Consider the following 461,373-nt stretch of genomic DNA (forward strand, 5'->3'; position numbering starts at 1 on the left):
CACCACCACCCCAGATCCCGGAAGGTCTCGCTGGGCGCGGTGTCATCGTGATCGGTGGCTATAACTACTGGCCCGCGGTGAATAAGATGCTGCACGACCCGCAGCTGAACATTCGCCTACACCGCGCCAGCAACCACGCCTCGGCGCTGGAGATGCTGCAGCACCGGCGCGCCGACTATCTGCTCGATTATCAAATTCCAGTGCATCAAGCGCTGCAACGCCTCGGCATGCCGGCGCTGCCCTACGAGACCATCCACGAGATGCCGATTCGCTTCATCGTTTCGCGCCATGTCGATGACAGCCGAAACATCGTCGATGCACTGGATCGCTCCTATGCCGAGCTGGCGGCAGCCGGTGAAGACATGAGGCTGCCTGAATAAGGCGCGGCGCGCGAAACCGCCTCAGGTGCCTCGTGGCTTGGCGCGTGCGGTGGGTTCGGCGATCAGCGGGTTATCCGGCCAGTAATGCTTGGGATAACGGCCCTTGAGGTCTTTCTTCACCTCGGCGTAGGTGTTGGCCCAGAAGCTGGCCAGATCCTGGGTCACTTGCACCGGTCGCCGTGCCGGGGAAAGCAGGTGCAGCTTGACGACCTGGCGCCCTCCGGCGATGCGTGGCGTATCGGCCAGGCCGAACAGCTCCTGCAGGCGCACCGCTAGCACCGGTGGCGACTCGCTGTAGTCGAGCCGCACCCGCGAGCCCGACGGCACGACGATGGCCATCGGCGCCAGTTCGTCAAGGCGCTGCGGCAATGGCCAAGGCAACAGGGTCGAGAGCATGGCCTTGAGGTCCAGCTGGGCGAAATGCGCCAAACGGGAGACTTTGCCCAGGTACGGCAGCAACCAGTCCTCCAGCCGCTCGAGCAGCGCATCGTCGCTGACAGTCGGCCATTCACTGACGACGCCGGCATCCAGATCGATCCGCCTGAGCAACGCGATGCGCGCCTGCCACTGGCGCAGTTCCGGCGTCCAAGGCAGCAGCTCCAGACCCTTGCGCCGGACCAGCCCGAGCAGGGCACGGCCGCGCGCCTCGTCATCCAGCCCAGGCAATGGCTCACGACTCAGGATCAGCTCGCCAACGCGTCGCTGCCGCTCGGCCCGCAATACGCCTTCGCGCTCGTCCCATTCCAGCTCGTCACGCACGCTGACCTGCTCGGCCAGCACCTCGTCGAACAACGTTGGATCCAGCGCGGCGGCGCGGTAGATGCGCTCTTCGCGCTGGCCCTGACGGCTGCCCAGTTCGGCGATCACCAGCCAAGGCTCCTTCATCAAGGCGTCCGGCTCGTCGAATACCGCCGCCCGACCGTTGGCCAAGCGGTACTCGCCGCCGCCCTCACGACGCTGTCGGGCGATCCGGTCGGGATAGGCGAACGCCAGCAGCGCGCCGTGCCAACGATGATCCGACGCATTCGCCGGCGCGGGCACCACCGGGCCACGCAGCAGGCTGCGAAACTGCCTAGCCAGCTGGCGCACCCGCTGGGCACCAGCATGCCGCCCCGCGCTGCCGTCGAGCAGCCCGAGACGCGTAGCGATATCCACGCCACCGCCGCGCTGGATATCACGCTCGACCAGCAAGGCAGCGAGATCCGCCGCCAGCGACGCGAGGCCCAGCGACTGCCCGCGCAACAGTAGGTGAGCGATCCGCGGATGCGCGGGCAGCTCGGCCATGGCCTGGCCGTGAGCGGTCAATCGCCAACCGCCACGGGCATTACGACTGAGCGCGCCGAGGCGCTGGAGCAGATCCTGCGCTTGGGCGTACGCAGCAGCCGGCGGCATATCCAGCCAGACCAGCTCATCCGACTCGACGCCCCAGCGCGCCAGTTGCAACGCGACGCCGGCCAGATCGGCCTGAAGAATTTCCGCGTCGCCATAAGCGGCCAGCTGTGCGTGCTGGTCTTCGGACCATAGGCGGTAGCAGGCACCAGGCTCCAGACGCCCCGCTCGACCGGCACGCTGCGTCGCCGACGCACGCGAAATACGGCGAGTTTCCAGACGCGTCATACCGCTACCCGGATCGAACCGCGGCACCCGCGCCAATCCGGCATCGACCACCACCCGTACGCCTTCGATGGTCAGGCTGGTCTCAGCGATGTTGGTCGCCAATACAACCTTGCGCTTGCCGGCAGGTGCCGGCTCGATGGCGGCCCGCTGGGCGGCCAGCTCGAGTTCACCATGCAAGGGGCAGAGCATCACCTCGCTTCGATCCGCCAACTGCTCGGCCAAGGTATCGTTCACTCGGCGGATTTCGGCCTGCCCGGGAAGGAACACCAGCACACTGCCGGACTCCTCATCCAGCGCTTGCAAAACCGTCTGCACCACTCGCAGCTCGATACGCTCGCCAGCCTGGAACGCCCGTCCCCAGCGTTGCACAACCGGGTACATGCGTCCTTCGCTGCGCACCACCGGCGCCTCATTCAGCAGGCTGGACAGCCGCGTACCTTCGAGGGTGGCGGACATCAACAACAACTTGAGCGGTTCATCGCGCAACAGCACACGTGCATTAAGCGTCAGTGCCAACGCCAGATCGGCGTCCAGACTGCGCTCGTGAAATTCATCGAAGATCACCAGTCCGACGCCCTCGAGCGCCGGGTCGTCCTGCAAGCGACGCGCAAGAATGCCTTCGGTGACCACTTCGATACGGGTATTCGGCCCGACCTTGCTTTCGAGCCGGATGCGATAGCCGACGGTTTCGCCGACCTTCTCGCCCAGCTCGCTGGCCAGCCGCTCGGCCGCTGCACGGGCAGCCAGACGCCGTGGTTCGAGCATCAGAATCGATAGCCCCTCCAGCCAGGGCTCGCCCAGCAGCGCCAGCGGCACGCGAGTGGTCTTGCCGGCACCGGGGGGTGCCTCGAGCACCGCCTCGTCACGGGTTAGCAGGGCCTGGCGCAGCGCCGGCAGGGCTTCATCGATGGGTAGGAGCAGCATGGGGACTCCGGATTTGAGCGCGGCATTATAGGGGACGATAAAAGCGCTGGCGGCTGAACGACGGCATCGTAGAACGACGACGCCGATGATCCACTCCCCACCCGGCAGGTTTCGTCAGCCCATAACGGGTGTAAACCTTGCGCGTTTACACTGCGCTGGCTCTGCGTGGGCCCCTGAACACTTAGGCGCAGAAGGCGGTCTGATGTCGAGAAAACATCACGCAGCCCTTGCGCGGCCCTTGTATAGTTGCGCCACTTTTTTCGGAGGTCTTATGCGTACTCGTTCCCGTGTCATCGGCGGCGTGCTGGCCGTCTCCCTATTCACCCAACTGGCGGCCTGCGGCACGCTGTTCTACCCGGATCGCCGCGGTCAGATAGACGGCCGTATCGACCCGGCCGTCGCGGTCCTCAATGCGGTGGGCCTGTTGTTTTACGTAATTCCCGGCCTGATCGCATTCGGCATCGATTTCGCCACTGGCGCCATCTACCTGCCCGACAACAGCTACTCCATGGCCCCGGAAAAACTCCAAGAAGCCATCGGTGCCGACGGCGTGATTGACCAGGCTAAGCTCAAAGCCATCATCGAAGCGGAAACCGGCCGCAGCCTGCCGCTGGACGATCCGCGCCTGATCCAGCACAACGGCAGCGTCGAGCAGTTGGCGGCGTTTGGATTGCGGCCCGCCGCCTGATGCAGCACACCCGCGAGCGCAAGGGCGTCAGCGCCGAACACGCGAGGCTGATGCGCCGCGCCACGCGGCTGGCGTTGGCCGTGGCGCTGACGCTGGCGGCCAGCAAGGCGCTGGCGTGGTGGCTGAGCGGTTCGGTCAGCCTACTGGCGGGCCTCACCGACTCCTTGTTGGACGGCGCCGCCTCGCTGCTCAACCTGCTGGCCGTGCAATACTCGCTGCGCCCGGCCGACGAGGATCATCGCTACGGCCACGGCAAGGCCGAGGCCCTTGCTGGGCTCGGCCAGGGCGCGTTCATCTCGGTCAGTGCGATCCTCGTCTGCGTGCAAGGCGTCGACCGCATGTTGCACCCCGAACCATTGGGCGCGCCGGCGCTGGGCATCGCGGTGATGCTGTTGTCGCTGGCGCTGACCGTGGCGCTATTGATGTATCAGCGCCACGTGGTGCGTGAAACCGGATCCACGGCGATCCGCGCCGACGCCCTGCACTACCGTTCGGACTTGCTGCTCAATACCAGTATCCTCGTCGCGCTGGTGCTGGCCGGCTACGGCTGGGAGCGCCTGGACGCCGTCTTCGGCATCGCCATAGCTCTCTACATCTTCTGGAGCGCGCTGAGCATCGTGCGCGAGGCCGGCGCGGTGTTGATGGATACCGAGCTGCCGCCGGAGATCAGCGAGGATATGCACCAGTTGGCCTGCGCAGTGCCCGGTGTGGTCGGTTGCCACGACCTGCGCACCCGTGTCTCTGGTACTCGCTGGTTCGTGCAGATGCATCTGGAGTTGCCGGGGCAGCTGCCGTTGATCGAGGCGCATGGGCTGTGCGATCGGGTCGAGGCGGCGATTCACGCCAAGTACCCGCGGGCCGAAGTGTTGGTGCATGCTGATCCGCTTGAGGTGGTTAGGGCGAAGGGGTAGCGCAGCGTGAGCGTGCGGGTGCGGCGTCTGGCAAAGGCGCTATACCGGTTACCGCGGACACCGCTAGCGATGGTTTCGCCCTGCTGGGCGAAACCAATGCCTCAGCCAACCCGGCCAACGGGCGTAGCCACGTGAACCCAAAGCCCAACAACTTCGCGGCCAAGGCCGCTCCCACAACAGCGCATACACAGCGGCTAGGAATCGCCTCAGCTCTTGGCCCCCAAACAAAACGCCAAAACGAAAAAGACCACGCCTGGGCGTGGTCTCTTCGATTCGTCGGGCCGATGATAACGGCTTCTTCTCGCAGCGCCTCGTGAGCGTTGGGGGCCCGGACCGTCGACCTGGGTAAGGCGTTCGGAGAACACGGCAGGATCGCGTGCCGTGTCTTTTCTGCCGGGGGCTGAAGTTAGATAAAGCTTACGCCCGCGCAACCGGCAAAAGTTTGCGAAGATTGCCCACAGATCCATCAGTTGCGCAATTACCTATCGCCACTGCATAGTTATCCGCAATCCAATAATGCGAGCCAACCTAAATGAGCAAACTCGACCGATACGACCTGCGCATCCTTGCCGAATTGCAGCACGACGCCCGCATCTCCAATCAGGATCTGGCCGAGCGCATCGGCCTGTCGCCCTCACCCTGCTCGCGGCGGGTGAAGCAACTCGAGGACGACGGCTACATCGCCCGCCAGGTCGCATTGCTGGATCGCAAGAAACTCGGCCTGACCCTGACCGCCTATGTGCTCATCGGCATGGATCGTCACACGCCGGAGCGCTTCGAGCACTTCGAAGGAGTCATCGGCAAGTGCCCGGAAGTGTTGGAGTGCAGCCTGGTGACAGGGATGGACGCCGACTACCAGCTCAAGGTCGTGGTGCCGGATATGGAGCACTATCAGGCCTTCCTGCTCGGCACCCTGACCCGCATCGAGGGTGTGTCGAGCGTGCGGTCGAGCTTCGTCCTGAGGCAAGTGTCGTCAAGCACGGAGCTGCCGCTGGAGCACCTGCGCAGCTGAGACCGGATGCCGCTGACAGGCCGCGTGGCGGCCTGGTTGGCGTATACTCGGCGCCGCCTTGCTATGCCCCGCGCGTCATAAAAACGAGCCCTGCTCAGCCAACAATAGCCCGCCCGTTGTCATAGCCGTTGTCGTTACTAGCCACGCGGAGCGCTCGATGGAACCCGAAGTATTCGAAAAGTGGATGATGATCGTCCTGGTCGGAGGCCTGATGGCCTTCATGGCGTTCATCATCTGGGACCTGGCCAAGAAGTCTAAAGCTGGACGCCTCGGCACGGCGATTCTGTTCCTGGGCCTTGGCCTTTGCTTGTTCGCTTTTCTCGCCAAGCCGATCATCGGCTACATCATCGAGGTTTCGCAGGGCATCCCGCACTGATGCGGTGAGGCGGCCGGCGCCTCACAAGCGCGCCGGCACTTCCCGCCATTCCCCTGGTTGCAGGCCGTCCAGCGACCAGGGCCCGATCCTGACCCGCACCAGCCGCAGCGTCGGCAGCCCGACCGCCGCCGTCATCCTTCGTACCTGACGGTTACGCCCCTCCCTGATTACCAGCTCCAGCCAAGAGGTCGGCACGCTCTTGCGAAAGCGCACCGGCGGATTTCGTGGCCATAACACCGGCTCTTCCAATGCCCGAGCCTCCGCGGGCAGCGTCATGCCGTCGTTGAGTTCGACACCGTCGCGCAGACGGCGCAACTGCTCGGCGCTCACCTCGCCCTCCACCTGCACCCAGTAAGTCTTTGCCAGCTTGTGTTTGGGATCGGCGATGCGCGCCTGCAGCTGGCCATCGTTGGTCAGCAGCAGCAACCCCTCACTGTCGCGGTCCAGACGCCCGGCCGGGTACACGCCCGGCACCGGCACGAAGTCCTTGAGGGTGGTACGGCCATCGGCATCGTTGAACTGCGTGAGCACGTCGAATGGCTTGTTCAACAGCAGCAGACGCGACTCGGCAGGCGGCGGCTTGGCGACTCGACGGGGCTGGCTACGCGCTGCAGCGGTGCGTGGTGGGCGGGGACGACGCGACATGAAGGCTTCCTGTGCAGGCCGGTCATGCTAGGGCGACGGGGCGATCCCCGCAAGCAGCCGCGCTCGGCTTCGCCGGCTCAGCCACCGGCAACTTCGAAGCCATTTCGCACCACATGCGTGCAACACGCTGCCCCACATCGCGTCGGTCGCCCCATTTTCGTACCCACAGAGCCCAGTCCGCATTTACGTATTACAGAGCGAACGACAGCGAGGCCTCGTGCCAGAGCGCTTCGAAGAAATTGGCATGGATGCTGCGATAGCGCTCCCTGTCCCAGAGAACCAACCCACAGTTGCGCATGGACAGCCAAGGAGCCACATACAATGAAACGCCGTCCCCTACTGAAGTCCACCCTCGCCGCCAGTGCCCTGATGCTCAGCGGCCTGTTCCCGTTCACCGTGCAGGCAGCCGAGACCATCAAGGTCGGCATTCTGCATTCGCTGTCCGGCACCATGGCTATTTCGGAAACATCTCTGAAAGACATGGCACTGATGACCATCGACGAGATCAACGCCAAGGGCGGCGTGCTCGGCAAGCAGCTCGAGCCAGTGGTGGTCGACCCGGCCTCCAACTGGCCGCTGTTCGCCGAGAAAGGCCGTCAGCTGCTGACTCAGGACAAGGTCGCGGTGACCTTCGGTTGCTGGACCTCGGTTTCGCGCAAATCCGTACTGCCGGTCTATGAAGAGCTCGACGGCCTGCTGTTCTACCCCGTCCAGTACGAAGGCGAAGAGCTGTCACCCAACGTCTTCTATACCGGCGCGGCGCCGAACCAGCAGGCCATCCCGGCCGTCGAGTACCTGATGAGCGAAGACGGCGGCAGCGCCGAGCGCTTCTTCCTGCTCGGTACCGATTACGTCTACCCACGCACCACCAACAAGATCCTGCGTGCCTTCCTGATCAGCAAAGGCGTGCCGGAATCGAACATCGAAGAGGTGTATACCCCGTTCGGCCACAGCGATTACCAGACCATCGTCGCCAACATCAAGAAGTTCTCCGCCGGCGGCAAGACGGCGGTGGTCTCGACCATCAACGGCGACTCCAACGTGCCGTTCTACAAGGAGCTGGCCAACCAGGGCCTGGACGCCACTGACGTTCCGGTCGTCGCCTTCTCGGTCGGCGAAGAAGAGCTGCGCGGCATCGACACCAAACCGCTGGTCGGTCACCTGGCGGCCTGGAACTACTTCCAGTCGGTAGAAAACCCGGTCAACGAAGCGTTTGTCAGCAAGTGGAAGGCCTACGCCAAGGAAAAGGGCCTGCCGGGCGCTGACAAGGCCGTAACCAACGACCCGATGGAAGCCACCTACGTTGGCATTCACATGTGGGCGCAGGCGGTCGAGAAAGCCGGCACCACCGAGGTTGGCAAGGTACGCGATGCCCTTGCTGGCCAGACCTTCGAAGCGCCGAGCGGCTACACCCTGACCATGGACGAAAAGAACCACCACCTGCACAAGCCGGTGATGATCGGTGAAGTCCAGGATGACGGGCAGTTCTCGGTGGTCTGGGAAACCGAAAGCCCGGTCCGCGCCCAGCCGTGGAGCCCCTACATCCCAGGCAACGACAAGAAGCCGGACCATGCGGTGAAGTCGAACTGAGGATGGACGTTTTGGTGGATGGATGAAGCGCCGACTCCGCGTCCCGATCCACCCTACGTTCGCTCGCTTTCGTAGGGTGGATGGGCCTTTTTTCATCCACCTGTCGACCACCGCCAGCTCCACCAAGAGAGCACCGGGGTCCCTGGGGAATGCCTAAATGAACACTGCCCTGTACCGAATTTTTCTGCTGCTCCTGCTGGCCCTGCCCTGGGCAGCCCACGCCGGTGACGCGGCCGACTACGCCAAGGCGAGCCCGGCCAAACAGGCCAAGCTGCTGGAAGCCTGGGCCATCGCGCCCGCTCCGGAGCGGCTGCCGCTGATCGAAGCCCTGCGCGCCAGCCGCGTGGTGATCGATAGGAACAAGACGCCCTTTATCGAGGAGAACGGTGATCTCCGCGCCCTCGAAGGCGACGCCCAACCCGTCGGGACGCCTAAGAAGCTACGTTTGAACAACCGCTTGCGCGGCCTGCTCAACACGGCACTGGCCAGCCATCAGCTGTTCGCTGACGATCCGGCGCAGCGCCTCACGGCGGCCAAGCGTCTGCAGCGCAGCGGCAAACCCGAGCAGCTGCCCTTGCTCGAACAGCGCCTGCAAGCCGAAGACGACCCGGCCGTGCGCGAAGCGCTCACGCTCACCCTGGCCAACCTGCAGCTGACCGCGGGCGACCCGGCCGTGCGCCTGGCCGCCGTGCGTCTGCTCGGTGAGACCGGTGCGCCACTGGCCCGGGTGCGGCTGGAAAACCTGCTCGCCGATGAGGCGGAAACCGACGCCAGCGTGCGCAAGGCGGCGGAGACCAGCCTGGCGCAGGTCAAGCGCAAGCTGCTGATCGGCGAACTGCTCGGCCAGGCATTCAGCGGCTTGTCATTGGGTTCGATTCTTCTGCTCGCCGCGCTGGGTCTGGCCATTACTTTCGGCCTATTGGGCGTGATCAACATGGCCCATGGCGAGATGCTGATGCTCGGCGCCTACACCACCTACATGGTGCAAGTGTTGATGGCTCGGCTCATGCCGGAAGCCCTGGCCTTCTACCCGCTGGTGGCGTTGCCCGTAGCCTTCTTCGTCACCGCGGCCATCGGCATGGCACTGGAACGCACGGTGATTCGCCACCTCTATGGCCGACCACTGGAAACCCTGCTGGCGACGTGGGGTATCAGCCTGATTCTTATCCAGCTGGTGCGCGTATTGTTCGGCGCGCAGAACGTCGAGGTCGCCAACCCTGGCTGGCTGTCAGGCGGTCTGCAGGTGCTGCCGAACCTGGTGCTGCCGTACAACCGCATGGTGATCATCGGCTTCGCACTGTTTGTGGTGCTGCTGACCTGGCTGCTGCTGAACAAGACTCGACTGGGCCTGAACGTGCGCGCGGTAACGCAGAACCGCAACATGGCCGCCTGCTGCGGCGTGCCCACCGGCCGCATCGACATGATGGCCTTCGGGCTGGGCTCCGGGATCGCCGGGCTCGGCGGCGTGGCCTTGAGCCAGATCGGCAACGTCGGCCCGGACCTCGGCCAGGGCTACATCATCGACTCCTTTCTCGTCGTCGTTCTCGGCGGCGTCGGCCAGTTGGCCGGCAGCATCTTCGCCGCCTTTGGTCTCGGCATCGCCAACAAGATCCTCGAGCCACAGATCGGCGCCGTGCTGGGCAAGATCCTGATCCTCGCGTTGATCATCCTGTTCATCCAGAAGCGCCCGCAGGGGCTGTTCGCCCTCAAGGGGAGGGTCATCGATTGAACCAGCCACTCGCCATCACCGCCGCGCAAAAAGCCGGCCCGACGCTGACCGCCGCCGCGCTGGGCGTGGTGCTCGTCATCCTGCTGGCCATGCCGTTGCTGCACCTGCTGCCTGCGGACAACGCCTTTCACGTCTCGGCCTACACCCTGACGCTGGTCGGCAAGATCCTCTGCTATGCCATCGTCGCCCTGGCGTTGGATCTGGTCTGGGGCTATGCAGGCCTGCTGTCGCTCGGCCACGGACTGTTCTTCGCGCTCGGCGGCTACGCCATGGGCATGTACCTGATGCGTGAAAGCGCAGGCGACGGGCTGCCCGCCTTCATGAGCTTTCTCGCCTGGACCGAGCTGCCCTGGTACTGGTACGGCACGTCGAGCTTTCTCTGGGCGATGTGCCTGGTGGTGCTGGCGCCGGGGCTGCTGGCGTTCGTCTTCGGCTTCTTCGCCTTTCGTTCGAGGATCAAGGGTGTGTACTTCTCGATCATGACCCAGGCGCTGACCTTCGCCGGCATGCTCTTATTCTTCCGCAACGAAACCGGTTTCGGCGGCAACAACGGCTTCACCGACTTCAAGACCATTCTCGGCTTCTCGATCTCGGCCCCGGCCACCCGCGCCACGCTGTTCCTGGCCACCGTTGCCCTGCTCGCGGGCAGCCTATTCCTCGGCTGGCGGCTGGCGCGCAGCAAGTTCGGCCGTGTGCTGACCGCGCTGCGCGATGCAGAAAACCGCCTGATGTTCTGCGGCTACGATCCGCGCGGCTACAAGCTGTTCATTTGGACGCTGTCCGCCGTGCTCTGCGGCCTGGCCGGTGCGCTCTACGTGCCCCAGGTCGGCATCATCAATCCCAGCGAAATGGCGCCGACGCAATCGATCGAAGCCGCCGTCTGGGTCGCCCTGGGCGGGCGCGGCACCTTGATCGGGCCGTTGCTGGGCGCCGGCATCGTCAACGGCATGAAGAGCTGGTTCACCGTGGCCTTCCCCGAGTATTGGCTGTTCGCCCTGGGCGCGCTGTTCATCGTCGTCACCCTGTACCTGCCGAAAGGCGTGATCGGATTACTGCGCCGGAGGGGCGAACCATGAAAACCGCACCCGTACCCGAACTGATCGAACCGGTTGACACCGCTGCCGATGGCGGTAGCGGCCGCGATGCCATTGGCCTCGGCCGTGTGAAGAGCGCCGGCCTCGATGCCCGTCACGGGACCATCCTCAGCCTGGAAGACATCAACGTCAGCTTCGACGGCTTCAAGGCGCTGACCAATCTCAGCCTCTACATCGGCGTCGGCGAGCTGCGCTGCATCATCGGCCCCAACGGCGCCGGCAAGACCACCATGATGGATGTCATCACCGGCAAGACCCGCCCGGACAGCGGCACGGCGTACTTCGGCGACACCCTCGACCTGACGCGCATGAGCGAGGTGGAAATCGCCCAATCCGGCATTGGCCGCAAGTTCCAGAAACCCACGGTGTTCGAGGCGCTCAACGTGTTCGAGAACCTCGAGCTGGCGCAGAAGACCGATAAGTCGGTGTGGGCCAGCTTGAAGGCCAAGCTCAAGGGCGAACAGAAGGACCGGATCGACGAGGTGCTGGCGACCATCCGCCTGGAGACCTCGCGCCACCGCCCGGCCGGGCTGCTGTCCCATGGCCAGAAGCAGTTTCTCGAAATCGGCATGCTGCTGATGCAGGACCCGCGACTGCTGCTGCTCGACGAGCCGGTCGCCGGCATGACCGATGCCGAAACCGAGTTCACCGCCGAGCTGTTCAAGAGCCTGGCGCGCAAGCACTCGCTGATGGTGGTCGAGCACGACATGGGCTTCGTCGACACCATCGCTGACCACGTCACCGTGCTGCATCAAGGCCAGGTGCTGGCCGAAGGCTCGCTCGAAACCGTGCAGAACGATGAGCGGGTGATCGAGGTGTATCTGGGGCGGTGATTGATTCGGAGGTTGGATGGCGCCCTTCGCATCACCCAGGACATCCATGGTGGATGGGTGAAGCGTCATCCACCCTACGGCCGCCGAACGTCCACGCCCGCATCAACGCAAACCTAATCGTAGGGTGGATAACGCCAGAGGCTTATCCACCAAAGTGAAGGAGTCGCACATGCTGCAAGTCCAGCAACTGCACCAATACTACGGCGGCAGCCATATCCTGCGCGGCCTTTCATTTGACGCCAAAATTGGCGAAGTGACTTGCCTGCTCGGCCGCAACGGTGTCGGCAAGACCACCCTGCTCAAGTGCCTGATGGGCCTGATCCCGGCCAAGGAAGGCGCGGTGAACTGGGAAGGCAAGCCGATCACCGGTTTCAAACCGCACCAGCGCGTGCATGCCGGCATCGCTTACGTGCCGCAGGGGCGCGAAATTTTCGGTCGGCTCACCGTCGAAGAGAATCTACTGATGGGCCTGTCCCGCTTCAGCGCCAAGGAAGCCAAGGAAGTGCCCGAATTCATCTACGAGCTGTTCCCGGTGCTGAAAGAGATGAAGCACCGCCGCGGCGGTGACCTCTCCGGCGGCCAGCAACAGCAACTGGCCATCGGTCGTGCGCTGGCAAGCAAACCGCGCCTGCTGATCCTCGACGAACCCACCGAAGGCATTCAGCCTTCGGTGATCAAGGAAATCGGCGTGGTAATCAAGAAACTCGCCGCCCGCGGCGACATGGCGATCCTGCTGGTGGAGCAGTTCTACGATTTCGCCGCCGAGCTGGCCGACCAGTACCTGGTGATGAGCCGCGGCGAAATCATCCAGCAAGGCCGTGGCGACACCATGGAAGCCGAAGGGGTACGCGGGCTGGTGGCGATTTAAGGCGCCGGTTGCACACGCCCCTCGCGGCCATAAACATAAAAAAGCCCCCGCACACGGCGGGGCTTGTAGAAGTTTCGTAGCGTCATCAGATCACGCGCGTGCCGCGTCCGATCAGCGGCTCATGCCGGCCAGCCGTTGCGAGATGGCTTGCATGCCTTGGCCCAGCTCACGCAGCGTGGCCGCATCACGCGCGCCCTCCTCGCTGGCGGTGTGAATACGCACCGCCAGCTCGTTGATCTCCTGGGTCACATGGCTTTGCTCTTGTGCGGCCACCGCGATCTGCTGCGCCCGCTGGACGATGTCGTCGAAGCTGGCCACCGTACTGCCGAGTGTGCCGGCCACGCCATCGGCCTGTTGCACGGCCTCGTGGGTACGCTGAGCACCGGCCTGCATGGTCGACACGGCCTGGGTCGAGGCCAGGCGTAGCTGGGTGATCATCTGCTGGATTTCGTTGGCCGAACTCTGGGTGCGCCCCGCCAGGGTGCGCACCTCGTCGGCCACCACCGCGAAGCCCCGTCCTTGCTCGCCTGCACGCGCGGCCTCGATGGCAGCGTTCAGCGCCAGCAGATTGGTCTGCTCGGAGATCGATTTGATGACATCCAGTACGCCACCGACCCGCTCGATATCCTCGCCCAGTTGTGTAATCGCCGCAGCGGCATGGTTGATGTCCCCGGCCAGGCCGCCGATCACTTCACTGTTGCGCTGTACCTGGCCCTGCCCCTGCTCGGCGGCAGACAACGACTGACGGGCCGTATCAGAACAATCTGTAGTGTTGTGAGCGACCTCGGCCGCGCTGGCCGACATTTCGGTGATGGCCGTCGCCAACAGGGTGTTGTCCTGGCGCTGAGCTTCGGCTCGATCGGCCAGCCCGACGGACAGCCGCGCCAGTTCATCGGCCTGGCGCTCGAGACTCGCCGACTCGTCGCCAATGCGCCGCAGCATGTCGCGCAACGAACCGGCATAGCGGTTGACCGCGCCACGCAGAGCGCCGAGCTCGTCGGCACGACGAACCTCCAGTTGCGCGTCGTCACGCCCGCCGCCCTGCCCGAGTCGCTCGATCTGCCCGGTGGTTTCTTCCAGTTGCGCCAGCAGGCGCTTGCCCGCGAGCCAAGCGAGGCCGAGCAACACGGCCAGAAGCGGAAGCAGGAGCAGCAGGATTTGCGTGGTCAGCTCATTGGCGAGCCCGGTGACGTTCGCCTCCGGGGTCACCAGCCCGACACGCCAGCCAGTGCCCTCCATGGTTTCCAGCGTCACATACGCCGGGCCGCCCACCCGGCCGTCGTGCTCGAGATGCAGCGTCGTATCACCCCCACCCTGAGCGGCGACCGCGTCGGCAACGGGCTTGAGCCAAGGTTGCTCGCGCACCCGATCGGTCAGCGTGGGTAAGCCACCATTGGCCTTGGCGCCCGGGAAAAACAGCAGGTTGCCGGCCTGGTCGACCGCGAAGGCGTAACCGCCGGTCACGCCCCCGTTGGCATCTAGGAAACTGGCCAAACCGTCGAGTTTGAGATCGAGGGTGGCCACGCCCGCGAACGAGCCGCTGCGCTTATAGGGCACGCTGCAGGTGGTCATGGCCACACCGCTGACCGCATCCAGGTAGCCGTCCGACCAGACACAACGCCCAGGCGTCGCCGCGCGGGCACCGCTGTACCAGGACTCGCCGTGGTAGGCCGGCGTCTGCGCCGCGTTGTAGTCGTCCGAATAATCGAGCCCGCCGCCGCCGCTGCGTGCCCAGAAGAAGCTGCGTCGCTCGACACCCGGCGCGAAGGCGCTCGGCTCCGGCCACAGCCCACCGCCGGCGATGGCTACATCGCCCTGGCTGTCGATCAGGTTGGGTAGCACCGACATCGCCAGCGACTCGTCATTGGGCATGGTTTCAGCCAGGTGCGCCATGGCCGCAGTGGTCCCTTCGATGCGGCTGAGCTGCAAGGCCAACTGTCGGGCCAGGGCGCTGGCCGATTGTTCGGCGGCGGCAGTGCCGGTGGCAACGAGCCGGGGTTTGCCACCCAGGGTCATAACCGCAAAGATCGCCAGCGCGGTGAACATCAACAGGACGAGAACGCCCAACGTCATCCGCGAGGCGATCCGGGTAGGAAGAAAGGACATGCGACAACTCCACAACAGAACTTCGTAGTGGAGCGTTACGGCCGCTTTCCAATTGCATTGAGCGGAAAAGCCTGGGATGCGACCAGCGGTTCATCCAGCAACGGACTTGTTCGGCAAATCGCACATCACGAATGAAAGCAGGCACCTCGGTGTCGGCAGCCTGGTGCCAGACGCGGCGGCAAAACCGACCGCATCAGTGCCCTTCCCAGGCAAGGCGAAGGGCCACGCCTGGAACGCATTAGCGAGGCATCACTCTCCGATCTCCTTGCGGACGATCTTGCCGCCCTCCACCACGGCCATGGTGGTCGGCGTGATGAAGCCGCCGTTTTCGGTCATGCCTTGAACCGAGTAGAGGTTGTACTTCGGATCCATGGTCGTCAGCGCCTCGCCCATCTTTGCCCGTACCTGTTGCGGCTCGGTGCTACCCGCCAGTTCCATGGCCTTGGCTAGCGCATGGAAGGCCAGATAGTTGTAGGCAGCCTCCGAGCCCGGCACTTTGCCGTGCGCCTTCTGATAGCGATCGATGAAGACCTTGGCCACCTCGCTGTCGTACTCGGAAAGCGGCACGACACCCACGGAGCCGTCCAGCAGTTCCAAGCCGCCGGTCACTATCGCGATCTCGTCGAGCTTGGCCTGGTCCATGACGATAAAGCCGCCCTGGAAGCCCAGCTGACGCGCCTGTTGCATGACTAGGCCGGTGGGCTCGGAAGCGCCACCGACGAACATCACGTCCGGGTTCGAGGCGATCACCCGGCTGATACCGGTGTAGAAATCGGTCGACTTGTTGTAGTCCATGGGGTTGCTGGCAACGATCTCGCCGCCCTTCTGCTCCCAGGCCTTGGTCATCATGTCAGTCCAGATCTTGGCGTACTCGTGGGTAGCGCCCGCGATGCCGAGTTTCTTGCCGTAGTGCTTGAGGGCGTAGTCGGAGAACGCATCGACATAGCCGGTGAATTCCGGCGGAACGCGCACAGTCAGCGGATTGCCCTGCTGGGTGACCGAAGGCACGCTGGTGTAGGCCATGATCAGGAAATCGTCGGCGACGTTGAAGTCCTGCAGCGCGAACACCCCACCGGTATGCGGAACGAACACGGCGGCGGCGTTGGATTCCTTCACCAAACGCTTGGCGTTGGTGGCGGCCTGGCTCGGCGAGTATTTGTCATCCAGGCTGATGAGATTGACCTTATAGGTTTCGTCGCCGATCTTCAGGCCGCCGGCCTCGTTGGCATCATCGACCGCCATGCGCAGGCCGGACAGTGTGTTCTCGCCGTAGAGCGCAGCGCCGCCGCTGAGCGGGCCGGTGAAACCGATGGTCAGAGTCTGTTCGGCATGCACGCCGCCAGCCTGGGCCATGGTCAGGGTGGCAATCGCCAACCCAAGCGCTTTGAGCGTTTTCATTGTTGTCTCCTTGGTCATGACTGATCAGGCGCCGATATAGGCCTTGCGCACGGCTTCGTTACCCAGCATGGCCTGCTGGTCACCTTCCATCACCAGGCTGCCGCCCTCGATGACGTAGGCGCGGTGGGCGATCTTCAGCGCCGCAAACGCATTCTGCTCGGCCAGCAAAACGCTAGTGCCGGACTTATTGATGCGCGAAATCACCTCGAACATCTGATTGACCACCAGCGGCGCAAGCCCGAGCGAGGGCTCGTCGAGCATCAGCAGGCGGGGTCGACTCATCAGCGCCCGGCCAATGGCGACCATCTGTTGCTGGCCACCGCTCAGCGAGCCGGCCGGCTGGTTGCGTTTGTCGTGCAGGATGGGAAACAGTTCGAGCACCTCCTGCAGGTTGCGCTTGTTGCCCTCGCCATCACGCCGATGCAGGTACGCACCGAGCGCAAGGTTCTGCGAGACCGACATCTGCGGGAACAGCTTGCGCCCTTCAGGGCAGTGCACCACACCGGCGGCGACCAATGCTGAAGGCTTGAGCCCGTCGATGCGCTTGCCCTCCAGCGTGATGCTGCCAGCTGTTGGCTTGAGCAGCCCGCTGATGGTGTTGAACAAGGTGGTCTTGCCCGCACCGTTGGCCCCGAGCAGCACCACCAGTTCGCCGGCGCCAACCGTCATGGAAACCTGCGTGAGCGCCTTGAAACTGCCGTAGCAGACATCGACCCGATCAAGCTGCAGCATCGTAGTCGCTCCCCAGGTAGGCTTCGATCACAGCCGGGTTCGCCTTGATCTCGGCGGGTGTGCCCTCGGCGATCTTCTCGCCGTAGTTGAGCACCATGATTTTGTCCGCCAGCCCCATGATCATGTCCATCTTGTGCTCGATCAGGCACACGGTCAGGCCGTGTTCGGGCATCTTGCGGATCAACTGCGCCAGGCCTTCGGTCTCCTCCGGATTGACGCCCGCCGCCGGCTCGTCGAGCAGCACCAGTTTCGGTTCGGTGGCCAACGCCAGGGCAAAGGCCACGCGCTTGCGTTCCTCTTGGGAGATATCCAACACCACGCGGTTCTCCAAGTGTGCGAGCCCGACGAAGTCCAGCGCGGCGCGGGCCTTCTCGCGGCACTCACGTTCCTCCTGCTGCAGACGTTTGGAATTGATCAGCACGTCCCACAGGCCGGATCGGGTACGTAAACGGTGGCCGACAATCAGGTTGTCCAGCACGGTGGCCTGCTCGAATAGGTGCGTGGTCTGGAAGGTACGCCCGACGCCTAGCCGGGCCACACGATCGCAGCGCATCCGCGACACGTCGTGACCGTCGATGAGGATGCGGCCGGAACTGGGCTTGTGCACACCGGATATCAGGTTGAAGAAGGTGCTCTTGCCGGCGCCGTTGGGGCCGATGATGGCGTTGATCTTGCGCGCCTCGAACTCGACGCTGACGTCATGTACCGCCGCGAGGCCGCCGAACATCTTGGTCAGGTTTTCGACCTTAAGCATTTGTGTTCACCTCGCTGCCTGGGGTGACTTTGTTACCGGCTCGTGGATCCTGCGCCCGCGCCACTTCGGTGTCTTTGCGCAGCTTCCAGCCAAGGAAGGTGCCGATCAGCCCGCGCGGCATGAAGATCACCAGCACCACGATCAGCGGGCCGAAGATGATCATCCGATAGTCCTCGAGGAACTGCAGCGACTGGGTGATCCAGACGATCCCCACAGTGCCGGCCAGCGGCCCGAACAGCGTGCCGAAGCCGCCCACCAGCAGGTAGGTGATCATGTCGAAGGTATGGTTGGGGTTGGCTTCCTCCGGGCCGATGAAGCGAATCATCGAGGCGTAAAGCCCGCCGGCGATGCCGGCGTAAGTGGTCGACAGGACGAATGCCAGCAGCTTGTTGCGCATCAGGTCGATGCCCAGCGACTGGGCCAGCGCGTCACCGTTGCGGATCGCCATGAAGGTGCGCCCCAGCAGCGAGGACGCCAAGCGCCCGGCGAACCAGATCGCCAGAACCAGGAACAGCAGCGCCAGGTAGTAGAACGGCACCGTCTGGCTGAAATCGACTAGCCCGAATCCATCCGGCGCCGCGATGCCGCGAATGCCGATGGCGCCGTGCGTCAGCTCCTCCCACTTATCGATCAACAGATAGATGATGAAGCCGACGCAGAGCGTGAAGATGGCGAAGAAGTGCTCCTTCAGACGCAGCGAGACAATGCCGACCAGCGCACCGATGGCCGCCGAAACCAGCGCCGCCGCCACGAAGGCCGGCCAGAAATTCCAGCCATGATCAGCAGTAAGAATCGCCAAGGTATAGGCGCCGATGGCAAAAAAGCCGCCGTGGGCCAGGTTCAGCTGGCCGCAGTAACCGGTGATGATGTTCAGGCCGTAGACCGCGATGGCCCAGATGAAGGCGCTGGCCATCACGTAGACCTGGTATTCGCTCTTGGCGAACAGGGGGAACGCTAGGGCCAAGGCCAGCAGAAACAGCTTGCAGCCGCGACCGGTCAGCAAAGAGGCGAAACGATGCATCAGTGAGCCCCCTTGGCGAACAGCCCGGTTGGGCGCAACGACAGGATCACCACCAGCAGCGAGAAGGCGATGATGTCCTTGTAGTCCGAGGACAGGTAGAAGCCTCCGAAGCTTTCGGCGAAACCGAGAATCATCGCGCCGAGAATGGCGCCCGGGATGCTGCCCATGCCGCCGAGCACGATGATCACGAAGGCTTTCATGATCACCAGATGCCCCATCGCCGGATACACCAGGTTGATCGGCGCATACAGGGTGGCGGCGAAGGCGGCGAGCATGCCGGAGATGGCGAAGGTCAGCATGGCCACGCGGTTGGCGTCGATGCCGACCAGGAAGGCGCCTTCACGACTCTGGGCCATGGCGATGATCGTCGAGCCGAGCATCGTCTTGCGCAAGAACAGGTGCAGCGCCAGCATCAGGGTAAAGGCGCCGACAATGATCAAGAGGCGCTGCTCGGGAATGATCAGCCCGTCGAAGTTGAGAATGCCACCGTAGGGCGAAGCCATGCGACGGAAGTCCGAGCCCCAGAGCATCTGCACCACCGCTTCGAGAAACAGCAGGATGCCGATCGCCGCGATCTTGTCATGGATCGGCGGCGCATTGCGCAGCGGGTGGAAGACCAGCCGCTCGGACAGCACCGCCAGCACCGCCACCACGACTCCGGACAGCACCATGGCGATCCAGTAATGCAAGCCAATGTCTGTCATGAAGAAGTAGGAAGCGAACGCACCGACCATATACAGCGCGCCATGGGCGAAGTTGGGAATGTGCAGGATGCCGTAGACGAGCGTCAGGCCGAGAGCGACCAGACCATAGATGCTGCCCAGGGTCAGGCCGTTGAGCACTTGCTGAAACAATAGATTCAATGCAGCGCCTCCGTGGATCTTGTTGTTATGTGTGCCACCGAGCGAGTGCTGATCGCAAACAAGCCGGTCGAACTTCGCCAGCCGCCGACACATCGGAACTCGTCGCCTGACTGACATTGGCACTCGCTTTCACCCTCGTCAAACCAGCGGCCCGGAAGAGATGAAGCCCCATAAAGCAGCGTGATGCTCGCAACAATCTGTTTCAGTGACCGGCCAGTCGATCCGATTAGGCCTCGGCTGTTCGGTGGCTGGATCAAACCGAACACACCGCAGCGAGCCTACTCAGGACGCACCAAACTGGATCATTCGCACCTCCGAATCCTTCATGCGCACCATTGAAGGGCATCGAAAGCCAACGGCCAGACCAATCGCCTGGTTCATTTATGCCGTCACAGGCTCGTGCGCCCAGGCAGCGCACCGCTGTGGCGCGAGAGGCACGACTATTGCTCCGACTGGAGCAAGACTCCTGACGTCGCACGGCCCATGACCGCACTGACAACTCTGTTCACGCCACACTGGAATGCCGAACTCGAGCTGGGCTATGCCCGCTTCGATCACGTGACGCGCCCGGTGCTTCGACGGCACAGCGGACCGCTGAGGGTGCAGAAGCACCTCTATCCAGAAGGGCCAGAAGTCTGCCAACACATCATCGTGCACCCGCCGGGCGGGATTGCGGGTGGCGACCGACTGGACATCAGCGCCACGGTGGGCCCCGGTGCCTGGGCGCAGTTGACCAGCCCCGGCGCAGCCAAATGGTATCGCGCCGCTGGCCCTGCTTTTCAAAACCTGCAGCTGCGGGTCGCACCTGGCGCCACGCTTGAATGGTTGCCACAGGAAACCATCGTTTATTCCGCGGCGCAGGCCGAGCTGGAGATGTCGATCGAATTGCAAGGCGACGCCCGGCTGTTCTATTGGGACATCGTCGCGTTGGGTCGACCGGCCAGTGACGAACGCTTCGAAGCCGGACACTTTCAGGCACAGCTGAATATCACCCGCGACGGCGAATGGCTCTGGCACGAACGCCAACGTGTGACCGGTGACGACGGCCTGCTCGACTCGCCGATCGGCCTCGATGGCAACCCGGTTTTCGCCACCCTGATCGTGACCGGCGAGATCGACGCCGAGCTGATGGAACGCTGCCGCGAACTTTCGAGCCGGGTTCGGGGCGACCTGACACAGTTGCCGGGCCTGGTCATTGGCCGTTGTCTGGCCAGCGAAGCCCTGCATGCCCGTGCCTGGCTGATTGACCTGTGGCGCCTGTTGCGTCCAGCACTGCTGGGGCGCGAGGCAATGCCACCGAGGATCTGGAGTACATGAACAACGGTGGGTAAGGCTCCGCCGTTACCCACCCTACGCCGGCCAGCAGGTGCATGGCCGCCCCGAAATTCGCTGCGTGGTTTGTCGCCACGAGCCGGTGGATGTGAAAAGCGACATCCACCCTACGAATGGAGCCGTTATGGATTTGTCGCCAAGAGAAAAAGACAAGCTACTGATTTTCACCGCCGGCCTGGTCGCCGAGCGGCGCCTGGCACGTGGGGTGAAACTCAACTACCCGGAAGCCATGGCCTACATCTCGGCCGCGCTGCTCGAAGGCGCCCGCGACGGCCAGACGGTGGCCGAGCTGATGCATTTCGGCACGACGCTGCTCAGTCGCGGCCAGGTCATGGAGGGCGTGCCGGAAATGATCCCGGAGATTCAGGTGGAAGCGACTTTCCCCGACGGCACCAAGCTGGTCACCGTGCATCAACCAATCCCCTGAAAGAGAGGTCAATGTCTGTTGCGGCCATGCCGTGATGACCCCGAACCGCTTGAAGGATTTCACCGTGCAGATACGTGACGCCCTGGATGCAGACCTCGACGGCATCCTGCAGATTTACAACGACGCGGTGCAGAACAGCACGGCGATCTGGAACGACCAGCCGGTCGATCTCGACAACCGCCGTGCCTGGCTGGCCGAACGCCACGCGCAGAATTACCCCGTTCTGGTGGCGATAGACGATCAGGGACAGGTAGCCGGCTATGCCTCCTTCGGCCCCTGGCGCCCTCACGACGGCTATCGCCATACCGTGGAGAACTCGGTCTACGTCAGCCCCGACCATCGCGGCAGCGGCATCGGCCGCAGCCTGATGCAGGCGCTGATCCAACGCGCTCGCCAGCTGGAGAAGCACGTGATGATCGCCTTCATCGAGAGCGAGAACCGTGCATCGATCCATATGCATCAGCAGCTCGGCTTCATTCATGTCGGGCAGATGCGCCAGGTGGGCTGCAAGTTCGGCCGCTGGCTGGACCTGACCATGATGCAACTGACCCTCAACAGGACGTCCAACCCATGATTCCCGGCGAATACCAAATCCAGGATGGCGACATCGAGCTCAACGCCGGCCGCCGCACGCTGACCCTGAACGTGGCCAACAGCGGCGACCGGCCGATCCAGGTCGGCTCGCACTATCACTTCTTCGAAACCAACGATGCTCTGGCCTTCGACCGTGCCGCCGCGCGCGGCATGCGCCTGAACATCCCGGCCGGTACCGCGGTGCGCTTCGAGCCCGGACAGAGCCGCGAGGTGGAGCTGGTCGAGCTGGCCGGTGACCGTCGGGTGTTCGGTTTTGCCGGGCGGGTGATGGGCGCGCTCTAGAACGCAGCCGCAAGCGACAAGCAAGCTTCGTAGGGTGGAAAACGCCGCAGGCTTTTCCACCGTGACCAGGATCGGTGGATGACTTCGGTCATCCACCCTACGCGAGACGATACCGATGAAGATTTCCCGCCAAGCCTATGCCGACATGTTCGGCCCCACTGTCGGCGACAAGGTGCGCCTGGCCGACACCGACCTGTGGATCGAGGTCGAAAGGGACCTCACTACCTACGGCGAGGAAGTGAAGTTCGGCGGCGGCAAGGTGATCCGCGATGGCATGGGCCAGAGTCAGCTGTGCGCCGAGGACGTGGTCGATACGCTGATTACCAATGCGCTGATCATGGACCACTGGGGCATCGTCAAAGCAGATGTGGGCCTCAAGGACGGCCGCATCGCGGCCATCGGCAAGGCTGGCAATCCGGATATCCAGCCAGATGTGACCATCGCCATCGGCGCCGCTACCGAAGTCATCGCTGGCGAGGGCATGATCCTCACTGCCGGCGGCATCGACTCGCACATTCATTTCATCTGCCCGCAGCAGATCGAAGAAGCGCTGATGAGCGGCGTCACCACAATGATCGGCGGTGGCACCGGGCCAGCCACCGGCACCAACGCCACCACCGTCACACCTGGCCCATGGCACATGGCGATGATGCTCAAGGCGGCTGACGCCTTCCCGATGAACATCGGCTTCACGGGCAAGGGTAACGCCTCGCTGGCCGAGCCCTTAATCGAGCAGGTCAAGGCCGGCGCCATCGGCCTCAAGCTGCACGAAGACTGGGGGACCACGCCTGCGGCCATCGACAACTGCCTCAGCGTGGCGGACCAGTACGACGTGCAGGTGGCGATCCACACCGACACCCTCAATGAGTCCGGCTTCGTTGAGACCACCCTGAGGGCCTTCAAGGGCCGCACCATCCACACCTACCACACCGAGGGCGCCGGTGGTGGCCATGCCCCGGACATCATCAAGGCCTGCGGCTTCCCCAACGTCCTGCCGAGCTCGACCAACCCGACGCGGCCGTTCACGCGCAATACCATAGACGAGCACCTGGACATGCTCATGGTCTGCCATCACCTGGACCCGAGCATCGCCGAGGACGTGGCCTTCGCCGAAAGCCGTATTCGTCGCGAAACCATCGCCGCTGAGGACATCCTGCATGACCTCGGTGCCTTCTCCATGATCAGCTCCGACAGCCAGGCCATGGGCCGCGTCGGCGAGGTGATCACCCGCACCTGGCAGACCGCCGACAAGATGAAGAAGCAGCGCGGCGCCCTTCCCGGCGATGGCGTCGGCAACGACAACTTCCGCGCCAAGCGCTACATCGCCAAATACACTATCAACCCGGCCATCACCCACGGCGTCAGCCATGAGGTGGGCTCGATCGAAGTGGGCAAATGGGCGGATCTGGTGCTCTGGCGTCCGGCGTTCTTCGGAGTGAAGCCGACGCTGATCCTCAAGGGCGGCGCCATCGCGGCCAGCCTGATGGGCGACGCCAATGCCTCGATCCCGACACCGCAACCGGTGCACTACCGGCCGATGTTCGCGAGCTTTGGCGGCTCGCTGCATGCCTCGAGTTTCACCTTCATCAGCCAGGCCGCGTTCGAGGCCGGTGTGCCCGAGCAGCTGGGGCTGAAAAAGAAGATCGGGGTGGTGAAAGGCTGCCGCTCGGTGCAGAAGAAGGACCTGATCCATAACGACTACACACCGGATATCCAGGTCGACCCGCAGAACTATCAGGTCAGGGCCGACGGCCAGTTGCTCTGGTGCGAGCCGGCCGAGGTGCTGCCGATGGCGCAGCGCTATTTCTTGTTCTGACAGCGATCGCCGTTCAGATCCCATTGCGTTTTTCACAGGGGCGGCCTGGCCACCCTTTTTTGTGCGCGCACCAGCCTGTGTGCACGCCCAGAGTGCATAAACGGACGCTTGAAGGGATTGAGGCAAGTGCGGGTCAAAAAAAAGCCCACAAATGATCCGGGCGGAAAACTTTTTTGCGGTGGTTGATTGCAGGCGAGCCCTTTATAAGCATCGTCCTAGACGGCCTCTCGCGAAATTGCATAACAAAATGATTATTTATGTATACAAAGTCGAAGCGAGTTTGGATTTCATCTTCTAGGCTTTGCTCAGGTCTCGGCGTATCTGACGAATGCCACAAGGCCTGACTTCGCGGACTCTGCCATACGCGGAACAAGAACTGCATACAAAAACCATTAACAGTCTTGCACAGAGCGCCCAGAGATGAACCACGACGACTTTCAGATCAAGCAGATCGATCCCAGCCTGTATAACGCCGACCTCGCCCCGCTCGCCCCAGCCAAACGCAAGTGGGGCTGGTTCGAGGTCTTCAACGTCTGGTCTAACGATATTCAGAGCTTGTTCGGCTACACCCTGGCCGCCACCCTGTTCATCAGTTACGGCCTGAACGGCTGGGCGGTGCTTGCCGGAATCGTACTGGCCGGCTTTATCGTCATGGGCCTGGTGCAGCTGACAGGTAAACCCAGCGTCAAATACGGCATCCCATTCCCGGTCATGGCTCGCGCCAGCATGGGCGTGCGCGGTGCGAATTTTCCAGCGGTCGTGCGCGGCATCGTGGCGATCTTTTGGTACGGCGTGCAGACCTATTTCGCCTCGACCGCGGTCGCCTTGCTGATTCGTACCTTGGCGGGCCCCGGCTCGGAAACTACCCTGCTGGGCCTGACCGCAGTGGACTGGGTCGCTTATGTGATCGTTTGCGTCTTTCAGGTCGCGTTGTTCGTGCGTGGCGTGGACTGGGTGACGCGCTTCCTCAACTGGGCCGGGCCGCTGGTCTATCTGGTGATGATCGCGATGATGATCGCCATCTGTTACCAGGCCGGGCCAAGCCTGGCCGGCGCGCTGGGCAGCATATTCAGCGGCACCGGCAGCTATGCCGGCGGGCCCGTCGCCGCGTTTGCCGCCGTGGTCGGCACCATGGTCGCCTACTTCGCCGCGGTGGTGATCAACTACGGCGATTTCGCCCGTTTCGTGAAAAATGAGCGGCAGATGCGCATCGGCAACTTCCTCGGCCTGCCGGTCAGCCTGGCGATCTTTTCGCTGATCGCCCTGGTGATCACCGCCGGCACCGTGGTGGTGTTTGGCGAAACCCTGACCAACCCCACCGATATCGTTTCGCGCATCGACAACGTCGGCCTGACCCTGATCGCTGCAATCACCTTCTTCGCCGCCACGGTGGGCATCAATCTGGTCGCCAACTTCATCCCGCCGGCCTATGACATCGCCAATCTGGCTCCAGCGCATATCAGTGCACGCACCGGCGGCTACATCACCGCGGCCATCGCTTTCTTCATCGGTGCGCTGTGGGTGTCGTTCATCAGCGCAGTCGGCATCGCCGCCTTCGTAGACACACTGGGCGCCGTGCTGGCACCGCTGTACGGCATCATCGTGGCCGACTACTACCTGGTCCGCCGGCAGCGGCTGGATGTGCAACAGCTGTTCTGCGCCGCACCGGGCTCAGCCTACTATTTCAACGCCGGCTGGAACCGCAAGGCGATCATCGCGTTCGGGATCAGCTCGGTGTTCTCGGTCGCCTCCGTCTGGACGCCTGGGCTGGAAAGCCTGTCGGGCTTCGCCTGGCTGCTCGGCGCGCTGTTCGGTGCCGTGGTGCATTACCTGCTGATGCGCAAGCAGATCGTTCCGGCAAATGCGCAGCCTCCTTTGACGACGCAAGCCTGATGCCCCCTTGGATCGGGCCGGCTGACCGTCGGCTCGATTCAGCGCGACGAACGGCCCGTGATAGAGTGCCGGGCCATCACCACGCGCAGCCTTGACACCCGCATGAACCGATCGGTTAGCGACGATATTTCGGCTATCAGCCGCATCAGCGCAGTCCCCGCCATTCTTCAGGTCATCTCCGAGACCACCGGATTACGTTTCGCCGCCGTAGCGCGTGTCACCGCGGACTCCTGGACGGCCTGTGCGGTGCTCGACCGGATCAACTTCGGCCTGCAGGTCGGTGGCGAACTGGACGTAACGACGACCCTCTGCCACGAAATTCACGCGTCCCACCAAACCATCATCATCAGCAAGGTGAGCGAGGACGAACGCTACTGCAATCACCACACCCCAAAGATGTATGGTTTCGAAAGCTACATCTCGGCCCCGGTGTTTCGTACCGACGGCAGCTTCTTCGGCACTGTCTGTGCGCTCGATCCGCTGCCCGCCAATCTGTCGGAAGGGTCGATCCTGGCGATGATGGAGTCGTTCGCCAAGCTGCTGGCCATTCAGCTCGAAGCCGAGGAACGTTTCGAGGCGACCGAGGCGGCACTGCTCGATGCACAGCAGACGGCCGAGCTGCGCGAGCAGTTCATTGCCTTGCTCGGCCACGACCTGCGCAATCCCCTCTCGTCGATCATGTCCGGCGCGCAGCTATTGCTGAGACGCTCGAAAGAGGCCTCAATCATCGGCATCGCCGAGCACATGCTCACCGCGACCCGCCGCGCGTCACGCCTGGTAGATGACGTGCTGGACTTCGCCCGCGGGCGCCTGGGCAACGGCATCCCTCTGCACAATGATCGATGCGACACGCTGCATATCACCCTGACGCATATCGTTTCGGAAATGCAGAGCGCTCATCCGCAACGGACCATCGAGGCGGACATCGACGCACTCGAGCGGATCCACTGCGATGCGGATCGCCTGGCGCAATTACTGTCCAACCTGATTGCCAATGCGCTGGTGCATGGGTCGAGAGAGGGCCGGGTACATGTCAGCGCACGCGTCGAAGAGGGCCGCTTTTTGCTGGCGGTGAACAATCGGGGCGAGCCGATTCCACCGGAGCGCCAGGCGCAGCTGTTCCAGCCTTACTGGCGAGAAGCGTCGAATGTCCAATCCGGACTCGGCCTCGGGCTTTATATCGCCAATGAGATCGCCGTGTCGCACGGAGGCAGGATGCAGGTCACGTCTACCGCCGAGGCCGGCACCACCTTTACTTTCAGCATGCCGACCGGGACGCTCACGTCTTAGGCGTGCTCGGCCTTCATCATGTCGTAGGCGCCAAGGTATGCACCGGCCAGCTGGTTCTTCTGCTGTTCGCTGAGCAGCTTGCCGGCCATCTGGAAGAATTTGTGCTCCTCTTCCTGCAGGTGATGGTGAACCTTGTCCGACAGCTTGCGGGCCTGAGCGAGCCAGCTAGGGCTGCTGGGATCCGTCTCCTCCAGGGCCTCGACCATTTCGTCCATTTCATGATGCTCGGCGATGGCATGACGGGACAGGTCGACGCCGCTGTCATCGCGCATCAGCGGAATATAGAAGTGACGCTCTTCGGCCACCGAATGCACCCAGAGTTCATGCTTGAGCTGGGCGAACAGCTCCTGGCGTTCGGCGGAATCGCCACTTGTCTGCGTCAGGCGTTCGGACAGGTCGCGCTGGATGTCATGGCTCAGGCGCAGCGCTTCGAAAATCATCATGGGGCATTCCTCTTCCATGAAAGGGTGTGGGGGACGCGTTGTGTGACCCATGCGCGCGCGTCGAGTGCGATCCGGGCGCGCGATTTATCGCCTCAGCGTAGCTGGCTGTCCTTGCTGCCCCTGCGGTTGTAGCCGCTGAATTTGGCTTCCTGCTTGTCCTGTTCGGTCTGGCACTTCACGCACAGGCGCACGCCCGGAACGGCCTGACGCCTTGCCTCGGGAATCTCCGCGTCGCACTCCTCGCAGTGCGTCAGGCTTTCGCCTCGCCCCAATCGGCTGCGCGCTCGCTGCACCGCATCCTCGATGGTGCTGTCGATCTGTTCCTGCACTGCGCCTTCGTTTGCCCACCCCGTGGCCATAAAAACCTCCCGCCTGTCTGAAAACAGTCATTGGCTATTTCAACATTCGAACGGCGAGTGCCGCGGCCGTTCAACTAGTCAAATCCCCGGCACCATTATGGGTCGCCAATGAATCGGCACCGCCCGTCGTTCGCTTGGCGTCAAAACGACGAACGGGGATTGCACTACGTCCGCATCGACTACTCTTCCCGACGATTGATCAGGCAAGAGTGGCCATCAAACAGTCTTCAGCCGCTCTGTATAGGCCTTGCCCTTTGCGGTCGCCAGCGGGCGGCTTGTATGACTAATCCACCCGTGAATCGGTGTATGAACAAAAAATTCATCGCGACGGCCTTGATGCTCGGCCTTAGCGGATGCGCCAGTCAACCGCAGGTCGTCGAACGCGAAGTCGGACAATTCGATCTCAAGCTCGGCATGGCGCCCACTCGCAGCATGGCCCAGGGGCTCGTCAGCCCGACCGTCGGAAGCACTTTCCGCGGAGGCTTGGATCTGACCCACGCCAATGGCATGTACGTGGGGCAGTGGGCACCCAGCATGGGCATCCTTGAGGGCAACCCCCTGGAGTTGGACACCTACATAGGTTACGCCCAGCAGCCGCTCGACAACGCCTTGGGTTTCGAGCTGGGGGTGATCCGCTACAGCTTTCCCGAACTGGAAAACCGCGACCGCCATGAGTACTACGGCGGCATCAATCTGGCCGGTAACCGCCTAGGTGGCGCTCTGCGCAGCGCTCCAGGGCGTACCGACAGTACGCTGTTCCTGGAATTTGACTCGTTTCGACCATTGGATTTCGGGGTGCGCCTGAAGTACGCGAGCCACTCGCTGGACAACCCGCGGCACTACACTGGCGGCAGTGTGCGGGTATTCAACGACTGGTCGCTGAATCTGTCCCGCCCGCTGCTCGGCGTGAACCTGGACCTGTCCTATACCGACTCCAACCTGAGCGGGCGAGAGTGCGGCGTTTATTCCGGGCAGAACGCCCATTGCGAGAGCTTCTTCATGTTCAGGGCGCAGCGTCTTTTGTTCTGAACTGACGCCACTAGCGAAACCGCATCCGCGCGTGCAGCACGGCCAGTAGGAACGCCGCCGTCGCGAAGCCGTAGAGCAGCTCCAGATTCCCGTCCCGATACAGCCAGGATCCCAGCACCGGCCCGGTAGCCATCCCCATGAAGCGAAAAAAGTTGTAACTGCCCACGGCAGTGGCACGGTTGTGCGGGTAGAGATCCATCAGCAAGCTGGTCTGCACCGGCAGCGACAATCCGAGGAACAGGCCGAACGCGCTGGCAGCCACGACCAGCCAGGCGAGCGACCACTGCGCAACACCGAGGAACAGCAACACACTGAGCACATTCAACCCGGCCGTCACCAACAGCGTTGGCCGTGGCCGCCAGAGTCCCAGTAACCGACCACCGACGAAGCTACCGATCACCACCGCAATCGACAGCGGCAGGAATACCAGGCCCTTTTCGCTGGCACTGAGCCCGTAGGTGCTGTCCAGCACGCGCGGCATGAACACCAGATAGTTATAGAAGGCGTAGTACTGCACGAAGCTCAGCAGCATGATCGCCAACCCCTGACGATTGCGCAGTACATCCACGTATTCGACCGGATGGAAGGCTCTCGGCATGCCTCCGGCAGGACGCGTCTCCTGCAACCAGAGTGCGTTAGCCAGCAAGACGAGGGCACCCACCGCCGCCAGCAGCAGAAACACGTAGTGGAAATCCAGATGCTCGCCGATGAAGCCGCCCACCACCGGACCGACCACCGGCCCTAGCGCCACCATCATCTGGAACGAGCCCATCGCCCGGCCGCGCTCCGCGCCCTCGAAACGATCGCCGATGACCGTGACCGCGACCACTGCGCCAGCGGCGATACCCACCGCCTGCAGCGCGCGAAAGGCCAGCAGCAGCTCGATATTGCGGGCCAGAAAACACCCCAGAGACGCACCGACATAGATCGCCAGGCCCATCAGCAGGATGCGTCGACGACCGCTGCGATCCACCAGCGGGCCGTAAACGATCTGCATGAACGCCAGCACGAAGGTGAAGATCGAGATGCTGAGGTTGATCAGCAGCGGCGTGGTCGCCAGCGCCTCACCCAACTCGGGCAGGATCGGCGCATAGACCGTCTGGGTAAAAGGCCCGAGGAATGCGGCAAAGGCCACCATGAAGGTCAGCAAGCGTGGACTCATCGGATCTCCAGAGCGCGGATGACGACGGCGCGGCAGGTGGCGGTTATTCCTTGACCTGCATGTATTCTTCAGCCCAGACCATGTACTCGTCGGCGGTCGAATACTTGACCGACAGCTGCGAGGCGTTGAGGTCCGAGGCGTCGATCTGGCGCTGCTCGCGCAGACAGTCGTAGGTCGCCTTGATCGCCGCGAAATAAGCGGCATGGCCGTTGACCACGATGCGCACGCCGAGCGCCGCCAAGCGCGCGTTGTCGCGCAGGCGCGGGTTGCCATAGGTCACCAGCATCAGGGGCACGCTGAGCTTCTCGGCGACGCGCTCGAGCTGCTCGAAGTCCTCGATTCCCACCAGGCAGATCGCATCGGCTCCCGCCGCTTCGTAGGCCTGCACGCGGGCGATGACCTCTTCCAGGCCGATCACACCGGCGTTGGTGCGCGCAATGATGGCGAGCTCCGGATCGATGCGCGCCTCCAGCGCCGCGCGGATCTTGCCGACCGCCTCGAACATGCCGATCAGGTCTGTGGATTTGCGCCCGAATTTGGCTGGCAGCGAGGTGTCTTCGATGGTCAGCGCGGCGATTCCGGCACGCTCCAGCTCGACTACGGTGCGCATCACGTTGAGCGCGTTACCATAGCCATGATCGGCGTCAGCGATGATCGGCAGGCGCGACACGCGCCCGATGCGGGTCGCCTGTTCGACGAACTCGCTGAGCGTGATCAGCGCGAAATCCGGTGCGGCCAGCACCTGCAGCGAGGCGACCGAGCCACCGAGAATGCCAACTTCGAATTCGAGGTCGGCGGCGATACGCGCCGACATCGGATCGAATACCGAGGCGGTGTGATAACAGCGATCCGATGCCAGCAGCCGGCGGAATTCGTTACGCAGAGAATGATGAGAAATTCGTTGCATGTGTTTTTCCTGATAAAGCGCACGCAAGGGTCGAGTCGCCCCTGTTGGGTCAAGTGTTGGAAGCTGAGCGGATGGCCCGACGGCACGCCCGCGATATTTCAAAGCCGGGGACGCGGTTGGCGTCCCTGTACGTAGACCATGCACAGGCCGCTGGCAATGATGATCGCCATGCCCACAATTGCGCCGACGTCGGGCACATGCCCGAAGGCGAAAAAGCCAACCATCCCGGCAAAGATGATCTGTGCATAGGTGAACGGTGCCAGAGTGGCGGCACTGGCAAAGCGGAACGCGTTGGTCAACAGTAGGTGACCGCTCATCGCCATCGCGCCGAGCGCGGCCATCATCAGCGCGTCATGCAAGGTCGGTGTCTGCCAGTTGAAGATCACCAGCACACTCATCACCAGACTGCCAACCAGGCTGGTGAGAAAATTGCTGGTCACCGGGTGGTCGGTAGTACTGAGGCGACGGGTAATCAGCTGATAGACAGTGAAACTGATCGCCGCGCCGAAGGGCAGCAGAATCGCTGGGGTGAACAGCGCACCGCCCGGACGCACGATGATCAGCACGCCAAGCAGACCGCAGCCCACCGCCATCCACTGGCTATGGCTGACCCGCTCGCCCAGTAGCGCCGATGCGATGGTCACCAGCAGCGGTGTCAGAAAGATCACTGCCGTGGCCTCGGCCAGCGGGATATAACCCAGGCCACTGATGAACAGCATGCTCACGCAGACCAGGCTCGCGCCACGGCACAGTTGCAGCCAGGGTCGCAACGTATGGAACACGCGCCGCCCCATGCGTGGCGTGAACAGCGTGAACATCAACACCGTCTGCGCCAGATACCGTGCCCAGATCACTAGAAAGACCGGATAAAGCTGCGTCAGGTGTTTGGAAAGCCCATCGTGCGAAGCCAGGATCAGGCACGAAAAAAGGATGAGCAGAACACCAAGTAATGGGTGATGTGAATTGTTCAAGGAGATCAACCGCGACGATAGGTAGCTAACTAAGAATTATGCCCGCAAAAATCGCCGCCGTCAGTCGTCATATATCCTTCGCCGACCAATCGTACGGGGAGCAAGCGCGCCACGGGTCAAGCCAGTTGTCCGTAAGAGCGCGACCCGCTCCGTCAGCAGGCCCTCTCATCCGCATCGTTGCCGCTCCATTCGAGCGAGGACGTACCGCGAGGGCATTGCAGACCCTCCGTCGGCGCGCTCACGCTTGTTCCGCCGATCGCGTATGATCGCCGGCCCGTTGCGGGCCGCCAGCCGGCCCGAGCCCGTCCGAGTAGTTCAGATGTTCAAGTTGAGAGCGATGCAGGAGCGCGATATTCCTGCCGTGATGTCGATTCAGCAAGAGTCCTATGCCGCCGAAGTCTTGGAAGACGAAGCGGTGATCCGCGCCCGCCTCGCCGCCTGTCCTCAGTTGGCCTGGGTTGCCGAAGATGTCCTCGGCGTCTGCGCCTACCTTTTCGCCTACCATTCGCGTGTCGGCACGGTGACTCCGCTGGACGGCGAGTTCCAGCCTCACGCTGAAGCCGACTGCCTGTACCTTCATGATCTCGCCGTATCCGCTCGCGCCGGCGGCCGCGGTATCGGCCCGGCACTGGTGCGTAAGAATCTGGAGCAGGCCCGTACCCATAAACTGCGCTACTCCGCGCTGGTTTCGGTACAGAAATCCGAGAACTTCTGGTCGCGCCTGGGCTATACCGCGCACTCCGAGCTGGAGCCGCCGCAGGTCGACAATCTGGCCAGCTATCAAATCCCAGCCGTCTACATGGTTCGAGCACTGCACTGATCTGCACACCCATGGTGCCTGGCGGAACGCGGCGCACCATAACGGATCACCCTGACGCGCCATTTTCTGGCACGCCGCGCTCGCAGCCGGCGCGTCATGCCAGCTGCGCAGGGTTGGCAAGCGGCTTGCTCTGTTTGTGCCTATCGCACGAACCGGAACCGCCCTGCCCATGTTGGTCATTCATCAACGCTCCCCCGCGCAGCCACAGGCCGATGCCGAGCTGGCGCTGACCTACGAGGCCCGCAGCAAATCGCGGCTGCGCTGCTTCACCACCCAGGGCGAGGAAGTCGGCCTGTTTCTCGAACGCGGCCAGCCGCCGCTGCACGACGGTGAGTGCCTGCGCGCCAACGACGGCCGCATCGTCATCGTCCGCGCCCGTGCCGAACAGCTGCTCCACGTGACTTGCTCCAGCGCCTTCGAGCTGACGCGCGCCGCCTATCACTTGGGCAATCGCCACGTCGCGCTGCAGATCGGCGATGGCTGGCTGCGTCTACTCGACGACTATGTGCTCAAGGACATGCTGCTGCAGCTCGGCGCCCGCGTCGAAGCCATTGAGGCGCCCTTCCAGCCGGAGCACGGCGCCTACGGTGGCGGCCATCATCACTCCCACGCGGGCGAGGCCGAGTTCAGCTACGCACCACGTCTGCACCAGTTCGGCGTGCGCACGTGAATCCGGCCGCCTTTGCCTTGTTGCGGCTGGCCAGCCCGCAACTGCCGATTGGCGGCTACAGCTACTCGCAGGGTCTGGAAATGGCCGTCGAACGTGAGCAGGTGCACGACGAAAACAGCGCGCGGCGTTGGCTGAGCGATCAGCTGTTGCTCAACCTGGCACGCTTCGAAGCCCCACTGCTTCTGTCGCACTGCGAGGCCGCAGCCGCCGAAGACTGGACGAAACTCGAGCGACTCGCCGACCGCCATCGCGCTAGCCGCGAGACCCGCGAGCTGCGACTGGAAAGCCGGCAGATGGGCTATTCGTTGAAGCAGCTGCTGGACAATCTACCGGAGCTCGACGCTCCGGCCCGCGCCCTGTTCCAACGCATTGACGAACCCGGACTCGCCCTTGGCTGGGCGTTGGCGGCTCGCGCCTGGCAGATCTCGCCCGGAGATGCGCTGACCGCATGGCTGTGGGGCTGGCTGGAGAACCAGCTGGCGGTCTTGATGAAGACTCTGCCGCTGGGGCAGCAGGCGGCGCAGCGGTTGACCTCGCAGCTGCTCCCTAGCCTGCAGCAGGCCCAGTACGACGCAACGGTTATCGAGCCGGAGCGCTGGGGCAGCGCCGCCTTTGGGCTGGCGCTGATGAGCATGGGGCATGAGCGGCAGTACAGTCGGTTGTTTAGGTCATGAGCAGGGCGAGTTTCGCTTTGTCGTGCGAGTCTGTAGGAGCGAGCTTGCTCGCGAATGGACCGCACGCACGTGATGCATGTGATGATAGGTTCGGTTGGTCCCAGACCGCCGCATCCTCGTTCGCCCTTGATATGGGTCGCCCCTCTGACAACGCTTTGTTGGCTTTGGGTTGGGAATCTCGGGTGGGTAAGCGAGTTGGCCGATGCATTGGTTTCGCCCTGCTGGGCGAGCCACTTTTTCCAAACGCCGAAAAAGTAACCAAAAACGCTTGCCCCTGCATCCGGGTCTCGCTTCGCTCGACTTCCCTCATTCCATCCACGCTCCGGGGGCCGGCGTACAAGGGCCATCCATGGCCCTTTATCGCGGGGACGCCCAGTCCTCTCGCGGCATCCATGCCGCTCGCTCCCCTCCGCGCGGATTCCATTCTGCCTTCTGAAAGGGGCGCTCAGCGTCGCCTGATAGTTTGTTCGTCAGTAAACAAGCAAAGCGCTTTTGTTTCGCTATTCGCGAACATTCGTACAATTCGGACTCGATCCCTCTTCCGCAATGTAGGGTGGAAAACTGCGCAGCATTTTCCGCCACTGGCTACAGCAGAGCTCTTGCCGAACCACGCGGATCCCATTCGGCCTACTAACTTCATTCGGCCTACTAAAAGGGACGTTTCGCGTTTCCTGTTGGTCCGCTCGCACAGAAACAAGCAAAGCGCTTTGCGCCCGCCCCTTCAGAACTTCCAAACGATTCGGTCCCAAATCCCCGTCAGGAGGCCGAGCGTAATCGCCGTGGACGGGGTTGAGCGGCATGGATGCCGCGAGAGCTGCGATGGGCCAGGGATGGCCCTTCGCAGCGTGCCCCTGGAATGGCGATGGAGCGAGGGGACCCTTCGCGTAGCGAAGGGCCGGATGCCGGGGTGGCCTTCTTTTTGGTTACTTTTTCTTGGCCACACAAGAAAAAGTGACGCGCCGTGCAAGGCGCAACCTGTGGTTCCAGCCGAGGAAAGCGCGGCGTCCTACAAAGCTACATATGCCAGCGCCGGTACCCCAGAACTTCTGCGCACGAGCAAACAAGCCCAACCCCAAGAATCTCATCAGCACTGCCCAACGGCAGAGACGCCCCTTTCGCATCAACCCCGAGGCAGCACGCTGCCTTTTAGAGGAAAAAACCCATGAATACCCAACCCCTTCGCGTCGGCATCGGCGGGCCGGTCGGTTCCGGCAAGACGGCCCTGACCTTAGCGCTCTGCCTGGCCCTGCGTGAGCGTTACAACCTGGCGGTGGTGACCAACGATATCTACACCCAGGAAGACGCACAGTTTCTGGTGCGTAACGAAGCCTTGGCGCCCGAACGCATCATCGGTGTGGAAACCGGCGGCTGCCCGCACACAGCGATCCGCGAGGATGCCTCGATCAACCTCGAGGCCGTGGAGCAGCTCAACCGCCGCTTTCCAAGGCTCGACCTGATCATCGTCGAATCCGGCGGTGACAACCTCTCGGCGACCTTCAGCCCGGAACTGTCCGACCTGACCATCTATGTGATCGACGTATCGGCCGGCGACAAGCTGCCGCGCAAGGGCGGGCCGGGCATCTGCAAGTCCGACCTACTGGTGATCAACAAGATAGATCTGGCGCCGATGGTCGGCGCCTCGCTCGAAGCCATGGACCGCGACACCCGCAAGATGCGCGGCGACAAGCCATTCGTCTTCAGCAACCAGAAGGTGGGCCAGGGTCTCGACGAGATCATCGCCTTTATCGAGAAACAGGGAATGCTCAGCGCGACCTGAACCCACCGAACCCCAGAAAGGAGCCATCACATGGATCTGCATAAATCGTTGCTTGCCGCCGCCCTGCTGCTCAGCCCGGCGCTGGCCTTCGCTCACCCCGGACACGATCACTCAGGCCTGCTGTCCGGCTTCGCCCATCCGCTGTTCGGGCTCGACCACCTGCTGGCGATGCTCGCAGTTGGGCTCTGGGCCGCCCAGCAGCAGGGCGAGGCCCGCTGGGTGCTGCCGCTGACCTTCGTCATCACGATGCTCTTCGGTGGCCTGTTCGGCTTTACCGGCATTGATCTGCCGTTGATGGAGACCAGCATCGCCGGCTCGGTACTGGCGCTTGGACTGCTGGTTGCCCTGGCGGTGCGCCCGGCACTGCCGGTAGCCATGGGGCTGACCGCGCTATTTGCGCTCAGCCACGGCGTCGCCCATGGTTTGGAATTGCCCGAGTTAACCAGCCCCTGGAGCTACGCCGCAGGTTTCGTCGCCGCCACCGCAGCGCTGCATGGCACCGGTTACGCCGTGGCGCGCAACCTGCCCCGAGCCGCCGCGCCATTGGTCCGCCTCGCCGGCCTCGCCTCGGCACTGAGCGGAGCCTGGCTTTTGGCGGCGTGAGTAGTCGACAAGAGCACTAGCAGGTAAAAACGCAAAAGCCCGAGTCAGCTCGGGCTTGGCTGGAACCTGCTAGCTTGCCGCGTGCTAGCGGAACGGTGGCTCGTCGAAACTGCGCAACTTGCGCGAATGCAGCGAGTTGAGCTGGCTGCGCAGCAGGTCGAGCGCCGCAATACCGATTTTCAGATGTTGTGTGACGGCCCGTTCGTAGAACGCATTGGCTGAGCCCGGCAGCTTGATCTCGCTGTGCAGCGGCTTGTCCGAGACGCATAGCAGCGTCCCGTAAGGCACACGTAGACGATAGCCCTGGGCGGCGATCGTGCCGCTCTCCATGTCCACGGCCACGGCCCGCGACAGGTTGATCAACGGCCGTTCCTGCGCCCAGCGCAATTCCCAGTTGCGGTCGTCGTAGGTCAGCACGGTGCCGGTGCGCAGCCGCTTCTTCAGCGCTTCGCCCTTGTCGCCCGTGACCTGCGCCGCGGCTTCTTGAAGTGCCTGCTGGACCTCGGCCAGCGCTGGCAGCGGAATATGCGGTGGCAGCACCCGATCGAGAATCCCATCGCGACGCATATAGGCGTGGGCCAGCACGTAGTCACCGATCGACTGCGACTGCCGCAAGCCGCCGCAGTGGCCGATCATCAGCCAGCAATGCGGGCGCAGCACGGCCAGGTGATCGGTGATGTTCTTGGCGTTCGACGGCCCGACGCCGATGTTCACCAAGGTGACGCCGTCGCCATCCTTGGCCTGCAGGTGATAGGCCGGCATCTGGTAGCGGTGCCAGAGCACGCCGCCGATGATCGCCTGCGCCTCGCCCTCGTCCATGCCGCGCTCGATGATGATGTTGCCAGGCAGCACCATGCGCACGAAGCGGGTGTCGTCGCGCAGCATGTCGAGACCATGGCGGATGAACTGGTCGACGTAGCGGTGATAGTTGGTCAGCAGGATCCAGGGTTGCACATGCCGCCAATCGCTACCGGTGTAATGCACCAGCCGGCGCAGGGAGAAATCCACCCGCGCGCCGTCGAAGAGCGCCAGCGGATAGGGGTCAGCATGCTCCCAGTCGTAGAGGCCATCGGCGATGTCGTCGGTGGCCGCGGAAAGGTCGGTGCTGGGGAACACGCGCGCCAGCTCGGCAGCGGTCACGCCGGTGCCCGCCAGCTCGTCGCCCTGTTCGATCACATAGGGGTAAGGGATGTTGCGTTCGCTGATACCGACTTCGACCTTGACGCCGAAATCCAGCATCAGCGGTCGCAACTGGTCGAGCAGATAGCTGCGGAACGCCGCCGGATGGGTCACGGTAACGCTGTACACGCCCGGCGCCTGCACCTTGGCATAGGCGCGGGTGGACGCCGGCACCTCGCCGTGGCATTCGTACGTCAGGCGCAGTTGCGGATAGCGGAACAGGCTGCGCTCCTCGGCACCCGGCTCGGTGCGGCCTGAAACGTAGCGTTTGAGGGCTTGATTGAGCGCCACGGTGGCGCGTTGGTGGAGTTCAGCAAGGTAGTCCACGGCAGCTTCGGCGCTGGTGGCAATGCGAAAGGTCTCGCCTGCTTCATTCATGCTGGATTTCCTTGTTCAGTCGTTGGAAACATCTTGCCTGCTGATCGATGACAGCGGTAGCACCAGGTGGCCACGATCAGCCAACAGCCAGCGCCAGTGCTTCCAGCCTTGCCTTCAGCACCGCCAGGCTGGGGGCGGCGGTCAGACTCAGGCGCAGCGCATTGGGCGCGCCATGGCCGACCGCGAAGATTTCCGCCGCGGCCGCTTCGATACCCGCCACGCGACACAACGCGGGCAGATCCATGTCCCTGGGAAACTCGAGCCACAGGTGCGGCGACGGCGTGCGGCGTGTCGGGCCAAGCAGTTTCTGCGCCAGCCGCCAGCGCAGCGTCATCTGTTCGCGCTGCCAGGCCAGTCGACGCGCCGCGGTCCCGTCTTCAAGCCACTCGCAGCCGATTCGCAGACACAGCGTCGACAAGGCCCAGCTAGTCGCCTGCCGTTCCGGGTCGATACGCGACAGCCAAGCGTCCGGCCCGACGACGAAGCCCAGGCGCAACCCAGGCGCGACCGTCTTCGACAGGCTGCTGATCAGCAACGTCCGCTCAGGCAATACCGCCGCCAGCGGCGGCTCGTCGCCCAGCGCGCCGTAGATGTCGTCTTCGATGACCAGCAAGCCACGCCGTCGCGCCACGGCGGCGATGGCCTCGCGCCGCTGTGCATTCATGCTGACGGCGGTCGGGTTCTGTATGCAGGGCGTCAATACGACCACACGCGCCGAGGTGGCACGAGCCAGGCGGTCGAGATCGTCCGGCAGGATGCCGCAATCGTCCATCGCAACTCCGTGCAACGGCAGGCGCAATTGGCGCCCGGCGGCCTTGATGCCTGGCGAGGTCAGCGCCTCGACCAGCACCGGCTCGCCGGGCTCGCAGAGTCCGATCAGCGCGGCGAACACGCCCTGCTGCGCCCCGGCACAAAGCAGCACCTGCCTCGGCGGAATTTCAAGCGCCCGACCGCGCAACCAGCTACTCACCGCGAGCTGGGCGCGCTGGAGGCTGCGCGCCGAGGGGTAGCCTTGCAGGCTCGCCAACTCCCCCGTCGCGCACAGTGCGGCCACGCTGCGCTGCATGTCGTCATCGTCGGGGGCGAGCGCCGGCAGGTTGGTCGAAAGGTCGACAAGTTCCGGGTGCGCCTCCGGCATTTTCAGGCGGAACAGGCTGGCTTCGCGGCTGCTGGCCAGCACATAGGTGCCGCGCCCTACCTCGCCACCCACCAGATGGCGCCGCGCCGCTTCACGATAAGCCTGCATCGCAGTACTCGGGTTGAGTCCGAGCGCCCAGGCCAGCCGCCGCTGTGGCGGCAATCGATCGCCAGGCTTCAGTTCGCCCCGTGCGATGGCCGACGCAATGGCATCGACCAGCGCCAGATAACGCGGTTGATCACTGGTTTCGAGCTTGGGTAACCACATTGTTTGCCATGCAATATAAATATTTACCCATACAATGCCCGCCACCTAGGATCGACGTCAAACCCGCCGAGGAGCTTTCGATGTTCGATTTAAACGCACTGCGTCAGGCAGCCCAGCTGATACACCAGAGCGTGCCGCCGACGCCGCAATACGCATGGCCACTACTCGCCGAGCGGCTTGGCTGCGAGATATGGGTCAAACATGAAAATCACACCCCTGCCGGCGCCTTCAAAGTTCGTGGCGGCGTACTCTACGTGCACGAGCTGCTCAAGCGTGAACCGCGTATGCCGGGCCTCATCACCGCGACCCGCGGTAACCACGGAATCAGCCTGGCGATGGCTGCACACAAGGCGGGCCTGCGCCTGCAGATCCTAGTGCCCGAGGGCAACTCCACGGAGAAGAATGCCGCCATGCACGCATGCGGCGCTGAGGTCATCGCGTACGGTCGCGACTTCGATACCGCCCGCCAGCGCGCCGCGGAACTGGCCGAGGTGAACGGCTGGCACTTCGTCCCGTCGCTGCATCCAGACCTGATCCGCGGCGTCGCCACCTACGCCCTGGAGTTGCTCGAGGCGGTGCCCGATCTGCGCCGCGTGTATGTTCCCATCGGGCTCGGCTCGGGTATCTGCGGCATGATCCGCACCCGCGACTTGCTGGGGCTGGATACGGAAATCATCGGCGTGGTCTCCAGCGCTGCCGATGCCTACGCCCAGAGTTTCGAGCAGGGTCGCATCGTTTGTACCGAAACGGCCAATACCTTCGCGGACGGCATGGCCTGCCGAATGCCGGCACCCGAAGCACTGGAGATCATCCGGCGAGGAGCGACGCGAATCGTGCGCGTGGACGACCGCGAGATCCGCCAGGCCATCGTCGCCCTCCACGAAGACACCCATAACCTCGCCGAAGGAGCCGGCGCCGCCGCCCTGGCTGCCGCCATGCAGGAACGCGAGCACAACCGTGAAGAGCGCATCGCAGTGGTGCTCAGCGGCGGCAATATCGATCGGCAGGTCCTGGCTGGCATCCTGGCCGAGCAAGCCGACGCTGCCGCCTGAGCGGCGCGACGCCCCGGCTACTCGATGAAGGGTGCGCTGCGGGCCAGCAGGGCGCTGATATCGAGCCCGCGCGGCAGGGTACCGAAGACCCGTCCGTGCCCGTCCAGACGGCTGGCAATGAAGGCATCCGACACGGCGCTATTGCCCGCCTCGAGCAGCAGTTTGGCCTGCAACGCGACGGCCACATCCTCGGTGAGTTGACGGGCGCGGTATTGGATATCGTCCGTATCGGTGAAGGCGGTCTGCAACCGACCGATATGTGCCTGCAGACGGGCGTCGCCGTGGCCATCGCCGAGCTCGGCGAACAGTACATCGATCACGCCGGGCTCTTTCGACAAAGCGCGCAGCACGTCGAGGCACTGCACGTTGCCCGAGCCCTCCCAGATCGAGTTGACCGGCGCCTCGCGGTACAGCCGAGGCATGATGGTTTCCTCGACATAGCCGGCGCCGCCCAGGCATTCGCTGGCCTCAGCTACCGTCGCGGGTGCGCGCTTGCAAATCCAGTATTTGCCGATGGCGGTGACCAGCCGGGCGAATTTTTCTTCCTGCTCGTCGAAGGGACGATCGAGCGCGCGCCCCATGCGCAGAGTCAACGCCAGCGCGGCCTCGCTTTCCAGCGCCAGATCGGCCAGCACGTTCTGCATCAGCGGCTGCTCGGCCAGGACGCGGCCGCCGACCTGTCGATGCGTGCAGTGGTGCATGGCCTGGGTCAGCGCCTGACGCATCAGCGAACTGGAGCCGATCATGCAGTCGAAGCGGGTCGAGGAGACCATTTCGATAATGGTTGGTACACCACGCCTTTCTTCGCCGATCATCCAGGCCAGGGCCCCGCGGTACTCGACTTCGCTGGAGGCATTCGACCAGTTGCCCAGCTTGTTCTTCAGCCGCTGGATGTAGAACTGGTTGCGACTGCCATCCGGCCGATGCCGTGGTAGCAGGAAGCAGGACAGGCCCTTGTCGGTCTGTGCCAAGGTCAGGAAGGCGTCGCACATGGGGGCCGAACAAAACCACTTGTGCCCCACCAGCTCGTACAGCTGACCCGGACCGCTCGCGCCGACGGCAAAGGCGCGGGTGGTGTTGGCACGCACATCGGTGCCGCCCTGCTTCTCGGTCATAGCCATGCCGATGGTGACGCCGTTCTTCTGCTCCATGGGCAGGTTACGTGGATCGTATTCGAGGCTGAGGATCTTCGGCAGCCAGATATCGCTGACGCCCGGCTGCAAGCGCAAGGCGGGGACGCTGGCGTAGGTCATGGTCAGCGGGCAGCTGGTTCCGGACTCGGCCTGGTTGTGTAGGTACATCAACGCAGCCCGGGCGACCTGGGCGCCGGGCTGCGGGTCGGTCCAGGGCAACGACGGTATGCCATAGGCGATCGCGGTGCGCATCAACTCGTGATAGGCCGGGTGGAAATCCACCAGATCGATGCGATGCCCGTAGCGGTCGTGGCTTTTGAACACCGGCTTGTTTTCATTGGCGAGAAAGCCCGCCGCCATCAACGGACCGCCCGCCAAGGCACCGTATTCATCCAGCCGAGGGTCGGCCCAGCCGCCTTTGTAACGCCGCACCCAGTCCTGCAGCGGCAGGTCGAGGCGATACAGGTTCGCACCGTCCAGCGGCGGGACCTGGTTCAACACCTCATGGGTTTCGGCGTATTGATGCAAGCTCATGGCGGTCTCCTCGGCAGGCGAAAGCGATATTCGACCCGGCTGAAGACGCGCTGCGGTGCTTCCAGGATTGCTCCCCTCGCCGTCTGAACTTCGCCGGGGCGACGCGGACCGCCTCTCGCGACGAACCGCGAGAGAAAGTGAAGCACGCATGAATGCGTTGAAAAAGTGGGGTTTCGGCCAAAACCTGCGCGTCCCGCTTGCCACTGAGGCAGGACGGGACGCCCCAACCGGCGCTGCCTAGCGCAGAGCCGAACGGGAGCTCAGGGGAGACGGAACGGCAAGCGCACGGAGAAGCGACTACCGCGACCAGGGTCGGAGTGGTGCGAGATATCCCCGCCTTGCAGCTTGATCAGCTGGCGACACAGCGAGAGGCCGATACCCAGACCGCCGTGCTGCCGGGTCATGCTGCCGTCCAACTGGCGAAAATGTTGGTACAGCGAATCATCGACAGGCGCCTCGAAGCCGGAACCGGTATCGATCACGTCCGCCACCAGGACGAAGCGGGACTGAGCCTCCTCATGACCGCTCAGCGCTAGAACCACCCGCCCCTGCACGGTGAATTTGATGGCGTTGTCGAGCAGATAACCGAGACTCTGTGAGAGCTTGTCGGCATCGCCCTCCAGCATCTCAGGTAGGTGACTGGCGACTTCGAGCTCGAAGCTCAACCCACGCACCGCAGCCCGGGCGCCATAGATTACGTATAGCTCGTCGATGATTGTCCGCAGCCTGAACGGCTTGCTGCGCACCTGAAGCTTACCCGCCTGCAGTTCAGTCAGCGCGAGAATGTCGTTGACCAGGCGCATCATCTCGCGCGCCGAGCCGGTCGCGATGCGCTGGTACTGCTCCAGCTCACCGCTCAGCTCCAAAGTCTGCATGAGCTCGAGACTGCCCAACACGCCATGCATCGGTGTGCGCAATTCGTGGGTCACGTTGGCCAGGAACTGGTCCTTCAGACGGTTGCTCTCGGCCAGCTCGCGGTTCAGCTTTTCCAATTTGCGACCGGTTTCCTGCAGCATCATGGCCCGCTCTTCCCGCATTGCGTTGATGCGATCGGCCAGCGCCAGCGACAACAGGGCCACCTCGACGGCAGACCCTATCTGCCCGGCGTACATGGTGAAGAAGTTATGCGGCAGGTAACCGAGAACCATCAGCGTGTTGATCTGCGCACCGATCAAGAAGGTCGTCCAGGCGATCATGAAATAACGCGCCACACGCATCCCGCGGTACCAGGCGATGCTGCCGGCCATGAAAACCACCAGGATGAACCAGAGCGCCAGGAACGTGGCCAGACGCAGCGCCAAGGCGTAGCTGGAGGTGAACGCCAGCACCATGGTGACCACCCCGAGCGCCATCAAGGCCAGCAAGGTTCGGTCGATCCAGGGACTGTGCTCGCGGGTATGCAGGAAGCTGCGGGCGAACTGACAACCAAAAAGACCCGCCGCGCCGATCAGCAGCGGCGTTGAGGCATTGGCCCACCACGGTGACTCGGGCCAGAGATATTGCACCCCCAGACCATTGACCGAGACCTGATAAAGACCGAACGAGCCGATATAGAGGATGTAGTAGAGGTAGCTGCGATCACGCACGCTGAGGTAGATGAACAGGTTGTAAATCAGCATCACCAACAGCACGCCGTAGATGATCGCCAGTACGTAGATATGGGCCGACTGCTCCTCCAGATAGGCCACCGGCTCCCATAACGTCAGCGGCACCTGGATAGACCCCTGGCTTTCCAGCCTCAGATAGATGCGCTTGGGCTGGTTCGGTGCCAGTTGCAGTTCGAACAGATGATTGCGCTGCTTGATTTGCCGCTGACTGAACGGCAGCGCGTCGCCGCTCCGCTGGGCCAAATGGTAACCACCCTGCGCATCCGGCAGGTACAGCTCCAGCAGATCTAGAGGTGGATACGCCAGTTCGAGCCACCAACGGCTGTGCTCGTCGGAGTGGTTGGCGCGGTACAGCAGGTCGACGCGTAACCAGAAGGCCGAGCGCGAATAGCCGGCGTTGAGTACGTCATCTTGATGATCGACGAAGCGCCCGGCCGCATCGAGCGCGATGACCTCCTCGATGGTGACGTCCCGATCGGGGTCGTCCAGCACCGCCATGGCATGCCCAAGCGGTAGCCGTCGGGTGTTCTGGTCGAATTCTATGGCGCTGGCCAACGATGGCAGCAGACCGAGCATGACGATGAAAAAATAGCGCATGGCGAAGTAAGACCTGCCGGGTCGCGTCAGAGAATTCGGAACCCTGAAGATTCGCGACCCACAAATTGATGGCACTTTAGCATGCTCCGGCCAACCCAAACGGCAGCTTCTGTCCGATATCCCGACCAATGCGCTCAACCGTCCTCTGCGCAAGCCGCTCGGGGCGATTGATGGTAAGCTCGCACGCCTTTAAATCGGGCTGTACTAGCCCCGGCCACTCCATTCAGCCACGCATTCGGGGAACTCATCGATGACCGGCCCTTGCTCTCGCCCTGTCGTTCTATGCCTTTCCGGCCACGACCCGAGTGGCGGCGCCGGGCTGCAAGCCGACATAGAGGCGCTGGTCGCTCAGGGCTGCCACGCCGCCCCGGCCGTCACTGCGCTGACCGTGCAGGATACCGTCGACGTTAGCGATTTCCGTGTGCTCGATCGCGATTGGGTACTGGCCCAGGCCCATGCCGTCATCGCCGACATGCCGATTGCCGCGGTTAAGCTGGGCATGCTCGGTTCGGTAGAAATGGTCGAGACCGTACTGGAAGTCATGCAGAAACTGCCCGGCGTGCCGCTGGTTTGCGATCCGGTGCTGCGCGCCGGGGGGGGTGGCGCATTGGGCAAGGACGAAGTCGGCTACGCCATGCGCGAGCGCCTGTTTCCGGTAGCGACCCTCGCCACGCCGAACCTGCCCGAAGCGCGGATACTTGCCGAGCTGCCGGAGGGCAGCGCCGACCAGTGCGCCGAAAGGCTGTTGCCCTACATTCGTCACCTGTTGATCACCGGCGGGCATGGCGACGAAACCGAGGTGCACAACCGTCTCTATTCGCGCGACGGTGGTCGGCACGATTTCAGCTGCCAGCGTCTGCCCGGCAGCTACCATGGCTCAGGCTGCACCCTGGCCAGCGCCCTGGCCGGTCGCCTGGCGCTCGGCGAAGGGCTCGCCAGTGCCGTGAAGTCCGCTCTCGATTACACCTGGCGCACGCTGCGAGATGCCGAAGCGCCGGGCCGCGGACAATACATCCCCCGTCGCCTGCCGCTCGATCTGGCCTGACAGGAGCGCTGCACATGAAAGACAATCATCTGCGCGGCCTCTACGCCATTACTGACAGCAAGTTGCTGGCCGACGGGCGCCTGCTGCCCTACGCCGAAGCGGCGCTGAGGGGCGGGGCAAGGCTGCTGCAATACCGCGATAAATCCGACGATGACCGGCGCCGCTTGCGCGAAGCCGAGGCTCTGCGCGAACTCTGCGAGCGTCATGCAGCACGATTGATCATCAATGACGACGCGGAACTGGCGGCGCGCCTCGGCGTCGGGCTGCACTTGGGCCAGCAAGACGGCTCGCTCTCGGTGGCGCGTGCCCTTCTGGGCCGTAAGGCCATCATCGGTGCGACCTGCCATGCACGCCTGGATCTGGCTGAACAGGCCATTGCCGAAGGAGCCAGCTATGTCGCCTTCGGCCGATTCTTCGATTCCAACACCAAACCCGGCGCTCCTGCCGCCACCCTGGAGATGCTCGAGCAGGCACGTCAGCGTTTCACCCTGCCGATCACCGTGATAGGCGGCGTGACGCTGGACAATGCTCCAGACCTGATCGCCCGTGGCGCCAGCCTGGTCGCCGTGGTGCATGCGCTGTTCGCGGCCGAGTCAGCTAGCGAAGTCGAGCGTCGCGCACATGCGTTCAGCGAGTTGTTCGCCGCCGACTGACCAGTGTCATGGCAGGAGGTGTCGCTCCTGTCCAAGCTGTATTTTTGTTTCCCTGGAGAGGCCCAGCATGTCCCGTTCCGAAACCCTTTTTGCCAGCGCCCAGAATCACATTCCGGGTGGCGTCAACTCCCCCGTGCGCGCGTTCCGGAGCGTTGGCGGCACGCCGATATTCCTCAAGCACGCCGAAGGCGCCTACGTGACGGACGAGGATGACAAGCGCTATGTGGATTATGTCGGCTCTTGGGGGCCGATGATTCTCGGCCATAGCCATCCCGAGGTGCTCGACGCAGTACGCCGTCAACTGGAGCATGGGTTGTCATACGGCGCGCCGACCGCGATGGAAACCGAAATGGCCGAACGGGTCTGCAGCCTGGTCCCGTCGATGGAAATGATGCGCATGGTCAGCTCGGGGACGGAGGCGACCATGAGCGCCATTCGCCTGGCCCGTGGTTATACCGGCCGCGACAGCATCATCAAGTTCGAGGCCTGCTACCACGGTCATTCCGACAGCCTGCTGGTCAAAGCTGGCTCTGGCGCATTGACTCAGGGTGTGCCCAGCTCCGCAGGCGTGCCGGCGGCGTTCGCCAAGCACACGCTGACCCTACCGTTCAACGATCTGGCCGCAGTCGAGCAGATGCTCGCAGAGGTTGGCAAAGAAGTCGCGTGCATCATCGTCGAACCGGTCGCCGGCAACATGAACTGCGTCCCGCCAGCACCTGGTTATCTGCAGGGGCTGCGCGAGCAGTGCGACAAGCACGGCGTGGTGTTGATTTTCGATGAAGTGATGACCGGCTTCCGCGTCGCGCTCGGCGGCGCCCAGTCCCACTATGGCGTCACCCCGGACCTCACCACTTTCGGCAAGATCATCGGTGGCGGCATGCCGGTTGGCTGCTTCGGCGGCAAGCGCGAAATCATGGAGCGTATCGCCCCGCTGGGCCCGGTCTACCAAGCTGGTACCCTGTCCGGCAACCCATTGGCGATGGCTGCCGGCCTGACCACGCTGCAGCTGATCAGCCGTCCCGGTTTCCATGCGGAACTCACCTACTACACCACCTCCATGCTGCAGGGCTTGAAAGAGCGCGCGGCGGCGGCCGGTATTCCTTTCGTCACCACCCAGGTCGGCGGCATGTTCGGCCTGTATTTCAGCGACGCGGAAAACATCGTCACCTTCGAAGACGTGATGGCCAGCGATGCCGAGCGCTTCAAGCGATTCTTCCATCTGATGCTCGAAGGTGGCGTGTATCTCGCACCTAGCGCGTACGAAGCCGGCTTTACCTCCATTGCCCACGGCGACAAGGAGCTTCAGCTGACGCTCGATGCCGCCGAGCGCGCCTTCGCCCGACTGAAGTGAGCCCGATGCCCGAACTGTTGCAAGCCACGTTGCTGACGTTGTCTGGACTTTCCAGCGCGATCTGGATCGGTACGGCCCGCCGCGGTTATGGCGAGCCGGACCAGCCCGCACTGTTTTGCGCGCTGCTCGCCTTTAGCCTGGCGGCCGGAACCGGAGCCTGCGCTGCGGCAAGACTGGCGATTGGCCTCGACACGCTGGAGGCCGAACGCTGGCTGATGCAGGCAACCCTGCTGCTCGGACTACCGTTGGTCGGCGTGGTGGCGCTGACGTTGGGTCGCAAATGGATCTGGAGCCGGCCGACCTGGGGTCGAATTGTGATAGGCCTGTGCGCCTTCTTCGAACTCGCCCGGCAGCTTGACTGGAGCGCACCTTACGCGCTCACGCTGGGCCTGCTCAGCGCGTTGCTGGTGCTTTATGCTGGCCTGCTGCAATGGCCGGCGCGCCTGCAGGCCAGTGCTGGCGTAGCCGGTAGCGCTCTGATGCTGGCATTGCTGCCCTGGACCGGCCTATCGATCGGCCCCAATCCGCTCGGCGCTTATCAGCAGTTCTGGCTCGCTTTGGCCTGTCCGATCATTGCCTGGATGCTGCTCAATCTGCCGGGTAACTTGCGCGAGGAGCACAGCGCACCTGCATAAAAGCCGAACACGCGTCATCAAAGCCTTTGTAAGCAGGCAACGGCTTATCCATAATGTGAACGTCGGCTCGTTTTCGCCGGCCTTCAATCACCGCCCTGCTCTTCGAGGCGCTTTGATCCATGATTCGCACCGGCCGCAGCCTCTTCATTGGCTGCCTGCTGCTTCTCTCGCCCCTGCCGGCCACGGCAGGAGGCAACTCGCTGCTGATTCCGGCAACTTCCCGCTGCGCGCTGAATACCGCCCCGGAAGCGATGCGTGAAGCCCTGCGCGCATGCGAGCAGGTGGCCAGCGAAGGCGATGTGCAAGCGGCCTATGAGCTCGGCGAGTATCACTACGACAATCGCCGCACCCCTCGCGACCTGAGCAAAGCACTGCACTGGTTCGAACAGGCATCGCTGAAGGGGCACGCGTTGGCCCAGCATCGGCTCGGCGTGATGTTCTTTCGCGGCGAAGGCGTGCCGGCGAACAATGTCCAGGCCTATGTGGTACTGAAGATGTCGGCGGTCAACGGCGAGGAGGACGCGCTGGATACGGCCGATCGCGTGTCTGCACAGATGCGCCGCGACGAACTGGAGATTGCCACTCAGGTTCTCGGACAGATCTTTCGTGACTACCTGATGGATCTACAGACCGCCGGCGAGAGCGCTCCGTCGAGGCCGTAACGGCGCAGCTGGAACGCCCCGATACCGGCGACCACGCCCTGCCGATCGTTTCAGCTTCAGCGCTCCGCTTCCTGCGCGCCCCCGCCAATGCATTTATCCGCTTTACCGGCTTTCGCTTTTATCGTCCCCCGTCCGGCCGTATAATCGCCGGTCATTTTTTGCACAACGCCGGCCCGTAACATGACCCGCAAGCTCTATATCGAAACCCACGGCTGCCAGATGAACGAGTACGACAGCTCACGCATGGTGGACCTGCTGGGCGAGCAACAGCCTCTCGAGATCACCTCGAATCCGGCGGAAGCCGACGTGATCCTGCTCAATACCTGTTCGATTCGAGAAAAAGCGCAGGAAAAAGTATTTTCCCAGCTGGGTCGCTGGCGTGAACTGAAGCTGGACAACCCGCAACTGGTCATCGGTGTTGGCGGCTGCGTGGCGAGCCAGGAAGGTGCGGCGATCCGCGACCGCGCGCCCTACGTGGACGTGGTCTTCGGCCCGCAAACCTTGCACCGGCTGCCGGAGATGATCGACGCGGCACGCACCACGAAGAAGCCGCAGGTCGATATTTCATTCCCCGAGATCGAGAAGTTCGACCGTCTACCCGAGCCCCGCGTCGATGGTCCCACGGCCTTCGTCTCAGTCATGGAAGGCTGCAGCAAATACTGCACCTTCTGCGTCGTGCCCTACACCCGCGGCGAGGAAGTCAGCCGGCCTTTCGACGACGTGCTCGCCGAAGTGATCCACTTGGCTGAAAATGGCGTCCGCGAAGTCACCCTGCTCGGCCAGAACGTCAACGGCTACCGCGGCGCCACTCATGACGGGCGAACCGCCGATCTGGCCGAGTTGATCCGCGTGGTAGCGGCTGTCGACGGCATCGACCGCATCCGCTACACCACCAGCCACCCGTTGGAATTTTCCGATGCGTTGATCCAGGCTCACGCCGAAGTGCCGGAGCTGGTGAAATACCTGCACTTGCCGGTGCAGGCGGGCTCCGATCGTATACTGGCAGCCATGAAGCGCAACCATACGGCGCTGGAGTACAAGTCACGCATTCGCAAGCTGAAAGCGGCGGTACCGGAGATTCTGATCAGTTCTGACTTCATCGTCGGTTTTCCCGGCGAGACCGAGAAGGACTTCGAGCAGACCATGAAGCTGATCGAGGACGTCGGCTTCGACTTTTCCTACTCCTTCGTCTACAGCTCGCGGCCCGGCACACCGGCGGCGGACCTGCTCGACGAGACCCCGGACGAGGTGAAGAAGCAGCGTCTGGCGATCCTGCAACAACGCATCAACCAGCAGGGTTTCGAGAACAGTCGACGAATGGTGGGTACCCAGCAGCGAATTCTCGTCACCGACTACTCTAAAAAAGACCCAGGCATGCTTCAGGGCCGCACCGAGCACAACCGGATCGTCAATTTCCGCTGCGACAATCCAAGGTTGATCGGTCAGTTCGTCGACGTGCATATCGATGACGCCCTCCCGCATTCGCTGCGAGGCACGCTGATCGAACGGGCCGCAAGCTGAGCGGGTCACCGGACAGCGCTCGAGCAGTTTCTGACCGGTAACGTCACGAACGGCCCGAGCCGGCGCGCCGCTGCTTTTTTCGCCGCGCGGCGCTATTCTCATCGAACCTTATTGCAGAGCAGGTCAATCAAAATCCCTTGAACGCCCCTATAGAACCTCATCGTTTCACCCTGGAACCTTTTGAAGCCAACCGCTTCGCCAATCTGTGCGGCCAGTTCGACGAGCATTTGCGCCTGATCGAACAGCGCTTGGAGCTGGAAATCCGCAATCGTGGAAACCAGTTCGAGCTGATCGGGCCAACCGACGTCACCAAAGCGGCGGAACACCTGCTGCGACGCCTGTACCGCGAGACTAAGAGCAACGAGCTCTCGCCCGACATGGTTCACCTATTCCTGCAGGAGTCGGCGATGGAGGAGTTGAACAACTCGTCCACCACGCCGAACATTTCACTGCGCACCCGAAAAGGCAATATTCGCCCACGCGGTGCCAATCAACAGCGCTACGTACAGTCGATCCTCGACAACGACATCAACTTCGGCATCGGCCCGGCCGGTACCGGCAAGACCTATCTGGCCGTCGCCTGCGCCGTCGATGCGCTGGAGCGCGAGCAGATCCGCCGTATCCTGCTCGTGCGCCCAGCGGTCGAGGCCGGTGAAAAGCTGGGGTTCCTGCCGGGCGATCTGGCGCAGAAGATCGATCCCTATTTGCGCCCGCTCTACGACGCCCTTTATGAAATGCTCGGCTTCGAGCACGTGGCACGGCTGATCGAGAAACAGGTTATCGAGATCGCACCGCTGGCTTACATGCGTGGGCGGACACTGAACAACAGCTTCATCATCCTTGACGAGAGCCAGAACACCACGCTGGAACAGATGAAGATGTTTCTCACCCGGATCGGCTTCGGCTCCACTGCGGTGATCACCGGCGACATCACCCAGGTTGATCTGCCGCGCGGCACCAAGAGCGGCCTCGCGCATGTGATCGAAGTGCTCAAGGACGTCAACGGCATCAGCTTCACTCACTTCAAACCCAAGGATGTGGTGCGCCACCCGCTGGTGCAGCGCATCGTCGAAGCCTACGAGGCCTTCGAAGACCGCCAGCCCCCGGCTGGCAAACGTAGCACTGCGGACAATCGCGATGATTGAGCTTGATGTGCAGTGCGCTAGCAACGGCGCCGTACCTGACGAGGCAGACCTTCGCCGCTGGTGCGAGCTGGCCTTGCGTCAGCGCAGCGCGGATTCCGAACTGACCATCCGCCTGGTGGACGAACCCGAGGGCCGCGAGCTGAATCACACCTGGCGCCAGAAGGACTACGCCACCAACGTGCTGTCCTTTCCGGCGGACGTACCGGACGGGCCGGGCGGCGTTCCGCTGCTGGATATCCCGCTGCTGGGCGACCTGGTGATCTGCGTGCCGGTGGTGGAGCGCGAAGCGGCCGAACAAGGCAAGACATTGCCGGCGCACTGGGCCCACCTGGTCATTCATGGCTGCCTGCATCTGCTCGGCTACGATCACCTCGAAGACGACGAAGCCGAAGAAATGGAAAGCCTCGAGCGTCAACTGTTGGCCGAACTGGGTCACGCCGACCCTTACGCCACCGAATAGCCCGAACGGGCAACTGCAAGGACCATTGAGTCAAAAACATGAGCGAAGACCGATCGAGCAACGGGCAGAAGTCCTGGTTTGGGAAAATCACCCAGGCTTTTGCCCAGGAGCCGAAAAATCGTGAGGAGCTGCTGGAAGTATTGCGCGGCGCCCACCAGAACAAACTGCTGGACAACGAAGCCCTGGCGATCGTCGAGGGCGCCATCCAGGTGGCCGACCTGCAAGTACGCGACATCATGGTGCCGCGCTCACAAGTCATGAGCATCCGCGCCGACCAGTCGCCGAAGGAGTTCCTACCGGCCATCATCTCTGCCGCCCACTCGCGCTATCCGGTGGTCGGCGATAGCCTCGACGAGGTGATCGGGGTACTGCTGGCCAAGGATTTGCTGCCGCTGATCCTGCAGGACGAACAACAGCCTTTCGACATCAAGGACCTGCTGCGCCCGGCCACCTTTGTTCCCGAATCCAAGCGCCTCAACGTGCTGTTGCGCGAGTTCCGCGCGAACCACAGCCACATGGCCATCGTCATCGACGAATACGGCGGTGTCGCCGGGCTGGTGACCATTGAAGACGTACTTGAGCAGATCGTCGGCGACATCGAAGACGAGCACGACATCGAGGAAGACAGCTATATCCGCCCGCTGCCCAGCGGCGACTTTCTGGTCAAGGCGCTAACGCCGATCGACAGCTTCAACGAGTTCTTCGACAGCGAGTTTCCCGACGAAGAATTCGACACCGTGGCCGGACTGGTGATGAGCACATTCGGCCATCTACCCAAGCGCAACGAGGTGACCGAAATCGACGGTTTCCGCTTCCGCGTGCTGAATGCCGACAGCCGCCGCGTGCACATGCTGCGCCTAACGCGCACTGAGACGGAAAACCGCTAGGCTCCCTGCCGGCGCAGCGAAACCTTCGGTAGACTCGTCCGCTCCGTATTCCCGCCGCCGGTCACCGTACCGGCGGCAGTCTTTCAAGGAAGTCCCATGCGCTGGATCACCCGCCCCGGCTGGCCGGGCAACCTGCTGGCGCTTGCCGCTGGCGCCCTGACCACCCTATCGCTCGCACCGTTCGACATTTGGCCGCTGGCCCTGTTGTCGATCGGGCTGATCTATCTCGGCCTACGCGAGCTGGCACCAAAGCAGGCCGCCGGTCGCGGCTGGTGCTACGGGTTCGGCTTGTTCGCCTCCGGCGTCAGCTGGGTCTACGTCAGCATCCACGACTTCGGCGCAGCTCCACCCATCCTGGCGGGGACCTTGACCCTGGGCTTCGTTGCCGGCCTGGCCTTGTTTTTCGCGCTGCTTGGCTGGCTCTGGTCGCGCTGGCTCCGACCGGCCAGCGCACCGCTACTCGCCGCGCTTGTGTTCGCCGCGCTGTGGCTCGCGCTTGACGCGCTGCGCGGCTGGGTACTGACGGGCTTCCCCTGGCTCTATGCCGGCTACAGCCAGCTTGAAGGTCCGTTGGCCGGGCTCGCCCCCCTTGGTGGCGTCTGGCTGCTGAGCTTCGTGATCGTACTAACCGCCACCCTGTTGATAGAACTGCCCCGCCTGGCCGCTCACAAGGGTGCGTTGATTGGCTCGCTGGCCGCACTGGCGCTGCTCTGGGGCGGCGCACTGGGGATCGGTCAGCACGCCTGGACAACCACCAAGGGTGAGCCGATCACAGTCGCCGCGGTGCAGGGAAATGTCGCCCAGAGCATCAAATGGGACCCCAAAAAGCTCGAAATGCAACTGCTGCTCTACCGCGACATGACGTTCCATAGTCGTCCCGCCGACCTCATCGTCTGGCCGGAAACCGCCGTACCGATTCTCAAGGAGCACGCCGAAGGCTATCTAAGCATGATGAGCCGCTTCGCCAATGATCGGCAGTCAGCCTTGATCACCGGGGTGCCTATACGCCAGCCCAACGCCGAGGGCGAGCTGCGCTACTACAATGGCCTGACTACCGCCGGCGACGCGCAGGGCACCTATCTGAAACAGAAACTGGTGCCCTTCGGCGAATACGTCCCTCTGCAGGACTTGCTGCGCGGTCTGATCGCCTTCTTCGATCTGCCGATGTCCGACTTCGCCCGTGGCACGCCGGAGCAAACACTGCTTCAGGCAAAGGGTTACCAAATCGCGCCGTTCATCTGCTACGAAGTCGTCTATCCGGAGTTCGCCGCCAGCCTCGCAGCGCAGAGCGACATGCTGCTCACGGTCAGCAACGACGCCTGGTTCGGTCATTCCATCGGGCCGCTGCAGCATTTGCAGATGGCACAGATGCGCGCGCTGGAAGCCGGCCGCTGGATGATTCGTGCCACCAACAACGGCGTTACGGTGCTCATCGACCCACAGGGTCAAATCACCGAACGGATCCCTGCGTTCGAGGAGAGCGTGCTCTATGGTGAGGTCACCCCCATGCAGGGATTGACGCCCTATCTGCAATGGCGCTCCTGGCCCTTGATCGTGGTGTGCGTGTTGTTGCTCGGCTGGGGTGTGGTGCGCCGCCGGCGGACCTGAACAGCGTCAGCCCGGCCGATCGGCAAAACGTTATTGGCCGTCGCCGTCATATAGCAGCGGATAGACCAGCATGCCCACTGCCTCGTTGAGCAGCATGCCGTTCTGCCAGACGGCTTTCGACTCGGGCAGCCATCCCCCGAACGGCCTTCCGTTGGGTACGCCGACGAAGCCCACGGGCGCCGGGATGACTTCAAGTCCGAACCGCTCGAAGCACCAGCGTGACCTTGGCATGTGCGACGCCGAGGTCACCAGAACAATTCGTTCGATGCCACCTGCCTTCAGCAGCTCGGCACTATAGCGTGCGTTTTCCCAGGTGGTGCGGCTGCGCTCCTCGAGCCATCGGGTTTGAGTCGCAAAATCGTGCTGCAGCGTTTCAGCAGCGAGCAAGGCTTCGCTGGGAGGTTCACCATAGTGCAGCCCCCCACTGGCGAGGATCGGCAGACCGGAGGCCTTGGCCAGGCGCGATGCATAGCGCAGCCGTTCAAGGGCGATATGGCTGGGCTGATCGCCTTCCCAGGCGGGATCGGCCTGCTCTCGGCCGGCGCCAAGCACCACAATCGCCTGCGCCCGCTGCTCGAGGCCGCTCCACTGCGATCGATCCAAAGCCACTTCGCTTTCGATCATGCGCGCCGCCCACTCCACCGTGACCGGCAAGCTCATCAACCACAACCCTCCGAACCCCAGCACGAAACAGAGCGCGGCCAGACGCGGCGCACGACGTCTAAGCCACCAGGCGGCGAGCAATAGCAATAACAGGCCACCCGGCGGCAGCAGCAGTTGTTTGAAGAAATAGCGAATCGGCATGTGCAGCTCCGGCAGATCGGTCGCTGCAACTTTACATGCCAGGGCGTCCGTTTGTCGGCAGCACGGACGCCGTCAGTGCTTTGGGTAGGTATGTAATCGCTGCCTCGCTCGGAGCAGTTGAGAGCCACAGGCCGAACAGGCGACCGGCCCTGCACCCTCCGGCCAATTCACGCTGGCGCCGCATAGCGCGCAATTCATCGCCTGCTGGAGGGACAGGGGTGCCTGCTTGCTCCGTTTGCCCGGATGAGGATGATGGCGCAGCACATTGCGCAGTGCCGGGCGCGTCGCCTGGCGCACCAACTGTGCCTGTTCTTCGGCCGCCGCATGCCAGCCCGAAAGCCATTGCGAATCCTGCTGCAGATAAGCGCGGATCAGATCGAACTCCGCCGGCGTCAGCCCACCGACTTCCAACTCGGTCGCGCCGGCATCGCTGCCCGCGGTCCGTTCCGCCTCTTCCAAGGCCACCGTCAGCCGCTGCAGCACGCGTCCGTAAAGGTTGCCCTCATCTGCTTGGCGCTCTTTACCCATGATTCACCTCTTCGTTCGTCCCGCCCCCTGTACAAGCGTAGCTCACACCAGAACGACGACGATGCCCGCGACCAACGGGGCCGTGCGGCGCCGGCAAATCGGGTTTCCCTCGGTCACGGGGGGTCATGTATGCTACGGCGCTTCCATGCTTTCGCATTCAGCCCGTTGCGCCGCCGTCTTCGCCAGGTCTCACCCGGCATTTCCGCAGCCCGTGGCCGCTTAGCGAACAGCCAGCCCCTATTCAACGCCAGTAGCCATGCACGAACAGTATCAGCCCCGCGAGATCGAAGCCGCCGCGCAGTCCCACTGGGACGCGCAGAAATCCTTTGAAGTGAGTGAACAGCCAGGCAAGGACACCTTCTACTGCCTGTCGATGTTCCCCTACCCCAGCGGCAAGCTGCACATGGGCCACGTGCGCAACTACACCATCGGTGACGTGATTGCGCGCTACCAGCGCATGCAGGGCAAGAACGTGCTGCAACCCATGGGCTGGGACGCGTTCGGCATGCCCGCCGAGAACGCGGCGATGAAGAACAAGGTCGCGCCGGCCAAGTGGACCTACGAAAACATCGACTACATGCGCACCCAGCTGAAGAGCCTGGGCTTGGCGGTCGATTGGACGCGGGAAGTCACCACATGCAAGCCCGACTATTACCGCTGGGAGCAGTGGCTGTTCACACGGCTTTACGAAAAGGGCGTGATCTACCGCAAGAACGGCACCGTCAACTGGGACCCGGTCGACCAGACCGTGCTGGCCAACGAGCAGGTCATCGATGGCCGCGGCTGGCGTTCCGGCGCGCTGATCGAGAAGCGCGAAATCCCCATGTACTACTTCAAGATCACCGCTTACGCGGATGAACTTCTGGAGAGTCTGGACGAGCTGGACGGCTGGCCCGAGCAGGTCAAGACCATGCAGCGCAACTGGATCGGCAAGTCGCGCGGAATGGAGATCAGCTTCCCCTACGACGTCGCCAGCATCGGCAGCGAAGGCGTGATGAAGGTATTCACCACCCGTCCCGACACGCTGATGGGCGCCACCTATGTTGCCGTGGCGGCTGAACATCCGCTGGCCACTCTCGCTGCCCAGAACAACCCTGAACTGCAAGCATTCATCGATGAATGCAAGCGCGGCGGCGTCGCCGAGGCGGATATTGCCACCCAGGAAAAGAAAGGCCTCGCCACCGCTCTGCGCGTCCAGCACCCGCTGACCGGCGAGCTACTGCCGGTCTGGGTCGCCAACTACGTGCTGATGAACTACGGCGAAGGCGCTGTGATGGCCGTACCCGCCCATGACGAGCGCGACTTTGCCTTTGCGAGCAAATACGATCTGCCTATCAAACCGGTGGTGCGCACCAGCGCTGGCGACGAGACGCCTGCGCCTTGGCAGGACGCTTATGGCGACCACGGTGAGCTGATCAACTCCGGCGAATTCAATGGCCTGGACTTCGATGGCGCTTTCGACGCGATGGAAGTCGCTCTCCAGAACAAGGGCCTCGGCCAGGCTCGCACCCAGTTCCGCCTGCGCGACTGGGGCATCAGTCGCCAGCGCTACTGGGGCTGCCCGATTCCGATCATCCATTGCGAAACCTGCGGCGATGTGCCGGTACCGGAAGATCAGCTGCCGGTGGTTCTGCCCGAAGACGTGGTCCCGGACGGCGCCGGTTCGCCGCTGGCACGCATGCCGGAATTCTATGACTGCAGCTGCCCCAAGTGTGGCGCCGCAGCCAAGCGTGAAACCGACACCATGGACACCTTCGTCGAATCGTCCTGGTACTTTGCCCGTTACGCTTCGCCGCACTACGACCAAGGTATGGTCGACCCCGCCGCAGCCAATCACTGGCTGCCCGTGGACCAGTACATCGGCGGCATCGAGCATGCGATCCTGCACCTGCTCTATGCGCGCTTCTTCCACAAGCTGATGCGTGATGAGGGGCTGGTCAGCTCCAACGAGCCGTTCAGGAACCTGTTGACCCAGGGCATGGTTGTCGCCGACACCTACTACCGTACCCTGGAGAACGGCGGCAAGGACTGGTTCAACCCGGCCGACGTCATTGTCGAGCGTGATGCCAAGGCCAAGGTCGTCGGCGCCAAGCTCGCCAGCGACGGCCTACCGGTGGAGATCGGCGGCACCGAGAAGATGTCCAAGTCAAAGAACAACGGTGTCGACCCGCAGGCCATGATTGATTCCTACGGCGCCGATACCTGCCGCCTGTTCATGATGTTCGCCTCGCCACCGGACATGAGCCTGGAATGGTCCGATTCCGGCGTCGAAGGCGCCAGCCGCTTCCTGCGCCGCGTCTGGCGCCTGGCGCACGCCCATGTCAGCACTGGCGCCATCGCCCCGCTGGACATTTCCAGCTTGAGTGATGAGCAGAAAGCCGTACGCCGGGCCATCCATCTGGCCATCAAGCAGGCCAGCCAGGATGTCGGTCAGCACCACAAATTCAACACGGCCATCGCACAGGTGATGACCCTGATGAACGTGCTGGAAAAGGCCGCTGCCGAAAGCGAGCAGGATCGTGCGTTGCTGCAGGAAGGTCTGGAAACCGTCGCCCTGCTGCTGGCGCCGATCACCCCCCACATTTGCCATGAACTCTGGCAGCAGCTGGGTAAAAACGGCGCGATTATCGACGCCCAGTGGCCGAAGGTTGACGAATCTGCGCTGGTTCAGGACAGCCTGACGCTGGTTGTTCAGGTCAACGGCAAGCTGCGCGGGCAGATCGAAGTGCCGGCCGGTGCCAGCCGCGAGGCCGTCGAAGCCAGTGCACGCGCCAACGAGAACGTGGTGCGTTTCACCGAAGGCCTGACCATCCGCAAGGTCATCGTGGTGCCGGGCAAACTGGTCAATATCGTCGCTAATTGAATTCGCCCTGGCGCAGTGCGCCAAGGCTGACAAGGGGATAACAAGATGATCAAACGCAATCTCGCGGTGGCCGGCCTGGCCCTGCTCCTGAGCGCCTGCGGTTTCCAGCTGCGTGGCACCGGTGACACCAGTTTCGCTCTTGATGAGCTCAACCTTGAGGCCCGCGACAGCTATGGCGAGACTGCTACGCAGCTCGAAGAGCTACTCAAGGACAACGGCGTACGCGTCTATCCGGGTGCGCGCTACACCCTGGACCTGGTACGCGAGCAGACCCGCCAGCGCACCGCCAGCTATACGACTGCGGCGCGCAGTGCCGAATACGAACTGACCAGTGTGCTCGACTACGAATTCCGCGGCCCGCAGAACACCGTTCTGCTACAGGACAGCGTTGAGGTGCAGAAAGTCTATGTACACGACAGCAGCAATCTCATCGGTTCCGACCAGGAAGCTGGCCAGCTTCGTCAGGAAATGCGCCGCGAAGTCCTGCAACAGCTGAGCATGCGTATCCGCGGCATTACCCCGGCGGAACTCGACAGACTGCAACAGACTGCCGAAGCCAAGAAGCGTGCAGAAGCCGAGGCCATCGAAGCACAGATACGCGAGCAGAGCTCACAGCCGCAGCAATCCCCCATCGAACTGCCCATTCAGTGATGAAGAGGCAGCCACCGCCGGTGGCTGCCCTCTCTCGAACGCATGAAGCTTTCCCCAGCCCAACTCGCCAAGCACCTGCAAGGCCCCCTATCGCCAGTCTATGTAGTCAGCGGCGATGAGCATCTGCTCTGCCAGGAAGCCTGCGATGCCATCCGCGGCGCCTGCCGTCAGCAGGACTTTACCGAGCGCCAGGTGCTCAACGTGGAGACCGGCTTCGACTGGGGACAACTCATCGAAGCCGGTGCAAGCCTTTCGCTGTTTGCCGAGAGACGCCTGCTGGAGTTGCGCATCCCCAACGGCAAGCCTGGCGACAAGGGCGCCGCCGCACTGATCGAGTACCTCGCGCGTCCCGCCGAAGACACCGTGCTGCTGATCAGCCTGCCCAAGCTCGACGGCAACACGCAAAAGACCAAGTGGGCCAAGGCGCTGATCGACGGCAAGCAGGTGCAGTTTCTGCAGATCTGGCCGGTGGACGCTCAACAGTTGCCGCAGTGGATTCGCCAGCGCCTATCGCAGGCCGGACTGGCCGCCGATCAGGACGCCGTGGAGCTGATTGCCGCGCGTGTCGAGGGCAACCTGCTGGCCGCCGCGCAGGAAATCGAGAAGCTCAAGCTCCTCGCCGAAGACGGCCAGGTGACGGCCGAGACGGTGCAGGCGGCCGTCGCCGACAGCGCCCGCTACGACGTGTTCGGCCTGATCGATGCGGCGCTACTGGGCCAGCCGGAGCACATCCTGCAGATGCTCACGGGCCTGCGTGGTGAGGGTGTCGAAGCGCCCGTCATTCTCTGGGCCGTGGCTCGCGAGGTTCGCCAACTGGCCAACATTGCACAGCAGTACAGCCAAGGCGTGCCTCTCGATCGCGCCTTCAGCCAGGCCCGCCCTCCGGTTTGGGACAAGCGCAAGCCGTTGGTCAGCAAGGCGCTGCAGCGCCACGACGCCGCAGGCTGGCAACGCCTGCTGATGGATGCGCAGCGTATCGACGAGCAGATCAAAGGGCAGGCCGAGGGTGACCCCTGGGTTGGCTTGACGAATCTATGCCTTCAGCTGAGCGGACGACGGATCAGGCTGTAGCGCTTATCGCTTCAAGCCGCTATGCCGCCATGGGTTCTGGACATTTTTTGTACAGACCTTATGATGCCTCCGCTCGATCACGGGCAATCAGGAGAGAGATGATGAGCAAGCAACGAAAACGGCCAAACAAGGCTAAATCACTGGTGGCGCAACCCCTGTTTCGCAGCCGCCAGGAACAACCGAAAAAAGGCAAAGGCAGCTACCGCCGTGAAGCCTCCCAGTCGACAAACTGGGAGGCTTCGGTCCTTCTGGCGGCTTGAAAAGCCAAGCAAATCAAAGCGTGTTAATGTCACGTGCCATTGACTTGCCGAGAGTGGTGCATGCTTTACACCTTCGTTCCGATATTGCTGTTGCGCACCCTGATTGCCGGATCAGCCCTGAGCATCATGGTCGCTTGCGCCGCCGAGCCCGCCATGCCGGACACACCCGGTCAGCCGTTGCCGGCCAGTATTGAGCGCACCTCGAGCGAGCCGGCTGAATCCGCTCTGCCACAGCAAAGCTTCGCGCAGTGGCGCGACGCGTTTCGTAGTGAAGCCCTTCAGGCCGGGATATCCGCCCAGCTGTTTGACCGCGCCTTCGCAGGGGTAACACCTGATCCGAGCGTTATCACCGCCGATCGCAGCCAACCGGAATTCACCCGACCGGTCTGGCAATACCTGGACGGCGCCCTTTCGCGACAACGCGTCGATGGCGGCAAACGACTGTTGAGCCAACATCAAGCGACGCTGGACGACATAGAAAAGCGCTACGGCGTCGACCGCACTACCCTGGTGGCGATCTGGGGGCTGGAAAGCAGCTATGGGCAAATCGTGGGTGACAAGGGCGTGATCCGCTCGCTGGCCACTCTCGCACACGAAGGTCGACGCCCCGACTTCGCCAAAAGCCAGCTGTTGGCAGCGCTGGAGATCCTTGACCACGGCGATGTCACTGCCGATCAACTGCGCGGCTCCTGGGCTGGTGCGATGGGCCAGACGCAGTTCATTCCGACCACCTATAACACCCACGCAGTGGATTTCGACGGGGACGGCCGTCGGGATATCTGGAACAGTTCGGCCGATGCCCTGGCCTCGGCCGCGCATTATCTGCAGGCCTCAGGATGGAAAGCCGGACAGCCGTGGGGTTTCGAGGTCCGCCTGCCTGAAGCATTCGACTACGCACTGGCCGATAGCAGCATCCGCAAGCCGTTGGCCGAATGGCGTCGCCTGGGCCTGAGCGGGCTGCCCGCAGGCATGGACGAGGCGAGCGCCAGCCTTTTGCTTCCTGCCGGTTACCGTGGCCCTGCGTTTCTGGTAATGGATAATTTTCGGGCGATCTTGCGCTACAACAATTCGTCGTCCTATGCGTTGGCGATCGGCCTGCTGTCCGAGCGCTTCACCGGCGCGGGCCAAGTGCGCGCAAGCTGGCCGCAGGGTGAGCAGCCCCTGAGTCGTTCCGAGCGCCTTGAGCTGCAGGAGCGTCTGGCAAACCAGGGCTTCGACCCTGGCGCTGCCGACGGCATCATCGGGGCCAACACCCGAAATGCGATCCGTAGTTTCCAACAACAGCTGGGCTGGCCCGCCGACGGTCACCCGACCCAGGAGTTGCTCGGCCGGCTGCGCGCAGAGCCTTAGCGAGCGTGGCCGAACGATTCGGCCACGCTTTGCCCAGAGCCACACACTCCCGCGAGCAGTTGCGCAGCGTCGGAGCCTGTACTCGTCAGTAGTACAGCCCTCTGTTAGCCCCCATGAAGCGCAGGTGTAGTTCAGCCGCGGGACAACACTGGCGACGCCACAGCACGGCCCCTGCGGCAGCCGACTGCACGCCTCGCTGGGCGGACTGAACGGTCAGCGCCTGTGATAAACTGCGCGGCGGCCACAAGCCGCCTCGTCCACGGAGCCTCTAGCGGAGCCCAGAAAGCCGATGTCCGAAACCTCCCAGCCCAAGACCGTTGCCAGCGGCGAAAAATTCCGCACCACCCAGGGCATCACCGCGATCAAGGACGGGCAGAAGCGCCGCGCCTCGAGCGAACCCCAGGTGTTCGAACCCAAGCCCAAGTGGCTGCGAGTCAAGGCACCCAGCGGTAGCCGCTTCGAAGCGGTCAAGCGTAATGTCGGCGAACACCGCCTGAGCACCGTATGCCAGGAATCCCACTGCCCGAACATGGGCGAATGCTGGTCCAACGGCACAGCCACCATCATGCTGATGGGCTCGGTGTGCACCCGCGCGTGCCGCTTCTGCGCGGTGGACACGGGCAACCCCAACGGCTGGCTGGATCAGGAAGAGCCACAGAACACAGCCAAGTCGGTGGAGCTGATGGCGCTGCGCTATATCGTGCTGACCTCGGTAGACCGCGACGACCTGGACGACGGCGGTGCCGCGCACTATGCCGCCTGTGTTCGCGCCATCAAGGAGCGCACCCCGCAAGTGGTCGTAGAGGCCCTGACCCCGGACTTCGACGGAGACCTGCAAGCCATCGAACGTGTAGCGGACTCTGGACTGGAGGTCTTCGCGCAGAACGTCGAGACGGTCAAACGCCTGACCCGTGAAGTGCGCGACCCCCGCGCCGGCTACGAGAAGACCTTGCGCGTGCTGGAGCATGCCAAGCGCCATCGTCCGAAGATGCTGACCAAGACCAGCCTGATGCTGGGCTTGGGAGAAAGCGACGAGGAAGTGCTGGAGACCATGGATGACCTGCGCGCCATCGGCGTGGACATCCTGACCCTTGGCCAGTACCTGCAGCCAACCCGCAACCACCTACCGGTCAAGCGCTGGGTCACCCCGGAAGAATTCAACCGTTTCCGCGAAATTGGCCTAGAAAAAGGCTTTATGGAAGTCGCCGCCGGCCCGCTGGTGCGCTCCAGCTACCGAGCCGACCGGGTGTTCGAAAAGAACAACCTGGGACTGGCCGCTCCGGTGCCGGTTCCAGGCCAGCCGTTCGATAGCAGCCTGATTCCGACCCTCAATCTGAACTGATCGGGTCGAACAACGCCTGCCCTCAGGCCGAGCCTGGGGCAGGCGTTTTTGTATCCGCATGCCTCGCCGCTCAGACTGAATAAGCACGCGCCCCACCTAGCAGCCTATTACTGTACCCGCCAGGGTCTGCTGCTGCGCGTAGCCGAGGTGCTTGACCAGTTGTTCACGCAAGCGGGCGCTGACTTCGGAAAAGACTACAGGGCCAGCGATCAGATCAGCCAACTGGGTCATGGCCATGCCGGCGTAGCCGCAGGGATTGATCCGCCCGAAGGGCTCCAGATCCATGTCCACATTGAGCGCCAGACCGTGAAATGAACGCCCGTTACGGATGCGTAGGCCGAGCGAAGCGATCTTCGCTCCCTCGACATAGACGCCTGGCGCGTCGGGCTTGGAGATGGCCTGTACATCGTAGCTGGCCAGCAACTCGATAAGACTCTGCTCGATGCGATTGACCAGGTCTCGGACACCTATGCCTAGCCGTCTGACATCCAACAGCAGGTAGCACACCAGCTGCCCTGGGCCATGGTAGGTCACCTGCCCACCTCGGTCAGCCTGAATCACCGGAATGTCCCCGGGCAACAGCAGGTGCTCGGCCTTGCCGGCTTGTCCCTGGGTGAATACCGGCGGGTGCTGCAATAGCCAGATCTCGTCATCGGTGGCCGGCCCACGCTCATTGGTGAAGCACTGCATCGCCTGCCAGGCAGTCTGATACTCCACCAGCCCGAGCTCGCGAACACCGAGCATCACCGCACCCATTTCCGAAGACCAGCTTTACATGCACCGCATACAAATGCTGTGACAATCAGGCTTGCCGGCAGCGGGCAGCCACTCATCAAAGCACCATATGCACGCGCCCGGTCGCGCGCAAATCCACGTGAATCGCCTGCAACTGATCGACACTGGTCGCGGTGATCAACACCTGCACGGAGAGGAAGCGTCCGTTGCGGCTGTCGCGAGTCACCAGCGTGGTCTCGTCAAAATTCGGCGCATGCCGGCGGATCACTTCTATTACCGCCGCGCTGAAGCCCTCGCCCGCGTCGCCGATCACCTTGATCGGATAGCGCTCACAGGGAAATTCGATTTTTGGCGCAGGTGTTTCGCTTTTGCTTTCGGTCATGGCGACGGACTCGTGATCCGTAAGCGCGCTCGGTGAGTAACCAGAGCGCACTCAGGTGGCATCAATTGAAAAGATTGAAGAAGAACAGCTGAATGCTATCCCAGAAACGACGGAACAGCCCGCCCTCCTCCACGGCCTCCAAGGCTATCAGATCGGTGCTCTGCAGCACCTGACCATCAAGAGTGACCTCGACTTTGCCCACTACATCGCCCTGCTGAATAGGCGCTGTCAGTTCCGGGTTGAAGGTCAGCCCGGCCTGCAGCTTGTCCATCTGTCCGCGTGGAAGGGTCAAGGTCAGATCATTCGCCAAGCCGGCACTGATCTGATCTTGCTGGCCCTTCCAGACCCGGGACTTCGCCAGTTCGACGCCCTTCTGGTAGAAGGTCCGGGTTTCAAAGAAGCGGAAGCCGTAGGTCAGCAGCTTTTGCGTCTCGGCCGCGCGAGCCTGCTCGCTATTGGTGCCGAACACGACACTGATCAGACGCATACCATCGCGCACTGCGGAAGCTACCAGGCAGTAGCCCGCCTCCTCGGTATGCCCGGTTTTCAAGCCATCGACGGTCTTGTCACGCCACAGCAGCAGGTTACGGTTGGGCTGCTTGATGTTGTTCCAGAAAAATTCCTTCTGGGCGTAGATATCATAGTGCGCCGGATCTTCATAAATGATCGCGCGAGCCAGCTTGGCCATGTCGGCCGCTGAAGAATAATGCTCCGGATGGGGAAGCCCGGTGGCATTCATGAAGTGGGTGTTGCTCATGCCCAACCGCTGCGCCGTGCTGTTCATCAGGTCGGCGAAGGCCTCTTCGCTGCCAGCGATGTGCTCAGCCATCGCTACACTGGCGTCGTTGCCGGACTGGATGATGATGCCATGCAGCAGATCGTCGACTGAAACCTGCGTGTTGACCTGAATGAACATCCGCGAACCACCGGTACGCCAGGCCTTTTCGCTGACAGTGACCATGTCGCTGCCGGAAATCTGACCCTTCTTTATCTCCAGCGTGGCGATATAAGCCGTCATCAACTTGGTCAGGCTGGCCGGCGGCAGACGCTCGTCACCCCCGGCCTCGACCAGTACCTTGCCGCTGGCCGCATCCATCAGGACGTAGGACTTCGCCGCCAGCTGCGGCGGTGACGGAATGATCGGCTCGGCCCAGGCGACCGGCGCAACGAGCAGCACGGTAAGGAGGAACAGTCGGTGCACGAGGGTGGTGATAGTCATTGCTCTCTCAGAAATTGATGTTGGCAAAAATGATGTCGAATCGGTGCCGCTTATCCAGCAAGGGAGCGTGCAAGCGTCAATCGTCACGTACGCGCCGCGGGTTTCCCAAATTTGCGAGACGGACGCTCTGTTCGAGCTGCGCCGCTTCATCCGCTGAGTCGATTGGTCCAAGGCGCACCCGATGCAGAATCTGTTCCTGATGAACCACCGAACTCACGAATACCGGGGCAGCAGTAATGCTGCTGAGCTTGTCACGCAACAGTTGGGCGGCGTCTGGGTTGGCAAACGCACCAACCTGAAGAAAGACCCCTGGTCTGGCTGAGGTCGACTTGTCGCGACGTTCGACCTGGACTGGCAAGGTTGCAGCGGCATGCTGTGCCGGGGGCGGCGCGTACTGCTCGACAGGCTGTGAAAGCGCGCGACCGGAGGGCTTGCTGGTCACTTTCTGCGGCTGCGCCAGCACCATCGGTGCCGGCCGGCCACGTTCGGCCCACCACTGTTCGGGGTCGATCCCTTCGACCTTGACCCGTGCTGTCCCGGTCTCCGCGTAGCCCAGCTTTTTCGCTGCGGCGAAGGACAAGTCGATGATCCGATCCGAGTAAAAAGGCCCACGGTCGTTGACCCGCAGCACCACCGTCTTGCCATTGTCGAGGTTGGTAACTCTCACGTAGCTGGGCAGCGGCAACGTCTTGTGTGCCGCGCTCATGCCGTACAGATCGTACTTCTCGCCATTGGCGGTCGGCTGACCGTGGAATTTGGTGCCGTACCATGAAGCGGTGCCGGTCGCACGGTAGTTACGACTGTCGCCCAGCGGGTAATAGGTCTTGCCCAGCACGGTGTAGGGATTGGCCTTGAACGGCCCGTTATGCGGCATCGGTGTCGCATCGGGGATACTGGAAACATCGACGTCCCACCATGGGGCGCCGTCCTTGTGAGGCCGTGAATAATCAGCAGGGCCGCTCATACCCACACTCGGAGCAGGCGCTGGCGATTGCGACTTCGGCGGGGAGGAGCAACCCGCGCCGAGGGCAGCGACGGCTATCGCCGCCAACAAACGAATTCTCATGGCATGTCCCGCGCCTGAACCATCTGCTCGGCGAGCTGGTGCACCGCCAAGGCGTACATCACGCTACGGTTGTAGCGCGTGATGACATAGAAATTAGGCAAGCCTACCCAATATTCGTCGCCTTCGGCACCGTCCAGACGGAAAGCCGTTACCGCGGTGTCATCAGCCGTCTGCGTCTCGGCCTGCCATTGCCAGCCGAGTTCACGCAGCTCAGCCGCATTCTTTACCGGTTCGAGGCCCTCGGTCAGGCCCTCGTCGTACCGCTCACCCTTGACGGTCGCCCGTGCCACTACTGGTGCATCGGTAATCCAACCGTGCTGTTTGAAATAGTTGGCGGCGCTTCCGATGGCATCGACCGGGTTCTTCCAGATGTCGATATGACCGTCGGCGTCGAAGTCCACAGCGTAGGCGCGAAAGCTGCTCGGCATGAATTGCGGCAGGCCCATCGCCCCGGCATAGGAACCGGTGAGGGTCAGCGGGTCGACCTGCTCCTCACGCGCCAGCAACAGGAACTCCTTGAGCTGCTGACGGAAGAACGGCTGGCGCGGCGGATAATCGAAGCCCAGCGTGGACAGGGCATCGATAACACGATAGTTGCCGGTGTTGCGGCCGTAAAAGGTTTCGACGCCAATGATCGCGACGATGACCTCGGCCGGCACGCCATATTCCTTCTCAGCGCGCGTAAGCGCAGCCTCGTTTTCGCGCCAGAAATCGATCCCCTGGGCGATTCGCGAATCGGTGATGAAGATCGGTCGATATTCGCTCCAGGGTTTGACCCGCTCTGCCGGCCGAGAGATGGCGTCAAGAATCGCCTGTTTGCGCTCCGCCTGGGCCAGCATTTCAACCAGTTGCTCGCTGGCAAACCCGTAATCCTGAGTCATTTCTCGAACGAACTCGGCGACCTTCTCGCCCTGGTAATCGGCAGCGAAAGCTCCAGGAGAATTGGTGAACACACCGAAAAGACCTGCTCCGCAGAGCACTCGCGCCAACCAGCCACGTCGTAATGGATTCAAGAAATTCACTCTATTCAAACCTGCGTGATCCACTTGCGGTGGGTGTGGATCGACATCAAAACCCCGAACCCCGATAGCAGGGTCACCAATGAAGTGCCGCCAAAACTGATAAAGGGCAGCGGCACCCCTACGACCGGCAGTAGCCCGCTGACCATACCGATATTGACGAAAACATATACGAAGAACGTCATGGTAAGCGCGCCGGCAAGCAACTTGCCAAACAGCGTCTGCGCCTGAACCGTGATAACCAGCCCCCGGGAGATCAGCAGCAAATACACCAACAGCAACAGACAGACGCCGACCAGACCGAACTCTTCGGCTAGGACCGCAATGATAAAGTCCGTATGGCTTTCGGGCAAAAAATCCAGATGTGACTGGGTACCCATCAGCCAGCCTTTGCCGAACACTCCGCCCGAGCCAATCGCCGCCTTCGACTGGATGATATTCCAGCCGGTTCCCAGGGGATCGCTCTCCGGATCGAGAAAGGTATGTACGCGTTGCTTCTGGTAGTTATGCAGGACGAAATACCACATGGCCACAGCAACCGGCACCAGAGCTGCAATCGCCCCAAGGATCCAGCGCCAGCGCAGCCCGGCGATGAACAGCACGAACGCGCCAGAAACCAGTACCAGCATCGATGTGCCCAAATCAGGTTGTTTGAGAATCAGCACAAAGGGCGTCAGGATGAGCCCCAGGCTGACCAGGGTGTGCTTGATCCCTGGCGGCAAGGCGCGAGCGGACAGATACCAGGCGATCGTCATCGGCATGATGATCTTCATGAACTCGGACGGCTGAAAGCGAATCACGCCGGGAATACTGATCCAGCGAGTCGCGCCCATCGCCGTGTACCCGACGAAGTCCACCGCCACCAGCAGCGCGACGACGAGCAGATAGCCGAGAGGAACCCAGCGCGCCATGAATCGCGGCTCCAATTGCGCAATGACCACCATGGCGCCCAGGCCGATGCCGTAAGAGGTGGCCTGCTTGAGCAGCAAGTCCCAGTTCTTGCCACCCGCCGAATAGAGGACGAACAGGCTGCCCGCCGCCAGTAGCAACAACAGCAGCAGCAACACGCCATCGATGTGCATGCGTTGCAGCAGCGTCGCTCGCCGGCGCATCACATCGGAGGTCGAAATCGTACGATCGAATGCTCCGCTCATGGCTTAGGTCCTTCGGCCGTCAGCGGGGGGGCGAACTCGGCCTTCAGCTCGCCCGCTTCGTTCAGCAACCAGGCATCCATGACCTGTTTGGCCACCGGTGCCGCAACACCGGAACCGGACTCTCCGTTCTCGACCATGACGGCTACCGCGATCTGTGGGTCGTGCACCGGCGCGAAGGCAACAAACAACGCGTGGTCACGGTGCCGTTCGGCAAGCTTGCCGCTGTCGTACCGCTCCCCCTGCTTGATGGCAACGACTTGTGCGGTCCCGCTTTTGCCGGCGATGCGATACTGAGCCGTATCACCGACCTTCTTAGCGGTGCCGCGTGCGCCGTGCAGGACCTTTTCCATACCGCCGATCGCTGCATCCCAATAACGCGGGTCACGCAGCCGAATGTCCGGCACAGGCTCGGGATCGACGGGTGCAACGCCCTCGATGCTCTTCGCCAGATGCGGGCGAATCCATTTGCCGTGATTCGCCATCAGCGCGGTCGCCTGGGCCAGTTGCAACGGCGTGGCCTGCATATAGCCCTGCCCAATGCCCAGGATGACGGTTTCGCCGGGATACCAGGCCTGACGGTAGCGCGCGCGCTTCCATTCACGCGACGGCATCAGGCCAGCGGTTTCCTCGAACATGTCCAGCGCCACGCGTTGACCGATGCCAAAGCGGGTCATGTACTCGTGCATCCGGTCGATGCCCATCTTGTGGGCCAGATCGTAAAAATAGGTATCGTTGGAACGATAGATCGCCGTCTCCAGGTTCACCCAGCCGTCGCCGCCGCGGTTCCAGTTACGGTACTTATGCTTCACGTTCGGAAGCTGGAAGAAACCGGGATCGAACACTTTGGCATCTTCGGTGGTGACGCCGGAATCGAGACCGGCGATCGCCATCATCGGTTTGATCGTCGACCCGGGTGGATACAGGCCGCGCAGCACGCGATTGAACAACGGCTGGTCAATCGAGTCACGCAGTTCACCGTATGCCTTGAAGCTGATACCAGTGACAAACAGATTGGGATCGAAACTCGGCTGGCTGACCATCGCCAGTACCTCGCCGGTTGCCGGCTGCAGTGCCACGATAGCGCCTCGACGGCCGGCCAACGCGGCTTCGGCCGCCTTTTGCAGCTCCAGATCGAGCGTCAGGGTGATGTCCTTGCCCGGAATCGGATCAGTGCGTTTGAGCACCCGTAACACCCGCCCGCGAGCGTTTGTTTCGACCTCCTCGTAGCCCACCTGCCCATGCAAGGAGTCTTCATAAAAGCGCTCGATGCCGGTCTTGCCGATATGGTGGGTACCGCTGTAGTTGACCGGATCGAGTTGTTTGACCTCCGCCTCGTTGATCCGACCGACGTAGCCGACCGAGTGCGCGAAGTGCTCGCCCTGCGGGTAATGCCGAACCAGCTGCGCCGCGACCTCGACGCCGGGCAGACGGAACTGGTCAACTGCGATGCGCGCGATCTGCTCCTCCGACAGCTCATACATGATCGGCACCGGTTCGAAAGGCCGCCGCCCCTGCAATACCCGCTTTTCGAAGAGCTCGCGCTCTTCGCTCGACAACGCCAGCACCTCCACCACGGTATCCAATGTCTTACGCCAATCTTCGGCGCGCTCGCGAGTCACCGTCAGACTGAAGCTTGGGCGGTTATCGGCGATGATCTTGCCGGTCCGATCGAAGATCAGCCCCCGGTTGGGCGGGATCGGCTGGACATGGACGCGGTTGTTTTCCGAGAGCGTCGAATGGTACTGGTACTGAACGACCTGAAGGTAATACAGGCGTGCAACCAACAGGCTAATCAGCAGCAAGACCAGCGCCCCACCCACGAGCACGCGCTGACGCACCAGGCGGGCGTCTTTTTCGTGGTCCTTGAGGGGGATCGGCTGGGACATCTTGGCTTTGGCTGTACTACTTGTGGTAAGGGTGACCCGACAGCAACGTCCAGGCGCGATAGATCTGCTCGCCGATGAGAATGCGTACCAGCGGATGTGGCAAAGTCAGCGGCGACAACGACCAGCGTTGTTCACTGCGCGCGCAGACCTCGGGCGCCAGCCCCTCCGGCCCGCCCACCATCAGGTTGACGTTGCGCGCATCGAGCCGCCAACGCTCTAACTCGGATGCCAGCTGCTCCGTACTCCACGACCGCCCCGTCACTTCCAGTGTGACGATTCGCTCGCCAGGCTGGACCTTCGCCAGCATGGCCTCGCCTTCCTGACGAATCAACCGCGCCACGTCGGCATTCTTGCCGCGCGTGTTAAGCGATATTTCGTGCAGCTCTAGCGGCAGTTCGGCAGGCAGACGTTTAGCGTACTCGTGCCAACCGTCTTCTACCCAACGCGGCATCTTGGAGCCCACCGCGACCAGCTTGATCCGCATGGATCGCTTATTCCTGCTCGCCCGCGTGCTGCGCGCGACTCTGCTCGGCGCCTTGCCAGAGGCGTTCGAGATCATAGAACTGGCGAGTCGGCACCTGCATCACGTGCACCACCACGTCACCCAGGTCGAGCAATGCCCATTCGCCGCCATCCAGGCCTTCGCTGCCGAGCGGACGTACACCCTGCTCCTTGACCTTCTCGAGCACATTATCGGCCAGCGACTTCACGTGGCGGCTGGAGGTACCGCTGGCGATCACCATGAAGTCGGTGACGCTGGTCTTGCCACGGACATCGATGGTGGTGATGTCGGCGCCTTTCAGATCTTCCAGGGCACTGACGGCCAGCTGGACCAAAGAATCATTTTGCATAGCTTGAAACAACCTCAGTTCGACGCCCGGTAGAGTCCGTGCGCGTTGATATAAGCCAGTACGGCGTCGGGCACCAAAAAACGGACCGACCGGCCACTGGCCAGAAATTGACGAATTCGCGTCGCCGACACCTCGAGAGGCGCCTGCCAGACGAAGGCGATCTGCCCGCTGCTGCCGGCGAGCGCCAATGGGTCGCTCACGCTGCGGGCCGCCAACAGATCCCGCAGCGCTTCGGGCGCTTCACTGTCGGCGTCCGGGCGTTGCATGACGAGAATATGGCAGTGTTCGAGCAGCTCTTCCCAGCGGTGCCAACCGGGCAACCCGCAAAAGGCGTCCCAGCCTACGATGAGGAAAACCTGATCGTCGCGCCCCAGCTCTTCACGCAGCGACAGCAGCGTGTCGAGGGTATACGACGGTTTGTCGCGCTCCAGCTCGCGCGCATCGACCGCCAGGGGTGGCAGGTCCTGTACGGCCAACCGGACCATGGCCAGACGATCCTGCGCGGAGCTATTGGGTGCCTCACGGTGTGGCGGACGAAAATTCGGCACCAGACGAACCTCATCGAGCCCAAGCGTTTCGGACACTTCCAGCGCACCCCGCAAGTGCCCGATGTGCACCGGATCGAAGGTACCGCCGAGAACGCCGATGCGCCGGGGCTTGCGAGCAGCGCTCATCAAGTACGCACGTGGCCGTCGCCGAACACCACATATTTCTCACTGGTCAGCCCTTCCAGGCCAACCGGGCCGCGCGCATGCAGCTTATCGGTGGAAATACCGATTTCCGCACCCAGCCCATACTCGAATCCGTCGGCGAAACGGGTCGAGGCATTGACCATCACCGACGCCGAGTCGACTTCGGTAATGAAGCGGCGAGCATCGGTGAAATTTTCCGTGACGATCGCATCGGTGTGCTGCGAACCGTAGCGATTGATGTGCTCGATCGCCTGGTCCAGCGACTCGACTACCCGAATCGACAGGATCGGCGCGTTGTACTCGGTGGACCAATCGGCTTCGCTGGCTACTAGCACGTCGCTCCCGAGCAGCTCGCAGGTCCGCGCGCAACCGCGCAACTCGACGCCCTTGTCACGGTAGATCGCAGCCAGCGGAGGCAGCACGCGTGTAGTGATGGCCGCGTGCACCAGCAGCGTTTCCATGGTGTTACAGGGGGCGTAGCGCTGGGTCTTGGCGTTGTCCGCGACACGAATGGCCTTGTCGAGATCGGCGGCCTGGTCGATGTAGACATGGCAGATGCCGTCCAGATGCTTGATCACCGGCACCTTGGCGTCGCGACTGATGCGCTCGATCAGGCCCTTGCCTCCGCGCGGCACGATGACGTCAACATACTCGGGCATGGTGATCAACGCGCCGACCGCGGCACGATCGGTGGTCTCGACGACCTGCACCGCCGCTGCCGGCAGCTGGGCCTCGGCCAGGCCCAGCTGGATACAGCGGGCGATCGCCTGATTCGAATGAATCGCTTCCGAACCACCGCGCAGGATAGTCGCGTTTCCAGACTTCAGGCAGAGGCTGGCAGCATCGATGGTCACGTTCGGTCGCGACTCGTAGATGATACCGACCACGCCCAGCGGCACGCGCATCTTGCCGACCTGAATGCCCGAGGGCAGATAGCGCATGTTGCGGATCTCGCCGATCGGATCGGGCAGACCGGCGACCTGGCGCAGCCCTTCGATCATGTCGTCGATGCGCGCCGGGGTCAGCGCCAGGCGGTCCAGCATGGCCTCGTCCAGGCCATTCGCACGTCCTGCCTCGAGGTCTTGCCGGTTGGCGGCCACCAACTCTTCGCGCGCGACGTCGAGCGCGGCAGCAGCAGCATGCAACGCCCGATTCTTCTGCGCGGTGGTGGCGCGCGCAAGCACACGCGAAGCCTCGCGCGCGGCGCGACCGAGGCGGGTCATGTAGTCGAGTACGGACTCGGTCATGGTCTGGCTGGCCTGATGGAGGAAAAGCCGCTGATTATAGCCACCCATGGGTCTCCCGCACAGCGGCGCCGGGCGAATGGTTACAAGCGATGCGCCAAACTGCCTGAAGACGGTATTGGGATCGGCTGCACGTGCCTGAAAGACCAGCCGCGACGTGTCGCCACACCACAAGCAACCACACCACGCCCAGGACGAGCCGCGGCAAGCCCGCTCGGCCACACGTCCAGCATTATCATGGCCACGCTTTGAAACCGGCACCGTAAGTGCTGGGTCGAAACCGTCTCGATTCAAGGAAAAAACCATGCCCGAATGGCTCACCGCTCTGACTAGCTGGCTCGCTGGCAATCCGCAATGGCTGGGTCTGAGCCTGTTTCTGGTGGCCTGCCTGGAATGCCTGGCCGTGGTCGGCCTGCTGATGCCGGGCACCGTGATGATTTTTGCCATCGCCGTGCTCGCCGGCAGCGGTGTACTGAGTCTCGGCGAGACATTGCTGCTGGGCTACGCCGGGGGCCTGCTGGGCGACCTGCTGTCCTACGGCCTGGGTCGGCGCTATCACCAGAACATCCGCAGCATGCGTGGGTTGCGTGAACACCCGGAATGGCTGACCCGCGCTGAGCTGTACTTCGAGCGCTACGGCATAGCCAGCCTCCTCGTGGGGCGCTTCATCGGCCCCCTACGACCCATGCTACCGCTCACAGCCGGTATGCTCGACATGCCATTCGGGCGTTTTTTGCTGGTCAGCCTGGTCGCGACGGCCGGCTGGTCGATGGCCTATCTGCTACCGGGCTGGACGGCCGGCGCCGCCGTGCGACTGCCGTTGCCGGACGGCTTCTGGGGCGAGGCAGGCGTTGTTCTGGCGGCATTGCTACTGCTCATCGGCGGTGTAGTGCACTGCAGCCTGCATCAGATGCGCTGGGTCACACCCTTGGCCGCAGGCCTCAGCGCCATCATCTTGATCGGTTTATTTTTCGGCTGGCCTTATCTGGAGGAATTCGACCAAGGCCTGATGACCGTCGTCCAGGGGGAGCGCAGCCCGATATTCGATCGTTTCGTGGTCGTGGTCACCCGGGCCGGCGATTTCCATACCCAGCTGTGGGCCGCGGTGCTGTTGAGCCTGCTGTTGATCGTGGTGAAGCAATGGCGTGCGGCGACGTTCGCCATCCTCACACTGCTGGGCACGGCGCTGGCCAACGGCGCGCTGAAAGCGACGTTCGGGCGGATCCGCCCGGAAATCCTTCTCGAACCCCTGCACAGTTTCAGCTTTCCCAGCGGCCATAGCTCGGCGGCATTCGCGTTCTTTCTCACCCTCGGGGTCCTTGCCGGGCGCGGCCAGCCGCCGCGCCTGCGCCTGGCCTGGGTCCTTCTGGCAGGACTGCCCGCAACCGCCATCGCACTGTCACGGGTCTATCTGGGCGTGCATTGGCCGACCGACGTGATCGCCGGTGCCGTTCTGGCCTCCACCATTTGCGCGGCGAGCCTGACCGTCGTGCAATGGCGCGCACCGATGAACGCACTCTCTCCCAAGGTCTGGTGGCTGATTCTACCCGCGGTTCTGGGCCTGATCGGCGCGTTCGCGATCTGGGCATTGCCGGGTGCCATGTTGCTGTATCGCTATCAATAGCCTACCGCCAGAGAACCTAGGCGTCGTCACTAGCAACTGCGTCGCCTTGCAATTGCTCCAGCCAATGCTGAATGCGCTGCAGTTGCGACGGTGCATCGTCCAACTGCAACAGTTCAACCTTCTGCTCCGGCTGGAAAGGCAGCAGGTAGGCCAACTGGTGCGCCAGAGAACGTTGCCCCTGCACGGCACCGCCCATACCCAGGGTTTCGACCAGCGGATGCTGCCCCAGAGCCTCAAGCAGAACCGCCAGGTCAACGTGCTCATCGCCCAGCGGCAGATCGTCGCCTTCGTCGCGCCAGCTGACCTCGGCCACGGTGAGCTGATCACGCCGCACTTCGGCCGACAGCACATCGAAGCGCCTGCCGCCTTCAACCCGAATGCCCAGCAAGCCGTTGGGACGCTGCTGCCAGTCCCGGATCAGCGCCTCACAACCGGTCGGCGCGTATTCGCTCGCTGCCAGACCCACCTCGCTGCCCTCGATGAGACGGACCACACCGAAGCCATGTCCGGCTTTCAGGCAACTGCTGACCATGTCCAGATAGCGCGCCTCGAAGATCTGTAGATCGAGGACGCAACCTGGAAATAACACGGTGTCGAGCGGAAACAACGGCAGCTTCATTGAGACTCCTTACAACAGCAACACGGCCAGCGGCAGCAGTACCGCCGTCATCACGCCCATCAGACTCATCGCCAGCGCCGCAAAAGCACCACATTCGTCGCCTTCCTGCAGCGCCTGAGCGGTGCCCACCGCATGGGCGGTCAACCCGAGCGCCATGCCGCGGGCTGCAGGATGCTGAACGCCAAACCGACGCAACAGTTCCGGACCGATAATCGCGCCGATGATACCGGTGATCATGACGAACACCGCGGCGAGCGCCACCACGCCGCCAATCTGCTCGGCCACCAGCATGGCGATGGGCGAGGTCACCGATTTTGGTGCCAGGGTCATCAGAATCATCGGGTCGGTACCAAAAGCCCAGGCCAACGCCATACCCAGCGCCGTCGCGCCGGTACCGGCCAATAGCAGCGTGAGCATGATCGGCCCGAACAACTCGCGAATCCGCCGCAGATTGAGATACAGCGGCACGGCCAGCGCCACGGTCGCCGGCCCCAATAGCACAGTGAGCATTTGCGCACTGCCACGGTATTCGTCATAACTGAGGCCGCACGCCAAGAGAGTGCCGATGACGACCAGCATCGACACCAGCACGGGCTGCAGAAACACCCAGCGGGTCTTCTCGTACGCCGCGTAAGCCAACTGGAACGCCGTCAGCGTAATCGCCACACCGAACAGCGGATGATGGATGACCGCATCCCAGGCCGCCTGCCATTGCACTGTGATCATGTCCGCCCCGTACCGCGTTGCTGGCGGCGAATCAGGGCCTGCATCAGCCAGCCGGTGAACCCCAACGACACCACCAGGGACAGCACCAGCACGCCGACAATCGCCCAGAAATCGTCGAGAATCGCCTCGCTATAGGCCATCACACCCACGGCCGGCGGGACAAGCAGCAGCGGCAGATAGCGCAACAGACTCCTGGCGGCCAACTGCAGCGATTCGCTGGCCTGCCCGCGCGCCAATAGCGCCGCGAACAGCAGCAGAAGCCCGATGATAGGCCCCGGCAGTATCGGCAAAACCATTACATTGAGCGCGGTGCCGAGCAATTGAAACAGCACCAGCCAGGTTAGGCCGCGTAGCAGCATGAGCGTCTCCGATACAAAAGAAGCGCAATTATAGGCATCTCCCTACAACGAAACCTGCTGCACGTGCCGGCCCGGTCTATGGCCCATCATTCGCAGCAGCATGCGTGCTTGATTCGTCGCCAGGCGCATGCTGATCTGGCCGTCCGCGTTGTACCGCTAATAAAACAACAAACGCCCGGAGGACATATGCCGCAGGTACCCGTAACAGAACTCAAGGACTACATTGGCAAGGAGCTTGGCCGCTCCGAATGGTTCACCGTCGACCAGCAGCGAGTCGACCAGTTCGCCGATTGCACCGGCGACCACCAATTCATCCACATCGATCCTGAGAAGGCGGCGCAGACCCCCTTCGGCGGGACCATTGCACACGGCTATCTGTCGCTGTCGCTGCTGCCGATGCTGATGGAAGGCGTCATGATCCGACCCGAAGGCACCAAGATGGGCGTCAACTACGGACTCGACAGCCTGCGTTTCATTCAGCCGGTGAGGGTCGGCTCGCGGGTACGCCTGGCCGCGACGTTGTTGGACGCGTACGAAAAAAACCCAGGGCAGTGGCTGCTCAAATGTCGCGTTGTGATGGAAATCGAAGGCGTGGAGAAGCCCGCCTACATCGCCGAAACCCTGGCGCTCTGCATCGTCTGAAGTCGCTGGGGTGCGTGGTTGTCGCGCCCCGGCGCGTTTGCGGCATACTGCCGGCATCGCATTTCTGGATTGCCGCATGCGCCGCCTCGCTCCGTTCCTGTTCGCCTGCTCCCTCGCCGCCTGCGGTGATGGCGAGCCGCTGCTACCTGCCGATGCCGTGCTGCCTGACGGCGGACGCTACCGCGGCGAGGTTGTCGATGGGTTGTTGCAGGGCGAAGGGCGTATCGACTACCCGAATGGCAGCCACTATCGCGGCGCGTTCCAAGACGGCCGGTGGCATGGCCACGGCGTCTGGCAAGGCGCCAATGGCGACCGTTACGAAGGCGAGTTCAAGCAGGGGCTGTTCGATGGTCAGGGACGGTTCAGCTACGCCACGGGCGGCGTCTACGAAGGGCACTTCCTGCGTGGCAGCCTCAACGGCAGAGGGCGCTATACCGAGCAGGGATTGAGCTACGAAGGGGAATTCCAGAACGACCTCTACCACGGCATCGGCAAACTGCAGAGCTCGGATGGCGTGACGTACGAAGGCGGGTTCGTCGAAGGCCAGCCCCATGGCGAGGGCATCCGCCGCGATGCAACCGGTGAGTTCAGCGGCGCCTTCGTCAATGGCCGCCTGACCGGCAAGGGCGTCTATCGCGGGGGCGGCGGCGAACACTATCTTGGCCAGTTCCAGGACGACCAGTTCCACGGGCCGGGTCGTTACGAAGAGGCCAACGGAGAGGTCTGGAAAGGAACTTTCAAACACGGTGAGCTAAGCGGTGAAGGCGAATACATCGGCATCGACGGTACGCGTTACAGTGGCGGATTCAAGCGCTGGCAATACCACGGCAAGGGCAGCCTGCAACAACCGAACGGTAGCCATTACCAAGGGGCCTTTCGCGCGGGGCGGTTCGACGGCCCAGGCACGCTAACCCTTCCCGACGGCACCGAGCAGAGCGGATCCTGGCACGCCGGCCGCCTCATCCAAGACCTCGCAGGCAAACGCTTGGCCGATCCGTTGGAAATCGGCCTGTTGCGCCAAGGGCAATTGCTCGACGAGGCCCTCGACGCAGTCCCGGCATCGACCCCCAAGGCCGAACTCTACAGCCTGACCCTTGCTGGCGATGGTCAACAGAGCGTGTTCCTTCGCGAGGTGGACTATGTCGACGAACTGCTGGCCGGACGCTTCGCCGCCCGGGGCCAGATCACCCTGGTCAACCACCGTGACCATCTCGCCGATCGCCCGCTGGCCACCCGCGAAAATTTGTCTCGTGCCATTCAGCGGCTGGCCGAGCGCAGCGGCGAAGAAGACCTGATCTTCATCTACCTGACCAGTCACGGCTCCGCCGACCATCAGCTGGTACTGGCACAACCCCGACTGGCACTTGAGGACCTGCCGGCGGCGGACCTGGCAGTGCTACTGCAGCCGCTCGCCGAACGCAACAAGGTGGTGGTGATTTCCGCCTGCTATTCCGGCGGTTTCATCGGGCCACTGAAAAACCTGCATACCCTGGTGATCACCGCCGCTCGCGCCGACCGGGTGTCGTTCGGCTGCTCCGAGGAGAGCGATTTCACCTATTTCGGGCGGGCCCTGTTCGCCGAAGCCCTGCAGGAAACCAAAGACATTGTGCAGGCCTTCACGCTGGCACAGGCGAGGGTTGCCGAACGTGAGCAAGCCGACCACTATCAGGCTTCGGAGCCGCAAATCTGGGCACCGGAGCAGGTTGTCGAACACTGGCGCACGCTGAACCAACAACAGCCAACGCCGACCGACTGATCGTTACAGGAAGCCAAACCATGTATTTGACGCCACAGCGCATTTTGCTTGCCGGCGCCACCGGGCTGACCGGCGAGCACCTGCTCGACCGCCTGCTCAACGAACCCACAGTGGAGAGCGTGCTGGCCCCCAGCCGCAAACCATTGGTCGAACACCCCCGACTCGAAAACCCGGTCGGTCAATTGCAGGCGCTGTTGCCGCAGCTGGCGGGTGAATTCGACACCGCCTTCTGCTGCCTGGGCAGCACCCTCAAGGAAGCCGGAAGCCAGGAAGCCTTCCGCGCTATCGATCATGATCTGGTCGTGGCGTTCGCCAGACGCGCCCGTGAGCTGGGTGCACGCCACCTGTTGGTCATCAGCTCATTAGGCGCCAATCCGGACAGTTCGATCTTCTATTGTCGGGTCAAGGGCAAGATGGAAGAGGCACTGCGTGCGCAGGACTGGCCGCAACTGACCATCGCGCGCCCATCGCAGCTGCTGGGGCCTCGCATGGAGGTGCGCCCGATGGAACGGCTGACCACACCGCTCTCATATCTCTTACCCGGCAAGTATCGCGGCATCTCCGCTTGCACGCTCGCGCGCGCACTCTGGCGGCTGGCACTGGAGGAAGGCGACGGCACGCGAATAGTCGAATCGGACGAATTAAGGCGCCTGGGGAAATAGGCGACAGGGAGGCTGCCGCTCGCTTATAGCCCGCAGCTCAGATCTTGATGAAATGCTCGCGGTAGTGGCGCAGCTCGGCGATCGATTCGCGAATGTCATCCAGCGCTAGGTGCGTACCACCCTTCTTGAAGCCTGCCAGCACGTCCGGCGCCCAGCGCGCAGCCAGCTCCTTGAGAGTCGAAACATCCAGGTTACGGTAATGGAAATAGGCTTCCAGGCGCGGCATGCGCCGATACAGGAAGCGCCGGTCCTGGCAGATGCTGTTGCCACAGATCGGCGACTTGCCTTTGGGCACCCATTGCTCGAGAAAGGCCAGGGTTTGCGCCTCGGCTTCTTCGGTGGAGATTCGGCTGTCACGCACCCGCTGGGTCAAACCGGAACCGCCATGCTGGCGGGTATTCCACTCATCCATGCCGGCAAGAACTTCGTCGCTCTGATGGATGGCGATGACCGGCCCCTCAGCCAGGACGTTCAGCTGACTGTCGGTGACGATCGTCGCCATCTCGATGATGACGTCGTTGTCCGGATCCAGGCCGGTCATTTCCAGATCGATCCAGATGAGATTCTGTGAGTTCTGCATGGTGAGCTCCTTGGCTGTGGCGCGCAGTTTAGCCGCTCGCGAAAGGGCCGTCAGGTAGTGCTTCAGCCTGCTGGCCGCCAGATCAACAGACGTGAGCGCCGCCAGTCCTCGATCGGCAGGATCTCTTGCGGCTCGACCCCCGGCACTTCGAAGCTGTTGCTGATCAGCAGCGCGCCCGGCCGCATCTCGTTGCGCGCCTTCTGCCACAACGCTGGCATGGGGGCGGGAGAAAGGAAGCAATAGACCACATCATGATCGGCCAAGGATTCACGCCAGAAGCTACGAAAACGCACCCGGCAGTTGCGCTGCGGCAGGCAGCGCAACCAGCACAGCGCAAAGGTCAGCGGCGCGGTCTCGACACCCATGAAGTGTGCCGATGGATAGGCATGCGCCAGTCGCAGCAGGGTTCCGCCGAGGCCGCTGCCCAGATCGACGAAACGAAAGTCGCTGGGCAACCGTGCCAACCGCTGGATCAGCTGTTGCTCCGCTGCCGTACCGGTCAGGTACAGCGGCACCCGCTCGGTCAACGCATTCCAGTTCAACAACAGCAGCACGATGAAGCCAGCCAGGAGCAGCCAGGGCGGCAGCGACTGGTCCTGCAGCAGTACCAGTCCCGGTACAAAACCGAAGTTGATCGGCAGCCACCAGCGCGACAACCCGAACAGCTGGCCGAAAAGCGCCGCGAGCGAGCCCTGCAGCCACGCAGCGGTCAGCAGGCTGATAGACCAGCCCGTCAACCGCGCCAATGCCAGCAACAGCAACCAGCTGACGATCAGTGACGACAGTTGGCTGAACAATGCCAGCAAGGCGGGAAATCGAGCGAGAGAAAAAGCCGGCATGGAGGATCGTCGCAGAAGCACCAGTCACAAAGTCTAACCGTCCGGCAGCGCCCCATACAGGCCCGTGATCACGCCTGGCGGCATGCTAGACTCGCCTACTTTTTTCCAGCCCAGGCACCGCAGACCAATGGCCAAACGCCACCTCAACCGCCGGCAAAGCTGGCGTATCGAGAAGATCCAGGAAGAGCGCGCCTCACGGGCCGCGCGCCGAGAATCACGTGCCATCGAAGAGCTCGAGGGCGGCGACCTCGGCCCGGAGCAGACCGGCCTGGTGATCGCCCACTTCGGTGTACAGGTTGAGGTCGAGGCACAGGAAGGCGAACACCGCGGTCAGGTATTTCGTTGCCATCTGCGCGCCAACCTGCCGGCCCTGGTGACCGGCGACCGGGTGGTCTGGCGACCGGGCAATCAGGGCATCGGCGTGATCGTCGCCCAGTTGCCGCGCCAGTCCGAGCTCTGCCGGCCCGACACGCGCGGTCAGCTCAAGCCGGTGGCAGCCAACGTCGACCTGATCGTCATCGTCTTTGCCCCACTGCCGGAACCTCACGCCAACCTCATCGACCGCTATCTGATCGCCGCCGAACATGCCGGCATCACCCCCCTGCTGCTGTTGAACAAGGCCGATCTGATCGATGCGCAGAACCAAGGCGCACTCAACACGCTGCTGTCGGTGTATCGGACCCTGGGTTACCCGTTGATGGAAGTGTCCGCCCATGACGGCGCGGGCATGGAGGCACTGCAAGCGCGGCTCGACGGTCATGTCAGTGTGTTCGTCGGCCAGTCCGGAGTGGGCAAATCGTCGCTGGTCAACAGCCTGCTGCCGGGTGTCGATACGCGCGTCGGAGCACTGTCGGAAATGACCGGTAAGGGCACCCATACCACTACCACTGCCCGCCTCTTCCACTTTCCCGGCGGTGGTGAGCTGATCGACTCACCAGGCATTCGCGAATTCGGCCTGGGCCACGTCAGCCGCGCCGATGTGGAAGCCGGCTTCATCGAGTTTCAGGAGTTGCTGGGACATTGTCGCTTCCGCGATTGCAAGCACGACCGCGAGCCGGGCTGTGCGCTATTGAAAGCACTGGAGCAAGGGCAGATACAGCCGCAGCGCATGGCCAGCTATCGGCATATCATCAGCAGCCTGCCAGAAGCCGACTATTAGTCATTCGCTTCCTGAGCCAGCCGTGAACGCCAAGGCGCGGCGTCAATTGCCGTCGGGCTGGTCGAACTGCAGCACACCGTCCTCGAAGATATTCAATCGCTTGCGCAATTCTGCCGGAGGCAATACCTCAGGCGCAGGCAACGGCGCTCCGGTTGCGGACGCTTGCTCCGGACTGTCCGGCTGATCTGCCGCATCCGATTGTTCACCCTCAATGTTGCGCTGCGCTTTCTTGGTCAGCACCAGAATGTCGATGCGCCGATTGACCGGATTCAACGGGTTTTCCCGATCGAACAAGGCCGACGACGCATAGCCCACCACGCGGGCGATCTGGTCTTCCGGATAACCGCCAGCGACCAGCGTGCGCCGTGCCGCGTTGGCGCGGCCCGCCGACAGCTCCCAATTGCCGAAATCGCCCTGCCCCGAGTAAGGCTTGGCGTCGGTGTGACCACTGACGCTGATCTTGTTCGGTACCGCGCGAATGGTATCGGCCATCGCCAGCAGGATATCTTCGAAATAGGGCTGCAGCTGCGCACTGCCCAAGGCGAACATTGGGCGATTGGCCGCATCCATGATCTGGATCCGCAATCCGTCCTGAGTGATCTCGAACAGGATCTGGTCCTTGAAGCGGGTCAGGTCCGGGTTTTCGTCGACCTTGTTCTGCAATTCCTGCAACAACAGCTCCAGGCGCTCGCGCTCCAACTGCTCGGCGAAGGTTTCCGCCTGATCGGCGTCGATCTTCGATTCGCTCTGCTGGATCGCCGGATCAACTTCCTCATTGAGCGTGCGGTCCGGCGACGGCGTGGGCGTACCGCCGAGATCGATGACGTGCGGACTCGCGCTCTCGGTAAAACCGATGGGGTCCTGGAAGTAACCGGAAATGGCCCGTTTCTGCTCCGGCGTGGCCGAAGACATCAGCCACATCACCAGAAAGAACGCCATCATGGCGGTCGCGAAATCGGCGAAGGCGATCTTCCAGGCGCCGCCATGGTGCCCGGCCGCGGATTTCTTGACCCGCTTGATGATGATTGGTTGGGTATTGTCCATGGTTGCGCTTAGCTGCCACGCATGGCTTGTTCAAGCTCGGAGAAGCTAGGCCGATGCGCGGAAAACAGCACCTTGCGACCGAACTCCACCGCCAGGGTCGGCGGCATGCCGGAGGCGGAAGAAACCAGGGTAGCCTTGATGCCTTCGTAGAGGTTCAGTTCCTCCTTGGCATCATGCTCGAGCGCGGCCGCCAGCGGCCCGAAGAATCCATAGGACGCAAGAATACCGAGGAAGGTGCCGACCAGCGCCGTGCCAACCTTTTCGCCGATTTCCGCATTGTTCGCTTCGGCCAGCACCGACATGGTGATGACGATACCCAGTACCGCCGCGACGATACCCATCGCAGGCAGGCCGTCGGCGATCTTGGATACCGCATGAGAAGGATGTTCGAGCTCCTCCTTCATGCTGTTCAGCTCCATGTCGAACAGCCCCTCCAGCTCATGCGGAGCCATGTTGCCCGACGACATGATTCGCAGATAGTCGCAAATGAACGCGGTCATCCGGTCATCCTTCAGAATCGCCGGGTACTTGCTGAAGATGGGGCTGGCGCTCGGCTCTTCGAGATCCGCCTCGATAGCCATCATCCCCTCGCGACGGCTCTTGTTGAGGATTTCATAGAGCAGGCCCAGCACTTCCAGGTAGTACTTGTGGGTGAACCGCGAGCTGAACATCTGCAAGGACTTCTTGAACACGATCTTCGTCGTGCTGCCGGGGTTGGCCTGGAGAAAGCCACCCAGTGCCGCGCCACCAATGATCATCACCTCGAACGGGTGGATAAGCGCGCCGAGCTTGCCGCCAGACAACACAAAACCGCCGAGCACGCTGGCGATGACTACGATGATGCCGATAATTTTTGCCATAGGGGGTACGTCTAAAACCTGATCTCAGGGCACCTGGGACGAGCCGCGCAACATCGCGCGCTCACGGGGTTACAGGCGGGGCGTATGAAAAGAATTGTTCTGGTTATCGGAACTTTTGCGCCAGACTAAAGGCCATCCCGATGAAATGCTAGTTTGACGGCGCCATGACTACGACCCCACTCCCCTGCACACTTGCCGCCTGGATAAAGACGCTGGACGCCGTCGTGCTACCTGCAGCCGCCGATCCGTATGCGCGCGTCCAGCGGGCGCTGCGTGACAGCAGCATGTCCATGCGCCAGATCGCCGATCTGATTCAGGAGAGCCCGGTCCTGGCGCTCGTCGTGATTCGCGAAGCCAACCGCAACGCGGCAACCACCAACAAGCCAGCCGAAAGCCTGGAAGTTGCGCTCAGCCGCATCGGCCTGAAACGCGCCGAAGCCCTGTTCGCACGGATTCCAGCAACCCAGCCGCGCGATATCCCCGCACCGCTGCGGCAAATCATGCTGATCAGCAGCCATGCCAGCCAGCAAGCCAACGGGCTCTTCGCCTCCCGCCTCGCACGACTCTGGCAGGAAATCCACTGGAGCAGCCTGCTTTTCCTTGCGCCCGTCTGGGCACTGGTCGCGGCCCATCCGGAACTGCTCGAGGCCTGGGAGCAGCGGGTACTGGTCAAGCGTGAGCCGGCCCGTCAGGTCGAACAATCGCTGCTGGGCGTATCGCTACTGGAACTTTGCGTGGCAACTGCCGAACACTGGGGGCTGCCCGGCTGGGTCGCCCAGGGCTATCGGCTGCTCAGCGAGCATCGCCGCATGCTGGTCAAAGCGCTGCATGTCGCCCATGACAATGAGCACCCCCTGCATCAGCAACAGATGCTCGATGCCGATCCGCCGCTGCGTCGATGGCTCACCCTGCCGAGCAATACCATTTTGCTCGCCAACGGTCTCGCTCTCTCGGCGCACCACAGCTGGAGCGGTATTCACAGCCTGCGCTGGCAGCGGCTCGCCGGGCTGTATCTTCAGGTCCCGCTAGCCGAGTTGCAGCAAATGACGCACCAGCAGGCCGTGGCCAGTGCGCAAGCCATCGGCAAGACCGATCTCTGGCATCCAGCTCAGGGCCTGCTCTGGCCCTGGGAGAGCAGGTTCCAGCACGAAAAAGTCGCAAAGCTGCCGGATACCGACGCTTTGGCGCAGTGGCGCGCGCATTGCCGTGAACTGCTCAGCGAACCCAGCCCGTACGGCAACGTGGTCCAACTCACCGCCACCGCTTGCAAAGCGCTGTCCTGCGCCGGCATGCAACGGGTGCTGTTGATGCTGGTCGACCGCAAGCAGCAGCGCCTAGTCAGCCAGCAGACCAGCGGCCTGCCGAGCGAGGCCATCCGGCTGACGCTAGATCCGGACCAGAGCCAGGTGTTGCGCAGGTTGCTCGAAAAGCCCGCATTGCTTCGGCTCACACCTGACAACGTGGCACAGTTTTCCGCGCTACTGCCGGGCGCGCTGAAGGCGCTTTTCCCCAGCGAGCACGTTCTGCTGCGCTCCGTTGGCCATGAGGGTCGAACGTTCATGCTGCTGGTGGCGGATCAGGACAACAGCGCATTCAGCGACATGGGGCTGCAGGCCTTCACCAAAACCGTCCAATGCATCGAGCGCGCCCTGGCGACGTTCAGCAAACGCGGCCGCTGATTTTTTTCGCTAGACTTTACCCTTTCCGTCCGACTGAGATTTGCCGTGTCCGCGTTTTCAGCCCTCCCCCTGGTAATCGAACCAACCGATCTGGCCGAGCGCCTTAACGAACCCGAGCTGATCCTCGTCGACCTGACCAGCGCGACTCGCTACGCCGAAGGCCATCTGCCCGGCGCACGATTCGTCGATCCCAAGCTGACTCAGCTCGGCCAGCCACCCGCACCGGGGCATCTGCCTGGCAAGCCCCAGCTAGAGGCACTGTTCGGCGCGTTGGGGCATAACCCCGACGCGGTCTATGTGGTCTATGACGACGAAGGGGGCGGCTGGGCCGGGCGCTTCATCTGGTTGCTCGATGTCATCGGGCATCATCGCTATCACTACCTGAACGGCGGGCTGCACGCCTGGCTGGCCGAGCACAGGCCGCTGTCGCAAGACAAGCCCGTCGACGCAGGCGGGCCGATTGCCCTGACGCTCGACGAGGCGCCTAGCGCTACCCACCCATACATCGAAAGCCGGCTGGGCGCTCCCGACCTGGTCATCTGGGATGCTCGCTCGCCCGAGGAATATCGCGGCGAGAAGGCACTTGCAGCTCGCGCCGGCCATATCCCCGGCGCCATCAATTTCGAATGGACCGCGGCGATGGACCCGGCGCGCGCCCTGCGTATCCGCGAAGACATCGCCGAACGGCTGGAAGCGCTCGGCATCACCGCTGACAAGGAAATCATCACCCACTGCCAGACGCATCATCGCTCCGGCTTCACCTACCTGCTGGCCAAGGCTTTGGGCTATCCGCGCGTCAAGGGATATCCAGGCTCCTGGGGCGAATGGGGCAACCTGCCCGACACCCCGATCCAGCAATGAAAAGGTCACCCATGAAAGATCGCTTGTTCGTATTCAGTCAGTACTTGCTCCCGCATCACCTGATCTCACGGTTGGCCGGTTGCCTCGCCGAGTGTCGCCTGCCATGGGTGAAGAACACCTTCATCAAATGGTTCGTCCGGCACTTCCAGGTCGACATGCGCGAAGCTCAGGTCGAAGACCCAACCGCCTACGAACATTTCAACGCCTTTTTTACCCGCGCCCTGAAGGACGGCGCTCGGCCTCTGGATCCGACGCCTGGCGCGATTCTAAACCCATGCGATGGGGCCATCAGCCAGCTCGGCCGGATCGAGCAAGGCCGGATCTTCCAAGCCAAGGGCCATAGCTACAGCGTGACGGAGCTGCTCGGAGGCGATCACCAACGAGCGGCCCCCTTCATGGGTGGCGATTTCGCCACCGTGTACCTGTCACCCAAGGACTATCACCGAGTGCATATGCCGCTGGCCGGCACCCTGCGCGAAATGGTTTACGTGCCGGGTCGCATCTTCTCGGTTAACACCGTGACTGCCGAAGGCGTACCGGAGTTGTTTGCCCGTAACGAACGGGTGGTCTGCCTGTTCGATACCGAGCGTGGGCCCATGGCGATGGTGCTGGTTGGCGCAATGATCGTCGCCAGCATCGAGACGGTGTGGGCCGGATTGGTCACACCGCCCAAGCGCGCACTCAAGACCGTCCGTTACGACGAGGCGAGCCGAGCCCCCATCCATCTGGAGAAAGGCGCCGAGATGGGGCGCTTCAAGCTTGGCTCTACCGTGATTCTGCTGTTCGGGCCCGATCAGGTCAGCTGGGCCGAAGAGCTGTCGGCATTGACGCCGGTATGCATGGGTGATGGACTGGGACAGACCAAGCCGGTGCCACCGACTGCCACGCCAGCTTCGAACACGACCCTGCCCTAAGCGATAGCCAATGGTCGGCTAGCACTAGCCAACATCTTCTCGTTCGTTATGATGTCACTCGAAACGATTCCATTTTGACATCACCGCTGGCGAACGCCTGGACGCACCGCCGAATCAAAGACGATGCGTCAGGACTGTCACGGAGATCATTGCGTGGAAAACCAGAGCCAACCCTTGCTGTTGCGTGTACCGACGCCGGATCGCCAGGAGTTATCCTTCTGCGAGCCCAGCGTGCGCGACATCAAACGTTGGCTTTCCGGCCTGCCCAAGGCCAATCTCGGCGAAACTGCACGGCAGCTCTACCAAGCCATACTGGAACTCAACCAGCTACGCACCACGGCCCAGACCCGCCTGCAACTGCTCGAACTGCTGCGACCGGAAATCCATTTCGTCTGCCGCGAACTGGAACGCTATTTCATCAACCAGCCGATCGTGCTCAGCGAACGCCCACGCAAGGTCGCCAGCCTGTGTCAGGCACTGCATAACCATCTTGCGATCGGCTACAAGCTGATTGCCGTCGAGCTGGCTCCGCAGACCGGACGCGAACGCCTGCAGCTGCTCACGATCTCGTTGCAGCGGGCAATCCGTAGTCTCGGCGCCATCCTGGTTCGCTCGACCCAGCTCTACAGGCCGACGCCAGATGGCCTGTGGCTCGAGCTTCATCGGTTATACGCCATCGCCGTGACGCACGGTGTCCATCGCACCCTGGTGCGTGACGACCTGAGCTATCGAGTCAAAGGCCTGAGCGCCGAACAGAGCTATATCGTCGCACTGATGATCGGTAGCGCTCGCTGCAATCAGATGCGCCAGCAGAATATCGCCCAATTGGCTCAGCTACTCGAGCCCTGGAGCGCACTGGTTCGCCTGCAAACCGCGCAAAACCCGTCCAGCCTGTTCGGCGTGTCTTCTCGCATCGATGGCCCGCCGCGCTATCGATCAATGTTTACCGCAGAGGAACGGCCGGACCTGCTCGGCATCGATCCGCATGGGCTGGTCAAGGCTATCCAGAAGCACTTGCAGTCCCCTGCGCAATCCGCCGAAGAGAAGGCGCTCGCGATACCCGAGGGGTTGAGCCTCGATCTGCTACAGCATGTGAGTGCCGCCTGGGGTGACATTTCCGAGCGCAGCTTCCAGCGCACCCCTGCGCAGGGCACCATGAAAATATGCATTGGCATGAGTGCGCTGCATTACTACCTGGCAGGCCAACGCCAGTTTGGCGAGCTACTGAAGCGGCCAGACGCCGCTCCCGCCGTGTTCAAATTGAACAATGCCGCACCCGACGTCTGGTCCGTTGCGTACGATGCCGCCGTGGTCAAGGATGATCCGATCCTGCCGAACGACTATATCGAGTTCGTTCGCCCCGTCATGACGGAGAAAGCAAATGAGCAGGGGCCCGCGAGCCCTTCGAGCCCTTCGAGCCCTTCGAGCGACAATTGCTTTCCAACATTCGAGGTGCAACGGGTCGATCACAGTCCCGGCGGTTTTTGCCTATCCTGGCCGGGCGAAGTACCGGCACAGCTCCAGGCGGGCGAGCTGCTAGGCCTGCAAGACTCCAGTGAAACCTGGAGCGTCGCGGTGGTACGCTGGATTCGTCAGGTTCGCGGCAGCGGTCCACAGATGGGGGTGGAACTCATTGCCCCCTCCGCGCACCCTTGCGGTCTGCGCCTGCTACGCAAAACTGAACAAGGCAGCGAGTATCTGCGCGCCCTCCTGCTGCCGGAGATCAGCGTAATCTCGCGCCCGGCGACGCTGATCGTTCCGCGACTACCGTTTCAGGAAGGGCAGAAAGTGCAGATCAACCAGAATGGCAATGAGCTGCGCGCGATGCTCTGCCGTCGGCAAACCGGCTCCAGCAGTTACAACCAGTTCGAATATCAGTTGGTAGGCAACGCAACTGCTCCCCGGGAGACGTCGATCACAGCGCGGGGAAGCCAGGCGTCTCCGGGAGGTGAAGATTTTGACTCGCTCTGGAACACGCTGTAGATTGCGGCTCACCGTTTTTTAGCCTTCACGCTCCTCTACGGCGCGTTCCAAAGCTGCTGCCATGGCCCCGCAAAAGAAAACCATCCGCCTGCTGATCCTCGAGGATTCGCAGAATGAAGCTGAGCGACTGGTCAGCCTGTTCCGAAACGCGGGCCAGGCGACGCGTGTGCACCGTCTCACCTCCAGCGAGGACCTTGCCGAGGCACTTCAGCAGACCTGGGATTTGCTGATCAGCGCGCCGACCAGCGTTAACCTCGATCCCAGCGAAGTCATTGGCGCCATTCGCAAGCAAGCCAAAGACATTCCGGTCATCCAGCTGGTCGATGGTAATGATGTCGACGCGATCACCGAAGCCCTCGCTCTCGGTGCTCAAGGCGCGCTACCGCAAGGGGAAGACGAATGGCTGATCCTGGTTTCCAATCGAGAACTGACGAATCTTGACGAGCGTCGCGCCCGCCGCTCTGCAGAGCTGGCGCTGCGCGAGGCCGAGAAGCGCTGCCAACTGCTGCTAGAGAGCTCCGTGGACGCCATTGCATACGTCCACGACGGCATGCATATCTACGCCAACCGCGCCTACCTCGAGTTATTCGGCTACGACGACGTAGAAGAACTGGAATGCATGCCGATGATCGACCTGATCGCTTCCTGCGATCAGGGGGAGTTCAAAGGTTTTCTGAAGAACTATCAAAGCATCCAGGGCAACGCCGAGCTGGTTTGTGGCGGCATTCGTGCCGACGGCGGTAACTTCAAGGCCCGCATGCATTTTTCCCCGGCCAGCTATGACGGCGAGCCCTGTATCCAGGTGGTCATTCGCGCCGAGACTGGCAACGAGGAACTGGAAAAGCTGCGCGAAATCAGCAGCCAGGACCTGGTGACAGGGCTTTACAACCGTACCCATTTTCTCGAATTGCTCGACGGCGCAGTCGAACGCGCCGTCAACGCGGGGCAAAGCTCAAGTCTCGCTTACGTCCGGATCGATCGCTTTGCCAGCCTGCAGGCCGATATCGGCCTCGGCGATTCGGACCGACTGCTGGCCGAGCTGGCCCAACTGCTACGCGGGCAGTTTCACGAAAGGGCCGAGCTGGCACGCTTCGGCGACGATGCGTTTGCGGTGTTGATGCCTGAGGCCGCGCCTGCCCAACTCGAGCAACCATTGACCGAGCTGCTGCATAAAGTTGAAGGCCATCTGTTCGATGTCGGCGGCCGCACCGTTCAGACCAGCCTGAGCATCGGGGTCGCAGCACTCGACGAGCGGACCGCGAAAGCGCGAGACGTAATCGATCGCGCTCATCGCTGCGCCGAGGAGCTTGCCGATGGCAACGGGCTTCGAATTTACGACCCGGCCAGCGAACTAGCCAAGGCCGCCAGCCGAGGCAATATCCTCGCGATGTTGCAACAGGCACTGGAGAAAAACAGCTTTCGCCTGCTATTTCAGCCGATCATCAGCTTGCGCGGCGACAGCCACGAGCATTACGAAGTCCTGCTACGCCTGCTTGATCCGCAAGGGGTGGAAGTCCCACCCGGCGAATTCCTCGATGCAGCGAAAGAAGCGGGACTCGCCACCAAGATCGACCGGTGGGTCCTGCTCAATTCCATCAAACTGCTCGCCGAGCATCGCAACAAAGGCCATAGCACACGGTTGATGGTTCATTTGTCGGACGCCAGCCTACAGGACCCGTCATTGCTCACCTGGCTCGGGGCTGCACTCAAGGCGTCCAAACTGCCGCCTGATTCGCTGATCTTCCAGCTCGACGAAAATGATACCGTCGCTTACCTGCGACAGGCGAAAGCCCTGACCCAAGGGTTGACCGGGCTGGGCTGTCGCATCGCGCTGAGCCAGTTCGGCTGCGTGCTGAATCCATTCAATACGCTCAAGCACCTCAACGTCGACTTCGTGAAAATCGACGGTTCCTATACCCAAGATCTGAGCCGTCAGGAAAACCAGGAGGCGCTCAAGCAGCTACTGGCAGACCTGCACGAACAGGCCAAGCAGACCATAGTGCCCTTCGTCGATAGCGCCACCGTCCTGGCCACCCTGTGGCAAGCCGGTGTCGGCTACATCCAAGGTCAATATCTGCAGGGGCCAAGTCAGTCGATGGACTATAACTTCGCCTCTGACGAAGAATAGCCGAACGCTACTCCGTGCCTTCCCGATCCCTGAAACCGAGTAGATAGAGAATCCCGTCCAGGCCCAGGGTCGAGATCGCTTGTTTGGCCGACTGCTTGACCAGTGGCTTGGCACGGAAGGCCACGCCCAGCCCAGCCAATCCGAGCATCGGCAGATCGTTGGCGCCGTCGCCGACTGCAATCGTTTGTTCCAAACGTAAACCTTCCCGCGCAGCCAGTTCCCGTAGCAGATCGGCCTTGCGCTGGGCATCGACGATAGGCTCCTGGGCGACGCCGGTGAGCTTGCCGTCAACGATTTCGAGCTCGTTGGCATAGACGTAATCGATGCCAAGCCTGGCCTGCAACTGGCGTGCAAAATAGGTGAAGCCGCCCGAGAGGATTGCCGTCTTGTAGCCCAGCCGCTTCAATTCGGCGAACAGCAGTTCGGCGCCCTCGGTAAGCCGCAGGCGCGCGCCGACTTCAGCCAATGAGCGCTCCTCCAGGCCTTCGAGCAGCGCCAAGCGCTCCTTGAAGCTGGCGCGGAAATCCAATTCACCGCGCATCGCTCGCTCGGTGATTTCCGCCACCTGATCGCCGACTCCCGCCACCTTGGCCAGCTCGTCGATGACTTCAGCCTCGATCAGCGTCGAGTCCATGTCGAACACCGCGAGTCGACGGTTGCGACGGAACACCGAGTCACGCTGGAAGGCGATATCGACATTGAGTTCTTGCGCCACACTGAGAAACTCGGCGCGCAACGCCGCGGTGTCATCCGGCTCGCCCCGCACCGAGAACTCGATGCAACCCTTGCCCAGGTCTTCTGGCATGTCGAGCGGCTGACGGCCAGAGAGACGGTCGATGTGATCGATGTTGAGGCCATACTTGGCGGTGATCGAGCTGACCCGCTGCAACTGCTCGGCAGTGACCTTGCGAGTCAACAGCGTGACGATATGCCGGGGCTTGCCCTGCCCTGCGACCCATTGCTGATAATCCTGCTCGGCGACCGGTGTGAAGCGCACCTGCTGGTCGTGCTTGTAGCCCATGAACAGCACGTCCTTGAGCACCGAAGAGGCTCGTTCGGTATCGGGGATCTCCACCAGGATGCCGAACGACAAGGTGTCGTGGATCACCGCCTGACCGATATCCAGGATATTCACGCCACCTTGGGCGAGCACGCCGGTGATAGCTGCGGTCAGGCCGGGGCGATCTTCCCCGGAGATGTTAATCAGGACGATTTCGCGCAAGGCGCAGCTCCTATGACAAAGAAGGCGGGCATTCTACAACAGCCACCCCGCCGCGGAACGTCACGGTACGCGCCAGACGCACCCCAACCCGGCGATCCGGGCTGCAATATCGCTACAATTCGTCTGCTTTGACCGGGAGACCTTCAGCCTCCAGTGCGCTTTCCGTATACTGCGCGGCACCTTCCTTAAGAGTAGAGCCGCGCTCTGTGAACCGGCCCGCATCCGTCAAGCCCGACAACTTCTTCCTGCTCATCTATCGTGCACTGCGCCAGCGACGCGTTCCGCTGGTTTTGCGGGTGGCCAGCCACACCCTGCTGCTGGTTGCGCTGGCGTTGGTTATCTATGCCTGGGTCATGGGCATGCAATTCAAGCATGCGATGGAACAGCAAGCCGATGCCCTGGGCCAGAGCCTGCTCACCCAGACAGCCGCCTCGGCCACCGACCTGCTGGTAGCCAACGACATACTCAGCCTTAATGTGTTGTTGAGCAATCTGGTTAAGAACCCGCTAGTGGCGCACGCCGCGATTTACAGCGTCGACAACCGGGTGCTGGCCGAATCAGGCACGCGCCCGCAGCGGAACCTGCTGGGCGACGAAGAAGGCCTCTACTCCGCGCCGATCAGCTTCCAAGAGGTGATCGCCGGACACCTGCGCATCAGCCTCGACATGCGGCAGTTTCAGCAACCCATGACCATCAGCCTGCAAAGCATGGGATTGCTCAGCCTGATCCTCCTGGCACTCACGCTGACACTCAGCATGCGCCTGGGCCGGCAGCTTTCGCTCCCCTTGATGCAGTTGCGCCTGTGGCTACGCGATCCCGACGATCCGGCGCCCGGTGCCGGCCGACAGGATGAGATCGGCGATTTGGCTCGCCAACTGCAAGCTCGTCTGGTTCCCGAAGAGCCCGAGCCGGAGATCGAGCTGGACGAGAGCATGCAGGACATCTACTCGGCGCACTTCGATGTCCCGGCGGCGGCGCCAGCTACGGACTACGAGCGCTCAGCACCCGATCTCGGCAATCGCCTCGACGATGAAGAGGAACACGAGCGCATGCCCTCGGAGATTGGCATAGCCGACACGCCGATCGAGGCAGACGACCTGGATCCGTTCGATGAGGACCCGCCCTTCGAGGAAGCCAAGCCACAACGGAGCCCCGTACCGGCAGCGGTCGCTCCCGCGACGCCCGCGCAACCCGGCAAAAGCGCAGTGCTGGCGATTCAACTCGGCGCTCAAGAACAATTGCGTCGCCTGCCACGTGCACGCCTTACCGAGCTGCTGCAGCGCTACAGCGACTGCTTACAGCAGGCCGCCACCCTCTATCAGGCCGAGCTGCACACGCTCAACGATGGCAGCAGCCTGATGCTGTTCCACAGCCAGGACGACGAGCAGAACTACCTGACCCACGCCCTGTGCTGCGGCGAGCTGATGCGCGCACTCGGGCACGCTCTGCAGATCGAGGTAGCCGACAGCGGCATCACCCTGCAGCTGCAACTGGGGCTGACCCAGGGCGAAGGTCTGTATGACCTCAGCCAGGGCGACCTGCTGCTCAGCGCGCCAGCGCAGGCAGCGCTGGCGATGTCCCAGCACAGCCGCAATCTGCTATTGGTCGAGCGCGGAATTGGTGAGGACAGCCTGATTCGTCAGCGCGCGCGCATCCGCTCCATTGCCAGCCCGGAAGGTGCCTGCTGCGTCGAGCGCCTGCTCGAACCCTACCCGTCTTTGCTCGAGCGCCAACTCGCGCGCATGCACGAGCTTCGCAATCGCATCACCTGACGCCGGCGTCGACCAGAACCCCAGCCTGCTCGACGGAGCCTTGCGGGACGCAGGCCGATAAAACCCATACAGCACGAGGCCCGACGGGGAGCGCTTATCGCCTCCCAGTCGGGCCTCGTCTGAAATCAGCTTATGAGAATTTCAGAAACGAAAAACTTCCAGATCGGTCCTGATCGGCTCGACCGCGGGAATCGCCGGGGGTGATGACGCCGGCTTACTCGGCGCCTTGCTGACGTTTTGCTTTACGCGCGCCTTGGCGATCACCATCGGCTCGACAGCGGATGCCATCATCTCGCTCAGTCGCTGCAGCAACAGGCTCTGCGCACGTACCTGGTCAGCAGTACTCCCCTGATGCTCCTCCTGCAGCCGGATCAGGCGACTACCCTGGCGCTTGCCCTGCTTGTCCAACAGGCGCCATTGCGCCTCCAGCACCGCGGGATGCTGCGGACCGGAATCCAATCGGGTTATTTCGAGCTCGATCTGCACGTCGGGGCTGAACCCTTTACTGCCGGGGCTCAGCTCGACGCTCTGGGTCTTCAAGCGCCAAGCCAATTGGCGCAACAGCAGCTGATTGATATCGCCTTGCAGATCGCCGGCCCAGCGAGCCTGCTGGCCATTGGCGGCCAGGCTCCCATCCGGCAAACGTTGCAGCAGTGCATCATGCTGTAGATAGTCGGCCAGCGTTACGGGGCCCAGCAGTATCGACGCGCCGTCTGCCGCTTGCGCAGGCATTTCCACAGTACCGTTGTCGAGTCGGTACATCGGCACGGGTTGGGTCACGCAGCCAACGAGGCTGGCACAGGCTAGTAGCAAAACAGTTGTGAGGCGCTGCACGTTCGTCTCTACCTTGGCACCGGACCGGATGATGCGGTACGCCAGCGGACATCTGCCCGCTCCGTTACGTCTGCCACCTAGTCGCCGTACCGATTGTTTTAATTCCCGATGCGACTGAGGAGCGCAGCAACCGCATCGCGAATCGCGATGAAAATTCGAAGGCCACTATCTTCCGTGAAACGGCTGCTGGAAGCCAGCCTCTAATGGACTTCCGTCTCAGTTAACCGCCTCGACCAACAGCGCGTCCACGCGCTGGAAGCCGCGCGGCAGCTTGTTCCCGCGCCGCCCGCGCTCGCCCTTGTAGTGCTCCAGATCATCGGCCCGGAGCGACAAAGTGCGCTTGCCGGCTTGCAAGACCAGCGTCGCGCCCTCGGGCAGCACGGCGAGATCCGTCAGATACTCATCACGGCTGGCGACGCGATCGCCAGGAATGCCAATGATCTTGTTGCCCTTGCCCTTGCCCAGCTGCGGCAGATCGCGGACCGGGAACACCAGCAGGCGGCCTTCGGTCGTGACGGCGGCCAGCCAGTCCCGATCGCGATTCCTCAACGGCCGAGGTGCGACCACGCGTGCGCCAGCCGGCAACGAAAGCAACGCCTTGCCGGCTTTGTTCTTGGCCTGCAGATCCTCGCCCTTGACCACGAAACCGTAACCGGCGTCGGACGCGATGACGTACAGCGCCTCGTCATCCGGCAACAGCACACATTCGAAGCTGGCGCCCGGCGGTGGCGTCAGGCGCCCGGTCAGCGGCTCGCCCTGGCCGCGTGCAGAAGGCAGCGAATGCGCCGCCAGCGAGTAGCTGCGCCCGCTAGAGTCGATGAATACCGCGTACTGGTTGGATCGGCCCGCTGCAGCGGCCCGGAAACCATCCCCGGCCTTGTAGGAAAGCCCGGTAGCGTCGATGTCATGGCCCTTGGCGCAACGCGCCCAACCCTTCTCGGAGATCACCACCGTGACCGGCTCGGAAGGCAGCAATTCGTTTTCCGAAAGCGCCCGCGCCTCGGCGCGCGCCACGATAGGGGAACGGCGCTCGTCGCCATAGGTTTCGGCGTCGGCGATCAGCTCCTTGCGAACCAGTTTCTTAAGCTTGGCTTCACTGCCCAGCAGCGCCAGCAGCCGTTCCCGTTCCTTGGCCAATTCGTCCTGCTCACCGCGAATCTTCATCTCTTCGAGGCGCGCCAGCTGCCGCAGACGGGTATCGAGAATATAGTCGGCCTGTAGCTCGGACAATTCGAAACGTGCCATCAGGACCGGCTTGGGCTGGTCCTCGGTACGAATGATATGGATCACCTCGTCGAGGTTGAGGAAGGCCACCAGCAGGCCTTCCAACAGGTGCAGGCGCTTCTCGACCTTGTCCAGACGGAACTGCAGACGGCGGCGCACGGTACCGATGCGGTAGGTGAGCCACTCGCTGAGCAGCACCTTGAGGTTCTTCACCTGAGGTCGGCCGTCGAGACCGATGACGTTGGTGTTGACCCGGTAACTGGATTCCAGCTCGGTGGTGGCGAACAGGTGCTGCATCAATTCGTCAGCGTCGACCCTGTTGGAGCGGGGAATGATGACGATCCGGCAGGGGTTCTCGTGGTCCGATTCATCGCGCAGATCGGCCACCATCGGCAACTTCTTGGCCTGCATCTGCGCGGCGATCTGCTCCAGCACTTTGGAGCCAGACACCTGATGCGGCAACGAAGTGACCACGATATCGCCATCTTCGACGCGGTACACAGCGCGCATGCGTACTGAGCCGCGGCCGGTTTCGTAGATCTTCAGCAGGTCGGCGCGTGGCGTGACGATTTCCGCCTCGGTCGGATAGTCCGGGCCTTGCACATGCTCGCAGAGCTGTTCAACCGAGGTGTTCGGCTCGTCGAGCAGGCGCACGCAGGCGGCGGCGACTTCGCGAAGGTTGTGCGGCGGCACGTCGGTGGCCATACCCACGGCGATACCGGTGGTACCGTTGAGCAAAAGGTTGGGCAGCCGCGCTGGCAGGGTCGCCGGCTCGTCGAGCGTTCCATCGAAGTTCGGCACCCATTCTACCGTGCCCTGCCCCAGCTCCGACAGCAGCACCTCGGAATAGCGCGACAGGCGGGCCTCGGTATACCGCATGGCGGCAAAGGACTTCGGATCGTCCGGCGCGCCCCAGTTACCTTGACCGTCGACCAGCGTGTAGCGATAGCTGAACGGTTGCGCCATCAGCACCATGGCTTCGTAGCAGGCCGAATCGCCGTGAGGGTGGAACTTGCCGAGTACATCACCAACGGTACGCGCCGATTTCTTGTGCTTCGAATCGGCGTTCAGCCCCAGCTCACTCATGGCGTAGATGATCCGCCGTTGCACAGGCTTGAGGCCGTCGCCGATATGCGGCAGTGCGCGATCCATGATCACGTACATCGAATAATTGAGGTAAGCCTGCTCGGTGAAGTCGGCAAGGGAGCGACGCTCCACGCCGTCCAGGCTCAGGTCGATAGTTTCGCTCATGGTCGATCCGTGGCGTGTTGGCGCAGCACCAGGGTGCCGGCGCGCTGGGTGAATTCGAGTTGTTTCAAGGCGCTCATGCCAAACAGCACCTCTTCTCCGCCAAAGCCTGGCGCGATGAGGGCGGGCACGTTTTGCAGCACGATGTCGCCAAGGGCAAGGCTGTCGAGCACCGTACGATAACCGGTCGTCCGACCGTTGGCGGTCTGCAGCGTCACTGGGGCGCCGCGGGGCAAAACAAGGCGTTCCGCCAGCTCGGCTGGTATTGCCACGTCGGTTGCCCCGGTGTCCAGCAGAAAGGTCACCGACTGGCCATTGATCAGCCCGTCAGCAATGAAGTGGCCCTGGAAATTACTTTCCAGCCGCACCTCGACCTGATCGCCCCGCACCACCGAAACGGGTTCACTATTGGGATTGAAGCGACTCTGCTCCCAGTCGGCGAAGAGCCGCGTGGCCAGCAGCAAACCCGCCCCCCACGCCAGCACCAGCATGACGCGGCCGGCGCGCCGGCCGGCAGGCTGGGTCACTGCTTGGCACCCCAGCCGCCCTTCGGCGCGGCGAAGCGCCAGACGACCGGCCGCTTTTCGCCGTCGGCACGTGTGAGCCCGTTGTTGTCGACGCCGATCCAGGCACCCTCGGCGTCTACCCACAGTGCTTCGGCATTGCCGAAGGGCGTGTCATAGCGACGCGAATCCGCCAAAGCCGTGGCGGCATAGCTCCAGCACGCTTCGCTATCGCCGGTCGCCGGCTTGCGCCGACAGATCTGATGCCGAACGGGCTCCAACGTGAATAGCTTGTCCCGATGAAAAGCCAGGCCGGAAAAGCGTCGCGGCTGGTCGTTTTCGTTCATCGCCGCAGGCGGTGACTCGCGCCCCCCTTCAGCTAGCAATACGCAACCGCCAGTGCATTGCCAGACGCTCTGCTTACGATGCATAACCATCAAACCGCGGCGACTATGTTCGGCCGCAAGCCACAGCCGATTAGCCTCCGGATCGACAGTGACGCCCTCGAACATGGCGTTGAACTGAAGCAGCATTCCGCTCGCGCGTGCCTGACGGACCAGGCCATCCGGCAGGTTCAGCCACTCCGCCGTGCCCGCCGGGCTGACCCGGAGCACCGCCGCGTGCGCTTCGCTGACCAGATAGCGATTGCCGAGGCTGTCGCAACTCAGCCCTTCAAAATCCATCTCACCACCGCGCACCATGCCGGTAAGGGCGGCCCGTATGCGCACACCCCATGACAAACCAGTGTTCGGTACGGGCGGTAGCTCGAATTGCTCGGCTTCGGCACGCCAGACGGTTTCACTTGCATCCAGGCGGTATAACAGATCGTCCTCCCGATCCGAGACAGCCCAGAGTCCGTCACCGCACCAGGCCAATCCCGACAAGTTGCCATGAGCGATTCCCTCGACAGGATGCTCGCTGACCAGCGCCAGCTCCTGAACATCGCCGACAGCCCAGACCGGTACCACCAGCGCGATCAACAGCGCAATCCAGCGACGGTTCAAATCAGCACCTCGGCGAGGTTACCCTTGGATTCGAGCCAGCTTTTGCGATCACCGGCGCGCTTCTTGGCCAGCAGCATGTCCATCATTTCACGGGTGCCGTCGAAATCATCGAGCGTCAACTGCACCAGTCGGCGTGTGTTGGGATCCATAGTGGTTTCGCGTAGCTGTGGCGGATTCATTTCGCCAAGGCCCTTGAACCGGGTCACCTGAGGCTTGCCACGGCGCTTCTCGGCCAACAGCCGATCCAGAATGCCGTCGCGCTCGGCCTCGTCCAGGGCATAGAAAATATCCTTGCCCAGATCGATGCGGTACAGCGGCGGCATCGCCACATAGACATGCCCGGCGTCGACCAGCGGGCGGAAATGGCGAACGAACAACGCGCAAAGCAGGGTCGCGATGTGCAGGCCGTCCGAGTCGGCGTCGGCGAGGATGCAAATCTTGCCGTAGCGCAGCTGTGACATGTCCGCCGCACCGGGATCCACCCCGATGGCGACCGCGATGTCGTGCACTTCCTGGCTCGCCAGCACCTCGCCGCCATCGACTTCCCAGGTATTCAGAATCTTGCCACGCAACGGCATGATCGCCTGGAACTCCTTGTCACGGGCCTGCTTGGCCGACCCTCCGGCGGAGTCACCCTCGACCAGAAACAACTCGGAGCGCGCAGGATCCTGTCCCGCGCAATCGGCCAGTTTGCCGGGAAGCGCCGGGCCCTGGGTGATGCGCTTGCGTTCGACCTTCTTGCTTGCCTTGAGCCGGCGCCCGGCGTTGCTGATGGCCAGTTCGGCAAGCTGCATGCCCAGCTCAGGGTGCGCGTTGAGCCAGAGACTGAAGGCATCTTTGACCACACCGGAGACGAACGCCGCGGCCTCCCGGGAAGACAGACGCTCCTTGGTTTGGCCGGAAAACTGCGGCTCTTGCATTTTGGTCGACAGTACGAAGGCGATCCGCTCCCAGACGTCCTCGGGCGCCAGCTTGACCCCGCGTGGCAGCAGATTGCGAAACTCGCAGAACTCACGCATGGCATCCAGCAGGCCCTGACGCAGGCCATTGACGTGGGTGCCGCCCTGCGCGGTAGGAATCAGGTTGACGTAGCTTTCCTGGACGCTGTCACCCCCCTCGGGCAGCCACAGCAAAGCCCAGTCGACCGCCTCCTTGTTGCCGGCCAGGCTACCGCAGAAGGGCTCGTCAGGCAGGCGAGCGAATTCGCTCACGGCATCGACGAGATACGAACGCAGGCCGTCTTCGTAGTGCCACTCGACCTTTTCACCGGTGTTCTTGTCCTCGAAACTGACGTTGAGTCCTGGACACAACACGGCCTTGGCCTTGAGCACATGCTTGAGCCGGCTGATGGAAAACTTCGGCGAATCGAAATACTTCGGGTCGGCCCAGAAATGCACGCTGGTGCCCGTGTTGCGCTTGCCGACCGAGCCGATGATGTCCAGCTCACTGGCTTTGAATCCGTCGGCGAAGGCCATGCGATATTCGCTGCCGTCCCGTTTGACCGTCACCTCGACCCGGGTCGAAAGGGCGTTCACAACGGAGATGCCAACCCCGTGCAGCCCCCCGGAAAACTGATAGTTCTTGTTGGAGAACTTGCCGCCGGCGTGCAGCTTGGTGAGGATCAGCTCAACACCCGAGACGCCCTCCTCCGGATGGATGTCCACGGGCATGCCGCGGCCGTCATCGATCACCTGAAGGGAATTGTCCTGGTGCAGAATCACCTGGACGGAGCTGGCATGACCCGCCAGCGCCTCGTCGACACTGTTGTCGATGACCTCTTGGGCCAAATGGTTGGGCCGAGAAGTGTCGGTGTACATGCCCGGACGCTTGCGCACCGGATCCAGGCCGGAGAGGACTTCAATGGCTTCTGCGGTGTAAGACATGGGCGTCTCGTGATGTCCTTATAAATCGGAGAAATCGACGTCTGCGAAAATCGCCGGATCGAAGCCGGCGAACGCCAGCAGGGCGGGAAGCCGCTCGGCGAAACCCTGGAAGCCGTGATCGCCACCGGCCTGGATGCGTACCGCGCACCCCCTGTAGAAGTCGGCCGCCTGACGGTAATCGAGGGTTTCATCGCCCGTCTGCAACCAGACCTGATACCGTTCGGCGTCCCGGGGTGGCGTCACTTCCAGCTCAGCCAGCGCCACCACGTGGCCCTCGGTAAGTTCCCAGACTTCGCCCGTGTAGAGATTGGTCTGCGGCCCGAGATAGCCATCGAAGCGACGGTGCGGCGTCACGGCCGGATTGATCAGTAGAGCCTTGAGTCCGTGACGCTCGGCGAGGTGCGTTGCATAGTATCCGCCGAGCGAGCTGCCGACCAGCACGGGACGCCCCAACTCGGCGATGGCCGCTTCCAGCTGAGCGATGGCATGCCGCGGATGATGGTGCAGCGCGGGTACCTGTAGCCATGCGCTCATGCCGATACGGCCCAACGCAGCGGTCAACTGGCTGGCTTTTTGCGACCGTGGGGAGCTGTTGAGGCCGTGCATATAGAGGATGGCGGGTTTCGTGCGTGTCATGCGGATTCGCTGAGCTGACAAAAGACGGAAAGGCTACTAGGCGAGCCGCGCTGGCTGCAAGCTGCATGAACCGAGTCGTGCGCGAACCCGGCTATGCGATTGCGAACGGGCCGAAGCAGCCGGTTCTCAGTAGCCCTTGACGCTGTAGTCGACTTCAAACGTCGTGCCGACCACGCGAGAGACGCCGGTTTCGAGCCGCCCATCAGCATAGAGGCGCAACCAACGGTATCCCGGCGCACATGTATCGACCTGGAAATCTTCGCTGCCCGGAGCGAACTGCACGCCGGTGGACGGTGTGGCGAGGAGTCGAACGTCACCGCGCAAGGCGTCGAATTCCTGATGAATGTGCCCCCAGAGCACCGCTTGAACGCATGGAAAACGATCAAGCACGGCAAACAGCGCGTCGCGGTTGTGCAGCCCGATGCTGTCCATCCAACGGCTGCCGATGGTGACCGGATGATGATGCAGACAAATCAGGTGATGACGCTCAGGGGCGTCCCGCAGGGTCCGCTCGAGCAATGCCAACTGATCGTCGCGGAGCATCCCGAATACCGAACCCGGCACCAGCGTATCGAGCAGGATGACCCGCCATGCGCCGATGTCCAGCACGGGCAGCATGATCTCGCTGCCGCGGGTAGCTTCCTGCATCGCGGCCAGCTCGTCATGGTTGCCTGGGCACCAGCGCACCGGAGCGTCGATACGTTCGGAAAGCTGACGAAAACGTTGGTAGGAGGCCAACGAGCCGTCCTGCGAAAGGTCGCCCGTCGCCAGCATCAGGTCGATGCGAGGCTGCTCGTCGAGAACGAGATCGACAACGCGCTGCAGGCTTTCGCCCGTATCCAGGCCCAGCAGCTTGCCACCCGCCTCGGCAAACAGATGACTATCGGTCAACTGCACGAGCAGTACCGAGTCTTTTTCAGCAGTGAGGGTCGACGCAGCCAAGCCCCGTCTCCTTTGGCGAAATGGCAGACGAATTATGGTGGCTGGTGGTCGCAGGGGTAAACCACGCGATGCGGGCATGTATCACAGAACACACTGCAAGCGAACCCGCGCGATGGCTGCAGCGAAAGACGGTCATGTTTCTAGTGCAGCGAATGTCTCAACGTCGATCGCCGCTTACAGCACCGGCTCGAGCTCATGACCGCATGCCAGGCAGTGACCGAGCCATTCGCCGAGGAACAGATTGAGCTGGTTCTTTTCGTCAGGCTGGTGCATCTGCGCGTTGGGGTAGCTGTAGATTCCTCGGAAACGCCGGGCATTTTCGGCACTGATGACCTCAGCCATACGCGCATCGTGATAGACCCGCACCTCCATCTGCGGCACGGGCAGCCAAGGCAGGCAATCCTGCTGGCTGATCTGCACAGTGGTGGTATAGGGGCAGCTCTCCATCACCTTCAGCACGAGCACGCCGAGCAGCCGATCACCCTGACTCATGGCGATTCGACGCGTCTCCGGCTGGTTACGCATATCGGGCAGCAGGCGCATCAGCCGCAGGTAGTTCGCCTCGCAGGCCGCCTGCAGCTCCAGCAGGTCGACGCGGTATCGTTCGCGCGTTCGCCTCATGTCCATGCCCCCCTGATTTCGTCACGATTCAAGGCCAGCCACTGCAGCGCGATGATGCTCGCGGCGTTGTCGATGCCACCGTCGCGCACCGCTTGCAGCGCCCGCTCGACCGACCAGACGTGTACGCGGATGTCCTCGCCCTCTTCATCCAGGCCGAACACGCCGCCCGCATTGGAGCTGTCGCAATGTCCGACATAAAGATGCACCCGCTCGGTGCTGCCGCCCGGCGACGGGAAGTAGGTCGTCACCGGCCACAACTCGGCGACCTCCAGTCCTGCCTCCTCGACCGCTTCGCGACGTGCCACCTCTTCCGGTTGCTCGTCCTTGTCAATCAGACCGGCGACCAGTTCGATCAGCCATGGATTCGCGACTTTCCCTATCGCACCGACTCGAAATTGTTCGATCAACACGACCTCATCCCGGCGCGGGTCGTAAGGCAACACGCAGACCGCATCGTGACGGACAAACAACTCACGCTCCAGCTGGCGGCCCATGCCACCGCTGAACAGACGATGACGCAACTGTAGGCGATCCAGGCGATAGAAGCCGCTGAAGCATTGCTCTCGCTCAACGATCTCGACATCATCCGGGCCGGGGTTGAAAGTATCAGTCATGAATCACTCACATATCGGTTTGTCCGCGCCTGCGGCGACGGAAAGGCTGCAACCGTCACGGCGTGAGCGGTCTCTCAGGTGTCATCGTAGCGCGCCGTTTCTTCAGGCGCAGCCCTTTGCAGACCACTCGCATGGGGAAAAATTGCTTGTCGCCCGTTTACGAACTTCCCAACTCGTTGGCACTCGAAACCGCACCTCAACCCCACAAGAGCCATGAAGCATTGATGCCCGTTCGCCAAACCTTTGCACTGATCGCCCTTAGCCTGTTACTCAGCGCCTGCCAGCACCTTGGCGGGGAGCGGCCCGTCGAGGTTCGACAGATCATCAGCGAGCAACGCCCCGCCGGCTGCCCTGAACAGGACGATGGTTGCCCACTGGTGAATATCGATACCCAGCTATTCGCCGATGAGCCAGCCTTGAACGCGCTGATCGACCAGCGCCTGCGCAAGATGACCGTGAACAGCCCAGATGCGAAGGTGCCGGCCACTCTGGAGGGCTATCAGCGGGATTTTCTGCGCGACGCCGAGCGCGGCTGGAGCAGCTATTTGCAGGCCAAGTTGCGCGATCAGCATGACGCCCTGTTGGTCATCGAGCTGTCGAGCTATCTGTACACCGGAGGCGCCCACGGCATGCCGGGCCGCGGCTTCATCAACTATGACCGCGAGCAGGACCGCGAACTGGAGCTTGCCGACATCCTCCTTCCCGGCAAGGAAGGCGCCTTCTGGCGGGTCGCCGCTCAAGCGCATCAGCGCTGGCTGGTGGCCAACCAGCATGACGCCGCGTTTGCTCGACAGTGGCCGTTCCAGCGGACCGCCAATGTCGCCCTGCTACGTGACAAGGTGCTGCTCAAATATGACGTCTACAGCATCGCACCGTATTCGAGCGGTCATCCTGAGCTGGAAATTCCTTACCAGGAACTCGCCACTATTCTGAAACCGGCGTACCTGCCGTAACTCGACCGAAAAGGCTCAGCAACAATAACAACCCGCCGGACAGGAACAGTGCCGGCAGGCTGGCGCCGATCTCAGGCCAGGCGCTGGCCAACACATGGTAGGTGACCACGCCACAACCCCAGGCCAACAGCGTCTGCCAGCGAAAGGCCGCGCTGCGCGCCGGCAACAGGCCGCGGCGCCGGAGCAGGTAGTGATCCACCAGCACCACGCCGAACAATGGCGCGAACACCGAGCCGATCAGCAACAGGAAATTCTGATATTCGGCCAGCGGCGCGAGCCAGGCGATAAAGGTGCAGAGCACACCGATGGCCAGCGCCAACCGCTCGACCTTGAAGGGCAGCAATATGCCAACCGACACCGCCGCTGAATGGATGTCGGCAAAAGCGTTTTCCGATTCATCGAGCAGAATCAGCAACAGAGGGATACCCAATCCCGCGCCGGCCAACGCCAGCAGCAACGCGTTGACTTCACCGCTATCGGCAAAGGCCAGGGTGTAGGCCACGCCCAGACTCATCAGCCAAACGTTGCCGACAAAGAATCCGAGGACGGTACCGCCGAAGACGCGCCGCGCCGCCTTGCCGAAGCGCGAGTAATCGGCGATCAGCGGCAGCCACGACAGCGGCATAGCAATAGCAATGTCGAAGCCCAGCGCGAAGGGCAGCGAGCCATCACCCTGACGCCCCCAGAGCGCACCAAGATCGGCTTTGTCGAACAGGTTCCAGGTCAGCCAGACGCAGGCACCGAGCAACAGCCAGATCCCCCACTTGCGCAGGATTCGGCGCACGAACGTCAGCGGCCCGGTGATCGCCAGCAGCGTGGCCAGGGCACCGAAAAACAGCGTCCAGAATGCAGGGCTGAGCAGCCAGCTCTGCTCACCGAACGCACGGGCAGCGAGGAGGCTCGCCGCGTCACGCATGATAATGATTTCGAACGCGCCCCAGCCGACCAGTTGGACGAGATTGAGCAGCGCGGGCAATACCGCACCGCGATCACCCAGCGTGCGCTTCAGGTTGGCCATCGACGACAAGCCGGTATCGCTGCCGATTACCGCGACTGCACCCAGCAACAGCACACCGACTGTGGTGCCGCTGACGATCGCCAGCAAGGCGTCACTCATGCCTAGTCCCGGCGCCAGCAAAGCGCCGAGCTGCAGCACCATCAGACCGATACCGAGGGAGAACCACAAGGAAAACAGATCACGCCCGCCGAAGACACGGTGTTCAGCGGCGATGATCTGGTGCGGGGAATAACGACCTGGAATGTTCACATTGTTATCTCAGAGAAGCCGGTTGCCCGGCGCACAACCGTGAGCGCGAGTGTTTCGACTCAGAATTGGCCAGCAGCGCGCGCTGCGGCGCTCATCACCCGATTGAGCGGGCGCCGCTTCGACAGGTTGTACCCGCCCGACGGTTATAAAAAACCATGACCCTACGTAGGGTGGATCACGCTTCATCGATCCACCGACGGCGGCATCTCGGGTGGATGTGAAAAGCGACATCCACCCTACGAATCCAGGCAGGCATACACGCGCCCGCGGGAGCGGCCCGCGGCCGCGAACCAGGTGACCCCGACGGATCACAGGCTGCGTTCGCGGCATGGCGCGCTCCTACGGAAGCATCGTCACACCTGCTTGTAGATCACCGATCCTTCGTCCTTGAAGCGCGAGGATTGCTCGGCGAAACCGGCTTCGATAGCCTTCTGCTCATCAGTCAGGCCGTTCTCTTTGGCGTATTCACGCACTTCCTGGGTGATCTTCATCGAGCAGAACTTCGGCCCGCACATGGAGCAGAAATGCGCCACCTTGGCCGAGTCCTTGGGCAGTGTCTCGTCGTGATAGCTGCGTGCCGTGTCCGGATCCAGGCCGAGGTTGAACTGATCTTCCCAGCGGAACTCGAAGCGCGCCTTCGACAGCGCGTTGTCGCGGATCTGCGCCCCCGGATGCCCTTTGGCGAGATCGGCAGCATGCGCGGCGATCTTGTAGGTAATGATGCCGGTCTTGACGTCATCCTTGTTCGGCAGGCCCAGGTGCTCCTTAGGCGTGACGTAGCAGAGCATGGCGCAACCGAACCAGCCGATCATCGCCGCGCCGATACCGGAGGTGATGTGGTCGTAGCCGGGCGCGATGTCGGTGGTCAGCGGACCGAGGGTATAGAACGGCGCCTCGTCGCAGCATTCCAGCTGTTTGTCCATGTTTTCCTTGATCATCTGCATCGGCACATGGCCGGGGCCTTCGATCATGCACTGCACGTCGTGCTTCCAGGCGATCTTGGTCAGCTCGCCGAGGGTTTCCAGTTCGCCGAATTGCGCGGCATCGTTGGCATCGGCGATCGAGCCCGGGCGCAGGCCATCGCCCAGCGAGAAGCTGACGTCGTAGGCCTTCATGATTTCGCAGATTTCCTCGAAATGGGTGTAGAGGAAATTCTCCTTGTGATGCGCCAGGCACCACTTGGCCATGATCGAGCCGCCGCGGCTGACGATCCCGGTGACGCGCTTGGCGGTCAGCGGTACGTAGCGAAGCAGCACGCCGGCGTGGATGGTGAAATAGTCCACGCCCTGCTCGGCCTGCTCGATGAGCGTGTCGCGGAACAGCTCCCAGGTCAGGTCTTCAGCGACGCCATTGACCTTCTCCAGCGCCTGGTAGATCGGCACGGTTCCGATCGGTACCGGTGAGTTGCGAATGATCCACTCGCGGGTTTCGTGGATGTGCTTACCGGTGGACAGGTCCATCACCGTGTCAGAGCCCCAGCGGATGCCCCAGGTCAGCTTGGCCACCTCCTCTTCAATCGAGGAGCCCAGCGCCGAGTTACCGATGTTGCCGTTGATTTTCACCAGGAAGTTGCGGCCGATGATCATCGGCTCAAGCTCGGTGTGGTTGATGTTCGCCGGGATGATGGCGCGACCGCGGGCCACTTCGTCACGGACGAACTCGGCGGTGATCTCCTTAGGGATTGAGGCGCCGAAACTTTGCCCGGCGTGCTGCTCGGTGAGCAGGCCGGCGGCGCGTGCTTCCTGCAGTTTCATGTTTTCGCGGATGGCGACGAACTCCATCTCGGGCGTGATGATGCCCTGACGCGCGTAATGCATTTGGCTGACGTTCTTGCCAGGCTTGGCGCGGCGCGGGTTGCGTACGTGGGCGAAGCGCATCTTGGTCAGCTCGGCATCGGCCAAGCGCTGCTGGCCGAAATGTGAAGTCAGCCCATCGAGCTGCTCGGTGTCGCCACGGTCGTCGATCCAGGCCGAACGCACGTCGGCCAAGCCTGTGCGTACATCTATCTGTACGTTCGGGTCGGTATAAGGGCCGGAGGTGTCGTAGACCAGCACCGGCGCGTTGATCTCGCCACCGAAATCAGTAGGTGTCACGTCCAGAGTGATCTCACGCATCGGCACGCGGATGTCCGGGCGGGAACCCTGGACGTAGATTTTCTGCGAACGCGGGAAAGGCTGAATCGACCCCTGGTCGACCTGGGCTGATTCACTTAGGTTTTGTTGTTCTGCACGCATCAGGCTAGCTCCTCGAAAGTTGTCGGAGCGAACCTGAAAAACACGGCGGGAAAAGGGCATCGGGCGCGCCGGGACTGGCGCCGAGAGAGCTGGCCGAAAGACTGGCGAGCACATCTTGTTCCCTACGCAGGCCTTAACCTGATCAGGTTCAACGGGATCCGGATTATCCGATCTCAGCCTTTCACTCAAGGCACCCCGACAAGAACAGGATCGAGTGTAATCAAGAGCTCGAGGGAAAGCCACGCCGAACCAGCCGTATGCGACCGTCGGGTCACATCTCCAAGCGCCATCCAGCCGGCTCAGTTCCGTCTCCATCGGACCTGGCGCGGCGGCGCCAAGCACCTTGACCGCTCGCCTGACGGCGCATAGCCTTGCCCATCACTTCGCTTCAAGGAAAGACGCACATGCTGCGCAGACTCACGCTGGCACTCGCCGTGACCGCCGCCTCGTCGGGGCTGGCATGGGCCGAGACTGCACCCTCGCTTTCCAGCCGCACCGACCTGATCAGCGTCTATCGTCAGGCCGTCGAAAATAACGCCGATCTAGCAGCGGCCAGAGCTCAGTACCAGGCTACGCAGGAGATCGTGCCGCAGGCCCGCGCCGGCCTACTGCCGAACCTTAGTGCTGGAGCCGAGACCAGCCATACCCGCACCGACGTCGACACCAGCGCCGGCTCGACCTCGTTGTCACGCAGCGGCACTGTCTATCAGGCGACGCTGAGCCAGCCGATCTTTCGTGCCGATCGCTGGTTCCAGCTGCAGGCGGCCGAAGCCGTCAGCGAGCAGGCCGCGCTTGAATATTCCATTGCCGAGCAGGATCTGATCCGCCTGACAGCTCAGGCTTACTTCGCCGTGCTGCGCGCGCAGGACAACCTTGCCGCCGCCAAGGCCGAAGAAGCGGCCTTCCGGCGGCAGCTCGATCAGGCCGATGAACGCTTCGAAGTCGGCCTGTCCGATCGTACCGACGTGCTCGAGGCCCAGGCCGGCTTCGATACTGCTCGCGCGAACCGGATGATCGCGCAACGCCAGGTCGATGATGCCTTCCAGGCACTGTTCACCCTGACCAACCACGAATACCTGGCCTTGGAAGGCATCGAGCACAGCCTGCCGGTGTTGCCACCGGTTCCCAATGACGCCAGCGCCTGGGTCGAGACGGCCGCGCGACAGAATCTCAATCTGCAAGCGGTCGACCAGGCGGTGATTGCTGCCGAAGAAACCCTACGCCAGCGCCGTGCCGGCCATGCCCCGACGGTCGATGCCATTGCCCGCTACAGCAAAGGTGATAACGACAGCCTGGGCTTCACCAATACCGGCACCATGGATATCCCAGGCTTCGATGTGCCGCGTTACAACGGTGACGTCGAACAGGCCAGCATCGGGCTGCAACTGAACATTCCACTGTACAGCGGTGGTTTGACTACCTCGCAAGGTCGTGAAGCCTTCTACCAACTGACTCAGACCGAGCAACAGCGCGAGAGTCTGCGCCGCCAGGTGGTGGAATCCACCCGCAATCTGCATCGCGCAGTCAATACGGATGTGGAACAGGTCGAGGCACGCCGGCAGTCGATCGTGTCCAACCAGAGCGCACTGGAGGCGACCGATATCGGCTACCAGGTAGGCACGCGCAACATCGTCGATGTCCTGGATGCTCAACGGCGTCTGTTCGCCGCCGTGCGCGATTACAACAATGCGCGCTATGACTACATCCTCGACAACCTGCGCCTGAAGCAGGCCGCCGGCACACTCAGTCCAGGCGACCTGGAGGATCTGCAACGCTACCTGAAGGCCGACTACGACCCGGACAGCGACTTCCTGCCGCCGGATCTTTCAGAGAACATCGGCAAGCCGGTTCGCGTGGAGTAGGCCAGCCTGACGGCGGCGCCGGTGAAAGGCACAGTCTGTATGCCCGATCGACCCGCCGAGCGAAAGTAAAGGTGATGCAGAGGAACCGCATCCACCCCAGAAAGCTTCTGATACCGGCTCCCGCCTCAGCGTTCGAGCAACCGCCCCAGCGCCGTTAGTAGCCGCTCCAGCGCGCCCTGATTATTTTTCAACACGTCGTATCCCGCGGCTCGGGCCCGCTCGGCTCGCTCCGGCTCGTCCCAGAACGCCGTGATTTCAGCCGTCAGCTCCGGAGCGCTGTCAATCTCCTTTAGCGCACCGGCATCTCGCAACTGCGCGGCAATATCGAGGAAGTTGAACAAGTGCGGCCCCGTCAGCACGGGCTTGCCGAGCGCGGCGGGCTCCAGCAGGTTGTGCCCGCCGGTGGGCACCAGGCTGCCGCCGACAAACGCCACATCCGCTAACGCGAACAGAAACAGCAGCTCGCCCATGGTATCGCCAAGCAGCACCTGCGTCTGAGCCAGCGGCGGCTCGCCAAGCGAGCGTCGAACGGTGGCAAATCCCTGTTTTCGGCACAGCTCGTACACCGCCCCAAAGCGTTCCGGATGGCGCGGCACCAGGATCAGCAAGGCTTCGGGATGCGTGCTTAGCAACTGCCGATGGGCGGCCAGCAAAATCTCGTCCTCGCCGGTATGGGTACTGGCGCCGATCCAGATCGGTCGATCCGAAGCACGCCACTGCTGCCGCAGCGTCTCCGCCTGCGTCGAGAGGGCCGAGTCGATACTCAGGTCGAACTTGATCGAACCTGTCACCTTCACGCACGCGTCGCGTGCGCCGAGCTGGCGAAAGCGCACGGCCTCGGCCTCGGTCTGCACAGCGATGAGGTTCAACTCGGCCAGCATCGGGGCGGTCAACCGCTTAAAACGTGCGTACCCCCGTGCCGAGCGCTCGGACAATCGGGCATTGGCCAACGCCACGGGAATATCGCGACGTGCACACTGATGAATGTGGTTAGGCCACAGCTCGGTTTCCATCACCACCGCCAGTTTCGGCTGCAGCCGTTGCAGAAAACGCGAGGCCGCCCAGGGCAGATCGTAGGGTAAATAGCAGTGCTGCACCGTATCGCCGAACAGGGCCCTGATCCGCTCGGAGCCGGTCGGCGTCATGCAGGTCACGGTAATCGGCAATTGAGGATGGCGCGCGCTGAGCTCACGGATCATCGGCGCGGCGGCGATGCTTTCACCCACCGACACGGCATGGATCCAGATACCGCCAGGCTTGAACGCTGGCAAACCAATTGCGAGGCGCTCACCAATGCGCTTCGAATAGGCCGGAGCACGCCGGGAGCGCCATAACAGCCGTACGAGGATTAGCGGCAAGGCGAGATGGAAAAGCAGGGTATAGAGGGTACGATTCATGGCCGCGGAGCTTAGCAAAGGCATCTACGCAACGGCCACAGCGATGACGGCGAGAAACCGCAGCGGCAGTCGAGAACTTGTCCGCATTGCCGCAGCCGAATGAACCGTAGCGCATATAGCGCTCCCTTACCCGTCCGGAGACTCTATGACTGGCTACATCTATCTCGCCATCGCCATTACCGCCGAGGTGATCGCCACCACGTCCATGAAGGCGCTGGACGGCTTCAGCCGCCCGCTGCCGCTGTTTCTGGTGATCGCGGGCTACAGCCTTTCGTTCTGGATGCTTGCCCTGGTGGTCAAGACCATCCCGGTGGGAATTGCCTACGCCATCTGGGCCGGCCTCGGCATCGTCCTGGTGAGCGTCGCGGCCGCACTGATCTATCAGCAGAAGCTCGACCTGCCGGCCGTGCTCGGCATGGCCCTGATCGTCGCTGGTGTGGTGGTGATACAGCTGTTTTCCAGCAGCACGGGCCACTGAGGCCGCCGCCAGGCGACAGATCAAGCCGATTGGCGAGCGGTTATACTGCGCGCCTGATTTCTCAATGAGGCCCGCCCATGTCCGATTCCCTGAGCACCGACGTCCTGATCGTAGGAGGTGGCGTCGCCGGCCTTTGGCTGAACGCGCGCCTGCGTCAGCAAGGGTATTCGACCCTGCTGGTCGAAAGAGGCGTACTCGGCGGCGGGCAAAGCGTCAAATCGCAAGGGATCATCCATGGTGGTACCAAGTACGCATTGAGTGGTGCGCTGACGGGTGCGTCGGAAGCCATCGCCGACATGCCGCGCCGCTGGCGCGACGCCTTGGCCGGCGACGGCGAGCTGGATCTCTCCGGCGTCCAGCTGCTCTCCGATGCACACTATCTATGGTCTCCCGGCACGCTGACCGGCAATCTCACCAGTTTTTTCGCCAGCAAGGCGGTGCGCTCGCGCGTCGGTCAGGTCAAGGGTGACGAGCTGCCCCCAGCACTGCAGGACCCACGTTTCAAAGGCAAGGTCTATCGGCTCAGCGAGCTGGTGCTGGACGTACCCAGCCTCATTCAACGCTTGGCGGAGCTGGCTGGCCCCGGCCTGCTGAAGGCAGACCGGATCGAACCGCTCAGAGACAACGGCGAGCTGACCGGGCTGGTCATCGATGGCCGCGCCATCCGCGCGCAGCGCATCGTCCTGACCGCGGGCGCCGGCAACGCCGACTTGCTGAATGCCTTGGGTCTCGCCCAACCTTCGATGCAAAAACGCCCGCTGCATATGGTCATCGTCAAGGCGGCCACGCTCAAGCCGCTCTATGCCCACTGTCTCGGCGCCGGCTCCAAACCACGAATCACCGTAACCAGCCATCCGGCCGCCGACGGCGAATGGGTCTGGTACCTGGGCGGCGATCTGGCCGAAGCGGGCGGTGTCGCGCGCAACGACGCGGCTCAGATCGCAGCGGCGAAGAAAGAGCTGGCCGAACTGGTGCCCTGGATCGATCTCTCCTCAGCGCAATGGGCCACGCTGCGCATCGATCGCGCCGAGCCAGCCCAATCTGCACAAGCACGACCAGACAACGCCTTTCTCGCGGAACAGGGGCGGTTACTGGTCGGTTGGCCGACCAAGCTGGCGTTATCGCCAGATTTCGCCGACCGTGTTCAAACGGCACTGGCTCGCGACGGTATCCGCCCTCAGCAGCACTCTCCGTTACCCGAGTTGCCTCAGCCTTCGGTCACAGGACCCTTTTGGGAGGGGCTGCTGCCATGACTGCGACACTGCACGACCTGCATCGGACACTGGGCAGCACCGGCCTGACGGTCTCGCCATTGGGCCTCGGCACCGTCAAGCTGGGCCGCGATCAAGGTGTCAAATACCCCAGCGGCTTCAGCATCCCGAACGATGCGCAGGCGCGCCATTTGATCGAACTGGCCCGCGATCTGGGCATCAACCTGATCGACACCGCGCCGGCTTACGGGGTCAGTGAGCAGCGTCTGGGGCCCTTGCTGCAAGGCCAGCGCGATCATTGGGTCATCGTCAGCAAGGTGGGTGAAGAATTCATCGACGGCCAGTCGCATTTCGATTTCTCGCCCGCCCACACTCGCCTCTCCGTCGAACGCAGCCTCAAGCGGCTGCAGACCGACCGGATCGACCTGATGCTGGTGCATTCCGATGGGCGCGACGTCGAAATTCTGCGAGACAGCGGCGTTTACGAGACGCTTGCCGAGCTCAAGCGCGAGGGCAAGATTCTCGGCTATGGCCTCTCCGGCAAAACCATCGAAGGCGGCCTGCTGGCGCTCGAACAGGGCGACTGCGCCATGGTGACCTACAACCTCAACGAGCAGACCGAACGTCCGATACTCGACTACGCTGCATGCCACGCCAAGGGCATCCTGATAAAAAAGGCCTTGGCCAGCGGTCACGCCTGCTTGAAATCAGGCGAGGACCCGGTGCGAGCAAGCTTCGAGCTGCTGTTTGCGCATCCGGGTGTGGGCGCAGCAATCATCGGCACCATCACCCCACAACACTTGACAGATAACGTGCGTACCGCCGCAGCCGTTCTATCCCAACAACAATAAACACGGCCAAACGGCCGCCTACTGCCAGGAGGAGCCGAATGCCGCGCGTGCTGATCCGCAAGAACCCCACCGCATTCAAGACGCTACCGTTACTCGTAGAGGCCAGCCCGGAGCATCTCCGTTACCAGAGCCTCGGCCGGCCACTGAACTTCAGTGAGATGCTCGAACGGCGGCGATCGGTCCATATCGAGGATCCGGCGCGGTTCAGCCTCGAATTGGCTAACCTCGGCGTATCAGTACGCCTGACGCTCTGCTGGCAGGGCCAGGAGTACTGGGTGCTGGTGCGTCAGCAGCGGCTGGATCGCGGTGATGTGGTCCTGAAGCTGATTTCCGGCTATGTGCCGGCACATGAACTCAGCCTGCCATTGCTGACAGCCATTCAGGAGGTCGCCGAAGAATGCCTGCTGGAAACCCCGGAAGGCTGGCTTGCCGGTCGCTTCGGCGATATCTGGCTACCCGCGCCCTATCAGGGCAGCTTGCGCTATCGCGAAGCGGTGCATTTCAATCTAGCGTCGCTGTCCGGCTCGGCCCGACCGGTCCAGTGCGGCCAGATGACACTGATGGAACGCCCGAGGGCATACGTGCATCTGCCAACTGCATCGCTGCAGCTGGTCTACGACATGCGCCTGGAGCTGCCAAAGGAAACCCGGGAACTGAGCTTGTTCCACGTCGATGAGCGTCTCGAGGACGGCAAATTGGTTGCGCAGCTCGATCGCAGCCGCCCAGACCTGTATCTGATTCCGCTGCACCAGGGGCGACCGACCGCGGCGTTGCTGACCCTGCGCAAGGGCCAGCCGATACCGGCAAGCACGCGTGGGCTGTGGCTATCGGAAAGCTTTGCGCCGCAACATGAATGGATCGTGCGGGACGAGCGCATCCGCTGGCGTGACTGGATCGATACGACCACCTCCGCTGCGTGTCGATAACAGCCAACGCCGGCTGGCGAGCTCGGCGCTCGCCGATACGCTTCAGCGGCTGCGGATCTTCTCGACGATTGCGGTGGTCGAGCTGTTTTCCACCAGCCCCAGAACCTTCACGACACCACCGTAGGCGGTGACCAGATCGGCGCCCACAACCTGATCGACACCATAGTCGCCACCCTTGACCAGGATGTCCGGCTTCACCTGCGCCAGGAGATTTTCCGGCGTGTCTTCCGCAAAGCAAACGACCCAATCCACCGCGCCGAGACCGGCCAGGACAGCCATGCGGCGGTCGACCGAATTGATCGGGCGCCCGGGGCCCTTCAAACGACTCACCGAGCCATCGTCATTGACCGCGACGATCAGACGATCGCCCTGCGCACGGGCCTGCTCCAGATAGGTCACATGCCCCGCATGCAGAATATCGAAACAGCCATTGGTGAAGACGATCTTCTCGCCTTCGGCGCGGGCGTCGTCGATAACGGTGAGCAACTGCTCGAGCGTCATCACGCCACGCTCGGAACCTTCCTCACGCTGTACGGCACGACGCAATTCGGGAGCGCTGATACAGGCGGTACCCAGCTTGCCGACAACGATACCAGCGGCCAGATTGGCCAGCGCAACGGCCTGCGGCAATTCCTCTCCGGCTGCGATCGCCGCAGCCAGTGTGGATATAACGGTATCGCCAGCGCCGGTAACGTCAAATACCTCGCGCGCGCGCGCCGGCAGGTGAAGCGGAGAATGCTGCGGGCGCAGGAGTGTCATGCCATGCTCGCCACGCGTCACCAACAAGGCCCCCAGCTCCAGGTCATGCATCAACTCGGCACCCTTGGTCACCAATTCGGCTTCGTCCGCGCAATGCCCGACGATGGCCTCGAACTCACCGAGATTCGGTGTGATCACCGAAGCACCACGGTAGATTTCGAAATTCTTGCCCTTCGGATCGGCCAATACCGGAATGCTGCGCTGGCGCGCAGCCTGGATCAACGCCTGGTGGTTACGCAACGCACCCTTGCCATAATCGGAGAGGATCAACACCTTGACGCCATCCAGCAACGCGTCGACCTGTCTCAACAGAGCAGCCGGGTCGGTGTCGAAGGGCTCCTCGAAATCCATCCTCAACAGCTGCTGATGACGGCTCATGACCCGCAGTTTGATAATCGTTGGCTGATGCTCGATGGATTGAAAATGCGCCTTGACCCCGGCCGCCGCCAAGCTATCCGCCAGACTTTGCTGCGCCTCATCGACACCGGTAACGCCAACCAATTCCGCCGGCGCACCCAGCGCGGCGATGTTGAGCGCAACGTTCGCCGCACCACCCGGCCGATCCTCCACCTGATCGACCCTGACTACCGGCACCGGCGCTTCCGGCGATATCCGAGAAGTCCCGCCATGCCAGTAACGATCGAGCATGACGTCGCCAACCACCAGAACGGAGGCTTGGTCGAATCGGGGCATGGATAGCTTCATAAAGGGGCTCCGCAGTAAAAATCGCATATATGATCAGGCGTTGTCGGTAGCTGCGTGGTTATCCAGCCCCAACGCGTGCAACCTGGCGTAATAGCCATTCATCGCGAGCAGTTCCTGATGGGAGCCGCGCTCGACGATACGCCCTTGATCCATGACCAAAATCAGGTCCGCCTTTTCGATAGTCGAAAGCCGGTGCGCGATCACTAATGTGGTGCGTCCTTTCATAACTTGATCAAGCGCGGCCTGGATATGTCGCTCTGATTCGGTATCCAGAGCCGAGGTTGCTTCGTCCAGCACGAGTACCGGAGCATCCTTGAGCAATGCTCGAGCAATCGCCAGACGCTGACGTTGACCGCCGGACAGCAGCACACCGTTCTCGCCTACCTGAGTATCGAGCCCCTCAGGCAACTGGTCGATAAACTCTTTAGCGTAAGCCGCTTCGACAGCGCGCTCAATTGCCTCTCGAGGTGCGCCAGCAAGATCGCCATAGGCTATGTTGTTGGCCACACTGTCGTTGAAGAGGGTAACTTGCTGAGTAACCAGGGCGATGTGCTGGCGTAAATTGCGCAGTTTGTAGTCTTCGACATCTACATCGTCGAGCAGGATCTGCCCGGTCTCGTGATGGTAAAAACGCGGGATTAGATTAGCGAGCGTCGATTTACCGCTTCCTGAACGGCCGACCAACGCAACCATCTGACCTGGGCTGGCGCTAAAAGATATCTCGCTAAGCACCTGTTTCTGCGCACCAGGATAGCTAAAACTGAGATTACTCACTTCCAAACGGCCGCTCACCCGGTCACGCACGACCGCTCCCTCGTCGATTTCGGGAGCTTCGTCCAGTTGCTCGAAAATGCTCTCCGCCCCTGCTACACCCTTCTGGATCGTTGAGCTGACCTCCGATAGCTGTCGAATCGGCTTGGGCAGCAAGCCGGCTGCGGTGATATAGGCAACCATGTCTCCCGCTGTGGCGTCACCACGTAAGAACAGCACAAGAAAGAGCAACACTGCCATAGCAACGTAAATCACCAGCTGCAACATCGGTGTGTAAATCGCTCCAGTCTTCGTCATACGGAGCTGTTTTTCAGTATTGTCCCGGCTGGCAACGGCAAAGCGCGCCGATTCGTATGCTTCCCCACCGAAGCTGCGTACCACCCGGTAGCCCTGGATAGTCTCGGACGCGACATGAGTAACATCGCCCATCGCAACCTGGATCTTACTGCTCTGCTTGCGAAACTTCTTGCTAGCGCTACTGACCATCAGGGCAATGATCGGCAGGATTGCTAGCATCACAAGGGTCAGCTTCCAGTTCATCCACAACAAATAGGCAAACAGAAACACTACTGTCAGGCCTTCGCGAATAACTACCTTGATAGCATCCGTGGCAGCGCCAGTAACCATCGTCACGTTGAACGTGATACGCGATATGAGATGCCCGGAATTATGATTGTCGAAATAACGGTTAGGCAGCCTCAACAGGCTGGCAAACAGTGAAAGCCGTAGGTCATGTACCAATCCAAGCGAAACCTTGGCAAGGTAAAAGTTACCAAGAAACGAGCCAATCCCCTGCCAGATGGCAATGAGGACGATCAGCAAGGGCACGAGTTGCAAAAGCTGCAAATCCTGCAAATAAGCTACGTCGGGAAATAGCACAGCATCGGGATTGGATAGACCATCAACGAAATATTTGAGAATCCCGGCAAGCATCGGTTGCGAAGACGCGAATATCACGTACCCCAAAATACTCAGTGCAAAGTGCCCAACGTAAGGTTTCACGTACCCCAGCAGGCGTAGATAAATCTTCAGACTGGATGAAGGCTGAGCTGCTGTTTCGACGATTTTGCTCATTAGTAACGGAGTACCGGAGAGAAGACAGGAGATTCTATCACGCCCTGCAAGCTCGACGGCTTCAGGCCGGCCAGCCTCGCCAGCGCAACGTAGAACCCAACGTAAACCGCCGTTTGGGGTAAACTGCGCAATTTGAAAAATAGCTTGGTACCCCTGCGCATGACCCCCCTCACCTATGATGAGTTTATATCGTTGCGGGGTAACGCCGAAACAATCGAGTCTGACGGACACGGGGAAAAGGTGTTACTCCTGAATGACGGAAGCTATCTAAAGCTATTCCGGCGCAAACGCCTGCTATCGTCTGCCGCCCTCTATCCCTATGCCGAACGCTTCGCTGACAATGCGGTCGCTTTGAATGATCGCGGCATCGCCTGCCCCCGCATATTAGGCGTGTACCGGGTATCCTCTCTGCGTCGCGACATCGTGCACTATGCGCCGCTTGAAGGACGGACGCTGCGCCAAGTGCATGACGAAGCCGAGAAGCGAGCCCTGCGTATCCGCTTCGGCGCTTTCGTCGCCGAACTGCATAACCAAGGCGTTTTTTTTCGCTCGCTGCATCTTGGAAATGTAGTGATTGGTCCCAGCGGAAGGCTTGGATTGATTGACATTGCAGACATGAGCGCCGGAAAACGAGCTCTGGGCAAGCGGAAGAGGCTACGCAATTTCCGCCATATCTTGCGCTATCCCAACGACCGAATATGGCTAATCAGCGATGGCGATCGTAGTTTTTTCAACAGTTACGCAGAGACAGCAAAATACAAAATTTCTGTCAATGAATTGATTCAGCTGTCGCCCGAACCTAGCCCCCATGGATGACCGTTTTGCCGTCTGAAATCATTGCCAAAGAGAAGAGCCGAGGTACCGTTCCCTCGCGTTTAATAACTTACCATGTGCTGCCAGTCGGCTGGCTGGCGCTGCTAACAGGTCTTTTTTGGATCGGCGATCGCGCCTTATTTCATAAGCTCTATTACGCGCTATTAGCAGCCCCAGCCCTGGCGGTTATGGTGATGCAGCCACGCCTAGCCCTGCGTGTCATAGCGCATCCACTGGTTGCCGCTTTTTTACTGTTTGGTGCCTATATGAGTCTGACTCTACTTTGGTCCGACAGTAATACAGCCGCGTTCTCCCTGATAAAGCGCCCCATATATGTTTTGGTGATGCTGGTGAGCGCAGCCATGCTAGCGCTAAAGCGTCCACCGGCACTCGAACAAGTCCTGCAAGTTGCAGCAGTCACCGCAGCAATAGCCGCTGGTCTTTCCTACGGTTACTTCATCTATAGTGGACACGCACCACTGGGCGGTCAGCGCTTTAACGGTTATGGCGCGCTTTATAACCCACTGCTGAGCGCCCATGTTTATGGCTTTTTCGCCGCGTTTTGGTTGGCGTACTGGTTCTCAGCACACAAACCGCTGGCGCCGCTGCCATTAGCCTGCCTAGCGACACTAGGAGTAGTACTTATCGCGACGGGATCAAGAACGCCGCTACTCGCGCTTTCGGTTACAGCGATCTGGTTATGCTTGGCTCATCTGAACCGTCGCAGCTTGCTACTTTTGCTTGCGATCACTGGCCTGGGGTTAGCGTTGCTGCTCTTCTACCCCACAGCGCTAACGGCGAGAGGTTTTTCCTACCGCCCTGATATCTGGGCCGAGGCCTTGAAGCTCGCGATTCAGCGCCCCCTGTTCGGTTATGGCTACGATCACCAACTGCTGCTTGAGCTAAAAGGCACCGGACGCGTCTTCAACGACCCGCATAACATCGAACTTGCCGTGCTGCTGGCCGGAGGCCTCATAGGGCTGGCCCTATGGCTAGCGTTATATGGAATTGCTGCGGTATACAGCTGGCGTAATCGGCACAAACCCGCGGTGCTGGTGGCCTCCGCACTGCTGGTGTTCGGCTTGGTTGCCGGACTGACGGAAGGTCGGGACTTCCTGTCCCGACCCAAGGAACATTGGTTCCTCATCTGGATCCCGTTCGCCCTGCTAATCAATGCCTGGCTTAAGTCGGAACCTGCAAATGAATCCACTTAAGCAGTTGGAACGGCGGCTGCGCAAAGCACTGCAGCGCTGGCTGGGTCGCCCTGAGCTTCCGCGCTTCCTTCGGCCACAGGCGAGGTTTCGTGAGCATTATCCCGACTATGAGATCGGCATAGGGAGCTACGGTCTACCCAAGGTCCATGATTGGCGGGAAGGAAGTACTCTGCGCATCGGCAGCTATTGCTCTATTGCCGATAACGTTCAGATTTTTCTTGGAGGCCATCATCGTACGGATTGGGTAACAACCTATCCGTTCCCGGCATACCTACCGGAAGCGAGCCATATAGAAGAATATGGCGGTACGCGTGGCGACGTGGAGATCGGTAGCGATGTATGGTTATGTGCCAACTGCGTCATTCTTTCAGGCGTAAGAATTGGCCATGGAGCAGTTGTAGCAAACGGCGCGGTAGTTAGCCGCGACGTCGAGCCGTACGCCATAGTCGCGGGCAACCCCGCGGCGCTCGTTCGATGGCGCTTCGATGAACCTACCCGCGATGCGCTACTCCAGTCAGCCTGGTGGAATTGGCCCGAAGAAGAGATACGAACAGTGGTTTCGTTGTTATGTAGCGAAGATCTTGCTGCATTCCTGTCTTATGCACGCTCACGGGCTTTGGCAGGCAACAGCAAGCGGTAAAGCCCCTTGATGGTCTTTTTATTCCATGCGCGCAGCGGTAATTCACGAAGTAATTTGCGTGCGAGTGTTTTATCCTGACGCGCGCATTTGAGAAACATCGAATTGCGGTAATTGGCGCAAACTTGCTTATAGGCCGGATGGTCACTGAAGCGTGAAAAAGTCATAAGCACGTTTTCGACCATGAAAGGATAATTCTTGTAGGTATTACTTGCATGGACTCGATAAAGCGCCAGAGTCTCCCCCAGCACATCAATAAACCAACCTGCATGAGTTATCTTGAGTTCGATAACTAAGTCCTCGAGACGGATATGCGGGTCGAAACCACCCACCGCTTCCAGCGCCTCGCGACGAAACAATAACGTTGCGGCGGGCGAGCCGGGCTTGCGATTGAGAAATACATCTTCGAAATCCAACCGCCGCCAATGGGGCGGCTTGTCATTGCCAAGCGGTGCGCCATCCGGACCGATACTCGTCACCGAGCCGGCACAGATACCCACCTCTGGCTTGTCCCGCATGTATTCGACCTGCAGCGCGAGCCTGTTAGGCAGCATGATGTCGTCAGAGCCAAAGGGCGCCACGTATTCGCCCGAGCTGCGTGCGATAGCGGCGTTGAGCGTCCGGGACAACCCCTGGTTCGCCTGTACCCGGAAATCGAAGCCAAACTCGCGCTGCAATTGATTGATTACCGAAACACTCTCATCGCTGGAGCCATCATCCACAACGAGCAGCTCGACGTTCGGGTACGTCTGGGCCATCACGCTGCGAATCGATGCTTCAATATACGGTGCGTGATTATAGGAAGCGATGATGACGCTAACTTTCGGATAGGTGTTGCTGCTTACCAAAATTTCCACCAAGGTAACGAGGGCACGGTAGCAAACGGCGCGGATATCACCGCCGCGATTTTGCTGGCAAGTTTTTCATAGGCGTGGTTGGCAAGCACATGCTCATGTCCCCGCAGCGCGACGACGCGGGCCAATTCGGGGTATTTACGCGCCCAGGCAAGACGTTTGCGCAACGAATCGATATCGTCGTACAGCAGCACGTTGACGCCATCCTCCAAACCCAGCGCATTCTCTTCACCCCGCCCCTGGCGCTTAGCCAAGAGCAGGCAACCGCACGCCATGGCTTCGAAGTTCTTGGCCATGTACTCATTCAGCCCAACATCAGCGCTTATGAAAATGTGAATCCGATTGAGTGTTTGCACATATTCATCAGCCGAATGGGTGCGCATGATCTGCAGCGGCTCCACCGCTGCAAGCGCTTCTAACAACGCACGACGAGCAGCGTAGGCCGCGCTGCCAAGCCGGCCAATAAACCCCAGCTGGATATCACGCTCGCAGTCCTGCAACTGCATACGTGCGGAATCAAATCCTTTCGGAATGAAATGCGCATCGACTCCGGCGGCCCGCAAATGTTGCGTTACCATAAAGCCAGTACTGATTACTCGCACGCCAGGCAACTGCTTGTAGAAGCGCACGAAATGACCCTGCCACTTGGAGCCGGACATGAAGTCAAGATAGGCGTCTTCTTCATAGAGCGTCAGCGATGGGAGGCTGCGTAAGAACCGGCCCTGAGTACAAATGTGCTTGAACATGAGGTCCAAAATGATGCACTCATAGCCGCATACAACTTGCGTAGCGAAGTAACTTTTTAGCCCTCGCTGCTGGCTCTTATTGAGAAAGCGGACCTCAACGTCACCATACGCCCGCAACGACAACCACAGACTGCGATTGTCCAGAGCACGATCGGCACTTGTAAGCACGAGGACTCGCATGTCAAGTGCTCCCAAGCATACGAAGGTATTTGCGCGTATAGGACCAATTGAATATCACCGTCCAGTCATAGCGCAGCGCCTCTCGATAGTAATGCCGGGCCTCCGCCAACTCCCCAGCATTCTGGAAGGTACGAAACAGGGATAGGCAGCGCTGTGCTGCATAGGGCCGCTTGAGCCTCTGCAAAGAGGCCGGCATGCGCTTTTCCGAAAACACCTCGTCAACCAGTTTGAGCTGTGCTGCACGGGCATGGATCACGTTATGTCGCAAACTGGTGTCGTGCTTGTGAATTAAAGCCAACGGATGGTTCAGTACTGAACATGGGTAGCGTGCCAGAACCTGAGCAAACACTGGGATATCCTCACCGCTACGCAGCGTCTCGGGATAGTTTGCCAAAGCGAACACTTCACGGTGCATGGCGCAAGCGCCATTCGAAAGGGCAATTGTCTTGTCCAGAAGATAAGCATGAACTCGAGCGCAGGCACTCGTAGGCAGCGGGCGCAGCGGATGCCTACGTTGACCGCCGTCCGTCGACACAGAGCAATGCTCGCCAATTATCATTCGAGTTTCGGGGTGACTATCGATGTGTTCGGCCAGCAGCCGTAGCGCGTTCGGCGTTAACTCATCATCGGCATCGAGGAATAGCAAAAAACGCCCTCGCGTTTGCGCGATACCGAGATTGCGCACCGAGGCCGGACCGCCATTTTCTTTATGAATTACGCGCATACTCGCGCCGGCGTGATTCTGCAGATTGTCAAGAACGGCGCGGGTGTCGTCAGTTGAACCATCGTTGATGACCAACAATTCCACTGTCGCATCAATCTGCGGCAGCACAGAGCCCACCGCACGGGGCAAAGTGTGCGCATAGTTGTACGTCGGGATAATCACCGACAGCAACAGCTCATGCTGATCGCACGGTGCAGTCATCGGGGAACACGCTCATGCTTACGGACTAAGGTTCCGAACGCCCGCTCGACCCGACCGACTCCGAGGAAACGCTTCCAGCCGTGCTTGGATACTCCCACCGATAACAGTGGCCGGACCACGGCATTCATTCCCCAGCCCGGCCGCCAGCAGAATCCATCCCGCCGCTTGCGAAACAATGTCACCACTGGTGTGCCCAGCGCCGAGGCCAGGTGCCCCACGCCAGAATCGTTACCAATCACATATCCGGATTCGTACAGGTGAGCCGCCAGCTCACAGGCATTAGCGAAGCGGGGAATCGGAAACTCGCTTCCCAGACGAGGCGACCAAAGAGCAAGCTCCTTGGGGGACACAACGAACTGAGGCTCATAGCCTTGACGCTGTAATCGTCGCGCCAGCCGCAAGTACTTCTGGTGAGGCCAGTTCTTTTTCTCACTATAAGAGCTTGGATGCAGCATGACCCTGCGAGCGTAGCGCCGGGCGCGCAATGTTGCTGGCATGACGAAGCCTGGGTCAGCGCACGCGTCGTCCAGCCCCAACCGCACATTGCAAAAGGCAACTGCTTGGTCAACCATCGAGACCCTGTCATCGTCGAGCACGCGCAGCGGGCCTGCACAGGTCGCCAGACGCTTCATCAACCGAGCCTTCTTTGGCCCGATACGCTGCTCGATCCGGTCAGAGTGATCTTTGACGTAACAGGAATCCACCCTCAGCGTACCCACAAAAACGAAACGCTCCGCCAGCTGTGCCTGGTCGGAGTCGGCCCTAGTAACAATGCTGCCGCAATCGGACAGCACCAGATCATAGTCATCGCAAATTTCCAGGGTCCTGCCGATCTCAGGAAACGGCAACATCTCCAGCCCAGGCAGCCACTCGGCGAAGTGCGCCAGATGATTGCTTAGCATCGTCACTCGATAACCAGCACGGGCCAAGTTGCTGGCGATGACAAGATAAATCAAGCTATCACCCAGCCCCATCGAAGGCACCACCGCGATACGGCATTCGTTACGCTCAGACCTATCCGTCGCTCGCGTTCCGCGAGATGCGTATTGCACAGCCATGCTTATTCCCGGTCACTCTTGTTATTGTCAGGTTACTGCTTCACCACCAACACATCCTCCATGATCAGATACTGCAGATCCGATCCATAGAACATGTTCAGCGCATCGGTTGGAGAGCAAATCATCGGTTCTCCACGGCGGTTAAGCGATGTATTGAGCGATACACCGTTACCAGTGATCTTCTCCAACTCAAGCATCAGGTCATACCAGCGGGGGTTATGGCGCCGCTCCAGGACTTGGGCGCGCGAGGTGCCGTCCTCGTGCACCACCTCGCCGACGCGCTCCTTCCAGTCCTCGTTGACCTCGAAGGTGAAAGTCATGAAAGGACTCGGATGATCGACCTTGAGCATCTGCGGCGCGACGGTGTCGAGCATCGACGGGCAAAAGGGTCTCCAGCGTTCACGGAACTTGATCTGCTCGTTGATGCGGTTGGCGACACCGGGCACGCTTGGGCAACCAATGATCGAGCGCCCGCCCAATGCACGCGGGCCAAACTCCATGCGACCCTGAAACCAGGCAACCGGGTTGCCCTCGACCATGATCTTTGCGATACGCTGCGGCATGTCTTCGATCTGCGTCCAGGTCGGCTTGTTCGGATGGCGCGCGCATGCCGCAATGATGTCCTCATTTGAGTAGGACGGCCCAAGATAGACGTGCTCCATCTTCTCCACCGGCACGCCGCGCTGCACCGATACATAGGCCGCAGCACCAACGGCAGTACCAGCGTCACCAGAGGCTGGCTGAACGAAGAGCTCCTTGACCTCGTCGCGGGCGATGATCTTCTGGTTGAGCTTGACGTTCAACGCGCAGCCGCCGGCGAAAGCGATCTTGCCGGTCTCACGAATGATGTCACCCAAGTAATAGTCCATCATTTGCAGGGCGAGCTTTTCGAACAGCGCCTGCATCGCCGCCGCATAGTGAATGTAGGGATCGTCGGCAATATCGCCTTCGCGCTTCGGCCCTAGCCACTCGATCAGTTTGGGCGAGAAGTAATAACCCTTGCCCTTTTCCTTGTAGCGGCGAAAACCGATGACATTGGCGTAATCGGTATTGATGGTCAGCTCGCCGTTCTCAAACTTAGCCAGGCGGGAAAAATCATATTTGGTCGCGTCGCCGTATGGCGCCATGCCCATGACCTTGAATTCGCCGTCGAGCATCTCGAAACCGAGGAATTCGGTGATGGCACCATAAAGGCCTCCCAGCGAATCCGGATCGTAGAATTCTTTTATCTTGTGGATCCGGCCGTTCTCGCCATAGCCAAAGAACGTGGTTGCGTACTCACCCTTTCCATCGATGCCAAGAATCGCGGTTTTTTCCGTAAAGCCTGAACAGTGATAAGCGCTTGATGCATGGGCAAGATGATGCTCGACCGGCTCGATCTTGATTTTTTTCAGATCGAAGCCGAGCTGCTGCAGGCACCACTGGATACGCTTGTGGTAGCGCTTGTAGCGACGATTGCCGAAGAGAATGGCATCGAGTGCGCGATCGGGTGCGTACCAGTAGCGCTTGGCGTAATGCCAGCGGGCCTTCTCCAAGATGCTGATCGGCGCAAAAGGGATCGCCACCACGTCGACGTCGGACGGCTTGATCCCGGCCTGTTCCAGGCAGAACTTGGCCGACTCATAAGGCATGCGATTCTTGGCATGCTTGTCGCGCACGAATCGCTCCTCCTCCGCTGCAGCGATCAACTTGCCGTTGACGTACAGCGCCGCGGAAGGATCGTGACTGAGGGCGCCGGAAAGGCCGAGAATCGTCAATGCCACTGTAAAAAGCCTCTTGAAATCAGCTTGGAGCCTAAAGCCTGAAGCCTATAGCCCCGCGTTGTAATACACAGCCCGTGGGCATTCTTTTCAGCCTCGGCATTCTGCTTCAGGCCGTCTTCGGTAAACGTTGATCCAGCAGACGGCACAAAACGCTATCTGCCGGCCAGTTGCGCAATAAACGGTCACGATCCTTCGCGAAAGCCTGACGGAACTTAGCCACGCTACGATGCTGACGTAGCGCATCCAGATCGATCAAAGCCCAGCAGCCATCTCGCCAGAGCAGGTTGGTGCCTTTAAGGTCCCCATGGCTGATACGCTCGCGAATCAGGGCAGCGAAAAGTTGCTCCAATGCCAGCAGTTCGCGTTCGGGGGGCGTGGCGTCCACGTAAGGCTCGAAACGCGCGATTATATCCTGCCCACTTACATACTCGGTAATCAGATAACTGCGCCCGCGCAGCCCCCAGCGACGCGTTTCGATTACGGCTAGAGGCTGGGGTGTGGCGATGCCCAGCATATCCAGACGGTGTGCTTCGACCCAGCTGTGCCAAGCTCGGGACGGCCGCCAGCAGCGTTTCAGCCAATGGGCCAGGTTCTTGATGTTGTAGCGCTTGATAACAAGCGCTTCGCCCAGCACATCGACACGCGCAACCGTGGAGCTCCCCCCTTTTTTGAGCGCTACGCCTCCGGCGAGATAGTCATCCGGGGCGTCCAAGACCGTTTTCAACTGTGCCTCACGCTCCCGGCGCACGGCCACCAGGCCGCTACCATCACGACGCACGCTAAACGCCGTGCAATCACGACCGACCTTGTTCAAATAACTGGTGAGCCGCTTCCGCCGCGCCGCTTGCACCTTGTCGAGCAACGCCTCGAGTGGAAGCGCTTGCGTGCTGTTGACCAGCAGATAGCTAACCAGCAACTCTTCGATAAACGGCTCCAGTACGGCCGGCAACTGCGCAAAGAACAGCCCTAGATTTTCCAGGGCAAGATCTCTAGACAAAGGTTGGCCTGGCACCTCTCCGAGAACGCCACCACCATCGATCAGGTACAGCTGCTGATCTCGGCGCAACAGGTTGTCCAGATGCAAATCGCTTTGCCAGAGCCCTTTTGCGTGCAGGCGGGCGATCTCCGCCAGCGCACTGTCCAGCACCGACCGTTGCCCGTCACTCAACGGCACCTGATGAGCCACCTCGAGCCAGTCGTCATGCAGGCTGCGCGCGCCCTCGAGATACTCAAAAAGCAGCCAACCGCCTGCACGCTCGTCAAAACCTTGCTCCAGCAGCGCCGGCGTAGTCATTTGTTGCCCAGCAAGCAGTTGCGCGCCAATGAGCTCGCGCTCGAAATGCTGGCGCGCTCGATCCCCCACAAGCAGCTTGGCCAGTACAGAATGCCCCCGCCACTGCGCCCGCGCCACGTAGCGCTGACCTGGCAGGACCCGAAGCCATTGTTCGATACGCAACTGGCCGGCGCCCAGCGCGACACTTAGCGGTAGCGCTGGGTTTCGTCCGGCCAGACGCATTTCGTCGAGATTCATGCCTGCGCATCCTTGTGTTGACGGCGCGTCTGAACGCGGCTCAACCAGAGATCAACCGCATGGCTGTTACCTTCCTCTTCGCCCAAATAAGCCGCTAACAGGCAGCGCAATTCATCCTCGTTCCAGAAACCGACGCGGCGAATCAAGGCCTCGAGATCGCGTATTCGCCCCCTATCAGTGAATAATGTACGGGTCTTCTCCAAGTCGATCAGACACGCCTCGTAGCCACCGGAACTCTTCCGAAGGAAGATGTGTTTTGGATAGAAACTACCGTGCGTCTCACGTGCTTCGTGCAGCTGCCGGGCTAGGCGCCCACACGCAATAAGGGCCGCCCGCTGGAGCATCGTCCCGAGTCTGCCCCACTGAGCGAGTAGGTAGCTCAGGTCTTGCCAATCATCAAGCGCACGAGTTAACAGAACGGCACGGAAGGTGCCTTGAACACGACGTTGGGCGAAAAACGCTGCACTGAGAGTTGGCACCTGCTTGCGCTGATAGCGGCGGATATTGCGAAACTCCGCCGCAAAACTCGGCTCTCCGAGAGGGTGGCGCAAACTACGCGACAGATAGTTGCTCTGCCGCTTGAGGTAATATCCGACACCACCGATATCCAGTCGGGACACACTGCTCCACCCGTCGCGAGCGGTGTTGGGTGCATCAACGGCGTCGAGTTCCAAGGCCCACAGGGCATCGAAGCTATCCAGGCCTGCCCTACGCAGGGCACCGGCATCCTCCGGCGAAATGAACTCGATCATTCGCGCCCCTCGAAATAGGTCAGTATTTTTCTGATCAACGCTTTATCGCCGGGACCAATCCGCTGGTGCTGACGGTAGAGCAGGAAGAAACGCAGTCGCTGAGTACGCGACAACGTGTATCTCGCCACTTTGTCCAGACAAGCCAAGTCTTTGACGATCCGGTGATTGAGCAGCGGGCCCCACCAGAAATCCCCCGACGGGCAATCGATAAGAAACAATTCACCCGCCTCATTGACCAACAAGTTCCGCCATTTCAAATCGTTATGGGCGAAGTGATGATCATGCAAAGCGCGCGTTGCGCCAGCTACTTGTTCGCTGACGCGTTGAACCCACCGGCGGTCCGCTAACCTAGGATCGGCAGCGCACGCCATGGCAGCCATATCCGTGGTCCCAGGCACCTCCACTGTGATCAATGCGCCACGCTGAAAGAAGCCTGCCCGTCGCTGCATACCCCAGGCGATCAAGGGTGCAACGGCAATCCCCCAATCGCTGAAATATTGCAGATTCTGCCACTCAGCCTCGACTCTCGGGCGCCCAATGAAACGCCGTAAACCTTTACCGGCAGCCCAATAGCGCTTCACGTAAAAACGCTCGCCAGCAATGCTGACCCGGATGACCTCGGATAATGGATCCCTTGCGATCCGCTCGCCATCCAGAGCGAAAACGGCATCCAGATCACCAAACGCATGAGCGACGTCAGCACTTAGCTCGCCGACGGTTTGCCAATCGCTCATTCCTGGGCTCCAGGTGCGTATTTGCGCTGGAAGCGGTTTTGCAACTGTCCGGCCTTGCGCTCCAGACGCGACAGCAGTGCCACCTCATCACGCAAGATCTGGCGCAGCGGCACTTGGAAATAGCCCCTTAGAAATCTCAATTTGTCGCGATTGGTCAGGCCGATGCCCAACGCTGAGAAATACAAACCAGCCAGGTCCTTGTCGCGCCAACGACGCGGTGTCTCGCGGCGCACCTGGGCACGATGCAGGTCGATCAGCGACAGGCGAAAATCGCTGGCGATCACCGGTTTGTCGGTATGCAGCAGGAAATGGCAGAGGTAGCAGTCGCGATGATTGACACCCGCGCGGTGCATGGTTCCGGCCATACGCGCGACCTCGGCGATCAGTGCGCGCTTGAGTCGGGGCTCAGGTGGGGCTTGTAGCCAATCGGCGCTGTAGTCCTCGAGGCTGGTCGTCGGCGCCAGCTCTTCAGTCACGATAAACGAATGCTGAGCTGCAGGATTGCTGCCGCGCTCGCCATAGGCCACCGCCGTCATTGTCGGCACGCCGACCTCGTGCAGGCGCTGGATGGCGCGCCACTCCTGTCCGGCACCGAGCACCGGCAGCTTGGCGGTCGCGAGATTCTTGACGATCTCCGCCCAGCCAATACCGCGGTGGATCTTGACGAAGTAACCGCGTCCCTGGACCTCGGTACGCAAAGTGCGCCGGCCGTCGAGCTCACGATAGACCTGGCCCTGAAGCTGCTCGACCGCCTCGAACGGGTCAACGTCCGCCCAGAGCGTCTGGAAGGGCTCGGCAAGGATCAAAATCATGGTCGCTCCGCCAGAATCACATCGGCCGCCCGTACGGGCATGCTGTAAAGGTCGGCGCGGTCAGCATAAGCCAATGCGTTGTGTGCCCAGCGATTGCGCTGCGCGTCATCGGCGAGCATCTCGGCCAGCATGCGATTGAGCTGGTTTTGATCGAACGGGCTGGACACCACGCGACCGCAGTCGGCGTCCGCGATGTAGTGGGCGTAGCCGCAGACATCGGTAACCAGCACCGGCAATCCGGCGACCAGCGCTTCCAGCAGGACCGTTCCGGTGTTCTCGTTATAGGCCGGATGGATCAGCAGATCGGCCCCGAGCAGAAAACGCGGAATGTCGCTGCGCCCCTTGAGGAACTCGACCTGACTGGACACCCCCAGCGTCTTGGCCTGCATCTGGAAGGGTTTCGGATCGTCCTGCCCGATAACGAACAGGCGCACGCGCTTTTTCAACTCGCGTGGGAGCGACGCCAGCGCCTTGAGGCTGCGGTCGAGGCCTTTGGTCTTGAAGCCGGAGCCGATCTGCACCAGCAACAGCTCGTCGCCGCCCAGTGCGAATTCGTCGCGGAACGCCAGGCGAATTTCAGCAGCATTGCTCGGCGCACGCCGATCCTGCGCAATGCCTGGCGGGAGCAGGTGGAAGCGCTCGGTGGGTGTCGCGTAGTGTTTGACGAACAGCGGCTGCTGAACCTCGGAAATCATCAGTATTTCGGTCTTTGACCGCGGTTCGAACACCGCGCGCTCGTACTCGGCGAAATGCTTGTAACGGCCCCAGCGACGATAGATCGGATTGCGCAGGGTCTGCGCCTTGTCTTCGAAACAGGGATCGGCCGCATAGTAGACGTCGAGCCCAGGCATCTTGTTGAAGCCGACCACCCGATCCACCGGACGCTTTGCCAGATCCGCCTCGACCCAGGTGGTGAAGCGCTCGTTACGGGTGTGGTTGAAGATTGCCTTGACCGGCGCGATCAGCACCTCGAAGCCGTCAGGCACCTCACCTTCCCAGATCATCGCGTAGACTCGAATGGCATGGCCGCGACGCTGGCATTCCAGTGCGATGCGCATGAAGTCGCGTTGCAGTCCGCCGAACGGGAAATACTTGTACAAAATGAAGGCCAGCTGCATCAGGGTGTCTCCGATGACCGTAACAGGGCCTTGAGTTCGCTGGCGACACGCTCGGGTGGCAAGTCGTCGAAGCAAGGTTTGTGGCGATCGCCTTTACCGGCGTTCGGGCCCGTCGCGCACAGGTGCACCTGCGAGCGGCCATAGGCGCCAACACGGCCCGGCAAGGTAGGGCCGTAAAGCGAAATACTCGGAACATCCAGCGCAGCGGCCAGATGTCCAAGCCCGGTATCGACGGCGACGCAGGCACGCGCACCGGCGATTACCTTAGCGATTCCACCGAGATTCAATCTGGGCAATACCGATACGCTATCCAGTCCCTGCGCGATACGCTCAGCACGCGCCTTTTCGTCAGCGTTGCCCCACGGCAGGCGGATCGCCCAGCCGAAATCGCTCATACGCTCGGCCAATTCGCGCCAGTAAGGTTCCGGCCAATGTTTGCTCGGCCAAGTAGTGCCGTGCAGAAACAGGAGATAGGGCTGCTCGTTGGATGTCGCCAGCAGGCTGCGATCCAGCCCGTAATCGGCAGTCGCTTCGGGGACCGAATAACCGAGCGACTGCGCGAACAGCTGCCGCACACGCTCAAGGGCATGCTGATCACGTGGCACGACGTAGCGGCGATCGTAAAAACGCGACGCCAGCGGTTCCCGCGCCGAGTCCCGGTCCAGACCGGCGACCGAGGCTTGAACGTAACGGGTCAGCCAGGCGCTCTTGAGCAGACCTTGTGCATCGATGACCAAGTCATAGCGGGCCTCACGCAGACGCGTCTTGAAGCGGCGCCATTCACCAGAACGAAGCGTTTGCAGGGGATGCTTTCGCCAACGGCGGATCGCCACGGGAATGACCTGGGCCACTGCCGGATGCCAGGCCGGAATCTCGGCGAAGCCCTCCTCCACGACCCAGTCGAACTGAATGCCAGGTATCGCGCGCTGCGCGTCGGTCAACGCCGGAAGCGTATGCACGACATCACCCAACGAGGATGTCTTGATCAACAACACCCTCACTCAACGCACCTCGACCGGCTGTGGCACCAGGCGATCCAGTGCGTCAATCACCGAACGCGGCCCGAGTTCGCGCATGCAGTTGTTGTGACCGAAACGGCAGGTGCGCTCGAAGCATGGGCTGCAATCGAGGCCCAGGCGCACGACCTCGACCTGATCGGATAGCGGCGGAGTAAACGCTGGCGAGGTGGAACCATAGACCGACACCAGCGGGCGGCCGAGAGCGGCAGCCACGTGCATCAGCCCGGAATCGTTCGAGACCACCGCCTCGGCGCACGACAGCAGATCGATTGCTTCAGCCAGGCTGGTTTCGCCGGCAAGATTGCGCGCCTCTTCGCGCAAACCAGGGATCAATCGCTGGAGAATATCCTCGCCCACGGCATGGTCGTTCTTCGAGCCGAACAGCCAAACCTGCCAGCCCTCGCGGATTTTCGCTTCGGCCACCTCGGCGAAGTGCTCGGTCGGCCAGCGCTTGGATTCGCCGAATTCAGCGCCCGGACACAACGCCAGCACGGGCCGATCCATACTCAGGTCGAAACGCACCAGCGCAGCATCGCGACTTTCAGCGTCGATGCGCAGTGACGGCCGCGGATAGGGCTTGGGCAGCTCGGCACCAGGTTCGAAGGCCAGCGCCATGAAGCGCTCTATCATCAGCGGATAGCGCTGCTTATCCAGCTTGCGCATGTCATTGAGCAAGCCGAAGCGCATTTCGCCGCGCCAGCCGGTGCGTTTGGGAATCCCGGCGAAAAACGGCACCAGCGCCGATTTCAGCGAATTGGGCAGCAGGATCGCCTGCTGATACTGGCCTCGCAGGCTTTGCGCAATGTTGCGCCGGGTCGCCATGTCCAGCACGCCGTGCCCCACCGGGAAGCTCAGCGCCTGACGTACTTCTGGCATCCGTTCGAGGATCGGCCGGCTCCACTCGGGTGCGAGCACGTCGATTTGGCAATCCGGATGGCGCTGTTTCAGGCAGACGAACAGCGTCTGCGCCATCACCATGTCGCCGACCCAGCTGGGACCCACAATCAGAATATTCATAAGCTACAAGCCATAGGCTCGAAGCTGGAAGCGAGCGCCGGGGTTATTTCAATCCGGCTTTTTGGCTTCCAGCTTCAGGCTTTATTTGACCAGCGTCCGCCACTCGGCGTGCGCATCGGTCTTGCCAGACACCAGATCGAAATAGGCCTTCTGGATGCGCTCGGTGACCGGGCCGCGACGACCAATGCCGATATTGCGGCCGTCGACTTCGCGAATCGGCGTGACTTCGGCGGCAGTGCCGGTGAAGAAAGCTTCGTCGGCGATGTAGACCTCGTCACGGGTGATGCGCTTTTCCACCACCTTGATGCCCAGCTCGTCGGCCAGGGTCAATACGGTGCCGCGGGTGATGCCGTTGAGGCAGGCGGTCACTTCCGGGGTGTAGATCACACCATTCTTGATGATGAAGATGTTCTCGCCGGAGCCTTCGGCCACGTAGCCTTCCGGATCCAGCATCAGCGCCTCGTCGGCGCCGCCTGAAATGGCTTCCTGCAGGGCCAGCATCGAATTGATGTAGGCACCGTTGGATTTGGCGCGGGTCATGCTGATGTTGACGTGGTGACGGGTAAAGGAGCTGGTGCGCACCTTGATGCCCATCTCCAGCGCCTCGTCACCCATGTAGGCACCCCAATGCCAGGCAGCGACGATCACATGAACTTTCAGGCCGCTGGCGCGCAGGCCCATGCCTTCGGATCCGTAGAAGACCATCGGGCGGATGTAGGCGCTTTCCAGATTATTCTCACGCACGGCGGCGCGGGTCGCTTCGTTGATTTCTTCCTTCGAATACGGCATCCGCATGTTCATGATGTGCGCCGAATCGAACAGACGATCGGTGTGCGCCTGAAGGCGGAAGATCGCGGTGCCAGCCGGTGTGTCGTAGGCGCGCACGCCCTCGAAAACGCCCATGCCGTAATGCAGGGTATGAGTCAGTACATGGGTGGTCGCGTCGCGCCACTGCACCAGCTCACCGTCATACCAGATCACGCCATCACGATCGGCCATCGACATTGTTGCCACCTCGGAATTCGATAAATGCTGTGTTTGCAGACGAGATCAGCTGAGCCCCAGCTCACGCCAGATGCGCATTATTGCGCGACGCTCGTCATGAAATTGGTCCCCACTCACGACCCCGGGCAGTTTTTGCAGTGATTGCCGGTGAGCAGCCGCGCGGTATGCCTTGTAGGCATCCTGCAGCAGTCTGACCTCATCGCCGGTCATCAACCCGGCCTGCTCCAACCCATCGAGAATGCGGATGTTATCGGTATAGCGCAGCAGTTGCGGATGCTGGTGCGACCACGCCAAAGCCGCGTATTGCACCATAAATTCGATATCCACGATACCACCGGCATCCTGCTTGAGATTGAACTCGCCCTCCGCCTCGAACGCTTTTTCGGCTAGGCCCGCCTGTGTCGCACGGGTGCCGAGGTTGTCGCGCATCTTGGCGCGCATCTCGCTGACCTCGCGGCGCAACTGCTCGAGATCGCGTGGTCGTCCGAGCACCGCCGCGCGAACCTTCTCGAAGTCCGCCGTAAGCTGAGGGCAGCCGACCAGCACGCGAGCCCGGACCAGTGCCTGATGTTCCCAGGTCCAGGCTTCCTGGCCCTGGTAGCGGTCGAAAGCGCTCAGCGAACTGACCAGCAGCCCGGAAGCCCCGGACGGCCGCAGCCGCATGTCGACTTCGTAGAGCTGACCAGAGGTAGTCTGAGTGGTCAGCAGGTGAATGATGCGCTGTCCCAGGCGGGTGAAGAACTGGGCGCCGTCGATGGGCTTGACGCCATCGGTTTCGGCGTTGGGATCGCCGTCATGGATGAACACCAGATCCAGGTCGGAGCCGTGGCCGAGTTCGATGCCGCCGACCTTACCGTAGCCGACAATCACGAACGCCGGATCGCACAAAGAGCCGTCCGCGCGCCGCGGCTGGCCGTGACGGGCCACGGTGTGCCGCCAGGCCAGTGCGAGCACCTGCTCGAGAATCGCCTCGGCGAGCCAGGTCAGGTAGTCGCTGACCTTCATCAAGGGCAACGTACCGGCGATCTCCGATGCTGCCACGCGCAGCCGATGCGCCAGCTTGAAATGCCGCAGCGCCTCCATCTGCTGCTCAAGATCGTCTTCGGGAATTCTCGCCAGCCGCTCACGTAGCTCAGCCGTCAGTTCCGGGGCCTGTGGCGGACTGAACAACCGCCCGGCATTGAGCAATTCGTCGAGCAGCAATGGAAAACGAGCGATCTGTTCGGCGATCCAGGGGCTGCCGGCACAGAGCTCCAGCAATCGCTGCAGCGCACCGGGATTTTCCGTCAGCAAGACCAGATAGGCTGAGCGCCGCGCCACGGCTTCGACCAGCGGCAGCACTCGCTCGAGCACCAGATCCGGATCATCTTGCTCGACCGCCTGCGCCAGCAAGCGAGGAATGAAGGCATCGAGCCGCTCCCGCCCGAGGCGCTGCATGGTTCGTACCTGACTACCGCCGCGCAGCGCGGCAAGACGCAGACAGGCGGCCTGGCCATCATGAAACCCCGCCTCCGCCAGCTGACGGCAGGCGAACTCTTCGTCCCAATCCTGCTCCCACAAGGGCAGCCATTCGCCACCGACGAGCGCCTCGCCCTCAGCATTTTCATCTTCGTCGGGATCAGCGATCACCTGATGGAAATGCCAGTCGATCCGACCGCGCCAATGCAACAGGCGCTCATGGAAGGCTTCCCAGGTTTCGAATCCCAGCATGAACGCGACGCGCTCACGGTCGATCTCGCTGTCCGGCAACATTTGCGTCTGGCGGTCATCGATGGCCTGCAGCGCATGCTCGGTGTAGCGCAGGAATTCATAGCCCTCGCGCAGCTCGTCGACGGCGGCCGACGGCAGGTAGCCCTGCCCGGCCAACGTTGCCAGCACCTTGAGCAACGGCCGCTGCTGCAAGCTCAGGTCGCGCCCGCCGTGAATCAGTTGATACGCCTGCGCGATGAATTCCACCTCGCGGATACCGCCGGAACCCAACTTGATGTTCGCAGCCATGCCTTTGCGTCGGACTTCCTGCTGGATCAGCTGCTTCATGCTGCGTAGCGCGTCAATGGCGGAGAAGTCGAGGTAACGCCGATAGACGAACGGCCGCAGCATATCGAGCAGCTCTTTGCCGGCCCCTTGATCACCGGCGACTACCCGCGCCTTGATCATCGCGTAGCGCTCCCAGTCGCGGCCCTGGTCCTGATAGTACTGCTCCAGCGCATTGAAGCTCAGCACCAGCGAGCCCGAGGAGCCGTAAGGCCGTAAACGCATGTCCACGCGAAAGACGAAGCCGTCCAGAGTCGGCGCATCCAGCGCCTTGATCAGTCGCTGGCCGAGACGGATGAAGAACTCCTGATTATCCAGTGACCGTTTGGCACCGACTGTTTCGCCCCCTTCGGGATAGCCAAAGATCAGATCAATATCGGAGGACAGATTGAGCTCGCGCGCACCCAGCTTGCCCATGCCGAGGATGACCATCTGCTGCGCGTCACCGCTGCGCCGTCCGGTCGGCACCCCGAACTGCTCGCAGTGGCGCGTATAAAGCCATTGGTAGGCGAGATCGATACAGGCGTCGGCCATGTCGGACAAATCGCCGCACGTCTCGGCCAGATCCGCTTGACGCGTAAGATCGCGCCAGATGATCCGCACCTGCTGCAGATTGCGAAACCGCCGCAGTTCGTGCCCCAGACTGTCTTCGTCGGCGCACTCGCGGAGTATCTCGGCAAGTGTCGTGCGCATTTCCGCGCCTTGCAGTGATCGCTCCAACAGCCCGGCCTCGGCCAGCTGCAGCAGCATGCCGGGATCTCGGCTAACCTGTTCGCTGACGAAGTCACTGGCCGCACAGACCCGGCCAAATGCCTCGCGACGCGCTGACGGCCAAGCGGCGAATTGCTGCTTCGCCTGCGCCGATGAGTCGTGAACCGCACTGAGGAACGTCTCCTCGGCACGGGTGACCAAAGATTGGAGCGACGTTGGCAATGCAACCAGTACTGGCAGGCTCATAAAAAGTTCCTTAATGCCTTGATTGGCTGCTGGAGAAGCGGAGGCGCCCGTACTAGAGCAGTTTCCGCCGGCGCCAGCGAGTCAGGCCGAACCGCTGAGATGTAGTTTTACTACGAAAGAATGTTGCAGGGGGCTGAATCAACCGTTGTTTTGTAGTAAAACTACAGAGCCCGGCCCTACCCCCGGCCAAACATCCAAGAACATATACGCACCGGCCCACAAAGCCGGCCGCGAAGCAGGCAACCGATTCTGGAAGCCTTTCCGCCCTGGAGCAAGCCATGCAAGATCTCGATCCCGTCGAAACCCAGGAATGGCTGGACGCCCTCGAGTCAGTACTCGACCGCGAAGGTGAAGACCGCGCCCACTATCTGATGACCCGGATGGGGGAACTGGCCACCCGCAGCGGCACGCCACTTCCTTATGGCATCACCACGCCGTACCGCAACACTATCCCCGTCACCCGCGAAGCCAAGATGCCCGGCGACCTGTTCATGGAGCGCCGCATTCGCTCCTTGGTCCGCTGGAACGCACTGGCAATGGTGATGCGTGCGAACCTGAAGGACCCGGACTTGGGTGGACACATTTCCACCTTCGCCTCCAGCGCGACGCTGTACGACATCGGCTTCAACTACTTCTTCCAGGCTCCTACCGAGGAGCACGGCGGCGATCTGATCTACTACCAGGGCCACGCTTCCCCCGGTATCTATGCCCGCGCTTATCTCGAAGGCCGCCTGAGCGAAGACCAGATGCTCAACTTCCGTCAGGAAGTCGATGGCAAAGGCCTGTCGAGCTACCCGCACCCGCATCTGATGCCCGACTTCTGGCAGTTCCCGACCGTTTCCATGGGTCTGGGGCCGATCACTGCGATCTACCAGGCACGCTTCATGAAGTACCTGGAAAACCGCGGCTTCATTCCCAAAGGCAAGCAGCGCGTCTGGTGCTTCATCGGTGACGGAGAGTGCGACGAGCCGGAAACGCTTGGCGCCATCTCCCTGGCCGGCCGCGAAAACCTCGACAACCTGGTATTCGTCATCAACTGCAACCTGCAGCGCCTGGACGGCCCGGTTCGCGGCAACAGCAAGATCATCCAGGAACTGGAAGGCGTGTTCAAAGGCGCCAACTGGAACGTCAACAAGGTCGTCTGGGGCCGCTTGTGGGATCCGCTGTTCGCCGCCGACGAAGATGGTCGCATGCAGCGCCGCATGGACCAGGCAATCGATGGCGAATATCAGAACTACAAGGCCAAAGACGGCGCTTACGTGCGCAAGCATTTCTTCGGCGCCGACCCGGAACTGCTCAAGCGCGTCGAGAGCATGTCCGACGAGGAAGTCTGGAAGCTCAACCGTGGCGGTCACGACCCCTATAAGGTCTATGCGGCCTACCATCAGGCGGTCAACCACAAGGGCCAGCCGACAGTCATCTTGGCCAAGACCATCAAGGGCTACGGCACCGGTGCCGGTGAGGCGAAGAACATCGCCCACAACACCAAGAAAGTCGATATCGACAGTCTGAAGAAATTCCGCGATCGCTTTGATATCCCGGTCAACGATTCGCAGCTCGAAGAACTGCCGTTCTACCGTCCAGCCGAAGACAGCGCGGAAATGAAGTACCTGCGCAAGTGCCGCGAAAAGCTCGGTGGCTCGCTACCGCAGCGCCGGCCGAAGAGCTTCAGCATCCCGACACCGCCGCTGGAAACCCTCAAAGCCGTCCTCGACGGTTCCGGCGAGCGTGAAATTTCCACCACCATGGCTTTCGGCCGGATCCTGTCGCAACTGGTCAAGGACAAGGACCTCGGCAAACGCATCGTGCCGATCCTCGCGGACGAGGCGCGCACCTTCGGCATGGAGGGGATGTTCCGTCAGCTGGGCATTTACTCGCCGGTAGGGCAGCTGTACGAGCCAGTCGACCGCGATCAGGTGATGTACTACCGCGAAGAGAAGGACGGGCAGATCCTGCAGGAAGGTCTCAACGAGGCCGGCGCGTTCTCATCCTTCATGGCCGCCGGTACCGCCTACAGCAACTACAACCAGCCGATGCTGCCGGTCTACATCTTCTATTCGATGTTCGGCTTCCAGCGTATCGGCGACCTGGCCTGGGCGGCGGGCGATGCACAGACTCGCGGCTTCCTGCTGGGCGGCACGTCCGGGCGCACCACGCTCAACGGCGAAGGCCTGCAGCACGAGGACGGCCACAGCCACATCCTCGCCAGCACCATCCCCAACTGCCGCAGCTACGACCCCACCTACGGCTACGAGCTGGCGGTGATCATGCATCACGGCATGCACGAGATGATGGAGCTGCAGAAGAGCGTCTATTACTACATCACCGTGATGAACGAGAACTACCAGCAGCCGGCCATGCCGCAGGGTGTCGAGGATGGCATCATCAAGGGCATGTACCTGCTCGAAGAAGCCAAGGGCGACTTCAAGCACCGTGTGCAGCTGTTGGGCTCGGGCACCATCCTGCGTGAAGTACGCGCTGCTGTGGACATCCTCGCTAAGATGGGCGTCGGCGCCGATGTCTGGAGCGTCACCAGCTTCAACGAACTGCGCCGCGACGGCCTGGCCGTGGATCGCTGGAACCGTCTGCACCCAACCGAAGAGCCGCGCAAGACCTACGTCCAGCAGTGCTTGGAAGGCCGCGAAGGCCCGGTTGTGGCCTCGACCGACTACATGAAGCTGTTCGCCGACCAGATCCGTCAGTGGGTACCTTCTCGCGAGTACCAGGTGCTGGGCACCGACGGCTTCGGCCGCAGCGACTCGCGCGCCAAGTTGCGTGACTTCTTCGAAGTCGACCGTCGCTGGGTCGCCGTCGCCGCACTGCAGGCACTCGCCGATCGCGGGGCCATCGAACGCAAGGTCGTGGCCGAAGCCATCACCGAGTTCGGTATTGACCCCGAGAAGCGCAATCCGCTGGATTGCTGATGCTGCGTGCGCACAGGAGAACCTATTGTGAGTGAAACCATACGCGTACCCGACATCGGCAGCGGTGAGGGTGAAGTTATCGAGTTGTTCGTCAAGGTCGGCGACCGTATCGAAGCCGACCAGAGCATCCTGACGCTCGAATCCGACAAGGCCAGCATGGAGATCCCCGCGCCCAAGGCCGGCGTGGTGAAGAGTCTGAAGGTCAAGCTGGGCGACCGCCTGAAGGAAGGCGACGAGTTGCTGGAGCTGGAAAGCGAAGAGGGTCAGAGCAGCGAAGCACCGGCGCAAGCCGCTGCCGAGCCGGCTGGCGCAGCAGCCGGCGGCCCGGCCGATGAAGCCGAAGCGGCTACCCCTCCCGGCGATGACAATCCATCAGCTTCCGCCAACGAGGGTGAATCGCAGGAGATCAAGGTCCCGGATATCGGTTCCTCGGGCAAAGCCAGTGTGATCGAGATTTCGGTCAACGTCGGCGACACCATCGACGCCGAGCAGCCGCTGATCACTCTCGAATCAGACAAAGCCAGCATGGAGATTCCGTCTCCCGCGGCCGGCGTGGTCGAGAGCATTTCCGTAAAGATCGGCGATGAGGTCGGCACCGGTGATCTGATCCTGATCCTCAAGAGTGCAGCTGCAAGCAAGCCGGCGACAGCGAGCAGCGCACCGGCAGCTCAGGCGCAAAGCCAGCAGCAGAAGCCAGCCGAACAAGCAGCCGAAGAACCTGCGGGCGAGTCCGTGGAAGAGGTTCGCATTCCGGACATCGGCTCCAGCGGCAGCGCCAATGTCATTGAAGTCATGGTCAAGGCCGGCGACAGCGTCGAGGCGGACCAGTCGCTGATCACACTCGAATCCGACAAGGCCAGCATGGAAATTCCGGCGCCCAAGGCGGGCGTGGTGGAGTCTGTGTCGATCAAGGTCGGTGACGAAGCCAAGACAGGCGACCTGATCCTGACACTCAAGGTGGCAGGCGCAGCCCCTGCGAAGAAATCCGAAGCCAAGCCGCAGGAGGCTGCACCACAGCAGCAGGCGGTCGCGCCGAACAAGCAGGGCGTACCGGAAGCCAAGGCTGCCGCGACGCCAGCGCCGACGGTAAGCGGCCCAAGCAAAGCCGGCGCCAAGGTTCACGCCGGCCCCGCGGTTCGCATGACCGCACGTGAATTCGGTGTCGAGCTGGCCGATGTCCAGGGCACCGGTCCGAAGGGGCGGATTCTCAAGGAAGACGTTCAGGCCTACGTCAAGACCATGATGAACAAGGCCAAGCAGGCCCCAGCAGCAGGCGCCGCGGGTGGTTCGGGTATCCCGCCGATTCCTGAGGTCGACTTCAGCAAGTTTGGCGAAATCGAAGAAGTACCGATGACCCGCCTGATGCAGGTGGGTGCCGCCAACCTGCATCGCAGCTGGCTGAACGTACCGCACGTGACCCAATTCGAGTCCTCGGACATCACCGAGCTGGAAGCCTTCCGCGTTGCGCAGAAATCGGTCGCGGAGAAGGCCGGCGTCAAGCTGACGGTGCTGCCGCTTCTGCTCAAGGCCTGTGCTCACCTGCTCAAGGAACTTCCAGAATTCAATGCCTCGCTCGCACCTAGCGGCAAGGCAGTGATTCGCAAGAAGTACGTGCACATCGGCTTTGCGGTGGATACACCGGACGGCCTGCTGGTACCGGTCATCAAGAACGTCGACCAGAAGAGTCTGCTGCAGCTGGCAGGCGAGGCGGCGGAGCTGGCCGAGAAGGCCCGCACCAAGAAGCTGTCCCCGGATGCCATGCAGGGCGCCTGTTTCACCATCTCCAGCCTCGGCCACATTGGCGGTACCGGCTTCACGCCGATCGTCAATGCACCGGAAGTGGCGATTCTGGGCGTTTCAAAGGCAACCATGCAGCCAGTGTGGGACGGTAAGGCCTTCCAGCCCCGCCTGATGCTGCCGTTATCGCTGTCCTATGACCACCGCGTCATCAACGGCGCCGCGGCGGCGCGCTTCACCAAGCGCCTGTCCGAGCTGTTGGCGGATATCCGCACGATGCTGCTGTGATCGCCTGGTACTGAACAGCCCTGCCCGACGGGGCTGTTCATATCAACGCCTCAAGCCTCAAGCCTCAAGCCTCAAAACTTGAGGCTTCTTGCTTCTGGAGAGCGGCCTAGCCTTTCTGCAAATTGCGAAACAGAAAGGACAGTGCCTTGGCTAGCTCCTCGGCTCCTTTGGAATCGCGCAGTATGGTCAACCAGGGCTCGCCACCGTTTGGGCTGGTAAACGAACAAACGATGCCTTGTGGTGGACATTGATACTGCAAATAGGGATCCATTCCGAAAACCGAAAGGCTGCGATTACGCACGGCGACATTGCCAGACGCATCGCGCCGCTCTTCGCGGATACGCAGTTCGCCGGGAGCCCCCAGGCTCAAACGGTAACTCAGGTCCTGCGGATGGGCTTGTCCGACTTGGTACGCCGCTTTTAACGTGTGGGTCTCCAGCAAGGCATTACTGTGCGCGAGCAGGGCTTTCCGCTCATCCGAAGTAAGATAGAGCGCCTTCAGCTCCGCCAGATATTTTGTCGCCTCCTCGGAGCCGAAAGTGCCCGTTTCAGCGGCCTGCAGCGGTACGCTGGCACCCAGAAAAAACGAGATCAACAGTAACTTCGAAAGCAGGCTTGTCAGTCCCTGTCGCATGATGCACCCTTGCTGTAGCTTAATATTATTTAGCCATCGTTTCGCCCAGGAAGCGCCGTGATCTGCGGCTTGCGAGGCGACTCCCGCAGCATACTGGAAGCAAACCGCTCGATGAAAATACATACCGATGCCGCCAGCCGTTTGGCGACCGAGGTTGTGACGCAGTTGCCAGTGCCTTCCAGGCTCGGGATGCTGCGTTTCGAGCGTTTGAACGAATCCAGCTGGGCATTGCTTTACTTGGATCCCGCTTGCGAGCGCCACTTTGGTCTGCCGGCCCACGAGCTGTGCTCATTGATAGATTCGCCCTACGCCAGCCTGATGGAGCCGGCAGTGCGGCTAAGAACGCACGATATCGTCCAGGCTCAACTGGCCACCCAGGGTCATTATTCCATCCGCTATTGCCTGCATTCGGCTAACGGCGTGCTGGATCTCCTGGAGATCGGCGAACTCTGCCAGCAGTATGGCCGCGAGCTGCTCCGGGGCTATCTGGTCGTAGAGCCACGTTCGGCTGACGTGCTGCCTGCTCTGGAATTACCCGCGACGACACTCAATCAGTCAGCAGACGTTTATTCGCAAACCGCTGACGTACATCTCGAGCACCTGATTCGTTCACGGGCCCAGCAGAGCCTGATCGTGCGTCTGGCCCGGCATCGCTATAGCTCAGCCGATCCACAGCTGGAAGCCGCGCGATTGGTCACCCAGGCCGCTTGCGAAGCCTATGGCATCGCGCGAGCGGCGATCTGGCACCTGAACGGCAATCAGCTCGAAGCCATTGCCGCATACCGGCGTGACAACGACAGCCAGGAATACCCGTCGGCGCTGGATATGTCCGCCTGCCCTCGTTACATGGAAGCGCTGCATGGCGGCCGCGCCATCGACGTACCCAACGTCCTGGAAGATCCCCGCACCCAGGAATTGATCGAAGGCTTCTTCAAGCCGCGGGGCATCACCTCCATTCTGGACGCAACCATACGGGTGGGAGGGGAAGTCATCGGTGTGCTCTGCCTGGAGCATTCCGGTAGCGCACGCGTCTGGCATGCCGATGAAGTGGCGTTCGCTGGGGAATTGGCGGATCAGTACGCGCAGGTGCTGGCCAACCAGCAGCGACTCAGCGCCACACATACCCTGCACCTGTTCCAGCGAGCAGTGGAGCAAAGCGCAAGCGCCTTTATTCTGGTCGATAAGAACGGCGTCGTCGATTACGTCAACCCGAGCTTTACCGCCATCACGCAATTTTCCGCCGACGAGGTCCGCGGACGCCGTCTCACGGAGCTGACCTCGCTGGAAAACCTCAGCGAGCTGCTTTTCGACACTTCATCCAGTTTGGCGAAAAACAATAGCTGGCAAGGTGAGTTTCGCAGCCGGCGCAAGAATCTCGAACCGTACTGGGGGCAGCTGTCGATCTCCAAGGTGTACGGTGAGAATGGCGAACTGACACATTACATCGGCATTTATGAAGACATCACTCAAAGCAAGCTGGCGCAACAACATATCGAGCGCCTGGCCTACACCGACAATCTGACCAGCCTCGGCAACCGCCCATTCTTCATCCGCAGCATCGAAGAGCGCTTCGCCAACGACAAGCAGCCCCAGCTGTGTCTGCTACTGGTAGACATCGACAACTTCAAGCGGATCAACGACAGCCTGGGCCACCAGACCGGCGACAAGCTGCTGACAAGCCTCGCCCGGCGTCTGCGCAACAGCCTGAACCGGGACAGCGTCCTGGCACGCTTCGCCAGCAACGAGTTCGCCCTTCTACTCGACGACATGGATCTGGAAGAAGGCCAGCATCTGGCGAATCAGGTGCTGCGCATCCTCGACAAGCCATTGTTCGTCGACAAGCAGCTGATCAGCGTCAGCGGTTCCCTGGGTCTTGCCTGCTCACCACTGCATGGTCGCGACCCGGAAACGCTGATGAAACATGCAGGCCAGGCCCTGCACAAGGCCAAGGCCAACGGAAAGAATCAGGTGCAGGTGTTCACCGAAGCCCTGCACGCCGAAGCCAACTACAAGCTGTTCGTGGAAAACAACCTGCGCCGCGCACTGGTGCAGAACGAACTCGAAGTCTTCTACCAACCCAAGCTCTGCTTGCGTAGCGGTCGATTGCAGGGGCTGGAGGCATTGCTGCGCTGGAACCACCCGGAAAAAGGCATGATCCGGCCCGATCAGTTCATCAGTGTGGCCGAGGAAACCGGTTTGATCATTCCCATCGGCAAATGGGTTGCCCGTGAAGCGTGCCGGATGGGCCTACAGCTTGCTGCGCTGGGTATCGGCTCGCCACAGATCGCGATCAACCTTTCACCGAAGCAGTTTTCCGACCCCGAGCTGGTCGGTTCGATCGCTACCATTCTGTCCGAAGAGAGGTTGCGCCCAGGCAGCCTGGAACTGGAGCTGACCGAGAGCCTGCTGCTCGAAGCCACCGAGGAGACGCGTCAGCAGCTGATCGGCCTGAAGGCGCTCGGGGTGACATTGGCGATGGACGACTTCGGGACCGGCTATTCGTCATTGAGTTACCTGAAGAAATTCCCCATCGACGTGATCAAGATAGATCGAAGCTTCATCAAGGACATTCCGGACAGCCAGGACGACATCGAAATCACCTCCGCCGTGATAGCCATGGCCCGCAACCTTCACCTGAAAGTAGTCGCGGAAGGCATCGAAACGCCCGAGCAGCTGGCATTTCTACGCCATCAGCGCTGCGATATCGGCCAAGGCTATCTGTTCGACAAGCCCATCCCTGGCAACCAACTACTCGTTTCACTGCGCCGTTATCCGCACTGGCTCTAAACCTTTCGTCCGCGTAGCGCCTTAGTCACCACGCGTTGGTTTTGCGCGCTTGGTAGCCTAGGCTACCAGCAGCCCTTCTATTCAGGCTTGAGGACCACCATGACCCTGCGTTCGCAAATTCTCGTTCACAAACAGGCGCTACCCGACGCGGAACAAGCCCTCCCCGGACGCGCCACGGCAGTCCCTGTTCCCGAGGCCCATTTCGTCAATGGCAACCCGCTACAACCGCCCTTTCCCGCTCACCTGCAGCAAGCGATATTCGCCATGGGCTGTTTCTGGGGTGCCGAACGGCGGTTCTGGGAGCAGCCCGGCGTATGGAGTACGGCTGTTGGCTACGCCGGTGGTCACACGCCAAATCCGACTTACGAGGAAGTCTGCTCCGGTCTCACCGGACACACCGAAGCCGTATTGGTTGTATTCGATCCGCAGCAGATCACTTACCGGGAGCTGCTCAGGCTGTTCTGGGAGGCGCACAACCCGACTCAAGGCATGCGCCAGGGCAATGACATCGGCACCCAGTATCGCTCGGCCATCTACTGCCTCGATAGCGCCCAGCAGCAAGAGGCTCGCGCCAGCGAAAGGCGCTTTCAGGAAGAGCTGAGCAAGCACGGGCTGGGCAGTATCACCACGGAAATTGCCGATGCTCCAGCGTTTTACTATGCCGAGGCCTACCATCAGCAGTATCTGGCGAAGAATCCCGGTGGTTACTGTGGACTCGGTGGCACAGGAGTATGTATGCCAGCCTGAGCATTAAGCTCCGCATGCAAGGCCAGTGTGACGCTGGCCAGTCGGCGTCTCGGCTGGTAAAAAAAGAAAACCCCGCCGAAGCGGGGCCTTTGCAGACTGAATCCTGACATCCGTGACTTGCGCCTTCCTGGCGTCGTTCCGTTACGCTTCCGTATTTTCTTATGCGCTTCCCTACGCCGCGTCCATAGCGCAAAAGACTACCGCTCGGTCGCCAGGACCAGTAGTAGCAATTTTGCACCACGATTTGTAAGCAATCACTTACAAGGAAGCCGATCCATGGCTCGGCATGTAAGTGATTGCCTACAAACGATGCAGGTCTATGACTGGCGTAGTGGCGCATCGTTCCCAAACATGGCTAATTAATTTCATTATGCCTTCACGGGTTAAGCTGTTTAGAACTGTGCTGCATCGAGTAGATACAGCGAAGCGCTACCGGCCCGCGCCGATGCGCTCAGCGAATGGATACGCGGCAGCAGGCGCGCGAAAAAGAAGCGCGCCGTGCCCAGCTTGCTCGCGTAAAAATCGTCCTGACTTTCCTTGCCCCGCGCAGCGCTCGCCATCCGTGCCCACATATAGGCGTAGGCGGTGTAGCCGAACACATGGAGATACTCCACCGAGGCGGCACCTATCTCGTTGGGGTTGTTCTTCGCGCTGTCGAGAATGAAGGCTGTGAGCTCGTCGAGATTAGCCACGGCGGCCTTGAGCGGCGCGATGAACTCCTCTAGCTCCGAATCGGCTGTCGCACAGTAGCGGCGGATCTCGTCGGTGAAAGCCTTGTAGAGCTCGCCGCCGCTGCCCACTACCTTGCGCCCCAGGAGATCCAGGGCCTGAATCCCGTTGGTGCCTTCGTAGATCTGCGTGATCCGGCAGTCACGCACCAGTTGCTCTTGACCCCACTCCCGGATGAAGCCGTGGCCGCCGAAAATCTGCTGACCGTGAATGGTGGTTTCCAGGCCCATATCAGTCAGAAAGGCCTTGGCCACCGGTGTCAGCAATGCCACCTGCGCTTCGGCACGCTGACGGGCCTCGGCGTCGTCACTGAACTTGGCGATATCCAATTGCAGCGCGACGTAGCTGGAGAATGCACGGCCGCCCTCGTTCAAGGCCTTCATGGTCAACAACATGCGGCGCACGTCTGGATGCACGATGATCGGATCGGCGGCCTTGTCCTGCGCCACCGGGCCGGTCGGCGCGCGACTCTGAATGCGCTCACGCGCATATTCAATGGCGCTCTGGTACGAACGCTCACCGGTCGACAACCCTTGGATGCCGACACCCAGACGCTCGTAGTTCATCATGGTGAACATCGCCGCGAGGCCCTTGTTCGGCTCGCCAACCATCCAACCGGTGGCGCCGTCGAAGTTCATCACGCAAGTGGCCGAGGCCTGGATGCCCATCTTGTGCTCGATCGAACCACAGCTCAGGCTGTTGCGCTCGCCCAGGCTGCCGTCTTCGTTGACCATGACCTTGGGCACCAGGAACAGGGAAATGCCGCGTGAGCCGGCCGGCGCATCGGGCAACTTGGCCAGCACCAGGTGGATGATGTTGTCGGTCAGGTCGTGCTCGCCGCCAGTGATGAAGATCTTGGTGCCACTGACTTTGTAGGAGCCATCGGCTTGTGGCTCGGCCTTGGTGCGGATGATGCCGAGATCGGTGCCGGCATGCGGCTCGGTCAGGCACATGGAGCCGGCCCAGATGCCGGCGTACATGTTCGGCAGATACTTCTGCTTGAGCTCCTCGCTGGCGTGGGCGTAGATCGACAAACATGCACCGGAGGTCAGCATCGGATAGAGGCCGAAGGCCAGGCTGGCGGAGTTCATCATCTCCTCGACCTGCGCCGAGATCGCCTTGGGCATGCCCATGCCGCCATAGGCCGGATCGCCGCCGACGCCAACCCAGCCGCCTTCGGCATACAAACGATAGGCTTCTGCGTAACCGGCCGGCGTGCTGACCGCCCCGTCAACCCAGTGGCAGCCTTCTTCATCGCCGCTACGATTGAGCGGAGCGATGGTGTTGGCGGTAATCTTGCCTGCTTCCTCGAGAATCGCCTCGGCGGTTTCCGCATCCACGACCTCCGCCAGCGCTGGCAACGTCTGCCAGAGCTTCGGGGCATCGAAGACTTCATTCAGGACGAATCGCATATCGCGCAGCGGTGCTTTGTAGTCAGCCATGGAAAAGGACCTCGCAGAAACGTGTCGCCTGGCCGGTTGGCCGGAGCAGTTCTGCGAGTCTAACTGAAGACTTGTAGACGCCCGAAGGGTCTTAAAGTGACTAACGGGTTCTCGTCACGACAGTGCTTCCATCCTGTTTTTCAGGCGTCGCTGCATACCGATTGAGGCCTAAGATTCCCGGCCACGTCCAATAAAAACGCCCGCACAGGGCGGGCGCTAGGCAAACCGTTGGATTAGAAAATGAACTGGTCGGCAGGCAGTTTCATCAGACTTGCACCACCGGCTTCGATAGCCGATTTGTGCGCCGCGGTACGCGGCAGCAAGCGCGCAAAATAGAATTCAGCGGTGATCAACTTCGCTTGGTAGAACGCGGCATCGCCATCTCCCGCCTCCAGTTTGCTCTGGGCAACCACGGCCATGCGCAGCCAGAAGTAGCCGAGAATTAGGTAGCCGCAGTACATCAGATAATCGACCGACGCTGCGCCGACTTCGTCAGCGTTCTTCATGGCGGCCATGCCGATTCGCTGGGTCATCTCGCCCAGATCGCGGTTTATGACGGCCAGCTGCGACACATAGCTCTGCAACTGAGGATGCTCGGCGTTGGTCTCGCAGAACCGATGCACTCGTTTGGTGAAGCCAAGCATCAGCTTACCCTGGCTGCCGAGGACTTTGCGGCCAAGCAGGTCGAGTGCCTGAATGCCATTGGTGCCTTCGTAGATCGGCGCGATGCGGCAATCGCGCATCAGCTGCTCCATGCCCCATTCACGGATATAACCATGGCCGCCGAACACTTGCATGCCCAGGTTGGTCACCTCCAGGCCGGTGTCGGTCATGAACGCTTTGCAGATCGGCGTGAGAAAAGCCAGCAGGGCCTCGGCCTCCTGGCGCTGACCTTCATCGGGGCTGTGGATCTGGTCGAGCAACTGTGCGGTGAAATAGGCCAACGCGCGGTTGCCTTCGTTGAAGGCTTTCATGGTGAGCAGCATGCGCCGCACGTCCGGGTGGACGATGATCGGATCGGCTGGCTTGTCTGGATATTTTGTCCCGCTCAGTGCGCGCATCTGCAAGCGCTCGTTGGCGTATTGGACGGCGCCCTGATAGCTCGCCTCGCCATTGCAGAGCCCCTGCATGCCCGTGCCAAGACGTGCATGATTCATCATGGTGAACATGCAGTTCAGGCCCTTGTTCGGCTCGCCGATAAGAAAGCCCGTGGCGCCGTCGAAGTTGATCACACAGGTAGCGGACGCCTTGATTCCCATCTTGTGCTCGATGGAACCACAGGCGACACCATTGCGCTCGCCCGCTTCGCCGGAAGCGTCAGGCAAGAACTTCGGCACGATGAACAACGAGATCCCCTTGGTACCGGCGGGCGCATCGGGCAGCTTGGCCAACACCAGATGCACGATGTTTTCGCTCATGTCGTGCTCACCGGCGGAGATGAATATCTTGGTACCGCTGATGGCGTAGCTACCGTCAGCCTTAGGCACAGCGCGAGTCTTGATCAAGCCCAAATCGGTGCCGCAGTGGGACTCGGTCAGGCACATGGTGCCGGTCCAGCGGCCCTCGGTCATGTGGGTCAGATAGGCGTGTTTCTGGTCGTCGGTGCCGTGAGCAGCGATCGCGGCCATCGCGCCGTGCGTCAGCCCTGGATACATGCCAAAGGAGGTATTGGCCGAGCCGACCATCTCTCCGATGACCAGTCCCAGCGAATGCGGCAGACCCTGTCCGCCATAGGTCGGGTCCGAGGCCAGCCCCATCCACCCGCCCTGTGCGTACTGGGCAAAGGCCTCTTTGAAGCCCTTGGGAGTCGTCACCACGCCGTTGTCGAAATGGCAGCCCTCTTCATCACCGCTGCGATTGAGCGGCGAGAGAACCTGCTCGCAGAACTTGGCACCCTCCTCAAGGATGGCGCTAACCATGTCCGGAGTGGCGTCCTCTGCGCCGTTGGCAGCATAGCTGCCGTGGAAGTCGAACACTTCATCGATCAGGAAGCGCATGTCGCGCAGGGGAGCCTTGTAAGCGGGCATATCGTTCTCCAGAAGACAGCGCGGTGCATTGTTATAGGCAGCACGCTACCGGCAGACCAGGCCGCTCAACAATCACATTGCAGACGATGAATGCGCCGTCATAACTGCTTAGGCGTCGGTGACCGCTTGTTTGGAGGTGCGTACCGCACCGCGGCGGTTCTCGCCATGTGCCCGCACACAGTTGCGGCCCGCGCCCTTGGCGCTATAAAGCGCCTGGTCCGCCGCCTTGATGACCTCTTCCGGTGTACGCTGCGTCACCGACCGCTCGGCGACGCCGATGCTGATGGTTACCGAAACTGCGCCAGCGGTACCAGCGCCGCGACGTTGCCGCCCCTGCTCGGCGGCTTTCGGCCGGCGGGTCTTGTCGCGCAATTGCAGTGGATAACCCTCGACCGCCTGCCGGACCGCCTCCAGGTGAGGCAGACAATGTTGCAGATCGCGCCCTGGGAAAACCAAAGCGAACTCTTCGCCGCCGTAACGATAGGCACGCCCGCCGCCACCCACCTTGCGCAACCGGCTCGCCACCAGCCGTAGCACCTGGTCGCCGACGTCGTGACCGTGGGTATCGTTGAATGCCTTGAAACGATCCACGTCGGCCATGGCGATGACGTATTGCCGTCCCAACCGTTGTAGACGCTCGTTGAGTGCACGGCGCCCAGGCAGTCCCGTGAGTTCGTCGCGAAAGGCCATCTGGTAGGCCTCCTGCGCGATCGCCACCACCAGTATCAGCATCATCAGGCTGCTCATGACGTTGAGCGCGCCGGGCCGACTGAACACTTGCGGTAGCATCAACAACAAGCCAATCAGGGCCACGAACTGAGCCGCATGGACCGGCCTGGGTCGGCGCACGTACTGGATCAGCAAGCCGGTCAGCACCAGCAGGAACGCCGGATAGGCTAGCTGGATCAGCTGCAGCCAGTCCGCCGCCAACGATGGCCACCGGACGTCTATCAGCCAGTCGAGCAATGCTTGCGGAAAACGCCGCGCCAGGGCCAACGCAACCGCCACCACAGCAAACAGTACAGCAATCCGCGCCAGGCCATCCTGCAGCAGATGAGCCCGCTCCTGCCACAACCCGTACAGCCCATAGAGCACCGGCAACAGCAGGCTGCAAAGATGGAACGTCAATGCGGCTTCAGGTAACAGCGCGCCATTGAGGCGATAATGGTCCGCCTGGGAATCCAGCAGGAAATAGACGATGTAAACCGTCAGCAGCAGGCAAGTCTCGCGCAGCCGCCCATAGGCGATGCAAAACGCCCCGCCAAGTAGCAGCAAGACGGTAGGCAGTACGTTGAAAAGCGAGATGAAGAACTCGTTCAGGTTCGGCTGTCGTGCGGCCACCAAGGCACCGAACAACAACGCCAGCGGCGCATAGAAATGGCTGAAAAAGCGTGCGGCGTTCAGACGAGACACGACAGCTCCGGCAAATAGCCGTGAAGAAGACAAGCATTGTGCCAGCACTCGACCAGCCAATCACCCGGCAGGAACAGCATCGGTACGAATTGGATTTATCGAAGCCAAAAAAAACCGCTGCCGAAGCAGCGGTTTTGATTTCACCTGAACCTTAGTACGCCAGTTCGAAGTGAGCTTCGTCCATGTCCATCAGGTTGTCGGCACCGGACAGCATGGTTTCCACGTGAGTGCGGGTGCGCGGCAGGATGCGCTGGAAGTAGAAGCGTGCAGTCTGCACCTTTGCGGTGTAGAAACCGTCGGTGTCTTCACCGGCAGCGATCTTCTCCGAGGCCAGACGCGCCATGTCGGCCCAGAAGTAGGCCAGGCAGGCGTAACCGCAGTACATCAGGTAGTCCACCGAAGCGGCACCGACTTCCTCGCGGTTCTTCATCGCGGCCATGCCGACCTTCATGGTCAGGTCGCCCCACTCCTTGTTCAGCTTGGCGAGCGGCTCGACGAATTGCTTGACCGCCTCATTGCCCTCGTTGGCCTGGCAGAACTTGTGAACCACCTTGGTGAAGCCCTTCAGCGCTTCGCCCTGGGTCATCAGCACTTTGCGGCCGAGCAGGTCGAGTGCCTGGATGCCGGTGGTGCCTTCGTACAGGCAAGAGATGCGGCTGTCGCGAACGTTTTGTTCCATGCCCCACTCAGCGATGAAGCCATGGCCGCCGTAGATCTGCACGCCGTGGTTGGCAGCTTCAAAGCCGACTTCGGTCATGAACGCCTTGGCGATTGGAGTGAGGAAGGCGAGCATGGCGTCAGCGGCCTTGCGCTGCGCTTCGTCGGTGCTGCGCTGGACGATATCGACCTGCTTGGCGGCGAAATAGAGCATCGCACGATTGCCTTCGGCGAAGGCCTTCATGGTCAGCAGCATGCGGCGTACGTCCGGGTGCACGATGATCGGATCAGCGGCTTTTTCCGGCGCTTTCGGGCCAGTCAGCGAACGCATCTGCAGACGCTCACGAGCATATTTGATGCCACCCTGGAAGCCGATTTCGGCATGCGCCAGGCCCTGCAGGGCTGTACCCAGGCGCGCCGTGTTCATGAACGTGAACATGCAGTTCAGGCCCTTGTTCGGCGGGCCGATCAGGAAGCCGGTGGCGCCGTCGAAGTTCATTACACAGGTGGCGTTGCCGTGGATACCCATCTTGTGCTCCAGCGAGCCACAGGACACACCGTTACGCTCACCCACGCCACCTTCTGCGTTCGGCAGGAACTTAGGCACGATGAACAGCGAAATGCCCTTGGTGCCTTGCGGGGCATCGGGCAAGCGGGCCAGAACGATATGGACGATGTTATCGGCCATGTCGTGTTCGCCAGCGGAAATGAAGATCTTGGTGCCGGACACCTTGTAGCTGCCATCGGCCTGAGGCTCAGCCTTGGTGCGCAGCATGCCGAGGTCGGTGCCGCAATGCGGCTCGGTCAGGCACATGGTGCCGGTCCACTCACCGGACACCAGCTTAGTCAGGTAGGTCTGCTGTTGCTCGGGCGTACCGTGCTCGTGAAGCGTGTTCATCGCACCGTGGGACAGGCCGGGGTACATGCCCCATGACCAGTTGGCTTCGCCGATCATCTCGCTGATCGCCATACCCAGCGACTCCGGCAAACCCTGGCCGCCGTGCTCGACGTCATGGGCCAGGCTCGGCCAGCCGCCTTCGACGAACTGCTGGTAGGCGTCCTTGAAGCCGGTCGGCGTCTTCACGCCGCTTTCGCTCCAGGTGCAGCCTTCGATGTCACCCACACGGTTCAGCGGGGCAATCACCTGCTCACAGAACTTGGCGCCTTCGTCGAGAATGGCGTTGACCATGTCCGGGGTGGCGTCCTCACAACCCGGCAGGCTTTGGTAGTGCGCTTCGTAGCCGAGCAGTTCGTCACGTACAAAGCGGATATCGCGCAAGGGGGCCTTGTAGTCAGGCATAGCGTAAACCTCAGCGGTGGGTTCTTGGTTCAGGTGACCGACCGGCCACTCTTGGATTTGGATTGTGACCGCCAACGCGGCAGGTCAAACAGGCGTTTGAAACATACGTTTAGGCCTGCACGATGTCAAGCAGGGGCCAGGACGCCGTTGGTCGGGCGCCATGAATATCGAGATAAGAGAGAAAGCGCCGCTAGGGCAAAGAACGCCGGCCAGAGCGGCCAGCGCTGTCAGGCTTTGGTATTGATCAGGGTACCGAGCACTTCATCGGCTGTTTGCAACAGTCGCACGCCAGCTTTCGCGGTGTGCTCACCGACTTTCATCTGAACCAGTTGCTCGGTCAGCTCGATCGCATCGGCGACCGTCTGGGAATTCTCGGCAGCCGGCAAGGTGCTCGCGGCGAGCGCAGCGCCGGCGTTATCGACACGTTGCTGTCCGGCCTGGTATGCGCCCAGTCCGGCAGAAAGGAGGTTGTTATTGATCTGCATGTTGCGATTCCCGTGCGATCAGCTAGCCATCATTGAAGCAGAGCCGACGCGTTGTCGCCAGTGCCGGATGGCGATAAGCGGACCGAGGAACCCTGTCAGGCAGGAATGAGCGGCCCAAGATCAAGATAAGACGACACATCGCAGGGGGACGCGGCCGGCAGGCGCGGGACGCGACCCAGGCAAGGCGCTGACAAGCGTTCGGCCAGCGTAGCGAGGTTTTCATCCAGCCGCGACATCGAGGGATCGATGATGTTGGCGACCCAACCTGCCAATTGCAGCCCGTCGCGCTCGATGACTTCGGCACTGAGCAGCGCGTGATTGATGCAACCGAGGCGCACCCCAACCACCAGAATCACCGGCAACCCGAGCTGCACGGCCAGTTCGGAAAGCGTTTCGCGGTCCGCCAAGGGGACACGCCAGCCACCGGCCCCTTCTACCAACGAAAAGTCCGCCTGCAGCGCCAGCATCTGCCGGACCGGGTCGACCAGCCGCGCCACGTTCAAATCGATGCCCGCCTCACGTGCGGCCAGGTGCGGCGCAATGGCCGGCTCGAAGGCGAACGGATTGACCTCCTCGTAACGCATCGGCAGGGTGCACTGGCCATGCAACGCCAGCGCATCGCTGTTGCGTAGCCCGTCGACGGTCATCTCGCAGCCCGACGCCACCGGCTTCGCCGCCGCGGTACTGAGCCCCGCAAGACGAGCGGCATGCAGCAACCCGGCGGCGATGGTCGTCTTGCCGACTTCGGTGTCGGTACCCGTCACGAAAAACGCTGTCATCGATCATCCTTGCGCAGCACGCCGTAGATCACCTGATAGGTCGCCGGCAACCCGGTTGGGGTGCGGAAGCGCTCGTAGGCATCGATCAGCGCGCGAATACGAGCCCGGCCAGTAAGCCCGCCCGGCCGGCCTGGGTTCAGGTTGTGGGCACCAAGTGCCTTGAGTTCAGCGGTCAACTGGCGCAACTCGGCGAAATGCAGCACCTGCGGTTGCACATCGAGGCTCAGGATACTCAAACCGCTGGCGGCGCAAAGCCGCCGGTACGCTTGCTCACTGCGGAAACGGTTGACGTGGGCGAAGCCATCCACCGCCTGCCAGCTGTCGCGCAACTCCTGCAGGGTGCCGCTGCACAGACTGCTGAAGGCGAACACCCCATTGCGGCGCAGCGCCCTGCGAGCCTCGTTCAGCACCGCGGAAAAATCTTCGCACCATTGCAGCGCCAGGCTGGAGAAAATCAAGTCGACCGATGCGTCGCGCAACGGCAGACACTCGGCATCGCCCGCCACAAATGCGTCAGCGCCGCCTTGCGGTCGCGCGTGCTGCAACATGCCTTCGGCGATGTCCATCGCCACACCATTGGCGATGGGAAAACGGCTCGCCAAGGCGCGGGAGAAATGGCCGGTGCCACAACCCAGATCGAGCCAACACGCGGGGCGCAGATCACCAGGCAAGCGATCGGACAGCACGTTGCCGACAGCACGCTGCAGCTCGGCCACCGAATCGTAGCTGGCCGCGGCGCGGGAAAACGACGCTGCCACGTGACGCTTATCAGGCAGCGCAGATTCGGCACCTGGCACCTGTACCGCAACCGAGTCGCTCATGCCAAGGCGCCCTTGATGAAGGCCACCATCGCCGCCGCGACGTCGTCGGCCCGCTCCAGTGCAACGGTATGGCTCGCGCCGGTTATGAGCTCGGCCTTGATGCCCGGCATCCAACGCCGCAGCGCCTCGCAGGCAGCTGCCGGCACCAGCGCATCGTTACCGGCAAACAGGTGCAACTGCGGGCCGAAATAGCCGTGCAGCGCACCACGCCCGTCCAGCTCCGCCAGCAACTGCAAACCCGCATCCAACACCTGCGACGACGACTGGGACTGACTCACCTCCAGCTGCCGAGCCAGTGTCCGCGGATCGTAGCCGCCCCGGCTGCAGAGTAAACGGAAGCGCTTAAGGGTTTCCTCGGGATCGAGCCGGAACGCCTCGTGAAAGGCGTCGAAGATGTCCGCACCCATGGCTTCCGGCCACTGTGGTCGGGCACGGAAGCAGGGATTACTGGCGATGGTAATCAACCCACGACAGCTATCGACACGCCGCGCCGCCAATTGCGAGGCCAGCATGCCGCCCAGCGACCAGCCGGCCAGCCAACTGTCGCGCGGCAGGCGTTGGTCCAGCTCGTCGAGCCAGGCATGCGCTGCACTCAGTTCGGGCAAGGGCTCGACTACGACGTCGAGGCTGGGTGCGAGCTCGACCAACGCCTCGCACAAAGGTTGCAGCGCCGCCGGGCCGAACGCCCAGCCGGGCAACAAAATCAGCTGATCACGCATCCGCTTCAGGCTCCTCGGCCAATCGATTCCAGCATTCGGCCAGGATATCCAGCAGTCGTTCCACCTGCGCCTCACTGTGCGACGCACTGACGGTGACGCGCAGACGCGCGCTGCCGGCCGGCACAGTGGGCGGGCGGATCGCACCGACCAGAATCCCCCGCTCACGCAGGGCAGCGGATAGCTTCAAGGCACGCTCGCTGCTGCCAACCAGGATTGGCTGAATCGGCGTCGGGCTATCCATTAGCGTCAGGCCGATCTCGGTCGCGCCGCGGCGGAAGCGTGCAATCAAGCGCTGCAGATGCTCGCGGCGCCAACCCTCACTGCGCAGCAGCTCAAGACTCTTCAGGGTGGCGCAGGCGACCGCTGGTGGCTGGCTGGTGGTGTAGATGTATGGCCGCGCGAACTGGATCAGTGTCTCGATCAGTTCTTCACTGCCGGCCACGAAGGCCCCTGCGGTACCGAACGCCTTGCCCAGCGTGCCGACAAGAACCGGCACGTCAGCGATGCCCAAGCCGAAATGCTCGACGATGCCGCCGCCGGTTTGACCCAGCGGACCGAAACCATGGGCGTCATCGACCATTACCCAGGCGTTGCGAGCTTTCGCGGTGGCACAAAGCGTTGGCAGGTCGGCCAGATCACCGTCCATGCTGAACACGCCGTCCGTCACCACCAGTGTATTGCCGGTCGCCTTCTCCAGGCGTTTGGCCAGACTGGCCGCATCGTTATGCAGATAGCGGGAAAACCGCGCGCCGCTGAGCAGTCCGGCGTCGAGCAGGGAGGCGTGGTTGATCCGGTCTTCGAGCACGGTATCGCCCTGCCCCACCAGTGCGGTAACCGCCGCCAGGTTGGCCATGTAGCCGGTGGAAAACAGCAGCGCCCGTGGCCGGCCGGTGAATTCGGCCAACGCTTCTTCGAGTTGATGATGCGGTGTGCTGTGACCCATCACCAGATGCGAGGCGCCGCCGCCGACGCCCCAGCGTTCGGCGCCCTGTTGCAACGCGCGGATCACTTCGGGGTGGCTGGCCAGCCCCAGGTAGTCATTGGAACAGAACGCCAGAAGCGCCTCGCCATCGACCGTCACCTCCGGCTGCTGCGGTGTATCCAGCAGGGGGCGACGGCGATAGAGATGGGCCGCGCGGCGCTCGGCGAGGCGGGATTGCAGATCGAAAGGCATGGATTGACTCGAAGCTGGAAGCCTGACGCTGGAAGCACGGCCGAATCGCTTCATGCGTCCGGCTTCGAACTTCCAGCTCCGTGTTCACACGACCGCGTTATAAAACAGCTTCGAATCGCGCTGCTCGACCAGTGCCTGCTCGATGGCGGCCTGGTGGATTTCGTCGTCGTGCTCTTCGCGCGCTTCGGGCTGGATGCCCAGGCGCTTGAACAGCAGCATGTCTTTGTCGGCCTGCGGGTTGCCGGTGGTCAGCAGCTTCTCGCCGTAAAAAATCGAGTTCGCACCGGCGAGGAAGGCCAGCGCCTGCATCTGCTCGTTCATCTGCTCACGACCGGCGGACAGGCGCACATGGGACTTGGGCATCATAATCCGCGCCACGGCGAGCATGCGGATGAAGTCGAAGGGGTCTACGTCCTGCTCGTCGGCCAGCGGCGTGCCCTTGACCTTGACCAGCATATTGATCGGCACCGACTCGGGATGCTCGGGCAGGTTGGCCAGCTGGATTAGCAGGCCGGCGCGGTCGTTCAACGACTCGCCCATACCCAGGATGCCGCCGGAGCAGATCTTCATGCCCGACTCGCGCACATAGCTCAGCGTTTCCAGACGGTCTGCGTAGGTGCGGGTGGTAATGATGTTGCCGTAGAACTCCGGCGAGGTGTCGAGGTTGTGGTTGTAGTAGTCCAGCCCCGCCGCCGCCAGCGCCTTGGTCTGCTCCTGATCGAGCTTGCCGAGGGTCATGCAGGTTTCCAGACCCAACGCCTTTACGCCTTCGACCATCTTCAGCACATAGGGCATGTCCTTGGCGGAGGGGTGCTTCCAGGCCGCGCCCATGCAGAAACGGGTAGAACCGATTGCCTTGGCTTCGGCAGCCGCCTCCAGCACCTTCTGCACTTCCATCAGTTTTTCTTTATCCAGCCCGGTGTTGTAGTGGCCGGACTGCGGGCAATACTTGCAGTCTTCCGGGCAGGCACCGGTCTTGATCGACAGCAGCGTGGACACCTGCACGCGGTTGGCATCGAAGTGCTGGCGGTGCACGGCCTGAGCCTGGAAGATCAGGTCGTTGAAGGGTTGTTCGAAGAGCGCCTTGACTTCAGCGAGGCTCCAATCGTGACGCGTGGCGCAAGCGGCTGTGGCGCTCATGAGGCATTCCTTGTAATAGAATTCTTTGGCACGGATGCGAAATGGTTAGCCAAGCCAAAGGCGCTGTCAACCTGGAAAGGAATCATGGTTTACAACTGGTTAAAATTAGAGCAATTCTGCCAGCTCTGCGACGAGCGCTGCGAAGCCGGGCAATCACTATGCGGTCCCTGTGAGGCCGAACTGCCCTGGCTCGGCGGGCAGTGCACGATCTGCGCGCTGCCGTTGCCAGCGACCGGCGCGATCTGCGGCCAGTGTCTCAAGCATCCCCCCGCCTACGACCATGTGGCCGTGCCCTGGCGCTTCGCCTTTCCGGTGGACAGCCTGGTTACGCGCTTCAAGCATCAGTCACGCTGGCCTTTCGGTCGTTTGCTGGCGGAGCAGCTGGCGCGCTACCTGCAGCACCGATTCGACGAAGGCTTGCCACGCCCGAACATGTTGCTGCCGGTCCCCCTGGCTCGCAAGCGGCTGCGCCAGCGTGGCTTCAACCAGGCACAGATGCTCGCCGACTGGCTGAGCCCGGTGCTGGATATCCCGGTCCAGCGCGAGCTGTTGCAGCGCATTCAGGAGACCCCATCGCAGCAAGCGCTGGATGCCGCCAGCCGGCGCCAAAACCTACGCCAGGCCTTTGCGCTGACAAACGAGCTGCAGATCGTGGGTCGCCATGTGGCGGTCATAGATGACGTGCTTACCACCGGCGCAACCGCCGAAGCGCTGGCTCGCTTGTTGAAACGCGCGGGCGCCGAGCGGGTCGATATTTACTGCCTGGCGCGTACGCCAAGGCCGGGCGATTAGGCGGCCAGAGCCGCGGTTGTGTAAACGCGCCAGTGCAATACACTGGCCGACCCATTTACGGAGCCGACCATGAGCCACCCTTTCGACACACTCACACCCGATCTTGTGCTCGATGCGGTGGAAAGCGCCGGCTTCATCAGCGATGCTCGCGTCTTGGCATTGAACAGCTACGAAAACCGCGTCTATCAGGTGGGCATCGAAGATGAGACGCCCATCGTGGCGAAGTTTTATCGCCCCGGCCGCTGGAGTGATGAGGCCATACTCGAGGAACATCAGTTCTCCCAGGAGTTGGCCGACCGCGAAATACCGGTGGTTGCCCCGCTGGAGCACGGCGGCAAGACGCTTTTCGAACATGCCGGTTTTCGCTTCGCCTTGTTCCCTCGGCGTGGCGGTCGCGCACCGGAACCCGGCAATCTCGACCAACTGTACCGCCTCGGACAGCTGCTCGGCCGTATGCATGCGGTCAGCGCCAGCCGTCCGTTCGAGTACCGCGAAACCCTGACCACCCAGCATTTCGGCCACGACTCGCTGACCACGCTGCTGGACGGCGGTTTCATTCCGAAAAGCCTGCTGCCGGCCTACGAATCGGTGGCCCGCGACCTGCTCAAGCGAGTCGACGACGTGTTCGCCCGCACCGAGTTCCAACCGATCCGCCTACACGGTGACTGCCACCCGGGCAACATTCTCGCCCGGGATGACGCCTTCCACCTGGTGGACCTGGACGATTGCCGCATGGGGCCTTCGGTTCAAGACATCTGGATGATGCTCGCCGGTGAACGTCACGAGCGGCTCGGACAGTTGTCTGAGCTGGTCGATGGCTATAACGAATTTCACGACTTCGCCCCGCGCGAACTCCCACTGATCGAGGCCCTGCGCGCGCTGCGCCTGATGCACTACAGCGCCTGGCTGGCACGCCGCTGGGACGATCCCGCCTTTCCTATGAGCTTCCCCTGGTTCGGCACCGAGCGCTACTGGGGCAATCAGATCCTGACCCTGCGCGAGCAGATGTCCGCGCTGCAGGAAGAGCCGCTGAAGCTGTTCTGAACGGGAAGCTCGCGTAGGGTGGGTCACGCTTCACCGACCCACCGGGCGGAGTCTCGGTGGATGTAAAAATCGACCACCTTACCGCTTCCAGCCGCTACTGCTTCTCATCGATCAGCCAGTCCAGCCGCCAGTCTCCCTCGCTTTGCCCGAGCAGCTTGGCCAGCCACGGCAGCAGCTCGCGCAGCTCCTCTTCCAGGCCCCATGGTGGGTTGCTGATGGCCAGACCGGAGCCATTCAAGCGCAGCGCTTCGTCGGTGGGATGGACATGGAGTTCGGCGCGCAGCAGTTTCGGCGCGCCGCTGCGCGACAACTGCTGATAGAAGCGTTTGAGCTGACGCTCATCCTTGATCGGGTACCAGATAACGCCGATTGTCTGGCGCATGCGCCCGAGCGCTTCGGTGAGCGCCTGCACGCAGCGGGTCAATTCGTCTGCCTGCTCGAAGGGCGGATCGATTAGCAACGCCACGCGTTTTTCCTGGGTCGGCATCAACGCCCGCGGCACGTGCCAGCCCTCTCCCAGATGCACCGCGACACGGCGATCACCGGCCATGTTGTCCTTCAGCAGACGGCCATCCTCGGGGTGTTTCTCGTTGAGCTGCAGACGATCCTGCGGACGGCTTAGCTGCCGGGCCAGTTCCGGCGATCCCGGGTAGTAGCGCAGCACGCCGTCCGGATTGAGCGCGCGGATCACGTTCAGATAGTCTTCGGTCGCTGCCGGAGCGTCGTCTGCTTGCCACAGCCGGGCGATGCCTTGCAGCCATTCGCCGGTGCGGCTGGCCTGATCACCGGCGAGGTCATACAGACCGACGCCGGCATGGCTGTCGAGGTAGGCGAACGGCGCTTCCTTGCGCGCGAGCAAAGCGAACAGCCGGGACAGGACGAGGTGTTTGAACACGTCGGCGTGATTGCCGGCGTGAAAAGCGTGGCGGTAATTCATCGGGCACTCCTGAAGAGCGCACAGTCTAACCGTGCGGCGCGGCGATTCGCAGGGGCTGCTCGCAGATCAACGCGAACGCCGATGCAACTCTTCGATAATCGGCTGCTACAGTGAACAGCCCTGCCCAGCCGACAAGGAGCCCAGATGGACATCCGCGACCTCTTGCGCATCACCCTTCCGATCATCCAGGCGCCGATGGCCGGCTCGCAGAACCATCAGCTCGCCGCCGCGGTGTCAATGGCGGGCGGCCTGGGTTCGATTCCCGCGGGCATGCTCAACGCCGACTCGCTGGATGCCGAGCTCAGCGCTATGACGGCACTGACCGACCGGCCATACAACGTCAACTTCTTCTGCCACCAGCCGCCAGCCATCGAGCCGGAACGGGAACAGGCGTGGCTGGACGTGTTGACGCCCTTTCTCCTAGAGCACCAGATCGACCCGATGAGCATTCCCAGCGGCGCCACACGCAAGCCCTTCGATGCAGCGATGGCTGAGGTGGTCGAGCGTTACCGTCCGGCGGTGGTCAGTTTTCATTTCGGCCTGCCTGCCCTGGACCTGCTCAGGCGGGTCAAGGCAACCGGCGCGAGGATTCTCTCCAGCGCCACGACGCTCGAAGAAGGCCACTGGCTGCAGAATCAAGGCGTCGATGCGGTCATCGCCCAGGGTGTCGAAGCCGGTGGCCATCGAGGGATGTTTCTCAGCGCGGATATCGACGGCCAGGTCGGCACCTTCGCCCTGTTGCCGCAGTTGGTGGCCGCGCTGGATGTGTCGGTGATTGCTGCCGGCGGCATCGCCGATGCGCGCGGTGTCGCCGCGGCGCGGGCACTCGGTGCGGCCGGCGTACAGGTCGGCACGGCTTACCTGCTGTGCGACGAGAGCCGCACCAGCGCGCTGCATCGTCAGGCATTACAGAGCCCAGCGGCGGAACGTACGGTGCTGACCACGCTGTTTTCCGGTCGGCCGGCGCGCGGCATGGTCAACCGACTGATCCGCGAACTCGGCCCACGACCCGAGGCAGTGCCGGCCTTTCCTTTGGCCAGCAATGCGATTGGCAGTCTGCGCGCCGCTGCCGAGCCCCAGGGCATCAGCGATTTTTCACCACTCTGGGCGGGGCAGAATGCAAGCGGCTGCCAGGCCGTCCCAGCAGCGCAGCTGACCCATTCGCTGGCGGTGGGTTGGCCAGACTGAAATAGCCAGCGCCAGGTGTCGGAGTCGGGTCGACGCGCGCGATGCGACGCGTAGACTGGTGCGACCTGCCGAAGCAACGGATCGAAAATGACCGTACTGACCAACTCCCTGGTATTTCTTGCCACGCTGGCCGGCATGGAGTTGTTCGCCTGGTGGGCGCATAAGTACGTAATGCATGGCTGGGGCTGGGGCTGGCACAAGTCCCACCACGAGCCACGCAACGGCTGGTTCGAGAAAAACGACCTATATGCGGTGGTGTTCGCCGGCGTGGCGATCCTGCTGATCGCCCTGGGCACTGCCGGTTACCACCCGCTGGAATGGATCGGTGCCGGCATGACAGGCTACGGCTTCCTCTACTTCGTCGCCCATGACGGTCTGGTGCACCACCGCTGGCCACTGCGCTACGTGCCGCGCAACGGCTATCTCAAGCGCCTCTACCAGGCCCACCGTCTGCACCATGCGGTCGAAGGCAAGGAGCGCTGCGTGTCATTCGGCTTTCTTTATGCGCCGCCATTGCCGGTGCTCAAACAACAGCTGCGCGAGCTGCACGATGGCCCGTTGCGCAAGACCAGCGACCGTTGAATCACTAGCGAGACGACAAGCTGCTACCTGACGTGGGCTATTTAGCGCGGACGCGTCCATAGCGAATCGGGACGCGGCGTGATCTGCATCCGCCGCGACGCGAGCGCCAGCACCCCGCCGCCCAGCAGGAATTGCAGTTTCTGCGCCTTGCTGGTCGATACGCGTATGTCCCAGGCCGCCGCGCCCCGCGCCTTCACTTCGACGCCGATCCGCCGGTAGACGCCATGGGCGGTGGCGATCGACCAGGCCGAGCGTAGCGGCAGGTCGCGAAGCCCCTGGGACGCCGACAGGTAGTAGGGTTCGGCCAGGTCCACCAGCCGCGCCGCCAACGCCGCTAATGCCGCGCGATGGGCCGGCAGCGCGACCTCGTCTTCGGGAATGCCGGCTTCGGCCAACCAATCGGCCGGCAAATAGACGCGCCCGATCTGGGCGTCCTCGACGATATCCCGCGCAATATTGGTCAGCTGAAAGGCCAGGCCCAGATCACAGGCGCGGTCCAGGGTCGGCTCCGCTTCTGCACCCATCACCCGCGCCATCATCAGGCCCACCACGCCGGCGACGCGATAGCAATAAAGCAGCGTGTCGTCGAGGGTCTGGTAACGGTAGTCCTGCACATCCATGCGAAAGCCGGCCAGATGCTCCAGCGGATGCTCCCGAGGGATCCGGTGACGCTGAATCACCTGCTGGAAGGCGGCGAAGGCCGGATCGCGCATCGGCTCGCCGGCATAGGCGCGCTCGGTCAGATCAATCAGCTCGGCCAGCCGGGCGTCTCCGCTGGAACGATCGCCCTGAACCTGCCCGTGACCCAGCGTCTGGCCATCGATCACATCGTCGCAATGTCGGCACCAGGCGTAGAGCATCACTGCGCTTTGGCGGGTGCGCTCGTCGAACAGCCTCGCCGCCGCGGCAAAGCTCTTGGAGCCGACATTGATCGCCTGGGTCGAGTGGTCGATCACCTCGTCGTTCATCTGGCCTGCACCTCCAACATGAAGTCCTCCAGCATCAACCCCGCGGTGGCCTTGGCCGACCCGACCACACCCGGCACGCCCGCGCCCGGGTGGGTGCCGGCGCCGACGATATAGAGGTTGGGAATCACGTCATCGCGGTTGTGCGGGCGGAACCAGGCACTCTGGGTGAGGATCGGCTCCAGCGAAAACGCCGAGCCCAGATGGGCGTTGAGCTCGTCGCGAAAATCCTGCGGCGTGAAGATCCGATGGGTCACGAGATCGCCGCGCAGCCCCGGCATGTAATGCCGCTCCAGGTACTCGAAGATGCGGTCGCGGTACTTTGGCCCCTCCTCCGCCCAGTCGATATCCGCCGTGCCCAGGTGCGGCACGGGGGCGAGCACGTAATGACTGGCGCAGCCCTCCGGCGCCAGCGACGAGTCGGTGACGCAGGGCGCATGCAGGTAGAGGGAGAAGTCGTCAGCCAGCGTCGCACGCTTGAAGATCTCGTCGATCAGCTCGCGATAGCGCGGGCCGAAGCACACCGTGTGATGCTGCAGGTGCTCATGACGGCGCTTGAGACCGAAATGGATGACGAACAGGGACATCGAGAAACGCTTGCCGGAGAGCCGTTTGGCCTCGTCGCGACCACGCTCCTCATGCCCGAGCAGCTGCTTGTAGGTGTTAACCACATCCGCGTTGGAAGCCACCGCATCGGTGTCGAAGCGGCGACCGTCACCCGTGATCACGGCCTTCGCGCGTCCAGCCTCCAGCTCGATACGTGCCACTTCGGCATTCAGCTCCAGCTTGCCCCCAAGATCATCGAACAGCCGGACCATACCCTGCACCAGCGCACCGGTGCCGCCGCGTGGAAACCAGACGCCGCCCTGGCGCTCCAGCGCATGGATCAGCGCATAGATCGACGAGGTCTCGAAAGGATTACCGCCCACTAGCAGCGAATGAAAAGACAGCGCCTGACGCAGCCGATCGTTCTCCACGAACTTGGCCACCATGCTGTACACGTTGCGCCAGGCCTGCAGCTTGGCCAGCTGCGGGGCGACGCCGATCATGCTGCGAAACGACAGGAAGGGCACGGTGCCGAGCTTGACGTAGCCCTCCTCGTACACCGCCCGCGAATAGGCGAGAAAGCGCTGATAGCCGGCCACGTCACGAGGGTTGAGCGCGTGGATCTGCCGGTCCAGCTGGGCCTGGTCGTTGACGTAGTCGAAGCTGTAGCCGTCCTCCCAGTACAGCCGGTAGAAGGGGCTGACCGGCAGCAGCTCGACATAGTCGGCCATGCGCTTGCCGGCGCCGCTGAAGAGTTCTTCCAACGCCGGCGGATCGGTAATCACCGTCGGCCCGGCATCGAAGGTGAAGCCCTGGTCGTGGTAGACGTAGGCGCGGCCACCCGGCTTGTCGCGCTTCTCCAGCAGCGTGGTCTGGATGCCGGCGCGCTGCAGGCGGATGGCCAACGCCAGCCCGCCGAAGCCGGCGCCGATCACCACCGCCCGCCTCACACCGCCTGTTGCCTGGTTCATCGTCTGTCCTTGTGCAGATTGCTGGCGGCCAGCGCCCGCAGCGCCTCGCCCACCGGCACGGGAGATTTGCCAGAGACGATGCGCAAGCGGTCCCAGGTGGTCAGGTTGGCCGCGTAGAAGCGCTGGATCAGTGGCTCGCGCAGGCGGTAGAAGCGCTGCATCACCGCCCAGCGGCAATCTGCCGGGCCGGCCATGAACAGCATGCGATTGAGCAGGCGGAAGAAGCCGCGCCGGCGCCACTGCAGGGTGGAGTAGTCGCGAATCGCGGCGAACAGGCTGCCTGCATCCCAACGATCGAGGGCAACCAGGTGATCGGCCAGGCGCACCGCATCGGGCAGCGAATAGCCCGTGGTGGGGTGGAACAGCGCAGCCGACAGCCCGCTCTGCGGCACGCCACGCGCCTCGTTCCAGAACGCCGCGATATCGCCGGACAGCACGATGGGCAGCACGCCCTGCTCCTCGCGCAGCACCTCGCGGATCGCCCAGCCACGGCCCTCGGCGTAGCGCTGGATATTGGCGCGCAGTGCCTCCGGCGCCACCGCGTCGCCGTCGGCGTAGTAGGTGTCTTCGATCAGCAGGCTGTCGACGCTGAGCGGCAGCACATAGACGAAGCGATAGCCGTCGTGCTGGGCGACACCGGCATCCATGATGATTGGCTGGGTCAAACCATGCGGCCGTTGCAGCCGTACTTCTTGGCCGAGAAATTTCTGAAAACCTAGGGCCAGCTGATTGGTCTGCCGCACGCCGCGACCGTCGATCACCGCAGCGGCGTTCAGCACCTCGCCCGAGGCGAGGCGCACCTGTCGGACGTCGACCTGGCTGACCGATGCGCTCAGCCGTACCTCATCCGCCAGCTCAGCCATCAGGTGCTGGTGAAACCGAAGGGAAACGATGCTGGCGTAGCCGCTCTCGAGCCGTCGGCTGAGACCGGGGAATATCACCTCGTAGCTCGGCCAGCGATACGTCACCAGCGGTTCCAGCCAGGTTCGCTGCGCGGGCGTGAGGTCATGCTCATGAAACGACCAGGTGTGGTTGCCGCCTAGGGTACCGGCTTGCTCCAGCACCAGCAGGCGCAGATCGGGGCGTTGCTGGCGCAGGCGCAGCGCCAACAGGCCGTTGGCCAGGCCGCCGCCGACGAGAATCAGGTCCGCATCACTCATGTTCAGCTCCCGGTGCGGCATGCGCTCTGCCCTTTAACGTCTGCTCGATCAGCTGCGCCGCCCGAGACGCGCCGCCCGCCGCACGCACCTCCTCACCCAGCACACGCGCGCGCTGGGCAAAGCCGGGCTCGCGGAGCAACCGGCGCAGCGCATGCACCATGCGTCGTCGGCTGGCCAGGCGAGGATCGAGCTTCAGTCCTGCGCCCGCATGCACCACCCGCGCGGCGACGCCCGGTTGATCGAAGGCGATCGGAAGTACCAGGCTCGGCACGCCCGCCTCCAGCGCATCAAGCACAGTGTTCAAACCGGCATGGGTGATCAGCGCATCGGCCCGCGCAAGCACCGCCCGCTGCGGGGCGAAATCGGTGACCCAGGCGGCCCCGGCCTTGAGCAGGCGCTGCTCCTGGCGTGTATCAAGCCGGCCGCAATGAGCGATCAGTAGCTGCAGGTCGAGCTCTCGACAGGCCGCGGCGATGCGTTCGAACAGTCCGAAGCGATCGCCCTGCAGGGTGCCCAGCGAGGCGAACACGAACGGCCGGTCGGTAGCGACCGGCAGCTCCAGCACGGGCTCATTGGTCAGCGCCGGACGCAGCGGGCCGACAGCGTGAAAATGCGCGGGCAGCCTGGCACGCGGAAAGTCGAAGCCCGTTGTCGTCTGGCTCAGTTGCAGCAGTGGCGACAGGCACTCATCAAGGCGCTGACGAGGCGGCAGACCGAACGCTGCGGCGTGACGCGCAATGACCTCGGCGTGCGCTTTCATCGCGCGGTCGTAGACCTTGCTGCTGTGCAGGTTCAACTGCTCGCCCCAGGGTGTGGGCTGGTAGCGCCAGGGCATCACGGGCAGCGGCACCAGCGCCTCGCGGTTGACCGGTAACGCACAGGCCACCGACACGAAAGGCAAATCGAGGTGCTCGGCCAGCAGTCCGCCTGCGGGCTCCATCTGGTCGACAATCAGCGCCTCGACACCGATGGAACGCAGCAGCGGCGGTGCGTCGCGGCAGAACATTTCGGTGGCGGCAGCCATGTCCGCGATGACCCGGCGGATGCCCCATGGCCCGCCCGGACGCGCCGCGCGGTCGATGACCGCTTTGAGCGAACCGGGCGGATGCGAGCATGCGCCGGTCTGAGCGAATCCCAGGGCTGGATTGCGCAATGCCGCGGCAAGGTCCGCTTGCTGCACGAAAGTAACCCGATGACCTCGGTCGAGCAGCTCAGACGCGATCGCCTCCAAAGCTCGCAGATGACTCAGGAACGGCGGCGAAATCACCGCGAAATGCGTCATCGACGGGCACCTTTCCTGTCCGGACCACGGCGCAGCGGTGGCATCAGAAACCGCTCGGATCGAAGGCCGGTAGCAGCGGCGCTCGTGCCAGCGCTGCAAGGTCGGCCGAACCCGTGCAAAAGCAGGCAATGCGAAGTTGCTGAATCAACACCTGGAAATGATCGACGACCGCGTGTGGCCCGATCAACGCCGCGTCCAGCACGCCCGCGGCCTGACCGACCAAATCGGCACCGAGGCGGATCGCCTTGGCCGCATCGATGCCGTCGCGAATGCCACCCGATGCGATCAAGCGCGCCTCCGGGCACGCGCGGCGCACCCCAGCGATCGCCTGCACGCTGGGGATGCCCCATCCGGCGAACGCCTGAGCAATGGCGCGCTGCTTCGGGTCGAGAATGCGCTCGGCTTCGACCGCGGCCCAGCTAGTGCCACCAGCCCCGGCAACGTCAATGACCGCAACCCCGGCATCCAACAGCCGCTGCGCAACCCTGGGCGAGATCCCCGCGCCGACCTCCTTGGCTACCAGCGGTACCGGCAGGCGTGCCGCCAAGGCTTCGATCGCTTGCAGCACGCCGCGCCAGTCACGGTCGCCGCCCACCTGTACGGCTTCCTGCAACGGATTGAAGTGAATGATCAGGGCGTCGGCCTGGATCATGTCGACCGCCCTCTGTGCCTGGTCCAGGCCGTAGCCGGCCACCAGCTGCGCGGCGCCGAAATTAGCCAGCAGCGGGATATTCGGGGCCAGCTGGCGTAACTGTCGGGTCAGCCCCTGATCGGCGCCGGTTTCCAGTGCGATGCGCTGCGAGCCGACGCCAAGCGCGATGCCTAGCGTCTCGGCGGCTTCGGCCAGGTTGCGGTTGATCTGCGTGGCCCGGGCCGCACCGCCAGTCATCGAACTGATCAGCAGCGGCGCCGCAAGGGACCGGCCAAACAGTTCGGTACGGATGTCGATATCGTCCAAATGCAATTCCGGCAAGGCGCAATGCTCGAATGTCAGCGCGGCATAGCCGGCGTTCACCACGGCGCCGCCGCGACTGGGGCCCAGCACGATATCCAGGTGATCGTTTTTACGTCCGGCAATCATTTCGTTATCCATGCAGCGCCTCGCTCGATGACCTTATGTTGACGACTGTGGTCATTAAAAAGTGCCGAACCTGTACATATCGAAAATAATGTACAAGATTTGCCTCGCTATTGAGAGCCCGAACAGGAGATCACCTGTGGCCATTGTCTTGCCGAACACGCAACACGACTTCGACCAGACGGTTAGAGCGTTACGTGCGCAAATTGACGAAAGGCTGGATGAATGGTTGCCGCAGGCGCCGTCGTCGGACGTGCTCGGCACCGCTATGCGAGAAGGAACCCTCGCCCCCGGCAAGCGGACCCGGCCACTGCTTCTGCTGCTGGCACTCAAGGATCTGCAGGACGAGCCAGCCGTGGCCGTCGGGCTCGATCTTGCGTGCGCGCTGGAAATGGTCCACGCCGCGTCGCTGTTCTTGGATGACATGCCATGCATGGACAACGCCGAGCTACGACGCGGCAGACCGACGATCCATCGGCAGTATGGCGAGGATGCCGCCGTTCTGGGCTCAGTGGCGCTGCTCAGCCACGCCTTCAGCATAGTCGCCTCACCCGGAGACATCGCTGCGGATACCCGCAGCCAGCTGGTGCGGCTGCTCGCCCAAGCGACTGGCTCGCAGGGTCTGAGTCGTGGTCAGTTCCATGACCTGCGCGAGGGAAGACAGGCACGACCGCTCGAGGCCATCGCCCATACCAATCGCCTGAAAACGTGCCCTCTATTTACCGCGGCAGTCGAGTTCGCCGCGCTGCTAGCCGGAGCTAGCGCTACTCGCACCTTTCACCTCAACGGTTTCGCCAACGAACTGGGGCAGGCCTTCCAGTTGCTCGATGATCTAGCCGATCAGCTTAGCCCCCAGCAGATCGGCAAGGACGCCGGCAAGGATGCCGGCAAGAGCACCGTCGTTGCCCTGCTGGGTCGAGATGCGGCTAGCCAACGCATCGAAGACCATCTGGCATGCGCCGAAAACCACTTGATCGCCGCCGGCATCGGTGACGGTCATTTGGCCCGGTTTATCGAGTACTTCTGCGCAAGGCCACGGTGAGCCGGGCCTGACAAGCACCACTAGGCATTTGTGTGTCGCTTTATCACTCGAATGTATGGTGCTAGGCAGCCGTCTTGGCGCCTCCTTAGACTCGGCCGCATAAAACGGAGGAATTGTCATGTCCGAGACTCTGCTTTGCCCACGCAACCTGGCATTCGAACTCTATGAAGTGCTAGATGCCGAGGCCCTGACCCAGCGCGAGCGCTTCGCCGACCACAGCCGCGAGACCTTCAACGCCGCGCTGGACACCGCCCGCAGCATCGCCGAGAACCTCTTCGCTCCCCACAACCGCAAGGCCGACGAGAACGAGCCGATCTACAAGGACGGCGAAGCCGTGCTGATTCCGGAGGTAAAGCCCGCCGTCGATGCGTTCATTGAAGCCGGCTTTCACAACGCCTCGCGCAGCTTCGACGATGGCGGCATGCAGTTGCCCAATCTGCTCTCACGGGCCTGTTTCGCGCATTTCCAGTCGGCCAATATCGGCACCTCCTCGTACCCGATGCTGACGATGGGCGCCTCACACCTGATCGAAGTGTTCGGCAGTGAGGAGCAGAAGCAACGCTTTCTGCAACCGATGATCGAGGGCCGCTTCTTCGGCACCATGGCGCTGACCGAACCCCATGCCGGTTCATCCCTGTCCGACCTGCGTACCCGCGCCGAGCCGGCCGGCGACGGCACCTATCGCCTGAAGGGCAACAAGATTTTCATATCCGGTGGCGATCATCCGCTGTCGGAAAACATCGTGCACATGGTGCTGGCCAAGCTGCCGGACGCCCCACCTGGCGTGAAGGGCATCAGCCTGTTCATCGTGCCCAAGTTCCTGGTCAACGATGACGGCTCGCTGGGCGAACGAAACGATGTGGTCCTGGCCGGGCTGTTCCACAAGATGGGCTGGCGCGGTACGACCTCGACCGCGCTGAACTTCGGTGACAACGGCAATTGCGTGGGCTATCTGGTGGGCGAGCCGCACAAGGGCCTGTCTTACATGTTCCAGATGATGAACGAGGCGCGTATCGGCGTCGGCATGGGCGCGATCATGCTCGGCTACGCCGGCTACCTGTACTCGCTGAACTATGCTCGCGAGCGTCCGCAGGGCCGCCTCCCGGATGGCAAGAACCCGGCCTCAGCGCAGGTGCCGATCATCCAGCACACCGACATCAAGCGCATGCTGCTGACCCAAAAGGCCTATGTCGAAGGCGCCTTCGATCTGGGGCTGTACGCCGCACGCCTGGTGGACGAGCAACATACCGCGCCGAACGAGGACGACCGCAAACACGCCCACGAGCTGTTGGACCTGCTCACGCCCATCGTCAAATCCTGGCCATCGGAGTTCTGCCTCAAGGCCAACGAACTGGCGATCCAGATTCTCGGCGGTCACGGTTATACCCGTGAGTACCCGGTCGAGCAGTACTACCGCGACAACCGACTGAATCCGATTCACGAAGGTACCCACGGCATCCAGTCGCTGGACCTGCTGGCCCGCAAGCTGAGCCAGAACGGCGGTGCCGGCCTGCGGCAGCTGGTTGGTCTGATCCAAAGCACCTGCAAGCGCGCCGGAGCGTTCGGCTCGCTGGACTCCCTGCGCCAACCGCTGGAGCAGTTGCTCGCGCGCCTGACCGAAGTGACGCAGGCGCTGCTCGGCGACCTGATGGCAGGCAAGGTCAACCAGACACTGGCCAACTCGGCGCTGTATCTGAAGGTCTTTGGTCACACCGTAATCGGCTGGCGCTGGCTGGAGCAGGCGATCCACGCCGAACAGGGTCTCGCGGACGGCAACCCGGCGGACACGGACTTCTACCGCGGCAAACTGCAGGCGGCGCGCTACTTCCTGACCTGGGAGGTGCCGAGCTGCCATCACGAGCTTGCCATCCTCGCCAGCCGCGATGACACCTGCCTGGCCATGCAGGACAGCTGGTTCTGACGAAGCAGCGCGCCCGGCCCGGCAACTAAGTCAGGACCGCAGGGCACCCTACGCACATTCTATTTCGTGCTCCGCCGACACCAGGCTTTGGTGTCGGCGGGGCACGTCCGTCGTTCCACCGGCTTTTTTTGACAGCTCGCTAAATCAGCAGGTTAGAATCGCTGGCATGCACCCTGCATGACATCATGCGAGACTGATCTACGGAGCGCGCGCTTGGATATCGGCAACATCAACTACCTGTTTTTTATCGGTGCCCTGTTGGTTGCGGCCAGTATCCTGATGAGCTCACTGTCGACTCGCCTCGGCGTGCCGATTCTGGTGATATTCCTCGCGGTGGGCATGCTCGCCGGCGTCGACGGCATCGGCGGTATCGTCTTTGATGACTATTCGCTGGCCTTTCTGATCAGCAACCTGGCGCTGGCGATCATCCTGCTCGACGGCGGCATGCGTACCCGCGCCGCGACCTTCCGCGTAGCCCTGTGGCCGGCCTTTTCATTGGCCACTGCCGGGGTGGTGATCACCTCGGGGCTGACCGGCCTGGCGGCCGCCTGGCTGTTCGACCTGCCGCTGATGCAAGGGCTGCTGATCGGCGCCATCGTCGGCTCGACGGATGCGGCCGTGGTGTTCAACCTGCTCAACGGTCGCGGGCTCAACGAGCGCGTCGGCTCGACGTTGGAAATCGAGTCGGGCAGCAACGACCCCATGGCCATGTTCCTCACCGTCGCCCTGATCGACATGCTCGCGTCTGGTCAGACCGGCTTCGGCTGGAGCTTTTTCGTCAACCTGCTGCAACAATTCGGCATCGGCACCCTGCTTGGCCTGTCCGGAGGCTGGTTGCTGTTACATCTGATCAATCGGCTGTCAGTGGCGGATGGGCTCTATCCGCTGCTGGCGGTGGCCGGCGGCATCATGATCTATGCGCTGTCCGGCGCCATTGGCGGCAGCGGCATTCTCGCGGTCTACGTCTGCGGCCTGCTACTGGGCAACCGGCCCATTCGCAACCGTCACGGCATTCTGCACATGTTCGACGGCCTGGCCTGGCTGAGCCAGATCGGCATGTTCCTGGTGCTCGGCCTGCTGCTGACTCCCAGTAATTTGCTGCCGATCGCCCTGCCGGCGCTCGCGCTGTCGCTGTGGATGATCCTGTTCGCCCGCCCGCTTGCGGTGTTCATCGGCTTGCTGCCGTTTCGCAGTTTCCACCTGCGCGAGCGCCTGTTCATTTCCTGGATCGGCCTGCGCGGTGCAGTACCGGTGATCCTCGCGGTATTTCCGTTGATGGCGGGTCTGGAGAATGCCCAGCTGTTCTTCAACGTCGCCTTCTTCATCGTGCTGGTCTCGCTGCTGCTACAAGGTACGACGCTGACCTGGGCGGCGAAGAAGGCCAAAGTCGAGGTCCCGCCGTCGCCTCTGCCGATTTCACGTGCGGGCTTACAGATCCACACGACCAGCCAGTGGGAAATGTTCATTTATCGGCTGACGGCCAAGAAATGGTGCGTGGGCGCCGCCCTGCGTGAACTGAAGATGCCGACCGGCACGCGCATCGCCGCGCTGTTTCGCGGCAAGGCGCTGCTGCATCCGTCCGGCAGTACCCGCCTGCAGGTTGACGACATCCTTTGCGTAATCGGCCATGAGGAAGACCTGCCGGCCCTCGGCAAGCTGTTCAGCGAAGCGCCACAGCGCGGTCGCGACATGCGTTTCTTTGGCGATTTCATCCTTGAGAGCGAAGCCCAGATGAGCGCCCTCGCAGCCCTCTACGGATTGAAGCTGGGCGATGTGGATGGCAATCAGCAGATCGGTCAATTCATGGCCGAACGTGTCGGCGGCAAGCCCGTCGTCGGCGATCAGATCGAGTGGAATGGCCTGATCTGGACCATCGCCTCGATGGAGCATGGCGAAGTGCGCAAGGTCGGCCTGAAGTTTCCGGAGGGCAACACGCCAGGCCCCAGTTTGCACTTCTGACGAGGGCGCCGAGCGATAAGCTGCGAGGTGAGACGTTCCGATCTGTGGACTCGCCTCGGCCATCGGCAGCCCTTAGACTCTGCACTCATTTCTGCCTTTCGATAGTACCCATGGCCTCCTTGCGCACCTTCATGCTGACGACACTGCTCGTCATCGCTTCGCCTTTCGCTTTCGTTCAAGCCGCCCCCGCGGTACCCGGTCTGCCCAACAACCAGGCAGCCGAAGCAGAGGCCCCGAAAGACGCCCAACCCAGCGTGAGCGAAAGTGCCCAGCGATTTACGGAGCAAGCCGAGACCGCGCGTCAGCGTTTGGCTGATCTCAAGACTGAGCTCGCCGGGGCGTCGAAGGAAATCGCCGCGGCCCAGCAGGAACTGAGCAAACTCAAAAGCAGCGATACCAGTGACATGGCGGCCAAGCTGGCCAAGCTGTCGGTCTCCGAGCTCGAGCAGCGGCTGGCCGAGCGCGTCGAGCAGATGTCAACCTGGCAAACGGCGCTGACCGCCGCCAATAGCATGATCATCAGCGCGCAGACGCGTCCGGAACGCGCTCAGGCGGATATCAGCAAGCATCAGACACGAATCGAGGAAATCAACACGCTGCTCAAGGGCGGTCGTGAGGGCGGCAAGCCCTTGAGCGACGAGCGCCGTGCGTTGCTCGGCGCCGAGAAAACCGCACTTAACGCGCAGATCGAACTGCGCCGCAACGAACTGGCCGGCAACAGCCAGCTGCAGGACCTCGGCGTCGCGCGGCGCGACCTGCTGTCCGAGCGCATCGCGCGCGCCGAACAGGAAACCATGGCGTTACAGACGGCGATCAATAACAAGCGCCGGGAAGAGTCGGAACAAACCGTCGCCGAGTTCTCGCTGAAAGCCGAGAAGGCGGGTTCAGACAAGCTGCTTCCCGCGGAAAGCGCCGAGAATCGCCGGCTTTCGGGCTACCTGCTGCGCGCTACCGAGCGGCTCAACGACCTGACCCAACAGAACCTGCAAACCCGTCAGCAGCTCGACACGCTGAACCAGGCTGATCAAGCGCTCGAAGAACAGATCGCCGTGCTCGAGGGTAGCCTGCTGCTCTCGAAGGTGCTGTATCAGCAGCAGCAGGCGCTACCGCAGCTGAAACTGGACAAGAACCTGGCCGATGAGATCGCCGACATCCGCCTGTATCAGTTCGAGCTGAGTCAACGGCGCGAAGTCAGTGGCAACGTCGAAGACTATGTCGATCAGCAGCTCGCCAAGCTGCCGCCGAGTGAAGTCACGCCGGAGCTGCGTAGTGCATTGCTGGAGCTGATACGCACCCGCAGCGAGCTGCTCGACCGGCTCAATCACGAGCTCAACGCACTGCTTAGCGAATCAATCACTCTGCAGTTGAATCAACGCCAGCTTCAGACCAAAGCCCAGGCTCTGCGCGAAACGCTGGACGAGCAGATGTTTTGGATCCCGAGCAACAAGCCGCTGGATCTGGATTGGTTCAAGAGCGTGCCGACGCTGCTGGATCGCCAATTGCGTGCGATGCCCTGGGGCTCCGTGTTCGAGGCGCTCGGCGCCGGATTGCTGGAACGACCGCTGTTCTTCGTGCCGCTGTTACTGGTGATCGGTTTACTGCTCTGGCGCCGCAACGCCATCAACGCCAAGCTCGATTTGCTCAGCGCCGACATCGGCCATTTCCGCCACGACAGCCAATTGCACACGCCGCTGGCGCTGCTGCTGAATCTCTTGCTGGCACTCCCCGGCGCGCTGTTCCTGGCACTTTGTGGTTACCTCCTGCAGATGGACGGGCGAGGACAAAACGTCAGCCTCGGTGCCGCCTTCTACCAGATGGCGCAGGCCTGGCTGGTGTTCTACAGCGCCTATCGGATGCTCTCGCCGAATCGAGTGGCCGAGACTCATTTTGGCTGGTTCCGCCCCCAGGTGGTCTTCCTGCGCAACGAGATTCGTCGCCTGGGGCTGGTCGTCATAGCCCTCGTAGCGGTCGTGGCCATTGCAGAACATCAACCAGGCAGCTTGGTCGACGATGTGATCGGCATTGCCGTGGTGCTGACCTGCTTCGCGCTGATGAGCTGGCGCCTGACGCGCCTGCTGCTCAAAGGCCCATCAAGCCAGAACGCCCCGCCAGTGCGGCGCATCATCGGTCTGTTGTTCAGCATGCTGCCACTGGCGCTGATCGTGGTCGTGGGGCTCGGTTATTACTACACCGCCCTTAAACTGACCGGCCGATTGATCGATACGCTGTATCTCTTGCTAGCCTGGGTCGTCATCGAGGCCGCGCTGATCAGAGGCCTGACCGTGGCTGCGCGACGCCTGGCATACAAGCGGGCCATCGCCAAGCGAGAAGCCGGTTCCGATGATGCCGGTGCAGCCAACGAAGGTGCGGCCGAGCCAGGTCTTGCCATCGAACAGGTCAATGAACAATCCCTGCGCCTGACCAGGCTGGCCATGTTCGGCCTGTTCTTCGTTGTGCTCTATTGGGTCTGGGCTGACCTGATCAGTGTGGTGTCGTACCTCGATAACGTCACCCTGTACGAATTCACCAGCGGCAGCGGTGAGACCGCCAGCACGTCTGCCATCACCCTGAACAACCTGCTCGGTGCACTGGCCACGGTCGTCATAACTTTCGCGCTCGCACGCAACCTGCCGGGCCTCCTCGAGGTACTTGTACTGTCCCGGATGCGCCTGGCTCAGGGCAGCGCTTATGCGACGGGTACCTTGCTCTCGTACACACTGGTTGGCATCGGCATTGTCACGACGTTATCGACCCTTGGCGTGAGCTGGGACAAGCTGCAATGGCTGGTCGCTGCGTTGTCGGTGGGCTTAGGCTTCGGCCTGCAGGAGATCTTCGCCAACTTCGTATCGGGATTGATCATTCTGTTCGAGAAACCGGTACGCATCGGCGACGTGGTAACCATTGGCAATCTGTCTGGAACAGTCAGCCGCATTCGCATTCGGGCGACGACCATTACCGATTTCGACAACAAGGAGATCATCGTCCCGAACAAGACGTTCGTGACCGACCAGCTCGTCAACTGGTCGCTCAATGACACCATCACCCGGGTCACGATTCGCATCGGCGTGCAGTTCGGCTCCGAGCTGGAAGAAGTGCGAAATCTCCTTTTCCAGGCAGCCCGGGAGAACCCCCGCGTGCTCAAGGAGCCTGAACCGCAGGTCTTCTTCCTCAACTTCGGCGAGAGCCGGTTGGAGCACGAGCTTCGCCTGCATGTGCGGGATCTTGGTGACCGCAATCCGGTTATCGATGAGATAAACCGACGTATCGATCAGGAGTTCCGCGCTCGCGGGATCGTCATCGCATTCCGTCAGCTGGACGTGCACCTGAAAAATGCCCCGCCGGGCCTGGAAATACCGCGGTCCGATCACAACGAAACGCCTCTTGGGGCGCCTGCCAACGGTCAGACTTGAGGAACGCTCCGACAGGCAAGACCTCCAATTCAACGTGCCCTCGCCTGCGAGCGCTACATTTCAGGACCGCCCGGAGCCCCCGTGAAGACTCTCACCGAGCTGAATTTCGACAACCGCTTCGCCCGTCTCGGCGATGTGTTTTCCACTGAGGTAACGCCTCGACCGCTGGAAGCACCGCGCCTGGTGGTGGCCAGCGAGGCGGCCATGGCATTGCTGGATCTCGACCCGGCAGTGGCTGAGGATCCGTTGTTCGCCGAGCTGTTCTCTGGCCACAAGCTCTGGAGCACGGCCGAGCCACGGGCCATGGTCTATTCCGGCCATCAGTTCGGCAGCTACAACCCGCGCCTTGGCGACGGTCGCGGCCTGCTCCTGGGCGAAGTGGTCAACGATGCGGGGGAACATTGGGACCTGCACCTCAAGGGTGCAGGCAAGACACCGTACTCCCGCATGGGTGACGGCCGCGCCGTGCTGCGCTCCTCGATTCGTGAATTCCTCGCCAGCGAGCACCTACATGCGCTGGGCATTCCCAGCTCACGCGCGCTCTGCGTGACCGGCTCGGATACGCCGGTCTATCGCGAACGCCAGGAGCGTGGCGCCATGCTGCTGCGCCTGGCGCAAAGCCACGTGCGCTTCGGCAATTTCGAGTACTTTTACTACACCAAGCAACACGATGAACTGAAGCAGCTACTCGATCACGTCGTCGAGTGCCATTTCAGCGACTGCCTGGAGCATCCCGAGCCCTATCATTCATTCTTCCGCGAGGTGCTGGAGCGCACCGCCGAACTGATCGCCTACTGGCAGGCATATGGCTTCTGTCATGGCGTGATGAACACCGACAACATGTCGATCCTGGGCATCACCTTCGATTTCGGCCCTTACGCCTTCCTCGACGACTTCGATGCGCGCTTCATCTGTAACCATTCCGACGATGCGGGGCGCTACTCCTACGAAAACCAGGTGCCCATCGCGCACTGGAACCTGGCCGCCCTGGCCCAGGCCCTGACGCCCTTCGTCGCGGTGGAGCAGTTGCGCGAGACGATGAACCTGTTCCTGCCGATCTACGAAGCTGCCTGGCTCGACCTGATGCGCCGGCGTCTGGGCTTCCGGACCGCCGAGGAAGAGGACAAAACGCTGGTGCAGCGTCTGCTGCAGCTGATGCAGGACGGCGCTATCGACTACACGAATTTCTTTCGTGAGCTCGGTGACCATGCGCCCGAGCAGGCCCTGGCCCGGCTGCGTGACGATTTCATCGACATCAAGGCGTTCGACGACTGGGCCGCGGGCTACCTCCAGCGCACTCAGCGTGAAGGGGACGACCAGACCGTGCGGCAAGCGCGCATGCAGGCGATCAATCCCAAGTACATCCTGCGCAACTACCTTGCCCAGCAGGCGATCGAAGCCGCAGAGGCCGGTGATTACGGTCCGGTACGCGAGCTGCACGCTGTGCTCAGCCATCCATTCGACGACCAACCGGGCATGGAGCGCTACGCTGAACGCCCGCCGGAATGGGGCAAACATCTGGAAATCAGCTGCTCGTCCTAACGTGACCTTTGCGCAAGATGCTGCGCAGCGCTCCGCCTGGCGGAGCGGTTTCCCCAGCCGCACGGCGCGTGGCCACTGGACTTATGCGGATATGTGCCAAATCCTGCGCAGGTGCCGGCAGGATGTTGCTCAACTAAATGTGCGTCTTCCCGCAGCGCTCATCCTGCCCTTCTTGCCATCTTCTGCAAGGCATTGATTTTAAAAGGATTTGAACTTTCTGGCACGCGCCTTGTAGTGACTCGTCTGCCATTCCGGCATTCACAAGGCAAGGAGAGCGTTCATGCCAACACCCGCGTATCTGTCCCTCGAAGGCACCAAGCAAGGCCTGATCACCGCAGGCACGTTTACCGAGGACTCGGTCGGCAATATTTTCCAGGAAGGACACGAAGACCAAATCCTGGTGCAGGCGTTCCAGCACCAGGTCATCATCCCGCGCGACCCTCAGTCCGGCCAACCCACCGGCCAGCGCGTGCACAAGCCGCTGATGATCACCAAGGTGTTCGATAAATCGTCGCCGCTGATCTTCAACGCCCTAACCTCCGGTGAGCGCCTGAACAAGTGCCGCCTGGAGTGGTACCGCACCTCGTCCACCGGCACCCAGGAGCATTACTTCACCATCGAGCTGGAAGACGCTGTGATCGTCGACGTGCAGTCGCGCATGCCCAACTGCCAGGACCCGAACATGTCCCACTTCACCCATCTGGAAGACGTGTACTTCACCTACCGCAAGATCGTCTGGACCCACGAAGTCTCCGGTACTTCCGGCTCCGACGACTGGCGCACCCCGATCGCCAGCTAAAGCGATCACCGCATCAATGACTTTGGCCGGGCACGTCCCGGCTGAAGCTTTTGTGCGAAGCAGTAATAGAAATTGAAACCGCGGCGAAACAATGCGCGACCCAGCGCACCGCAACGCCGTCGATGCGTGGTACATCAAGCCCCCGCATGCGCCCTGGCGCACACCATGGACGGATCCAGGAGGAACAAGGATGTTCGCCCCCGCCAATCAAAAGCACTTTTCCCTGCACATCGAAGGCATCGAGCATGACTTTCAAGTGCTCGAATTCAGCGGTAAAGAAGCCATCAGCCAGCCCTACCGCTTCGAACTGGAGCTGGTCAGCGAGCGTCCGGATCTGGATTTCGAAAGCCTGCTTCAGCAGTCCGCGTTCCTGACATTCGCCAGGGATGGTGGCGGCATCCACGGCCAGGTCTATCGCGCCGCCCAAGGCGAGTCCGGCGAACGCCTGACGCGCTACCAGCTGATCATTGTCCCGAGGCTTGCCTATCTGGCGCACCGGACCAACCAGCGCATCTTCCAGCACCTCTCGGTGCCGCAGATCATTGCCCAGGTCCTGGAGGAGCACGGCATTCTCGCCGGCGACAGTCATCGTTTCGACCTCGGTCCGGTGATCTACCCCGAGCGAGACTATTGCGTTCAATACGACGAAACCGATCTGCACTTCATCCAGCGCCTCTGCGAGGAAGAAGGCATTCACTACCATTTCCGGCACAGCGAATCCGGTCATATGCTGGTCTTTGGCGATGACCAGACGGTATTCCCCACCCTTGCGCCGGTCGCGTATCAGCAGGACAGCGGCCTGGTCGCCGACGAGCCGGCAATCAAGCGCTTCGGGGTGCGCATCGAAACCCGTACCGGCCGCGTCACCCGCCGTGATTACGATTTCGAAAAGCCACGCCTGACGATGGAGGCGGCGGTTCAGAGCGGCACTCAGCCCGACCTCGAGGACTACGACTACCCAGGGCGTTTCGTCGATCGCGAGCGTGGCAAACACCTGTCCCGCCGCGCCTTGGAACGCCACCGCCACGATTTCGAACTGGCCGTGGGCGATAGCGATCAGCCGAAGCTGGTCAGCGGCCACTTCCTCTCACTCAGCGATCATCCGCGCGGCGACTGGAATCAGCTATGGCTGCTCACCGAAATTCATCACGAAGGCAAACAACCGCAGGTACTGGAGGAGTCGGTCGCCAACGCGTCCAGCCTGCACGTTCCGACCCACTCTCCCCTCCGGGACGAAGGCTGCGGTGAAGGGGCTCTTGCCAGCACCGATTTCCACCAAGGCTATCGCAACCATTTCACCGCCACGCCGTGGGCCGTCCCATTCCGCCCCGCTCTCAACCACCCCAAGCCACGCATCCTTGGCAGCCAGAGTGCGGTTGTCACCGGGCCAGCCGGTGAAGAGATTCACTGCGACGAATACGGTCGAGTAAGGGTGCAATTCTTCTGGGATCGTCACGGCCAAGCCGACGATAAAACCAGCTGCTGGCTGCGCGTTTCATCGAGCTGGGCCGGCGACCATTACGGCGGTATCGCCATTCCCCGCGTTGGCATGGAAGTACTGATCACCTTCCTTGAGGGTGATCCCGACCAGCCACTGATCACCGGCTGTCTCTACCACAAAGAGAATGCGGTTCCCTACGACCTGCCTGCGAACAAGACCCGCAGCGTCTTCAAAACCCTCAGCAGTCCAGGTGGCAACGGCTACAACGAACTGCGCATCGAAGACCGCAAGGGCGCCGAGCAGATCTACCTCCACGCCCAACGCGACTGGGACGAAAACATTGAGCACGACCAGAAAATCCGCATCGGCCACGAACGCCATGACACCGTCGAAGCCAACAGCTACAGCGAATTCCGCGCCGAAGAACACCGCACCACCCATGGCGATCGCCGCAGCGAAGTCAAAGCCAACGACCACCTGACCGTGGGCAACAACCAACACGTGAAGATCGGCACCGGCCAATTCATCGAAGCCGGCAACGAAATCCACCTCTCCAGCGGCCTCAAAGTCGTCCTCGAAGCAGGCAGCGAACTGACCTTCAGGGCCGCCGGTAGCTTTATCAAGCTCGACGGCAGCGGCATCACCATGGTCGGGCCGGTGATCAGGATGAACTCTGGCGGCAGTCCGGGTAAGGGGTCGGGGGCTGCGCCGGTCCAGCCGGGCGCGGTGAAATCGGCGGATGCGGATAAGGCAGGCGAGCTCCTAGTGCCTGCGCAGCGCCAAGCTTTATTACGAGCCTCTCCACGCTGTGAGATCTGCGAGCGAGCCAACCAGGAGGCCGGGGCATGAGCCGAGACTTCTTGCTCGTAGATGGTGTGCTCCGCCAGGACGCTCTGCAATGGCTTTATGCAGCAGGCGAGCATATCGAGGTCATTCCACTTTACAACGGCACCCGCTGGGACGGCGTCAAAGAAATCGGCCCAATTCTGGTAGGGCTAGATACGCATTCATCATTGCTCAATGAATGGCAACACAACCCTCTTCTTCAGCGTCAGGCCAGCAGGCTACAGAGTTCGGCACCGCTGAACGATGTCGCCGATCACCTGAGCCAGTACATCACCGTCACGGACGACTTTGGTAGCTACAGCCTCTTCCGTTTCGCTGACCCACTGGTGACCTCTTACTGGTTGAACAGCTATCCCTCGTCCGCTTATCAAAGTCTGTTGGGCCCCATCGGTGAATGGCTCGTTCCACTATCCCCTCCAAGGTGGGCGCCCTCGGTAGCAGTCGAATGGCACTCCTATCGTCCGCAACCACACAGTCCGACATTAGAGGGCAAACTCAACCACCTCGCCGATGACCAGGTTCAGGCCCTAGAACAGGCTTATCGGCGAAGCTTCAAGGAACGCCTCTACGACTGGTTGAACGAAGACTATCCACAAACCTTATCAAGCCTTGCCGAACAAGAGCGAGATCTATGGTTGGAACAGCGTCTGCTAGATGCCGAAGCCTGGGGGCTGGTCAATGAACAGAGTATTGCGATCTGGGTCGAGCGCTGCGCCTGCTGGGGAGACGACTTCGCCACACGCCTCGATAGCCCCTACCAAGCTTGGCTAGCCAAGGTGCCAGACGCCCAGGAACTGCCTCCAGAGCGACGTATTCAAGCTCTGGATGAAGATTGCCTTACCGGCTAAAGGAACGGATTTCCATGAGCACGACAACTTCCGACAAAACGCTGCAACAAGCCAAACGCAATCAGGCCTTCGAGGACAAGCCCGCCAATGCGAACGGTCAGTGCCCGTTGAAAGCGGGTGAAATTGCAATCCATCCCGTTCGCTATGCGATAGATGAGTCACCGGCACGCGGCAGTGCCCAAGGTCCAAACCCGCTGCCAAAAGGCTGGTCCAGCAGCAACCTGCCGAAGCTCAAGACGCGTAGTTATACCCTGCGTCAGCTCCGTGACGGCTGGCTTTATGTGTGGAATGAAACTGATCGCACCCTTCACGAATATCAGGTGAAGGGCCACCAATTCATCCGCCATCAATGGGGTAGTGCACAGCTGGGCAAGGATGAGCGAAACAACCCCGGTGACAGCCAACCTTATCTGCTTTACCCAAAGCGCAGCCGCCTACTCATTGCCTACGCCCCCGTGCAGTGGACCTGGCGCCTGTGCAAAAAAATGCGCAGCAACCCCCAGGAGCAAAAGCGCTGGATGCGCGCACTGGACTTGCCGCAATACTGTACCCAGATGCAGGCAGCACATGCCGCTCCTATCCGCGAAATAGGCAGCGCGGTCGCCGATATCCTGGCAGGAGGAGAAGCCCCGACCTTCAAGAGCTGTCTTGTAGCAGCGAACAACGATGATACGTCCCGCCCCTGCAAAAAGCCGATCGACCAGGCTCTCATACTCGGCAGCGTACCCGATCAGGACAGTGCCCTCTTCGTTGCTCTGGACGATCCCATGGCCATCGTCGATGACCTGGCCATGAATCTGCAGGGCCGCTGGCTGGAACTGGCAGCAGCAGACAAACAGCACGCCAACAAGATCAATAGCGCTACGCTCATTCAGGGGCTTTGCGGCGTCAAACTAGACCCCTTCATGCCCAAATCGGTATCGACTAACCCAAGCCGCAAGCAAGCTTTCATCAAAGACGCTCACAGCCTGCTCGATAGCGAAGCGCAGCTACTCAATCACGGCGGCAGTGACGCGACCCTGACACTCAAATCGCTGCAAGTGCAGCGGGTTCAACAGCAATTTCGCACGAATTGGGGTAACCCACCGTCGGGGCCTAAATGGCGCGCACTGGTAGAGGAATGGCAGCAGAAAAAGACCTGGCGCGAGGACGTTCGCTTCGATGAGGCCTGGAGTTATCTGCAAGAGCGCGCCGATGAAATGGAGCGCCTCAATACCCACATCCAACGCAGCGAAAGCGACCTGCTCGCCTGGCTGAAAAGCCTCAGTCCGAAAGCGGAAGAGGTTTTCTATGACCCCTGCCATCCTCAGCAATCGACCGATCTGCTGGACACCATGGCCAATCTGTACGAGCAGTTGGGCGCGAGCGACACGGGCAAGCAATGGCTCTGCGAGCAGTACGGCAAACCCACTACGCTGGCAGGCCTGGCGCTGTTCAATTTCAGCGCCGAGCTTTCCGCGCTGATCGACAAGATCTCCGCCAATTTCACCACCTACGGCACCATCGACAACCAAGGTCGGCAGGGCGACGGTAGCGGCCAGGCTCACGGCGGACTCTCCGACATCACTAGCGAAGTCAGCCGTGCCAACGAGGTGAAATCGGTACTTGACCTGCCGAGCGTACAAGCCAGCAACCTGTACAAGGACCTTTCCGAACCCGGCAAGCATGCCTTCGAGACCTTGCGCAACGTAGTGGGGCAAAAAGCCAAGGACAGCTGGAACCTGATGGCCTTTGTTCTGTTGCCGGCCTTGAGCACGAAATTTGCGCCCAAGGTTCGAATCTTTGCCTTCAGCGTCACCCAGGTCTTGGTCTCTACGGAAATCTCCACGCAGACGCGTTTGATTCTGGATGCCGAGTTCGCGAAGAAGAACCGTCAATGGCAGATGCAGGTTGCCCAGCTCGAAAAGAACATCAAGGGCCTGCAACGCACTCTTTCTCTACCCGGTAAAGGCCCCGACAAACGCTCGGCGCGCATACAGTTGCTCGGGCTGGAACAAAAGCGCGAGACGCTGAACCTGCAACGGCCTAATGAGGTAATCGGTAGCGTCGTCACCGAAACCAGGATCACCAAGGTACAAACCCGCCAAGTAGCCATGTGGCTTGCGACACTGGGCCAGTCAGAGCTGCTCGATCAGTTGCAGCTCAAAGCAAAAAACTCGGCAAGCTATGCAGCCCGCAGCCGTCAGTGGATGAACCAGGAGCTCGGCGGCAGCCTGCCTGTGCTGGTCGCAGGGCTGAATGTCTGGAACTTTATCAATAGCCTGGACAAGGCACGCAATGATGGCATTTTCAGTGAGGATGAGCTGCGCACGGTCGGCGCCAATGCCGCCTATACCGCCAACGCACTGATGGCACTCTGGACGGTGCCGGCGTGGAACAAATGGGCCAAGCTTGAAAAAACAATTGGCCGAAATACCACTCAACTTGCAAAAGCAGGTGTAAGGGCTTGGCTTAAAACGGGTGAAGTTGAAGCCTCATTGCTGGCTCGGCAGCTCGTCTTACGTACTATGGGTATGGCAGCATTCGGCGCTATCGCCGCGGGGGTAGAGGCCTGGCAGGTTTCCAAAGATGTTAGCAACGCAACCAGCCCTGAAGAGAAATATGCTCAAAGCACAAAACTGGTTGCATTGATATTTATGTCGTCAGTAGCTGGCGTCCAACTAGTTGGCAGTGCTTTGGGCTTCTGGTTCGGTTTTGCCTGGGTCATGTCCAACCCGGTGACCATCATCATCGCGTTACTTGGCGTGATCTACCTGATCGCCAGCATGATCGCCAACCAATACAAGCGCGAGGGTCTACGGCTCTGGCTGTATCGCAGCAGTTGGGGCAAATCCCCCACCTGGACACACAGTGACGAGCATCATAAGGAGGAACTGCGCACCCTGAAGGAAATCTGCCTACGCCCCAGCCTGGCGGCTCGCGCCTCCACCTTGCCATACTACGGGCGTGGCCCACGCATCTATACCGGTTTCTGGCTACAGCTCCTGCTACCGTCCGAACTGGCGGGAACAACCGTAAAACTGCAACCGGCCATGGTCGACAGCGGCTGGTTTTCCGATAGCCTGATGCAAGGCATGGCAGACAAGTTCTACGACCAGTTCCTCGAAGGCTACTGGGCGCCCATCGACCAATTTGGTCAACCTCCCGCGCAGCGTCCCAGCGGACCGCTGCCAGGCGACACCCTCTACCCCGAGGGCACACAGCACCGCCTCTGGCAAACCTGGGTTGCTTACCAGCGCTCCCCCATGCTGGAGCTGGAAGTTCGCTACCCGGAGCAAATTCTGGAAAGCACTAACGGCCAAGGCTATATGTTCCGCGTGGATATAGGCAGCTCATCCTCCGAGGCGAATCTGAAAAGCGATGCGCTCAGCAAGGAACCCAATAGCGATATGGTTCTCTCTTCACAAAGCACCCGCTTGCTCTCCTTGCAGGTACCACATACGAGTAAATGATTTATTTATGAGCAGTACATTGAGAAAATTCTTACAGGCTCTTCCCTGGAATCAGCCCATCGAGCTTCCAGCACACCACCAGTGGAAGCACGCCAACCAACGTGCCTTACTGGAATGGAGGATCAAGGCGCGCCCTTACAACACAACCGTCGCCAATGGGATGTTTGCCTTCCTATTATGCACAACTCTAATCTTTAGTTACTTTTTACTCTATAAAAATGCAAGCTTCGAGCTAATTGAAACTACCTTTATTGCAGTACCAGGTTTTTTTCTTTTCTTCTTAGCTTTATATGGCACAACGCATCAAAAAACAAAATTCGCTTATCGCCTGACCGAAACAGGTATAGAACTCTGCGAGTGGAAAGCACCAGGTAAAGGCTGGATGATCGCCTTGAAATGGCTGACGATTATCGCCGCTATCGCCGTTCTATTCGTTGTCGCACTTGACCCATCGGCCTTTTGGGTAGCACTCGCCGGGCCTGGCGGCATGGGCTTGCTTTATCTAGGCCTAGCTAACTCAAAGCAATTCCAAGAAATGCACAGTCTCTACAGACACAATGTATTTACCTGGGACGAAATAAAGCACATTTACATAGACAAATCACGTCACCTAATCAGCTTGGAATATGAGTGGCTCAACGAGAATCTCAACAAGACACTGCCGTGGTGGACATATATTTTCTGTCAAAAAAAAGGTTTTGAAACCACTGCTGAAATCATACTTTCAAAAAATACAGACACCCCCCACACACGTAAAAAAATAGAGGTCTTACAGTTTTAAAAAATCAATAGAAATCCAATACCGATATGGCGCTATTCTCACAAAACACCTGGCTGTTCCCTTTGTAGGTGCCCATACGAGTGAATGATTGCTTATGAGCAGTACGTTGAACAAAATTATCCAGGCTCTCCCCTGGAACCAGCCCATCGAACTTCCAGACCACCATCAATGGAAACATACTAATCAGCATGCGGTGCTAGAGTGGAAAATCAAGGCAAGGCCTTATAACACAACAGTTGCAAATGGCATGTTTATTTTCCTCTTCCTATTCACCACTATATTCTTTGGGTGGATGGGCGAGATCTTTAACCCTAACTCTTCAAAATCCATAGCAATAGGAATACCGTTTTATATATTAACCATGGCTGCCATTTACGGCACAACACATCAAAAAACAAAGTTCGCTTACCGATTTACCCAGAGGGGCATAGAGGTCTGCGAGTGGAAAGCGCCAGGTAAAGGCTGGATGATCGCCTTGAAATGGCTGACGGTTATTGCTGCTATCGCCGTTCTATTCATTGTCGCACTTGACCCATCGGCCTTTTGGGTAGCACTCGCTGGGCCTGGCGGCATGGGCTTGCTTTATCTAGGCCTAGCTAACTCAAAGCAATTAAAAGAATTACACACAAGTTACCATACGTATGAGTATCAATGGAGCGAGTTCAAAAATATCACGCTGGACCGACCTAAGAAAATAATTTCCCTTGAGGCACCTTGGCTTAGCCCGTACTCAAATGAATATGTGGATTGGCCGTTCTATATTTTCTCGGCAAACGCAACTTCGATAAACACGTCACTCTCATCCGTGAACAGCTAAAAGAATTCCCCCTAAAAGAAGAGAACGTCTCAGTGCTGCAATTCTAGTTTCAAATCCAATACTACCTATTTTGCTCTCTTCACAAAATACGTGCTTACGCCCCTTGCAGGTGCCACATACGAGTGAATGATTGCTTATGAGCAGTACCTTGAACAGATTTATCCAGGCTCTCCCCTGGAACCAACCCATCGAACTTCCAGACCACCAACGATGGAAACATGTTAATCAACATGCGTTGCTATAGCGGGGCCAAGTTGGATGCAAATGCGGCATTGCCGCATAGCATCCGCAGCGCCACCACCCTGGTGCGTATCGAGAGCAACCTGCCGGGGCTGTCGCGCAACTGGGTAGCCTCAACCTCAAGAGCGAGGTTCGCCTGCGCACCACCACTCGACCTCCAGCCACGGCGGCAACGTCGAGAGCTCGCGGGTCGGCTCCGTCACCAGGCCCGTGGCCCAGCGACCCTGGCCCAACGCCCTGGAGCTCTATTTCAATACGCCAGCTGATGGCGCAACATGTGGCGTACGTCGATTAACGGACCTGCCGCAAGATCAGAAAACGAACATGAGCGATAGCTACTACGCCAGCACCGCCAGCGACCGTCGTGGATCTGGAGAAGACCGTAGCCAGAAGGCCGGCACCTCCATGCCATTCCCAAGGGAAATGACTCCGATGCCCTTCCCAACAGCGCGCCGATATCGAGCCCAGCGAGACAGACCAGCGAATCGGCATTCGCCTTCACTCCGGCACTTCCACACACACATGAATCGCATCATGCCGCCAGTACTCCACATCGCAATCGATCAACCGATCATGCTGGTCGCGGTTGAGGCGGGTGATGCGCAGGGCGGGGCTGCCGGGGGCGGTGCGCAGGGTCGTGGCGGCTTCGGGGTGCAGGGCGGTGGGGACCATGTCGAAGCGGACGCGGCCGTAGTGGATGCCATATTCGCTGGCATACAGCTCGGTTAGCGAGCAGGTCAGATCATAGTCGAGGATGCCTGGGAAGTAGCTGGGGTTCAGATAGTGTTCGACGTAGAGCACCAGACGACCATCGATGCGTCGGGCGCGGCGGATCTGGATGACGCCGGACAGCGCAGGCAATCCCAGTCGGGCGCAAATTTCCGCTGCGGCGGGCACCAACCGGGCGGACAATATCTCGGTTGCCGGGAGCCTACCCTGCTCATGGACCATGGCGTGGAAGTGGCTACGCACCAGCGGGTTGTAGGCGATCCGAGGCGGTGAAACGAACCAGCCACGGCGATCCTCCCGATAGATCAAACCCTGCGACTCGAGCTGGCCCAGCGCCTCTCGCAGCGTGATGCGCGTGGTATCGAAGAGCTCGCTGAGTTTGCGCTCGGATGGCAGTTGCCCGCCAGGCTGCAGCAATCCGTGGGCGATCTGCTCCTGCAAGGACCGACAGATTGCCGTAACCGCCCGCGGTGCCTCGTCACGCATCACTTTCTCCTCAACTGGACTAGTCCAGCACTAGAACAGAGCGCTTGCTCTCGCATTTTTCAGCCGCAAACGCTTTGCAGGTTAGGCAAGCCAAATGACTACCGCGTGACATTGGTACGGAAAGCGGGTCCCACAACGGTTGTTTTTGGCCCTTCCAAGCGTATCGGCGGATTTCGATAGAGCCACGCCACGCAAGGTTCCCAGCCTGAGCTAGGCTTGCTACGGCACTCCTGTCGCGGTGTCGCCCCCAAGAGGCGGCGGCGGAGGCATCGACATCAAAATGTCATTTGCACCCCCTAGATTGGCTTCAGTCTTGCTGACCTAGACCAACCTGCGAAAGGAGCTTCTGATGAAACGACTGCTGCTGGCTTCACTGCTGGGATCAGCGATCGCCCTGGCGACATCGGCGAACGCTGCACAAACGGACCTGAAAGGCCTCGAAGAGGCGGCTCGCGCGGAAGCTGAGGTCAACAGCGTCGGCATGCCGGACAGCTGGGCCAACTGGAAAGACACTTGGCAGGACCTGGAGAAGACGTACGGCCTCAAGCACATGGACACCGACATGAGTTCGGCCCAGGAGATCGCCAAGTTCGCCGCTGAGAAAGACAACGCCACCGCCGACATCGGCGACGTCGGCGCGGCGTTCGGGCCGATCGCCGTGCAGCAGGGCGTTACCCAGCCATATAAGCCGAGCACCTGGGAGCAGATCCCGGACTGGGCAAAGGACAAGGACGGTCACTGGATGCTGGCCTACACCGGTTCGATCGCCTTCATCATCAACAAGCAGCTGGTCGACAAGGCGCCAACCTCCTGGGCCGAGCTCAAAGATGGCGAGTACAAGGTCGCCATCGGTGACGTCAGTGCCGCCGCGCAGGCGGTGAATGGCGTGCTGGCGGCTGCCATCGCCAACGGCGGCGACGAGACGAATATCCAGCCGGGCCTGGACTATTTTGCCGAGATCGCCAAGCAGGGCCGCCTGTCCTTGTCGAACCCGACCATCCAGACGCTGGAGCGCGGCGAAGTGGAAGTGGGCGTGGTCTGGGACTTCAATGGCCTGTCCTACCGCGACCAGATCGACCCAAGCCGCTTCGAAGTGTTGATCCCATCCGATGGCTCGGTGATCTCCGGCTATACCACCATCATCAACAAGTACGCCAAGCACCCCAACGCAGCCAAGCTGGCGCGCGAGTACATCCTCTCCGACGCAGGGCAGATCAATCTGGCCAAGGGCAATGCGCGACCTATTCGGGCCGAGCATCTGACGTTGCCGGCCGAGGTGCAGGCCAAGCTGCTGCCGAACGAGCAGTACGCCAAGGTCAAACCCATCGAGAACGCCGAAGCCTGGGAAGCAACATCCAAGGCGCTGCCGCAGCAGTGGCAGGAAAGCGTGATCATCGAAATGGAGTGACGGCTCGCCCACCGGCCCCGAGAGGGCTGGGCTAAAGCGGAACGCCGCCCGGCCCACCCTATAGGTCTACGGATCGCCGTTAACAGGAACGTCCCATGAGCAAAGCCATCCTCGTGATCCTCGACGGCCTGAGCTATTCGGTGGCCGAACATGCCATGGGACACTTGCATGCCTGGTGCATGGCCGGGCGGGGCGCCTTGTACCGGTTGGAATGCGAACTGCCGGCGCTGTCCCGACCGCTCTACGAGTGCATTCTTACCGGCGTTCCGCCCATCGAGAGCGGCATCGTGCACAACGATGTGGTGCGGCTATCCACCGAGCGCAGCGTTTTCCGCTACGCCCGTGATGCCGGATTGATCACAGCGGCTGCGGCTTACCATTGGGTCAGCGAGCTGTACAACCGCGCACCATTTCATGCAGCACGCGACCGTCACAGCGAGACCCCGGAGCTACCCATACAGCACGGCCATTTCTATTACGAAGATCACTATCCGGATTCGCACCTGTTTGCCGACGCGGAAAGCCTACGGCTGCGGCTCAGCCCCGACTTCCTGCTGGTGCACCCGATGAACATCGACGACGCCGGTCACAAGCACGGCCTGGATTCGCCTCAATACCGCAACGCCGCGCGCCGCGCTGATGTTCTGCTGGCCGAGTATCTGCAACGCTGGCTGGATGATGGCTATCAGGTGCTGATCACCGCCGACCACGGCATGAACAGCGATCGCTCCCACAACGGCCTGCTGCCGGAAGAACGTGAGGTGCCGCTGTTCGTACTGGGTTCGGCATTCAGCCTCGATCCGGGTGCCCGACCGAAACAGACCGAGCTGTGCGGCACCCTGTGCGAACTGCTCGGCGTGTCGCATGACAAGCCGGCATGCCGGGAGCTGCTGAAATGACCGCGCCGCTTGAGAACAACCTCAAGACCGCGGCCATTCGCGAACATGCTGCTCCGACCACGGTCGGCCGCAGACCAGCGCGCGGCAAGCATCTGGCGCTGCTCTGCCTGCTGCCCTTCGCGCTGTTCTTCTTCGCCTTCCAGATCTCCCCGCTGCTGTGGGTGACGGTCCACAGCCTGAACACACCTGAAGGCTGGGGCCTGGCCAATTTTCAAAAGATCTTTGGCTCGAAGTTCTATCTTCAAGCCATCAAGCACAGCCTGCAGATCGCCTTCTGGTCCAGCCTGTTCGGTATCGTCATCGCCATTCTCGGCAGCTACTCGCTGCGCCAGGTTGACTCGAAACTGCGCGACTTCGTCATGGCTTTCTCCAACATGACCAGCAACTTCGCCGGCGTACCGCTGGCGTTCGCCTTCGTCATCCTGCTCGGCTTCAACGGAGCGCTGACGATCCTGCTGAAGCAGGCCGGAATCATCGAGGACTTCAATCTCTACTCCAAGACCGGCCTGATCGTGCTCTACACCTATTTCCAGATTCCGCTGGGCGTGTTGCTGCTCTACCCGGCGTTCGACGCGCTGCGCGAAGACTGGCGCGAATCGGCCTCCTTGCTCGGAGCCGGCACCTGGAGCTACTGGCGTTACATCGGCCTGCCGGTCCTGACGCCCGCGCTGCTCGGCACCTTCGTCATCCTGCTGGCCAACGCGCTCGGCGCCTACGCCACCGTCTATTACCTCACCACCGGCAACTTCAACGTGTTGCCGATCCGTATCGCCGCGATGATTTCCGGCGATATCTCTTTGGACCCGAATATGGCCAGCGCCCTGGCGATGGTGCTGGTGGAACTGATGGCAGTGATCACCGTGGCGCACCAACTGCTGCTTAAGAGGAGCTACCATGCGAGCCGCTGAAGCCCGGCGCGGCCTGCTTTACCACCGCGTGGTGGTCTGGCTGTTGTTCCTGATCCTGCTGCTGCCCTTGGCCGCGACCTTCCTCTATTCGATATCGAGTAGCTGGTCGGCGACCATCCTGCCCGATGGCCTGACCATCGACTGGTACCTGCAGTTGTGGAGCGACGAGCGCTTCCTGCGTGCCTTCGGTCAGTCGTTGCTGGTCTGCTTCGGTGCGCTGGCGCTGGCCGTGGTGCTGATCTTGCCCTTGCTGTTCGTGGTGCACTACCACTTCCCGCAGCTCGACGGGCTAATGAACATCCTGATCCTGCTGCCCTTCGCGGTGCCGCCGGTAGTGTCCTCGGTCGGGCTGCTGCAGCTTTATGGCTCGGGGCCGCTGGCGATGGTCGGCACACCCTGGATCCTGATCGGCGCCTACTTCACCATCGCGCTGCCGTTCATGTACCGCGCCATCAGCAACAACCTGCAGGCGATCAACCTGCGCGACCTGATGGACGCCGCCCACCTGCTTGGCGCCAGCACCTGGCAGGCGGCGTTCCTTGTCGTGCTGCCAAACCTGCGCAAGGGACTGATGGTATCGCTGTTCCTGTCGTTCTCGTTTCTGTTCGGCGAATTCGTGTTCGCCAATCTGCTGGTGGGCACGCGCTACGAAACCCTACAGGTGTACCTGAACAACATGAAAAACAGCAGCGGCCACTTCAACAGTGCGCTGGTGATTTCCTACTTTTTCTTCGTGCTGGTGTTCACTTGGGCGGCGACCCGGCTGAACCGAGACAGGTCCTGACGATTTACGAAACGCCCGGCACGACGGCTTCGTAGAGCCGTGGGCTGACGCGGAACGCCACCCGATCCATCTTGACCACTGCAGCGGCTTTTTAGACAGGAACATCCCATGAGTTACCTTTCCATCCGCAGCCTGCACAAAGCCTTTGGCGACACCCAGGTCTTCAGCGATATCGATTGCGAAGTCGCCAAGGGCGAGCTGATCACGATGCTCGGTCCGTCTGGCTGCGGCAAGTCCACGCTGCTGCGCTGCATCGCTGGGCTCACCGAAGTCGACGGCGGACAGATCCTGCTGGACGGGGAGGATCTGGTGCCGCTTTCACCGCAGAAGCGCCAGATCGGCATGGTGTTCCAGAGCTACGCGCTGTTCCCCAACATGACGGTCGAGCAGAACGTCGCTTTCGGCCTGCGCATGCAGAAGGTCGCCAGAGACGAAAGCGCCCGGCGGGTAAACGAGGTGTTGGCAATGGTCGAGCTCGGCGAGTTTGCCCGACGCTACCCCAGCCAGCTCTCGGGCGGGCAATGCCAGCGTGTGGCACTGGCACGCTCATTGGTCACACGTCCTCGCCTACTGCTGCTCGACGAACCCTTGTCGGCGCTCGATGCGCGCATCCGTAAGCATCTGCGTGAACAGATCCGTGCAATTCAGAAAGAGTTGGGGCTGACTACCATCTTCGTCACCCACGATCAGGAAGAAGCGTTGACCCTCTCGGATCGCATCCTGTTGATGAACGCCGGGCGGATCGTCCAGAGCGCCGACGCCGAGACGCTCTACACATCACCGGTGGATGCCTTTGCGGCGGGCTTCATCGGTAACTACAACCTGCTCGCGGCAGACGTGGCCTCACGACTACTGCAGCGTCCGATCAATGCTCAGGTGGCGATCCGCCCGGAGGCCATCGCTCTCGTCAATGCAGCCGAGGGTAGCGACGGGATCGCGGCCGTGATCAGAAGCCACAGTCTGCTCGGCAATGTGATCCGCTATCGGGTCGAAGCGCGTGGCGTCGAGCTATTGGTGGACGTGCTCAATCGCTCCGCCTCCGATCTTCATCCCCACGGTCGCCAGGTAGGCCTTACCATCGACGCTTCCGCAATTCACGAGGTGGCTTGATGGCACTGGCGATATTCGACCTGGACGAAACGTTGATAGACGGCGACTGCGCCAGCCTCTGGTCGCAGGAAATGGCCAAGATCGGCTGGGTGGACGCTGAATCCTTCCTGCGCAAGGACGCCGAATTGATGGCCGAGTACGCGTTCGGCCGGCTGGCGATGGAGGACTACATGGCGTTCAGCCTGGCACCGCTGGTGGGCCGCACCGCCGAAGAGGTCGCCCATGTGGTCGGGCCGTTCGTCGAGGACGTGATCGAACCGCTGATCTACAGCGATGCTATGCGCCATATCGCCGAGCATCGCAAAGCCGGTGACCGCATTCTGGTGATATCCGCTTCAGCGGAATTTCTCGTCGGAGCCGTCGCCGAACGGCTCGGTATCGACGAGATGCTGGCGATCCAACTGGAGGAGCAGCACGGCTCCTACAGCGGCAATACACGGGGGGTTCTGACTTACCGTGAGGGCAAGGTGGCACGGCTACGCGAGTGGGCCGACGCGGCCGGCGAATCGCTGGACGGCGCGCATTTTTACTCCGACTCGATCAACGACCTGCCGCTGCTCGAGCAGGTGGCGCATCCCTACGTAGTGAACCCCGACCCGCTGCTGCGCGAGCAAGCCGAGGCCAGGGGCTGGCCGCAACTAACCTGGCGCTGAAAGCGCCGGCCGGGGCCGCCTCAGGCCTCGGCGTTCAGCGGCAGCAGGACGCGAAACAGCGCGCCTTTGCCCTCTTCGCTTTCCACTTGAATGCGACCGTCGTGCGCCTTGACGATCTGCTCGGCGATGAACAATCCAAGCCCGAGCCCGGCACTGCTCTCGCTGCCTTCGGCGCGCTCGAACTGGCAGAAGATTCGTTCGAGACTGTTCTGGCTGATGCCGATGCCCTGGTCGCGCACTTCAATACAGGCAGTCGTCGGGCTGGCGCTAACGTTGACCTGCACCGGCTTGCCTGCACCGTAGCGCATCGCATTGGTCAGGAGGTTCGCCAGCACCTGCTCGATACGAAACTCGTCCCAAACTCCGATGATCGGCTCCGGGCGCTGGAACAGCAGCGTGCAGCCGCTGGCCTCCATTTGCGGCGCGAAGTTCTCCACGACGCTGGCGGTCAGCTTGCCCAGATCGACGCGGCTGGGGCGGATCGACAGCTTTCCGGTGCGGATCCGTGACACATCGAGCATGTCGTCGATCAGGCGGATCAGGCTTTGAATCTGCCGCTCGTCCTTGTCGACCATCTGCCGCAGCTTGTCTTCAGTGAAGGCAGCGAGATTGTTTCGGCCAAGCTGCAGCTTGCGCAGTTGGACCTCGAGAATCAGCGTGTTAAGCGGCGTTTTCAGCTCATGGGAAACGATCGACATGAAGTCATCGCGCATGCGCACCGCGTCTTCCAGTTCAGCTTTGGTGCTGCGCAGTTCGTTGAGCAGCACCTCCTGCTCCCGGCGGCTGAGCTCGAGCGCTTCGAGTTGACGCGCCATTCGCTTGCGATTGCGATAGAGATCGACGAACACGCTGACCTTGCTGCGCACCGCATGGGTATCGAGGGGCTTGTGCATGAAATCCACCGCACCGCTCTCGTAGCCCTTGAAGGCGTAATTCAATTCGCGACCCGCGGCGCTGACGAAAACGATGGGGATGTGCTTGGTGCGCTCAGTACCACGCATCAGCTCTGCCAGCTGGAAGCCGTCCATGCCAGGCATCTGGACGTCGAGAATGGCCAACGCGAACTCATGCTGCAACAGCAGCTCGAGCGCTTGCTCCGCCGATTCAGCCTGATGAACGCGAACGCCCGGACTCTGAGAATGGCATCCAGCGCCAGCAGGTTTTCCGGCAAATCATCGACGATCAGCAGGTTCGCTTCATCGGTGTGGTCAGGCATGGGTCACTCCAGTTCGCGCAACAAATTATGGATATCGCGCAAGGGCAAGATGTAATCCGGCGCAAAGCGCTGGAGTGCGGAAAGCGGCATGGTCGGAACCTCGGCTTCCTCGGGATCCTGAACGATGGTGACGCCGCCGGAGCGCCTGATCGCCTCCAGGCCGGCAGCGCCATCTTCATTGGCGCCGGTCAGCAGGATGCCGGCGACGCGATCGCCCCAGGCATCGGCGGCCGACTCGAACAGCACGTCGATCGAGGGACGAGAAAAATGAACCGCATCGTCCTGGCTGAGCGACAGGGACAGATCCGCTTCGACCAGCAAATGGTAACCAGGCGCCGCGAAGTACAGGGTCCCACCGCGCACCACTTCTTTGTCATCCGCTTCCTTGACCCGCAGTGCCGTCTTTCGCCGGAAGATTTCAGCCAATTGAGTCGGCCCGCTCGGCGGCACGTGTTGGACCATCAACAGCGGCTGGCGCAGATCGCTCGTCAGTCCTTCGACCAACATACTCAACGCGGCCAGACCACCCGCGGAGGCGCCGATCACCACGGCATCGATGCGCCGGACCAGGGGATTGGTTGAAGTGTCGATGACCCTGAGTTTCATAGCTTACGGAAGATCCTTTCCTGCTTGTCGAACGCTTCGTAGCGTCCAGCGTAGCCGGAGAACTCCACGGTTTCCTTGCTGCCCAGCCCGAGAAAACCGCGGTGACACAGAGAATCGTGAAACAGGCCAAAGGCCCGATCCTGCAATGGTTTGTTGAAGTAGATCAGGACATTGCGGCAGGAAACCAGTTGGGTTTCGGCAAACACACTGTCCGTCGCCAGGCTATGATCGGCAAAAGTCACCTTTTCTTTCAATGACTTATCCATGATCGCCGAATCATAGGCTGCAGTGTAGTAGCTACTGAGGCTGTGTTTGCCCCCGGCACGCTGGTAGTTCTCGGTGTACTGACGCATGTCGCCGATATCGAAAATACCCCGGCGCGCCTGCTCCAGCGAACGCGGATTGATATCGGTAGCGTAGAGAATGGTGCGCTCGAGCAAGCCCTCTTCCTTGAGCAGGATCGCCATCGAGTAGACCTCTTCCCCAGTGCTGCAACCTGCGATCCAGATCTTCAACGACGGATAGGTACGCAGCACCGGCACCACATGCTCGCGCAGCGCCAGGAAATAACTCGGATCGCGAAACATCTCGCTCACCGGGATGGTGAGAAATTGCAGCAGCTCCATGAACGTCTGCGGATCATAGAGGATTCTGTGCTGCAGCTCCGAAATGCTATCGCAGCGCATTTGCTTCAGCGCCAAGAGTATCCGGCGCTTGAGTGAGGCGCCGGAATAATCGCGGAAGTCGTAGCTGTAGCGCAGATAGATCGCATCGATCAGCAGCTTCAGCTCGATGGCCTGGGAGCGTTCGGGCATGTCACAGCAGCTCCACTTTAGGCAACCAGACGCGAATCAACGAGAACAGGCGATCGAGATCGATGGGTTTGGCCAGGTAATCATTGGCACCGGCGACCAGGCAACGGTCCTGGTCGTCCTTCATGGCCTTGGCGGTCACCGCGATCATCGGCAGCTTGGCAAAGCGCGAATCCTTGCGGATTTCCTGCATAGCAGTGAAGCCGTCCATCTCGGGCATCATGATGTCCATCAGCACCAGGTCGATGTCATCGACGCTCTGCAACTGCGCGATGGCTTCGTGACCGTTGCGGGCGATCTCGATCAGCGCACCCTTCTGCTCCAGCGCACTGGTCAGCGCGAAGACGTTGCGCACGTCATCATCGACCACCAGGATCTTGCGGCCCTCGAAGGCTTTTTCACGGCTGCGCACGCTCTTGAGCATCTTCTGCCGCTCTGGTGGCATGTCCGACTCGACCTTGTGCAGGAACAGCGTGACCTCGTCGAGCAGCCGCTCCGGCGAGCGCGCACCCTTGATGATGATCGAGCGCGAATACTTCATCAGCGCGGCTTCCTCGTCGCGCGTCAGGTTGCGCCCGGTGTAGACGATGACCGGTGGAAAAGAACAGATTTCCTCGCGTGCCATGCGTTCGAGCAGCTCGTAACCATCCATGTCAGGCAGCTTGAGGTCGATGATCATGCAGTCGAAAACGGTGGAGCGCAGCAGCTCAAGGGCCTGCTCGCCGAATTCCACCGCGGTGATTTCGACGTCGATGTCCTCGATCAGCCGCGACACGCTTTCGCGCTGCCGGGCATCGTCCTCGACCAACAGGATGCGCTTCACTTTCTGCGCCAACTTCGCGTCCAGCCGGCTGAAGACCTGCTTGAGATCGTCTCGGCTGGTCGGCTTGACCGCGTAGCCGATCGCCCCCATTTGCAGGGCAGCCTCCTTGCGGTCCTCGACGGAGACGATATGCACCGGGATATGCCGGGTGATGGGATCTTCCTTGAGACGCTCGAGCACGGTCAGGCCGGAATGGTCGGGCAGTCGCATGTCCAGCAGGATGGCATCGGGGCGATACTCCACGGCGGTGTCGAAACCGGCATCGGCGCTTTGCGCGATCAGGCAGTTGTACTTCAGCTCGTGTGCGAGGTCGCGCAGGATGCAGGCAAAATGCGGATCGTCTTCGATGACCAGCACCGAGCGCTCGCTGAACGGTGCTCTGTTGCGATCGTCAGCCAGCGTCGGTACCGACGGTTCGCCTAGCCATGCCGGTGCGGCCGCCAGCGCTGTGGACTGGGGCTGGGCCGCAGCGGCGGTCGACTCCGGCAGAGACGGAGGCGGCAACCGCGTCGTTGACTCATCGGCAACGGGCTCGCTGTAGTGCTCCGGGACGATCAGGGTAAACACGCTGCCGGCGCCTGGTTCGCTGTGCACTTCGATGGTGCCGCCCAGCAGTTGAGCCAGCTCGCGGGAAATCGACAACCCCAGGCCGGTCCCACCGTAACGCCGATTGGTGGTGCCGTCCGCCTGGCGGAACGCTTCGAAGATCACCGCCTGCTGGTCCTTGGCGATACCGATACCTGAATCCTGCACGGCGAAGGCGAGCTGACGATCGTCATGCCGCGTCACGCGCAGGGTGACCGAGCCTTTTTCGGTGAATTTGAAGGCATTCGCCATCAGGTTCTTGAGCACCTGTTCGAGCCGCTGACGATCGGTATAGAGGCTGGCCGGCAGGCCATCGCCCAGCTCGACGTCGAACTGCAGCGATTTGTCCAGCGCCTGGGCGAGGAACAGACTCTTCAGCCCGTCGACCATTCGCGCCAGGATGACCAGCTCAGGACGCACGTCGAGCTTGCCGGCCTCGACCTTGGCGATATCGAGGATATCGTTGATCAGGTTGAGCAGATCGTTGCCGGCCGAGTAGATGGAACGGGCGAACTGCACCTGGTCGTCGCGCAGGTTGCCTTCGGGGTTGTCGGCCAGCAGCTTGGCGAGAATCAGCGAGCTGTTCAGCGGCGTACGTAATTCATGGGACATGTTGGCCAGGAATTCCGACTTGTAACGGCTGGCGCGTTGCAATTCGTCAGCACGTTCCTCAAGCATCAGCTGGACTTCATGCAGACGCTGATTCTTCAGATCCATCTCGTCACGCTGCCGCGCAAGCTCCAGAGCCTGCTCGGCGAGCTGCTCGTTGGTCTGTTCCAGCTCGGCCTGCTGTTCTTCCATGTGTGCTTGCGATTCGCGTAACGCGCTCGATTGTTCTTCGAGTTCCTCATTGGCGGCGCGCAGTTCTTCCTGCTGCACCTGCAACTCCTCGTTGAGCTGCTGGGTTTCGGCCAGGGCTCGCTGCAGCCGCTGACGATAGCGCGCGGCTTCGATGGCCGAGCCGATGCTGCCGCTGACGCGCCGCAGCAACTCGTTGTCGTCATCTCGCAACGGCCGCAGGAAACCAATCTCCAACACCGCATTGAGCATGCCGCTGTCTTCCACCGGAGCGATCAGCACGGACCTGGCATCGGTGCTGCCCAGCGCCGAGCTGACCTTCAGGTACCCAGCCGGCAAGCTGTCCAGGCCCATCATCCGACGTTCCAGCGCCACCTGCCCCACCAACCCCTCGCCGAGCACCAGGGTGCGATCGCTGTACAGCTTGTCCTTGTCCCAGCCGAACTCCGCGATCCGCTGCAGCTTGCCGTCCTGAACGACGTAAAGCGCCCCGACGGCCACGTCGAGGTAGCGTGCGAGAAAACTGAGAATGTTCTGCCCCAGGGTCGTCAACCCTTGCTCGCCGAGCATCGACTCGCTGAGCAGCGTCTGGCCGGTGCGATACCAGGCCTGCTGTTCCAACGCCGCGGCATGCGCCTGCTGTTGCTCGAGCGATTGCGCATAGCTATCCGACAGGCTGAGCAGATCGCGCCGCCCGAAGTAAACCAGCAGACCGCTGAATATCAGGCTAAACAGCAGAAAACCGCCGATCAGCGCGGTGGTGACCAACTCTGCGGTATCGGTGCGTTCGGCGCGAACCTGTCGTTCATAGGCGATGAAATCGTTGAGCAGTCTCCGCTGCTCTCGCTTGAGTTCCAGTCCGCGCTGGCTTCGCACGTAGTCCAAGACCGGCTCGTTCCGCGCGCGACGGGTGATCGCCTCCTCGGCGAACCCGACCCACTGGTCATGCAGCTCCTCGACGCGTTTGATACGTCCCAGCTGCACCGGATCATCTTCTGCGTATCGCCTGATCTTCCGGAGCTGGTCTCCGAATGCCGGTAATTCGCTGCGGTAGGGCTCGAGAAAAATCTCCTCGCCGGCCACGAGATAGCCGCGCATCGAGGCTTCCAGCTCGCCGATCGATTTCAGCATCTCATGGGCGTAGGACACACCCAGCACCGAGCGCTCTACCCAATGACTGACGTTCAACAGGAAATAGACGATGACGCTGAAAAAAAACGCACTGAGGAAACCGAACCCGAGGGGAACCGCCACGTTGCGGTTGAGGATGCGCCTGAAGTGGTTCTGATCGATGAAAGAGTTGCCCATCTGGTTCCTTCCCAGGTGCTGCGCAGCGGCAGTGACCCACGGCAGCGCGGGAGCTGCGTCGCAGAAACGAACGCTCCGATCCCGTCAAGTTCAAAGTGATTCGCGTGAGATAGCCTCACGCACGCGGTCGACCGTGGACTTTACACCGCCCCGCTTACAAGCACAAAAAGCCCGGCTGAATGGCCGGGCTTTGTACCAACGTCCGACTCAGCGTCGCGCGATGATCCACACTGCGTGAATGATCCCCGGGATGTAACCCAGCAGGGTCAGCAGGATATTCAGCCAGAAGGCGCCCGCGAAGCCGACTTGTAGAAACACCCCCAGCGGAGGCAGCAGTATCGCGAAGATGATTCGGATCAGGTCCATCATGGTCCCCTAAGGTCTGGTTCTGGCTTAACGCCTACTGTGAATCGACCCGATCGAACCCTGGGGGTTCCTTTGGCATTGGCGTGCCAACCGGCCAATAAAGGCGCCGAATTAAGCGGCGACCGAAGCGGACAGGCAGGCAGCAGGCGTCGAAACCGGTGGCGCGTCTGTATCGCCGCGCGCGCATTCGCCATCGGCCCGCTAATGGTCGGCCGGGGGTGAGCCGGGTCGCGCACCGCGCTTGCGCCGGATGTTGATCCACGACAGCACCGCCAACGCGAGCATCAGACCGGCCATATTGAAATGCCCCACCAGCAGATAACCCAGCCCGGCCAGCGAGCAGGCCACCAGGCCGATCCAGCGGACATAGCCCATCATGGCGCGCACCGCCCCGCCGGTGCGGTCGTCTTGCGGCGACATCAGCGCCCTCCCGCATGCATGCGCTCGAACTCTTTGGCATCGTGGCTGCAGAACAGCGTTACCTCACCCTTGTGCTCCATTGACAAGGTCCAGAGGCGATGCTGGTTGGCCAGGCGCGCCGGACGATCCACCTCCATCATGCGTTGATACAAGCGCAGTCCCGGCGTGCAATGACGCTCGTTCTGGCCCACTTCGTCGCGGTAGAAGTAGGCGTCGCCGGCGTGCAGCAACCAACCGTCGCCGGTATGCAGTGCGACGCCCGCATGTCCATGTGTGTGCCCCGTCAGCGGGATCAGCAGAATCTCCGGAGGAAGCCCGCGCAGCTCCCTGACGGCCTGAAAGCCGAACCAACTGTCGCCTCCCGGCTGATAGAACTGCCAGTTGCGCACCGCGTCCCACTGGCGCTGACGATAACGTTGGTGACCAATGAAACTATGGGTGCCACGCGCCGCGTCGATTTCCCGCTGCAACACATGAACCTGCGCCTCAGGGAAATCCTCCAGTCCGCCGGCGTGATCGAAATCCAGGTGAGTCAGGAGAATGTGGCGGACATCTTCAGGGGCGAAGCCCAGTTGGCGAACCTGCTCCAGTGCCGTTAAACGACGCTCGAACTTGATGTTGTTGAGCGCAATGAAGAAAGAACTGAGTCGCTTGCGCGGCTCCAACACATCGCAGTTGCCGAAGCCGGTATCGACCAGTACCAGGCCGTGCCGCTCGGTCTCGATCAACAGGCAGTGGCACACCAGACTGGCCGTCAGTCCAGGGCTGAAACCGTCAAACAGGCGCCCACCCAGCGGACACATGCAGCCACAGTTGAGATGATGAATACGCATGGATACTCCTCAATGGCGAGCCGACAGGATATTTCGTGCGCAACGACCTTCTGAATTGTGAGGCCCGATAGCGCGATAGAGTTCAGGCCGCTTCCATCCGGCCGGTAAATGATCGGCTACGCGACAGGAGCCCCGCGCCAGCTGAACTATCCTCTTTGGTGCTGCCGCGATCACTGTCATGACAATCGCCGCCCACGGAGGATCACGCCCATGCGCCACCGCCGCTTCGACCACCTGGCTAGGCTGCTGTCGCTGCTGCTGATCTCGTGGCTGGGATGCACCGGCACGGCGCTGGCTGCACCGCCAGTCACCGTCCTGCGAGTCGATGGGGTCATCGGGCCGGCCAGTGCCGACTACCTTATCAGGGGCATCCAGCGCGCAGCGCAAACCAATGCGCAGCTGTTGGTGCTGCAGCTCGACACGCCGGGCGGCCTGGACAGCTCGATGCGCGCGATCATCAAGGAAATTCTCGCCAGCCCCGTGCCCATCGCCACCCATGTCACGCCCAGCGGCGCGCGCGCGGCCAGTGCCGGAACCTACATGCTCTACGCCAGCCATGTCGCCGCGATGAGTCCGGGCACCAACCTCGGCGCTGCCACGCCCGTGCAGATTGGCGGCACGCCGGGCGCGCCCCCCGAGAAAAAACCCGACGCGGCCCCAGCGGGGGCCGAGCACGGCGACGCCATGAGCCGCAAACAGGTCAACGATGCCGCTGCTTACATTCGCGGCCTGGCGCAATTGCGCGAACGCAACGCCGAGTGGGCCGAGCAAGCGGTGCGCGAAGCAGTCAGCCTGTCGGCCAACGAAGCACTGAAGCTCACGGTGGTCGACTACTTGGCGACCGATCTCTCGGACCTGCTTGCCCAACTCGATGGCAAGACCCTTCGGACCGGTGCAGGAGAGCGAACGCTGCACACCGCCAACGCCACGCTCGACCGCTACGATCCGGACTGGCGAGTGCGCCTGCTGGCAGTGATCACCAACCCCAGCGTGGCACTGATCTTGATGATGATCGGTATCTACGGCCTGATATTCGAGTTTTCCAACCCGGGCACCGGCGGTGGCGGTGTGGTCGGCGGTATCTGCCTACTGCTGGCGTTGTACTCGCTGCAACTGCTGCCGGTGAACTACGCCGGCGTGGCGCTGATTCTGCTGGGATTGGGCTTCATGGTTGCCGAGGCCTTCATACCCAGTTTCGGCGTGCTCGGTCTGGGTGGCGTGGCCGCCTTCGTCACCGGCGCGGTGATCCTGTTCGACACCGACGTGCCGGGCTACGGTATTCCCCTGGCCTTGATCGGCACGCTGGCAGCACTCAGTGCGCTGCTGCTGTTCGCCATCGTCAGCATGGCGCTCAAGGCACGTCGGCAACGCCTGGTCAGTGGCGACGCCGAGCTGGTCGGCAGCCTGGCGCCGGTGACCCGAATCGAAACGAACGATCCCGCCTGCGGCTGGGTGCAGCTGCAGGGCGAACACTGGCAGGTGGTGAGCCCCTCGCCCCTGCACCTGGGTCAGCAGGTCCGCGTCGTGGCCAGACGCGGGTTGCAACTGGACGTCACTGCGGCCGACGCGCCGCCCATCGAGAAGAGGTGAATCATGGGTTTTGAAATGAGCTTCATAGCGGTGCTGGTACTACTGATCGCATTGCTGGCATCAGCCTTTCGTATCCTGCGTGAATACGAACGTGGCGTGGTATTCCAGCTGGGCCGCTTCTGGAGAGTCAAAGGGCCCGGGCTGATTCTGGTCATCCCAGGCATTCAACAAATGGTGCGGGTCGATCTGCGCACGCTGGTACTGGACGTACCGACCCAGGACGTGATCTCCCGCGATAACGTGTCGGTGAAGGTCAACGCCGTGGTCTATTACCGGGTACTGGATGCCGAAAAAGCCATCATTCAGGTCGAGGATTATCATTCGGCCACCAGTCAGTTGGCCCAGACCACCCTGCGGGCGGTGTTGGGCAAGCATGATCTGGACGACATGCTGGCCGAGCGCGAGCAGCTCAACAACGACATCCAGCAGGTGCTCGACGCCCAGACCGACGCCTGGGGGATCAAGGTCGCCAACGTCGAGATCAAGCATGTTGACCTCGACGAGTCGATGATCCGCGCCATCGCGCGCCAGGCCGAAGCGGAACGCGAGCGGCGCGCCAAGGTCATTCATGCAGAGGGCGAATTGCAGGCATCGGAGAAACTGATGCAGGCGGCCGAGATGCTCGGCCGCCAGCCCGGTGCGATGCAGCTGCGCTACATGCAGACGTTGAGCAACATCGCAGGCGACAAGAACTCGACGATCGTCTTCCCGCTGCCCATGGAGCTGCTGCAGGGCCTGGGCAGCCTCACTAGGAAATCCGAGTAGAACGCCTTATGCACATACACCGAGCGATACCCGCTGTCTCTTTGTTATCCACGCTCCTATTGGTACTGAGCCTGGCCGGCTGCGCGGCCTTCGGCCAGCGCGATCCGCTGAACGTCCAGGTCGCCGGCATCCAGCCCCTGCCGGGCGAAGGGCTGGAGCTGCGCATGGAGGTCAAGCTGCGAATACAGAACCCCAACGACATGGCGCTCGATTACAACGGGGTCGCGCTCGATCTGGACGTCAATGGCCGGCGTCTGGCCAGCGGCGTCAGCGACGCGAGCGGCAGCGTGCCGCGCTTCGGCGAAGTCGTGCTGAGCGTGCCGGTGACGGTTTCCGCCTTCTCGGCGGCGCGCCAAGCGTTGGGGCTGGCCGAGAACATCGGCATGAACGAAGTGCCCTACGTGCTGCGCGGCAAGCTGGCCGGTGGGTTGTTCGGCACGCAGCGCTTCGTCGAGAAGGGCACGTTGGATCTGTCACCGGCGGTAACTTCGCCCTATCGCCGGCCTTGAGTCATTTGCCGACATTCGGGGAATCGGCTGCCAGCGGAATGAAACGCAGGAAACCGATTTCAACGAGTGCCGGGTACGGCGCTAGTACATCACCAGCAAAACGCCGCAGACCGCCAATAGCGGCACCACAGGCAGTACCCAACGTGACCGCCAGGCGAGCAGCAACGCCAGCATGATGCCGGCCAGCATCACCAGGCAAAACCAGACAACCGCTCCCATCTCACCGCCCTCGCTGGCGATGCACAGCCACAGAGCGACGCCGAAGCAGCCCGCAGCCAGCGTCCGCAGCCCCCTTATCCCCAGCAGATGCGTATCGGCGCGCAACAGCACGCCACGGTGGCGGTTCATGGCCAGGCAGAGCAGCGTCATGCCCAGGTAGGCCATTGCGAAAGCCAATAGCAGCATGGTCAGGCCTCCTGCACGCGAGTGGTCCGACCGCGCGCCGCAGCGGCAACCGGCGTTGTGTTCAAGCGCCAGGCGCAGGCCGCACAGACCAGCCCCACGACGATCATGAACAGATCGACCGACGCCAAGGCCCAGTCACCGCGTCCGACGCTGGCGATCAGATGACCATCGGAGGTCAGCGCGTTGACGACCGGCAAGCCGAGCGCGAGCACGGCGCCGAGCAGCAGTTGCTCGCGCAGCAGGCGACGGCTCTGATGGCGGCGCAGAACGGCCCAGAGCACAGCCAGCAACCAGACGCCGACGAACACCCAGCCTTCGGCCACGGCACGTTCGGCGAATGTCGCCGGGATCAGGCGATTACCCCACAGCAGCGCCAGACTGGCCAGCGGCAGACCGGCGAACACCGACGCGTTCAATGCGCGCACCCAGACCACACTCGCATCACCGCGCTGCTCGCGTTTGGCCAGCCAGACCTGCAGCCCGCCGACCAGCATCGCGCAACCGGCAAGCCCCATCAGCAGATAAAGCAGACGCACCAGCGTGCCGCCGAACTGCGCCATGTGCAGCCCCGCCAGCCAGAGGTAGGCGCGATAGCCGGTGGAGGCGTCCTGGCGGTTGAGCAGCTCACCGGTGCCGGCGTCATAGCTGAGGGTGTCTTGCGGCGAACCGATACGCGAACGGTCACGAAGGCGGACGTCGACCACGGCCGAGGCATCATCGGGATGATGCACGCTGACCCAACCCACCTCGCCACCGCCCCATTGCTGGCGCGATTCGGCGATTAGCGCGTCGAGGGACACCGGGGTAGCCGGCGGCTGGTGCACTTCTTCGCGCTCGAAGCTACCCATCACCTCACTGAAGTACTGCATGACATTGCCGGAATAGCTCACCTGGGCGGCGGCCGGCATATAGGTCGCGGCGAAGATCGCCACACCGGTATACGCCAGTACCAGATGGAATGGAAAACCGACCACGCCGAACAGGTTGTGCGCATCGAGCCAGGCACGCTGGCCGTTGGCCTTGGGCCGCAGGGTGAAAAAGTCTTTGAAGATGCGCCGGTGGATGATCGCCCCCGACACCAGCGCGACGAGCATGAACATGCCGGCCAGGCCGACGATGTACATGCCGATGTCGCCGGCGTGCAGGTTGTAGTGCAGCTTGAAGAAGAACTCGCCGCCGACCGTTTCCGGCATCGGTACGGCCTGCGTACCGCGCGGATCGAAGGCGACGTTGTTGAAGGTCTCGCTGCCATCGACTTCCCAACCGAGCCGCCAGTAAGGCTCGCGCTCGGTCGGGCCGTGCATCCAGAACGCGTGGAGCTTTTCGCTGACGTTCTGCTGCAGCCAGCCGCGCACATCGTCCGCGCCCAGGCTCGAGACCACACCATCATGTAGCGCGGGGCGCATCCAGCGGGTGAGTTCTTTGTCGAAGCAGGCCACAGTGCCGGCGAAGATGATCACGAACAGCAGCCAGCTCGGCAGCAGTCCACCCCAGGTGTGCAAGCCGGCCATGCTTTGGCGCAGTTTCATGGACGAACCCTCCAGTCGCCGGAAAAGAACGCGGCCAGGCACAGCACCGCGGTCACGCCGACGATCAACAGCCATACCCGCGTGGCACTGCGGGCGGCGAACACGTAGATCACCACCGCCGTCCACACGGCAAAGCTGGCGAGGCTGGAAAACACCACACGATCAGGCCGGGCCAGCGGCAGGTAGACCGCCAGAAAGGCGGTCACCGCGTAGGCGACCGCATAGCCGCCGACCAGCGCCGCGAGCACACGCGACGCGATGTTCCAGCGGTTTATGGATACGTTGCGACTCACCTCGAATCCTCCCTTGCTGGCCGGCAAGCGGCGCGCGGCTCAGCGACGTTCAAAAGCTGTAGCTCGCGGTCGCCACCACGGTGCGGCGGTTGCCCGTGAAGCAGTCGCCACGCGACAGGCAGGTGGTGTAGTAGGTCTCGTCTTCCAGGTTGGTGGCGTTAACGGTGAAGGCCCAGTCCTGATAGGCGTAGCCGAGCATGGCGTCAAACAGCGTCGTCGATGGCGTCTTCAGCGTATCGGTGCCATCCCAGCTGGCGCCGACGTAACGCACACCGGCACCAGCGCTGAAGCCGGGAATGCCGGCGATGCTGAAGCGGTGCTGCGACCACAGCGAGGCCATATGTTCAGGCACGCTGGCGATGCGCTTGCCCTGCTGGGCGGAGGGGCCCTTGGCCACTTCGCTGTCCAGGTAGGTGTAGGTGCTGATCAGATCCCAGTTCGGGTTCATCTCGACCAGCCCTTCGAGCTCCAGTCCCTTGACCCGCGCTTCGCCGGCCTGGATGGTGCTGAGAGGATTCGCCGGGTTGGGCATCTGGCGGTTCTTCTCGCGCAGATCGAACACCGCGGCCGTGAGCAGCGTGTTGCTACCAGCCGGCTGGTATTTCACACCGAGCTCCCACTGCTCGCCCTCGAGCGGTTTGTAGGACTGCTGAGTGAAGTTATCCAGACCGATGATCGGCGTGAAGGATTCGCTGTAGCTGATGTAGGGCGCCACGCCATTGTCGAACAGGTACGTCAGACCGACGCGACCGGTGACCGCGTCATCCTTCTGCCGAGTGCCCTCCTCGACTCGCGTGTCCGCCCAATCCTTGCGCAGGCCGAGGGTCATCAGCCAGTTCTGGTAGCGGATCTGGTCCTGAGCGTACAGGCCCTGCTGGGCGACGCGCTGCTGCGGAACGTCGGAAAGCGTGATGCCGGACGGATCGAAGGTGCCGTACACCGGATCGTAGAGGTCCAGCGGGGTGGCCACGCCGCGAGCGGTCCGGCTATCGGTGACGGCGTGCCGGTAGTCGATACCCACCAGCGCGGTGTGCTGCAGCGCGCCAGTGTCGAAGCGCGACTCGGCCTGATGGTCGGCCGTCCAGATGGTGACTTCCGGCTTGGAAATGGACCAGACGCGGTTGACCGTGCGGTCGTCGGCGCCGAGTACCGGCGGCCAACCGTACATGGTCTGATAGCTGACCTTGCTCTTCTGCCAGCGCAGGTTCTGCCGCAGCGTCCAGGTGTCATCAAGCTGCCAGGCCATCTGCGAGGTCAGCGCTTTCTGCTCGCTGTCGTACTCATCGAAGCCCGGCTCGCTGACGAAGCGCTCACTGCCAATCTCGCCATAGGGCGCGCTGAGCACCGTGCCGCGGTGCGGCAAAAAGGAGCTGGTGGTGCCGCCGTCGTCCTTCTGCACATTGGCCATCAGAGTCCATTCGAACTGCTCGTTGGGACGCCAGGTCAGCGACGGCATGAATAGCAGGCGGTTGTCCTTGGTGTGATCGACCTGGGTCTGGCTGTCACGCTGGATCGCGACCACGCGATAGAGCAACGTGCCGTCTTCATCCAGCGGACCGGTGCTGTCGAAGGCGATCTGCTTGCGGTCGAAGCTGCCGTACTGCAGCTGCAGCTCGCTCTTCTGTTCGGCCTGCGGACGCTTGCTGACGAAATTGAGCAAGCCGCCGACCGAACTCTGCCCATAGAGCATGGACGACGGTCCCTTGATCACCTCGACGCGTTCCAGCGTGAAAGGATCGGTGCGTGTGTTGTTGTAGTTACCGACGCTCAGCTGCAGGCCATTGAGAAAGGTCGTCGGAGACACACCGCGAATCAGTGCGGAGTCGCCACGACTGTCGAAGCCATAGGCCTCGCCGCGCATGCCGGCGACATAGCGCAGCGAGTCCTGGATGGTCAGCGAACCCTGATCGCGGATGCGGTCGGCGGTGATCACGCTGATCGACTGCGGGGTCTCGACGATTGGTGTGTCAGTTTTGGTGCCGCTGACGCTGCGTTTTGCGACATAGCCTTCGACCGGGCCATTGCCCCGCTCGACTTCGCGTGGCGCAGTGATCTGTTGTGCCTCCAGCTCAACCGTATCCTGAGCCTCGGCGGCGAAGCAGGCAATCAGAACTGGCAGACCAAGCGCCAGTGGGCGCAAAGAAAACGGCGGCGAAGCGACAACGAGGCTCATGGGACCAACCCTTCAAATAACGTTAATGCGCATGATATTGATAAATGTTTTTATTTAGAAGAGGCTAGAACCAGTTCTTCACGAGCTCGTTAAACGCTGTTGAGTGCGATTGCTGGTGTGGCGACCCGCTGCTGCCCCGAGCATCGCAGCGCCTCGGCCTGCGATCGGTACCTCGTCCGGCCGGCTTCGTTCGAGCTGATAGATGCAACGGGATACCAACCACCAGGCTCAGCATCGGCCATTCAGCGAACCGGATTGAGTACTCGGATGGAACCTTGGCGCTACGTGCGGCAGCGCTTGGCCCATGAGGGACGACCGACACAAGCGGCCAACTACGCAAGGGTTAAGTGCAGGTGCGAACCGGATTGGCCATTCGGCCAACCAACTGAGCTAGAAGATTGTTGAGCTGACTCGACTCGGCCACGCGATGATGTTGGCGCCCCTCGTAACGCGCCGAGTCTGTACAAGATGCGCCAAACCATGTGCAGCAACTTCACAGGCGGAACGGCCAGCACTCAACGCCACATGGGTGGAGGCCAAATTACGGCGAACTGACGGCCCACCGATCGTCGAACGTGGGCGCCAGGACCCCGCACGCTCATGGGAGGTCAAACCACCGCGTCGATTGCACTACCGACGGCCACCGACAAGCCCAACGTCAAGCTGGGCTTCGAACAGATATCACTCTGGCGCCCACTCCGCCCGGCATCGGCCGGCTCGGCAGCGATGGGCCTCGTGGTTGGGGTCATCCTGCATCAGTTTGCGGATCACGCCATTGGTCCAACCGAAACCATCCTGCAACGGATATTCGCCACCGCCGGCATGTTCGGCGCTGGGGCGCAGCACATACTTCTCCACCAGCTTGCTTTCCTGTTCGAACAGCAGCGAGACGACCTTCAGCCATCGCTCTTCGATCTGCAGCGCCAAGGCGTTGTGCCCGTAGCGCTGCAGCCCGCGAATGCCCATCCACTGCAACGGCGCCCAGCCGTTGGGGCGGTCCCACTGTTCACCGGTGTCAGCAATTTCAGTGGTCGACAGCCCGCCAGGTGCCAGGAGCCGTTCACGAACGATATCGGCCACCCGCCCCGCCTGTTGATCGCTGGCCAGCCGGAGGAACAGTGGCGTCAGGGTCGCGGCGGTGAGGTTGTCGCGCTGCTGTTGCAGCGTCCAGTCGTAGTCGAAATAGGCGCCGTCCCGATCGCTCCACAGATACAGGTTGATCGCCGCCAGGCGCGCATCGGCGCGCTGGCGGAACGTCTTGGCGCATGCATGCCAGCCTTTCTGATCACTGAGTCGAGCAATCTGACATTCGACCTTGTGCAGGAAGCTGTTCAGATCCACCGGAATGATGTTGGTGGTGCGAATACTCGACAGGCGCTGCGGGTCGCCCAGCCAGCGTGAGCTGAAATCCCAGCCCGATTCGGCACCGGCGCGCAGGTCGCGATAGACCTCGTGCGCCGGCCGGCTCGATGAACGCGCGGTTTCCACGTCTTCGAGATAGGACTCCTCGCGGGGGGTGTCGCGCTCGTCCCAGTAGCGGTTGAGCACGCTGCCGTCGGGCAGACAGACACAGCGCCGATGCGCCTCACCGGGACGCAGATGATCGGCGCCCTCGGTCCAGAAGGCGTATTCCTTACGCAGTTGCGGCAGGTAATCGCTCGCGCGATGCACGCCGGTATCCTCGAACAGATCGATCATCAGCGCGAAAACCGGCGGCTGCGATCGACTCAGGTAATAGGACCGATTGCCATTTGGTACATGCCCGTAGGTATCGATCAGGTAGGCGAAGTTGTCGGCCATCGACCGTAGCAACTCGCAATGCCCGCTCTCGTCCAGGCCGAGCATGGTGAAGTAGGAATCCCAGTAGTACATCTCGGTGAAACGGCCGCCCGGTACGACGTAGTCGTGCGGCAAGGGCAGCAGTGAGGAGAACTCCGGATGCTGCCGCGGCTGTCGGGTGAGTATCGGCCAGAGCCGGTCGATGTGCTCGCTCAGGCTGTCGTCGGGGTTGGCCACGAACTCCGTAGGTGCCCTCTGGTAGACCTCGAAATGCTCCAGCACGAAGGCTTTCAGATCGAAACCGGGCTCGCCGCTACGTGTCCGATAGCTGTCCAGAATCCGCTCTGGATGCTGGCGTGGCGCGCAGTCGACGAAGGTCTTGCTGTCGGGAAACACGCGCTGCGTTTGCACCGCCACGAACAATTCCTGATAGCGGTCCGCCGGGGTCAGGGTGTCTGCGTCAGAAACCGCACGGGTGTCGTAATCGAAAGGGCTCAGATCGGTGTCGGTCATTGCTCGCTGTAGTTCCATAGCAGTCCGCCATCAATCACCAGTGTAGTACCGGTGATGTAATCGGCCTCGTCCGAGGCGAGAAACGCCACCGCACCAGCCACATCGCGTGGCTGCCCGAGGCGACCGGTGGGAATATTGGCGAGCAGGCCGGCCAGTTTCTCGGGTTGATTCATCAGGGCCCGGTTGATTGGCGTCTCGATCGCCCCCGGTGCCACGTTATTGACCGTGATCCCCAGCGGCGCCAGCTCGATCGCCAGGTTGCGCATAAGCAACTTCAGCCCACCCTTGCTGGCGCAGTAGCTGGTGAAGTTGGGAAACGGCAACTCCTCATGCACCGAGCTGTTATTGATGATCCGCCCGCCTCGGCCGGCATCGCGCAGATGCCGCGCGAACGCCTGGGCGAGAAAGAACGGGCCACGCAGGTTGACGTTGAGCACCAGGTCGTAATCGCCTTCGCCGGCCTCGAGAAACGGACTATGCCGCTGCACGCCGGCGTTATTGACGAGTATGTCGAGACGCCCCATCTGCTCGATTGACTGCGCCACCAGCCGCCGGCATTCGGCGGCGACCCCGACATCGGCAGCAATGAAACAGGCCTGGCGACCCAGCGCACGAACCTGCTCGAGGGTTGCCTGGGATTCGTCGTCATCGTGCCGGCCATTGATGACCAGATCGGCGCCTTCCTCGGCCAGACGCACGGCGATGCCACGACCGATACCCTGGGAGCTGCCGGTGACCAGTGCGACTTTGTTCTGCAATTTCATCGATTCCCCTCGTGGCGGACGGGCCGCTACCGCGGCCTTCGATCATCCTCCTGAGACGGGCTGTTACCGGCTCCGTTCAATGCCGCCTGTTTGTGAACGTTTCAGAACATCCGGGATTGGTCGACGCGGCAGACAAATGCCATCGCAGAGGCGCAGAATGGCCGGCTCTCCGCCGCACCGTTTCGGAATTTCCATGGCCACTGCCGATCTGCGTAAAGGGTATCTACTGGGTCTGACGACCTTCTGCATCTGGGGCATGTTTCCGCTCTACTTCAAGTCAATCGAACAGTATGCGGCGCTGGAGATCGTCACCCAGCGCGCCATCTGGTCGGCGCTGTTCGGTACGCTGGTGCTCATGCTGTGGCGCCACCCGGGCTGGTGGCAGGAACTGCTCGCTCACCCGCGGCGAATCGGCGTGCTGATGATCTCCAGCGTGCTGATCGCGACCAACTGGCTGATTTACGTCTGGGCGGTCAATCACGACCACATGCTCGAAGCGAGCCTGGGCTATTACATCAACCCACTGGTCAATGTGCTGCTCGGGTTGATCGTACTGCGCGAACGGCTACGACCGCTGCAGTGGCTGGCGGTGGCGATGGCGGTGGTCGGTGTGCTCCTGCAGTTGATCACGCTCGGGGATTTCCCCTGGGTGTCGATCGCCCTCGCACTGAGCTTCGCTACCTACGGTCTGCTGCGCAAACAGGCGCCGGTGGCGGCGCTGCCGGGCCTGGTGGTCGAAACCTGGCTACTGCTACCGATCGCCCTGGGCTGGCTGTTCTTCTTCGGCAGCGGACCGAGCACCGAATGGTCGTTCTGGACCGATCCACAGGCTCTCTGGCTGGTCGCAGCCGGGCCGGTGACATTGTTGCCGCTGCTGTGCTTCAACGCCGCCGCGCGCCACCTGCCCTATTCGACGCTGGGATTCTTGCAGTACATCACGCCAACCCTACTGCTGATATTGGCGGTATGGGTGTTCAACGAGCCCTTCCCCGCTGACCGCCAGCTCGCGTTCATCTGCATCTGGGCCGGCCTGGCGGTATACAGCTACGACGCCTGGCGGCTGATGCGCCAAGTGTCGGTGAGGTAAGGCGTTTACTCGGCTGACTGCAGTTTCAATTCCACCATCAGCTCATCGGCCAATGTCTCCAGGTGCTGCTGGAGTTCATCCAGCGACAGCTCGGCTGGCACCGCCAGCCGAGCGTCGGCATGAAACAGCAGCTCGTTGGTCATCGGCGCGGGCAGGACGTCGGTGTTCAGGCTTTCGACATTGATGCCGTGCCCCGCCAGCAGGCGGGTGATGTCGCGCACGATACCCGAGCGATCGTTGCCTACGAGCTGAAGCTGGATCATTCGCCAGCTGCGTTCGGGCACCTCGCCGCTGCGCGCAAACACCACCCGAATACCCTGCTGCTCCAGCAGTTGCAGCGCATCGGTCAGCCCGGCGTGAGCGTCCTTCGGTACCGCGACCCGCAAAATCCCGGCGAACTGGCCAGCCATGCGCGACATGCGGCTGTCCAGCCAGTTACCGCCATGCTCGGCGATGCACTTGGCCACGCGCTCGACCAGCCCGGGCTGATCTTCGGCAATGACGGTTAGGACGAGATGATCCATTTTGGGCTCCTCAAATGATGGATGGACGCCCCCTGCGGGTCGTCCGGGAAACGAATGCTATGGACCTCACTCGTGGCGTCCGGCTCCATAGGTATAGAACAATCTACCGCCGTCGCCGCGCCGAGCCAGCCATTTCAAACCCGCCGACTCAGGCATTGACTCGCTCGCCGCGAGGTTGAAGAGCGGTCCATTTGGCGGACTGATTTTCCAAACCGCTTCATGTAGTATCCGCCGACCCGGACTACAAGAAGAACTGTCCGACGGATTTGAAGAAGAACCAAGTGAGGCGAGTAATGACTGAGCGCGTTGAAGTCGGTGGCCTGCAGGTCGCCAAAGTCCTGTACGACTTCGTGAACAACGAAGCGATTCCCGGTACTGGTGTTGATGCCAATGCCTTCTGGGCCGGCGCCTCCAGCGTCATCCACGACCTGGCGCCGAAGAACCGCGCGCTGCTGGCCAAGCGTGACGACCTGCAGGCGCAGATCGATGCCTGGCACCAGGCCCGCGCCGGTCAAGCCCACGATCCGGTGGCCTACAAGGCCTTCCTGCAGGACATCGGCTACCTGCTGCCGGAAGCCGAAGACTTCCAGGCCACTACACAGAACGTCGACGAAGAAATCGCCCGCATGGCCGGCCCGCAATTGGTGGTGCCGATCATGAACGCGCGCTTCGCCCTGAACGCGGCCAACGCCCGCTGGGGCTCGCTGTACGACGCGCTCTATGGCACCGATGCGATTTCTGAAGAAGACGGCGCCACCAAGGGTCCGGGCTACAACGAAATCCGCGGCAACAAGGTCATCGCCTACGCTCGCGCCTTCCTCGATGAGGCCGCGCCGCTGGAAAGCGGCTCGCACGCCGACTCCACCGGCTACCGCATCGAAGCAGGCAAGTTGGTCGTCGCGCTGAAGAGCGGAAATACCAGCGGTCTGCGGAATCCCGCCCAGCTGCGTGGCTTCCAGGGCGCCGCCGACGCACCGATCGCGGTGCTGCTCAAGCACAACGGCATCCACTTCGAAATCCAGATCGACCCGGCAAGCCCCATCGGCCAGACCGACGCGGCCGGTGTCAAAGACGTGCTGATGGAATCGGCGCTGACCACCATCATGGACTGCGAAGACTCCATCGCCGCGGTCGACGCCGACGACAAGACCCTCGTCTACCGTAACTGGCTCGGCCTGATGAAAGGCGACCTGGTCGAGGAGCTGGACAAGGGTGGCAAGCGCATCACGCGCGCCATGAACCCGGACCGCGTCTACACCCAGGCCGATGGCAACGGCGAGCTGACCCTGCATGGCCGCTCCCTGCTGTTCATCCGCAACGTCGGCCACCTGATGACCAACGACGCCATCCTCGACAAGGACGGCAACGAAGTGCCCGAAGGCATCATGGACGGCCTGTTCACCAGCCTGGCCGCGATGCACAACCTCAAGGGCAACACCACTCGCGCGAACAGCCGCACCGGCTCGATGTACATCGTCAAACCGAAGATGCACGGCCCGGAAGAAGTCGCCTTCACCACCGAGCTGTTCGGTCGCGTCGAAGACGTCCTCGGCCTGCCGCGTAATACCCTGAAGGTCGGCATCATGGACGAGGAACGCCGCACCACGGTCAACCTCAAGGCCTGCATCAAGGAAGCGCGCGAGCGTGTGGTGTTCATCAACACCGGCTTCCTAGACCGCACCGGCGACGAAATTCACACCTCCATGGAAGCTGGCCCTGTGGTTCGCAAGGCGGCGATGAAGACTGAGAAGTGGATCGGCTCCTACGAAAACAACAACGTCGACGTCGGCCTGGCGTGCGGTCTGCAGGGCAAGGCGCAGATCGGCAAGGGCATGTGGGCCATGCCCGACCTGATGGCGAGCATGCTCGAGCAGAAGATCGGTCATCCCATGGCCGGCGCCAACACCGCCTGGGTCCCCTCGCCTACCGCCGCGACGCTGCACGCCATGCACTACCACAAGGTCGACGTGTTCGCTCGTCAGGCTGAGCTGGCCAAGCGCGAAAAAGCCTCGGTCGATGACATCCTCACCATTCCGCTGGCACAGCACACCAACTGGAGCGACGAGGAAAAGCGCAACGAACTGGACAACAACGCGCAGGGCATCCTCGGCTACGTGGTCCGCTGGATCGACGCCGGCGTCGGTTGCTCGAAGGTGCCGGACATCAACGACATCGCACTGATGGAAGACCGCGCCACCCTGCGCATCTCCAGCCAGCACATGGCCAACTGGCTGCGTCATGGCGTGGTGACCGAGGAGCAGGTCGTCGAAAGCCTCAAGCGCATGGCACCGGTGGTGGATCGTCAAAACGCCGGGGATCCGACCTACCGCCCCCTGGCCCCGGACTTCGACAACAACGTCGCCTTCCAGGCCGCGCTGGAACTGGTGCTCGAAGGCACCAAGCAGCCCAACGGCTATACCGAGCCGGTCCTGCACCGCCGCCGTCGCGAGTTCAAGGCCAAGAACGGCCTGTAACCGCAGCAGTTGCGAAGAACCGCCCTCCGGGGCGGTTTTTTTATGTCCTGATTCCGCCAGACGGCGCTCAAGTTCAGGCTGCGACAACCGATAACGTGACCCGAATGCCATTTCTAGTCACAATATTTCAGATAGATGGCATTCCGCTATTACGTGCTGTCTCGTAGTATCCGCCGCCCGCCGTGGAGTCGATGCATGTTCAAAAACTTTTCGCTTACCGCCAAGCTGTCATTGGTTCCTGCCGTTGCCCTGTTCGGGCTGGTTTTGTATGTCGGCTACACCTGGCTGCAGCTTTCCGCGACGGATTCGCGATTGGTCACCATCGAGACGCAAAGCTACCCGACACTTGAAAAGGCCGACGTGGTGATTTTTCAATTCTCGCGTATTCCCGGCCTGTTGAATAACGCCGTGGCGGCCGGCGAGCTGGGCACTCTTGACGAAGCGCGCCAGGTGCTGCGTGAGATCGACTCACAGCAACAGGCTTTGGCTACCCTTCTGGCCAGCCAGCCGCAACAACGCCAGGCACTCGACGGCTGGCGCAACGCCGTCAAAGCTTATGCGGACAATGCCCTCGACGCCTCGGCTAAGTTGATCGACGGCAGCGCCTCGTTCGATGACCTCCGGCCGAGTCTGGACCGCATGGCCAGTGATCTGGCCCAAGCGCAGAAGCAGGCTACCGAGTTCCGCGCGGGTGCCTATGGTGATTTCCAGCAGACCCTCGCCAGGACCCGCGAAGCCAACGAAAACACCACGCGCCTGGGCATCATCCTGTCCCTCGTGCTCATCGTGGTGGTCAGCCTCGGTGCCTGGTTGGTAATTCGCAGCGTGATGGCCAACGTACGCGGTGTGATCGCCTCGCTGCAGTCCATCGCCCGCGGTGATGGCGACCTGACCCAGCGTGTGAACGTCGAGTCGAACGATGAAATCGGCGCCATGATTGAGCTATTCAACGGATTTCTCGACAAGCTGCAGCACACCATCCGCCAGATCATCGAAGCCGCCAGCCCGCTCGGCCAGGTGTCCAAGGAGCTGTACAACCTGACCCAAGGGTCGGAAGAAAACGCCAAGTCGCAGCAACACCATACCGACTCGATCACTCGCGACATCCTCACCATGACCGGAAGCATCCAGGAAGTGGCGCAGCGTTCGCAGCAGGCCTCCGGTGAAGCCAACGCCGCCGCACGCCAGGCTGCTACCGCACGCGAGCACGTTGGCAGCCTGTCCAGCGGGATCAGCGACTTGGGCGACAGCGTAATGGGCGCCGTCAAGGCCATGGAACAGCTGGAGGAAGAAACCCAGGAAGTCGGCTCGGTACTCACCGTAATCCGCAGCATCGCCGAACAGACCAACCTGCTCGCGCTGAACGCAGCCATCGAGGCCGCCCGCGCCGGCGAGCAGGGTCGTGGCTTTGCCGTGGTCGCCGACGAGGTACGCAATCTGGCGCAAAAGACTGCCGCGTCCACCGCGGAGATCCAGCAGATCATCCAGCGGCTGCAGAGCAGCGCCAACACCGTGCTCAACGTGATGACCAGCAATGGCGAGAAGTCTCGCGCGAGCATCGAGCGCTCGGTCGAGGCGACCCATCTGCTCGAGACCATTGCGTGCACCGTCAACCAGATCGACGAACTCAACGCCGGCATCGCCCAGTTCACCCAGGAACAGATCGGCCTGTCGAGTTCCATCCAACAAGAAACCCAAGTGTTGCAGCAGGACGCACAAGCAACCGCAAACGGCGCCGAAGCTACTGCCCGTCTGGGCGAGCAACTGGTCAGCACGGGCGATCACCTGCGTGCGGCCACGGCCCAATTCCGCGTTTAAATTGCTTTAGGAGCAACCTGATGACCGCAGTACGTGTTATCGGCCTGGCAGCCGTCTGCCTCGCGACCACCCCTGTCTTCGCCCTGGAACAGGGCGAGCACCGCTTCAACGGTTTCGGCACCGTCGGCTTCACCCACCTGGGTGGCGAGGACGAAGGCCGCAGCTATGGCGTGCAAGGCCAGACCAACGATTCCTGGCGCGGCGACCAGCTGTCCAAGTTTGGCGCGCAGCTGAGCTACGGCGTGACCGACACCGTCGGCGTGACCGTTCAGGCCACTGCCAAGGCGCAGCAGGATGAGTGGAAAGCCAATCTCGAGTGGGCCTACCTCTCATGGCAGACCAACGATCAGCTGATGCTTCGCGCCGGCCGCCTGCGCAGCCCGGTCTACATGTATTCCGAAAGCCTCGACGTTGGCTACAGCTACCCTTGGCTGCGCCTGCCCGACGAGGTCTACAGCCAGGTCCAGGTGACAAACTACGAAGGTGTCGATGCGGTCTACACCGTCCCGCTTTCCTACGGATCGGTGACCTTCCAGGTTGCTGGCGGTCAGGCAAAGAATCGTGACTACTACGCCTACGACGAACAGTTCGATATCGACTACGGCAACCTGTTCGGCGCCAGCGTGAGCCTGGCCACCAATGAATTCGGCACGCTGCGTGTCGGCTACGTCGAAGCGGATATCAAGACCGATATCAGCGGCACGGTAGACGCTACCGCGATCGGCCTGGGCGCAAACCGTTCGCTTTCGCTCCTGAACCTCGATAAAGAAAAAGGCAAGTTCACCTCGATCGGCTACCAGTACGACAACGGCACCTGGATCAGCAGCAACGAGTGGACCTCGCGCATGATCGAGAACGATGACATGGAATCCATCGACTCGTTCTACCTGATGGGCGGCCGTCGTTTCGGCGATTTCCTACCGCACCTGACCTATGCACAGCTGGACGACAACGGTGGCCGTCAGAGCTCCTGGACCCTGGGCCTGAACTATCAAGCTGCGCCGACCGTGGTAGTCAAGGGCGAGTACAAGCGCGTCGATACCAAGAACGGGTATGACGGGGTGTTCACCCGTAGCGCTCAAGAGGTCTTCGACAACGCTGTAGGGATTGCCCCGACCCGCAACTACGACGGCGACATCGTTTCCGTCGGCGTCGACTTCGTATTCTGAGGAGCGTCCAGATGAAAGTATCCCTTCGCATCCTTGGCAGCGCAGTGCTGCTCGGCATGGCCTCCATGGTTCAGGCCGAAGTCGCCGTGATCGTCAACCCAGGCGCGGCCAAGGCCCCGTCGCAGTCCGACGTCGCCAATATCTTCCTGGGCAAGGACAAGTCCATGAAAGGCGTCGACCTCAAGAACTGGACGCCGGCCAAGGAGAGCTTCTACACCGCAGTGACCAGCAAGAACGAATCGCAGCTGAAGTCCTACTGGTCCGGTCTGGTGTTCACCGGCAAGGGCCAGCCAATGAGCAGCGTCGCCGACGACGCCGCGATGATCGCCAAGATTGCCGCCGAAGCCGACGCCATCGGCTATGTCGACAGCGCCGCGGTCAACGATTCGGTCAAGGTGCTGTTCACCCTGCCGTAATTTGAAGCAAAAAAACCGCCTTCCCAGGCGGTTTTTTTTGCCTGCAGAATCGGCAACACCCGGCTGATACAGCTGATGCCTGGCAGCTCAAAGCGCCTTGCCCGCGACTAGACTTACGTCCAATGGGCCCCTTCGGACCTGCAGCCCACCATTGGGCGCAAAAAATGGACGCAAAAACCATGAGCAAAGCCGATGCTTTCGCCGAGGCAGGCAAGACCGCCGTCATGCAGAACATCCATGGAACCATGGAGTTTCTGCGAAAGTTTCCTCCATTCAATCAAATGGAGCCGGGCCATCTCGCCTACCTGGTCGAAAACTGTCAGCTGCGCTTTTACAGTGAGGGCGACTGCATCATTTCGCCCGATGATGGCGTCGTCGAGCATTTCTACATCGTCAAGCAGGGGCGTGTGCACGGTCAGCGTCCGCATACCAGCAAGCGCGGCACCGAGACCACGTTCGAAGTGATCGTCGGCGAATGCTTTCCGATGGCGGCGCTGATGGGCGAGCGCGCCACCCGTACCGGCCATTTCGCCGCGGAAGACACCTTCTGTTTCCTGTTGAACAAGCCGGCGTTCATCAAGCTGGTGTCCAAATCCGCCGCGTTCCGCGACTTCGCCATGCGCGGGGTCAGCAGCCTGCTGGACCTGGTCAACCAGCAGGCACAGATGCGCGCGGTGGAAAACCTCGGCGCGCAGTATTCGTTGGATACCCGTATCGGCGAGCTGGCGTTGCACCATCCGGTTTCCTGCCTGCCCTCCATGCCGCTACCCGAAGCGGTCGGCCTGATGAACGACAGCAACGTCGGCAGCATCGTGATCACCGATAAGGCACTGCATCCGCAAGGCATCTTCACTTTGCGCGATCTCCGGCACGTGATCGCCAACGGCACCACCGAGCTATCCGCGCCGATTTCCCGATTCATGACGCCAAACCCTTTCCATCTGCCGCCGGACGCCAGCGCATTCGACGCGGCGATCGCTATGACCGAGCGGCATATCGCCCACGTTTGCATTGTCGAGAACGGTACGCTGCGCGGCGTGATTTCCGAGCGTGACCTGTTCTCCCTGCAGCGGGTCGATTTGGTCCATCTGGCCCAGGCGATCTCCCACGCCGACAGCGTCGAGACGCTGGTGATCATCCGCAGCCGCATCCTGCCACTGGTCGACAACATGCTGGCGCACGGCGCCTCCTCGACGCAGATCACCCACATCATCACGCTGCTCAATGATCACTCGGTCTGCCGCGTCATCGAACTGGCCATCGACGCGCTCGGCGATCCCGGCGTCCCGTTCACCTGGCTGTGTTTCGGCAGCGAAGGGCGCAGAGAGCAAACACTTCACACCGATCAGGACAACGGCATTCTGTTCGAAGCCGCCGACGCCGCCGAGGCTGCACATATCCGCGGACGCCTTCTACCGCTGGCCGAGCGTATCAACCAGGACCTGGACACCTGCGGCTTTACCCTGTGCAAGGGCAATATCATGGCCAGCAACCCCCAGCTGTGCCTCTCGAGGCAGGAATGGCAACGCCGCTTCAATTCGTTCATTCGCGAGTCAACGCCGGAGAACCTACTCAGCAGCACCATCTATTTCGACCTGCGGGCTATCTGGGGGCCGTGTGAAGGTTACGAGCAGTTGCGTCACGACTTGCTCGAGGAAATCGGCGAGAACCGCCTGTTCCAGCGTATGCTCGCCGACAACGCCTTGCGCCACCGACCTCCAGTGGGTCGCTTCCGCGATTTCGTGGTGACCCGCAAGGGCGAGGGCAAGCCGACCCTGGATCTCAAGGTGCAGGGCCTGACACCCTTCGTCGACGGTGCACGCCTACTCGCGCTGAGTCACGGCATCGCCACCTGCAATACCCTCGACCGGCTGCGCCAACTGGTCGAAAAGGACGTCATCGACGCAAAGGATGGTGCGGCCTATGAAGAGGCCTACCATTTCATCCAGCAGACGCGCATGCAGCAGCACCAGCAGCAGGCACGCGACGGACAGCCCTATTCCAACCGGCTCGACCCGGATAGCCTCAACCACCTGGATCGACGCATCTTGCGCGAATCCTTCCGTCAGGCCCAGCGCCTGCAGAGCAGCCTGGCCCTGCGTTATCAGTTATGAATATGCCCTGGTTCAAACTACGAGGCCCGATCCTCGGCCTGGAACAACTGCAACGACGCGATCAGCTGCCCGAGCCGGCGGCACTCGGCACCTGTCCGCTCCGCGAGCAGCGCCTGGTGGTGCTGGACCTGGAAACCAGTGGCCTGGATATGCGCCGCGACATCGTCCTGTCCATCGGCGCGGTGGTGATCGAGGACGGCGCCATCGACCTGGGCGATCAGTTCCAGTCGACCCTGCTGCGGCCGGCGCAGAAGATCAGCGAAAGCGTGCTGATCCATGGCATAGCCCCCAGCGAACTGGAGGCTGGCGATGATCCGGTCGACGCGCTGCTGGATTTCATGGAGTTCGTTGGTGATAGTCCGATCCTGGCGTACCACGCGGTATTCGACCAGCGCATGCTGGCCCGCGCCCTGCGACAGGCGCTCGGCTACAAGCTGCGCCATCCATTTATCGACGTGGCCGAGCTCGCGCCGATGCTCTGCCCCGACAACCGGCCACGGGAGAATGGCCTGAACGAGTGGTGCAGCCATTTCGGTCTGCAGGTGCTGCAGCGTCATCACGCCAGCGCCGATGCACTGGTCACCGCCGAACTGGCCTTGATCCTCTTCAGCAAGGCGCGCCGCCAAGGTGTGGATAACCTCGCCGCGTTGAACCTACGCTTGGCCAACTGGCGACAGCGCCAGCGTGCGCGTCTGTGATGTCGGCGGTAAGCACCCACAGCGCCCAACCTCGCCCACCGCATGCCGACAATCTGTCGTTGCACCTATGACGGCAACTTGCGATCATGCGAATAGTTCTCGTTAGCGGCCATTTCGGCCTTGGAGCTTCGCCTTGTCGGCTGGTGAGTCGTCCAACCAACTCTTCGTGGGTTCGCTGTATCGCGACCATCGCGACTGGCTGCTCAATTGGCTGCGGCGCTATCAGGCCTGCCCGCACCGCGCCGAGGATCTGAGCCAGGACACCTTTTTGCGTTTGCTCAGGCGCAATGACCTGAACGGCGTGCGCGAACCGCGGGCGTTGCTGGCGACAATTGCCCGCGGCCTGCTGATCGATCAATTCCGCCGCAGCGCACTGGAACGCGCCTACCTCGATGAACTGGCGCTTCAACCGGAAGACACGCAACCCAGCGCCGAAGAGCAACTTCAAGTCATCGAAGCGCTGCGCGAGGTAAATGAGCTGCTTGGCCAGCTCTCGGCGAATGCGCGAGCCGCCTTCTTCTATAACCGCCTGGATGGCATGACGCACGGCGAGATCGCCCAGCGTCTCGGCGTTTCGGTCCCTCGCGTGCGTCAGTACCTGGCCCAGGCCCTGCGCCAGTGCTACATCGCGGTTTACGGCGAGCCTACATGAACATGGACCGTCAACCGGTATCGGCCCGTGTGCTCAATGAAGCCATCGCCTGGCAGCTGCGCCTCGGTGACGAAACGGCCGGCCCCCAGGTCAATGCCGAGCTCCAACGCTGGCTGAGCGATAGCGCCGAGCATGCCAAAGCCTGGGCGCAGCTGGGCGGCATCGACCAGCAACTGGGCAGTATCAATTCCCCGAGCGCGCGACATGCACTGCAGATCAGCGCGACGTCCCAGCGACGGCGAGCCACCGGCCGCGCCTTTCTCGGGCTGGCCTTGTTCAGCACGCTGGGTATAGGACTGGCGCTGCAGTCGCAGCCCTTGCCGGTGTGGCTGGCCGACGAGCGCACCGGCAGCGGCGAGCAACGGAGCCTCATGCTGGCCGACCGTAGCCATATCCAGCTGAACAGCCGCAGCGCGCTGGATATTCGCTTCGATGAGCAAGAACGCAGACTGTTTCTGCACCGCGGTGAAGTGCTTGTCGAAACCGCACCGGGCAGCGACCCGAGACCCTTTATCGTCGAAACTGAACAAGGTGATCTGCGCGCGCTCGGCACGCGATTCATCGTTCGGCAAGAGCGTGATGCAACCCGCCTGATCGTACTCCAATCCGCCGTGGCCGCGCTTCCGGACAGCCTCCAGGCGGGTCGTACCGTGCGGGCTGGCGAGCAGGTAGTGATGCATCGTGACCATCTTGACGACAATCAGGAAGCACCGATCGCCGCAGACGCCTGGAGCCGGGGCATGCTCGTGGTGGAAGACCTGCCATTGGGCGATCTGCTGGCGACACTCGGTGAGTACCGCCGTGGGTACCTCGGCCTTGACCCGAGCCTCGAATCCCTGCGCATCAGCGGCAGCTTTCCGCTGAGTGACACCGACCGCGCGCTGGCGGCCCTGCCGCCCAGCCTACCTGTGCGGATCGAGCGGCACACCGATTGGTGGGTCAAGGTGGTTCCGGCGCAACCCGTCAGCCCCCCGGGCAAGTAGCGACGGCGCCCACCACAGCGGCGCTGCAGGCCCCTATGAAAATATTTTCAGCTGCCCCTATCACTTTTCATTTCTGATCCGGCCTGATGAATAACTGAGACATATTCCTATTCGGGAGTTATTCACAAATGCCATCGCTTTCACTGTTCCGTCCCAGCCTCCTGGCCGTTGCTATTGCCGTCGCACCACTGCCACTACTGGCCCAGGCGGCCAACGGCGAAGCGGTTATTGGCGATGTTCGCGAGTACTCTCTGCCCGCCGCACCTCTGGCCTCGACCCTCAATCGTATCGCCGCCGAAGCGGGACTGGTGCTCAGCATCGATCCGGCGTTGACCCGCGACCGCATGGCCGAGCCGGTACAAGGCCGCTTCGATGGCCAGGGTGCGCTACAGCGAGCCTTGCGCGGCAGCGGACTCGAACTTCGTCAGGACCCTTCGGGCAGCTTCAGTTTGCAGCAGGCAGCAACCGAGGCGATGGCACTGCCGGATGTCACCGTAACGGCAACCGAGGCGTTGGCTGAGGGCGGCGAAGAAAGCGGCTATCGCGCCAGCGCCGTGCGAAACGTCGGCGCGCTGGGCGCAATGGCACTCCAGGATGCTCCCTATTCGGTGACAGTGATTTCCTCGGAGCTGATGGATAACATCCAGGCCACCTCCAGCGACGACATCTTCAAGCTCAGCCCGACCACGCAGTTCACCTCCCCGACCAGCGCCGGTTACGCCAGCGCGGTAGCCATTCGCGGCTTCAGCGGCGTCGGCAACCTGAGCATCGCCAATGACGGCCTGCGCTTCAGTAATGGCTACGATGGCGGCAACTTCATCGAGGAAATGGAGCGGCTGGAAATCCTCAGCGGTCTGTCCGGCTTCCTATATGGTCCGGCCAGCCCCGGCGGACTGGTCAACTACGTGCTCAAGCGCCCCACTGCCGAGCGCTACAACAGCGTGACCTACGGCACCCCTGGCGGCGAGAACCAATACCTGCACGGCGACTTCGGCGGGCCGATCGACAGCGAAGGTCGCTTCGCCTACCGCGTCAACCTGCTCGCCCAGGACGGTGAAACCGCCATTGACGGACAGGTCGAACGCCGTCACATGGCCAGCGTCGCACTGGACTGGAACGTCAGCGACGACTTGCTCATCCAGTTCGACGCCTCGCACAAGCAGAGCGAGACGCGGGGCCTCACCAGCTACTGGTACTTCGCCGATCAAGCATTCCGGCCTGATGCCGACGACTTGGAGAACGACGAGCTCTATAGCCAACGCTGGGCCTACAACGACAGTCGCCACGACCGTGTCGGCAGCCGCTTCCAGTGGCGCCTGAGCGACGTGTTCAGCCTGCGCGGCGCGCTGGGCTACAGCCAGTACACGACCGAATACGCCTATACGGGGCCGACCGTGAACTCGGCCGGCGTGTACGTCCAGCCGCTCTACGCCTTCGCCCCGGTGGAAACCGAAGAGACCTCCGGTAACCTTTTCCTCGATGCGGTTTTCGATACCGTGGGCATCGGCCATGAGATGACCTTCGGTTACCAAGGGAACACCGCCCGGGTTCGCTATAACACCGATTACATTCCCTTTCCGGGTCCGCAATACGTGTCGGTTACGCCCGAAGTGCCCTTCAGCGAGCGGCCGCAGGTGGCCAAGCCTGCCTACGACCTCGGCGATGGCGACTACCATCTGGCCAGCCGCAGCCAGTCCGACAGCGTACTGATCGGCGACGTCATCACATTCAACGAACAATGGTCGACGATCCTCGGCGTGACGCACTCGCGCATCAAGACCTTCAGCGACAACTTCGTCTGGGTCGAAGCGTTCGGCAGCGAGCCGGAAATTGAGGACTACAGCGAAACTAAAACCTCGCCCAACGTCTCGCTCGTCTACAAGCCAGTCGAGTGGCTGACTACGTACGTGACCTACATCGAAGGTCTGCAGACGGGCGGCGTGGCGCCGAGCGGCTCGAACAACGCCGGCCAGGCACTGGCGCCGATCGTCAGCGAGCAGTACGAAATCGGTGCGAAAGCCGAGCTCGGCGGCGCCCTGTACACCGTTGCGCTGTTCGACATCGAGAAGCCCAACACCTACACCAATGCAGCCAATTTCTTCGTTCAGGATGGCATGCAGAACAATAAGGGCCTGGAGTTCAGCGTAACGGGCAACGTTACCCCAGCACTGACGCTGGTAGGCGGCGTCACTTTGCTCGATCCGGTGGTAGAAGGCGCGGCGAACGCTGCCAACGACGGCAATCGCCCGGTCGACGTGGCGAGGCACCTGGCCAAGCTGTACGGCGAATACGCGATCTTCGGCGTACCCGGGCTGACGCTCACCGGTGGCGCCTTCTACACCGGCAAGCAATACACCGACGAGGCCAACGACAATACCATCCCCTCGTTCACCACATTCGACCTGGGCGGTCGCTATCGCATGGCCTTGGCGGATGAACGTGCCCTCACTCTGCGTGCCAACCTGAGCAACCTGACCGACGAGGAATACTGGCTGAGTAGCCATTACATTGGAGCACCACGCACCCTCAAGCTGTCGGCGCAGCTGGAGTTCTAATGCGGACCACCACCATCCGTCGCTGGTCCTTCGTCCACACCTGGACCAGCCTGATCTGCACGCTGTTCCTGCTGATGCTTGCCATTACCGGGCTACCGCTGATCTTTCACCACGAGCTGGAGCACCTGCTTGGCGAGGCGCCCGAGCTGCGTGAGATGCCTGCCGACACCCCGCACCTGGATCTGCAGCAGTTGGTCGCAGCAGCCGAACGGCATCGACCGCAAGAGGTGGTCCAGTACCTGGGCTGGGAAGCAGACGAGCCGTCCGGTGTGGTCGCCATCATGGCGGCGACCGCCGGCACCGAGCCGAATTCGTCCTATACCTTCATGCTCGATGCGCGCACCGGCGAAGCGCTGGAAATGCCGGCGGCCAATGGCGGGCTGATGATGTTCTTCTTGCGCATGCACGTGGACATGTTCGCTGGGCTTCCCGGCAAGCTGCTTTTGGCTTTCATGGGATTGCTGTTCGTCGTCGCCATCATTTCCGGAGTGGTGCTCTACGCGCCGTTCATGCGGCGACTGGAATTTGCTCAAGTGCGGCATGAACGAGCCAGCCGTACCCGCTGGCTGGATTTGCACAACCTGATCGGTGTCGTCACGCTCAGTTGGGCCTTGGTGGTGGGCATCACCGGTGTGGTCAGCGCCTGTGCGGACCTGCTGATCGAGGCTTGGCGTGCCGAATCCCTAAGCGCGATGCTCGAGCCCTACCGGGATGCCCCGCCGTTGACGGAACGCGCACCGGCCAGTCAGTTGCTGGAAATCGCCGCTCAGGCAGCACCAGGCATGCAGCCGGATTTCGTTGCATTTCCCGGTACGCGTTTTTCAAGCGAGCATCATTACACGGTGTTCATGAACGGCAGCAGCCATCTGACCTCACATCTGCTCACACCGGTGCTGATCGATGCGCAAACGCTCGACATCACAGCTGCCGGCAGCCGCCCCTGGTACATGGATGCGCTGTCGCTGTCCTCGCCGCTGCACTTCGGCGATTACGGCGGGCGGCCGATGCAGATTCTCTGGGCGGTGCTGGACGTGCTGACGATCATCGTGCTCAGCAGCGGGCTCTATCTATGGTGGGTACGACGTCGCGGCGCCACATCGACGCGCGAGGTGATGGCATGAGCTGGCGCCAATCGACGTTTCTGCTGCCCAGCCTGATCGCCCTGCTCGGCATGGCCGGATTGTTCGCCGCGCTGTTGGGTGATGGCTGGTGGGATACCTTGGCCTGGCTCGGGTTGGGCGCGCAGGCGGGGCTGGGGCTGTGGCCCCTGCTACCCCGGCCGCGGAAGCCGAGCCGGTAGCGAAAGGATCAACCAGCGCCAGCAGCCCTGACCGCCATCGCAGGCGGCATCGCTGGCATGGAGTGATCAGGAGTGATCGGCTGTGCAAACGGCCTGATAAAGCGGCGCAGCCACGTCCAGTTCGGTCATGGTTTCAAACTTCGCCTGACCTTCCTCGTTCAGCCGGAACATCACCTTCTCGGTGCAAAGCGCCTGGTAATTTGCGCTTTTCACCGTGGACATCAGATGATGCTTTTCAAAGCGATACAGGGTGAAACGAGCGACGGGACCCTTGCTGGTCTCTTCGATCTGCGCGCTCGCGCCATCGAGTACCGTATAGACCAGTGGCATCGGAAACTTGATGGTCCAGGGGCGCCAGAACATCTCACCCTCTTCGCTCGATACCACAACGGAGCCCTGCGGTAGACGCGCTTGCTTGGTGTCGAACCAGGTGTATTCGTAATGGATGGTGTAGCCGAGCATGCCCAGACCGGCAAATGCCGGGATGATCCACTTCGGTAGCCGCTTACGGGTCAGGCTGCGCAACAACAGCGCGACCCCCGCACCCGCCACTGCGGCGACGATTGCAGCGATTAGATGCCAGATCATATGAATCTTCCTTAAAAAAGTCGGGCTTCCAAATGGAAGCCCGACTTGTTTCACCCATGGGTCAGATTCTAAACCCAACTTCTGGACGAATTAGTGATCAAGCGCAGCGCCCGCACCTTTCGGAGTACGAACACTTTCGACCAGATCCTGAATCGCCTGCGGCGGTGCCTCGGTAGCCATCGATACCGCGTAGGCCACTGCAAAGTTGAGCATCGCACCGATAGCACCGAAGGCTTGCGGGGAAATGCCGAACATCCACTCTGCAGGCGTATTGGCGAACGACGCAGTGCCTGGAATGAAGAACCAGCCCAGATACAGGAAGATGTAGACGCTGGTGCTCACCAGACCAACCAGCATGCCCGCGACCGCACCCTTGCTGTTCACACGCTTGGAGAAGATCCCCATCATCAGCGCCGGGAACAAACTCGATGCTGCCAGACCGAACGCCAGTGCCACCACCTGTGCCGCAAAGCCTGGTGGATTCAGCCCCAGCCAGGTAGCCACGAGAATCGCACCCGTCATGGAAAGACGAGCAGCCAGCATCTCGCTCTTCTCGCTGATCTTCGGATTGATGATCGTTTTGATCAGGTCATGACTAATCGCCGAGGAGATAGCCAGCAGCAGACCTGCAGCTGTCGACAGCGCTGCCGCAATACCGCCCGCCGCGATCAGACCGACAACCCAGCCAGGCAGGTTGGCGATTTCCGGGTTGGCCAGAACGATGATGTCATTGTTGACGACCAGCTCGTTGCCGTTCCAACCACGCTCTTGCGCAGTAGGAGCAAAGGCAGCGTTGGTGTCGTTGTACATTTGGATGCGGCCATCATTGTTCTTGTCTTCAAATTGGATCAGACCAGTTTCTTCCCAGGTCTGCATCCAGGCCGGACGCTCTGCATGGAGAATCGCTTCCGCCTGCGGACCTTCCGGATAGATGGTGTTGACCAGGTTCAGACGAGCCATGGACGCAACGGCCGGAGCGGTCAGGTACAGCAGCGCGATGAAAACCAGGGTCCAGCCAGCCGACCAGCGAGCGTCAGCTACTTTCGGCACGGTGAAGAAGCGAATGATGACGTGCGGCAGACCAGCAGTACCGATCATCAGCGACAGGGTGAACAGGAACATGTTCAGCTTGTTGTCGACATCAGCAGTGTAAGCAGCGAAGCCCAGGTCCTGAACGACAGTATCCAGCTTGTCCAGCAGCGGCATACCGGATTCGACGTGGGTACCGAACATACCGAGCATCGGAATGGGGTTACCGGTCAACTGGAAGGCGATGAACACGGCCGGGATGGTGTAGGCGATGATCAGCACCACGTATTGCGCCACCTGGGTATAGGTGATGCCCTTCATGCCGCCAAATACCGCATAGGCGAACACGATCGCGGCAGCGAGCCAGATACCAACGTCGTTGCTCACTTCGAGGAATCGGGAGAAAGCAACACCAGCACCGGACATCTGGCCGATCACGTAGGTGACCGAAATCAGAATCAGGCAGATAACCGCAACCAGGCGCGCGCCTCGGCTGTAGAAACGATCACCGATGAAGTCAGGTACGGTGAATTTGCCAAATTTACGCAGATAGGGCGCCAGCAGCATCGCGAGCAACACGTAACCGCCGGTCCAGCCCATCAGGTAAACCGAAGTCGCGTAACCACCGGATGCAATGATACCCGCCATCGAAATGAAAGACGCCGCAGACATCCAGTCAGCTGCAGTTGCCATACCGTTAGTTACGGGATGGACGCCACCGCCAGCTACGTAGAACTCTTTGGTCGATCCAGCTCGGGCCCACACCGCAATCCCTATGTACAGCAGGAAGGATGCGCCCACAAACAACATATTTATCCAATATTGGCTCATTGTGGCTTACTCCTCGACCCCGAATTCCTTGTCCAGTTTGTTCAGCCGCCACGCGTAGTGGAAGATGATCAAAATGAACGTAATGATGGAACCTTGTTGGGCGAACCAGAACCCCAGATCTGTTCCGCCGACCGGGATACCGGACAACAATGGGCGCAAGAGGATAGCAAAGCCATATGAGACGAGAGCCCAGACCACAAGGCTCCATGTTATGAGGCGAACGTTCGCCTTCCAGTACGCAGCAGCATTTTCTTTATCGGCGTCGGCCATGACGTTCTCCGTCTTATTGTTATTACGGGTAAAGGAAACCACAGCGTGAATCTAGCAAGGAAGCGTTACGGAAAGAAAGCCCCGACTTTAGTCTGACGAACGCCTAAATGGCCGGTATATGCTGTCTCCCGGACGCCCTTCAGAATGAAAAATCAGGTTGGCAGCGTGCATCTGATGAGCCCTGATGCCGGGGCGCGTCGCACTGTCGGGGAACGTGGCAGAGAGGACATCGACAATAGCCCTTCAAAATGAACGGCCATTTTCGAAACCATGCGAGTCGCTAGTCCAAGGATGCAACCAACTCAACGCACTTACAAACAGGACAAATCATTGCCCGTATCTCTGCCGTTGAATCAATTCCGAGCACAAACAAAACCCAGTGATCATTTGTTACTGATATACCCATTAACGAGACGGACATAAAACCAACAGCTAATTGCAATATAGATATAGAAGCTACGCGGAAAATATTTACTGCTTCCCGGATAAACTCCCTGTTAGATGAAGTGCGTCGCACATTTCCCTCGCGCCTACACTTTCTTTTGCGTAAGCCGCCACGTTGCACTACCGCTCTCAATCATTTGGCAAAGACCGCCACACGGGATCAGAAGCAAAACAGCCCGACTCGGTGGTCGGGCTGCAGGTGATGTCTGCGCAGGATTCGAACAGAGGCGGATATAACACCCACCAGGCAGGCCAGAGCGGAGCTGCCGGCACAAAGCCTACCGATACCGTAGCTTTGCTATGTCCCGGCAGACTTGCCTCAGCAAGCAGGGCGACCCGCGGTGTATTTCTGCGCAGGATCGATGGCGGCTTCGAGATCGCGGATCGCCGTGGCGCCGATCAGCAGGGGGTAACGAAAATGGCTGCGGTCGGTAAGGTTCACCTCGGCGTCATGCAGTTGATCACCGATGCATAGCTGCATCTCGACCACCGGTCGCTCGGCGACATCCGGCCCACGCTCAAGATCGGTATCGTCGTCGGTGTTCGCCGCCTCCTCTGCCCGAGTCTTGATCTCGGCAATGCGTGCCAGTGGCCGCTCATAGAGGGTATCGCCGGCGCCTTCGATGGCTAGGCGGAAGCGCACCCAGTCTTCGCCTTCACGTTCGAAACGCTCGATGTCCCGAGCCGACAACGAGGCGGTCATCGCGCCGGTATCCATCTTGGCCTTGAGCGTCTTGCCGAGATCCTCGACCTTGATCTGTTCATAGCGGCCGAAGAGCGTCGGCTCTGCGGCAATGGCGGGAAGGGATAGCGCACTGAGCAGCAACAACAAACGGGACAAAACAGCCTCCTGGGAGTATCCATTGACTTCCTTTGGGACTCGCTTCGGCTGTATCCGTTCCGGCCACGCGACGACCGCACAGGCCTGTTAGACTGCGCGCCACCTTCCCTTGCAGATCATTACCGTGCCCAGTTCAGCCTTCGCCACCCTGCCCCTCAGCCCCGCGACGCTGGCCAACCTCGACGCCCTCGGCTACACCGACATGACGCCGATCCAGGCGCAGAGTCTGCCAGTGATGCTCAAGGGGATGGACCTGATCGCACAGGCCAAGACCGGCAGCGGCAAGACCGCCGCCTTCGGCATCGCGTTGCTCGAGCCGCTCAATCCCCGCTATTTCGGCTGCCAGGCACTGGTGCTATGTCCGACCCGTGAATTGGCCGATCAGGTCGCCAAGGAGCTGCGCCGACTGGCACGCTCGGCGGACAACATCAAGATCCTCACCCTCTGCGGCGGCGTCTCCATCGGCCCGCAGATCGGCTCGCTGGAACACGGCGCGCACGTCATCGTCGGCACGCCCGGACGTATTCAGGAACACCTGAAAAAGGGCACGCTTAAACTCGACGGTCTCAACACGCTGGTGCTCGATGAAGCCGATCGCATGCTCGACATGGGCTTCTACGATGCCATCGCCGAGATCATCGGGCAGACCCCGAGCAAGCGTCAGACGCTGTTGTTCTCCGCCACCTACCCGGCCGGCATCAAGCAGCTTTCGGCGACGTTCATGCGCGACCCGCAACAAGTGAAAGTCGAAGCGCTGCATGACGACACGCAGATCGAACAGCGCTTCTACGAGATCGATCCGGAAGATCGAATGAATGCCGTGGTTCGCATCCTCGCCAGCTTCCGCCCCGAAACCTGCGTCGCGTTCTGCTTCACCAAACAACAGTGCCAGGAGCTGGTCGACCAGCTCAGCGCCAAGGGCATTTCCGCCATGGCGCTCAATGGCGATCTGGAGCAACGCGATCGCGATCAGGTCCTGGCGATGTTCGCCAACCGCAGCCTGTCGGTACTGGTGGCGACCGATGTTGCCGCCCGTGGCCTGGATATCGATGCGCTGGACATGGTGATCAACGTCGAGCTGGCGCGTGATTCGGAGATTCACATCCACCGAGTCGGGCGTACCGGGCGCGCCGGCAAGAAGGGGATTGCCATCAGCCTGGTCGCTCCCGCCGAAGCCCACCGCGCCCGGGCCATCGAGGAACGTCAGAAAGCGCCGCTTAATTGGCAACCGTTGAGCGATCTGAAAGCGCAGTCGGGCGGACCACTGCAGCCGCCAATGGTGACACTCTGCATCGGCGCAGGCCGCAAGGACAAATTGCGCCCCGGCGATATTCTTGGTGCGCTCACCGGCGATGCGGGAATTCCGGGCACGCAGGTTGGCAAGATCGCGATCTTCGATTTCCAGGCATTCGTCGCAGTCGAGCGCGATGTCGCCAGACAGGCGCTCAACCGCTTGAATGCCGGGAAGATCAAAGGGCGGTCGTTGAAGGTTAGGCAGCTGTAAGACCGGATGGAAGCCAAAGCGGAATTGCGCGCGGGTGCGCGGGGTTTCGTTCGGCTCCACCGCCCGGCTTTGATGGGTTGCACCCATCCTACGAAGCTGACGTAGGGTGGATCACGCTTCACCGATCCACCAATCGCGGCCACGGTGTACTTAAGGCGCGACACCCACCCCACAAGCCCAAGGCTTTACTTCCGGATTCCAGCTTCAGGCTTCCAGCTGCTTCTACAACGACCCACGCGCCCAGGGACCCCAGATGGCGAAGGTGATGCCCGGGGTCTGGATATTGACGAAGAGAAAATGCCCGCTCGGGTCGAAACAGGCTCCACAGAACTCACGGTTGCGGTAGTCGCCGCCGGACACTTTCTTTCCGACTGCCGCAGCCTGTATGTCGTCGAACACCACGTTGTTCTTGGCGAAAATATAGGCTTCGCCCGCCGTGGTCAGCCCCAACAGACGTTCGCCGAAACCGTACATATCCTGTACACCGCCGCCGTCCTCGCAAAGCAACAGGCCCCCGCGCGGGCTGACGGTGATGTTGTCCGGGTTGTTGGCGATCTCGGCATCGGTGGAGGCGAAGATGCAAGTCAGCCGGTCGGTTGCCAAATCGTGCATCCATACCGCGCCGCGACCGTAACCGGCACGTCCCTGGCTGTCGGTACCGGCGCTGGTGTCGACGATGAACAGCTTGCCTTCGCTGTACCAAATACCTTCGCCACGGCTCATGCTCAGACCTCCCGCCTGACGGGCCTGGGCAAAGGGTCCACTGCCCTCGGGCTGCGGATCGAGATCAGGATTCGACACCTCGACCCATTCCAGCTGATAGCTGTCGCCCTGGCTCGGCGCATGCAGGTCGATCAGCGCGCGGTTGCGTACCCGTGCCACCTGCAGGATTCCACCCACGGCGAGCGAGCCCGGTTGCTGGCTGGCATCGGTCGGTATGTAGCGGTAGTAACCGGCCTGGTTGCGCGCATCCTCGGTCAGGTAGACGTAACTGTTGCGCGGGTCGACGGCTACCGCTTCATGGGCGAAGCGCCCCATCTGAATGATCGGCTGGCCGGTGGTCAGCGCCGGGTCTGCCGTCACTTCGAAGACATAGCCGTGGGCGCGGCCGCCGACGCTGCGGTAGTCGGCGGTGGTTTCTTCGCAGGACAACCAGGTGCCCCACGGCGTGACGCCGCCCGCGCAGTTGGTACGCGTACCACCCAGGCTGGGCAGGGTCCGTACCGGCTGTTCGATGTCCCGCGACACGTATAGGTTGGTGGTGCCCCCGGCCGGACGCTGGCCGTTGGCGAGGGTGACGTCGTCATAGATGCCGTTGGCTTCGATCAGGCTACCGGTACCGGCTTCATGGTTGCGCACCAGCACGATTTCCGGGCCATTCGGACCGCGACGCACATCAATGACGCCCATGCCATCGTGGGACGCGGGGACCGGTTGGCCATTTACCATCAGGTCGCCGGTCCAGGAGAAACTCCTGTATTGGAAGCCGTCTGGCAACTGCAACAGCTCCAGACCCGTACTCAGGTCTTTGGTTGGGCGCAGCGGACCGTAGCTGCTACGAACCAAGCCCGCACCGCGACCCTGAGCGTTGCGTGCGGCAAAGGCTTGCAGCGTGCCGAGGAAAGGTGTCGTGGCGACCACGGCGGCGATGGCACTGCCTTTGAGCAGGTTGCGGCGGCTGGCATCATGTTCACGGTTCATGCGGTGTCCTCTTTTATCGGGATGGGGAGGGGCGCATGGAATGAAGCCAGACGATTACGGCGGAACGATGACCAAGCGATGGCGTTCCGGTGATACGGGACGGATGGACGGTATAAGCTTTGCAACGCAAGCCGTGACGTCTGCACGCCACAGGCGCCCAACCCCCTTTCCATAGCCAGGCCCGACTGCCCCATGCGTTCACCATCGCTCAGCCATTCCTTGCGCCGCCTCTGGGCCCTGGAGAAGTTCGGCTACAGCCTGCGCGTATTGATCGCGCTGGCTGGCAGCATGGGGCTTAGCTGGTCTCTCGAGCAGCCGACCCTGGCCATCCCGCTGTTTCTCGGGGTAATCGCCAGCGCCCTGGCGGAAACAGACGACAGCTGGCTCGGACGGCTCTCGGCACTGCTGGTCACCCTGCTGTGCTTCAGCATCGCGACGGCTTCGGTGCAATTGCTGTTCCCCTACCCGTGGCTGTTCGCCCTCGGCATGGCTGCCGCCGCGTTCGGCCTGGTCATGCTTGGCGCGCTGGGCGAGCGATACGCGACCATTGCCCAAGCCACGCTGATCCTATCCATTTACAGCATGATCGCCGCCGATCAGCGCGGCGGCGAGGCGCTCCATCCCTGGCGCGACCCTTTCTTGCTGCTGGCCGGGGCAACCTGGTACGGACTGTTGTCTGTGCTCTGGAATGCGCTGTTTTCGCACCAACCCGTGCAGCAGAGCCTGGCCAGGCTGTATCGGGAGCTGGGCCGGTACTTCAAACTCAAGGCCTCGCTGTTCGAGCCGGTGCGTCAGCTCGATGTGGAAGAGCGCCGCCTGCAGCTGGCGCAACAGAACGGCCGCGTGGTCAGCGCGCTCAATGCCACCAAGGAAACCCTGCTGCACCGACTCGGCAATGGGCGGCCGGGCGTGAAAATCAGTCATTACCTCAAGCTCTATTTCCTCGCTCAAGACCTGCACGAACGCGTCAGCTCCTCGCATTACCCCTATCAGGCGTTGGCCGAGGCGTTCTTCCACAGCGACGTACTGTTTCGCTGCGGCCGACTGTTGCGGCTGCAGGGTGTGGCCTGCGCCGAGCTAGCCAACGCGATACAGCTGCGCCAACCCTTTCGCTACAGCGAAGCCAATGGGCAGGCGCTAGCCGATCTCGAGTCGTCGCTGGAGCACCTGCGGATGCAAAGCAACCCGGCCTGGCGCGGATTGCTGCGTTCATTGCGCGCTCTGTCGGGCAACCTGTCGACCATGCAGCGCCAGCTCGCCAGCGCCAGCAACCCGGACGCACTTGAGGGCGAGCAAGACAGCAGCCTGCTGGACCGCGATCCGCAATCGATACGCGACGCCTTCGCACGTATCCGCCTGCAACTGACACCCACCTCGTTGCTGTTTCGCCACGCCCTGCGCATGAGCCTGGCGCTGGTGTGCGGCTACGCCGTGCTGCATGCGATTCATCCGGAACAGGGTTACTGGGTACTGCTGACCACGGTATTCGTCTGCCAGCCGAACTACGGCGCGACCCGGATCAAGCTGGTGCAGCGGGTGACCGGCACCGTGCTAGGGCTGGTGGTGGGCTGGGCGCTGTTCGATCTGTTTCCGAGTCAGCAGATCCAGGCGCTGTTCGCCGTGGTCGCCGGGGTGGTGTTCTTTGCCACACGAAGCAGCCGCTACACCCTGGCGACGGCGGCGATCACGCTGCTGGTGCTGTTCTGCTTCAACCAGGTCGGCGACGGCTACGGGCTGATCTGGCCGCGCCTGGTCGACACCCTGTTGGGTAGCCTGATCGCCGCAGCCGCGGTCTTTCTAATCCTTCCGGACTGGCAGGGCCGCCGCCTCAACCAGGTGGTCGCCAACACCCTTAGCCGCAACGCGGATTATCTGCGTCAGATCATGCGCCAGTACGAGAGCGGCAAGCGCGATGATCTGGCCTACCGTTTGGCCCGACGCAACGCCCACAACGCCGATGCCGCGCTGTCGACCACGCTGTCGAACATGCTGTTGGAACCGGGCCACTTCCGAAAGGACGCCGAGACCGGCTTCCGCTTTCTGATCCTCTCGCACACGCTACTCAATTACCTGTCGGGGCTGGGCGCGCATCGCGAGAGCCTGCCCGACGACGCCCGCGACGATCTGCTGGAAAGCGCCGCGCAACGCCTGGCGGGCGGCCTTGATGAACTGGCGGCGGCCTTGCAAAACAACCAGCCGGTGGCGGTTTACAGCGAGGACGAAGAAACCCTGGCGCAGCAACTCGAACAGACATCCGAAGAGATGGACGATACGCATCGCCTGCTGCAGACGCAGTTGGGCCTGATCTGCCGTCAACTGGCGCCGCTGCGCAGTATGGCCAGTCACCTGGTTCGCCAGCCCTCCTCCCCCTTGCCCTGAGGCAACTATACGGTCCCAGGCAGTCAGCCATGCAAACCCGTATGCCCTACTCGGCGTGCGTCGAAAAACAGTCCGGAGCGATCCATGCCGACCGCCGAAGAGCGCTGCATCCGCCGCTGCGGCGGGGTACCATGCCGCGTTTTCAGGCCCGACCGAGGTGAGCGGTGTTGCAGACGGATGTGGTGGTAATCGGCGCCGGCGCGGCAGGGTTGATGTGTGCCTTCACCGCGGCGGCTCGGGGTCGCCGGGTGCTGCTACTCGACCATGCCAACAAGGCGGGCAAAAAGATTCTCATGTCTGGTGGCGGGCGCTGCAATTTCACCAATATGTACACCGAGCCGGCCAACTTCCTCTCCGCCAATCCGCACTTCTGCAAATCCGCCCTGGCTCGTTATACCCAGTGGGATTTCATCGAGATGGTCAGCCGCCACGGCGTGCCCTATCACGAGAAGAAGCTCGGCCAGCTGTTCTGTGATCACAAGGCCAGCGACATCCTCGGCATGCTGCTCGAGGAGTGTCAGCAGGCCGGGGTCGACATGCGGCTGAGTATCGCCGTGCAGTCCGTGGAGCGAACTGAAAGTGGCTATCAGCTGCAGAGCGACGCCGGCGAGCTCGCCTGCCAATCACTGGTCATCGCCACCGGCGGGCTGTCGATCCCGACGCTCGGTGCCAGTGGCTTCGGCTATCAGATTGCGCGACAGTTCGGCCACAACGTGCTGCCGACCCGTGCCGGCCTGGTGCCGTTCACCATCACCGAGCCGCAGCTGAAGGGCATGTGCGAAGCGCTTTCCGGCACTTCGGTGGAAGACTGCCTGGTCAGCTGCAACGGCCAGAGCTTTCGTGAAAATATTCTGTTCACCCATCGCGGTCTTTCCGGGCCGGCGATTCTGCAGGTGTCGTCGTATTGGCAACCAGGTGACACCATCGAGATCAACCTGCTACCGCACCTGAATCTCATCGACTGGCTCGACGAACAGCGACGCGAGCGACCCAACACCGAGCTGAAGACGCTCCTGGGCGAGCTGTTCACCCGCAAGATGGCAGGGCTTCTGGCCGAGCACTGGTTCGTTTCCAAGCCGCTGAAGCAGTACAACCCGGGCGAGCTTGAAGAGGTGGCGGAGAAGCTTGGCAATTGGCAACTGGTGCCCGCTGGGACAGAGGGCTATCGCACCGCGGAAGTAACGCTGGGCGGCGTGGATACCCGTGAGGTGTCGTCGAAAACCATGGAATCGCAAAAGGCCGCGGGGCTTTATTTCATCGGTGAAGTGCTCGACGTTACCGGTCACCTGGGCGGGTTCAATTTTCAGTGGGCCTGGGCGTCCGCCTATGCCGCCGCGCAGTACGTCTGACTCACCCCGTAGAGCTCTTACGCAAGAAACACCCCCCACCGGGGCGTGCCGTTACTCGTTGGACAGGTTCGATGGCGGCGAGACCTCGCGCGGCCCAGCTGGGTCAGTCGCGGTGTTCTGATATTCCTGCTGGTTGTCGCTGTTGTTATCCATAGCCGAGGGCTCATCGTCTGGCGAGCAGGCGGCGAGCATCAGCGAAAGGGGCAACACTGCGGCGACAACGATACATTTCGATTTCATACGGATCTCCTGCAAAAGTGGGTGCCTCGCCAGGCTCGCGAGACACCCACGGACTTGAGACGTTACTGCGAAGTACCCGTACCGCTGCCGGTGGTGTTGGGCGCGGTACCGGCACCCGACTCAGTGCCCATGCCGCTGCCGTTGTCAGCCGGCGCGGTGCCCATACCGGTTCCGGTACCTGTTTCCGCACCTGCGCCCGTTCCGGTACCGGTTGTACCTGGACCCGCACCCGTACCGGCGCCAGTACCAGTGTCAGTGCCAGTATCAGCCGGCGGCGTGCTGGTTGGCGGCACGGCGGGCTGCTCGGTGGTCGGCTGCGGCGGCATCTCGTCGCGTTTGGGCTCCTCATCCGGGCCACAACCAACCAGCAGCAGACCTAGGACAGGGGCAGATAAATAAGCAAGACGCATGGGGTCACCTCCTACAGAGTGAGCCGGCAGGCAGCCGGCGACTTCTTGAATCATCGATTCCACAGAAGTTGACCCTTGCTATCGCCAAGAGTGCCTTGGCTTGCCAAAGCGAACGTCGGCGACTGTGTTCCGCGGACCGTCTGGACTGCGGCAGCAAGCGCCAAAGCCCTTCGAAACACGCTACGTCGCTGAACAGCGGTTGCAGTTCGGCGGCGGGCATAGGCCGATTGAACCAGTACCCCTGGGCGATCTGGCAGCCTTCGGCGATCAGGAACCGCAATTGCGCGGGGCGTTCTATCCCTTCGGCGATCACCGCCAGGCCGAGGCTATGGCCCAGCCCGAAGATCTCCCGGTTGATAGCGACCGAATTGGCATCCTCCGGCGCGGCAGCGATGAAACTGCGATCGACCTTGAGAGAGGATGTGCAGCGGAAAGCGCTTCAGGTAGCCGAGCGAGGAGTAGCCGGTGCCGAAGTCGTCCAGCGCCAGCCGCATACCGAGCGCCGCAATTTCGCGCAGGCTACTCAGCGTCAGCTAGCTATTCTGCATCAGCAGCGTCTCGGTGATCTAAGCCGATTCAGGCGGCTTCGCCCGTCCAGCAGCCGGGGTAGACACCCCGGCGACTGCGTTCACGCTGCCTGACTGGCGCTGAATTCCTTCTTCAGGCGCTCTTTCAGTTCAGCCATCTGCTCGCCCATTTTTTCCAACCGGGCTTGGTCGAACAGTTCGCGGGCCTTGGGAAACATTTCCGATTCCTCTTCCTCGATATGGTGCTCAAGCAGCTCCTTGCAGACCTTGATGCGCCCGGAGAACTCGACGGTCGATGGATCGGTCGCCTTGATGTCGGGCAGCACCAGCGAATCAACCGCCCGGTGTTCTTCCTTCGCCTCGTGATACATCTTCAGTTCTTCCTTGCCGCCGGCTTCCTTGTAGGCGGGATAAAGAATCTGTTCCTCGAGCTGGGTGTGAATGGTGATTTCCATCTCCAGTTTCTGCAGCAACTCGGCGCGAGTCTTGACCGCTCGCTCAGTACTCTCGGTCAGACGCGTCAGGATGTCTTTCACTTTTTCGTGATCGTCGATCAACAGGTCAATGGCATTCATGCGGATTCCTCATCGCTTATCAGGCTTTGCGACCATCCAAGGCTCTTCGGCCCGGTCGGATCGCCTACGCTGGAGTGCGCAGCATATGCAGACGGCCGGCTCGCAGCATGGCCAGCCGACCGCTCGTCTCAAGCGTACTCGTAGGTGGGCAGCCCGGTGCGGCTCTGGCTCTGCAGACGGGCGATGGCAGGTGACATACCAGCCTCAAGCGCCAGGTCGCGGCGTATCGAGCTGATGACCCACTCCAGCTGAATGTTGGTCTGGGTCTGTCCCTTGGAAAGAGCGCGCTTGATGATATCCCGATCATCGTTACGCAGCGTCAGCAAAAGCCCGCCGTCCGGACGAGGGTGGGTAATGACTTCAAACTCTGGAAACGCGGCAGAGAGAATTTTTTCAGCGGCGATCATTATTGTGTACTCCGGTTATGGTCCAGCTTCCATTACTGGAGCAGCGTCCGTGCCAACCGGAGAAGATAAATAAAATCCAATAATTCAGTGACTTGCGTCACATAATAGCGTTTTGTATGCATGCAAAACGCATGAAGTCGGCGTTTGCGGCATGCATTCTGCTCTGCTTGGTGAACAACCGCTGTCTTCTGATGTCGGCGCTCAACCCTTGCGCCAGACGCTGGCGAGCCAAGGCTGCTGCTCACGAGGCAAGCCCGTCGGCCGGTAATAGTGCTCGAGTTCAACGAAACCCACCGACTGCAGCAAGCCGCGCCAGGTTGGCCAGTCATACCAGGCGCCATAGCGAGCGCCACTCCAGCCCTCCTGGTTGTTGCCACGCGGATTGGAGCTGAACAGCACGCCTCCGCGGCGCAGCGCCGCGTGCAGCTTCAGCAGAACCGCGGCGATTTCTCGGCTGGGCACATGAAACAGCACCGCATTGGCGAAGATGCCATCGAAGGCTTCGGTGGGAAGATCCAGTTGCAGGAAGTTCTGGTGCAGCACCTCGCAACCGGTTTCGGCCCGAGCCATCTGCACAAAGGGCTCCGCCCCTTCCAGCCCGACCGCGACATGCCCTCGCGCGGTGAAGGTCTTGAGGTCGCGCCCCGGGCCGCATCCCAGATCTAGAATGCGAAAGGGCGGCTCGCCATGGATGTGCCGTAGCAGCGCGTCGACATTCTGGCTGACATCGTGATCACGGGTACCTTCGCGAAACGCCTCGGCATTGGCACGATAGTCGTCCAGGGTCCGGTCGGCGATGGTCTGGGTGTTTTCGTCGGTCATGATGGGCTTCCGGAAATGGTTGGGGCTTGAGCTCTGATGAGGCATGGTTTGATTGCCAACGCGCAACCGCTCTACTGTACGCGCGCCAACAAAGGCTTGACGAATGGCGTTCCGGCCCTGAACTTGCGCAATGCTGCAATGCCCAACGTGCTTACCCCAAGCCGGATTAATCACCGGGCTGACGCAATATGTTCACCGAATACGTCGAGAATTGCTCCGATGAGCCCAACATTCAGCAAAGTTGTCCTGCTCGTTGAGGACGAACCGCATATTCTTCGCCTGTTGTCTGACTATCTGGCCGACGAAGGCTACCGGGTCCTGGAAGCGTCGGATTCCACCCAGGCTTTCGAGATTCTGGCGACCAAGCCGCAGCTGGATTTGCTGGTGACCGATTTCAGATTACCCGGTGGCGTTTCCGGCGTGATGATTGCCGAACCGGCGCTCAAACTGCGGCCGGAGATGAAAGTCATCTTCATCAGCGGCTATCCGATCGAGATTCACGAGTCCGGCAGCCCGATCGCGCGCAGCGCCCCGATCATCGCCAAGCCGTTCTCGCTGGATAGGCTACGGACCCAGATTCAGCAACTGCTCGCCTAGCGGCACCAATGGCTGCGGAGTCGACGCCCCCATAACGCAACGAGCCCGCACAGGGCGGGCTCGTGTTTCGCAACAGCGACTCAGTTGACCTTGGGATCCAGCTCGCCGCGCGCATAACGCTCGAACATGCCTTCCAAGGAAATAGGTTTGATCTTCGACGCATTGCCGGCAGTGCCGAAGGCTTCGTAACGGGCGATGCAGATATCGCGCATGGCGGTCACGGTCTTGGCCAGGTACTTGCGCGGATCGAACTCGCTGGGGTTCTTCGCCATGAACTCGCGAATCGCACCGGTCGATGCCAGACGCAAATCGGTATCGATGTTGACCTTGCGCACACCGTACTTGATGCCCTCGACGATTTCCTCGACCGGCACGCCGTAGGTTTCCTTGATGTCGCCACCGTACTCATTGATGATCTTCAGCCACTCCTGCGGCACCGAGGAGGAACCGTGCATCACCAGGTGGGTGTCAGGAATGCGCTGGTGGATTTCCTTGATGCGCTGGATCGACAGGGTGTCACCGGTTGGCGGCTTGGTGAACTTGTAGGCGCCGTGGCTGGTGCCGATGGCGATGGCCAGGGCGTCGACCTTAGTCTTGGCGACGAAGTCGGCGGCTTCTTCCGGATCGGTCAGCAGTTGGCTGTGATCCAGCGTGCCTTCGGCGCCAACGCCGTCCTCTTCACCGGCCATGCCGGTTTCCAGACTGCCCAGGCAACCCAGTTCGCCTTCTACCGATACGCCACAGGCGTGGGCAAAGGCGACGGTCTGCTGGGTCACGCGAACGTTGTATTCGTAATCGGACGGCGTCTTGCCGTCTTCACGCAGCGAGCCGTCCATCATCACCGAGCTGAAACCCAGCTGGATGGAGCGCTGGCAGATGTCCGGGCTGGTGCCGTGGTCCTGGTGCATGACCACCGGGATGTGCGGGAATTCTTCGATGGCCGCGAGGATCAGGTGGCGCAGAAATGGCGCACCGGCGTATTTGCGGGCACCGGCCGAAGCCTGGACGATCACCGGGGAGTCGGTTTTGTCGGCCGCTTCCATGATGGCTCGCATCTGCTCGAGGTTGTTCACGTTGAAGGCCGGCACGCCGTAGCCGAATTCGGCGGCGTGGTCGAGCATCTGGCGCATGCTGATGAGTGCCATGTTTTCCTTTCTCCCGGTTAGGGTCGATTAATCGTGTAAAGCCTGCCCCAGGGGCTGGCGGTGTTCAAGCACCGCGCTGTAGGCGCGGCATTGTAGTGGCGGACGGGCCAAAAGCCATCAGCTCTGGCGAAAACGCCGCAAATTTGCCTCACACCGGTGGCGGCGCATGGGCGTTAAATCGTAATCAGCGAAGCGCTGCAGCCATGAGCCAGCAGCTTGTCGTCGGCGAGCCGATAGACCAGCGCTTCGTTGCCTTTGTCGTGGAAAGCCACAACGCCATCGCTATAGAAAGCACCACGGGTGGCAGGTTCCTTGCGCAGCGTATGAACCTTGTCGCTGTTGCCGATTTTCAGTTCCACCGTCTTCCGATTCTCATCGGCATAGCGCCAGGCGATGTCCTGCTGGCTCTGGCATTTCCAGCGCACGAAAGGCGCATCGGGGCCGGACTGCCAGTGGCCGCAGCCGGCGAGCAGCAGCACGGCATACGCAATGAACAGGCCTTTCATCGATTCCTCCTTGGCTGGTTGGACCACTCAAGGGCAGTCCTGGGCATCGGCGGCAGTACCCGCGGTCGGGTCGCCAGTGCTCTGCATCTGCACCCGCTGATCGTTCTGTGCGGTTGGGCTTTCAACTGGCGGTGGATCGAATATTTCACAAGCCGAATCCGGTGCACCGCCGGCGCACCCGGCCAACCCAAGACAGCAAACAGCGATAGCGGCATAACGCATGGTGAGTCTCCATTCCTCGTTCGGACAGAACAGAGACAGCACCGAGCTTCAGGGGTTGCCTTGATCGTTGCGCTTGTTGTGCGGAGCGCCGAAGCGATAACGGCACAAACACTTATTTCGCAGCGCGCTGCTCGAGCACTTCGACGGCCGGGAGGACCTTGCCCTCGACGAACTCGAGGAAGGCGCCACCACCAGTGGAGATATAGGAAATCTGTTCGCCTACACCGTATTTGTCGATCGCCGCCAGGGTGTCGCCACCACCGGCGATGGAAAATGCAGGGCTTTCAGCGATGGCCTTGGCCAGCACCTTGGTGCCCTCGCCGAACTGGTCGAACTCGAACACGCCAACCGGGCCGTTCCAGAGGATGGTCTTCGAAGACTTCAACAGCTCGGCAAAATTGGCCGCGGTCTGCGGGCCGATATCAAGGATCATGTCGTCGTCCGACACATCAGCAACGGCCTTGACGGTGGCTTCGGCATCGTCGGCAAACGCCTTGGCGACCACCACATCGACCGGCAGCGGCACACTGACCTTGGCCGCGATCGCCTTGGCAGTGTCGACCAGATCGGCTTCGTACAGCGACTTGCCTACCGGCAGACCGGCGGCGGCGAGGAAGGTATTGGCGATGCCACCACCGACGATCAACTGATCGCAAACCGTACTCAGGCTGTTCAGCACATCCAGCTTGGTCGACACCTTGGAGCCCGCGACGATGGCCGCCATCGGCTTGGCCGGGCTTTTCAGCGCCTTGCCCAATGCATCCAGTTCGGCGGCCAGCAGCGGGCCGGCACAGGCAATCTGGGCAAACTTGGCCACGCCGTGGGTCGAACCCTGGGCACGGTGGGCAGTGCCGAAGGCATCCATGACGAAGACATCGCATAGCGCGGCGTATTGCTGCGCCAGCTCGTCGGTGTTCTTTTTCTCACCTTTGTTGAAGCGCACGTTCTCCAACAGCACCACCTCACCGGCTTTCACCTGAACGCCGTCCAGATAGCCCTTGACCAGCGGTACCTCGCGATTCAGTGCCTTGCTCAGGTAGTCGGCGACCGGCTTGAGGCTATCCTCCTCGCTGTAGACGCCCTCTTCCGGACGGCCCAGGTGCGAGCAGACCAGTACCGCCGCGCCCTTTTCCAGCGCCAGTTTGATGGTCGGCAGGGACGCCAGGATCCTTGCGTCACTTTTCACCGCGCCATCCTTCACCGGCACGTTGAGGTCCTCGCGGATCAGCACGCGCTTACCCTTGAGGTCGAGGTCGGTCATCTTCAAAACGGTCATGTGATCTTCCTTAAGTTCAAAACGGCGATGTCTTCAAGCGGTGCGGCTTCAGGTGTGATCGGCGACCCGCAAATAGTGATCGGCCACATCCAGCATACGGTTGGCGAAACCCCATTCATTGTCGAACCAGGCCAGCAGGTTCACCAGTCGCGGGCCGGAAGCGCGCGTCAGGCTGCCATCGACGATCGCCGAATGCGGGTCGTGGTTGAAATCGCAACTGGCATGGGGCAGCTCGGTGTACGCGAGCAAGCCTTTCAACGGCCCGGTTTCAGCCGCTTCCCGCAGGATCCGGTTGATCGTCGAGGCGTCGGTATCGCGGGTCATCTGCAGTGTGATATCCAGGCAGGACACGTTCACCGTCGGTACTCGCACGGCTTTGGCCTGAATCCGCCCCGAGAGTTCCGGCAACAGCCGCTCGATGCCACGAGCGAGGCCGGTCGAGACAGGGATCACCGACTGGAAAGCCGAGCGCGTGCGACGCAGGTCGTCGTGGTGATAGGCGTCGATCACCGGCTGGTCATTCATTGCCGAATGGATAGTGGTGATCGAGACGTAGTCAAGACCTATCGCATCGTTGAGCAACTTGAGCAACGGCACGCCGCAGTTGGTGGTGCAGGACGCGTTGGAGACCAACCGCTCGACACCGGTCAGCTGCTCGTGGTTGATGCCCATCACCACGGTGGCGTCGACATCTCCCGCGCCGCTCATGGGTTGCGAGAACAGCACCCGCGGCACACCGGCATCGAGGAAGCGCTGACCACCAGCACGGGTGTTGTACGCACCTGAACATTCCAGCACGAGGTCGACGCCCAGACCGCGCCAGTCCACCGCTTCCGGCGTCGACTCGCGCAGCACCGTCACCTGGTGCCCATTGAGCTGAAGACAATCGCCCTCAACGCCGACTTGGCCAGGGAAGCGGCCATGGGTGGAGTCGAAGCGAGTGAGATATTCGAGGCTCGCCATGTCCGCGAGATCGTTGAGTGCGACGATTTCGAAATCGAATGCCGCATTGCGCTCATGAAAGGCACGAAGCACGCAACGGCCAATGCGGCCGTAACCGTTCAGGGCGACGCGGTAGGGGGGGGTTCGGGACATTCGCGGCTCGTCTTTATGCGAGCTGGAAGCTGGAAGCCGGAAGCCGGAAGTGTTCGTGCCGCTGCTACTTCCAGCATCCAGCCGCAACCTCTCAGCTGCTGTGATCCCTCGAGCCTGAGCCGGGCTGCTTTTACTTCAAGCTTCCAGCTTCAGGCTTCCAGCTTGCGTATCAGTCTTCCAGCAGTTCTTCTGCAACGCTGAGGATGTTGTCGACGGTGAAGCCGAATTCCTCGAACAGCTGGCCGGCCGGCGCCGATTCACCGTAGGTGGTCATGCCGATGATGCGGCCGTCCAAGCCGACGTACTTGTACCAGTAGTCCGCATGGGCCGCCTCGATAGCAATGCGCGCACCGACTTCCACTGGCAGCACCTGCTGCTTGTAGGCCGCATCCTGGGCGTCGAACACGCTGGTGCAGGGCATCGACACCACGCGCACCTTGCGTCCCTGCGCGGTCAGCTTGTCGTAGGCCTGAACGGCCAGCCCGACTTCCGAACCGGTGGCGATCAGGATCAGTTCCGGCTCGCCCTGACAGCTCTTCAGGATGTAGCCGCCCTTGACGATGGCCGCTTCGGTCTCGTTGTCCCGGATGTGGTACGGCAGGTTCTGACGCGAGAAGATCAGCGCGCTCGGACCGTCCTTGCGCTCGACCGCATGCTTCCAGGCCACGGCGGATTCGACCGTGTCGGCCGGGCGCCAGGTGTCCAGGTTCGGCGTGGTGCGCAAGCTGGTCAGCTGTTCGATCGGCTGGTGAGTCGGGCCGTCTTCGCCAAGACCGATGGAGTCGTGGGTGAACACGTAGAGCACACGCTGCTTCATTAGCGCCGACATGCGCACGGCGTTGCGCGCGTATTCCATGAACATCAGGAAGGTCGCGCCGTAGGGGATCAGGCCGCCGTGCAGGGCAACGCCGTTCATGATCGCCGCCATGCCGAACTCACGCACGCCGTAGTACATGTAGTTGCCCGAGGCGTCTTCAGCGACTACCGGCCTGCAACCCTTCCACAGGGTCAGGTTGGAGCCGGCCAGGTCCGCCGAGCCGCCAAGCAGTTCCGGCAGTAGTGGGCCGAAGGCATTCAGGCAATTCTGGCTGGCCTTGCGGCTGGCGATGGTTTCGCCCTTCTCAGCCACTTCGCGAATGAATGCCGAGGCCTTCTCGGCGAAATCTTCCGGCAGTTCACCGGCCATGCGCCGTGTGAACTCACTGGCCAGCGCCGGGAACTCAGCCTGATAGGTGGCGAAACGCTGATTCCATTGGTTCTCCGCTTCGGCGCCCTTCTGCTTGGCGTCCCATTCGGCATAGATCTCGGCGGGGATTTCGAACGGACCATGCTTCCAGCCCAGCGCTTCGCGGGTCAGGGTGATTTCAGCCTCACCGAGCGCAGCGCCGTGGGACTCTTCCTTGCCCTGCTTGTTCGGCGCGCCAAAACCGATGATGGTCTTGCAGCAGATCAGTGTCGGACGGTCGCTCTTGCGGGCCGTTTCGAGCGCCATCTGAATTTCGTCGGCGTCATGACCGTCGACGTTGCGGATCACCTGCCAGCCGTAGGCTTCGAAGCGACGCGGCGTGTCGTCGGTAAACCAGCCATGGACTTCGCCGTCGATGGAGATGCCGTTGTCGTCGTAAAAAGCGATCAGCTTGTTCAAGCCGAGGGTGCCAGCCAGCGAGCAGACCTCGTGCGAGATACCTTCCATCAGGCAGCCGTCGCCCATGAACACGTAGGTGTTGTGGTCGACGATTTCATGGCCGGGGCGGTTGAACTGCGCGGCCATGACCTTTTCCGCCAAGGCGAAGCCCACGGCATTGGCCAGCCCCTGGCCGAGCGGCCCGGTGGTGGTTTCTACGCCCGCGGTGTAGCCGAACTCTGGGTGCCCCGGGGTCTTGCTGTGCAGCTGGCGGAAGTTCTTGAGGTCATCGATGGGCAGGTCGTAGCCGGTCAGGTGCAACAGCGAATAAATCAGCATCGACCCGTGGCCATTGGACAGCACGAAGCGGTCGCGGTCGGCCCATTGCGGATTGGTCGGGCTGTGCTTGAGATGGTCGCGCCAGAGTACTTCGGCGATGTCCGCCATGCCCATGGGGGCACCCGGGTGGCCGCTGTTGGCTTTCTGCACGGCATCCATGCTGAGGGCGCGGATGGCATTGGCTCGCTCACGACGGCTGGGCATCGCTGAATCTCCTGCGGGGTAGCTTCTAAAACGAAGGGGGCGGAAAAGGCGGCCATTTTCCCCTACCGAGGGTGGCGGGGCAATGACTGAATACACGCATGCTCCGTCGCCACCGATCCACTCAGTCGAGCAGGCGTACCCCGTGGTTGCCGACATCCGGCAAATGCTTCAACAAATAGTCCTTCATTCGGGTCAGCGTCACCGGCGTTTCCCCGGTCGCCGGCCACACCAGGTAATAACTGTCGCCGGAGCGCACCGCCTGATCGAAGGGTAGCGTCAGCGCACCTTTGTGCAGCTCGGCAGCGACCAGCGCCAGATCGCCGATTGAAACGCCGTGCCCCTGCGCCGCGGCGGAGATGCCCAGCTCCAAGGTGTCGAACAGTTTGCCCTGCTGCCAGGCGACGGCGTCGATCAAACCGACCCGCTGCAGCCAACGCCGCCAATCGCGGCAGTCGCGGGAGGGATGGATCAACTCGGCCGCCGCCAGCTGGGCGGCCGTCCAGCGCGTACTGCCAAGCACCTCGGGCGAACACACCGGCACCAGCCACTCATCGAACAGCTTGACTCGATTCCAGTCCGCCGGAAAACCACCATGTCCCAGCAAGATCGCGCAGTCGAACGGCTCGTTATGGAAATCGACCGTGTCCAGATCCATCCAGGCGCTGGTGAGCTGCACCCGGTTCTGCGGATGTGTCAGCCGGAAGTCGTCCAACGCGCCGAGCAACCAGCGCATGGTCAGCGTCGAGGGGGCCTTGAGTCTCAGCGCGTCCTGCCGCCGGTTGACCGCGATGCAGGCGTTTTCGAGGGTGCGAAAGCCGACCTTCAGCTCTTGCGCCAGCAACCGCCCGGTATCGGTCAGCGCCAGCCGGGAGCCGCGCCGTTCGAAAAGCTGACAGCCGAGGTTTTCCTCCAGCGCCTTCACATGCCGGCTGACTGCGCTCTGAGTGATGCAGAGGCTCTCGGCCGCCTGGGTGAACGAACCGAAGCGCGCCGCCACCTCGAAGGCACGCAGCGCATACAAAGGAGGCATCCGCAGCGTCATGCCGCCTCTCTCCGGCATGAGTAAAACTCATCGCAGACGGACGTATTTTCCATTTTGCACCCTCTCGAACGCCACCAATACTGCGCCAGCAACCGAGCCCGCAATGCGATGGCATCAACAGATAAGAAGAGGCATCTGCCTCGTATAAATGCAGGGAAGAATGACATGTCCGATCGCAACTTTGACCTACTTTTGTCCGCCAGCATCAGCAACGGAGGTCTGAGCCAGGAGCAGATCGCGCAAATCCTCGACTTCCGGCTATTCGGCAACTCGAAGGGCTTTCTGCTGTTGGAGGGCACGGACGTCGGCGACATCCCTCCGACTCCCGCCTCGCGCGCCGAGCTCTGCAAGCCGGACGACACCAGCGAACGGCTGCTGCTGCAAGCCACTGCCCTGCTGGGCGAGCCAATCGGCTACGTCCAGGAGTCCGATGGCGCTATCGTCAACAACTTCTTCCCGCAGCAGACACAATCGCGGGCTGCCACCTCGGACAGTTTCGATACCGAGCTCGACCTGCATACCGAAAATGCCTTCCATGCGGTCCAGCCGGACTATCTGTTGTTGCTGTGCCTGCGCCAGGATCCTGCAGCAGAAGCCATCACCTACATCGCTTCGGTCAATCGCATTCTCGAACGGCTGACCTACGAGCAGCAGGCATTCTTCCTCAATGAGCCGTACAACTTTTTTTCCGATTACGGCACCACGGAAAAGAACCAGCGCATCGATATAAACAAGCATCAGACCGTGCTCTACGGCGATCCCGATGCCCCCTTCTTCCGTTTCGACCCCCAGTTCATGGTCGCCTATAGCGATCGCGCCCAACGCTCGCTCGACACCCTGCGCAACCTCGCCTGGGAAGTCGTCGAGCCCGTGCGTATGGGCTGTGGCGACCTGCTGATCATCGATAACCGCCACACCGCGCATGCCCGCAGCCCCTTCACGGCCCGCTTCGATGGCAACGATCGCTGGATGCAGCGCACCTTCGCCAGCTGCAACCTGCGTTTCTACACCGAAAAGCTGGGCAAACAATCGCGCATATTCGAATTGGTGACCGAACTATGAACGCCACCTACCTTGCCTTCGCCGCCGCGGTCGTCTTGCTGATCGCCTCCCCTGGCCCGGTCGTCGCACTGGTTATTGCCGACGCGCGACGCAGCTGGCCGGCCTGGACCATCCTTGGCGGCGTGCTGTCCGCCCAGATCCTGCTGGTCGCAGCGCTGGTGTTGATCTACCTGGCGTTGGATCTGGAACCGGTCATTCTCGAATGGGGCCAAGTGCTCGGTGGCCTTTATCTGATCTGGCTCGGCGCCGACGGGCTGTGCGGCGGCAATGACGAAGAGCCGCAACTGCCACGGTCGCATGTGCATTATTTCTGGCGCGCCATGGCGGTCGGGTTGTCGAACCCCAAGGACATCCTGTTCTTCCTGGCCTTCCTGCCGGGCTTCATCCTTCCCGCGCAACCCTTCGCACCCCAGGCGGCAGCGTTGATCACGATCTGGGCCCTGGTCGATGTCTCCATTCTGATCACTTACAGTCTGGCGGCACGCCGCCTGGCCAGCCACGCGCGGCTGCAGCATGTGCTGAATCTACTGCCGAGCTTCTTCCTTCTGGGACTCGGGTTGGTGTCGTGCGGCATGGGTGTAAACAGCCTGGTGAACTGAACCTCCGGCTTGCCCAATATCAAAACTTTTTGATACAGCCATTGCTGGACGAAAAACGACCGACTAGACTGCGCGGCCTATGAGCCTGCGCATTCCCCAGATGTCCTTCGATGACAGCGACCAGCTCGCCGCCCTGTGCAAGGCCGGCGGCGAAGCGCTGCGCCTGAACGTACTGCGTGCGCTGGCCAGCGACTCGTTCGGCGTGCTCGAACTGGCACAGATCTTCGCCATCGGCCAATCCGGCGTCAGCCACCATTTGAAGGTGTTGACCCAGGCCGGACTGCTGGCAACGCGGCGCGAGGGCAATGCGATCTTCTATCGCCGCACCCTGCCGCAGGGCGAAACCCTGGGCGGCCGACTGCACGCCGCCTTGCTGGAGGAAGTCGATCAACTGGTGTTGCCATTCGACGTCCAGGCACGAATCGCCGCGGTGCATGCCCAACGCAGCGCCGCCAGCGAAGATTTCTTCATACGTATGGCAGGCAGTTTTCAGGCGCGCCAGGACCTGATCGCCGGATTGCCACAGTATCGCGATAGCGTAGTGGCGCTGCTCAATGCGCTGAATTTCGCACCTTCTGCGACAGCGCTCGAGGTCGGCCCGGGCGACGGTAGCTTTCTGCCCGAGCTGGCCCATCGATTCGCCCACGTCGTGGCAGTGGACAACAGTCCGGCAATGCTGGAACTCGCACGCGCTCGCTGCGAGCAGGATGCACTGGACAACGTCGAGCTGAAACTTGCCGACGCTCTGCAGGACGAATGCCCTTCTGCTGATTGCGTCGTTTTGAACATGGTTTTGCATCACCTGGCAGCGCCGGGCGAAGCACTCAAGCAACTGGCACGGCTGGTGAACGTGGGCGGCAGCCTGCTGCTCACCGAGCTGTGCAGCCACAACCAGAGTTGGGCCAGGGAGGCCTGCGGCGATCTATGGTTGGGCTTCGAACAGGACGATCTGGCCCGTTGGGCCGATGCCGCGGGGCTCACGCCCGGCGAGAGCCTCTACATTGGCTTGAAGAACGGTTTTCAGATCCAGGCCCGGTATTTCTCCCGGCCCACCCCTGTCAGCCGACTCACCCACCGGTAATTAGGAACCGATAGATGAGCGAATATTCGATTTTCACCTCCGAGTCCGTGTCCGAAGGGCACCCGGACAAGATCGCCGACCAGATCTCCGATGCGGTGCTGGACGCCATCATCGCCGAGGACAAGCATGCCCGTGTGGCCTGTGAAACCCTGGTCAAGACCGGCGTCGCGATCGTCGCCGGCGAAGTCACTACCAGCGCCTGGGTCGATCTCGAGCAGCTGGTGCGCGACGTCATCATCGACATCGGCTACAACAGCTCGGACGTCGGTTTCGATGGCGCCACCTGCGGCATCATCAACATCATCGGCAAGCAGTCGGTGGACATCGCCCAGGGCGTCGACCGCACCAAGCCTGAAGACCAGGGTGCCGGCGACCAGGGCTTGATGTTCGGCTACGCCAGCAACGAAACCGACGTGCTGATGCCGGCTCCGATCCGCTTCTCCCACGCCCTGGTCGAGCGCCAGGCCGAGGCGCGCAAGAACGGCTTGCTGCCATGGCTGCGTCCGGACGCCAAGAGCCAGGTCACCTGCCGCTACGAAGGCGGCAAGGTGGTCGGCATCGACGCCATCGTCCTGTCCACTCAGCACAATCCCGAGGTCAAGCATTCCGACTTGCAGGAAGCGGTGATGGAGCTGATCGTCAAGCATGTGATCCCAGCCGAGCTGCTGCACAAGGACACCCAGTTCCACATCAACCCGACCGGCCAGTTCATCATTGGCGGACCGGTGGGCGACTGCGGCCTGACCGGGCGCAAGATCATCGTCGACACTTACGGCGGCATGGCCCGTCACGGCGGTGGCGCGTTCTCCGGTAAGGACCCGTCCAAGGTCGACCGCTCGGCCGCCTATGCGGGCCGCTACGTGGCGAAGAACATCGTCGCCGCGGGCCTCGCCGAGCGTTGCGAGATCCAGGTGTCGTACGCCATCGGCGTGGCGCAGCCGACGTCGATCTCGATCAATACCTTTGGCACCGGCAAGCTCAGCGACGAGAAGATCGTCGCCCTGGTCCGCGAGCATTTCGATCTGCGCCCCTACGCGATCACCACCATGCTCGATCTGCTGCACCCGATGTACAAGGCCACCGCGGCCTACGGCCACTTCGGTCGCGATCCCTATGAAATGACGGTCGGTGGCGACACCTTCACCGCCTTCACCTGGGAAAAGACCGACAAGGCCGACGCCCTGCGCGCCGCTGCCGGGCTGTAAAACCAGACCGCCGGTGCGAGAAAAGCCCCGCCAGCGCGAGCTGAGCGGGGCTTTTTCATTCTGCCACCATCCAAAAATATCGAGCGAGTGCGCCTGGTCTGCGAACTCCTCGCCGGTCCGAGCCCGACGGTTTGCCGACAAGCGGCAGCGAGCGCCGCGCTTGAAAATCATCCGGCAGCCCCTATCCCATAAGCGATCGCATAACAGGAGATGTTTCCGCAGTACCTCTCGCTCTGTTCATCCCTGATCAAGGAGACCACTGATGAAGATTGCGCAGATCGCCCCTCTCTACGAAGCCGTTCCGCCCCGCCTGTATGGTGGTACCGAGCGGGTGGTGGCACACCTGACCGACGCGCTGGTGGACCTCGGCCACCAGGTCACGCTGTTCGCCGCTGCCGATGCCGAAACGACCGCCGACCTGGTTCCTGCACGCCGGCGCGCCCTGCGGCTAGACCCTGCACCGCTCAAATCGGACCTCGCCAGCCACCTACGGCTGATGGACGAGGTTCGCGCACGCGCCAATGAATTCGACGTTCTGCATTTCCATGTGGACCTGCTGCATTTTCCGTTCTTCGAGGACATTGCCGAGCGCACCCTGACCACACTGCATGGCCGCCTCGACCTCGACGATCTGGGCGAGGTGTACCGCCGTTGGCACCGCTATCCACTGGTGTCGATTTCCCACGACCAACGCGCGCCGCTGGCATTCGCCAACTGGTGCGGAACCATTCACCACGGGCTCAACGGTTCGGCTTATCGCTTCCACGCCGAGGCGGACGGCGGATATCTGGCCTTTCTCGGCCGCATCTCGCCGGAAAAGCGCCCCGACCGCGCCATCGCGATCGCCCGTCGGGTCGGCCTGCCACTGAAGATTGCGGCCAAGGTGGACAGCGCCGATCGCAAGTATTTCGAACAGGAAATCCGCCCGTTGCTGGACCATCCACTGGTCGAGTTCGTCGGTGAAATCGGCGATGCAGAAAAGTCCGATTTCCTCGGCAACGCCCGGGCACTGCTCTTTCCCATCGACTGGCCCGAACCGTTCGGGCTGGTGATGATCGAGGCGATGGCCTGCGGAACTCCGGTAATCGCCTGGCGTTGTGGTTCGGTTCCAGAAATCGTCGAGCACGGTGTCAACGGATTCATCGTCGATAGCGAGGAAGCGGCCGCGGTAGCGATCGATCGATTGCCGCAACTGAACAGGGCACATGTGCGCGAGGTGTTTGAGCAGCGCTTCTCGTCTCACGCCATGGCGCGCCGCTACTTGGAGCTGTATTGGAAGCTTCTGGGCGACACCGACCCTCACCAACCTCTGCAGAAGTTGGCATGACCTATGAACACCACTCACGACACTCATCAGGCGTACATGCCCCGTACGCTTTACGTGCTCAAGGATGGCGACAGTTTTATGGTGGCCGACGCCTTCGGTGACGTTCAAGGGACCGACGACGGTCTGTTTCGCAACGACACTCGAGTACTGTCGCGCCTGCAGCTGCGGCTGGCTGGTCAACCCGCATCGCTGCTGTCGGCCGCGGTCAGCCAGGACAACGTTTACTTCACTGCGCACCTGAGCAACCGCCCACTACGGCCGCTCGGAGATACCAGCACACCGCAAGGAGTGATTCATGTCGAGCGCAAGCGCTTCCTCTGGCAGGGACGCCTGTACGAACGACTCAGCCTAGCCAACTATAGCGACCAACCGACCCTGATTCCGCTCTCGCTAGGGTTCGCGGCGGACTTTCGTGACATGTTCGAAGTACGCGGACAAACCCGCGCTCAACGCGGTGAGCATCACGCTTCTGAACTCGGTGAGCGTCATGTGGCACTGCGTTATGCCGGTCTCGACAATCAACTGCGTTGCAGCGCAATCAGCTTTTCGCTGACGCCGACTCGCCTCAGCGATGCCCAGGCTGATTTTCAGGTCGACCTGGACGCAGGCGAGCGCTGGGCTCTTTACCTGGAAATCGGTATCGAGCCCGCCGCGCCGGGGCCGGCGCGCTTTCGCCAGGCAGCGGCTAACGCACGCCGCAGCATGCGCCGACAGCAACAACGAGGCGCGCGCCTGTATGCATCAGGCCGCCTGTTCCAGTCCTGGCTGGACAAGTCACGGGCTGACGTCGCCTTGCTCACTACCGATTTGCCCACCGGTCCCTATCCCTACGCCGGTATTCCCTGGTTTTCCACACCATTCGGGCGCGACGCGATCTTCACCGCTTTGCAGACGCTGTGGCTCGATCCGGCACTGGCACGCGGCGTGCTCGCCTACCTGGCCGCGCACCAGGCCAGCGAGACCTCCCGCTTCCGCGACGCAGAGCCCGGCAAGATCATGCACGAGACGCGCAAGGGCGAGATGTCAGCGGTCAATGAGCTGCCGTTCGGTCGTTATTACGGGGGCGTCGATACGACGCCATTGTTCGTGGTACTGGCGGGCGCCTACGCCCGGCGCAGCGGAGATCGTCAGTTCATCGACTCGATCTGGCCGGCGCTTCGCTCGGCGATCGGCTGGGTGGAACAGAACGCCGCCAATCACCCCGAGGGCTTTCTCGCCTATGTCCGCGGCGAGGCGAGCGGCCTGCTCAATCAGGGCTGGAAAGACAGTCACGATTCGGTATTCCACGCCGATGGTCGGACACCAGACGGCCCCATTGCCCTGGTAGAAGTTCAGGGCTATGCCTTCCGCGCTTATCTGACCATGGCGGAACTGGCCGGCTGGCACGGCGATGCAGACAGCGCCGCTCATTGGCGCCAGCAGGCCGAACGGCTACGCACGGCGGTGGAGCGGCAGTTCTGGCTGGACGATCAGCAGTTCTACGCTCTGGCTATCGACGGCGCCGGAGAGCCGTGTCGGATTCGCACCTCCAACGCCGGCCATCTGCTGTATTGCGGCCTGCCGGAAGCGGTACGCGGTCGAGCTCTGGCGCAGCAGCTGCTGGCAAGCGCCTTCAACTCCGGCTGGGGCATTCGTACCCTGGCGCCGGAAGCCGCACGCTTCAATCCGATGTCCTACCACAACGGGTCGATCTGGCCGCACGATGTCGCGCTGTGCGCCGCTGGGCTCGCGCAGTATGGCGAGCGGGACGGCGTGGTGCGCCTGTTGAGCGGGTTGTTCGAGGCCGCCACCCACTTCGGCATGCGCCTACCGGAACTGTTCTGCGGTTTCAGCCGCAGCCCCGGCGAAGCGCCTACAGCTTATCCGGTGGCCTGTCTGCCGCAAGCCTGGGCGGCCGGCTCGGTGTTCATGCTGTTGCAGGCCTGCCTCGGCCTGGAAGTGGACGGTCGTCGGCAGCGCATCCAAATTCGCCAACCGCGCCTGCCGGCAGGTATCGACCGTTTGCAGTTGCGGCGACTGGCGGTGGGAGAGCAGCTGATCGACCTGACCTTTCAGCGTCTGGACCGGCGCGTGGTGGCCTTCGTCGAAGCCCAGCACGGCCCGCAACCTGTCAGCGTCGACATCTGTTTGTAAACGACCCCCCGCCGATGGCGGGGTGCGTGTCGTCAGTTCTTGAGCCGGTAACCCGTGCGGAATATCCACCAGATCAGCACCAGGCACAGCGCCAGAAAGCCCATGGTCATACCCAGGCTGACCGCGACATTGACATCCGAGACGCCATAGAAGCTCCAGCGGAACCCGCTGATCAGGTACACCACGGGGTTGAACAACGTGACCTTCTGCCACAGCGGCGGCAGCATTTCGATGGAATAGAAGCTGCCCCCGAGAAAGGCCAGCGGCATGACGATCAGCGACGGCACGATCTGTAGCTTCTCCCAGCCGTCGGCCCAGATGCCGATGATGAAACCGAACAGGCAGAAGGTCACCGCGGTCAGCACCAGGAACAGCACCATCACCAATGGATGGGCTATTTCGTAATCGACGAACAACCTCGCGGTGAGCAGGATCACCAGGCCGAGTATGATCGACTTGGTCGCCGCCGCGCCGACATAGCCGATGACGATCTCCAGGTAGGACACCGGCGCCGACAGCACCTCGTAGATAGTGCCGGAGTAGCGCGGCATGTAGATGCCGAACGAGGCGTTGGAGATGCTCTCGGTCAGCAGCGCCATCATGATCAGACCCGGGATGATGAACGCGCCGTACGGGATCCCATGCATCGCCTCCATGCGCGAGCCGATGGCCGAGCCGAACACCACGAAGTACAGCGAAGTGGAAATCACAGGCGTGGCGATGCTCTGCAACAGCGTGCGCCAGGTGCGCGCCAGTTCGAACAGGTAGATGGCGCGGATTGCGTAGAAATTCATGTGCGGCTGCCTTTTACCAAACTGACGAAGATTTCCTCCAGCGAACTCTGACTCGATTGCAGATCCTTGAAATCGATGCCGTGCGCGGCGAGGCGCCTGAGCAAGTCGGCGATGCCGGTATCCTCGTGCTGGGTGTCGAAGGTGAACACCAGTTGGTTGCCCGAATCGACCAGCTCCAGCGGGTAATCGGCCAGCTCGGCCGGTATCTCTGCCAGCGGGCGCTGCAGGTGCAACGTCAGCTGCTTCTTGCCGAGCTTGTGCATCAGCACCTGCTTGTCCTCGACCAGAATGATCTCGCCCTTGCTGATCACCCCGATGCGGTCGGCCATCTCCTCGGCTTCTTCGATGTAGTGAGTGGTGAGAATGATGGTCACGCCGCGCTCACGCAGGCCGCGGACCATCTCCCACATGTCCCGGCGCAACTCGACGTCGACGCCGGCCGTCGGTTCGTCGAGGAACAGAATGCTCGGTTCGTGGGACAGCGCCTTGGCGATCATCACCCGGCGCTTCATCCCACCGGAGAGCTCGATGATCCGCGCGCTCTTCTTGTCCCACAGCGACAGATCGCGCAGCAGTTTTTCTAGATAGGCATCGTCGGGCGCCTTGCCGAACAGCCCGCGGGAAAAGCGCACCGTGGCCCAGACGCTCTCGAAGCCCTCGTTGACCAGTTCCTGAGGCACCAGACCGATCTTCGAACGGGCCTCGCGGTAATCGCCGATGATGTCATAACCGTCCACCAGCACCCGGCCACCGCCCGGATTGACGATGCCGCAGACGATGCTGATCAGCGTGGTCTTGCCCGCGCCGTTGGGGCCGAGCAAGGCGAAGATTTCACCTTTGCGTATCTGCAGATCAATCGTTTTCAGCGCCGGATGGCCGGACGCATAGGTCTTGCTCAGCTGTTCGATGGAGATCACGGGCTGCACTAATGAATCACTCCGCAAAGATTGGCTGACGATTGTACGACGCAGGTGGTTAGCTCACTAATCGATGCCGTTGATAACGATCATGCCCACTGCCGCATCGTAGGTGCAATGCTCGAACTTATGCTGTCGTTAATGGAGGGGCACCGCATATACAACGGATCAGACCGGCCTTCGTCACGCTATTTATCGATGTTGGCTCAATACCACGGATGTCACCACCGGCCATTGCTCCCGATTCTGGCCGCTGCGCGCGGACATGGTTCACTTCAGCGGCCTGCTCTCCATCGCCGCGATGAGCGCAGTCATCTACCTCGCTATTCGCCCTCGCGCACTGGAGCGCCTGTTCGGCAGACTGGACAAGGCCTATCAGCTGCACGATTGGCCAGGATTTCTGCCCACAGCCAATCGGCGAGCATCGGCCACCAGTTGGGATGCGGTCTCGCTGGCTACGGCCTGCCTGCCGATGACTTTCATCAGGAACTGTTCAACATGCGTTAGCGCACGGTCACGTGGGGGCACGCTTGGCAAAATGCAGAGCCCCAACGAGCAAGGATGCTCCGATGCGACCCGTCACGCTATTGCTATGTCTCGCCCCAGTCCTGTCCTCGGCGCAATGCCCTGACTGGTCGGCCGAACGCGCCAAATCGGAAAGCCGCGCGCTGCAGCGGCAACTCGCCGAGTGGGACGATGCCTACCACCGTCGAGGCATCACCCTGGTCGACGACGAAGTTTATGACCAGGCCGTCGCAAGCCTTCAACAGTGGAATGCCTGCTTTGCGCCGGCCTCCGCCATCACCACCGATCCGTTGGCGACCGCGACGGGCGACGTGCCGCACCCGGTTGTCCAGACCGGGCTGACGAAGCTCGCCGACCGCGCAGCCGTAGCCGCCTGGATGGCCCAACGCGCCGACCTATGGGTCCAGCCGAAGGTCGACGGTGTTGCCGTGACGCTGCACTACCGAAACGGCTCGTTGATTCAGGCCGTCAGCCGCGGCAACGGCAGCCGCGGTCAGGACTGGACAGCACGCGCCCGTCAGCTACCGGCCATACCGCCCCGGCTGGCAATCACTGAAGACGTCGTCCTACAGGGTGAACTCTACTGGCGGCTCGACCACCACGTTCAGGCCACGGTCGGCAGCGCCGGCGCACGCGCACAGGCCGCCGGAGCGATGGCGCGCCAGATGCTCGATCAGGGGACCGCCAGACAGATCGGCCTGTTCGTCTGGGATTGGCCTAACGGCCCGTCCAATATGCAGGCTCGCCTGGACGGCCTGACAGCGATGGGCTTCGCGCAAAGCGCCGCGCTGTCCGTACCAATCGAAACGATTACCCACGCCGAGCACTGGCGTGACCACTGGTTCCATCATCCGCTACCGTTCGCTAGCGATGGCATCGTGTTGCGCCAAGGCAGGCGTCCGGACAGCGACGATTGGCAAGCCAGGCCTCCAGACTGGGCTGCTGCCTGGAAATATCCAGTTCGCACGGCGGTCGCCCGTGTACGCCAAGTGCAGTTCAGCATCGGTCGCACGGGCAAGATCACGCCGGTGCTGGAACTGGAGCCGCTACAGCTCGACGACCGACGTATCAGCCGCGTCAGCCTGGGCTCCCTGGCCCGCTGGCAGGCGGCGGATATTCGCCCCGACGATCAGGTCGCGATCGCTCTGGCCGGCCTTACCATCCCCCGGTACGACGGGGTCGTCTGGCGTGCGCAACGGCGCCAGCCGGTCGACGCCCCTGCTTCTGACGCGTACCATGCGCTCAGTTGCTGGCAGGCAAGCCCTGGCTGCGAGCAGCAATTCCTAGCGCGTCTGGTCTGGCTCAGCGGCAAGCAAGGGCTGGACCTGCCGCAGCTCGGTCCAGGCACTTGGCAGACGTTGGTGGAATCCGGTCTGGTAGTGAGTGCGCTCGACTGGCTGCAGCTCGATCAGCATCACCTCCTACCAATCCCAGGCATTGGCGAAGCCAGTGCCAGCCGCCTGGCGGCGAGTTTTCAGTTGGCGCGTGAGCGTCCCTTCAAGGCATGGCTAAAGGCGCTGGGTATCCCTCCCACCGGAGACACTCAGCTTGCCGACGACTGGAATACCCTCGCCACGACCAGCCTGGAGCAATGGCAATCCAGGCCCGGAATCGGCGCGACACGTGCCCGGCAGCTGCGCGCGTTCCTCTCGGCGCCGGAGGTTGTTCATCTCCGGCAACAGTTACACGACGCTGGGATAGTCGGCTTTTGAGGGCACTTCGCTGATTGAGTCCAGTCATATGACGTCGAGAATAAGAAAAAGGATGAAGGCATGGCCGACCGGCGAATTCTCTTCATGCTGTTGCTATCAAGCCTTTGCGGCGTCCAGGCAACCTTGGCAGCACCCGAGACCAGCATCGAGTGCAGCCAGGCCCGCGAGCGCATCAGCCAGCAGATCAAGGAGGCGCGCCTGAAGGACGACACCGGCCAGCGCGCTGCATTGGAAGCGCGCCTGCATGGCCTTGCCGAGCGCTGTCGCGGGGTCGTTGCACTGCAACCCAATCACGACGAAATAGAGCGCGCAGCGCGCCTGGCGACGATGCGCGAGGCACAACTACGCGAGGCAATAAGCACCGGCGATGCGCAGGTCATCGAGAACAGCAAGCGCCGCCTGGATCAGGCGCGCCGCGCATTGGAGGCGGCCAAGCGCTGACGGCGGAGCGCGCTACCAAAGTCAGAAGTTGCGGAACTTCTTGTGGCAGGCCTCACAGGTGTCTTCGACTCGCTGGAAGGCGGGCCCGACGCTGCCAGCGGTCACCGGCCCCTGAGCCGTCGCCTCGACCAGCGCGGCGGTGTTTGCCTCCAGCTCGCGAGCCAACTGGTTGAAACGTTCCTGCTGTTGCCAGACATCATCCCGCGCCTCGCTCTGCTCTTCCTTGACCTCCGGGTAGTACTGCCAGGGCTGACGCGATAACTCGTCCAGCTTTGCCGCGCCGCTGACGAACCCCTGGGCGTCGAACGGCAACCGACCGCGCAGCATGCCGCCGAGGTCTTCCTTGGTGTCGAGCATCTGCTGATAGATCGCCTTGCGCTTGCCCAGCGGCGAATTGGGATCGATGCGGTCGCAGCCGACCAGTGCAAGGACGGCGATCAGCGAAACGCACAACGGCATCAGTTTCATGGCACAAACCACTCGGGACTACGATGGCCGGCGATTATCTACCCAGGTGACCGATTCACCAAACGCCTCGGGACTACTGCGACCATTCACCGCCTGCGCTCTCGCAGTCGATCTTGGCCTGAGCGCGATCAGTGGCCTGATAGTGGTAGGTGACGATCCGCGCCTCCTTGGGCACGGTGGTCGGCAGGGTGCCGTTATCCGCCTGGGTGCCGGTGGCGCGCTCATTGGCAAGGGTTTCAGGTGTCAGCGCCGCGGTACATACGCCGAAATGTCCGGCGGGGCAGCTGTCACGGATTTCCCGCTGGGAATTCTTGATGGCCTCGTTGTCCTGACACACCCAATCGATGGAGTTGTCGTCCAGGCCTTTGTACTCGAAGCATTTTTCTGTCACAACCGGCGGCGGAACGGCACCGGAGGTGTCGGCACTGACATAGCAGGAGTTGGCGGCAGCCGGTAGGCTGAACGCGGCGATCAGGACAAGCGGAACGGAACGGAACAAGAGGTTCATGCTGGCAGCTCCTGTGGTTTCGCCCGGCGAGATTCACCAGAGCTTCCCGTTTGACCGTACGTCCACCAGCACGTTCGGATGGATCGCCAAAGACGGGCGGAGGATAGCGGCAACTCTCACGCGCCCGCGGTTCAGGATGCTCGCGCCCAAAGGGCGCTGCCACACATAAGCGCGGGGATAATCTGCCGGCGGCAGGTGCCGCTCCGCCATGCCTGCCTTGCCTCGCCGTACTTGCGGCCGGTCGCAGCGCGCTGCTCGGCACCAACTGCACCGATGCCAGTCCATTGCCTAACCCACCTGCGAAAGGTATCCGGAGTTCATGCTCGAACTGTCAGCCATCTTCATCAGCCTCACGGCGCTGCTCGCCTATGTCAATTACCGTTTCATCGGTCTCCCACCGACCATCGGCGTAATGGCGACCGCGCTGTTATTTTCGGTGCTGCTGCACGGCCTGGCGCTGCTAGGCCTGCCTTCGATCGAGCAGCAGATCGAAACACTGGTCGGGCGTATCGATTTCAATCACTTGCTGATGGATGGCATGCTTTCCTTTCTGCTATTCGCTGGCGCACTGCACATCAACCTGGCCGACCTGCGTGCCCGCCGCTGGGCAATCGGCTTGCTGGCAACCGTCGGCGTGCTGTTCTCGACCGCCGTGATCGGATTCGGCACCTGGTACATCCTCGACCTATTCGAACTGCAGCCGCCATTGATCTACTGTCTGCTGTTCGGTGCGCTGATCTCGCCGACCGATCCTATCGCGGTGCTCGGCATCATGCGCTCAGCGGGCGCACCAAAAGCCTTGGAGACCACCATTGTCGGCGAATCACTGTTCAACGACGGGGTCGCGGTTGTGGTGTTCACCGTGCTCCTGGGTGTGCTGGCACGAGGGGAGGCGCCGGGGGCGGGCGAGGCCGTCTGGCTGTTCTTCGAAGAGGCCGGGGGCGGCATCTTGCTCGGTGCCCTGCTCGGCGCGCTGACCTTCGCCTTACTCAAGAGCATCGATCAATACCAGGTAGAGGTGTTGCTGACCCTCGCGCTGGTGCTTGGTGGATACACCCTGGCGACCCATCTGCACGTCTCCGGCCCGATCGCCATGGTGGTGGCCGGACTGATCATCGGTAACCAGGGCCGCCGCCACGCGATGTCCGACCACACCCGGGAGAATCTGGACAATTTCTGGGAGCTGCTCGACGAGATTCTCAATGCGGTGCTGTTTGTACTGATCGGCATGGAGTTGGTCTTGTTGCCCTTCAGCGCGCAATACCTGCTGATCGCCTTGTGCGTCACGCTGCTGATCCTCGGTACACGCTTGGCCGCGGTAGGCCCGCCTGCTCTGCTGCTGCGCAGGATGGGTCGTGCGCTACCCAACGGCACCGTTCGCATCCTCACCTGGGGTGGGCTGCGCGGCGGCATTTCGGTGGCGCTGGTCCTGGCGCTGCCCGCCAGCGAAGAGCGCAACCTGCTACTCAACATCACTTATCTGATAGTGCTGTTCTCGATTCTGGTACAGGGGCTGAGCATCGGCCGATTGGTTCGCAATATCTGCATCGGGACAGCAGCGACAGTCGCTGACAGGTAGCACTGCGTCGGGCTTGGGATTGCGCGCGGTCACGGCTATAATCGCCGAGCTTCACACCGCCGACACCGCTCGGCCGTGCCCGCCACCTGTCCGAGGGGCGCTGCAGCAGGGCGAAAGCCTGTTTTGGATCTCGCAAGCCACGCGGCCTGTTTGTCGCGCCGCGGCAGATCCACATCAGGTTTCACCTGTCAGGCTCGGATGGGGCGTTAACCATACGCATCAACGGCGCCCATTCGCACAAAACGAATGGAGAACTCTTCAATGAGCGCTGTCATGACGCCTGCCGGTTTCAACGACTTCAAGGTCGCCGACATTTCCCTGGCCGCCTGGGGCCGTCGCGAGATCATCATCGCCGAATCGGAAATGCCCGCCCTGATGGGCCTTCGCCACAAATATGCCGGCGAGCAACCGCTCAAAGGCGCGAAAATCCTCGGCTGCATCCACATGACCATCCAGACCGCCGTGCTGATCGAGACGCTGACCGCCCTCGGCGCCGAAGTCCGCTGGTCCAGCTGCAATATTTTCTCGACTCAAGATCAGGCCGCCGCCGCCATAGCCGCTGCCGGCATTCCGGTGTTCGCCTGGAAAGGCGAAACCGAAGAAGAGTACGAGTGGTGCATCGAGCAGACCATCCTCAAGGACGGCCAGCCGTGGGACGCCAACATGATCCTGGACGATGGCGGCGACCTGACCCAGATCCTGCACGATAAGTACCCGCAGGTTCTCGAGGGCGTCCACGGCGTGACCGAGGAAACCACCACAGGCGTGCATCGCCTGCAGGACATGCTGAAGAAAGGCACCCTGAAGATCCCGGCGATCAACGTCAACGACTCGGTCACCAAGAGCAAGAACGACAACAAGTACGGTTGCCGTCACAGCCTCAACGACGCCATCAAACGCGCCACCGACCACCTGCTGTCGGGCAAGCAGGCGCTGGTGATCGGCTACGGCGATGTGGGTAAGGGCTCGGCCCAATCGCTGCGCCAGGAAGGCATGATCGTCAAGGTTTCGGAAGTCGATCCGATCTGCGCCATGCAGGCCTGCATGGACGGCTTCGAGCTGGTTTCCCCGTACAAGGGCGGCCTCAACGACGGCACCGATGCCAGCGTCGACGCGGCTCTGCTGGGCAAGATCGACCTGATCGTCACCACTACTGGCAACGCCAACGTCTGTGACGCCGGCATGCTCAAGGCGCTGAAGAAGCGCGCCGTGGTGTGCAACATCGGCCACTTCGACAACGAGATCGACACCGCCTTCATGCGCAAGAACTGGGCGTGGGAAGAGGTCAAGCCACAGGTGCACAAGATCCACCGCACCGGCCCGGACAGCTTCGACGCACAGAACGACGACTACCTCATCCTGCTGGCCGAAGGCCGTTTGGTGAACCTGGGCAATGCCACCGGTCACCCGAGCCGGATCATGGACGGCTCCTTTGCCAACCAGGTGCTGGCGCAGATCCACTTGTTCAACGAGAAGTTCGCCGATCTGCCGGTTATCGAAAAGACCAAGAACGTCACCGTAATGGTGCTGCCGAAAAAGCTCGACGAGGAAGTCGCGGCGGAAATGGTCAAGGGCTTCGGCGGCGTCATCACCCGCCTGACCCCAAGCCAGGCCGAGTACATCGGCGTGGAAGTCGAAGGCCCGTTCAAGCCGGATAGCTACCGCTACTAATCGAGGCCGCGGCTGCGCCTACTTCCCGACGAGCCTGCTCGTACGGGAGAGGGTGCGGCCGATCGCTCAAAGGAACTGTCATGTCACAACCACGTAGCCACAACTTCAGCTTCGAGTTCTTCCCGACCAAGACCGACGCCGGGCACGAAAAGCTCATAGCCACCGCCAGGCGTCTGGCCGAATACCAGCCAGATTTTTTCTCTTGCACTTATGGTGCAGGCGGCTCGACTCGCGATCGCACCCTGAACACCGTGTTGCAGCTCGACGGTGAAGTGAAGGTGCCCACCGCGCCGCACCTTTCCTGCGTCGGCGACAGCAAGCAGGAACTGCGCGAGCTGCTCAACCTGTACAAGAATGCCGGCATCAAGCGCATCGTCGCCCTGCGCGGCGATCTGCCGTCAGGCATGGGCATGGCCAGCGGCGAGCTGCGCTACGCCAATGAACTGGTGGAGTTCATTCGCAGCGAAACCGGCGACCATTTCCATATCGAGATCGCCGCCTATCCGGAAATGCATCCGCAGGCGCGAAACTTCGAGACCGACTTGGCCAACTTCGTGCGCAAGGCCAAAGCCGGCGCCGACAGCGCCATCACCCAGTATTTCTTCAATGCCGACTGCTACTTCTATTTCGTCGAGCGCGTGCGCAAGCTGGGTGTGGAGACGCCGATCGTTCCAGGTATCATGCCGATCACCAATTACAGCAAGCTGGCGCGGTTCTCCGATGCCTGCGGTGCAGAAATCCCCCGTTGGGTGCGCAAGCAGCTGGAATCGTACGGCGATGACGCCGACAGCATCCACGCCTTCGGCGAGCAGGTGATCAGCGAGATGTGCGAGAAGCTGCTGGCCGGTGGCGCACCGGGCCTGCACTTCTACACTCTGAACCAGGCCGAGCCCAGCTTGGCCATCTGGGACAACCTGAAGCTGACCCGCTGACACATCGATCCAGCTCCCTGCGAAACAGGGAGCTGGTCAATGAACCTGCGAACTGCCACACTGTCCTAGCAATGCGGTGTTAACAAGCTCTGTTATACTCCGCGCTTCCGCCAGGCTTACGCCCGGATGCCAGCATCTTCCAATGCGGCAGGACCGGACGGGATCGCACGCCAGTCGCGATTCGAGCCAGGCATGATCATCCCAGGGCAACGCCCTATACAAGACAGGATTACTCATGTCCTTTGCTTCCCTCGGTCTCTCCGAGGCTTTAGCCGGTGCCGTCGAGGCTGCCGGTTACACCCAGCCTACACCGGTGCAACAGCGGGCTATTCCCGCCGTGTTGCAAGGACGCGACCTGATGGTCGCGGCACAGACGGGAACCGGCAAGACCGGTGGCTTTGCCCTCCCCGTACTCGAAATTCTTTTCCCGGGCGGGCATCCCGATCGCGAACACCGGCACGGCCCACGCCAACCGCGCGTACTGGTGCTGACGCCAACCCGCGAGCTCGCTGCCCAGGTTCACGACAGCTTCAAGGTCTATGCCCGCGATCTGCCGCTCAAAAGCGCGGTGATCTTCGGTGGTGTAGGCATGAACCCACAGGTGCAGGCCCTGGCCAAGGGCGTCGACATACTGGTCGCCTGCCCCGGCCGCCTGCTCGATCTGACCAACCAGAAGGCCATCGATCTTTCTCACGTGGAAATTCTGGTCCTCGACGAAGCCGACCGCATGCTCGACATGGGCTTCATCCATGACGTCAAGAAGGTCCTGGCCAAGCTGCCGACCAAGCGCCAGAACCTGCTGTTCTCGGCGACCTTTTCCAAGGACATCACCGACCTCGCCAGCAAGCTGCTGCACGAGCCGGAAAAGATTCAGGTCACCCCGCCAAACACCACGGTCGAGCGCATCGAACAGCGCGTATTCCGCCTGGCGGCCTCGCACAAGCGTGCTCTGCTGGCCCACCTGATCACTCAGGGCGCCTGGGAGCAGGTGCTGGTGTTCACCCGCACCAAGCACGGCGCAAACCGCCTCGCCGAATACCTCGACAAGCACGGCCTGCCAGCGGTCGCGATTCACGGCAACAAGAGCCAGAACGCGCGCACCAAGGCACTGGCCGACTTCAAGGCCAACCAAGTGCGGATTCTGGTCGCCACCGATATCGCTGCGCGCGGTCTGGATATCGATCAGCTACCCCATGTGGTCAACTTCGAGCTGCCCAACGTTGAGGAAGACTATGTGCACCGCATCGGCCGGACCGGTCGCGCCGGTCGCAGCGGCGAGGCGATCTCCCTGGTGGCGCCCGACGAGGAAAAACTGCTCAAGGGCATCGAGCGGATGACCAAGCAGAAGATTCCAGACGGTGACCTGATGGGCTTCGACGCCAGTACCATCGAGGCGGAAAAACCCGAAGTACGCGAGCCACGTCAACCGCGACCTGCCCGCAACAGCGAGCGCAAGCCGCGCGCTGCCAAGGCAGCGGAATCCAGCGGTGAGCCGAAAGAGCGCGAGCGCAACCGCCGCGGGCGGAACAAGCCGCGCAACGCCAAGGCCGCCACGCCTGGCTCGACGACAGCCGACACGGCCACCGCTCCGGTCAGCCGCCCACCACGCCTGCCCAGCGATCGCGATCCGGAAGTGTTTCTCGATGACGAGCTGGACAATTTCGGTAATCGCGTCGATTACGTCAGTCCTTATCAGAACAAGCAAGGCCGTGGCCGTCGCCCGGGCGCACCCGCACAGCCAGGTACGGGCCAGCCGCGTGCGGCGGCAGGCCCGCGCGGCGCTGGAGCCTCGACAGGCGGTGCCGGCCAGGGTAAAGGCAAACGGCAGGGGCAATCGCGCGGTGGTCAGCCACGCCGCAAGAACGAAGGCCGTCGGATCGACAATGACGGTGGCGCCCGCCAGGACGTCGCGGCCAAGCCGAAGGAAAAGCAGCCCGTCATCATCCACAAGGAGTCGAAGCTCGATCGGCTACCCAGCGCTGAGCAACTGGACCAGCTGCCGACGAAACCCCGCGGCGAGAAGCCAGCCTTGCTGACCCGCAATCGCTGAGCTGAAATGCGCCAAGAAAAGCGCCGCCCTTCGGGGCGGCGCTTTTGTTGGTGCGTCTGCATCGCAGGAGTCGTTGTCGCGGCTGGCGCCTCTCGAAGACAATCAGCCTTCGCTGGGGATCGGCTCTGCTTGCATGTCCCAGCCGCCACCCAATGCCTTGAACAGATTGACCTCGCTGATCATCTGCGCCAGGCGATCGGTGATGTATTGCTGCTGCACATCGAACAGTTGGCGCTGGGCATCCAGCAGCGTCAGATAGCTGTCCACGCCGGTTCGGTAGCGGCGTTCCGCCAAACGGAAGTAGTCTTCGCTGGTATCCAGCAGGTCGCGCTGCGCCTGTACCTGACGCGTATAGGTGGCCTGGGCAGCAAGACCATCAGCCACCTCGCGAAAGGCGGTCTGAATAGCCGTCTCGTACTGCGCCACCTGGATGTTGCGGCTGATCTCGGCGTAATCGAGGTTGGCGCGCAATTGGCCAGCATTGAAGATCGGCACGCTGATACTCGGCGAGAAATTCCAGTAACGCGAGCCACCCCCGAACAAGTCAGACAGTTCGCTGCTTGCCGTACCCGCCGCGCCGGTCAGGCTGATACTCGGGAAAAACGCCGCTCGGGCCGCGCCGATATTCGCATTGGCCGCCCTGAGTTGGCGCTCGGCCTGAATGATGTCCGGGCGCTTGTGCAGCAGATCGGACGGCAGACCGATGGGCAACGCTGCTAACTGTTCTCGTTGTAATTCGCCAGGGACCGGCAGGTCGCCCGGGATGTTCTGTCCGAGCAGCAACGTCAGCGCGTTGCGATCCTGCGCCACCTGACGCGTGTACTGTTCGATACGGACCCGCGCGGTATCCACCGCGCTGCGTGCCTGGCTCAAGTCGAGCGCCGAAGCGACACCCACATCGAAGCTATGCTGGGTAAGACCCAAGCTCTGCTCGTAAGTCTTCAAAGTGTCGCGGCTGACCTGCAACAGGGCCTGATCGGCCTGTAACGTCAACCAGGCGTTGGCAACACTGGCGATCAGACTGATCTGCGTGCTGCGCTGCGCTGCTTCGGTGGCGAAATACTCCTGAAGCGCCTGCTCACGCAGACTGCCGAGGCGACCGAACAGATCCAGCTCCCAGGACACCCCGAGCGTCGCGCTGTATTGACTGCTGATCGCGCTCTGCCCGGTCTGGTTGAGGTCTCCTGGCGTCCGGGTGCGGCTCCCGGAACCGTCAGCGCTCACGGCTGGTAGCAGGTCGGCTCGCTGGATGCGATAAAGCGCCCGATAGGCATCGACGTTAAGCGCCGCGACACGCAGATCGCGGTTATTTTCCAATGCCACGCCAATCAGTTGCCGCAGTGCCGGGTCGCGGAAGAAGGTTTCCCAGTCCAGAGTCTGTTGCCCCTGAGACGCGCTGAAAGCACCCTCGTAGGCCTCGCCTTCCGGCCAGCTAGCCGCCATAGGAGCATCAGGGCGCTGATACTCGGGAATCAGGGAGCAACCGCTCAGCGCCGCCATCAGTGCCAGGGCCATTACCGACTTGTTCATGGGGTATCTCCCTTAGGTTCTTCAGCGACCTTTTTTCTGCGCCCACTCAGCGAAGACACCAGGACATAAAACAGCGGTACCCAGAATATTGCCAGCAACAGAGCGCTGAGCATGCCGCCGATCACACCAGTGCCGATCGCATGTTTGCTGCCCGCGCCCGCGCCGCTGGAAATCGCAAGCGGAAGCACGCCGAGCATGAACGCCAGCGAGGTCATCACGATAGGCCGCAGACGAATGCGGCAGGCTTCGATCGCCGCCTCGACCAATGTCATGCCCTGCTCGTGCAAGGTCTTGGCGAACTCGACGATCAGGATCGCGTTACGCGCCGACAAGCCAATGGTGGTCAGCAGCCCCACCTGGAAGAAAACGTCATTGGACAACCCACGCCCCATGGTAAAGGCCAGCGCGCCAACGATACCCAGCGGCACGACCAACATGACCGAGAATGGAATTGCCCAACTCTCGTAGAGCGCCGCGAGCGCCAGGAATACCACCAGCAGCGACAGGGCATACAACGCCGGTGCCTGCGAACCGGACAGACGCTCCTCATAAGACTGGCCCGTCCAGGAATAGCCGATGCCGGTAGGTAATTGCTCGGCGATCCGCTCGACCGCCGCCATCGCCTCGCCGGAGCTGTAGCCCGGAGCGGCCGAGCCGAGAATCTCCATCGCCGGCACGCCATTGAAACGCGTCAGCTTGGGCGGCCCATAGGTCCATTTGCCACTGGCAAAGGCGGTGAACGGAACCATCTCGCCGGCATCGTTGCGCACATACCACTTGCCGAGATCCTCGGGGTTCATCCGCGAGGTGGGCTCACCCTGCATATAAACGCGCTTGACGCGCCCGCGGTCGATGAAGTCGTTGACGTAGCTCGAGCCCCAAGCGATCGACAGCGAGTCGTTGATCGCTGCGAGCGAAACCCCATGGGCCCGCGCCTTTTCATCGTCGATGATCAGGTGGTACTGCGGCTCGTCTCGCAGGCCGTTGAAGCGAACCCCGGTGAGCGTCGGATCCTGCCCCGCCAGTTCCATGAACTTATCACGCGCTTGGCTCAGGGCCTCGTGGCCGAGCCCGGCCTGATCCTGCAGATAGACGTCGAAACCAGTGGCATTGCCTAACTCCATCACCGCAGGCGGCGCGAAGGCGAACACCATGGCGTCGCGCAGGCTGAAGAAATAGCCCTGGGCGCGTTGGGCCAGGTCGAATACCCCCTGCCCGGCTTCGGTGCGCTCTTCCCAGGGTTTGAGCATGATGAAAGCCATGCCAGAACTCTGGCCGCGACCGGCGAAGTTGAAGCCGGTAATGGTGAACACCGAACGGACCGTTTCGCTTTCCTCGTTCAGCAAGTAGTCGCGCATCTGCTCGACCACCTCTTGGGTACGGTTGGCGGTCGAACCGGCTGGCGTCTGCACCTGCGCGAACAGCACGCCCTGATCCTCCTCGGGCAGGAAAGCGGTGGGAATGCGGGTAAACATCCAGATCATCACACCCACGATCAACAGATACATCAGCAGGTAGGGCGCCTTGCGCCGGAGCACACCTGCCACACCGCGCTCGTAACCTTGGGTGCCGCGATCGAACGTGCGGTTGAACCAGCCGAAGAAACCGCGCTTGCCGTCGTGATCGCCGTCATGCGGCTTGAGGATGGTAGCGCACAGCGCCGGAGTGAAAATCAGCGCGACCAACACCGACAGCACCATGGCCGAGACGATGGTGATGGAGAACTGGCGGTAGATCACACCGGTGGAGCCGCCGAAGAAGGCCATCGGCAGGAGCACGGCTGAAAGCACCACGCCGATCCCCACCAGGGCGCCCTGGATCTGGCCCATGGATTTGCGCGTCGCCTCCCGGGCCGAGAGCCCTTCCTCGCGCATCACCCGTTCGACGTTCTCTACTACCACGATGGCATCGTCCACCAGCAGACCGATGGCCAGGATCATGGCGAACATGGTGAGCGTGTTGATGCTGTAGCCGAAGGTCAGCAGGATCGCGAAGGTACCGAGAATTACCACCGGCACGGCCAATGTCGGGATCAGCGTCGCCCGCAGATTCTGCAGGAACAGGAACATCACCAGAAAGACCAGCACGAAGGCTTCGAGCAACGTGTGCACCACGCCTTCGATCGAAGCTGAGATCACCGGTGTGGTGTCGTAGGGGTACACCACCTCGACGCCTGGCGGAAAGAAGGGTTCCAGCTTGGATATGGTCTCGCGCACCGCATTGGCGGTGTCCAATGCATTGCCACCTGCCGCAAGGCGAATGCCCAGGCCCGCAGCTGGCTGGCCGTTGTATTCGGCGCGGATTGAATAGCTTTCGGCGCCGAGCTCGACTTTAGCGACGTCGCGCAGGCGTACCTGCGAGCCGTCCGGGTTGACCTTCAACAAGATCTTCTGGAATTGCTCTGGGGTTTCCAGACGGGTCTTGCCAATGATGGTGGCGTTGAGCTGCTGGGTTTTCAGCGCCGGCAAACCGCCAAGCTGACCGGATGACACCTGGACGTTCTGCTCCTGTATCGCCGAGCGGACGTCGACAGCAGTCAGCTGGTACTGCTGCAACTTGGCCGGGTCGAGCCAGATACGCATCGCGTATTGAGCGCCGAATACCTGAAAGTCACCAACGCCCTGCGTCCGGGAAATCGGATCCTGGATGTTGGCGACGATGTAGTTGGCCAGATCGAAGTTGCTCTGCTGGCCGTCCTTGGATACCAGCGCGACCACCATCAGGAAGTTGCGCGCCGACTTGGACACACGGATGCCCTGCTGCTGCACCTGCTGCGGCAGGAGGGGAGTCGCCAGCTGCAGCTTGTTCTGCACTTGGACCTGAGCGATATCGGGGTTGGTCCCTTGCTCGAACGTCACGTTGATGGTCATGCTGCCATCGGAGTTGCTCTCCGATGAGATGTAGCGCAACCCATCGAGGCCATTGAGCTGCTGCTCGATGACCTGGACGACGGTGTCCTGGACGGTCCGCGCCGAAGCGCCCGGGTAGTTGACAGAGATCGCCACATTTGGCGGCGCGATGCTGGGATATTGATTGACCGGCAGATTGAGAATCGCCAGCGTACCGGCAAGCATCAGCACCAGGGCGATAACCCAGGCGAAGATAGGCCGATCGATAAAGAATCTGGACATGGTTGGTTATTCCCCCTGGCCGGCAGCAGGTACACCTGCCGGCCCATCAGCCTGGCCGGCCTGCTGCACGTTGCCGGCCGGGCGCGGATTGACCTCGGCACCGGGGCGGATGAACTGTAGGCCTTCGGTGATGACCCGGTCGCCGGGTTTCAAGCCGTCGCTGACCAGCCAACGATTGCCCACCGCGCGCTCCGTCTTGATCTGGCGCAGCTCAACCTTATTGTCGGGGCCTACCACCAGCGCGGTCGGCTCGCCGCGAGCGTTACGGGTAACGCCCTGCTGCGGCACCAACAAGGCCTGCTGCCGTACCCCAGCCAGCAGCCGTGCGTGGACGAACATGCCCGGCAGCAAGTTCTTGTCCGGATTCGGAAACACGGCGCGCAGCGTGACCGAACCGGTGCCCTCGTCCACAGCCACCTCGGACACTTCGAGCGTACCTTCATGTCCGTACTCGGCGCCGCCCGGCAGGATCAGTCGGGCCTTGGCGACGTTATCTCCGGCCTGCTGCAGCCGGCCACTTTCCAGGTCAGCACGCAACGCGATCAGGTCCTGCACCGGCTGGGTCACATCGACATAGATCGGATCGAACTGCTGGATGGTCGCCAGTTCCTGCGTCTGGCCGTTGCTGACCAGCGCACCCTCGGTCACCGCAGAGCGGCCGATGCGGCCGGAGATGGGCGCAAGTACCTTGGTGTAACGTAGGTCGATTTTTGCCCGTTCGAGTTCGGCCTGCGCCTGCAGCGATGCCGCACGGGCCTCGTCGTAGGCTTGCTGGCTCACCGCCTGCTCTTTGACCAGCAGTCCATAGCGATCAGACAGCGACTTGGCCGAGGCTAGCCGTGCCTCGGCGCTTTTCAGCGTGGCCTCATAAACGGACGGATCGATCTGATAGAGCTGCTGCCCCTGCTTCACCTCACTACCTTCGGTGAACAGGCGCTTCTGAATGATTCCGTTGACCTGCGGCCGAACCTCCGCCACCCGGTACGCAGTGGTGCGGCCCGGCAGTTCAGTAGTCAGAGTGAACGGCTCGGCTTCGAGCGTCACGATACCCACCTGCGGAATCTGCTGCCCAGCGGCTGGCGCCGCCTCTTCTTCCTGGCAACCGCTGAGTAGCGTCGCGGTGGCAAAAAGCGTGATCAGAGCAGCGCCGGCTGACTTGATTGACATCGGAAGCGACCTCATTGAACAGCTAACCCGAGCAGGACAGCTCGGACAGACTCGAATGGCAGAATGCGAGGAATATACTTACATTCACCAATGTCTGTAAACAGACAATCGCGTCTCCAATGCGCTATCGCGCCAATTGACGCTATCGATTCGGCACATCATGCAAATGCCTGAACCCGGCCGTAGTCACGTTGCAAAAAAGCAGAACGCCGGCTTTGCGCCGGCGTCTGATGGAGCGTTCTTCCGATTACTGCCGGACACCTTCTACCGAGATGATAAGGTCCACTGTCTGGGAGGCTGGGCCCAGGTCCATCTTAATATCGAAATCCTTGAGCTTGAGCGTAGTAGTGCCTTCGAAGCCGGCGCGATAGCCACCCCACGGATCCTTGCCCTCGCCGATGAACTTGGCGGCAATTACCACTGGCTTGGTCACGCCATTGAGCGTCAGGTTGCCAGTGATGTCAGCGGTGCCCTCGCCGGTGGGCTTGACCGATGTCGACTCGAAGGTCGCGCTCGGATGTTCGGACACGTTGAGGAAATCTTCGCTGCGCAAATGCTTGTCACGCTCGGCATGGTTGGTATCGACACTCGCCGTATCCAGACTGACCTTGACCTTGCTGGCCTCAGGCTTGTCGGCGTCGAAACTGAAGCCACCATCGAATTCCTTGAAGCTGCCCCAAAGCCAGCTGTAGCCGAGATGGCTGATCTTGAAATTAACGAAGGCGTGTTGTCCTTTGGTATCGATCACATAATCAGCGGCGGTCGCCTGGCCAGCGAGAATCATCGAGCTCAGGGCAAGTGCGGTGAGGGTTTTTTTCAACATTGGGTCGCTCCTTTCTAAAAATGGTTTAAAGGTGGTCTAACGAGACCTCAGGCATCGGCGCGGCCGAGCATGCGATCAAGCGTCGAATCGCGGTCGATAAAGTGATGTTTCAGTGCCGCCAACGCGTGCAGCCCGGACAGGATCACCAAAGCCCAGGCGAGGTACTGGTGCACCAGGCCGGCCACGTCCTCCTGGTTAGGAATCGAGGTGACCAGCGCCGGGACCTCGAACCAGCCGAACACCTCGATCCCGCGGCCGTCTGCGGTGGAGATCAGGTAACCGGAGATCATTACTGCGAACAGGCCGAGATACAGGAGGCCATGCCCCACCTTGGTCGCTCGGTGCACCAGCGAGGAATGGCCAGGCACCGGGCCCGGCCCCCGACTGCTGAGCCGCCAGATGACTCTGAAGATCATCAGCGCCAGCAGCACGAGGCCAACGCTTTTATGGATATCAGGGGCGGTGCGATACCAGTTGCTGTAGTAGTTCAGACCGACCATCCAGTAACCCAGCGCAAACAAGCCGAACACCGCCGCCGCCATAAGCCAATGCATGACGATGCTCACCAGTCCGTAGTTATTGGGCGAATTGCGCCATTGCATGGTTGCGTCTCGATAGAAGAACAGGAGGATTAGCCTAACGGCTTATAGATCGAAATGAATCGCATTTTTTCGTTTCAAATTATCGGGCAAGCAGATAGATGCTCCGAGTCAGAGCCATCGTCCGGTTTCTGCTAGGCTGCGTCGACGCCAATGCCAAGGAGCCAAGATGAACCTGAACGACAGCTGGATGCAGCGTGACCTTTCCGTACTTTGGCATCCATGCACTCAGATGAAAGATCACGAACAGCTTCCGCTTATCCCTATACGGCGTGGCGAAGGCGTCTGGCTCGAGGATTTCGATGGCAAACGCTACCTGGATGCGGTCAGTTCCTGGTGGGTCAATGTGTTTGGCCATGCCAATCCGCGCATCAATCAACGCATCAAGGACCAGCTCGACCAGCTCGAACACGTGATGCTCGCCGGCTTCAGTCATCAGCCGGTGGTCGAGCTATCTGAGCGTCTGGTGCAGATCACACCGGCCGGGCTCGACCGGGTGTTCTATACCGACAACGGCTCGACCGGCATCGAGGTCGCGCTAAAGATGAGCTTCCACTACTGGCGCAACAGCGGGCAGCCGAACAAGCAGCGTTTCGTCACCCTGACCAACAGCTATCACGGCGAAACCGTGGCGGCCATGTCGGTGGGCGATGTGGCACTTTTTACCGACACCTATAAGCCGCTGCTGCTAGATACCTTTAAGGTCCCCAGCCCGGACTGCTATCTGCGTCCCGACGGCATGGGCTGGGAAGAGCACTCGCGCGACATGTTCGCCCATATGGAGCGGACCCTGGCTGAGCACCATGCGCAGATCGCTGCGGTCATCGTCGAGCCGCTCATTCAGGGCGCTGGCGGCATGCGCATGTATCACCCGATCTACCTCAAGCTGCTGCGCGACGCGTGCAATCGCTACGATGTACACCTGATCCACGACGAAATCGCCGTCGGCTTCGGCCGAACCGGAACCATGTTCGCTTGCGAGCAGGCGGGCATCACGCCTGATTTCCTCTGCCTGTCCAAGGCGCTCACCGGTGGCTACCTACCCATGGCCGCGGTACTGACGACCGACAAGCTGTATCAGGCGTTCTACGACGACTACTCGACCTTGCGCGCTTTTCTCCATTCGCACACCTATACCGGTAATCCATTGGCCTGTGCCGCAGCGCTGGCAACCTTGGATATTTTCGAGCAGGACGGCGTCATCGAGGCCAACAAGGCGCTGGCCGCGAGAATGGCGTCCGCTACGGCCCACCTCCAAGACCATCCGAACGTCTCTGAAGTACGCCAGACCGGCATGGCAGTCGCCGTCGAGATGGTGCAGGACAAGGCCACCAAAGCTCCCTATCCCTGGCAGGAGCGGCGCGGGCTCAAGGTCTATCAACACGCCCTGCAACGCGGCGCACTGCTACGTCCGCTGGGCAGCGTGGTGTATTTCCTGCCGCCCTATACCATCACCGAGGAGCAGATCGACTTCCTCGCCGAAGTGGCCACCGAGGGTATCGATATCGCAACACGCACGACCGTCAGCGTTCCCGTGTCACCGGGTGCACCCAAGGAGTTTCGCGATCCGGGTTAGCTAGGGTACGGCGCGGGCTTCTGAGCCCGCGGCGAACGCTATAGACTGCCGCCTCGACTTCCGACCGTAGCTTTCCCGATGCGCATATCCCGCTTTTTCATCGACGCACCACTCTCGCTTGGCACGCAGGATCTGCCAGAAGCCTCAGCGCATTACATCAGCCGGGTCTTGCGGCTATCAACCGGCGCGGTGGTGCAGCTGTTCGATGGCAGCGGCCAGGAATACCGGGGCGAACTGGTCGAGGTAGGCAAGAAGCATGTGAAGGTCGAACTGCGCGAGCAATTGGCTGGCCTGTCCGAATCGGCGTTAAAGATTCATCTCGGCCAAGGTCTGTCGCGCGGTGAACGAATGGACTGGGCTATTCAGAAGGCGACGGAGCTCGGTGCCACGGAGATCACGCCGATCGTCAGCGAGCGCTGCGAAGTTCGCCTGAAAGACGAAAGGGCCGACAAACGCCTGACCCATTGGCGTCAGATCGCCATTAGCGCCTGCGAACAGTGCGGCCGCTCGGTTATCCCGACCATCCACCCGCCGATGTCGCTGCAGGAGTGGCTTGCCGTGGAGGCGGATCTGAAGCTGGTTTTGCATCCGCTGGCCGAACCGCTGACGACCCATCAGCGTCCCGCTACGCTGGCATTTCTGATCGGCCCCGAAGGAGGGCTGAATGATGCCGAGATCGAACAGGCCCGTAGTGCCGGGTTTCAACCGGCCCGCTTTGGGCCGCGAGTGTTACGCACTGAGACCGCACCGGTGGTGGCATTGAGCGTTGCGCAGCAGCTATGGGGCGACTTCCAGACTGACGTCTGAGAGTGCTCGCATCGATAGCCATTTACCAACGATCGCTTGATCAACGGTCCCCGTGCGGGCCCGTCAGATCAGGCCGGCATCCGCCAGCTTTTGCTCCAGCGCGACCAAGTCCGGAATTCGCGCCTGCACGTCGCCCAGGTTGACCGCGTCCAGCTCCAGGGGCGCCAGCGCCACGTCTGAACGCGCCAGGCTCGAATCAACCTTCACCGAGCGAGGAATGCCCTGCACCAGCAAGGCGATGAATTTCACATGATCGCGCCCTCCGACGGCATTGAGCACCGCAACTCGTGCCTGGGCACCCACTTCGGGCTGGCCATCGGAGGCCGCCTCGAATGACAGCAGCGGCAAGTTCAGGTCCCGCCAGGAAACCTGACCGAGAAACCAGGACGGAGTGCCCTGCGCGGATTGGGGGGCGCGGTAAGGAATCAGCTCGGCGACGGCTACGTTGGGCAGCAGCAGCGTACGGTCGGCCAATGGCACCAGCAGCCCAGTGATGCTGGCGGAAGTGTCCTGGGTACTAACGGATTGACTCATGGGTTATCCAGTTGCAAAACCGCAACGGGCTGGTTGGCCTGTTGCGCAAAATGATTGACCAGGGCTTGGGCCAGTTCGCGTGGATCGCCGCTGAAGGAGCTATAGCCGCCTTCGCGTAGGCTGTCCGGCATGCTCGAACAAACGCAAGAGTCGGCACGCTGGGTCCAGACTCTGCCGCCCTGACGCAACACATAGGCGGCCGCAGCGTTGCCATCGCTGCCCATACCGCTGAAGGCAATGACCCCACAGCGGCTGCCGAACTGCTGCGCCAGATTAAGCATCATCTGATCGATGGAAGGACTGTAGGGCTCGGGCCAGCCACGTTCGTGGAACAACATGGCGCCGTCCTTGCCGAAGCTCATTTCCTGGCTGATAGGTGCCACTACGACTTCACCGCAGCGAATGGAGTCATTTTCCCGGCTCTGATTGACGTTCCATTGGCTGTGTCGCCCCACTACCTGGGACAATGCTGACTCGAAGCTGGCTTCGATGTGCTGAGCGTAGACAAAACCAAGCGGCAACCCACTCGGCAATGCGTCGAGAAAGGCCTTCACCGCCTCCGGGCCGCCCAGCGAAGCCGCCAGCAACCAGACCTCGCGCGCCGGTTCACCGGCGCACGAATCGGCATTTGCCAGCGCACCGGGCAGCTCCAGGCGCGCGGGGCGTTCCGCCTGCCCGCGCAGCACTTCCAGACATGGACCCACGACCCGGGATGGATCGCCGACCAATCGCTTCAGCTTGCCAAACAAGCGCCGCTCCCAGCGCGGATAGTGTTCGGAATGACGTTCCGGCGCGTGTCCCTCGCCGAACAATACCGGGCAACTGTCTCGTTCGAGCAGCGCATTGACCAATGGCGAATCTTCCGTCTGGGCCAGATCAACAAGCCATAGATCGGCGTCGACCGCCATCAGGTCCGCTTCCTGTAACCGCGCTGGATCGCTGTTGAGCACCACTTTGTAGCCATTGGCGCTCAACGCCTGCTGCAGCACATGACGTTGCAATGAGGTATCGGCGATCACGCCGATGCGGGCCGCAGCGACCTCAGTCATGGCGCTTGACCAACTGCTGAATGGTCTCGAGCAGCAGCGATTCCTGATACGGTTTGCCGAGGTACTGATTCACACCGATGGCCATTGCTCGATCCCTGTGCTTCTCGCCAGTTCGCGAGGTGATCATGATGATCGGCAGATCCTTCAGATGGTCATCATGACGCACCAGGGTCGCCACTTCGAAACCATCCATGCGCGGCATTTCGATGTCCAGCAGCATGATGTCCGGCTTGCGTTCCTGCAGTTGGGTGATCGCGTCGACACCGTCCTTGGCCGTCAATACATTCATGCCGTTACGCTCGAGTAGGCGGCTGGTGACCTTGCGCACGGTGACCGAGTCGTCCACCACCATGACCAGGGTCGGCCGATCGGCCTCGATCTCAACCGGCTCGTCTTCGCCGAGCAAACGCAACGGCTGCTGCTGCGTGAGTAGATGCGCATGCAATACACGAATGGTCGCGAGGAGGTCGAGAATCACCACCACTCGACCGTCACCCAGAATGGTCGCACCAGAAATCCCCGGCACCGTGGCAAACTGCGGACCCAAGCTCTTCACCACGATCTCGCGGGAACCGGCGAGACTATCGACCTGTACCGCCACACTGTGCTCGTTCGAGCGCACCAGGATCACCGGTAACGGCAAGCTCTGACCTACCAGCTTGGGCCGTTGGCCGTTGTTGAGCAGTTCGCCGAGATAGCGCAGTTCGTATGTCTGTCCCGCATACTCGAAACGCGAAGCACCTGGCTGGTAATAGGCCTCCAGTTCGTAAGGCGATACCCGCACGATACCTTCGATGGTATTCAGCGGGATCGCGTAGAGATCCTCGCCTGAGTAAACCATCAACGCCCGGTTGACAGACACGGTAAACGGCAGGCGGATCAGGAAGCGCGTACCGCTGCCAAGCGTCGATTCGATGCTCATGGAGCCGCCGAGCTGCTTGACCTCAGAATGCACCACATCCATGCCGACACCGCGACCGGATATCTGGGTCACCTTCTCGGCAGTGGAGAAACCCGCCTCGAGGATAAACTGCAGGACCTCATGATCCGACAGATCGCTGCCAGCCAGCATCAGTCCGCGCTCGATCGCCTTGCGACGAACGGCTTCGAGATTGATGCCCGCTCCGTCATCGCTCAATGCCAGAACGATATCCCCGCCTTCGCGGCTCAGATCCAGGCGAATGTTGCCGTGTTCGGGCTTGCCCGCCGCCACCCGCTTGGCGGCGACTTCGATACCGTGATCCACAGCGTTGCGAAGCATGTGTTCCAACGGGGCGACGATACGCTCGAGCACACTGCGGTCCATCTCCCCCGTTGCATTGCCTACGTGGAACTCGACCTGCTTGCCCAGCTCTCCCGCCACCTGGCGAACGATCCGGCGCAAGCGCGGCACGAGCCGGTCGAAGGGAACCATGCGCGTGCGCATGAGGCCTTCCTGAAGCTCTGTGTTGACCCGTGCCTGCTGTAGCAGCAGGGTTTCAGCGTCACGATTACGTGCAGCCAGGGTTTCCTTCAGATCCAACAAGTCGGAGGCCGACTCGAACAGTGCACGGGAAAGCTGTTGGAGCTGCGAATGGCGGTCCATTTCCAGCGGATCGAAATCGTCGTATCCGGCACGTTCTGCTTCAGCCTGATAGCGGCTGAGGATCTGCGCCTGGGTTTCGGTATCCAACCGCCGCAACTGGTCACGTACCCGCTCGATGGTGGCTTCCATCTCTCCCAACGTGAAGCCGACGTCGCTGACCTGCTGCTCGACCCGCCCCCGGAAAATCGAGGTTTCGCCCGCTAGGTTGACCAACCCTTCCAGGAGGTCGGCTGGCACCTTCACCAGTTCCTGCGGTGCACGACGAGAGGCAGCATCCAGAGCAGCCTGCTCAGCACGACGGATGAACGGCAGGACCTTAGCAGGCGTATTGCCGCTCGGCGCCTGAACACTGGCGGCCACGATAGGTGTTTCAAGCACGATGACAGAAGACTCGGGAGGATCGTCCTGTCGAATGTCCTGCGCCTGCTCGGCGGAAAAGGCTTCAGTCTCGCTCACCAAACGCGAGCGCATCGCTTCGACTTCCTTGAGCAAGGCGTCATAGCCGCCCTGAACATCCAGGAACAGGCTGTCCTCCCAAGGACCGCCCTGCAGCTGCTTTTCGCTTAAGCGCTGTTCGAGGTCATGCGCCATATCGCCCAGGCGATTTTGCCCCGCCAGCCGCGCGCCCCCTTTCAACGTGTGCAGCACACGCATCATGTCGACCAGAGGAGCTGTGCTGTCGCGCGTGGCTTCCCAGCGCCCCAATGCGGCGTCCATCTCTTCCAGCAGGTCATCCGCCTCTTCGACGAAAATGTCCAGAATCTCCGCTTCGGCGGCGTCCTGGGCAGCGTCTTGGGCCGCCTTCAAGGCAACGCTACTGGGCATACTCAGTTGCTCTTCGGGATTCGATCGAAACCGTCGAATGGTCGCAATCAGATCCTGCCCACTCGGCAGCTCGCGGTTGGCGCGTACCGCGTCGAGCATTGCCGCAAGCCGGTCATGACAAGTCTGCAGCAGCGTGAAGAGCGTCGGACTCGATCGGTAGTTACCAGCGCACAGCCCCTCATATAGATACTCAAGCTCATGTGCCAGATCGCCGATCTCGCGAATATCCGCCATCCGCGCACCGCCTTTGAGGGTGTGCAGATCCCGCTGTAGCGCTTCGATTTCAAAACTATTGCCGACATCCTCCATCCAGCGCTGTAGCGATGCGCTGGCGCGCTCGATGATGTCGAAACCTTCCTCCAGAAAGATTTCGACCAATTCGGGATCGCGATGCTCGAAACTGTCGGTTTCAGCCCTGGCGGGTTCCGTCATCGGCGCCGGTGCCGGCACCTCGAATGGTTCGGGCTCCTCAACCTCGGCATCTGCCGCGAACGGCAGATCATCCTCGCCAGGCGTTTCCGGCTCGACGGGCAAAGCGCCGTTCGATACCGGCACGTCTTCGACTTGGCCGATATCCTCATCGGTGGGCGCTGCCGCGTCAGCCTCGGCCTGGTCCGCGTCGATATCCGTGGCGAGCATCGGCTGATCAAGCCGGCCCTCCAGCGCTGACGAGTCAGGCGCATCGGCTAAGGGCTCCACCTCCTGTGCATCGTCAATAGCTAGCGTTTCATCGGATCTGGAAACACCACTTTCAAATGTTGGCGTGACGCCTTGCCGGTAGGCCTTGATGTGCTCGATGAGCTTCGTGGCAGCATCCATTGGCTTGTGCGCCTGGAGCTGTTCCAACTGCACTGCAAGCTGGTCGTGGCTGCGTAACAGCAGCTTTGCGAGATCGTCGGTATGCACATAGCGGCCATCCGAAAGCCCTTCATAAAGGGTTTCGAGTTCGTGCGCCAAATCGCCGATCGGCCGAATTTCGGCCATCCGCGCACCGCCCTTGAGCGTATGCAGGTCGCGCAGCAGGGCCGAGAGTGCTAGTTGGTTGGCGGGATCTCCCAGCCAACGCTCCAGGGCTCCACCGGCGCTTTCAAGCAGGTCGACGGCTTCGTCGAGAAAAATCTCGACCATTTCCTCATCCAGTTCATCCTGCTCCGAGCGGGATTCGGTTGGCCAGGCTTCGGCTTCGGCTTCGGCTTCGGCTTCGGTTTCGGTTTCGGTTTCGGTTTCGGTTTCGGTTTCGGTTTCGGTTTCGGCGATAGGGTCCTCGACGAGCCCATCAATCGCAACAGTCGGAATAGAGGGTTCCGGTTGTGTATCGTCGGACGGCAGCTCGTATGCGTGCGGATCGATCGCCTCGGCCAAGAGTTCTTCGAGACGGGCCACCAGTTCGGGTTGGCCGGTCACCTGTAGACCAGCCGCAACCTGATCCATCATCCCGACCAACGCCTCGTGACCTTGCTCGGCATCATCGAAGAAACGTGCACTGACCGCGAGACGGCCGTCCTGCACAACCGCATAGAGGTTGAGCAGCACCTGGCACAGGGCATCGATCTGCGGCAGATCGGCCATTTGCGCGCCGAGCCCGAGCGTCGTCAGTTCTTCCAGCAACGCGGTCAGCTCCTGGCGCTCGGCCGGGTGCTCGCGCCAGCTTCGCAGAAGATCTTCAGCGTCCAGCAGGATGTTCATGCCTTCCGAGAGAAATAGCGCAATCATGCCGGGATCGCGCGGCTCGCCCGCTTCGTTATCGCCACGTTCGCTGGCGTCCGCTAGCCGAGCCTGATGCAGCGCATGGACTTGCGCGATGAACTCATCGGCCCCTTCGATGGGTGCCAGCGGGTCGTGCTCGAGATTGACTAATCCACAGCGCAGCAGTTGCTCTGCGGCATGTAGAAGCTCTGCCTCGGCCAGATCCAGCGGTATCAGATTGGCTTTGAACTCCTTGACCATTTTCTCTAGCGGAGTGGCTATCTCCGCAACCGGCAGAATTCCGGCCATGTGCGCACTGCCCTTGAGCGTGTGCAGCGCCCGCTGCAAGGCATCGGTCACCGGTTGCGGAAGGCGTTGCGCGCAATCGGCAAGAAAATCGACCAGCGTAGTGAGATGCGATTCTGCCTCGTTGCGGAAGATCTCCAGCAATTGGGGGTCAAGGACATCTTCAACAACTGACTCCTGCACCGGCTCATCCAGTGCAACGCCACCTTGTGGATCCGGATCGGTTGGCTGCCCTTTGGCCAAGGCATGGGCGTTGGCAGCCAAACGATCGACGTCGTCACGCTGACGTTGCGCCTTGGCCGCAAATTCCTCGACCAGCTCTGGCATCAGCGCGACCACATCGGTCACCAGCTTTTTGACCGGTTCGCTCGCATCGATGCTACGGTCGAGAACACGGTTGAGCAGATTTTCAACGGACCAGGCAAGTTCGCCGATGATCAGCGCGCGAACCATGCGGCCGCTGCCCTTGAGCGTATGGAAAGCTCGCCGCACTTCGCCGAGCGCGTCCTTGTTCCCGGCGTCGGCGCACCACCGTGGCAGATACTCGCCGATGGTTTCGAGGACCTCGGCCGCTTCCTCAATGAAAACCTCGAGCAGGTCCTCGTCGACCGGCTCCTCGCTTTCAGGTGGTGGCAGCAGCGTAGGAGGAACATGTTGTGCTGGGGGGTTGATCGACACGACAGGTGCCGCCATGACGTCTTCCATGCTCATCGCCGGCTCGGCAACAACCGGTTGCTCCATCAGCTCCGGCAGCACCACCTCTGGCATATCGAGTTCGGCCATGTCGGCTTCGCTCCATGCCACAGTGTCACCGAGCGAATCATCGATGGGCTGCGTGTCAGGCTCCACCAGTTGATCGTCTGGTTCGGTGACGCCGGTCTGCGAAAATACGGATTCCGCTAGATCGAGGGTCTCGCTCGGCCAGTCTGGCTTTTCAGATTCCGCAACCTCGTCGGCATGGACGTCTCCGCCCTCAGGACTCCAATCGATAGTCAAATCGGTATCGACCGTTGTCAGCTCAGCAGCCGAAGCGTCATCGGACTGGACGGCGACGGGCTGCTCTGGCTGCTCTGGCTGCGCGTCATTCAGGAACTCGGGAGCCGGTTCGGGCAGCAACACCTCGATTTCGTCCAGCGGATCGGACAGCTCGAGGCCCGCTTCAGGAGCGATCGGATCATGCTCATCCGTCGACGGCTGGTCACGCAGCGGGTAGCCCAGGGCCTGTAAACTTTCTTCGGCAACATCAAGAATCAGATCGCCCTGCGAGCCGCAGTCTTCGCTGAGCCGCTCGAGGTAGTACTCAACGCTGGTGATAGCATCGGCCAGAGTATCCAGGCTCTGCCAGTCGGGGATGGCCTGCCTGGCTAGGAGCTGCTCCTGAATGTAGCGATTGCAGGCATCCAGCAACGCCGCCGCGCGAGCAAGCGGAATCATTGCCAACCCACCACGCGACTGGGTCAGAAGCTCCGGTACGCGCGCCAGATGTTGATGATTCCACTGGGAGGCGATGAATTCGATGATCGCGTCCTTGGCCTGTTCGAGCCCCGTACGCGCTTCGCGGATAACCAAGCGGTGAATCTGCGCAACATCGGTAGTCGGGAGGTGGCTCTCTTCTCCTCGTTCGTCAGACGTTCCGCCAACCATGCCAGCCAATGTCGCCTCGACATATAGCAACGCACCCGCCACGTCCATCAGCGCCGCATCGTCGGGCTGCTGTTGCCCTTGCGCCAACGCTTCGACCACACCGATCTGATCGAGAATGATCCGGCGTGGCTGACCGAACCCCAATACTGCAAGCGTATCGGCGATCTGCTTGAGCGGAGGCTGCAGTGCCCCCAGCTCGGCCAGGGCCACACGGTCACTGCGTACGAATAGATCCAGGCTGTCCTTGACCCGAACCAATTCCTCGCACAACGCTGCCACCACCGAACGCATCGCGCCGCGATCCGGACCCGCCAGCTGAGCACGCTCTTCATCAACCAGCGTACAGTCGGGCAGCGCATCGTCCAGGCTGTACTCAGCCTTCAACGCCTTGATGCGTGGCGACTCCGTGGGCGCCTTGGCGATGTAAAAGAGCAGATTCTTGGTCAGTTCGTCAGGTGCCGGCTGGTTGATTCCGTCGGCGCCCTGCGCAACAAGCCGCTTGAGCTCCTTGTCAACCTGTCGCAGCAGGTTCCGGACCGTGGTGCCGTTGGCGACGGCCCCACTGGCGAGCCCCTCGACGACGCCCGATGCGATCTGCCACAACGCACCCAGCGGTGCATCTCGGCAGAGCATTTCCAGGCGCGCGAAGACCCGTGCCATATAACCCAGATTGGTGGGCAGATCCTGGTTGCGGATGACACCGACCAGCGCGACCTGCAGCATCTGCCGTAGCTTGCGAAGCAGCCCCGGAAGGTCTTCGGTTTGCCGCTGGGCCAGAAACTCCTCAGACAAAGCCGGCGCCCGAGCGGACATGTTGGGTGAAAACAGGCTGGTTTCCGACAGCAGTTTCTCACCGCGCGCGGCACGCAGATCATTGAGCAGCGGCAGTACGACCATTGGCAGATCGCGACGAGCGCTCTGAATGCGATCCAGATAGACCGGCATTTGCAGAATCGCCTGCATGAGCACTTCAAGCGCTTCGGTTTGACTGGCGACGCGCTCGTCAAGCAGCGCACGGGCGAGCTGCTCCATTTCTTCGGCAAGCAGTGCAGCACCATAAAACTCGACCATCTGCAGGGTGCCATGCACCTGATGCACGTAGGTCAGACAGAAGCGCATCCGCGTCGAGTCCTGCGGGTTTTCGACGAACGCTTCCAAGGCCTGCCGCGCCTGCTTCAGCGTTTCGGCAATTTCGCCTTTCACCCACTCCAGGGCGACATAATCGTGCCGATCACCCATAGCGACTCCGCTCATAAACTTTTCCGGGTAAAGGCCAGAACCTGACTATCGGCTACCGGCACCAGTTCCGGATGCTGCCAGCCAATCACCTCGCCCGCGCCGATAACCAACAACCCCCCCGGCGCTAGGCGCTCGACCAGGCGATTGAGGATTTCGCGGCGGCGCCAGCGACGGAAGTAAATCAACAGGTTCTGACAAAAAATGACGTCCATATCGGACATTGGCGCACCAGCCAGCTCCAGCACGTTGAGTCTGGCAAAGCACACGCGCGCAGCCAGGCTGGGTATTACTTGGAATCGCTCATCAGGCATTGCCTGGAAATATCGTTCGCGCAGGTCGGGATCCAACTGATCGAGCCGACGACGACTGTAAAGGCCATCTCGAGATCGGCCCAGAGCGCTCAGGCTGATATCCGTACCGATCACCCCGTATTGCGCCTCGCCCGCCGTGCCCTTTAACGCCTCGGCAGCACAGATCGCCAGCGAATAGGTTTCTTCACCGCTTGCACACCCCACGCTCCACAGCGACCAGGGCAGCGCAGCATCGCGCGATTCCTGACGCTGCTGTATGTAAGCAGCGAGCATCGAAAACGAAGGCGGATGACGGAAGAAGCGGGTTTCCTGCACCGTCAGGCGGTCCATCAAGGTGGACCATTCGACCGCGCCTCGTGGGCCATCGGTAACCTGCTGGTAATAGCTGGCATAATCAGCCACACCAACTTCGCGCATGCGGCTGCTCAGGTTGGCCTGCAGAAACGTCCTCCGCTGTTCGGTCACTACGAGGCCGGAGCGCTCTTCGAGCAAGGCCTGCCAATCACGAAACTCGGCTGATGACATATCAGCCAAGGGTCTCAGTGACCAGTCAACGCTTGGCTGCATATCCTGCCCCTTACTCATGAACTTTCACAGCAGCCGTGACCGGCCGCCGTGCTATCAGTCAGGCCTGATCCTGCGTTTCCGGCAAGGTGAAGCCGGATACCGAATGACGCATTTCGTTGGCCATCTTCGCAAGGTTACCGATGCTCTTCGCGGTCGCAGTGGTACCCGAAGAGGTCTGCGAGGTAATTTCCTGAATGACATTCATGGTGTTGGAAATGTGACCAGCTGACGAAGCCTGCTGACGCGCCGCGTTGGAGATGTTCTGAATCAGAGCCGCAAGGCTCTTGGATACCTTCTCGATTTCCTCCAGGGCGACACCCGCGTCTTGGGCCAGACGCGCACCTCGTACCACTTCGGAAGTGGTCTGTTCCATTGAGATAACCGCTTCGTTGGTGTCGGTCTGAATGGTCTTGACCAGCGCTTCGATCTGCTTGGTCGCCGCAGACGAACGCTCGGCAAGGCGCTGTACTTCGTCCGCAACCACAGCGAAGCCTCGACCCGCATCGCCGGCCATGGATGCCTGAATCGCTGCGTTCAAGGCAAGGATGTTGGTTTGGTCAGCAATGTCGTTAATCAGGCTAACGATGTCACCGATCTCCTGGGACGATTCGCCCAGGCGCTTGATCCGCTTGGACGTGTCCTGAATCTGCTCACGGATGTTATCCATGCCGGTAATGGTGTTATGAACGACCTCGTTGCCTTTGTTGGCAATGGCTACGGAGCGTTCCGCCACCGCAGACGATTCAGCGGCGTTGGCCGATACCTGGTCAATCGAAACCGCCATTTCATTGATCGCCGCGGAAGCCCCAGCAATTTCCTGGGCCTGATGCTCGGAAGCTTCGGCCAGGTGCATCGCGGTTGCCTGAGTCTCCTGGGCCGCGCCTGACACTTGAACGGCAGTCTGGTTGATCGTTTCGACCAGATCGCGCAACTGGTCGATGGAGTAGTTGATGGAGTCTGCGATGGCACCGGTGAAGTCTTCGGTAACCGTGGCGGCCACGGTCAAGTCACCATCGGCCAGATCACCGATTTCGTCGAGCAAGCGGAGAATCGCCGTTTGGTTACGTTCGTTCTTTTCGGCCGTTTCACTCAGACGACGACGTGTTTCTTGAACCATCACCAGACCGATCAGCAGGATCGAGGCCAGGGCCAGCGCACCCAGAACATAGCCAGCCAGGGCATTGATGTATCGGGCATCGGCACGACCTTGAAGACCTTGGGTCAGCGCAGAGGTCTTGTCGAGCAGAGTCTGCGAAACTTCGAAGATGCTGTTCGACGATTCACGCACCTGGAACAGCTCCGGCGAAGTTTCGAGAATCTCATCCACAGAACCGGAAACGAACTGAAACAACTCGGAGATCGCAGCCAGACGATCCAGCGCCTCGGCATCGTCAACGCGGGAAATGCCCATGGCTTCGTTGCCTTCGAGCATCGCGCTGAGCACGCGCCCAAACAGGCTCGCATCACGACCGAACATGTCAGCGGCCTGCACCGAGTCCTGGTCACCGGAAAGCACCTTGTTCACCGAGCCCAGAATACGTTCCGCGAGCAGCGACTGGCGCTGAGCAACGGACACCTGGGCAGCCGGGGCGCCACTTTCCAAAAGAATATCGACGACTTCTTCGTACTCGACCTGCAGTTGCGGAATGGTTTCGGCGAGGGTCGTGGCGACCTGATGCAGGGAAAGAACCGTCTGCTCGCTGGCGAGGATCGCATCCGTGTTCTGCCGTAGCGTGTCCCAGTCCTGCTGCACCGCGGCGACTTCGGCCTGCAGCGATTGCGGAACCGCTGGCAGCCCTATGCGATCGTCTCCTTCGGAGAGGTAGGTCCAGCGCTCGCTAAAGTCGTTGCGTGCGTCTTTCAACGAGCCGAATGCGTCCGGCGTACCCGCAGCCGCTTCTACCGCGTTCTTCGCGATGCGCTGAGACAGAACTCGCAGCTCACCTGCGTGTCCAATGTACTCGTTGTCATAGTCCGCCTGGGTATTGATGTACGCAAAGTTCACGAACAACAGCACCATCGACACGATGAGAAGGATAAACAGCCCGGCGATCAGCGTATTGCTACGTATCCCTGCCAGCAAAGCATTTGCGTTCATTTTTTTCATTTTTCCGGCCCCCGCCTGGACCACCCGTACGTTTCCTTCCAAGAACCAAAAGGCCGGCATCAGCCGACCCCACCTAAATCAATACGCCACGTCCAGAAAGGTCTGGTGCGCGGCAAGCGCGTGCGGGCTAAAGACCAGCCAAGGCTGCTCGCGCTGAAAGACACCGTGAATAAAGGGCTGGATCGACGCCTCGACCGGCGGCAACTGCTCGGAGAAGGCATCCACCGGGAAGTGCTGCATGCCGAACACTTCGTCGACCGTCAATCCGGCGAACACCTCCTGATGATCGACCACCAATACCCGCCGCTGCTTACGTAACGGAGACAGCTCCAGGCCGAAATAACCGCACAGATCCATGACGGGCAACAGCCGGCCGCGGACGTTTGCCACGCCCTTCACCCAGGTTTTCACTCCTGGTAACAACGTATAGCGCGGCTCGTGGAGTATTTCGCCAACCTCCCCCATCGGAGCAACAAACAGTCGCCCCCCCATTCGAAAACCGATACCTGCCCAGGTTTGGATGGCTTCCTGCTGCGAGGGCAGTCCTGCCGCCAGCGCTCGGCAACGGGTATCGATTTCCAGAAGTCGCTGAAACGGCGTAGGCGTATCCGACATGCTGGCAACATCCCTTGATTACGAAACCGCCGTTTATCCGGCTAGTACGGCGCTCAGGGTCTTCAGCAGTGTCGCTTCATCCACTGGCTTGGTCAGGTAATCCTTGGCGCCTTGACGCTTGCCCCAGACCTTATCGGTTTCCTGGTCTTTAGTGGTCACAATGATCACCGGAATGTGACTGGTTTCAGCATCTTTGGTCAGTTGGCGAGTAGCTTGAAAACCGTTCAGACCGGGCATGACGATATCCATCAGTACCGCGTCCGGCTTTTCCTGACGAGCAAGCGCTACGCCATCGGCTCCGTTCTCAGCTTTCAGAACGACATGACCATGCTTCTCCAGCATGGCCGTCAGCTTGTACATCTCGGTCGGCGAGTCATCAACAATCAGAACGCGAGCCATGGTTTCTCCGTGGGAAAGGCTTCAGCGGCACACAGGGCCGAACTTCAGGATACTTGCTCTACCGGTGCGAAATCAGGCACATGCGCCTTGATCGCACCGAGCAACTCTTCTTTACTGAAAGGCTTGGTGAGGTACTGGTCCGACCCCACGATCCGCCCCTTGGCCTTGTCGAACAGGCCATCCTTGGAGGACAGCATGATCACCGGGGTGGACTTGAAAGAACTGTTGTTCTTGATCAGCGCACAGGTCTGATAGCCATCAAGCCTCGGCATCATGATATCGACGAAAATGATGCGCGGGTGGCTATCCGCGATCTTGGCGAGCGCATCAAAGCCATCCACCGCCGTGATCACATCACAACCTACTTTCTTCAGCAGCGTTTCGGCGGTGCGACGAATCGTTTTCGAATCGTCGATCACCATGACCTTCAAGCCCTCGGAGTGCTGTTCCATTTCGCCCTACCATCGCCTCGGTGAGTCGTAGTTTATCGTTATGTCAGTGCGCCAGAGGCCCTGCCATCGATGGGCTGCACCCAATCGCCGGACCTTTTTAGCACACTCCTCAAATGCAAGCTATCCGCTGCCAAGGCAGCGGGATTTTCCTTGACCCAACGCACAACCGCCGCCAATCTGCGTCGACATTTCAAGCCCCTGGCAGCTCCGTTCTGCCCCTCGCCGGAGATCATCGCATGACTGTTCGCGTCGGGATCATCATGGATCCAATCGCGCAGATCGCCTTCAAAAAGGACAGCTCGCTGGCAATGCTGCTGGCCGCCCAGGCCCGTGGCTGGACGATCTGCTACATGGAGCAACGAGACCTCTACCAGCTCGGCGGCGAAGCGCGCGCCCGCATGCGCTCGATCAAGGTCTTCAACGATCCCCAGCACTGGTACGAGACAGAGGACGAGGCCGACATAGCGCTGGCCGAGCTCGACGTCATCCTGATGCGCAAGGACCCGCCATTCAACAGCGAATACGTGTATGCAACCTACCTGCTCGAGCTTGCCGAGCAAGCCGGCACGCTGGTGGTGAACCGACCGCAAAGCCTGCGCGATTGCAACGAGAAGTTCTTTGCTACCCAGTTCCCGCAATGCACGCCACCGACGCTTGTCAGTCGACGGTCCGACATTCTGCGGGAGTTTGCCCGCGAGCAGCGTGACATCATTCTCAAACCACTGGATGAAATGGGTGGCGCCTCGATTTTCCGTCACCGCGAAGGCGACCCGAACCTTTCGGTGATTCTCGAAGTGCTGACCGAGCACGGCAGCCGGCAAATCATGGCGCAGCGTTACATTCCGGCGATCAAGGATGGCGACAAGCGAATACTGATGATCGACGGTGAACCGGTGCCGTACTGCCTGGCACGCATCCCGGCGGCAGGAGAAACCCGCGGCAACCTCGCCGCCGGCGGGCGTGGCGTTGCACAGCCGCTTTCTGATCGAGACAGAGAGATTGCCGCCATTGTCGGTCCCGAGCTGCGCAAACGCGGGCTGCTGTTCGTCGGACTGGATGTGATCGGAGATTTCCTCACAGAAATCAACATCACCAGCCCGACCTGCATTCGCGAGATCGACAACGCGTTCGATACCCGGATCGGCGAACGTCTGATGGATGCCATCGAGGCCAAACTGCAGCGCCACTCCAACGCCTGAGAGCAGTGCGCGGTTGGCCTACCAACCAACCGCCCCCTTCCACGCGTAACCTATAGGCATCTGGCTGCGCCGCAACAAAAATCGGCGTCACCTTACGCAGCAAAGCTGTCGCCTGGTTCATAGACTTTTGCAGCCGTGCTGGGCAGACTGCGCGCACTTCGAGCCGACTGTAATGCGATGAACGCCGCTACACGCCAACCTATTCCTGCCCATACCGGCGTCCGCCCGGCGGATCGTCTCGGCTTCACGATATTTCTCGCCGCCGCGCTGCATGCAGCCTTGATCCTCGGCCTCGGCTTCTCGCTATCGGAACCGAAGCAGATCAGCAAGTCGCTGGAAATCACCTTGTCCACGTTCAAAAGCGAAGACAAACCGAAGGACGCCGACTTTCTCGCGCAGGACAACCAACAGGGTAGCGGCACGCTGGAGCACAAGGCGTCCCCGAAAACGACCGAGCAAGCGCCATTTCAAGACACCCAGGTGCGCAAGGTGACGCCGGCCTCTTCGCCGCCGCCTAGCACTCGCAGCGAGGCCCCGAAAACCGCAGTCGCGACCCGTGCGCCGCAGCCAGACAAGACGCCGGCAAAACCGCAGAAAAACAAGCCACAGCCCCAGGCGCAGCCGGCGCCTGTCTATGACAGCTCACAGCTCAGCTCGGAAATCGCCAGCCTCGAGGCGGAGCTTGCGCAGCAAGTCGAGCAGTACGCCAAGCGGCCTCGCGTCAGTCGCCAGAACAGCGCCGCCACCATGCGAGATATCAGCGCCTGGTACCGCGACGAGTGGCGCAAGAAGGTCGAGCGCATCGGCAACCTCAACTACCCTGACGAAGCTCGTCGTCAGCGGATCTATGGCAGCCTTCGCATGCTGGTGGTCATCGACCGCAACGGCGCGGTGCAGGAGCTACGGGTGCTCGAATCCTCAGGACAGGCGGTCCTCGACGAGGCGGCCATGCGCATCGTCAGGCTTGCAGCGCCGTTTGCGCCTTTCTCGGGAGAGCTGGCGAATAAGTTCGACCAGGTCGAGATCATCAGGACATGGCGCTTCGAGCGCGGCGACCGATTGTCGAGCCGTTGATCAGCTGAATCAGCACCCGGCGTCGACAGCGCGGCAAGCCAGCGCATGCAGCTTCACGGCCTCGCCCGCAACGCTTAAGCTAGCAACCATGAACGCGACCTCACCCAATTACCTCAAGCATCATTTCCTGATCGCCATGCCCCACATGGCCGACCCCAATTTCGCCCACGCCTTGATTTATCTCGTGGAACACAATCGGGAAGGCGCAATGGGGCTCATCGTCAATCGTCCGAGCGGACTGATCCTGGCCGACATACTCGACCAGCTGCGCCCCGACGAGCCGGTCAGTCCCGCCAGTCAGCAGCTGCCGATTTTCGCCGGTGGTCCGGTGCAGACCGACAGAGGCTTCGTGCTGCACCCGGCCGACGCGCAGTTTCAGGCCACCCTCGGCCTCGGCGACCTAGGTGTGACCACATCCCAGGACGTGCTCTTCGCCATCGCCGACGGCTACGGTCCCAGGCAGCACTTTATCGCTCTCGGCTATGCCGGCTGGGAACCGGGTCAGCTCGAGGCCGAACTGGTCGACAACGCCTGGCTGAGCTGCCCGGCGCAGCCGCACATTCTTTTTGATCTTCCCTACGACCAGCGCCTTGCGGCTGCAGCCGCCTCGCTGGGTGTCGACCTGCGGCTTCTTAGCAGCCAGGTCGGTCACGCATGAGTGCCCTGCGTTTACTGCTGGGCTTCGATTACGGCACCAAGCAGATCGGCGTTGCTGTCGGTCAGGCGATTACCGGCCAGGCCCGGGAGCTTTGCGTGCTCAAGGCGCAGAACGGCGTGCCCGACTGGTCGCAGATCGAAGCGTTATTACGAGAATGGCAACCGGACGCACTGGTGGTCGGCTTGCCATTGAACATGGATGGCAGCCCCAGCGAAATGAGTGCGCGCGCGGAGAAGTTCGCCAGGCGCCTCAACGGCCGCTTCAACCTGCCGGTGCACACCCACGACGAGCGTCTGACGACCTACGAAGCCAAAGGCGAGCGCCTACGCGGCGGGCAGCAAGGCGGTTACCGCGAACGCCCGGTCGACGCCCTCGCTGCCGCCCTTTTACTCGAAGGCTGGCTGACGGCGCAAACCCTCTGATGCGTTATCAAGGAGAAACGATGACCCTGCCGAACCCCGATCAGCTACTGCCCGAAATGGCCGCGGCGCTGGATCAACACCTGAGCAGCCACGGTATATCGGAGCCTCTTTTTATCGGCATCCACACCGGTGGCGTCTGGATAGGCCAAGCGCTGCTGGAACTGCGCGGCAAGCAGGAAGCCCTCGGCGTGCTGGACGTGTCGTTCTATCGCGACGATTTCACCCAGAATGGCCTGCACCCACAGGTTCGCCCTTCGGCGCTTCCGTTCGAAATAGAAGGCCAGCATCTCGTATTGATCGACGACGTACTGATGAGCGGGCGCACCGTTCGCGCCGCGCTCAACGAGCTGTTCGACTATGGCCGCCCCGCCAGTGTCAGTCTGGTCTGCCTGCTGGACCTCAACGCCCGCGAACTGCCGATCCGGCCGGACGTAGTCGGCGCAACGCTGTCGTTGCCTTCCGACCAAAGGGTAAAGCTGCTCGGCCCGGCACCGCTCGCTCTCGAATACCAGACCCTCGCCTCCGCCAATTGAGACCCTCGCGATGACGCCTACTGACGCCAAGCGGCCGCTACAGCTGAACGACAATGGTCAGCTGCGCCATTTCCTGTCCCTGGATGGCCTGCCTCGCACGCTGCTTACCGAAATCCTCGACACTGCCGACTCCTTTCTCGAAGTCGGTGCCAGGGGAGTCAAGAAGGTCCCCTTGCTGCGCGGCAAGACCGTCTGCAATGTGTTCTTCGAGAACTCCACGCGCACCCGCACCACTTTTGAACTGGCGGCCAAGCGCCTCTCGGCGGACGTGATCACGCTGAACGTTTCCACCTCGTCGACCAGCAAAGGCGAAACCCTGACCGATACGCTGCGCAACCTCGAAGCCATGGCGGCCGACATGTTCGTCGTGCGCCACGCCGATTCGGGCGCTGCACATTTCATCGCCGAACACGTCTGCCCGGACGTCGCAATCATCAATGGCGGTGACGGGCGCCATGCGCACCCCACCCAGGGCATGCTCGACATGCTCACCATCCGCCGCCACAAGGGTGACTTCGAGAAGCTCTCGGTGGCCATCGTCGGCGACATCCTGCATTCGCGGGTAGCCCGTTCCAACATGCTCGCGCTGAAGACGCTCGGCTGCCCGGACATTCGCGTGATAGGCCCGAAAACGCTACTGCCGATCGGCCTGGAGCAATACGGCGTCAGTGTCTTCCACGACATGACCGAAGGCCTGCGCGATGTCGACGTAGTGATCATGCTGCGCCTGCAGCGCGAGCGCATGCAGGGCGGCCTGCTGCCCAGCGAGGGCGAGTTCTACCGTCTCTATGGGCTGACCACACAGCGCATGGCGCTGGCCAAGCGGGACGCCATCGTCATGCATCCAGGCCCGATCAACCGAGGCGTCGAGATCGAGTCGGCGGTCGCAGACGGCGACCAGTCAGTAATTCTCAACCAGGTGACCTACGGCATCGCGGTTCGCATGGCGGTGCTCTCCATGGCCATGAGCGGCCAGACCGCCCAGCGCCAGATCGAAACCGAATACGCTGCCGAGGAGCAGAACTGATGCCAACCGAAATCCTCGGCGCTCGCCTGATCGACCCCGCCAACGGGCGCGATGAAATCACCGATATCTATTGCCAGGACGGCTTGGTCGTCGCCATCGGCCAGGCACCAGCTGGCTTCAACGCTGCACACAGCATCAATGCCCAGGGGCTGGTCGCCGCCCCTGGGCTGGTCGATCTGTCCGTTGCTCTGCGCGAGCCGGGTTACAGTCGCAAGGGCAACATCGCCAGCGAAACACTGGCCGCCACAGCCGGCGGCATTACCAGCTTGTGCTGCCCACCAAACACCAAACCCGTGCTAGACACCGCCGCGGTCGCCGAGCTGATCCTCGACCGCGCCCGCGAGTCCGGTCATGCCAAGGTCTTTCCGATTGGCGCGCTGACACGCAACCTGGCGGGAGAACAGCTCGCTGAGCTGGTGGCGCTACGCGATGCCGGCTGTGTCGCTTTCGGCAATGGCCTGACCAACTTCGCCAGCAGCCGGAACCTGAGCCGCGCGCTGGAATATGCAGCGACCTTCGGCCTCACCGTGATCATGCATTCCCAGGACAGCGATCTGGCCGAAGGCGGTCTTGCCCATGAAGGCCCTTCCGCCGCTTTTCTCGGCCTGGCCGGGATCCCTGAAACAGCCGAAACCATCGCCCTGGCGCGCAATCTGCTGCTAGTCGAGCAGACCGGTGTTCGCGCCCACTTCAGTCAGCTCAGTACCGCCCGTGGCGCACAGATGATCGCCGACGCCCAGGCACGCGGGCTTCCGGTCACTGCCGATGTGGCAATGTATCAACTGATCCTGACTGATGAGGCGCTGCACGGCTTTTCCAGCCTTTACCATGTGCAACCGCCTTTGCGCAGCGCAGCCGACCGTGCCGGCCTGCGTGAAGCAGTCAGAACCGGCGTCATCTCGGCAATTTCCAGCCATCATCAGCCTCACGAAGCGGACGCCAAACAGGCGCCGTTCGGTGAAACCGAGCCGGGTATCAGCAGTGCGGAAATTCTTCTGCCGCTGGCACTGACCCTCGTCGAAGACGGCCTGCTCGATCTGCCGACCCTACTTGCACGCCTGAGCAGCGGCCCGGCCACCGCCCTGCGGCTACCGGCCGGACGCTTGGCTATAGGCGACGCCGCAGACCTGGTCCTGTTCGATCCACGCAGCTCGACGCTCGCTGGCGAAGCCTGGCACTCGAAGGGTCGCAATTGCCCCTTCCTCGGCCACTGCCTGCCAGGCGCAGTACGCCACACGATCGTCGACGGCAGAATCGCCTTTCAAGGCTGACCCGAACATCCAGGCGGTCCGATCGAAAACCCGGGCCGCCTGCGAACCTCGCCGTTACCAGCGCTTTTCCATGTTGCGCATCGATACCTGGCTGTTCAGCGTCCAGAAGTCGTAGAGCACGCCCACGAAGAACAACCCGCCGGTGCATAGATAAATCAGGCCGGTAATCCATTTGCCCTGATACATCCGGTGTACGCCGAACACACCGAGGAAGGTCAGCAGGATCCAGGCGACGGTGTAGTCGATCGGGCCGGGCTGGAAGCGCATGTCGGCCTCTCGGTCCATCGACGGAATCAGAAACAGATCGATGATCCAGCCAACGAAGAACAAGCCGAGCGTGAAAAACCAGATGGTGCCGGTAATCGGCTTGCCGTAATAGAAGCGGTGGGAACCGAGGAATCCAAAAATCCACAAAAGATAGCCGATCAAGGTGCTATGGGTGTTTTGCCGCATCTGAGCCTCGTAGTCTGGTTTGGTAGCGCGTTGAGCTTATCCGATTCTCGCCCGCCCGAAATCTCCGCCGAACGGGCCGTGGCGTGATGAGATGACCGTGATACTGTATATGCAAACAGTATCGCGATGATCCTCATGCAGCTGATCGAGAAACTCAGCGTCCTTGCCGACGCCGCAAAATATGACGTGTCATGCGCCAGCAGCGGGGCGCCAAAGCGCAGTTCCAAAGGCCGCAGCGGGCTGGGCGCCACTGACGGCATGGGTATCTGCCACAGTTTCACCCCAGACGGTCGCTGCGTCGCCCTGCTTAAGGTACTGCTGACCAACTTCTGCCTGTATGACTGCCAATACTGCGTTAATCGGCGCTCCAGTGACGTACCGCGTGCGCGTTTCACGCCCGAAGAAGTAGTGACGCTGACGCTCGATTTCTACCGCCGCAACTGCATCAGCGGCCTGTTTCTCAGCTCCGGAATCATTCGCTCGGCCGACTACACCATGGAACAGCTCAATCGAGTGGCCAAGCTGCTACGCGAGGAGCATGAGTTCCGCGGCTACATCCATCTGAAGACCATTCCGGACGCCGACCCGCTGCTTATCGCCGAAGCCGGCCGCTACGCCGACCGCCTCAGCGTCAATATCGAACTGCCGACCGAGTCCAGCCTGCTCCGCCTCGCGCCGGAAAAACAGGTTGTGACGATCAAACAGGCCATGCATTCGATTTATCAAGGAGAGACCGAAGCCCAGGCGGAGAAAGGTTCGCCGCGTTTCGCTCCGGCCGGGCAAAGCACGCAGATGATCGTTGGCGCCGACACAACTGACGACAGCACCATTCTGCATACTGCACAGTCGTTGTATGGCGACTTTCGCCTGCGCCGCGTGTACTACTCGGCGTTCAGCCCGATTCCGCACAGCCCCAAGACCGTTCCCTTCGAGGCGCCGCCACTGCTGCGCGAACACCGGTTGTACCAAGCCGATTTTCTCATGCGCGGTTACGGTTTTCGGGCCGGCGAGCTGCTTGCCGGTCCAGGCAACCTACCGCTGGACATCGATCCCAAGCTCGCCTGGGCGCTGTCCAACCGTGAGCATTTCCCAGTGGACCTGAATCGCGCCGAAGCGGCGCTGATCGCGCGCATTCCCGGGATCGGCATCCTCAGCGCCCAGCGCCTGGTGGCCCTACGCCGGCAGAAGCGCATTCGCTTCGAGGACCTGACGCGCCTTCGCTGCTCGCTGGAAAAGGCCAAACCCTTCATCGTGACCCTCGACTATCGACCGAGCCAGGCCCAGCGGGAATCTGCCGTCCTGCGCCAACAACTCGGCGAAGGTCCCGTACAGATGGGATTGTGGTGATGCGTCAGGTACGTTTCGACGGCACTTTCGCTGGCTGGCGCGACGCTGCGCGTGACCTGCTCCGCCGCAAGGTCGCCCCTCATCAGGTGGAGTGGCTCGGCAGTGACGATAGCGGTGGTTTGTTCGACGAGCCCGATGTACCCGAACCGTCAGAGCCGATGTCTCGGACACGCATTCCACGGCAACTGATCGACGAACTGGAGAGCGCGGCGCGCTTTCGAACTAGCGGCCGATGGAGCCTGCTATACCGAATTCTCTGGCGGGTCGCCAGGGGTGATCAGACGGCCCGGCTGGTCGGCGACGCTGATGGCAGTGAACTGCACGCACGGATCAAGGCGGTACGCCGCGAAACGCACCACATGCATGCTTTTCTGCGCTTCAGCCCAGCGGGCGCTGACGAAGTGGTGGACTATGTAGCCTGGTTCGAACCGGCCCACGACATCTTGCTCAGCGCCGCGCCGCACTTCGCCGACCGCATGGGCCTGCACTCCTGGCTGATCGCAACCCCGGATAATGCGGTGCTATGGGATGGTGAAACCATGCATTACGCCAACCCCTGCCCGCCCGCCTGGCGGCAACTGGCGCAATCGGTCGAGGATCCCGGCGCGCACCTATGGAAGGCCTATTACGAAAGTACCTTCAACCCGGCGCGGCTCAACCGGGAAGTAATGCAGAGCAATCTGCCGGTACGCTTCTGGAAAAACCTGCCCGAAGGACCACTGATTCCACAGCTGATGAGCCGCGCCAGGGCCGGGGCCCAGCGTGACGGTCAGGCCGAACGGGTCGCCAGCCGGCCCGGCAAACGCATCGGCCAATCAGGAAGGACCTGATCAGCGGAAGCTGCGACCCGGGTCGTCGTCGCTGACTTCCAGAGTGAGGCCCTGGGATACGGAGGTCAGATGTTCGCCATCGGTCTCCGAGCCCAACTTGATCATCAGGCGCAGGTCGTTGGACGAGTCGGCATGCAGCAGCGCATCTTCGTAGGTGATCTCGCCCTGCACGTAAAGGTTGTAGAGCGCCTGATCGAACGTCTGCATGCCGAGGTCGGTGGAGCGCTTCATCAGTGATTTGAGTTCGTGCACTTCACCCTTGCGGATCAGGTCAGCCGCCAGCGGCGTATTGATCAATACCTCGATGACCGCCCGCCGGCCTTTACCGTCGGGCGTGGGGATCAGTTGCTGGGCGACGATGGCCTTGAGATTGAGCGAGAGATCCATCCAGACCTGCTGCTGCCGGTCGGCGGGGAAGAAGTTGATGATTCGATCCAGTGCCTGGTTGGCGTTGTTGGCGTGTAGCGTGGCCAGGCACAGGTGGCCGGTTTCGGCGAACGCGACCGCATAGTCCATGGTCTCGCGGGTCCGCACCTCACCGATGAGGATCACATCGGGCGCTTGGCGCAGCGTGTTCTTCAGCGCCACGTCGAAGGAATCGGTATCGATACCGACCTCGCGCTGAGTAACGATGCAGCTCTGATGCTGGTGAATGAACTCGATGGGGTCTTCGATGGAAATGATATGACCGCTGGAGTTCTTGTTGCGGTAGCCGATCATCGCCGCCAGCGAAGTGGACTTGCCGGTGCCGGTAGCGCCGACGAACAGCACCAGCCCACGCTTGGTCATCGCCAGCTTTTTCAGCACGTCCGGCAGTTTCAGGTCTTCGAGCGTCGGGATATTGGTCTCGATACGGCGCAGCACCATCCCGGCGAGGTTGCGCTGATAGAAGGCGCTGACCCGGAAGCGACCGATGCCGCGCGCGCTGATGGCAAAGTTGCACTCGTGGTTCTCGGCGAACTCGCGGCGCTGCTGCTCGTTCATCACGGCATGCACGGTTTCGCGGGTCATTTCCGGCGACATGGGCGTCTTGTTCACCGGCAGGATCTTGCCGTTGACCTTCATCGAAGGCGGCACACCAGCGGTAATGAACAGATCGGATCCGCCCTTTTCGACCATCAGGCGCAACAGTTTCTCGAATTCCATCGTCGTTCTCGTAGTCTGGCGAAGCCGCGTTGTAGCGAAGCGGAAGCCGGCGACGATGTCGCCGGACCACCCGTGGGTTTAGAAATTTTCCGGCTGTTTGGCCTTTTCTTTGGCTGCGTCGCGCGAAATCAACCCCTTGGCCAGCAGCCCCTTGAGACAGGAATCGAGCGTCTGCATGCCCAGCGAACCGCCGGTCTGGATCGAGGAATACATCTGCGCCACCTTGTCCTCGCGGATCAGGTTTCGGATCGCCGGTGTACCGATCATGATTTCGTGCGCGGCCACTCGACCGCCACCGACCTTCTTCAGCAGGGTCTGGGAGATCACCGCCTGCAGCGATTCGGAGAGCATCGAGCGAACCATGGATTTTTCTTCCGCCGGGAACACATCGACCACGCGGTCAATGGTCTTGGCCGCCGAGGTGGTGTGCAGGGTGCCGAATACCAGGTGACCGGTTTCCGCGGCGGTCAGCGCCAGGCGGATGGTTTCCAGATCGCGCATCTCGCCCACGAGGATGATGTCCGGGTCTTCACGCAGCGCCGAGCGCAGGGCTTCGGAGAAGCCCAATGTGTCGCGGTGCACTTCACGCTGGTTGACCAGGCACTTCTTCGACTCGTGGACGAACTCGATCGGGTCCTCGATGGTGAGGATGTGGTGATATTTGGTGTTGTTCAGATAGTCGAGCATCGCCGCCAGGGTGGTCGACTTGCCCGAACCGGTCGGCCCGGTGACCAGCACCAGCCCTCGCGGCACATCGGTGATCTTGCGGAAGACCTCGCCCATGCCGAGGTCTTCCATGGTCAGCACCTTCGACGGAATGGTCCGGAACACCGCACCGGCGCCGCGATTCTGGTTGAATGCGTTGACCCGGAAGCGCGCCACGCCGGGCACTTCGAACGAAAAGTCAGTCTCGAGGAACTCCTCGAAATCCTTGCGCTGCTTGTCGTTCATGATGTCGTAGATCAGTGCGTGCACCTGCTTGTGGTCCATCGCCGGCAGATTGATCCGGCGCACGTCACCGTCAACGCGGATCATCGGCGGCAAGCCGGAAGACAGGTGCAAGTCAGACGCACCCTGCTTGGCACTGAAGGCCAGCAGTTCTGTGATATCCATGGGACTCCCCAATTACAAGCAAGCAGGTAGAATGCCGCGCAGACCCTAAGGTGGCAGGCGCAGTTAATGTCCACGATAGCGAACAATATTGCAAAGGTCGCAACGCGCATCCGTGAGGCGGCGCAAGCTGTGGCGCGTGATCCCGACGAGGTACGCCTGTTGGCGGTCAGCAAGACCCAGCCGGCCGCCGCGATTCGCGAGACATCCAGCGCCGGTGTACTCGATTTCGGCGAGAACTATCTGCAGGAAGCTCTTGAGAAACAGGCCGAGCTCGCCGACCTGTCATTGACCTGGCATTTCATCGGCCCGATCCAGTCGAACAAGACCAAGGCGATCGCCGAGCACTTCGACTGGGTTCATTCGGTCGACCGCCTGAAGATCGCTCAGCGGCTCTCCGACCAGCGCCCCGAATCACTGCCACCGCTGAATATCTGCCTGCAGGTAAATGTCAGTGGCGAGGCCAGCAAGTCCGGTTGCGAACCACAGGATGTGCCAGAACTGGCTCAGGTCATCGCCGCCCTGCCCCGCCTGCGTCTGCGGGGGCTGATGACGATTCCCGAGCCGACCGACGATCCCGCCGAGCAGCGTGCCGCCTTCGCCCGCCTGCGACAGTTGCAAAACGAGCTCGACCTCGAGCTCGACACCCTCTCCATGGGCATGAGCCAGGATCTGGAGGCTGCCATCGCAGAAGGCGCCACCTGGGTCCGCATCGGCACTGCCCTGTTCGGCGCCCGCGCGTCGCCACCGCAGACCGCTCCGGCCAAACCTGCGCATAAGTAAAGGAACCCACGCATGAACACACCCCGTATCGCATTCATCGGCGGCGGCAACATGGCTGCCAGCCTGATCGGCGGGGTGCGTGCCCAAGGCGTATCCGCCACATCCATCTGTGCCAGCGATCCAGGCGCTGACAAGCGCGCCGAGCTGGAGTCAACCCACGGCATCGAGACCTTCGCCGACAACAGCCAAGCCGTTGCCGGTGCCGATGTCGTCCTGCTGGCGGTCAAACCGCAGATGATGCAGTCGGTCTGCCGCGATCTGGCCGTCCATCTGCAATCGAACCAGCTGATCGTGTCGATCGCCGCGGGAATCAACTGCGCCAGCTTGCAGCAATGGCTGGGGCCGCAGACGCCACGGGCCATCGTGCGCTGCATGCCGAATACGCCATCGCTATTGCGTCAAGGCGTCAGCGGGTTGTTCGCCAGTGCTCAGGTCAGCGTTGAGCAAAAACAACAGGCCGAGCAGTTGCTATCGGCTGTGGGCCTGGCGCTCTGGCTGGACAAGGAAGAACTGATCGACGCCGTCACCGCCGTCTCCGGCAGCGGGCCCGCCTATTTCTTCCTGTTGATCGAAGCCATGACCGCCGCCGGCCAGCACCTGGGCCTGCCACGCGACACCGCGGCGCAGCTGACACTGCACACCGCGCTGGGTGCCGCACGGATGGCCTGCGAAAGCGACGTCGATGCAGCCGAACTGCGTCGCCGCGTCACCTCGCCGAACGGAACCACCGAAGCGGCGATCAAAGCCTTCCAGACAGGCGGCTTCGAGAGTCTGGTTCAACAGGCGATGAATGCCGCCGCACAACGCTCGGCCGAACTCGCCGAACAACTGGGCAACTAGGGTCTGTTGACGTTTCGTTCGCGGCCGCGCCGGAGCTTGTTTTTGCGCGGAGCAAGGCATGAGGAGAGAAGTTTGGTCATTCCAAATGAACGACGAATAACGCCGCACCGCGCAAAAACAGGCCCGGCCCTTCGGGTTGCGCGGCAAATGACGCCATGCGGCGTTGCGAGACTTGTCAAGGGAACAACCATTACCTGCGTCCCGCGCCTTGCCTGGCGTCATTTGACGCAGCAACGCGGCTCGCGACGAAACATCAACAGACCCTAAGGAGCCTTCATGTCGCAACTCTCACAAGCCCTGATCCTGATCGTCCAGACGCTCGGCAGTCTCTATCTGCTGATCGTGCTGCTGCGCTTTATCCTGCAGTTGGTCCGGGCGGACTTCTACAACCCGCTGAGCCAGTTCATCGTGCGCGCCACGCACCCCTTGCTGCGGCCGTTGCGCCGGGTGATACCGAGCATCGGCGGCATCGATCTATCCTCGCTGGTGCTGGCCATCGTGATTCAAGTGCTGCTGATGGCTGCCATCCTGATGCTGGCCTACGGCACCATCGGCAACCCGCTGCAGCTTCTGGTCTGGGCGCTGATTGGCGTGACCGGGCTGTTTCTGAACATATTCTTCTACGCGCTGATCATCAGCGTAATCCTGTCCTGGGTCGCACCCGGTAGCCACAACCCCGGCGCTCAACTGGTCAACCAGATCTGCGAACCGGCGCTGGCACCTTTCCGCCGCCTGCTGCCCAATCTTGGCGGGCTGGATATCTCGCCGATCTTCGCTTTTCTGGCGATCAAGCTGCTGGACATGCTGGTGATCAACAACTTGGCGATGATGACGCATATGCCCAATATCCTCCGCTCGCTGATCTGAGGCCAACCGCCTGCGCACCACATGCGGCCTTTGAGCGGTAGTTCACACCCTCTCAATTGACCCGCATCGGGCGATTGGGATAATCGCCCGATCCGCCTTTCAGGAAGCACCACGATCATGGAACGACTAGACCGGCAAGTGGATGCCTACGTTACCTGGAAGCGTGATCTGGTTCGGGAGATCACCCGCTACCGCAGCTGGCTGGGGCACAACCGCCTCAATTCGGAGGCGGTAGATGCGCGGCTTGATCGTGCCTTGAAACTGCTGCGCACCGATCACATCACCCTGGCGTTCGTCGGCGAGTTTTCCCGTGGCAAGACGGAGCTGATCAACAGCCTGTTTTTCTCCGGGTACGGCCAACGCATCCTGCCCTCGCGTGCAGGGCGCACCACCATGTGCCCAACCGAACTGTTTTTTGATCCACGCGCGGAGCGCTCCTATATCCGCCTGTTGCCGATCGAGTCGCGCCTGGACGACACGAGCATCGCCCAGCTCAAGCGCAATCCGCGTTTCTGGCAGAACATAGCGCTGGATCCGAACAAGCCGGACGCCATGGTCGAAGCCTTCACCCAGGTCGCTTCCACCAAATCCATGCCGGTGGAGCAAGCCGTTCAGCTCGGTTTCCATCCCGACTCACTGGAACAAGCGGAGACGGCCGGCGAAGTCATGGTGCCGGCCTGGCGGCACGCGATGGTCAACTTCGATCACCCCCTGTTGCGCCAGGGGTTGCGGATACTCGATACGCCGGGCCTCAACGCGCTGGGCAGCGAGCCAGAACTCACCCTGTCGATGCTGCCGAGTGCCCAGGCGGTAATTTTTCTGTTGTCAGCCGACGCCGGCGTGACCGCCAGCGATATGGATATCTGGCAGCAGCATATCCATCAGCTCGACGACGGCGGTCGACACCGTTTGTTCGCCGTGCTGAACAAAATCGATGTGCTCTGGGACGACGTCTCCGGCGACGCGTTCGTCAACGATGCAATCCAGAGGATGCAGAGCAGCACCGCCCAACAGTTGGGTATCGCCGTCGACGACGTGCTTCCGCTTTCGGCCAAGCAGGCACTGCTTGCGAAGATTCGCGGCGATCAGCCACTGCTTGAGCGCAGCCGACTGGTGGCGCTGGAGCAGCTTCTTTGCGAACGCATCCTCGCGCAGAAGGAGCGCCTGCTGGAGCAACAGGTGGTGCGCCAGGTGCTCGCTCTGCTACAGAACAGCCAGCACATCCTGACCCAGCGCTTGGCCAAGGTTCGCGAACAGAGCGAACTGCTCGATAACCGCCGTCAGGATAGCGGGCAGCTGTTGCTGGAGCTGACCGCCCGCACTCGGCACGATCACAATCAGCACCACAAGCGCCTGCTGCAATTGAAGACCAACCAGCGCCTGCTGCAGCGTCAGGGCGAGCTGCTGCGCGGCACCGTGCGCGCCGAGCGCTTGGAAGAGCATTTGACCCGCCTGCGCCGCAGCCTGACAGGCAGCCTGACGACCCTGGGTATCAACCTGAGCATTCTGCACTTCTTCCGTTCGGTCGAGCAGGACCTGGGTGCGCTCGAGCATGAGGCGGCGCTAGCAAACAAGATGGTGTCGGCGATCTACGCCCGCCACAACGAACAGAACCCGCTGCACGGGGTCGACGCTCCCCTGTTTCGGCTCGGCCCTTACCAGAAAGAGCTGAAGGGACTGCAGAACAAAGCCGACCAGTTTCGCCTGCAGCTTAAAACGCTGCTTACCGAGCAGCGCACGCTGACCCGACGCTTCTTCGCCACCCTGGTGCAGGAAGTCATCGGAATGCATCAGCGCCTGCGTCAGGACGCCGAGCAATGGGCCGACGAAGCCCTGATGCCGTTGATGCAACATTCATTGGAGCACAAGCAACAGCTCGAAGCGCACCTGCTGCAGCTAAAAAGCCTGGCACAGGAGAGCCAGCAAAGCAGCCAACGCGGTCGTCTGCTGGCACGCTACAGCCTCGAGCTGGAGCAACAGTTGGCACAGGCTGGGGAAATGTTGCGATTGCTGCGGCGGCCGGCTCCGATCCGTCGCCAGGGCAAAGTGGTCAGCCTCACCAGCGCCAGCCTGAGTTGACTCGGGCGTTGCGATTGAGGATGAATTGAGGCGCGCTAACCTTTAGACTTTGCCGCCTTCTTCCAGTACGAGCCAGGGTCGATGCCCACAGCTATTCCAGCCGATTCCGTTGGTCTGGTGAGTCCGAAGGTCGAGCATTTCGCCGAACCGCTGGCACTTGCCTGCGGCCGCACGCTCAATGACTACCAGCTGATCTACGAAACCTACGGTGAATTGAATACCGCGCGCAGTAACGCCGTGCTGATCTGCCATGCGCTGTCCGGCCATCACCATGCAGCCGGTTTCCACAGCATGGACGAGAATAAACCCGGCTGGTGGGACAGCTGCATCGGGCCGGGCAAGGCGATCGACACCAACCGCTTCTTCGTGGTCAGCCTGAACAACCTCGGTGGATGCAACGGCTCGACCGGCCCCAGCAGCATCAACCCACTGACCGGCAAGCCTTACGGGGCGGACTTCCCCGTCGTCACCGTGGAGGACTGGGTCAACAGCCAGGCACGCCTGGCCGATGTATTGGGCATCGAACAGTGGGCGGCAGTGGTGGGCGGCAGCCTCGGCGGCATGCAGGCGATGCAATGGACCATGAGCTATCCGGAACGAGTTCGCCACTGCGTCGCGATCGCCTCGGCGTCCAAGTTGTCGGCGCAGAACATCGCCTTCAACGAGGTGGCGCGCCAGGCGATCCTGTCCGATCCGGAGTTCCACGGCGGGCACTTCCAGGAACGCAACGTGATTCCCAAGCGCGGCCTGATGCTGGCCCGAATGGTCGGCCATATCACCTACCTGTCCGATGACGCCATGGGCACCAAGTTCGGTCGCGGCCTGAAGAGCGAGAAGCTCAACTACGATTTCAACAGTGTCGAATTCCAAGTCGAGAGCTACCTGCGTTATCAAGGCGAAGAGTTCTCCAGTCGTTTCGACGCCAACACCTACTTGCTGATGACCAAGGCGCTGGACTACTTCGATCCGGCGGCGGCGTTTGACGACGATCTGGCAAAAGCCCTGTCGACGGCCAAGGCGGACTTCTGCGTGATCTCCTTCACCACCGATTGGCGTTTCTCCCCGGAGCGTTCACATGAAATCGTCGATGCGCTGATGGCGGCACGCAAAAATGTCTGTTACCTGGAAATCGACGCTCCCCAGGGCCATGACGCCTTTCTGATTCCCATTCCCCGCTATCTGCAGGCGTTTCGCGGCTACATGAACCGCATCGTCGTATAAGGAAACCCACATGCGCGCCGACCTGGAAATCATCCAAGACTGGATACCGGCGGGTAGCCGCGTGCTCGACCTCGGTTGCGGCAACGGCGAGCTACTGGCCTGGCTGCGAGATCACAAGCAGGTCAGTGGTTACGGCCTGGAAATCGATCCCGATAATATCGCCGCCTGCATCGACAAGGGCGTCAATGTCATCGAGCAGGACCTCGACAAAGGCCTGGGCAATTTCGCCAGCGACAGCTTCGACATGGTGGTCATGACCCAGGCGCTGCAAGCGGTGCATTACCCGGATGTGTTGCTCAAGGAAATGCTCCGTGTCGGTCGCGAATGCATCATCACCTTTCCCAACTTCGGCCACTGGCGCTGCCGCTGGTATCTGGCCAGCAAGGGCCGCATGCCGGTCTCGGAGTTCCTGCCCTACACTTGGTACAACACGCCGAACATCCACTTCTGCACCTTCGAGGATTTCGAGCGGCTGTGTCGTGAACGCGGAGCCCGGGTACTCGAACGCCTGGCGGTGGATCGCCATCACAAGCATGGGATGGCAAGTCGCCTATGGCCCAACCTGATCGGCGAGATCGGTATATACCGAGTCACCGGACCGGGCCGCTGATCCGCTTCATCAATGGAGGAACCGTCCATGAAACGCAGCCTGATATGCTTGCTCGCCCTGTTGTTCACCTTACCGGCATTGGCCGAGCGCAAGTACAGCGTCGGTGAGCACGACGTTCACTACATCGCTTTCAATTCCAGCTTTCTCCAACCGGACATCGCCGCAGCCGCCGGTCTGGTGCGCAGCAAGGCCCAGGGCGTGGTCAACGTCTCGGTGATCAAGGCCGGCAAGCCGGTGGCCGCGCAAGTCAGTGGCGTGGTCAAGAATCTTCTCGGTCAGGATTACCCCCTGACCTTCAAGCAGCTCAAGGAAGGCGACGAGGCCATCTACTACCTCGCGCAGTTTCCCTTCGACTCCAATGAGACGCTGCGTTTCAACCTGAACGTACGACCCACGGGCGCCGATCCGATCAACTTCGATTTCACCCAGGAATTCTTTCCAGACGAATGATGCCTTTCAACGAACTGGTGCTGGCCAGCCATAACGCCGGCAAGCTCAAGGAGCTGCAGGCCATGCTGGGCGACACGGTACGTGTACGTCCGATTGGCGAATTCACCGACGTGGAACCGGAAGAAACCGGACTGTCCTTTGTCGAGAACGCTATCCTCAAGGCGCGTAACGCGGCCAGGGTTTCCGGCCTGCCGGCACTCGCCGACGATTCGGGACTGGCGGTCGACCATCTCGGTGGCGCGCCGGGGATCTACTCGGCCCGTTACGCCGATGGTCAGGGCGATGCCGCGAACAACGCCAAGCTACTGGATGCGCTCAGGAACGTGCCGGATGCCGAGCGCGGCGCGCAGTTCGTCTGCGCGCTGGCGCTGGTCCGGCATGCCGAGGATCCGCTGCCGATCATCTGCGAGGGGCTCTGGCATGGGCGTATTCTGCATGCCGCCCAGGGCGAGCATGGCTTCGGCTATGACCCGCTGTTCTGGGTGCCAGAGCGCAACTGTTCCAGCGCCGAGATGACACCCGCGGATAAGAACCAGCTCAGCCACCGCGCGCGTGCCATGGCCCTGCTCAAGCAGCGCCTGGGTATCGCATGAGCGAAACCGGCAGTCGCAGCAACCGGGAAGCTGGCAACGCGAACCACTCGGACAAGGCTCAGCGCACGGGTCCACGCCTGGCGCTGCCGCCGCTGGCCGCCTATGTCCACATTCCCTGGTGTGTACGCAAATGCCCCTATTGCGACTTCAATTCGCACGCGGCCGGTCCGACGCTCCCCGAAGACGCCTATGTCGCGGCGCTGCTGGACGATCTGGAAAGCGATCTGGATCAGGTGCAGGGGCGCAGGCTCACCTCGATCTTCTTCGGTGGCGGTACCCCGAGTCTGTTTTCCGCCCAAGCGCTGGGCCGGATTCTCGACGGACTGCAACAACGGGTCGGTTTCGCCGCTGACGTCGAGATCACCTTGGAGGCCAACCCGGGCACCTTCGAGCAAGCGAAATTCCGCGACTACCGTCACCTCGGAATCAATCGCCTGTCGATCGGCGTTCAGAGTTTTCAAGCCGCCAAGCTGAAAGCGCTGGGGCGGATCCACGACGGCGACGAAGCCGTACGCGCCGCCGACATGGCGCGCGCCGCCGGCTTCGACAACTTCAACCTGGACCTGATGCACGGACTGCCCGAGCAGAGCCTGGACGATGCCCTCGGCGATCTGCGCACCGCTATCGCCCAGCAGCCGACTCACCTGTCCTGGTACCAGCTGACGGTCGAGCCCAACACCGAATTCTGGAACCGACCACCTCAGCTACCCGAGGACGAGACGCTGTGGGATATCCAAGAGGCAGGCCAGGTGCTGCTCGCCGAGCATGGCTTCCGTCAGTACGAAACCTCGGCCTATGCTCAGCCCGGACGTCAGGCACGACACAACCTCAATTACTGGACCTTCGGTGACTTCCTCGGCCTCGGTGCCGGCGCACATGGCAAGATCAGTAGCCCCGACGGGCAGATTCGCCGAAGTTGGAAGACCCGATTGCCAAAAGACTACCTGGACCCGGCCAAGCGCTACCGTGCCGGCGAATCGGTTCTGCGCGACGATGAATTACCCTTCGAATTTCTGATGAATGTGCTGCGCCTCACCGACGGCGTTCCGTCAGCACTGTTCACTGAGCGCACTGGATTGTCGACGGAGATGCTCGTCGAAGGCCGCCGCAAAGCCGAAGCGCGCGGACTGCTCGAGCGCGACCCGCAGCGCTTGGCCGCCACGGCCAAGGGCCAGTTATTCCTCAACGACCTGCTGCAGCTTTTCCTGCCCTAAGGACCCCGCATGGATCTTGTACTCGACCTCATCGCCACCCTATCGCGCTGGAGCCGAAGCCACCTGTTCGATATTTCGCTGGCGATCGTGGCGACGCTGTTCGTCCTGTTCGGACCGGCGCTCAACGCCTGGGTGCAGAAGAACATTGGCGGGCTCAATTTCGTTCTGCGCACCCCCGCCTTCGTGGTCTTCTGCGCCTTGGTCTACGGCCTCGGCATCATCTACCTGAGCCCCTGGCTGGCCAAGGGACTGGCTCAGTTCAACAACTACACGCTCGCGCCAGTGCTGTTGCTGCTGCTGTTCATTATCGGCGTGGTAGCCGACCGTAACTGAGCGGCATCACTCCTCGCGCAGAAATCGATCGAGATCCATCGGCTCCCCAGACATACCGTGCAGCTGATGCGCTGCAGGAAATTGAACGCCACGACAACGGCCCGCAGGTCGCTTGCTGACCCAGGTCGAGGTGGACGCGAACGACTCTGCCTTCGAACGATCGAACAAGCCGATCGGGCCGGTTTACAGCCGCGAAGAAGCCGAACGCCTGGCCACCCAGAAAAGCTGGCGCATCGCTGCGGACGGCGACCGCTTCCGCCGCGTGGTCGCCAGACCCCGGCCAAAGCGAATCTTCGAAATCCGGCCGATCCGCTGGCTGCTGGAAAAAAGCGCCGTGGTCATTTGTGCCAGTGGCGGAGACATCCCGGCGGTCTATGACCAGGACCGCAAGCTGCACTCGATGGGGCCGAAGGTACAGGCCACCTGCGAGTTCGCCGCAATACCGGCAAGTCGGCGGCCATCGGTTCGCTCGGCGATATCGAGGCGATCGTTCAGAGCCGGGCGGGGACTCGTGTCAGCCTGACACCGAGCGGATCGTCCTAGCCGGCTCGCCTTGGCACGCCGAGAAGGCGTCAGCTGCCACGTCGCAGCGAGGCCGAGGCGAAGTCGCGCGGCCCCAGCGCCGAGCGCAGCTTGTAGCGGTCTCCCGGGTGGATCAGCCGCGCGTAGCTGACCAAGTGATCCTCGGACCAGGTCCGGCGAATCATGCTCAGGCAAGGGGTCGCCGAGTCCATGGCCAGCCATTCGGCGGTCTGGCGATCGACCAGCACGGCTTCGACCACATGCTCGACGTCGGAGATCGGGCAGGCGGCCACCAGCACCTCGTTGGGCGTGTGCCGGGCGAAATCGGTCTGTAGGTAATCGGGCACCCAGCGCGGGTTGACGTAGCGATCCTCCAACTGGATCGGCAGGCCGTTCTCGCGGTGCACCAGAATGCTGTGGAAGGTCGGCGTGCCGACCCGTACGCCGAGCCGCAGGGCGACCTCGTCGTCGGCCTCGATCGCCTCGCAGCGCAGTATCAGGTTGCTGTACTCGTTGCCGCGTCCCCGGACCTCGGCCGCGATGTTCAGCACCTCATGCAGCGAAGACTCGGCCTTGCGATCGGTGACGAAGGTGCCGAGCCCGGCTTGGCGAATCAGGTAGCCCTTCTGCACCAGATCACGGATGGCCTTGTTGGCGGTCATCCGGCTGACGCCAAAATCCCGCGCCAGCTGCTCCTCTGCGGGTATCTGGTGGTTGACCGGAAAATCCCCCGCGCTGATGCGTTCGAGCAGATATTGCTCGATGACCCGGTAGCGTGGTGTATTGCTGGCCACTCAGGCCCCCTTAATGTCGACGCGCGATGCGCGGATGATAACGTCCGCCGTGGCCGAGGTGCAGGGACCCGAGCACGCCAGGGCAATCAGAACAGCATTGCCGCCAGCCAACCGGCCGCGATCAGCGGCAGGTTGAAGTGCAGGAACGTTGGTACCACGGTGTCCCAGATGTGGTCATGTTGGCCATCGGCATTCAACCCTGCAGTGGGCCCCAGGGTCGAATCCGAAGCGGGCGAACCGGCATCACCGAGCGCCGCGGCGGTCCCCACCAACGCGATGATCGCCAACGGCGAGAAGCCAAAACCCAGCCCCAGCGGCACATAAATGGAGGCGATGATCGGCACCGTGGAAAACGACGAGCCAATGCCGATGGTGATCAGCAGCCCCACCAGCAGCATGATCAAGGCCGCCATGCCTCGATTGTCGCCGATCAGCTCTGCCGAGCTGCTGACCAGGCTGGGGATCTCTCCGGTGGCCTTCATCACTGCCGCGAAGCCGGCAGCGGCAATCATGATGAATCCCACAAGCGCCATCAGGCGCATGCCCTGGGTGAACACGTCGTCCTGTTCGTCCCAGCGGATCACTCCGCTGATCGAAATCACCGCGAAGCCGACCAGGCCGCCGAATATCATCGAACCGCTCCACAACTGCACACCCAGCGCCAGTAGCAGGGCGAGAACGATCAACCCGAGCTGGCGCGCACCCAATGGGGTGGTATTGCTGCGCAGATGCTCGCCGGCGACCGGCAGTTCCTGGTAGACCCGCTTGCGGCGGTAGCTGAACGCAGCGACTGCCAGCCCGAGGACCATGCCCAGCGCCGGGATCGCCATCGCCTGGGGAGCCATTTCGCGGCTGACCGCCAGCCCCTGGGCTGCGCCGGCCTGGTTGACGTTGCCGATCAGGATGTCATTGAGAAAAATGGCGCCAAAACCGATCGGCAATGCCATGTAGGTCACGGTGATGGCGAAGGTGATCGCGCAGGCGGTCAGCCGCCGGTCCAGCTGCAGACGATTCATCACGTGCAACAGCGGCGGCACCAGGATCGGGATAAAGGCGATATGCACCGGAATCACGGTCTCGGCGGCGAAACCGGCCAGCACCAGGCTGGTCAGCATGACCCACTTGACCAGCGCCAGCTCGCCCGTCTTATGGCGGCTGTGCCCCAGATGCTCGACGACCCGGGCCGAAAGTCGCTGGGCGATACCGGTACGCGACAGCGCCACAGCGAACGCGCCCAGAGTGGCGTAAGCCAGGGCCACCGAGGCGCCGCCGCCGAGCCCCTCGTTGAAGGCCTCGATGATGGCCTCGATCGGCATCCCGGCCGTCAGCCCGCCGATCACCGCGGAGACCACCAGCGCAAAGACCACCGAGACCCGCATCATCGACAGCGTGACCATGGCCAATACGGCCAAAACGACTGAATTCATTGGAGTTCCTTTCGGTTCTTATTGTTTTTTTGCGACAAAACGCCCCCAAGGCCTGCCATTAGAGACAGGCCAGGAGAGCGTCACAGCGTTATGGATTAAACGAAGGCAGCATTCCGCTCGGCATCAGCGGGTTGAGCACGCGCTCGGCGAGCAGCGCATCGGCCGCCGCGATGTCCGGCGCGAAGAAGCGGTCTTCCACGTAGTAAGGCACCTTGGCCCGCAGCACCTGGCGCGCCCGTTCGAGCAACGACGAGCTTTTCAGCCCCTCGCGAAAGTCCAGCCCCTGGCAGGCACCCAGCCACTCGATGGCCAGGACACCCCGGGTATTGGCCGCCATCTCCCACAGCCGCTTGCCCGCCGCCGGCGCCATGGAGACATGATCTTCCTGGTTGGCCGAGGTTGGCAGGCTGTCGACGCTGTGCGGGTGCGCCAAAGCCTTGTTCTCGCTGGCCAGGGCCGCGGCGGTGACTTGGGCGATCATGAATCCTGAGTTCACCCCACCGTTGGCCACCAGGAACGGCGGCAGCTGCGACATGTGCTTGTCCATCATCAGCGAAATGCGCCGCTCGCTCAGCGCGCCGATTTCGGCGATCGCCAGGGCGATATTATCGGCGGCCATGGCCACCGGTTCCGCATGGAAGTTGCCACCGGAGATCACATCGCCCTCGGCGGCGAACACCAGCGGATTGTCGGAGACCGCATTGGCTTCCACCGCCAGCACGTCTGCGGCCTGGCGCAGCTGAGTCAGGCAGGCACCCATGACCTGCGGCTGGCAGCGTAGCGAGTACGGATCCTGAACCTTGTCGCAGCCCTGATGGGAATGGCCAACTTCGCTGCTGTCGCCAAGCAGGTGGCGATACGCGTTAGCCGCATCGATCTGCCCGCGCTGACCGCGAGCGGCATGGATGCGTGCATCGAAGGGTGCCCGCGAGCCCAGTGCCGCCTCGACGGTCAGACTGCCGCAGACCGTGGCTGCGGCGAACAGGTCCTCGGCTTCGAACAGACCACGCAAGGCGTAGGCGGTGGAAACCTGGGTGCCGTTGAGCAGCGCCAGGCCTTCCTTGGCGGCCAGGGTCATGGGCTCGAGGCCGGCGATGGCCAGGGCCTCCCGCGCCGGTAGCCACTGGCCCTGGTAACGCGCTCGACCTTCACCGAGCAGTACCAGCGACATGTGCGCCAACGGCGCCAGATCACCGGAAGCCCCGACCGACCCCTTGAGCGGAATATGCGGATAGACCTCGGCATTGATCAGGGCGATCAGCGCCTCGATGACCCTGAGGCGGATGCCGGAAAAGCCACGCGCCAGACTGTTGACCTTGAGCAGCATGACCAGCCGCACCATGGCGTCATCCAGCGGCTCGCCGATGCCGGCGGCATGCGACAGCACCAGCGAACGCTGCAGCTTTTCCAGGTCTTCGCTGGCGATACGGGTCGAGGCCAGCAGACCGAAACCGGTATTGATGCCGTAGGCGGTGCGGCCCTCGCTGATGATCGCGTTGACGCAGGCGACGCTGGCCTCGATGGCGGTGTGGGCACTGTCGTCCAGGCGGAGCTTGAGCGGGTCGTGGTAGGCGGCGCGCAACTGGCCCAGGGTCAGTTGGCCCGGAATCAGATTGAACAGGCTCATGCGTTGGCTCCTTGGGTAGCGGCGATCATTGGAAGGTCGAGTCCTTGCTCGCGTGCGCAATGAATGGCGATGTCATAACCGGCGTCGGCGTGACGCATCACCCCGGTCCCCGGATCGTTGCGCAATACCCGTCCGAGACGGGCCCGAGCCTCTGGCGTACCGTCAGCCACGATAACCACCCCGGCGTGCTGCGAATAGCCCATGCCGACGCCCCCGCCATGGTGCAACGATACCCAGGTGGCGCCGCCCGCGGTGTTCAGCAGAGCATTGAGCAGCGGCCAATCGGAGACCGCGTCGGAACCGTCCTGCATCGCCTCGGTTTCGCGGTTGGGGCTGGCTACCGAGCCGGAATCCAGGTGATCGCGGCCGATCACGATGGGTGCTTTCAATTCGCCATTGGCGACCATGTCGTTGAACGCCTGCGCCAGGCGTGCGCGGTCTTTCAGGCCGACCCAACAGATGCGTGCCGGCAAACCTTGGAAGCTGATGCGCTCGCGGGCCATGTCCAGCCAGTTGTGCAGATGCGCGTCGTCGGGAATCAGCTCCTTGACCTTGGCGTCGGTCTTGTAGATGTCCTCGGGGTCGCCGGACAGCGCTACCCAGCGGAACGGGCCGATGCCCTGACAGAACAGCGGGCGGATGTAGGCCGGGACGAAACCGGGGAAGTCGAACGCGTTGTCGACGCCCTCCTCCAATGCCATCTGGCGAATGTTGTTGCCGTAGTCGAAGGTCGGCACGCCCATCTTCTGGAAGTCCAGCATGGCCCGCACGTGGACGGCCATGGACTGACGCGCGGCCTTGACCACCACCTCTTCTTCGGTCTTGCCGCGGGCGACGTACTCGTCCCAACTCCAGCCGGCCGGCAGATAACCGTGGCGCGGATCGTGGGCGCTGGTCTGGTCGGTGACCATGTCCGGGCGTACGCCGCGCTTGACCAGCTCCGGAAGGATCTCGGCGGCGTTGCCACAGAGGGCGATGGACACCGCCTTGCCTTCGCCGGTGTACTTGTCGATCCGTGCCAGGGCGTCGTCGAGATCGCTGGCCTGCTCGTCGACGTAGCGGGTCTTCAGGCGGAAATCGATGCGCGACTGTTGGCACTCGATAGTCAGCGAGCAGGCACCGGCCAGGGTCGCCGCCAGCGGCTGCGCGCCGCCCATGCCACCCAGGCCCGCGGTCAGCACCCAGCGCCCCTCGAGCTCGCCGCCGTAATGCTGGCGACCGGCTTCGACGAAGGTTTCATAGGTGCCCTGGACGATGCCCTGGCTGCCGATATATATCCAGCTGCCGGCGGTCATCTGCCCGTACATGGCCAGGCCCTTGGCATCCAACTCGTTGAAGTGCTCCCAGTTGGCCCAGTGCGGCACCAGGTTGGAGTTGGCCAACAAGACGCGAGGCGCGTCCTTGTGGGTTTCGAACACGCCGACCGGCTTGCCGGACTGGATCAGCAGAGTCTGGTCATCTTCCAGCCGGGTCAACACCTCGACGATCTTGTCGAAACACTCCCAGTTGCGGGCGGCGCGACCGATGCCGCCGTACACCACCAACTGCTTGGGGTTTTCCGCGACGTCCGGGTCGAGGTTGTTCATCAGCATGCGCAGCGGCGCTTCGGTCAGCCAGCTCTTGGCGGTCAGGGAGGTACCGCGGGGGGCGCGGATTTCGGTGTCGCGGTAAAGGCTCATGACGGGCTCCAGTCAACAGTTCATTTAGCAATGGGCGGCCCTTTACAGCCAGCCCAGGTAGTGCGCCAGGTAAGCCAGCGGGATGCTGAACGCCAGGCTCAACAGGGTGCGTTGCAGCCAAACCAGCAACAGGTCGCGCAAGCGCAGGGGAATCCGTGTGGCGAGCACGCAGGGGATCGAGGCGGACAGGAACAGCACGCTGCTCACCGAGACGATGGCGGTGACAAACTTGACCAGGGGCTCGGCGTCTTTCAGCAGCACCGCCGGCAGGAACATCTCGGCCAGACCGGAAGACATGGCACGGGCGACCTCCATCGGCTCGCTCAAGCCGAACAGCCAGACCAGCGGATACAGCAGCAGGCCGATGGCATCGAACAGCGGGGTGTACGTGGCCGCCAGCAAACCGAGCAGGCCGACCGCGAGAATGCTCGGCAGGATCGCCGCGGTCATGCGCAGGCCATCGACGAATGTCTCGCGCAGCGCGCTGAGCAGCGACGGGGCGCAGGCCGCCTGCTCGAGGCCAGCACGCCAGGCACTGACGAGGCGATTTTCGCCGTCTGGCAACGGCGCCTCGGCACGGCTCTCGGATGGCAGCCGTGACAACGGATAGAGCCGCGCGCTGATGGCGGTGACGCTGAAGGTCACCAGCATCGCGCTCCAGAAATACAGGTTCCAGATGTCCATCAGGCCCAGCGTCTTGGCGATGATCACCATGAACGGCGCCGATACGGTGGAAAAACCGGTGGCGATGATCGCCGCTTCACGCACGCTGTAATGGCCCTGCCGGTACATCCGGTCGGTGATCAGCAGGCCGACCGAGTAGCTGCCGACGAACGAGGCCACCGCATCGATCGCCGACTTGCCGGGGGTGCGCCAGATCGGTCGCATGACCGGCTGCATCAGCACGCCGACCAGTTCCAGCAGGCCGAAGCCGATCAGGAACACCAACGCCAATGCCCCCAGCGGCACGATCAGTGCCAGGCTCAGCACCAACTTGTCGAACAGGAACGGCAGCATGCCCGGCTGGTACAGGACCTCCGGACCGACGCCAAACAGATAACCCACGCCGACCAGCAGACCGAACACCTTGAGCACACTGAATACCGTGCAGGTCAGGTCGCCGCGCCAGCTACCGCTGAGCCAGGGCTGCAACGCACCGTAGAGCATGAACCCCAGGGCGATGGCGACAACCAGCGGACGAGCATGGGCGAGCAAGGCGCTGGCGCTGTGGTCGAGCAGGATGGTCGAACGGCCATCGATATCGAACGGCACGAAAAACACCAGCAATCCGATCAGGCTGTAGCCGAGCAAACGGGCCAGTGCACGAGGCCGCGAAACATTGGCGAGAGTGGTAGCCGGGTCAGACATGGCGGTGCTCCCGGCAAAGCGCTCGAACGCTGCAAAGCATCATCGAATGTTCCTCTGTAATTGTTTTTGTCAGAGAAATGGCTGGAGTGGGCTCAGCCGGTCAGGGACAGCAGGTGAATCAGCCGCGCCGCCAGCCGCGCGGTGCGGTTGTCGATGTCATGTTCGGGGTTGAGCTCGGCGAGATCGGCCAGCCGTAGCTTGCCGCTGTCACGGATGCGCTCGAGCAACGGCTCGAGCAGTGCCAGGGACACGCCGCGCGCGGCCGGTGCGCTGACCCCAGGTGCTTCGCAGGCGGGCAGCACGTCGATATCGATGGTCAGGTAGACGGCGTCGCAACCGGCAATGAAACGATCCAGATCCGCGCCCAGCGAGGCCAGGCTGGCTTCGCTGATGTCGCGGTCCTCGCGCACCAAAACCTGCAGTTCGGCGGCGCGCTGAAACAGCGCCCGAGTGTTGCTGGCTCGGCTGACGCCGATACAGGCATAAGCGAAAGGCCAACCACGTAACGCGCATTGCTCGGCGATCTGCGCGAACGGCGTGCCGGAAGATTGCACATGGGCCGGATCACGCAGGTCGAAGTGCGCGTCGAAATTGATGATGCCTATGCGTGGGGCGGCCCTCCGTGGGACGGCCATCGCTGGAGAGCGCTGCTCGGATTGACCACCGCCCAGATGCCCAGCAAGGCCCTGCCAGCTACCGAACGCCACTTCATGGCCACCGCCAAGAACGATCGGCAGATGACCCGCATCGAGCAATGCGCAGACATTGCTACCCAGACGAGCCTGCGCCGCTTCCAGTTCGCCATCGGCACAGACCACGTCACCCGCATCGTAGGCCGGTCCGCTGCGGTGCCAGGCCAGATTGGCCAGCGCCTTGCGGATCGCCAAGGGGCCGTTTGCCGCACCGACTCGGCCATGATTGCGCCGCACGCCTTCGTCGCTGGCAAAGCCGAGCAAGGCCAGGCCCAGTTCGCTGTCGCCGGCGAGCGGTTGAATGCGCTGGTGCCAGCGCGCGCTGTCCGCTTCCGGGTCAACGCGGCCTTGCCAGGGCTCCATCGAGTGGCGATCAGCGTGCATCACGAGCGGCCTCCTTGTCGTAGCTGACAACACCGCCAAAGATGCGCTGGCGCAGGCGTCCCGGCTGTACCGCGTACGCCAGCTCGGCTGGCGTCTGGACATCCCACAGACACAGATCGGCTGGCGCACCGACGGCGATACGCCCGAGCTCAGGTGTGCCCAGCGCTTGCGCGGCATGTGCGGTCATGCCGGCCAGCGCCTCGCGCGGCGTCAGGCGAAACAGCGTGCAGGCAAGATTCAGGTTCAGGGTAGGAAAACAGATTGGCGCGGTTCCAGGGTTGGCATCGCCGGCCACCGCCATCGCCACCCCGTACTGGCGCAGCAGCGCGATGGGCGGCAGCTGGGTTTCGCGTAGCGTGTGGTAGGCGCCCGGCAGCAGGGTCGCAACCGTACCGGCGGCCGCCATGGCTTGCACCCCGGCCTCGTCGAGAAACTCGATATGGTCGGCCGAGAGCCCTCGATAGCGCGCCGCGAGGGCGCTGGCGCCCTGGTTGGACAGCTGCTCGGCATGTGCCTTGACCGGCAGCCCCTGAGCCTGGGCCGCCACGAATACCCGCTCGCACTGGGCCGGGCTGAAGCCGATGTGTTCGCAGAACACGTCCACCGCATCGGCCAACCCCTCGGCCGCGGCCGCTGGAATGATCTCGTTGCAGACCAGGTCGATGTAGCCATCGCTGTCATCGGCGAATTCCGGTGGCAACGCATGCGCCGCGAGTAAGGTCGTGGTAATTCGTACCGGCAGCTGTTCACCGAGTCGGCGCGCCACACGCAGCATTTTCAGCTCGTCGGCGGTCGTCAGGCCGTAACCGGATTTAATTTCGACGGTGGTCACGCCATCGGCCAGCAGCGCCTGCAGCCGAGGCAGGCTTTGGGCCAGCAGTTGCGCCTCGCTGGCGGCGCGGGTGGCACGCACGGTGCTGAGAATGCCTCCGCCCGCCCTGGCGATTTCAGCGTAGTCGACCCCTTCCAGGCGCTGCTCGAACTCATCGGCGCGGTTACCGGCAAAGACCAGATGGCTATGACAGTCGATCAGGCCGGGCGTCATCACGCCCCCGCAGCCCACTTCCAATGCGCCGGCGACCTGCGCCTCATCCAACTCGGACATGGTCACCACAAGCGTGACGCGACCGGCCTCTACCATCACTGCCATCGGCTGGGGCAGGGTCTGAATACCGTCGAATACGCTTACGGCGCGCCATAGCAGGCGCTTGTCAGGAGTGGAAGGCATCGTAGGTGACCTTTGTCTGTCTTATTGTATATACAATAGAAAATGACAGTTTGTTCGGTCAAGCGCTCTTAGCGCTTTTATTTGTCAGATGCTTGCGCTTATATCCGATGGGCCGGCTGCTCAATCCGCTCTTAATGTATATACATATAAGCGACCGGAGTAGCCGGGATCGACAGCGCGTCGGGCAGATGTTGGAAGCGTGGCTCGCTCCCAGCCCGCAGGCGTGCCAATCGTTCGGTGGCAGCCACAGAGAAACGCTGTAGCTGTTCGCGCAGGCTGCCGGCCTGTGGCTTCGGAACGGCCGGGCGGTTCGAGTATGACAGGCGCACAGAAACTACCGAGGCACTGCGCCCTCGGGGTCGGCAAGTGCCGCTGCGCTATGCCACTCTGCCGCTGGACGAGCACGACGCAGGTGCCGACCCGCAACGGCAACGGCAACGGCAACGGCAACGCGGTGATTAGAACGCTCGCCGGGACCAGGCAGCGTATTCAACAGGCAGATGGCTACGGATCAGGCTCGAAGAGCTGCCAGCGAAGGTGCCAGCAGCCCTCGAAAAGACAGCCCTGGCCAGGTTAGCCAGGGCTCGGCCAGGCGGCGCAGACACCTGGCCGGGCGCAGCGCTCAGTTGGCGCCGCGGCGCAGCGCTGCAGGAGAGAAGTCTCGCGGCCCCATCTGGGCGCTGAAGTCGTACATCGGCTCGTTGTTATCCAGGCCATCGACGAAGTAGTTGCCATCCTTGAGGTGGTACAAGGTTTCCAGGGTGCTGCCAAACATGGGGACTTCGTAGTAGCTGATCGGATGGCTTTCCTGCAGGCCGATCAGTTCGGCATCCTGATCGAACAGATCGACTGCCAGAATCTGCCAGCTGTCCTCATCGATGTAGAAGCGACGCATGGCATACGGATGATTGAAGCCCTTGCGCAGCGTCGCCTCGACGATCCACACGCGGTGCTGCTCGTAGCGCAGCAGCTCGGGGTTCAGGGTACGTGCACCCACAATCGAGTCGTAGGGTATGCCCTGCTGGTGCACGGCATAGCTGTTGTAGGGAATCAGCATTTCCCGTTTGCCAATCAGCTTCCATTCATAACGGTCAGGCGCGCCGTTGAACGTGTCCACCACATCCGCCGTGGCCAACCCGCTGGTATCCGGCTGCAGCGAATCATAGGCCAGCGAGGGCAGGCGCCGTACGCGGCGGTCGCTCGGGCTGTAGCGCCAAGCCTTGCGGATCGACAGTACCTGGTCGATCGGATCCTGCACCACCAGCGAGGTCCCGGAGAGCTTTGCTGGAGCGGTGACCCGGTACTTGTAGTAGAGCAGCGTGTTGTCCAGCTGCGTCTTGTTCATGCCCTCGCGGTTGTAGACGTAGTAGATGTGCCGATCCCGTTTGATCAGGTTAGCTCTGCCGTTGATCACCACGGCCTGGTTGTTGATCATGTGGGTCTGCTCACCCTTGTAATGAAGGATGTGATTCCAGATCACTTCCATGCCGTCCTGGGGCAGCGGGAACGGGATGCCGGCGACAGCCCCCTTGATGCCGTTGCCGTTGGCGATCAGCTCAGCAGCGACGGCATTGGCGCGCGTCTCGTCATAGATGCGCTGCGGAGCCGCGGCACTGCGACGTGTCGGGAACACACGCAAATAGAAGTCCGGATAGCGCTCAACCAATGCTCGGAGACCTTCGGGCAAAAGCGCGGCGTATTGCGCGACATTGCTGCTATCGACCCGGTACAGCACCGGGTCGGCGGCATAGGGGTCCGGGTGGTGCATTCCGCTCGAGTAGTTGGCGGGCGCCTGTACACCACCGGTCCATGCCGGGATGCTGCCGCTGGCATTGGCCGACTGCTCGGCGCCCAGCGGGGTCAGATCCTGTCCCAGACGAGCAGCCTGAGCGTCATCCACCTTGGCGTGGGCCTGGCTCACCCAGGCCGCCAGCAGCAGAACTCCAAATTTTCTGTACATCGCTTTTGCTCCTTGCCGCGCAACGGACGCGGCAGACGACGGCCTCTGCCAAAAGACAGGGCTCTATTAGTTGTGCGTTGGGGGATCGCGCTTCCTGGCGCTCCGCTCTTGTCAGATTTTCCTGAGACCGCGTGGTACGGCCCTGATGGGCGCTGTAACGCCCACTCTCGGTCAGTCGACGCGTTCGAACTTGAGGTCCCAGACCCCGTGACCGAGGCGCTCGCCCCGGCGTTCGAACTTGGTCGTCGGGCGCTCTTGTGGACGCTCGACGTACTGCCCGTTTACCGCCTGGTTGCGATAGCCAGGCGCGATGCTCATGACCTCGAGCATGTGCTCGGCATAAGCTTCCCAGTCGGTTGCCATGTGCAACACACCACCGATCTTGAGTTTTTGCCGCACCAGTTCGGCGAATGCCGGCTGGACGATGCGCCGCTTGTGGTGGCGACTTTTGTGCCAAGGATCGGGAAAGAACAGCAAGACCCGGTCCAGGCTGGCGTCGGGAACGCATTCACGCAGCACTTCAAGCGCATCGCAACTGTAAACCCGCACGTTCGTCAGGTTTTGTGACACAAGCCCGTTTAGCAGCGCGCCAACGCCTGGCGAATGCACCTCAACCCCGATGAAATCCTGCTCGGGTGCCGCCGCCGCCATTTCCAGCGTGGAATGCCCCATGCCAAAGCCGATTTCGAAGGTCCGTGGCGCCTGCCGGCCGAACACCTGATCGAAGTCGCGCGGGCCGTCGGCCAGCTCCAGACCGAACCGCGGCCAGCCCTGATCGAGGCCTCGCTGCTGACCTTCGGTCATGCGCCCGGCACGCATCACGAAACTCTTGATGGTACGCATGCGCCGTTGGCCCTCGGCCGGGGAGGTAGTGTCACTCATGGAAAACCTGCAGATAACAAGCACCGGCCGCGCGAGCACGTGGCCGGTAATGGGAATGGAAATTAGCGGATCAGGCCTTCCAGAGGCGAAGAGGCGCTGGCATAGAGTTTCTTCGGCATACGCCCGGCAAGATAGGCCAGGCGGCCTGCATCGATCGCGTATTTCATGGCTTCGGCCATCAATACCGGGTTCTGCGCATGAGCGATGGCGCTGTTCATCAGGACCGCCTCGCAGCCCAGCTCCATGGCAATGGTGGCGTCCGAGGCCGTACCTACGCCAGCATCGACCAGCACCGGCACTTTGGCTTCTTCGAGAATGATCCGCAGGTTGTAGGGATTGCAGATCCCCAGACCGGTGCCGATCAGTCCGGCCAGCGGCATTACCGCGATGCAGCCCATGTCGGCCAGCTGGCGGGCAATGATCGGGTCGTCGCTGGTGTAGACCATCACGTCGAAGCCGTCCTTGACCAGCACTTCGGCGGCTTTCAGGGTTTCGATGACGTTGGGGAACAGTGTTTTCTGGTCGGCCAGCACTTCGAGCTTGACCAGGTTGTGGCCGTCGAGCAGCTCGCGGGCCAGCCGACAGGTGCGTACCGCTTCATCGGCGTCGTAGCAACCGGCGGTGTTCGGCAGAATGGTGTAACGGTCTGGCGAGATGACGTCGAGCAAATTGGGCTCGCCCGGGTTCTGGCCGATGTTGGTGCGGCGCACCGCGACGGTGACGATCTCGGCGCCGGATGCTTCGATGGCGGCGCGGGTCTCGTCGAGATCCTTGTACTTGCCGGTACCCACCAGCAGGCGCGACTGATAAGTGCGGCCGGCAAGTGTGAAGGGTTTGTCGTGCGGAACTGGGCTCATGCGACCATCCTGTTCATCTGTAATGAAGCGAAGAAGTACGCCGCTGCACGGGCGACGTCCGGAATTATCGAGGTAGCGGCCTCCTCAACCGCCGCCAATGGCATGCACGACTTCGACCCGGTCGCCTTCGACCAATACTGTCGTGGCATGCAGGCTGCGCGGCACAATGTCGCGATTGAGTTCGACCGCCAGCCGGCGCCCAGTCAGTTCCAGACGCTGCAGCAGATCGGCCACCGACTGACCGTCAGGTAGCTCGTAGCGCTCGCCGTTCAACTGGATGTGCATAGTGATCGCCACCATTGCCAAAGGGTCCGCATTCTAGCCCGATCGCCTCGGCGCACCAAGGCGACGAGCGCTGCCATTCATCTCTCTCGGCGATCAGGCGCGGAGATTCCAGGCGGCCAGCATCAGGCAGATCCACCCGGCCAGAAATGCCGTGCCGCCGAACGGCGTGATGATGCCCAGCTTGCCGATACCCGTCAGGGCCAGGAGATACAGGCTGCCGGAGAACAACAGAACGCCAAGCGCAAACAAGCCACCCGCTGCGACCAACAGACGGCTCGGTGCATGCAAGGCGAGCAAGGCCACCCCGAACAACGCCAGGGCGTGAAATAACTGGTAGTGCACGCCGGTCTGAAATACCGCGAGGTAATCGGCGCCGAGGCGGCTTTTCAAGCCATGCGCGGCGAAGGCGCCGAGCGCCACACCGGTCAGTCCGAAGAACGCAGCAAGCAGAAGAAAGGGACGAATCATTCAGGCGCCTCCAGTCAGGCTGTGATGAGCTCGTTATAATGCCCGTTCCCCCTGGTCCCGACCACGCCCATGCTCCGAGCTCTGCTGCGCCGCCTCACCAAACTGCTGCTCTGGCTGACCGCGCTTTCCGTGCTGCTGGTACTGGTGCTGCGCTGGGTTCCACCGCCTTTCACAGCACTCATGGTCGAACGCAAGATCGAATCCTGGATCAGCGACGACAGCATCGACCTGCAACGCAGCTGGCGGCCCTGGAAGGTGCTGCCGGATGATCTGAAAATGGCCGTGATCGCTGCCGAAGATCAGAAGTTCGCCGATCATTGGGGCTTCGATATCGCCGCCATCCGCGCCGCATTCGCACACAACGAACAAGGCGGCTCGCTACGTGGCGCCAGCACCCTGAGCCAGCAGGTCGCGAAAAATCTGTTCCTCTGGTCCGGACGCAGCTGGGTGCGCAAAGGCTTCGAAGTCTGGTTCACCGCCTGGATCGAGCTGCTATGGCCGAAGCAACGCATCCTGGAGGTCTATCTGAACAGTGTCGAATGGGGCAACGGCATTTTCGGTGCCGAGGCGGCGGCGCAGCATCACTTCGGTAAAGGCGCGGCCTATCTGTCCACCGCCCAGGCCAGCCAGCTGGCCGCCGTGCTGCCCAATCCTCGCGAGTGGAGCGCAGGGCGCCCCGGCCCGCATGTCCGTCGACGTGCCAGCTGGATTCGTCAGCAAATGCGTCAGCTGGGCGGCAGCCATTATCTGAATCAGCTACAGACAGCCAAGCAGCGCTGACAAGGTCATCGGTGCCCAACGAACCACCATCTTGCGCAGGACCTCAGGCGAAGCGGTCTGACGGAGCGTTATGGCAGTGCGCCATCGCAGCGAGTAAGCTGCAACCACCATGTTGCGAGATGCGGGATCACGCCCCGTATGTAGGAGGTCGTCGGCAGACGTGCAGTCGTCTTCTCGCCATTCGCACTGAACGCACGGCAGCGAGAGCATGAGCGTAACCGCAACCAAAGCACCCCCGAACAAGGTGCGACAACTCTTCCACCGACGCAACAGCGTCGCCTGGCTCGTTCTGGCGTTCACCCTGCTGGTCCAGTTGGCCATTCTTCAGCACCTCAAGTTGAAAGAGGATCGCGCTGCGGCCCAGCAATTCGACTTTCTCGTACGCACTACCACCGAAGCCATTGGCAAACGCATGATTGACCACGAACAGGTCCTGCTCGGCGCCGCCGGGCTGTTCGATGTCAGCGATACGGTCTCGCGAGCGCAGTGGCGCGCCTACAATCAGCGCCTGCACCTGGCCGAGCACTATCCCGGCATCCAGGGTGTGGGGTTTGCCGAGGCGGTACGTCCCGAGGGCCTCGAGGCGCATATCCAGAGCGTTCGCAGCGAAGGCTTCACCGAATACGACGTACATCCACTCGACGAAAACGCCTCGCTGCACACGCCGATCGTCTATCTAGACCCCTTCCGCGATCGCAACCTGGCTGCCTTTGGCTATGACATGTTCACCGAACCGGTGCGTCGACACGCCATGCTCCAGGCGGCTAAATCCGGACAACCCCATATCACCGGAAAGGTCAGGTTACGTCAGGAAACTCACGGCAAGACGCAGGCCGGCATTCTCATGTACGTACCGCTGTACCAGCCTGACGAAACAATTCGCTCGCCCCGGCAGCGGTTGCAGGCACTCAAGGGGTTCGTCTACAGCCCTTACCGAATGGATGACCTGATGCGCGGCATTCTCGGCGCAGCCGATCCGAACCTGAGCCTGCGTATTTATGCCGGGGATGACGAATTGCCCGAGCACCTAATCTTCGCCAGTAGGAATCAGGCCAGAAGCGACTCTGCTCAACACAGCCAAATCGTGCGGCTCGATCTGTATGGGCAGACATGGACCTTGCGCCTGGAGAGCCTACCGGAGTTCGACGCGTTCTTTAAGGTCAGCAACGAGCTGGTGATTGGCCTTGGCGCTGGCCTGAGTATCCTGCTGTTCTTCCTCACCTCCTCGCTAACGCTCAGGCGCAGACGTGCCGAGGCGCTGGCCCAACAAATGACCGAACACATAAGGGAAAACAAACGCGCCCTGCAGCTCAGCGAAGAGCGTCTCAGCCTCGCCCTCAAGGGCAGTAACGACGGCCTCTGGGACATGAACCTGGATGCGGGAACTTTCTACGCGTCACCACGCGCCTGGCACATGCTCGGCTATCGCCCCGGCGAGTTGCATTCGGATCTGAAACTCTGGGAACGGATCATGGCGCCGGAGGACTTACCGCAGGCGAAGAAGCAATTGGCGCAAACCATGCTTTCGGCGGTCGACCACTTCACCACCGAGCTGCGCTTTCAGCACAAGAGCGGCAAGCTGATACCGGTCCTGATCCGTGGCTACATTCAACGTAATCGGGATGGCCAGCCGCTGCGTATCAGCGGCACCAGCATGGACCTGACCGAGCATAAGCGCATCGAACAAATGAAAGATGAGTTCGTCTCCACCGTTAGCCACGAGCTGCGCACCCCGTTGACCTCCATCAGCGGTGCCCTGGGCCTGGTCACTGGCGGCGCGATGGGCGAGGTTCCGCCAGCGGTGCAGCAGATGCTGGAAATCGCTCATCGCAACAGCCTGCGCCTGGGCTACCTGATCAACGATTTGCTGGATATGGAAAAAATCGCCGCCGGCAAGATGTCCTTCGATATGCGCGAGCACTCGCTCTGCCGATTACTGGAAGAAGCCCTGGCCAGCAACCAGGCCTTCGCCGCGCATTTCGGGGTGAATTGCGTACTGCACGATCCGGTGCAGGTCAACGTCTGGGTCGATGGCTTGCGCCTGCAGCAGGTGCTGACCAACTTCCTGTCGAACGCCATCAAGTACACACCCGAAGGTGGCGAAGTGGTCCTCGATTGCAGCCTGTCCGATACCGGTCACGTGCGCATCAACGTGACCGACCAAGGCCCGGGCATTCCACCCAGCTTCCAGTCTCGGGTGTTCGAAAAATTCGCGCAGGCGGACGCTTCCGACAGTCGCCAGAAAGGCGGCACCGGACTGGGACTCGCCATTACCAAGGAATTCATCGAGCGCATGGGAGGGCGGGTCGGCTTCGATACGGCGGAGGGTCGCGGCACGACCTTCTGGTGCGAGCTGCCGATAGTCGAATCGACCACGTTGGCAACCGATCAAGGTCAGCCTCGCCTGCTGGTGATCGAGGACGAGCCGGATACCGGCCGACTGCTGCATCTGATGCTACGTGACGCCGGATATGCGGTCGATCGCGTGCAGAGCCTGCATGCGGCACGGATCAAGCTCGCCAGCACCCGTTACGAGGCGATGACACTCGACTTGCATCTGCCCGACGGTAGCGGCCGCGAGATGATCGACGAGGTACGCGCCAACCCTGATACGCAGGATTTGCCGATCATCGTTATTTCAGCGGCCAGCCAGTTCGAGCAGAACGACTACGACACTGGCATCACATGGCTACACAAACCCATCAGTGCGGCGCAATTGTTGATCGCACTCACCGATACCCTGGAAAGCTCCAGGCATCTTCCCTGAGTCGCAACAGGCGAACTGAGCCGCAGTGACCCTCGACTCAAGGGCATAAAAAAGGCGCTGCAGTTGCAGCGCCTCCTGGACAACGATCAGACCCTATCAGGCCTGAATGGAACCCTTGAGCTTGTTCATCGCGTTTTTCTCAAGCTGTCGGATCCGCTCTGCCGATACACCATACTTGGCTGCAAGATCATGCAGCGTCGCCTTGTTGTCGCTCAACCAGCGCTGTTGGAGGATATCCCGGCTACGCTCGTCCAGGGTTTCCAGCGCCTCGTGCAGGCTGGAATTGGAACTGTCGCTCCAGTCCGCATCCTCGAGTTGCCTGGCCGGATCGTAACGGTGATCTTCCAGGTAATGCGCAGGCGACTGGTAGGCGCTGTCGTCGTCGGCATCAGCGGACGGATCGAAGGCCATGTCGTGCCCGGTCAGCCGGCTCTCCATCTCACGCACTTCACGGGCCTCAACGCCGAGGCTGTCGGCAACCCGCTCGACCTCGTCATTGTTCAGCCAGGCCAGGCGCTTCTTCTGGCTGCGCAGATTGAAGAACAGCTTGCGCTGGGCCTTGGTCGTGGCGACCTTGACGATGCGCCAGTTGCGTAGAATGAATTCGTGAATTTCGGCCTTGATCCAATGCACGGCGAAGGACACCAAGCGCACGCCCATTTCCGGGTTGAAGCGCTTGACCGCCTTCATCAAGCCGACGTTGCCTTCCTGGATCAGATCCGACTGGGCCAGGCCATATCCCGAATAACTGCGGGCGATGTGCACGACGAATCGCAGGTGGGCGAGCACCATCTGACGTGCGGCCTCGAGATCCTGATGGTAGAACAGGCGCTCAGCCAGGTCGCGTTCCTGCTCGACCGTAAGCAGCGGAATGCTGTTGACCGTCTGCACATAGGCCTCGAGATTGCCTCCCGGGACCAGGGCTTGAACAGGTTGCAGATTAGTAGTCATGCAGATCCTCCGATCATGAAGCTGCAGCAGTTTAGCACTGCCGGGTCAGACTGCAAGCCTGTGGAAAAGTTCCCTTACAGCTTCAGTAAAGCTTTATAAATCAACGAGTTACTATCTAGGCGCCAGCTCGCTCAGATGCCGAGCCACGGCCAACCAGGCGCCGATATAGCCCAGCAGCAAGGCGCCGAGAACCAGCGACATGCCATCTCCAGCCGGTACCCCGGCCAAACTGAAGTCGCTGCCGTACAAGCCGGCCAGACCGACCACCGCCTCGTTCAGCCAACCCAGTCCGTAAGCCAGCAGCAACCAGGCAATCACCCCCGCGCCCAATCCATACAAGGCGCCCATGTAGAGAAAGGGGCGGCGAACATAACCGTCGGTCCCGCCGACCAGCTTGACCACCTCGATCTCGGTACGGCGGTTTTCGATGTGCAGGCGAATGGTGTTGCCGATCACCAGCAGCAGCGTCGCGATCAGCAACAGACTGAGGCCGAAAACAAAGCGATCACCCAGTTTCAGAATAGCCGTCAAACGTTCGACCCAGAGCAGGTCGAGCTGCGCCTGCTCCACACCGGGCAGCTCCGCCAAGCGCTGGCGCAAGGCTTCGAGGTTGTCCCGATCGACCTCGTTGGGCGTCACCAGTATCACGCCGGGCAAGGGGTTGTCCGGCAATTCGCGTAATGCCTCGCCAAGCCCGGACAGCTGCTGAAATTCCTCAAGCGCCTGCTCGCGGCTGATCCAGCTGGCCTCCGAAACATCCGGCATCGCCAGGATCTGCTCGCGAAGCCGCTGGCCTTGCTGCGCGTCCACGTCGAGCTGCATGAACAGCGAAATCTGCGCCGCACGTTGCCAGGAACCGCCGAGCCGCTCGACGTTGTCCAGTAATAGCGCCAGGCCCATGGGCAGGCTCAACGCCACTGCCATGACCAGGCAGGTGAAGAAGCTGCCGATCGGTTGTTTGATCAGCCGGCCGACGCTGTCGACCACACTGGCTCGGTGACTTTCCAGCCAGGCGTGAAACAAGGTCTTGAAATCCGGCTCGTCGCTTCTGGGCTGCTCGGGCTTGTTCCGCACCCCACCGGCGCGCTCGACCGGATTCGGATTTTGCTCGGGTGCGCTCATCGAGCGGCCTCCCCGTCACCGATCAAGCGGCCACGCTGCAAGGTGAGCATGCGATGGCGCATGCGAGCGATCAGCGCCAGGTCGTGACTGGCAATCAGCACGGTGGTGCCGAGGCGATTGATGTCTTCGAATACACCCATGATTTCTGCTGCCAGACGCGGGTCGAGGTTGCCGGTTGGTTCGTCGGCGAGTAGCAGAGCCGGGCGGTGCACCACGGCGCGCGCGATACCGACGCGTTGCTGCTGCCCGGTCGAGAGATCGGAAGGATATTGCAGCGCTTTGTCCTTGAGGCTGACGCGCTCCAGCGCGGTCATCACCCGCTGTCCGATCTCACGCTTGTTCAATCCCAGTATCTGCAGGGGCAACGCGGCGTTGTCGAACACCGTGCGATCGAACAGCAGTTGGTGATTCTGGAACACCACACCGATCTGACGACGTAGAAATGGAATCTGCGCATTGCTGATGCGTGCCAGATCCTGCCCAGCCAGCAGCAACTTGCCGCTGGTGGGGCGCTCCATCGCCAGCAACAGGCGCAGCAAGGTGCTCTTGCCGGCGCCGGAGTGACCAGTGACGAAGAGGAATTCGCCGCGCTGCACGTGGAATGAAAGCTCGTGCAATCCGGTGTGGCCATTGGGATAGCGCTTGCCGACCTGCTCGAAACGAATCATGACGAGGCGCTACCTCCGCTCGTACCCTTCTCGGCGAACAACGCGTTGACGAAGGCGTCCGCCTCGAAGGTGCGCAGGTCGTCGATGCCCTCACCGACACCGATGTAGCGGATCGGTGTGCCGAATTGCTTGGCCAGTGCGAAGATCACTCCGCCCTTGGCGGTGCCGTCGAGTTTGGTGAGCGCCAGACCGGTCAACTCCACCGACTGATTGAACTGTTTGGTCTGGTTGATGGCGTTCTGGCCGGTGCCGGCATCGAGCACCAGCAGCACCTCGTGCGGCGCAGTCTCGTCGAGCTTGCCCATCACCCGACGGACCTTCTTCAACTCCTCCATCAGGTTGTCCTTGGTGTGCAGCCGACCGGCCGTATCGGCGATCAGCACATCGATGCCTCGGGCCTTCGCCGCTTGCACCGCGTCGAAGATCACCGAGGCGGAATCGGCACCGGTGTGTTGGGCGATCACGGCGATATTGTTGCGCTCACCCCATATCTGCAGCTGTTCGACCGCCGCCGCGCGGAAGGTGTCGCCGGCGGCCAGCATGACCTTCTTGCCTTCGAGCTGCAGCTTCTTGGCCAGTTTGCCGATGGTGGTGGTCTTGCCGACGCCATTGACGCCAACCACCAGAATCACGAACGGCTGCTTGCCGGCATCTATCGTCAGCGGCTGCTCGACCGGTTTGAGCAGGCCGGCCAGTTCTTCCTGCAGCGCCTTGTACAGCGCGCCGCTGTCGGCCAGCTCCTTGCGCGAGACCCGCCGCGCGAGGTTCTGCATGATCGCCGTGGTAGCTTCGACACCCACATCCGCAGTCAGCAAGCGGGTTTCGAGTTCATCCAGCAGCTCGTCGTCGATAGCTTTCTTGCCCAGAAACAGGCTGGCCATGCCTTCGCCGATGCTGGCGCTGGTCTTCGACAGCCCCTGCTTGAGACGGGCAAAGAAGCCCAGCTTGATCTCGGCGGGACGTGCGGCCGGCTCGACGGCGATATCGGCCAGGGTCGGTGCCTCCGGCACTTCCTTGGGCGGCTGGACAAGCTCCACCGCAGGCTCCGGCTCAGGCTCGGCATGCAGTTCCGGCTTGATCTCCGGCGCGGCAGGCGGCTCCGGCTGGTCGATGTCGGATTCGGCGCGCGGGGGCTCTTCGCTCGATTGCTCTTCGAGCAGAGCGGTATCGGGTTCGTCCGCGAACGGCTGGCTGTCTTCCAGCGGCTCGGCAGGCGGTGGTTCGGCTGCAGGTGTCTGCGGCTTCTTGCGCAACCAGCCGAACAGGCCTTTCTTCTCGCCGGCCGCAGCCGGCGCCTTCTTATCGTCGTTGGAACCAAACATGGAGAAGATTTTCTCAAGAGGGCGAAACGCCGGCGGCCACGCCACCGGCCAGACGGGGGCTATCCTAGCACTGCGCAACCGCCTGCGCTAAGCGCCGCCGCTCAGCCGTCCGACGGCATGAGGCTATCCGACGTTCCACCGCTTTGCCCTGACCTCTGCAGCCAGTACCATGCCTTGCGTGTTCTCGCCTGCCGGCATCGTTGCGGCGGGATTCATCCCTGAACGAGCCCTGAATATGCCCCTAATGCTACGCCGCGCCGCCGTCCTGCTACTCGGCGCCCTGTATGTGCCGCTAGCCCTCGCGGCCGACGGCCAGCCCACCCACGAATTCATGCTGAACAACGGTCTCAAGGTGATCGTGCGTGAGGACCATCGAGCCCCTATCGTGGTTTCCCAGCTCTGGTACAAGGTTGGGTCCAGCTACGAGTCGCCCGGGCAGACCGGCCTTTCCCACGCCCTCGAACACATGATGTTCAAGGGCAGTCGCAAGCTCGACGCCGGAGAAGCCTCACGCATTCTCCGCGAGCTCGGCGCCGAAGAGAACGCCTTCACCAGCGACGATTACACCGCTTATTACCAAGTGTTGGCGCGCGACCGCCTGGCCGTCGCCTTCGAACTGGAGGCTGACCGCCTCGCCAGTCTCAAGCTGCCGGCAGACGAGTTCGCCCGCGAAATCGAGGTGATCAAGGAAGAGCGTCGACTGCGCACCGACGACAAGCCGAGCGCCCTGGCATATGAACGCTTCAAGGCCATGGCCTACCCCGCCAGCGGTTACCACACCCCGACGATCGGCTGGATGGCCGACCTCAATCGCATGACCGTCGAGGAGCTGCGTAACTGGTACCAGTCCTGGTACGCACCCAACAACGCCACTCTCGTTGTGGTGGGTGACGTGACGCGCGACGAGGTACAGGCGCTGGCAGAGCGTTATTTCGGTCCGATAGAGAGTCACCCGATTCCCATCGCCAAGCGCCCACTGGAGCTAGCCGAGCCTGGCGAGCGGCGGCTCACGCTGCATGTGAAGACACAGGTACCCAGCCTGATCATGGCGTTCAACACGCCGAGCTTGGCCACCGAGGAGAACCCTCGACACATTCATGCCCTGCGCCTGATCAGCGCACTGCTGGACGGCGGCTACAGCGCTCGACTGCCACAGCAACTCGAGCGCGGCGAAGAACTGGTGACCAGCGCCTCGGCCTGGTACAACGCCTACGCCCGCGGCGACTCGCTGTTCGTCCTCAGCGCGGCGCCCAATATGCAGAAGGGCCGGAGCCTGGAAGAGGTAGAGGCCGGCCTCTGGCAACAACTCGAACAGCTCAAGCGGAGCGCACCCTCGCCGGAAGAACTGGAGCGAGTGCGCGCCCAGGTCATCGCCGGCCTGGTCTACGAGCGCGACTCCATCACCCAGCAGGCCACCACCATCGGACAGCTGGAAACCGTCGGCCTGTCCTGGCGCCTGATGGATGAAGAGCTCAGCGCGCTCGAGGCGGTAACGCCGGACGACATTCAGCAGGCCGCTCGAACCTTCTTCACCCGCTCACGCCTGAGCGTTGCCCATGTTCTGCCCGAGGAGTCCAGCGATGAGTGATCGCAACCTGTTGCGTCGCGGCCTGTTCGTTCTGGCGCTGGCGTTCGGCCTGGGCCTGACCGGCTGCAATGAGGAAACCGGCGAGGCGGCGGCAAAGATCCCGCTCCCCTCGGCCGGGACCGTGACCACTCCAGCCGAATCCGGCCAGGCGATCGCCCGGGAAGCGGCCGAACGAGGCCAGCGCATCCAGTCATTGGACGAATTGGGCGACCAGCCGCTCGCTCGCCGCACGCTGGATATCCAGAGCTGGCAGACCGAAGGCGGTGCTCGGGTGCTGTTCGTCGAAGCCCATCAACTGCCGATGTTCGACCTGCGCCTGACGTTTGCCGCAGGCAGCAGCCAGGACGGCGATGTACCGGGCGTGGCCATGCTGACCAATGCGATGCTCAACGAAGGTGTCGAGGGCAAGGACGTCACCGCCATTGCCGAAGGCTTCGAGGGCCTCGGCGCGGAATTCGGCAACGGCTCCTACCGGGACATGGCGGTCGCCAGCCTGCGCAGCCTTAGCGCGCAAGACAAGCGCGAACCGGCGTTGCAGCTGTTCAGCCAAGTGGTCGGGCAGCCAACCTTTCCCGAGGACTCGCTGCAGCGGATCAAGAACCAGATACTGGCTGGCTTTGAACTCCAGAAGCAGAACCCGGGCAAGCTGGCCAGCCTCGAGCTGTTCGAGCAGCTCTACGGTAGCCACCCTTACGCGCACCCCAGCGAGGGTACACCGGACACCATTCCCGGCATCGACACCGATCAGCTGCGCGCCTTTCATGCCAAAGCCTATGCGGCCGGCAACGCGGTAATCGCGCTGGTTGGCGATCTCGACCGTGAACACGCCGAAGCGATTGCCGAGCAAATCTCCAGCGCCTTGCCGCAAGGAAACGCATTGCCTGCACCACCTGTTCCGAGCGCGCCCTCGGCAGGCCTGACGCACATCGATTTTCCTTCCAACCAGACCCATCTGATGCTGGCACAGCTCGGCATCCCACGCGGTGATCCAGATTACGCCGCGCTCTATCTGGGCAATCAGATCCTTGGCGGCGGAGGCTTCGGTACCCGTCTGATGGAGGAGGTACGGGAGAAGCGCGGGCTGACCTACGGGATCTATTCCGGCTTCAGCCCCATGCAGACCAACGGACCATTCATGATCAATCTTCAGACCCGGGCCGAGCTCTCCGAGGCGACCCTGGAGCTGGTGCAACGCCTGGTTGCCGAGTTCCTCGAGAAGGGCCCGACCCGGGCCGAGCTGGAACGTAGCAAGCGCGAGATTGCCGGCAGCTTTCCGTTATCCACCGCCAGCAACGCCGACATCGTCGGCCAGCTGGGCAGCATCGGGTTCTATAACCTGCCGCTGACCTACCTCGAAGACTTCATGCAACAGGTCCAAGCGCTGTCGGTCGAACAAGTCAAGGCGGCGATGAACAAGCATCTCAGCCCAGACGGCTTCGTGATCGTCACGGCCGGCCCGCAGGTCGAGCAGAAGCCGCTGCCGGCACCGAGCGAGAAGCCCCTCGAACAACCCAGTAGCGTTCCGGAGCATTGATGGCCAACCCACCCATCCGTCCAACCGCCCACGGGGGCCAAGGGCAGCTGCGCATCATCGGGGGAGAATGGCGCAGCCGGCGCTTCGGCTTTCCCGATGCCGAAGGTCTGCGGCCAACGCCTGATCGGGTCCGGGAAACCTTGTTCAACTGGCTCGCGCCCTACATGTCCGGCGCTCGTGTACTCGACCCCTTTACCGGCAGCGGTGCACTCTATCTCGAGGCGCTCTCCCGTGGCGCCAGTATGGCACTGGCGCTGGACCTGAATGCCAACGCCATCGCCAGCCTGCGCAAGCATCTGGATACGCTGAACTGCGGTCAGGGCCAGTTACTGCAGAGCGATGCGCTGCGATATCTGGAGACCCAGACACCAACGCCATTCGATCTGGTGTTCCTCGATCCGCCATTCAACAAAAACTTGCTGCAACCGGCCTGCGAATTGCTGGAGCACAAGGGCTGGCTGGCCAAGCATGCCTGGATCTATACCGAGAGCGAAGCCATGCCGTCGAGCCTCGGGCTGCCCGGCAACTGGCGGCTGCATCGCGAGAAGAAGGCCGGCAGCGTCCACTACGCACTGTGGGAGCGCAGTGGCGAGGCCTGAGCAACAGGGTAGAAGCCCGCCGTGACGGCGCTCCGCCAAAACGCAGAACCACGGGATATATCGCAACCAGCATCGAGGTCGTTCAGTGTCCATGACCTTTCCGGAAACCGTGGTTACACCCGAGCCAGTCGCGACCTTCTCTCCCGCCTGGTGGTTGCGCGGTGGGCACCTGCAGACGCTCTGGAATCCCTTCTGCCGGCGCTCGCTGCCCCTGCAGCGCCGCCGCGAGCGGCTGTGGCTCGCCGACGGCGACTTCATTGACGTCGACTGGCACGGTCCACATGACCCGGCGGCGCCGTTGGTGTTGGTACTGCACGGATTGACCGGTTCGTCCAACTCTCACTATGTGCTCGGCCTGCAGCGGCAACTGGCCAAATGCAGCTGGGCCAGCGTCGCGATCAACTGGCGCGGTTGCTCCGGTGAGCCCAATCTGTTGCCACGCGCCTACCACTCCGGCGCCAGCGACGATCTGGCCGAAATCATCGCCCATCTGCAGGCGGCTCGTCCGCTGGCCCCGCTCTATGCGGTGGGCTATTCGCTGGGTGGCAACGTGTTGCTCAAATATCTCGGCGAAACGGGCGCGGCTGCGCCGCTGCAAAAGGCCGTGGCGGTCTCGGTACCCTATCGTCTCGACCAGTGTGCCGACCGCATCGGCCTCGGGTTTTCGCGGGTCTATCAGGCGCATTTCATGCGCGAGATGGTGGCCTATGTGAAGGACAAGCAGCGCCTGTTCGCCAATCAGGGCAACACCGAGCATCTGTCAGCGCTGCAGCGCCTCGGCTCTGTGCACGGCCTGCGTACCTTCTGGGACTTCGATGGCCGCTTCACTGCACCGCTGCACGGCTACATCGATGCCAGCGACTACTATCGCCGCGCCTCGAGCCGCTATTTCCTTCCCGACATCCGAATTCCGACCCTGCTGATCCAGGCCGAAGACGATCCTTTCGTATTCCGCCACAGCGTGCCCGAACCCGCTGAGCTGTCAGCATCCACTACGCTGGAACTGCACGCCCGCGGCGGTCATGTCGGCTTCGTCGAGGGCTCGCCGCTCAAGCCGCGCTATTACCTGGAGCGGCGGATACCGGCGTGGCTGGCCAGCCGCTAACTGCCAGCCATCAAGCGAGCGGTTCTGACGATCACGTCGGCTCTTGCCCTTTGGCTGTCTTGACGGACGGTTCCATCGCGAATGGAGCATGAAGCTGTGAAAGCAGTGCGGACACCGCCGGACGCGCGCGGTCCGTCAGAAACCCTTCCTCGAGCATCAGCAGCTGGAAAATGCCCCGGCGCAGCTTGTTCTTGTCCAGCACGTCATCAGGCGAGCTTTGCATGCTGCAGAGAAATCGCACCCAGGACGTCACGATGATCCAAGCGTTAATTGCCAGCGCCTCCACTTGCGATGGCGTCATGTCGAGAATGCCGGCATCGACGAAGCCCTGATAGATACGCTGCGCGCTCAGCAAATGGCGCTTGGCGAACAGGCGATAACGTGCGGCGAGCCGATCATCGCTGTCCAACAGATGCTCCAGGTCCCGGTACAGGAAGCGGTAGTCCCACATCGCCGCGAGCAGTGACTCGAGGTACCGTGTCTTGTCTTCGAGGGTCAACGCGCGTCCCTCGGGTAACCGCAGGAACCCTTCGAAATCCGCCTCGTAACGACCGAACAGCTCGGCGATGATCATCTGCTTATTGCGAAAATGGTAATAGAGATTGCCCGGCGAGATTTCCAGATGTGTCGCTATGTGATTGGTGGTCACGCTGCGCTCGCCCTGGGCATTGAACAGTTCCAGGCTGGCCTGAAGAATGCGATGGCGGGTATTCGGCTTGGGGGACATTAAGGGGAGATTCATCCATCGCACTAAACCTGGCGGGCAAAGATAACCCGCCGATCTCGGCCGCGCACTCAATTGACAGGCTAGAGTATTTGCTCTAATACCGACAACTGCCTTCCGCTCCGGAGCATTACCCGTGCTTGCCGACGTCGCTTATCTGAATCAGTTCGGCCTCGAGATCGACCGCCTGCAATCACTGTTCGAGCGCCAGCGCAGCGCCTTTCATGCCGATCCCAGCCCGACCGGGGAGAACCGCCTGCAAGCGCTGGAGGCGCTGCACGACCTGCTTGCCAATCATCAGCAGCAGATCATCGAGGCCATAAGCGAGGACTTCGGCAACCGCTCGGCGGACGAAACACGGCTGGCCGAGATCATGCCTAGCCTGCACAGCATCCGGCATGCCAAGCGCCACCTGCGCCAGTGGATGACGCCATCGCGGCGCAGCGTCGGGATGGCTTTTCAGCCGGCCAGCGCGAAAGTGGTCTATCAGCCACTCGGGGTGGTCGGCATCATCGTGCCCTGGAACTATCCGCTGTATCTGGCCATCGGCCCGTTAATCGGCGCGCTGGCAGCCGGTAATCGGGTGATGTTGAAAATGAGCGAGTCCACCCCCGCCACGGCCCGATTGCTGAAAGACCTACTGGCGCAGATCTTTCCGGAGAATCAAGTGGCGGCAGTGCTGGGCGAGGCCGATGTGGGCATCGCCTTCTCGCAGCTGCCCTTCGATCACCTGCTGTTCACAGGCAGCACCAGCGTCGGTCGTCAGGTCATGCGCGCGGCGGCGGAGAATCTGACGCCAGTCACCCTCGAGTTGGGCGGCAAGTCGCCCGCCATCGTCTCGACCGGCGTGCCGCTCGCCGATGCCGCCGAACGCATCGCCTTCGGCAAGACGTTCAACGCGGGCCAGACCTGCGTCGCCCCGGATTACGTGCTGGTGCCGCGGACACGCATCGACGGCTTCGTCGACGCCTATCGGCAGGCAGTGCGACGCTTCTATCCGCAGCTGGCCGACAACCCCGACTACACCTCGATCATCAATCCGCGGCAGCACGCCCGCTTGCAAGGCTACCTGGACGATGCTCAGGCCAAGGGCGCGCACGTACTACCGCTGTTCGAGCAGGTTCAGGACCGACGTATGCCGCATTGCCTGCTGCTCGACGTGAACGACGAAATGCAGGTCATGCAGGACGAAATTTTCGGCCCACTGCTGCCCATCGTGGCCTACGACAACCTCGAGCAGGCGCTCACCTACATCAACGCTCGCCCGCGCCCGCTGGCGCTCTATTACTTCGGCTATGACCGGGCCGAGCAGCGCCATGTACTGCGTCATACGCACTCCGGCGGCGTCTGCCTCAATGACACCCTGTTGCATGTCGCTCAGGCCGATCTGCCGTTCGGCGGCATCGGCCCCTCTGGCATGGGCCATTACCACGGGCATGAGGGATTTCTCACGTTCAGCAAGGCCAAGGGAGTATTCGTCAAGCAACGCTTCAACGCCGCCCGACTGATCTACCCGCCTTACGGCAAGGCGCTGCAGAAATTGATCTACAAGCTCTTCGTACGCTGAGGCTGCGTCCCGATATCCCCCTTCCCTGCCCCACTGCTGCTTGAGGCGGGCCTCCTCTTTGAGGCTTTACGCTGCCGCAACCGAGCCGCTACCATCCAACCCCCACGCATGCGTCAGGACGCCGCGATGAATCGAGTGCTGTATCCGGGAACCTTCGATCCGATCACCATGGGCCACGCCGATCTGGTCGAGCGCGCCTCACGTCTGTTCGACGAGGTGATCATTGCGGTCGCTGCCAGCCCCAACAAGAACCCATTGTTTCCGCTCGAGCAGCGCGTGGCGCTGGCCCAGGAAGTGACCGCGCATCTGCCCAATGTCAGGGTGCTGGGCTTCTCCACGCTCCTGGCGCATTTCGTCATCGAGCAGAAGGCCAACGTCCTGCTGCGCGGCCTGCGCGCGGTGTCCGACTTCGAATATGAATTCCAGCTGGCCAATATGAATCGGCAACTGGCACCAGACGTCGAAAGCCTGTTTCTGACGCCATCGGAAAAGTTCTCCTACATTTCCTCGACCCTGGTGCGCGAAATCGCTCGCCTCGGCGGCGATGTCACCAAGTTCGTCCACCCTTCGGTGATGAAAGCGCTGACCGAGCGCTACGCCTCGCGCTAGAGCTTCCAGCAGTGCGCATCAGGCGCGCCTGCCGACAAGCGGAGAAGTACTGCCGCGTGCACCCGGCGAGCGGATGCGGCAAAATTGGCGCGTCGTCTTTACTGTGCTACGGCACTTGCCGTAGCTGGAGCTAGCTGGATGTCCCTGATAATCACCGATGACTGCATCAACTGCGACGTGTGCGAGCCCGAGTGCCCGAACAGCGCAATTTCCCAGGGCGAGGAAATCTACGTCATCGATCCCAATCTCTGCACCGAGTGCGTCGGCCACTACGATGAACCGCAGTGCCAGCAAGTCTGCCCGGTGGACTGCATCCCGCTCGACGAAAGCAATGTCGAGAGCAAAGACGAACTGATGCAAAAGTACCTGATCATCACCGGCAAGGCTTGATAGGCAAACCCTCGTGGCTCCCGGGCAGTGAGGCCGGGCACATCGTCCCGTCAGCCAAGCTGACACCCTCCATCGGCATCCAACCACCCGGCAATGCCTTCTGCGTTCCGGGACTCTGCTCTCCCCTTAAACCTAGAACGCCACCGAGACCGTTGCGGTCGTATGTATCCCGCGTTCGCCGCAGACCAGTTTGCAGCACGGGCTTATCGACGAAGAGAATCAGTCGCTCAAAACAACGCGGCTTCGCGCGCGATCAAGCGGCGAAGCCGAGGGGGCAGATCGAGTAAAGGGTTCGACCTGATGCTGCTGGCCTGGGTCAGTCTTGGCGGTTGTAGCCGACGCGGGTGCAACCCAGGCAGCGAGCAAAGGCGGCGGCGCCGGGTTCGACCACCAGTGCCTGCCCGGTTTCCTTGATGCCGCCACCCATGGCACTGAACGGCAGGCTGACGACGAACAGGCCGGCACCGACGACCGTGGCGGCGATCAGCAGCGGGCGGGCGATCAGCAGATCCCCGACGATGGAAAAGGCTTTGGGTGCCTCGACGGTATACATCGGATCGCCGCTGGCGTTCTGCTGCACCGATTGCGCCTGGGCCGGCATCGCCAGCAGGCCAGTGGTAAGGGCCAAGACAACAGCAGTGGAGCGAAACAGTTTCATGGTGTGGTCCTTCAGCTGGGCGAAACGAGGCAGATGATTGTAGTGCCGGTCACTATAGCAGCGGCCGTCAGTTGTTGATCGTGAACACCGTCAATGCCTGCACACTCGGGCGGCATCATCGCTGGCAGCGTCCGCAGTAAACACTGGCGCGCTGGCCCAGACGAATCTCGCGCAACGTCGAGCCGCAGCTCTTGCAGAAATCCCCACCTCGGCCATAGACGAACAGCTCCTGCTGAAAATAGCCGGGCTTGCCGTCGCCGCCGACGAAATCGCGCAACGTCGTCCCGCCGCGCTCGATAGCGTAGGCGAGGATCCGCTTGATCTCGACGGCAAGCTTCAGATAACGCGCCCGCGAAACCGTACCGGCCGGCCGTCGTGGATCAATACCGGCAGCGAACAACGCCTCGCTCGCATAAATGTTGCCGACGCCCACCACCACCGCGTTGTCCATGATGAACGGTTTGATCGCCATGCTGCGTCCACGCGACAGTTGGAACAGCCGGTCGCCGTCAAAGGCTTCGCTGAGCGGCTCCGGCCCGAGATTGGCGAGCAGCACATGGCTCAGTGGCGCATCACTCCAGAGCAGCGCTCCGAAACGACGCGGATCGGTGTAGCGCAGCGCCATACCGGAGTCGAGCAGGATATCGACGTGCTCGTGCTTGCCCACCGGCAGATCGGCGGGCACCAGCCGCAGACTGCCGGACATGCCCAGATGCGCGATCAGCGTGCCTGCCTCCGCCTTGATCAGCAGGTACTTGGCGCGCCGCTCGACCGCCTCGATGCGCTGGCCGGACAGACGCACATCGAGATCATCCGGGATCGGCCAACGCAACCGGCGCTCGCGCACGATCACACGACTGACACGCTGACCGATCAGGTGCGGCTCGATGCCGCGGCGGGTGGTTTCAACTTCGGGAAGTTCAGGCATACGGGCTATCGAAAATGAACCGGGAGGCGACCTTAGCAGCTATTGGTGCCGTGCGGTCAGCCCACGCCCAGCTCGCGAATGCTGCCCTTGAGGTAGTCGAAATCGTACTCGGAGAGACCGACATATTCGAGCACCTGCTGCTGTACCGTCACCCACTCGTAGTCGTCCGGCTGATCACCGAGCACACGATGGCAGGCGCAGATGTGCTCGGCCATCTTCAGGATCGCCAGCAGCGTCTTGATCTGCGGATCGCTCAACTCATCATCGAACAGCGCCAGGGCGTTGTGATGATTGGCGATGGCCTCGCACAGATGAACCGGCAGTTTCCAGGAGCGGGCGACGAAATATCCGACCACCGCGTGGTTGGTGCTGAGCACGCGATTCTCGATGTCGGTGATGCGTACTGCATCGCTGGCACTGGCATAGGCTTCCTCCAGCACGCTCATGTAACCGGGAAAGCGCGCCAGCATCAGCGGGATCCCGCAATTGTGAAACAGCCCCAGCGTGTAGGCCTCGTCCGGCGCCGGATGGCCAATGCGCTTGGCCAGGGTCAGGCTGGTCATGGCGACATCTTGCGCGGTGTCCCAGAAGCGGTTGAGGGTGACGATGGCCGCGTCGGTCAGCTCGCCCTTGATCGATTGCGCGTTGATCAGGTTGATCACCGAACGGCAACCCAGCAGGTTGACCGCCTGCTGGATCGAGGCAATGCGATTGGCGAGGCCGAAGAGCGGAGAGTTGACGGTTTTCAGCAGCGCACCGGAGAGACCGGGATCCTGACTGATCAAGCGGGCAATCGCTCGGAGGTCAGGGTCCGGCATGACCTGCTCCATCTGCAGATCGACCATGATCTGCGGCTGCGGCGGCACGCTGATGCCCTGTAGCACGCTGCGGATCTGCTCGTCGGAAAGCTCGACTGTCATGGGAATGACTCAGCTCAGCCAATAGCACTTGGCCACCAAAGAAAGAGTGCGAACTTTGGCCGAGAAGATGGTCGGATTCAAGTAGCTCCAATCTGAATACTCATGCAATCCGACGAGGAGGATTCGAAATGGCAGCATCACTCAACGGCAAACGCGTGGCGATTCTGGTAACCGACGGCTTCGAGCAGGTCGAGCTGACCGGCCCCAAGGAGGCGCTGGAGAAGAAGGGCGCGACCGTTCATATCATATCCGCAAAGAACGGCGAAGTGACCGGTTGGAACCACACCACGCCCGCCACGAAATTCCACGTCGATGACACCTTCGACAGTATCCGCACGGAAGACTACGACGCCCTGCTGCTGCCGGGCGGCGTGGTTAATTCAGACACCATCCGCACCGATGAGATGGCCCAGGAACTAGTGCGTGACGCGGCGCGTGAAAACAAGACGATTGCGGTTATCTGTCACGGCGCCTGGCTGCTGGCCTCCGCCGATCTGGTGAAGGGCAAGCGCATGACCAGCTGGCCGTCGCTGACCGATGACCTGAAAAACGCCGGGGCGCAGTGGGTCGACGAGCAGGTGGTAGTCGATGGCCATCTGATCAGCAGCCGCAAGCCGGACGACATCCCGGCATTCAGCGAAGCGCTGATCAAGGCGCTCGCCGCCTGACAGCGGACGCTGGAAGCGAGCGGACGACTGCTGAGCGTGCAACTGCCGGACCCGTGTCGGCGGTTTCACCGCTCGGCACGACCCGGTAACTCGGCATGCGGCACCGCGACGATCCGCTTTTCCTCGAGGTAGGGGCCTGAAGCGCGCCGCTCCTATACAATGCCCGCCCCCTTGCCCGGAGCCCTTCCCGATGACCCTGCCCAGCCTGCGCCTCAAAGCCAATGCCGATCGCCGTCTGCGTGCCGGTCACCTGTGGGTCTACAGCAACGAGGTGGACACCGCTGCCACGCCGCTGAGCGGCTTTGCCGCTGGCGATCAGGCGATTCTCGAAGCCGCGGGCGGCAAGCCGCTGGGCATCGTCGGCGTCTCGCCGAACAACCTGATCTGCGCGCGCCTGCTGTCGCGCGACCTCAAGCACAGTCTGGACAAGTCGCTACTGGTGCATCGCATCCAGGTCGCCCTGTCGCTGCGCGAACGTCTGTTCGATCAGCCTTGCTACCGCCTGATCTACGGTGACTCCGACCTCTTGCCGGGCCTGGTGGTGGACCGTTTCCACGACCACCTGGTGGTGCAGCTGGCCTCGGCGACCATGGAGCGCAACAAGGATGCCGTGCTCGAAGCCTTGGTCCAGGTCATCAAGCCGCGCGGCGTGCTGTGGAAGAACGACTCCAGCGCACGCGACGCCGAGGGCCTCGAGCGTTACGTCGATACCGCCTTCGGTGTGGTGCCGGAATGGGTCGCCCTTGAAGAGAACGGCGTGAAGTTCGAAGCGCCCGTTCTTCAGGGCCAGAAGACTGGCTGGTTCTACGACCACCGCATGAATCGCGCGCGACTGGCTCCCTACGTCAAAGGCAAGCGCGTGCTCGACCTGTTCAGCTACATCGGCGGCTGGGGCGTGCAGGCGGCGGCGTTCGGCGCCAGCGAAGTGTTCTGCGTCGACGCCTCGGCCTTCGCCCTCGATGGCGTAGAGCGCAACGCCGCACTCAATGGCGTGGCCGAGAAGATGACCTGTGTGGAAGGCGACGCCTTCGAAGCGATGAGGGAGCTGAAGAACGCTGAAGAGCGCTTCGACGTGGTCATCACCGATCCACCTGCCTTCATCAAGCGCAAGAAAGACATCAAGAACGGCGAGGCCGCCTACCGCCGCCTGAACGAAACCGCCATGCGCCTGCTGAACAAGGACGGCATTCTGGTCAGTGCCAGCTGCTCGATGCACCTGGAAGAGGACAACCTGCAGAACATCCTGCTCGGCAGCGCACGTCATCTGGACCGCAACATCCAGCTACTCGAACGCGGCGCCCAGGGGCCTGACCATCCGGTGCATCCGGCGATTCCTGAAACGCGTTACATCAAAAGCATCACCTGCCGAATATTGCCGAACAGCTGAGGAGGAGCGCGGCGAAGACGGTGGATGTGGAAAGCGACATCCACCCTACGTCACTTCCCCGCAGCGCCGTGTCCGCGCGCAGGGTGGATGGCCACCCCGGTGGAAGACCGCGAAGCGTCTTCCACCGGAGCCGGCACGCCGACAACCAGCGAAGCCCGACCATCAGCCTTCCCCGGTGCCGCAACCGCGCGTAGAATCGGGGCCATTCCTCGCCATCATCCCCCGGCGGGCCCATGAGCCCAGGCCGCCCGAGCGATACCCCGCCTCGATCCGGCCCCTCCGCACGCACGGTCACCTGCCGTTGCACGCGGCACAGGTGACGCTCACCATATGCACTACTCGACCAGCTGATTAGCCGCAGGAACCGTCATGCCCGATTACCGCTCGAAAACCTCCACGCACGGCCGCAACATGGCCGGTGCCCGCGCGCTGTGGCGTGCCACCGGCATGAAGGACGAAGATTTCAAGAAGCCGATCATCGCCATCGCCAACTCCTTCACCCAGTTCGTGCCCGGCCACGTGCATCTTAAGGACCTCGGCCAGCTGGTCGCCCGTGAAATCGAAAAGCACGGCGGTGTGGCCAAGGAATTCAACACCATCGCGGTCGATGACGGGATCGCCATGGGGCACGATGGCATGCTCTATTCGCTGCCCTCGCGCGAGATCATTGCCGATTCGGTCGAATACATGGTCAACGCGCACTGCGCCGACGCCATCGTCTGCATCTCCAACTGCGACAAGATCACCCCCGGCATGCTGATGGCCGCGCTGCGCCTGAACATTCCGGTGGTGTTCGTCTCCGGCGGGCCGATGGAAGCCGGCAAGACCAAGCTGGCCAGCCACGGTCTGGACCTGGTAGACGCCATGGTGATCGCGGCCGACGAAAGCGCCAGTGATGAAAAAGTCGCCGAATACGAGCGCAGCGCCTGCCCGACCTGCGGCAGCTGCTCCGGCATGTTCACCGCCAACTCGATGAACTGCCTGGCCGAAGCCCTGGGCCTGGCGCTGCCGGGCAACGGCTCGACCCTGGCCACTCACAGCGATCGCGAACAGCTGTTCCTACGCGCCGGGCGTACCGCGGTCGAGCTGTGCCAGCGTTACTACGGTGAAGGCGACGAGTCGGTTCTGCCGCGCAACATCGCCAGCCGCCGTGCGTTCGAGAACGCCATGACCCTGGACATCGCCATGGGCGGCTCGACCAACACTATCCTGCACCTGCTGGCCGCCGCCCAGGAGGCCGAGGTCGACTTCGACCTGCGCGCCATCGACGCCCTGTCGCGCAAGGTGCCGCAGCTGTGCAAGGTCGCGCCGAACATCCAGAAGTACCACATGGAAGACGTGCACCGCGCCGGTGGCATCTTCTCCATCCTCGGCGAACTGGCCCGCGGCGGCCTGCTGCACACCGACGTGCCCACCGTACACAGCCGCAGCATGGAAGAAGCCATCACCCAGTGGGACATTACCCAGACCCAGGACGAAGCGGTGCACACCTTTTTCAAGGCCGGCCCGGCCGGCATCCCGACGCAGACGGCGTTCAGCCAGTCCACCCGCTGGGACACCCTCGACCTGGACCGCGCCGAAGGCTGCATCCGCAGCGTCGAGCATGCCTATTCCGCTGAAGGCGGCCTGGCCGTGCTCTACGGCAACATCGCCCTGGATGGCTGCGTGGTTAAAACCGCGGGTGTGGACGAATCCATCCATGTGTTCGAAGGCACGGCGAAAATCTTCGAGAGCCAGGACAGCGCTGTCAAAGGCATCCTCAACGACGACGTGAAGGCCGGCGATATCGTCATCATCCGCTACGAAGGCCCGAAAGGCGGCCCGGGCATGCAGGAAATGCTCTACCCGACCTCGTACCTGAAATCCAAAGGTCTGGGCAAGGCCTGCGCCCTGCTCACCGACGGCCGCTTCTCCGGCGGCACCTCGGGCCTGTCCATCGGCCATGCCTCGCCGGAAGCCGCCGCGGGCGGTGCCATCGGCCTGGTACGTGATGGCGACAAGGTGCTGATCGACATCCCCAACCGCAGCATCCAGCTGCAGGTCAGCGATGAAGAGCTGTCTCACCGCCGCATCGAGCAGGACAAGAAGGGCTGGAAGCCTGCGGCACCGCGCGCGCGCAAGGTGACCACCGCCCTCAAGGCCTACGCCCTGCTCGCCACCAGCGCCGACAAGGGTGCAGTGCGCAACAAGGCGATGCTGGACGACTGATCGTTCGGGTTACTGCGGCAAAGAAAGCCCGACCATCGTGTCGGGCTTTTCATGGCTCGCTGATTGCCGGTTCCAGGCGAGCACCATCAATTTCGATCGCATTGAATCGGGGCGCAACCAGTTCGAATCCACCACGCTCCAGAAGCTCGCCAAGTGCCTCGCCGTCCGGCAGCGAGCCTCCGGTGACACGCATCTGCCCGAGCCAGCGCCAGCCACCTGCCGCATCACGTCCCAATACCGGCACCGTCCAGGACGCGCCGCGTAGCAGCAACACCTCGGATTGGCCGTCGCGATCCAGATCCACCGCAAACAAGCGGCACTCGCTAGCGCATCCCTGGTTACTGACGGAACGTGCCAACGAGCCATCTTCATCCGTCACAGGTTGGCCAATCCAGCGCACGGGCGGGGCGTTCGCGACCTCTTGCTCCTGTTTCCAGGCCCAATAGTGATCCGCCTTATCAAGCCGCTGCAGATCGGCTTGCAGGCCAGTGCGCCGAGCTTCGTCCTCCCAAGGCTCGCCCAGCTTTTCACGTAGCGCTTGCAGATACCGCCGCCCCGGCTCGCCCAGTTGAAAGCGCAGCGCGCCGAGATCGGTTCGCTCGGCGGGCAGCCTGGCATCGAGCAGCCGCTGGTACTGATTCGCGGCACTCAGTTGGAGCGGGCTCAGCATCGGTACATGCATCAACACCAGCAGAAATGCGGCGAACAGCGCCAACGGCGGGTTGCTCTGCCGCAGCCCACTCAGCCAGGTGGGGTCACGCCGGATCACCGCTCTGACCAGTGCAATGCCATGCACCATCGCCATCAGCGCCAGGAGCGCAGCCAATACGCGATCCGGGGTCAGCCCGTACTGGTCGATACGCAGCCACAGCGCATGCATCGCGAACCCGGCCAGCAACGGCAGGCACAGCGAGCTGGCATCGACCAGCAGCCGCAGCGGTCTCGGATAGTGGGCGGCCTGCTGGCCGTCTTGCACCACACCGTTGAGCAGGGCCACGTGCGCGAACACCAGCGTCAGCAGAATCGGCGTGGCGTGGCGTGTCGCCCAGAGCGGAGCCAGCCCGGTAAACGGCAGGAAGACCACGAACAGCAGCAGAATCACCACCGTCAACGGCAACAGGAAGCGACACATGGCCTGCAGCACGTTGCGCAGCGCGTCGATGACCTGCCCGCGTTCCAACCCGATTCGCAGCCCAGCGGCGACGACCACAGCGCTGGCGACCCAGACGAAGCCAGACGAGCGGAACAGCCGCTTGAACTGATCGATCCCGAGCATGCTGAACAGGCCCGCCCAGAGCCAGATCAACAACCAGAAGACACCCAGCATCACCAGTGCCATAAACAGCAGCAGGCCGTTGTTCCACGCGTGGCGGTAGAGGGCGTTGTAATCGAAACGCCAACGATGCGCAGGGTCCCGCGCCTGGATGAAGGGCGTGAGGATGTAGGCCAGGGCGAGTTGGCTCCACAGCAGCAGCGTGCCGGTGGTTTCTTCCAGGCGATACCAGCGCGGCTGATCGAACTGAGCCGCCAGTGCCGCCGCTAATACAGCGGGCAGCAGAATCGCCGGCAGCAATAGTTCCCACCGTCGCACCTCGCGTATTTGCCCCCAGAGCATCTGTAGCTGCCACCCGCCTACCACGACGATGACGATCAACGCCGAACACAAGGACCGCCAGATCGCTCCGTGCGGCCAGCTTTCACTCGCGGCCCAGAGTGTCGCGCCCTGGAGCAGGCCCAACGCCAGGTAAACTATCAACGGTCGTTGCTCACTCGCTCGTTGCATGCACTTCCCTTCATTGATTCATGACGCTGCCGTTCTGGCAGCGCGTTCATGATGCTGTCATGGATTCCAACGATTCCGATACCGCGCCGCGTGACGCTGCGCTTGAGTGCTAAGCGGGACGTATCGAGGGCACACTAACTGCCTTGGAGCACACCGTTCGTGACGCATGGGCAGGTTGAACTCCACTGGCACAAACGCCAGGCATGGCCTTGCCGGGTATCTGCGGAGGACAAGCGTCACGTAGCACCGGAAACCGCGCCTAGGTCTTCCAGAACAAGTTCTGATCAGCGGCCGATGCATTCGGCTGTGCCCGGCCACCCGTGGCACGTAGAATCGCCGTTTTTTCTGCAAGGACGGCCATGAACGCCCTCACCCAGCGCACCGAAACACCCAACGACCTGCTGTACCGACTCGATGACCGTCCACGGCCATGGATAGCCTTTCTCGCCGCGCTACAGCATCTGCTGGCGATCATCGTGCCGATCGTCACGCCAGGGTTGCTGATCTGCCAAGCCATCGGCGTATCGCCACGCGACACCAACATCATCGTGTCCATGTCGCTGGTAATATCCGGCATCGCCACCTTCGTCCAGTGCAAACGCTTCGGCCCGCTCGGTGCGGGACTATTGATCGTGCAAGGCACCAGCTTCAACTTCGTTGGCCCGCTGATCGCTGGCGGTGTGCTGATGGTCAAGCAGGGCACACCGGTGGAGGCCGTCATGGCAGCAATCTTCGGTGTGGTCATTGCCGGTTCCTTCATTGAAATGGGCGTCTCGCGCGTGCTGCCGTTCATCAAACGCCTGATCACGCCGCTGGTGACCGGCATCGTGGTGCTGATGATCGGGCTGACGCTGATCAAGGTCGGGCTGATCAGCATGGGCGGCGGTTACGCAGCCATGGGCGACGGCACCTTCGCCAGCCGGGAAAACCTGCTGCTGTCCAGCGTGGTACTGGCTGCCATCGTCGTGCTCAACCGCTTGCCGGTGGTGTGGATGCGCAGCTGCGCGATCATCATCGCGCTGGCCATCGGTTATGCCCTGGCGGCGTACCTGGGCCGCCTGAACTTCGCCGGCATGCACGAGGCCGCGCTGTTCCAGGTACCGATTCCGCTGCATTTCGGCCTGGGCTTTTCCTGGAGCCTGTTCATTCCCATGGTGGTGATCTATCTGGTGACCTCGCTGGAAGCCATCGGCGACATCACCGCCACGAGCAAGATCTCGGGCCAGCCGGTCGAGGGACCGGTATGGATGCAGCGGATCAAGGGTGGCGTACTGGTCAACGGCGCCAACTCGCTGCTGGCCGGCCTGTTCAATACCTTTCCCAGCTCGGTGTTCGCACAAAACAACGGCATCATTCAGCTGACCGGAATCGCCAGCCGCTACGTCGGTATGTGGATCGCCGTGATGCTGGTGGCGCTGGGGCTATTCCCTGCGGTCGCCGGGGTGCTGCAGGCGGTTCCCCAGCCAGTGCTGGGTGGTGCTGCGCTGGTGATGTTCGGCGCGGTGGCGGCGGCAGGGATCAACATTCTCGCGGGCGTGCAGCTGGATCGCCGGGCGCTGCTGATCATCTCGGTTTCGCTGGCGCTGGGCCTGGGTGTCTCGCAGGTTCCGGAGTTCCTCGCGAACCTGCCGGTGGCTCTGCGCAATGTGTTGGAATCCGGTGTGGCCACCGGCGGCATCTGCGCCCTGGTAATGAATTGGTTTCTGCCCGAATCACCGGAGAGGTCCGAGCAAGAACCCGTCTGATCAACAGATCCGCGCATCCTCAGCGAGGCGCTGGCTCACCTCGTCGGCGATCGCCAGGGCCGCGGTCAGCCCAGGCGATTCGATGCCGAACAGGTTCACCAGCCCAGCAATCCCATGCACGGCGGGCCCGTCGATACGAAAGTCCGCCGCCGGCTCACCGGGACCGCTGATCTTCGGCCGGATGCCGGTATAGGCGGGCTGCAGCGCCCCGTCCGGCAGTGCCGGCCAGTAGCGGCGAATGGCTGCGTAGAAGCCATCGGCGCGGCTTTCATCCATCGCGTAATCGAGGCCGTCGACCCATTGTACATCCGGGCCGAACCGGGCCTGACCGCCGAGATCCAGGGTCAGGTGCACGCCCAGCCCGCCTGGCTCGGGTAGCGGATAAACCAGGTGTCTAAAGGGCGTCGCGGTCGCCAGGCTGAAATAGCTGCCCTTGGCGAAATAGCGCGGCGGCACCGCATCGGCAGCCAGGCCCTCGGTGTGTGCGGCGATCACCGGTGCCGCATGCCCGGCGCAGTTGATCACGCCGTTGGCGAGCAGCGTCATCGGCTCATCGCCGCCGACCTCGACGCGCAACCCCGCCTCCGTCACCGCCATCGCCTTGACCGGCGCACGTAGCGCCAGCAGGGCCCCAGCCGCTTCCGCATCGCCCTGCAACGCCAGCATCAGGGCGTGGCTGTCGACGATACCGGTGCTCGGCGACAGCAGCCCGGCGACGGCGTTGAGCTGTGGCTCCAAGGCCTTCACCTCGCCGTCATCGAGCCGCCGCAGGTCGTCAACACCGTTGGCTACCGCGTGCGCCTGCAGGGCCTCGAGGCCCGCCAGCTGGGATTCGTCCGTGGCGACGATCAGCTTGCCGCAGCGGCGATACGGCACCCCGTGGCTCTCGCAGAAGGCGTAGAGCGCATCGCGCCCGGCCACGCACAGACGCGCCTTCAGCGAACCCTGCGGATAATAGATGCCGGCATGGATAACCTCGCTGTTGCGCGAGCTGGTGCCGGTGCCGATGGCGGCCTCAGCCTCCAGAATCAGCACCTCACGCCCCGCCTGCGCCAGGCTGCGCGCCACGGCGAGCCCCACTACCCCGGCACCGATGACCACGCAATCGACCCGCTCCATTCACTCGTTCCTCTTCGTTCGGCGGCCGCCAGCCTGCCGTAATATCGAACCGCGGCCAAGTCTCGGTTGCCCTAACCTTCAACCATTCTCGAAATGACTGGAGTCAGCATGCGCATTGGCGTCATATCCGATACCCACGGCCTGCTGCGACCCGAAGCGTTGACGGCGCTGCAGGGCTGCGAACGGATCATTCACGCCGGCGACATCGGCAAACCCGAGGTGCTGGAGGGGCTGCGTGCACTGGCGCCGCTCGATGCGATACGCGGCAACGTCGACAGTGGTGACTGGGCCGCTGCTATCCCCGAGCGACTGGATCTGCAGGTCGGCGGGTTGCGCATCCACGTCACGCACGATGTGAAAACCATGGCGATCGATCCGGTTGCCGAAGGCATCGACGTAGTGATCTCCGGACATTCGCACCAGCCGAAGCTCGAAGAGGTCGACGCGGTGCTCTACCTCAACCCCGGCAGCGCCGGCCGCCGGCGCTTCACGCTGCCGATCAGCCTGGCCCTGCTGGACATCGAGGACGGCCAGCCACGGGCGCAGCTGGTCACTCTCGGCTGAGCTTCAACTGACGCCCGTATAGCGATCGGCACGGTGATTGACCGCCAGCACCAGGTTCAGCGCCACGGCGCCGAGCACCGACAGTGCGACCTTTTCCGGCGGCACGATGAACACGGCAGCGAGCACGATCAGCGCATCGATGCCCATCTGAAAGGTGCCCGCGCGCAGGCCGACCCGCGCCTGCAGATACAACGCCAGGATGTTCACTCCACCGAGGCTGGCCTTGTGGCGGAACAACATCAGCAGTCCGACGCCCATGGCGAAGCCGCCGAACAGTGCGGCGTAGTAGATGTTCAACTCGGCGAAGCGGATCCACCTCGGCGTCAGCTCCGCGAGCAGCGAAACCAGGCCCACGGCGATCACGGTGCGCAGGGTGAAGCCCCAGCCCATGCGCCAGATCGCCAGCAGGTAGAACGGAATGTTCAGGGTGAAGAACACCAGCCCAAAGGGCCAGCCGGCGAAATACTTGAGCAGGAAGGCCAGCCCGACCGTGCCGCCAGTGAGCAGCCCGGCGTGGCTGTAGAAGGCGATCCCCAGCGCCACCATGGCGGTGCCGAGCAGCATCGCCAGCGCGTCCTCCCACAGCGGATGTCGCACGAAGATTGCGGCAATGCGTTCAGCCGGTTCGGCATCGGCTTGCTCGGCGGCGGCCTGCACCGCGCCCGGTCTCTGGTCCTGCATGGAAACTGTCTCGTGGCGAGCGGATGGATAGCATAGGGCCTGGCGCCAGGTGAAGACTTGGCACCGGTCAAGGAAGGCGTGGGCGAATCCGGTTCAGCGGCGCTGCCAGGTCTCGAAACGGTACGCCGGGGCGTCGCCCTCGGCCGGGTGTGCCTGGCTGTCGATGCGCGCCCATTCGGCTTCGTCATAGGCCGGAAAGAAGGCATCACCCTCGGGACTGGCCTCAATGCGGGTCAGGTAGAGGCGCTGCGCCCGGGGCAGCGCCTGGGCATAAAGCTGCGCACCGCCGATCAACATCAGCTCATCGACACCCTGTTCGCGCGCCCATTGCTCGGCGCGAGTCAGCGCGTCGTCGAGTGCAGTGAACGTCTCGGCACCCTCGAGTTGCAGGCCCGGTTGACGACTGATCACCAGATTCAGTCGGCCTGGCAACGGGCGACCGAGCGAATCCCAGGTCTTGCGGCCCATGATGATCGGCTTGCCAAGGGTCATCGCCTTGAAGTGTTTGAGGTCGGCAGGCAGATGCCACGGCATCTTGTTGTCGAGCCCGATTACGCGGTCGTCCGCGAGGGCTGCGATCATGGTGAGGGGAAGTGAGGTCTGATTCATGACGGCGAGAATAACAGAGCGCCCGCAGAGCAGTCAGCGCCGCCAGATACACGTCAGCATCATCGAACGGTCATCTTCGCTTTACCAAAGCGTCAATCTGTCGTCATTCTCAGGTTTCAGGCTTACCGCTCCCCTTTCATGGAGACGCCCTAATGGCCCGCCACAGCCGCCCCACCCTGCGCCACCTGTTTATCGCCTGCAGCCTGCTTTTGCCGATCGCCGCGTTTGCCGCCACGCCCGACGCCTCGATCGCAGCCAAGAACGGCCGCGGCGAGCCCCATCCGTTGGTCATTGCCCACCGCGGCGCCAGTGGCTACGTGCCCGAGCACACCCTCGCCTCTTACGCGTTAGCCATCCTACAGGGCGCCGACTATGTCGAGCCGGACCTCGTCATGACCCGCGACGGCGAGTTGGTTGCTCGACACGACAACGAGCTGGGGCTGACCACCGATGTGTCGCAACATCCCGAGTTCGCCGACCGCAAGCGCACGCAACTGGTCGACGGCGTGAAGCTCACCGGCTGGTTTAGCGAAGACTTCACCCTGGCCGAGCTGAAAACGCTGCGCGCCATCGAGCGCATCCCGGCGATTCGTCCCGGTAATGCGCGGCTCGACGGCAGCCTGGAAATTCCGACGCTGCAGGAAATCATCGATCTGGTGAAAACCTTGCAGCTGAGCGAACACCGCCGCATCGGTCTGTACCCCGAAACCAAGCACCCGACCCACTTCCAGCAGCTCGGCCTGGCCATGGAAAAGCCGCTGGTGCGCATCCTCCACCGCAACGGCTACGCCGGCCGTAATGCGCCGGTGCATATCCAGTCGTTCGAAGTCGAGAACCTGAAAGCCCTGAGCCGCATGACCCAGCTACGCCTGGTGCAGTTGTTCGGCAGCGGTCAGCCGTACGATCAGCAGGTTCGCGGAACTGACCTGACCTACGCGCAAATGGCGACCGCAGAAGGTCTAAAGGTGATCTCGCGTTACGCCGCCGGTGTCGGTCCGGAGAAAAGCTACATCATCCCGCGCGACGCCAACGGCAACCTCGGTCAGCCTACTGACTTCGTGCCGAACGCCCAAGCCGCTGGCCTGAAGGTGCATCCGTACACCTTCCGTGCCGAAAACGCCTTCCTGCCGACCAACCTGCGTAAGGGCGACTCGCCTGCCGATCGAGGCGACATCGAGGCCGATATCCGCGCCTACCTGGACGCCGGTATCGACGGTCTGTTCATCGATCAACCAGACATCGCCGTGCGCCTGCGCGCCGATTGAGGCACATGTGGCCCGGCTCTGAGCGACCGGGCCTCGCGTCGAGTGATCATCAGGCATTCAGGGTTCGCGGGAGGGGAACCCGCCGCCCCTTGGCGAGGTATTAGCTTTACGGCCTGGCCGCGACCGATCGTCCTGCGAACGGCGGTGATTCCTAGAACAACCACAAGAAGGAACAAACATGAAGCCCGTCCTCAAACACCTGCTGCCCCTGCTGCTGGGCACCACGCTCCCGCTCGCTTCCATTGTCCAGGCCGCCGAATGGCCAACTGATACCGTTCGCCTGATAGTGCCCTACGCACCGGGCGGCACCACCGATGTCCTCTCGCGCAAGGTCGCCGATCTGCTGCAGAAGGAAATCGGCACCGTCGTGGTCGAAAACCGTCCCGGCGCCGGCTCCACCATGGCCACCGGGCAGCTTGCCCGCGGCGGACGCGGCGCCGACCACACCATCGCCATGGCGTCGCCCGGCCATACCATCGGCCCGGTGATCTACAAGAATCTGCCCTACGACCCGGTGAAGGATTTCAAATTCATCCGCAACGTCATCGAGATTCCCAACGTCATGGTGGTGCCGGCGGACAGCCCCTATAAAACCGTCGACGAGTTCATCAAGGCGGCAAAAGACAAGGAGATGACCTTCAGCTCATCCGGCGTCGGCAGCTCGATCCATATGTCCGGCGAGCTGTTCAAAACCATGACCGGGACCAAGATGACCCACGTGCCCTTCCGTGGCAGCGGCGAAGCGCTGCCGGCGCTGCTCAGTGGCGACGTGGACCTGTCGTTCGAAAACATGCCCACCGTGCTCGCGCACATCAAGTCCGGCAAGCTCAGGGCCTTGGCGGTGACCTCCGCCGAACCTTCTCCTTACCTACCGGGTGTCGAGCCGCTGTCCAAGCTCGGTGCCGATCAGGGCCTTGGCGACTTCGTCACCACCGCCTGGTTCGGCCTGATCGCTGACGACAGCATGCCCGACGAAGCCGTGCAGACGCTGCAGCGCGCGCTGGACAAGGTCATGGGGGATCAGAGCTTCAGGGACTTCGCCGCACAGATCGGCGGCGAAGCGGCAAGCCAGGAAGGCGATGCATTCCGCGACTATGTCGCTGAGGATGTCCAGCGCTGGCAACACGTCGCTGGCCAGGCCGAACTTCAATAAGCGGAGGCCCGCATGAGAACCGCCATCGGTCGTCCGCGCTGGGCCAATATCAATACGCTGCTCGGCGGCCTCTGGCTGCTGGCCGCGCTGGTGTTCGTCTTCCATCTGGTGCCGAACTACATCGAAGAAGCGCCGATGGTTCAAAACCCGATGCAGTCGCCACGCTGGCTTCCCAACGTGGCCGGTTGGCTGGTCGCGGTGCTGTCGCTGGCACTCATCATCGAAGGCTGCCTGCGCCCGCCGGTGCGCACGGTGGCCCTCGAGGAAGGCGCGCCGCCACGCCGCTGGCTGCTGATGCTCGCCGGGCTGGGCGCGTACTGGCTGCTGTTCGAGCCGCTGGGCGCTATCGCCGCCGGGATACTCGGCACCCTGCTGCTGTTCGCCGCCCACCCGGTGCGCAAACTCTGGCTCTACGCGCTGGCAATCGTCTTGCCGTGGATCGTGAGCCTGCTGTTCATCCATGTCCTGAACGTCCCGCTGCCCTCGGGCACGCTCTGGGACTGAACTCCGTCCTTATCCGCGAGTGGCCGAATGGAAGGTTTTTCCGAAGTCCTGAACCTGTTCCTGAGCGTCGACAACTTCGTCGCGATCGGTATCGGCGTATTGATCGGCGTGGTGGTTGGTGCCATTCCCGGCCTCACCGCGACCATGGCGGTCGCCCTGGCGCTGCCGTTCACCTTCAGCCTCGAACCGGTGACGGCAATCCTGCTGCTGGTCGGCATCTACAAGGGCGGCATGTACGGCGGCTCGATCACCGCGATCCTGATCCACACACCCGGCTCGCCCGCAGCAGCCTGCACGCTGCTCGATGGCTATCCACTGACCCAGCAAGGCAAAGCCAAGAAGGCGCTGCAGATGGCGCTTTATTCGTCGTGCATCGCCGACGTGCTATCGAACCTGGCGCTGATCCTGTTCGCCTCCTACCTCGCCAAGATCGCGCTGAACTTCGGCCCGCCGGAGTTCTTCTGGCTGATTTGCTTCTCGCTCACGGTGATTATTTCCATCGCTGGCGAATCCGCGATAAAAGGCCTGATCGCGGCCAGTCTCGGAGTGATCGTCTCCTCCATCGGCATGGACGTGGTCTACGGCAGCCAACGACTGACCTTCGATAGCTACAACCTGATGGATCGGGTGTCCTTCGTGCCGCTGCTGATCGGATTGTTCGCCGTACCGGAGGTGATCAGCTTTTATCTGAAAAAGGCGGAGCCGCACATTCGCGCCGCTACCAGCGGCGCCGGCCTGACACTCAAGGAGCTGAAGGCCAGCCTCAAGACCATCGTGCGCGGCTCGGTCATTGGCGTGATCATCGGGGCGATTCCCGGTACCGGCGCCACCGCGGCCACCTTCATCTCCTACAGCGAAGCCAAACGGCGCTCGCCGAACGCCGCCAATTTCGGCAAGGGCGAGCTGGAAGGTGTGGCGGCAGCCGAGTCAGGCAACAACGGCGTGGCCGGCGCGACGCTGATCCCGCTGCTGTCGCTCGGTATTCCCGGCGACGTTATCACCGCGATCATTCTCGGTGCCTTCATGATCCATGGTCTAACGCCCGGGCCGGTGCTGTTCCAGGAAAACCTCACCCTGATCTATGCGCTGTTCTGCGGAATCATGCTGAGCTCCGCGGTGTTGCTCTGCGTCGGCCACGGCGTGATCAAGTACTTCTCGCTGGTGGCGGACATTCCCAAGGCGATTCTGCTGCCGATCGTGCTGATGTTCTGCGTCTATGGCTCCTTCGCGGTGAACAACAGCGTGTTCGATATCGGCCTGATGCTGTTCTTCGGGGTGGTCGGCTATGTGTTCAATCGCACCGGCTTCGCCACCGCGCCCTTTCTGCTCGGCTTCATCCTCGGGCCGATGTTCGAGGACAACCTGCGGCGCACGCTGCTGATCGGCCGTGGCGATCCGATGATCTTCGTTCGCGGGCCGATCACTTGGATTTTCATCATGCTCACCGCGTTCTCGCTGTTTTTCGCCATTCGCCGTTATTGGCAGGAGCGCATCAAGCGTCCAGCGAACGACGGCGCGCAGGAAAATCCCCTCGGCTAGAGCCTGAAATCTGTCGTTCTTCGATCAGCTGCTGTTAACGCAAGGCGCCACGCCGAACGGCTGGCGCTGAAAACAGGCGGCACGGATGCCGCCTGAGGCCAATCACTGACGATTGGCGATCTTCTGCAGGTTCTCGTTGATCTTGAACAGCACGATCAGCAGCTCGCACCAGATCCGCGTGCCGATCAGGCCGAACAGCAGAATCCCGAGGCCGGACCAGAAACCCCCGCCGTATCCGCTGAACATGGTGCCGATCGCACCGATAACCACACTGATCAAGCCCAGCCAGTAGATGAAGATAATGATCTTCGGCGTCAGCATGGAGTCGAAGAAGAAGACGTCTTTCATAGCAAATTCCTTTTGAAGGTGCACAAGGCGGCGATCAAGCATGGCTTGGCGAATCGGCCTGTCCCTGGCAGATGGCGCGGCGAACCGCAGAGCGATCGGATGATCGGCGGCGGATGCTAGCAGAATCGGCACGTCGTGCCAGCGGGTCGGCCATTTCACCCTTCTGACCGGCAACGGTTATCCTCAGGACCGAATCCCTCTACGAGAAGCCGCGTGCCCCAACCTCCACTGTCGCCGCCGAATCCCCTCGACCGCCTCTGGCTGACCGAAGCCGTACGCCTGCGTGAAGAGCACGCCGGCCCGTTGGATGATGCCGAAGCCAATCGCCAGGCCCGCGCGCAGGGCGGCGAGCTAGCTAAGCTGGTTGAGTTCCGCGCGCTGTGGCTGGCGCGCCGTGACGGATTGATCGACGCCTTGCAGCACTGGCGCCAAGGCGCACGGCTGGCCGGCTTTGCGCTGGTCCTCCTGGCCCTGTTCACCGGGGCCGGGTTGGGACTGGCGGCGCTGGGTGATGGCGTGCGGCCGGTCAATGTGTTCTGGGCGTTGGGCAGTCTGCTCGGGCTGAATCTACTGACGTTGCTGGGTTGGTTGCTGGGATTCTTCTTCGCCGGCGATGCCGGCGGTGCACTGGGCCGCCTGTGGCTCTGGCTCAGTGAAAAGCTCGCCCGTGATGCCCGAGCGGTTCAGCTGGCGCCGGCCCTGCTGGCGGTGCTGGAACAACACCGCCTCGGCCGTTGGCTGCTGGGGCTTGGTGTACACGGTTTGTGGCTGCTGGCGATGTTCAGCGCGCTGCTGACCCTATTGGCGCTGCTGGCGACGCGACGTTATGGCTTCGTCTGGGAAACCACCATTCTCGGCGAAAGTACCTTCATCAGCCTGACCCAGGCGCTCGGCGCGCTGCCCGCGCTGCTGGGCTTCAGTGTGCCGGATGTCGAGCAGATCCGAGCCAGCGGTGCCTTGGCCGGCAGCGCCGAAACCGCCCGGCAAAGCTGGGCCGGCTGGCTGGTCGGCGTGGTGTTGGTCTACGGCCTGCTGCCGCGTCTGCTGCTGACGCTGCTTTGTCTGTGGCGCTGGCGGCGGGGTCGTGCGCAGCTGCGCCTGGACCTGCAATTGCCAGCCTACCGCCTGTTACGCGAACGTCTGCAGCCACCCAGCGAACGCCTCGGTGTCAACGATGCCGCTCCGGCCCAGCTGCATACGCCACACGCCGGCGAGCACCTGGATGGTAGCGAAGGTGCCGTGCTGGTAGCCATCGAGCTGGAGCCGAGCCACCCCTGGCCACCGAAGCTGCCAAGGTCGGTGGCTAACGCCGGCGTGCTGGACGACCGCGAGCAGCGCCGTCGCCTGCTGGAACAGTTGACCCGCTTCCCACCACAACGTCTAGCCATCGCCTGCGATCCGCGCCGCTCGCCCGATCGCGGCACCTTGGCACTGATCGGCGAGCTGAGCCGTTGTGCCGCACAAAGTCGCATCTGGCTGTTGCAGGCGCCCGCTGGCGAAGCGCTGGACAGTTATCGGCTGCAGGATTGGCACCAGGCGCTGGAGAGCCTTGGGTTGCCTCATTCGGGCAGCGCCCCCATGACCTGGTTGGAGACTGGCCATGATTGATGAGCTCGGCTCGATTCCGGCGGACGCCAGCCAGTGCGTCCATAGCTTCGTAAACACCAAGACGGAATTGCAGTCATGAGCGCGCCCCTGAAGCTCGCGCTGGTCGGCCACACCAATGTCGGCAAGACTTCGCTGCTGCGCACCCTCACACGTGATGTCAGCTTTGGTGAGGTCTCGCATCGGCCCAGCACCACCCGCCATGTCGAAGGCGCACGGCTCTCGGTGGATGGCGAACCGCTGCTGGAGCTCTACGACACGCCGGGCCTCGAAGACGCCATCGCCCTGCTCGACCATCTCGAACGCATCGAACGACCCGGCGAGCGCCTCGATGGTCCGGCGCGCACGGCCCGTTTTCTCGACGGCAGCGAGGCACGCCAGCGTTTCGAACAGGAAGCCAAGGTGCTACGCCAGCTATTGGCCAGCGATGCCGGCCTCTACGTCATCGATGCCCGCGAGCCGGTATTGGCCAAGTACAAGGACGAGCTGGCGGTGCTGGCCGGCTGTGGCAAACCGCTGCTGCCGGTACTCAACTTCGTCGCCCAGCCCGGTCACCGTGAAGAACAGTGGCGCGAAGCCCTGGCACGGCTGGGTCTGCATGCATTGGTGCGCTTCGACAGCGTGGCGCCGCCGATCGACGGCGAGCGTCGCTTGTACGAAAGCCTGGCGCTGCTGCTGGAGCAGTCGCGCCCGAAGTTACAGCGCCTGATCGACGACCATGAAGCCCAGGCCGCCGCACGACTGAGCGAGGGCAACCGATTGATCGCCGACTTGCTGGTGGATGTCGCTGCTTGCCGGCGCAGTGTCGCCGCTCAACCGGAACTCGAACGCGGCGCCATTCGTGAGCTGCACGATGCCGTGCGCGCCCGCGAGCAGCGTTGCGTCGAAACCATGTTGCGGTTGTATGGCTTCCGTCCGCAGGATGCAGCGGCCGCCGATCTGCCGCTGCTCGATGGTCGCTGGGGCGACGATCTGTTCAATCCGGAGACGCTCAAAGAACTCGGTGTAAAAATCGGTGGGGGTATGGCGGCCGGGGCGGCCGCAGGTGCCGGTGTCGACCTGATGGTCGGCGGCATCACTCTGGGCGCAGCGGCATTACTCGGTGCCATTGCCGGTGGCGGCGCGCAGACCGCTCGCCACTATGGCAATCGCCTGCTGGGCAAGCTCAGAGGCCAGCGCGAGCTGACCGTCGATGACGCCGTGCTGCGCCTGCTCGCCCTGCGCCAGCGACGGCTGCTGATCGCACTCGCCGCGCGCGGGCACGCCGCGATGGACGCGATCCGCGTCGATGCGCCGGACGATAAGGCGTGGCGCGAAGGCAAGCTACCTGAAGCGCTGCACCGTTGCCGCGCGCATCCGCAATGGTCCTCGCTCAATCCTGGCGCCCGCCTGGAGCAGGCCGAACGGCAGCAGCAACTGGCGGAACTGGTGACCAGTCTTCAACGAAGCTAGGCACTCGCCACAACGGCCGCGTCTGACACGCGCGGTTTGGGCCTAAGAGATGACCGCAAGGCACAAAACGTCGCCGCGATTATCAGCAATCCTCCGATCCAGCCCTGCAGCCCCAGCCGCTCACCGAGCCAGAGACCGGCGATAATCGCGCCGAACAGCGGCTCGGATCCCATCAGCAGCGATACCCGCGTCGCGCTGGTCCGACCCAGCGCCAGGTTTTGCACATAGAGTGCGAACAGCGTGGCGAAGCCCACCAGATACAAGGCCGCCGCCCAGAATGCCGGGCTTTGCGGCAAGGCCGGTAAGCCATCTGGCAGCGAGAAGCCCAGCACCAAGCAACCTGACGCCACCACACCGCTTTGCACCGCCGTCAACGCCAAGGGCGGAACCTCAAGACCGGCGGTCAGGCGTCGCGTCAGGCACACGAGTACGGCGCGCAACACCGCGGCTGCAAGCATCAGCCCATCACCCATATTGAGCGATATCGCCATGCCTCCGGTCAGCAACCAGACGCCGGTTAGCGACAGCGCGCAGGCGACGAACAACAGATTGCTCGGGCGCTGGCGCAGCATCGCCCACTCCACGAAAGGCGTGAACACCACGCACAGGCTGATGAGAAAGGCAGCGTTGCTGGCGCTGGTGAGCATCACGCCCCAGGTTTCGCAGAGAAAGATTCCCAGCATCACCAGCCCCAGCGGCAATCCCGGACGAATCGCCCGTCGCCCCCCGCCGCGCAGCTGCGGCAACAGCAGGAAGAACGTCAGGCCAAAGCGAATCGCCAGAAACCCCAGCACGGGATAGAACCACAGTGCCTGCTTGGCCACCGTGTAGCTGCTACCCCAGATGACCGCCACCAGCAACAGCATGGCATCGGCCAGCCAGAGGTTGCGTTGTACCACGCCGCGCCCGTTCTGCATGTGATCACCGTTTTATCTGAACGGGCCGATTGTCCATTGATACGCCGAGGACGATAATCCAGCGATTCGGCAAAGGACTTGTTCAGCATGAGAACAAATGACAAGACCGCGCTGCTCCCAGGTATGGCGGTGTTCGTGCGTGTGGTCGAAGCGGGAAGTTTCTCGGCGGCGGCGCGACAGCTCGGCAGTACCGCGTCGGCGGTGAGCCGTCAGATAGCACGGCTGGAGCAACAGCTGTCGTTGCGACTGCTGGAGCGCACCACCCGGCAGCTTCGGCTGAACGAGGCGGGCCGCGAATTCTATGCACATTGCCGAACGATGCTGGATGCTGCCGACCAGGCCCTGGCCATCGGTGAGCGGCTGATGAGCAGCCCACGCGGGCTGGTGCGCCTGAGCGTGCCCAAGGCCTACGGCAAGTTCGTCATCAGCCCGCTGATGCCGGGGTTTCTACGCCGCTACGTCGACGTCGACGTACAGCTGCAGATCAGCGACCAGAGCCCGGACCTGATCGACGATGGCTTCGACCTGCTGGTAAAGGTGACCGACCGTCCGCCGGAAGGGCTCGCCGGCAAGCCGCTCGGTCCGGTCCGGCAGCTGCTTTGCGCCAGCCCGACATACCTGACAATGCACGGCACGCCCCAGCATCCGCAGGAGCTGCTGAGACATAGCTGCCTGTATCTGGGCGAGCACGCTGGCGATAACCGCTGGCATTTCAGCGATGGTGCGCAGGAGGAAGTGGTGACGGTGCGTGGTCGCTACATCAGCAACCACAGTGAAGCGCGGCTCGAAGCAGCGCAGGCTGGTCTCGGTGTCACCGTCTTGCCACAGTTCACCGCCGCGCAAGCCCTGGCCGAGGGCCACCTGCGCGAAGTGTTGCCGCAATGGCGTTACACCGGATCGTATCAAGGCGCCGCCTGGTTGCTGTGGCGACCGAACCAGCGCCTGCCGCCGAAGCAGCGAGCGCTGATCGATTATCTCAGCGAGGCCTTGGCGTCGCGCTGACCGCTCGTCCGCCCTCTTATCGCACTGGCCCGCCGATTAGCCAACCCTCGGCAACTCAGTCGCGCTTGGCGACTTCTTCTGCCATGCGCGTCAGGCCCAGGTGGCGGACGTCAGTGCCACGCACCAGATAGATCACCATTTCAGCGATGTTGCGCGCATGGTCGCCGATCCGCTCCAGCGAGCGCAGCACCCAGATCACGCTGAGCACGCGCGAGATCGAGCGCGGGTCTTCCATCATGTAGGTGACCAGCTCACGTAGTGCGGTCTTGTATTCGCGATCGACAGTCTTGTCGTACTGCGCCACCGACAGAGCCAGCTCGGCGTCGAAGCGGGCAAAGGCATCGAGCGCTTCCTGCACCATTCGACGCACCTGATCGCCAATATGGCGGACCTCGACGTAGCCACGCGGCGACTCGCCGTCTTCGCAGAGTTCGATCGCCCGCCGGGCGATCTTGGTCGCCTCGTCGCCGATGCGCTCCAGATCGATCACTGACTTGGAGATGCTGATGATCAGCCGCAGATCGGATGCCGCCGGCTGGCGACGGGCGAGGATGCGGATGCATTCCTCGTCGATGTTGCGCTCCATCTGATTGATCTGGTCATCGACCTCGCGCACCTGCTGCGCCAGCCCGGAATCGGCTTCGATCAGCGCGGTAACCGCATCGTTGACCTGCTTTTCGACCAACCCGCCCATGGCCAGAAGGCGACTGCGCACCTCCTCCAACTCGGCGTTGAACTGTTGGGAAATGTGTTGGGTGTGGCTGTCTTTGCTGATCATGTTTTCGCTCCGAGGAGGCTGCCGCTAGGCGGCGCTGGTGCGCAGCGCACCGGTGTAAATTGATTCACCTGAATCCGTCTGGGCTTTGGCAGAGCGTGTCAGGCAAGGAGGCGGAACGCAGACAGTACGTTTTTGTACGGCAAGTTCCGCCGACGCCGCTTGGCGCGCTCTGACATAGCCAGGCCTCAACCGTAGCGGCCGGTGATGTAATCTTCTGTCTGCTTCTTGGCCGGATTGGTGAACAGGGTATCGGTGTCGCCATATTCGATCAGCTTGCCCATGTACATGAACGCGGTGTAGTCGGACACCCGCGCGGCCTGCTGCATGTTGTGGGTGACGATGACGATGGTGTACTTGGCCTTCAGTTCGTAGATCAGCTCTTCGACCTTCAACGAGGAGATCGGGTCAAGAGCCGAACTCGGTTCGTCGAGCAGCAGCACTTCGGGTTGTACGGCGATGGTGCGGGCAATGACCAGACGCTGTTGCTGACCACCGGAAAGACCGAGCGCCGACTCGTGCAGGCGATCCTTGACCTCATCCCACAATGCCGCGCCCTTGAGTGCCCATTCGACGGTTTCGTCGAGCACGCGCTTCTGCTTGATGCCCTGGATGCGCAGGCCGTAGACGACGTTTTCGTAGATGCTCTTGGGGAACGGGTTGGGCTTCTGGAACACCATGCCGACGCGGCGGCGCAGGTCGGCGACGTCCTCGCCCTTACGGTAGATGTTGGTGCCGTCGAGGTTGATCGCCCCTTCGATGCGGCAGCCGTCGACCAGGTCGTTCATGCGGTTGAAGCAGCGCAGCAGCGTCGACTTGCCGCAACCGGACGGGCCGATGAAGGCCGTCACCCGCTGGCGCGGAATGCTCATGCTGACGTTGTACAGCGCCTGCTTCTCGCCGTAATACAGGCTCAGGTCGGGCACTTCGATGGCCATCGCTTCGTTGGCCAGGTCCAGTGCGCGCTTGTCGCGACCCAGCGCAGAGATATCGATGGAATGGGTAGTTCGGGTTTGCATAAGGCTCACTCCGGGAGAGCTGGAAGCTGGAAGCTGAAAGCTGGAAGTCGAAGCGTGCTGCTTCTAGCTCCCAGCTTCTGGCTTTCAGCTGCTGTTAATGGTCGAGCGCTTTGTATTTTTCGCGCAGATGGTTACGAATGACGACTGCAGTGAGGTTCAGGACCGCAATCACCAGCACCAGCAGCAATGCGGTGGCGTAGACCAGCGGCCGCGCCGCCTCGACGTTGGGGCTCTGGAAGCCGACGTCGTAGATATGGAAGCCCAGGTGCATGATCTTCTGGTCGAGATGCAGGTAGGGGTAGTTACCATTGAGCGGCAGGCTCGGTGCGAGCTTGACCACACCGACCAGCATCAGCGGCGCCACTTCACCGGCCGCACGGGCCACGGCGAGAATCAGGCCGGTCATCATCGCCGGGCTGGCCATCGGCAGCACCACTTTCCACAATGTCTCCGACTTGGTCGCGCCGAGCGCCAGCGAGCCTTCGCGAAGAATTCGCGGAATACGCGCCAGACCTTCCTCGGTCGCGACGATCACCACCGGCAGGGTCAGGATCGCCAATGTCAACGACGCCCACATCAGACCCGGCGTACCGAACACCGGCGCCGGCGCCGCTTCGGGGTAGAAGATGCGGTCGAGCGAGCCACCCAGGACATAGACGAAGAAGCCCAGACCGAACACGCCGTAGACGATCGAGGGCACACCGGCGAGGTTGTTCACCGCGATGCGGATGATGCGGGTCAGCACGCCCTGCTTGGCATATTCGCGCAGGTAAACCGCGGCGATCACGCCGAACGGCGTCACGATCACCGCCATGATGATGGTCATCAGCACGGTGCCGAAGATCGCCGGGAAGATGCCGCCTTCGGTATTGGCTTCGCGCGGCTCGTCGCTGACGAATTCCCATACCTTGGCGGCATAGAAGCCCAGCTTGTCCAGCGTCGACATGGCGTTGGGACGATAGGCGCGGACGATCTTGCCCAGGCTGATCTCCTTTTCCTGACCGTCCATGGTGCGCATGGTGATGCTGTCGCGATTGAAACCTGTGTAGAGCGAGACCAGCTCGGTCTCGAGCGCCTTGTATTCGGCATCCCACCGCGCACGCTCGGCATCGAGCTCGGCCTGGGCGGCCGCATCGAGCTGATCGTCCAGCTCCAGCTTGCGGGTCTTCAGACGCAGGCGTTCGAGGCCATGGTTGATGCGACCGATGTCGACCTTCTCCAGCCTGGCGATATCAGCATGCAGCTCGTCGATGCGATCAATGCGCTTTTGCAGTTCTGGCCATGCTGCGTCGCCTTCGGCTACCAGCTGACCGCTTTCTTTGACGTTCAACAACTCGCCATAGAAGTTGCCCCACTCGCGGCGCTCCAGCGCCACCAGATCGGCCGGCTTACGCGGATTGCTCAGCCACTCGCCGACGACCCAGGAGAAGTCCGCGCCATAAACCTCGCGGTTGCCGACCTTGAGCAGTTCGCGCGTCATGAACTCGCCGCCCTCGACATCTACCGGGAGGCCACTGGCCGCCAGGCGCGCCCGTGGCACCTCTTCGGCCTGCACGATTTCACCGGCCATTACGCGTGGCTCGGCACCGGGGATCTGGTAGTCGCTGACGACGACGTCAGCTGGCCAGAAGTGCTCAAGGCCCCGCACGGCGATTACCGCCAGCAGGCCAAGGGTCATGATCACGGCGATGGAAACAGCACCGGCATTAATCCAGACCCAAGGGGTGCCGCTCTTGATCCAGGTTTTCAGCGAATCCTTTTTCACGGATCGATACCTTTTCGAAATCTTGTCGTAGCCGCAGCGGGCTGCGTCGGTGCCCGAAGGCGTGGTTCGTGTTACAGGCTGGCGTATTTACGACGCAGGCGCTGGCGGATCACCTCGGCCAGGGTGTTCATCACGAACGTGAACATCAGCAGCACCATCGCCGCGAGGAACAGTACGCGGTAGTGGGTACTGCCCACTTCCGACTCGGGCATTTCCACCGCCACGTTGGCCGCCAGCGTGCGCATGCCTTCGAAGATGTTCGCTTCCATGATGGGCGTGTTGCCGGTGGCCATCAGCACGATCATGGTCTCGCCCACGGCGCGGCCCATGCCGATCATCAGCGCAGAGAAAATGCCTGGACTGGCGGTGAGCAGCACCACGCGGATCAATGTCTGCCAAGGGGTTGCACCGAGCGCCAGTGAGCCCAGCGTCAGGCTGCGCGGCACGCTGAATACGGCGTCCTCGGCGATCGAGTAGATCGTCGGGATCACCGCGAAGCCCATGGCCAGCCCGATCACCAGAGCGTTGCGCTGATCGAAGGGAATGCCCATCTCGTTGGACAGCCACAGGCGCATGTCGCCGCCGAAGAACCAGTTCTCCAGGTAACCACTGACCGCCAGCGAGCCCCAGCCCACGAACAGGATCACCGGGATCAGCAGTACCGCTTCCCAGCCATCCGGAACGCTCAGGCGCAAGCCTTCGGGCATCCGGCTCCAAATCCAGCTGGCCAGCAGGATGCCGACGGGCATCAGCAACAAGAGACTGAAAATGCCGGGTAAGTGGTTTTCCAGATAGGGCGCCAGGAACAGGCCAGCAAAGAAGCCGAGGATCACCGTTGGCAAGGCTTCCATCAGCTCGATAACCGGCTTGACCTTGCGGCGCAGCGTGGGCGCCATGAAGTAGGCGGTGTAAAACGCGGCGCAGATAGCCAGCGGGGCTGCCAACAACATCGCGTAAAAGGCCGCCTTGAGGGTACCGAACGCCAGTGGCGAAAGGCTCAACTTGGGCTCGAAGTCACCAGTCGCAGAAGTCGACTGCCAGACGTAATCAGGCTCGGGGTAGCTTTCGTACCAGACCTTGCCCCACAGCGCGCTCCAAGAGATCTCCGGATGCGGATTGTCGATGACAAAACGCTGCAGCTGATCACCTGACTCCACCAACAGGCGGGTCGCACGGGGGGACATGGCGGCGACAGCGGCGCCGTCAGTGACCTGTTCGGTCAGCAGGGTACGATGGGCAGTGCTGTGGAAGATGCCCAAGGTGCCGGCGCTATCGAGCGCAAGAAAGCCCTTGCGACGCTCTTCGGGAAGAATCTGGGTGATCGGCTGGCCGTCCAGCTGAAAGTTGCGCACATTCTTCAGCTCGGCTTGACCATCGTTACCCCGAACCATGAACCACTGGCCAACGCCACCGACCGAATCGCCGACCATCAGCGAGATGCCACCGAGCAATGAAGCCACGGTGGTGATTTCGCCTTTGCCCGCGAGCAGCTTGTAGCGACCGTTGAGCTGCTTGCGACGCAGGTCGAATACGTCGACGCTGGAACGGCCACTCACCGCGAACAACCACATATGGCGTGGGTCGATGCGCAGGGCTTTGATCGGCTCCGACAGCTGAGGAAGCGCCATCCGCTCCTCTTCCAGGCTGATTTCGCCGGTCATCAAGTTTTCGCTGGAGGCTATTTTCAACGCATGCAGCGCGCCGTCTGTTGCGCCGGCGACCATCAGGGTCGAGCCGTTGAGACTGATGGCTGCGTGCTCGATGGGACGTCCTTGCGGGTCCAGGTTCAGCGGCTCTTTACCGAAGGGGTAGTCCAGCTGCGGCGTGATGGTTTTCTTGCCTTCCGGATAGCTGACTTTGTAATTGTGTTCGGCCACCAGCACCTGGCCGTTGCTCAGGCCCAGCACCATCCGACGGTTGCCGGGCGTGTCCTCCCCCACCGATACGATGTGGCTGTCGGCCGGCAGCGGTAGTTCGACCGTGCGCAGGGATTCGCCGGTTCTCACACTGAAAAAGCGCACCACGCCGTCGTCACCGAGGCGCAACGCGACCTGGTTCTGCTCTTCCATGGCCAGCAGCAGCGGCTTGCCGGCATCGGCCAACCAAGCCGGCTGCTGGGCATCGCGTGCGTCCAACTCGGCGCCCTGGAACATGGGCGTAACAACTTGAGCAAGATAGAAAAAGATCAGGCAGATCGCGCCGAGCACGGCGAGCCCGCCTATGGAGACATACCAACGCGCCAGGTTGTCTTTCAGCGCGCGTACGCGCCGCTTGCGTTGCAACGCAGGGGTGTTGAAGTCCAGCCGTTGCACATCGGAATTCGCGCTCATGGTCTCGATATCGTTCATGCGAAGGTCCTGGCCGCTCAGGCCGTTAAAACTGAACTGCTACGCCGCTATGGCGCGAGTCGTTTCCTGGCTTGATGGCCGGTCGGGCGCCTAATTTAATGCAGCTGTGTGACAGAAAAATTACAGCCAGGTGACGTGAAGACGCCCGCCAACGCGCGGGGCGTGGCGGGCGTCGCTGCAACTCGCGGCAAGCGCCGCGTGGCTGGCGTGATGTCTTAGTTCAGACCCAGCTCTTGCATGGTCTTGTCGACCACTTTCTTCGGCAGCGGGATGTAGCCGTCCTTGACCACAACTTCCTGCCCCTGCTTCGACAGCACAAGCTTGAGGAACTCGGCGTCGATCGGGCTCAGCGGCTTGTTCGGCGCCTTGTTGACGTAGACGTAGAAGAAGCGAGCCAGCGGGAACTTGCCAGCCAGAGCGTTCTCTTCGTTGGCTTCGAAAGCCTCGCCACCCTTGGACAGCGGTACAGCACGGACGCTGGAAGTCTTGTAGCCGATGCCCGAGTAACCGATGGCGTTCAGAGTGCTGGAGATCGACTGCACCACCGAAGCGGAGCCTGGCTGCTCGTTCACGTTGGACTTGAAGTCACCTTTACACAGGGCTTCTTCCTTGAAGTAACCGTAGGTGCCGGACACCGAGTTACGGCCGAACAGCTGGATCGGCTTGCCAGCCCACTCGCCGGTCAGACCCACGTCACCCCAGGTCTTGATGTCCTGCTCGCCACCGCACAGACGGGTGCTGGAGAAGATCGCGTCGACCTGCTCGATGTCCAGGCTCTTGATCGGGTTGTCCTTGTGGACGAATACGGCCAGGGCGTCGATAGCGACCGGCACTGCAGTCGGCTTGTAGCCGTACTTCTCTTCGAAGGCCTGGATTTCGTTGTCCTTCATTGGACGGCTCATCGGGCCGAGGTTGGCCGTGCCTTCGGTCAGCGCGGGCGGTGCGGTGGAGGAGCCAGCGGCCTGAATCTGGATGTTGACGTTCGGGTAGCTGCGCTTGAAGTCTTCAGCCCAGAGGGTCATCAGGTTGGCCAGGGAGTCGGAACCGACGCTGGATAGGTTGCCGGAAACGCCGGAGGTCTTCTCATAGGCCGGCAGTGCCGGATCAACCGCGGCCACTGCGTTGGCAGCGCCTACACCAGCGGCAACAAAGGTCAAGGCCGCCATCAAACGATTCAGTTTCATTCCATGCTCCTAGCAGGGGTGTGTCAGTGTTTGGAACGGGGGCCATTGTCTGCAGGCCGTGTGAACACTCTATGAACTGAATATGACAATCTGGTGACGATCAGGAACTTGTTTCGCTTCAGTCGCTGCGGCCACGCACAGCCGCTATACTCGGCCCGGCCCGCACTACCGTGGGCATTTCGCGCCAGAACAACAAACGCGCCGCGAGTCCAACCCGATGAAAGAATACGAACAGGAAGACCCAATCCCACAGGGCGATCTGGCCCTGCAGCTGACCGCCCTGCCGCGCGAAACCAATGGCTTCGGTGACATCTTCGGGGGTTGGCTGGTATCCCAGATGGATCTGGCCGGGACCGCCATGGCCAGCCGCGTGGCAGCCGGCCGCGTGGCCACGGTGTCCATCGACCGCATGGCGTTCATGGTGCCCGTGGCCGTGGGCGCGCAGCTGTCCTTCTATACCCAGACGTTGGAAATCGGGCGCAGCTCGATTCGCATGCTGGTGGAAGTCTGGAGCGATGACCCGCTGTCCAGTGAGTGGCGCAAAGTGACCGAGGCGGTATTCGTCTTCGTCGCCATCGACGGCAGCGGCCGCACCCGCCCGGTCACGCCGCGGCGCTGAATGGCGCAGCGCTCACTCCGCTGACAGAGCAGGGCTCAACGCGTAGCCATTCTTGCCGGCCTGCTTGGCTCGATACAGTGCGGCATCGGCCGCCTGATAGAGCTGTTCGGCGGTCTGCCCCGGCTGCCACATCGCGACGCCGATGGTGGTTGTGACGCAATTCCCCTGTGCCGATGCGGGATGGGGGATAGCACGTTCGGCGAGCGTCGACAGTATCTGTCCCGCAATGGCTTGCGCCGACGCAGCATCGCAATTGAGCAGAAGCACGGCGAATTCCTCGCCCCCAACCCGCGCCGCCAGATCCATTGGCCGTCGCGAGAAGCCATCCAACAAGGCACCGAAGTCTCGGATCAGCGCATCGCCGGCCGGATGGCCGAGGTTGTCGTTGTAGGCCTTGAAGTTATCCAGATCGAGCAGCAGCAGCGCTAGCGGCTGACGATCACGCCGTGCCTGCAACAGTGTCTGGTTGAGCGCGGTGTCGAAGCTGCGACGGTTGGCCAGCCCGGTCAGTGCGTCGTGCTGCGCAACCCAGCCGAGCAGCTTGCGCACCAGGAATTGTTCGCGCTGCGAGTATTCATGGACATAGCGACTGGTCGCCCCGATCACCAGCAGCAACAGGTAATAGCTGACCGAAATCCAGTGCACCTTCATCTCGAAGGGCGAAAGAATCATCGCAGCCATCAACACGTCGATCAGCACGATCAATGCCGCGCTGATCAAGGCCCGCCAGAAGGTGATTCCGAGAAAGAAGAACGAACAGACGATCAACAGCCCGGCGCCATAGCGGAACGACATTTCCGGCTGGAGCATCTCGTACTGGATATCGATGCGCGCAGCGATGATGCCGACCAGTACCAGCAGCACTGGAAATAGCCGATTGGCGATGATCCTGACCCGCTTGTGGAAGAGCGACATGGCCAGAATCCCGAGCCCGGGAAGCATCTCCAGCAGGCGCAGCAGCGTGAGCTCGAGCAGCCAGGCCGGATCGGACTGGGCAAAAAGATGCCGTTCGACATAGAGGTAGCCCGCAACCACCAACATCAGCAAGCAAGCACCTAGCCGTTGCGCCAGGCGCGCCTGATGATTCAGGTAGCGGCGAAATTCACGTTCCAGTTCAGGCACGAAGAACAGGAAGCGAAACCCCTGAAGCAGCTGCCTGCCATAGGGCGTATCCCGAAAATCTTCGGCAGACTGATGTTCTAGGCTTTGCATTGGCGTCGCTCATGTACTGGCGCAGCGATGATATCACTTAGACATCAGGCCGCCCGTTTTCCCGATGAACGTGCACGCAGGCGTCTGCCGTGGGCCTTTGCCACGCCCATCACTTGCCGGCGCCGCCGCTACGCTCCACTATCGGACCACCTGCATTGTTGGATGTATCGCGTGACTGCCCTTCTGCTCGCCCTCTGGCCCTTGTTTGCCCTGATCATCGCCGGCTATTTCCTGCGACTGCGAGACTTTCCCAACGAGTCCTTCTGGCCGGGTGCCGAACGGATCAACTACTTCGTGCTGTTCCCGGCGCTACTCTTCAGCAGTCTAGCTACCGCGCCGCTGGACAACCCGGCGCTACCGCGTCTGGCAGGCGCGGTCATGCTGGGGCTGGGCCTGGCATGGGCGGGGCTGCTACTGCTCAAGCGCGTGCGCGGCTGGCCGGCCGCGCGCTTTGGTGCCTTCGCCCAAGGCGCGCTGCGCTTCAATACTTATCTGGGGTTGGCTGCGGTGGGCAGCCTGTTCGGCAAGGAAGGGCTGGCACTGGCGGCGTTGATGCTGGCCTTGATGGTGCCCACCGTGAACGTGATGTCGGTATGGGCGTTGACCGCCGAACGTGGCGTCAGCGTGCGCTCGTTGTTGCTGCCGATCCTGAAGAATCCGCTGATTCTCGCCTGCCTGGCCGGCGCTCTGGTGAATCTCGCCGGAATGGGTTTGCCTGGCGGTACTGATCGTCTGCTTAACCTGCTCGCCGCCGCAAGCCTGCCGCTGGGGCTTCTGTGTGTCGGGGCCGCGCTGAAACCACGGGAACTCGGCGGCGAAATTCCCGCGCTCGGCTGGAACAGCGCCCTGCGCCTGCTGGCAGTGCCGCTGCTGGCCTTTGCCGTGGCCCACATCGTTCATCTGCCGACGATGGAAACCACCATTCTGGTGCTGTTCTTCGCCTTGCCTACAGCTCCAACCGCCTATGTCCTGACCCGCCAGCTCGGTGGCGATAGCCACCTGATGGCCGGCATCATCACCCTGCAGACGTTGCTCGCCGCCGCCAGCCTGCCGCTGGTGTTGACGCTACTGAATAGCTGAATCGAGCCCGTAGTTCTAGGGACCAGCGACCAGGGAGCGGCTCTCAGGCAATCGCTCCAGCAGACGCCGATACTCGCCGCTGGCGCGCAGGGCCGCCAGGCCCCGGTCGAACCGTTGGATCAACCGGTCAGCGCCCGCCTGGTTGCGCGGCACGATGAGGTGCATCGTCTGGTGACCGACAACCGTGTCGGAGACATGAAAGCTTGTTCGAGGCGCCGCCGTCGTTTGCAGTGCATAGTTGCCCAGATGCAGGTCGGCGAGAAATACATCATCACGACCGAGCAGCAGCAATTGGGCGCACTCACTCAGGCCTGGCGGCGAGTGCCGCTCCAGTACGCCCTGACGGACCAGCGTCTCAATGGCCGCGGGCAACTGCCACCCCAGCGGCAGGCATAGCCGCAACCCACCGGGACGATGCAGATTTTCCAGCTCAACGGAATCGCCCGCTCGGCTGAACAGGTGCTGCTCCGATACGTACAAAGGAGCCGAGTAGAGGAAATCCCGTTCCCGCTGCTCGGTGCGGATATATGGAAAGGTTGCGTCGTATTCGCCCCGCTGGGCCATCAGATAGCCCCGGTTCCACGGCTGCCAGGCGAGCGAAGAGGTTATACCGTCCAGCGCGAAGGCCGCCTGAACGACCTCCGATAGCATGCCGGCGCCCGCCAGCGATCTGCCGGTGAGTGGACCGTAATCATCGCCGGTGACCAGACGCACCTCTGCAGCATGAGCGCCCAGGCTGACCGCCAGGCTCAATAGCAATCCTCTGCTCCAATGTTCCTTCATTGCAAAATCCCAACGTCATCGGATGACCAGAACGCACCCTATCCCAATGCCGCTGTCGCAACCGCGGCGCACCGGAACAATCGTCTAACGGACCACCTGATCACGAGACAGGCGCAACAGCAGCGCAGCCAGACCAAGCCCGACAGCGACCAGAACCAGCATCGGTCCGAGGTAGCCAACCAAGTCCTGCAGCCAGATGAGCAACTGGCGGAACACCAACAGGCCGAGCCGCGTGCTCTGAGCATCCACGTCGACCCGATAACCGCCTTCTTCCCATACCTCGTAGGCCGCGCTCAGCGGCAATAGCGCTAAAGGCAGCAGAACCAGACACAGCCAGTAGCCACTGCGTCGTCGCGGCCCGAACAGTCCCCAGGGTCGGTAAGCGGCGCGGATCAGTTGGAAGAAGCACAGGCTGTAGTAGCCGATCAGAAACAACGCAAAAGCGCTGTCAACGGTCGGCTCCAGCCAGAGCCGGTGCAACACGGTGCCGCCGAGCGACATGCTCAGCAGGCCCCAGAGCAGAAAGAAGAAAATTTTCATTGCGCGTACGTGTCCGATGTTCGCAAGGGGCTCATCGAAACAGAATTCAGCCGCCGATACGCGCAACCACTTCACGAACCAACGGCATGAACGGCGCTCATGCCGGCTTCTTGCTGCGATACCGTTCAGAACAGGCTGAGCTGGTCGCCAGGCGGCTCAGGCATCGGTGGCTGGCGCGGCGCAGCCGCATCAGCCGTCCCCTGTTGCAGCAACCGGCTGGCCAGCCCAGCGGCGCGCTCGGCGCGGGTGCTGACCGCTTCTGTCAGACGTGCCGGCAACGCCCAGATTTCCACCTTGCGCTTGGCGCGGGTGATCCCGGTGTAAAACAACGAGCGTGTCAGCAGTGGACTAGGTTGCTCGGGCAGGGCCAACAGCACTTCTGTAAACTCCGAGCCCTGACTCTTATGCACGGTCATGGCGAAGGCGCTATCGTGACTTGGCAGCCTTGCCGGAGCGAAGGCGCGATAACCCTCGTCGCCTTCGAAGAACACCCGCAGCCCCTGCTCGGTTTTCAGACACAGGCCGATATCGCCGTTGAACAGGCCCAGCGCGTAGTCGTTCTGCCGGACCATCACCGCGCGGCCGGGATACCAGCGTTCGCGCGCCGGCACACCGAGGCGACGCTTGAAGCGCGTCTCCAACGCCTCGTTGATACCGGTCACGCCAAAGGCGCCTTCGCGCTGAGCGGTCAGGGCACGAAAGCCGTTGAAGGCCTCGAAGGCCGCTGCTGGGTCTGCCTGCCGTGCGGTCTGTAGGTAAGGTGAATAACCTTGTTCGAGTCGCTCGACCAGGGCGCCCGAGCTTGGCGTTGCATTCCAGGCCAGATCGACGCGGCCCTCCTGCAACAGCGCGACAGTGCCTTTCGCATCACCGCCATTGATTCGCCGCGCCAGCTCACCGATCCCGCTGTCGCCGGAGAAACGATGGCTGTGGGTCAGCAGGACCACCGCATCGCCAAGGCGCGAGCACGGCGTCTCGATGGGGACGTTCTGCCCGGTAATGCGTTGCAGATCGTCGGCGGCTTGGGCATCGAAACCGCGCCCTTCACAGAGTTCGGCGAACACCGCACCGGCTTCCACGGCGGCCAATTGGTCCTTGTCGCCGAGCAGAATCAGCCGTGCCTTGGGCGGCAGCGCGGCGACCAGCTTGGCCATCAGCGCCAGATCAACCATGGACGCCTCGTCCACCACCAGCACGTCCAGCGCCAGCGGGTTGGCTGCGTCATGCCGCACCTTGGGGCTATCGCCGCGGCTGCCGAGCAGACGATGCAGCGTACGCGCCTCGTCCGGCAGGGCTTCTTTGACGACATCACTGACCGGCAGATCGGCCTTGGCGTTGCGGATCGCTTCGGCCATGCGCGCGGCGGCCTTGCCGGTGGGTGCGGCGAGGCCGATGGCCAGACGTTCGCCGTCGGGCTGTTCCAGCAGTGCCGCCAGCAGCCGCACAACGGTGGTGGTCTTTCCGGTTCCAGGGCCGCCGGAGATCACCGCCAGGCGCCGGCGCACCGCCTGCGCCGCGGCCAGACGCTGCCAATCGGGGCTCTGCTGATTGAAGGCGAACAAGCGCGCCAGACTGTCGCTCAGTTGTCTTTCATCCACCGCCGGCGCGTCCGCCGCGCGGGCCAGCAGCTGTTCGGCCAGTTGCTGTTCGTATGCCTGATAGCGGGACAGATAGAGCCGGTTGCCGGCCAGGGTGAGCGGCGCGTAGTCGCCCGGAGCGCCGATCAGCGAGGAGGCCTCCAGCTGCGCTTGCCAGGTCGAAAGCGGCGGCAGGATTAAATCCTGATCCGGCCATGGGCGTTTACCCGCCAACCGTTCAAGCAGCAGGCAGACATCGCCATTGGCCAGCGCCTCACAGCACAGTGCCGCGGCGACCAGCACCTCATCTGGCGTCTGCGGTTCGAGGCGCTGCAAGCTCGCAACGAACGCACGCTCCAGCGGGCCAAGCGGCAGATCAGCGAAGGTCATCGGACGCTCCTAAAAAATAATGACCAAAGGGCCGTGCAGGCCGATTCGCGGTCAAGACCGCTCCCACAAAGGCCTGCCCGCCCCGCCAGCCGTGGGAGCGGTCTCGACCGCGAATGGCACTCATCGCCCGTCCTCGAACAAGCGATCCAGCGCATCGAGCAACGCGTCATCGGGTCTTGCGAAATAAACGCCCGCCTCGGGCATCCCGCGCAGGAACAGGTAGAAGGCCCCGCCCAGCTGCTCGTCTTGAAAATCGGCCAGGCGCTGGCGCAGGAAGCGGCGCAAAGCAACCAGGTAGATCAGGTATTGCAGGTAGTAGTGCTCGCCGGCCAGGGCCTGCAGCAGGCGCTCACCACCGTAGTAGCTGGCGTCCGGGCCGAGCCAGTTGGATTTGTAGTCGGCGATGTACCAGCGGCCGTCGTGCTCGAAGGTCAGGTCGATAAAGCCCTTGAGAAAGCCCTTGAGGCTGTCGAACTCCAGCCGTGCGGCCGCATCGCGCAACGGTTCGGCAAGGCCGTTGGACGGGTCGACCAATAGGCTGCGCAACCGTGCCACATCCAGGTCCAGTACCGGGAAGGTGAAGCCCAGTTCCGGCAGGCGTCTGGCCGATTGCAACGCGGCGAGTGTCAGGCCGGCACCATCCATGTCGGTCTCGAGCACCTTTTGCAGATGCGCCGTGGCAATCTCCTTCCAATCCAGCGGCAGGCCATAGGCCTGCAACGCGGGTTCGACCAGCTCCGGCAGCTCGCCTTTTCCGCGCGCCCAATCTTCAAGGATGGCGTGCAGGCAGGTCCCGGCACGGGCGCCGCGGGGGAAGGCGAAGAAGCCATTGCCCGGCTCACCGGCATCGGGGATGGCCAGGGCGTCGCGGTCCGGCGCTTCCATGTGCATTCCGGCGGCCAGGCCGGAGAAGCTGCCGATTCGCCAGGCGCTGTGCAGGCTACGATTGAGCTGCGACAGCTGCTCAGGCGCCGCCGCACGACCGGGCCCTTGGGCACTGGCTTCGCGCGGTTCAAGCGGCAGGCAGGCCAGATGACCATCGCTCTGCTGGACCAGCCGCTCGATGGCCAGACGCAGGCCGCCGCCATCGAGCTCGGCCAGATGCTGGCCCAGTTCGCTCAGCGGTTGCTCGCCAGGGAGGTCGCGGCCGTGAAGGAGCCAGGCCAGGGCGCTGCTGTGCAGGCCTTCATCGGCCAGGCTGCCGTCCTTCTTCGGCTTGCACAGACACACCGGGCCCCAGTGCAACAAGAGCCTGTCGCGGGCGCGGGTCAGGGCGACGTAGGCCAGGCGCAACTGCTCGGCGAAGACCTCCTGGCGGGCACGTTCGAGGTTTTCGTCCAGTTCGTCACTGCCCAGATCCAACAAGGGCTGGCCGCTGCCATCGTGGCAGCGGGCGCTGTCACGGTTCTTGCCGAGCAGTTTGCCGTCCCAGAGGAACGGGCAGAACACCAGCGGGTATTCCAGGCCCTTGCTGGTGTGAATGGTGACGATCTGCACCCGCTCGGCATCGCTTTCCAGGCGCAGCAAGGCTTCCTCCCCGACGCCTTCGCTACCGCGCTGGGCATTGAACCAGGCGAGCAGCGGTTCCAGCCCTGGCCGCAGCAGGCTTTCGGCCTGCAACAGTTCGCCGAGGTGCAGGAGGTTGGTCAGCCGGCGTTCACCATCGACCCGCCCCAGCAGCCGTTCGGCCACCGCTTGCTCATCGAGCCAAGCACGGAACACGCGCATGAAGCCCTGTTGCTGCCATAGCTGGTGGTAGCGCTCGGCGGCTTCGCGTTCGGCATCCCACTGCTGCTGATCATCTTGGCAACGGGCGAGATCGGCCGCGCTGCGCCCCAACAGGCGCGTGGCCAGGGCATAGCGCAGCAGCCCTTCGCGCCCGGGCTCGGCGTACGCGGCGAGCACCGCGGCCAGCTCACCCGCCTCTTCGCTACGCCAGACACTGTCACGCCCACGGCGCACACTGGGCACGCCGCGCGCGGCCAGCTCATCGGCGATCATCCCGGCCTGGCGGTGGTTGGCCACCAGCACAGCAATATCGCCACCTTTCAACGGCGTGAACACGCCGTTTATGTCGAAACCGGCGCGGCCCTCAGCGGCGCCTGCCAGTTGCAGGGCGATACGCCGTGCGGTGTCGCTCGCGGCCAGCTGCGCGGCTTCGCCCTTGCCCAGCGAATCGTCGCCGAGCCAGACCAGCGACAGCGGCGCCGCCTCGCCCTCCTCCACCAGACGCAAGCTGGCACGCGGCCTTTCGGCGGCACCCACCGGTGGGTATTGGAGATCGCGTTGAGCGAACGGCTGCGGATGGTCGAACAACCGATTCAGCGCGGCAATCAGCTCCGGCGTCGAGCGGTAGTTGGTGGGCAGGTTGAAGGGCTGGCGATCGGCTTGCTGCTTGGCGGTCATGTAGGTCGCCAGGTCCGCGCCGCGGAATGCATAGATCGCCTGCTTGGGGTCGCCGACGAAACACAACGACGCCTCGCTGGCCTTGGCATAGATGCGATTGAAGATGGCGTACTGGATCGGGTCGGTGTCCTGGAATTCGTCGATCAGCGCCAACGGGTAGGTGGCGCGCAACGAGGCCGCCAGGTCCTCACCGACCGGGCCTTGCAGTGCCTGATCCAGACGATTGAGCAGATCGTCGAAGGCCAGCAGCCGCTGCGCCGCCTTGCGTTCGGGCAGCTCGCGGTTAAGTCGTTCCAGCAGCGCGACCTGCAGCGCGATCAACCGCTGCTTACCCGCTGGCAGCGCCTCGGCAATTTGATCAACCAGTTCGTCCAGCGCATGGGCCAATTCGCAGACGGGCGCATCATGGCCCTTCTTGCAGGCCTTGCTCAGTGCGCGGACGCCGAATTTGGCGGCGCCCTCGGGCAGGTCGAACATCACTGCCGGATCGGCGAAATAGGCGTCCAGCTCTGCTTGCCAAGGCGCAAACTTGATGCTTTTGTGCGTGCTCTGGCTGAGCCCGCCATGGGCCAGCAGCTCGGCGATCCAGGCGGTGCCCGCTTCTTGCCACAGCGCTGCGGCGCGCTGCCAGGCGGCTTCGACAGGACGCAGATCGGCGGCAATCGGCGCGCCCTGCGGCTCGACCCGCAGATAGGGCTTGCCCAGATGACTGCGCAGCCGTTGGCGCAACCACAGCGGCGTGATGCGGCTCTTGGCCAGGAAACGCGCCCAGGCCGGATCGGCATCGGCCAACTCGCTGCGCCAGGCGTCGGCGAGCAGCGCATCGATGATCTCGCGGTCATCGGCGGTCAGCTCGCTGTCGAAATCGCCACCGGCCTCGAAGGCCGCGTCCTGCAGGGCGCGCTGGCAGAAGCCGTGGATGGTGAAAATCGCCGCCTCGTCGAAGCCGTGCACCGCCAGCAGCAGGCGCCGCCGCGAGGCTTCGTCCGGGTAGCGTGCATGGAGCCGATTGAGAAAGTCGTCATCGCTCGGCGTGCCGTCATATACCGCCAAGAGATCGGCCAGGCGCGCGCGGATGCGTTCACGCAGCTCGGCGGTGGCGGCAGTGGTGTAGGTCACGACGAGGATCTGCCCCACCGACAGCTGCCCCTCCAGCAGCAGGCGGGCATAGAGCGCGGTAAGGGTCCAGGTCTTGCCGGTGCCGGCGCTGGCCTCGATCAGCGAGCGACCGTCGAAGGGCGAATCGAGCAGGTCGAGTTTCATGCTTCCTCCTCTTCTTCAGCCAGAGCATCCAGCGCGGGACCGATCAGCTGTTCGGCCAGCACCTCGAAGCGTTCGTCCAGCGGGTCGCGGTCCCGAAAGGCCAACGCATTCCAGGGGTCTTCAGCTTCGGCGGCGATGGGGCTGAACTCCGCACCCAGCCAGGCTTCGCGGGCGCGTTTGCGGGCGCAGTCCAGCGGCTCGCTGCCGCGGCTCGGTTTGCGGTAGCCCCTGGCGAAGGCATGGCTGCTGCGCGGCAGCAATGGCAGCGGCTCGCGGATCGCGCAACGATAGGCCGCCAGCCAGGGCTCCAGCAGCTCGGCCGCATTGGCCAGCGGCCCGAGCTGCCAGTCACCAGCGGGCGATAGCATAAGACTGTTGCGCTCGATGCCGGGCGTGGCTGATAGATTGAGCAGCAAATGGCGCAGCCAGAACGGCGGCAGATCCCATTCGCCAAGGCGGCCGAGCTTCCAGCCGAACAGTCCGGCCGGGGTAACGCCGTCGAGCCAGCCATGCACGCGCACCCCCGCCAGGGTGATGTCCACCGCCAGCGGCTCGGGCGCCGCGTCCGGACGCAGCTCGAACAGCCGGGGCGCAAAGGCACGCACCGGCCCGCGCAGCTTGCCCCACAGCGCCTGTCCCAATTCACCCGTCGGCAGCCAGCCTGCCGCGCAAGCCATGCGGCGTTCGTCCTCATCGCTCCAGCCGTGTTCCATCGCCTGCAAGGACAAGCGCCGCAGGCCGTTCCAGGCCGGCATTTCCAGGTCGAACGGCTCGTCGCTGGCGAGCGACTCCTGGGCATCGGCCAGACGCAAACCCAGGCGCTGCTCCAACAGGAAGCGCGCCGGGTGGCGGAAGCACTGCAACAGCTGCGAGGGTTCGATAGTCAGCCAGGCCTCATCCGGTTCGGCGAGCAGGCTGGCGAACGGTTGCGGCTGGGCCTGCGGCGGTTCGGCGAGGCGCTGGGCGGCGAGGAACCAGGGCAGCGAGTAACCGGCGCAGGGCACGTGGCCGAAATTGCGCGGCGAGAACGGCTGCAACGGGTGGGCGACCAGGATCTTCTGGCTGGCGGATCGCGATTCGTCGGCCAGCACGGCGGTCATGTCCACCGCTTCGAGCACTTCGCTGAGCAGCACCGAGGGCGGCAGCACGGCGTTGTCACGCGGGTCGCGACCAACATAGGACAGGTACAGCGCCTCACGCGCCGAGAGCAACGTTTCGAGTAGCAGGTAGCGGTCGTCCAGGCGTCGGGCGCGATCGCCCCGCCGCGGGTGACGACCAATCAGGTCGAAGCCCGACGGCGGCGTGCGCCGTGGAAAGGCGCCATCGTCCAGGCCGAGCAGGCAGACCACGCGGAACGGCAGGCTGCGCATCGGCACCATGGTACAGAAAGTCACCGCACCGGTTAGAAAGCCCGAGGCGCCGCCGCCTTGCTGCAGCGCCGCGCTAAGCTGCTGATGCACCAGCTCCAGCTCGATGGGTCGGGTCAGGTCGGCGGCCTGGGCCTGGTCACGCAGCGCCGCGCAGGCCTGGGACAACAGCAGCAAGCTATCGCCGGCTTCGCGCTCGTCGAACAGGGTGTCGATCAGCACCTGTAAATCATCCGCCCATTCGGCCAGCGGACGCGGCCGGGCCAGCTGATCGGCCAGCATGCCGAGGCGCTCGACGAACTCCACCACCCGTCCCAGCAACTGCGCACGAGCGCCTTCCAGGGCATCCAGCGGCCAGTGTTCACCGAGCAGCGGCGCGTCGTCGCCCGCCAGCTGCGGCGGCGCGGCGAAACCCAGCAGCAGGCGGTCCAGCCCTTGGCGCCAGGTGAACGCTGATTCGTACGGCAGGCCCAAGCGAGCGCGCTGGCCACCGTCGCGGCCCCAGCGCACCCCGGCTTCACGCAGCCAATCGCGTAGCAACGGCAGGTCCTCGCTTTCGATGCCGGCGCGGCGGGCAATCGCCGGCTGCTCCAGCCAAGCGAGGATTTCCTCGGCGGCGAAGCGACTTTGGGCCAGCATCAGCAATTCGAGGAAGGCCTCGATCAGCGGCATCTCGGCTCGCAGGCTGCGGTCGGCCAGGCTGTAGGGAATCCGCGGGCTGCCCTCGCGCGGGGCGAACACCGCCTCGATGAAGGGCGCGTAACGCTCGATATCGGGGGTCAGCACCACCACCTGATCCGGCGTCAGCGCCGGGTCGGCGGCGAAGCGTGCCAGCAGCTGGTCGTGGAGGATTTCCACCTCACGCAGCGGCGAGTGGGCGATATGCACCTCCAGCGAACGGTCGTTCTCGGCCAGGGTGATCCGCTCATCGGGCAGGCGGGTGCGCAGGCGCAGGATGTCGTTCTGCAAGGCATGCAGCAGGCTGTCATCGTGCAGGTCTTCGTCTTCGGAATACAGGCCGAACTCCTGGCTGCCTTCGCTGGCAGTCAGACTGAACAGGGAATCGAAGAAGTCGCGGCCCTGTTTACCCAGGCTGGCCAGCAGCGGATGGCCGACGTCCAGATACCAATCGTCTGCTCCGCTCTCCGGTTGCCGGGCCAATTCCCGGATGTCACGAATCTCGCCCCAGGCCTCACGGCTCGGGTTGAGCGCGCAGACCACCACGTCGATATGCCGCGCCAGGCCGTCGAGCACGCGAAGATGGTGTGGCGGCAGGCTGCTGATGCCGAACACCAGCAGACGCTCGGGCAGGCCGGGCAAGGGCTCGTCGCGGTACAGACGTTGCAGCAGATCGCCGAGCAGGCGCGCGCGGTGCGGGTGGCCGTCCTTGGTCAGTTCGCGCCAGAGCAGCGCCTGCCAGGCTTCGTCGGGGCCGAGGTCGAGGGTTTCGCCGCGTTCCCAGGTCGCCAGCCAGTCATCGCGATAGAGCAGGTACTGGTCGAAGACGTCGGCGATCTTCGCCGCGAGGGACCGGCGCCGGCGCTCGTCGCCGCCATCGAGGTACTGCGCCAGGCGCGGCGCGAGTTCGAGATTGACCGGCTCGCAGAGCCAGCCGTAGAGGCGCCAGGTCAGGGTCGTGGGGGAGAACGCCGATTGCTCCGGCAGGCTGCCCAACACGGTGCGGCTCAAGTCCCAGACGAATTTCGCCGGCAGTTGCATCTCCAGCTGCATGGCAATGCCCTGCTTGCGCGCCAGCTCCAGCGTCAGCCAGCGGCCCATGCCCTGGCTCGGCACCACCACCCGCGCCGGGGCGAAGGGGTCGGCGAGTGGCTGGGCGAGCAGGCGCGTGGCCAGTTCGCCGAGGGTTTCCAGATCGGGGGCGTGGTAGAGGCTGAGCATGGCGGCGGCTTCGACGGAATCAGCGGCCAAGGGTAGCAAGTTCCGCTCGCGCCGCGGGCGGTGTCGCAGATGGCCGGTGCGACGTTTTTCCCTACGCCTTTCGCAGGTAATCAACGGTCCTTGTGATCAATATCAATTCCCTCACGGCAAATAGGATATTTCCTTGCAGGCAGTCCCTCATGCACCTCTGCACCCTGTCGCCTGCCTCAGGCTAGGAGCAATCGATGAAATTGAACAACCGGAACCTGCTGATCGTCGCGTTGGGCGCAGCCCTCTGTGCCTCACCGCTGGCCTATGCCACCACCGAGGGTGCCCAGGCCAAAGGCTCGGTCGAACGCAGCCATGCGCGCCAGGCCAGCGCCCTGCTCGACCGCGCCCTCGCGCATCTGCAAAGCAACGGGCCGGAACAGGCCCTGGCGTCCTTCAACGACCGCCAAGGCGGCTTCGTCGATGGCCAGCACTACGTTTTCACCCTCAGCCTGGACGGCACCATGCTCGCCAGCAACGGCGCGTCGCGCGCGCTGGTCGGGCTCAACGTGATGGACCTCAAGGACGCCGCCGGCAAGCCGTTCATTCACGAGATCATCGAGCAGGCCAAGGCGGCCGATAACGGTCAGGTCGAGTACCACTGGCTGAATCCGGCCGACAACAAGGTGGAAAACAAGGTCAGCCTGTATCGCAAGGTTGGCGACCGGATACTCGTGGTCGGTTACTACATACCGCGCTCCTCCGCCGAGCAGGCGCAGAAGATGCTGGATAAGGCCGTGGCGCTGATGAAGCACTCGGGTGGCGAGGCGGCCTTCAAGGCCTTCAACGATCCGCAGGGCGGCTTCGTGATGAACGACGAATATGTCTTCGTCATCGGTCTGGAGGACGGTAAGTACCGCGCCAGCGGTGCCTCGCCCAACCTGGTGGGTGTCGATGTTCGCGAGATCACCGACGCCGCCGGCACCCCCTTGTTCAAGCAGATGATCGCGCTGGCCAAGGACAAGGGCATCGGGACGGTCGATTATGTCTGGCGCAACCCTGCCACCAATGCGGTGGAGCAGAAGCATTCGCTGATCCGCCGGGTCGATGATGTGTTGCTCGGTGTGGGCTACTACTCGCCACGCTGAACGACAGACGCATCCACGGCGCCGCCGTGGATGAACCTTTCGTGAACATCCGGCTTCCAGAAACGGTCAACCGATCATCATCCACTGCTCACCACCGCCTCTGGCGTGGCGTGTCGTGGCCGCCGATCACCGAACAGCCGAAGGCCGTGCCTGATGTTGACGTTGTTGCACCTGCTGTCCTCCATCGCATTGCTGGTCTGGGGCACACATATCGTGCGTACCGGGATCATGCGCGTTTATGGCTCGCATTTACGGCGGCTGCTGGGCCACAGCATGGCTAACTCGCCGTTGGCGTTCGCTGCCGGTATCGGTGTCACCGCCCTGGTGCAAAGCAGCAACGCCACCGCACTCCTGGCTATCTCCTTCGTGTCCCAGGGCCTGATGACCCTGCCCACGGCGCTGGCGATCATGCTCGGTGCCGATGTCGGTACGGCGTTGATGTCGCGGATTCTGACCTTCGACCTGTCGTGGTTGTCGCCGCTGTGCACCCTGGTCGGGGTGTGCCTGTTTCTGTCTCGCAAGCAAACCCGCGCCGGCCAGCTCGGGCGCGTGCTGATCGGCCTCGGTCTGATCATTCTGGCGCTGCAACTGATCGTGGTCACCGCCGAGCCGATCACCGAGGCACGCGGCATGCGTGTGCTGTTCTCCTCGCTGGCCGGCGATACTCTGCTGGCGGCGGTCGTGGGGGCGTTGTTCGCCGTGCTCTCGTACTCCAGCCTGGCCGCGGTTCTACTGACCGCGACCCTCGCCGGTGCCGGATTGATCAGCCTGCCGGTCGCCCTCGGTGTCGTCATCGGCGCGAATATCGGCAGCGGCGTGCTGGCGTGGCTCAACGCAACCCCGCAACTCGTGCCGGCTCGTCGGGTGGCGCTTGGCAACCTGCTCTACAAGCTGGCCGGTCTGTTGGTCTTGCCGCTGCTGCCGATATTGGTCGAATGGATGGCGACCCTGGGCTTCAGCGTCCAGACCCAGGTCATCGCTTTTCATCTGGCGTACAACTCGCTGCGCTGCGTGCTGTTACTGCCCACGGTGGGCCTGATGGCCAGACTGTGCGAACGCCTATTGCCGGAGCGGCTGGTGGATAACGGCATTGCGCAGCCGCGACATCTCGATCCCACCGCGCTGGATACGCCGACGCTGGCCTTGGCCAATGCGGTACGCGAAACCTTGCGCATCGGCGATCTGGTGGAAGCCATGCTGGCGCACCTGCGCGAAGCGCTGCATGAAGATCGGCCAGAGCCGGGCGAGGAAATCCGTCGGCTGGATGACGATGTCGATGCGCTCTACAGCGGTGTGAAGCTCTACCTGGCGCGTATGCCGCGTGAAGACCTGGCTGAGCAGGAAAGCCAGCGCTGGGCGGAAATCATCGAATTGGCGATCAATCTGGAGCAGGCCGGCGACATCATCGAGCACATGCTCGGAAAAGTGCACAACCTCAAGACCTCCAAGCGTCGATCCTTCTCCGACCGGGGCCTGGACGAACTCAGCCAGCTGCACGCACTCCTCAGCGCCAATCTGAGCCTGGGCCTGTCGGTTTTCCTTTCCGGCGATACTCACAGCGCCCGCCAGTTGTTGCAGCAGAAGCGTCAGTTTCGCAAGCTCGAACGCGAGCTGGCACATGCCCACGTGCATCGACTGCATCAACAGGTGAAAGAAAGCATCGAAACCAGCGCTACGCATCTGGAGCTGATCGCCGACATGAAACGCCTGAATTCGCTGTTCTGCAGCGCCGGTTATGCGGCGCTGGAAGGCCATGCCAGTGGCAAGGGCCGCGTCCCGACCGAACCGACCCTTGACGTTAATGCCGCGGAGCATCAGCTACCCGGCAAGCCGGCCTGAAGCACAACTGCGCCCGCCCCGGCTGGCAATGTCGGCTCAGGCCAGGGATAGACGACGACCGGATTTTCGGCAGGTCGAAAAAAACCCCGGCGATGCTGAGCACGCCGGGGTCGGACCGTCGGTTACGCCGATCAGTGTACCCTGCGTCGTCTCTGCAACCAGATCACCAGGCCGAACAGCGCGAGGCCGGGCAACCACATCCACTCCTTGACCATACGATCGGTGGGCGCGCGCACCGCGACGATTTCCTGATCGAACTGCAGACCCAGTTCGGCGGCGGGGCTGCCGAAGGTCACGCTGTCGATCAGCACTTTGCCATCCTCCTCGTAAGTCATCAGGCCGAACTTTTCCAGCTTCTCTTCGCCGGATTCGCCGTCAGGAATGGCGGCCAGCAGGCTGAACTCACGCGTATCGCCGACCGCATCTTCACCGCGTATGCGCAACCGCAGCTGACTGTTCTCTTCCACCGCGCCCATCGCCTGGACCAGCTGTGACGGCGGAATGTCACGATAGGGGTCGTGCACGATATCCATCCAGAAACCGGGACGGAACAGGGTGAAGGCGACCAGCAACAGCAGGATGTTTTCATACCAGCGGCTACGTACCAGGAAGTAACCCTGTGTACCAGCCGCGAAAATCAGCATCGCCACCGTCGCGACGATAAAGATCACCACGCCGTGCCAGAAGTCCACGTCAATCAGCAACAGGTCAGTGTTGAAGATGAACAGGAAGGGCAGCGCGGCGGTGCGCAGGCTGTAGTAGAACGCCACGATGCCGGTCTTGATCGGATCGCCCTTGGACACCGCCGCGGCGGCGAACGAAGCCAGGCCAACGGGTGGCGTGACGTCGGCCATGATGCCGAAGTAGAAGACGAACAGATGCACCGCGATCAGCGGCACGATCAGCCCGCTCTGCTGCCCCAACGCCACGACAACGGGCGCCAGCAGGCTCGACACCACGATGTAGTTGGCGGTAGTCGGCAGTCCCATGCCGAGGACCAGGCTGAGGAACGCGGTGAGCAGCAACATCAACATCAGGTTGCCCATCGACAGCAGCTCGACCAGATCGGCCAGCACCAGACCTACACCGGTCTGTGAAACCGCGCCGACAATGATCCCTGCCGCAGCGGTCGCGATGCCGATACCGATCATGTTGCGCGCGCCGGCAATCAAGCCTTCACGCAGATCGACCACACCGTCCACGAAGGTGCCGTGCTGGTGGGTGCCATCGCGGCGCATCCAACTGAGCAGCGGACGCTGGGTCAACAGGATGATGACCAGTATCACCGAGCCCCAGAAGGCCGATAGACCGGGCGACAGCCGTTCGACCATCAGGCACCACACCAGCACGACCACCGGCAGCAGGAAATGCAGGCCGGCCAACAATACCGGGCGCGTCTGCGGCAGCTTCTCGAGTGGTGCGTCGGGGTCTTCCGGTGGCAGCGGCGGATTGCTCGCCGCGACTTTCAGCAGGGCCAGGTAGACCGCCGTCAACAGCGCCCCGATCACCCAGATCGCCGCGTCGCCGAGGGCCGGCTTCATCCAGCCAAGACCGTAATAGACGGCCAATGAAATGCCGGAAATCAGGGCAACGCCAAACGCGAACCCGATCAGCCGCTGCACCCACGGTTTGGCCACGCTGGCCCGTGGCAGCGCGGTGAGACCCAGCTTGAGCGATTCGAGATGAACGATGTAGACCAGCGCGATGTAGGAGATCAGCGCCGGCAGGAAGGCATGCTTGATCACCTCGACGTAGGGAATGCCGACGTACTCGACCATCAGGAAGGCCGCAGCGCCCATGACCGGCGGCATGATCTGGCCGTTCACCGAGGACGCCACTTCCACCGCGCCGGCCTTCTCGGCTGAAAACCCGGTGCGCTTCATCATCGGGATGGTGAAGGTACCGGTGGTGACCACGTTGGCGATCGACGACCCGGAAATCAGACCGGTCATGCCCGACGCCACCACCGCCGCCTTCGCCGGCCCGCCACGGAAATGGCCGAGCATGCTGAACGCCAGCTGGATGAAATAATGACCCGCGCCGGCCCGCTCGAGCAGCGCACCGAACAAGACGAAGAGGAAGACAAAACTGGTGGACACACCCAGCGCGATGCCGAACACGCCCTCAGTGGTGATCCACTGATGGTTGGCCAGGGCGGTGAAGCTGACACCACGGTGCGCCAGTAGGCCGGGCATGTACGGCCCCGCCAGGCTATAGCCGAGGAAGACCAGCGCGATGATCGCCAGCGCTGGGCCCAGCGCGCGGCGCGTGGCCTCGAGCAACAAGGGAATGCCGATACAGGCAGTGACCAGATCCAGCGTGGTCAGGTTGCCGGGACGCTGCGCCAGTTGCTCATAGGCGACGAAGAGATACCCGGCGCTGGCCGCGGCGATCAGCCCCAGCGCGATATCGATCAATGGCACGCGATCGCGCGGCGACCGTTTGAATGCGGGGTATGCCAGAAAAGCCAGGAGCAGGGCAAACGCCAAATGAATCGCCCGGGCTTCGGTATTGTTGAACACGCCGATGCGCAACATGAAGGGCAGCGGCGAGGCGATCCACAGCTGGAAGAGCGACCAGAGCAGCGCCAGACCTGCGATCAGTTTCGCCATGGCGCCTTCGGGCATCCGCGCACCGACGTCTTTGGCGATCAGCTCTTCTGTGGAGAGTTCTTTGTCTTGCATGGAATGTGGCCTGTTTTTTCAGGTATCGGAACCGCGAAAACCCGTGGCACGGGGCACACGGGTTTTCAGACGAAAGCCGCGGACGGCAGGCCTGCCGCTTCGATGCAGCAGGCCGGAGCCCGTTACAGCCAGCCACGTTCCTTGTAGTAGCGCTCGGCGCCTTCGTGCAGCGGTGCGGACAGGCCGACCTTGATCATGTCTTCGGCTTTCAGATCCTTGAATGCCGGATGCAGGCGCTGGAAGCGCTCGAGGTTCTCGAACACCGACTTGACCAGCTTGTAGACCACATCCGCGTCGACCTTGGAAGTGGTGGAAAGCACCGCCTTGCCGCCGATCGATTGAGTGGCGCTGTCATTGCCCTTGTACATGCCACCTGGGATTTCAGCCTTGGTGTAGTAGCTCTTCTCGGACAACAGCTTGTCGATTTCCGGGCCGGTGATTGGCACCAGAACGGCGTCGACGGTGGTGGTGGCTTCCTGAATCGCGCCATTCGGATGACCGACGAAATAGGTCATGGCATCGATGTTGTTGTCGCCCAGGGCGCTGGCCTGCTCGGCCGGCTTGAGCTCCGCGGCGAGGGCGAAGACCGACTTGTCCCAGCCCTTTTCCTTCATGATTTCTTCGAGGGTGTCACGCTGACCGGAACCGGGGTTGCCGATGTTGACGCGCTTGCCCTTGAGGTCGTCCAGGCCCTTGATATTGGCGTCGCGACGCGCCAGCACGGTGAAGACCTCACTCTGCAGCGAGAAGACAGCGCGGATGTCATCCATCTTGCCTTCGCTCTTGAATGGCTCCAGACCTTCCATGGCCTTGTACTGATGGTCCGACTGCATGATGCCGAAGTTGAATTCGCCGCTGCGCAGACCATTGACGTTGGCTACGCCGCCGCCGCTGGCGGGGGCGTTGCACTTGAGGTCTTCAGCGTTGCGGTTGACGAAGCGACAGATCGACTGCCCGGCGACATAGTAAACGCCTGTCTGGCCACCGGTGCCGATGGTCACGAATTGCTCTTGCGCCTGAGCCACACCGCTCAGCCCAGTCCCCGCCAAAGCGGCGGAAAATATCCATGCCAAGGATTTGCCTTTCATGGATTCACTCCTTATTGGTTGTTTTGGATTGTCTCGCGCGGCCTCGTGAGCATCGGCGAGAAGATGGGAGTCTAGCAGGCCATCGGATTTCGCGAGCCACACCTGGGGCAAAACACATGCGAAAAAGCACCCCGGATCAGTGGCAGCGATTCCTGCCCGTCATCAGACTCGTCCGCCCGGCGCGCGTTCCGAACGCGCAGAGCGCCTTGCCGGCTCGTCCGATGTCAGGACACGGCGCTGGCATCGAAGCGACAATAGCCGTATCGTTTTTGACGCCAGCAGCACGACATCCGTACCAGCCGCCGACCTGCTTGGGTGTCAGGGAAACTTCAAAGGGCTTTAGCGAATGCGTTGCCAACCATCGTCGATCGTCGCCCTGTTCGTCCTGCTGATGGCCTATGTTGGGCAGGCGACGGCGGACGTCACGCCGAGAATGGCTTCGCACAACCTTCGTGACCTACAGGTTGGGCCCATCGAGTACCTCTCCGGTAATCCGGAGGCAGATTTCGACACCGCCCGTAGCGCTGCCTGGCGCTGGCAACCCCTCGAGCGGCCCAGTTTACAGCGGCAACCCGACGGCGTGTGGCTGCGATTCTCCCTACGTAACCCTGCCGCCCGAGAGGGCATCTGGTATCTCAGCCTGAAGTGGCCGGTTTTGGACCAAGTTCGCGTACAGCTGTATTACCCGGCGCGCGAGCAATGGGGCCCGCCGATGCGGGCCGGCGACACCCTGCCGATGCGTGAGCGACTACGGGCCGATCATAACTTCGTATATCCACTGGCCCTGCATGCCGAAGAAGAAGCGGTGGTCTACCTGCGTGTGCAGTCGCGTGAGCTGATCGCGCTGCCGTTGACGATCGCCGACGAAACGGGGTTCATCTCCAGCAAGATCTCCGATGTCGCCATGATCAGCCTGTTTTTCGGCGGCATGCTGGTAATCCTTCTCTACAACTGCAGCCTGTTCGTGTTTACCCGCGACCTCAGCTATCTGCTTTATGTCATCTACTTGCTCAGTGCGCTGTTTTACGTGCTGACCATCACCGGATTCGGCCAGTTGTTCCTCTGGCCTGAATCGCCGAGATTCTCGCATCGGTTCTACGGCCTTTCGGCGGCGCTGTGTTTTTTCACCCCGTTGGTGTTCGCCAGTCGCTTCCTGAATATCCGCCGCTATGGCGGCTGGGTCTGGCTGGTCACGCGGCTGCTGCTGGGCTACTGGGCCGTAGTGCTCCTGGCGATCCTGTTCGCACCGGCCCTGACGCGCTATCTGGCGATAGAAGCGATAGCACTGCTCCATTGCGGCTTGACCATCGCGGTGACCATCACGCTGTGGATCCGTGGCAATGCTTCAGCGGGCCGGTTCACCATAGCCTGGTCGACGCTGCTGTTCTTCACCGTCGCCCACCTGTTGGCCCTGCAGGGCGTGCTGCCGTTGAACCTCTGGACCCTCAACGGTCAGCTGATCGGCATGTTCGTCGAGTTCGTGCTGCTGTCGATGGCGTTGGCCGAGCGCATCAACCACGAGCGTGAGCGCCGCATCGAAGCCCAGCACAGCACCCTACGGGCCGTGGAGGCGCTGGCCCAGGAGCGTGAGTCGCGTCTGCACGCGCAGCAGCAGACGCTAGAGATGCAGCGGCGCACCAACGAGGCGCTGGAAGCGCGGGTGGCCGAGCGAACCCGAGCGCTGGAGGAGGCCAAGCGCGGCCTGGAGCGGGTCAACGAACAGCTCACCCGGATGAGTATTACCGACGCGCTGACGCAGTTGTCCAACCGAGGTCACTTCGATTTGATGATCGACGAAGAGATCCGCCGCGCGCAGCGCGTCGAGAAGCCGCTTTCGGTACTTATGCTGGATATCGATCATTTCAAGCAGGTCAACGATACCTACGGGCATCCCTTCGGCGACGAATGCCTGCGTCTGGTGGCCGCCACGCTCAAGCAACACGGTCAGCGCGCCGGCGACGTGGTGGCGCGCTATGGCGGCGAGGAATTCGTCATAGCGCTGCCCGGCGTCGACCCCCGCCAGGCTGGCGAGCAGGCCGAGCGGATCCGCATGGCAGTGGCCGCATTGCACCCGATCTGCGACGAGACGCGCCTCGACCTGACCATCAGCATCGGCGTGGCCACGCTCCAGCCGCCAATGGCCTGTTCCCCGACCCGTTTGCTCGCCGCCGCCGATGCCGCGCTTTACCGAGCCAAGCGCAACGGCCGCAATCAAGTGGCGTTCGCCGAGCCGGACGAGCTGATCTGAGTCAATCGATGTTCGGTGGGAAACGCAACCTGACCAGCAGCCCGCCCAAAGCGCCCTGCCCCAGCTCGATGGTAGCGCGATGGGCCCGGCTGATCTCGCCGACGATGGCCAACCCCAGCCCGGCGCCCTGCCCCTGCTGCTGTACCCGGTAGAAGCGTGCGAAAACCTTCTCACGCTCTTCGGGCGCAATCCCAGGGCCATCGTCCTCAACCTCCAGCACACCTTCGTCACGCACGCGCAACACCACATTGCCGCCGTTCGGCGTATGCGCCAGGGCATTGTCCAGCAGGTTGCTCAACAGCTCACTGAGCAGCGTCGGCTCTCCGTGAATCCACACCGGGTGATCTGCTTCCAGCGCCAGCGCGACACCTCGTTTATGCGCCAGCGCAGCCATTGCCAGCCCCAGCTCACGGGCCAGCCGGCTCAGATCCAGGCGCTGCGCGCCGCCCTCGGCGATCGCTTGCGCGCCACTTTCGATTCGCGCCAGCGAAAGCAACTGGTTGGCCAGATGGATAACCCGGTCGGTGTGCGCCTCCGCTTCTTCGAGGGTTTCCTGCCAGCGCTGCGGCTGTTGTTCGCGCAGGCCCAGCTCGATTCGCGCCTTGAGAGCAGCCAAGGGGGTGCGCAGCTCATGAGCGGCATCGGCGATGAACTGCGCCTGTCGCTCGAACTGGCCGCGCAACCGTTCGGTGAAATGGTTGAGTGCGGCAACCAGCGGCTTCAGCTCACGCTGCACCGTCACCAGCGGCAACGGTCGCAGGTCGTCCGGTTGGCGCAGCTCCACAGCCTCGCTGAGCTTGCCCAATGGACGCAGCGCGGCGCTCACTGCCAGCCAGACCAGCAGCAACGCGGTGATCGCCAGCAGCCCCACTCGCCACAGGGTGTCGGTGAGCAGGCCGCGCGCCATACGTTCGCGGGCACCCAGGGTTTCGGCCACGCGAATCTCGGCGATACCGGTGAGCGCCGGCTCGCTGACCGGCTGCAGCAGACTGACCAGACGCACGCCCTCACCCCTGAACGCGCCGTCATAGAAGCGGGCCAACGCCGGATAATCGTCGGTACGCCGGACATCGGCGTCCGGGGCCGGTAGGTCCTCATAGCCGCTGACCAGCCGGCCTTCGGTATCAAGCACCTGATAGTAGATGCGCCCGGCACTGTCATAGGCAAAGGTGTCCAGGGCCACGTAGGGCACATTGGCGCGCAGCTTGCCGTCGTTGGCCACCAGCCCCTCGGCGATGGCCCGAGCCGAGGCCAGCAGCGTGCGGTCGTAGGCCGAATCGGCTGCCGCGCGGCCGTTCCAGTAGGCACTCCAGCCGCTGAACAGCAGCATCAAGGTGAGCAGCACGGCCAATCGGCGTAACAGCCCGGCACGCAGGCTGCCAGCGCCTGGCGGCAACGTTTCAGCCATCCACCGTCTCCAGCAAATAGCCCAGGCCCCGGAAGGTGACGATACGTACCGCGCTGCCCTCGAGCTTCTTGCGCAAACGATGGATGTAAATTTCGATGGCATCGGCGCTGGCATCCTCGTCGAGACCGAAAACCTGCGCCGCCAGCTGATCCTTGCTCATGACCCGCCCGGGTCGAGCGATCAGCGCTTCGAGCACCGCCTGCTCGCGCGAGGTCAGGCTCAGCGGCTGCCGGTCGAGGCTGAAGCGCCGGGCGTCCAGGTCATACACCAGCGCACCGCAGCTCTGCTGGCGCTCACCGCCGGCTACGCTGCGCCGCAGCAGCGCCTTGACCCTTGCTTCGAGCTCGGACAACTCGAATGGCTTGGCCAGATAGTCATCCGCGCCAAGATTGAGCCCGTGCACGCGATCGGTCACCTCACCGCGTGCGGTGAGCATGAGCACCGGCAGCGTCTTGCCGCGCTCGCGCAGGCGTGCCAGCACCTGAAAGCCGTCGAGCCGGGGCAACCCGACGTCGAGAATCGCCAGTGCATAGTCTTCGGTCGCCAGCGCCAGATCGGCCGCCACCCCGTCATTCAGCAGATCCACCGTCCAGCCCGCCGCGCGCAGCGCCTGCGCCACGCTTTCAGCGAGTTGGGGATGGTCCTCGACCAGGAGAATCCGCATTTGCCTGTCCTCTGCCACACACGGAACGGAGCGCCAGTGTAGCGGCAAGGCGCACCGCACGCTGCTTTCGCCCTTGAAAGCCTGGCGAAAGTTTCGCCGCCTAGGATCGCAATCAGGTGGCTCGATCCACCTGCAACGGCATTGCCGTCACAACAAAAACAAGAGTGGAGATACAGGATGCTGACTGTCGTCAGAAACAACCCCGCACGTGCTCGTCTTGCCCTCGCCATCACTGCCGCCTCGTTGGCGCCGCTGGCCCAGGCCGATTTCATCGAAGACAGCCATGCGACCCTGCAAACTCAAAACATCTACCTCAATCGCGACTTCCGCGAAGGTACCGGCCAGTCCAAGCGCGAAGAATGGTCGCAGGGCTTTCTGCTCAATATCGAATCGGGCTTCACCGAAGGCACCGTCGGCTTCGGCCTCGATGCCATGGGCATGCTCGGCATCAAGCTCGACTCCGGCGGCGGTCGCACCGGCACCGATCTGCTCCCAGTGCACGACGACGGCAGCACCCCGGACGAATTCAGCCGCCTGGGGCTGACGGCCAAGGCGAAGCTGTCCGAGACCGAACTGCGCTACGGCAGCCATATCCCGGAAACGCCGGTGGTCAAAGCCAGCGACAGCCGCACCCTGCCCCAGGTGTTCGAGGGCGCCATGCTGGAATCCCGCGAGGTGACCGGCCTGACCCTCACCGGCGGGCGTCTGGACAAGGTCATCGACCGTGCCTCGACCAATTCCCAAGACCTGCAACTGAACAATAAGAACGGTCGTTTCGACAGCGCCGCCGAAGCCGACCATCTGACCTACGCCGGGGCCAAATACGATTTCAACGACCGCTTCACCGGTACTTACTATGCCGCTGAGCTCGATGACATTTATCGCCAGCACTTCTTCAACCTGCAGGCCGTCCAGCCGCTGGGCAAGGACTCGGCGCTGACCGCCGATCTGCGTCTGATGATCAGCGATGACACCGGCGCAGCAAACGCCGGCAAGATCGACAATCAGGCCTGGAACGGCATGCTCGGCTACAGCCTCGGTGGCCATAAGGTCAGCCTCGCCTACCAGCAGATGAACGGTGATACCGGCTACGCCTACATCGATGGCGGCGACCCCTACCTGGTCAACTTTGTTCAGATCAACGACTTCGCCAATGCCGACGAGCGCTCCTGGCAGGCCCGCTACGACTATAACTTCGCCTCGATCGGCATTCCCGGCCTAACCTTCCTTACACGCTACGTTTCCGGCGACAACGCCGAATACAGCGGCGGCAGCAACGGCAGCGAGTGGGAGCGCGATATCGAGCTCAAGTACGTGGTGCAAACCGGGCCATTGAAGAACGTCGCCGTACGCATGCGTAACGCCATGTTCCGTTCCGATTTCGCCCGTGACGCCGATGAGAACCGCCTGATCGTCAGCTACAGCCTGCCGATCTGGTAAAGCCGTCCACAATAAGAAAACAGAGGAAACACCATGAAGAATGCAATCCGTCGTTTCGCACTGCTCTCGACCTGCCTGGTGATCTCGAGTCAGCTGATGGCCGAACCCAAGCGACCCGAATGCATCGCCCCGGCCAAGCCCGGTGGCGGCTTCGACCTGACCTGCAAGCTGGCCCAGAGTGGCCTGAAGGATGAAGGTTTGCTCGAGGCGCCGATGCGCGTCACCTATATGCCCGGCGGCGTCGGCGCGGTGGCGTACAACGCGGTGATCGCCCAGCGTGCTGACGATCCCTCGACCATCACCGCCTTTTCCAGCGGCTCGCTACTGAATCTGGCACAGGGCAAGTTCGGTCGCTATGACGAGACCAACGTGCGCTGGCTGGCCGGCATCGGCACCGACTACGGCGCCATCTCGGTACGCGCCGATGCGCCTTATCAGAACCTTGACGATCTCATCGAGGCGGTGAAGAAAGACCCCAGCAGCGTGGTCTTCGGTGCTGGCGCCACCATCGGCGGGCAGGACTGGATGCAAACCGCACTGATTGCACGCGCCGCTGGCGTCGATCCGAAGAAACTTCGCTATGTCGCCTTCGAAGGCGGCGGCGAGACGCTCACCGCCATGCTCGGCGGCCATGTCCAGGTCACCAGCAGCGGATTGGGAGAGGTCGCGCCTCAGCTCGAAGCCGGCAAGATCCGCGTGCTCGCGGTGCTGTCCGATGATCGCCTGCCGGGCAAGCTGTCGAACCTGCCGACCGCCAAGGAGCAGGGCTACGACATCAGTTGGCCGGTGATCCGCGGCTTCTACATGGGCCCAGAAGTCAGCGACGAAGACTTCAACTGGTGGAAGACCCAGTTCGACACCCTGCTCGCCGACGAGGACTTCGCCAAGCTGCGCGAGCAACGTGATCTGTTCCCACTGTCGATGACCGGTGATGAACTCACGGCCTTCGTCAACAAGCAGGTCGCCGAATACAAGGAACTCGCCGGCGAATTCGGTCTGGTCAAGTAACACCCCGCGGGCCTCGGGTTCCGGATGGGACCACTGGCCCGCTTCTCCCGAGGTAACCACCATGTACGTTCGTGTCTTTGCCGCGGCGTGGCTACTCGCCTGCGCCGGCCTTGCGTTGCTCGCCTGGGGTTTCGAGGCGCCCTTCGCCTACGATCCGGTTGGCCCGCGCGCTTACCCGCTGCTTCTGTTGTTTCTGATGGGTTGCGGCGCGCTCTGGCTGCTGTGCAAACCACACGGCGATCCGACGCCACCGTTCGATTGGACCATGGCCCGGCGAGCCGCCCTCTGCGTGCTGGTGCTGTTGGCGTACGCACTGCTGTTCGAAAAGCTCGGCTTCGTCATTACCACGGCACTGGCCGCATTCGCCCTGGGCCTGTTGTTCAACGGCCGCCTGTGGCCCTGCTTGATCAGCGGCGTGCTGATGGGCGTGCTGCTCTACGGCCTGTTCGACCTGTTGCTTGATGTGCCGCTGCCACTCGGCGTGCTGCGCTTGCTGGAGAGCTGAAAATGGAAACCTTGAATTTCTTGATGCAGGGCTTCGATGTCGCCACGCGACCGACGAATCTGCTGGTGGCGCTGTTCGGCGCCTTTGTTGGCACTGTCGTCGGCCTGCTGCCCGGTCTCGGCCCGATCAACGGCGTAGCTCTGCTGCTGCCACTGGCCTTCGCCCTCGGCCTGCCGCCGGAAACCGCACTGATCCTGCTGGCCGCGGTATACCTGGGCTGCGAATACGGCGGTCGCATCTCGGCGATCCTGCTCAACGTCCCCGGCGATGCCGCGGCGGTGATGACCACCCTCGATGGCTACCCGCTGGCGCGCCAGGGCAAGGCCGGTATCGCTCTGTCGCTGTCGGCGGTCAGCTCCTTCATCGGTAGCATCATCGCCACCTGCGGCGTGGTGCTGTTCGCCCCGTTGCTGGCCAAATGGGCGGTGGCTTTCGGCCCGGCGGAATACTTCGTGCTGATGATCTTCGCCATTGCCTGCCTAGGCGGGATGGTCGGCGACAAACCGGTGAAAACCCTGATGGCGGCCTTGATCGGCCTGGGCCTGGCCACCGTCGGCGTGGACGCGACCACTGGCGTCTATCGCTTCACTTTCGGAAGCGTCAGCCTGTCGGACGGTATTCAGTTTGTCATCGTGGTGATCGGCTTCTTCAGCGTCAGCGAAGTGCTACTGATGCTGGAAAAGACCCACAGTGGCCAGAAGGCGGTCAAGGCCAGCGGGCGCCTGCTGTTCAACTTCAAAGAGTTCTGCATGACCTTCTGGACCATGGTGCGCAGCGCCCTGGCCGGTTTCGTCATCGGCACCTTGCCGGGAGCCGGCGCCACCATTGCCAGCGCAATGACCTACATGAGCGAAAAACGCATGGCCGGCGACACGGGCAAGTTCGGCGAGGGTGACCTGCGTGGTCTGGCCGCGCCAGAGGCCGCCAACAATGCCTCCGCCTGCGGCTCGCTGATTCCGATGCTGACCCTGGGCGTGCCGGGCTCGGGCACTACCGCGGTGATGATCGGTGCGCTGACGCTGTACAACATCACGCCCGGTCCTTTGCTGTTCGAGCAGCAACCCGACGTGGTCTGGGGTCTGATCGCCTCGCTGTTCATCGGCAACGTGATTTTGCTGGTGATGAATATCCCGCTGGTCGGGCTGTTCTCCAAAATGCTCAGCGTGCCCAATTGGGTGCTGGTGCCGGCCATCACGGCGATCAGCCTGGTGGGTGTGTATTCGGTGCACAGCACGACCTTCGACTTGGTACTGATGGTCGGCCTCGGTGTGTTCGGCTACCTGTTGCGCAAGCTGGAATTCCCGTTGTCGTCGCTGATCCTCGGCTTTGTGCTCGGCGAGATGATGGAAGACAACCTGCGCCGCGCGCTGTCGATCTCGGCCGGTGACCTGGGCATCCTCTGGGGCAGCCCGATCACCCTGATCCTCTGGGCCCTGGCCGCGTTGATGCTGGCCCTGCCCGGCCTGCGCTGGTGGCGCCAGCGCCGCCGCGCCAAACTGAGCGAGGCGCACGTCTGACATGCCGCGCTGGCTTCCGGGATGGTGGGCGACGCCATTGGTCGGCGCCCTCGGCGGCTGGCTGGCGAGCCTGGCGAACTGGCCGCTGCCCTGGATGGTCGGCTCGCTACTGGCGGTCATTGCAGTGCGTTGCAGTGGCTGGCTGGTCGCCGAAGTGCCTCGCGGTCGGCAGACCGGACAATGGCTGATCGCCAGCGCCATCGGCCTGCATTTCACCAGCGAGGTCATGCAGCAGGTACTTGAGCACTTCGGCGTAATCCTCACCGGCGCGCTGGGCACCCTGTTGTTGAGCCTGATCGGCATTTTCATTCTCCGGCGCAGCGGCATGGACCGCGCCACGGCGTTCTTCTCCAGCATGCCGGGCGGCGCCAGTGAAATGGTCAATCTGGCTGCACGGCACGCCGCGCAGCCGGCAATGGTGGCCGCGGCTCACAGCATGCGGTTGTTGCTGGTGGTACTGATCATTCCCGCGGTCTTCACCTGGAGCCTGCCACCGGTGGATGCCCCGCCGCCGGCACCGGTCAGTTGGCCATGGCTGGCGCTGCTGCTACCGGCCGGAGGACTGCTGGCGCTGGTGTGGAAGAAACTCGATCAGCCCAATCCCTGGATGCTCGGTCCGCTGACGGTGTGCGCCGCTGCCAGCGCCGTTTTCGACCTGCATCTGGGTATGCCTCAAGGCGTCGGCCAGTTCGGTCAATGGCTGATCGGCTGCTCCCTGGGTTGTCACTTCGACCGCCCGTTTTTTCGCACCGCCCCTCGGTTCATGTTGCGCATTTTGCTGTTCACGCTGTTGGCGATGCTCGCCGCGGCGGGTCTGGCCGAAGCGCTGGGTTGGGCGGCGACGCTGAACCAGACGTCTCTGATGCTGGGGATGATGCCGGGCGGCATCACCGAGCTGTGCCTGACGGCCGAAGCGCTGCAATTATCCGTTGCCCTGGTTACCGCGCTGCAGGTGCTGCGATTGTTCCTGGTGATGTTCCTGGCCGAGCCGATATTTCGCCTCTGGCAACGGGCCACGTCTTAACCCGCCATTTGGCGGGTTCTTTTTATCCCGCGCGGACACTGCTCTCCGCTCAGCCGAAGAACCAATAGCAAACCAGAATAGCGGCCAGGATCCCGGCCGCATCCGCCGCCAGCGCGCACCCGACCGCATGCCGGGCACGCTGGATGCCCACCGCCCCGAAGTACACCGCCAATACATAAAAAGTGGTCTCGGTGCTGCCTTGCACCGTCGCCGCTACCAGCGCCGGAAAACTATCGACACCTTGGCTTTGCATGGTCTCGATCAGCATCGCCCGCGCGGCGCTGCCGGAAAACGGCTTGACCAGCGCCGTCGGCAGCGCATCGACGAAGCGGGTATCCCAACCCAGCGCTTCGACCAACCAGCGAATGCCGTCCAGCCCGAAGTCCAACGCACCGGATGCTCGCAGCACACCGATCGCGCAGAGCATGGCGATCAGGTAGGGCAGCAGGCTCTTGGCCACATCGAAGCCTTCCTGGGCACCTTCGACGAAGCTCTCATAGACCGGCACCTTGCGCAGCGCGCCGACAATCAGGAATACAGTGATCAAACCGAACAGGGTCAGGTTGCCAAGCAGCGACGACAGCGATGACAGCGCAGTGGCCGAGAGCCCTGCGAGCAGCGCCATGAAGCCCCCGAGCAGGAGCGCACCGGGGATGAAATAGGCCAGCACCACCGGATCCCAGATACGCAACCGCTGCACCAACGCCACCGCCAGCAGCCCCGCCAGGGAGGACGCGGTGGTCGCCAACAGGATCGGCAGAAATACCAGGGTCGGGTCTTCGGCGCCCTGCTGCACGCGATACATGAAGATGGAAACCGGCAGCAGCGTCAGCGACGAGGTGTTGAGCACCAGAAACAGAATTTGTGCGTTGCTCGCGACGGCCTTGCTGGGATTAAGCTCCTGTAACGCGCGCATGGCTCGCAGGCCGATCGGCGTGGCGGCATTGTCCAGGCCCAGACCATTGGCGGCGAAGTTCAGCGTAATCAACCCCAGCGCCGGGTGGCCGGCCGGCACTTCGGGCATCAGGCGGCTAAACAGCGGGCCCAGCAGGCGAGCAAGCAACTCGATCAGACCGGCCTTTTCAGCGATGCGCAGGAAGCCAAGCCAGAGCGTGAGGGTGCCGAACAGTACGATCATGATTTCCACAGCCAACTTGGCCATGGCGAACAAACTCTCGACCAGCGCGGCAAACACCGCCGGGTCGCCACCCAGCAACCATCGCCCAAGCGCAGCAATCGCGGCGACCAGAAAAAAGCCCAGCCAAAGGCCGTTGAGCATGTGATTCTCCAACGAGTGACTGCGCGCGATGATAGCGGTGCAGTTGGAGAACGGCCATGAATAGGAAAGGATTCATCGGCGATGGCCAAGCAGGATCGCAACGCCCAGAGGGTAGCGTTGCGCGCCAGCCCGATCCGGCTAGGCGGCAAGAGAAGCCTACGAAATTTTTGATAGAAAGCGCATAGCGCGCCCAAGGACATCGCAAGCCGAAGGTGGTCGCCCACCTTCGGTTGCCTTTCGCTGAGCCTGGTCCGTTAAGGAGGTACCCCCTGTACCCCTAGGTCGCTCCATCAAGCAGAGCGTCCCGACCCCTTGGCCCCCCCGCTACACGGGCTGACGGATGTTTGCGAATGAAACACCCTGTCGGTTCTTACCCGGCTTCGCCTCGGTGCGGCAAAGCCTCAGAATATTGGCATCCCGCCTGTGCTGCCTCCGTCAGTGTTGCAGCCGCCCTTGCGGGCGGCGTCATTGCATCAGACACGTGGGCCGCGACCTCGACCGAAAATCAGCGAAGCGACAAACAGCACCAGGAACACCACGAACAGGATCTTGGCAATGCCCGTTGCAGTACCAGCGATACCACCGAAGCCCAAAACCGCAGCGATGATGGCGATGATCAGGAATGTAATAGCCCAACTCAGCATGGTGTTACTCCTCTTCGGTTCAGGACATCTTCAGCGGGACCGATATCAAACAATCAGCTCGCGGCTCTACCACTAGAAAACCCAGCGTTGCTCCGACCGCACCTGCACATAATCAATCGTCTTCGGGGCAGGGCCTGTTTGCACGATCCCTACTGGTTGAGCGTCATACATACGGATTCGTTCCGCTGATTCATGCTGTGTCTGGCTGAGCGGTTGTGACATGGGCCGCTCGGCGCCAACGATCAACGTAACCACAGCAGCGGTAAGGAAACCTTTGCCTACCAGTGAGAAGCGTGCTTGACGATTCATCCTCAACTCCTTCTAAGCATGCGGTGCATGTCTGTTCTTAGGGGTTATGTTGCAGGCGCCATGCCAGTCGATATAAATAATATTTTTCTTATTTTTCAAGTAGTTACCATTCGTGAATGTCGGTGCGTCAATTTATATTGCACGATGCCGCCAACCAATACCGGGCGATTTGCACGACGGCCTAATCCCAACCACATTGGCTACTTGGCGGCGCCATGATTGAGTGAATGAATGCGTTCGTGGCAGGCGCGGATTTTCGGCAGCTCAATGGCCAATAGCGCGCGCACGTCGGGATGAGCCGTCTTCAATGCATCTTCAAACGCCGCGAGGATTCGTTCTTCGGTCTGATCCAGTTGGTCGATGTACACCGCGTTGGCATGGCCGAGCCGGGCCTTGGTGTCGGCGTACATCTCGCGAAGCTTGCCGGCCATGGTGCCCCCCTGAGCCGGCTGCTCCTGGTTGGCCGCGACCTTCACCGATAGCGCCTGAATGATATGAGTCTTGGCCTGAGCCATATCCCGAAACAGATGCTGCAGCTCGACGTCTTTCACTACCTCAAGCGCATGCTGGTAAAAATGCTGCCCGTCTCGGGTAATTTCGATCAGTTCGTTGAGCTGGTTCATATTCTCGTTCATGAGGGTCCTCCGGGTTCCGGTGCGATGCGCGCCTATGGCGCTCTCACGGACAGCCGCAAGCCCCGTGCCAGCGCAAAGAGACACGTTGTGTCTTTATAATCAGCGGCTTGGCGCACCGTTGCGCTTCGCATTTACGTGCATGCTGCAGGAAATGCGCCTCGCCACCGTGCAACTTGCAAGACTTTTCGTAGACTAAACCAGGCGCCACTGAATACTCGGCCTCATCCGAGCGCCAAAGCACTCAACTTTTTTCACCGACTTGCCAGCAAACACAGCCCGACTGGAGCATTCATGGACCAAACGACCGACACCGGTGGCCGCATTCTCCTGGTAGATGACGAGGCCGCAATTCTGCGCACCTTCCGCTATTGCCTGGAGGACCGCGGTTATACGGTGGTCACGGCCGCCAGCGCCTCACAAGCCGAGGCGATTCTGCAGCGTCAGGTGTTCGATCTTTGCTTCCTTGACCTGCGCCTCGGCGAAGACAACGGCCTGGATGTCCTGCAGCAGATGCGCGTCCTCGCACCCTGGATGCGCGTGGTGATCGTCACCGCGCACTCGGCCGTGGATACCGCCGTGGATGCCATGCAGGCAGGCGCGGCGGACTATCTGGTCAAGCCGTGCAGTCCGGAGCAGCTACGCCTGTCGGCAGCCAAGCAGTTGGAGGTCCGGCAGATGGCGGCTCGCCTGGAGGCACTCGAAGGCGAGGTGCAAAAGCGCAGCGACGCGCTCGGCTCGCACAGCCCGGCGATGATGGGTGTGCTGGAGACCGCCCGGCAGGTGGCCGATACCGATGCCAATATTCTGATTCTCGGCGAGTCCGGCACAGGCAAAGGCGAGCTGGCGCGGGCGATTCACAACTGGAGCCGTCGTGCGAAGAAGGCCTTCATCACCATCAACTGCCCGTCGCTGTCTGCGGATCTGATGGAAAGCGAGCTTTTCGGGCACAATCGCGGCGCCTTCACCGGCGCCACCGAAAGCACGCTGGGACGAGTCAATCAGGCGGACGGCGGCACCCTGTTTCTCGATGAAATCGGCGACTTTCCCTTGGCCCTACAGCCAAAACTGCTCCGTTTCATTCAGGACAAAGAATACGAGCGCGTCGGTGACCCGGTCACACGGCGCGCAGATGTACGCATTCTCGCTGCGACCAACCTGAACCTCGAGGAAATGGTCCGTGAAGGTCGTTTTCGCGAAGATCTGCTCTACCGCCTGAATGTCATCACGCTAAATCTGCCGCCCATGCGCGAGCGGCCGGAGGACGTATTGGCGCTCGCCGAACGGTTCCTCGCGTACTTCGTCAAAAGTTACGGCCGTCCGGCGCGTGGCTTCAGCGAGAGCGCCATCGCGGCGCTGAAAGCCTACCGCTGGCCTGGCAACGTGCGGGAGCTGCGCAACGTCGTCGAGCGCGCCAGCATCATCTGTCCGCAGGCGATGATCGACGTCAGTCACCTCGGACTGGCCGATCAGACCGTCAGCAACGCACCGCGCATCGGTGAGCCGCTCAGCCTGGAAGAGTTGGAGAAGGCACATATTTCGGGGGTACTGAGCACCAGCGACACCCTTGAGCAGGCCGCCCGGATTCTCGGCATCGACGCCTCGACGCTCTATCGAAAACGCAAGCAATACGGCCTATGAAACTTCAGATGAAGCTGAGGACCCGCCTGTTCCTGGGATTCTCGGCACTGATGACGGTGGCACTGCTTGGACTGTTGCTTGCTCTGGTCAGTGTGGTGCAGATGGCCCAGAGCCAGGAAAAGCTCATCCGTGAGAATTTCGGGGTCATCGAAATCAACCAGCAATTGCGCCAAGCGTTGAGTAATCATCTTCTGCTTCTAGTGCGCGAAAAACGCGACAACGCTGCCCTCGCGGAATCGCGCAGCGCATTCCAGGCGGCGCTTTCACAGGGACTGTCCCAGGCAGCGCGGCCAGCCGACCGTGAGGCGTACCGGGCGATCGGCGATGCATACGCCCGCTTCATCGATGAGCTGCAAACCCCGGCGAACCTAAATTGGTCACTGCTGGAAGACAACGCCCTCAGCCAAGCCTTCAATCACGTGCGCGAGTTGATGGTCGATATGCAGCAGAGCGCCTACGATCAGATCCGCGACACCGAGATTCGTAGCCGTGAACGGGCACAGCTGCTCGCCGGACTGCTCGGCCTGACCGGCATCGCTGTGCTGTTGATCGGCTTCATTACCGCGCATAGCTTCGCAAGACGCTTCGGTGATCCCATCGAACAGTTGTCCAGCGTGGCCGACCAGATCGGTCGCGGCGATTTCAACATCAACCTGCCCACCTCTCCCATCGCCGAACTGTCTTCGCTGATCCGACGCTTCGGCCTGATGGCGCAGGCCTTGCATGACTTCAAACAGACCAACGTCGAGGCGCTGGTCGACGGCCAGCAACGCTTGCAGGCGTTACTGGACAGCATCGACGACGGCCTATTGATCATCGATCGCCAGGGCCGGCTGGAGCATGCCAACCCCGTCGCGCAAAGGCAGCTCGCCTGGGAAAGCGAACACCTGGGTTCGACCCTCGGCCAGGCGCTCGGCTATCCGGAGCTAGACGAGGCAGCCCAGCAGGTCCTGGACGACAAGCCACTGTCAGGCCCACCGGAAGATCTGGTGATCGAAGCCGATGGCGAACACAGGCTTCTGTCGTGGCGTATGAGCCCGGTGAACCATCACGACGGACGTATCAGCGGTGCGGTCATGGTGCTGCACGATGTCACCGACCAGCGCACCTTCGAGCGCGTGCGCAACGAATTCGTCCTGCGTGCTTCCCACGAATTGCGCACGCCGGTGACCGGTATGCAGATGGCATTCAGCCTGCTGCGTGAGCGCACTCATTACCCTGACAACAGCCGCGAGGCCGACCTGTTCAGCACCGTGTACGAGGAGATGCAGCGTCTGGTCACGCTGATCAACGACCTGCTGAATTTCTCGCGCTATCAGAGCGGCCAGCAGAAGCTCGAACGGGTGCCTTGCGAACCGGCCGAACTTCTCGAGCAAGCGCGGCAGCGCTTTCAGCCTGCTGCGGCGCAGAACGGTATTGAAATCAAGCTGGAACTGCAGTCGCCGCTGCCCAGCCTGTTGCTGGACCGACAACAGATGGAGCGGATGCTCGACAACCTTATGAGCAACGCGCTGCGTCATACACCAGACAGCGGTGAGATCCGGCTGCTGGCCCGACATCACGGCGAACGGGTGATACTCAGCGTCGAGGACAACGGCGAGGGCATTCCCTACAGTCAACAGGCGCGAATCTTCGAGCCGTTCGTGCAGATCGGTCGCCGCCGAGGGGGAGCCGGACTGGGCTTGGCCTTATGCAAGGAGATTGCGCAGCTGCATGGTGGTCGTATCGGCGTGCATTCGCGAATCGGGCACGGCACCATCTTCTATATCGCCCTGCCGATCTGAGCCAGCGGGGTCGGAAGAACAATAAAGGAGCCCCCATGCCCAGCCTCAATCCCAGCGCCGAACAACTGAAACGCTTCGCCGAACAGATGCCGGCTGGCGAGCCGATCCTGATGCTCAATCTGCTGCGCTTCAATCAGCAAGCGGCTTATCCGGCCGACAGTGACCAAGCGCCATGCAGCGGCAAGGAGGCTTATGCCCGCTATAGCCGCACGGCGTTGCAAAAAGTCCGTGCAGCGGGAGGCGACGTCCAGGTGGCGGCCAAAGCTCAGGTTGCGCTGATTGCACCGGAGCAAGAACACTGGGATGAAATGTTGCTGGTGCGATACCCCTCACCGGATGCCTTCCTGGCGATGCTGAGCGATGAGCAATACCAAGCGGCAACTCTCCATCGCACCGCGGCACTGGCCGACTCGCGATTGATCGCGTGCTCCCCTCGCGCCTGACGTCAGGGCTGCACCGCGAGCGCTGCGAGCAGCGCCGCGGTTTCCGCGTCCGGCTCGCCATCGAAGCGCGTCGGACGGTATTTCATCTGAAACGCCGCAATCACATTACGGGTTTCCAGATCCAGATGGCCGTGTTCCGGCACCTTGTAGCCCTGCCTGGCGAGCTGCACCTGGAACCAGGCGACGTCCGGTAGCTGCTGCGCGAACAAGGAGCGTTGACGCTCGACGGTCGCGGCGTCCGGCCAAGCTATCAGCCCTGCGTCGGCCAGGCGCTTCCAAGGAAACAGCGGACCGGGATCGACCTTGCGCTGCGGCGCGATGTCGCTGTGACCGATGACGGCGCCAGGCTTGAGCCCGTGGCGCTGCATGATGTCCTTGAGTAGCACGATCAGCGCATCGATCTGCTGCTCGGAATAGGGGTACCAGAGCCGCCGCCCCTGTGCGTCTTCGATATAGCCTCGATTGACCAACTCGATACCGATAGAGCTGGAATTGAGCCAGGTCCGACCGTTCCACTGGCTCTCCCCGGCATGCCAGGCACGGCGATTCTCGTCCACCAGCCGATAGATCGTCGCAGGCGCCTCACCGATCAGGTAATGGCTGCTGACATCATTTCCCTTGAGAATCTCGAGCGAGCGCGACAGGTCACTGGACGTGTAGTGCAAGACGATAAACTGAGCCCGGCTGTCTTGGCCCAGAGACGTATAGCGGGTATCGATACGTGGCCCACTGGCGCAGCCCGCGAGCAGCACGGCTAACGCGGCGAGGATCAAGGCTTTCATTCGGTACCCCTGGTCGACAACGATATGACGCAGATTTCAGCTTGGGTCGAGCGGTCAGCCGCCCGCAGGACAGCGCCGAGAAGTGACGCAGAACAAGACGGAGGATTATACCGAGGTGACCTGGATGCTCCAGTGCGACCGGTCAGTCCGCTTCGATACGGTTGCGGCCGGCATCTTTAGCCCGGTAAAGCGCTCGGTCGGCGCGCTCGAATACTTGTCCGGCGCTGTCGGTCGCGGCGAAACGAGAAATCCCGCCCGATAGCGTCACCTGGATACGCGCGCCCTTGAAGTGGAACGGACAATCCTGAATGCCCGAGCGCAGGCTATCGAGCAACTGTTGCCCCGCTTCGAGCGGCGTCTCTGGAAGCAACAAGGCGAACTCTTCGCCGCCGAAGCGGGCGATGAAGTCAGTCTTGCGCAGCCGTTTGCGCAACTCGTTGGCAATGATCTTCAGTACCCGATCGCCGGCTAGGTGGCCAAAACTGTCGTTGATACGCTTGAAATGGTCCACATCGAGCACCGCCAGCAGCAGTTGGCCGCCATAGCGCTGCTGGCGCGCCACCTCCAGTTCCAGACGCTCGTCCCAGCCGGCGCGATTCGGCAGCTCGGTCAGCGGGTCCCGCAAGGCTTTCTGTCGTTGCTCTTCGAGATGCTCGCGCATCCCGGCCGCAGATTGCTCCAGACTCGCGACACGTCCGATCAGAGTGCCGAGTCGCTCACTCAACTGCTGCTCGTGCTCACTGCGCTGGCGCTGGTAAATGTCGACTGTCTCCAACAGTCCATCCAGGCGGGTCTGAACCGCCTGCTTCAGAGTCGGCAGATCCTTGGCTTCGAGCATGCTGCTCTGCAGCCCGCCCACCTGCTGGCGCAGCTCTTCATCCAGGGCGAGGGCCGTTTCCTTGCTCTGCACGTGTCCTTCTCGCGCCGCGCTGAGGCTCTCCTGCATCGTAGCCAGGCGTTCGTTCAGCAGTTTCAGGTAGCTCTCGAATTCACGCTGCCCCTGGTCGGCCACGGCGAGCATCAGCTGGGCCAGGTCATCCAGCACCGGCACCAGCTCATACCAGTTCAGACCCTGTTCTATCCGCTCACGCAGGCCCTGCGCCTGAGGCTGCTGGTGCTCGGGTAGCTGCAGATCATCGAGCAGGCCGACCAGGGTCGACTCGACACGTTCGGCAATGGCGCTATAGGCCTGCTCCGGCGAGGGAGGCAAAAGATACGGATCGCTCTCCTGCACCGCCGGGGGTGCTGCTGATCCTGCCGGGATAGCTTCCACTTCGGAATCCCGTGGCGCGATATCAACGGCCTCGCGAGGCACTTCAGCCTCCGTCATGGCGGAAACTTCGTCCACCACCTGCCGCGCCTGCTCAGCCGTTACATGCAGCTCCCTAGCGTCCAGTTCCGAACGCGAGCCATTGGTTTCCGCCACGGATGGTAACGATTCACCGGCAACATCCGACGCCGCCTCGGCGGTGCGTTCTCGCTGGCCAAACAAGCGACTCAGCAGGCCCGCCGAAGGTGGCGCACCCGTCGTCTGCGCAGCCAGTACCTGACGCTGGAGTTCACCAAACTCGCTCAACAGGCCGGGCAGTTCGCGCGATTGGGCGGCGCGATCACCGATCTGGCGCGAGAACTTTTTCAATGGGCCACGGATTTCACTGGGCAGCGGCAATTCAAGCAGCTGCGCGGCCAGCCGATCGAACGCCTCGGTCAGCCGCTTGAGTCGTTCCTGCTTGCTGCGCTCCGTATCCAGTACCGCTCGCTCGAGCCGCGGGACCAGGGCACCCAACCGATCATCCTGTACATCGTCACGCAGCACCTCACGCAGTTCGCGCATGCATTGCTCGACGGCTGGGTCGGCACCATCTACGGCAAAACTGCTGCGTACCAGGCTACGACGCAGCAGATCGAGCCGCGTATTCCAACGCTTTTCTAGCTGCTCCTGCTGCTCCAGCGAGTGCAGGTATTTTTCCTTCCAGCGCAGTGCTTCATCGCTCATTCCGATGCACTCGCCGCGACCGGCAACATATCGCCACGCAACGCATCGGGCAGACGAATCTCCACGGCGACCGGCAAATGATCGGAGCTGGCCTGCGCCAATACATCGACACGCTCGAGCGTCAGGCTCGGGCTCAGCAATATGTGATCGAGACAGCGCTGCGGACGCCAGCTGGGGAAGGTTGCCTGGATCTGCGGCGCTTGCAGGCCGAGGTCACGTAGTGGTGAATGCTCGAGCAAGTCGCTGGCATGAGTATTCATGTCGCCCATCAGGACCTGATGACGGTAGCCACCGATCAACTCGCGAATGTAAGCCAGTTGGCGCGTTCTGACGCCGCCACCCAGGGCCAGGTGCATGACCACTACGACCAACGCATCCTCACCTTCACCGAAGCGCAGCAGGATGGCGCCGCGTCCAGACGGGCCGGGTAGTGGATGATCCTCCAGCCCCTGCGGCTCCAGCCGGCTGAGCACACCGTTGCTGTGTTGGGCAAAACGGCCGAGATTGCGATTCAGCTGTTGATACCAGTAAGGAAAAGCCCCGAGTTGCGCGAGCTGTTCGACCTGATTGACATAGCCGGAACGCATGCTGCCACCGTCGGCCTCCTGCAGCGCCACCAGGTCGTAATTACCAAGCAGGTCGCCAATGCGCTGGAGGTTTCCGGCCCGCCCCGGGTGCGGCAACAGGTGCTGCCAGCTTCGGGTCAGATAGTGGTGGTAGCGCTCGGTACTGATACCGACCTGGATGTTGAAGCTGAGCAGGCGCAACCGACCGTCACATGGAAGCCCGCTGGAGTCCAGACAGAGCGGATTGACATTCGCCTGGCGAGACCCGGCCAGACGCGGTGAACTCCAACGGCGCAACATGGGGCTTACCGGGCTGCGCGTTCTTTATCGATCAGAAAGTCGGCCACTTCCAGCGCACGTTGCGGACCACCCGCGGAGCCGATGTCAAAACGGTACTTACCGTTGACGATCATCACCGGCACTCCAGTGATTTGGTAGGCCATGGCCAGCTTCTTCGCCTGCTCGGCGCGGCTCTTCACACCGAACGAGTTGTAGGCCTTCAGAAACGCCTCAGAATCTACCCCCTGCCCCGCCAGGAACTCGGCCATTTTCTCAGGCGTTTCCAGCTTGTTGCCGTCGCGGTGATAGGCGTTGAAAACTGCGTCATGAACCTTCTGCTCGACACCCATCGACTCGAGGGCCAGGAACATCTGGCCATGCACGTTCCAAACGCCGCCGAACATGGCCGGAATACGCTTGAAGTCCACATCATCGGGCAGCTGCGCAACCCACGGATTGATCGTCGGCTCGAATTGATAGCAGTGCGGGCAGCCGTACCAGAACAGCTCGACCACCTCGATCTTGCCTGGCTCGGCCACGGGCACTGGCGTCTTGAGTTCGACATACTCCTTGCCCGCCTGGAAATCCGCCGCGTGAGCGGCCAAGCCGAACAGGCTGGCGGTGACAAGAACGGCACTGAGAACGAGTTTACGCATGATGACTCCTTGGCTTTGAGCGGCTGACCGACAGCGCCACAGGCTGCAGCAAATCATCTTTGCTCGCCAGCGCTTTTCGACGCTTTTCAATATCTTGACAATCATTGTAGCGATGCCAAAAACAAAAAAGGCGTTCAGGTTCGCGACCTGAACGCCCTCCTTATCGGCCGTAGCCGATGCTGTCAGTGCAGACCCTGAATGTAACTCGACAGGGCTTCAATATCCTTGTTGCTCAGCTTGGACGCGATGGTCCGCATGATCGCCGCATCGCCATCGTTGGTGCGGTTGCCTTCGCGGAAGTCGGTCAACTGCTTGGCGGTGTAAGCCGCATGCTGGCCGCCCAGATGCGGGAAGCCCGCCAGGTTGTTACCCACGCCATCCGGCGAGTGGCAGCCGGTGCAGGCCGGCATGCCATCTTCAACCTTGCCACCACGGAAAAGCTTCTCGCCGCGGGCAACCAGCGCCGGATCCGCCATGCCGACGGTCACCTTCTGGCTGGCGAAGTAGGCGGCGATGTCCTGAAGATCCTGATCGCTGTACGGCTCTAGCATGCCGGTCATTTCCAGTACCTTGCGGCCAACACCAGGCTCGGCGGTAGGGCTGCTGCCGGCCTTGATGTCCTGCAGCTGCTTGAACAGATAGCGCTCGCCTTGGCCTGCCAGTTTAGGGAAGTTCGGTGCGGCGCTGTTGCCATCGGCACCGTGGCAGGCGCCACAAACTGCAACCTTCTCCTTACCGGCTTCGGCATTTCCAGCCGCTTGGGCGATACCGGCGATGCCAAGGGTCAACAGCAGACTCACGAGTACTTTGTTCATCAGCTCATCCAACTACGGCTAAAGGGGTTTAAAGAAATCTTATTCGGCAAGCCGACCGCTGGGGTCATGGCCCGCTCGTTAAAAGTGGCGCCTGATCCAGCACCCGAACGGCCTGCCGACGTGCCCTTCATGACAGCCGGAGGAACCGTGGTACAGGGCGGTTTTAAGACCAAAGCGCACACAAAATCTGCGGCATTATATACTGGCGCTCTTGAAACGGAAATGAACCATTGCCGCACCCCGCGCACTCACCGGAAAGCCCATGCTCCCCAAAAACCCGATTCTCGGCCTCTGCCAGCAAGCCACGTTCATGACCAGCGCCGCCAAGGTCGATCAATGCCCGGCTGACGAGGGCCTTGAAGTCGCTTTCGCCGGCCGGTCGAATGCGGGCAAGTCCAGCGCGCTGAACACGCTCACCCACGCCAGCCTCGCTCGTACTTCGAAGACGCCGGGTCGTACCCAGCTGCTCAACTTCTTCCGCCTCGATGATGATCACCGCCTGGTCGATCTTCCCGGCTATGGTTACGCCAAGGTGCCGATCCCGTTGAAGCAGCATTGGCAACGTCACCTCGAGGCGTATCTGAGCAGCCGCGAGAGCCTCGCCGGCGTATTCCTGATGATGGACATCCGCCACCCCCTGACCGAGTTCGACCGGATGATGCTCGACTGGTCGAGCGCCAGCGAGATGCCGCTGCATATCCTGCTGACCAAGTCGGACAAGCTCGCCTTCGGTGCGGCGAAAAACGCTCTGCTGGCGATCCAGCGAGACATTCGCAAGGGCTGGGGAGATGGGGTCAGCGTGCAATTATTCTCAGCGCCCAAGCGGCAGGGCGTGGAAGAAGCGCAGCTGAAACTGGCTGAACTGCTTGGAATGCTGGAAGAAGACGCAGAAGCACAAGGCTGACGCTGCAACAGCGCCGCAGAGCGGATCACGTTTAACGATCCACCCTGCGGAATTGCGGCGGATGCAAGAAAGCGGCATCCGCCTACACCGCGGCAGTTCAGTCCCGGTAATCCTCGACAGGCACACAGGCGCAGAATAGATTTCGATCGCCGAAGACGTTGTCGACCCGGTTTACCGCCGGCCAGTATTTGTGCGCCTGGGTGTGGGCGCTAGGGGTCACGCCCTCGGCGATGCTGTAGGGGCGATCCCACAGGTGGGTCACATCGGCCAGGGTGTGCGGTGCACGAACCAGTGGGTTGTCCTCGGCAGACCAGCCGCCGTCCTGAACCTTGGCAATCTCAGCGCGGATGCTCAGCATCGCCTCGACGAAGCGATCCAACTCCACCTTCGACTCGCTCTCGGTCGGTTCGATCATCAGCGTGCCCGGCACCGGGAACGACATGGTCGGCGCGTGGAAGCCGTAGTCGATCAGGCGTTTGGCGACGTCTTCCTCGGTGATACCGGTCTGCGCCTTCAACGGCCGCAGGTCGATGATGCATTCGTGCGCAACCCGGCCGTTGCGGCCACTGTAGAGCACAGGGAACGCCTCACCGAGGCGCATCGCCAGGTAGTTCGCGCTGAGAATCGCAACTTCGGTGGCATCGCGCAGCTGCGGCCCCATCATGGCGATGTACATCCAGCTGATCGGCAGGATGCTGGCGCTGCCCCAGGGCGCCGCACTGACCGCACCGTTCTGCGGATTCGGCCCTTGCAACTCGATCACCGGATGGTTGGACACGAACGGCTGCAGGTGCGCCTTGATGCCGATCGGGCCCATGCCAGGACCGCCGCCCCCGTGGGGTATGCAGAAGGTTTTGTGCAGGTTCATGTGCGAGACGTCCGCACCGATGTCGGCAGGTCGCGCCAGGCCGACCTGCGCATTGAGGTTGGCGCCGTCCATATAGACCTGGCCGCCCTGCGCATGGATCGCCTCGCAGATTTCGCGAATGCCTTCCTCGTAGACGCCGTGAGTCGATGGGTAGGTAATCATCAGGCAGGACAGCTTGTCGCCTGCTTCGGCGGCCTTGCGCTTGAGATCTTCAAGGTCGACGTTGCCCGCCTTGTCGCACTCGACGATCACAACGCGCATGCTGACCATCTGCGCCGACGCCGGGTTAGTGCCATGCGCCGAGGACGGGATCAGGCAGATATCCCGCTGCCCTTCGCCACGGCTCTCGTGATACTTGCGGATCGCGACCAGGCCCGCGTATTCACCCTGCGCGCCGGAGTTGGGCTGCATCGAGATCGCATCGAAGCCGGTGATCGCACAGAGCCAGGCCTCCAACTCGTCAATCATCAACTTGTAGCCATGCGCCTGCTCCTGCGGAGCGAAGGGATGCAGGTTGGCGAACTCCGGCCAGGTGATGGGGATCATCTCGCTGGTGGCGTTGAGCTTCATGGTGCATGAACCGAGCGGAATCATTGCCTGGTTCAATGCCAGGTCCTTGTTTTCCAGCTGCTTGAGATAGCGCAGCATCTCGGTTTCACTGTGGTGGGTGTTGAAAACCGGGTGAGTCAGATAAGCGCTGCTGCGCTGCAGTTCGGTCGGGATGCCACTGACGATTTCACCCGCGTCCAGCGTCGCGATGTCCAGTCCGTGATCGGCACCGAGAAACACCGCCAGCAGCTGCTCCACGGTCTGCTCGTTACAGGTTTCATCGAGGCTGACACCCAGCTTGCCGCGACCAAGGATACGCAGATTGATCCGCGCGGCCCGGGCGCTTTCGAGGACCGCGGTCTGAGCGCCGCCCACCTCGAGGGTCAGGGTGTCGAAGAAATGCTGGTTGAGGCGCTTGATGCCGTGCCGCTCCAGCGCGCCGGCCAGAATCGACGTCAATCGATGAGTGCGCTGGGCGATGCGCTTGAGCCCCTCGGGGCCGTGGTATACCGCGTAGCAGCTGGCGATGTTGGCCAACAGCACCTGGGCGGTGCAGATGTTGGAGTTGGCCTTCTCGCGACGAATGTGCTGCTCGCGCGTCTGCAACGCCATGCGCAGCGCCGTGTTACCGCGGGCATCCTTGGACACACCGATGATGCGCCCAGGCATGGCACGTTTGAAGGCGTCACGCGTGGCGAAATAGGCCGCATGCGGGCCGCCGTAGCCCATCGGCACGCCGAAGCGCTGGGTCGAACCGAGCACCACATCCGCGCCGAGTTCGCCCGGTGGCGTCAGCAGCAGCAGGCTGAGCAGATCGGCTGCGACACAGGCCAGCGCCTGCTGGGCATGCAGCGCCTCGATCGCCGGGCGCAAGTCGCGGATCTCGCCGTGGGTGTCGGGGTATTGCAGCAGCGCGCCGAACACCTCCTGCGCCGCGATATCCTCGACGGCGCCGACCACCAGTTCGAAGCCGAAGGCCTCGGCACGGGTCTGCACCACCGAGAGCGTCTGCGGGTGACAGTTCTCATCGACGAAGAAGCGGTTGCTCTTGCTCTTGGCCATGCGCCGCGCCAGCGTCATCCCTTCCGCAGCCGCGGTCGCCTCATCGAGCAGCGAGGCGTTGGCCAGGTCCAGCCCGGTAAGATCGATGGTCAGCTGTTGGAAATTCAGCAGTGCCTCCAAACGGCCCTGAGCGATTTCCGGCTGATAGGGGGTATAGGCGGTATACCAACCCGGATTCTCCAGCACGTTACGCAGGATTACCGGCGGCGTGATGGTGCCGTGATAACCCATGCCGATCAGACTGGTCCAGAGCTGGTTCTGCTCGGCATAGCTGCGCAGCCGTGCCAGTGCGCCCTGCTCGTCCAACGCCGGTGGCAATGCCAGCTCCCCCTGAAGGCGGATCGCCGGCGGTACGGTCTGTTCGACCAACTGCTCACGGCTGGACAAGCCCAGCGCGTCGAGCATGGCTTGCTGTTCAGCCGCATCGGGACCGAGATGGCGACGCAAAAAGGCGTCAGGTTGCTGGAGCTGGGAAAGGCGCGGCACGTGGGACATCACTGCTCTCTCGAAAAAGGAAAGCCCCGACACACAGGCTTTTGTGAAACCGATGTGATCGATTCTCACACACCTGCATCGCGAGGCTTTTTGTTAGGGGACCGCTCAGGCTTCGGCGTCGCAGGAGGCCTTGTAACCCGCTGCGTCGAGCAGCTTGTCCAGTTCAGAAGCGTCGTTCGGCTGGAGCCGGAAGAACCAGCTGCCATAGGGCTCGCTGTTGACCATCTCCGGTGAGTCGGTGAGCTGATCGTTGACCGCGACCACTTCTCCGGAAATCGGCGCGTAAATGTCCGAAGCGGCCTTTACCGACTCCACCACGCCGGCCTGCTGGCCGGCGGTGAGTTGCTGGCCGATCTCCGGCAGTTCCACATACACCACATCACCCAGGGCTTCCTGGGCGTGATCGGAGATGCCGACGGTTACACTGCCGTCCGCTTCGAGGCGAGCCCACTCGTGGCTGGCGGCGTAACGCAGATCGCTGGGGATGTCGCTCATTCGTATGTCCTCAAAAAAACTGTCGGTTTGCGGGCACGAAACAGGCTCGACCGCCCGCTGCTAGGAAGCAGTTGGCCGAATTTACACCAGTACTTTGCCGTGACGCACGAAAGTCGGCTGCACCACGCGCACGGGATACCACTTACCGCGGATCTCCACTTCGGCGCGGTCACCGGCTGCGGCCGGCACACGCGCCAGCGCGATGGCTTTGCCAAGCGTAGGCGAAAAACTGCCGCTGGTAATTTCGCCTTCGCCAACACCATTGACCCGCACGGTCTGATGGGCACGCAGCACGCCGCGCTCTTCGAGCACCAGACCCACGAGTTTCGGCAGGTCGCTTTGTTCTTTCTGCACTTGCAGCGCCGCGCGACCAATGAAGTCACGTTCGGCCGGCTCCCAGGCCACGGTCCAGCCCATGTTGGCTTGCAGCGGCGAGACGTCTTCGGTCATGTCCTGGCCGTAGAGATTCAGGCCCGCCTCGAGGCGCAGCGTGTCACGCGCACCCAATCCGATTGGTGAAATACCGGCCCCGACCAGTTCACTGAGAAAATCGGGGGCCTGCTCGGCCGGCAGAATGATCTCCAGACCATCCTCGCCGGTATAGCCGGTGCGCCCGATGAACCAGTCCCCAGCGGCCCGGCCATGAAACGGCTTCAATTCCTGAATCAGCGCGGCCCGAGGCTGACTGACCAGCTCAGCCGTTTTGGCTCGCGCCTGCGGTCCCTGGATAGCCAGCATCGCCAGCTCGGGTCGCTCGGTCACTTCGACGGCAAAGCCTTCCGCCTGCGCCTGCATCCAGGCCAGATCCTTATCGCGAGTGCTGGCGTTGACGACCAGGCGGTAGCCCCAGTCGGTGAGATAAACGATAAGGTCATCGATCACGCCGCCGCGCTCATTGAGCATCGCTGTGTACAGCGCTTTACCTACCGGCCCGAGGCGGCTCACATCGTTGGCCAGCAGGCGCTGGAGATAGCTCATGGCGTCGGGGCCCGCGACGTCGACCACCGTCATGTGAGAGACGTCGAACACTCCACAATCACGTCGCACCTGGTGATGCTCCTCTACCTGGGAGCCGTAATGCAGCGGCATGTCCCAGCCGCCGAAGTCAACCATCTTGGCGCCAAGTGCGAGGTGTTGATCGTAGAGGGGAGTACGCTGACCCATGGGTTTCTCCTTCCGGGCAGGTCGCCGAAGCGGCGTGGGTGAAGCTCATTAGAGTCGAGCAGACAAGCCCGACGATTTTTGAATGGCGCGCATTGTAGCCCCAAGGATGTGACAGGTCACGGTGCGGCGATGGAGCGAATGCTCAACCCGCTCGTCGGGCCGAACGGCGTATCAACAGGATGACCGGCAGCAGGCCCACCAGCACCAGCGTCAGCGCAGGCAGCGCAGCACGCGCCCACTCGCCTTCGCTGGTCATTTCGAAGATTCTCACCGACAGCGTGTCCCACCCGAACGGGCGCATCAACAGCGTCGCCGGCATTTCCTTCAGCACGTCGACGAATACCAGCAGTGCAGCGCTCAACGTGCCGGGCAACAGCAACGGCAGATATACCCGGAAAAACAGCGCCGGCCCGCCCACACCAAGGCTGCGCGACGCTTGCGGTAGTGAGGGACGGATTCGCGCCAGTGCGCTTTCCAGTGGGCCGAACGCGACGGCCATAAAACGGATCAGATAAGCCAACAGCAAGGCCGCAAGGCTACCGAGCAGGAACGGCTTGCCGGCGCCGCCTAGCCATGCGGACAGAGGAATGACCAGTTCACGATCGAGATAGCTGAACGCGAGCATGATCGAAACCGCCAGCACCGAACCCGGCAGCGCATAGCCCAGGTTTGCCAACCCAACAGCTGTCTTCACCGTGCGTACCGGTGCCTGGCGCCGGGCAAAGGCCAGCAGCAACGCCACCGCGACCGTGATAAAGGCCGCCAGGCCTCCCAGGTAGAGCGTATGCAGAATCAACCCGGTATACCGCTCATCGAGATCGAATCGCCCACGCTGCCAGAGCCACACCAGCAGCTGCAGCACCGGAACGACGAAGGCGCAGAGAAACACCAGGCCGCACCAACTGCTGGCGGCGAGCGCCTTGAATCCATGTAGTCGATAGAGCACAGCCGAGCGAGCCCGGTCATTGGCGGGTCTGGCCGCACCGCGCGCACGGCGTTCGCCGTAGAGCACCAGCATCACCGCCAGCAGCAACAGGCTGGCCAACTGAGTCGCGCTGGTGAGGCTGAAGAACCCGTACCAGGTCTTGTAGATGGCGGTGGTGAAAGTATCGAAGTTGAATACCGCGACAGCTCCGAAATCGGCCAGCGTTTCCATCAATGCCAAGGCCAGCCCGGCGCCGATTGCCGGCCGCGCCATCGGCAATGCCACGCTCCAGAACGCTCGCCAGGGCGACTGCCCGAGGACTCGCGCCGCCTCCATCAATCCCTTGCCCTGGGCGATGAATGCCGAGCGCGCCAAGAGATACACGTAGGGGTAGAATACTAGGACCAAAACGATGATCACCCCGCCGGTGGAACGGACCCGAGGAAAGCGTACCCCGCTGCCGAACCACTCGCGCGCCAACGTCTGTACCGGGCCGGCGAAATCCAGCAGGCCGATGAAGACGAATGCCAGCACGTAGGCGGGAATCGCGAAGGGCAACATCAGCGCCCAGTCAAGCCAGCGCCGCCCCGGAAATTCGCACAACGAAGTCAGCCACGCCAGGCTGACCCCAAGCACCGTCACCCCTAAGCCGACACCCAGGACCAGCGTCAGCGTGTTGCCAAGCAGTCGTGGCATCTGGGTTTGCCAGAGGTGCGACCAAATGCCCGTGTCGATGTCGCTCCAGCTGAACAGCAGGACGCTAAGCGGCAGCAATACCAGCGCGGCGACGGCGAGGGAGATAGGGTACCAACGGTGCTCGACAGGGTGGGACACTCAGGCCTCGGAAGCAAAAATGACAACGCCCCCGGAGCATGCCGGGGGCGTCGAGTATAACGACAGCGATAGCTGTAAGCAGTGTGGCGCCGAGACCGAGAAGCCGAAGCCTTTCTTTGCCCGGCGCCGTGATATGAAACCTGCTTGCAGCTCGCCGCAGCCGATTAGTTCCAGCCGGCACGGTCCATCAGCATGATGGCTTCAGCCTGGCGCTTGCCGGCAACCTCGACCGGAATGGTGTCCGCCTTGAAATCGCCCCACGCGGCGACCTCCGCAGACGGCTTCACATTCGGGTTGGCCGGGAACTCCATGTTGATGTCGGCGAAAATGTTTTGTGCCTCCGGCGAGGTCATCCACTCCACCAACTTCTGTGCCGCTTCGGGGTGCGGTGCGTACTTGGTCAGGCCGATGCCTGACAGGTTGACGTGTACGCCGCGATCACCCTGGTTTGGCCAGAACAACTTGGCTTTCAGCTCAGGATTCTGCGCATGCAGGCGGCCGAAGTAATAGGTATTGACGATACCCACGTCGCACTGACCGGCATCGACTGCTTGAATCAAGGCAGTGTCATCGGCAAATACGTCGGTTGCGAGATTATCCACCCAACCCTTGATGATCGCCTCGGTCTTCTCAGCGCCGTGGGTCTCGATCAGCGTGGCCGTCAGCGACTGGTTATAGACCTTCTTGCTGGTGCGCAGGCACAGACGGCCTTCCCAGTTCTTGTCCGCCAGCGCTTCGTAGGTGGTCAACTCGCCCTTCTCGACCCGCTCGGGCGAGTAGACGATGGTCCGAGCACGCAGCGACAGGCCAGTCCAGGCGTTGCTGGATGAGCGGTACTGGGCGGGAATATTGTCCTGGATCACCTGGGACTTCAGTGGCTGCAGGATGCCCATCTGCTCGGCCTGCCAAAGGTTGCCGCCATCCACCGTCAACAGTAGATCCGCCGGCGTGTTCTCGCCTTCGGCCTTGATGCGAGCCATCAGCGGCGCTTCCTTGTCGGTGATGAACTTGACGTTGACGCCGGTTTTGGCCGTGTAGGCATCGAAAACAGGCTTGATCAATTCATCGATCCGCGAGGAGTAAACCACCACTTCATCGGCAGCCTGTACAGCGCTCGACAGCGCAGTGAGCGCCAGAGCGGCGAGTAAACCTTTGCTTGCCTGCATGGATCAGCCTCATTTCATTGATGAACGAGGCTGAATAGTAGTGAATGTCATTTACTTTCTCAACGCGACTATTCGCGCCACCCGGAGACCGCGAGCCATCGTCGGTCAGACGCGTGCCAGATCCGGTAGATCACCGCTCAGACCCAAAGCCTGACGCACGAACAATGCCTTGGCTTCCGGCATGGCCTGAATCGCTTTCAGGCCGGTATTGCGCAGCCAGCGCAGCGGCAGAGGATCGGCCTGGAACAGGCGCTCGAAGCCTTCCATCGCAGCCATCATGGCCAGGTTATGCGGCATCCGGCGTCGTTCGAAACGGCCCAATACACGGGGATCACCCAACTGGGCACCCCGAGCGGTAGCCGCCAGCAGTACCTCTGCAAGCACTGCGGCATCAAGCAAGCCTAGGTTCACGCCCTGCCCCGCCAGGGGGTGGATGGTGTGCGCAGCATCGCCAATGAGCGCCAGGCCTGGTTGCACATAGCGCTTGGCATGGCGCTGCCGCAAGGGAATACAAAGGCGCGGATCGGCCTTCAGAACCTCGCCCAAGCGGTATTCGAAGGCCCGCCCAAGCGCCTGACAGAACGCTTGATCGTCGAGAGCCATCAGACGCTGAGCCTCGTCTTCGGTGGCCGACCAGACGATGGAGCACCAATGCGGATCGTCTCCGCGTTGCAGCGGCAGGAAGGCCAACGGGCCGTCATCGGTGAAGCGCTGCCAGGCCGTCTGCTGATTCGGTTCGGCACAGCGCACACTGGTCACGATGGCATGGTGCAGATAATCCCATTCGCGCGTTTCGCAACCTGCCAGACGGCGGACCGCGGAGTTGGCGCCATCGGCCGCAACCACCAGACCGGCGCTGAGTTGTTGCCCGTCGGCCAGGGTCAGGGTCCAGCCATGTTCGTTCTGCTGCATTCGCTCCAGACGTGCGTTGGCCAGCAATTCGATCGAGCCATGCGCCTCCAAAACCTCTAGCAGGGCGTTCTGCACCACAGCGTTCTCGACGATGTGGCCGAGCACCTCGGCATGTACCGATGCGGCGGAAAAATGAATTTGCCCGGTGCCGGAGCCATCCCACACATGCATATCGGTATAGGGGCTGGCACGGCGCCGGACGATTCCAGACCAGGCGCCGACACGCTCGAGAATCCGCTGGCTGGCGACGGACAACGCACTGACACGCGGTTCGAATGGGGCGTCGGGGGCGAAAGTCTGGACGTCCAGCGGGCCGGCATCGATCAGCTTGATGGCGAAGCCGGCGTCTTGCAGTGCCAAGGCCAGAGTACTGCCGACCATCCCGGCACCGACGATGATGAGGTCCGCTTGCATTGCTGCTCTCCTACACCGCGCCGGCCTTCGGCTGCGGCATGTCTGGTGGGTCCGCAAGCCGAACTGACGGCCCTGCGCATTACACGCTCGATACTCAACCCGGCAGGACTGCTCCCGCCGTAGCTCTCCAATCGCCCGGAACGGTCCAATGCTGAGCGGGTTCAGGAAACAACTCGACCACTCCGAACGATCAGCCCAAGACGCTCAACGTTCGCGTACGCCCAGCCCCATCGCTTGCCGCGCAAACCAGCTCTTGGCTGGCGGCATGAGATCCAACCCCAGCAGTCCGACGTTGCGCGCCGCGCTGGAAAGACGGGCCGAATCACCGAACAGCTGGGTCAGCCGATCGGAAAAACCCACGGTGAGTCGCTGATCCGTCCGCTGCTGCCGATGATAAGCCTGCAGCACACCCAGATCCCCCAATCCCTTAGGACTGCTCAATAGCGCATTCGCGAGCGCCTCGGTGTCTCGCAGAGACAGGTTGTATCCCTGCCCTGCGATAGGGTGCAAGCTGTGCGCGGCGTTACCCAGTACGACCAACCCGGAGCGAACCTGTTCTGCTGCCTCTATCAGCATCAGCGGATAGAGATGCCTCGCCCCGACCTGCTGGAAACCTCCCAAGCGATAGCCGAACGCCTGTTGCAGTTCGCCGAGAAACTCCGCTTCCGAGAGCGCGGCCAGACGCGCCGCATCCTGCTCCGAACGCGTCCAGACCAAGGCGCAGCGATTGTCCTGCAACGGCAACAGCGCCATCGGCCCGCTATCGGTGAAGCGCTCGAACGCCTGTCCGCCATGAGGCTTGCCCGGCGTCACGTTGGCGATCAGCGCCGTTTGATCATAAGGCGTGCACTTGATCTCGATGCCGAGTTGCTCGCGCAACGCGGACCGCCCCCCGTCGGCGAGCACGGCCAAGTCGCAGTCAAGCTGTTGCCGGTCAGTCAGGATCAGCCGATAGCCGCCGTCCAAGGGCTGCATACGCTCGACTTCGGCGGGGCAGTGACGAACCACGACCCGATCATCCAGCGCCTGCCACAGGCAATGACCAATCCAGGCGTTTTCCACGACATAGCCCAGTGCAGGCACCTGCTCGGCGCTGGCAGCGAGCCGAGCAGCACCCGCCCGCCCGCGATCGGAAACATGGATGCGGCTGATCGGCTCAACACGCTCGGCAATCCGCTCCCAGACGCCCAACCGCTGGTAGATCAGCCGGGTACCGTAGGAAAGCGCGGTGGAGCGCGCGTCGTAGCTGGGCTGATATTCATTGCCCGGCTCGAACGGCTCGATCAGCTCGATGGTCCAGCCGCGTTGCCTGGCGCCCTGCTGCAGCGCCAGCGCCAGACTGGCACCGACCAGTCCGCCGCCCACGATGGCGAGCCGACCCATGCCTAGGCGACCTCGGAGGTGGTCGCCATCAAGGCCTCGATTTCCGCGACGGTCTTGGGCACACCGGTGGTGAGGATGTCGCAGCCGGTGCGGGTCACAACCACATCATCCTCGATGCGAACACCAATGCCGCGCCATTTCTTCGCCACGTCCTGGTTGTCAGCGGCGATATAGATGCCCGGCTCGACAGTCATCGCCATGCCCGGCTCCAGCACGCGCCACTCGCCGCCGACCTTGTAGTCGCCGACATCATGGACATCCATGCCCAGCCAGTGACCGGCGCGATGCATATAGAAAGGCTTGTAGGCTTCGGCGGCGATCAGCTCCTCGACATCGCCCTGAAGCAGACCCAGCTCGACCAGTCCGGCCGTGATGACTTGAACGGTAGCCTCGTGGGCCTCGTTCCAATGCTTGCCGGGCGCAATATGCTTGAAGGCCTCTTCATTGGCTGCCAGCACCAGCTCGTAGATCGCTTTCTGTTCGGCTGAAAAGCGACCGCTGACCGGGAAAGTGCGGGTAATGTCGCTGGCGTAGCAGTCGATCTCACAGCCGGCATCGATCAGCACCAGGTCGCCATCCTTAAGCACCGCATCGTTCTCGCGGTAATGCAGAATGCAGGCGTTCTTGCCAGCCGCGACGATGGAGCCGTAAGCCGGCATCTTCGCCCCGCCCTTGCGAAACTCGTAGTCCAGCTCCGCTTCCAGGTGATATTCGTAGAGGCCTGGGCGACTGGCTTGCATGGCGCGAACATGGGCGCGGGCGGAGATCTCCGCCGCGGCGCGCATCACCTTCACCTCGTTGGTCGATTTGTACAAACGCAGGTCATGCAACAGATGATCGAGGGCGACGAACTCGTTCGGTGGCTGCGCTCCTTGACGCGCCTTGGAGCGGATAGTGTTGATCCACTCCATCAACCGGTGATCGAATTCCTGATTGCTGCCGATGGCGTAGTAAACCCGTGAACGCCCTTCTATCAGGCCAGGCAGAATGTCGTCGATATCGCCGATGGGAAAGGCGTCATCAGCGCCATACTCGGAGATGGCCCCGTCCTGGCCCGCCCGCAACCCGTCCCACAGTTCCCGCGCCGGATCGCGTTCACGACAGAACAGCACGTATTCGCCATGCTCGCGGCCCGGGATCAGCGCAATCACCGATTCCGGCTCAGGGAACCCGGACAGATATTGAAAATCACTGTCCTGACGGTAGATGTGCTCGACGTCGCGATTGCGGATGTACATCGGCGCCGCCGGCAGGATGGCGATGCTGTTGGGTTCCATCTCGGCCATCAGCGCCTTGCGCCGACGGCTGTATTCCGACTTCGGGATGCGGATCATGAACGGCTGGGTCCTCAATGCAAGGAGGGCTTGGGTGCCGGCGGTACCGGCTTTGCACACTCGGTGAACAGCAGCAGTGGCGCCACGCGCAGGTATTCCATGACTTCCATGTAGTCACTTTCACCGTCCTCCGACTCCTCCAGGGAGTCTTGGATCTGCGCGATGGCTGCCAGATCCTGCAGGACTTCCATGGCCTCGCCGCTCAGCGCGCGGTCACCGGCGATCAAGCCGAAGCCGGTCAGGAAGCTCTGGCACCATTGCCCCAGGGCAAGCGCGCGCTCGGCGAGCGGTGCATCATCGGAGGGCAGCAACAGCACGATGGCGATGTCGTCACCGGCAAGCTCGCCTTTGACCATCTCCTGCAAGCCGATAAGCGCCTGGCGCACCGACTCCTCGGGCTCGGTGCCGAGCAGCTCGGCTGCATCGGTCAACCAGATGTCGACATCGAAACCGGCGCCGGCACAGCTGCGCCCGAGCAAAAGCCCGTGCAGCTCGGCGGGTGTGACGGGTTGGGCACTGCTGGCCAGCAATGTGGCGAAAGCGGCATACGGCGAGTTCTGAATGGGCATTGGCGGCTAGGCGCGCAGTGGCGCTAATGACTAGAATGAGGCCTTGTATCCTAGCATCGGCACACGAGCCAAGACCATCGAAGCCGGACCGCCAGATGCTCGCGCCACTTACCGGGAATCCCATGGAAGACGCCGATCTGCAATTGCTGACCGCCAAGCTGGAACAGCTGATTCAGCGCATCGAGCAACTCAAGGTGCAGAATCGCTTGCTGCTTCACAGCGAGCATGCCTGGCGCGAGGAACGCGCTCATCTGATTGAAAAGAACGAAATGGCACGAGTGAAGGTCGAATCAATGATTTCGCGCCTGAAAGCCCTGGAGCAGGACTCATGACCCAGCCGAACACCGTAACCGTGCACATCATGGACAAGGAATACTGCATTTCCTGCCCACCCGAAGAACGCAGCAACCTCGAAGGCGCCGCGCAGTACCTGGACCGCAAGATGCGGGAAATCCGCAGCAGCGGAAAGGTCATTGGCGCCGACCGTGTCGCGGTAATGGCCGCGCTCAACATCACCCATGAATTGCTACACAAGCATGACCGGCTGGACGCCGAAGCCAACAGCGCCCGCGAGCACGTCCGCGTTTTGCTTGAGCGGGTCGACAGCGCGCTGGCCACTGATCCAAACCCCTCCAGCAACTGATGAACGGCAGACAGATTGCGTTATAATCCCGCCCACTCCCTGGCATGTTCGCCAGTCGGCGATGACCCTCTCCCGATAAGCAACACCATGGAGGCTACACGTAGTGCCGGTGTGCATGTCCGCCTGACGGAAAGCCTTAAGGTACTCTGTAGTCGCCACCTTGAACTCTCGGGTTCAAGGGCCTACGCTGGCAGCGGCATGCTGGGGAGCCTCATTTCATGATCGCAGCCGAAGGCCTCTCGCGCCCGGCGCTGCGACGTCAATTGCGACAAGCTCGCCGCCAGCTCTCGCCCGTCCAGCAACGTCAGGCCGCAAGAAACCTTTATCGGCAACTGGCTCAGCATCCGCTGTTTCGCCGTGCGCGCCACGTCGCTCTGTATTTGCCCAACGACGGTGAAATAGATCCCCGCCCGCTGTTACTGGAAGCGCAACGACGCGGCAAGGCGACCTACTTGCCGGTGCTCAATGCCTGGCCACGCACGCGCATGGTGTTCCAGCGAATACTTCCGAACGAGCAGCTGAAGCCGAACCGATTCGGTATCTCCGAGCCGGTTTTTTGTCATGCCCGTCAGCGCTCCATCTGGGCCCTCGATCTAATTCTTATGCCGCTGGTGGGGTTCGACGAACACGGTGGCCGGCTGGGCATGGGAGGGGGCTTTTATGATCGCAGCCTGGCATACCGCAGTAGGCGCAAAAAAGGTCACAAACCGACGCTTCTAGGCCTTGCCCACGAATGTCAGAAGGTTGATCGCTTGCCATTGGCCAGCTGGGATGTGAGCTTGGAGGCTACGGTGACGGGCCGGGGCTGGTATGCGAAGCGAGGCGGGAATAGCTGAGGAATATCTGGGGCCGCGTCCATGCGGCGGGCGCGCCCAGCGCTGAAGCTGTTGCGAATGACTGATCGGAACCATTGAAGACGTGTCGCCTGGCCGATCCCACAACCCCTGGGTGTAGCCCGTTGTCACGACCCCGAGGCCAAAAATCAGCACCAGGATCCAAAGAATGTCTGGCTTGCGTTTCATAGTTTTCGCCTCCCCCTGCTAGGCGACAGTGTTACGTCGAGTCAGTATCGTTTTAGTTTTCCAGACTCGACAATGCCAACCTCAAGCGCGGCATTCTCCGTCATGCCTCGGTACAGCGCAAACTTGCGTTGCGACCGATTGTCGGGGATGTTGCGTTTGAGAACCCATCAATGCAATCAGCAGTGAGCAAAGACCATGCCGTACTGGTTGATGAAGTCCGAACCGGACGAATTTTCTATTCGAAACCTGGAGCAACTCGGCACGAGTCGCTGGGATGGCGTACGCAACTACCAGGCTCGCAATTTCCTTCGCCAGATGGCTGAAGGTGACCGGTTCTTCTTCTACCACTCAAGCTGCGCCACGCCTGGTATCGCCGGAATAGGAGAAATTCAGCGCACCGCCTATCCCGACCCGACCGCCCTTGACCCCGACAGCAGCTATTTTGACGTCAAGGCCCACGAAACAAAAAACCCCTGGAGCGCCGTAGACGTCGGCTTTGTCGAACGCTTCGATTCGACGCTGACATTGCCTCGACTCAAAGCGGAGCCGGCTCTCGCGCAGATGCCATTAGTACAGAAGGGTAGCAGGCTCTCAGTGATGCCGGTCAGTGAAAGCGAGTGGCTCGCCATTCTCGGTATGCGCTGAGCCATTGGGCTGCCATGCCCTCGGGCCACTATTGAACAATCAGATTATTGAATAGCAGGTCTTCCACCAAGGGCTCACCTTCTTCCTGAGTGAGCACCGCCTGTACCTGCTTGAGCGCTTCCTGCCGAAGGGCTTCTTTGGCCTCGACCGCTCCGAGGCTGGCGTCGGTCTGTTGCGAAAATAGCGTCACCAGCTGATTGCGGATTAACGGCTCGTGATGCTTGACCTTCGCTTCCGCCTCACTCCCGCTGACACGCAACGCAATGTCGGCCTTGTAGTACTTCAGCCTGCCGCCCGAACCGTAGTTTCCTACCAACGCAGGGACCAACGCGTAATAGATGGTTTTGGTGGCGGCCGCATCGGCTTCGGACGTTTCGGCCAGAACCGGCTGCGCCATACAAAGCGCGAAGAAAACAGCAAGAAGTCGCTTCACGTGAAAACTCCAAGGGATACGGTCACCAGCATAACCAGTGCCACGCGCGGACCCAAGCCCGGCCTTATGTATCGCCATCAGGACAGACCATGCTCATTGCACGCCGCGAGCAGGCTCCTAGACTGGTTGAACTCGAAAATGGCAATGGTCCCTCTCTGACGACAATAAGGAAAACCCGATGAAAGCTGTCCTGTGCAAAGAATTCGGCCCGGCCGAGAAACTCGTCATCGAAGAAATCGATAGCCCGCAGGTCAAGAAGGGCGAGGTGCTGCTCGATGTACATGCCGCCGGCGTCAACTTTCCGGACACGCTGATTATCGAAGGCAAGTATCAGTTCAAGCCGCCCTTTCCGTTTTCGCCGGGCGGTGAGGCTGCAGGCGTGGTCGCCGCGGTGGGCGAGAACATTACCCACTTGAAAGTCGGCGACCGCGTCATGGGGCTGACGGGCTGGGGCAGCTTTGCCGAGCAAGTCGCCGTCCCGGGAGACAATGTGCTGCCAGTTCCACCTAGCATGAGTTTCGAGACGGCTGCGGCCTTCAGCATGACCTATGGCACCTCGATGCATGCACTCAAACAACGCGCCAACCTGCAGCCCGGCGAAACCCTGCTGGTCCTGGGCGCATCGGGCGGCGTCGGCTTGGCCGCCGTCGAGATCGGCAAGGCAATGGGGGCCAGAGTCATCGCCGCCGCGTCCTCCGCCGAGAAGCTCGAGGTCGCAAAGGCTGCGGGTGCCGATGAGCTGATCAACTACACAGACAGCAGCCTCAAGGAGCGCCTGAAGGAACTGACCGACGGCCAGGGTGTAGACGTGATATACGATCCAGTGGGCGGCAAGCTGTTCGAAGAAGCGTTTCGCAGCATTGCCTGGAACGGCCGCATGCTGGTGGTCGGCTTTGCCGCCGGCGATATACCTTCGCTGCCGGCCAATCTGCCACTGCTTAAGGGTGCCTCGCTGATAGGGGTGTTCTGGGGCAGCTTCGCCCGCCGTCAGCCGCATGACAACGCTGCCAACTTCAAGCAGCTGTTTGCCTGGCACGCCGAAGGCAAACTGAAACCCTTGGTATCGCAGACCTTCGCGCTTGAGCAGACCGCCAACGCGATAAACACGCTGGCCCAGCGCAAGGCTGTGGGCAAACTGGTCGTGAAGGTACGCTGAGAACCGTAAACCGCTAGCGCGGGACACCAGGCGTCCCGCGCTAGCGTGTAACGAGAGGATCTTACGAAAGGACGCTAATCAGTGAGCGGTAGCCGGCGCTTCGCCGCCCTGCTGCATGCGAGCCATTTCCTGGGCATACAGCGCATCGAAGTTCACCGGTGCCAGCATTAGCGCCGGGAAAGAACCACGAGTGACCAGGCTGTCCAAGGTTTCGCGGGCATAGGGGAACAGGATGTTCGGGCAGAAGGCGCCAAGCGTGTGACTCATGGCTTGGGCTTCAAGCCCCTTGATCAGGAAAATACCGGCCTGCTGGACTTCGGCGATAAACGCCACCTCCTCGCCCGTCTTGACGGTAACCGACAGAGTCAACACCACCTCATGGAAATCGTTTTCGAGCGACTTCTGCTTGGTGTTCAGGTCCAGCGCAACGCTCGGATTCCACTCCTGACGGAAGATTTCTGGACTTTTCGGCGCCTCGAAAGAAAGGTCTCGAACATAGATCCGCTGCAGGGAAAACTGTGCGCCCTGCTCGTCCTGACCAGCCGCTGCGCCGTTGTTTGCTTGTTCAGTCATGTGAAGCCTTCTTGTTGTGCATGTCGTGTTGGAGATCGCCCTGCCAGCGCCGATGCGAGTCGCCCGCCCGACAGAGCTGTAATCGAATCATGCCTGTAGCAGCGGATCCAGCCGACCTGCCCGTTCCAGCGCGTGCAGCTCGTCGCAGCCACCGACATGCTCGTTACCTATCCATATCTGCGGAACCGAGGTACGTCCGGCCTTGTTCGCCATTTCGGAACGCAAGGCCGGCTTGCCGTCCACGGCAATTTCCTCGTAACTGACACCCTTGCGATCGAGCAGACTCTTGGCCCGGACACAGTACGGGCACCAGGCGGTGGTATAGATGACGACTTTTGGCATATTTACTTGACCACTGGCAAATTCTCGCCGCGCCAGCTGGAAATTCCCCCAGCAAGCTTGGCAGCAGTAAAGCCCGCCTTCTGTAACTCACGGCAGGCCGCTCCAGCGTGCTGGCCCATGGCGTCGACGACGATGATCGTCTTGCCCTTGTGTTTTTCCAGCTCGCCCATTCGGCTGACCAGCTTCTCGTAGGGAATGTTCAATGAGTCAACGATGCGGCCCGCGTCGAACTCCTTCTTCGCACGCACGTCCAACACCACGCCTTCGTCGCGATTGACCAGATTGGTCAGCTCACGATTGCTCAGGCTCTTGCCGCCCTTGCGCGCCTCGGTGAAGGCAAGCAGGACCAGCAGCACCAGAAAGATGCTGACCAGTACATAGTGGTTGGAGACAAATTCAATCAGGTTAGCGACCATCAATAGGGTACCCGGGGGATAAAATGCGGGCCAGTATACACAGCCCCTCCACCGGGCTGAACCCTGCGAATCGTGACGCCAAACGGGCCAGCCAGTAGACTGGCCGCCATTTTTCGCGCCCTCGTGCAAGGAGCCAGATACATGCCTGCTGCGCCCAAACCCCTGGTACTGATGATTCTCGACGGCTTCGGACACAGCGACAGTCCTGAATTCAATGCCATCCACGCCGCCAACAAACCGGTTTATGACCGTCTGCTCGCCAGCCAGCCGCACGGTCTGATTTCCGGCAGCGGCATGGATGTGGGCCTGCCGGACGGCCAGATGGGCAACTCCGAGGTAGGGCACATGAACCTGGGTGCTGGTCGCGTGGTGTATCAGGACTTCACCCGAGTGACCAAGTCCATCCGGGACGGCGAGTTCTTCGAGAACCCGAACATCTGCGCCGCGGTCGACAAGGCCGCCGCCGCGGGCAAGGCCGTGCATATCCTCGGCCTGCTGTCAGATGGCGGCGTACACAGCCATCAAGACCATCTGGTGGCGATGGCCGAACTGGCCGCCAAGCGCGGCGCCGAAAAGATCTATCTGCATGCCTTTCTCGATGGCCGCGATACTCCGCCGAAAAGCGCCCAACATTCCATCGAACTGATGCAGGCCACCTTCACCCGCCTGGGCAAAGGCCGCGTCGCCAGCCTGATCGGTCGCTACTTCGCGATGGATCGCGATAACCGCTGGGACCGTGTCGAGCAGGCCTATCACCTGATCGTCGACGGCAAGGCGGCCTATCGTTCCGACTATGCGGTGGACGGCCTGATCGCCGCTTACGAGCGCGGCGAGAGCGACGAGTTCGTCAAAGCCACCACTATCGGCGAGCCGGTACGCGTGGAAGATGGCGATGCCGTGGTGTTCATGAACTTCCGTGCCGACCGCGCGCGCGAACTGACCCGCTGCTTCGTGGAGCCCGATTTCAACGAGTTCCCGCGCGCGCGCGTACCGAAACTGGCTGGCTTCGTCATGCTGACCCAGTACGCCGCAAGCATCCCCGCACCGTCGGCTTTCGCACCCGAAGCCCTCACCAATGTGCTGGGCGAATACCTGGCGAACAATGGCAAGACCCAGCTGCGCATCGCCGAGACCGAGAAGTACGCCCACGTCACCTTCTTCTTTTCCGGCGGTCGTGAGGAGCCGTTTCCCGGCGAAGAACGCATTCTCATTCCATCGCCACAGGTCGCCACCTACGATCTGCAGCCGGAGATGAGCGCCCCGGAAGTCACCGATCGCATCGTCGAAGCCATCGAGCAGCAGCGCTACGACGTGATCATCGTCAACTACGCCAACGGCGACATGGTGGGCCACACCGGCGTGTTCGAGGCTGCCGTGAAAGCAGTGGAATGCCTGGACACCTGCATCGGTCGCATCACCGAAGCGTTGGACAAGGTTGACGGCGAGGCATTGATCACTGCCGACCATGGCAATGTCGAACAGATGGAAGACGCCATGACTGGACAGGCGCACACCGCCCATACCTGCGAACCGGTGCCTTTCATTTATTACGGCAAGCGCAACCTGACGATCCGCGAAGGCGGTGTGCTCGCCGATGTGGCTCCGACGATGCTGACGCTGCTGGGCCTGCCGGTGCCTGCAGAGATGACCGGCCGCTCGATCATCGAACTGCAAAGCTGACGATGGCAGCTGGAAACCGAGCCTTCGCTTCAGCTGAGGGCTCGAGCTTCCAGCCGCTTTTTTAGGCATACTACGGCGATCCCAAACCTTCCGGCTTGTCCCTTACATGCCTCGTATTCTTCTCGCATTCGCACTTTTCTGTCTGCTCGGTTCGGCCATGGCAGACGAGCGCGCCGACGCCCGTAAACAAATCGAAGCGGCACGCAAGGACGTCGCCGAGTTACAAAAGCTGCTCAAGCAGATCGAGCAGGAGAAATCGGCGGTCCAGAAACAGCTGCAAACCACCGAAAGCGAGATGGGTCAGCTGGAAAAGCAGGTGGACTCGCTGCAGCAGGAAATCGATCGCAGCGAAGCGGAGCTCGAGCGCCTCAATGATGAAAAGACCACACTGGAAGGCGCTCGCCTCGAACAGCAGCGCCTGATCGGAATCCAGGCGCGGGCTGCCTACCAGAGCGGGCGTCAGGAATATCTCAAGCTTCTGCTCAATCAGCAGAACCCGGAAAAATTCAGCCGCACCCTGACCTACTACGACTACCTCAGCAAGGCCCGTTTCGAGCAGGTCGCAAACTTCAACGAAACGCTCAACCAGCTGGCCAAGGTCGAAGCAAACATCGAGGCGCAGCAGACGACGCTCGCCGAGCAGCAGGACGGATTGCAGGAGCGCCGCGCCCAGCTGGCCGAGGTACGTCAGGAGCGCCGTCAGACGCTGGCCAAGCTCGATCGCGACTTTTCCACCCGCGACCAGAAGCTCAAGGCGCGTCAGCAGGAGCAGGCGCAACTGGAGCGAGTCCTCAAGACCATCGAGCAAACCCTTGCGCGGCAAGCACGTGAAGCCGAACAGGAGCGCCAACGCGCGCTCGCAGCGGCACGCGAAGAACAAGTCCGCCAGCAACAGGCAGGTCGCACCGCACCGGCACCGTCAGGGCCGATCGTATCCAGCGCCGGAGGAAATTTCGGCGGCCCATTCGCCAGCGCCAAGGGCAAGCTGCCCTGGCCGGTGGACGGACGATTGGTCGCCCGCTACGGCACTCCGCGCGGCGGTGATGCTCGAACCAAGTGGGATGGCGTGCTGATCGGGGCCGAAGTCGGCACCCAGGTGCGTGCCGTGCACGGCGGCCGGGTGGTGTTCGCCGATTGGCTGCGGGGTGCCGGCCTGCTGGTGATCCTCGACCATGGCAATGGTTACCTGAGCCTGTACGGTCACAATCAGAGCTTGCTGCGCGACGCCGGAGAAATCGTCAAGGCAGGCGACCCGATCGCCACCGTAGGAACCAGTGGCGGACAAGAGTCCGCCGCACTGTATTTCGCCATTCGCCAACAGGGTCGCCCAAGCGATCCAGCACAATGGTGTCGCGCGCAAGGATAGGCCGGTCCGGCTGCTAGCGCCCCTCACAACTGGAGTCAGACATGCTGCACCTGCGACGTATAGCCCAACCCACCACCCTGGCCCTGACCATCATGCTGGGGCTGTACGGGAGCGCCTGGGCCCAGCAATCGCCCGCAGAGCTGGCGCCAGAGCCAATTGCGCTGGACACCGCGACCCGCAAGGCCCCGCTGCCGCTGGACGAATTGCGCACCTTCGCCGAAGTGCTGGACCGGATCAAGGCCGCCTATGTCGAACCAGTCGATGACAAAACCCTGCTGGAGAATGCTATCAAGGGCATGCTCAGCAACCTCGATCCGCATTCTGCCTATCTCGAGCCCGAGGCCTTTGCCGAGTTGCAGGAAAGCACCAGCGGCGAGTTCGGCGGGCTCGGCATCGAGGTCGGCATTGAAGATGGCTTCATCAAGGTGGTGTCGCCGATCGACGACACACCAGCCTCCAAGGCTGGTATCGAGGCGGGCGATCTGATCGTCAAGATCGATGGCAAGCCGACCAAGGGCATGTCGATGATGGATGCGGTCAGCATGATGCGCGGCAAGCCGGGCAGCGATATATCGTTGTCGCTGGTGCGCGAGGGTGGCAAGCCCTTCACCGTCAAGCTCACCCGTGCGGTGATCAAGGTCAACAGCGTCAAGAGCCTGATGCTCGAACCCGGCTACGGCTATTTACGCGTCACCCAGTTCCAGATCAATACCGGCGAAGAAGTCGGCAAGGCGTTGGCGCGTCTGCGCAAGGAAAACAGCAAGAAACTCAACGGCCTGGTGCTCGACCTGCGTAACAACCCGGGTGGCGTGCTGCAGGCGGCAGTGGAGGTGTCCGATCACTTCCTCACGGATGGTCTGATCGTTTACACCAAAGGGCGCATCGCCAACTCCGAGCTGCGCTTCAGCGCCGATCCAGGCGACGCCAGCGAAGGCGTTCCCTTGGTCGTACTGATCAACGGCGGTAGCGCCTCTGCGTCGGAGATCGTCGCGGGTGCGCTGCAGGACCAGAAGCGCGGCGTCGTGATGGGTACAGACAGCTTCGGCAAGGGCTCGGTGCAGACCGTGCTGCCACTGAACAATGACCGCGCCCTGAAACTCACCACTGCGCTCTATTACACACCCAACGGCCGTTCCATCCAGGCTCAGGGCATCGAGCCCGATATCGAGGTAACCCGCGCCAAGCTGACACGCGAACAGGCCGCCGAAGGCATACGAGAGGCCGATCTGGCCGGCCATCTGGGCAACGGCAACGGAGGGCCGGAACGCCCCAGCGGCGCTCCGATCGTCAGCGATTCGCCACGCCCACAGGACGATGACTTCCAACTCGGCCAGGCGCTGAACCTGCTCAAGGGATTGAACCTCACTCGCGGTCAGTAGCGGATGCCCAAGGTCGTACGTCTTCTGCTGGGAATCCTCGCACCGCTGCTAATGGTCGTCATGGCCAGCGTTGAAGCCGGCGATATAGAAGGCGCAGATGATCTGGCAGTCGTCGCGCGGATGCCCAAGCTCGCTCTGGTGATCGATGATCTGGGCCAGAATGCCGCTCGGGACAGGCGTGTACTGGCCTTGCCCGGCCCGGTGGCCATGGCGATTCTGCCAGATACCCGCCACGCCACGAAGCTGGCTGAGCAGGCCAGGACGGCAGGTAAGACAGTCATGCTGCATTTGCCCATGGCCCCCGCCGGCGGCCCCTACGCCTGGCAGCCACAACTACCGCAGGCGGAGCTGGATCGCCGCCTGGACAGCGCACTGGCTAAGGTTCCCCATTCCAGCGGTGTGAACAATCACATGGGCAGTCAGATGACCGATCGACAGCGCCCCATGACCGCCCTGATGAGCGAGCTGCAGGAACGTCATCTATTCTTTCTGGACAGCCGCACCAACGCCGGAACCGTCGCCGCAGCTGCCGCGCAAAAGATCGGGTTGGCCAGCCTGTCGCGCGACATTTTTCTCGATGACGACCCCAGCCCCAAAGCCGTTGCCGAGCAGTTTCGCGCGGCCATACAGCTGGCTCGCAAACAAGGTTCAGTCGTGGTGATCGGCCATCCACACCCGGCCACACTTGCCCTGTTGGAGCGGGAGTTGCCGAAGCTCGGAGCACAGGGCATCGATTGGGTGAACATCGACCAGATGATCGCCACCCGGGGCAACCGCGCCATGATCGCCCATGGCGCGAACGGCCTTTATCGTTGAGGTTGAATCACAGGTAACGACGCATGATGGCGTCTATAGCGCCGTCACTCTTCATTTCGTTCAGCGCTTTCTGCAATCGCGTTACGACTTCATCTGGCGTCTGCTTGTTCAGCGCAAGGAACAGCTGCGCGTCGTTGAAGCGCAGCACCGTGGTCAATCCGCTTACCCCTTCCTGCTTGGCCAGGTAGGGCCCGACGGGGTCGGTTGTCGCCCATAGGTCTATCTGCCCCTTGAGCAGCTTGCCGATGTTTTCCTGGTCGCGCAGTGAATTGATCGGCTCGAAACCCTGGCTTTCCAAATGCTGGCTGACCGCATCGTTCTTGTATGCGCCGATCCGGTACTGCTGCGCCTGGTCAAGCGAACTCAGCCGCATCGGGCTGCCGGCCGGAGCCAGCAATACCCAGCCGGTACTGGCTAGCGGACCGACCCATTTGAACAACGGCTCACGCTCGGGCGTGTAGGTGGTGGAAAACAGGCCCTGGTCCGGATGCTCCAGCGCTTGATTGTAGATACGCTCCCAGGGGAAACGCAGCGTCAGGCTGTAAGCGATCCCGGCACGCTTGAACATTTCGCGCACGATCTCGGCGTTGATTCCACTGATGTTGCGATCTGCAGCGTAGTTCTTGCCGTCCGCCGCCATGTTGAATGGCGGAAAGTTTTCTGTCAGCAACACCAGCTTGTAGTCATCAGGCAGTGCGGCCCTGGCCGAAGTCGCCATCAACAGCAACAGCCCGGCCATTAGAATTCGTCTCATCGATCCTTCCCCCACGTCAGCGAACATCCCATACGACACCGCGCTGGCCCTGCCGAGCAGACTCCATGCGGACCTCGTTCGATTATGTTTAGCAACTTGTGAACCAGACGCAGCGCAGCGACCACCGCAATGTGAAAAACCGCACAGATCCAGGGAATCATATTGCCATCATTCACAGCCAGGCAATTGCCTGACGGATCAACGGGAGGGAAATACCGGCCGGCAAGCAGAGAAACGCGAGCGTGGCGTTCCGAAATAGAGCATCGCAGCGCTATAAACGCTGCGATTCGGCACGTCGACCGGAGCTGCAGCAAGGCAAACCGCTACAGATTGCGGCCGCTGATGGTGTCTAGCGTGTAATGACGCCGGTGCGCCTAAACGTTCCGAGAGTGATATCGGTGGCAATCGCGGTGATGTTTTCGTCACGCGCGAAGTTCTTGCCATCGACTGCCATGTTGTAGCGGCGGAAAGTTCTCGGTGAGCAGCTTTAGCGGCTCTGGTGCCGACTGCACGGCGCCAGCGATCAGCGAGAGCTGACGTCCAACGCAAGAAGCAGGGTTTTGAACATGATGTGACTCCCTGACGAAGCGGCAGCCGCGGCATGTTCGCGGCTGTGCTCCTGGTTGACTGGCGCGGCGCCCGGTCAACGCATCACGATGCCACAACTGGCCATGTAGGCTTTGGCTTCTGGCACCGTGTATTCACCGAAGTGGAAGATGCTGGCCGCCAGCACCGCGTCAGCCTTGCCCTCGATGATGCCGTCGGCCAGGTGCTGCAGGTTGCCGACGCCACCGGATGCGATCACCGGGATGTGCACGGCCTCACTGATGGCGCGGGTCACGCCGAGGTCATAGCCGCTCTTGACGCCGTCCTGGTCCATGCTGGTCAAGAGAATCTCCCCGGCGCCCAGCGCTTCCATTTTCTGCGCCCAGACTACGGCGTCGAGCCCGGTGGGTTTGCGGCCACCATGGGTGAAGATTTCCCAGCGCGGCGTTTCGCCAGGTTTGGATACCTTTTTCGCGTCGATGGCGACCACGATGCACTGCGAGCCGAAGCGCTCGGCGGCTTCGCCAACGAATTCGGGGGTAAAGACGGCGGCGGTGTTGATCGAGACCTTGTCGGCACCGGCATTGAGCAGGTTGCGGATGTCTTGCACGCTGCGCACGCCGCCGCCGACGGTCAGCGGGATGAACACCTGGCTGGCCATGCGCTCTACCGTGTGCAGCGTAGTGTCGCGGTTGTCGACGCTGGCCGTGATATCGAGGAAAGTGATTTCGTCGGCGCCCTGCTCGTCGTAGCGACGGGCGATTTCCACCGGATCACCGGCATCGCGGATGTTCTCGAACTGGACGCCTTTGACCACGCGGCCATTGTCCACGTCGAGGCAGGGAATGATGCGTTTGGCGAGGGCCATGCTTTTCTCCGAAAAGAGCTTGAAGCCTTGAGCCAGAAGCTGGAAGCCGGTCGAGCTGCTTCCGGCTTCAGCTCACGACTTTTTATTCGTCTTTAAATTTGAGATCGCAAAGCGCCTGCGCCTCGGCCACGTCCAGCGTGCCCTCGTAAATCGCACGACCGGTGATGGCACCGATGACGCCGGGGGTATTGGTATCGAGCAGCTTCTGGATATCGCCGATGTTGTGGATACCGCCGGAGGCGATCACCGGAATACGGCTGGCGTTGGCCAGGGCCACCGTCGCCTCGACGTTGCAGCCCTGCATCATGCCGTCTTTGGCGATATCGGTGTAGACGATTGCCGAAACGCCATCGGCCTCGAAACGACGCGCCAGATCTACGGCCTGCACGCTGCTGACCTCTGCCCAGCCATCGGTGGCGACAAACCCGTCCTTGGCGTCCAGGCCGACGATCACCTTGCCCGGGAAGGCGCGGCAGGCCTCAGTGACGAACTCCGGCTGCTTGACCGCCTTGGTGCCGATGATCACGTAGCTGACGCCGGCGCGTACGTAGTGTTCTATGGTTTCCAGGGTACGAATGCCGCCCCCGATCTGGATCGGTAGGTCCGGATAACGCTTGGCGATCGCCGTGACCACTTCACCGTTGACCGGCTGCCCCTCGAAGGCACCGTTGAGATCGACCAGATGCAGACGACGGCAACCGGCCTCGACCCACTTGGCGGCCATGGCCACCGGGTCGTCGGAGAACACCGTAGCGTCGTCCATAAGCCCCTGACGCAGACGCACGCAGGCGCCGTCCTTGAGATCGATGGCGGGAATAATCAGCATGGCTCGAACCTGTTCAAATCGGATATCGGTTAAGGTCAGCTCTTCTCGAGCGCCCACAAGTCGCTTTCGATGCTTTCAAACCTTTCTTTAAGGTGTGTTTGCACATCGAAAATCGCCTTGTTGTAATAGAGCGGAGCAATCTCGCGAGCAAACAGATCAAGCACTTCCTGCGCTTCGAAAGAGCCGAGCTCCAGCTCGAAACGATCTTCCAGAAAGCGCTTTATGATCTGCTGTGCGGCCTGCTCCTGCACAGAATCCAGCGTCAGGATCGGCGCTTTGAGCTTTGCCCGACTCATTACCAGCGGCCGTCCCAGGCGGCGAAGTTCTGCAGCAGCTGCAGGCCGTGGGTGTGGCTCTTCTCAGGGTGGAACTGCACGGCGAAGCGCGAGCCGTCGGCCAACGCGGCGGCGAAATCCTTGCCGTAGTGGCCGCGACCGACCACCTGTCTTGGATTTCCCGCTTCGATGTAATAGCTGTGCACGAAATAGAAGCGGCCATCGGCGGGAATGTTGTGCCAGAGCGGATGGGCAATCGCCTGCTCCACCTCGTTCCAGCCCATGTGCGGCACTTTCAGGCGCTCGCCGCCCTCTTGCATATCCTTGCCGAAGAAGCGCACCTGGCCAGGAAACAGGCCGATGCAATCGACACCACCGTTCTCCTCGCTACGCTCCATCAGCGCCTGCATGCCGACGCAGATGCCCAGGAACGGGCGATCGACGCTGACTTCGCGCACCAGCTCGTCGAAACCCAGGCGGCGAATCTCGGCCATGCAGTCGCGGATCGCGCCGACGCCGGGGAACACCACCCGATCGGCTTCGCGGATGACTTGCGCATCGCTGGTGATCAACACTCGGCCAGCACCGACGTGCTCGAGCGCCTTGGCAACCGAGTGCAGGTTACCCATGCCGTAATCGATGACGGCGACGGTCTGCATTACAGGCAACCCTTGGTTGACGGCATCTGCCCGGCCATCCGCTCATCCAGCGTCACCGCCATGCGCAGCGCGCGGCCGAAGGCCTTGAACACGGTTTCGATCTGGTGATGGGTGTTGTGCCCGCGCAGATTGTCGATATGCAGGGTGACCAGCGCGTGATTGACGAAGCCCTGAAAGAATTCCTGAAACAGATCGACATCGAAACCGCCGACGGTGGCGCGGGTGTAAGGGACGTGCATCTGCAGGCCCGGACGCCCGGAGAAGTCGATCACCACGCGCGACAGCGCCTCATCCAGCGGCACGTAAGCATGTCCGTAGCGGGTCATGCCCTTCTTGTCGCCGACCGCCTTGGCAAAGGCCTGGCCGAGGGTGATGCCGACGTCCTCGACAGTATGGTGGTCATCGATGTGCAGATCGCCCTTGCACTCGATATCCAGATCGATGAGCCCATGGCGGGCGATCTGGTCGAGCATGTGTTCCAGAAAGGGCACACCAATGGCGAAACGGGCCTTGCCGGTGCCATCGAGGTTAATGGTGGCCTTGACCTGGGTTTCCAGGGTGTTGCGCTCTACGCATGCCGTACGTTCGGACATCGACAGCTCCGCTGATCGTGGGGCTAAAAAGATCGGCATTATAGGCGCAAACCCGCCTGCGGGGATACGCGCCCCGGCGGCTCACAATACGGCTAGCGGGAAGCCGGACGGGCGATCGTCGAAACATCTCGTCTGGTGGTGCTAAAGCCTCAGGGTCCTTACCGATGGCCCCAAAAGCAGATCGCCCGAGGATCCAGCACATCGGAACACGGCGCACCGCCACCGTGCGCTGGCAAGCCGGCGCAGTTATGCTTGCCGCAACCACACAGCGCACCAGGTCAACATGCCCGTATTCGTCGAAACCGTAACCGAGCCCAGCCAGCAGGATCGCATCGATCTCGCGAAAATCTATGCCGACGCCCCGGATTGGCTGCTGGCGCCTTATGCGGATGCCACAGCTCTGATCGAGGCGGGACTGGCCAACCGTAGCCTGATCGCCGGCCGCTTCAATGATCGCCTGCTCGGCGCGGCCCTGTTGCAGCGGGGCGCTCCGCACTGGCGCCTCTCGCATCTATGCGTCCGCAAGGTCACCCGCCGTCGTGGCGTTGGCAAACGGATCCTGGACGAGTGCCGGCGCCTGGCTGCCGAAGCCTCGAACGAGCTGCATCTCGTAGCGCCGCCGGCGCACCTCGAAGCCCAGGCGCTGGCCGCACGGACACATCTGCCACTAGACCCCAGCTAGTTATGGCTGGACCGCTGCCTGCGCCTGCGCCTGCGCAGCCGGCCAGGAACCCCGGCGCCTGTAACCACTCCAACGCCAGCTGCGACGAAAGCCATGGTTCGCAGCGCTATACTCGCTGCTTTTGAATGCCAAACACAAAGGACCTGTCCATGAAAGCGCTCGGCAAGATCCTGGGCCTGGTAATCCTCGGGTTGCTGCTGCTCATCGTCGCATTGGGCTTTGCCCTGACCCACCTGTTCGATCCCAATGATTACAAGGACGAAATTCGCGAACTTGCCCGCGACAAGGCCGGACTCGAGCTGAATATCGCCGGCGACATCGGCTGGAGCCTGTTCCCCTGGCTCGGCCTGGAGCTACACGACACCACCCTGGCCAGCGTCCGGACTCCACAACAGCCTTTCGCCGACCTGCGCATGCTTGGCCTCTCGGTCCGAGTGCTCCCGCTGTTCAGCCGTGAAGTGCAGATGAGCGATATCACGCTCAACGGCCTCAACCTGACCCTGAGCCGCGACGAAAACGGCAAGGGCAACTGGGAAGGCGTGGGCCAACCGGTTGCCAGCGAAACACAGCCTGGCGACACGCCACCAGCGGAACCGGCCGAAACCTCGACTGACGAGCAGAAAACCGACAATCGCAGGCAACCCCTGCGACTCGATATCGATAGCCTGACCATCAGCGATGCCCGAGTGTCCTACCACGACGCGAAAAGTGGCCAGCAATTCAGTGCCGAGGGCATCGAGCTGAGCACGGGCGCCATTCGCGAAGCCACCTCGATTCCGGTCAAACTCAACGCCTTCTTCGGCAGCAACAAGCCGGTGATGCGTGCGCGTACCGAACTGCAAGGCGCGCTGCGCTTCGATACCAAACTCCAACGCTATCAGCTCGAAGACCTGCGCCTGAGCGGGGAGGCTTCCGGCGAGCCGCTGCAAGGCAAGACTCTCTCCTTCAGCGCTCAAGGCCAGCTGCTGGCCGACCTGGCGGCCAACGTTGCCGAGTGGACCAGCCTCAAGTTCACCGCCAACCAGCTGCGTGGTCTTGGTGAGCTGAAAGCGCGCGATCTGCGGGAGCAGCCGAAGATCGCCGGCACCCTGTCCATCGCCCAATTCAACCTGCGCGAATTTCTCGACAGCATCGGCCAGCAGCTTCCGACCATGGCCGACAACAAGGCATTGAGCAAAGCCGAACTGGTCACTCGCCTGGCCGGGACTTCGAACAGCCTGACCTTTGAAGAACTCGACCTGAAGCTGGACGGCAGCACCTTTACCGGCCAGGTTGGCATCAGCGATTTCGCCAAGCAGGCACTGCGCGTCGACCTCAAGGGCGACCAGCTGAACCTCGATCATTACCTGCCGCCGCCAGGCAAGGACGATGCAGCTGGCGCGACTCGCCAGAGCGAAGTGGAAGCCACCGAAGCCGCGGCAATCGGCAGCGGCACCACGCCTCTGCCTGACAAACCGACCCAGCAAGCCTGGAGCGAAGCGCAGGTACTGCCGATCGGCACACTGCGCAGCCTGGACACCCGGATCAACCTGGATATCGGCAGCCTCACCGCAATGAACCTGCCATTCGACGGTTTCGCGCTCAAGGCACGCAGCGCTGGCGGTCTGCTGACGCTGCAGGAGCTGCGCGGCGGCATCTACAACGGCCGCATGGAAGCCTCGGCCAGCCTCGACGTGCGACCAGAGGTACCACTGATAACCGCCCAGACCCGCCTCGCCCGCGTTCCGGTCGAGCGCCTGCTGCAAAGCCAGGATGAAAAGGTCATCATCAAGGGCCTGCTCAACCTGGACAGCGACCTTCGCAGCCAGGGCAACAGCCAGAAGGCCTGGATCGACAATCTCAACGGCAACATCGGCTTCATCGTCGACAATGGCATCCTCGTCGATGCCAACCTCGAGCAGCAACTCTGCCACGCCATCGCCACCCTCAACCGCAAACCCCTCTCCAGCGACCCGCGTAGCAAGGACACCCCGTTCCGCCAATTGAAGGGCAGTCTGAACCTGCACAACGGCATCGCCAGCAACCCGGACCTGAAGGCCAGCATTCCCGGTTTGACGGTCAACGGCAACGGCGACATCGACCTTCGTGTGCTGGGCATGGACTACCGCGTCGGTATCGTCGTCGAAGGCGACAAAGGTGCGATGCCCGACCCGGCCTGCGCAGTCAATGAGCGCTATGTCGGCCTCGAATGGCCACTGCGCTGCCGCGGCCCGCTGGAACTAGGCGCCAAGGCGTGCCGCTTCGATAAGGACGGCCTCGGCAAGATCGCCGCCAGGCTCGCCGGAGAAAAGCTCAACGAAAAAATCGAAGAGAAGCTTGGCGACAAGGTCAGTCCTGAATTGAAAGACGCACTTAAAGGCCTGTTCAACCGATGATTGACCACCCCATGAGCCCGGAGCAGTTCGGCACCGCCGTGCTCGACTGGTACGACCGCCACGGGCGTAAAGATCTGCCCTGGCAGCAGGGCATCACGCCCTACCGGGTCTGGGTCTCGGAGATCATGCTGCAACAGACCCAAGTCAGCACCGTGCTCGGCTACTTCGACCGTTTCATGGCCACCCTGCCAACGGTCGAAGCCCTGGCCGACGCCACCGAAGACGAAGTGCTGCACCTGTGGACCGGCCTGGGCTATTACAGCCGCGCGCGCAACCTGCACAAGACCGCCAAGCTGATCGTCACCGAGCACGGCGGCGAATTTCCGCAATGCGTCGATCAGCTCGCCGAGCTACCCGGCATCGGCCGCTCCACCGCCGGCGCTATCGCCAGTCTGAGCATGGGTTTGCGCGCCCCGATACTCGACGGCAACGTCAAGCGCGTATTGGCTCGCTACGTCGCGCAGGACGGTTATCCCGGAGAGCCGAAAGTCGCCAGACAGCTGTGGGACGTGGCCGAACGCATGACCCCGCAAGCGCGTGTCAATCACTACACCCAGGCGATGATGGATCTCGGCGCGACGCTCTGCACCCGCAGCAAGCCCAGCTGTCTGCTCTGCCCGTTAAAGAGCGGCTGCCGAGCCCATCTGCTCGGCCGCGAAACCGATTTCCCAGTGCCCAAACCACGCAAGGCATTGCCGCAGAAGCGCACCCTGATGCCGCTGCTGGCCAACCATGAAGGCGCCATCCTGCTTTATCGCCGTCCACCCACCGGACTATGGGGCGGACTCTGGAGCCTGCCGGAACTGGATGATCTGGCCGCGCTTGACCCGCTCGCCGCACGGCATGCACTGCAACTGCAGCAGCGCCGCGAGCTGCCGGGCCTGACTCACACGTTCAGCCATTTCCAGCTGGCGATCGAGCCGTGGCTGATCAGAGTCAAGCCCGAGGGCGATGCCGTGGCCGAGCCTGACTGGCTCTGGTATAACCTCGCCACCCCGCCGCGACTGGGGCTCGCCGCCCCGGTGAAGACGCTGCTCAAGCGCGCCGCCGCCGAATTGAACGCAGGAGAGATGTCATGACCCGCACCGTGAACTGCCGCAAGTACAAAGAACAACTGCCCGGCCTCGATCGCCCGCCGTATCCGGGCCCGAAGGGCGAAGACATCTACAACAACGTGTCGAAGAAGGCCTGGGACGACTGGCAGAAGCACCAGACCATGCTGATCAATGAGCGCCGGTTGAACATGATGAACGCCGAGGATCGCAAGTTCCTGCAAGCCGAGATGGACAAGTTCTTCTCCGGAGAGGATTACGCCCAGGCCGAGGGTTACGTACCGCCGAGCGAATGATCCGCCGCGTCCAGAGCGAGCAAGGCACCGCGCCCTGCTCGCCCCGCGCAAGCCGCCCGCGGCGCCAAGATCGCTGCAAAAGGTCCAGCACAACGCTAAACGCCCGTTCTGGCTAAATATTTTCCTGGTCGCGCTTGACAGGCAAAAGCCAAATCCGTCTAATAGCGCCCCGTTGCCCAGGTAGCTCAGTCGGTAGAGCAGGGGATTGAAAATCCCCGTGTCGGCGGTTCGATTCCGTCCCTGGGCACCACTAATCCGAACGAAAAGGCTCACCCATGCGGTGGGCCTTTTTGTTTTCTACTGCGTTTTTACAGCGCTCTTCACGATCCATGGCGACGCATCCAGTCATGCGGCGCGCTCCAAGTTGTGCGCTGCGGCTCTGGAAGGTTGGGCGTTCTATTTGTGCTGGTTGCTGGCGCTGGCTCACGCCGTGCTGTATCCGGCGCGGGTATGGCGCAGGCAGCTGCAACTGGTCGCCGGACTGGCGGTAAGTGCGGTGTTGCTGAACTGCCTTATCACTGACGACCATCTGTTGCGCATCCTGTCCGCTGGACATGCGGCCGTCGCTGGCATGGACCTGATGCTGCTGGCCCTCGCCGGCGTTGGTCTGCTGGCGGCGAGGCGCATCCGCCAGGCCGAGTCCGCACCGCAACCGGCGACACAAGCCTTACGCGAGGGGAATAAGCGTGCCTGAACTGCTCGCTTCAGGGCTGGCGTTCGATCGCGTTCGCCCTGCTAGCGCTCTGCCAGATGGTGCACCGCAAGGCGATCGACCCGCTGACTCCCCCTCGCCCGGCCGGCCAGAGGACCCGGAAGCTGTTGGCAGCCTCGTCTCTGGCGGGCAGCACTGGCACTGCTAGTGGCTGTACAAGGCAGGGGATTCGGCGCGATTCTCTGGATGCTGCTGGTCAGCGCGGGGGCTTTCGGCCTATCGCTGCCCCCGAGGGGAAAACCCGCCTGGTTGCGCCCACTGCTCCAGACGACCGGAAAACCGGCTCGTTAAGTCTTAGGTCGTTTTAGCCGCCCTGACTTAATTCTGGGCTAGGCTGATACCAGCGTACGGCGACGACCGCCATACCGCCCTGACTATCGCCCGCTAAGGAAGGCTTAACGCAATGCAAGGAGCCAAGCTGTGCGTAGGGTTCTCTCGATTCTAACGATCTGGTTACTACTCGGCGCCGCGCAGGTCAGCGCAGCGCAGTGGCGCTTCGTCACCGAAGACTTCCCCCCATTTACCTACCCCGCTGACGCCCCGCTCAGCACGGATGCCGGCGTCGATGCGGGTGGCCCTCTGGTGGAGGTGGTGCAAACGGTCTGCGTACGTTTGCAGCAGGACTGCACGATCACCCTGTATCCCTGGCGGCGAGCGCTGCGGCTCGCCGAGCAGGGCCAGGCGGATGGCATCTTCACACTGGTACGCTCGCCCCAACGGCAACAGATATTCCACATCACCCGGATGCTGGTGACTTCTCACTACAGCGTCTTCGCCCGTGATGACAGTACCTTCGTGTTCCATCAACCAAGCGATATGGCCGGCCGACGGGTTGGTGTTTATGGCCCTTCGGGAACCTCCTATGTCCTCTCCGAACGCCTCAAGGCCGTACCTGACGTGGACTTCCACCTGACTGCCGACAACCGGCGCCTGTTGCGCATGCTGCAGTCCGGACGCTTCGGCAAGGAAGGGCTGGCGGTGCTCAATCAGGATGTGGCCTGGCACCTGATCGAAGACGAACACCTCGATGGACTGCGAGAGGCGGGCGAAATGGGCCCGATCACCTACGGTATCGGGCTGTCGCGCAAGACGGTGAGCGAGACCCAGTTCATGGCGTTCGAGCATGCATTGGACGAGGCGATCGCCGACGGTACGGTGCCGAGCATCTTGCGCCGTTACCAACTGGAGCCGGCCTTCTGAGCGACCGCTCAACCAACCCACGCCAAGTCGCGCTGCCCCCGCCGTGGAGCCCCCATGCCCGTTTGAAGTCCGACCAGTCTCTTGAGCAACGGACGTCCACACGGCAATGCTGGTGAGTATTTCGTCGCAAATGGCCGTCTACCTTCCTGATTGCCATCGCGCTTGGAGAGCCAAAGCGTTTTCCGTTCCACTCGCCAACCAGAGGCCCGAACACACATGGATGCAGAGAAGAAGAAGCTACCCAAAGCCATCATCCTTTTCCCGGTGTTCATTCCTGCCGTCGCCGTAACGCTGCTGCTGGTGCTCGGTACCATCAGCAATCCGGACCTGGCCGGCAAGGTATTCAGCTCTACGCTGGCGTTCATCACCACTAACTTCGGCTGGTTCTACATGCTGTCGGTGGCGTTCTTTCTGGTGTTTATCGTCGGTATCGCGATGACACCCTGGGGCAGCATCAAGCTCGGACCTGACCACGCGGAACCGCAATACAGCTTCCCCGCCTGGTTCGCCATGCTGTTTTCTGCCGGCTACGGCATCGCCCTGTTGTTCTTCGGCGTGGCCGAGCCGGTGCTGCATTACGCCTCGCCGCCGGCCGGTGCAGCGGAAACGGTCGACTCAGCCAAGCAGGCGATGCAGATCGCCTTCTTCCACTGGGGCTTTCATATCTGGGCGATCTACGGCCTGACCGGCCTGGTGCTGGCGTATTTTTCCTTTCGCCACGGACTGCCGCTGTCCATGCGCTCGGCGCTCTATCCGATCATTGGCGAACGCATCTACGGGCCAATCGGTCACGTGGTGGATGTCTTCGCCATTCTCGGTACGCTGTTCGGCATCGCCACGACGCTCGGGTTGTCGGTCACCCAGATCAACGCCGGGATCAACTATCTGTGGCCGGACATTCCGGTGAGTATCGGGGTCCAGATCACCGCCATCGCCGTCATCACCGCCATGGCGATCTGCTCGGTGGTCGCCGGCCTCGACAAGGGCGTGAAGAATCTCTCGCTGCTGAACATGATTCTCGCGATCGCGCTGATGCTGTTCGTGTTTCTGGCCGGCCCGACCATCTTCATTCTCGAAACCTTTTTGCAGAACACAGGCAGCTACCTGAACAACATCATCGAGCGTACCTTCAATCTGCAGGCCTATTCGCGCAGCGACTGGATCGGCAACTGGACCCTGTTCATCTTCGGCTGGACAATCGCCTGGTCGCCGTTCGTGGGCCTGTTCATCGCCAAGATCAGCCGCGGCCGGACGATTCGGCAATTCGTCTTCGGCGTGATGTTCGTGCCGACGATCTTTACCTTTCTGTGGTTTTCGGTGTTCGGCGACACCGCGCTGCATCTGATCATGGTCGAGGGCTACACCTCGCTGATCGCCGATGTGCAGGCCGATAACGCCATTGCGCTGTTCAAATTGTTCGAACTGCTCCCGATGAGCGCTATCACCTCGTTCCTGGCGGTGCTGCTTATCGTCACCTTCTTCGTCACCTCGTCGGACTCCGGCTCGCTGGTGATCGACTCGCTGGCAGCCGGCGGCGCGAGCCATACGCCGGTCTGGCAACGCGTGTTCTGGGCCAGTACGGAGGGGCTGGTGGCGGCCGCGCTTTTGCTCGCCGGTGGCCTTAGCGCGCTGCAGACCATGACCATCGCCAGTGCGTTGCCGTTCGCCATCATCATGCTGATCTCCGCGCTGGGCATGTGGCGCGCGCTGGTGATCGAAGGGCATCACGAAACCAGCCTGCAGAACCACATGCAAAGCAGCCGCCTGGCCAGCAACGCCGGGCCGGGTCTGTGGAAGAAGCGCCTTGCCGGCATGGTCAGCTTCCCAGACCGCGAGCAGGTCGAAGACTTCATGAGCAGCACCGTGCTCAAGGCCATGCGCCGTGTGCAGCGCGAACTCAGCGGCCAAGAGTGGAACGCCGAGGTGCATACGGACGAAGCCAACTCCCGCGTCTACCTGGAAGTGCTCAAGGAAGCCCAGGTAGATTTCATCTACGAAATCCGCATGGTGGGCTACGCCATGCCCGCCTTCGCCCTTTCCGAAGGGCCGGATACTGATGAGCAGTACTATCGCGCCGAGGTTTTCCTGCGCCGCGGCGGGCAGCACTATGACATTTACGGCTATGACCAGCAGGACATCATCAGCGACATCCTCGACCAGTTCGAAAAGTACCTGCACTTCCTGCATATATCGCCGGGAAGCCTGCCGTGGAAAATGAACGAACACGACGAGATGCTGAGCGGCGAAACCGATCTGCCCAAACCCGATCAGCCATGAGGAGCGACCGCGACTCTGCGCAAGCGGTCGCGTCGTTTGTCCGCGTTTCGCTCCGGGTTTCGGGCAATGGCGCTAAATTCATCTATATATAGAAGACCGATTAACGAGGCCAACCATCGGTGACCAACCGGTCACGAAGCTTGGTATGGTGCCGCGCTTGGCGCATGCCCCCGCCCATGCTAGGTTTGCGCCTCGCCAGGAGGGCGAGCAGTCGGCCGGAGCGCAATTTACACAGAAAAGGACCACGCAACGCCCTGGTCCGAGAAGAGGAAGCTCAATGGCTGAGGCCATCCCAGCACTGGAAATCCGCAACCTGCACAAGCGCTACGGCGATCTGGAAGTACTCAAAGGCATCTCGCTGACCGCGCGCGACGGCGATGTGATTTCCATCCTCGGCTCGTCCGGCTCCGGAAAATCCACATTTCTGCGCTGCATCAATCTGCTGGAGAACCCCAACGAGGGCGAGATTCTCGTCGCTGGCGAGCAGCTGCGCCTCAAACGCGCCAAAGACGGCGACCTGGTGGCAGCCGACGCCAAGCAGATCAACCTGATGCGCAGCAAGCTCGGCTTCGTGTTCCAGAATTTCAATCTCTGGCCGCACATGAGCGTGCTGGACAACATCATAGAGGCGCCACGACGCGTGCTCGGCCTGAGCAAGGCTGAAGCCACCGAAAGCGCCGAGGCCTTGCTGGCCAAGGTGGGCATCGCCGATAAGCGCCATGTCTACCCCAATCAGCTATCCGGCGGTCAGCAGCAGCGCGCGGCCATCGCACGCACCTTGGCGATGCAACCCAAGGTCATCCTGTTCGACGAGCCGACCTCGGCGCTCGATCCGGAAATGGTACAAGAAGTGCTTGCAGTAATCCGGTCACTGGCCGATGAGGGTCGTACCATGCTGCTCGTTACCCATGAAATGAATTTCGCCAAACAGGTCTCCAGTGAGGTGGTTTTTCTTCATCAGGGCCTGGTCGAAGAGCAAGGAACGCCGGAGCAGGTGTTCGACAACCCCCAATCGGCACGCTGTAAACAGTTCATGTCCAGCCATCGCTAATGGAGCAACACATCGCATGAAAAGCTATAAGAAAATTCTGCTGACTGCCGCCGCCACCCTGATGCTCGGCGCCAACGCCTTTGCCGCCGACAAGCTGCGCATCGGTACTGAGGGCGCCTATCCTCCCTTCAACCTGATCGACGCCAGCGGCCAGGTGGTCGGCTTCGACCTGGATATCGCCCACGCACTCTGCGCCAAGATGGAAGTCGAGTGCGAAGTGGTCACCTCCGACTGGGACGGCATCATTCCGGCGCTGAACGCCGGCAAATTCGACTTCCTCGCCGCGTCCATGTCGGTCACAGAGGAGCGTAAGAATGCCGTCGATTTCACCGACCACTACTACACCAACAAGCTGCAGTTCGTGGCGCCCAAATCGGTCGACTTCAAGACTGACGAGGGATATCTGAAGGGCAAAACCATCGGAGCGCAGCGTGCCACCATCGCTGGCACCTGGCTGGAAGACAACATGGATGGCGTGGTCGACATCAAGCTCTACGACACCCAAGAGAATGCCTACCTCGATCTGGCTTCCGGCCGCGTCGATGGCATCCTCGCCGACTCCTTCGTGCAGTGGGAATGGCTCAAGAGCGACGCCGGCAAGGACTTCGAATTCAAGGGTGAGCCGGTGTTCGATAACGACAAGATCGCTATCGCCGTGCGCAAGGGCAACGATGAGCTGCGCGAGAAGCTGAACAAGGCACTGGCTGAAATCAGAGCCGACGGCACCTACGAGAAGATCAACGCGAAGTACTTCCCTTTCGATATCTACTGATCCGTCTGAATCAAGGCCCGGTCGCCAATCTGGTCGGCCGGGCTTTGGTGTTTGAGCCCATATGATCCCCGACCTTCATGGATTCGGTCCCGCGCTGCTCGCCGGGACCTGGATGACCATTCAACTGGCCCTCGCGGCGCTGGCCCTGGGCCTCGTGCTCGGCCTGCTTGGCGCACTTGCCAAGACTTCTCCGTTCGCCGCCCTGCGCTGGATAGGCGGCACCTATTCGACCATCGTGCGCGGCGTACCAGAACTGCTCTGGGTGCTGTTGATCTATTTCGGCACCATCGGCCTGGTGCGTGGCATCGGTGAGATATTCGGTATCGAGAATCTTGCCCTGAGCCCGTTTACCGCCGGCACCATCGCCCTCGGCCTGTGCTTCGGCGCTTATGCCACCGAAGTCTTTCGCGGCGCGTTGCTGGCTATTCCCAAGGGCCATCGCGAAGCCGGATTGGCCCTGGGCCTGGGCAAGCCGCGGATATTCCTGCGGCTGATCCTGCCGCAGATGTGGCGCTTGGCCCTGCCCGGCCTGGGCAACCTGTTCATGATCCTGATGAAGGACACCGCGCTGGTTTCGGTGATTGGCCTGGACGAGATCATGCGCAGTTCGCAAATCGCCGTGACCGCCAGCAAGGAGCCCTTCACCTTCTTCGTCGTCGCCGCCTTCATCTACCTTGGCCTGACCGTTATCGCCATGAGCGGTATGTACTTCCTCGAAAAACGCGCCGGTCGCGGCTTCGCCAGGAGCACCGCATGAGCTGGGAACTGTTCATCAAGTGGCTGCCAAGCTTCCTCGACGGCGCCTGGCTGACCCTGCAACTGGTCGGCGCTTCGGTCGTCGCTGGGCTGATCCTCGCGCTGCCGCTGGGCATCGCCCGTTCCTCACGCATCCTGGCGGTGCGCGCCCTGCCCTACGGCTATATCTTTTTCTTCCGCGGTACACCGCTGCTGGTGCAGCTGTTCCTGGTCTATTACGGCATGGCGCAGTTCGAGGTGGTTCGCCAAAGCGCGCTTTGGCCGTTCCTGCGCGATCCGTACTGGTGCGCGATCATCACCATGACGCTGCATACCGCCGCCTATATCGCCGAAATCATCCGCGGCGCGATCCAGAATGTGCCGCCGGGGGAAATCGAAGCGGCGCGTGCGCTGGGCATGTCGCGTAGCCAGGCGATGTGGCACATCATCCTGCCGCGCGCGGCGCGCATCGGTCTGCCGGCCTACAGCAACGAAGTCATTCTGATGCTCAAGGCCAGCGCCTTGGCGAGCACCATCACCCTGCTCGAACTGACCGGCATGGCACGCAAAATCGCGGCGCGCACCTATATGCACGAAGAAATGTTCCTCACTGCGGGCCTGATCTATCTGATCATCGCTTTCATCCTGATGCAGGGTTTCAAACTGCTGGAGCGATGGTTGCGCGTGGATGCCTGCCAGGGACGCTGAGCCCCCGCTACCGAGACCCGACGGCTCGACCCTACTTCCGACAGTGATCGAGTCCGTCCCGCAGCCCGATCAGCCGAAACCGGCCGGTGCGGAATCCTCTGGCGCGAACAAGGTCAGAACAACCCAGCATTTGCCAACGAGACTGCCATGCCCGCCGACATTCAGCGCATCGAAATGGACCAACTGCCCTGCTGGCGCATCCGCAACGGTGCCGCCGAACTGATCGTCGCCGAACAGGGCGCGCAGGTGCTCAGCTACCGTCAGGGCGATGCGTCGCCGGTCATCTGGCTCAGCGAAGAGGCGTCATTCGAACGCGGCCAGGCGGTGCGCGGCGGGATCCCGGTATGCTGGCCTTGGTTCGGCGATCTGATCCGCAATCCGCAACCGATCCAGGACGCCTACCGGGACAGCCAACCGGCTCCGGCGCACGGGTTGGTGCGCAACATCGACTGGCTGCTGAAAGATTCGTGCAGCGACGCCGACGGCGCCACGCTGGAATTCGCCTGCAACGAAGCTGGCAGCCTGGCTGGCTGGCCTCACGCGGTGGACTTGAAGCTGCAGATTCGCCTGGACCATAAAGGGCTGCACCTGACGCTGACCAGCCACAACCGTGGTCAGGCAGAGATCGCGCTGTCCCAGGCAATGCACAGCTATTTCACCATCAGCGACATCCATCAGGTCTCGGTGGAAGGGCTGGACGGCTGCCCCTATATCGAAACCCTGGACGCCTGGCAGCAACGCCAGCAGCAGGGTGATCTCGCCTTCGATGGCGAGACCGACCGTATCTACCTCGAGCTGCCGCCGACGCTGTGCCTGCGTGATCCGGGACTCAACCGCCGGATTATCCTGAAGACCCGCGGCTCCCGCTCGGCCGTGCTGTGGAACCCATGGGTCGCCAAGGCGCAGCGCCTGTCACAGTTCGCCGACGATGCCTGGCAGCGGATGCTTTGCATCGAGACGGCAAACGTGCTGGACGACATGGTCCGACTGGCCCCCGGCGCCACTCATTCTCTGAGTGTCTCGATCGACGTCGAAACGCTCTGAGGCCGAACCGACGCCCACCTCGATAGCCAAGATTCAAGCGTCCAGCCGCATTGAATCTATACTGCAACGAGCATCCCTTCACCGCCCTGGCAACCGCCAGGCGGCGACTGATGCAGCCTGCCGGTCAGTTGCGATGCTCTGGAGGTTATCTCGATGTCATGGATGCTGCGCTGCGCCACACGAGCCCTAGCCAACCCTGTTCCTCATCCGCATCAGCCTTGCTCTGATGCGCCATGAATACTGACTTCGACCTGCTGCTTGCTGGCGCTGGTCATAGCCACCTCGGCGCGCTGCGCCAATGGGCCAGCCGTGAACGCCCCGTGGGCCGGATCGGCCTGATCTCGGCCGATCCCCATGCCTGGTACTCGGGCATGATGCCCGGCCTCATCGCCGAGCATTACCAGGCACGCCAATGCCGGATCGCGCTACCCAAACTCTGCGCAGCGGCCGAAGTCGAGTTCTTCCAGGGCACGATGGTTGCGCTACTTCCGGAAACCCCCGAGCTGCTCCTGGCGACTGGCGAGACGTTGCGCAGCACCTGGCTGTCACTGAACTTGGGCTCCCTGCCCTGCCTACCGGAGCAATCCGGAGACGGTATGGAGTTGCTCTCGGTGAAGCCGTTCGCCGACTTCATCCGGCGCTGGCAACAATGGCAGGAAATCCCTGAGCCGCTGGCGATTGTCGGCGGCGGCGCGGCAGGCGTCGAACTGGCGCTGGCGATGGCCGGACGAGCCCCGTCCATCGAGCTGTTCTCCGATGGCCAGCTGCTTACCGGGCATCCGCCACGCCTGCGCCGTCTCGCGCTGAGGCATCTGCAGCACGCCAAGGTACAAGTCCATGAAAACACTCCGATCCAGGCGGTGCATGGCAACACCCTGATCGGCGACGGCCAGATCCGCTGGCGGGGCCGACGTCTGGTCGTCGCAACCGGACCCAGCCCGCTGGAGTGGGTGCGCGAATCCGGCTTGCGGCTGGATGCACGCGGCTTCATTGATGTCTCGCCAGCATTGCAAAGCCGCTCTCATCCGCACGTTTTCGCCAGCGGAGATTGCGCCAGTCTTCCCGGCGCCCTCCACAACGGTGTTCACGCGGTGCGCCAGGCGGCTGTACTCGCCACCAACCTTGGCCGAGCAGCCATCGGCCAGCCGCTGCGTCATTACCATCCACCAACGCACAGCCTCGCCCTGTTGGCCGACGGTCGCGGAGGGGCGCTGCTGAGCTGGGGCAGCCTGGCGGCCGAAGGTCGGTTACTGGGCCGCTGGAAGGATTATATCGATCGCCGCTTCATGCGCCGTCATGGCAGCGAAGGCTGACGCGCTCAATCGAGCAGTTGCTGCAGACGTGTCTCCAGCAGCGACGGAAAGCGTTCGAACCAGGCACGGTTGCGCGGCGAGGGATGTGGAAGCGGATGCAGACGAAACGCTCGCGTAGTGCCCTGTTCCGTTGCCAGCTCAATATCGAAACAGGCCGTGAAACGGTCTTCACGCTGCCAGAACTCTTCGAGCTGCCGGCGCACCTCGCGCGGCTGTTCCAAGCCGAACCAGAGAAAGGCTTCGCGCCCGAGCGTGACGATGTCGCGACCGCGCCAGTTGTCGATCAGCACCCGGCGCATCAGCGGATGAAAACGACGCTTGACCGCCATCGACCAGGCGCGATTGCCCAGTGGTTTGTAGGGCACCGTATTGATCCAGAAAAAGCCCGCACCGACCGCCCGGCTCGCCTCGAAATCCGGCATGTCTTCGCCGTGCAGATGCCGGTAGAGCGAACGCCGTACCAGTTGACCACCGCCACCGATGAAGGGCTCGCCATAGCGAACCTCCTCGCGTCCCGGATCCCGGCCGAAGAAGGCGATGGGCGCGTCCGCCCGACCGAGGCCGATGATCGGCTCCAACGGGTCCTTATCGAATTTCTGATAGACCGACACGTCAATGCCTTCGGTCCGGGCTGCGAGCGCGCGGAAAGCCTCACGCTCGGTCTGATCGAGGGGAATCGGACTGCGTTTCGACTTAGAGGTCACTTTCGTCCACCAGCGTCACCTCGGCCGCCGATATCACATACGCCGCATCGGCCAGATCATTGCTCACCGGTTCGATCGCGAGCGTGCCGTCAACCCAGAGCGGTGCATAGATATCTTCCAGGGTAATCCCGTTCGGATAGCGAACCATGACGATCTGGTTCGGCGGTGGCGGCGGAACGTGAATGCAGGCGCCGGGATAAGGCACCAAAAAGAACTCAGTGCTGCGGCCCTTGCTGTCGGTTTCAAGCGGTACGGGATAGCCGCCGAGACGCACCTGCTTGCCATTCAATGACGGCACGGTCTTGGCCGAATACATCACCGCCGGCAGGCCGCTCCCTTGCTTGAGCCCGCCTTGATCGCTGTAACCACCGGCTTCAGGGGAGTTGTGCTCGATCTCCGGCATTTCTTCCAGCGCCTTGCGGTCCTCGGCAGGCATCAGCTCGAGCCAGTCGAGTTCCGCCGGAGCGGCTTGGACGAAGGAGACACAGCACAGCAGCAGGAAGAGAAATATCTGGCGCATGGCAACCGAACGGTAGGAAAACGGGGCCGCCAGGCACGGCCCCGAGCGGATCAGTGCTTACGGCTGGTAACCATGCCGTAAATCACCAGCAGAATGATCGCACCGACCACGGCGCCGATAAAGCCTGCTCCCTCACCCGCCTCATAGAGACCGAGCGCCTGGCCGCCATAGGTAGCCAGCAGCGAACCGCCGATACCCAGCAGGATGGTCATGATCCAACCCATGCTGTCGTTGCCTGGCTTCAGGAAACGTGCGATGAGGCCGACGATCAGGCCGATGATGATGGTTCCAATGATGCCCATTTGGCGATCTCCTCAGGTCCGAAAAAATGTGTTACGTATTCTCGGACCTGAGGCGAGCCAGCCAGTTCGCCGGCGATCACATCAAGCCGGACGGCCGGAGCTCAGTCGCGGCTGATCAGCGATTCGACCGCGGTAATCTGCCGGTCCAGCGTGGCACGGTCGGGGCAGCGCAGCGTGGCATGGCCGACCTTGCGACCGACCTTGAACGCTTTGCCGTAATGATGCAGATGGCAGTCCTCGACAGCGATGACACTCTCCACGGCAGGCACTTCACCGATGAAGTTGAGCATGGCGCTCTCGCCGACCTTGGCCGTCGAGCCCAGCGGCAGACCGGCCACGGCGCGCAGGTGATTCTCGAACTGGCTGCATTCGGCGCCCTCGATGGTCCAGTGCCCGGAATTGTGCACGCGCGGCGCGATCTCGTTCGCCTTGAGCCCGCCGTCGACCTCGAAGAACTCGAAAGCCAGCACACCGACATAATCCAGCTTGGTCAGCACGCGCCCGGCGTAGTCCTCAGCCAGCGATTGCAGTGGGTGATTGCTGCTGGCGACCGACAACCGCAAGATGCCTTCTTCGTGGGTGTTGTGAACCAGCGGATAGAAACAGACCTCGCCATCGCGGCTACGCACGGCGATCAACGAGACTTCCCCGGTGAACGGCACGAAACCTTCGAGAATGCAGGGTACGCTGCCCAACTCGGCGAAGGCATTGGCGACATCGCTCGGCTTGCGCAGGACCTTCTGGCCCTTGCCGTCATAGCCCAAGGTGCGCGTCTTGAGCACCGCCGGCAGGCCGACGCTGGCCGCCGCGGCGTCGAGATCGGCCTGGGATTGGATATCGGCAAACTCGGGCGTCGGGATGCCGAGATCCTTGAACATGGACTTCTCGAACCAGCGATCACGGGCGATACGCAGCGCTTCGGCGCTCGGGTAGACCGGGACGAACTGCGAGAGAAACGCAACGGTCTCCGCTGGCACACTCTCGAACTCGAAGGTCACCAGATCGACCTCGTCGGCCAGCTGGCGCAGGTGGTCCTGGTCGCTGTAGTCGGCACGCAGGTGCTCGCCCAGGGCGGCAGCACAGGCATCCGGTGCCGGATCGAGGAAGGCGAAGTTCATGCCCAGCGGCGTCCCCGCCAGGGCCAGCATACGGCCCAGTTGGCCGCCACCGATCACGCCAATCTTCATTTACGCGTCCCTCGGGTCCGGGTTGTCGAGCACGGTTTGAGTCTGTTCGTCGCGGAATTTCTTCAGCGCGGCGTGATACTCGGGGAACTCATGGCCAAGGATGCTGGCCGAGAGCAGTGCGGCGTTGATCGCGCCTGCCTTGCCGATGGCCAGGGTAGCGACCGGCACACCTGCGGGCATCTGCACGATGGACAGTAGCGAATCCACGCCCGAGAGCATCGAGGACTGCACGGGCACGCCGAGCACGGGCAGATGGGTTTTGGCCGCGCACATGCCGGGCAAATGGGCGGCGCCGCCGGCGCCCGCAATGATCACGCGCAGGCCACGCCCTTCGGCCTGTTCGGCGTACTGAAAGAGCAGATCGGGGGTGCGGTGCGCTGACACCACGGTGAC

General features: G+C 62.1%; 402 protein-coding genes, 1 tRNA gene, 1 other RNA gene, 4 pseudogenes and 2 riboswitches (2 of these 410 running past the window's edge). Of the genes and pseudogenes, 197 read left to right on the forward strand and 211 right to left on the reverse strand.

The annotated features are described in order from the left end of the window. Positions 1 to 380, forward strand: partial view of a transporter substrate-binding domain-containing protein gene (locus MCB86_RS12250; protein WP_080890659.1) — the 3' portion only. The gene continues 346 nt to the left of window position 1, outside the view; 380 of the gene's 726 nt are visible here — the last part of the coding sequence; its start codon lies off the left edge, out of view; it ends in the stop codon at positions 378 to 380. A 21-nt stretch (positions 381 to 401) separates the two neighbouring features. Here the strand turns inward: MCB86_RS12250 and hrpB are convergent, their stop codons facing one another. After that, positions 402 to 2,921 carry an ATP-dependent helicase HrpB gene (gene hrpB / locus MCB86_RS12255; protein WP_239611105.1) on the reverse strand — a complete coding sequence of 840 codons (2,520 nt, stop codon included), beginning with the start codon at positions 2,919 to 2,921 and terminating at the stop codon, positions 402 to 404. Positions 2,922 to 3,192: 271 nt separating this feature from the next. On the opposite strand from hrpB, the gene MCB86_RS12260 reads away from it, so the two are divergent. From MCB86_RS12260 to MCB86_RS12275, 4 genes are all read left to right on the forward strand, one after another. Further along, the gene (locus tag MCB86_RS12260) at positions 3,193 to 3,609 is read left to right on the forward strand and encodes a hypothetical protein (RefSeq protein WP_045163767.1); all 417 of its coding nucleotides are present in this window, start codon (positions 3,193 to 3,195) and stop codon (positions 3,607 to 3,609) included. Then, positions 3,609 to 4,520, forward strand: a complete 912-nt coding sequence (locus MCB86_RS12265) for a cation diffusion facilitator family transporter (RefSeq protein WP_239611106.1) — start codon at positions 3,609 to 3,611, stop codon at positions 4,518 to 4,520. The genes MCB86_RS12260 and MCB86_RS12265 overlap by 1 nt, the downstream gene beginning before the upstream one ends. Positions 4,521 to 5,052: 532 nt before the next feature. Continuing rightward, a complete protein-coding gene (locus tag MCB86_RS12270; RefSeq protein ID WP_239611107.1) occupies positions 5,053 to 5,532 on the forward strand; it encodes an Lrp/AsnC family transcriptional regulator in 480 nt (159 codons plus the stop codon). Between the two features lie 157 nt (positions 5,533 to 5,689). Continuing rightward, the gene (locus MCB86_RS12275) at positions 5,690 to 5,908 is read left to right on the forward strand and encodes a DUF2788 domain-containing protein (protein WP_021210252.1); all 219 of its coding nucleotides are present in this window, start codon (positions 5,690 to 5,692) and stop codon (positions 5,906 to 5,908) included. 21 nt (positions 5,909 to 5,929) lie between these two features. Here the strand turns inward: MCB86_RS12275 and MCB86_RS12280 are convergent, their stop codons facing one another. Continuing rightward, the gene (locus tag MCB86_RS12280; protein ID WP_045163771.1) at positions 5,930 to 6,553 is read right to left on the reverse strand and encodes a pseudouridine synthase; all 624 of its coding nucleotides are present in this window, start codon (positions 6,551 to 6,553) and stop codon (positions 5,930 to 5,932) included. Positions 6,554 to 6,874: 321 nt separating this feature from the next. Here MCB86_RS12280 and urtA point away from each other — a divergent pair, with 321 nt between their 5' ends. From urtA to urtE, 5 genes are all read left to right on the forward strand, one after another. Beyond that, positions 6,875 to 8,143, forward strand: a complete 1,269-nt coding sequence (urtA, locus tag MCB86_RS12285) for an urea ABC transporter substrate-binding protein (protein ID WP_239611108.1) — start codon at positions 6,875 to 6,877, stop codon at positions 8,141 to 8,143. Positions 8,144 to 8,300: 157 nt separating this feature from the next. Beyond that, complete coding sequence (gene urtB, locus MCB86_RS12290; RefSeq protein WP_239611109.1) at positions 8,301 to 9,872, forward strand: urea ABC transporter permease subunit UrtB; 1,572 nt, start codon at positions 8,301 to 8,303, stop codon at positions 9,870 to 9,872. Beyond that, a complete protein-coding gene (urtC, locus tag MCB86_RS12295) occupies positions 9,869 to 10,948 on the forward strand; it encodes an urea ABC transporter permease subunit UrtC (RefSeq protein WP_045163774.1) in 1,080 nt (359 codons plus the stop codon). The genes urtB and urtC overlap by 4 nt, the downstream gene beginning before the upstream one ends. Then, the gene (urtD, locus tag MCB86_RS12300) at positions 10,945 to 11,799 is read left to right on the forward strand and encodes an urea ABC transporter ATP-binding protein UrtD (RefSeq protein ID WP_239611110.1); all 855 of its coding nucleotides are present in this window, start codon (positions 10,945 to 10,947) and stop codon (positions 11,797 to 11,799) included. Before urtC ends, urtD begins: the two co-directional genes overlap by 4 nt. Before the next feature lie 169 nt (positions 11,800 to 11,968). Next, positions 11,969 to 12,667 (forward strand): urea ABC transporter ATP-binding subunit UrtE, encoded by a 699-nt coding sequence (gene urtE, locus MCB86_RS12305; RefSeq protein ID WP_025243170.1) that lies wholly within the window; start codon positions 11,969 to 11,971, stop codon positions 12,665 to 12,667. A gap of 111 nt (positions 12,668 to 12,778) precedes the next feature. Here urtE and MCB86_RS12310 read toward each other — a convergent pair whose 3' ends face one another. From MCB86_RS12310 to MCB86_RS12335, 6 genes are all read right to left on the reverse strand, one after another. Further along, positions 12,779 to 14,773, reverse strand: coding sequence for a methyl-accepting chemotaxis protein (locus MCB86_RS12310; RefSeq protein ID WP_239611111.1), 1,995 nt, complete (start codon positions 14,771 to 14,773; stop codon positions 12,779 to 12,781). 249 nt (positions 14,774 to 15,022) lie between these two features. Further along, entirely contained in the window at positions 15,023 to 16,171 is a 1,149-nt protein-coding gene (locus MCB86_RS12315) for an ABC transporter substrate-binding protein (protein WP_045163778.1), read from the reverse strand. Positions 16,172 to 16,195: 24 nt separating this feature from the next. Continuing rightward, positions 16,196 to 16,903 (reverse strand): ABC transporter ATP-binding protein, encoded by a 708-nt coding sequence (locus MCB86_RS12320; protein ID WP_045163779.1) that lies wholly within the window; start codon positions 16,901 to 16,903, stop codon positions 16,196 to 16,198. Further along, positions 16,890 to 17,657: an ABC transporter ATP-binding protein gene (locus MCB86_RS12325; RefSeq protein ID WP_045163780.1), complete on the reverse strand. Its 768-nt coding sequence runs from the start codon at positions 17,655 to 17,657 to the stop codon at positions 16,890 to 16,892. Before MCB86_RS12325 ends, MCB86_RS12320 begins: the two co-directional genes overlap by 14 nt. Beyond that, positions 17,650 to 18,678, reverse strand: a complete 1,029-nt coding sequence (locus tag MCB86_RS12330) for a branched-chain amino acid ABC transporter permease (RefSeq protein WP_045163781.1) — start codon at positions 18,676 to 18,678, stop codon at positions 17,650 to 17,652. Before MCB86_RS12330 ends, MCB86_RS12325 begins: the two co-directional genes overlap by 8 nt. Further along, positions 18,678 to 19,541: a branched-chain amino acid ABC transporter permease gene (locus tag MCB86_RS12335; protein WP_239611112.1), complete on the reverse strand. Its 864-nt coding sequence runs from the start codon at positions 19,539 to 19,541 to the stop codon at positions 18,678 to 18,680. The genes MCB86_RS12330 and MCB86_RS12335 overlap by 1 nt, the downstream gene beginning before the upstream one ends. 483 nt (positions 19,542 to 20,024) lie before the next feature. Here MCB86_RS12335 and MCB86_RS12340 point away from each other — a divergent pair, with 483 nt between their 5' ends. From MCB86_RS12340 to MCB86_RS12370, 7 genes are all read left to right on the forward strand, one after another. Beyond that, a complete protein-coding gene (locus MCB86_RS12340; RefSeq protein ID WP_239611113.1) occupies positions 20,025 to 20,858 on the forward strand; it encodes an urease accessory protein UreD in 834 nt (277 codons plus the stop codon). A 139-nt stretch (positions 20,859 to 20,997) separates the two neighbouring features. Continuing rightward, entirely contained in the window at positions 20,998 to 21,300 is a 303-nt protein-coding gene (ureA, locus tag MCB86_RS12345; protein WP_045163783.1) for an urease subunit gamma, read from the forward strand. A 34-nt stretch (positions 21,301 to 21,334) separates the two neighbouring features. Continuing rightward, the gene (locus MCB86_RS12350; RefSeq protein WP_155397673.1) at positions 21,335 to 21,874 is read left to right on the forward strand and encodes a GNAT family N-acetyltransferase; all 540 of its coding nucleotides are present in this window, start codon (positions 21,335 to 21,337) and stop codon (positions 21,872 to 21,874) included. Then, positions 21,871 to 22,176 carry an urease subunit beta gene (locus MCB86_RS12355; protein ID WP_045163784.1) on the forward strand — a complete coding sequence of 102 codons (306 nt, stop codon included), beginning with the start codon at positions 21,871 to 21,873 and terminating at the stop codon, positions 22,174 to 22,176. The genes MCB86_RS12350 and MCB86_RS12355 overlap by 4 nt, the downstream gene beginning before the upstream one ends. 115 nt (positions 22,177 to 22,291) lie before the next feature. Next, on the forward strand, positions 22,292 to 23,992 hold the full coding sequence (gene ureC, locus MCB86_RS12360) for an urease subunit alpha (RefSeq protein ID WP_239611114.1): 1,701 nt from the start codon (positions 22,292 to 22,294) through the stop codon (positions 23,990 to 23,992). A 420-nt stretch (positions 23,993 to 24,412) separates the two neighbouring features. Further along, on the forward strand, positions 24,413 to 25,885 hold the full coding sequence (locus MCB86_RS12365; RefSeq protein WP_045163786.1) for an NCS1 family nucleobase:cation symporter-1: 1,473 nt from the start codon (positions 24,413 to 24,415) through the stop codon (positions 25,883 to 25,885). Between the two features lie 102 nt (positions 25,886 to 25,987). Next, on the forward strand, positions 25,988 to 27,175 hold the full coding sequence (locus MCB86_RS12370) for a GAF domain-containing sensor histidine kinase (RefSeq protein ID WP_239611115.1): 1,188 nt from the start codon (positions 25,988 to 25,990) through the stop codon (positions 27,173 to 27,175). Here MCB86_RS12370 and MCB86_RS12375 read toward each other — a convergent pair. Both MCB86_RS12375 and MCB86_RS12380 read right to left on the reverse strand, forming a co-directional pair. Continuing rightward, positions 27,172 to 27,618, reverse strand: a complete 447-nt coding sequence (locus MCB86_RS12375; RefSeq protein WP_045163787.1) for a hemerythrin domain-containing protein — start codon at positions 27,616 to 27,618, stop codon at positions 27,172 to 27,174. The two genes, MCB86_RS12370 and MCB86_RS12375, sit on opposite strands and share 4 nt — an antisense overlap. 92 nt (positions 27,619 to 27,710) lie before the next feature. Beyond that, the gene (locus tag MCB86_RS12380) at positions 27,711 to 27,977 is read right to left on the reverse strand and encodes a DksA/TraR family C4-type zinc finger protein (RefSeq protein ID WP_045163788.1); all 267 of its coding nucleotides are present in this window, start codon (positions 27,975 to 27,977) and stop codon (positions 27,711 to 27,713) included. Between the two features lie 306 nt (positions 27,978 to 28,283). Between MCB86_RS12380 and MCB86_RS12385 the strand changes: the two genes are divergently transcribed. After that, the gene (locus tag MCB86_RS12385) at positions 28,284 to 29,006 is read left to right on the forward strand and encodes a TorF family putative porin (RefSeq protein ID WP_045163789.1); all 723 of its coding nucleotides are present in this window, start codon (positions 28,284 to 28,286) and stop codon (positions 29,004 to 29,006) included. A 10-nt stretch (positions 29,007 to 29,016) separates the two neighbouring features. Here MCB86_RS12385 and MCB86_RS12390 read toward each other — a convergent pair whose 3' ends face one another. From MCB86_RS12390 to MCB86_RS12400, 3 genes are all read right to left on the reverse strand, one after another. Next, positions 29,017 to 30,168, reverse strand: a complete 1,152-nt coding sequence (locus tag MCB86_RS12390; RefSeq protein ID WP_239611116.1) for an MFS transporter — start codon at positions 30,166 to 30,168, stop codon at positions 29,017 to 29,019. Positions 30,169 to 30,211: 43 nt separating this feature from the next. Next, a complete protein-coding gene (locus MCB86_RS12395) occupies positions 30,212 to 31,075 on the reverse strand; it encodes an oxaloacetate decarboxylase (RefSeq protein WP_239611117.1) in 864 nt (287 codons plus the stop codon). Between the two features lie 98 nt (positions 31,076 to 31,173). Next, positions 31,174 to 32,046, reverse strand: a complete 873-nt coding sequence (locus MCB86_RS12400; protein ID WP_045163792.1) for a DMT family transporter — start codon at positions 32,044 to 32,046, stop codon at positions 31,174 to 31,176. 337 nt (positions 32,047 to 32,383) lie between these two features. Between MCB86_RS12400 and MCB86_RS12405 the strand changes: the two genes are divergently transcribed. From MCB86_RS12405 to MCB86_RS12425, 5 genes are all read left to right on the forward strand, one after another. Beyond that, positions 32,384 to 32,866 (forward strand): GNAT family N-acetyltransferase, encoded by a 483-nt coding sequence (locus tag MCB86_RS12405; RefSeq protein ID WP_239611586.1) that lies wholly within the window; start codon positions 32,384 to 32,386, stop codon positions 32,864 to 32,866. A gap of 169 nt (positions 32,867 to 33,035) precedes the next feature. Continuing rightward, a complete protein-coding gene (gene ureE, locus MCB86_RS12410; RefSeq protein WP_239611118.1) occupies positions 33,036 to 33,536 on the forward strand; it encodes an urease accessory protein UreE in 501 nt (166 codons plus the stop codon). After that, entirely contained in the window at positions 33,533 to 34,210 is a 678-nt protein-coding gene (locus tag MCB86_RS12415; protein WP_239611119.1) for an urease accessory protein UreF, read from the forward strand. Before ureE ends, MCB86_RS12415 begins: the two co-directional genes overlap by 4 nt. 1,162 nt (positions 34,211 to 35,372) lie before the next feature. After that, positions 35,373 to 35,987 (forward strand): urease accessory protein UreG, encoded by a 615-nt coding sequence (gene ureG / locus MCB86_RS12420; RefSeq protein WP_239611120.1) that lies wholly within the window; start codon positions 35,373 to 35,375, stop codon positions 35,985 to 35,987. 30 nt (positions 35,988 to 36,017) lie between these two features. Further along, positions 36,018 to 36,590 carry a HupE/UreJ family protein gene (locus MCB86_RS12425; protein WP_045163796.1) on the forward strand — a complete coding sequence of 191 codons (573 nt, stop codon included), beginning with the start codon at positions 36,018 to 36,020 and terminating at the stop codon, positions 36,588 to 36,590. A gap of 84 nt (positions 36,591 to 36,674) precedes the next feature. Here the strand turns inward: MCB86_RS12425 and amn are convergent, their stop codons facing one another. Both amn and MCB86_RS12435 read right to left on the reverse strand, forming a co-directional pair. Then, positions 36,675 to 38,147, reverse strand: coding sequence for an AMP nucleosidase (gene amn, locus MCB86_RS12430; protein WP_239611121.1), 1,473 nt, complete (start codon positions 38,145 to 38,147; stop codon positions 36,675 to 36,677). A 76-nt stretch (positions 38,148 to 38,223) separates the two neighbouring features. After that, the gene (locus tag MCB86_RS12435) at positions 38,224 to 39,552 is read right to left on the reverse strand and encodes a PLP-dependent aminotransferase family protein (RefSeq protein ID WP_239611122.1); all 1,329 of its coding nucleotides are present in this window, start codon (positions 39,550 to 39,552) and stop codon (positions 38,224 to 38,226) included. A gap of 80 nt (positions 39,553 to 39,632) precedes the next feature. On the opposite strand from MCB86_RS12435, the gene MCB86_RS12440 reads away from it, so the two are divergent. Continuing rightward, positions 39,633 to 40,604 (forward strand): threonine dehydratase, encoded by a 972-nt coding sequence (locus MCB86_RS12440; protein ID WP_239611123.1) that lies wholly within the window; start codon positions 39,633 to 39,635, stop codon positions 40,602 to 40,604. 17 nt (positions 40,605 to 40,621) lie between these two features. Here the strand turns inward: MCB86_RS12440 and MCB86_RS12445 are convergent, their stop codons facing one another. Both MCB86_RS12445 and MCB86_RS12450 read right to left on the reverse strand, forming a co-directional pair. Beyond that, the gene (locus tag MCB86_RS12445; protein WP_239611124.1) at positions 40,622 to 42,271 is read right to left on the reverse strand and encodes an acyl-CoA dehydrogenase family protein; all 1,650 of its coding nucleotides are present in this window, start codon (positions 42,269 to 42,271) and stop codon (positions 40,622 to 40,624) included. Positions 42,272 to 42,531: 260 nt separating this feature from the next. Beyond that, on the reverse strand, positions 42,532 to 44,475 hold the full coding sequence (locus MCB86_RS12450) for a hybrid sensor histidine kinase/response regulator (protein WP_239611125.1): 1,944 nt from the start codon (positions 44,473 to 44,475) through the stop codon (positions 42,532 to 42,534). Positions 44,476 to 44,725: 250 nt separating this feature from the next. On the opposite strand from MCB86_RS12450, the gene MCB86_RS12455 reads away from it, so the two are divergent. From MCB86_RS12455 to lnt, 10 genes are all read left to right on the forward strand, one after another. After that, entirely contained in the window at positions 44,726 to 45,520 is a 795-nt protein-coding gene (locus tag MCB86_RS12455; RefSeq protein ID WP_239611126.1) for a hydroxymethylpyrimidine/phosphomethylpyrimidine kinase, read from the forward strand. Between the two features lie 14 nt (positions 45,521 to 45,534). Next, positions 45,535 to 46,173, forward strand: a complete 639-nt coding sequence (gene thiE / locus MCB86_RS12460) for a thiamine phosphate synthase (RefSeq protein ID WP_045163803.1) — start codon at positions 45,535 to 45,537, stop codon at positions 46,171 to 46,173. Between the two features lie 67 nt (positions 46,174 to 46,240). Next, on the forward strand, positions 46,241 to 47,524 hold the full coding sequence (gene hemL / locus MCB86_RS12465; RefSeq protein WP_239611127.1) for a glutamate-1-semialdehyde 2,1-aminomutase: 1,284 nt from the start codon (positions 46,241 to 46,243) through the stop codon (positions 47,522 to 47,524). A 5-nt stretch (positions 47,525 to 47,529) separates the two neighbouring features. Then, positions 47,530 to 48,159: a hypothetical protein gene (locus tag MCB86_RS12470; protein ID WP_239611128.1), complete on the forward strand. Its 630-nt coding sequence runs from the start codon at positions 47,530 to 47,532 to the stop codon at positions 48,157 to 48,159. 119 nt (positions 48,160 to 48,278) lie between these two features. After that, positions 48,279 to 48,821, forward strand: coding sequence for a tetratricopeptide repeat protein (locus tag MCB86_RS12475; protein WP_239611129.1), 543 nt, complete (start codon positions 48,279 to 48,281; stop codon positions 48,819 to 48,821). Positions 48,822 to 49,001: 180 nt separating this feature from the next. After that, positions 49,002 to 50,342 carry a tRNA (N6-isopentenyl adenosine(37)-C2)-methylthiotransferase MiaB gene (gene miaB / locus MCB86_RS12480; protein ID WP_045163807.1) on the forward strand — a complete coding sequence of 447 codons (1,341 nt, stop codon included), beginning with the start codon at positions 49,002 to 49,004 and terminating at the stop codon, positions 50,340 to 50,342. A 137-nt stretch (positions 50,343 to 50,479) separates the two neighbouring features. Further along, positions 50,480 to 51,487, forward strand: a complete 1,008-nt coding sequence (locus MCB86_RS12485) for a PhoH family protein (RefSeq protein ID WP_045163808.1) — start codon at positions 50,480 to 50,482, stop codon at positions 51,485 to 51,487. After that, positions 51,480 to 51,947 (forward strand): rRNA maturation RNase YbeY, encoded by a 468-nt coding sequence (gene ybeY, locus MCB86_RS12490; protein WP_045163809.1) that lies wholly within the window; start codon positions 51,480 to 51,482, stop codon positions 51,945 to 51,947. The genes MCB86_RS12485 and ybeY overlap by 8 nt, the downstream gene beginning before the upstream one ends. Positions 51,948 to 51,985: 38 nt before the next feature. After that, positions 51,986 to 52,834: an HlyC/CorC family transporter gene (locus MCB86_RS12495; RefSeq protein WP_045163810.1), complete on the forward strand. Its 849-nt coding sequence runs from the start codon at positions 51,986 to 51,988 to the stop codon at positions 52,832 to 52,834. 96 nt (positions 52,835 to 52,930) lie between these two features. Further along, positions 52,931 to 54,442, forward strand: coding sequence for an apolipoprotein N-acyltransferase (lnt, locus tag MCB86_RS12500; RefSeq protein WP_239611130.1), 1,512 nt, complete (start codon positions 52,931 to 52,933; stop codon positions 54,440 to 54,442). Between the two features lie 30 nt (positions 54,443 to 54,472). Here the strand turns inward: lnt and MCB86_RS12505 are convergent, their stop codons facing one another. Next, positions 54,473 to 55,246, reverse strand: a complete 774-nt coding sequence (locus MCB86_RS12505; RefSeq protein WP_239611131.1) for a YdcF family protein — start codon at positions 55,244 to 55,246, stop codon at positions 54,473 to 54,475. A 72-nt stretch (positions 55,247 to 55,318) separates the two neighbouring features. Continuing rightward, positions 55,319 to 55,774 carry a hypothetical protein gene (locus MCB86_RS12510; RefSeq protein ID WP_196298703.1) on the reverse strand — a complete coding sequence of 152 codons (456 nt, stop codon included), beginning with the start codon at positions 55,772 to 55,774 and terminating at the stop codon, positions 55,319 to 55,321. Between the two features lie 256 nt (positions 55,775 to 56,030). Here MCB86_RS12510 and leuS point away from each other — a divergent pair, with 256 nt between their 5' ends. From leuS to lipA, 6 genes are all read left to right on the forward strand, one after another. After that, the gene (gene leuS, locus MCB86_RS12515; protein WP_239611132.1) at positions 56,031 to 58,637 is read left to right on the forward strand and encodes a leucine--tRNA ligase; all 2,607 of its coding nucleotides are present in this window, start codon (positions 56,031 to 56,033) and stop codon (positions 58,635 to 58,637) included. Positions 58,638 to 58,682: 45 nt separating this feature from the next. Beyond that, the gene (gene lptE, locus MCB86_RS12520; protein ID WP_045163814.1) at positions 58,683 to 59,288 is read left to right on the forward strand and encodes an LPS assembly lipoprotein LptE; all 606 of its coding nucleotides are present in this window, start codon (positions 58,683 to 58,685) and stop codon (positions 59,286 to 59,288) included. 42 nt (positions 59,289 to 59,330) lie between these two features. Further along, positions 59,331 to 60,359 (forward strand): DNA polymerase III subunit delta, encoded by a 1,029-nt coding sequence (holA, locus tag MCB86_RS12525; protein WP_239611133.1) that lies wholly within the window; start codon positions 59,331 to 59,333, stop codon positions 60,357 to 60,359. 101 nt (positions 60,360 to 60,460) lie between these two features. Then, the gene (gene arfA, locus MCB86_RS12530; protein ID WP_021209677.1) at positions 60,461 to 60,619 is read left to right on the forward strand and encodes an alternative ribosome rescue factor ArfA; all 159 of its coding nucleotides are present in this window, start codon (positions 60,461 to 60,463) and stop codon (positions 60,617 to 60,619) included. Between the two features lie 60 nt (positions 60,620 to 60,679). Next, the gene (locus tag MCB86_RS12535; protein ID WP_239611134.1) at positions 60,680 to 61,969 is read left to right on the forward strand and encodes a lytic murein transglycosylase; all 1,290 of its coding nucleotides are present in this window, start codon (positions 60,680 to 60,682) and stop codon (positions 61,967 to 61,969) included. Between the two features lie 289 nt (positions 61,970 to 62,258). Then, the gene (gene lipA, locus MCB86_RS12540) at positions 62,259 to 63,311 is read left to right on the forward strand and encodes a lipoyl synthase (RefSeq protein WP_045163817.1); all 1,053 of its coding nucleotides are present in this window, start codon (positions 62,259 to 62,261) and stop codon (positions 63,309 to 63,311) included. Positions 63,312 to 63,407: 96 nt separating this feature from the next. Here lipA and lipB read toward each other — a convergent pair whose 3' ends face one another. From lipB to MCB86_RS12595, 11 genes are all read right to left on the reverse strand, one after another. Further along, positions 63,408 to 64,067, reverse strand: coding sequence for a lipoyl(octanoyl) transferase LipB (lipB, locus tag MCB86_RS12545; protein WP_239611135.1), 660 nt, complete (start codon positions 64,065 to 64,067; stop codon positions 63,408 to 63,410). Between the two features lie 76 nt (positions 64,068 to 64,143). Then, entirely contained in the window at positions 64,144 to 64,428 is a 285-nt protein-coding gene (locus tag MCB86_RS12550; protein ID WP_045163819.1) for a DUF493 domain-containing protein, read from the reverse strand. A gap of 61 nt (positions 64,429 to 64,489) precedes the next feature. Then, positions 64,490 to 65,647 (reverse strand): D-alanyl-D-alanine carboxypeptidase family protein, encoded by a 1,158-nt coding sequence (locus MCB86_RS12555; protein ID WP_239611136.1) that lies wholly within the window; start codon positions 65,645 to 65,647, stop codon positions 64,490 to 64,492. Between the two features lie 76 nt (positions 65,648 to 65,723). Further along, a complete protein-coding gene (locus MCB86_RS12560) occupies positions 65,724 to 66,713 on the reverse strand; it encodes a septal ring lytic transglycosylase RlpA family protein (RefSeq protein ID WP_045163821.1) in 990 nt (329 codons plus the stop codon). Continuing rightward, a complete protein-coding gene (gene mltB / locus MCB86_RS12565) occupies positions 66,710 to 67,693 on the reverse strand; it encodes a lytic murein transglycosylase B (protein WP_045164360.1) in 984 nt (327 codons plus the stop codon). The genes MCB86_RS12560 and mltB overlap by 4 nt, the downstream gene beginning before the upstream one ends. A gap of 47 nt (positions 67,694 to 67,740) precedes the next feature. Then, on the reverse strand, positions 67,741 to 68,844 hold the full coding sequence (gene rodA, locus MCB86_RS12570; RefSeq protein ID WP_196298709.1) for a rod shape-determining protein RodA: 1,104 nt from the start codon (positions 68,842 to 68,844) through the stop codon (positions 67,741 to 67,743). A 38-nt stretch (positions 68,845 to 68,882) separates the two neighbouring features. Beyond that, a complete protein-coding gene (gene mrdA / locus MCB86_RS12575; protein ID WP_045163823.1) occupies positions 68,883 to 70,772 on the reverse strand; it encodes a penicillin-binding protein 2 in 1,890 nt (629 codons plus the stop codon). Between the two features lie 16 nt (positions 70,773 to 70,788). Next, complete coding sequence (rlmH, locus tag MCB86_RS12580; RefSeq protein WP_045163824.1) at positions 70,789 to 71,256, reverse strand: 23S rRNA (pseudouridine(1915)-N(3))-methyltransferase RlmH; 468 nt, start codon at positions 71,254 to 71,256, stop codon at positions 70,789 to 70,791. Between the two features lie 7 nt (positions 71,257 to 71,263). Then, a complete protein-coding gene (rsfS, locus tag MCB86_RS12585; RefSeq protein WP_021209688.1) occupies positions 71,264 to 71,623 on the reverse strand; it encodes a ribosome silencing factor in 360 nt (119 codons plus the stop codon). A gap of 14 nt (positions 71,624 to 71,637) precedes the next feature. Further along, the gene (gene nadD, locus MCB86_RS12590) at positions 71,638 to 72,297 is read right to left on the reverse strand and encodes a nicotinate-nucleotide adenylyltransferase (RefSeq protein ID WP_239611137.1); all 660 of its coding nucleotides are present in this window, start codon (positions 72,295 to 72,297) and stop codon (positions 71,638 to 71,640) included. Then, positions 72,297 to 73,562: a glutamate-5-semialdehyde dehydrogenase gene (locus MCB86_RS12595; protein ID WP_239611587.1), complete on the reverse strand. Its 1,266-nt coding sequence runs from the start codon at positions 73,560 to 73,562 to the stop codon at positions 72,297 to 72,299. The genes nadD and MCB86_RS12595 overlap by 1 nt, the downstream gene beginning before the upstream one ends. Before the next feature lie 301 nt (positions 73,563 to 73,863). Between MCB86_RS12595 and MCB86_RS12600 the strand changes: the two genes are divergently transcribed. Further along, positions 73,864 to 75,183 carry a bifunctional DedA family/phosphatase PAP2 family protein gene (locus tag MCB86_RS12600; protein ID WP_239611138.1) on the forward strand — a complete coding sequence of 440 codons (1,320 nt, stop codon included), beginning with the start codon at positions 73,864 to 73,866 and terminating at the stop codon, positions 75,181 to 75,183. A 16-nt stretch (positions 75,184 to 75,199) separates the two neighbouring features. On the opposite strand, the gene MCB86_RS12605 is transcribed toward MCB86_RS12600, so the two are convergent. The 3 genes from MCB86_RS12605 to MCB86_RS12615 are packed head-to-tail and all read right to left on the reverse strand — an operon-like array spanning position 75,200 to position 76,887. Beyond that, positions 75,200 to 75,802 (reverse strand): LON peptidase substrate-binding domain-containing protein, encoded by a 603-nt coding sequence (locus MCB86_RS12605; protein WP_045163827.1) that lies wholly within the window; start codon positions 75,800 to 75,802, stop codon positions 75,200 to 75,202. A 9-nt stretch (positions 75,803 to 75,811) separates the two neighbouring features. Then, the gene (locus MCB86_RS12610; RefSeq protein WP_196298710.1) at positions 75,812 to 76,519 is read right to left on the reverse strand and encodes an LrgB family protein; all 708 of its coding nucleotides are present in this window, start codon (positions 76,517 to 76,519) and stop codon (positions 75,812 to 75,814) included. Between the two features lie 5 nt (positions 76,520 to 76,524). Beyond that, positions 76,525 to 76,887, reverse strand: coding sequence for a CidA/LrgA family protein (locus tag MCB86_RS12615; RefSeq protein WP_239611139.1), 363 nt, complete (start codon positions 76,885 to 76,887; stop codon positions 76,525 to 76,527). Between the two features lie 186 nt (positions 76,888 to 77,073). Between MCB86_RS12615 and MCB86_RS12620 the strand changes: the two genes are divergently transcribed. The 3 genes from MCB86_RS12620 to MCB86_RS12630 all read left to right on the forward strand — a co-directional run bounded on the left by MCB86_RS12620 (position 77,074) and on the right by MCB86_RS12630 (position 79,947). Beyond that, the gene (locus MCB86_RS12620; protein WP_045163830.1) at positions 77,074 to 77,529 is read left to right on the forward strand and encodes a MaoC family dehydratase; all 456 of its coding nucleotides are present in this window, start codon (positions 77,074 to 77,076) and stop codon (positions 77,527 to 77,529) included. A 76-nt stretch (positions 77,530 to 77,605) separates the two neighbouring features. Beyond that, the gene (locus MCB86_RS12625) at positions 77,606 to 79,285 is read left to right on the forward strand and encodes a C13 family peptidase (RefSeq protein WP_239611140.1); all 1,680 of its coding nucleotides are present in this window, start codon (positions 77,606 to 77,608) and stop codon (positions 79,283 to 79,285) included. A 20-nt stretch (positions 79,286 to 79,305) separates the two neighbouring features. Continuing rightward, positions 79,306 to 79,947: an oxidoreductase gene (locus MCB86_RS12630; RefSeq protein WP_239611141.1), complete on the forward strand. Its 642-nt coding sequence runs from the start codon at positions 79,306 to 79,308 to the stop codon at positions 79,945 to 79,947. Positions 79,948 to 79,984: 37 nt separating this feature from the next. Here MCB86_RS12630 and orn read toward each other — a convergent pair whose 3' ends face one another. Further along, positions 79,985 to 80,527, reverse strand: coding sequence for an oligoribonuclease (gene orn, locus MCB86_RS12635; protein WP_045163833.1), 543 nt, complete (start codon positions 80,525 to 80,527; stop codon positions 79,985 to 79,987). A 62-nt stretch (positions 80,528 to 80,589) separates the two neighbouring features. Beyond that, positions 80,590 to 81,366, reverse strand: coding sequence for a hypothetical protein (locus tag MCB86_RS12640; RefSeq protein WP_045163834.1), 777 nt, complete (start codon positions 81,364 to 81,366; stop codon positions 80,590 to 80,592). A gap of 127 nt (positions 81,367 to 81,493) precedes the next feature. On the opposite strand from MCB86_RS12640, the gene rsgA reads away from it, so the two are divergent. Next, the gene (gene rsgA, locus MCB86_RS12645) at positions 81,494 to 82,525 is read left to right on the forward strand and encodes a small ribosomal subunit biogenesis GTPase RsgA (RefSeq protein WP_239611142.1); all 1,032 of its coding nucleotides are present in this window, start codon (positions 81,494 to 81,496) and stop codon (positions 82,523 to 82,525) included. Positions 82,526 to 82,567: 42 nt separating this feature from the next. Here rsgA and motB read toward each other — a convergent pair whose 3' ends face one another. Both motB and motA read right to left on the reverse strand, forming a co-directional pair. Next, positions 82,568 to 83,569, reverse strand: coding sequence for a flagellar motor protein MotB (gene motB / locus MCB86_RS12650; RefSeq protein WP_239611143.1), 1,002 nt, complete (start codon positions 83,567 to 83,569; stop codon positions 82,568 to 82,570). An 8-nt stretch (positions 83,570 to 83,577) separates the two neighbouring features. After that, positions 83,578 to 84,429 carry a flagellar motor stator protein MotA gene (gene motA / locus MCB86_RS12655; protein WP_045163837.1) on the reverse strand — a complete coding sequence of 284 codons (852 nt, stop codon included), beginning with the start codon at positions 84,427 to 84,429 and terminating at the stop codon, positions 83,578 to 83,580. Between the two features lie 164 nt (positions 84,430 to 84,593). On the opposite strand from motA, the gene MCB86_RS12660 reads away from it, so the two are divergent. From MCB86_RS12660 to MCB86_RS12680, 5 genes are all read left to right on the forward strand, one after another. Further along, on the forward strand, positions 84,594 to 86,108 hold the full coding sequence (locus MCB86_RS12660) for an HDOD domain-containing protein (RefSeq protein ID WP_239611144.1): 1,515 nt from the start codon (positions 84,594 to 84,596) through the stop codon (positions 86,106 to 86,108). A gap of 45 nt (positions 86,109 to 86,153) precedes the next feature. Continuing rightward, the gene (locus tag MCB86_RS12665; RefSeq protein WP_239611145.1) at positions 86,154 to 86,969 is read left to right on the forward strand and encodes a rhodanese-like domain-containing protein; all 816 of its coding nucleotides are present in this window, start codon (positions 86,154 to 86,156) and stop codon (positions 86,967 to 86,969) included. An 11-nt stretch (positions 86,970 to 86,980) separates the two neighbouring features. Continuing rightward, positions 86,981 to 87,883, forward strand: coding sequence for an archaetidylserine decarboxylase (gene asd, locus MCB86_RS12670; RefSeq protein WP_045163840.1), 903 nt, complete (start codon positions 86,981 to 86,983; stop codon positions 87,881 to 87,883). Positions 87,884 to 88,036: 153 nt separating this feature from the next. Next, on the forward strand, positions 88,037 to 89,866 hold the full coding sequence (locus tag MCB86_RS12675) for a molecular chaperone (RefSeq protein ID WP_239611146.1): 1,830 nt from the start codon (positions 88,037 to 88,039) through the stop codon (positions 89,864 to 89,866). Between the two features lie 61 nt (positions 89,867 to 89,927). Continuing rightward, the gene (locus MCB86_RS12680) at positions 89,928 to 91,994 is read left to right on the forward strand and encodes an EAL domain-containing protein (protein WP_045163842.1); all 2,067 of its coding nucleotides are present in this window, start codon (positions 89,928 to 89,930) and stop codon (positions 91,992 to 91,994) included. Positions 91,995 to 92,001: 7 nt separating this feature from the next. Here MCB86_RS12680 and serB read toward each other — a convergent pair whose 3' ends face one another. Then, entirely contained in the window at positions 92,002 to 93,216 is a 1,215-nt protein-coding gene (gene serB / locus MCB86_RS12685; RefSeq protein WP_239611147.1) for a phosphoserine phosphatase SerB, read from the reverse strand. A 206-nt stretch (positions 93,217 to 93,422) separates the two neighbouring features. Between serB and MCB86_RS12690 the strand changes: the two genes are divergently transcribed. Next, a complete protein-coding gene (locus tag MCB86_RS12690; protein ID WP_239611148.1) occupies positions 93,423 to 94,988 on the forward strand; it encodes an AhpA/YtjB family protein in 1,566 nt (521 codons plus the stop codon). Positions 94,989 to 95,129: 141 nt separating this feature from the next. On the opposite strand, the gene MCB86_RS12695 is transcribed toward MCB86_RS12690, so the two are convergent. The 9 genes from MCB86_RS12695 to nudF all read right to left on the reverse strand — a co-directional run bounded on the left by MCB86_RS12695 (position 95,130) and on the right by nudF (position 104,497). After that, on the reverse strand, positions 95,130 to 95,822 hold the full coding sequence (locus MCB86_RS12695; RefSeq protein WP_239611149.1) for a PqiC family protein: 693 nt from the start codon (positions 95,820 to 95,822) through the stop codon (positions 95,130 to 95,132). Between the two features lie 216 nt (positions 95,823 to 96,038). Then, complete coding sequence (gene parC, locus MCB86_RS12700) at positions 96,039 to 98,297, reverse strand: DNA topoisomerase IV subunit A (RefSeq protein WP_045163847.1); 2,259 nt, start codon at positions 98,295 to 98,297, stop codon at positions 96,039 to 96,041. Beyond that, positions 98,294 to 98,821, reverse strand: a complete 528-nt coding sequence (locus MCB86_RS12705) for a TIGR02281 family clan AA aspartic protease (protein ID WP_239611150.1) — start codon at positions 98,819 to 98,821, stop codon at positions 98,294 to 98,296. The genes parC and MCB86_RS12705 overlap by 4 nt, the downstream gene beginning before the upstream one ends. Next, a complete protein-coding gene (locus tag MCB86_RS12710; RefSeq protein WP_045163849.1) occupies positions 98,818 to 99,801 on the reverse strand; it encodes an esterase-like activity of phytase family protein in 984 nt (327 codons plus the stop codon). The genes MCB86_RS12705 and MCB86_RS12710 overlap by 4 nt, the downstream gene beginning before the upstream one ends. Next, on the reverse strand, positions 99,798 to 101,684 hold the full coding sequence (parE, locus tag MCB86_RS12715) for a DNA topoisomerase IV subunit B (RefSeq protein ID WP_045163850.1): 1,887 nt from the start codon (positions 101,682 to 101,684) through the stop codon (positions 99,798 to 99,800). The genes MCB86_RS12710 and parE overlap by 4 nt, the downstream gene beginning before the upstream one ends. Positions 101,685 to 101,702: 18 nt before the next feature. Next, positions 101,703 to 102,320 (reverse strand): YqiA/YcfP family alpha/beta fold hydrolase, encoded by a 618-nt coding sequence (locus MCB86_RS12720; protein ID WP_239611151.1) that lies wholly within the window; start codon positions 102,318 to 102,320, stop codon positions 101,703 to 101,705. 126 nt (positions 102,321 to 102,446) lie between these two features. Beyond that, a complete protein-coding gene (cpdA, locus tag MCB86_RS12725; protein ID WP_045163852.1) occupies positions 102,447 to 103,262 on the reverse strand; it encodes a 3',5'-cyclic-AMP phosphodiesterase in 816 nt (271 codons plus the stop codon). A 174-nt stretch (positions 103,263 to 103,436) separates the two neighbouring features. After that, positions 103,437 to 103,889 (reverse strand): DUF1249 domain-containing protein, encoded by a 453-nt coding sequence (locus MCB86_RS12730; protein WP_080890663.1) that lies wholly within the window; start codon positions 103,887 to 103,889, stop codon positions 103,437 to 103,439. Further along, positions 103,880 to 104,497 carry an ADP-ribose diphosphatase gene (gene nudF / locus MCB86_RS12735; protein WP_045163853.1) on the reverse strand — a complete coding sequence of 206 codons (618 nt, stop codon included), beginning with the start codon at positions 104,495 to 104,497 and terminating at the stop codon, positions 103,880 to 103,882. The genes MCB86_RS12730 and nudF overlap by 10 nt, the downstream gene beginning before the upstream one ends. A 224-nt stretch (positions 104,498 to 104,721) precedes the next feature. On the opposite strand from nudF, the gene MCB86_RS12740 reads away from it, so the two are divergent. Further along, positions 104,722 to 105,450 carry a DUF3298 and DUF4163 domain-containing protein gene (locus MCB86_RS12740; RefSeq protein ID WP_045163854.1) on the forward strand — a complete coding sequence of 243 codons (729 nt, stop codon included), beginning with the start codon at positions 104,722 to 104,724 and terminating at the stop codon, positions 105,448 to 105,450. Here the strand turns inward: MCB86_RS12740 and cytX are convergent. Both cytX and thiC read right to left on the reverse strand, forming a co-directional pair. Beyond that, positions 105,422 to 106,717, reverse strand: coding sequence for a putative hydroxymethylpyrimidine transporter CytX (cytX, locus tag MCB86_RS12745; protein ID WP_239611152.1), 1,296 nt, complete (start codon positions 106,715 to 106,717; stop codon positions 105,422 to 105,424). The two genes, MCB86_RS12740 and cytX, sit on opposite strands and share 29 nt — an antisense overlap. A gap of 353 nt (positions 106,718 to 107,070) precedes the next feature. Then, complete coding sequence (gene thiC / locus MCB86_RS12750) at positions 107,071 to 108,954, reverse strand: phosphomethylpyrimidine synthase ThiC (RefSeq protein WP_239611588.1); 1,884 nt, start codon at positions 108,952 to 108,954, stop codon at positions 107,071 to 107,073. Positions 108,955 to 109,053: 99 nt separating this feature from the next. Beyond that, positions 109,054 to 109,159, reverse strand: a riboswitch (TPP riboswitch). Positions 109,160 to 109,355: 196 nt separating this feature from the next. Here thiC and MCB86_RS12755 point away from each other — a divergent pair. Then, complete coding sequence (locus MCB86_RS12755) at positions 109,356 to 110,813, forward strand: TolC family outer membrane protein (RefSeq protein WP_045163857.1); 1,458 nt, start codon at positions 109,356 to 109,358, stop codon at positions 110,811 to 110,813. A gap of 125 nt (positions 110,814 to 110,938) precedes the next feature. On the opposite strand, the gene waaA is transcribed toward MCB86_RS12755, so the two are convergent. Continuing rightward, positions 110,939 to 112,210, reverse strand: a complete 1,272-nt coding sequence (gene waaA / locus MCB86_RS12760) for a lipid IV(A) 3-deoxy-D-manno-octulosonic acid transferase (protein WP_239611153.1) — start codon at positions 112,208 to 112,210, stop codon at positions 110,939 to 110,941. A 145-nt stretch (positions 112,211 to 112,355) separates the two neighbouring features. Here waaA and MCB86_RS12765 point away from each other — a divergent pair, with 145 nt between their 5' ends. From MCB86_RS12765 to MCB86_RS12780, 4 genes are all read left to right on the forward strand, one after another. Next, positions 112,356 to 112,688 carry an SMR family transporter gene (locus tag MCB86_RS12765; protein ID WP_045163859.1) on the forward strand — a complete coding sequence of 111 codons (333 nt, stop codon included), beginning with the start codon at positions 112,356 to 112,358 and terminating at the stop codon, positions 112,686 to 112,688. A 77-nt stretch (positions 112,689 to 112,765) separates the two neighbouring features. Continuing rightward, positions 112,766 to 113,941 carry an FAD-dependent oxidoreductase gene (locus MCB86_RS12770; protein ID WP_045163860.1) on the forward strand — a complete coding sequence of 392 codons (1,176 nt, stop codon included), beginning with the start codon at positions 112,766 to 112,768 and terminating at the stop codon, positions 113,939 to 113,941. After that, positions 113,938 to 114,750, forward strand: coding sequence for an aldo/keto reductase (locus MCB86_RS12775; RefSeq protein WP_239611154.1), 813 nt, complete (start codon positions 113,938 to 113,940; stop codon positions 114,748 to 114,750). The genes MCB86_RS12770 and MCB86_RS12775 overlap by 4 nt, the downstream gene beginning before the upstream one ends. A gap of 38 nt (positions 114,751 to 114,788) precedes the next feature. Then, positions 114,789 to 115,676, forward strand: coding sequence for a hypothetical protein (locus MCB86_RS12780; RefSeq protein WP_045163862.1), 888 nt, complete (start codon positions 114,789 to 114,791; stop codon positions 115,674 to 115,676). A gap of 42 nt (positions 115,677 to 115,718) precedes the next feature. Here MCB86_RS12780 and hldE read toward each other — a convergent pair whose 3' ends face one another. Then, positions 115,719 to 117,140, reverse strand: a complete 1,422-nt coding sequence (gene hldE / locus MCB86_RS12785) for a bifunctional D-glycero-beta-D-manno-heptose-7-phosphate kinase/D-glycero-beta-D-manno-heptose 1-phosphate adenylyltransferase HldE (protein WP_239611155.1) — start codon at positions 117,138 to 117,140, stop codon at positions 115,719 to 115,721. Positions 117,141 to 117,173: 33 nt separating this feature from the next. Next, positions 117,174 to 118,985, reverse strand: a complete 1,812-nt coding sequence (msbA, locus tag MCB86_RS12790) for a lipid A export permease/ATP-binding protein MsbA (protein WP_239611156.1) — start codon at positions 118,983 to 118,985, stop codon at positions 117,174 to 117,176. Between the two features lie 159 nt (positions 118,986 to 119,144). Here msbA and MCB86_RS12795 point away from each other — a divergent pair, with 159 nt between their 5' ends. From MCB86_RS12795 to MCB86_RS12805, 3 genes are read left to right on the forward strand one after another with little or no spacing between them, the layout of a single operon-like run. Then, the gene (locus MCB86_RS12795; RefSeq protein ID WP_239611157.1) at positions 119,145 to 119,801 is read left to right on the forward strand and encodes a toluene tolerance protein; all 657 of its coding nucleotides are present in this window, start codon (positions 119,145 to 119,147) and stop codon (positions 119,799 to 119,801) included. Positions 119,802 to 119,806: 5 nt separating this feature from the next. Continuing rightward, positions 119,807 to 121,012 carry an O-antigen ligase family protein gene (locus MCB86_RS12800; RefSeq protein WP_230623704.1) on the forward strand — a complete coding sequence of 402 codons (1,206 nt, stop codon included), beginning with the start codon at positions 119,807 to 119,809 and terminating at the stop codon, positions 121,010 to 121,012. Next, on the forward strand, positions 120,999 to 121,652 hold the full coding sequence (locus MCB86_RS12805) for a CatB-related O-acetyltransferase (RefSeq protein ID WP_239611158.1): 654 nt from the start codon (positions 120,999 to 121,001) through the stop codon (positions 121,650 to 121,652). Before MCB86_RS12800 ends, MCB86_RS12805 begins: the two co-directional genes overlap by 14 nt. Here the strand turns inward: MCB86_RS12805 and MCB86_RS12810 are convergent. The 14 genes from MCB86_RS12810 to glnE all read right to left on the reverse strand — a co-directional run bounded on the left by MCB86_RS12810 (position 121,610) and on the right by glnE (position 138,154). After that, positions 121,610 to 122,500 carry a glycosyltransferase family A protein gene (locus MCB86_RS12810; RefSeq protein WP_045164363.1) on the reverse strand — a complete coding sequence of 297 codons (891 nt, stop codon included), beginning with the start codon at positions 122,498 to 122,500 and terminating at the stop codon, positions 121,610 to 121,612. The genes MCB86_RS12805 and MCB86_RS12810 overlap by 43 nt on opposite strands. Then, positions 122,491 to 123,429 carry a glycosyltransferase gene (locus MCB86_RS12815; RefSeq protein WP_045163867.1) on the reverse strand — a complete coding sequence of 313 codons (939 nt, stop codon included), beginning with the start codon at positions 123,427 to 123,429 and terminating at the stop codon, positions 122,491 to 122,493. The genes MCB86_RS12810 and MCB86_RS12815 overlap by 10 nt, the downstream gene beginning before the upstream one ends. Position 123,430: 1 nt before the next feature. Next, a complete protein-coding gene (locus MCB86_RS12820; RefSeq protein WP_045163868.1) occupies positions 123,431 to 124,354 on the reverse strand; it encodes a glycosyltransferase family 2 protein in 924 nt (307 codons plus the stop codon). Continuing rightward, the gene (locus tag MCB86_RS12825) at positions 124,351 to 125,412 is read right to left on the reverse strand and encodes a glycosyltransferase family 9 protein (protein WP_080890665.1); all 1,062 of its coding nucleotides are present in this window, start codon (positions 125,410 to 125,412) and stop codon (positions 124,351 to 124,353) included. The genes MCB86_RS12820 and MCB86_RS12825 overlap by 4 nt, the downstream gene beginning before the upstream one ends. Before the next feature lie 32 nt (positions 125,413 to 125,444). Then, complete coding sequence (locus MCB86_RS12830) at positions 125,445 to 127,175, reverse strand: carbamoyltransferase (protein ID WP_045163869.1); 1,731 nt, start codon at positions 127,173 to 127,175, stop codon at positions 125,445 to 125,447. Positions 127,176 to 127,281: 106 nt separating this feature from the next. Then, on the reverse strand, positions 127,282 to 128,706 hold the full coding sequence (locus MCB86_RS12835) for a lipopolysaccharide kinase InaA family protein (protein ID WP_045163870.1): 1,425 nt from the start codon (positions 128,704 to 128,706) through the stop codon (positions 127,282 to 127,284). Next, positions 128,703 to 129,458: a lipopolysaccharide kinase InaA family protein gene (locus MCB86_RS12840; protein ID WP_045163871.1), complete on the reverse strand. Its 756-nt coding sequence runs from the start codon at positions 129,456 to 129,458 to the stop codon at positions 128,703 to 128,705. Before MCB86_RS12840 ends, MCB86_RS12835 begins: the two co-directional genes overlap by 4 nt. Beyond that, positions 129,455 to 130,192, reverse strand: a complete 738-nt coding sequence (locus tag MCB86_RS12845; protein ID WP_045163872.1) for a lipopolysaccharide kinase InaA family protein — start codon at positions 130,190 to 130,192, stop codon at positions 129,455 to 129,457. The genes MCB86_RS12840 and MCB86_RS12845 overlap by 4 nt, the downstream gene beginning before the upstream one ends. Beyond that, a complete protein-coding gene (rfaP, locus tag MCB86_RS12850; protein ID WP_045163873.1) occupies positions 130,189 to 131,004 on the reverse strand; it encodes a lipopolysaccharide core heptose(I) kinase RfaP in 816 nt (271 codons plus the stop codon). Before rfaP ends, MCB86_RS12845 begins: the two co-directional genes overlap by 4 nt. Beyond that, positions 131,001 to 132,122, reverse strand: a complete 1,122-nt coding sequence (locus MCB86_RS12855) for a glycosyltransferase family 4 protein (protein WP_045163874.1) — start codon at positions 132,120 to 132,122, stop codon at positions 131,001 to 131,003. Before MCB86_RS12855 ends, rfaP begins: the two co-directional genes overlap by 4 nt. Further along, a complete protein-coding gene (waaC, locus tag MCB86_RS12860; RefSeq protein ID WP_045163875.1) occupies positions 132,122 to 133,123 on the reverse strand; it encodes a lipopolysaccharide heptosyltransferase I in 1,002 nt (333 codons plus the stop codon). The genes MCB86_RS12855 and waaC overlap by 1 nt, the downstream gene beginning before the upstream one ends. Continuing rightward, positions 133,124 to 134,158, reverse strand: coding sequence for a lipopolysaccharide heptosyltransferase II (waaF, locus tag MCB86_RS12865; RefSeq protein ID WP_045163876.1), 1,035 nt, complete (start codon positions 134,156 to 134,158; stop codon positions 133,124 to 133,126). 81 nt (positions 134,159 to 134,239) lie between these two features. Next, positions 134,240 to 135,163 carry a branched-chain-amino-acid transaminase gene (ilvE, locus tag MCB86_RS12870; RefSeq protein ID WP_045163877.1) on the reverse strand — a complete coding sequence of 308 codons (924 nt, stop codon included), beginning with the start codon at positions 135,161 to 135,163 and terminating at the stop codon, positions 134,240 to 134,242. Between the two features lie 45 nt (positions 135,164 to 135,208). Then, positions 135,209 to 138,154, reverse strand: coding sequence for a bifunctional [glutamate--ammonia ligase]-adenylyl-L-tyrosine phosphorylase/[glutamate--ammonia-ligase] adenylyltransferase (gene glnE / locus MCB86_RS12875; RefSeq protein WP_239611159.1), 2,946 nt, complete (start codon positions 138,152 to 138,154; stop codon positions 135,209 to 135,211). A gap of 278 nt (positions 138,155 to 138,432) precedes the next feature. On the opposite strand from glnE, the gene aceE reads away from it, so the two are divergent. Both aceE and aceF read left to right on the forward strand, forming a co-directional pair. Continuing rightward, positions 138,433 to 141,078: a pyruvate dehydrogenase (acetyl-transferring), homodimeric type gene (gene aceE, locus MCB86_RS12880; RefSeq protein ID WP_045163879.1), complete on the forward strand. Its 2,646-nt coding sequence runs from the start codon at positions 138,433 to 138,435 to the stop codon at positions 141,076 to 141,078. 27 nt (positions 141,079 to 141,105) lie between these two features. Next, the gene (aceF, locus tag MCB86_RS12885) at positions 141,106 to 143,103 is read left to right on the forward strand and encodes a dihydrolipoyllysine-residue acetyltransferase (protein WP_239611160.1); all 1,998 of its coding nucleotides are present in this window, start codon (positions 141,106 to 141,108) and stop codon (positions 143,101 to 143,103) included. 106 nt (positions 143,104 to 143,209) lie between these two features. On the opposite strand, the gene MCB86_RS12890 is transcribed toward aceF, so the two are convergent. Next, positions 143,210 to 143,737, reverse strand: coding sequence for a hypothetical protein (locus MCB86_RS12890; RefSeq protein ID WP_230623706.1), 528 nt, complete (start codon positions 143,735 to 143,737; stop codon positions 143,210 to 143,212). A 111-nt stretch (positions 143,738 to 143,848) separates the two neighbouring features. Here MCB86_RS12890 and MCB86_RS12895 point away from each other — a divergent pair, with 111 nt between their 5' ends. Further along, a complete protein-coding gene (locus MCB86_RS12895; protein WP_239611161.1) occupies positions 143,849 to 146,524 on the forward strand; it encodes an EAL domain-containing protein in 2,676 nt (891 codons plus the stop codon). Positions 146,525 to 146,623: 99 nt separating this feature from the next. Beyond that, positions 146,624 to 147,271: a peptide-methionine (S)-S-oxide reductase MsrA gene (msrA, locus tag MCB86_RS12900; protein ID WP_045163881.1), complete on the forward strand. Its 648-nt coding sequence runs from the start codon at positions 146,624 to 146,626 to the stop codon at positions 147,269 to 147,271. A gap of 392 nt (positions 147,272 to 147,663) precedes the next feature. Here msrA and MCB86_RS12905 read toward each other — a convergent pair whose 3' ends face one another. From MCB86_RS12905 to bioB, 10 genes are all read right to left on the reverse strand, one after another. Continuing rightward, entirely contained in the window at positions 147,664 to 149,442 is a 1,779-nt protein-coding gene (locus MCB86_RS12905; protein WP_239611162.1) for an acyl-CoA dehydrogenase C-terminal domain-containing protein, read from the reverse strand. Positions 149,443 to 149,675: 233 nt separating this feature from the next. Beyond that, positions 149,676 to 151,469 carry an acyl-CoA dehydrogenase C-terminal domain-containing protein gene (locus MCB86_RS12910; protein ID WP_045163883.1) on the reverse strand — a complete coding sequence of 598 codons (1,794 nt, stop codon included), beginning with the start codon at positions 151,467 to 151,469 and terminating at the stop codon, positions 149,676 to 149,678. 108 nt (positions 151,470 to 151,577) lie between these two features. Then, positions 151,578 to 152,882, reverse strand: coding sequence for a GGDEF domain-containing protein (locus MCB86_RS12915; protein WP_045163884.1), 1,305 nt, complete (start codon positions 152,880 to 152,882; stop codon positions 151,578 to 151,580). Between the two features lie 151 nt (positions 152,883 to 153,033). Continuing rightward, positions 153,034 to 154,839: a phenylacyl-CoA dehydrogenase gene (locus MCB86_RS12920; protein WP_239611163.1), complete on the reverse strand. Its 1,806-nt coding sequence runs from the start codon at positions 154,837 to 154,839 to the stop codon at positions 153,034 to 153,036. A gap of 227 nt (positions 154,840 to 155,066) precedes the next feature. Continuing rightward, positions 155,067 to 155,324: a hypothetical protein gene (locus MCB86_RS12925; RefSeq protein WP_045163886.1), complete on the reverse strand. Its 258-nt coding sequence runs from the start codon at positions 155,322 to 155,324 to the stop codon at positions 155,067 to 155,069. Between the two features lie 95 nt (positions 155,325 to 155,419). Continuing rightward, complete coding sequence (gene bioD / locus MCB86_RS12930; protein WP_239611164.1) at positions 155,420 to 156,103, reverse strand: dethiobiotin synthase; 684 nt, start codon at positions 156,101 to 156,103, stop codon at positions 155,420 to 155,422. After that, positions 156,100 to 156,924: a malonyl-ACP O-methyltransferase BioC gene (bioC, locus tag MCB86_RS12935; RefSeq protein WP_045163888.1), complete on the reverse strand. Its 825-nt coding sequence runs from the start codon at positions 156,922 to 156,924 to the stop codon at positions 156,100 to 156,102. Before bioC ends, bioD begins: the two co-directional genes overlap by 4 nt. Then, a complete protein-coding gene (locus MCB86_RS12940) occupies positions 156,921 to 157,643 on the reverse strand; it encodes an alpha/beta fold hydrolase (protein ID WP_045163889.1) in 723 nt (240 codons plus the stop codon). Before MCB86_RS12940 ends, bioC begins: the two co-directional genes overlap by 4 nt. Further along, entirely contained in the window at positions 157,636 to 158,817 is a 1,182-nt protein-coding gene (bioF, locus tag MCB86_RS12945) for an 8-amino-7-oxononanoate synthase (RefSeq protein WP_239611165.1), read from the reverse strand. The genes MCB86_RS12940 and bioF overlap by 8 nt, the downstream gene beginning before the upstream one ends. An 84-nt stretch (positions 158,818 to 158,901) precedes the next feature. After that, complete coding sequence (bioB, locus tag MCB86_RS12950; protein WP_045163891.1) at positions 158,902 to 159,957, reverse strand: biotin synthase BioB; 1,056 nt, start codon at positions 159,955 to 159,957, stop codon at positions 158,902 to 158,904. 84 nt (positions 159,958 to 160,041) lie between these two features. On the opposite strand from bioB, the gene MCB86_RS12955 reads away from it, so the two are divergent. Further along, complete coding sequence (locus MCB86_RS12955) at positions 160,042 to 160,749, forward strand: ComF family protein (protein ID WP_239611166.1); 708 nt, start codon at positions 160,042 to 160,044, stop codon at positions 160,747 to 160,749. Between the two features lie 69 nt (positions 160,750 to 160,818). Then, positions 160,819 to 161,793, forward strand: a complete 975-nt coding sequence (locus MCB86_RS12960) for a serine/threonine protein kinase (RefSeq protein ID WP_239611167.1) — start codon at positions 160,819 to 160,821, stop codon at positions 161,791 to 161,793. Between the two features lie 94 nt (positions 161,794 to 161,887). Here MCB86_RS12960 and rlmJ read toward each other — a convergent pair whose 3' ends face one another. Beyond that, positions 161,888 to 162,730: a 23S rRNA (adenine(2030)-N(6))-methyltransferase RlmJ gene (gene rlmJ, locus MCB86_RS12965; protein WP_045163894.1), complete on the reverse strand. Its 843-nt coding sequence runs from the start codon at positions 162,728 to 162,730 to the stop codon at positions 161,888 to 161,890. Between the two features lie 144 nt (positions 162,731 to 162,874). Between rlmJ and MCB86_RS12970 the strand changes: the two genes are divergently transcribed. Together MCB86_RS12970 and MCB86_RS12975 are read left to right on the forward strand one after the other, a co-directional pair. After that, complete coding sequence (locus tag MCB86_RS12970) at positions 162,875 to 163,918, forward strand: nitronate monooxygenase (protein ID WP_239611168.1); 1,044 nt, start codon at positions 162,875 to 162,877, stop codon at positions 163,916 to 163,918. Positions 163,919 to 164,005: 87 nt separating this feature from the next. Further along, positions 164,006 to 164,500: a sterol desaturase family protein gene (locus tag MCB86_RS12975; protein WP_239611169.1), complete on the forward strand. Its 495-nt coding sequence runs from the start codon at positions 164,006 to 164,008 to the stop codon at positions 164,498 to 164,500. A 41-nt stretch (positions 164,501 to 164,541) separates the two neighbouring features. Here MCB86_RS12975 and MCB86_RS12980 read toward each other — a convergent pair whose 3' ends face one another. The 5 genes from MCB86_RS12980 to fni are packed head-to-tail and all read right to left on the reverse strand — an operon-like array spanning position 164,542 to position 170,517. Beyond that, entirely contained in the window at positions 164,542 to 165,468 is a 927-nt protein-coding gene (locus MCB86_RS12980) for a phytoene/squalene synthase family protein (protein ID WP_239611170.1), read from the reverse strand. Then, a complete protein-coding gene (locus tag MCB86_RS12985; RefSeq protein ID WP_239611171.1) occupies positions 165,465 to 166,982 on the reverse strand; it encodes a phytoene desaturase in 1,518 nt (505 codons plus the stop codon). Before MCB86_RS12985 ends, MCB86_RS12980 begins: the two co-directional genes overlap by 4 nt. Continuing rightward, positions 166,979 to 168,142, reverse strand: coding sequence for a lycopene beta-cyclase CrtY (gene crtY, locus MCB86_RS12990; RefSeq protein WP_239611172.1), 1,164 nt, complete (start codon positions 168,140 to 168,142; stop codon positions 166,979 to 166,981). The genes MCB86_RS12985 and crtY overlap by 4 nt, the downstream gene beginning before the upstream one ends. Next, positions 168,135 to 169,424 carry a glycosyltransferase gene (locus MCB86_RS12995; protein WP_239611173.1) on the reverse strand — a complete coding sequence of 430 codons (1,290 nt, stop codon included), beginning with the start codon at positions 169,422 to 169,424 and terminating at the stop codon, positions 168,135 to 168,137. The genes crtY and MCB86_RS12995 overlap by 8 nt, the downstream gene beginning before the upstream one ends. Positions 169,425 to 169,467: 43 nt before the next feature. Beyond that, positions 169,468 to 170,517, reverse strand: coding sequence for a type 2 isopentenyl-diphosphate Delta-isomerase (gene fni, locus MCB86_RS13000; protein ID WP_239611174.1), 1,050 nt, complete (start codon positions 170,515 to 170,517; stop codon positions 169,468 to 169,470). A gap of 124 nt (positions 170,518 to 170,641) precedes the next feature. Between fni and MCB86_RS13005 the strand changes: the two genes are divergently transcribed. The 11 genes from MCB86_RS13005 to MCB86_RS13055 all read left to right on the forward strand — a co-directional run bounded on the left by MCB86_RS13005 (position 170,642) and on the right by MCB86_RS13055 (position 189,360). Continuing rightward, a complete protein-coding gene (locus tag MCB86_RS13005) occupies positions 170,642 to 171,544 on the forward strand; it encodes a polyprenyl synthetase family protein (protein WP_052679347.1) in 903 nt (300 codons plus the stop codon). 118 nt (positions 171,545 to 171,662) lie between these two features. Then, on the forward strand, positions 171,663 to 173,465 hold the full coding sequence (locus MCB86_RS13010; RefSeq protein ID WP_239611175.1) for an acyl-CoA dehydrogenase: 1,803 nt from the start codon (positions 171,663 to 171,665) through the stop codon (positions 173,463 to 173,465). 213 nt (positions 173,466 to 173,678) lie between these two features. Continuing rightward, entirely contained in the window at positions 173,679 to 175,424 is a 1,746-nt protein-coding gene (locus tag MCB86_RS13015; RefSeq protein ID WP_239611176.1) for a potassium/proton antiporter, read from the forward strand. A gap of 110 nt (positions 175,425 to 175,534) precedes the next feature. After that, complete coding sequence (gene mscK / locus MCB86_RS13020) at positions 175,535 to 178,834, forward strand: mechanosensitive channel MscK (RefSeq protein ID WP_239611177.1); 3,300 nt, start codon at positions 175,535 to 175,537, stop codon at positions 178,832 to 178,834. A gap of 81 nt (positions 178,835 to 178,915) precedes the next feature. Then, positions 178,916 to 180,376 (forward strand): YdiU family protein, encoded by a 1,461-nt coding sequence (locus MCB86_RS13025; RefSeq protein WP_239611178.1) that lies wholly within the window; start codon positions 178,916 to 178,918, stop codon positions 180,374 to 180,376. A gap of 280 nt (positions 180,377 to 180,656) precedes the next feature. After that, entirely contained in the window at positions 180,657 to 181,175 is a 519-nt protein-coding gene (locus tag MCB86_RS13030) for an Hcp family type VI secretion system effector (protein ID WP_021206448.1), read from the forward strand. 190 nt (positions 181,176 to 181,365) lie between these two features. Further along, positions 181,366 to 183,465 (forward strand): type VI secretion system tip protein VgrG, encoded by a 2,100-nt coding sequence (tssI, locus tag MCB86_RS13035; protein ID WP_239611179.1) that lies wholly within the window; start codon positions 181,366 to 181,368, stop codon positions 183,463 to 183,465. Continuing rightward, the gene (locus MCB86_RS13040) at positions 183,462 to 184,310 is read left to right on the forward strand and encodes a DUF4123 domain-containing protein (RefSeq protein WP_045163907.1); all 849 of its coding nucleotides are present in this window, start codon (positions 183,462 to 183,464) and stop codon (positions 184,308 to 184,310) included. The genes tssI and MCB86_RS13040 overlap by 4 nt, the downstream gene beginning before the upstream one ends. Before the next feature lie 14 nt (positions 184,311 to 184,324). Beyond that, entirely contained in the window at positions 184,325 to 187,762 is a 3,438-nt protein-coding gene (locus tag MCB86_RS13045) for a T6SS effector BTH_I2691 family protein (RefSeq protein ID WP_239611180.1), read from the forward strand. A 7-nt stretch (positions 187,763 to 187,769) separates the two neighbouring features. Continuing rightward, the gene (locus tag MCB86_RS13050; RefSeq protein WP_239611181.1) at positions 187,770 to 188,543 is read left to right on the forward strand and encodes a hypothetical protein; all 774 of its coding nucleotides are present in this window, start codon (positions 187,770 to 187,772) and stop codon (positions 188,541 to 188,543) included. Between the two features lie 106 nt (positions 188,544 to 188,649). Further along, the gene (locus MCB86_RS13055) at positions 188,650 to 189,360 is read left to right on the forward strand and encodes a hypothetical protein (protein WP_239611182.1); all 711 of its coding nucleotides are present in this window, start codon (positions 188,650 to 188,652) and stop codon (positions 189,358 to 189,360) included. A 738-nt stretch (positions 189,361 to 190,098) separates the two neighbouring features. Here the strand turns inward: MCB86_RS13055 and MCB86_RS13060 are convergent. Continuing rightward, positions 190,099 to 190,815, reverse strand: coding sequence for a UTRA domain-containing protein (locus MCB86_RS13060; RefSeq protein ID WP_045163910.1), 717 nt, complete (start codon positions 190,813 to 190,815; stop codon positions 190,099 to 190,101). Positions 190,816 to 191,164: 349 nt separating this feature from the next. On the opposite strand from MCB86_RS13060, the gene MCB86_RS13065 reads away from it, so the two are divergent. From MCB86_RS13065 to MCB86_RS13090, 6 genes are all read left to right on the forward strand, one after another. Next, positions 191,165 to 192,223 (forward strand): ABC transporter substrate-binding protein, encoded by a 1,059-nt coding sequence (locus MCB86_RS13065; protein ID WP_239611183.1) that lies wholly within the window; start codon positions 191,165 to 191,167, stop codon positions 192,221 to 192,223. A gap of 95 nt (positions 192,224 to 192,318) precedes the next feature. Next, positions 192,319 to 193,122: an alkaline phosphatase family protein gene (locus MCB86_RS13070; RefSeq protein ID WP_239611184.1), complete on the forward strand. Its 804-nt coding sequence runs from the start codon at positions 192,319 to 192,321 to the stop codon at positions 193,120 to 193,122. Continuing rightward, on the forward strand, positions 193,119 to 194,030 hold the full coding sequence (locus MCB86_RS13075) for an ABC transporter permease subunit (RefSeq protein ID WP_239611185.1): 912 nt from the start codon (positions 193,119 to 193,121) through the stop codon (positions 194,028 to 194,030). Before MCB86_RS13070 ends, MCB86_RS13075 begins: the two co-directional genes overlap by 4 nt. Then, positions 194,017 to 194,814 carry an ABC transporter permease gene (locus MCB86_RS13080; RefSeq protein ID WP_239611186.1) on the forward strand — a complete coding sequence of 266 codons (798 nt, stop codon included), beginning with the start codon at positions 194,017 to 194,019 and terminating at the stop codon, positions 194,812 to 194,814. Before MCB86_RS13075 ends, MCB86_RS13080 begins: the two co-directional genes overlap by 14 nt. Before the next feature lie 108 nt (positions 194,815 to 194,922). Continuing rightward, on the forward strand, positions 194,923 to 195,924 hold the full coding sequence (locus MCB86_RS13085) for an ABC transporter ATP-binding protein (protein ID WP_239611187.1): 1,002 nt from the start codon (positions 194,923 to 194,925) through the stop codon (positions 195,922 to 195,924). After that, the gene (locus tag MCB86_RS13090; RefSeq protein WP_239611188.1) at positions 195,924 to 196,577 is read left to right on the forward strand and encodes an HAD family hydrolase; all 654 of its coding nucleotides are present in this window, start codon (positions 195,924 to 195,926) and stop codon (positions 196,575 to 196,577) included. The genes MCB86_RS13085 and MCB86_RS13090 overlap by 1 nt, the downstream gene beginning before the upstream one ends. Before the next feature lie 20 nt (positions 196,578 to 196,597). Here MCB86_RS13090 and MCB86_RS13095 read toward each other — a convergent pair. From MCB86_RS13095 to MCB86_RS13125, 7 genes and pseudogenes are all read right to left on the reverse strand, one after another. Beyond that, positions 196,598 to 197,793: pseudogene (locus tag MCB86_RS13095) on the reverse strand (hybrid sensor histidine kinase/response regulator). A gap of 3 nt (positions 197,794 to 197,796) precedes the next feature. Then, positions 197,797 to 198,399, reverse strand: a complete 603-nt coding sequence (locus tag MCB86_RS13100; RefSeq protein ID WP_239611189.1) for a chemotaxis protein CheB — start codon at positions 198,397 to 198,399, stop codon at positions 197,797 to 197,799. Continuing rightward, entirely contained in the window at positions 198,396 to 199,214 is an 819-nt protein-coding gene (locus MCB86_RS13105; protein WP_045163918.1) for a protein-glutamate O-methyltransferase CheR, read from the reverse strand. The genes MCB86_RS13100 and MCB86_RS13105 overlap by 4 nt, the downstream gene beginning before the upstream one ends. A gap of 1 nt (position 199,215) precedes the next feature. After that, positions 199,216 to 202,725, reverse strand: a complete 3,510-nt coding sequence (locus MCB86_RS13110; protein WP_239611190.1) for a response regulator — start codon at positions 202,723 to 202,725, stop codon at positions 199,216 to 199,218. Positions 202,726 to 202,932: 207 nt separating this feature from the next. Further along, the gene (locus MCB86_RS13115; RefSeq protein ID WP_003286662.1) at positions 202,933 to 203,091 is read right to left on the reverse strand and encodes a YqaE/Pmp3 family membrane protein; all 159 of its coding nucleotides are present in this window, start codon (positions 203,089 to 203,091) and stop codon (positions 202,933 to 202,935) included. A 201-nt stretch (positions 203,092 to 203,292) separates the two neighbouring features. After that, on the reverse strand, positions 203,293 to 203,511 hold the full coding sequence (locus MCB86_RS13120) for a hypothetical protein (RefSeq protein WP_045163920.1): 219 nt from the start codon (positions 203,509 to 203,511) through the stop codon (positions 203,293 to 203,295). After that, positions 203,511 to 204,344 carry an MBL fold metallo-hydrolase gene (locus tag MCB86_RS13125; protein WP_239611191.1) on the reverse strand — a complete coding sequence of 278 codons (834 nt, stop codon included), beginning with the start codon at positions 204,342 to 204,344 and terminating at the stop codon, positions 203,511 to 203,513. Before MCB86_RS13125 ends, MCB86_RS13120 begins: the two co-directional genes overlap by 1 nt. A gap of 210 nt (positions 204,345 to 204,554) precedes the next feature. Here MCB86_RS13125 and MCB86_RS13130 point away from each other — a divergent pair, with 210 nt between their 5' ends. Genes MCB86_RS13130 through MCB86_RS13140 form a run of 3 tightly spaced genes read left to right on the forward strand, consistent with a single transcriptional unit; the run spans position 204,555 to position 207,208 of the window. After that, a complete protein-coding gene (locus tag MCB86_RS13130; RefSeq protein ID WP_239611192.1) occupies positions 204,555 to 205,934 on the forward strand; it encodes a nodulation protein NfeD in 1,380 nt (459 codons plus the stop codon). Positions 205,935 to 205,937: 3 nt separating this feature from the next. Then, positions 205,938 to 206,699: a slipin family protein gene (locus MCB86_RS13135; protein ID WP_045163923.1), complete on the forward strand. Its 762-nt coding sequence runs from the start codon at positions 205,938 to 205,940 to the stop codon at positions 206,697 to 206,699. A gap of 8 nt (positions 206,700 to 206,707) precedes the next feature. Next, the gene (locus MCB86_RS13140; RefSeq protein ID WP_239611193.1) at positions 206,708 to 207,208 is read left to right on the forward strand and encodes an LEA type 2 family protein; all 501 of its coding nucleotides are present in this window, start codon (positions 206,708 to 206,710) and stop codon (positions 207,206 to 207,208) included. Positions 207,209 to 207,289: 81 nt separating this feature from the next. Here MCB86_RS13140 and MCB86_RS13145 read toward each other — a convergent pair whose 3' ends face one another. The 6 genes from MCB86_RS13145 to MCB86_RS13170 all read right to left on the reverse strand — a co-directional run bounded on the left by MCB86_RS13145 (position 207,290) and on the right by MCB86_RS13170 (position 214,664). Then, positions 207,290 to 207,613 (reverse strand): DUF3325 domain-containing protein, encoded by a 324-nt coding sequence (locus MCB86_RS13145; protein WP_239611194.1) that lies wholly within the window; start codon positions 207,611 to 207,613, stop codon positions 207,290 to 207,292. Positions 207,614 to 207,615: 2 nt separating this feature from the next. Next, positions 207,616 to 209,142 carry a PepSY-associated TM helix domain-containing protein gene (locus MCB86_RS13150; RefSeq protein WP_239611195.1) on the reverse strand — a complete coding sequence of 509 codons (1,527 nt, stop codon included), beginning with the start codon at positions 209,140 to 209,142 and terminating at the stop codon, positions 207,616 to 207,618. Continuing rightward, positions 209,139 to 209,435, reverse strand: a complete 297-nt coding sequence (locus MCB86_RS13155) for a DUF3649 domain-containing protein (RefSeq protein ID WP_239611196.1) — start codon at positions 209,433 to 209,435, stop codon at positions 209,139 to 209,141. The genes MCB86_RS13150 and MCB86_RS13155 overlap by 4 nt, the downstream gene beginning before the upstream one ends. A 49-nt stretch (positions 209,436 to 209,484) precedes the next feature. Continuing rightward, positions 209,485 to 211,608, reverse strand: coding sequence for a TonB-dependent siderophore receptor (locus MCB86_RS13160; protein WP_239611197.1), 2,124 nt, complete (start codon positions 211,606 to 211,608; stop codon positions 209,485 to 209,487). A gap of 681 nt (positions 211,609 to 212,289) precedes the next feature. Beyond that, positions 212,290 to 213,900, reverse strand: coding sequence for an alpha,alpha-trehalase TreF (treF, locus tag MCB86_RS13165; protein WP_239611198.1), 1,611 nt, complete (start codon positions 213,898 to 213,900; stop codon positions 212,290 to 212,292). Further along, positions 213,897 to 214,664, reverse strand: a complete 768-nt coding sequence (locus MCB86_RS13170; protein ID WP_045163930.1) for a glucose 1-dehydrogenase — start codon at positions 214,662 to 214,664, stop codon at positions 213,897 to 213,899. The genes treF and MCB86_RS13170 overlap by 4 nt, the downstream gene beginning before the upstream one ends. 193 nt (positions 214,665 to 214,857) lie before the next feature. On the opposite strand from MCB86_RS13170, the gene rarD reads away from it, so the two are divergent. Further along, positions 214,858 to 215,751, forward strand: coding sequence for an EamA family transporter RarD (gene rarD, locus MCB86_RS13175; protein WP_239611199.1), 894 nt, complete (start codon positions 214,858 to 214,860; stop codon positions 215,749 to 215,751). Positions 215,752 to 215,756: 5 nt separating this feature from the next. On the opposite strand, the gene MCB86_RS13180 is transcribed toward rarD, so the two are convergent. Beyond that, positions 215,757 to 216,275, reverse strand: coding sequence for an ACT domain-containing protein (locus MCB86_RS13180; protein ID WP_239611200.1), 519 nt, complete (start codon positions 216,273 to 216,275; stop codon positions 215,757 to 215,759). A gap of 293 nt (positions 216,276 to 216,568) precedes the next feature. Between MCB86_RS13180 and MCB86_RS13185 the strand changes: the two genes are divergently transcribed. The 11 genes from MCB86_RS13185 to MCB86_RS13235 all read left to right on the forward strand — a co-directional run bounded on the left by MCB86_RS13185 (position 216,569) and on the right by MCB86_RS13235 (position 230,454). Beyond that, positions 216,569 to 218,749, forward strand: a complete 2,181-nt coding sequence (locus tag MCB86_RS13185; RefSeq protein WP_239611201.1) for a malate synthase G — start codon at positions 216,569 to 216,571, stop codon at positions 218,747 to 218,749. 195 nt (positions 218,750 to 218,944) lie between these two features. Beyond that, positions 218,945 to 220,567, forward strand: coding sequence for a methyl-accepting chemotaxis protein (locus MCB86_RS13190; protein WP_239611202.1), 1,623 nt, complete (start codon positions 218,945 to 218,947; stop codon positions 220,565 to 220,567). Positions 220,568 to 220,587: 20 nt separating this feature from the next. Continuing rightward, complete coding sequence (locus tag MCB86_RS13195; protein WP_045163935.1) at positions 220,588 to 221,736, forward strand: hypothetical protein; 1,149 nt, start codon at positions 220,588 to 220,590, stop codon at positions 221,734 to 221,736. 11 nt (positions 221,737 to 221,747) lie between these two features. Next, on the forward strand, positions 221,748 to 222,152 hold the full coding sequence (locus MCB86_RS13200; RefSeq protein WP_239611203.1) for a phosphate ABC transporter substrate-binding protein: 405 nt from the start codon (positions 221,748 to 221,750) through the stop codon (positions 222,150 to 222,152). Between the two features lie 179 nt (positions 222,153 to 222,331). Beyond that, positions 222,332 to 224,266, forward strand: a complete 1,935-nt coding sequence (locus tag MCB86_RS13205; protein WP_239611204.1) for a putative nucleotidyltransferase substrate binding domain-containing protein — start codon at positions 222,332 to 222,334, stop codon at positions 224,264 to 224,266. Beyond that, on the forward strand, positions 224,263 to 224,964 hold the full coding sequence (locus MCB86_RS13210) for a 3'-5' exonuclease (RefSeq protein WP_045163938.1): 702 nt from the start codon (positions 224,263 to 224,265) through the stop codon (positions 224,962 to 224,964). The genes MCB86_RS13205 and MCB86_RS13210 overlap by 4 nt, the downstream gene beginning before the upstream one ends. Before the next feature lie 133 nt (positions 224,965 to 225,097). Further along, positions 225,098 to 225,616 (forward strand): RNA polymerase sigma factor, encoded by a 519-nt coding sequence (locus MCB86_RS13215; RefSeq protein ID WP_045163939.1) that lies wholly within the window; start codon positions 225,098 to 225,100, stop codon positions 225,614 to 225,616. A 2-nt stretch (positions 225,617 to 225,618) separates the two neighbouring features. Beyond that, complete coding sequence (locus MCB86_RS13220) at positions 225,619 to 226,599, forward strand: FecR family protein (RefSeq protein WP_239611589.1); 981 nt, start codon at positions 225,619 to 225,621, stop codon at positions 226,597 to 226,599. Positions 226,600 to 226,727: 128 nt separating this feature from the next. Further along, the gene (locus MCB86_RS13225; RefSeq protein WP_239611205.1) at positions 226,728 to 229,154 is read left to right on the forward strand and encodes a TonB-dependent receptor; all 2,427 of its coding nucleotides are present in this window, start codon (positions 226,728 to 226,730) and stop codon (positions 229,152 to 229,154) included. Next, positions 229,154 to 230,275, forward strand: a complete 1,122-nt coding sequence (locus MCB86_RS13230; RefSeq protein ID WP_239611206.1) for a PepSY-associated TM helix domain-containing protein — start codon at positions 229,154 to 229,156, stop codon at positions 230,273 to 230,275. Before MCB86_RS13225 ends, MCB86_RS13230 begins: the two co-directional genes overlap by 1 nt. Further along, the gene (locus tag MCB86_RS13235; protein ID WP_045163942.1) at positions 230,272 to 230,454 is read left to right on the forward strand and encodes a hypothetical protein; all 183 of its coding nucleotides are present in this window, start codon (positions 230,272 to 230,274) and stop codon (positions 230,452 to 230,454) included. The genes MCB86_RS13230 and MCB86_RS13235 overlap by 4 nt, the downstream gene beginning before the upstream one ends. 66 nt (positions 230,455 to 230,520) lie before the next feature. On the opposite strand, the gene MCB86_RS13240 is transcribed toward MCB86_RS13235, so the two are convergent. The 4 genes from MCB86_RS13240 to MCB86_RS13255 all read right to left on the reverse strand — a co-directional run bounded on the left by MCB86_RS13240 (position 230,521) and on the right by MCB86_RS13255 (position 234,457). Beyond that, entirely contained in the window at positions 230,521 to 231,042 is a 522-nt protein-coding gene (locus tag MCB86_RS13240; RefSeq protein WP_045163943.1) for a hypothetical protein, read from the reverse strand. A 90-nt stretch (positions 231,043 to 231,132) separates the two neighbouring features. Beyond that, positions 231,133 to 232,902: a sodium:solute symporter family protein gene (locus tag MCB86_RS13245; protein WP_045163944.1), complete on the reverse strand. Its 1,770-nt coding sequence runs from the start codon at positions 232,900 to 232,902 to the stop codon at positions 231,133 to 231,135. Positions 232,903 to 232,908: 6 nt separating this feature from the next. After that, the gene (locus MCB86_RS13250; RefSeq protein WP_045163945.1) at positions 232,909 to 233,172 is read right to left on the reverse strand and encodes a DUF4212 domain-containing protein; all 264 of its coding nucleotides are present in this window, start codon (positions 233,170 to 233,172) and stop codon (positions 232,909 to 232,911) included. A gap of 763 nt (positions 233,173 to 233,935) precedes the next feature. Beyond that, on the reverse strand, positions 233,936 to 234,457 hold the full coding sequence (locus tag MCB86_RS13255; protein WP_045163946.1) for an ATP-dependent zinc protease: 522 nt from the start codon (positions 234,455 to 234,457) through the stop codon (positions 233,936 to 233,938). Positions 234,458 to 234,581: 124 nt separating this feature from the next. Here MCB86_RS13255 and dbpA point away from each other — a divergent pair, with 124 nt between their 5' ends. Next, entirely contained in the window at positions 234,582 to 235,961 is a 1,380-nt protein-coding gene (gene dbpA / locus MCB86_RS13260) for an ATP-dependent RNA helicase DbpA (protein ID WP_239611207.1), read from the forward strand. 222 nt (positions 235,962 to 236,183) lie between these two features. Here dbpA and MCB86_RS13265 read toward each other — a convergent pair whose 3' ends face one another. Next, a complete protein-coding gene (locus MCB86_RS13265) occupies positions 236,184 to 237,662 on the reverse strand; it encodes an alkaline phosphatase PhoX (protein ID WP_239611208.1) in 1,479 nt (492 codons plus the stop codon). Between the two features lie 192 nt (positions 237,663 to 237,854). Between MCB86_RS13265 and yccS the strand changes: the two genes are divergently transcribed. After that, complete coding sequence (yccS, locus tag MCB86_RS13270) at positions 237,855 to 240,041, forward strand: YccS family putative transporter (protein WP_045163948.1); 2,187 nt, start codon at positions 237,855 to 237,857, stop codon at positions 240,039 to 240,041. A 164-nt stretch (positions 240,042 to 240,205) separates the two neighbouring features. Further along, positions 240,206 to 241,390, forward strand: a complete 1,185-nt coding sequence (locus MCB86_RS13275) for an NAD(P)/FAD-dependent oxidoreductase (RefSeq protein ID WP_239611209.1) — start codon at positions 240,206 to 240,208, stop codon at positions 241,388 to 241,390. A gap of 51 nt (positions 241,391 to 241,441) precedes the next feature. On the opposite strand, the gene MCB86_RS13280 is transcribed toward MCB86_RS13275, so the two are convergent. The 6 genes and pseudogenes from MCB86_RS13280 to MCB86_RS13305 all read right to left on the reverse strand — a co-directional run bounded on the left by MCB86_RS13280 (position 241,442) and on the right by MCB86_RS13305 (position 244,371). Then, positions 241,442 to 241,630 carry a hypothetical protein gene (locus MCB86_RS13280; protein WP_045163949.1) on the reverse strand — a complete coding sequence of 63 codons (189 nt, stop codon included), beginning with the start codon at positions 241,628 to 241,630 and terminating at the stop codon, positions 241,442 to 241,444. A 62-nt stretch (positions 241,631 to 241,692) separates the two neighbouring features. Beyond that, positions 241,693 to 242,040 carry a hypothetical protein gene (locus tag MCB86_RS13285; protein ID WP_045163950.1) on the reverse strand — a complete coding sequence of 116 codons (348 nt, stop codon included), beginning with the start codon at positions 242,038 to 242,040 and terminating at the stop codon, positions 241,693 to 241,695. Between the two features lie 4 nt (positions 242,041 to 242,044). Beyond that, positions 242,045 to 242,606: pseudogene (locus MCB86_RS13290) on the reverse strand (EAL domain-containing protein); the annotation flags it as partial. 62 nt (positions 242,607 to 242,668) lie between these two features. Further along, positions 242,669 to 243,142 (reverse strand): hemerythrin domain-containing protein, encoded by a 474-nt coding sequence (locus MCB86_RS13295; protein ID WP_239611210.1) that lies wholly within the window; start codon positions 243,140 to 243,142, stop codon positions 242,669 to 242,671. Positions 243,143 to 243,270: 128 nt separating this feature from the next. Beyond that, positions 243,271 to 243,549, reverse strand: coding sequence for a DUF3509 domain-containing protein (locus MCB86_RS13300; protein ID WP_045163953.1), 279 nt, complete (start codon positions 243,547 to 243,549; stop codon positions 243,271 to 243,273). Between the two features lie 201 nt (positions 243,550 to 243,750). Continuing rightward, on the reverse strand, positions 243,751 to 244,371 hold the full coding sequence (locus MCB86_RS13305) for a class I SAM-dependent methyltransferase (RefSeq protein WP_239611211.1): 621 nt from the start codon (positions 244,369 to 244,371) through the stop codon (positions 243,751 to 243,753). A gap of 219 nt (positions 244,372 to 244,590) precedes the next feature. On the opposite strand from MCB86_RS13305, the gene MCB86_RS13310 reads away from it, so the two are divergent. Next, positions 244,591 to 244,968, forward strand: coding sequence for a response regulator (locus MCB86_RS13310; protein WP_045163955.1), 378 nt, complete (start codon positions 244,591 to 244,593; stop codon positions 244,966 to 244,968). An 80-nt stretch (positions 244,969 to 245,048) separates the two neighbouring features. Here MCB86_RS13310 and fba read toward each other — a convergent pair whose 3' ends face one another. From fba to MCB86_RS13345, 7 genes are all read right to left on the reverse strand, one after another. Next, positions 245,049 to 246,113 carry a class II fructose-bisphosphate aldolase gene (fba, locus tag MCB86_RS13315; protein ID WP_045163956.1) on the reverse strand — a complete coding sequence of 355 codons (1,065 nt, stop codon included), beginning with the start codon at positions 246,111 to 246,113 and terminating at the stop codon, positions 245,049 to 245,051. A gap of 173 nt (positions 246,114 to 246,286) precedes the next feature. After that, entirely contained in the window at positions 246,287 to 246,619 is a 333-nt protein-coding gene (locus MCB86_RS13320) for an MliC family protein (RefSeq protein WP_239611212.1), read from the reverse strand. Positions 246,620 to 246,646: 27 nt separating this feature from the next. Continuing rightward, entirely contained in the window at positions 246,647 to 246,841 is a 195-nt protein-coding gene (locus MCB86_RS13325) for a hypothetical protein (RefSeq protein WP_080890668.1), read from the reverse strand. 112 nt (positions 246,842 to 246,953) lie between these two features. Continuing rightward, on the reverse strand, positions 246,954 to 248,117 hold the full coding sequence (locus tag MCB86_RS13330) for a phosphoglycerate kinase (protein WP_239611213.1): 1,164 nt from the start codon (positions 248,115 to 248,117) through the stop codon (positions 246,954 to 246,956). A 48-nt stretch (positions 248,118 to 248,165) separates the two neighbouring features. Next, complete coding sequence (gene epd, locus MCB86_RS13335; RefSeq protein WP_239611214.1) at positions 248,166 to 249,212, reverse strand: erythrose-4-phosphate dehydrogenase; 1,047 nt, start codon at positions 249,210 to 249,212, stop codon at positions 248,166 to 248,168. A 169-nt stretch (positions 249,213 to 249,381) separates the two neighbouring features. Beyond that, positions 249,382 to 251,379, reverse strand: a complete 1,998-nt coding sequence (gene tkt / locus MCB86_RS13340; protein ID WP_239611215.1) for a transketolase — start codon at positions 251,377 to 251,379, stop codon at positions 249,382 to 249,384. 121 nt (positions 251,380 to 251,500) lie between these two features. Next, positions 251,501 to 252,421, reverse strand: coding sequence for a LysR substrate-binding domain-containing protein (locus MCB86_RS13345; protein ID WP_155397679.1), 921 nt, complete (start codon positions 252,419 to 252,421; stop codon positions 251,501 to 251,503). Between the two features lie 165 nt (positions 252,422 to 252,586). Here MCB86_RS13345 and MCB86_RS13350 point away from each other — a divergent pair, with 165 nt between their 5' ends. From MCB86_RS13350 to MCB86_RS13375, 6 genes are all read left to right on the forward strand, one after another. Beyond that, positions 252,587 to 253,483 carry a TauD/TfdA family dioxygenase gene (locus MCB86_RS13350; RefSeq protein ID WP_239611216.1) on the forward strand — a complete coding sequence of 299 codons (897 nt, stop codon included), beginning with the start codon at positions 252,587 to 252,589 and terminating at the stop codon, positions 253,481 to 253,483. Beyond that, positions 253,480 to 254,082 carry a LysE family translocator gene (locus MCB86_RS13355; protein WP_045163963.1) on the forward strand — a complete coding sequence of 201 codons (603 nt, stop codon included), beginning with the start codon at positions 253,480 to 253,482 and terminating at the stop codon, positions 254,080 to 254,082. Before MCB86_RS13350 ends, MCB86_RS13355 begins: the two co-directional genes overlap by 4 nt. A 79-nt stretch (positions 254,083 to 254,161) precedes the next feature. Continuing rightward, complete coding sequence (locus MCB86_RS13360) at positions 254,162 to 255,163, forward strand: metalloregulator ArsR/SmtB family transcription factor (RefSeq protein ID WP_239611217.1); 1,002 nt, start codon at positions 254,162 to 254,164, stop codon at positions 255,161 to 255,163. 14 nt (positions 255,164 to 255,177) lie between these two features. After that, on the forward strand, positions 255,178 to 256,368 hold the full coding sequence (metK, locus tag MCB86_RS13365) for a methionine adenosyltransferase (RefSeq protein WP_239611218.1): 1,191 nt from the start codon (positions 255,178 to 255,180) through the stop codon (positions 256,366 to 256,368). A 262-nt stretch (positions 256,369 to 256,630) separates the two neighbouring features. Then, positions 256,631 to 257,695: a glycosyltransferase family 4 protein gene (locus MCB86_RS13370; protein ID WP_239611219.1), complete on the forward strand. Its 1,065-nt coding sequence runs from the start codon at positions 256,631 to 256,633 to the stop codon at positions 257,693 to 257,695. A 3-nt stretch (positions 257,696 to 257,698) separates the two neighbouring features. Next, positions 257,699 to 259,828: an amylo-alpha-1,6-glucosidase gene (locus MCB86_RS13375; protein ID WP_239611220.1), complete on the forward strand. Its 2,130-nt coding sequence runs from the start codon at positions 257,699 to 257,701 to the stop codon at positions 259,826 to 259,828. Positions 259,829 to 259,860: 32 nt separating this feature from the next. Here MCB86_RS13375 and MCB86_RS13380 read toward each other — a convergent pair whose 3' ends face one another. Beyond that, positions 259,861 to 260,622: an ABC transporter permease gene (locus MCB86_RS13380; RefSeq protein ID WP_045163968.1), complete on the reverse strand. Its 762-nt coding sequence runs from the start codon at positions 260,620 to 260,622 to the stop codon at positions 259,861 to 259,863. After that, positions 260,619 to 261,548, reverse strand: coding sequence for an ABC transporter ATP-binding protein (locus MCB86_RS13385; RefSeq protein WP_239611221.1), 930 nt, complete (start codon positions 261,546 to 261,548; stop codon positions 260,619 to 260,621). The genes MCB86_RS13380 and MCB86_RS13385 overlap by 4 nt, the downstream gene beginning before the upstream one ends. 560 nt (positions 261,549 to 262,108) lie before the next feature. On the opposite strand from MCB86_RS13385, the gene ligB reads away from it, so the two are divergent. Next, on the forward strand, positions 262,109 to 263,776 hold the full coding sequence (gene ligB / locus MCB86_RS13390) for an NAD-dependent DNA ligase LigB (protein WP_239611222.1): 1,668 nt from the start codon (positions 262,109 to 262,111) through the stop codon (positions 263,774 to 263,776). Positions 263,777 to 263,836: 60 nt separating this feature from the next. Then, positions 263,837 to 264,217 (forward strand): DUF1090 family protein, encoded by a 381-nt coding sequence (locus MCB86_RS13395; RefSeq protein ID WP_239611223.1) that lies wholly within the window; start codon positions 263,837 to 263,839, stop codon positions 264,215 to 264,217. 21 nt (positions 264,218 to 264,238) lie between these two features. On the opposite strand, the gene MCB86_RS13400 is transcribed toward MCB86_RS13395, so the two are convergent. Both MCB86_RS13400 and MCB86_RS13405 read right to left on the reverse strand, forming a co-directional pair. Continuing rightward, the gene (locus MCB86_RS13400; protein WP_045163972.1) at positions 264,239 to 264,685 is read right to left on the reverse strand and encodes a cytochrome c; all 447 of its coding nucleotides are present in this window, start codon (positions 264,683 to 264,685) and stop codon (positions 264,239 to 264,241) included. A gap of 73 nt (positions 264,686 to 264,758) precedes the next feature. After that, positions 264,759 to 265,193: a hypothetical protein gene (locus MCB86_RS13405; protein WP_045163973.1), complete on the reverse strand. Its 435-nt coding sequence runs from the start codon at positions 265,191 to 265,193 to the stop codon at positions 264,759 to 264,761. Positions 265,194 to 265,512: 319 nt separating this feature from the next. Here MCB86_RS13405 and MCB86_RS13410 point away from each other — a divergent pair, with 319 nt between their 5' ends. From MCB86_RS13410 to MCB86_RS13425, 4 genes are all read left to right on the forward strand, one after another. After that, entirely contained in the window at positions 265,513 to 266,772 is a 1,260-nt protein-coding gene (locus tag MCB86_RS13410) for a sodium:proton antiporter (RefSeq protein ID WP_239611224.1), read from the forward strand. A gap of 86 nt (positions 266,773 to 266,858) precedes the next feature. Further along, positions 266,859 to 267,010: riboswitch (S-adenosyl-L-homocysteine riboswitch) on the forward strand. A gap of 23 nt (positions 267,011 to 267,033) precedes the next feature. Continuing rightward, positions 267,034 to 268,443: an adenosylhomocysteinase gene (gene ahcY, locus MCB86_RS13415; protein ID WP_045163975.1), complete on the forward strand. Its 1,410-nt coding sequence runs from the start codon at positions 267,034 to 267,036 to the stop codon at positions 268,441 to 268,443. 80 nt (positions 268,444 to 268,523) lie between these two features. Further along, positions 268,524 to 269,375, forward strand: coding sequence for a methylenetetrahydrofolate reductase [NAD(P)H] (metF, locus tag MCB86_RS13420; RefSeq protein ID WP_045163976.1), 852 nt, complete (start codon positions 268,524 to 268,526; stop codon positions 269,373 to 269,375). Positions 269,376 to 269,610: 235 nt separating this feature from the next. After that, positions 269,611 to 271,425, forward strand: a complete 1,815-nt coding sequence (locus MCB86_RS13425; protein ID WP_239611225.1) for a DEAD/DEAH box helicase — start codon at positions 269,611 to 269,613, stop codon at positions 271,423 to 271,425. Positions 271,426 to 271,527: 102 nt separating this feature from the next. On the opposite strand, the gene adeC is transcribed toward MCB86_RS13425, so the two are convergent. The 5 genes from adeC to MCB86_RS13450 all read right to left on the reverse strand — a co-directional run bounded on the left by adeC (position 271,528) and on the right by MCB86_RS13450 (position 278,678). After that, positions 271,528 to 272,955, reverse strand: a complete 1,428-nt coding sequence (adeC, locus tag MCB86_RS13430; protein ID WP_239611226.1) for an AdeC/AdeK/OprM family multidrug efflux complex outer membrane factor — start codon at positions 272,953 to 272,955, stop codon at positions 271,528 to 271,530. Continuing rightward, positions 272,952 to 276,086 (reverse strand): efflux RND transporter permease subunit, encoded by a 3,135-nt coding sequence (locus MCB86_RS13435; protein ID WP_239611227.1) that lies wholly within the window; start codon positions 276,084 to 276,086, stop codon positions 272,952 to 272,954. Before MCB86_RS13435 ends, adeC begins: the two co-directional genes overlap by 4 nt. Before the next feature lie 6 nt (positions 276,087 to 276,092). Then, positions 276,093 to 277,253 carry an efflux RND transporter periplasmic adaptor subunit gene (locus tag MCB86_RS13440; RefSeq protein WP_045163980.1) on the reverse strand — a complete coding sequence of 387 codons (1,161 nt, stop codon included), beginning with the start codon at positions 277,251 to 277,253 and terminating at the stop codon, positions 276,093 to 276,095. Positions 277,254 to 277,500: 247 nt separating this feature from the next. Next, positions 277,501 to 278,076, reverse strand: a complete 576-nt coding sequence (locus MCB86_RS13445; RefSeq protein ID WP_045163981.1) for a YceI family protein — start codon at positions 278,074 to 278,076, stop codon at positions 277,501 to 277,503. 47 nt (positions 278,077 to 278,123) lie between these two features. Beyond that, entirely contained in the window at positions 278,124 to 278,678 is a 555-nt protein-coding gene (locus tag MCB86_RS13450) for a cytochrome b (RefSeq protein ID WP_239611228.1), read from the reverse strand. Positions 278,679 to 278,844: 166 nt separating this feature from the next. On the opposite strand from MCB86_RS13450, the gene MCB86_RS13455 reads away from it, so the two are divergent. Together MCB86_RS13455 and MCB86_RS13460 are read left to right on the forward strand one after the other, a co-directional pair. Further along, positions 278,845 to 280,251: an adenosylmethionine--8-amino-7-oxononanoate transaminase gene (locus MCB86_RS13455; protein WP_239611229.1), complete on the forward strand. Its 1,407-nt coding sequence runs from the start codon at positions 278,845 to 278,847 to the stop codon at positions 280,249 to 280,251. A 78-nt stretch (positions 280,252 to 280,329) separates the two neighbouring features. Further along, a complete protein-coding gene (locus tag MCB86_RS13460; RefSeq protein ID WP_239611230.1) occupies positions 280,330 to 281,058 on the forward strand; it encodes a 16S rRNA (uracil(1498)-N(3))-methyltransferase in 729 nt (242 codons plus the stop codon). A gap of 63 nt (positions 281,059 to 281,121) precedes the next feature. Here the strand turns inward: MCB86_RS13460 and MCB86_RS13465 are convergent, their stop codons facing one another. The 8 genes from MCB86_RS13465 to pilG all read right to left on the reverse strand — a co-directional run bounded on the left by MCB86_RS13465 (position 281,122) and on the right by pilG (position 294,377). Further along, positions 281,122 to 281,592, reverse strand: coding sequence for a chemotaxis protein CheW (locus tag MCB86_RS13465; protein ID WP_045163985.1), 471 nt, complete (start codon positions 281,590 to 281,592; stop codon positions 281,122 to 281,124). After that, positions 281,589 to 282,641, reverse strand: a complete 1,053-nt coding sequence (locus tag MCB86_RS13470) for a chemotaxis protein CheB (protein ID WP_239611231.1) — start codon at positions 282,639 to 282,641, stop codon at positions 281,589 to 281,591. The genes MCB86_RS13465 and MCB86_RS13470 overlap by 4 nt, the downstream gene beginning before the upstream one ends. Further along, entirely contained in the window at positions 282,634 to 289,926 is a 7,293-nt protein-coding gene (locus MCB86_RS13475; RefSeq protein WP_239611590.1) for an Hpt domain-containing protein, read from the reverse strand. Before MCB86_RS13475 ends, MCB86_RS13470 begins: the two co-directional genes overlap by 8 nt. An 11-nt stretch (positions 289,927 to 289,937) precedes the next feature. Further along, positions 289,938 to 290,804, reverse strand: a complete 867-nt coding sequence (locus tag MCB86_RS13480; protein ID WP_239611232.1) for a CheR family methyltransferase — start codon at positions 290,802 to 290,804, stop codon at positions 289,938 to 289,940. Positions 290,805 to 290,862: 58 nt separating this feature from the next. Further along, positions 290,863 to 292,911: a methyl-accepting chemotaxis protein gene (locus tag MCB86_RS13485; protein WP_045163989.1), complete on the reverse strand. Its 2,049-nt coding sequence runs from the start codon at positions 292,909 to 292,911 to the stop codon at positions 290,863 to 290,865. A gap of 78 nt (positions 292,912 to 292,989) precedes the next feature. Beyond that, the gene (locus MCB86_RS13490; protein ID WP_045163990.1) at positions 292,990 to 293,526 is read right to left on the reverse strand and encodes a chemotaxis protein CheW; all 537 of its coding nucleotides are present in this window, start codon (positions 293,524 to 293,526) and stop codon (positions 292,990 to 292,992) included. A gap of 33 nt (positions 293,527 to 293,559) precedes the next feature. Further along, positions 293,560 to 293,925, reverse strand: coding sequence for a twitching motility response regulator PilH (gene pilH, locus MCB86_RS13495; RefSeq protein WP_045163991.1), 366 nt, complete (start codon positions 293,923 to 293,925; stop codon positions 293,560 to 293,562). Positions 293,926 to 293,969: 44 nt separating this feature from the next. Further along, a complete protein-coding gene (pilG, locus tag MCB86_RS13500; protein ID WP_019339789.1) occupies positions 293,970 to 294,377 on the reverse strand; it encodes a twitching motility response regulator PilG in 408 nt (135 codons plus the stop codon). Between the two features lie 236 nt (positions 294,378 to 294,613). On the opposite strand from pilG, the gene gshB reads away from it, so the two are divergent. The 7 genes from gshB to MCB86_RS13535 all read left to right on the forward strand — a co-directional run bounded on the left by gshB (position 294,614) and on the right by MCB86_RS13535 (position 300,561). Beyond that, a complete protein-coding gene (gene gshB, locus MCB86_RS13505; RefSeq protein ID WP_239611233.1) occupies positions 294,614 to 295,576 on the forward strand; it encodes a glutathione synthase in 963 nt (320 codons plus the stop codon). A 177-nt stretch (positions 295,577 to 295,753) separates the two neighbouring features. Then, a complete protein-coding gene (locus MCB86_RS13510) occupies positions 295,754 to 296,650 on the forward strand; it encodes an energy transducer TonB (RefSeq protein ID WP_239611234.1) in 897 nt (298 codons plus the stop codon). 88 nt (positions 296,651 to 296,738) lie between these two features. Further along, complete coding sequence (locus MCB86_RS13515; RefSeq protein WP_045163994.1) at positions 296,739 to 297,308, forward strand: YqgE/AlgH family protein; 570 nt, start codon at positions 296,739 to 296,741, stop codon at positions 297,306 to 297,308. After that, positions 297,305 to 297,730, forward strand: coding sequence for a Holliday junction resolvase RuvX (gene ruvX / locus MCB86_RS13520; protein ID WP_239611235.1), 426 nt, complete (start codon positions 297,305 to 297,307; stop codon positions 297,728 to 297,730). The genes MCB86_RS13515 and ruvX overlap by 4 nt, the downstream gene beginning before the upstream one ends. Before the next feature lie 20 nt (positions 297,731 to 297,750). Further along, entirely contained in the window at positions 297,751 to 298,263 is a 513-nt protein-coding gene (gene pyrR / locus MCB86_RS13525) for a bifunctional pyr operon transcriptional regulator/uracil phosphoribosyltransferase PyrR (RefSeq protein ID WP_239611236.1), read from the forward strand. Positions 298,264 to 298,273: 10 nt separating this feature from the next. Beyond that, on the forward strand, positions 298,274 to 299,290 hold the full coding sequence (locus MCB86_RS13530) for an aspartate carbamoyltransferase catalytic subunit (protein WP_045163997.1): 1,017 nt from the start codon (positions 298,274 to 298,276) through the stop codon (positions 299,288 to 299,290). Further along, positions 299,290 to 300,561, forward strand: a complete 1,272-nt coding sequence (locus MCB86_RS13535; protein WP_239611237.1) for a dihydroorotase — start codon at positions 299,290 to 299,292, stop codon at positions 300,559 to 300,561. The genes MCB86_RS13530 and MCB86_RS13535 overlap by 1 nt, the downstream gene beginning before the upstream one ends. Positions 300,562 to 300,615: 54 nt before the next feature. Here the strand turns inward: MCB86_RS13535 and MCB86_RS13540 are convergent, their stop codons facing one another. Continuing rightward, positions 300,616 to 301,014 (reverse strand): TM2 domain-containing protein, encoded by a 399-nt coding sequence (locus tag MCB86_RS13540; RefSeq protein ID WP_045163999.1) that lies wholly within the window; start codon positions 301,012 to 301,014, stop codon positions 300,616 to 300,618. A 135-nt stretch (positions 301,015 to 301,149) separates the two neighbouring features. Between MCB86_RS13540 and MCB86_RS13545 the strand changes: the two genes are divergently transcribed. After that, a complete protein-coding gene (locus MCB86_RS13545; protein WP_239611591.1) occupies positions 301,150 to 302,361 on the forward strand; it encodes a putative DNA modification/repair radical SAM protein in 1,212 nt (403 codons plus the stop codon). Continuing rightward, a complete protein-coding gene (locus tag MCB86_RS13550; protein WP_239611238.1) occupies positions 302,361 to 303,191 on the forward strand; it encodes a TIGR03915 family putative DNA repair protein in 831 nt (276 codons plus the stop codon). Before MCB86_RS13545 ends, MCB86_RS13550 begins: the two co-directional genes overlap by 1 nt. Here MCB86_RS13550 and MCB86_RS13555 read toward each other — a convergent pair whose 3' ends face one another. Continuing rightward, entirely contained in the window at positions 303,192 to 304,337 is a 1,146-nt protein-coding gene (locus tag MCB86_RS13555) for a PilT/PilU family type 4a pilus ATPase (RefSeq protein WP_045164002.1), read from the reverse strand. Between the two features lie 78 nt (positions 304,338 to 304,415). Next, a complete protein-coding gene (pilT, locus tag MCB86_RS13560) occupies positions 304,416 to 305,450 on the reverse strand; it encodes a type IV pilus twitching motility protein PilT (RefSeq protein WP_019339777.1) in 1,035 nt (344 codons plus the stop codon). Positions 305,451 to 305,516: 66 nt separating this feature from the next. Here pilT and MCB86_RS13565 point away from each other — a divergent pair, with 66 nt between their 5' ends. The 11 genes and pseudogenes from MCB86_RS13565 to MCB86_RS13615 form a co-directional block, all read left to right on the forward strand. Then, entirely contained in the window at positions 305,517 to 306,230 is a 714-nt protein-coding gene (locus MCB86_RS13565) for a YggS family pyridoxal phosphate-dependent enzyme (RefSeq protein ID WP_239611239.1), read from the forward strand. A gap of 12 nt (positions 306,231 to 306,242) precedes the next feature. Further along, positions 306,243 to 307,070, forward strand: a complete 828-nt coding sequence (gene proC / locus MCB86_RS13570; protein WP_239611240.1) for a pyrroline-5-carboxylate reductase — start codon at positions 306,243 to 306,245, stop codon at positions 307,068 to 307,070. 276 nt (positions 307,071 to 307,346) lie between these two features. Beyond that, positions 307,347 to 307,937, forward strand: a complete 591-nt coding sequence (locus tag MCB86_RS13575; RefSeq protein ID WP_045164005.1) for a YggT family protein — start codon at positions 307,347 to 307,349, stop codon at positions 307,935 to 307,937. Between the two features lie 117 nt (positions 307,938 to 308,054). Further along, on the forward strand, positions 308,055 to 310,016 hold the full coding sequence (locus tag MCB86_RS13580; protein ID WP_239611241.1) for a dynamin-like GTPase family protein: 1,962 nt from the start codon (positions 308,055 to 308,057) through the stop codon (positions 310,014 to 310,016). A gap of 81 nt (positions 310,017 to 310,097) precedes the next feature. Further along, positions 310,098 to 311,237, forward strand: a complete 1,140-nt coding sequence (locus tag MCB86_RS13585; RefSeq protein ID WP_045164007.1) for a homoserine O-acetyltransferase — start codon at positions 310,098 to 310,100, stop codon at positions 311,235 to 311,237. Positions 311,238 to 311,247: 10 nt separating this feature from the next. After that, positions 311,248 to 311,847 (forward strand): methionine biosynthesis protein MetW, encoded by a 600-nt coding sequence (gene metW, locus MCB86_RS13590; RefSeq protein ID WP_045164008.1) that lies wholly within the window; start codon positions 311,248 to 311,250, stop codon positions 311,845 to 311,847. 27 nt (positions 311,848 to 311,874) lie between these two features. Further along, positions 311,875 to 312,297 carry a DUF4426 domain-containing protein gene (locus MCB86_RS13595; protein WP_045164009.1) on the forward strand — a complete coding sequence of 141 codons (423 nt, stop codon included), beginning with the start codon at positions 311,875 to 311,877 and terminating at the stop codon, positions 312,295 to 312,297. Next, positions 312,294 to 312,890: an RdgB/HAM1 family non-canonical purine NTP pyrophosphatase gene (gene rdgB / locus MCB86_RS13600; RefSeq protein ID WP_045164010.1), complete on the forward strand. Its 597-nt coding sequence runs from the start codon at positions 312,294 to 312,296 to the stop codon at positions 312,888 to 312,890. The genes MCB86_RS13595 and rdgB overlap by 4 nt, the downstream gene beginning before the upstream one ends. Next, positions 312,887 to 314,104, forward strand: coding sequence for a radical SAM family heme chaperone HemW (hemW, locus tag MCB86_RS13605; RefSeq protein ID WP_239611242.1), 1,218 nt, complete (start codon positions 312,887 to 312,889; stop codon positions 314,102 to 314,104). Before rdgB ends, hemW begins: the two co-directional genes overlap by 4 nt. A gap of 9 nt (positions 314,105 to 314,113) precedes the next feature. Further along, a complete protein-coding gene (locus MCB86_RS13610; RefSeq protein ID WP_239611243.1) occupies positions 314,114 to 314,437 on the forward strand; it encodes a DUF3392 domain-containing protein in 324 nt (107 codons plus the stop codon). 112 nt (positions 314,438 to 314,549) lie between these two features. Then, positions 314,550 to 314,980 (forward strand): annotated as a pseudogene (locus MCB86_RS13615) (carbamate kinase); the annotation flags it as partial. 29 nt (positions 314,981 to 315,009) lie between these two features. On the opposite strand, the gene hutC reads toward MCB86_RS13615, so the two are convergent. The 12 genes from hutC to MCB86_RS13675 form a co-directional block, all read right to left on the reverse strand. Next, positions 315,010 to 315,753, reverse strand: a complete 744-nt coding sequence (gene hutC / locus MCB86_RS13620) for a histidine utilization repressor (protein WP_239611244.1) — start codon at positions 315,751 to 315,753, stop codon at positions 315,010 to 315,012. A gap of 86 nt (positions 315,754 to 315,839) precedes the next feature. After that, complete coding sequence (locus MCB86_RS13625) at positions 315,840 to 317,180, reverse strand: Na+/H+ antiporter NhaC family protein (protein ID WP_239611245.1); 1,341 nt, start codon at positions 317,178 to 317,180, stop codon at positions 315,840 to 315,842. A gap of 88 nt (positions 317,181 to 317,268) precedes the next feature. Then, the gene (hutH, locus tag MCB86_RS13630; RefSeq protein ID WP_045164014.1) at positions 317,269 to 318,807 is read right to left on the reverse strand and encodes a histidine ammonia-lyase; all 1,539 of its coding nucleotides are present in this window, start codon (positions 318,805 to 318,807) and stop codon (positions 317,269 to 317,271) included. Continuing rightward, entirely contained in the window at positions 318,804 to 320,486 is a 1,683-nt protein-coding gene (gene hutU, locus MCB86_RS13635) for a urocanate hydratase (RefSeq protein WP_239611246.1), read from the reverse strand. Before hutU ends, hutH begins: the two co-directional genes overlap by 4 nt. A gap of 42 nt (positions 320,487 to 320,528) precedes the next feature. After that, entirely contained in the window at positions 320,529 to 321,854 is a 1,326-nt protein-coding gene (locus tag MCB86_RS13640) for a YjiH family protein (protein WP_239611247.1), read from the reverse strand. A 92-nt stretch (positions 321,855 to 321,946) separates the two neighbouring features. Beyond that, positions 321,947 to 322,930: a formimidoylglutamase gene (gene hutG, locus MCB86_RS13645; protein ID WP_239611248.1), complete on the reverse strand. Its 984-nt coding sequence runs from the start codon at positions 322,928 to 322,930 to the stop codon at positions 321,947 to 321,949. Beyond that, a complete protein-coding gene (gene hutI / locus MCB86_RS13650; RefSeq protein ID WP_239611249.1) occupies positions 322,920 to 324,158 on the reverse strand; it encodes an imidazolonepropionase in 1,239 nt (412 codons plus the stop codon). Before hutI ends, hutG begins: the two co-directional genes overlap by 11 nt. Positions 324,159 to 324,780: 622 nt before the next feature. Beyond that, positions 324,781 to 326,118, reverse strand: coding sequence for a DUF1329 domain-containing protein (locus MCB86_RS13655; RefSeq protein WP_045164020.1), 1,338 nt, complete (start codon positions 326,116 to 326,118; stop codon positions 324,781 to 324,783). 171 nt (positions 326,119 to 326,289) lie between these two features. After that, entirely contained in the window at positions 326,290 to 326,961 is a 672-nt protein-coding gene (gene trmB, locus MCB86_RS13660; RefSeq protein ID WP_239611592.1) for a tRNA (guanosine(46)-N7)-methyltransferase TrmB, read from the reverse strand. A 101-nt stretch (positions 326,962 to 327,062) separates the two neighbouring features. Continuing rightward, entirely contained in the window at positions 327,063 to 327,857 is a 795-nt protein-coding gene (locus tag MCB86_RS13665) for a thiazole synthase (protein WP_045164022.1), read from the reverse strand. Positions 327,858 to 327,941: 84 nt separating this feature from the next. Further along, positions 327,942 to 328,142, reverse strand: coding sequence for a sulfur carrier protein ThiS (thiS, locus tag MCB86_RS13670; protein ID WP_045164373.1), 201 nt, complete (start codon positions 328,140 to 328,142; stop codon positions 327,942 to 327,944). 93 nt (positions 328,143 to 328,235) lie between these two features. Then, positions 328,236 to 328,610, reverse strand: coding sequence for a DUF423 domain-containing protein (locus tag MCB86_RS13675; RefSeq protein WP_045164023.1), 375 nt, complete (start codon positions 328,608 to 328,610; stop codon positions 328,236 to 328,238). 69 nt (positions 328,611 to 328,679) lie between these two features. Here MCB86_RS13675 and mtgA point away from each other — a divergent pair, with 69 nt between their 5' ends. Both mtgA and MCB86_RS13685 read left to right on the forward strand, forming a co-directional pair. Beyond that, the gene (mtgA, locus tag MCB86_RS13680) at positions 328,680 to 329,390 is read left to right on the forward strand and encodes a monofunctional biosynthetic peptidoglycan transglycosylase (protein ID WP_045164024.1); all 711 of its coding nucleotides are present in this window, start codon (positions 328,680 to 328,682) and stop codon (positions 329,388 to 329,390) included. Between the two features lie 208 nt (positions 329,391 to 329,598). Beyond that, positions 329,599 to 332,157 carry a CHASE domain-containing protein gene (locus MCB86_RS13685; RefSeq protein ID WP_239611250.1) on the forward strand — a complete coding sequence of 853 codons (2,559 nt, stop codon included), beginning with the start codon at positions 329,599 to 329,601 and terminating at the stop codon, positions 332,155 to 332,157. A gap of 96 nt (positions 332,158 to 332,253) precedes the next feature. On the opposite strand, the gene rpoH is transcribed toward MCB86_RS13685, so the two are convergent. From rpoH to ftsY, 4 genes are all read right to left on the reverse strand, one after another. Then, positions 332,254 to 333,108, reverse strand: a complete 855-nt coding sequence (gene rpoH / locus MCB86_RS13690) for an RNA polymerase sigma factor RpoH (protein ID WP_045164026.1) — start codon at positions 333,106 to 333,108, stop codon at positions 332,254 to 332,256. 111 nt (positions 333,109 to 333,219) lie between these two features. Then, positions 333,220 to 334,230 carry a permease-like cell division protein FtsX gene (ftsX, locus tag MCB86_RS13695; RefSeq protein WP_045164027.1) on the reverse strand — a complete coding sequence of 337 codons (1,011 nt, stop codon included), beginning with the start codon at positions 334,228 to 334,230 and terminating at the stop codon, positions 333,220 to 333,222. Continuing rightward, a complete protein-coding gene (gene ftsE, locus MCB86_RS13700) occupies positions 334,227 to 334,898 on the reverse strand; it encodes a cell division ATP-binding protein FtsE (protein ID WP_045164028.1) in 672 nt (223 codons plus the stop codon). The genes ftsX and ftsE overlap by 4 nt, the downstream gene beginning before the upstream one ends. Then, entirely contained in the window at positions 334,895 to 336,220 is a 1,326-nt protein-coding gene (gene ftsY / locus MCB86_RS13705) for a signal recognition particle-docking protein FtsY (protein WP_045164029.1), read from the reverse strand. Before ftsY ends, ftsE begins: the two co-directional genes overlap by 4 nt. Before the next feature lie 235 nt (positions 336,221 to 336,455). On the opposite strand from ftsY, the gene MCB86_RS13710 reads away from it, so the two are divergent. The 4 genes from MCB86_RS13710 to MCB86_RS13725 all read left to right on the forward strand — a co-directional run bounded on the left by MCB86_RS13710 (position 336,456) and on the right by MCB86_RS13725 (position 341,046). Beyond that, complete coding sequence (locus tag MCB86_RS13710; RefSeq protein WP_239611251.1) at positions 336,456 to 337,808, forward strand: pitrilysin family protein; 1,353 nt, start codon at positions 336,456 to 336,458, stop codon at positions 337,806 to 337,808. After that, positions 337,801 to 339,342, forward strand: a complete 1,542-nt coding sequence (locus MCB86_RS13715; RefSeq protein ID WP_045164031.1) for a pitrilysin family protein — start codon at positions 337,801 to 337,803, stop codon at positions 339,340 to 339,342. Before MCB86_RS13710 ends, MCB86_RS13715 begins: the two co-directional genes overlap by 8 nt. Next, positions 339,342 to 339,941 carry a 16S rRNA (guanine(966)-N(2))-methyltransferase RsmD gene (gene rsmD / locus MCB86_RS13720; RefSeq protein WP_239611252.1) on the forward strand — a complete coding sequence of 200 codons (600 nt, stop codon included), beginning with the start codon at positions 339,342 to 339,344 and terminating at the stop codon, positions 339,939 to 339,941. The genes MCB86_RS13715 and rsmD overlap by 1 nt, the downstream gene beginning before the upstream one ends. A gap of 91 nt (positions 339,942 to 340,032) precedes the next feature. After that, on the forward strand, positions 340,033 to 341,046 hold the full coding sequence (locus MCB86_RS13725) for a hydrolase (protein WP_239611593.1): 1,014 nt from the start codon (positions 340,033 to 340,035) through the stop codon (positions 341,044 to 341,046). A gap of 31 nt (positions 341,047 to 341,077) precedes the next feature. On the opposite strand, the gene MCB86_RS13730 is transcribed toward MCB86_RS13725, so the two are convergent. Beyond that, a complete protein-coding gene (locus MCB86_RS13730) occupies positions 341,078 to 341,773 on the reverse strand; it encodes a TetR/AcrR family transcriptional regulator (RefSeq protein ID WP_239611253.1) in 696 nt (231 codons plus the stop codon). Positions 341,774 to 341,906: 133 nt separating this feature from the next. On the opposite strand from MCB86_RS13730, the gene MCB86_RS13735 reads away from it, so the two are divergent. From MCB86_RS13735 to MCB86_RS13745, 3 genes are all read left to right on the forward strand, one after another. Next, positions 341,907 to 343,337, forward strand: a complete 1,431-nt coding sequence (locus MCB86_RS13735; protein WP_239611254.1) for a coniferyl aldehyde dehydrogenase — start codon at positions 341,907 to 341,909, stop codon at positions 343,335 to 343,337. Positions 343,338 to 343,463: 126 nt separating this feature from the next. Continuing rightward, positions 343,464 to 343,946, forward strand: a complete 483-nt coding sequence (coaD, locus tag MCB86_RS13740; RefSeq protein WP_025243440.1) for a pantetheine-phosphate adenylyltransferase — start codon at positions 343,464 to 343,466, stop codon at positions 343,944 to 343,946. Positions 343,947 to 344,084: 138 nt separating this feature from the next. Continuing rightward, entirely contained in the window at positions 344,085 to 344,336 is a 252-nt protein-coding gene (locus tag MCB86_RS13745; RefSeq protein ID WP_025243441.1) for a YfhL family 4Fe-4S dicluster ferredoxin, read from the forward strand. Positions 344,337 to 344,652: 316 nt separating this feature from the next. Here the strand turns inward: MCB86_RS13745 and MCB86_RS13750 are convergent, their stop codons facing one another. The 3 genes from MCB86_RS13750 to MCB86_RS13760 all read right to left on the reverse strand — a co-directional run bounded on the left by MCB86_RS13750 (position 344,653) and on the right by MCB86_RS13760 (position 346,788). After that, the gene (locus MCB86_RS13750; protein WP_045164035.1) at positions 344,653 to 344,994 is read right to left on the reverse strand and encodes a hypothetical protein; all 342 of its coding nucleotides are present in this window, start codon (positions 344,992 to 344,994) and stop codon (positions 344,653 to 344,655) included. A gap of 115 nt (positions 344,995 to 345,109) precedes the next feature. Then, entirely contained in the window at positions 345,110 to 345,922 is an 813-nt protein-coding gene (gene mutM, locus MCB86_RS13755) for a bifunctional DNA-formamidopyrimidine glycosylase/DNA-(apurinic or apyrimidinic site) lyase (protein ID WP_045164036.1), read from the reverse strand. Positions 345,923 to 345,978: 56 nt separating this feature from the next. After that, complete coding sequence (locus MCB86_RS13760) at positions 345,979 to 346,788, reverse strand: HDOD domain-containing protein (RefSeq protein WP_239611594.1); 810 nt, start codon at positions 346,786 to 346,788, stop codon at positions 345,979 to 345,981. A 182-nt stretch (positions 346,789 to 346,970) separates the two neighbouring features. Here MCB86_RS13760 and MCB86_RS13765 point away from each other — a divergent pair, with 182 nt between their 5' ends. The 3 genes from MCB86_RS13765 to ilvD all read left to right on the forward strand — a co-directional run bounded on the left by MCB86_RS13765 (position 346,971) and on the right by ilvD (position 351,105). After that, positions 346,971 to 347,510, forward strand: a complete 540-nt coding sequence (locus MCB86_RS13765) for a type 1 glutamine amidotransferase domain-containing protein (RefSeq protein ID WP_045164038.1) — start codon at positions 346,971 to 346,973, stop codon at positions 347,508 to 347,510. Between the two features lie 190 nt (positions 347,511 to 347,700). Then, a complete protein-coding gene (locus tag MCB86_RS13770; protein ID WP_239611255.1) occupies positions 347,701 to 348,897 on the forward strand; it encodes a class I SAM-dependent rRNA methyltransferase in 1,197 nt (398 codons plus the stop codon). Positions 348,898 to 349,266: 369 nt separating this feature from the next. Next, complete coding sequence (ilvD, locus tag MCB86_RS13775; protein ID WP_239611256.1) at positions 349,267 to 351,105, forward strand: dihydroxy-acid dehydratase; 1,839 nt, start codon at positions 349,267 to 349,269, stop codon at positions 351,103 to 351,105. Between the two features lie 49 nt (positions 351,106 to 351,154). Here ilvD and MCB86_RS13780 read toward each other — a convergent pair whose 3' ends face one another. Next, complete coding sequence (locus MCB86_RS13780) at positions 351,155 to 352,888, reverse strand: DUF4153 domain-containing protein (RefSeq protein ID WP_239611257.1); 1,734 nt, start codon at positions 352,886 to 352,888, stop codon at positions 351,155 to 351,157. Positions 352,889 to 353,247: 359 nt separating this feature from the next. On the opposite strand from MCB86_RS13780, the gene MCB86_RS13785 reads away from it, so the two are divergent. Continuing rightward, the gene (locus MCB86_RS13785) at positions 353,248 to 354,633 is read left to right on the forward strand and encodes a uracil-xanthine permease family protein (RefSeq protein WP_239611258.1); all 1,386 of its coding nucleotides are present in this window, start codon (positions 353,248 to 353,250) and stop codon (positions 354,631 to 354,633) included. Here MCB86_RS13785 and MCB86_RS13790 read toward each other — a convergent pair whose 3' ends face one another. Beyond that, positions 354,634 to 355,752 carry an NAD(P)/FAD-dependent oxidoreductase gene (locus MCB86_RS13790; RefSeq protein ID WP_045164043.1) on the reverse strand — a complete coding sequence of 373 codons (1,119 nt, stop codon included), beginning with the start codon at positions 355,750 to 355,752 and terminating at the stop codon, positions 354,634 to 354,636. A 108-nt stretch (positions 355,753 to 355,860) separates the two neighbouring features. On the opposite strand from MCB86_RS13790, the gene MCB86_RS13795 reads away from it, so the two are divergent. After that, the gene (locus MCB86_RS13795; protein ID WP_239611259.1) at positions 355,861 to 356,316 is read left to right on the forward strand and encodes a metallophosphoesterase family protein; all 456 of its coding nucleotides are present in this window, start codon (positions 355,861 to 355,863) and stop codon (positions 356,314 to 356,316) included. Positions 356,317 to 356,319: 3 nt separating this feature from the next. Here MCB86_RS13795 and MCB86_RS13800 read toward each other — a convergent pair whose 3' ends face one another. Continuing rightward, complete coding sequence (locus tag MCB86_RS13800) at positions 356,320 to 356,997, reverse strand: YitT family protein (RefSeq protein ID WP_045164045.1); 678 nt, start codon at positions 356,995 to 356,997, stop codon at positions 356,320 to 356,322. Between the two features lie 93 nt (positions 356,998 to 357,090). Next, the gene (gene folA / locus MCB86_RS13805) at positions 357,091 to 357,606 is read right to left on the reverse strand and encodes a type 3 dihydrofolate reductase (RefSeq protein ID WP_239611260.1); all 516 of its coding nucleotides are present in this window, start codon (positions 357,604 to 357,606) and stop codon (positions 357,091 to 357,093) included. A 152-nt stretch (positions 357,607 to 357,758) separates the two neighbouring features. On the opposite strand from folA, the gene MCB86_RS13810 reads away from it, so the two are divergent. From MCB86_RS13810 to MCB86_RS13825, 4 genes are all read left to right on the forward strand, one after another. Beyond that, positions 357,759 to 358,871: a glycerophosphodiester phosphodiesterase gene (locus tag MCB86_RS13810; protein ID WP_239611261.1), complete on the forward strand. Its 1,113-nt coding sequence runs from the start codon at positions 357,759 to 357,761 to the stop codon at positions 358,869 to 358,871. A 178-nt stretch (positions 358,872 to 359,049) separates the two neighbouring features. Next, positions 359,050 to 360,024: a tripartite tricarboxylate transporter substrate binding protein gene (locus MCB86_RS13815; protein WP_239611262.1), complete on the forward strand. Its 975-nt coding sequence runs from the start codon at positions 359,050 to 359,052 to the stop codon at positions 360,022 to 360,024. 12 nt (positions 360,025 to 360,036) lie between these two features. Then, entirely contained in the window at positions 360,037 to 360,528 is a 492-nt protein-coding gene (locus tag MCB86_RS13820; protein ID WP_045164050.1) for a tripartite tricarboxylate transporter TctB family protein, read from the forward strand. A gap of 27 nt (positions 360,529 to 360,555) precedes the next feature. Beyond that, on the forward strand, positions 360,556 to 362,067 hold the full coding sequence (locus MCB86_RS13825; RefSeq protein ID WP_045164051.1) for a tripartite tricarboxylate transporter permease: 1,512 nt from the start codon (positions 360,556 to 360,558) through the stop codon (positions 362,065 to 362,067). 102 nt (positions 362,068 to 362,169) lie between these two features. On the opposite strand, the gene MCB86_RS13830 is transcribed toward MCB86_RS13825, so the two are convergent. Then, complete coding sequence (locus MCB86_RS13830) at positions 362,170 to 362,415, reverse strand: DUF4282 domain-containing protein (protein WP_045164376.1); 246 nt, start codon at positions 362,413 to 362,415, stop codon at positions 362,170 to 362,172. Between the two features lie 213 nt (positions 362,416 to 362,628). Between MCB86_RS13830 and MCB86_RS13835 the strand changes: the two genes are divergently transcribed. Both MCB86_RS13835 and MCB86_RS13840 read left to right on the forward strand, forming a co-directional pair. Continuing rightward, positions 362,629 to 364,023, forward strand: a complete 1,395-nt coding sequence (locus MCB86_RS13835) for a DUF2868 domain-containing protein (protein WP_045164052.1) — start codon at positions 362,629 to 362,631, stop codon at positions 364,021 to 364,023. Positions 364,024 to 364,098: 75 nt separating this feature from the next. Next, the gene (locus MCB86_RS13840) at positions 364,099 to 365,472 is read left to right on the forward strand and encodes a GTPase/DUF3482 domain-containing protein (RefSeq protein WP_045164053.1); all 1,374 of its coding nucleotides are present in this window, start codon (positions 364,099 to 364,101) and stop codon (positions 365,470 to 365,472) included. Here the strand turns inward: MCB86_RS13840 and MCB86_RS13845 are convergent. Next, entirely contained in the window at positions 365,469 to 366,389 is a 921-nt protein-coding gene (locus tag MCB86_RS13845) for a DMT family transporter (protein ID WP_239611263.1), read from the reverse strand. The two genes, MCB86_RS13840 and MCB86_RS13845, sit on opposite strands and share 4 nt — an antisense overlap. 87 nt (positions 366,390 to 366,476) lie before the next feature. Between MCB86_RS13845 and MCB86_RS13850 the strand changes: the two genes are divergently transcribed. Further along, entirely contained in the window at positions 366,477 to 367,391 is a 915-nt protein-coding gene (locus MCB86_RS13850) for a LysR family transcriptional regulator (protein ID WP_045164055.1), read from the forward strand. A gap of 55 nt (positions 367,392 to 367,446) precedes the next feature. On the opposite strand, the gene phoU is transcribed toward MCB86_RS13850, so the two are convergent. From phoU to MCB86_RS13875, 5 genes are all read right to left on the reverse strand, one after another. Continuing rightward, positions 367,447 to 368,169, reverse strand: a complete 723-nt coding sequence (phoU, locus tag MCB86_RS13855; RefSeq protein WP_025243469.1) for a phosphate signaling complex protein PhoU — start codon at positions 368,167 to 368,169, stop codon at positions 367,447 to 367,449. Positions 368,170 to 368,354: 185 nt separating this feature from the next. Further along, a complete protein-coding gene (gene pstB / locus MCB86_RS13860) occupies positions 368,355 to 369,185 on the reverse strand; it encodes a phosphate ABC transporter ATP-binding protein PstB (RefSeq protein WP_045164056.1) in 831 nt (276 codons plus the stop codon). A 94-nt stretch (positions 369,186 to 369,279) separates the two neighbouring features. Beyond that, the gene (gene pstA, locus MCB86_RS13865) at positions 369,280 to 370,950 is read right to left on the reverse strand and encodes a phosphate ABC transporter permease PstA (protein WP_045164057.1); all 1,671 of its coding nucleotides are present in this window, start codon (positions 370,948 to 370,950) and stop codon (positions 369,280 to 369,282) included. A gap of 71 nt (positions 370,951 to 371,021) precedes the next feature. Then, on the reverse strand, positions 371,022 to 373,298 hold the full coding sequence (locus tag MCB86_RS13870) for an ABC transporter permease subunit (RefSeq protein WP_045164058.1): 2,277 nt from the start codon (positions 373,296 to 373,298) through the stop codon (positions 371,022 to 371,024). Between the two features lie 215 nt (positions 373,299 to 373,513). After that, positions 373,514 to 374,482, reverse strand: coding sequence for a phosphate ABC transporter substrate-binding protein PstS family protein (locus tag MCB86_RS13875; protein ID WP_045164059.1), 969 nt, complete (start codon positions 374,480 to 374,482; stop codon positions 373,514 to 373,516). Between the two features lie 217 nt (positions 374,483 to 374,699). Here MCB86_RS13875 and MCB86_RS13880 point away from each other — a divergent pair, with 217 nt between their 5' ends. Further along, positions 374,700 to 375,101, forward strand: a complete 402-nt coding sequence (locus MCB86_RS13880; protein ID WP_045164060.1) for an acyl-CoA thioesterase — start codon at positions 374,700 to 374,702, stop codon at positions 375,099 to 375,101. Between the two features lie 12 nt (positions 375,102 to 375,113). On the opposite strand, the gene MCB86_RS13885 is transcribed toward MCB86_RS13880, so the two are convergent. After that, the gene (locus MCB86_RS13885) at positions 375,114 to 376,313 is read right to left on the reverse strand and encodes a diguanylate cyclase (RefSeq protein ID WP_239611264.1); all 1,200 of its coding nucleotides are present in this window, start codon (positions 376,311 to 376,313) and stop codon (positions 375,114 to 375,116) included. Positions 376,314 to 376,475: 162 nt separating this feature from the next. Here MCB86_RS13885 and MCB86_RS13890 point away from each other — a divergent pair, with 162 nt between their 5' ends. Beyond that, entirely contained in the window at positions 376,476 to 377,393 is a 918-nt protein-coding gene (locus MCB86_RS13890) for an AEC family transporter (protein ID WP_196298704.1), read from the forward strand. A 15-nt stretch (positions 377,394 to 377,408) separates the two neighbouring features. Here MCB86_RS13890 and MCB86_RS13895 read toward each other — a convergent pair whose 3' ends face one another. From MCB86_RS13895 to recC, 5 genes are all read right to left on the reverse strand, one after another. Further along, positions 377,409 to 378,176 (reverse strand): transporter substrate-binding domain-containing protein, encoded by a 768-nt coding sequence (locus MCB86_RS13895; protein WP_045164062.1) that lies wholly within the window; start codon positions 378,174 to 378,176, stop codon positions 377,409 to 377,411. Positions 378,177 to 378,260: 84 nt separating this feature from the next. Next, positions 378,261 to 378,716 (reverse strand): hypothetical protein, encoded by a 456-nt coding sequence (locus MCB86_RS13900; protein ID WP_239611265.1) that lies wholly within the window; start codon positions 378,714 to 378,716, stop codon positions 378,261 to 378,263. Positions 378,717 to 378,841: 125 nt separating this feature from the next. Further along, positions 378,842 to 380,683 carry an exodeoxyribonuclease V subunit alpha gene (recD, locus tag MCB86_RS13905; RefSeq protein ID WP_239611266.1) on the reverse strand — a complete coding sequence of 614 codons (1,842 nt, stop codon included), beginning with the start codon at positions 380,681 to 380,683 and terminating at the stop codon, positions 378,842 to 378,844. Between the two features lie 120 nt (positions 380,684 to 380,803). After that, positions 380,804 to 384,352: an exodeoxyribonuclease V subunit beta gene (gene recB, locus MCB86_RS13910; RefSeq protein WP_239611267.1), complete on the reverse strand. Its 3,549-nt coding sequence runs from the start codon at positions 384,350 to 384,352 to the stop codon at positions 380,804 to 380,806. After that, positions 384,349 to 387,618: an exodeoxyribonuclease V subunit gamma gene (gene recC, locus MCB86_RS13915; RefSeq protein ID WP_239611595.1), complete on the reverse strand. Its 3,270-nt coding sequence runs from the start codon at positions 387,616 to 387,618 to the stop codon at positions 384,349 to 384,351. The genes recB and recC overlap by 4 nt, the downstream gene beginning before the upstream one ends. A 224-nt stretch (positions 387,619 to 387,842) precedes the next feature. Between recC and MCB86_RS13920 the strand changes: the two genes are divergently transcribed. Next, the gene (locus MCB86_RS13920; RefSeq protein ID WP_239611268.1) at positions 387,843 to 388,733 is read left to right on the forward strand and encodes a cache domain-containing protein; all 891 of its coding nucleotides are present in this window, start codon (positions 387,843 to 387,845) and stop codon (positions 388,731 to 388,733) included. Positions 388,734 to 388,886: 153 nt separating this feature from the next. Beyond that, on the forward strand, positions 388,887 to 390,572 hold the full coding sequence (locus MCB86_RS13925; protein WP_239611269.1) for a Na/Pi cotransporter family protein: 1,686 nt from the start codon (positions 388,887 to 388,889) through the stop codon (positions 390,570 to 390,572). Between the two features lie 131 nt (positions 390,573 to 390,703). Here MCB86_RS13925 and MCB86_RS13930 read toward each other — a convergent pair whose 3' ends face one another. Together MCB86_RS13930 and MCB86_RS13935 are read right to left on the reverse strand one after the other, a co-directional pair. Further along, positions 390,704 to 393,256: a TRAP transporter permease gene (locus MCB86_RS13930; RefSeq protein ID WP_045164068.1), complete on the reverse strand. Its 2,553-nt coding sequence runs from the start codon at positions 393,254 to 393,256 to the stop codon at positions 390,704 to 390,706. Between the two features lie 122 nt (positions 393,257 to 393,378). Beyond that, positions 393,379 to 394,344 carry a TAXI family TRAP transporter solute-binding subunit gene (locus MCB86_RS13935; protein WP_045164069.1) on the reverse strand — a complete coding sequence of 322 codons (966 nt, stop codon included), beginning with the start codon at positions 394,342 to 394,344 and terminating at the stop codon, positions 393,379 to 393,381. Positions 394,345 to 394,690: 346 nt separating this feature from the next. Between MCB86_RS13935 and MCB86_RS13940 the strand changes: the two genes are divergently transcribed. Further along, on the forward strand, positions 394,691 to 396,592 hold the full coding sequence (locus MCB86_RS13940) for a diguanylate cyclase (RefSeq protein WP_239611270.1): 1,902 nt from the start codon (positions 394,691 to 394,693) through the stop codon (positions 396,590 to 396,592). Between the two features lies 1 nt (position 396,593). Here MCB86_RS13940 and MCB86_RS13945 read toward each other — a convergent pair whose 3' ends face one another. Next, on the reverse strand, positions 396,594 to 398,000 hold the full coding sequence (locus MCB86_RS13945; RefSeq protein WP_045164071.1) for a sensor histidine kinase: 1,407 nt from the start codon (positions 397,998 to 398,000) through the stop codon (positions 396,594 to 396,596). Then, entirely contained in the window at positions 397,993 to 398,664 is a 672-nt protein-coding gene (locus MCB86_RS13950) for a response regulator (protein ID WP_045164072.1), read from the reverse strand. The genes MCB86_RS13945 and MCB86_RS13950 overlap by 8 nt, the downstream gene beginning before the upstream one ends. A 177-nt stretch (positions 398,665 to 398,841) precedes the next feature. On the opposite strand from MCB86_RS13950, the gene MCB86_RS13955 reads away from it, so the two are divergent. From MCB86_RS13955 to MCB86_RS13975, 5 genes are all read left to right on the forward strand, one after another. Continuing rightward, entirely contained in the window at positions 398,842 to 400,104 is a 1,263-nt protein-coding gene (locus tag MCB86_RS13955) for an OprD family porin (RefSeq protein ID WP_239611271.1), read from the forward strand. A gap of 33 nt (positions 400,105 to 400,137) precedes the next feature. Beyond that, complete coding sequence (locus MCB86_RS13960; protein ID WP_239611272.1) at positions 400,138 to 401,112, forward strand: tripartite tricarboxylate transporter substrate binding protein; 975 nt, start codon at positions 400,138 to 400,140, stop codon at positions 401,110 to 401,112. 61 nt (positions 401,113 to 401,173) lie between these two features. Further along, positions 401,174 to 401,617 (forward strand): tripartite tricarboxylate transporter TctB family protein, encoded by a 444-nt coding sequence (locus MCB86_RS13965; protein ID WP_045164075.1) that lies wholly within the window; start codon positions 401,174 to 401,176, stop codon positions 401,615 to 401,617. A gap of 2 nt (positions 401,618 to 401,619) precedes the next feature. Further along, entirely contained in the window at positions 401,620 to 403,134 is a 1,515-nt protein-coding gene (locus MCB86_RS13970) for a tripartite tricarboxylate transporter permease (RefSeq protein WP_045164076.1), read from the forward strand. Position 403,135: 1 nt separating this feature from the next. Further along, positions 403,136 to 404,158 carry an AbrB family transcriptional regulator gene (locus MCB86_RS13975; protein WP_239611273.1) on the forward strand — a complete coding sequence of 341 codons (1,023 nt, stop codon included), beginning with the start codon at positions 403,136 to 403,138 and terminating at the stop codon, positions 404,156 to 404,158. Between the two features lie 49 nt (positions 404,159 to 404,207). Here MCB86_RS13975 and MCB86_RS13980 read toward each other — a convergent pair whose 3' ends face one another. From MCB86_RS13980 to MCB86_RS13995, 4 genes are all read right to left on the reverse strand, one after another. Continuing rightward, a complete protein-coding gene (locus MCB86_RS13980) occupies positions 404,208 to 405,437 on the reverse strand; it encodes a spore maturation protein (protein ID WP_045164078.1) in 1,230 nt (409 codons plus the stop codon). A 473-nt stretch (positions 405,438 to 405,910) separates the two neighbouring features. Beyond that, entirely contained in the window at positions 405,911 to 406,081 is a 171-nt protein-coding gene (locus MCB86_RS13985) for a DUF1328 domain-containing protein (RefSeq protein ID WP_003282841.1), read from the reverse strand. 72 nt (positions 406,082 to 406,153) lie between these two features. After that, positions 406,154 to 406,390, reverse strand: coding sequence for a hypothetical protein (locus MCB86_RS13990; protein WP_045164079.1), 237 nt, complete (start codon positions 406,388 to 406,390; stop codon positions 406,154 to 406,156). Positions 406,391 to 406,590: 200 nt separating this feature from the next. After that, entirely contained in the window at positions 406,591 to 407,025 is a 435-nt protein-coding gene (locus MCB86_RS13995) for a PA2169 family four-helix-bundle protein (RefSeq protein WP_239611274.1), read from the reverse strand. 291 nt (positions 407,026 to 407,316) lie between these two features. Here MCB86_RS13995 and algB point away from each other — a divergent pair, with 291 nt between their 5' ends. Genes algB through MCB86_RS14010 form a run of 3 tightly spaced genes read left to right on the forward strand, consistent with a single transcriptional unit; the run spans position 407,317 to position 410,890 of the window. Next, complete coding sequence (gene algB, locus MCB86_RS14000) at positions 407,317 to 408,663, forward strand: sigma-54-dependent response regulator transcription factor AlgB (RefSeq protein WP_045164081.1); 1,347 nt, start codon at positions 407,317 to 407,319, stop codon at positions 408,661 to 408,663. Continuing rightward, positions 408,660 to 410,447, forward strand: coding sequence for a KinB sensor domain-containing domain (locus tag MCB86_RS14005; RefSeq protein WP_239611275.1), 1,788 nt, complete (start codon positions 408,660 to 408,662; stop codon positions 410,445 to 410,447). Before algB ends, MCB86_RS14005 begins: the two co-directional genes overlap by 4 nt. Before the next feature lie 35 nt (positions 410,448 to 410,482). Further along, complete coding sequence (locus MCB86_RS14010) at positions 410,483 to 410,890, forward strand: DUF1330 domain-containing protein (protein ID WP_045164083.1); 408 nt, start codon at positions 410,483 to 410,485, stop codon at positions 410,888 to 410,890. Between the two features lie 2 nt (positions 410,891 to 410,892). Here the strand turns inward: MCB86_RS14010 and MCB86_RS14015 are convergent, their stop codons facing one another. The 5 genes from MCB86_RS14015 to MCB86_RS14035 form a co-directional block, all read right to left on the reverse strand. Beyond that, on the reverse strand, positions 410,893 to 411,672 hold the full coding sequence (locus MCB86_RS14015; RefSeq protein ID WP_045164084.1) for an N-acetylmuramoyl-L-alanine amidase: 780 nt from the start codon (positions 411,670 to 411,672) through the stop codon (positions 410,893 to 410,895). Between the two features lie 142 nt (positions 411,673 to 411,814). After that, on the reverse strand, positions 411,815 to 413,668 hold the full coding sequence (locus MCB86_RS14020) for a GGDEF domain-containing protein (RefSeq protein ID WP_045164085.1): 1,854 nt from the start codon (positions 413,666 to 413,668) through the stop codon (positions 411,815 to 411,817). Then, a complete protein-coding gene (locus tag MCB86_RS14025) occupies positions 413,665 to 414,534 on the reverse strand; it encodes an endonuclease/exonuclease/phosphatase family protein (protein WP_045164086.1) in 870 nt (289 codons plus the stop codon). The genes MCB86_RS14020 and MCB86_RS14025 overlap by 4 nt, the downstream gene beginning before the upstream one ends. A 5-nt stretch (positions 414,535 to 414,539) precedes the next feature. Next, entirely contained in the window at positions 414,540 to 415,169 is a 630-nt protein-coding gene (locus MCB86_RS14030; protein WP_045164087.1) for a thiol:disulfide interchange protein DsbA/DsbL, read from the reverse strand. A gap of 182 nt (positions 415,170 to 415,351) precedes the next feature. After that, on the reverse strand, positions 415,352 to 415,984 hold the full coding sequence (locus MCB86_RS14035) for a c-type cytochrome (protein ID WP_239611276.1): 633 nt from the start codon (positions 415,982 to 415,984) through the stop codon (positions 415,352 to 415,354). Positions 415,985 to 416,246: 262 nt separating this feature from the next. Between MCB86_RS14035 and yihA the strand changes: the two genes are divergently transcribed. After that, entirely contained in the window at positions 416,247 to 416,888 is a 642-nt protein-coding gene (yihA, locus tag MCB86_RS14040; protein WP_045164089.1) for a ribosome biogenesis GTP-binding protein YihA/YsxC, read from the forward strand. Between the two features lie 97 nt (positions 416,889 to 416,985). Here the strand turns inward: yihA and gcvP are convergent, their stop codons facing one another. From gcvP to MCB86_RS14085, 9 genes are all read right to left on the reverse strand, one after another. Further along, positions 416,986 to 419,862: an aminomethyl-transferring glycine dehydrogenase gene (gene gcvP / locus MCB86_RS14045; RefSeq protein WP_045164090.1), complete on the reverse strand. Its 2,877-nt coding sequence runs from the start codon at positions 419,860 to 419,862 to the stop codon at positions 416,986 to 416,988. A gap of 105 nt (positions 419,863 to 419,967) precedes the next feature. Then, positions 419,968 to 420,357, reverse strand: coding sequence for a glycine cleavage system protein GcvH (gcvH, locus tag MCB86_RS14050; protein WP_239611277.1), 390 nt, complete (start codon positions 420,355 to 420,357; stop codon positions 419,968 to 419,970). Positions 420,358 to 420,438: 81 nt separating this feature from the next. Further along, positions 420,439 to 421,521, reverse strand: coding sequence for a glycine cleavage system aminomethyltransferase GcvT (gene gcvT, locus MCB86_RS14055; RefSeq protein ID WP_045164092.1), 1,083 nt, complete (start codon positions 421,519 to 421,521; stop codon positions 420,439 to 420,441). Positions 421,522 to 421,663: 142 nt separating this feature from the next. Next, positions 421,664 to 423,280: an iron ABC transporter permease gene (locus MCB86_RS14060; protein ID WP_239611278.1), complete on the reverse strand. Its 1,617-nt coding sequence runs from the start codon at positions 423,278 to 423,280 to the stop codon at positions 421,664 to 421,666. A gap of 164 nt (positions 423,281 to 423,444) precedes the next feature. Next, positions 423,445 to 424,446 (reverse strand): extracellular solute-binding protein, encoded by a 1,002-nt coding sequence (locus MCB86_RS14065; protein ID WP_045164095.1) that lies wholly within the window; start codon positions 424,444 to 424,446, stop codon positions 423,445 to 423,447. Between the two features lie 105 nt (positions 424,447 to 424,551). Continuing rightward, a complete protein-coding gene (locus MCB86_RS14070; protein ID WP_045164096.1) occupies positions 424,552 to 425,772 on the reverse strand; it encodes a 2-octaprenyl-3-methyl-6-methoxy-1,4-benzoquinol hydroxylase in 1,221 nt (406 codons plus the stop codon). A 204-nt stretch (positions 425,773 to 425,976) separates the two neighbouring features. Beyond that, the gene (gene ubiH, locus MCB86_RS14075) at positions 425,977 to 427,155 is read right to left on the reverse strand and encodes a 2-octaprenyl-6-methoxyphenyl hydroxylase (protein ID WP_239611279.1); all 1,179 of its coding nucleotides are present in this window, start codon (positions 427,153 to 427,155) and stop codon (positions 425,977 to 425,979) included. Positions 427,156 to 427,157: 2 nt separating this feature from the next. Beyond that, complete coding sequence (gene pepP, locus MCB86_RS14080) at positions 427,158 to 428,489, reverse strand: Xaa-Pro aminopeptidase (protein WP_239611280.1); 1,332 nt, start codon at positions 428,487 to 428,489, stop codon at positions 427,158 to 427,160. Between the two features lie 14 nt (positions 428,490 to 428,503). Beyond that, complete coding sequence (locus MCB86_RS14085) at positions 428,504 to 429,058, reverse strand: YecA family protein (RefSeq protein WP_045164099.1); 555 nt, start codon at positions 429,056 to 429,058, stop codon at positions 428,504 to 428,506. Between the two features lie 122 nt (positions 429,059 to 429,180). Between MCB86_RS14085 and MCB86_RS14090 the strand changes: the two genes are divergently transcribed. From MCB86_RS14090 to MCB86_RS14110, 5 genes are all read left to right on the forward strand, one after another. Further along, on the forward strand, positions 429,181 to 429,390 hold the full coding sequence (locus MCB86_RS14090; RefSeq protein WP_239611596.1) for a TIGR02449 family protein: 210 nt from the start codon (positions 429,181 to 429,183) through the stop codon (positions 429,388 to 429,390). Then, positions 429,387 to 429,701, forward strand: coding sequence for a cell division protein ZapA (locus MCB86_RS14095; protein ID WP_045164101.1), 315 nt, complete (start codon positions 429,387 to 429,389; stop codon positions 429,699 to 429,701). Before MCB86_RS14090 ends, MCB86_RS14095 begins: the two co-directional genes overlap by 4 nt. Before the next feature lie 33 nt (positions 429,702 to 429,734). Then, positions 429,735 to 429,913, forward strand: a non-coding RNA gene (gene ssrS / locus MCB86_RS14100) — 6S RNA. Positions 429,914 to 429,919: 6 nt separating this feature from the next. After that, positions 429,920 to 430,537, forward strand: a complete 618-nt coding sequence (locus MCB86_RS14105) for a 5-formyltetrahydrofolate cyclo-ligase (RefSeq protein WP_045164102.1) — start codon at positions 429,920 to 429,922, stop codon at positions 430,535 to 430,537. Positions 430,538 to 430,918: 381 nt separating this feature from the next. Further along, a complete protein-coding gene (locus tag MCB86_RS14110; protein ID WP_239611281.1) occupies positions 430,919 to 431,368 on the forward strand; it encodes an EVE domain-containing protein in 450 nt (149 codons plus the stop codon). 28 nt (positions 431,369 to 431,396) lie between these two features. Here the strand turns inward: MCB86_RS14110 and MCB86_RS14115 are convergent, their stop codons facing one another. After that, entirely contained in the window at positions 431,397 to 431,801 is a 405-nt protein-coding gene (locus MCB86_RS14115) for a flagellar basal body-associated protein FliL (RefSeq protein WP_239611282.1), read from the reverse strand. A 178-nt stretch (positions 431,802 to 431,979) separates the two neighbouring features. On the opposite strand from MCB86_RS14115, the gene MCB86_RS14120 reads away from it, so the two are divergent. Beyond that, positions 431,980 to 432,957, forward strand: a complete 978-nt coding sequence (locus MCB86_RS14120; RefSeq protein ID WP_239611283.1) for an NADPH:quinone oxidoreductase family protein — start codon at positions 431,980 to 431,982, stop codon at positions 432,955 to 432,957. A 78-nt stretch (positions 432,958 to 433,035) separates the two neighbouring features. On the opposite strand, the gene secB is transcribed toward MCB86_RS14120, so the two are convergent. The 3 genes from secB to MCB86_RS14135 all read right to left on the reverse strand — a co-directional run bounded on the left by secB (position 433,036) and on the right by MCB86_RS14135 (position 434,288). Beyond that, positions 433,036 to 433,530, reverse strand: coding sequence for a protein-export chaperone SecB (secB, locus tag MCB86_RS14125; RefSeq protein WP_045164107.1), 495 nt, complete (start codon positions 433,528 to 433,530; stop codon positions 433,036 to 433,038). Positions 433,531 to 433,617: 87 nt separating this feature from the next. Continuing rightward, complete coding sequence (gene grxC / locus MCB86_RS14130) at positions 433,618 to 433,872, reverse strand: glutaredoxin 3 (protein ID WP_239611284.1); 255 nt, start codon at positions 433,870 to 433,872, stop codon at positions 433,618 to 433,620. 2 nt (positions 433,873 to 433,874) lie between these two features. After that, the gene (locus MCB86_RS14135) at positions 433,875 to 434,288 is read right to left on the reverse strand and encodes a rhodanese-like domain-containing protein (protein ID WP_045164109.1); all 414 of its coding nucleotides are present in this window, start codon (positions 434,286 to 434,288) and stop codon (positions 433,875 to 433,877) included. A 141-nt stretch (positions 434,289 to 434,429) separates the two neighbouring features. On the opposite strand from MCB86_RS14135, the gene gpmI reads away from it, so the two are divergent. The 4 genes from gpmI (at position 434,430) to MCB86_RS14155 (ending at position 439,529) form a co-directional block, all read left to right on the forward strand. Continuing rightward, positions 434,430 to 435,968 (forward strand): 2,3-bisphosphoglycerate-independent phosphoglycerate mutase, encoded by a 1,539-nt coding sequence (gene gpmI, locus MCB86_RS14140; protein ID WP_045164110.1) that lies wholly within the window; start codon positions 434,430 to 434,432, stop codon positions 435,966 to 435,968. Positions 435,969 to 436,074: 106 nt separating this feature from the next. Further along, a complete protein-coding gene (locus MCB86_RS14145; RefSeq protein ID WP_239611285.1) occupies positions 436,075 to 437,334 on the forward strand; it encodes a murein hydrolase activator EnvC in 1,260 nt (419 codons plus the stop codon). A 41-nt stretch (positions 437,335 to 437,375) separates the two neighbouring features. After that, on the forward strand, positions 437,376 to 438,713 hold the full coding sequence (locus tag MCB86_RS14150; protein WP_239611286.1) for a S41 family peptidase: 1,338 nt from the start codon (positions 437,376 to 437,378) through the stop codon (positions 438,711 to 438,713). A 51-nt stretch (positions 438,714 to 438,764) separates the two neighbouring features. Beyond that, the gene (locus tag MCB86_RS14155; protein WP_155397681.1) at positions 438,765 to 439,529 is read left to right on the forward strand and encodes a divergent polysaccharide deacetylase family protein; all 765 of its coding nucleotides are present in this window, start codon (positions 438,765 to 438,767) and stop codon (positions 439,527 to 439,529) included. 7 nt (positions 439,530 to 439,536) lie between these two features. Here the strand turns inward: MCB86_RS14155 and MCB86_RS14160 are convergent, their stop codons facing one another. The 7 genes and pseudogenes from MCB86_RS14160 to hisB all read right to left on the reverse strand — a co-directional run bounded on the left by MCB86_RS14160 (position 439,537) and on the right by hisB (position 444,050). Continuing rightward, a complete protein-coding gene (locus MCB86_RS14160) occupies positions 439,537 to 440,283 on the reverse strand; it encodes an ABC transporter substrate-binding protein (RefSeq protein ID WP_045164379.1) in 747 nt (248 codons plus the stop codon). A gap of 361 nt (positions 440,284 to 440,644) precedes the next feature. Then, positions 440,645 to 440,851 (reverse strand): annotated as a pseudogene (locus MCB86_RS14165) (amino acid ABC transporter substrate-binding protein); the annotation flags it as partial. 75 nt (positions 440,852 to 440,926) lie between these two features. Further along, a complete protein-coding gene (gene hisF / locus MCB86_RS14170) occupies positions 440,927 to 441,697 on the reverse strand; it encodes an imidazole glycerol phosphate synthase subunit HisF (protein WP_045164114.1) in 771 nt (256 codons plus the stop codon). Between the two features lie 82 nt (positions 441,698 to 441,779). Further along, positions 441,780 to 442,523 carry a 1-(5-phosphoribosyl)-5-[(5-phosphoribosylamino)methylideneamino]imidazole-4-carboxamide isomerase gene (gene hisA, locus MCB86_RS14175; RefSeq protein WP_045164380.1) on the reverse strand — a complete coding sequence of 248 codons (744 nt, stop codon included), beginning with the start codon at positions 442,521 to 442,523 and terminating at the stop codon, positions 441,780 to 441,782. 35 nt (positions 442,524 to 442,558) lie between these two features. Next, complete coding sequence (locus tag MCB86_RS14180; protein WP_239611287.1) at positions 442,559 to 442,819, reverse strand: DUF2164 domain-containing protein; 261 nt, start codon at positions 442,817 to 442,819, stop codon at positions 442,559 to 442,561. Next, positions 442,819 to 443,457, reverse strand: a complete 639-nt coding sequence (gene hisH, locus MCB86_RS14185; RefSeq protein WP_045164116.1) for an imidazole glycerol phosphate synthase subunit HisH — start codon at positions 443,455 to 443,457, stop codon at positions 442,819 to 442,821. Before hisH ends, MCB86_RS14180 begins: the two co-directional genes overlap by 1 nt. Continuing rightward, positions 443,457 to 444,050 carry an imidazoleglycerol-phosphate dehydratase HisB gene (hisB, locus tag MCB86_RS14190; RefSeq protein ID WP_045164117.1) on the reverse strand — a complete coding sequence of 198 codons (594 nt, stop codon included), beginning with the start codon at positions 444,048 to 444,050 and terminating at the stop codon, positions 443,457 to 443,459. Before hisB ends, hisH begins: the two co-directional genes overlap by 1 nt. A 283-nt stretch (positions 444,051 to 444,333) precedes the next feature. Here hisB and panM point away from each other — a divergent pair, with 283 nt between their 5' ends. From panM to MCB86_RS14260, 14 genes are all read left to right on the forward strand, one after another. Beyond that, positions 444,334 to 444,732, forward strand: coding sequence for an aspartate 1-decarboxylase autocleavage activator PanM (gene panM, locus MCB86_RS14195; protein WP_045164118.1), 399 nt, complete (start codon positions 444,334 to 444,336; stop codon positions 444,730 to 444,732). 149 nt (positions 444,733 to 444,881) lie between these two features. Beyond that, on the forward strand, positions 444,882 to 447,107 hold the full coding sequence (locus MCB86_RS14200) for an AsmA family protein (protein ID WP_239611288.1): 2,226 nt from the start codon (positions 444,882 to 444,884) through the stop codon (positions 447,105 to 447,107). Between the two features lie 11 nt (positions 447,108 to 447,118). After that, positions 447,119 to 448,186, forward strand: coding sequence for an A/G-specific adenine glycosylase (mutY, locus tag MCB86_RS14205; RefSeq protein WP_239611597.1), 1,068 nt, complete (start codon positions 447,119 to 447,121; stop codon positions 448,184 to 448,186). Next, a complete protein-coding gene (locus MCB86_RS14210; RefSeq protein ID WP_045164120.1) occupies positions 448,183 to 448,455 on the forward strand; it encodes an oxidative damage protection protein in 273 nt (90 codons plus the stop codon). Before mutY ends, MCB86_RS14210 begins: the two co-directional genes overlap by 4 nt. A 174-nt stretch (positions 448,456 to 448,629) precedes the next feature. Then, positions 448,630 to 448,705: transfer RNA gene (locus MCB86_RS14215), tRNA-Phe, on the forward strand. Positions 448,706 to 448,819: 114 nt separating this feature from the next. Then, the gene (locus MCB86_RS14220; protein WP_239611289.1) at positions 448,820 to 449,149 is read left to right on the forward strand and encodes a hypothetical protein; all 330 of its coding nucleotides are present in this window, start codon (positions 448,820 to 448,822) and stop codon (positions 449,147 to 449,149) included. 438 nt (positions 449,150 to 449,587) lie between these two features. Then, positions 449,588 to 450,367 (forward strand): transporter substrate-binding domain-containing protein, encoded by a 780-nt coding sequence (locus MCB86_RS14225; RefSeq protein ID WP_239611290.1) that lies wholly within the window; start codon positions 449,588 to 449,590, stop codon positions 450,365 to 450,367. 216 nt (positions 450,368 to 450,583) lie between these two features. Next, entirely contained in the window at positions 450,584 to 452,644 is a 2,061-nt protein-coding gene (locus tag MCB86_RS14230; RefSeq protein ID WP_045164124.1) for a BCCT family transporter, read from the forward strand. Positions 452,645 to 452,921: 277 nt separating this feature from the next. Beyond that, the gene (locus MCB86_RS14235; protein WP_045164125.1) at positions 452,922 to 453,695 is read left to right on the forward strand and encodes an ABC transporter ATP-binding protein; all 774 of its coding nucleotides are present in this window, start codon (positions 452,922 to 452,924) and stop codon (positions 453,693 to 453,695) included. 16 nt (positions 453,696 to 453,711) lie between these two features. Continuing rightward, complete coding sequence (locus MCB86_RS14240) at positions 453,712 to 454,467, forward strand: ABC transporter substrate-binding protein (RefSeq protein ID WP_045164126.1); 756 nt, start codon at positions 453,712 to 453,714, stop codon at positions 454,465 to 454,467. Between the two features lie 61 nt (positions 454,468 to 454,528). Further along, a complete protein-coding gene (locus MCB86_RS14245) occupies positions 454,529 to 455,224 on the forward strand; it encodes an ABC transporter permease subunit (RefSeq protein WP_045164127.1) in 696 nt (231 codons plus the stop codon). Next, a complete protein-coding gene (locus MCB86_RS14250; protein ID WP_045164128.1) occupies positions 455,221 to 455,910 on the forward strand; it encodes an ABC transporter permease in 690 nt (229 codons plus the stop codon). Before MCB86_RS14245 ends, MCB86_RS14250 begins: the two co-directional genes overlap by 4 nt. A gap of 147 nt (positions 455,911 to 456,057) precedes the next feature. Further along, entirely contained in the window at positions 456,058 to 456,954 is an 897-nt protein-coding gene (locus tag MCB86_RS14255) for a D-hexose-6-phosphate mutarotase (RefSeq protein WP_239611291.1), read from the forward strand. A gap of 233 nt (positions 456,955 to 457,187) precedes the next feature. Further along, entirely contained in the window at positions 457,188 to 458,267 is a 1,080-nt protein-coding gene (locus MCB86_RS14260) for an FAD-dependent oxidoreductase (protein ID WP_239611292.1), read from the forward strand. A 5-nt stretch (positions 458,268 to 458,272) separates the two neighbouring features. Here MCB86_RS14260 and MCB86_RS14265 read toward each other — a convergent pair whose 3' ends face one another. The 5 genes from MCB86_RS14265 to purE all read right to left on the reverse strand — a co-directional run. Further along, entirely contained in the window at positions 458,273 to 458,944 is a 672-nt protein-coding gene (locus MCB86_RS14265; RefSeq protein WP_239611598.1) for a uracil-DNA glycosylase family protein, read from the reverse strand. A 16-nt stretch (positions 458,945 to 458,960) separates the two neighbouring features. Then, the gene (locus MCB86_RS14270) at positions 458,961 to 459,491 is read right to left on the reverse strand and encodes a DUF3299 domain-containing protein (protein WP_239611293.1); all 531 of its coding nucleotides are present in this window, start codon (positions 459,489 to 459,491) and stop codon (positions 458,961 to 458,963) included. A 50-nt stretch (positions 459,492 to 459,541) separates the two neighbouring features. Beyond that, positions 459,542 to 459,793: a GlsB/YeaQ/YmgE family stress response membrane protein gene (locus tag MCB86_RS14275; protein WP_025243550.1), complete on the reverse strand. Its 252-nt coding sequence runs from the start codon at positions 459,791 to 459,793 to the stop codon at positions 459,542 to 459,544. Positions 459,794 to 459,894: 101 nt separating this feature from the next. Next, positions 459,895 to 460,980, reverse strand: a complete 1,086-nt coding sequence (locus MCB86_RS14280; protein ID WP_045164132.1) for a 5-(carboxyamino)imidazole ribonucleotide synthase — start codon at positions 460,978 to 460,980, stop codon at positions 459,895 to 459,897. Next, a protein-coding gene (purE, locus tag MCB86_RS14285) for a 5-(carboxyamino)imidazole ribonucleotide mutase (protein ID WP_045164133.1) crosses the window boundary here: on the reverse strand, positions 460,981 to 461,373 show its 3' portion. 99 nt of this gene lie beyond the right edge of the window; 393 of the gene's 492 nt are visible here — the last part of the coding sequence; the start codon falls outside the window, past its right edge; the stop codon is at positions 460,981 to 460,983.

Source organism: Pseudomonas sp. KSR10 (assembly GCF_022355455.1).
Taxonomy (GTDB): domain Bacteria; phylum Pseudomonadota; class Gammaproteobacteria; order Pseudomonadales; family Pseudomonadaceae; genus Stutzerimonas; species Stutzerimonas stutzeri_E.

Coding starts and splice junctions, on each gene's coding strand:
- hrpB (WP_239611105.1), bottom strand. CDS start 2,921: ATGCTGCTCCTACCCATCGATGAAGCCCTGCCGGCGCTGCGCCAGGCC.
- MCB86_RS12260 (WP_045163767.1), top strand. CDS start 3,193: ATGCGTACTCGTTCCCGTGTCATCGGCGGCGTGCTGGCCGTCTCCCTA.
- MCB86_RS12265 (WP_239611106.1), top strand. CDS start 3,609: ATGCAGCACACCCGCGAGCGCAAGGGCGTCAGCGCCGAACACGCGAGG.
- MCB86_RS12270 (WP_239611107.1), top strand. CDS start 5,053: ATGAGCAAACTCGACCGATACGACCTGCGCATCCTTGCCGAATTGCAG.
- MCB86_RS12275 (WP_021210252.1), top strand. CDS start 5,690: ATGGAACCCGAAGTATTCGAAAAGTGGATGATGATCGTCCTGGTCGGA.
- MCB86_RS12280 (WP_045163771.1), bottom strand. CDS start 6,553: ATGTCGCGTCGTCCCCGCCCACCACGCACCGCTGCAGCGCGTAGCCAG.
- urtA (WP_239611108.1), top strand. CDS start 6,875: ATGAAACGCCGTCCCCTACTGAAGTCCACCCTCGCCGCCAGTGCCCTG.
- urtB (WP_239611109.1), top strand. CDS start 8,301: ATGAACACTGCCCTGTACCGAATTTTTCTGCTGCTCCTGCTGGCCCTG.
- urtD (WP_239611110.1), top strand. CDS start 10,945: ATGAAAACCGCACCCGTACCCGAACTGATCGAACCGGTTGACACCGCT.
- urtE (WP_025243170.1), top strand. CDS start 11,969: ATGCTGCAAGTCCAGCAACTGCACCAATACTACGGCGGCAGCCATATC.
- MCB86_RS12310 (WP_239611111.1), bottom strand. CDS start 14,773: ATGTCCTTTCTTCCTACCCGGATCGCCTCGCGGATGACGTTGGGCGTT.
- MCB86_RS12315 (WP_045163778.1), bottom strand. CDS start 16,171: ATGAAAACGCTCAAAGCGCTTGGGTTGGCGATTGCCACCCTGACCATG.
- MCB86_RS12320 (WP_045163779.1), bottom strand. CDS start 16,903: ATGCTGCAGCTTGATCGGGTCGATGTCTGCTACGGCAGTTTCAAGGCG.
- MCB86_RS12325 (WP_045163780.1), bottom strand. CDS start 17,657: ATGCTTAAGGTCGAAAACCTGACCAAGATGTTCGGCGGCCTCGCGGCG.
- MCB86_RS12330 (WP_045163781.1), bottom strand. CDS start 18,678: ATGCATCGTTTCGCCTCTTTGCTGACCGGTCGCGGCTGCAAGCTGTTT.
- MCB86_RS12340 (WP_239611113.1), top strand. CDS start 20,025: ATGACCGCACTGACAACTCTGTTCACGCCACACTGGAATGCCGAACTC.
- ureA (WP_045163783.1), top strand. CDS start 20,998: ATGGATTTGTCGCCAAGAGAAAAAGACAAGCTACTGATTTTCACCGCC.
- MCB86_RS12350 (WP_155397673.1), top strand. CDS start 21,335: ATGACCCCGAACCGCTTGAAGGATTTCACCGTGCAGATACGTGACGCC.
- MCB86_RS12355 (WP_045163784.1), top strand. CDS start 21,871: ATGATTCCCGGCGAATACCAAATCCAGGATGGCGACATCGAGCTCAAC.
- ureC (WP_239611114.1), top strand. CDS start 22,292: ATGAAGATTTCCCGCCAAGCCTATGCCGACATGTTCGGCCCCACTGTC.
- MCB86_RS12365 (WP_045163786.1), top strand. CDS start 24,413: ATGAACCACGACGACTTTCAGATCAAGCAGATCGATCCCAGCCTGTAT.
- MCB86_RS12370 (WP_239611115.1), top strand. CDS start 25,988: ATGAACCGATCGGTTAGCGACGATATTTCGGCTATCAGCCGCATCAGC.
- MCB86_RS12375 (WP_045163787.1), bottom strand. CDS start 27,618: ATGATGATTTTCGAAGCGCTGCGCCTGAGCCATGACATCCAGCGCGAC.
- MCB86_RS12380 (WP_045163788.1), bottom strand. CDS start 27,977: ATGGCCACGGGGTGGGCAAACGAAGGCGCAGTGCAGGAACAGATCGAC.
- MCB86_RS12385 (WP_045163789.1), top strand. CDS start 28,284: ATGAACAAAAAATTCATCGCGACGGCCTTGATGCTCGGCCTTAGCGGA.
- MCB86_RS12390 (WP_239611116.1), bottom strand. CDS start 30,168: ATGAGTCCACGCTTGCTGACCTTCATGGTGGCCTTTGCCGCATTCCTC.
- MCB86_RS12395 (WP_239611117.1), bottom strand. CDS start 31,075: ATGCAACGAATTTCTCATCATTCTCTGCGTAACGAATTCCGCCGGCTG.
- MCB86_RS12405 (WP_239611586.1), top strand. CDS start 32,384: ATGCAGGAGCGCGATATTCCTGCCGTGATGTCGATTCAGCAAGAGTCC.
- ureE (WP_239611118.1), top strand. CDS start 33,036: ATGTTGGTCATTCATCAACGCTCCCCCGCGCAGCCACAGGCCGATGCC.
- ureG (WP_239611120.1), top strand. CDS start 35,373: ATGAATACCCAACCCCTTCGCGTCGGCATCGGCGGGCCGGTCGGTTCC.
- MCB86_RS12425 (WP_045163796.1), top strand. CDS start 36,018: ATGGATCTGCATAAATCGTTGCTTGCCGCCGCCCTGCTGCTCAGCCCG.
- amn (WP_239611121.1), bottom strand. CDS start 38,147: ATGAATGAAGCAGGCGAGACCTTTCGCATTGCCACCAGCGCCGAAGCT.
- MCB86_RS12435 (WP_239611122.1), bottom strand. CDS start 39,552: ATGTGGTTACCCAAGCTCGAAACCAGTGATCAACCGCGTTATCTGGCG.
- MCB86_RS12440 (WP_239611123.1), top strand. CDS start 39,633: ATGTTCGATTTAAACGCACTGCGTCAGGCAGCCCAGCTGATACACCAG.
- MCB86_RS12445 (WP_239611124.1), bottom strand. CDS start 42,271: ATGAGCTTGCATCAATACGCCGAAACCCATGAGGTGTTGAACCAGGTC.
- MCB86_RS12450 (WP_239611125.1), bottom strand. CDS start 44,475: ATGCGCTATTTTTTCATCGTCATGCTCGGTCTGCTGCCATCGTTGGCC.
- MCB86_RS12455 (WP_239611126.1), top strand. CDS start 44,726: ATGACCGGCCCTTGCTCTCGCCCTGTCGTTCTATGCCTTTCCGGCCAC.
- thiE (WP_045163803.1), top strand. CDS start 45,535: ATGAAAGACAATCATCTGCGCGGCCTCTACGCCATTACTGACAGCAAG.
- hemL (WP_239611127.1), top strand. CDS start 46,241: ATGTCCCGTTCCGAAACCCTTTTTGCCAGCGCCCAGAATCACATTCCG.
- MCB86_RS12470 (WP_239611128.1), top strand. CDS start 47,530: ATGCCCGAACTGTTGCAAGCCACGTTGCTGACGTTGTCTGGACTTTCC.
- MCB86_RS12475 (WP_239611129.1), top strand. CDS start 48,279: ATGATTCGCACCGGCCGCAGCCTCTTCATTGGCTGCCTGCTGCTTCTC.
- miaB (WP_045163807.1), top strand. CDS start 49,002: ATGACCCGCAAGCTCTATATCGAAACCCACGGCTGCCAGATGAACGAG.
- ybeY (WP_045163809.1), top strand. CDS start 51,480: ATGATTGAGCTTGATGTGCAGTGCGCTAGCAACGGCGCCGTACCTGAC.
- MCB86_RS12495 (WP_045163810.1), top strand. CDS start 51,986: ATGAGCGAAGACCGATCGAGCAACGGGCAGAAGTCCTGGTTTGGGAAA.
- lnt (WP_239611130.1), top strand. CDS start 52,931: ATGCGCTGGATCACCCGCCCCGGCTGGCCGGGCAACCTGCTGGCGCTT.
- MCB86_RS12505 (WP_239611131.1), bottom strand. CDS start 55,246: ATGCCGATTCGCTATTTCTTCAAACAACTGCTGCTGCCGCCGGGTGGC.
- MCB86_RS12510 (WP_196298703.1), bottom strand. CDS start 55,774: ATGGGTAAAGAGCGCCAAGCAGATGAGGGCAACCTTTACGGACGCGTG.
- leuS (WP_239611132.1), top strand. CDS start 56,031: ATGCACGAACAGTATCAGCCCCGCGAGATCGAAGCCGCCGCGCAGTCC.
- lptE (WP_045163814.1), top strand. CDS start 58,683: ATGATCAAACGCAATCTCGCGGTGGCCGGCCTGGCCCTGCTCCTGAGC.
- holA (WP_239611133.1), top strand. CDS start 59,331: ATGAAGCTTTCCCCAGCCCAACTCGCCAAGCACCTGCAAGGCCCCCTA.
- arfA (WP_021209677.1), top strand. CDS start 60,461: ATGAGCAAGCAACGAAAACGGCCAAACAAGGCTAAATCACTGGTGGCG.
- MCB86_RS12535 (WP_239611134.1), top strand. CDS start 60,680: ATGCTTTACACCTTCGTTCCGATATTGCTGTTGCGCACCCTGATTGCC.
- lipA (WP_045163817.1), top strand. CDS start 62,259: ATGTCCGAAACCTCCCAGCCCAAGACCGTTGCCAGCGGCGAAAAATTC.
- lipB (WP_239611135.1), bottom strand. CDS start 64,067: ATGGGTGCGGTGATGCTCGGTGTTCGCGAGCTCGGGCTGGTGGAGTAT.
- MCB86_RS12550 (WP_045163819.1), bottom strand. CDS start 64,428: ATGACCGAAAGCAAAAGCGAAACACCTGCGCCAAAAATCGAATTTCCC.
- MCB86_RS12555 (WP_239611136.1), bottom strand. CDS start 65,647: ATGACTATCACCACCCTCGTGCACCGACTGTTCCTCCTTACCGTGCTG.
- MCB86_RS12560 (WP_045163821.1), bottom strand. CDS start 66,713: ATGAGAATTCGTTTGTTGGCGGCGATAGCCGTCGCTGCCCTCGGCGCG.
- rodA (WP_196298709.1), bottom strand. CDS start 68,844: ATGCGCCGGCGAGCGACGCTGCTGCAACGCATGCACATCGATGGCGTG.
- mrdA (WP_045163823.1), bottom strand. CDS start 70,772: ATGTCCCAGCCGATCCCCCTCAAGGACCACGAAAAAGACGCCCGCCTG.
- rlmH (WP_045163824.1), bottom strand. CDS start 71,256: ATGCGGATCAAGCTGGTCGCGGTGGGCTCCAAGATGCCGCGTTGGGTA.
- rsfS (WP_021209688.1), bottom strand. CDS start 71,623: ATGCAAAATGATTCTTTGGTCCAGCTGGCCGTCAGTGCCCTGGAAGAT.
- nadD (WP_239611137.1), bottom strand. CDS start 72,297: ATGAGCGCTGCTCGCAAGCCCCGGCGCATCGGCGTTCTCGGCGGTACC.
- MCB86_RS12595 (WP_239611587.1), bottom strand. CDS start 73,562: ATGACCGAGTCCGTACTCGACTACATGACCCGCCTCGGTCGCGCCGCG.
- MCB86_RS12600 (WP_239611138.1), top strand. CDS start 73,864: ATGCCCGAATGGCTCACCGCTCTGACTAGCTGGCTCGCTGGCAATCCG.
- MCB86_RS12605 (WP_045163827.1), bottom strand. CDS start 75,802: ATGAAGCTGCCGTTGTTTCCGCTCGACACCGTGTTATTTCCAGGTTGC.
- MCB86_RS12615 (WP_239611139.1), bottom strand. CDS start 76,887: ATGCTGCTACGCGGCCTAACCTGGCTGGTGCTGTTTCAATTGCTCGGC.
- MCB86_RS12620 (WP_045163830.1), top strand. CDS start 77,074: ATGCCGCAGGTACCCGTAACAGAACTCAAGGACTACATTGGCAAGGAG.
- MCB86_RS12625 (WP_239611140.1), top strand. CDS start 77,606: ATGCGCCGCCTCGCTCCGTTCCTGTTCGCCTGCTCCCTCGCCGCCTGC.
- MCB86_RS12630 (WP_239611141.1), top strand. CDS start 79,306: ATGTATTTGACGCCACAGCGCATTTTGCTTGCCGGCGCCACCGGGCTG.
- orn (WP_045163833.1), bottom strand. CDS start 80,527: ATGCAGAACTCACAGAATCTCATCTGGATCGATCTGGAAATGACCGGC.
- MCB86_RS12640 (WP_045163834.1), bottom strand. CDS start 81,366: ATGCCGGCTTTTTCTCTCGCTCGATTTCCCGCCTTGCTGGCATTGTTC.
- rsgA (WP_239611142.1), top strand. CDS start 81,494: ATGGCCAAACGCCACCTCAACCGCCGGCAAAGCTGGCGTATCGAGAAG.
- motB (WP_239611143.1), bottom strand. CDS start 83,569: ATGGACAATACCCAACCAATCATCATCAAGCGGGTCAAGAAATCCGCG.
- motA (WP_045163837.1), bottom strand. CDS start 84,429: ATGGCAAAAATTATCGGCATCATCGTAGTCATCGCCAGCGTGCTCGGC.
- MCB86_RS12660 (WP_239611144.1), top strand. CDS start 84,594: ATGACTACGACCCCACTCCCCTGCACACTTGCCGCCTGGATAAAGACG.
- asd (WP_045163840.1), top strand. CDS start 86,981: ATGAAAGATCGCTTGTTCGTATTCAGTCAGTACTTGCTCCCGCATCAC.
- MCB86_RS12680 (WP_045163842.1), top strand. CDS start 89,928: ATGGCCCCGCAAAAGAAAACCATCCGCCTGCTGATCCTCGAGGATTCG.
- parC (WP_045163847.1), bottom strand. CDS start 98,297: ATGAGCGAAACTATCGACCTGAGCCTGGACGGCGTGGAGCGTCGCTCC.
- parE (WP_045163850.1), bottom strand. CDS start 101,684: ATGTCTTACACCGCAGAAGCCATTGAAGTCCTCTCCGGCCTGGATCCG.
- MCB86_RS12720 (WP_239611151.1), bottom strand. CDS start 102,320: ATGACACGCACGAAACCCGCCATCCTCTATATGCACGGCCTCAACAGC.
- MCB86_RS12730 (WP_080890663.1), bottom strand. CDS start 103,889: ATGGACATGAGGCGAACGCGCGAACGATACCGCGTCGACCTGCTGGAG.
- nudF (WP_045163853.1), bottom strand. CDS start 104,497: ATGACTGATACTTTCAACCCCGGCCCGGATGATGTCGAGATCGTTGAG.
- MCB86_RS12740 (WP_045163854.1), top strand. CDS start 104,722: ATGCCCGTTCGCCAAACCTTTGCACTGATCGCCCTTAGCCTGTTACTC.
- MCB86_RS12755 (WP_045163857.1), top strand. CDS start 109,356: ATGCTGCGCAGACTCACGCTGGCACTCGCCGTGACCGCCGCCTCGTCG.
- waaA (WP_239611153.1), bottom strand. CDS start 112,210: ATGAATCGTACCCTCTATACCCTGCTTTTCCATCTCGCCTTGCCGCTA.
- MCB86_RS12765 (WP_045163859.1), top strand. CDS start 112,356: ATGACTGGCTACATCTATCTCGCCATCGCCATTACCGCCGAGGTGATC.
- MCB86_RS12770 (WP_045163860.1), top strand. CDS start 112,766: ATGTCCGATTCCCTGAGCACCGACGTCCTGATCGTAGGAGGTGGCGTC.
- MCB86_RS12775 (WP_239611154.1), top strand. CDS start 113,938: ATGACTGCGACACTGCACGACCTGCATCGGACACTGGGCAGCACCGGC.
- MCB86_RS12780 (WP_045163862.1), top strand. CDS start 114,789: ATGCCGCGCGTGCTGATCCGCAAGAACCCCACCGCATTCAAGACGCTA.
- hldE (WP_239611155.1), bottom strand. CDS start 117,140: ATGAAGCTATCCATGCCCCGATTCGACCAAGCCTCCGTTCTGGTGGTT.
- msbA (WP_239611156.1), bottom strand. CDS start 118,985: ATGAGCAAAATCGTCGAAACAGCAGCTCAGCCTTCATCCAGTCTGAAG.
- MCB86_RS12795 (WP_239611157.1), top strand. CDS start 119,145: ATGACCCCCCTCACCTATGATGAGTTTATATCGTTGCGGGGTAACGCC.
- MCB86_RS12805 (WP_239611158.1), top strand. CDS start 120,999: ATGAATCCACTTAAGCAGTTGGAACGGCGGCTGCGCAAAGCACTGCAG.
- MCB86_RS12815 (WP_045163867.1), bottom strand. CDS start 123,429: ATGCGAGTCCTCGTGCTTACAAGTGCCGATCGTGCTCTGGACAATCGC.
- MCB86_RS12820 (WP_045163868.1), bottom strand. CDS start 124,354: ATGACTGCACCGTGCGATCAGCATGAGCTGTTGCTGTCGGTGATTATC.
- MCB86_RS12825 (WP_080890665.1), bottom strand. CDS start 125,412: ATGGCTGTGCAATACGCATCTCGCGGAACGCGAGCGACGGATAGGTCT.
- MCB86_RS12835 (WP_045163870.1), bottom strand. CDS start 128,706: ATGAATCTCGACGAAATGCGTCTGGCCGGACGAAACCCAGCGCTACCG.
- MCB86_RS12840 (WP_045163871.1), bottom strand. CDS start 129,458: ATGATCGAGTTCATTTCGCCGGAGGATGCCGGTGCCCTGCGTAGGGCA.
- MCB86_RS12845 (WP_045163872.1), bottom strand. CDS start 130,192: ATGAGCGATTGGCAAACCGTCGGCGAGCTAAGTGCTGACGTCGCTCAT.
- rfaP (WP_045163873.1), bottom strand. CDS start 131,004: ATGATTTTGATCCTTGCCGAGCCCTTCCAGACGCTCTGGGCGGACGTT.
- MCB86_RS12855 (WP_045163874.1), bottom strand. CDS start 132,122: ATGCAGCTGGCCTTCATTTTGTACAAGTATTTCCCGTTCGGCGGACTG.
- waaF (WP_045163876.1), bottom strand. CDS start 134,158: ATGAATATTCTGATTGTGGGTCCCAGCTGGGTCGGCGACATGGTGATG.
- ilvE (WP_045163877.1), bottom strand. CDS start 135,163: ATGTCGATGGCCGATCGTGATGGCGTGATCTGGTATGACGGTGAGCTG.
- glnE (WP_239611159.1), bottom strand. CDS start 138,154: ATGAGCCTGCCAGTACTGGTTGCATTGCCAACGTCGCTCCAATCTTTG.
- aceE (WP_045163879.1), top strand. CDS start 138,433: ATGCAAGATCTCGATCCCGTCGAAACCCAGGAATGGCTGGACGCCCTC.
- MCB86_RS12890 (WP_230623706.1), bottom strand. CDS start 143,737: ATGCGACAGGGACTGACAAGCCTGCTTTCGAAGTTACTGTTGATCTCG.
- MCB86_RS12895 (WP_239611161.1), top strand. CDS start 143,849: ATGAAAATACATACCGATGCCGCCAGCCGTTTGGCGACCGAGGTTGTG.
- msrA (WP_045163881.1), top strand. CDS start 146,624: ATGACCCTGCGTTCGCAAATTCTCGTTCACAAACAGGCGCTACCCGAC.
- MCB86_RS12905 (WP_239611162.1), bottom strand. CDS start 149,442: ATGGCTGACTACAAAGCACCGCTGCGCGATATGCGATTCGTCCTGAAT.
- MCB86_RS12910 (WP_045163883.1), bottom strand. CDS start 151,469: ATGCCCGCTTACAAGGCTCCCCTGCGCGACATGCGCTTCCTGATCGAT.
- MCB86_RS12920 (WP_239611163.1), bottom strand. CDS start 154,839: ATGCCTGACTACAAGGCCCCCTTGCGCGATATCCGCTTTGTACGTGAC.
- MCB86_RS12925 (WP_045163886.1), bottom strand. CDS start 155,324: ATGCAGATCAATAACAACCTCCTTTCTGCCGGACTGGGCGCATACCAG.
- bioD (WP_239611164.1), bottom strand. CDS start 156,103: ATGACAGCGTTTTTCGTGACGGGTACCGACACCGAAGTCGGCAAGACG.
- bioC (WP_045163888.1), bottom strand. CDS start 156,924: ATGAGCGACTCGGTTGCGGTACAGGTGCCAGGTGCCGAATCTGCGCTG.
- MCB86_RS12940 (WP_045163889.1), bottom strand. CDS start 157,643: ATGCGTGATCAGCTGATTTTGTTGCCCGGCTGGGCGTTCGGCCCGGCG.
- bioF (WP_239611165.1), bottom strand. CDS start 158,817: ATGCCTTTCGATCTGCAATCCCGCCTCGCCGAGCGCCGCGCGGCCCAT.
- bioB (WP_045163891.1), bottom strand. CDS start 159,957: ATGAGCGCCACAGCCGCTTGCGCCACGCGTCACGATTGGAGCCTCGCT.
- MCB86_RS12955 (WP_239611166.1), top strand. CDS start 160,042: ATGGTTTACAACTGGTTAAAATTAGAGCAATTCTGCCAGCTCTGCGAC.
- MCB86_RS12960 (WP_239611167.1), top strand. CDS start 160,819: ATGAGCCACCCTTTCGACACACTCACACCCGATCTTGTGCTCGATGCG.
- rlmJ (WP_045163894.1), bottom strand. CDS start 162,730: ATGAATTACCGCCACGCTTTTCACGCCGGCAATCACGCCGACGTGTTC.
- MCB86_RS12970 (WP_239611168.1), top strand. CDS start 162,875: ATGGACATCCGCGACCTCTTGCGCATCACCCTTCCGATCATCCAGGCG.
- MCB86_RS12975 (WP_239611169.1), top strand. CDS start 164,006: ATGACCGTACTGACCAACTCCCTGGTATTTCTTGCCACGCTGGCCGGC.
- MCB86_RS12980 (WP_239611170.1), bottom strand. CDS start 165,468: ATGAACGACGAGGTGATCGACCACTCGACCCAGGCGATCAATGTCGGC.
- MCB86_RS12985 (WP_239611171.1), bottom strand. CDS start 166,982: ATGAACCAGGCAACAGGCGGTGTGAGGCGGGCGGTGGTGATCGGCGCC.
- crtY (WP_239611172.1), bottom strand. CDS start 168,142: ATGAGTGATGCGGACCTGATTCTCGTCGGCGGCGGCCTGGCCAACGGC.
- MCB86_RS12995 (WP_239611173.1), bottom strand. CDS start 169,424: ATGACGCATTTCGCGGTGATTTCGCCGCCGTTCCTGAGTCATCTGCGA.
- fni (WP_239611174.1), bottom strand. CDS start 170,517: ATGGATAACGAAATGATTGCCGGACGTAAAAACGATCACCTGGATATC.
- MCB86_RS13010 (WP_239611175.1), top strand. CDS start 171,663: ATGTCCGAGACTCTGCTTTGCCCACGCAACCTGGCATTCGAACTCTAT.
- mscK (WP_239611177.1), top strand. CDS start 175,535: ATGGCCTCCTTGCGCACCTTCATGCTGACGACACTGCTCGTCATCGCT.
- MCB86_RS13030 (WP_021206448.1), top strand. CDS start 180,657: ATGCCAACACCCGCGTATCTGTCCCTCGAAGGCACCAAGCAAGGCCTG.
- tssI (WP_239611179.1), top strand. CDS start 181,366: ATGTTCGCCCCCGCCAATCAAAAGCACTTTTCCCTGCACATCGAAGGC.
- MCB86_RS13040 (WP_045163907.1), top strand. CDS start 183,462: ATGAGCCGAGACTTCTTGCTCGTAGATGGTGTGCTCCGCCAGGACGCT.
- MCB86_RS13045 (WP_239611180.1), top strand. CDS start 184,325: ATGAGCACGACAACTTCCGACAAAACGCTGCAACAAGCCAAACGCAAT.
- MCB86_RS13050 (WP_239611181.1), top strand. CDS start 187,770: ATGAGCAGTACATTGAGAAAATTCTTACAGGCTCTTCCCTGGAATCAG.
- MCB86_RS13060 (WP_045163910.1), bottom strand. CDS start 190,815: ATGCGTGACGAGGCACCGCGGGCGGTTACGGCAATCTGTCGGTCCTTG.
- MCB86_RS13065 (WP_239611183.1), top strand. CDS start 191,165: ATGAAACGACTGCTGCTGGCTTCACTGCTGGGATCAGCGATCGCCCTG.
- MCB86_RS13070 (WP_239611184.1), top strand. CDS start 192,319: ATGAGCAAAGCCATCCTCGTGATCCTCGACGGCCTGAGCTATTCGGTG.
- MCB86_RS13075 (WP_239611185.1), top strand. CDS start 193,119: ATGACCGCGCCGCTTGAGAACAACCTCAAGACCGCGGCCATTCGCGAA.
- MCB86_RS13080 (WP_239611186.1), top strand. CDS start 194,017: ATGCGAGCCGCTGAAGCCCGGCGCGGCCTGCTTTACCACCGCGTGGTG.
- MCB86_RS13085 (WP_239611187.1), top strand. CDS start 194,923: ATGAGTTACCTTTCCATCCGCAGCCTGCACAAAGCCTTTGGCGACACC.
- MCB86_RS13090 (WP_239611188.1), top strand. CDS start 195,924: ATGGCACTGGCGATATTCGACCTGGACGAAACGTTGATAGACGGCGAC.
- MCB86_RS13100 (WP_239611189.1), bottom strand. CDS start 198,399: ATGAAACTCAGGGTCATCGACACTTCAACCAATCCCCTGGTCCGGCGC.
- MCB86_RS13105 (WP_045163918.1), bottom strand. CDS start 199,214: ATGCCCGAACGCTCCCAGGCCATCGAGCTGAAGCTGCTGATCGATGCG.
- MCB86_RS13110 (WP_239611190.1), bottom strand. CDS start 202,725: ATGGGCAACTCTTTCATCGATCAGAACCACTTCAGGCGCATCCTCAAC.
- MCB86_RS13115 (WP_003286662.1), bottom strand. CDS start 203,091: ATGGACCTGATCCGAATCATCTTCGCGATACTGCTGCCTCCGCTGGGG.
- MCB86_RS13120 (WP_045163920.1), bottom strand. CDS start 203,511: ATGTCGCCGCAAGACGACCGCACCGGCGGGGCGGTGCGCGCCATGATG.
- MCB86_RS13125 (WP_239611191.1), bottom strand. CDS start 204,344: ATGCGTATTCATCATCTCAACTGTGGCTGCATGTGTCCGCTGGGTGGG.
- MCB86_RS13130 (WP_239611192.1), top strand. CDS start 204,555: ATGCGCCACCGCCGCTTCGACCACCTGGCTAGGCTGCTGTCGCTGCTG.
- MCB86_RS13135 (WP_045163923.1), top strand. CDS start 205,938: ATGGGTTTTGAAATGAGCTTCATAGCGGTGCTGGTACTACTGATCGCA.
- MCB86_RS13140 (WP_239611193.1), top strand. CDS start 206,708: ATGCACATACACCGAGCGATACCCGCTGTCTCTTTGTTATCCACGCTC.
- MCB86_RS13145 (WP_239611194.1), bottom strand. CDS start 207,613: ATGCTGCTATTGGCTTTCGCAATGGCCTACCTGGGCATGACGCTGCTC.
- MCB86_RS13150 (WP_239611195.1), bottom strand. CDS start 209,142: ATGAAACTGCGCCAAAGCATGGCCGGCTTGCACACCTGGGGTGGACTG.
- MCB86_RS13160 (WP_239611197.1), bottom strand. CDS start 211,608: ATGAGCCTCGTTGTCGCTTCGCCGCCGTTTTCTTTGCGCCCACTGGCG.
- treF (WP_239611198.1), bottom strand. CDS start 213,900: ATGACCGACACCGATCTGAGCCCTTTCGATTACGACACCCGTGCGGTT.
- MCB86_RS13170 (WP_045163930.1), bottom strand. CDS start 214,664: ATGAAATTGCAGAACAAAGTCGCACTGGTCACCGGCAGCTCCCAGGGT.
- rarD (WP_239611199.1), top strand. CDS start 214,858: ATGGCCACTGCCGATCTGCGTAAAGGGTATCTACTGGGTCTGACGACC.
- MCB86_RS13180 (WP_239611200.1), bottom strand. CDS start 216,275: ATGGATCATCTCGTCCTAACCGTCATTGCCGAAGATCAGCCCGGGCTG.
- MCB86_RS13185 (WP_239611201.1), top strand. CDS start 216,569: ATGACTGAGCGCGTTGAAGTCGGTGGCCTGCAGGTCGCCAAAGTCCTG.
- MCB86_RS13190 (WP_239611202.1), top strand. CDS start 218,945: ATGTTCAAAAACTTTTCGCTTACCGCCAAGCTGTCATTGGTTCCTGCC.
- MCB86_RS13195 (WP_045163935.1), top strand. CDS start 220,588: ATGACCGCAGTACGTGTTATCGGCCTGGCAGCCGTCTGCCTCGCGACC.
- MCB86_RS13200 (WP_239611203.1), top strand. CDS start 221,748: ATGAAAGTATCCCTTCGCATCCTTGGCAGCGCAGTGCTGCTCGGCATG.
- MCB86_RS13205 (WP_239611204.1), top strand. CDS start 222,332: ATGAGCAAAGCCGATGCTTTCGCCGAGGCAGGCAAGACCGCCGTCATG.
- MCB86_RS13210 (WP_045163938.1), top strand. CDS start 224,263: ATGAATATGCCCTGGTTCAAACTACGAGGCCCGATCCTCGGCCTGGAA.
- MCB86_RS13220 (WP_239611589.1), top strand. CDS start 225,619: ATGGACCGTCAACCGGTATCGGCCCGTGTGCTCAATGAAGCCATCGCC.
- MCB86_RS13225 (WP_239611205.1), top strand. CDS start 226,728: ATGCCATCGCTTTCACTGTTCCGTCCCAGCCTCCTGGCCGTTGCTATT.
- MCB86_RS13230 (WP_239611206.1), top strand. CDS start 229,154: ATGCGGACCACCACCATCCGTCGCTGGTCCTTCGTCCACACCTGGACC.
- MCB86_RS13235 (WP_045163942.1), top strand. CDS start 230,272: ATGAGCTGGCGCCAATCGACGTTTCTGCTGCCCAGCCTGATCGCCCTG.
- MCB86_RS13240 (WP_045163943.1), bottom strand. CDS start 231,042: ATGATCTGGCATCTAATCGCTGCAATCGTCGCCGCAGTGGCGGGTGCG.
- MCB86_RS13245 (WP_045163944.1), bottom strand. CDS start 232,902: ATGAGCCAATATTGGATAAATATGTTGTTTGTGGGCGCATCCTTCCTG.
- MCB86_RS13250 (WP_045163945.1), bottom strand. CDS start 233,172: ATGGCCGACGCCGATAAAGAAAATGCTGCTGCGTACTGGAAGGCGAAC.
- MCB86_RS13265 (WP_239611208.1), bottom strand. CDS start 237,662: ATGAACCGTGAACATGATGCCAGCCGCCGCAACCTGCTCAAAGGCAGT.
- yccS (WP_045163948.1), top strand. CDS start 237,855: ATGCGTTCACCATCGCTCAGCCATTCCTTGCGCCGCCTCTGGGCCCTG.
- MCB86_RS13280 (WP_045163949.1), bottom strand. CDS start 241,630: ATGAAATCGAAATGTATCGTTGTCGCCGCAGTGTTGCCCCTTTCGCTG.
- MCB86_RS13285 (WP_045163950.1), bottom strand. CDS start 242,040: ATGCGTCTTGCTTATTTATCTGCCCCTGTCCTAGGTCTGCTGCTGGTT.
- MCB86_RS13295 (WP_239611210.1), bottom strand. CDS start 243,142: ATGAATGCCATTGACCTGTTGATCGACGATCACGAAAAAGTGAAAGAC.
- MCB86_RS13300 (WP_045163953.1), bottom strand. CDS start 243,549: ATGATCGCCGCTGAAAAAATTCTCTCTGCCGCGTTTCCAGAGTTTGAA.
- MCB86_RS13305 (WP_239611211.1), bottom strand. CDS start 244,371: ATGACCGACGAAAACACCCAGACCATCGCCGACCGGACCCTGGACGAC.
- MCB86_RS13310 (WP_045163955.1), top strand. CDS start 244,591: ATGAGCCCAACATTCAGCAAAGTTGTCCTGCTCGTTGAGGACGAACCG.
- fba (WP_045163956.1), bottom strand. CDS start 246,113: ATGGCACTCATCAGCATGCGCCAGATGCTCGACCACGCCGCCGAATTC.
- MCB86_RS13320 (WP_239611212.1), bottom strand. CDS start 246,619: ATGAAAGGCCTGTTCATTGCGTATGCCGTGCTGCTGCTCGCCGGCTGC.
- MCB86_RS13325 (WP_080890668.1), bottom strand. CDS start 246,841: ATGCGTTATGCCGCTATCGCTGTTTGCTGTCTTGGGTTGGCCGGGTGC.
- MCB86_RS13330 (WP_239611213.1), bottom strand. CDS start 248,117: ATGACCGTTTTGAAGATGACCGACCTCGACCTCAAGGGTAAGCGCGTG.
- epd (WP_239611214.1), bottom strand. CDS start 249,212: ATGTCCCGAACCCCCCCCTACCGCGTCGCCCTGAACGGTTACGGCCGC.
- tkt (WP_239611215.1), bottom strand. CDS start 251,379: ATGCCCAGCCGTCGTGAGCGAGCCAATGCCATCCGCGCCCTCAGCATG.
- MCB86_RS13345 (WP_155397679.1), bottom strand. CDS start 252,421: ATGACGCTGCGGATGCCTCCTTTGTATGCGCTGCGTGCCTTCGAGGTG.
- MCB86_RS13350 (WP_239611216.1), top strand. CDS start 252,587: ATGTCCGATCGCAACTTTGACCTACTTTTGTCCGCCAGCATCAGCAAC.
- MCB86_RS13355 (WP_045163963.1), top strand. CDS start 253,480: ATGAACGCCACCTACCTTGCCTTCGCCGCCGCGGTCGTCTTGCTGATC.
- MCB86_RS13360 (WP_239611217.1), top strand. CDS start 254,162: ATGAGCCTGCGCATTCCCCAGATGTCCTTCGATGACAGCGACCAGCTC.
- metK (WP_239611218.1), top strand. CDS start 255,178: ATGAGCGAATATTCGATTTTCACCTCCGAGTCCGTGTCCGAAGGGCAC.
- MCB86_RS13370 (WP_239611219.1), top strand. CDS start 256,631: ATGAAGATTGCGCAGATCGCCCCTCTCTACGAAGCCGTTCCGCCCCGC.
- MCB86_RS13375 (WP_239611220.1), top strand. CDS start 257,699: ATGAACACCACTCACGACACTCATCAGGCGTACATGCCCCGTACGCTT.
- MCB86_RS13380 (WP_045163968.1), bottom strand. CDS start 260,622: ATGAATTTCTACGCAATCCGCGCCATCTACCTGTTCGAACTGGCGCGC.
- ligB (WP_239611222.1), top strand. CDS start 262,109: ATGCGACCCGTCACGCTATTGCTATGTCTCGCCCCAGTCCTGTCCTCG.
- MCB86_RS13395 (WP_239611223.1), top strand. CDS start 263,837: ATGGCCGACCGGCGAATTCTCTTCATGCTGTTGCTATCAAGCCTTTGC.
- MCB86_RS13400 (WP_045163972.1), bottom strand. CDS start 264,685: ATGAAACTGATGCCGTTGTGCGTTTCGCTGATCGCCGTCCTTGCACTG.
- MCB86_RS13405 (WP_045163973.1), bottom strand. CDS start 265,193: ATGAACCTCTTGTTCCGTTCCGTTCCGCTTGTCCTGATCGCCGCGTTC.
- MCB86_RS13410 (WP_239611224.1), top strand. CDS start 265,513: ATGCTCGAACTGTCAGCCATCTTCATCAGCCTCACGGCGCTGCTCGCC.
- ahcY (WP_045163975.1), top strand. CDS start 267,034: ATGAGCGCTGTCATGACGCCTGCCGGTTTCAACGACTTCAAGGTCGCC.
- metF (WP_045163976.1), top strand. CDS start 268,524: ATGTCACAACCACGTAGCCACAACTTCAGCTTCGAGTTCTTCCCGACC.
- MCB86_RS13425 (WP_239611225.1), top strand. CDS start 269,611: ATGTCCTTTGCTTCCCTCGGTCTCTCCGAGGCTTTAGCCGGTGCCGTC.
- adeC (WP_239611226.1), bottom strand. CDS start 272,955: ATGAACAAGTCGGTAATGGCCCTGGCACTGATGGCGGCGCTGAGCGGT.
- MCB86_RS13435 (WP_239611227.1), bottom strand. CDS start 276,086: ATGTCCAGATTCTTTATCGATCGGCCTATCTTCGCCTGGGTTATCGCC.
- MCB86_RS13440 (WP_045163980.1), bottom strand. CDS start 277,253: ATGTCAATCAAGTCAGCCGGCGCTGCTCTGATCACGCTTTTTGCCACC.
- MCB86_RS13445 (WP_045163981.1), bottom strand. CDS start 278,076: ATGTTGAAAAAAACCCTCACCGCACTTGCCCTGAGCTCGATGATTCTC.
- MCB86_RS13450 (WP_239611228.1), bottom strand. CDS start 278,678: ATGCAATGGCGCAATTCGCCCAATAACTACGGACTGGTGAGCATCGTC.
- MCB86_RS13455 (WP_239611229.1), top strand. CDS start 278,845: ATGAACCTGAACGACAGCTGGATGCAGCGTGACCTTTCCGTACTTTGG.
- MCB86_RS13460 (WP_239611230.1), top strand. CDS start 280,330: ATGCGCATATCCCGCTTTTTCATCGACGCACCACTCTCGCTTGGCACG.
- MCB86_RS13465 (WP_045163985.1), bottom strand. CDS start 281,592: ATGAGTCAATCCGTTAGTACCCAGGACACTTCCGCCAGCATCACTGGG.
- MCB86_RS13470 (WP_239611231.1), bottom strand. CDS start 282,641: ATGACTGAGGTCGCTGCGGCCCGCATCGGCGTGATCGCCGATACCTCA.
- MCB86_RS13475 (WP_239611590.1), bottom strand. CDS start 289,926: ATGGGTGATCGGCACGATTATGTCGCCCTGGAGTGGGTGAAAGGCGAA.
- MCB86_RS13480 (WP_239611232.1), bottom strand. CDS start 290,804: ATGCAGCCAAGCGTTGACTGGTCACTGAGACCCTTGGCTGATATGTCA.
- MCB86_RS13485 (WP_045163989.1), bottom strand. CDS start 292,911: ATGAAAAAAATGAACGCAAATGCTTTGCTGGCAGGGATACGTAGCAAT.
- MCB86_RS13490 (WP_045163990.1), bottom strand. CDS start 293,526: ATGTCGGATACGCCTACGCCGTTTCAGCGACTTCTGGAAATCGATACC.
- pilH (WP_045163991.1), bottom strand. CDS start 293,925: ATGGCTCGCGTTCTGATTGTTGATGACTCGCCGACCGAGATGTACAAG.
- pilG (WP_019339789.1), bottom strand. CDS start 294,377: ATGGAACAGCACTCCGAGGGCTTGAAGGTCATGGTGATCGACGATTCG.
- gshB (WP_239611233.1), top strand. CDS start 294,614: ATGACTGTTCGCGTCGGGATCATCATGGATCCAATCGCGCAGATCGCC.
- MCB86_RS13510 (WP_239611234.1), top strand. CDS start 295,754: ATGAACGCCGCTACACGCCAACCTATTCCTGCCCATACCGGCGTCCGC.
- MCB86_RS13515 (WP_045163994.1), top strand. CDS start 296,739: ATGAACGCGACCTCACCCAATTACCTCAAGCATCATTTCCTGATCGCC.
- ruvX (WP_239611235.1), top strand. CDS start 297,305: ATGAGTGCCCTGCGTTTACTGCTGGGCTTCGATTACGGCACCAAGCAG.
- pyrR (WP_239611236.1), top strand. CDS start 297,751: ATGACCCTGCCGAACCCCGATCAGCTACTGCCCGAAATGGCCGCGGCG.
- MCB86_RS13530 (WP_045163997.1), top strand. CDS start 298,274: ATGACGCCTACTGACGCCAAGCGGCCGCTACAGCTGAACGACAATGGT.
- MCB86_RS13535 (WP_239611237.1), top strand. CDS start 299,290: ATGCCAACCGAAATCCTCGGCGCTCGCCTGATCGACCCCGCCAACGGG.
- MCB86_RS13540 (WP_045163999.1), bottom strand. CDS start 301,014: ATGCGGCAAAACACCCATAGCACCTTGATCGGCTATCTTTTGTGGATT.
- MCB86_RS13545 (WP_239611591.1), top strand. CDS start 301,150: ATGCAGCTGATCGAGAAACTCAGCGTCCTTGCCGACGCCGCAAAATAT.
- MCB86_RS13550 (WP_239611238.1), top strand. CDS start 302,361: ATGCGTCAGGTACGTTTCGACGGCACTTTCGCTGGCTGGCGCGACGCT.
- MCB86_RS13555 (WP_045164002.1), bottom strand. CDS start 304,337: ATGGAATTCGAGAAACTGTTGCGCCTGATGGTCGAAAAGGGCGGATCC.
- pilT (WP_019339777.1), bottom strand. CDS start 305,450: ATGGATATCACAGAACTGCTGGCCTTCAGTGCCAAGCAGGGTGCGTCT.
- MCB86_RS13565 (WP_239611239.1), top strand. CDS start 305,517: ATGTCCACGATAGCGAACAATATTGCAAAGGTCGCAACGCGCATCCGT.
- proC (WP_239611240.1), top strand. CDS start 306,243: ATGAACACACCCCGTATCGCATTCATCGGCGGCGGCAACATGGCTGCC.
- MCB86_RS13575 (WP_045164005.1), top strand. CDS start 307,347: ATGTCGCAACTCTCACAAGCCCTGATCCTGATCGTCCAGACGCTCGGC.
- MCB86_RS13580 (WP_239611241.1), top strand. CDS start 308,055: ATGGAACGACTAGACCGGCAAGTGGATGCCTACGTTACCTGGAAGCGT.
- MCB86_RS13585 (WP_045164007.1), top strand. CDS start 310,098: ATGCCCACAGCTATTCCAGCCGATTCCGTTGGTCTGGTGAGTCCGAAG.
- metW (WP_045164008.1), top strand. CDS start 311,248: ATGCGCGCCGACCTGGAAATCATCCAAGACTGGATACCGGCGGGTAGC.
- MCB86_RS13595 (WP_045164009.1), top strand. CDS start 311,875: ATGAAACGCAGCCTGATATGCTTGCTCGCCCTGTTGTTCACCTTACCG.
- rdgB (WP_045164010.1), top strand. CDS start 312,294: ATGATGCCTTTCAACGAACTGGTGCTGGCCAGCCATAACGCCGGCAAG.
- hemW (WP_239611242.1), top strand. CDS start 312,887: ATGAGCGAAACCGGCAGTCGCAGCAACCGGGAAGCTGGCAACGCGAAC.
- MCB86_RS13610 (WP_239611243.1), top strand. CDS start 314,114: ATGGATCTTGTACTCGACCTCATCGCCACCCTATCGCGCTGGAGCCGA.
- MCB86_RS13625 (WP_239611245.1), bottom strand. CDS start 317,180: ATGAATTCAGTCGTTTTGGCCGTATTGGCCATGGTCACGCTGTCGATG.
- hutH (WP_045164014.1), bottom strand. CDS start 318,807: ATGAGCCTGTTCAATCTGATTCCGGGCCAACTGACCCTGGGCCAGTTG.
- hutU (WP_239611246.1), bottom strand. CDS start 320,486: ATGAGCCTTTACCGCGACACCGAAATCCGCGCCCCCCGCGGTACCTCC.
- MCB86_RS13640 (WP_239611247.1), bottom strand. CDS start 321,854: ATGTCTGACCCGGCTACCACTCTCGCCAATGTTTCGCGGCCTCGTGCA.
- hutG (WP_239611248.1), bottom strand. CDS start 322,930: ATGCACGCTGATCGCCACTCGATGGAGCCCTGGCAAGGCCGCGTTGAC.
- hutI (WP_239611249.1), bottom strand. CDS start 324,158: ATGCCTTCCACTCCTGACAAGCGCCTGCTATGGCGCGCCGTAAGCGTA.
- MCB86_RS13655 (WP_045164020.1), bottom strand. CDS start 326,118: ATGTACAGAAAATTTGGAGTTCTGCTGCTGGCGGCCTGGGTGAGCCAG.
- trmB (WP_239611592.1), bottom strand. CDS start 326,961: ATGCGTACCATCAAGAGTTTCGTGATGCGTGCCGGGCGCATGACCGAA.
- MCB86_RS13665 (WP_045164022.1), bottom strand. CDS start 327,857: ATGAGCCCAGTTCCGCACGACAAACCCTTCACACTTGCCGGCCGCACT.
- thiS (WP_045164373.1), bottom strand. CDS start 328,142: ATGCACATCCAGTTGAACGGCGAGCGCTACGAGCTACCTGACGGTCAG.
- MCB86_RS13675 (WP_045164023.1), bottom strand. CDS start 328,610: ATGATTCGTCCCTTTCTTCTGCTTGCTGCGTTCTTCGGACTGACCGGT.
- mtgA (WP_045164024.1), top strand. CDS start 328,680: ATGCTCCGAGCTCTGCTGCGCCGCCTCACCAAACTGCTGCTCTGGCTG.
- MCB86_RS13685 (WP_239611250.1), top strand. CDS start 329,599: ATGAGCGTAACCGCAACCAAAGCACCCCCGAACAAGGTGCGACAACTC.
- rpoH (WP_045164026.1), bottom strand. CDS start 333,108: ATGACTACTAATCTGCAACCTGTTCAAGCCCTGGTCCCGGGAGGCAAT.
- ftsX (WP_045164027.1), bottom strand. CDS start 334,230: ATGAGCGCACCCGAGCAAAATCCGAATCCGGTCGAGCGCGCCGGTGGG.
- ftsE (WP_045164028.1), bottom strand. CDS start 334,898: ATGATTCGTTTCGAGCAGGTCGGCAAGCGCTATCCCAATGGCCACACC.
- ftsY (WP_045164029.1), bottom strand. CDS start 336,220: ATGTTTGGTTCCAACGACGATAAGAAGGCGCCGGCTGCGGCCGGCGAG.
- MCB86_RS13710 (WP_239611251.1), top strand. CDS start 336,456: ATGCCCCTAATGCTACGCCGCGCCGCCGTCCTGCTACTCGGCGCCCTG.
- MCB86_RS13715 (WP_045164031.1), top strand. CDS start 337,801: ATGAGTGATCGCAACCTGTTGCGTCGCGGCCTGTTCGTTCTGGCGCTG.
- rsmD (WP_239611252.1), top strand. CDS start 339,342: ATGGCCAACCCACCCATCCGTCCAACCGCCCACGGGGGCCAAGGGCAG.
- MCB86_RS13725 (WP_239611593.1), top strand. CDS start 340,033: ATGACCTTTCCGGAAACCGTGGTTACACCCGAGCCAGTCGCGACCTTC.
- MCB86_RS13730 (WP_239611253.1), bottom strand. CDS start 341,773: ATGTCCCCCAAGCCGAATACCCGCCATCGCATTCTTCAGGCCAGCCTG.
- coaD (WP_025243440.1), top strand. CDS start 343,464: ATGAATCGAGTGCTGTATCCGGGAACCTTCGATCCGATCACCATGGGC.
- MCB86_RS13745 (WP_025243441.1), top strand. CDS start 344,085: ATGTCCCTGATAATCACCGATGACTGCATCAACTGCGACGTGTGCGAG.
- MCB86_RS13750 (WP_045164035.1), bottom strand. CDS start 344,994: ATGAAACTGTTTCGCTCCACTGCTGTTGTCTTGGCCCTTACCACTGGC.
- mutM (WP_045164036.1), bottom strand. CDS start 345,922: ATGCCTGAACTTCCCGAAGTTGAAACCACCCGCCGCGGCATCGAGCCG.
- MCB86_RS13765 (WP_045164038.1), top strand. CDS start 346,971: ATGGCAGCATCACTCAACGGCAAACGCGTGGCGATTCTGGTAACCGAC.
- MCB86_RS13770 (WP_239611255.1), top strand. CDS start 347,701: ATGACCCTGCCCAGCCTGCGCCTCAAAGCCAATGCCGATCGCCGTCTG.
- ilvD (WP_239611256.1), top strand. CDS start 349,267: ATGCCCGATTACCGCTCGAAAACCTCCACGCACGGCCGCAACATGGCC.
- MCB86_RS13780 (WP_239611257.1), bottom strand. CDS start 352,888: ATGCAACGAGCGAGTGAGCAACGACCGTTGATAGTTTACCTGGCGTTG.
- MCB86_RS13785 (WP_239611258.1), top strand. CDS start 353,248: ATGAACGCCCTCACCCAGCGCACCGAAACACCCAACGACCTGCTGTAC.
- MCB86_RS13790 (WP_045164043.1), bottom strand. CDS start 355,752: ATGGAGCGGGTCGATTGCGTGGTCATCGGTGCCGGGGTAGTGGGGCTC.
- MCB86_RS13795 (WP_239611259.1), top strand. CDS start 355,861: ATGCGCATTGGCGTCATATCCGATACCCACGGCCTGCTGCGACCCGAA.
- MCB86_RS13800 (WP_045164045.1), bottom strand. CDS start 356,997: ATGCAGGACCAGAGACCGGGCGCGGTGCAGGCCGCCGCCGAGCAAGCC.
- folA (WP_239611260.1), bottom strand. CDS start 357,606: ATGAATCAGACCTCACTTCCCCTCACCATGATCGCAGCCCTCGCGGAC.
- MCB86_RS13810 (WP_239611261.1), top strand. CDS start 357,759: ATGGCCCGCCACAGCCGCCCCACCCTGCGCCACCTGTTTATCGCCTGC.
- MCB86_RS13815 (WP_239611262.1), top strand. CDS start 359,050: ATGAAGCCCGTCCTCAAACACCTGCTGCCCCTGCTGCTGGGCACCACG.
- MCB86_RS13820 (WP_045164050.1), top strand. CDS start 360,037: ATGAGAACCGCCATCGGTCGTCCGCGCTGGGCCAATATCAATACGCTG.
- MCB86_RS13825 (WP_045164051.1), top strand. CDS start 360,556: ATGGAAGGTTTTTCCGAAGTCCTGAACCTGTTCCTGAGCGTCGACAAC.
- MCB86_RS13830 (WP_045164376.1), bottom strand. CDS start 362,415: ATGAAAGACGTCTTCTTCTTCGACTCCATGCTGACGCCGAAGATCATT.
- MCB86_RS13840 (WP_045164053.1), top strand. CDS start 364,099: ATGAGCGCGCCCCTGAAGCTCGCGCTGGTCGGCCACACCAATGTCGGC.
- MCB86_RS13845 (WP_239611263.1), bottom strand. CDS start 366,389: ATGCAGAACGGGCGCGGCGTGGTACAACGCAACCTCTGGCTGGCCGAT.
- MCB86_RS13850 (WP_045164055.1), top strand. CDS start 366,477: ATGAGAACAAATGACAAGACCGCGCTGCTCCCAGGTATGGCGGTGTTC.
- phoU (WP_025243469.1), bottom strand. CDS start 368,169: ATGATCAGCAAAGACAGCCACACCCAACACATTTCCCAACAGTTCAAC.
- pstB (WP_045164056.1), bottom strand. CDS start 369,185: ATGCAAACCCGAACTACCCATTCCATCGATATCTCTGCGCTGGGTCGC.
- MCB86_RS13870 (WP_045164058.1), bottom strand. CDS start 373,298: ATGAACGATATCGAGACCATGAGCGCGAATTCCGATGTGCAACGGCTG.
- MCB86_RS13875 (WP_045164059.1), bottom strand. CDS start 374,482: ATGAAACTGAATCGTTTGATGGCGGCCTTGACCTTTGTTGCCGCTGGT.
- MCB86_RS13880 (WP_045164060.1), top strand. CDS start 374,700: ATGAAAGAATACGAACAGGAAGACCCAATCCCACAGGGCGATCTGGCC.
- MCB86_RS13885 (WP_239611264.1), bottom strand. CDS start 376,313: ATGCAAAGCCTAGAACATCAGTCTGCCGAAGATTTTCGGGATACGCCC.
- MCB86_RS13890 (WP_196298704.1), top strand. CDS start 376,476: ATGTATCGCGTGACTGCCCTTCTGCTCGCCCTCTGGCCCTTGTTTGCC.
- MCB86_RS13895 (WP_045164062.1), bottom strand. CDS start 378,176: ATGAAGGAACATTGGAGCAGAGGATTGCTATTGAGCCTGGCGGTCAGC.
- MCB86_RS13900 (WP_239611265.1), bottom strand. CDS start 378,716: ATGAAAATTTTCTTCTTTCTGCTCTGGGGCCTGCTGAGCATGTCGCTC.
- recD (WP_239611266.1), bottom strand. CDS start 380,683: ATGACCTTCGCTGATCTGCCGCTTGGCCCGCTGGAGCGTGCGTTCGTT.
- recB (WP_239611267.1), bottom strand. CDS start 384,352: ATGAAACTCGACCTGCTCGATTCGCCCTTCGACGGTCGCTCGCTGATC.
- recC (WP_239611595.1), bottom strand. CDS start 387,618: ATGCTCAGCCTCTACCACGCCCCCGATCTGGAAACCCTCGGCGAACTG.
- MCB86_RS13920 (WP_239611268.1), top strand. CDS start 387,843: ATGAAATTGAACAACCGGAACCTGCTGATCGTCGCGTTGGGCGCAGCC.
- MCB86_RS13925 (WP_239611269.1), top strand. CDS start 388,887: ATGTTGACGTTGTTGCACCTGCTGTCCTCCATCGCATTGCTGGTCTGG.
- MCB86_RS13930 (WP_045164068.1), bottom strand. CDS start 393,256: ATGCAAGACAAAGAACTCTCCACAGAAGAGCTGATCGCCAAAGACGTC.
- MCB86_RS13935 (WP_045164069.1), bottom strand. CDS start 394,344: ATGAAAGGCAAATCCTTGGCATGGATATTTTCCGCCGCTTTGGCGGGG.
- MCB86_RS13940 (WP_239611270.1), top strand. CDS start 394,691: ATGCGTTGCCAACCATCGTCGATCGTCGCCCTGTTCGTCCTGCTGATG.
- MCB86_RS13945 (WP_045164071.1), bottom strand. CDS start 398,000: ATGGCTGAAACGTTGCCGCCAGGCGCTGGCAGCCTGCGTGCCGGGCTG.
- MCB86_RS13950 (WP_045164072.1), bottom strand. CDS start 398,664: ATGCGGATTCTCCTGGTCGAGGACCATCCCCAACTCGCTGAAAGCGTG.
- MCB86_RS13955 (WP_239611271.1), top strand. CDS start 398,842: ATGCTGACTGTCGTCAGAAACAACCCCGCACGTGCTCGTCTTGCCCTC.
- MCB86_RS13960 (WP_239611272.1), top strand. CDS start 400,138: ATGAAGAATGCAATCCGTCGTTTCGCACTGCTCTCGACCTGCCTGGTG.
- MCB86_RS13965 (WP_045164075.1), top strand. CDS start 401,174: ATGTACGTTCGTGTCTTTGCCGCGGCGTGGCTACTCGCCTGCGCCGGC.
- MCB86_RS13970 (WP_045164076.1), top strand. CDS start 401,620: ATGGAAACCTTGAATTTCTTGATGCAGGGCTTCGATGTCGCCACGCGA.
- MCB86_RS13975 (WP_239611273.1), top strand. CDS start 403,136: ATGCCGCGCTGGCTTCCGGGATGGTGGGCGACGCCATTGGTCGGCGCC.
- MCB86_RS13980 (WP_045164078.1), bottom strand. CDS start 405,437: ATGCTCAACGGCCTTTGGCTGGGCTTTTTTCTGGTCGCCGCGATTGCT.
- MCB86_RS13985 (WP_003282841.1), bottom strand. CDS start 406,081: ATGCTGAGTTGGGCTATTACATTCCTGATCATCGCCATCATCGCTGCG.
- MCB86_RS13990 (WP_045164079.1), bottom strand. CDS start 406,390: ATGAATCGTCAAGCACGCTTCTCACTGGTAGGCAAAGGTTTCCTTACC.
- MCB86_RS13995 (WP_239611274.1), bottom strand. CDS start 407,025: ATGAACGAGAATATGAACCAGCTCAACGAACTGATCGAAATTACCCGA.
- algB (WP_045164081.1), top strand. CDS start 407,317: ATGGACCAAACGACCGACACCGGTGGCCGCATTCTCCTGGTAGATGAC.
- MCB86_RS14005 (WP_239611275.1), top strand. CDS start 408,660: ATGAAACTTCAGATGAAGCTGAGGACCCGCCTGTTCCTGGGATTCTCG.
- MCB86_RS14010 (WP_045164083.1), top strand. CDS start 410,483: ATGCCCAGCCTCAATCCCAGCGCCGAACAACTGAAACGCTTCGCCGAA.
- MCB86_RS14015 (WP_045164084.1), bottom strand. CDS start 411,672: ATGAAAGCCTTGATCCTCGCCGCGTTAGCCGTGCTGCTCGCGGGCTGC.
- MCB86_RS14020 (WP_045164085.1), bottom strand. CDS start 413,668: ATGAGCGATGAAGCACTGCGCTGGAAGGAAAAATACCTGCACTCGCTG.
- MCB86_RS14025 (WP_045164086.1), bottom strand. CDS start 414,534: ATGTTGCGCCGTTGGAGTTCACCGCGTCTGGCCGGGTCTCGCCAGGCG.
- MCB86_RS14030 (WP_045164087.1), bottom strand. CDS start 415,169: ATGCGTAAACTCGTTCTCAGTGCCGTTCTTGTCACCGCCAGCCTGTTC.
- MCB86_RS14035 (WP_239611276.1), bottom strand. CDS start 415,984: ATGAACAAAGTACTCGTGAGTCTGCTGTTGACCCTTGGCATCGCCGGT.
- yihA (WP_045164089.1), top strand. CDS start 416,247: ATGCTCCCCAAAAACCCGATTCTCGGCCTCTGCCAGCAAGCCACGTTC.
- gcvP (WP_045164090.1), bottom strand. CDS start 419,862: ATGTCCCACGTGCCGCGCCTTTCCCAGCTCCAGCAACCTGACGCCTTT.
- gcvH (WP_239611277.1), bottom strand. CDS start 420,357: ATGAGCGACATCCCCAGCGATCTGCGTTACGCCGCCAGCCACGAGTGG.
- gcvT (WP_045164092.1), bottom strand. CDS start 421,521: ATGGGTCAGCGTACTCCCCTCTACGATCAACACCTCGCACTTGGCGCC.
- MCB86_RS14065 (WP_045164095.1), bottom strand. CDS start 424,446: ATGCAGGCAAGCAAAGGTTTACTCGCCGCTCTGGCGCTCACTGCGCTG.
- MCB86_RS14070 (WP_045164096.1), bottom strand. CDS start 425,772: ATGCAAGCGGACCTCATCATCGTCGGTGCCGGGATGGTCGGCAGTACT.
- ubiH (WP_239611279.1), bottom strand. CDS start 427,155: ATGGGTCGGCTCGCCATCGTGGGCGGCGGACTGGTCGGTGCCAGTCTG.
- pepP (WP_239611280.1), bottom strand. CDS start 428,489: ATGATCCGCATCCCGAAGTCGGAATACAGCCGTCGGCGCAAGGCGCTG.
- MCB86_RS14085 (WP_045164099.1), bottom strand. CDS start 429,058: ATGCCCATTCAGAACTCGCCGTATGCCGCTTTCGCCACATTGCTGGCC.
- MCB86_RS14090 (WP_239611596.1), top strand. CDS start 429,181: ATGGAAGACGCCGATCTGCAATTGCTGACCGCCAAGCTGGAACAGCTG.
- MCB86_RS14095 (WP_045164101.1), top strand. CDS start 429,387: ATGACCCAGCCGAACACCGTAACCGTGCACATCATGGACAAGGAATAC.
- MCB86_RS14105 (WP_045164102.1), top strand. CDS start 429,920: ATGATCGCAGCCGAAGGCCTCTCGCGCCCGGCGCTGCGACGTCAATTG.
- MCB86_RS14110 (WP_239611281.1), top strand. CDS start 430,919: ATGCCGTACTGGTTGATGAAGTCCGAACCGGACGAATTTTCTATTCGA.
- MCB86_RS14120 (WP_239611283.1), top strand. CDS start 431,980: ATGAAAGCTGTCCTGTGCAAAGAATTCGGCCCGGCCGAGAAACTCGTC.
- secB (WP_045164107.1), bottom strand. CDS start 433,530: ATGACTGAACAAGCAAACAACGGCGCAGCGGCTGGTCAGGACGAGCAG.
- grxC (WP_239611284.1), bottom strand. CDS start 433,872: ATGCCAAAAGTCGTCATCTATACCACCGCCTGGTGCCCGTACTGTGTC.
- MCB86_RS14135 (WP_045164109.1), bottom strand. CDS start 434,288: ATGGTCGCTAACCTGATTGAATTTGTCTCCAACCACTATGTACTGGTC.
- gpmI (WP_045164110.1), top strand. CDS start 434,430: ATGCCTGCTGCGCCCAAACCCCTGGTACTGATGATTCTCGACGGCTTC.
- MCB86_RS14145 (WP_239611285.1), top strand. CDS start 436,075: ATGCCTCGTATTCTTCTCGCATTCGCACTTTTCTGTCTGCTCGGTTCG.
- MCB86_RS14150 (WP_239611286.1), top strand. CDS start 437,376: ATGCTGCACCTGCGACGTATAGCCCAACCCACCACCCTGGCCCTGACC.
- MCB86_RS14155 (WP_155397681.1), top strand. CDS start 438,765: ATGGTCGTCATGGCCAGCGTTGAAGCCGGCGATATAGAAGGCGCAGAT.
- MCB86_RS14160 (WP_045164379.1), bottom strand. CDS start 440,283: ATGAGACGAATTCTAATGGCCGGGCTGTTGCTGTTGATGGCGACTTCG.
- hisF (WP_045164114.1), bottom strand. CDS start 441,697: ATGGCCCTCGCCAAACGCATCATTCCCTGCCTCGACGTGGACAATGGC.
- hisA (WP_045164380.1), bottom strand. CDS start 442,523: ATGCTGATTATTCCCGCCATCGATCTCAAGGACGGCGCCTGCGTGCGT.
- MCB86_RS14180 (WP_239611287.1), bottom strand. CDS start 442,819: ATGAGTCGGGCAAAGCTCAAAGCGCCGATCCTGACGCTGGATTCTGTG.
- hisH (WP_045164116.1), bottom strand. CDS start 443,457: ATGCAGACCGTCGCCGTCATCGATTACGGCATGGGTAACCTGCACTCG.
- hisB (WP_045164117.1), bottom strand. CDS start 444,050: ATGTCCGAACGTACGGCATGCGTAGAGCGCAACACCCTGGAAACCCAG.
- panM (WP_045164118.1), top strand. CDS start 444,334: ATGCCCGTATTCGTCGAAACCGTAACCGAGCCCAGCCAGCAGGATCGC.
- MCB86_RS14200 (WP_239611288.1), top strand. CDS start 444,882: ATGAAAGCGCTCGGCAAGATCCTGGGCCTGGTAATCCTCGGGTTGCTG.
- mutY (WP_239611597.1), top strand. CDS start 447,119: ATGAGCCCGGAGCAGTTCGGCACCGCCGTGCTCGACTGGTACGACCGC.
- MCB86_RS14210 (WP_045164120.1), top strand. CDS start 448,183: ATGACCCGCACCGTGAACTGCCGCAAGTACAAAGAACAACTGCCCGGC.
- MCB86_RS14230 (WP_045164124.1), top strand. CDS start 450,584: ATGGATGCAGAGAAGAAGAAGCTACCCAAAGCCATCATCCTTTTCCCG.
- MCB86_RS14235 (WP_045164125.1), top strand. CDS start 452,922: ATGGCTGAGGCCATCCCAGCACTGGAAATCCGCAACCTGCACAAGCGC.
- MCB86_RS14240 (WP_045164126.1), top strand. CDS start 453,712: ATGAAAAGCTATAAGAAAATTCTGCTGACTGCCGCCGCCACCCTGATG.
- MCB86_RS14245 (WP_045164127.1), top strand. CDS start 454,529: ATGATCCCCGACCTTCATGGATTCGGTCCCGCGCTGCTCGCCGGGACC.
- MCB86_RS14250 (WP_045164128.1), top strand. CDS start 455,221: ATGAGCTGGGAACTGTTCATCAAGTGGCTGCCAAGCTTCCTCGACGGC.
- MCB86_RS14255 (WP_239611291.1), top strand. CDS start 456,058: ATGCCCGCCGACATTCAGCGCATCGAAATGGACCAACTGCCCTGCTGG.
- MCB86_RS14260 (WP_239611292.1), top strand. CDS start 457,188: ATGAATACTGACTTCGACCTGCTGCTTGCTGGCGCTGGTCATAGCCAC.
- MCB86_RS14270 (WP_239611293.1), bottom strand. CDS start 459,491: ATGCGCCAGATATTTCTCTTCCTGCTGCTGTGCTGTGTCTCCTTCGTC.
- MCB86_RS14275 (WP_025243550.1), bottom strand. CDS start 459,793: ATGGGCATCATTGGAACCATCATCATCGGCCTGATCGTCGGCCTCATC.
- MCB86_RS14280 (WP_045164132.1), bottom strand. CDS start 460,980: ATGAAGATTGGCGTGATCGGTGGCGGCCAACTGGGCCGTATGCTGGCC.